The organism is Actinoallomurus acanthiterrae, assembly GCF_054775715.1.
Window position 1 is genome coordinate 8,562,443 of sequence record NZ_BAAHCO010000001.1, and the last position, 454,113, is coordinate 9,016,555.

418 protein-coding genes, 2 tRNA genes and 3 pseudogenes (2 of these 423 only partly in view) are annotated in these 454,113 nt (G+C 71.0%); 171 read left to right on the top strand and 252 right to left on the bottom strand.

Features of this window, described 5'->3' with window-relative positions:
* On the bottom strand, nt 1-168 hold the 5' portion of the coding sequence (locus ACYVF7_RS40305; RefSeq protein WP_460351162.1) for a LysR family transcriptional regulator. It extends 771 nt beyond the left edge of the window; only the first 168 of its 939 coding nucleotides appear in the window; the start codon lies at nt 166-168; its stop codon lies beyond the left edge, outside the window.
* A 326-nt stretch (nt 169-494) separates the two neighbouring features.
* On the opposite strand from ACYVF7_RS40305, the gene ACYVF7_RS40310 reads away from it, so the two are divergent.
* On the top strand, nt 495-1,100 hold the full coding sequence (locus tag ACYVF7_RS40310) for a response regulator transcription factor (RefSeq protein WP_460351164.1): 606 nt from the start codon (nt 495-497) through the stop codon (nt 1,098-1,100).
* Between the two features lie 109 nt (nt 1,101-1,209).
* Nucleotides 1,210-1,590: an NmrA family NAD(P)-binding protein gene (locus ACYVF7_RS40315; protein ID WP_460358379.1), complete on the top strand. Its 381-nt coding sequence runs from the start codon at nt 1,210-1,212 to the stop codon at nt 1,588-1,590.
* An 18-nt stretch (nt 1,591-1,608) separates the two neighbouring features.
* On the opposite strand, the gene ACYVF7_RS40320 is transcribed toward ACYVF7_RS40315, so the two are convergent.
* The 9 genes from ACYVF7_RS40320 to ACYVF7_RS40360 all read right to left on the bottom strand — a co-directional run bounded on the left by ACYVF7_RS40320 (nt 1,609) and on the right by ACYVF7_RS40360 (nt 10,558).
* Nucleotides 1,609-2,220, bottom strand: a complete 612-nt coding sequence (locus ACYVF7_RS40320; RefSeq protein ID WP_460351166.1) for an NIPSNAP family protein — start codon at nt 2,218-2,220, stop codon at nt 1,609-1,611.
* A gap of 288 nt (nt 2,221-2,508) precedes the next feature.
* Nucleotides 2,509-3,942, bottom strand: a complete 1,434-nt coding sequence (locus tag ACYVF7_RS40325; RefSeq protein WP_460351168.1) for a lipase maturation factor family protein — start codon at nt 3,940-3,942, stop codon at nt 2,509-2,511.
* Nucleotides 3,900-5,390, bottom strand: coding sequence for a phytoene desaturase family protein (locus ACYVF7_RS40330; protein WP_460351170.1), 1,491 nt, complete (start codon nt 5,388-5,390; stop codon nt 3,900-3,902). The genes ACYVF7_RS40325 and ACYVF7_RS40330 overlap by 43 nt, the downstream gene beginning before the upstream one ends.
* Before the next feature lie 29 nt (nt 5,391-5,419).
* Entirely contained in the window at nt 5,420-7,138 is a 1,719-nt protein-coding gene (locus ACYVF7_RS40335) for a sensor histidine kinase (RefSeq protein WP_460351172.1), read from the bottom strand.
* Between the two features lie 47 nt (nt 7,139-7,185).
* A complete protein-coding gene (locus ACYVF7_RS40340; RefSeq protein ID WP_460351174.1) occupies nt 7,186-7,641 on the bottom strand; it encodes a DUF1003 domain-containing protein in 456 nt (151 codons plus the stop codon).
* Nucleotides 7,642-7,685: 44 nt separating this feature from the next.
* The gene (ypfJ, locus tag ACYVF7_RS40345; RefSeq protein ID WP_460351176.1) at nt 7,686-8,558 is read right to left on the bottom strand and encodes a KPN_02809 family neutral zinc metallopeptidase; all 873 of its coding nucleotides are present in this window, start codon (nt 8,556-8,558) and stop codon (nt 7,686-7,688) included.
* A gap of 106 nt (nt 8,559-8,664) precedes the next feature.
* Nucleotides 8,665-9,423, bottom strand: coding sequence for an ABC transporter permease (locus ACYVF7_RS40350; protein ID WP_460351178.1), 759 nt, complete (start codon nt 9,421-9,423; stop codon nt 8,665-8,667).
* Nucleotides 9,420-10,364 carry an ATP-binding cassette domain-containing protein gene (locus ACYVF7_RS40355; protein WP_460351180.1) on the bottom strand — a complete coding sequence of 315 codons (945 nt, stop codon included), beginning with the start codon at nt 10,362-10,364 and terminating at the stop codon, nt 9,420-9,422. Before ACYVF7_RS40355 ends, ACYVF7_RS40350 begins: the two co-directional genes overlap by 4 nt.
* A 5-nt stretch (nt 10,365-10,369) precedes the next feature.
* Nucleotides 10,370-10,558: a hypothetical protein gene (locus ACYVF7_RS40360; protein WP_460351182.1), complete on the bottom strand. Its 189-nt coding sequence runs from the start codon at nt 10,556-10,558 to the stop codon at nt 10,370-10,372.
* Between the two features lie 149 nt (nt 10,559-10,707).
* Between ACYVF7_RS40360 and ACYVF7_RS40365 the strand changes: the two genes are divergently transcribed.
* Nucleotides 10,708-11,391: a helix-turn-helix domain-containing protein gene (locus ACYVF7_RS40365; protein ID WP_460351184.1), complete on the top strand. Its 684-nt coding sequence runs from the start codon at nt 10,708-10,710 to the stop codon at nt 11,389-11,391.
* Nucleotides 11,392-11,421: 30 nt separating this feature from the next.
* On the opposite strand, the gene menC is transcribed toward ACYVF7_RS40365, so the two are convergent.
* Together menC and ACYVF7_RS40375 are read right to left on the bottom strand one after the other, a co-directional pair.
* On the bottom strand, nt 11,422-12,528 hold the full coding sequence (gene menC, locus ACYVF7_RS40370; protein ID WP_460351186.1) for an o-succinylbenzoate synthase: 1,107 nt from the start codon (nt 12,526-12,528) through the stop codon (nt 11,422-11,424).
* Between the two features lie 5 nt (nt 12,529-12,533).
* Nucleotides 12,534-13,334 carry a GNAT family N-acetyltransferase gene (locus ACYVF7_RS40375; protein ID WP_460351188.1) on the bottom strand — a complete coding sequence of 267 codons (801 nt, stop codon included), beginning with the start codon at nt 13,332-13,334 and terminating at the stop codon, nt 12,534-12,536.
* 106 nt (nt 13,335-13,440) lie between these two features.
* On the opposite strand from ACYVF7_RS40375, the gene ACYVF7_RS40380 reads away from it, so the two are divergent.
* Together ACYVF7_RS40380 and pepN are read left to right on the top strand one after the other, a co-directional pair.
* Nucleotides 13,441-14,571: a M20/M25/M40 family metallo-hydrolase gene (locus ACYVF7_RS40380; RefSeq protein ID WP_460351190.1), complete on the top strand. Its 1,131-nt coding sequence runs from the start codon at nt 13,441-13,443 to the stop codon at nt 14,569-14,571.
* Nucleotides 14,572-14,843: 272 nt separating this feature from the next.
* Nucleotides 14,844-17,378: an aminopeptidase N gene (pepN, locus tag ACYVF7_RS40385; RefSeq protein ID WP_460351192.1), complete on the top strand. Its 2,535-nt coding sequence runs from the start codon at nt 14,844-14,846 to the stop codon at nt 17,376-17,378.
* Nucleotides 17,379-17,631: 253 nt separating this feature from the next.
* On the opposite strand, the gene ACYVF7_RS40390 is transcribed toward pepN, so the two are convergent.
* On the bottom strand, nt 17,632-18,696 hold the full coding sequence (locus ACYVF7_RS40390) for an SRPBCC family protein (protein ID WP_460351194.1): 1,065 nt from the start codon (nt 18,694-18,696) through the stop codon (nt 17,632-17,634).
* 238 nt (nt 18,697-18,934) lie between these two features.
* Here ACYVF7_RS40390 and ACYVF7_RS40395 point away from each other — a divergent pair, with 238 nt between their 5' ends.
* On the top strand, nt 18,935-19,225 hold the full coding sequence (locus tag ACYVF7_RS40395) for a hypothetical protein (RefSeq protein ID WP_460351196.1): 291 nt from the start codon (nt 18,935-18,937) through the stop codon (nt 19,223-19,225).
* Nucleotides 19,226-19,395: 170 nt separating this feature from the next.
* Here ACYVF7_RS40395 and ACYVF7_RS40400 read toward each other — a convergent pair whose 3' ends face one another.
* The 8 genes from ACYVF7_RS40400 to gvpJ are packed head-to-tail and all read right to left on the bottom strand — an operon-like array spanning nt 19,396 to nt 23,042.
* Nucleotides 19,396-19,686 (bottom strand): gas vesicle protein K, encoded by a 291-nt coding sequence (locus ACYVF7_RS40400; RefSeq protein ID WP_460351198.1) that lies wholly within the window; start codon nt 19,684-19,686, stop codon nt 19,396-19,398.
* Nucleotides 19,667-19,897, bottom strand: a complete 231-nt coding sequence (locus tag ACYVF7_RS40405) for a gas vesicle protein (protein WP_460351200.1) — start codon at nt 19,895-19,897, stop codon at nt 19,667-19,669. Before ACYVF7_RS40405 ends, ACYVF7_RS40400 begins: the two co-directional genes overlap by 20 nt.
* Complete coding sequence (locus tag ACYVF7_RS40410; protein WP_460351202.1) at nt 19,894-20,667, bottom strand: GvpL/GvpF family gas vesicle protein; 774 nt, start codon at nt 20,665-20,667, stop codon at nt 19,894-19,896. The genes ACYVF7_RS40405 and ACYVF7_RS40410 overlap by 4 nt, the downstream gene beginning before the upstream one ends.
* A complete protein-coding gene (locus ACYVF7_RS40415) occupies nt 20,660-21,367 on the bottom strand; it encodes a gas vesicle protein (RefSeq protein WP_460351204.1) in 708 nt (235 codons plus the stop codon). The genes ACYVF7_RS40410 and ACYVF7_RS40415 overlap by 8 nt, the downstream gene beginning before the upstream one ends.
* Nucleotides 21,364-21,645, bottom strand: coding sequence for a gas vesicle protein GvpO (locus ACYVF7_RS40420; RefSeq protein WP_460351206.1), 282 nt, complete (start codon nt 21,643-21,645; stop codon nt 21,364-21,366). The genes ACYVF7_RS40415 and ACYVF7_RS40420 overlap by 4 nt, the downstream gene beginning before the upstream one ends.
* A 5-nt stretch (nt 21,646-21,650) precedes the next feature.
* Nucleotides 21,651-21,890: a gas vesicle protein GvpG gene (locus ACYVF7_RS40425; RefSeq protein ID WP_460351208.1), complete on the bottom strand. Its 240-nt coding sequence runs from the start codon at nt 21,888-21,890 to the stop codon at nt 21,651-21,653.
* Between the two features lies 1 nt (nt 21,891).
* Complete coding sequence (locus ACYVF7_RS40430) at nt 21,892-22,629, bottom strand: GvpL/GvpF family gas vesicle protein (RefSeq protein ID WP_460351210.1); 738 nt, start codon at nt 22,627-22,629, stop codon at nt 21,892-21,894.
* The gene (gene gvpJ / locus ACYVF7_RS40435; RefSeq protein ID WP_460351212.1) at nt 22,626-23,042 is read right to left on the bottom strand and encodes a gas vesicle protein GvpJ; all 417 of its coding nucleotides are present in this window, start codon (nt 23,040-23,042) and stop codon (nt 22,626-22,628) included. Before gvpJ ends, ACYVF7_RS40430 begins: the two co-directional genes overlap by 4 nt.
* A gap of 350 nt (nt 23,043-23,392) precedes the next feature.
* Here gvpJ and ACYVF7_RS40440 point away from each other — a divergent pair, with 350 nt between their 5' ends.
* On the top strand, nt 23,393-24,925 hold the full coding sequence (locus tag ACYVF7_RS40440; RefSeq protein WP_460351214.1) for a UxaA family hydrolase: 1,533 nt from the start codon (nt 23,393-23,395) through the stop codon (nt 24,923-24,925).
* A 95-nt stretch (nt 24,926-25,020) separates the two neighbouring features.
* Nucleotides 25,021-25,620, top strand: coding sequence for an LURP-one-related/scramblase family protein (locus tag ACYVF7_RS40445; protein WP_460351216.1), 600 nt, complete (start codon nt 25,021-25,023; stop codon nt 25,618-25,620).
* Between the two features lie 168 nt (nt 25,621-25,788).
* Here the strand turns inward: ACYVF7_RS40445 and ACYVF7_RS40450 are convergent, their stop codons facing one another.
* The 3 genes from ACYVF7_RS40450 to ACYVF7_RS40460 all read right to left on the bottom strand — a co-directional run bounded on the left by ACYVF7_RS40450 (nt 25,789) and on the right by ACYVF7_RS40460 (nt 30,002).
* Nucleotides 25,789-27,858 carry a beta-glucosidase gene (locus ACYVF7_RS40450; RefSeq protein ID WP_460351218.1) on the bottom strand — a complete coding sequence of 690 codons (2,070 nt, stop codon included), beginning with the start codon at nt 27,856-27,858 and terminating at the stop codon, nt 25,789-25,791.
* A 249-nt stretch (nt 27,859-28,107) separates the two neighbouring features.
* Nucleotides 28,108-28,761 carry a response regulator gene (locus tag ACYVF7_RS40455; protein ID WP_460351220.1) on the bottom strand — a complete coding sequence of 218 codons (654 nt, stop codon included), beginning with the start codon at nt 28,759-28,761 and terminating at the stop codon, nt 28,108-28,110.
* Entirely contained in the window at nt 28,749-30,002 is a 1,254-nt protein-coding gene (locus ACYVF7_RS40460; RefSeq protein ID WP_460351222.1) for a sensor histidine kinase, read from the bottom strand. Before ACYVF7_RS40460 ends, ACYVF7_RS40455 begins: the two co-directional genes overlap by 13 nt.
* Before the next feature lie 183 nt (nt 30,003-30,185).
* Here ACYVF7_RS40460 and ACYVF7_RS40465 point away from each other — a divergent pair, with 183 nt between their 5' ends.
* The 7 genes from ACYVF7_RS40465 (at nt 30,186) to ACYVF7_RS40495 (ending at nt 38,414) form a co-directional block, all read left to right on the top strand.
* On the top strand, nt 30,186-30,416 hold the full coding sequence (locus ACYVF7_RS40465; protein WP_460351224.1) for a hypothetical protein: 231 nt from the start codon (nt 30,186-30,188) through the stop codon (nt 30,414-30,416).
* Nucleotides 30,413-31,180, top strand: a complete 768-nt coding sequence (locus tag ACYVF7_RS40470; protein WP_460351226.1) for an ABC transporter ATP-binding protein — start codon at nt 30,413-30,415, stop codon at nt 31,178-31,180. Before ACYVF7_RS40465 ends, ACYVF7_RS40470 begins: the two co-directional genes overlap by 4 nt.
* On the top strand, nt 31,180-33,723 hold the full coding sequence (locus ACYVF7_RS40475) for an FtsX-like permease family protein (protein WP_460351228.1): 2,544 nt from the start codon (nt 31,180-31,182) through the stop codon (nt 33,721-33,723). Before ACYVF7_RS40470 ends, ACYVF7_RS40475 begins: the two co-directional genes overlap by 1 nt.
* A 177-nt stretch (nt 33,724-33,900) precedes the next feature.
* Nucleotides 33,901-35,547, top strand: a complete 1,647-nt coding sequence (locus ACYVF7_RS40480) for a long-chain fatty acid--CoA ligase (protein ID WP_460351230.1) — start codon at nt 33,901-33,903, stop codon at nt 35,545-35,547.
* Between the two features lie 322 nt (nt 35,548-35,869).
* Nucleotides 35,870-36,661, top strand: a complete 792-nt coding sequence (locus ACYVF7_RS40485; RefSeq protein ID WP_460351232.1) for an IclR family transcriptional regulator — start codon at nt 35,870-35,872, stop codon at nt 36,659-36,661.
* Nucleotides 36,658-37,602: an aminotransferase class V-fold PLP-dependent enzyme gene (locus ACYVF7_RS40490; RefSeq protein WP_460351234.1), complete on the top strand. Its 945-nt coding sequence runs from the start codon at nt 36,658-36,660 to the stop codon at nt 37,600-37,602. Before ACYVF7_RS40485 ends, ACYVF7_RS40490 begins: the two co-directional genes overlap by 4 nt.
* Nucleotides 37,603-37,961: 359 nt before the next feature.
* The gene (locus ACYVF7_RS40495) at nt 37,962-38,414 is read left to right on the top strand and encodes a cysteine dioxygenase (protein WP_460351236.1); all 453 of its coding nucleotides are present in this window, start codon (nt 37,962-37,964) and stop codon (nt 38,412-38,414) included.
* Between the two features lie 9 nt (nt 38,415-38,423).
* On the opposite strand, the gene ACYVF7_RS40500 is transcribed toward ACYVF7_RS40495, so the two are convergent.
* Both ACYVF7_RS40500 and ACYVF7_RS40505 read right to left on the bottom strand, forming a co-directional pair.
* Nucleotides 38,424-39,047 carry a nucleoside/nucleotide kinase family protein gene (locus ACYVF7_RS40500; protein WP_460351238.1) on the bottom strand — a complete coding sequence of 208 codons (624 nt, stop codon included), beginning with the start codon at nt 39,045-39,047 and terminating at the stop codon, nt 38,424-38,426.
* On the bottom strand, nt 39,023-39,493 hold the full coding sequence (locus ACYVF7_RS40505; protein ID WP_460351240.1) for an Lrp/AsnC family transcriptional regulator: 471 nt from the start codon (nt 39,491-39,493) through the stop codon (nt 39,023-39,025). Before ACYVF7_RS40505 ends, ACYVF7_RS40500 begins: the two co-directional genes overlap by 25 nt.
* Before the next feature lie 114 nt (nt 39,494-39,607).
* On the opposite strand from ACYVF7_RS40505, the gene ACYVF7_RS40510 reads away from it, so the two are divergent.
* Nucleotides 39,608-40,453, top strand: a complete 846-nt coding sequence (locus ACYVF7_RS40510) for a tryptophan 2,3-dioxygenase (protein ID WP_460351242.1) — start codon at nt 39,608-39,610, stop codon at nt 40,451-40,453.
* 13 nt (nt 40,454-40,466) lie between these two features.
* Nucleotides 40,467-41,648 carry a kynureninase gene (gene kynU, locus ACYVF7_RS40515; RefSeq protein ID WP_460351244.1) on the top strand — a complete coding sequence of 394 codons (1,182 nt, stop codon included), beginning with the start codon at nt 40,467-40,469 and terminating at the stop codon, nt 41,646-41,648.
* 542 nt (nt 41,649-42,190) lie between these two features.
* On the opposite strand, the gene ACYVF7_RS40520 is transcribed toward kynU, so the two are convergent.
* Nucleotides 42,191-42,430 carry a hypothetical protein gene (locus tag ACYVF7_RS40520; RefSeq protein WP_460351246.1) on the bottom strand — a complete coding sequence of 80 codons (240 nt, stop codon included), beginning with the start codon at nt 42,428-42,430 and terminating at the stop codon, nt 42,191-42,193.
* Between the two features lie 249 nt (nt 42,431-42,679).
* Here ACYVF7_RS40520 and ACYVF7_RS40525 point away from each other — a divergent pair, with 249 nt between their 5' ends.
* Nucleotides 42,680-43,999: a methyltransferase gene (locus ACYVF7_RS40525; RefSeq protein ID WP_460351248.1), complete on the top strand. Its 1,320-nt coding sequence runs from the start codon at nt 42,680-42,682 to the stop codon at nt 43,997-43,999.
* A gap of 189 nt (nt 44,000-44,188) precedes the next feature.
* On the opposite strand, the gene ACYVF7_RS40530 is transcribed toward ACYVF7_RS40525, so the two are convergent.
* Complete coding sequence (locus ACYVF7_RS40530) at nt 44,189-45,007, bottom strand: hypothetical protein (protein WP_460351250.1); 819 nt, start codon at nt 45,005-45,007, stop codon at nt 44,189-44,191.
* A gap of 677 nt (nt 45,008-45,684) precedes the next feature.
* Between ACYVF7_RS40530 and ACYVF7_RS40535 the strand changes: the two genes are divergently transcribed.
* Nucleotides 45,685-46,830 carry a mechanosensitive ion channel family protein gene (locus tag ACYVF7_RS40535; RefSeq protein WP_460351252.1) on the top strand — a complete coding sequence of 382 codons (1,146 nt, stop codon included), beginning with the start codon at nt 45,685-45,687 and terminating at the stop codon, nt 46,828-46,830.
* Here the strand turns inward: ACYVF7_RS40535 and ACYVF7_RS40540 are convergent.
* Nucleotides 46,811-47,287, bottom strand: a complete 477-nt coding sequence (locus ACYVF7_RS40540) for a MarR family winged helix-turn-helix transcriptional regulator (RefSeq protein WP_460351254.1) — start codon at nt 47,285-47,287, stop codon at nt 46,811-46,813. The two genes, ACYVF7_RS40535 and ACYVF7_RS40540, sit on opposite strands and share 20 nt — an antisense overlap.
* 40 nt (nt 47,288-47,327) lie before the next feature.
* Between ACYVF7_RS40540 and ACYVF7_RS40545 the strand changes: the two genes are divergently transcribed.
* From ACYVF7_RS40545 to ACYVF7_RS40560, 4 genes are all read left to right on the top strand, one after another.
* Nucleotides 47,328-47,825, top strand: coding sequence for a universal stress protein (locus tag ACYVF7_RS40545; RefSeq protein WP_460351256.1), 498 nt, complete (start codon nt 47,328-47,330; stop codon nt 47,823-47,825).
* Between the two features lie 133 nt (nt 47,826-47,958).
* Entirely contained in the window at nt 47,959-48,972 is a 1,014-nt protein-coding gene (locus tag ACYVF7_RS40550; protein WP_460351258.1) for an alpha/beta hydrolase, read from the top strand.
* Between the two features lie 80 nt (nt 48,973-49,052).
* Nucleotides 49,053-50,072, top strand: a complete 1,020-nt coding sequence (locus ACYVF7_RS40555) for an SDR family oxidoreductase (RefSeq protein ID WP_460358380.1) — start codon at nt 49,053-49,055, stop codon at nt 50,070-50,072.
* Between the two features lie 49 nt (nt 50,073-50,121).
* A complete protein-coding gene (locus ACYVF7_RS40560) occupies nt 50,122-50,457 on the top strand; it encodes a hypothetical protein (RefSeq protein ID WP_460351260.1) in 336 nt (111 codons plus the stop codon).
* 87 nt (nt 50,458-50,544) lie between these two features.
* On the opposite strand, the gene hpnH is transcribed toward ACYVF7_RS40560, so the two are convergent.
* From hpnH to ACYVF7_RS40610, 10 genes are all read right to left on the bottom strand, one after another.
* Nucleotides 50,545-51,549 carry an adenosyl-hopene transferase HpnH gene (gene hpnH, locus ACYVF7_RS40565; protein WP_460351262.1) on the bottom strand — a complete coding sequence of 335 codons (1,005 nt, stop codon included), beginning with the start codon at nt 51,547-51,549 and terminating at the stop codon, nt 50,545-50,547.
* Complete coding sequence (locus ACYVF7_RS40570) at nt 51,546-52,244, bottom strand: phosphorylase family protein (RefSeq protein ID WP_460351264.1); 699 nt, start codon at nt 52,242-52,244, stop codon at nt 51,546-51,548. Before ACYVF7_RS40570 ends, hpnH begins: the two co-directional genes overlap by 4 nt.
* Complete coding sequence (gene shc / locus ACYVF7_RS40575; protein ID WP_460351266.1) at nt 52,241-54,103, bottom strand: squalene--hopene cyclase; 1,863 nt, start codon at nt 54,101-54,103, stop codon at nt 52,241-52,243. Before shc ends, ACYVF7_RS40570 begins: the two co-directional genes overlap by 4 nt.
* Nucleotides 54,103-55,116, bottom strand: a complete 1,014-nt coding sequence (locus ACYVF7_RS40580) for a polyprenyl synthetase family protein (RefSeq protein ID WP_460351268.1) — start codon at nt 55,114-55,116, stop codon at nt 54,103-54,105. Before ACYVF7_RS40580 ends, shc begins: the two co-directional genes overlap by 1 nt.
* Nucleotides 55,113-56,510, bottom strand: a complete 1,398-nt coding sequence (gene hpnE, locus ACYVF7_RS40585) for a hydroxysqualene dehydroxylase HpnE (RefSeq protein ID WP_460351270.1) — start codon at nt 56,508-56,510, stop codon at nt 55,113-55,115. Before hpnE ends, ACYVF7_RS40580 begins: the two co-directional genes overlap by 4 nt.
* Nucleotides 56,507-57,364 carry a presqualene diphosphate synthase HpnD gene (hpnD, locus tag ACYVF7_RS40590; RefSeq protein ID WP_460351272.1) on the bottom strand — a complete coding sequence of 286 codons (858 nt, stop codon included), beginning with the start codon at nt 57,362-57,364 and terminating at the stop codon, nt 56,507-56,509. The genes hpnE and hpnD overlap by 4 nt, the downstream gene beginning before the upstream one ends.
* 4 nt (nt 57,365-57,368) lie before the next feature.
* Nucleotides 57,369-58,199 carry a squalene synthase HpnC gene (gene hpnC / locus ACYVF7_RS40595; protein ID WP_460351275.1) on the bottom strand — a complete coding sequence of 277 codons (831 nt, stop codon included), beginning with the start codon at nt 58,197-58,199 and terminating at the stop codon, nt 57,369-57,371.
* 238 nt (nt 58,200-58,437) lie between these two features.
* Complete coding sequence (locus tag ACYVF7_RS40600) at nt 58,438-59,148, bottom strand: polysaccharide deacetylase family protein (RefSeq protein WP_460351277.1); 711 nt, start codon at nt 59,146-59,148, stop codon at nt 58,438-58,440.
* Between the two features lie 76 nt (nt 59,149-59,224).
* A complete protein-coding gene (locus tag ACYVF7_RS40605; RefSeq protein WP_460351279.1) occupies nt 59,225-60,115 on the bottom strand; it encodes a DMT family transporter in 891 nt (296 codons plus the stop codon).
* A complete protein-coding gene (locus ACYVF7_RS40610; RefSeq protein ID WP_460351281.1) occupies nt 60,112-60,993 on the bottom strand; it encodes a DMT family transporter in 882 nt (293 codons plus the stop codon). The genes ACYVF7_RS40605 and ACYVF7_RS40610 overlap by 4 nt, the downstream gene beginning before the upstream one ends.
* A 169-nt stretch (nt 60,994-61,162) precedes the next feature.
* Here ACYVF7_RS40610 and ACYVF7_RS40615 point away from each other — a divergent pair, with 169 nt between their 5' ends.
* Complete coding sequence (locus ACYVF7_RS40615) at nt 61,163-61,381, top strand: hypothetical protein (protein WP_460351283.1); 219 nt, start codon at nt 61,163-61,165, stop codon at nt 61,379-61,381.
* A gap of 170 nt (nt 61,382-61,551) precedes the next feature.
* On the opposite strand, the gene ACYVF7_RS40620 is transcribed toward ACYVF7_RS40615, so the two are convergent.
* From ACYVF7_RS40620 to ACYVF7_RS40635, 4 genes are all read right to left on the bottom strand, one after another.
* Complete coding sequence (locus tag ACYVF7_RS40620) at nt 61,552-62,343, bottom strand: SAM-dependent methyltransferase (RefSeq protein ID WP_460351285.1); 792 nt, start codon at nt 62,341-62,343, stop codon at nt 61,552-61,554.
* Between the two features lie 232 nt (nt 62,344-62,575).
* The gene (locus ACYVF7_RS40625) at nt 62,576-64,351 is read right to left on the bottom strand and encodes an LLM class flavin-dependent oxidoreductase (RefSeq protein WP_460351287.1); all 1,776 of its coding nucleotides are present in this window, start codon (nt 64,349-64,351) and stop codon (nt 62,576-62,578) included.
* Between the two features lie 55 nt (nt 64,352-64,406).
* Entirely contained in the window at nt 64,407-64,511 is a 105-nt protein-coding gene (locus ACYVF7_RS40630) for a DUF397 domain-containing protein (RefSeq protein WP_460351289.1), read from the bottom strand.
* Complete coding sequence (locus ACYVF7_RS40635) at nt 64,508-65,320, bottom strand: Scr1 family TA system antitoxin-like transcriptional regulator (RefSeq protein WP_460351291.1); 813 nt, start codon at nt 65,318-65,320, stop codon at nt 64,508-64,510. The genes ACYVF7_RS40630 and ACYVF7_RS40635 overlap by 4 nt, the downstream gene beginning before the upstream one ends.
* Nucleotides 65,321-65,440: 120 nt before the next feature.
* On the opposite strand from ACYVF7_RS40635, the gene ACYVF7_RS40640 reads away from it, so the two are divergent.
* From ACYVF7_RS40640 to ACYVF7_RS40670, 7 genes are all read left to right on the top strand, one after another.
* The gene (locus ACYVF7_RS40640; RefSeq protein WP_460351293.1) at nt 65,441-66,217 is read left to right on the top strand and encodes an ATP-binding protein; all 777 of its coding nucleotides are present in this window, start codon (nt 65,441-65,443) and stop codon (nt 66,215-66,217) included.
* Nucleotides 66,218-66,312: 95 nt separating this feature from the next.
* Nucleotides 66,313-67,470 carry a GmrSD restriction endonuclease domain-containing protein gene (locus ACYVF7_RS40645; protein ID WP_460351295.1) on the top strand — a complete coding sequence of 386 codons (1,158 nt, stop codon included), beginning with the start codon at nt 66,313-66,315 and terminating at the stop codon, nt 67,468-67,470.
* Entirely contained in the window at nt 67,467-68,648 is a 1,182-nt protein-coding gene (locus ACYVF7_RS40650) for an AAA family ATPase (RefSeq protein WP_460358382.1), read from the top strand. The genes ACYVF7_RS40645 and ACYVF7_RS40650 overlap by 4 nt, the downstream gene beginning before the upstream one ends.
* A 46-nt stretch (nt 68,649-68,694) precedes the next feature.
* Entirely contained in the window at nt 68,695-69,612 is a 918-nt protein-coding gene (locus ACYVF7_RS40655; protein WP_460351297.1) for a hypothetical protein, read from the top strand.
* A 232-nt stretch (nt 69,613-69,844) separates the two neighbouring features.
* A complete protein-coding gene (locus ACYVF7_RS40660) occupies nt 69,845-70,180 on the top strand; it encodes a YciI family protein (RefSeq protein WP_460351299.1) in 336 nt (111 codons plus the stop codon).
* Nucleotides 70,177-71,409, top strand: coding sequence for an RNA polymerase sigma factor (locus ACYVF7_RS40665; RefSeq protein WP_460351301.1), 1,233 nt, complete (start codon nt 70,177-70,179; stop codon nt 71,407-71,409). Before ACYVF7_RS40660 ends, ACYVF7_RS40665 begins: the two co-directional genes overlap by 4 nt.
* 241 nt (nt 71,410-71,650) lie before the next feature.
* Nucleotides 71,651-72,808 (top strand): hypothetical protein, encoded by a 1,158-nt coding sequence (locus tag ACYVF7_RS40670; RefSeq protein ID WP_460351303.1) that lies wholly within the window; start codon nt 71,651-71,653, stop codon nt 72,806-72,808.
* 7 nt (nt 72,809-72,815) lie between these two features.
* On the opposite strand, the gene ACYVF7_RS40675 is transcribed toward ACYVF7_RS40670, so the two are convergent.
* Nucleotides 72,816-73,952, bottom strand: coding sequence for a serine hydrolase domain-containing protein (locus ACYVF7_RS40675; protein WP_460351305.1), 1,137 nt, complete (start codon nt 73,950-73,952; stop codon nt 72,816-72,818).
* Between the two features lie 136 nt (nt 73,953-74,088).
* Between ACYVF7_RS40675 and ACYVF7_RS40680 the strand changes: the two genes are divergently transcribed.
* Entirely contained in the window at nt 74,089-74,433 is a 345-nt protein-coding gene (locus tag ACYVF7_RS40680) for an effector-associated constant component EACC1 (protein ID WP_460351307.1), read from the top strand.
* Between the two features lie 14 nt (nt 74,434-74,447).
* Complete coding sequence (locus ACYVF7_RS40685) at nt 74,448-76,388, top strand: caspase, EACC1-associated type (RefSeq protein ID WP_460351309.1); 1,941 nt, start codon at nt 74,448-74,450, stop codon at nt 76,386-76,388.
* A 52-nt stretch (nt 76,389-76,440) separates the two neighbouring features.
* Here ACYVF7_RS40685 and ACYVF7_RS40690 read toward each other — a convergent pair whose 3' ends face one another.
* The gene (locus ACYVF7_RS40690) at nt 76,441-77,331 is read right to left on the bottom strand and encodes a hypothetical protein (RefSeq protein ID WP_460351311.1); all 891 of its coding nucleotides are present in this window, start codon (nt 77,329-77,331) and stop codon (nt 76,441-76,443) included.
* A gap of 32 nt (nt 77,332-77,363) precedes the next feature.
* On the opposite strand from ACYVF7_RS40690, the gene ACYVF7_RS40695 reads away from it, so the two are divergent.
* The 4 genes from ACYVF7_RS40695 to ACYVF7_RS40710 all read left to right on the top strand — a co-directional run bounded on the left by ACYVF7_RS40695 (nt 77,364) and on the right by ACYVF7_RS40710 (nt 80,805).
* Nucleotides 77,364-77,612: a hypothetical protein gene (locus ACYVF7_RS40695; protein WP_460351313.1), complete on the top strand. Its 249-nt coding sequence runs from the start codon at nt 77,364-77,366 to the stop codon at nt 77,610-77,612.
* A gap of 723 nt (nt 77,613-78,335) precedes the next feature.
* The gene (locus tag ACYVF7_RS40700; RefSeq protein ID WP_460351315.1) at nt 78,336-79,337 is read left to right on the top strand and encodes a DUF899 family protein; all 1,002 of its coding nucleotides are present in this window, start codon (nt 78,336-78,338) and stop codon (nt 79,335-79,337) included.
* Nucleotides 79,297-79,953, top strand: a complete 657-nt coding sequence (locus ACYVF7_RS40705) for an SDR family NAD(P)-dependent oxidoreductase (RefSeq protein ID WP_460351317.1) — start codon at nt 79,297-79,299, stop codon at nt 79,951-79,953. The genes ACYVF7_RS40700 and ACYVF7_RS40705 overlap by 41 nt, the downstream gene beginning before the upstream one ends.
* A gap of 42 nt (nt 79,954-79,995) precedes the next feature.
* Complete coding sequence (locus ACYVF7_RS40710) at nt 79,996-80,805, top strand: M15 family metallopeptidase (RefSeq protein WP_460351319.1); 810 nt, start codon at nt 79,996-79,998, stop codon at nt 80,803-80,805.
* A gap of 4 nt (nt 80,806-80,809) precedes the next feature.
* Here ACYVF7_RS40710 and ACYVF7_RS40715 read toward each other — a convergent pair whose 3' ends face one another.
* Both ACYVF7_RS40715 and ACYVF7_RS40720 read right to left on the bottom strand, forming a co-directional pair.
* A complete protein-coding gene (locus ACYVF7_RS40715; protein WP_460351321.1) occupies nt 80,810-81,733 on the bottom strand; it encodes an MBL fold metallo-hydrolase in 924 nt (307 codons plus the stop codon).
* 86 nt (nt 81,734-81,819) lie between these two features.
* A complete protein-coding gene (locus ACYVF7_RS40720; RefSeq protein WP_460351323.1) occupies nt 81,820-83,073 on the bottom strand; it encodes a CynX/NimT family MFS transporter in 1,254 nt (417 codons plus the stop codon).
* Nucleotides 83,074-83,096: 23 nt separating this feature from the next.
* On the opposite strand from ACYVF7_RS40720, the gene ACYVF7_RS40725 reads away from it, so the two are divergent.
* A complete protein-coding gene (locus ACYVF7_RS40725) occupies nt 83,097-83,771 on the top strand; it encodes a FadR/GntR family transcriptional regulator (RefSeq protein WP_460351325.1) in 675 nt (224 codons plus the stop codon).
* Here ACYVF7_RS40725 and ACYVF7_RS40730 read toward each other — a convergent pair.
* On the bottom strand, nt 83,768-84,346 hold the full coding sequence (locus tag ACYVF7_RS40730; protein ID WP_460351327.1) for a TetR/AcrR family transcriptional regulator: 579 nt from the start codon (nt 84,344-84,346) through the stop codon (nt 83,768-83,770). The two genes, ACYVF7_RS40725 and ACYVF7_RS40730, sit on opposite strands and share 4 nt — an antisense overlap.
* Before the next feature lie 69 nt (nt 84,347-84,415).
* Here ACYVF7_RS40730 and ACYVF7_RS40735 point away from each other — a divergent pair, with 69 nt between their 5' ends.
* Nucleotides 84,416-85,582, top strand: a complete 1,167-nt coding sequence (locus ACYVF7_RS40735) for an FAD-dependent monooxygenase (protein ID WP_460351329.1) — start codon at nt 84,416-84,418, stop codon at nt 85,580-85,582.
* Nucleotides 85,583-85,691: 109 nt separating this feature from the next.
* Here the strand turns inward: ACYVF7_RS40735 and ACYVF7_RS40740 are convergent, their stop codons facing one another.
* From ACYVF7_RS40740 to ACYVF7_RS40765, 6 genes are all read right to left on the bottom strand, one after another.
* Nucleotides 85,692-90,089: a hypothetical protein gene (locus ACYVF7_RS40740; RefSeq protein ID WP_460351331.1), complete on the bottom strand. Its 4,398-nt coding sequence runs from the start codon at nt 90,087-90,089 to the stop codon at nt 85,692-85,694.
* Nucleotides 90,090-90,103: 14 nt separating this feature from the next.
* On the bottom strand, nt 90,104-90,934 hold the full coding sequence (locus ACYVF7_RS40745; protein ID WP_460351332.1) for a carbohydrate ABC transporter permease: 831 nt from the start codon (nt 90,932-90,934) through the stop codon (nt 90,104-90,106).
* A complete protein-coding gene (locus ACYVF7_RS40750) occupies nt 90,931-91,773 on the bottom strand; it encodes a carbohydrate ABC transporter permease (RefSeq protein ID WP_460351333.1) in 843 nt (280 codons plus the stop codon). Before ACYVF7_RS40750 ends, ACYVF7_RS40745 begins: the two co-directional genes overlap by 4 nt.
* Nucleotides 91,774-91,873: 100 nt before the next feature.
* The gene (locus tag ACYVF7_RS40755) at nt 91,874-93,166 is read right to left on the bottom strand and encodes an ABC transporter substrate-binding protein (RefSeq protein WP_460351334.1); all 1,293 of its coding nucleotides are present in this window, start codon (nt 93,164-93,166) and stop codon (nt 91,874-91,876) included.
* The gene (locus tag ACYVF7_RS40760; protein ID WP_460351335.1) at nt 93,163-95,931 is read right to left on the bottom strand and encodes an alpha-L-rhamnosidase; all 2,769 of its coding nucleotides are present in this window, start codon (nt 95,929-95,931) and stop codon (nt 93,163-93,165) included. The genes ACYVF7_RS40755 and ACYVF7_RS40760 overlap by 4 nt, the downstream gene beginning before the upstream one ends.
* Nucleotides 95,932-96,180: 249 nt before the next feature.
* Nucleotides 96,181-96,387 carry a hypothetical protein gene (locus ACYVF7_RS40765; protein ID WP_460351336.1) on the bottom strand — a complete coding sequence of 69 codons (207 nt, stop codon included), beginning with the start codon at nt 96,385-96,387 and terminating at the stop codon, nt 96,181-96,183.
* A 14-nt stretch (nt 96,388-96,401) separates the two neighbouring features.
* On the opposite strand from ACYVF7_RS40765, the gene ACYVF7_RS40770 reads away from it, so the two are divergent.
* Nucleotides 96,402-96,935 carry an rRNA adenine N-6-methyltransferase family protein gene (locus tag ACYVF7_RS40770; RefSeq protein WP_460351337.1) on the top strand — a complete coding sequence of 178 codons (534 nt, stop codon included), beginning with the start codon at nt 96,402-96,404 and terminating at the stop codon, nt 96,933-96,935.
* A 201-nt stretch (nt 96,936-97,136) separates the two neighbouring features.
* Nucleotides 97,137-98,282 carry an epoxide hydrolase family protein gene (locus ACYVF7_RS40775; protein WP_460351338.1) on the top strand — a complete coding sequence of 382 codons (1,146 nt, stop codon included), beginning with the start codon at nt 97,137-97,139 and terminating at the stop codon, nt 98,280-98,282.
* A 45-nt stretch (nt 98,283-98,327) separates the two neighbouring features.
* Here ACYVF7_RS40775 and ACYVF7_RS40780 read toward each other — a convergent pair whose 3' ends face one another.
* The gene (locus ACYVF7_RS40780) at nt 98,328-99,293 is read right to left on the bottom strand and encodes a winged helix-turn-helix domain-containing protein (RefSeq protein ID WP_460351339.1); all 966 of its coding nucleotides are present in this window, start codon (nt 99,291-99,293) and stop codon (nt 98,328-98,330) included.
* A 59-nt stretch (nt 99,294-99,352) separates the two neighbouring features.
* On the opposite strand from ACYVF7_RS40780, the gene ACYVF7_RS40785 reads away from it, so the two are divergent.
* The 4 genes from ACYVF7_RS40785 to ACYVF7_RS40800 all read left to right on the top strand — a co-directional run bounded on the left by ACYVF7_RS40785 (nt 99,353) and on the right by ACYVF7_RS40800 (nt 102,940).
* Nucleotides 99,353-100,639 carry an MFS transporter gene (locus ACYVF7_RS40785; RefSeq protein WP_460351340.1) on the top strand — a complete coding sequence of 429 codons (1,287 nt, stop codon included), beginning with the start codon at nt 99,353-99,355 and terminating at the stop codon, nt 100,637-100,639.
* A 127-nt stretch (nt 100,640-100,766) separates the two neighbouring features.
* Nucleotides 100,767-101,021 carry a hypothetical protein gene (locus ACYVF7_RS40790; protein ID WP_460351341.1) on the top strand — a complete coding sequence of 85 codons (255 nt, stop codon included), beginning with the start codon at nt 100,767-100,769 and terminating at the stop codon, nt 101,019-101,021.
* Between the two features lie 168 nt (nt 101,022-101,189).
* Nucleotides 101,190-102,149 carry a DNA polymerase domain-containing protein gene (locus ACYVF7_RS40795; protein WP_460351342.1) on the top strand — a complete coding sequence of 320 codons (960 nt, stop codon included), beginning with the start codon at nt 101,190-101,192 and terminating at the stop codon, nt 102,147-102,149.
* A 44-nt stretch (nt 102,150-102,193) separates the two neighbouring features.
* Entirely contained in the window at nt 102,194-102,940 is a 747-nt protein-coding gene (locus tag ACYVF7_RS40800) for a hypothetical protein (protein ID WP_460351343.1), read from the top strand.
* 39 nt (nt 102,941-102,979) lie between these two features.
* On the opposite strand, the gene ACYVF7_RS40805 is transcribed toward ACYVF7_RS40800, so the two are convergent.
* Nucleotides 102,980-103,471, bottom strand: a complete 492-nt coding sequence (locus tag ACYVF7_RS40805; RefSeq protein ID WP_460351344.1) for an LURP-one-related/scramblase family protein — start codon at nt 103,469-103,471, stop codon at nt 102,980-102,982.
* A gap of 153 nt (nt 103,472-103,624) precedes the next feature.
* On the opposite strand from ACYVF7_RS40805, the gene ACYVF7_RS40810 reads away from it, so the two are divergent.
* From ACYVF7_RS40810 to ACYVF7_RS40830, 5 genes are all read left to right on the top strand, one after another.
* A complete protein-coding gene (locus ACYVF7_RS40810; protein ID WP_460351345.1) occupies nt 103,625-104,377 on the top strand; it encodes a DUF429 domain-containing protein in 753 nt (250 codons plus the stop codon).
* Between the two features lie 147 nt (nt 104,378-104,524).
* Nucleotides 104,525-106,258: an ABC transporter ATP-binding protein gene (locus ACYVF7_RS40815; RefSeq protein ID WP_460351346.1), complete on the top strand. Its 1,734-nt coding sequence runs from the start codon at nt 104,525-104,527 to the stop codon at nt 106,256-106,258.
* Nucleotides 106,255-108,291, top strand: coding sequence for an ABC transporter ATP-binding protein (locus tag ACYVF7_RS40820; RefSeq protein WP_460351347.1), 2,037 nt, complete (start codon nt 106,255-106,257; stop codon nt 108,289-108,291). Before ACYVF7_RS40815 ends, ACYVF7_RS40820 begins: the two co-directional genes overlap by 4 nt.
* 25 nt (nt 108,292-108,316) lie before the next feature.
* On the top strand, nt 108,317-108,751 hold the full coding sequence (locus ACYVF7_RS40825) for an SUKH-4 family immunity protein (protein WP_460351348.1): 435 nt from the start codon (nt 108,317-108,319) through the stop codon (nt 108,749-108,751).
* A gap of 37 nt (nt 108,752-108,788) precedes the next feature.
* Nucleotides 108,789-109,259 (top strand): cupin domain-containing protein, encoded by a 471-nt coding sequence (locus tag ACYVF7_RS40830; RefSeq protein ID WP_460351349.1) that lies wholly within the window; start codon nt 108,789-108,791, stop codon nt 109,257-109,259.
* Between the two features lie 168 nt (nt 109,260-109,427).
* On the opposite strand, the gene ACYVF7_RS40835 is transcribed toward ACYVF7_RS40830, so the two are convergent.
* Both ACYVF7_RS40835 and ACYVF7_RS40840 read right to left on the bottom strand, forming a co-directional pair.
* Nucleotides 109,428-109,667 carry a zinc-binding dehydrogenase gene (locus ACYVF7_RS40835; protein WP_460351350.1) on the bottom strand — a complete coding sequence of 80 codons (240 nt, stop codon included), beginning with the start codon at nt 109,665-109,667 and terminating at the stop codon, nt 109,428-109,430.
* A 25-nt stretch (nt 109,668-109,692) separates the two neighbouring features.
* On the bottom strand, nt 109,693-110,352 hold the full coding sequence (locus tag ACYVF7_RS40840) for an NADP-dependent oxidoreductase (protein ID WP_460351351.1): 660 nt from the start codon (nt 110,350-110,352) through the stop codon (nt 109,693-109,695).
* 183 nt (nt 110,353-110,535) lie between these two features.
* Between ACYVF7_RS40840 and ACYVF7_RS40845 the strand changes: the two genes are divergently transcribed.
* The 3 genes from ACYVF7_RS40845 (at nt 110,536) to ACYVF7_RS40855 (ending at nt 112,887) form a co-directional block, all read left to right on the top strand.
* Nucleotides 110,536-110,817, top strand: a complete 282-nt coding sequence (locus ACYVF7_RS40845; RefSeq protein WP_460351352.1) for a hypothetical protein — start codon at nt 110,536-110,538, stop codon at nt 110,815-110,817.
* Nucleotides 110,818-110,858: 41 nt separating this feature from the next.
* Nucleotides 110,859-111,953 (top strand): RNA-guided endonuclease InsQ/TnpB family protein, encoded by a 1,095-nt coding sequence (locus ACYVF7_RS40850; RefSeq protein ID WP_460351353.1) that lies wholly within the window; start codon nt 110,859-110,861, stop codon nt 111,951-111,953.
* 70 nt (nt 111,954-112,023) lie between these two features.
* Nucleotides 112,024-112,887 carry a helix-turn-helix transcriptional regulator gene (locus tag ACYVF7_RS40855; RefSeq protein WP_460351354.1) on the top strand — a complete coding sequence of 288 codons (864 nt, stop codon included), beginning with the start codon at nt 112,024-112,026 and terminating at the stop codon, nt 112,885-112,887.
* A gap of 48 nt (nt 112,888-112,935) precedes the next feature.
* Here ACYVF7_RS40855 and ACYVF7_RS40860 read toward each other — a convergent pair whose 3' ends face one another.
* Both ACYVF7_RS40860 and atpB read right to left on the bottom strand, forming a co-directional pair.
* Nucleotides 112,936-113,361 carry an MBL fold metallo-hydrolase gene (locus ACYVF7_RS40860; protein ID WP_460351355.1) on the bottom strand — a complete coding sequence of 142 codons (426 nt, stop codon included), beginning with the start codon at nt 113,359-113,361 and terminating at the stop codon, nt 112,936-112,938.
* 125 nt (nt 113,362-113,486) lie between these two features.
* The gene (atpB, locus tag ACYVF7_RS40865) at nt 113,487-114,248 is read right to left on the bottom strand and encodes a F0F1 ATP synthase subunit A (RefSeq protein ID WP_460351356.1); all 762 of its coding nucleotides are present in this window, start codon (nt 114,246-114,248) and stop codon (nt 113,487-113,489) included.
* Between the two features lie 80 nt (nt 114,249-114,328).
* On the opposite strand from atpB, the gene ACYVF7_RS40870 reads away from it, so the two are divergent.
* Nucleotides 114,329-115,141 (top strand): TetR/AcrR family transcriptional regulator, encoded by an 813-nt coding sequence (locus tag ACYVF7_RS40870; protein WP_460351357.1) that lies wholly within the window; start codon nt 114,329-114,331, stop codon nt 115,139-115,141.
* A 142-nt stretch (nt 115,142-115,283) separates the two neighbouring features.
* On the opposite strand, the gene ACYVF7_RS40875 is transcribed toward ACYVF7_RS40870, so the two are convergent.
* Together ACYVF7_RS40875 and ACYVF7_RS40880 are read right to left on the bottom strand one after the other, a co-directional pair.
* Nucleotides 115,284-115,943, bottom strand: coding sequence for a GNAT family N-acetyltransferase (locus ACYVF7_RS40875; protein ID WP_460351358.1), 660 nt, complete (start codon nt 115,941-115,943; stop codon nt 115,284-115,286).
* Nucleotides 115,944-116,103: 160 nt separating this feature from the next.
* Nucleotides 116,104-116,388, bottom strand: a complete 285-nt coding sequence (locus ACYVF7_RS40880) for a hypothetical protein (RefSeq protein WP_460351359.1) — start codon at nt 116,386-116,388, stop codon at nt 116,104-116,106.
* A gap of 1 nt (nt 116,389) precedes the next feature.
* Between ACYVF7_RS40880 and ACYVF7_RS40885 the strand changes: the two genes are divergently transcribed.
* Together ACYVF7_RS40885 and ACYVF7_RS40890 are read left to right on the top strand one after the other, a co-directional pair.
* Nucleotides 116,390-116,971, top strand: a complete 582-nt coding sequence (locus ACYVF7_RS40885) for a hypothetical protein (RefSeq protein WP_460351360.1) — start codon at nt 116,390-116,392, stop codon at nt 116,969-116,971.
* Nucleotides 116,925-117,197 (top strand): NucA/NucB deoxyribonuclease domain-containing protein, encoded by a 273-nt coding sequence (locus ACYVF7_RS40890; protein WP_460351361.1) that lies wholly within the window; start codon nt 116,925-116,927, stop codon nt 117,195-117,197. Before ACYVF7_RS40885 ends, ACYVF7_RS40890 begins: the two co-directional genes overlap by 47 nt.
* Before the next feature lie 43 nt (nt 117,198-117,240).
* Here ACYVF7_RS40890 and ACYVF7_RS40895 read toward each other — a convergent pair whose 3' ends face one another.
* Nucleotides 117,241-117,663, bottom strand: coding sequence for a hypothetical protein (locus tag ACYVF7_RS40895; protein WP_460351362.1), 423 nt, complete (start codon nt 117,661-117,663; stop codon nt 117,241-117,243).
* Nucleotides 117,664-117,868: 205 nt separating this feature from the next.
* Here ACYVF7_RS40895 and ACYVF7_RS40900 point away from each other — a divergent pair, with 205 nt between their 5' ends.
* The 5 genes from ACYVF7_RS40900 to ACYVF7_RS40920 all read left to right on the top strand — a co-directional run bounded on the left by ACYVF7_RS40900 (nt 117,869) and on the right by ACYVF7_RS40920 (nt 122,914).
* Complete coding sequence (locus ACYVF7_RS40900; protein WP_460351363.1) at nt 117,869-119,050, top strand: cytochrome P450; 1,182 nt, start codon at nt 117,869-117,871, stop codon at nt 119,048-119,050.
* Nucleotides 119,051-119,254: 204 nt separating this feature from the next.
* Nucleotides 119,255-119,674 (top strand): PPOX class F420-dependent oxidoreductase, encoded by a 420-nt coding sequence (locus ACYVF7_RS40905; protein WP_460351364.1) that lies wholly within the window; start codon nt 119,255-119,257, stop codon nt 119,672-119,674.
* A 179-nt stretch (nt 119,675-119,853) separates the two neighbouring features.
* Nucleotides 119,854-121,140 carry an ABC transporter substrate-binding protein gene (locus ACYVF7_RS40910; protein WP_460351365.1) on the top strand — a complete coding sequence of 429 codons (1,287 nt, stop codon included), beginning with the start codon at nt 119,854-119,856 and terminating at the stop codon, nt 121,138-121,140.
* On the top strand, nt 121,137-122,078 hold the full coding sequence (locus ACYVF7_RS40915; RefSeq protein ID WP_460351366.1) for a carbohydrate ABC transporter permease: 942 nt from the start codon (nt 121,137-121,139) through the stop codon (nt 122,076-122,078). The genes ACYVF7_RS40910 and ACYVF7_RS40915 overlap by 4 nt, the downstream gene beginning before the upstream one ends.
* Nucleotides 122,075-122,914: a carbohydrate ABC transporter permease gene (locus ACYVF7_RS40920; RefSeq protein ID WP_460351367.1), complete on the top strand. Its 840-nt coding sequence runs from the start codon at nt 122,075-122,077 to the stop codon at nt 122,912-122,914. The genes ACYVF7_RS40915 and ACYVF7_RS40920 overlap by 4 nt, the downstream gene beginning before the upstream one ends.
* A gap of 93 nt (nt 122,915-123,007) precedes the next feature.
* Here the strand turns inward: ACYVF7_RS40920 and ACYVF7_RS40925 are convergent, their stop codons facing one another.
* Genes ACYVF7_RS40925 through ACYVF7_RS40955 form a run of 7 tightly spaced genes read right to left on the bottom strand, consistent with a single transcriptional unit; the run spans nt 123,008 to nt 129,382 of the window.
* Complete coding sequence (locus ACYVF7_RS40925; RefSeq protein ID WP_460351368.1) at nt 123,008-124,021, bottom strand: amidohydrolase family protein; 1,014 nt, start codon at nt 124,019-124,021, stop codon at nt 123,008-123,010.
* A 4-nt stretch (nt 124,022-124,025) separates the two neighbouring features.
* Complete coding sequence (melA, locus tag ACYVF7_RS40930; RefSeq protein ID WP_460351369.1) at nt 124,026-125,318, bottom strand: alpha-galactosidase; 1,293 nt, start codon at nt 125,316-125,318, stop codon at nt 124,026-124,028.
* A gap of 13 nt (nt 125,319-125,331) precedes the next feature.
* Nucleotides 125,332-126,084, bottom strand: coding sequence for an SDR family NAD(P)-dependent oxidoreductase (locus ACYVF7_RS40935; protein WP_460351370.1), 753 nt, complete (start codon nt 126,082-126,084; stop codon nt 125,332-125,334).
* A gap of 58 nt (nt 126,085-126,142) precedes the next feature.
* Nucleotides 126,143-127,201: an alanine racemase gene (locus ACYVF7_RS40940; protein WP_460351371.1), complete on the bottom strand. Its 1,059-nt coding sequence runs from the start codon at nt 127,199-127,201 to the stop codon at nt 126,143-126,145.
* Nucleotides 127,198-127,587, bottom strand: coding sequence for a RidA family protein (locus tag ACYVF7_RS40945; RefSeq protein ID WP_460351372.1), 390 nt, complete (start codon nt 127,585-127,587; stop codon nt 127,198-127,200). Before ACYVF7_RS40945 ends, ACYVF7_RS40940 begins: the two co-directional genes overlap by 4 nt.
* 2 nt (nt 127,588-127,589) lie before the next feature.
* Entirely contained in the window at nt 127,590-128,438 is an 849-nt protein-coding gene (locus ACYVF7_RS40950) for an MBL fold metallo-hydrolase (protein WP_460351373.1), read from the bottom strand.
* Entirely contained in the window at nt 128,435-129,382 is a 948-nt protein-coding gene (locus ACYVF7_RS40955) for a zinc-binding dehydrogenase (RefSeq protein WP_460358383.1), read from the bottom strand. The genes ACYVF7_RS40950 and ACYVF7_RS40955 overlap by 4 nt, the downstream gene beginning before the upstream one ends.
* Nucleotides 129,383-129,456: 74 nt before the next feature.
* Here ACYVF7_RS40955 and ACYVF7_RS40960 point away from each other — a divergent pair, with 74 nt between their 5' ends.
* Complete coding sequence (locus tag ACYVF7_RS40960; RefSeq protein ID WP_460351374.1) at nt 129,457-130,230, top strand: IclR family transcriptional regulator; 774 nt, start codon at nt 129,457-129,459, stop codon at nt 130,228-130,230.
* 27 nt (nt 130,231-130,257) lie between these two features.
* Here the strand turns inward: ACYVF7_RS40960 and ACYVF7_RS40965 are convergent, their stop codons facing one another.
* Nucleotides 130,258-131,451 (bottom strand): ROK family transcriptional regulator, encoded by a 1,194-nt coding sequence (locus tag ACYVF7_RS40965; protein ID WP_460351375.1) that lies wholly within the window; start codon nt 131,449-131,451, stop codon nt 130,258-130,260.
* Between the two features lie 54 nt (nt 131,452-131,505).
* Here ACYVF7_RS40965 and ACYVF7_RS40970 point away from each other — a divergent pair, with 54 nt between their 5' ends.
* From ACYVF7_RS40970 to ACYVF7_RS40980, 3 genes are all read left to right on the top strand, one after another.
* The gene (locus ACYVF7_RS40970) at nt 131,506-133,737 is read left to right on the top strand and encodes an HAD-IA family hydrolase (protein ID WP_460351376.1); all 2,232 of its coding nucleotides are present in this window, start codon (nt 131,506-131,508) and stop codon (nt 133,735-133,737) included.
* Nucleotides 133,738-133,750: 13 nt separating this feature from the next.
* Nucleotides 133,751-134,911, top strand: coding sequence for an epoxide hydrolase family protein (locus tag ACYVF7_RS40975; RefSeq protein ID WP_460351377.1), 1,161 nt, complete (start codon nt 133,751-133,753; stop codon nt 134,909-134,911).
* A gap of 109 nt (nt 134,912-135,020) precedes the next feature.
* Nucleotides 135,021-135,821: an alpha/beta fold hydrolase gene (locus ACYVF7_RS40980; protein WP_460351378.1), complete on the top strand. Its 801-nt coding sequence runs from the start codon at nt 135,021-135,023 to the stop codon at nt 135,819-135,821.
* 118 nt (nt 135,822-135,939) lie between these two features.
* Here ACYVF7_RS40980 and ACYVF7_RS40985 read toward each other — a convergent pair whose 3' ends face one another.
* Complete coding sequence (locus tag ACYVF7_RS40985; protein WP_460351379.1) at nt 135,940-136,902, bottom strand: hypothetical protein; 963 nt, start codon at nt 136,900-136,902, stop codon at nt 135,940-135,942.
* A 113-nt stretch (nt 136,903-137,015) separates the two neighbouring features.
* Here ACYVF7_RS40985 and ACYVF7_RS40990 point away from each other — a divergent pair, with 113 nt between their 5' ends.
* From ACYVF7_RS40990 to ACYVF7_RS41010, 5 genes are all read left to right on the top strand, one after another.
* The gene (locus ACYVF7_RS40990; protein WP_460351380.1) at nt 137,016-137,939 is read left to right on the top strand and encodes a carbohydrate kinase family protein; all 924 of its coding nucleotides are present in this window, start codon (nt 137,016-137,018) and stop codon (nt 137,937-137,939) included.
* A 6-nt stretch (nt 137,940-137,945) separates the two neighbouring features.
* On the top strand, nt 137,946-138,515 hold the full coding sequence (locus ACYVF7_RS40995; protein WP_460351381.1) for a hypothetical protein: 570 nt from the start codon (nt 137,946-137,948) through the stop codon (nt 138,513-138,515).
* Nucleotides 138,516-138,731: 216 nt separating this feature from the next.
* On the top strand, nt 138,732-138,971 hold the full coding sequence (locus ACYVF7_RS41000) for a hypothetical protein (protein ID WP_460351382.1): 240 nt from the start codon (nt 138,732-138,734) through the stop codon (nt 138,969-138,971).
* Nucleotides 138,972-139,595 carry a DUF6879 family protein gene (locus tag ACYVF7_RS41005; RefSeq protein WP_460351383.1) on the top strand — a complete coding sequence of 208 codons (624 nt, stop codon included), beginning with the start codon at nt 138,972-138,974 and terminating at the stop codon, nt 139,593-139,595.
* Nucleotides 139,596-139,720: 125 nt separating this feature from the next.
* Complete coding sequence (locus ACYVF7_RS41010; RefSeq protein WP_460351384.1) at nt 139,721-140,125, top strand: DUF6082 family protein; 405 nt, start codon at nt 139,721-139,723, stop codon at nt 140,123-140,125.
* A gap of 53 nt (nt 140,126-140,178) precedes the next feature.
* On the opposite strand, the gene ACYVF7_RS41015 is transcribed toward ACYVF7_RS41010, so the two are convergent.
* Together ACYVF7_RS41015 and ACYVF7_RS41020 are read right to left on the bottom strand one after the other, a co-directional pair.
* Complete coding sequence (locus ACYVF7_RS41015) at nt 140,179-140,616, bottom strand: hypothetical protein (RefSeq protein WP_460351385.1); 438 nt, start codon at nt 140,614-140,616, stop codon at nt 140,179-140,181.
* On the bottom strand, nt 140,606-140,881 hold the full coding sequence (locus ACYVF7_RS41020; protein ID WP_460351386.1) for a hypothetical protein: 276 nt from the start codon (nt 140,879-140,881) through the stop codon (nt 140,606-140,608). The genes ACYVF7_RS41015 and ACYVF7_RS41020 overlap by 11 nt, the downstream gene beginning before the upstream one ends.
* Before the next feature lie 189 nt (nt 140,882-141,070).
* Between ACYVF7_RS41020 and ACYVF7_RS41025 the strand changes: the two genes are divergently transcribed.
* From ACYVF7_RS41025 to ACYVF7_RS41035, 3 genes are all read left to right on the top strand, one after another.
* A complete protein-coding gene (locus ACYVF7_RS41025) occupies nt 141,071-141,898 on the top strand; it encodes a helix-turn-helix domain-containing protein (RefSeq protein ID WP_460351387.1) in 828 nt (275 codons plus the stop codon).
* Nucleotides 141,895-142,071, top strand: a complete 177-nt coding sequence (locus tag ACYVF7_RS41030) for a DUF397 domain-containing protein (protein ID WP_460351388.1) — start codon at nt 141,895-141,897, stop codon at nt 142,069-142,071. Before ACYVF7_RS41025 ends, ACYVF7_RS41030 begins: the two co-directional genes overlap by 4 nt.
* Nucleotides 142,072-142,211: 140 nt before the next feature.
* Nucleotides 142,212-143,366, top strand: coding sequence for a cytochrome P450 (locus ACYVF7_RS41035; protein ID WP_460351389.1), 1,155 nt, complete (start codon nt 142,212-142,214; stop codon nt 143,364-143,366).
* Nucleotides 143,367-143,395: 29 nt separating this feature from the next.
* On the opposite strand, the gene ACYVF7_RS41040 is transcribed toward ACYVF7_RS41035, so the two are convergent.
* Complete coding sequence (locus tag ACYVF7_RS41040; protein WP_460351390.1) at nt 143,396-144,463, bottom strand: sigma-70 family RNA polymerase sigma factor; 1,068 nt, start codon at nt 144,461-144,463, stop codon at nt 143,396-143,398.
* 84 nt (nt 144,464-144,547) lie between these two features.
* Between ACYVF7_RS41040 and ACYVF7_RS41045 the strand changes: the two genes are divergently transcribed.
* The 4 genes from ACYVF7_RS41045 to ACYVF7_RS41060 all read left to right on the top strand — a co-directional run bounded on the left by ACYVF7_RS41045 (nt 144,548) and on the right by ACYVF7_RS41060 (nt 147,034).
* Nucleotides 144,548-144,907 (top strand): VOC family protein, encoded by a 360-nt coding sequence (locus ACYVF7_RS41045; protein ID WP_460351391.1) that lies wholly within the window; start codon nt 144,548-144,550, stop codon nt 144,905-144,907.
* Between the two features lie 44 nt (nt 144,908-144,951).
* Nucleotides 144,952-145,641 carry a maleylpyruvate isomerase family mycothiol-dependent enzyme gene (locus ACYVF7_RS41050; RefSeq protein ID WP_460351392.1) on the top strand — a complete coding sequence of 230 codons (690 nt, stop codon included), beginning with the start codon at nt 144,952-144,954 and terminating at the stop codon, nt 145,639-145,641.
* A 112-nt stretch (nt 145,642-145,753) separates the two neighbouring features.
* A complete protein-coding gene (locus ACYVF7_RS41055; protein WP_460351393.1) occupies nt 145,754-146,299 on the top strand; it encodes a hypothetical protein in 546 nt (181 codons plus the stop codon).
* Nucleotides 146,300-146,500: 201 nt separating this feature from the next.
* A complete protein-coding gene (locus tag ACYVF7_RS41060) occupies nt 146,501-147,034 on the top strand; it encodes a hypothetical protein (RefSeq protein WP_460351394.1) in 534 nt (177 codons plus the stop codon).
* Between the two features lie 137 nt (nt 147,035-147,171).
* Here ACYVF7_RS41060 and ACYVF7_RS41065 read toward each other — a convergent pair whose 3' ends face one another.
* The 19 genes from ACYVF7_RS41065 to ACYVF7_RS41155 all read right to left on the bottom strand — a co-directional run bounded on the left by ACYVF7_RS41065 (nt 147,172) and on the right by ACYVF7_RS41155 (nt 185,338).
* Nucleotides 147,172-149,838, bottom strand: a complete 2,667-nt coding sequence (locus ACYVF7_RS41065) for a family 78 glycoside hydrolase catalytic domain (protein WP_460351395.1) — start codon at nt 149,836-149,838, stop codon at nt 147,172-147,174.
* 98 nt (nt 149,839-149,936) lie between these two features.
* The gene (locus ACYVF7_RS41070) at nt 149,937-153,029 is read right to left on the bottom strand and encodes a family 78 glycoside hydrolase catalytic domain (protein WP_460351396.1); all 3,093 of its coding nucleotides are present in this window, start codon (nt 153,027-153,029) and stop codon (nt 149,937-149,939) included.
* Nucleotides 153,026-155,527: a glycoside hydrolase family 127 protein gene (locus tag ACYVF7_RS41075; protein WP_460351397.1), complete on the bottom strand. Its 2,502-nt coding sequence runs from the start codon at nt 155,525-155,527 to the stop codon at nt 153,026-153,028. Before ACYVF7_RS41075 ends, ACYVF7_RS41070 begins: the two co-directional genes overlap by 4 nt.
* Nucleotides 155,524-157,569, bottom strand: a complete 2,046-nt coding sequence (locus tag ACYVF7_RS41080) for an alpha-L-rhamnosidase-related protein (RefSeq protein WP_460351398.1) — start codon at nt 157,567-157,569, stop codon at nt 155,524-155,526. Before ACYVF7_RS41080 ends, ACYVF7_RS41075 begins: the two co-directional genes overlap by 4 nt.
* Before the next feature lie 88 nt (nt 157,570-157,657).
* Nucleotides 157,658-159,019, bottom strand: coding sequence for an SGNH/GDSL hydrolase family protein (locus tag ACYVF7_RS41085; protein WP_460351399.1), 1,362 nt, complete (start codon nt 159,017-159,019; stop codon nt 157,658-157,660).
* 26 nt (nt 159,020-159,045) lie between these two features.
* Nucleotides 159,046-162,036 carry a glycosyl hydrolase gene (locus ACYVF7_RS41090; protein WP_460351400.1) on the bottom strand — a complete coding sequence of 997 codons (2,991 nt, stop codon included), beginning with the start codon at nt 162,034-162,036 and terminating at the stop codon, nt 159,046-159,048.
* A gap of 92 nt (nt 162,037-162,128) precedes the next feature.
* Nucleotides 162,129-166,064, bottom strand: a complete 3,936-nt coding sequence (locus tag ACYVF7_RS41095; protein WP_460351401.1) for a family 78 glycoside hydrolase catalytic domain — start codon at nt 166,062-166,064, stop codon at nt 162,129-162,131.
* 26 nt (nt 166,065-166,090) lie between these two features.
* Entirely contained in the window at nt 166,091-168,154 is a 2,064-nt protein-coding gene (locus ACYVF7_RS41100) for a family 43 glycosylhydrolase (RefSeq protein WP_460351402.1), read from the bottom strand.
* A 42-nt stretch (nt 168,155-168,196) separates the two neighbouring features.
* The gene (locus ACYVF7_RS41105) at nt 168,197-169,606 is read right to left on the bottom strand and encodes an arabinose isomerase (protein WP_460351403.1); all 1,410 of its coding nucleotides are present in this window, start codon (nt 169,604-169,606) and stop codon (nt 168,197-168,199) included.
* A gap of 68 nt (nt 169,607-169,674) precedes the next feature.
* The gene (locus tag ACYVF7_RS41110; RefSeq protein ID WP_460351404.1) at nt 169,675-172,827 is read right to left on the bottom strand and encodes a family 78 glycoside hydrolase catalytic domain; all 3,153 of its coding nucleotides are present in this window, start codon (nt 172,825-172,827) and stop codon (nt 169,675-169,677) included.
* Entirely contained in the window at nt 172,824-175,418 is a 2,595-nt protein-coding gene (locus ACYVF7_RS41115) for an alpha-L-rhamnosidase-related protein (RefSeq protein WP_460351405.1), read from the bottom strand. Before ACYVF7_RS41115 ends, ACYVF7_RS41110 begins: the two co-directional genes overlap by 4 nt.
* 96 nt (nt 175,419-175,514) lie before the next feature.
* The gene (locus tag ACYVF7_RS41120; protein WP_460351406.1) at nt 175,515-177,566 is read right to left on the bottom strand and encodes a bifunctional aldolase/short-chain dehydrogenase; all 2,052 of its coding nucleotides are present in this window, start codon (nt 177,564-177,566) and stop codon (nt 175,515-175,517) included.
* 38 nt (nt 177,567-177,604) lie between these two features.
* On the bottom strand, nt 177,605-179,041 hold the full coding sequence (locus ACYVF7_RS41125) for a BNR repeat-containing protein (RefSeq protein ID WP_460351407.1): 1,437 nt from the start codon (nt 179,039-179,041) through the stop codon (nt 177,605-177,607).
* Between the two features lie 4 nt (nt 179,042-179,045).
* A complete protein-coding gene (gene rhaI / locus ACYVF7_RS41130; RefSeq protein ID WP_460351408.1) occupies nt 179,046-180,209 on the bottom strand; it encodes an L-rhamnose isomerase in 1,164 nt (387 codons plus the stop codon).
* Nucleotides 180,210-180,228: 19 nt separating this feature from the next.
* Nucleotides 180,229-180,549 (bottom strand): L-rhamnose mutarotase, encoded by a 321-nt coding sequence (locus ACYVF7_RS41135; RefSeq protein ID WP_460351409.1) that lies wholly within the window; start codon nt 180,547-180,549, stop codon nt 180,229-180,231.
* A gap of 60 nt (nt 180,550-180,609) precedes the next feature.
* A complete protein-coding gene (gene rhaS / locus ACYVF7_RS41140) occupies nt 180,610-181,680 on the bottom strand; it encodes a rhamnose ABC transporter substrate-binding protein (RefSeq protein ID WP_460351410.1) in 1,071 nt (356 codons plus the stop codon).
* 102 nt (nt 181,681-181,782) lie between these two features.
* Nucleotides 181,783-182,817 (bottom strand): ABC transporter permease, encoded by a 1,035-nt coding sequence (locus ACYVF7_RS41145; protein WP_460351411.1) that lies wholly within the window; start codon nt 182,815-182,817, stop codon nt 181,783-181,785.
* A complete protein-coding gene (locus ACYVF7_RS41150) occupies nt 182,807-183,826 on the bottom strand; it encodes an ABC transporter permease (protein ID WP_460351412.1) in 1,020 nt (339 codons plus the stop codon). Before ACYVF7_RS41150 ends, ACYVF7_RS41145 begins: the two co-directional genes overlap by 11 nt.
* On the bottom strand, nt 183,827-185,338 hold the full coding sequence (locus ACYVF7_RS41155; RefSeq protein WP_460351413.1) for a sugar ABC transporter ATP-binding protein: 1,512 nt from the start codon (nt 185,336-185,338) through the stop codon (nt 183,827-183,829).
* 344 nt (nt 185,339-185,682) lie between these two features.
* Here ACYVF7_RS41155 and ACYVF7_RS41160 point away from each other — a divergent pair, with 344 nt between their 5' ends.
* The 6 genes from ACYVF7_RS41160 to ACYVF7_RS41185 all read left to right on the top strand — a co-directional run bounded on the left by ACYVF7_RS41160 (nt 185,683) and on the right by ACYVF7_RS41185 (nt 192,069).
* Entirely contained in the window at nt 185,683-186,672 is a 990-nt protein-coding gene (locus tag ACYVF7_RS41160) for a LacI family DNA-binding transcriptional regulator (RefSeq protein ID WP_460351414.1), read from the top strand.
* A gap of 1 nt (nt 186,673) precedes the next feature.
* Nucleotides 186,674-187,402: a (Fe-S)-binding protein gene (locus ACYVF7_RS41165; protein WP_460351415.1), complete on the top strand. Its 729-nt coding sequence runs from the start codon at nt 186,674-186,676 to the stop codon at nt 187,400-187,402.
* 116 nt (nt 187,403-187,518) lie between these two features.
* A complete protein-coding gene (locus ACYVF7_RS41170; RefSeq protein ID WP_460358386.1) occupies nt 187,519-188,895 on the top strand; it encodes a lactate utilization protein B in 1,377 nt (458 codons plus the stop codon).
* The gene (locus tag ACYVF7_RS41175; RefSeq protein ID WP_460358388.1) at nt 188,889-189,650 is read left to right on the top strand and encodes a LutC/YkgG family protein; all 762 of its coding nucleotides are present in this window, start codon (nt 188,889-188,891) and stop codon (nt 189,648-189,650) included. The genes ACYVF7_RS41170 and ACYVF7_RS41175 overlap by 7 nt, the downstream gene beginning before the upstream one ends.
* A gap of 13 nt (nt 189,651-189,663) precedes the next feature.
* Nucleotides 189,664-191,091: a rhamnulokinase gene (locus ACYVF7_RS41180; RefSeq protein ID WP_460351416.1), complete on the top strand. Its 1,428-nt coding sequence runs from the start codon at nt 189,664-189,666 to the stop codon at nt 191,089-191,091.
* 249 nt (nt 191,092-191,340) lie between these two features.
* The gene (locus ACYVF7_RS41185) at nt 191,341-192,069 is read left to right on the top strand and encodes a S1 family peptidase (protein WP_460351417.1); all 729 of its coding nucleotides are present in this window, start codon (nt 191,341-191,343) and stop codon (nt 192,067-192,069) included.
* Nucleotides 192,070-192,146: 77 nt separating this feature from the next.
* On the opposite strand, the gene ACYVF7_RS41190 is transcribed toward ACYVF7_RS41185, so the two are convergent.
* Together ACYVF7_RS41190 and ACYVF7_RS41195 are read right to left on the bottom strand one after the other, a co-directional pair.
* Nucleotides 192,147-193,184: a helix-turn-helix transcriptional regulator gene (locus ACYVF7_RS41190; protein WP_460351418.1), complete on the bottom strand. Its 1,038-nt coding sequence runs from the start codon at nt 193,182-193,184 to the stop codon at nt 192,147-192,149.
* Between the two features lie 147 nt (nt 193,185-193,331).
* Nucleotides 193,332-194,201 carry an NAD(P)H-binding protein gene (locus tag ACYVF7_RS41195; protein ID WP_460351419.1) on the bottom strand — a complete coding sequence of 290 codons (870 nt, stop codon included), beginning with the start codon at nt 194,199-194,201 and terminating at the stop codon, nt 193,332-193,334.
* 78 nt (nt 194,202-194,279) lie between these two features.
* Between ACYVF7_RS41195 and ACYVF7_RS41200 the strand changes: the two genes are divergently transcribed.
* Nucleotides 194,280-194,669 carry a winged helix-turn-helix transcriptional regulator gene (locus ACYVF7_RS41200; protein WP_460351420.1) on the top strand — a complete coding sequence of 130 codons (390 nt, stop codon included), beginning with the start codon at nt 194,280-194,282 and terminating at the stop codon, nt 194,667-194,669.
* Here the strand turns inward: ACYVF7_RS41200 and ACYVF7_RS41205 are convergent.
* The 6 genes and pseudogenes from ACYVF7_RS41205 to ACYVF7_RS41230 form a co-directional block, all read right to left on the bottom strand.
* Nucleotides 194,666-195,958, bottom strand: a complete 1,293-nt coding sequence (locus ACYVF7_RS41205) for a cytochrome P450 (protein ID WP_460351421.1) — start codon at nt 195,956-195,958, stop codon at nt 194,666-194,668. The genes ACYVF7_RS41200 and ACYVF7_RS41205 overlap by 4 nt on opposite strands.
* Nucleotides 195,959-196,035: 77 nt before the next feature.
* Nucleotides 196,036-197,037 (bottom strand): hypothetical protein, encoded by a 1,002-nt coding sequence (locus tag ACYVF7_RS41210; RefSeq protein WP_460351422.1) that lies wholly within the window; start codon nt 197,035-197,037, stop codon nt 196,036-196,038.
* Between the two features lie 50 nt (nt 197,038-197,087).
* Nucleotides 197,088-197,207, bottom strand: coding sequence for a DUF397 domain-containing protein (locus ACYVF7_RS41215; RefSeq protein WP_460351423.1), 120 nt, complete (start codon nt 197,205-197,207; stop codon nt 197,088-197,090).
* Between the two features lie 29 nt (nt 197,208-197,236).
* Nucleotides 197,237-198,022: pseudogene (locus ACYVF7_RS41220) on the bottom strand (helix-turn-helix domain-containing protein); the annotation flags it as partial.
* Nucleotides 198,023-198,140: 118 nt separating this feature from the next.
* Nucleotides 198,141-198,560 carry an ATP-binding protein gene (locus tag ACYVF7_RS41225; protein ID WP_460358390.1) on the bottom strand — a complete coding sequence of 140 codons (420 nt, stop codon included), beginning with the start codon at nt 198,558-198,560 and terminating at the stop codon, nt 198,141-198,143.
* Nucleotides 198,561-198,794: 234 nt separating this feature from the next.
* Complete coding sequence (locus ACYVF7_RS41230; protein WP_460351424.1) at nt 198,795-199,766, bottom strand: GlxA family transcriptional regulator; 972 nt, start codon at nt 199,764-199,766, stop codon at nt 198,795-198,797.
* 97 nt (nt 199,767-199,863) lie between these two features.
* Between ACYVF7_RS41230 and ACYVF7_RS41235 the strand changes: the two genes are divergently transcribed.
* Nucleotides 199,864-200,706: a dienelactone hydrolase family protein gene (locus tag ACYVF7_RS41235; protein ID WP_460351425.1), complete on the top strand. Its 843-nt coding sequence runs from the start codon at nt 199,864-199,866 to the stop codon at nt 200,704-200,706.
* A gap of 93 nt (nt 200,707-200,799) precedes the next feature.
* Here ACYVF7_RS41235 and ACYVF7_RS41240 read toward each other — a convergent pair whose 3' ends face one another.
* On the bottom strand, nt 200,800-201,321 hold the full coding sequence (locus ACYVF7_RS41240) for a MerR family DNA-binding transcriptional regulator (RefSeq protein ID WP_460351426.1): 522 nt from the start codon (nt 201,319-201,321) through the stop codon (nt 200,800-200,802).
* Between ACYVF7_RS41240 and ACYVF7_RS41245 the strand changes: the two genes are divergently transcribed.
* Nucleotides 201,307-202,047, top strand: a complete 741-nt coding sequence (locus tag ACYVF7_RS41245) for a class I SAM-dependent methyltransferase (RefSeq protein ID WP_460351427.1) — start codon at nt 201,307-201,309, stop codon at nt 202,045-202,047. The two genes, ACYVF7_RS41240 and ACYVF7_RS41245, sit on opposite strands and share 15 nt — an antisense overlap.
* Nucleotides 202,048-202,247: 200 nt before the next feature.
* On the opposite strand, the gene ACYVF7_RS41250 is transcribed toward ACYVF7_RS41245, so the two are convergent.
* Complete coding sequence (locus tag ACYVF7_RS41250) at nt 202,248-202,628, bottom strand: winged helix-turn-helix transcriptional regulator (RefSeq protein WP_460351428.1); 381 nt, start codon at nt 202,626-202,628, stop codon at nt 202,248-202,250.
* Nucleotides 202,629-202,700: 72 nt separating this feature from the next.
* Here ACYVF7_RS41250 and ACYVF7_RS41255 point away from each other — a divergent pair, with 72 nt between their 5' ends.
* Nucleotides 202,701-203,630: an NADP-dependent oxidoreductase gene (locus tag ACYVF7_RS41255; RefSeq protein WP_460351429.1), complete on the top strand. Its 930-nt coding sequence runs from the start codon at nt 202,701-202,703 to the stop codon at nt 203,628-203,630.
* Nucleotides 203,631-203,693: 63 nt separating this feature from the next.
* On the opposite strand, the gene ACYVF7_RS41260 is transcribed toward ACYVF7_RS41255, so the two are convergent.
* Entirely contained in the window at nt 203,694-204,086 is a 393-nt protein-coding gene (locus ACYVF7_RS41260; RefSeq protein ID WP_460351430.1) for a winged helix-turn-helix transcriptional regulator, read from the bottom strand.
* A 151-nt stretch (nt 204,087-204,237) separates the two neighbouring features.
* Between ACYVF7_RS41260 and ACYVF7_RS41265 the strand changes: the two genes are divergently transcribed.
* Complete coding sequence (locus ACYVF7_RS41265) at nt 204,238-204,987, top strand: alpha/beta hydrolase (protein WP_460351431.1); 750 nt, start codon at nt 204,238-204,240, stop codon at nt 204,985-204,987.
* Here ACYVF7_RS41265 and ACYVF7_RS41270 read toward each other — a convergent pair.
* A complete protein-coding gene (locus ACYVF7_RS41270) occupies nt 204,984-205,958 on the bottom strand; it encodes an STM4015 family protein (RefSeq protein WP_460351432.1) in 975 nt (324 codons plus the stop codon). The genes ACYVF7_RS41265 and ACYVF7_RS41270 overlap by 4 nt on opposite strands.
* Nucleotides 205,959-206,079: 121 nt before the next feature.
* Nucleotides 206,080-206,463, bottom strand: coding sequence for a winged helix-turn-helix transcriptional regulator (locus ACYVF7_RS41275; RefSeq protein WP_460351433.1), 384 nt, complete (start codon nt 206,461-206,463; stop codon nt 206,080-206,082).
* A 97-nt stretch (nt 206,464-206,560) separates the two neighbouring features.
* On the opposite strand from ACYVF7_RS41275, the gene ACYVF7_RS41280 reads away from it, so the two are divergent.
* Entirely contained in the window at nt 206,561-206,968 is a 408-nt protein-coding gene (locus tag ACYVF7_RS41280) for a RidA family protein (RefSeq protein ID WP_460351434.1), read from the top strand.
* A 22-nt stretch (nt 206,969-206,990) separates the two neighbouring features.
* Here the strand turns inward: ACYVF7_RS41280 and ACYVF7_RS41285 are convergent, their stop codons facing one another.
* Nucleotides 206,991-207,914, bottom strand: coding sequence for an NADP-dependent oxidoreductase (locus ACYVF7_RS41285; protein WP_460351435.1), 924 nt, complete (start codon nt 207,912-207,914; stop codon nt 206,991-206,993).
* 93 nt (nt 207,915-208,007) lie between these two features.
* Here ACYVF7_RS41285 and ACYVF7_RS41290 point away from each other — a divergent pair, with 93 nt between their 5' ends.
* Nucleotides 208,008-208,577, top strand: coding sequence for a TetR/AcrR family transcriptional regulator (locus tag ACYVF7_RS41290; RefSeq protein WP_460351436.1), 570 nt, complete (start codon nt 208,008-208,010; stop codon nt 208,575-208,577).
* Between the two features lie 84 nt (nt 208,578-208,661).
* Here ACYVF7_RS41290 and ACYVF7_RS41295 read toward each other — a convergent pair whose 3' ends face one another.
* From ACYVF7_RS41295 to ACYVF7_RS41310, 4 genes and pseudogenes are all read right to left on the bottom strand, one after another.
* Nucleotides 208,662-210,518 carry a family 43 glycosylhydrolase gene (locus ACYVF7_RS41295; RefSeq protein ID WP_460351437.1) on the bottom strand — a complete coding sequence of 619 codons (1,857 nt, stop codon included), beginning with the start codon at nt 210,516-210,518 and terminating at the stop codon, nt 208,662-208,664.
* 91 nt (nt 210,519-210,609) lie between these two features.
* On the bottom strand, nt 210,610-211,020 hold the full coding sequence (locus ACYVF7_RS41300; RefSeq protein WP_460358393.1) for a glycoside hydrolase family 97 C-terminal domain-containing protein: 411 nt from the start codon (nt 211,018-211,020) through the stop codon (nt 210,610-210,612).
* 27 nt (nt 211,021-211,047) lie between these two features.
* Nucleotides 211,048-212,578 (bottom strand): annotated as a pseudogene (locus ACYVF7_RS41305) (glycoside hydrolase family 97 catalytic domain-containing protein); the annotation flags it as partial.
* Nucleotides 212,579-212,723: 145 nt separating this feature from the next.
* Complete coding sequence (locus ACYVF7_RS41310; RefSeq protein ID WP_460351438.1) at nt 212,724-214,232, bottom strand: MFS transporter; 1,509 nt, start codon at nt 214,230-214,232, stop codon at nt 212,724-212,726.
* Nucleotides 214,233-214,304: 72 nt separating this feature from the next.
* On the opposite strand from ACYVF7_RS41310, the gene ACYVF7_RS41315 reads away from it, so the two are divergent.
* Entirely contained in the window at nt 214,305-215,285 is a 981-nt protein-coding gene (locus ACYVF7_RS41315) for a helix-turn-helix domain-containing protein (RefSeq protein WP_460351439.1), read from the top strand.
* A 25-nt stretch (nt 215,286-215,310) separates the two neighbouring features.
* Here the strand turns inward: ACYVF7_RS41315 and ACYVF7_RS41320 are convergent, their stop codons facing one another.
* The 4 genes from ACYVF7_RS41320 to ACYVF7_RS41335 form a co-directional block, all read right to left on the bottom strand.
* Nucleotides 215,311-215,568 carry a cupin domain-containing protein gene (locus tag ACYVF7_RS41320; RefSeq protein ID WP_460351440.1) on the bottom strand — a complete coding sequence of 86 codons (258 nt, stop codon included), beginning with the start codon at nt 215,566-215,568 and terminating at the stop codon, nt 215,311-215,313.
* Nucleotides 215,569-215,683: 115 nt separating this feature from the next.
* A complete protein-coding gene (locus ACYVF7_RS41325; RefSeq protein WP_460351441.1) occupies nt 215,684-216,295 on the bottom strand; it encodes a TetR/AcrR family transcriptional regulator in 612 nt (203 codons plus the stop codon).
* Nucleotides 216,292-217,509, bottom strand: coding sequence for an acyl-CoA dehydrogenase family protein (locus ACYVF7_RS41330; protein ID WP_460358395.1), 1,218 nt, complete (start codon nt 217,507-217,509; stop codon nt 216,292-216,294). The genes ACYVF7_RS41325 and ACYVF7_RS41330 overlap by 4 nt, the downstream gene beginning before the upstream one ends.
* A gap of 132 nt (nt 217,510-217,641) precedes the next feature.
* Nucleotides 217,642-218,001: a substrate-binding domain-containing protein gene (locus ACYVF7_RS41335; RefSeq protein ID WP_460351442.1), complete on the bottom strand. Its 360-nt coding sequence runs from the start codon at nt 217,999-218,001 to the stop codon at nt 217,642-217,644.
* Here ACYVF7_RS41335 and ACYVF7_RS41340 point away from each other — a divergent pair.
* Nucleotides 217,985-219,142, top strand: a complete 1,158-nt coding sequence (locus tag ACYVF7_RS41340) for an FGGY-family carbohydrate kinase (protein WP_460351443.1) — start codon at nt 217,985-217,987, stop codon at nt 219,140-219,142. The two genes, ACYVF7_RS41335 and ACYVF7_RS41340, sit on opposite strands and share 17 nt — an antisense overlap.
* Before the next feature lie 85 nt (nt 219,143-219,227).
* Here ACYVF7_RS41340 and ACYVF7_RS41345 read toward each other — a convergent pair whose 3' ends face one another.
* The 5 genes from ACYVF7_RS41345 to ACYVF7_RS41365 form a co-directional block, all read right to left on the bottom strand.
* A complete protein-coding gene (locus tag ACYVF7_RS41345) occupies nt 219,228-219,614 on the bottom strand; it encodes a hypothetical protein (RefSeq protein WP_460351444.1) in 387 nt (128 codons plus the stop codon).
* 393 nt (nt 219,615-220,007) lie between these two features.
* Nucleotides 220,008-220,610 (bottom strand): GTP-binding protein, encoded by a 603-nt coding sequence (locus ACYVF7_RS41350; protein ID WP_460351445.1) that lies wholly within the window; start codon nt 220,608-220,610, stop codon nt 220,008-220,010.
* A complete protein-coding gene (locus ACYVF7_RS41355; RefSeq protein WP_460351446.1) occupies nt 220,591-220,965 on the bottom strand; it encodes a DUF742 domain-containing protein in 375 nt (124 codons plus the stop codon). Before ACYVF7_RS41355 ends, ACYVF7_RS41350 begins: the two co-directional genes overlap by 20 nt.
* Nucleotides 220,966-220,971: 6 nt before the next feature.
* The gene (locus tag ACYVF7_RS41360; RefSeq protein ID WP_460351447.1) at nt 220,972-221,397 is read right to left on the bottom strand and encodes a roadblock/LC7 domain-containing protein; all 426 of its coding nucleotides are present in this window, start codon (nt 221,395-221,397) and stop codon (nt 220,972-220,974) included.
* Between the two features lie 22 nt (nt 221,398-221,419).
* Entirely contained in the window at nt 221,420-223,723 is a 2,304-nt protein-coding gene (locus ACYVF7_RS41365) for a sensor histidine kinase (protein ID WP_460351448.1), read from the bottom strand.
* Nucleotides 223,724-224,180: 457 nt separating this feature from the next.
* On the opposite strand from ACYVF7_RS41365, the gene ACYVF7_RS41370 reads away from it, so the two are divergent.
* The 3 genes from ACYVF7_RS41370 to ACYVF7_RS41380 all read left to right on the top strand — a co-directional run bounded on the left by ACYVF7_RS41370 (nt 224,181) and on the right by ACYVF7_RS41380 (nt 229,106).
* Nucleotides 224,181-225,200, top strand: a complete 1,020-nt coding sequence (locus tag ACYVF7_RS41370) for a glycoside hydrolase family 6 protein (RefSeq protein ID WP_460351449.1) — start codon at nt 224,181-224,183, stop codon at nt 225,198-225,200.
* A gap of 301 nt (nt 225,201-225,501) precedes the next feature.
* A complete protein-coding gene (locus tag ACYVF7_RS41375; RefSeq protein ID WP_460351450.1) occupies nt 225,502-226,932 on the top strand; it encodes a class F sortase in 1,431 nt (476 codons plus the stop codon).
* Between the two features lie 104 nt (nt 226,933-227,036).
* Nucleotides 227,037-229,106 carry a WD40 repeat domain-containing serine/threonine protein kinase gene (locus ACYVF7_RS41380; RefSeq protein WP_460351451.1) on the top strand — a complete coding sequence of 690 codons (2,070 nt, stop codon included), beginning with the start codon at nt 227,037-227,039 and terminating at the stop codon, nt 229,104-229,106.
* 88 nt (nt 229,107-229,194) lie between these two features.
* Here the strand turns inward: ACYVF7_RS41380 and ACYVF7_RS41385 are convergent, their stop codons facing one another.
* On the bottom strand, nt 229,195-230,352 hold the full coding sequence (locus tag ACYVF7_RS41385) for an aldose epimerase family protein (RefSeq protein WP_460351452.1): 1,158 nt from the start codon (nt 230,350-230,352) through the stop codon (nt 229,195-229,197).
* A gap of 260 nt (nt 230,353-230,612) precedes the next feature.
* Here ACYVF7_RS41385 and ACYVF7_RS41390 point away from each other — a divergent pair, with 260 nt between their 5' ends.
* The 3 genes from ACYVF7_RS41390 (at nt 230,613) to ACYVF7_RS41400 (ending at nt 233,580) form a co-directional block, all read left to right on the top strand.
* Entirely contained in the window at nt 230,613-231,404 is a 792-nt protein-coding gene (locus ACYVF7_RS41390; protein WP_460351453.1) for an IclR family transcriptional regulator, read from the top strand.
* A gap of 137 nt (nt 231,405-231,541) precedes the next feature.
* Nucleotides 231,542-233,461 (top strand): beta-galactosidase, encoded by a 1,920-nt coding sequence (locus ACYVF7_RS41395; RefSeq protein WP_460351454.1) that lies wholly within the window; start codon nt 231,542-231,544, stop codon nt 233,459-233,461.
* Entirely contained in the window at nt 233,425-233,580 is a 156-nt protein-coding gene (locus ACYVF7_RS41400) for a Beta-galactosidase C-terminal domain (protein ID WP_460351455.1), read from the top strand. The genes ACYVF7_RS41395 and ACYVF7_RS41400 overlap by 37 nt, the downstream gene beginning before the upstream one ends.
* A gap of 54 nt (nt 233,581-233,634) precedes the next feature.
* Here ACYVF7_RS41400 and ACYVF7_RS41405 read toward each other — a convergent pair whose 3' ends face one another.
* The 3 genes from ACYVF7_RS41405 to ACYVF7_RS41415 are packed head-to-tail and all read right to left on the bottom strand — an operon-like array spanning nt 233,635 to nt 236,897.
* Nucleotides 233,635-234,990 (bottom strand): ABC transporter substrate-binding protein, encoded by a 1,356-nt coding sequence (locus ACYVF7_RS41405; RefSeq protein ID WP_460351456.1) that lies wholly within the window; start codon nt 234,988-234,990, stop codon nt 233,635-233,637.
* A gap of 47 nt (nt 234,991-235,037) precedes the next feature.
* A complete protein-coding gene (locus tag ACYVF7_RS41410) occupies nt 235,038-235,982 on the bottom strand; it encodes a carbohydrate ABC transporter permease (protein WP_460351457.1) in 945 nt (314 codons plus the stop codon).
* 3 nt (nt 235,983-235,985) lie between these two features.
* Complete coding sequence (locus ACYVF7_RS41415) at nt 235,986-236,897, bottom strand: carbohydrate ABC transporter permease (RefSeq protein WP_460351458.1); 912 nt, start codon at nt 236,895-236,897, stop codon at nt 235,986-235,988.
* A 243-nt stretch (nt 236,898-237,140) separates the two neighbouring features.
* On the opposite strand from ACYVF7_RS41415, the gene ACYVF7_RS41420 reads away from it, so the two are divergent.
* From ACYVF7_RS41420 to ACYVF7_RS41430, 3 genes are all read left to right on the top strand, one after another.
* Nucleotides 237,141-238,232 carry a LacI family DNA-binding transcriptional regulator gene (locus tag ACYVF7_RS41420; protein WP_460351459.1) on the top strand — a complete coding sequence of 364 codons (1,092 nt, stop codon included), beginning with the start codon at nt 237,141-237,143 and terminating at the stop codon, nt 238,230-238,232.
* 150 nt (nt 238,233-238,382) lie between these two features.
* On the top strand, nt 238,383-239,855 hold the full coding sequence (locus ACYVF7_RS41425) for a phospholipase D-like domain-containing protein (protein ID WP_460351460.1): 1,473 nt from the start codon (nt 238,383-238,385) through the stop codon (nt 239,853-239,855).
* 231 nt (nt 239,856-240,086) lie between these two features.
* Nucleotides 240,087-240,160: transfer RNA gene (locus ACYVF7_RS41430), tRNA-Pro, on the top strand.
* A gap of 68 nt (nt 240,161-240,228) precedes the next feature.
* On the opposite strand, the gene ACYVF7_RS41435 is transcribed toward ACYVF7_RS41430, so the two are convergent.
* From ACYVF7_RS41435 to ACYVF7_RS41470, 8 genes are all read right to left on the bottom strand, one after another.
* A complete protein-coding gene (locus tag ACYVF7_RS41435) occupies nt 240,229-241,143 on the bottom strand; it encodes a metallophosphoesterase family protein (RefSeq protein WP_460351461.1) in 915 nt (304 codons plus the stop codon).
* Between the two features lie 83 nt (nt 241,144-241,226).
* Complete coding sequence (locus tag ACYVF7_RS41440) at nt 241,227-243,059, bottom strand: CocE/NonD family hydrolase (RefSeq protein ID WP_460351462.1); 1,833 nt, start codon at nt 243,057-243,059, stop codon at nt 241,227-241,229.
* 316 nt (nt 243,060-243,375) lie between these two features.
* On the bottom strand, nt 243,376-245,499 hold the full coding sequence (locus ACYVF7_RS41445; protein ID WP_460351463.1) for a Gfo/Idh/MocA family protein: 2,124 nt from the start codon (nt 245,497-245,499) through the stop codon (nt 243,376-243,378).
* 73 nt (nt 245,500-245,572) lie between these two features.
* Nucleotides 245,573-246,463, bottom strand: coding sequence for an ATP-binding cassette domain-containing protein (locus ACYVF7_RS41450; RefSeq protein ID WP_460351464.1), 891 nt, complete (start codon nt 246,461-246,463; stop codon nt 245,573-245,575).
* A complete protein-coding gene (locus tag ACYVF7_RS41455) occupies nt 246,460-247,518 on the bottom strand; it encodes an ABC transporter permease (protein WP_460351465.1) in 1,059 nt (352 codons plus the stop codon). The genes ACYVF7_RS41450 and ACYVF7_RS41455 overlap by 4 nt, the downstream gene beginning before the upstream one ends.
* A gap of 60 nt (nt 247,519-247,578) precedes the next feature.
* On the bottom strand, nt 247,579-248,571 hold the full coding sequence (locus ACYVF7_RS41460; RefSeq protein ID WP_460351466.1) for a sugar ABC transporter substrate-binding protein: 993 nt from the start codon (nt 248,569-248,571) through the stop codon (nt 247,579-247,581).
* Between the two features lie 15 nt (nt 248,572-248,586).
* Nucleotides 248,587-250,479 carry a 3D-(3,5/4)-trihydroxycyclohexane-1,2-dione acylhydrolase (decyclizing) gene (gene iolD, locus ACYVF7_RS41465; RefSeq protein WP_460351467.1) on the bottom strand — a complete coding sequence of 631 codons (1,893 nt, stop codon included), beginning with the start codon at nt 250,477-250,479 and terminating at the stop codon, nt 248,587-248,589.
* Nucleotides 250,476-251,294, bottom strand: a complete 819-nt coding sequence (locus ACYVF7_RS41470; RefSeq protein WP_460358398.1) for a PfkB family carbohydrate kinase — start codon at nt 251,292-251,294, stop codon at nt 250,476-250,478. Before ACYVF7_RS41470 ends, iolD begins: the two co-directional genes overlap by 4 nt.
* A 317-nt stretch (nt 251,295-251,611) precedes the next feature.
* On the opposite strand from ACYVF7_RS41470, the gene ACYVF7_RS41475 reads away from it, so the two are divergent.
* The gene (locus tag ACYVF7_RS41475) at nt 251,612-252,364 is read left to right on the top strand and encodes a GntR family transcriptional regulator (RefSeq protein ID WP_460351468.1); all 753 of its coding nucleotides are present in this window, start codon (nt 251,612-251,614) and stop codon (nt 252,362-252,364) included.
* Here the strand turns inward: ACYVF7_RS41475 and ACYVF7_RS41480 are convergent.
* Nucleotides 252,345-252,938 carry a TetR/AcrR family transcriptional regulator gene (locus ACYVF7_RS41480; protein WP_460351469.1) on the bottom strand — a complete coding sequence of 198 codons (594 nt, stop codon included), beginning with the start codon at nt 252,936-252,938 and terminating at the stop codon, nt 252,345-252,347. The genes ACYVF7_RS41475 and ACYVF7_RS41480 overlap by 20 nt on opposite strands.
* A gap of 162 nt (nt 252,939-253,100) precedes the next feature.
* On the opposite strand from ACYVF7_RS41480, the gene ACYVF7_RS41485 reads away from it, so the two are divergent.
* From ACYVF7_RS41485 to ACYVF7_RS41495, 3 genes are all read left to right on the top strand, one after another.
* Nucleotides 253,101-253,781: an SDR family oxidoreductase gene (locus tag ACYVF7_RS41485; protein ID WP_460351470.1), complete on the top strand. Its 681-nt coding sequence runs from the start codon at nt 253,101-253,103 to the stop codon at nt 253,779-253,781.
* A 61-nt stretch (nt 253,782-253,842) separates the two neighbouring features.
* Nucleotides 253,843-254,829 carry a pyridoxal-phosphate dependent enzyme gene (locus ACYVF7_RS41490; protein ID WP_460351471.1) on the top strand — a complete coding sequence of 329 codons (987 nt, stop codon included), beginning with the start codon at nt 253,843-253,845 and terminating at the stop codon, nt 254,827-254,829.
* 279 nt (nt 254,830-255,108) lie between these two features.
* Nucleotides 255,109-256,809: a carbohydrate-binding protein gene (locus tag ACYVF7_RS41495; RefSeq protein WP_460351472.1), complete on the top strand. Its 1,701-nt coding sequence runs from the start codon at nt 255,109-255,111 to the stop codon at nt 256,807-256,809.
* A gap of 55 nt (nt 256,810-256,864) precedes the next feature.
* Here the strand turns inward: ACYVF7_RS41495 and ACYVF7_RS41500 are convergent, their stop codons facing one another.
* The 3 genes from ACYVF7_RS41500 to ACYVF7_RS41510 form a co-directional block, all read right to left on the bottom strand.
* Nucleotides 256,865-258,319, bottom strand: coding sequence for a GntP family permease (locus ACYVF7_RS41500; RefSeq protein WP_460351473.1), 1,455 nt, complete (start codon nt 258,317-258,319; stop codon nt 256,865-256,867).
* Nucleotides 258,320-258,461: 142 nt separating this feature from the next.
* A complete protein-coding gene (locus tag ACYVF7_RS41505; protein WP_460351474.1) occupies nt 258,462-259,754 on the bottom strand; it encodes an enolase C-terminal domain-like protein in 1,293 nt (430 codons plus the stop codon).
* Nucleotides 259,755-259,772: 18 nt separating this feature from the next.
* Nucleotides 259,773-260,708: a 5-dehydro-4-deoxyglucarate dehydratase gene (locus ACYVF7_RS41510; RefSeq protein ID WP_460351475.1), complete on the bottom strand. Its 936-nt coding sequence runs from the start codon at nt 260,706-260,708 to the stop codon at nt 259,773-259,775.
* A 132-nt stretch (nt 260,709-260,840) separates the two neighbouring features.
* Between ACYVF7_RS41510 and ACYVF7_RS41515 the strand changes: the two genes are divergently transcribed.
* The gene (locus tag ACYVF7_RS41515; protein ID WP_460351476.1) at nt 260,841-261,638 is read left to right on the top strand and encodes an IclR family transcriptional regulator; all 798 of its coding nucleotides are present in this window, start codon (nt 260,841-260,843) and stop codon (nt 261,636-261,638) included.
* Between the two features lie 411 nt (nt 261,639-262,049).
* Here ACYVF7_RS41515 and ACYVF7_RS41520 read toward each other — a convergent pair whose 3' ends face one another.
* The 3 genes from ACYVF7_RS41520 to ACYVF7_RS41530 all read right to left on the bottom strand — a co-directional run bounded on the left by ACYVF7_RS41520 (nt 262,050) and on the right by ACYVF7_RS41530 (nt 264,357).
* Nucleotides 262,050-262,394: a hypothetical protein gene (locus ACYVF7_RS41520; protein WP_460351477.1), complete on the bottom strand. Its 345-nt coding sequence runs from the start codon at nt 262,392-262,394 to the stop codon at nt 262,050-262,052.
* Nucleotides 262,395-262,645: 251 nt separating this feature from the next.
* Complete coding sequence (locus ACYVF7_RS41525; RefSeq protein ID WP_460351478.1) at nt 262,646-263,275, bottom strand: MBL fold metallo-hydrolase; 630 nt, start codon at nt 263,273-263,275, stop codon at nt 262,646-262,648.
* The gene (locus tag ACYVF7_RS41530) at nt 263,272-264,357 is read right to left on the bottom strand and encodes an S-(hydroxymethyl)mycothiol dehydrogenase (RefSeq protein WP_460351479.1); all 1,086 of its coding nucleotides are present in this window, start codon (nt 264,355-264,357) and stop codon (nt 263,272-263,274) included. The genes ACYVF7_RS41525 and ACYVF7_RS41530 overlap by 4 nt, the downstream gene beginning before the upstream one ends.
* Before the next feature lie 347 nt (nt 264,358-264,704).
* Here ACYVF7_RS41530 and ACYVF7_RS41535 point away from each other — a divergent pair, with 347 nt between their 5' ends.
* Nucleotides 264,705-265,121, top strand: coding sequence for an STAS domain-containing protein (locus tag ACYVF7_RS41535; protein ID WP_460351480.1), 417 nt, complete (start codon nt 264,705-264,707; stop codon nt 265,119-265,121).
* A 34-nt stretch (nt 265,122-265,155) separates the two neighbouring features.
* Here the strand turns inward: ACYVF7_RS41535 and ACYVF7_RS41540 are convergent, their stop codons facing one another.
* Nucleotides 265,156-266,094 carry a LysR family transcriptional regulator gene (locus ACYVF7_RS41540; RefSeq protein WP_460351481.1) on the bottom strand — a complete coding sequence of 313 codons (939 nt, stop codon included), beginning with the start codon at nt 266,092-266,094 and terminating at the stop codon, nt 265,156-265,158.
* Between the two features lie 86 nt (nt 266,095-266,180).
* On the opposite strand from ACYVF7_RS41540, the gene ACYVF7_RS41545 reads away from it, so the two are divergent.
* A complete protein-coding gene (locus ACYVF7_RS41545; RefSeq protein ID WP_460351482.1) occupies nt 266,181-267,356 on the top strand; it encodes a serine hydrolase domain-containing protein in 1,176 nt (391 codons plus the stop codon).
* Between the two features lie 2 nt (nt 267,357-267,358).
* A complete protein-coding gene (locus tag ACYVF7_RS41550) occupies nt 267,359-268,786 on the top strand; it encodes a purine-cytosine permease family protein (protein ID WP_460351483.1) in 1,428 nt (475 codons plus the stop codon).
* Nucleotides 268,787-268,801: 15 nt separating this feature from the next.
* Here the strand turns inward: ACYVF7_RS41550 and der are convergent, their stop codons facing one another.
* Nucleotides 268,802-270,178 carry a ribosome biogenesis GTPase Der gene (gene der, locus ACYVF7_RS41555; RefSeq protein ID WP_460351484.1) on the bottom strand — a complete coding sequence of 459 codons (1,377 nt, stop codon included), beginning with the start codon at nt 270,176-270,178 and terminating at the stop codon, nt 268,802-268,804.
* Nucleotides 270,171-270,884, bottom strand: coding sequence for a (d)CMP kinase (gene cmk, locus ACYVF7_RS41560; RefSeq protein WP_460358400.1), 714 nt, complete (start codon nt 270,882-270,884; stop codon nt 270,171-270,173). The genes der and cmk overlap by 8 nt, the downstream gene beginning before the upstream one ends.
* A 157-nt stretch (nt 270,885-271,041) precedes the next feature.
* Here cmk and ACYVF7_RS41565 point away from each other — a divergent pair, with 157 nt between their 5' ends.
* Together ACYVF7_RS41565 and ACYVF7_RS41570 are read left to right on the top strand one after the other, a co-directional pair.
* The gene (locus ACYVF7_RS41565; RefSeq protein WP_460351485.1) at nt 271,042-271,665 is read left to right on the top strand and encodes a GntR family transcriptional regulator; all 624 of its coding nucleotides are present in this window, start codon (nt 271,042-271,044) and stop codon (nt 271,663-271,665) included.
* Between the two features lie 100 nt (nt 271,666-271,765).
* Entirely contained in the window at nt 271,766-273,133 is a 1,368-nt protein-coding gene (locus ACYVF7_RS41570) for an MFS transporter (RefSeq protein ID WP_460351486.1), read from the top strand.
* Here the strand turns inward: ACYVF7_RS41570 and ACYVF7_RS41575 are convergent.
* The 4 genes from ACYVF7_RS41575 to ACYVF7_RS41590 are packed head-to-tail and all read right to left on the bottom strand — an operon-like array spanning nt 273,060 to nt 278,076.
* The gene (locus tag ACYVF7_RS41575; RefSeq protein WP_460351487.1) at nt 273,060-274,073 is read right to left on the bottom strand and encodes a prephenate dehydrogenase; all 1,014 of its coding nucleotides are present in this window, start codon (nt 274,071-274,073) and stop codon (nt 273,060-273,062) included. The two genes, ACYVF7_RS41570 and ACYVF7_RS41575, sit on opposite strands and share 74 nt — an antisense overlap.
* Entirely contained in the window at nt 274,021-275,337 is a 1,317-nt protein-coding gene (locus ACYVF7_RS41580; protein WP_460351488.1) for a substrate-binding domain-containing protein, read from the bottom strand. Before ACYVF7_RS41580 ends, ACYVF7_RS41575 begins: the two co-directional genes overlap by 53 nt.
* Nucleotides 275,321-276,622 carry an ABC transporter permease gene (locus ACYVF7_RS41585; protein WP_460351489.1) on the bottom strand — a complete coding sequence of 434 codons (1,302 nt, stop codon included), beginning with the start codon at nt 276,620-276,622 and terminating at the stop codon, nt 275,321-275,323. Before ACYVF7_RS41585 ends, ACYVF7_RS41580 begins: the two co-directional genes overlap by 17 nt.
* Complete coding sequence (locus tag ACYVF7_RS41590; RefSeq protein ID WP_460351490.1) at nt 276,619-278,076, bottom strand: sugar ABC transporter ATP-binding protein; 1,458 nt, start codon at nt 278,074-278,076, stop codon at nt 276,619-276,621. The genes ACYVF7_RS41585 and ACYVF7_RS41590 overlap by 4 nt, the downstream gene beginning before the upstream one ends.
* 270 nt (nt 278,077-278,346) lie before the next feature.
* Between ACYVF7_RS41590 and ACYVF7_RS41595 the strand changes: the two genes are divergently transcribed.
* Nucleotides 278,347-279,300 (top strand): cyclase family protein, encoded by a 954-nt coding sequence (locus ACYVF7_RS41595; RefSeq protein ID WP_460351491.1) that lies wholly within the window; start codon nt 278,347-278,349, stop codon nt 279,298-279,300.
* A 389-nt stretch (nt 279,301-279,689) separates the two neighbouring features.
* Here ACYVF7_RS41595 and ACYVF7_RS41600 read toward each other — a convergent pair whose 3' ends face one another.
* The 10 genes and pseudogenes from ACYVF7_RS41600 to ACYVF7_RS41645 form a co-directional block, all read right to left on the bottom strand.
* Nucleotides 279,690-281,966, bottom strand: coding sequence for an ATP-binding protein (locus ACYVF7_RS41600; RefSeq protein WP_460351492.1), 2,277 nt, complete (start codon nt 281,964-281,966; stop codon nt 279,690-279,692).
* Nucleotides 281,967-282,073: 107 nt separating this feature from the next.
* Nucleotides 282,074-282,442: a chorismate mutase gene (gene aroH, locus ACYVF7_RS41605; RefSeq protein ID WP_460351493.1), complete on the bottom strand. Its 369-nt coding sequence runs from the start codon at nt 282,440-282,442 to the stop codon at nt 282,074-282,076.
* A 33-nt stretch (nt 282,443-282,475) separates the two neighbouring features.
* On the bottom strand, nt 282,476-283,213 hold the full coding sequence (locus ACYVF7_RS41610) for a pseudouridine synthase (protein ID WP_460351494.1): 738 nt from the start codon (nt 283,211-283,213) through the stop codon (nt 282,476-282,478).
* Nucleotides 283,210-283,782 carry an SMC-Scp complex subunit ScpB gene (gene scpB / locus ACYVF7_RS41615; RefSeq protein WP_460358402.1) on the bottom strand — a complete coding sequence of 191 codons (573 nt, stop codon included), beginning with the start codon at nt 283,780-283,782 and terminating at the stop codon, nt 283,210-283,212. The genes ACYVF7_RS41610 and scpB overlap by 4 nt, the downstream gene beginning before the upstream one ends.
* Before the next feature lie 229 nt (nt 283,783-284,011).
* The gene (locus ACYVF7_RS41620; RefSeq protein ID WP_460351495.1) at nt 284,012-284,833 is read right to left on the bottom strand and encodes a segregation and condensation protein A; all 822 of its coding nucleotides are present in this window, start codon (nt 284,831-284,833) and stop codon (nt 284,012-284,014) included.
* A gap of 94 nt (nt 284,834-284,927) precedes the next feature.
* A pseudogene (locus tag ACYVF7_RS41625) lies at nt 284,928-285,817 on the bottom strand (ParA family protein).
* 141 nt (nt 285,818-285,958) lie between these two features.
* Nucleotides 285,959-286,870, bottom strand: a complete 912-nt coding sequence (gene xerD, locus ACYVF7_RS41630; RefSeq protein WP_460351496.1) for a site-specific tyrosine recombinase XerD — start codon at nt 286,868-286,870, stop codon at nt 285,959-285,961.
* Between the two features lie 74 nt (nt 286,871-286,944).
* Nucleotides 286,945-287,577, bottom strand: coding sequence for an NUDIX domain-containing protein (locus ACYVF7_RS41635; protein WP_460351497.1), 633 nt, complete (start codon nt 287,575-287,577; stop codon nt 286,945-286,947).
* A gap of 73 nt (nt 287,578-287,650) precedes the next feature.
* Entirely contained in the window at nt 287,651-289,306 is a 1,656-nt protein-coding gene (locus ACYVF7_RS41640) for a CTP synthase (RefSeq protein WP_460351498.1), read from the bottom strand.
* A gap of 200 nt (nt 289,307-289,506) precedes the next feature.
* Nucleotides 289,507-291,606 carry a coiled-coil domain-containing protein gene (locus tag ACYVF7_RS41645; RefSeq protein ID WP_460351499.1) on the bottom strand — a complete coding sequence of 700 codons (2,100 nt, stop codon included), beginning with the start codon at nt 291,604-291,606 and terminating at the stop codon, nt 289,507-289,509.
* 188 nt (nt 291,607-291,794) lie between these two features.
* Here ACYVF7_RS41645 and pip point away from each other — a divergent pair, with 188 nt between their 5' ends.
* The 3 genes from pip (at nt 291,795) to ACYVF7_RS41660 (ending at nt 294,210) form a co-directional block, all read left to right on the top strand.
* The gene (gene pip / locus ACYVF7_RS41650; protein ID WP_460351500.1) at nt 291,795-292,751 is read left to right on the top strand and encodes a prolyl aminopeptidase; all 957 of its coding nucleotides are present in this window, start codon (nt 291,795-291,797) and stop codon (nt 292,749-292,751) included.
* A 55-nt stretch (nt 292,752-292,806) separates the two neighbouring features.
* A complete protein-coding gene (locus ACYVF7_RS41655) occupies nt 292,807-293,730 on the top strand; it encodes an arginase family protein (protein WP_460351501.1) in 924 nt (307 codons plus the stop codon).
* A gap of 210 nt (nt 293,731-293,940) precedes the next feature.
* Nucleotides 293,941-294,210 carry a hypothetical protein gene (locus tag ACYVF7_RS41660; RefSeq protein WP_460351502.1) on the top strand — a complete coding sequence of 90 codons (270 nt, stop codon included), beginning with the start codon at nt 293,941-293,943 and terminating at the stop codon, nt 294,208-294,210.
* Here ACYVF7_RS41660 and ACYVF7_RS41665 read toward each other — a convergent pair.
* Entirely contained in the window at nt 294,143-295,372 is a 1,230-nt protein-coding gene (locus ACYVF7_RS41665) for an RNA-guided endonuclease InsQ/TnpB family protein (RefSeq protein WP_460351503.1), read from the bottom strand. The two genes, ACYVF7_RS41660 and ACYVF7_RS41665, sit on opposite strands and share 68 nt — an antisense overlap.
* Before the next feature lie 142 nt (nt 295,373-295,514).
* Here ACYVF7_RS41665 and ACYVF7_RS41670 point away from each other — a divergent pair, with 142 nt between their 5' ends.
* Together ACYVF7_RS41670 and ACYVF7_RS41675 are read left to right on the top strand one after the other, a co-directional pair.
* The gene (locus ACYVF7_RS41670) at nt 295,515-296,639 is read left to right on the top strand and encodes an NAD(P)H-dependent flavin oxidoreductase (RefSeq protein WP_460351504.1); all 1,125 of its coding nucleotides are present in this window, start codon (nt 295,515-295,517) and stop codon (nt 296,637-296,639) included.
* 169 nt (nt 296,640-296,808) lie between these two features.
* On the top strand, nt 296,809-299,697 hold the full coding sequence (locus tag ACYVF7_RS41675; protein ID WP_460351505.1) for a type 1 periplasmic-binding domain-containing protein: 2,889 nt from the start codon (nt 296,809-296,811) through the stop codon (nt 299,695-299,697).
* 170 nt (nt 299,698-299,867) lie between these two features.
* Here the strand turns inward: ACYVF7_RS41675 and ACYVF7_RS41680 are convergent, their stop codons facing one another.
* Nucleotides 299,868-300,908, bottom strand: coding sequence for an SGNH/GDSL hydrolase family protein (locus ACYVF7_RS41680; protein ID WP_460351506.1), 1,041 nt, complete (start codon nt 300,906-300,908; stop codon nt 299,868-299,870).
* A 300-nt stretch (nt 300,909-301,208) separates the two neighbouring features.
* Between ACYVF7_RS41680 and ACYVF7_RS41685 the strand changes: the two genes are divergently transcribed.
* Nucleotides 301,209-301,412: a cold-shock protein gene (locus ACYVF7_RS41685; protein WP_460351507.1), complete on the top strand. Its 204-nt coding sequence runs from the start codon at nt 301,209-301,211 to the stop codon at nt 301,410-301,412.
* 86 nt (nt 301,413-301,498) lie between these two features.
* Here the strand turns inward: ACYVF7_RS41685 and ACYVF7_RS41690 are convergent, their stop codons facing one another.
* The 4 genes from ACYVF7_RS41690 to ACYVF7_RS41705 form a co-directional block, all read right to left on the bottom strand.
* A complete protein-coding gene (locus ACYVF7_RS41690) occupies nt 301,499-302,533 on the bottom strand; it encodes a WD40 repeat domain-containing protein (RefSeq protein ID WP_460351508.1) in 1,035 nt (344 codons plus the stop codon).
* Nucleotides 302,534-302,688: 155 nt separating this feature from the next.
* The gene (gene uvrB, locus ACYVF7_RS41695; protein ID WP_460351509.1) at nt 302,689-304,803 is read right to left on the bottom strand and encodes an excinuclease ABC subunit UvrB; all 2,115 of its coding nucleotides are present in this window, start codon (nt 304,801-304,803) and stop codon (nt 302,689-302,691) included.
* Between the two features lie 118 nt (nt 304,804-304,921).
* Complete coding sequence (locus ACYVF7_RS41700; protein WP_460351510.1) at nt 304,922-305,611, bottom strand: response regulator; 690 nt, start codon at nt 305,609-305,611, stop codon at nt 304,922-304,924.
* Complete coding sequence (locus ACYVF7_RS41705) at nt 305,608-306,912, bottom strand: sensor histidine kinase (protein WP_460351511.1); 1,305 nt, start codon at nt 306,910-306,912, stop codon at nt 305,608-305,610. Before ACYVF7_RS41705 ends, ACYVF7_RS41700 begins: the two co-directional genes overlap by 4 nt.
* A 206-nt stretch (nt 306,913-307,118) precedes the next feature.
* Here ACYVF7_RS41705 and ACYVF7_RS41710 point away from each other — a divergent pair, with 206 nt between their 5' ends.
* The 4 genes from ACYVF7_RS41710 to ACYVF7_RS41725 all read left to right on the top strand — a co-directional run bounded on the left by ACYVF7_RS41710 (nt 307,119) and on the right by ACYVF7_RS41725 (nt 311,172).
* On the top strand, nt 307,119-307,808 hold the full coding sequence (locus ACYVF7_RS41710) for an ABC transporter ATP-binding protein (protein WP_460351512.1): 690 nt from the start codon (nt 307,119-307,121) through the stop codon (nt 307,806-307,808).
* On the top strand, nt 307,805-309,034 hold the full coding sequence (locus tag ACYVF7_RS41715) for an FtsX-like permease family protein (protein ID WP_460351513.1): 1,230 nt from the start codon (nt 307,805-307,807) through the stop codon (nt 309,032-309,034). Before ACYVF7_RS41710 ends, ACYVF7_RS41715 begins: the two co-directional genes overlap by 4 nt.
* Nucleotides 309,031-310,164, top strand: coding sequence for an ABC transporter permease (locus tag ACYVF7_RS41720; RefSeq protein ID WP_460351514.1), 1,134 nt, complete (start codon nt 309,031-309,033; stop codon nt 310,162-310,164). Before ACYVF7_RS41715 ends, ACYVF7_RS41720 begins: the two co-directional genes overlap by 4 nt.
* Before the next feature lie 183 nt (nt 310,165-310,347).
* Nucleotides 310,348-311,172 (top strand): glycerophosphodiester phosphodiesterase, encoded by an 825-nt coding sequence (locus tag ACYVF7_RS41725; RefSeq protein WP_460351515.1) that lies wholly within the window; start codon nt 310,348-310,350, stop codon nt 311,170-311,172.
* A 34-nt stretch (nt 311,173-311,206) separates the two neighbouring features.
* Here the strand turns inward: ACYVF7_RS41725 and ACYVF7_RS41730 are convergent, their stop codons facing one another.
* From ACYVF7_RS41730 to polA, 8 genes are all read right to left on the bottom strand, one after another.
* The gene (locus tag ACYVF7_RS41730) at nt 311,207-311,902 is read right to left on the bottom strand and encodes an integrase (RefSeq protein ID WP_460351516.1); all 696 of its coding nucleotides are present in this window, start codon (nt 311,900-311,902) and stop codon (nt 311,207-311,209) included.
* A 252-nt stretch (nt 311,903-312,154) separates the two neighbouring features.
* The gene (gene coaE / locus ACYVF7_RS41735; RefSeq protein WP_460351517.1) at nt 312,155-312,769 is read right to left on the bottom strand and encodes a dephospho-CoA kinase; all 615 of its coding nucleotides are present in this window, start codon (nt 312,767-312,769) and stop codon (nt 312,155-312,157) included.
* Nucleotides 312,770-312,783: 14 nt separating this feature from the next.
* Complete coding sequence (locus tag ACYVF7_RS41740; RefSeq protein ID WP_460351518.1) at nt 312,784-313,269, bottom strand: GNAT family N-acetyltransferase; 486 nt, start codon at nt 313,267-313,269, stop codon at nt 312,784-312,786.
* A gap of 2 nt (nt 313,270-313,271) precedes the next feature.
* Nucleotides 313,272-315,206 carry an endonuclease/exonuclease/phosphatase family protein gene (locus tag ACYVF7_RS41745; protein WP_460351519.1) on the bottom strand — a complete coding sequence of 645 codons (1,935 nt, stop codon included), beginning with the start codon at nt 315,204-315,206 and terminating at the stop codon, nt 313,272-313,274.
* A gap of 116 nt (nt 315,207-315,322) precedes the next feature.
* Nucleotides 315,323-316,786, bottom strand: a complete 1,464-nt coding sequence (gene rpsA / locus ACYVF7_RS41750) for a 30S ribosomal protein S1 (RefSeq protein WP_360878649.1) — start codon at nt 316,784-316,786, stop codon at nt 315,323-315,325.
* A 207-nt stretch (nt 316,787-316,993) separates the two neighbouring features.
* Entirely contained in the window at nt 316,994-317,671 is a 678-nt protein-coding gene (locus ACYVF7_RS41755) for a polysaccharide deacetylase family protein (RefSeq protein ID WP_460351520.1), read from the bottom strand.
* Nucleotides 317,665-318,126: a hypothetical protein gene (locus ACYVF7_RS41760; RefSeq protein WP_460351521.1), complete on the bottom strand. Its 462-nt coding sequence runs from the start codon at nt 318,124-318,126 to the stop codon at nt 317,665-317,667. Before ACYVF7_RS41760 ends, ACYVF7_RS41755 begins: the two co-directional genes overlap by 7 nt.
* A 286-nt stretch (nt 318,127-318,412) precedes the next feature.
* On the bottom strand, nt 318,413-321,106 hold the full coding sequence (gene polA / locus ACYVF7_RS41765) for a DNA polymerase I (RefSeq protein WP_460351522.1): 2,694 nt from the start codon (nt 321,104-321,106) through the stop codon (nt 318,413-318,415).
* A 53-nt stretch (nt 321,107-321,159) separates the two neighbouring features.
* Between polA and ACYVF7_RS41770 the strand changes: the two genes are divergently transcribed.
* On the top strand, nt 321,160-321,576 hold the full coding sequence (locus ACYVF7_RS41770; protein ID WP_460351523.1) for a PaaI family thioesterase: 417 nt from the start codon (nt 321,160-321,162) through the stop codon (nt 321,574-321,576).
* A 244-nt stretch (nt 321,577-321,820) separates the two neighbouring features.
* The gene (locus ACYVF7_RS41775; RefSeq protein WP_460351524.1) at nt 321,821-322,396 is read left to right on the top strand and encodes a DUF4352 domain-containing protein; all 576 of its coding nucleotides are present in this window, start codon (nt 321,821-321,823) and stop codon (nt 322,394-322,396) included.
* Nucleotides 322,397-322,451: 55 nt separating this feature from the next.
* Here ACYVF7_RS41775 and ACYVF7_RS41780 read toward each other — a convergent pair whose 3' ends face one another.
* From ACYVF7_RS41780 to ACYVF7_RS41805, 6 genes are all read right to left on the bottom strand, one after another.
* Nucleotides 322,452-323,183, bottom strand: coding sequence for an ABC transporter ATP-binding protein (locus ACYVF7_RS41780; protein ID WP_460351525.1), 732 nt, complete (start codon nt 323,181-323,183; stop codon nt 322,452-322,454).
* A complete protein-coding gene (locus ACYVF7_RS41785) occupies nt 323,173-323,985 on the bottom strand; it encodes an ABC transporter ATP-binding protein (RefSeq protein WP_460351526.1) in 813 nt (270 codons plus the stop codon). Before ACYVF7_RS41785 ends, ACYVF7_RS41780 begins: the two co-directional genes overlap by 11 nt.
* Entirely contained in the window at nt 323,982-325,169 is a 1,188-nt protein-coding gene (locus ACYVF7_RS41790; protein ID WP_460351527.1) for a branched-chain amino acid ABC transporter permease, read from the bottom strand. Before ACYVF7_RS41790 ends, ACYVF7_RS41785 begins: the two co-directional genes overlap by 4 nt.
* Entirely contained in the window at nt 325,166-326,131 is a 966-nt protein-coding gene (locus ACYVF7_RS41795) for a branched-chain amino acid ABC transporter permease (protein ID WP_460351528.1), read from the bottom strand. Before ACYVF7_RS41795 ends, ACYVF7_RS41790 begins: the two co-directional genes overlap by 4 nt.
* Before the next feature lie 85 nt (nt 326,132-326,216).
* Entirely contained in the window at nt 326,217-327,356 is a 1,140-nt protein-coding gene (locus ACYVF7_RS41800) for a branched-chain amino acid ABC transporter substrate-binding protein (protein ID WP_460351529.1), read from the bottom strand.
* Between the two features lie 299 nt (nt 327,357-327,655).
* Nucleotides 327,656-328,273: an ANTAR domain-containing response regulator gene (locus ACYVF7_RS41805; protein WP_460351530.1), complete on the bottom strand. Its 618-nt coding sequence runs from the start codon at nt 328,271-328,273 to the stop codon at nt 327,656-327,658.
* 91 nt (nt 328,274-328,364) lie between these two features.
* Here ACYVF7_RS41805 and ACYVF7_RS41810 point away from each other — a divergent pair.
* Nucleotides 328,365-328,442: transfer RNA gene (locus ACYVF7_RS41810), tRNA-Leu, on the top strand.
* Nucleotides 328,443-328,579: 137 nt separating this feature from the next.
* Entirely contained in the window at nt 328,580-329,266 is a 687-nt protein-coding gene (locus ACYVF7_RS41815; protein ID WP_460358405.1) for a helix-turn-helix domain-containing protein, read from the top strand.
* Here the strand turns inward: ACYVF7_RS41815 and ACYVF7_RS41820 are convergent, their stop codons facing one another.
* From ACYVF7_RS41820 to ACYVF7_RS41835, 4 genes are all read right to left on the bottom strand, one after another.
* Nucleotides 329,267-329,452 carry a hypothetical protein gene (locus tag ACYVF7_RS41820; protein WP_460351531.1) on the bottom strand — a complete coding sequence of 62 codons (186 nt, stop codon included), beginning with the start codon at nt 329,450-329,452 and terminating at the stop codon, nt 329,267-329,269.
* Between the two features lie 83 nt (nt 329,453-329,535).
* On the bottom strand, nt 329,536-330,732 hold the full coding sequence (locus tag ACYVF7_RS41825; protein ID WP_460351532.1) for a hypothetical protein: 1,197 nt from the start codon (nt 330,730-330,732) through the stop codon (nt 329,536-329,538).
* A gap of 156 nt (nt 330,733-330,888) precedes the next feature.
* Nucleotides 330,889-332,325, bottom strand: a complete 1,437-nt coding sequence (gene pyk / locus ACYVF7_RS41830) for a pyruvate kinase (protein WP_360878613.1) — start codon at nt 332,323-332,325, stop codon at nt 330,889-330,891.
* 270 nt (nt 332,326-332,595) lie between these two features.
* Nucleotides 332,596-333,150 (bottom strand): type 1 glutamine amidotransferase domain-containing protein, encoded by a 555-nt coding sequence (locus tag ACYVF7_RS41835; protein ID WP_460351533.1) that lies wholly within the window; start codon nt 333,148-333,150, stop codon nt 332,596-332,598.
* A 340-nt stretch (nt 333,151-333,490) separates the two neighbouring features.
* Between ACYVF7_RS41835 and ACYVF7_RS41840 the strand changes: the two genes are divergently transcribed.
* Entirely contained in the window at nt 333,491-334,921 is a 1,431-nt protein-coding gene (locus ACYVF7_RS41840; protein WP_460351534.1) for an alkaline phosphatase family protein, read from the top strand.
* A gap of 27 nt (nt 334,922-334,948) precedes the next feature.
* Nucleotides 334,949-336,070 carry a YncE family protein gene (locus ACYVF7_RS41845; protein WP_460351535.1) on the top strand — a complete coding sequence of 374 codons (1,122 nt, stop codon included), beginning with the start codon at nt 334,949-334,951 and terminating at the stop codon, nt 336,068-336,070.
* 42 nt (nt 336,071-336,112) lie between these two features.
* Here the strand turns inward: ACYVF7_RS41845 and ACYVF7_RS41850 are convergent, their stop codons facing one another.
* The 5 genes from ACYVF7_RS41850 to ACYVF7_RS41870 all read right to left on the bottom strand — a co-directional run bounded on the left by ACYVF7_RS41850 (nt 336,113) and on the right by ACYVF7_RS41870 (nt 339,438).
* Nucleotides 336,113-336,688 carry a YceI family protein gene (locus tag ACYVF7_RS41850; protein WP_460351536.1) on the bottom strand — a complete coding sequence of 192 codons (576 nt, stop codon included), beginning with the start codon at nt 336,686-336,688 and terminating at the stop codon, nt 336,113-336,115.
* Between the two features lie 153 nt (nt 336,689-336,841).
* The gene (locus tag ACYVF7_RS41855) at nt 336,842-337,297 is read right to left on the bottom strand and encodes a VOC family protein (RefSeq protein ID WP_460351537.1); all 456 of its coding nucleotides are present in this window, start codon (nt 337,295-337,297) and stop codon (nt 336,842-336,844) included.
* Between the two features lie 75 nt (nt 337,298-337,372).
* Nucleotides 337,373-337,771, bottom strand: coding sequence for a helix-turn-helix transcriptional regulator (locus ACYVF7_RS41860; RefSeq protein WP_460351538.1), 399 nt, complete (start codon nt 337,769-337,771; stop codon nt 337,373-337,375).
* Between the two features lie 202 nt (nt 337,772-337,973).
* Nucleotides 337,974-338,876, bottom strand: coding sequence for a hypothetical protein (locus ACYVF7_RS41865; RefSeq protein WP_460351539.1), 903 nt, complete (start codon nt 338,874-338,876; stop codon nt 337,974-337,976).
* Complete coding sequence (locus tag ACYVF7_RS41870) at nt 338,860-339,438, bottom strand: RNA polymerase sigma factor (RefSeq protein WP_460351540.1); 579 nt, start codon at nt 339,436-339,438, stop codon at nt 338,860-338,862. The genes ACYVF7_RS41865 and ACYVF7_RS41870 overlap by 17 nt, the downstream gene beginning before the upstream one ends.
* A gap of 181 nt (nt 339,439-339,619) precedes the next feature.
* Here ACYVF7_RS41870 and ACYVF7_RS41875 point away from each other — a divergent pair, with 181 nt between their 5' ends.
* The 4 genes from ACYVF7_RS41875 (at nt 339,620) to ACYVF7_RS41890 (ending at nt 343,536) form a co-directional block, all read left to right on the top strand.
* The gene (locus ACYVF7_RS41875) at nt 339,620-339,988 is read left to right on the top strand and encodes a DUF427 domain-containing protein (RefSeq protein WP_460351541.1); all 369 of its coding nucleotides are present in this window, start codon (nt 339,620-339,622) and stop codon (nt 339,986-339,988) included.
* Between the two features lie 74 nt (nt 339,989-340,062).
* Nucleotides 340,063-340,524, top strand: a complete 462-nt coding sequence (locus tag ACYVF7_RS41880) for an SRPBCC domain-containing protein (protein WP_460351542.1) — start codon at nt 340,063-340,065, stop codon at nt 340,522-340,524.
* Between the two features lie 43 nt (nt 340,525-340,567).
* Nucleotides 340,568-341,407 carry a Gfo/Idh/MocA family protein gene (locus tag ACYVF7_RS41885; RefSeq protein ID WP_460351543.1) on the top strand — a complete coding sequence of 280 codons (840 nt, stop codon included), beginning with the start codon at nt 340,568-340,570 and terminating at the stop codon, nt 341,405-341,407.
* 143 nt (nt 341,408-341,550) lie between these two features.
* The gene (locus tag ACYVF7_RS41890; protein WP_460351544.1) at nt 341,551-343,536 is read left to right on the top strand and encodes a WD40 repeat domain-containing serine/threonine protein kinase; all 1,986 of its coding nucleotides are present in this window, start codon (nt 341,551-341,553) and stop codon (nt 343,534-343,536) included.
* Nucleotides 343,537-343,542: 6 nt separating this feature from the next.
* Here ACYVF7_RS41890 and ACYVF7_RS41895 read toward each other — a convergent pair whose 3' ends face one another.
* The 3 genes from ACYVF7_RS41895 to ACYVF7_RS41905 all read right to left on the bottom strand — a co-directional run bounded on the left by ACYVF7_RS41895 (nt 343,543) and on the right by ACYVF7_RS41905 (nt 346,931).
* On the bottom strand, nt 343,543-344,319 hold the full coding sequence (locus ACYVF7_RS41895; RefSeq protein ID WP_460351545.1) for an ABC transporter permease: 777 nt from the start codon (nt 344,317-344,319) through the stop codon (nt 343,543-343,545).
* Nucleotides 344,320-344,430: 111 nt separating this feature from the next.
* Entirely contained in the window at nt 344,431-346,005 is a 1,575-nt protein-coding gene (locus tag ACYVF7_RS41900) for an ABC transporter permease subunit (RefSeq protein WP_460351546.1), read from the bottom strand.
* Nucleotides 346,002-346,931, bottom strand: coding sequence for an ATP-binding cassette domain-containing protein (locus ACYVF7_RS41905; protein ID WP_460351547.1), 930 nt, complete (start codon nt 346,929-346,931; stop codon nt 346,002-346,004). Before ACYVF7_RS41905 ends, ACYVF7_RS41900 begins: the two co-directional genes overlap by 4 nt.
* Nucleotides 346,932-347,067: 136 nt before the next feature.
* Between ACYVF7_RS41905 and ACYVF7_RS41910 the strand changes: the two genes are divergently transcribed.
* Both ACYVF7_RS41910 and ACYVF7_RS41915 read left to right on the top strand, forming a co-directional pair.
* The gene (locus ACYVF7_RS41910) at nt 347,068-348,273 is read left to right on the top strand and encodes a sensor histidine kinase (RefSeq protein WP_460351548.1); all 1,206 of its coding nucleotides are present in this window, start codon (nt 347,068-347,070) and stop codon (nt 348,271-348,273) included.
* Nucleotides 348,270-348,962 (top strand): response regulator, encoded by a 693-nt coding sequence (locus tag ACYVF7_RS41915; RefSeq protein ID WP_460351549.1) that lies wholly within the window; start codon nt 348,270-348,272, stop codon nt 348,960-348,962. Before ACYVF7_RS41910 ends, ACYVF7_RS41915 begins: the two co-directional genes overlap by 4 nt.
* 32 nt (nt 348,963-348,994) lie before the next feature.
* Here ACYVF7_RS41915 and ACYVF7_RS41920 read toward each other — a convergent pair whose 3' ends face one another.
* The 4 genes from ACYVF7_RS41920 to ACYVF7_RS41935 all read right to left on the bottom strand — a co-directional run bounded on the left by ACYVF7_RS41920 (nt 348,995) and on the right by ACYVF7_RS41935 (nt 351,332).
* Nucleotides 348,995-349,417 carry an MmcQ/YjbR family DNA-binding protein gene (locus tag ACYVF7_RS41920; protein WP_460351550.1) on the bottom strand — a complete coding sequence of 141 codons (423 nt, stop codon included), beginning with the start codon at nt 349,415-349,417 and terminating at the stop codon, nt 348,995-348,997.
* 88 nt (nt 349,418-349,505) lie between these two features.
* Nucleotides 349,506-350,189, bottom strand: coding sequence for a response regulator (locus tag ACYVF7_RS41925; protein WP_460351551.1), 684 nt, complete (start codon nt 350,187-350,189; stop codon nt 349,506-349,508).
* A gap of 16 nt (nt 350,190-350,205) precedes the next feature.
* Nucleotides 350,206-350,520: a sensor histidine kinase gene (locus ACYVF7_RS41930; protein WP_460351552.1), complete on the bottom strand. Its 315-nt coding sequence runs from the start codon at nt 350,518-350,520 to the stop codon at nt 350,206-350,208.
* Nucleotides 350,517-351,332 carry a sensor histidine kinase gene (locus tag ACYVF7_RS41935; RefSeq protein ID WP_460351553.1) on the bottom strand — a complete coding sequence of 272 codons (816 nt, stop codon included), beginning with the start codon at nt 351,330-351,332 and terminating at the stop codon, nt 350,517-350,519. Before ACYVF7_RS41935 ends, ACYVF7_RS41930 begins: the two co-directional genes overlap by 4 nt.
* A 123-nt stretch (nt 351,333-351,455) precedes the next feature.
* On the opposite strand from ACYVF7_RS41935, the gene ACYVF7_RS41940 reads away from it, so the two are divergent.
* The gene (locus ACYVF7_RS41940) at nt 351,456-352,271 is read left to right on the top strand and encodes an ABC transporter ATP-binding protein (protein ID WP_460351554.1); all 816 of its coding nucleotides are present in this window, start codon (nt 351,456-351,458) and stop codon (nt 352,269-352,271) included.
* A gap of 82 nt (nt 352,272-352,353) precedes the next feature.
* Nucleotides 352,354-354,759, top strand: coding sequence for an ABC transporter permease (locus ACYVF7_RS41945; RefSeq protein ID WP_460351555.1), 2,406 nt, complete (start codon nt 352,354-352,356; stop codon nt 354,757-354,759).
* A 195-nt stretch (nt 354,760-354,954) separates the two neighbouring features.
* On the opposite strand, the gene ACYVF7_RS41950 is transcribed toward ACYVF7_RS41945, so the two are convergent.
* Nucleotides 354,955-355,809: a helix-turn-helix transcriptional regulator gene (locus ACYVF7_RS41950; RefSeq protein ID WP_460351556.1), complete on the bottom strand. Its 855-nt coding sequence runs from the start codon at nt 355,807-355,809 to the stop codon at nt 354,955-354,957.
* Nucleotides 355,810-355,938: 129 nt separating this feature from the next.
* Here ACYVF7_RS41950 and ACYVF7_RS41955 point away from each other — a divergent pair, with 129 nt between their 5' ends.
* Nucleotides 355,939-356,934, top strand: a complete 996-nt coding sequence (locus ACYVF7_RS41955; protein ID WP_460351557.1) for an aldo/keto reductase — start codon at nt 355,939-355,941, stop codon at nt 356,932-356,934.
* Between the two features lie 211 nt (nt 356,935-357,145).
* Here the strand turns inward: ACYVF7_RS41955 and ACYVF7_RS41960 are convergent, their stop codons facing one another.
* Nucleotides 357,146-357,967 carry an alpha/beta fold hydrolase gene (locus ACYVF7_RS41960; RefSeq protein ID WP_460351558.1) on the bottom strand — a complete coding sequence of 274 codons (822 nt, stop codon included), beginning with the start codon at nt 357,965-357,967 and terminating at the stop codon, nt 357,146-357,148.
* 298 nt (nt 357,968-358,265) lie between these two features.
* Here ACYVF7_RS41960 and ACYVF7_RS41965 point away from each other — a divergent pair, with 298 nt between their 5' ends.
* The gene (locus ACYVF7_RS41965) at nt 358,266-358,967 is read left to right on the top strand and encodes a helix-turn-helix transcriptional regulator (protein ID WP_460351559.1); all 702 of its coding nucleotides are present in this window, start codon (nt 358,266-358,268) and stop codon (nt 358,965-358,967) included.
* 23 nt (nt 358,968-358,990) lie between these two features.
* Here ACYVF7_RS41965 and ACYVF7_RS41970 read toward each other — a convergent pair whose 3' ends face one another.
* From ACYVF7_RS41970 to ACYVF7_RS41985, 4 genes are all read right to left on the bottom strand, one after another.
* The gene (locus ACYVF7_RS41970) at nt 358,991-359,611 is read right to left on the bottom strand and encodes a dihydrofolate reductase family protein (RefSeq protein WP_460351560.1); all 621 of its coding nucleotides are present in this window, start codon (nt 359,609-359,611) and stop codon (nt 358,991-358,993) included.
* Between the two features lie 158 nt (nt 359,612-359,769).
* Nucleotides 359,770-360,570 carry a phosphotransferase gene (locus tag ACYVF7_RS41975; RefSeq protein WP_460351561.1) on the bottom strand — a complete coding sequence of 267 codons (801 nt, stop codon included), beginning with the start codon at nt 360,568-360,570 and terminating at the stop codon, nt 359,770-359,772.
* A 42-nt stretch (nt 360,571-360,612) separates the two neighbouring features.
* Nucleotides 360,613-361,815 (bottom strand): FAD-binding oxidoreductase, encoded by a 1,203-nt coding sequence (locus ACYVF7_RS41980; protein WP_460351562.1) that lies wholly within the window; start codon nt 361,813-361,815, stop codon nt 360,613-360,615.
* A 328-nt stretch (nt 361,816-362,143) separates the two neighbouring features.
* Nucleotides 362,144-362,968 (bottom strand): helix-turn-helix domain-containing protein, encoded by an 825-nt coding sequence (locus tag ACYVF7_RS41985; protein WP_460351563.1) that lies wholly within the window; start codon nt 362,966-362,968, stop codon nt 362,144-362,146.
* 202 nt (nt 362,969-363,170) lie between these two features.
* Between ACYVF7_RS41985 and ACYVF7_RS41990 the strand changes: the two genes are divergently transcribed.
* From ACYVF7_RS41990 to ACYVF7_RS42000, 3 genes are all read left to right on the top strand, one after another.
* Nucleotides 363,171-363,680, top strand: coding sequence for a dihydrofolate reductase family protein (locus tag ACYVF7_RS41990; RefSeq protein ID WP_460351564.1), 510 nt, complete (start codon nt 363,171-363,173; stop codon nt 363,678-363,680).
* Between the two features lie 10 nt (nt 363,681-363,690).
* Nucleotides 363,691-364,074, top strand: a complete 384-nt coding sequence (locus ACYVF7_RS41995) for a TIGR03618 family F420-dependent PPOX class oxidoreductase (RefSeq protein WP_460351565.1) — start codon at nt 363,691-363,693, stop codon at nt 364,072-364,074.
* Nucleotides 364,075-364,244: 170 nt separating this feature from the next.
* On the top strand, nt 364,245-364,970 hold the full coding sequence (locus tag ACYVF7_RS42000) for a dienelactone hydrolase family protein (protein ID WP_460351566.1): 726 nt from the start codon (nt 364,245-364,247) through the stop codon (nt 364,968-364,970).
* A gap of 62 nt (nt 364,971-365,032) precedes the next feature.
* On the opposite strand, the gene ACYVF7_RS42005 is transcribed toward ACYVF7_RS42000, so the two are convergent.
* Entirely contained in the window at nt 365,033-365,149 is a 117-nt protein-coding gene (locus ACYVF7_RS42005; RefSeq protein WP_460351567.1) for a DUF397 domain-containing protein, read from the bottom strand.
* A complete protein-coding gene (locus ACYVF7_RS42010; protein WP_460351568.1) occupies nt 365,149-365,985 on the bottom strand; it encodes a helix-turn-helix domain-containing protein in 837 nt (278 codons plus the stop codon). Before ACYVF7_RS42010 ends, ACYVF7_RS42005 begins: the two co-directional genes overlap by 1 nt.
* Nucleotides 365,986-366,080: 95 nt before the next feature.
* Here ACYVF7_RS42010 and ACYVF7_RS42015 point away from each other — a divergent pair, with 95 nt between their 5' ends.
* Nucleotides 366,081-366,377 (top strand): hypothetical protein, encoded by a 297-nt coding sequence (locus ACYVF7_RS42015; RefSeq protein ID WP_460351569.1) that lies wholly within the window; start codon nt 366,081-366,083, stop codon nt 366,375-366,377.
* Nucleotides 366,378-366,447: 70 nt separating this feature from the next.
* Here ACYVF7_RS42015 and ACYVF7_RS42020 read toward each other — a convergent pair whose 3' ends face one another.
* The gene (locus tag ACYVF7_RS42020; protein WP_460351570.1) at nt 366,448-367,524 is read right to left on the bottom strand and encodes a WD40 repeat domain-containing protein; all 1,077 of its coding nucleotides are present in this window, start codon (nt 367,522-367,524) and stop codon (nt 366,448-366,450) included.
* 152 nt (nt 367,525-367,676) lie between these two features.
* Here ACYVF7_RS42020 and ACYVF7_RS42025 point away from each other — a divergent pair, with 152 nt between their 5' ends.
* Nucleotides 367,677-368,099 (top strand): DUF6010 family protein, encoded by a 423-nt coding sequence (locus ACYVF7_RS42025; protein ID WP_460351571.1) that lies wholly within the window; start codon nt 367,677-367,679, stop codon nt 368,097-368,099.
* A 60-nt stretch (nt 368,100-368,159) separates the two neighbouring features.
* On the opposite strand, the gene ACYVF7_RS42030 is transcribed toward ACYVF7_RS42025, so the two are convergent.
* The 3 genes from ACYVF7_RS42030 to ACYVF7_RS42040 all read right to left on the bottom strand — a co-directional run bounded on the left by ACYVF7_RS42030 (nt 368,160) and on the right by ACYVF7_RS42040 (nt 372,210).
* Entirely contained in the window at nt 368,160-368,924 is a 765-nt protein-coding gene (locus tag ACYVF7_RS42030; RefSeq protein ID WP_460351572.1) for a trypsin-like serine peptidase, read from the bottom strand.
* A 249-nt stretch (nt 368,925-369,173) separates the two neighbouring features.
* A complete protein-coding gene (locus ACYVF7_RS42035) occupies nt 369,174-370,703 on the bottom strand; it encodes a PstS family phosphate ABC transporter substrate-binding protein (RefSeq protein WP_460351573.1) in 1,530 nt (509 codons plus the stop codon).
* 277 nt (nt 370,704-370,980) lie between these two features.
* Complete coding sequence (locus tag ACYVF7_RS42040; RefSeq protein ID WP_460358407.1) at nt 370,981-372,210, bottom strand: serine hydrolase domain-containing protein; 1,230 nt, start codon at nt 372,208-372,210, stop codon at nt 370,981-370,983.
* Nucleotides 372,211-372,493: 283 nt separating this feature from the next.
* Here ACYVF7_RS42040 and ACYVF7_RS42045 point away from each other — a divergent pair, with 283 nt between their 5' ends.
* A complete protein-coding gene (locus ACYVF7_RS42045; protein WP_460351574.1) occupies nt 372,494-373,219 on the top strand; it encodes a GbsR/MarR family transcriptional regulator in 726 nt (241 codons plus the stop codon).
* Nucleotides 373,220-373,321: 102 nt separating this feature from the next.
* On the opposite strand, the gene ACYVF7_RS42050 is transcribed toward ACYVF7_RS42045, so the two are convergent.
* The 3 genes from ACYVF7_RS42050 to ACYVF7_RS42060 all read right to left on the bottom strand — a co-directional run bounded on the left by ACYVF7_RS42050 (nt 373,322) and on the right by ACYVF7_RS42060 (nt 380,796).
* On the bottom strand, nt 373,322-374,785 hold the full coding sequence (locus ACYVF7_RS42050) for a glutamate synthase subunit beta (RefSeq protein WP_460351575.1): 1,464 nt from the start codon (nt 374,783-374,785) through the stop codon (nt 373,322-373,324).
* Nucleotides 374,786-374,795: 10 nt separating this feature from the next.
* Nucleotides 374,796-379,367, bottom strand: a complete 4,572-nt coding sequence (gene gltB / locus ACYVF7_RS42055) for a glutamate synthase large subunit (RefSeq protein ID WP_460351576.1) — start codon at nt 379,365-379,367, stop codon at nt 374,796-374,798.
* Between the two features lie 397 nt (nt 379,368-379,764).
* Entirely contained in the window at nt 379,765-380,796 is a 1,032-nt protein-coding gene (locus ACYVF7_RS42060; protein WP_460351577.1) for a hypothetical protein, read from the bottom strand.
* 99 nt (nt 380,797-380,895) lie between these two features.
* Here ACYVF7_RS42060 and ACYVF7_RS42065 point away from each other — a divergent pair, with 99 nt between their 5' ends.
* The gene (locus ACYVF7_RS42065; protein WP_460351578.1) at nt 380,896-382,419 is read left to right on the top strand and encodes a bis-aminopropyl spermidine synthase family protein; all 1,524 of its coding nucleotides are present in this window, start codon (nt 380,896-380,898) and stop codon (nt 382,417-382,419) included.
* 207 nt (nt 382,420-382,626) lie between these two features.
* Here the strand turns inward: ACYVF7_RS42065 and ACYVF7_RS42070 are convergent, their stop codons facing one another.
* From ACYVF7_RS42070 to ACYVF7_RS42130, 13 genes are all read right to left on the bottom strand, one after another.
* Nucleotides 382,627-383,301: a hypothetical protein gene (locus ACYVF7_RS42070; RefSeq protein ID WP_460351579.1), complete on the bottom strand. Its 675-nt coding sequence runs from the start codon at nt 383,299-383,301 to the stop codon at nt 382,627-382,629.
* A 586-nt stretch (nt 383,302-383,887) separates the two neighbouring features.
* Complete coding sequence (locus tag ACYVF7_RS42075; RefSeq protein WP_460351580.1) at nt 383,888-384,652, bottom strand: hypothetical protein; 765 nt, start codon at nt 384,650-384,652, stop codon at nt 383,888-383,890.
* A gap of 204 nt (nt 384,653-384,856) precedes the next feature.
* Nucleotides 384,857-386,497, bottom strand: coding sequence for a prolipoprotein diacylglyceryl transferase (gene lgt / locus ACYVF7_RS42080; protein ID WP_460351581.1), 1,641 nt, complete (start codon nt 386,495-386,497; stop codon nt 384,857-384,859).
* A 57-nt stretch (nt 386,498-386,554) separates the two neighbouring features.
* Nucleotides 386,555-387,388, bottom strand: a complete 834-nt coding sequence (locus ACYVF7_RS42085) for a DsbA family protein (protein ID WP_460351582.1) — start codon at nt 387,386-387,388, stop codon at nt 386,555-386,557.
* Nucleotides 387,389-387,411: 23 nt separating this feature from the next.
* Nucleotides 387,412-388,050, bottom strand: coding sequence for a DoxX family protein (locus tag ACYVF7_RS42090; protein ID WP_460351583.1), 639 nt, complete (start codon nt 388,048-388,050; stop codon nt 387,412-387,414).
* A 111-nt stretch (nt 388,051-388,161) separates the two neighbouring features.
* On the bottom strand, nt 388,162-388,980 hold the full coding sequence (gene trpA, locus ACYVF7_RS42095) for a tryptophan synthase subunit alpha (protein ID WP_460351584.1): 819 nt from the start codon (nt 388,978-388,980) through the stop codon (nt 388,162-388,164).
* A gap of 68 nt (nt 388,981-389,048) precedes the next feature.
* A complete protein-coding gene (trpB, locus tag ACYVF7_RS42100) occupies nt 389,049-390,275 on the bottom strand; it encodes a tryptophan synthase subunit beta (RefSeq protein ID WP_460351585.1) in 1,227 nt (408 codons plus the stop codon).
* Between the two features lie 109 nt (nt 390,276-390,384).
* Nucleotides 390,385-391,191 carry an indole-3-glycerol phosphate synthase TrpC gene (trpC, locus tag ACYVF7_RS42105; RefSeq protein WP_460351586.1) on the bottom strand — a complete coding sequence of 269 codons (807 nt, stop codon included), beginning with the start codon at nt 391,189-391,191 and terminating at the stop codon, nt 390,385-390,387.
* A gap of 353 nt (nt 391,192-391,544) precedes the next feature.
* Nucleotides 391,545-391,991 carry a DUF2752 domain-containing protein gene (locus tag ACYVF7_RS42110; RefSeq protein ID WP_460351587.1) on the bottom strand — a complete coding sequence of 149 codons (447 nt, stop codon included), beginning with the start codon at nt 391,989-391,991 and terminating at the stop codon, nt 391,545-391,547.
* Between the two features lie 24 nt (nt 391,992-392,015).
* On the bottom strand, nt 392,016-392,681 hold the full coding sequence (locus tag ACYVF7_RS42115) for a response regulator transcription factor (protein WP_460351588.1): 666 nt from the start codon (nt 392,679-392,681) through the stop codon (nt 392,016-392,018).
* Nucleotides 392,681-393,268, bottom strand: a complete 588-nt coding sequence (locus tag ACYVF7_RS42120; protein ID WP_460351589.1) for a Trp biosynthesis-associated membrane protein — start codon at nt 393,266-393,268, stop codon at nt 392,681-392,683. The genes ACYVF7_RS42115 and ACYVF7_RS42120 overlap by 1 nt, the downstream gene beginning before the upstream one ends.
* On the bottom strand, nt 393,265-393,633 hold the full coding sequence (gene hisI, locus ACYVF7_RS42125; RefSeq protein ID WP_460351590.1) for a phosphoribosyl-AMP cyclohydrolase: 369 nt from the start codon (nt 393,631-393,633) through the stop codon (nt 393,265-393,267). Before hisI ends, ACYVF7_RS42120 begins: the two co-directional genes overlap by 4 nt.
* Before the next feature lie 9 nt (nt 393,634-393,642).
* Complete coding sequence (locus ACYVF7_RS42130) at nt 393,643-395,118, bottom strand: MDR family MFS transporter (RefSeq protein WP_460351591.1); 1,476 nt, start codon at nt 395,116-395,118, stop codon at nt 393,643-393,645.
* Nucleotides 395,119-395,215: 97 nt separating this feature from the next.
* On the opposite strand from ACYVF7_RS42130, the gene ACYVF7_RS42135 reads away from it, so the two are divergent.
* Nucleotides 395,216-395,770 carry a PadR family transcriptional regulator gene (locus ACYVF7_RS42135; protein ID WP_460351592.1) on the top strand — a complete coding sequence of 185 codons (555 nt, stop codon included), beginning with the start codon at nt 395,216-395,218 and terminating at the stop codon, nt 395,768-395,770.
* A 12-nt stretch (nt 395,771-395,782) separates the two neighbouring features.
* On the opposite strand, the gene ACYVF7_RS42140 is transcribed toward ACYVF7_RS42135, so the two are convergent.
* The 3 genes from ACYVF7_RS42140 to ACYVF7_RS42150 all read right to left on the bottom strand — a co-directional run bounded on the left by ACYVF7_RS42140 (nt 395,783) and on the right by ACYVF7_RS42150 (nt 399,840).
* Entirely contained in the window at nt 395,783-395,986 is a 204-nt protein-coding gene (locus ACYVF7_RS42140) for a cold-shock protein (protein ID WP_345431117.1), read from the bottom strand.
* Between the two features lie 288 nt (nt 395,987-396,274).
* Entirely contained in the window at nt 396,275-398,050 is a 1,776-nt protein-coding gene (locus ACYVF7_RS42145; protein ID WP_460351593.1) for an ABC transporter ATP-binding protein, read from the bottom strand.
* Nucleotides 398,047-399,840, bottom strand: coding sequence for an ABC transporter ATP-binding protein (locus ACYVF7_RS42150; protein WP_460351594.1), 1,794 nt, complete (start codon nt 399,838-399,840; stop codon nt 398,047-398,049). The genes ACYVF7_RS42145 and ACYVF7_RS42150 overlap by 4 nt, the downstream gene beginning before the upstream one ends.
* A 110-nt stretch (nt 399,841-399,950) precedes the next feature.
* On the opposite strand from ACYVF7_RS42150, the gene ACYVF7_RS42155 reads away from it, so the two are divergent.
* On the top strand, nt 399,951-400,589 hold the full coding sequence (locus ACYVF7_RS42155) for a TIGR03085 family metal-binding protein (RefSeq protein ID WP_460351595.1): 639 nt from the start codon (nt 399,951-399,953) through the stop codon (nt 400,587-400,589).
* Nucleotides 400,590-400,826: 237 nt separating this feature from the next.
* Here the strand turns inward: ACYVF7_RS42155 and ACYVF7_RS42160 are convergent, their stop codons facing one another.
* Entirely contained in the window at nt 400,827-402,302 is a 1,476-nt protein-coding gene (locus tag ACYVF7_RS42160; RefSeq protein WP_460351596.1) for an MFS transporter, read from the bottom strand.
* Nucleotides 402,303-402,414: 112 nt separating this feature from the next.
* On the opposite strand from ACYVF7_RS42160, the gene ACYVF7_RS42165 reads away from it, so the two are divergent.
* Both ACYVF7_RS42165 and ACYVF7_RS42170 read left to right on the top strand, forming a co-directional pair.
* Nucleotides 402,415-403,386, top strand: a complete 972-nt coding sequence (locus ACYVF7_RS42165) for an Lrp/AsnC family transcriptional regulator (RefSeq protein WP_460351597.1) — start codon at nt 402,415-402,417, stop codon at nt 403,384-403,386.
* 225 nt (nt 403,387-403,611) lie between these two features.
* Nucleotides 403,612-404,841, top strand: a complete 1,230-nt coding sequence (locus tag ACYVF7_RS42170; RefSeq protein WP_460351598.1) for a HEAT repeat domain-containing protein — start codon at nt 403,612-403,614, stop codon at nt 404,839-404,841.
* Nucleotides 404,842-405,096: 255 nt separating this feature from the next.
* Here ACYVF7_RS42170 and ACYVF7_RS42175 read toward each other — a convergent pair whose 3' ends face one another.
* Nucleotides 405,097-406,233, bottom strand: coding sequence for an FAD-dependent monooxygenase (locus tag ACYVF7_RS42175; RefSeq protein WP_460351599.1), 1,137 nt, complete (start codon nt 406,231-406,233; stop codon nt 405,097-405,099).
* Between the two features lie 106 nt (nt 406,234-406,339).
* Between ACYVF7_RS42175 and ACYVF7_RS42180 the strand changes: the two genes are divergently transcribed.
* Genes ACYVF7_RS42180 through rfbB form a run of 5 tightly spaced genes read left to right on the top strand, consistent with a single transcriptional unit; the run spans nt 406,340 to nt 410,871 of the window.
* Nucleotides 406,340-406,897, top strand: a complete 558-nt coding sequence (locus ACYVF7_RS42180; RefSeq protein WP_460351600.1) for a TetR/AcrR family transcriptional regulator — start codon at nt 406,340-406,342, stop codon at nt 406,895-406,897.
* A 27-nt stretch (nt 406,898-406,924) separates the two neighbouring features.
* Nucleotides 406,925-408,298 (top strand): glutamine synthetase family protein, encoded by a 1,374-nt coding sequence (locus tag ACYVF7_RS42185; protein ID WP_460351601.1) that lies wholly within the window; start codon nt 406,925-406,927, stop codon nt 408,296-408,298.
* 58 nt (nt 408,299-408,356) lie between these two features.
* On the top strand, nt 408,357-408,905 hold the full coding sequence (locus ACYVF7_RS42190; protein WP_460351602.1) for a PadR family transcriptional regulator: 549 nt from the start codon (nt 408,357-408,359) through the stop codon (nt 408,903-408,905).
* 1 nt (nt 408,906) lies between these two features.
* Complete coding sequence (locus ACYVF7_RS42195) at nt 408,907-409,776, top strand: SDR family oxidoreductase (protein WP_460351603.1); 870 nt, start codon at nt 408,907-408,909, stop codon at nt 409,774-409,776.
* A 48-nt stretch (nt 409,777-409,824) separates the two neighbouring features.
* Complete coding sequence (rfbB, locus tag ACYVF7_RS42200; RefSeq protein WP_460351604.1) at nt 409,825-410,871, top strand: dTDP-glucose 4,6-dehydratase; 1,047 nt, start codon at nt 409,825-409,827, stop codon at nt 410,869-410,871.
* Nucleotides 410,872-410,935: 64 nt separating this feature from the next.
* On the opposite strand, the gene ACYVF7_RS42205 is transcribed toward rfbB, so the two are convergent.
* Together ACYVF7_RS42205 and ACYVF7_RS42210 are read right to left on the bottom strand one after the other, a co-directional pair.
* Nucleotides 410,936-411,709: an alpha/beta fold hydrolase gene (locus ACYVF7_RS42205; protein ID WP_460351605.1), complete on the bottom strand. Its 774-nt coding sequence runs from the start codon at nt 411,707-411,709 to the stop codon at nt 410,936-410,938.
* A complete protein-coding gene (locus ACYVF7_RS42210; protein ID WP_460351606.1) occupies nt 411,706-412,494 on the bottom strand; it encodes an IclR family transcriptional regulator in 789 nt (262 codons plus the stop codon). Before ACYVF7_RS42210 ends, ACYVF7_RS42205 begins: the two co-directional genes overlap by 4 nt.
* Before the next feature lie 77 nt (nt 412,495-412,571).
* Between ACYVF7_RS42210 and ACYVF7_RS42215 the strand changes: the two genes are divergently transcribed.
* Nucleotides 412,572-413,045 (top strand): RidA family protein, encoded by a 474-nt coding sequence (locus ACYVF7_RS42215; protein WP_460351607.1) that lies wholly within the window; start codon nt 412,572-412,574, stop codon nt 413,043-413,045.
* A 77-nt stretch (nt 413,046-413,122) separates the two neighbouring features.
* Here the strand turns inward: ACYVF7_RS42215 and ACYVF7_RS42220 are convergent, their stop codons facing one another.
* The 6 genes from ACYVF7_RS42220 to priA form a co-directional block, all read right to left on the bottom strand.
* Nucleotides 413,123-414,103, bottom strand: coding sequence for an aldo/keto reductase (locus ACYVF7_RS42220; RefSeq protein ID WP_460351608.1), 981 nt, complete (start codon nt 414,101-414,103; stop codon nt 413,123-413,125).
* 30 nt (nt 414,104-414,133) lie between these two features.
* Nucleotides 414,134-415,549, bottom strand: coding sequence for a sugar porter family MFS transporter (locus tag ACYVF7_RS42225; RefSeq protein WP_460351609.1), 1,416 nt, complete (start codon nt 415,547-415,549; stop codon nt 414,134-414,136).
* A 6-nt stretch (nt 415,550-415,555) separates the two neighbouring features.
* Nucleotides 415,556-416,605 (bottom strand): glucose 1-dehydrogenase, encoded by a 1,050-nt coding sequence (locus ACYVF7_RS42230; RefSeq protein WP_460351610.1) that lies wholly within the window; start codon nt 416,603-416,605, stop codon nt 415,556-415,558.
* A 365-nt stretch (nt 416,606-416,970) separates the two neighbouring features.
* On the bottom strand, nt 416,971-417,723 hold the full coding sequence (gene hisF, locus ACYVF7_RS42235; RefSeq protein WP_433185257.1) for an imidazole glycerol phosphate synthase subunit HisF: 753 nt from the start codon (nt 417,721-417,723) through the stop codon (nt 416,971-416,973).
* The gene (locus ACYVF7_RS42240) at nt 417,720-418,124 is read right to left on the bottom strand and encodes a RidA family protein (RefSeq protein ID WP_460351611.1); all 405 of its coding nucleotides are present in this window, start codon (nt 418,122-418,124) and stop codon (nt 417,720-417,722) included. The genes hisF and ACYVF7_RS42240 overlap by 4 nt, the downstream gene beginning before the upstream one ends.
* Entirely contained in the window at nt 418,121-418,849 is a 729-nt protein-coding gene (gene priA, locus ACYVF7_RS42245; RefSeq protein WP_460351612.1) for a bifunctional 1-(5-phosphoribosyl)-5-((5-phosphoribosylamino)methylideneamino)imidazole-4-carboxamide isomerase/phosphoribosylanthranilate isomerase PriA, read from the bottom strand. The genes ACYVF7_RS42240 and priA overlap by 4 nt, the downstream gene beginning before the upstream one ends.
* Nucleotides 418,850-418,972: 123 nt before the next feature.
* Here priA and ACYVF7_RS42250 point away from each other — a divergent pair, with 123 nt between their 5' ends.
* On the top strand, nt 418,973-420,877 hold the full coding sequence (locus ACYVF7_RS42250) for an alkyl/aryl-sulfatase (protein WP_460351613.1): 1,905 nt from the start codon (nt 418,973-418,975) through the stop codon (nt 420,875-420,877).
* 7 nt (nt 420,878-420,884) lie between these two features.
* On the opposite strand, the gene ACYVF7_RS42255 is transcribed toward ACYVF7_RS42250, so the two are convergent.
* From ACYVF7_RS42255 to hisD, 5 genes are all read right to left on the bottom strand, one after another.
* Nucleotides 420,885-421,091 (bottom strand): hypothetical protein, encoded by a 207-nt coding sequence (locus ACYVF7_RS42255; protein ID WP_460351614.1) that lies wholly within the window; start codon nt 421,089-421,091, stop codon nt 420,885-420,887.
* 121 nt (nt 421,092-421,212) lie between these two features.
* Entirely contained in the window at nt 421,213-421,842 is a 630-nt protein-coding gene (gene hisH, locus ACYVF7_RS42260; RefSeq protein WP_460351615.1) for an imidazole glycerol phosphate synthase subunit HisH, read from the bottom strand.
* Nucleotides 421,839-422,429, bottom strand: a complete 591-nt coding sequence (hisB, locus tag ACYVF7_RS42265; RefSeq protein ID WP_460358409.1) for an imidazoleglycerol-phosphate dehydratase HisB — start codon at nt 422,427-422,429, stop codon at nt 421,839-421,841. The genes hisH and hisB overlap by 4 nt, the downstream gene beginning before the upstream one ends.
* 20 nt (nt 422,430-422,449) lie before the next feature.
* Complete coding sequence (locus ACYVF7_RS42270; protein WP_460351616.1) at nt 422,450-423,523, bottom strand: histidinol-phosphate transaminase; 1,074 nt, start codon at nt 423,521-423,523, stop codon at nt 422,450-422,452.
* Entirely contained in the window at nt 423,520-424,827 is a 1,308-nt protein-coding gene (gene hisD / locus ACYVF7_RS42275) for a histidinol dehydrogenase (protein WP_460351617.1), read from the bottom strand. Before hisD ends, ACYVF7_RS42270 begins: the two co-directional genes overlap by 4 nt.
* A gap of 115 nt (nt 424,828-424,942) precedes the next feature.
* Here hisD and ACYVF7_RS42280 point away from each other — a divergent pair, with 115 nt between their 5' ends.
* Together ACYVF7_RS42280 and ACYVF7_RS42285 are read left to right on the top strand one after the other, a co-directional pair.
* Complete coding sequence (locus ACYVF7_RS42280) at nt 424,943-425,227, top strand: FitA-like ribbon-helix-helix domain-containing protein (RefSeq protein ID WP_460351618.1); 285 nt, start codon at nt 424,943-424,945, stop codon at nt 425,225-425,227.
* On the top strand, nt 425,224-425,607 hold the full coding sequence (locus ACYVF7_RS42285) for a type II toxin-antitoxin system VapC family toxin (protein WP_460351619.1): 384 nt from the start codon (nt 425,224-425,226) through the stop codon (nt 425,605-425,607). The genes ACYVF7_RS42280 and ACYVF7_RS42285 overlap by 4 nt, the downstream gene beginning before the upstream one ends.
* A 14-nt stretch (nt 425,608-425,621) precedes the next feature.
* Here ACYVF7_RS42285 and ACYVF7_RS42290 read toward each other — a convergent pair whose 3' ends face one another.
* Both ACYVF7_RS42290 and ACYVF7_RS42295 read right to left on the bottom strand, forming a co-directional pair.
* Nucleotides 425,622-425,831: a hypothetical protein gene (locus ACYVF7_RS42290; RefSeq protein ID WP_460351620.1), complete on the bottom strand. Its 210-nt coding sequence runs from the start codon at nt 425,829-425,831 to the stop codon at nt 425,622-425,624.
* Nucleotides 425,832-425,855: 24 nt separating this feature from the next.
* Entirely contained in the window at nt 425,856-426,017 is a 162-nt protein-coding gene (locus tag ACYVF7_RS42295) for a hypothetical protein (protein WP_460351621.1), read from the bottom strand.
* Between the two features lie 280 nt (nt 426,018-426,297).
* Between ACYVF7_RS42295 and ACYVF7_RS42300 the strand changes: the two genes are divergently transcribed.
* Complete coding sequence (locus ACYVF7_RS42300) at nt 426,298-426,960, top strand: LON peptidase substrate-binding domain-containing protein (protein WP_460351622.1); 663 nt, start codon at nt 426,298-426,300, stop codon at nt 426,958-426,960.
* A 24-nt stretch (nt 426,961-426,984) separates the two neighbouring features.
* A complete protein-coding gene (gene ybaK, locus ACYVF7_RS42305; RefSeq protein ID WP_460351623.1) occupies nt 426,985-427,482 on the top strand; it encodes a Cys-tRNA(Pro) deacylase in 498 nt (165 codons plus the stop codon).
* Here ybaK and ACYVF7_RS42310 read toward each other — a convergent pair.
* The gene (locus ACYVF7_RS42310) at nt 427,366-427,977 is read right to left on the bottom strand and encodes a hypothetical protein (RefSeq protein ID WP_460351624.1); all 612 of its coding nucleotides are present in this window, start codon (nt 427,975-427,977) and stop codon (nt 427,366-427,368) included. The two genes, ybaK and ACYVF7_RS42310, sit on opposite strands and share 117 nt — an antisense overlap.
* Before the next feature lie 102 nt (nt 427,978-428,079).
* On the opposite strand from ACYVF7_RS42310, the gene ACYVF7_RS42315 reads away from it, so the two are divergent.
* The gene (locus tag ACYVF7_RS42315; RefSeq protein ID WP_460351625.1) at nt 428,080-428,760 is read left to right on the top strand and encodes a DUF6882 domain-containing protein; all 681 of its coding nucleotides are present in this window, start codon (nt 428,080-428,082) and stop codon (nt 428,758-428,760) included.
* A gap of 301 nt (nt 428,761-429,061) precedes the next feature.
* Nucleotides 429,062-430,249 (top strand): elongation factor Tu, encoded by a 1,188-nt coding sequence (gene tuf, locus ACYVF7_RS42320; protein ID WP_460351626.1) that lies wholly within the window; start codon nt 429,062-429,064, stop codon nt 430,247-430,249.
* A 265-nt stretch (nt 430,250-430,514) separates the two neighbouring features.
* On the opposite strand, the gene ACYVF7_RS42325 is transcribed toward tuf, so the two are convergent.
* The 3 genes from ACYVF7_RS42325 to ACYVF7_RS42335 all read right to left on the bottom strand — a co-directional run bounded on the left by ACYVF7_RS42325 (nt 430,515) and on the right by ACYVF7_RS42335 (nt 435,093).
* Nucleotides 430,515-431,900, bottom strand: a complete 1,386-nt coding sequence (locus ACYVF7_RS42325; protein WP_460351627.1) for a GntP family permease — start codon at nt 431,898-431,900, stop codon at nt 430,515-430,517.
* A gap of 347 nt (nt 431,901-432,247) precedes the next feature.
* Nucleotides 432,248-433,846 (bottom strand): N-acyl-D-amino-acid deacylase family protein, encoded by a 1,599-nt coding sequence (locus ACYVF7_RS42330; RefSeq protein WP_460351628.1) that lies wholly within the window; start codon nt 433,844-433,846, stop codon nt 432,248-432,250.
* Nucleotides 433,837-435,093: an amino acid deaminase gene (locus tag ACYVF7_RS42335; RefSeq protein WP_460351629.1), complete on the bottom strand. Its 1,257-nt coding sequence runs from the start codon at nt 435,091-435,093 to the stop codon at nt 433,837-433,839. The genes ACYVF7_RS42330 and ACYVF7_RS42335 overlap by 10 nt, the downstream gene beginning before the upstream one ends.
* A 162-nt stretch (nt 435,094-435,255) precedes the next feature.
* Between ACYVF7_RS42335 and ACYVF7_RS42340 the strand changes: the two genes are divergently transcribed.
* Nucleotides 435,256-436,020 (top strand): IclR family transcriptional regulator, encoded by a 765-nt coding sequence (locus tag ACYVF7_RS42340; protein WP_460351630.1) that lies wholly within the window; start codon nt 435,256-435,258, stop codon nt 436,018-436,020.
* Nucleotides 436,013-436,417 carry a RidA family protein gene (locus tag ACYVF7_RS42345; RefSeq protein WP_460351631.1) on the top strand — a complete coding sequence of 135 codons (405 nt, stop codon included), beginning with the start codon at nt 436,013-436,015 and terminating at the stop codon, nt 436,415-436,417. The genes ACYVF7_RS42340 and ACYVF7_RS42345 overlap by 8 nt, the downstream gene beginning before the upstream one ends.
* Before the next feature lie 308 nt (nt 436,418-436,725).
* Here ACYVF7_RS42345 and ACYVF7_RS42350 read toward each other — a convergent pair whose 3' ends face one another.
* The 3 genes from ACYVF7_RS42350 to ACYVF7_RS42360 are packed head-to-tail and all read right to left on the bottom strand — an operon-like array spanning nt 436,726 to nt 438,678.
* Entirely contained in the window at nt 436,726-437,205 is a 480-nt protein-coding gene (locus tag ACYVF7_RS42350; protein ID WP_460351632.1) for a GOLPH3/VPS74 family protein, read from the bottom strand.
* Nucleotides 437,206-437,213: 8 nt separating this feature from the next.
* On the bottom strand, nt 437,214-437,351 hold the full coding sequence (locus ACYVF7_RS42355) for a hypothetical protein (protein WP_460351633.1): 138 nt from the start codon (nt 437,349-437,351) through the stop codon (nt 437,214-437,216).
* 55 nt (nt 437,352-437,406) lie between these two features.
* Nucleotides 437,407-438,678 (bottom strand): MFS transporter, encoded by a 1,272-nt coding sequence (locus tag ACYVF7_RS42360; protein WP_460351634.1) that lies wholly within the window; start codon nt 438,676-438,678, stop codon nt 437,407-437,409.
* A 71-nt stretch (nt 438,679-438,749) separates the two neighbouring features.
* Here ACYVF7_RS42360 and ACYVF7_RS42365 point away from each other — a divergent pair, with 71 nt between their 5' ends.
* On the top strand, nt 438,750-439,715 hold the full coding sequence (locus ACYVF7_RS42365) for a GlxA family transcriptional regulator (protein ID WP_460351635.1): 966 nt from the start codon (nt 438,750-438,752) through the stop codon (nt 439,713-439,715).
* A 138-nt stretch (nt 439,716-439,853) separates the two neighbouring features.
* Here the strand turns inward: ACYVF7_RS42365 and ACYVF7_RS42370 are convergent, their stop codons facing one another.
* Both ACYVF7_RS42370 and ACYVF7_RS42375 read right to left on the bottom strand, forming a co-directional pair.
* Nucleotides 439,854-440,543 (bottom strand): response regulator, encoded by a 690-nt coding sequence (locus tag ACYVF7_RS42370; protein WP_460351636.1) that lies wholly within the window; start codon nt 440,541-440,543, stop codon nt 439,854-439,856.
* The gene (locus tag ACYVF7_RS42375) at nt 440,540-442,315 is read right to left on the bottom strand and encodes a sensor histidine kinase (RefSeq protein ID WP_460351637.1); all 1,776 of its coding nucleotides are present in this window, start codon (nt 442,313-442,315) and stop codon (nt 440,540-440,542) included. Before ACYVF7_RS42375 ends, ACYVF7_RS42370 begins: the two co-directional genes overlap by 4 nt.
* Before the next feature lie 222 nt (nt 442,316-442,537).
* Between ACYVF7_RS42375 and ACYVF7_RS42380 the strand changes: the two genes are divergently transcribed.
* Complete coding sequence (locus tag ACYVF7_RS42380) at nt 442,538-443,938, top strand: FAD-binding oxidoreductase (protein ID WP_460351638.1); 1,401 nt, start codon at nt 442,538-442,540, stop codon at nt 443,936-443,938.
* A 291-nt stretch (nt 443,939-444,229) separates the two neighbouring features.
* Here the strand turns inward: ACYVF7_RS42380 and dnaE are convergent, their stop codons facing one another.
* Entirely contained in the window at nt 444,230-447,754 is a 3,525-nt protein-coding gene (gene dnaE / locus ACYVF7_RS42385) for a DNA polymerase III subunit alpha (RefSeq protein WP_460351639.1), read from the bottom strand.
* A 387-nt stretch (nt 447,755-448,141) separates the two neighbouring features.
* Here dnaE and ACYVF7_RS42390 point away from each other — a divergent pair, with 387 nt between their 5' ends.
* The gene (locus tag ACYVF7_RS42390) at nt 448,142-449,572 is read left to right on the top strand and encodes an amino acid permease (protein ID WP_460351640.1); all 1,431 of its coding nucleotides are present in this window, start codon (nt 448,142-448,144) and stop codon (nt 449,570-449,572) included.
* 184 nt (nt 449,573-449,756) lie between these two features.
* Here ACYVF7_RS42390 and ACYVF7_RS42395 read toward each other — a convergent pair whose 3' ends face one another.
* Nucleotides 449,757-450,638: a chorismate mutase gene (locus ACYVF7_RS42395; RefSeq protein WP_460351641.1), complete on the bottom strand. Its 882-nt coding sequence runs from the start codon at nt 450,636-450,638 to the stop codon at nt 449,757-449,759.
* Between the two features lie 304 nt (nt 450,639-450,942).
* On the opposite strand from ACYVF7_RS42395, the gene ACYVF7_RS42400 reads away from it, so the two are divergent.
* From ACYVF7_RS42400 to hemE, 4 genes are all read left to right on the top strand, one after another.
* The gene (locus ACYVF7_RS42400) at nt 450,943-452,019 is read left to right on the top strand and encodes a sigma-70 family RNA polymerase sigma factor (RefSeq protein WP_460351642.1); all 1,077 of its coding nucleotides are present in this window, start codon (nt 450,943-450,945) and stop codon (nt 452,017-452,019) included.
* Nucleotides 452,016-452,768 carry an AraC family ligand binding domain-containing protein gene (locus tag ACYVF7_RS42405; protein WP_460351643.1) on the top strand — a complete coding sequence of 251 codons (753 nt, stop codon included), beginning with the start codon at nt 452,016-452,018 and terminating at the stop codon, nt 452,766-452,768. Before ACYVF7_RS42400 ends, ACYVF7_RS42405 begins: the two co-directional genes overlap by 4 nt.
* 94 nt (nt 452,769-452,862) lie before the next feature.
* Nucleotides 452,863-453,216: a phosphotransferase-like protein gene (locus ACYVF7_RS42410; protein ID WP_460358412.1), complete on the top strand. Its 354-nt coding sequence runs from the start codon at nt 452,863-452,865 to the stop codon at nt 453,214-453,216.
* On the top strand, nt 453,155-454,113 hold the 5' portion of the coding sequence (gene hemE / locus ACYVF7_RS42415) for a uroporphyrinogen decarboxylase (protein WP_460351644.1). 172 nt of this gene lie beyond the right edge of the window; 959 of the gene's 1,131 nt are visible here — the first part of the coding sequence; it begins with the start codon at nt 453,155-453,157; its stop codon lies off the right edge, out of view. Before ACYVF7_RS42410 ends, hemE begins: the two co-directional genes overlap by 62 nt.

Here is a 454,113-nt window from a genome sequence, read left to right on the forward strand (position 1 = left end):
GATCCGGCGCTCCAGCGAGCGCAGCAGTTGGCTGACACGAGGCTGCGACACGTTGAGCCGCTCGGCGGCCCGGCCGAAGTGGAGTTCCTCTGCCAGCGCCAGGAAGGCCTCGATCTCGCCCTGATCCAGGCGGACCCCGTCGGCCCTCGCGTCTTGGATTAGCCCCATTTATTGATCATCGCATGAGTGCCGCTTGATAAGGAACATCCGAATCCATGACTATGAGTCGCGTGGAAATACGGTTGAAACCTGGAGTCGGGGTTATCATCGGTCGTTCCCATCCCGTGATCTCAAGGCTCCGACCTCGCTGTTCAGCGACGTTACCGGTAGTCAGGATACTTGTTTCCGGATGCTGGGAGCCCCCGGCGGTCCATCAAAGCCGCCCATCCGCCGGCGAGGATTGTGCCGGGGCTGGAGGACTGCCCGCAGGACGCTCCCAGGCCAGGGAATGGAGGCCCATCGCGCCCGCGACGGCGAGTGGAGGGGAGCGTTGATTGATCCAGATCCTGCTGGCCGAGTACGTCACGATGCTCCGCCACGCTCTGGTGACACTGCTCGAACTGGAAGACGGTATGACGGTCGTCGCCGAACTAGCCCGCGGAGACGATGTCGTTCCCGCAGCTCTCAAGTACGAGCCGGACATCGCAGTGATCGACATTGACCTGCCCGGCATCGATGGCCTGACCGCAGCCGCCGCGCTACGGAGGCGATTGCCAGAGTGCCGCACCGTCATTCTGGTCGGCGTCGAGAAACCGGCGATCCTCCGGCAGGCTTTCGACGTGCAGGCAGAGGGACTGATCCTCAAAGACGCGTCACCCGCCGAACTCGCTGACGCGATCCGTCAGGTGGCGCGGGGAGAGCAGGTGATCAGCCCCCAGCTCACGGGGACCATGCTGCGTTACTCCGCCAGCCCGCTGACTCCGCGCGAGACGGAGGTGCTGCGGCTTACCGCTGCGGGTGCGGGGGCTTCCGAGATCGCCTCCACGCTGCTTCTGTCGGCCGGCACAGTGCGCAATCATCTGACCTCGGCTCTGACCAAGCTCCGCGCCCGGAACAGGGTCGATGCGGTTCGGATCGCCACGCAGTTCGACTGGATCTGACGTTCGGATGCTCGCGGGCTGACGCCGGCCGGACCGCTTCCCCTCGCGCTGACGCCGACCGGACCGCTTCCCCTCCGGCCGGCCCGCCCCCGGCACCGGGCCGATCCGGATCTCAGCGGGTGGCGCCGGCGGTGGGGCGCAGGCCGGCAAGGGCGCCCGGCCGGTCCTCGGAGACTTGGCCGACCACGCGGCGCTGGCCAAGGCCGCCGCCGGCGCGGACGCGATGTTCGGCCTGTCGGTGCCGTTCGGTTCCGGCGGGGTCGAGGAGGAGGTCGCCCACGGCCGCGTCCTCGTCGACGTCGCCGCCGAGCTCGGCCTCCACCTGATCTACTCGTCCGTACGGGGCGCCGACCGCGTCGTCGACGGCAACGTCGCGCACGCCGACAGCAAACAGCGGATCGAGCGGCACCTCCGCGACCAAGACGTACGCGCGACCGTGCTCGGCCAGTGTCGCCGAGCAGAGGTGGGATTTGCCGGTCGGCTCACCTGAGCCGCCTGGCTACGTGGACTAACGCCAAGGCGAGAACGTCGCAGGGAGCGCGATGGTGGACGTGCCGAGGTCGATGGACTGGGGGCCGTCCTCTGGGGGCCAGAGGTTCTCGTCGTAAAGCTCCGCGCGCAGGCGCATCCGCTCATTGGCGTCGCTGAACGGCCAAATGTGGGTGATCGATGGCGCCCCGTCGAGTGAGGACATCCCGATCGCCAAGGGCGATCGGGGCATTCGACGAGGCAGCGCGCCCCGCCAGCCGGCCAGCGTCGGCGCGAGACCTCCGACTTTCAGCTCGTACGTGCGGATCTCGTAGATCGCGCCATGCTCGCCCGGGGGAAGGATGTCAGCGAAGTCGAAGACCTCATGGGCCCTCATCCTGAACCCACGGACTCCGTTGACGAGGCCGAACGGCACCTTCTTGAGGTACTGGTCGCGGTGATCGGTGAACAGTTCGTCGAGATCCGCGAAGGTGCGGACCATGATCACCTCACCCAGCACTCCGTTCTCCGTGATCCAGACCCCGCGGAGCTCGCCGGGCAGTTCGGGCGAGCCCTTGACGTCGGTCAGGGCGGATGCGATGTTCGCGACCTCCAGCGCTTCACACGAGAGCGTGGTCAGATCCGCGTACATGGTTTCTCCTTGGTCGAGGACGAGGTGGGTGGCAGGCCGGGCCTGAATGCGGCCCGGCCGCGAGCCGGTCGGCCCTTCCAGGCGTCGTAAAAGTTCGGGTCTGCCCGAGCCTCGAACCGGATGCCCCGCACGGACTGGTCCCAGCCCGTGACGGATCCCCACTCGGCCGCCGGGATAAACTGCCCGCTCTCGATGAGGGCGTCCTGCAACCGTCCCAGCACGGCACTGCGCTTCCCGGACCTCGCCGGCCGGGGCCGCCCCGCCTCCAGCCTCGAGCCGACCCGGCGCTCAGCGGGTGGCGCCCGCGGTGGGGCGCAGGCCGATGGGCGGTAGGTACTCCCGTACGAGATGGCGGTCCCACCACGCGCCGGTCTCCCGGCGTTCGCGCCAGGTGGTGAAGCGGTACCGGTAGAGCCGGGCGCGGACGACGGCGGGCGGGGTGTCCGGGAAGGGGTTGAGCCGCAGGAGCCGGAGCGTCGCCGGGTCGTTCTCCAGCAGTTTCTCGGCGAAGGGGACGATCCACGGCTCGGCGTACAGGAAGGACAGCCCGGCGAACCACATCATCCAGTCCAGCCGGAGATGGTACGGCGCGAACTGGCGGGGCCGTCGCCGCGGGTCGCCCGGCTTGCCGTTGAACTCGTACTCTCGCCACTCGCTGCCCGGGCCCGGCTCGGGGTCCTCGGTGCCCTCGATCACGACCTCGTACCGGGTCTTGGTGATGCTCCCGAACGCGCCGTACGAGTTGACCAGGTGCAGGGGGTTGAAGCTGGCGTTCATCCGCTGCCGCCGGGAGATCAGGTTCCGGGCCGGCCAGTAGCTGAGCACGACGACCAGCGCCGTGACCGCGATGACCAGCGCCTGGTGCCAGACCGGCTCGGCGGTGGGCCGGGGAAGGCCCGGCAGCCCCAGCGCCCGCCAGTCCACGACGGAGGTCGCCAGGATCGCGGTGATCCAGTTCAGCCAGGCGAAGTTGCCCGACAGGATCAGCCAGAGCTGGGTGACGATGACGATGCCGGCGGCCACGGTCGCGTACGGCTGCGGTGCGAAGAGCCCGAACGGGACGATCAGCTGGGTGACGTGGTTGGCCGCCACCTCGACGCGGTGCAGCGGCTTGGGCAGCCGGTGGAAGTACCAGCTGAGCGGGTTCGGCATCGGCTGGGTCTCGTGGTGGTAGTACAGGCAGGTCAGGTCGCGCCAGCACGGGTCGCCGCGCATCTTGATCAGTCCGGCGCCGAACTCCAGGCGGAACAGCAGCCAGCGCAGCAGCCACAGGATGAGGACGGGCGGGGCGGTGTGCGCGTTGCCGAGGAAGATCGCGAGGAAGCCCGCCTCGCACAGCAGCGACTCCCAGCCGAAGCCGTACCAGACCTGCCCGACGTTGACGATGGACAGGTACAGCAGCCACAGCACCGCCCACAGCAGCATCGTCGCCCACAGCGGCACCACGTCGCCGAGCCCGGCCAGGACAGCGGCGGACAGGCCCGCGCCGCTCCACGCGACGACCGTGAAGAACCGGTCCGAGTAGTGGAACTGGAAGATGCTCGGCGCCCGCCGGAACGACGCCCTGCGCAGGTACGCGGGCACCGGGGTGAGGCCTCTCTCCCCGGCCAGCGCGCGGAACTGGTTCACCGCGCAGAGGAAGCCCACCAGGTAGATCACGGCGATCCCGCGCTGGAAGATCAGCCGGCCGGGCCCGTATCCGGGGTCCGTGAGCCATCGCACGCCTGTCGCACCCCCTCCCCGCACTCCCCGAAGACGCGGCGCAGGGCGACGAGGGCCGCGTGGTGGCCGCACATGCCGTGCACGCCCGGACCCGGCGGCGTGGCGGACGAGCAGAGGTAGACGCTCGGGTCCGGTGTGGCGTACGGGACCCGGGCCAGGGTCGGCCGGAACAGCAGCCGCAGGCGGTCGCAGGCCCCGCCGGCGATGTCACCGCCGACGTTGTTCGGGTTGCGGGCCTCGACCGTGTGCGGTCCGGCCACGGACCGCTGGACGACCAGGTCGCCGAAGCCCGGGGCGAACCGCTCGATCTGCCGCTCGATCGCCTCGGTGAGGTCGCCCGTCCAGCCCCGGGGCACGTGCCCGTACACCCACAGGACGTGGGACCCGTCGGGCGCCCGGGACGGGTCGAACAGGCTCGGCTGGGCCACGATGAGGAACGGCGTGTGCGGCGCCGTGCCGTCGTACGCCGCGCGCAGCGCCGTGCCGATCTCTCCGATCGTCGGGCCGAGGTGGACGGTGCCGGCCCTCTTGCAGGCCTCGGCCCGCCACGGCACCGCGCCGGACAGCGCGTAGTCGATCTTGAAGGCGGCCGGGCCGTGCCGGTAGCGGCGCATCCGGTCGGCGAACCGGTCCGGCAGCCGCCGGCCCGCCAGGGCGGCCAGGTGCTCGGGCATCACGTCGAGAAGGTACGCCCGGGCGGGCGGCAGTTCGTCCAGGGAACGTACGGGATGCCCGGTCTCGATCCGGCCGCCCACGGAGCGCAGGTGGTCGGCCAGGGCGTCGGCGAGGGCCTGCGAGCCGCCCGCGGGGAACGGCCAGCCCACCTCGTGGGCCGCGAGCGCGAACAGCAGCGCGACTCCCCCGGTCGCGGGCGATCCGAGCGGCGCCATGGCGTGCGCGGCCAGCCCGGCGACCAGCCCGCGGGCGTGTTCGTCCCGGAAGAGCCGGGCGAGCAGCGCGGCCGGCGCGGCGGCCCGCGCGCCGAAACGCGCGAGCAGCAGCGGATCCCGCGGCAGGCCGGCGAGCGGGGCGCGCAGCACGTCGGGCGCGAGATCCTCCCAGCGGCCCAGGAACGGCCTGATCAGGCGGTGGTACGTCGCGCCGTCGCGGCCGAGCACCGCCGCGGTCTCCTCGACGGACCGGGCCAGGATCGCGGCCGACCCGTCGGGGAAGGGATGAGCGAGCGGGACCGGCGGCTCGACCCAGGTCACGCCGTGCCGTTCCAGCGGCAGCGCGCGGAACGCGGGCGATCCGACGCCGAGCGGATGCACGGCGGAGCACACGTCGTGCCGGAAACCCGGCAGGGTCAACTCCTCGGTGCGCGTGCCGCCGCCCACCTCCGCCGCCGCCTCGTACACCCGCACCGACAGCCCGGCACGGGCGAGCGTCACGGCCGCCGTCAGTCCGTTCGGCCCTGCGCCCACCACCACCGCGTCGGTTTCGACCATGAACCGTGGGCTGCCCCGATCGCAGATCCTTACACCGGTCTCGGGCCTCCGGCGGCGGACGGGGGGACGCGCCACTCCAGGACGGTGCCGCCGTCCTCGCCGGATTGGATCTCGAAGGTGCCGCCGAGGTCGCGGGCGCGCTCGGCCATGTTGCGCAGCCCGCTGCGGCGGCCGCCCTCGGGGATGCCGACGCCGTCGTCCGCGACCCGCAGGATCAGCTCGTCCCCGACCATGAGGGAGACGCCGACGTGCCGGGCATGGGAATGCCGGGCGGCGTTGGACAGGGCCTCCTGCAGGACCGCGATCACCTGCTCGCCGGTCGCGTCGTCGACCGCGATGTCCAGCGGGCCGTCCAGGCGGACGGCCGGGGCGAAGCCCAGCGTCTCGGCGGCGCTGTCGATGACGCCGTGCACGCGCGTGCGGAGCGTCGGTTCCGTCGTGCTCTGCAGCGCGAAGATCGTCGAGCGGATCCGCCGGATGGTGTCGTCGAGGTCGTCGACCGCTCGCTGGACGCGCACCGCGACGTCCCGCTTCTCGGCGATCTTGATTGCGCTCATGAGCGTCATGGCGGTGGCGAACAGCCGCTGGATGACCGTGTCGTGCAGGTCCTTGGCGATCCGGTCACGGTCCTCCAGGAGGGTGAGGCGCTCCGCGTCGCGGCGGCGCTCGGCCAGCTCCAGCCCGATGGCCGCCTGCGCGGCGAACGGCTCGAGCAGCCGCCGGACCGGCTCTCCGAAGACCTGCTTTCCGGAGGCGTTCACCACCCAGAGAACACCGCGAGCGCCCGCGCCCAGTCCCAGAGGGACGATCAGCGCCGAGCCGGTCAGCACCCCCTCGGGCACGCCGAAGCGTCTCGCCAACGCCTCGACGTCGGTGAGCGCCAGCGGCTCGCCGCTGCGGAACACCCCGCCGGCCGGCGTCCCGTCGACGGGAAACCGCAGCCCGCGCACCTCCTCGGCGTGCCCGCCGGCGACCGTCTCGACGACCAGATCGGTGCCGTCCACGAGCGCCACCACACCCATGTCCCCATCACAGATCTCCCGGGCGCTCGCGGCGACGAGCTCGATCACGTCGCGGAACTCCGTGCCGGACAGCAGCGCCGTCGACACCTCCGCCGACGCCTGCAGCCACCGCTCGCGGCGCCGGGCCTCCTGGTAGAGCCGGGCGTTCTCGATCGCCACGCCGGCCGCGGTGGCGAGCGCGGCCACCACGCTCTCGTCGTCCTCGTCGAATTCCCCGCCGCCGGCCTTCTCGGTGAGGTACAGGTTGCCGAAGACCTCGTCCCGGACCCGGATCGGCACGCCCAGGAAGCTGCGCATCGGCGGATGATTCTCCGGGAAGCCGTACGACTCCGGGTGCGCGCTCAGGTCCGGCAGCCGCAGCGAATGCGGCTCCTTGATCAGCAGGCCGAGGACGCCGTGCCCGTGGGGCCAGTGCCCGATCTCGGCGATCTCCTCCTCGCCGACCCCCACGGTGATGAACTGCACGAGCCGCCCGCCGTCGCCGATCACGCCGAGCGCGCCGTACCGGGCGTCGACGAGCGTGGTGGCGGCCTCGACGATGCGGCGCAGGACGGTCCGCAGATCCAGGTCGCTGCCGATCGACACGACCGCCTCGAGCAGCGCGTGCACCCGGTCGCGAGTGGCGAGGACGGCGTCCAGCCGGGTCTGCAGCTCGCCGAGCAGATCGTCCAGGCGCAACTGCGGAAGCGACAGACGGGCGCGGTCGTCTCCAGGCGGTTCCTGCACGTGGACGCTCCTCTCGGAGGTCGTTATCCCCTCTCTATCATCGCTGGTCAGCCGGACCGCTCGGCGGCCTGCTCCTGGCGGGCCTTCGCCTCGGCGATCCGCTCGCGGGCGCTGGCGTGGACCTGGTCCACGTCGATGCCCAGCTTCTCGGCGACGGCCTCCAGCCACGCCTCCGACAGGACGTTCGTCTCGAAGTCGATCTCGGATCGCAGGTCGGACCGCAGCGCCTCGCGGTTCTGGCTGAGCATCACGAACGTCGACAGGAAGATCGCCTCGAGCGACACGATCAGGGTCAGCAGGCCGTACGGGTACGGGTCGAACCGCGCGGGACCGACGCTGTTGACGAGGATCCAGCCGGTGAACCACACCACGTGGATGTAGACGAAGGGCATCGATCCCGAGAAGGCGGTGATCTGATCGGCGACACGGTCCTGGACGCGTCGCCGCCGACGCAACATCGCGAGACGTTCGTTTCGTATGACCTTGGCCTGGTTCGCCTCCACCGCCGAAGCCTCCCACACGCGTCCGGGGCTCTCGCGGGGGGACCTCAGATGCTGCCGGAGAAGGTGTCGCAGCGCGCGGGCGCGCCGGTGTCGTAGCCGGTGGAGAACCAGTGCTGCCGCTGCGCGGCCGTCCCGTGGGTGAAGCTCTCCGGGTCGACGCGCCCCCGTGCGCGCCGCTGGATGCGGTCGTCGCCGACCGCCCCGGCGGCGTCGAGGGCCTCGGCGATGTCGCCCTTGGTGAACGGCTTGTCGAAGAAGCCGGTCTGCACGGCGTGCTTCGCCCAGACGCCGGCGTAGCAGTCCGCCTGCAGCTCCAGGCGCACGGAGCCGCTGGAGGCGCCCTGCCGGTCGTTTCCGACGCGGTCCATCGTGCCGAGCAGGTCCTGGACGTGATGGCCGTACTCGTGCGCGACGACGTACGCCTGCGCGAAGGGACCGCCCTTGGCGCCGAACTTGTCGTGCAACTCCTGGAAGAAGCCCAGGTCGAGGTAGACCTTCTTGTCGCCGGGACAGTAGAACGGCCCCACCTCCGAGCTGGCGGTGCCGCACGCCGTGGCCGTCGAGCCGCTGAACAGCCGCGTGCGCGCCACGGTGTACGTCTGCTTGCCCCGCTCGGCGAACGCCTTCTTCCAGTACGCCTGGACGCTGTTCACCACGCCGACGATCCGGCAGTCGTCGGACTGGTCGGCGTCGGCGCCGGTACGGCACTTCGACGAGAGGCTGCCCGCGGGCGGCGCGCCGCCGGTCCCCCCGCCTCCCCCGCCGATGATGTGCCCCGGGTTGACCCCGAAGATCACCGCGGCGACCAGGGCGATCAGCCCGATCGCGCCGCCGCCGATCGCCATTCCGCCGAAGGGCATGCCCCGGGCGTCCTCGACCTGGGACGCGTCGAGCCCGGCATCGTCGTCGAAGTCCACAGAAGCCTCCCGTACTGGTCCGACGGGTCGATCCCCCGGAGAGACAGAACCTAACAACGCTTGACCGTACGGCGACGCCCGAAGGCTCACCGGTTTTCGGTGAACCTCACCGGTTGTAGAGCCTGCGTGCCCACAGATAACCGACCAGGGCGATGCCCGCGCTCCACACGGCCGCCTCCAGGAAGCTGGACCCGGCCGGACGCCCGGCCAGCAGCGCGCGCAGCGTCTCGATGACAGGGGTGGCCGGCTGGTGCTCGGCGAACCAGCGCAAACCGGCCGGCATCGACTCGGTCGGGACGAAGCCGCTGCCGAGGAACGGCAGCAGCATCAGCGGCATCGGCAGGTTGCTGGCCGTGGCCACGTTCTTGGTGACCATGGCGAGCGCGACCGACAGCCAGGTGATCGCGAAGGTGAACATGGCCAGCACACCGACCACGCCGAGCCAGTCCAGCACCGAGGCCGGCGAGCGGGCCCCGATCAGCAAAGCCACCACGGTCACCATGGCGATCGCGAGGAACGTCTGCACCATCGACCCGAGTACGTGCCCGGTGAGCACCGAGACGCGGGCGATGGCCATGGTCTTGAACCTGGCGATGATGCCCTCGGTCATGTCGGTCGCCACCGAGATCGCGGTCCCCTGTGCGGCCCCGACGATCGTCGTGATCATGATGCCGGGGGTGAGGTAACCAGCGTAGGCGGCGCGGTCGGCGCCGATGCCCGCGCCCATGGTGCCGCCGAAGACGTAGACGAACAGCAGCAGGAACACCACGGGCACGGCCGCGAACGTGAGGATCAGCGTGGGATAGCGCCAGATGTGCTTGACCTGGCGCCGCATCATCGTCGCCGAGTCGGTGATCGCTCTCATCGGGAGGGCTCCTGGGTCGAGGGCTCCTGGGTCAGGGTGAGGAAGACGTCGTCCAGGTCGGGGGTGTGCACCGACAGTTCGGCGACGTCGATGGCGTGCGTGTCCAGCCACTCCAGGAGCTTCCTCAGCGTCCTGACTCCGCCGGAGTCGGGGATCTGGACGGTGAGCGCCGCGTCGTTGCCGGAGGTGGCGCCGACGTGGCCGGCCGCCCTGCGGTACCCGTCGGGGTCGGCGAAGCGTACGACGATGTGGCCGCCGGGGACCATTCGCTTGAGCTCCTCAGGGGTGCCCTCGGCCACCAGCCGGCCCTGGCTGAGCAGCGCGATGCGGTCGGCGAGTTCGTCGGCCTCCTCCAGGTACTGGGTGGTCAGGAAGATGGTCACGCCGTCCTGCTGGACGAGGTCCCGGACGATCTGCCACATGGTGCGGCGGCTGCGCGGGTCCAGGCCCGCGGTCGGTTCGTCGAGGAAGATGAGCCTGGGCGTGCCGACCATGGTCATGGCGAGGTCGAGCCGGCGGCGCATGCCGCCCGAGTAGGTGACCGCGGGCTTGCGCGCGGCGTCGGTGAGGTCGAAGCGCTCCAGCAGTTCGCGGACGCGCCTGCGGCCCTTGGCGCGGCCGAGGTGGAGCAGGTCGGCCATGAGTCGCAGGTTCTCCTCGCCGGTGAGGAGGCCGTCGACCGCGGAGAACTGGCCGGTGACGCCGATCGCGGCACGCACCTTGTCGGGTTCCTTGGCCAGGTCGTGCCCGGCGACCCGGATCTCGCCCGCGTCGGCCTTGATCAGGGTGGACAGGATCTGCACCGTGGTGGTCTTGCCCGCGCCGTTCGGGCCGAGCAGCGAGAAGACGGTGCCCTGCGGGATGGTGAGGTCGATGCCCTCCAGGACGCGGTGGGCGCCGTAGGACTTACGCAGCCCCGTCACCGAGACGAAGGTTCGCATCACGTTCACCCCCGATCCCAGGTGACGGGCAGGCTGTGCACGCCCCAGACGCCGGGGGCGCCCTCGGGCGCGGCCACGCGGGCGATCGGCTGCTCCGCGCGCAGGGCGGTGAGCGAAGGGGCGGGATCGAAGGGACAGGCGGGTGCGCGGTCGAGGGACGGAGTGACCGGCTCATCGCGATAGTACGTATTCATAATAATTGAAAGCTACGTTGCTTTCAGAAATTATGTCAATCAATCGACTCACATAAGTGCAGGCCAGAGCCAATAAATTGATACGTTGACGCTGAAGCTGAATGCAATGAAACATTGCGTTGTGTGGTGCCGAACGCAATAGTGGTGTCATGTCAGAAGGAAGGTTGACCCTGCAGGACCGCCGGCGCATCGCGACCGGCCTCGCCGAAGGCCGCTCCTACGCCGATATCGCCAGGCGGCTGGACCGGCCGACCTCGACGATCAGCCGTGAGGTCGGCCGTAACGGCGGCCCCGGTGACTACCGCCCCGAGCGGGCGCACCAGGCGACGGCGCGGCGGGCGCGGCGCGGCATCCCGGCACGTTCACCCGAGGGCGAACCCCAGGACCGCAAGGTCTTCGAGGTGGAAGAGGGAGCCGTCGAGATGGCGGTCGGGATGGGCCTGCCGAAGATGATGGCGCGCGTGCTCATCGGCCTGTGGCTGAGCGAGGACGGCAGGCTCACTGCGGCCGAGCTGTCGCGCGGGCTGAAAGTCAGTCCCGCCTCGATCTCCATGGCAGTGGGCTACCTGACCCGGCAGGGGCTGATCAGGCGCGAACGTGATCCGCGGCGGCGTCGCGACATCTACGTGGTCGACGACGACGCCTGGTACCACTCCACGGTGATCGGCTCGCGGCAGACGCTCGAGGCGGCGGAGGTCGCGAAGGCGGCGGGGCGGACGCTCGGGCTCGACACGCCCGTGGGACGCCGCCTGGCCAGGGGCGGTGCGTTCCTGGAGCGGATCAGCCTGGACGCTCTGGCGTCGGCCGAACGCTGGCGCGACCTCCCGCCGTGATCAGACCGCAGTGATCGTGCCGAGATACGCTCACCGGACCAGGACGGCCGAGGCCAGGCCGCGCACCAGGTCCTCGTCGACCTCGTGCCCAAGCCCGGGGCCGGACGGCACCGGGACCAGCCCGTCGGCCGCCCGGATCGGCGGCTCGACCACATCCCGCTCGTAGTACTTGTCCGAGCCGGACACGTCGCTGGGCAGCGTGAACCCGGGCAGCGCGGCGATCGCGACGTTCGCCGCCCGCCCGACGCCGAACTCGTGCATGCCGCCGCACCAGACCTGCCAACCGGCCGCCGTCGCGCGGTCGTGCGCGGCGCGGGCCGCCGCCAGCCCGCCCATCCGCGAGACCTTGATGTTGAGGACGCGGGCGGCGCCAAGCGTGATCGCGGTGTCGAGCTGGTCCAGGTCCTCGACGGACTCGTCGAGGCACAGCGGGGTGACGATCCGCGACTGGAGCCGAGCGTGCGCGGCGAGGGCGCCCGGGGCGTACGGCTGCTCGATCATCGTCAGGGCGCAGTCGTCCAGCTCGATGAAGACCGCCCTCTCGTCCTCGGTGTACGCGCCGTTGGCGTCGACGTGCAGAGGCAGGTCGGGGCGCGCCGCGCGGACCGCGCGCACCGGCTCGACGTCCCACCCCGGCGCGATCTTCAGCTTGATCCTGCGGTATCCCTCGGCGGCGTACCGGTCGACCTGGGCGAGCAGGTCGGCCACCGTCGGTTCGATGCCGAGGCTGACGCCGGCGGCGATGGCCGTACGGGTGCCGCCGAGTGCCCGGGCCAGCGGCAGCCCGGCCGACCGGGACCACAGGTCCCAGCAGGCCATCTCCACTCCCGCCTTCGCGAAGTTGTGGCCGCGGATGCGCGCCCAGAACGCGCCGACGTCGGACGGATGCTCCCACTCCGCCTCGAGGAGCACAGGCGCGAGGTACCCCTCGATCATGAGCCGGCAGTCGTCCACGGTCTCGGCGGAGTAGTACGGGTCGCTGGGCGAGGCGATCTCCCCCCATCCGACCGTCCCGTCGCCGTCCTCGACGCGGACGAGGATGTGCTCCAGGTGCGCCTTGCGGTGGGAGCTCGTCTGGAAGGCACGGACGAGCGGCAGGCTCACCTGGAACGCCTCGAACTTGGACACTCTCGGCACGTGTCTCATCCCTTCTCACGCGGGCCGGACGCCGGTGTTCCGGGTGCGGGCCGGAACCGGTAGACCGCCGTGTCCGTCCCGCACGTCAGACACGAGGTCGCGACGTATCCCTCGTCGATCAGCCGTCTCAGCTCGGCCGCGAGGTCGTCGCGCAGCCGGGACGCCGCCGTACGGTCGCGGGCGACCACGGCGTCCCAGTCGCGGGGCGCGCCCAGCAGGACGTCGTCGCCCTCGCGCCGCGTCTCCCCCCAGCCGGTGTACGGCGGGGGCGGGGCGGCCGATCCGGGCGGGCGGAGCAGGTCCCACTCGACGATCAACCGGTCGGTGCGCATGCCCGGGTCCCGGCCGATGTCCTCCACGCCGTAGAAGTCGCGGAGGAACCAGCGGCCGGTGGCGCCTAGGACGTCGAGGTTGAAATGGGCGTTGCGGGTGCGCAGCGGGTCGAACGCCCAGCGCATCAGCCGCACCCCCGTCGACAGGACGTAGTCGCGCTGGCTGAGCTTGAGCGCCCGCCCGACGCCGCGGCCCTGCCAGTCCGGATGGACCGCCGCCACCTGCGAGTAGTGGTACACGGTGCCGGAGTCCGAGCCGAGGAAGCCGTACGTGAACCCGACCAGCTCGTCCCCGGCGAACGCGCCGATGACCGAGCCGGCGTTGCGCTGCAGCGCGGCCAGCAGGCGTGGGCTGACCGCCGGGTCGGTGGCGGCCAGGGCGAACGCGGCGCGGTACACCTCCACCCCGGCTCGCATCTCGGCGGAGGTGGTGAGCGGCCGCACGGTCAGCTGCGGCGACGGAGTTCTGCTCACGGTACGATCACAAGTAAGGCTTCTACCTGCAGATTCTCCCACCTTCGGCGCGCCGCCGACCAGGAGGGGACATGACCCCCCAGCGCGCCGCCGGCTAGGAGGGGACATGACTCCCGAGCTCGCCACCGCCTTGACCGACGCGACCGCCCGGCTGCTCGGGTTCGGCCGGGACCGGCTGCGGGAGTACGCCCTCGCCGAGTCGCCGTCCGGGGACACCGCCGCGCTGGCCCGCTGCGCCGCGCTGATCGGGGCCGGTCACCGGGAGGCCGGCGGCACCGTGGCCCGCGACGGCGAGCATCTCGTGTCGCGGTTCGGCCCGCAGGACGGCCCGCACCTGCTCCTCGTCGGCCACTACGACACCGTCTGGCCCGTCGGGCGCCTGGCCACCATGCCGTACACCGACGACGGAACGACCATCACCGGCCCCGGCACGTACGACATGAAGGGTGGCCTGGTCGCCGTCGAGATGGCGCTGCGGGCCCTGTCGGCGGCCGGGGCCGCGCCGGCTGGTCAGGTTCGCCTCGTCGTCGTCGCCGACGAGGAGGTCGGCAGCCCGACCGGGCGCGCGGTCGTGGAGCGCCATCTGGACGGCGCGACGGCCGTGCTCGGCCTGGAGTCGCCGCATCCGGACGGCGCGCTGAAGAACGCCCGCCGGGGCAGCGTCCGCGTCCGGCTCGGCGTCCGTGGCCACGAGGCGCATGCCGCGCTGGATCCGGGCAGAGGCGTGTCCGCCGTCGACGAGCTCATCGACCAGATCGCGACGGTACGCGGCGCGGTGCCCGACGACGGCACGACGCTGTTCAACGTCGGCCGGATCGAGGGCGGCCGCCGCGCCAACGTCGTCGCCGGCGAGGCCTCCGCCGAGATCGGCCTGCGGTTCGCCGCCGCGGCGGCCGAGCGCACGGTGCTCGACGCCTTCGCGGACCTGCGGCCGGTACGGCCGGGCGCCGCCGTGGAGGCCACAGTGCTGTCCGCTCGGCCGACCTGGCCGGAGCGCTCGCCCGACCCGTTGCTCGACCACGTGGCCCGCATCGGCGGCCTCCTGGGGCAGGACGTCACCGGCCGGCCCGCGGCCGGGGCGGGCGACACGAACCTGCCGGGTTCGCTCGGCCTGCCCACCCTCGACGGCTTCGGCCCCCGCGGCCGGGGCGCGCACGCCGCCGACGAGGCCATCCGGGTGACCGGCCTCGCCGAACGCGCCGCGCTCCTCGCCGGAATCATGGCCTCCCCGCCGTGAGACGAAGCGACCGACCTCGCTGACCGGTCCGGCAGCGGGTCGCCGGGCAGGCCGCGCTCCTCGCCGGAATCATGGCCTCCCCGCGGTGACACGGAGCGACCGACCTCGCTGACCGGTCCGGCGGGGATCACCGGGCGGGCCCCGCTCCTCGCGTGGCGCGGATTCCCCGCCGTGGGCGGCCGCGACCGTACGGTCCTGCGGCGATCAAGTTCCTCGGCGGCGTGAAGCGCCCTTCCCCTGCTCGGGCAGCAGCGATACGGCAGTATTACCGCATGTCGGCTCTTACCCGTGCGGAGGCGCAGACCCGCGCCCGTCTGCTGGACGTCCGTTCCTACTCGGTGCACCTGGATCTCACGCGCGGCGACGAGGTGTTCCACGCCACCTCCCTCATCCGGTTCGGCGCCCGGCCGGGGACGGACACCTTCGTCGAGGTCCGGCCCGCGAGCCTGCGCCGGGCGGTGCTCAACGGGCGCGTGCTCGACCCGGCGTCCCTGCGGGACGGCCGCCTGCCGCTGCCGGACCTGGCGGCCGACAACGAGCTGTGCGTCGAGGCCGACATGCGCTACTCCCGGACCGGGGAGGGCATGCACCGGTTCGTCGACCCGGCCGACGGCGAGGCGTACGTCTCAACGCAGTGCGCCCCGGACGACGCCCCACGGGTGTTCGCGTGCTTCGACCAGCCGGACCTCAAGGCCCCGATCGAGTTCTCGGTGACCGCCCCGCCGCACTGGACCGTCGTGAGCAACGCTTCCGGGCGGCAGGAGGCCGACGGCCACTGGAGTTTCGACCCGACCGCCCCGATCAGCACCTACCTCGCCGCCGTCGTCGCCGGCCCCTTGCACTCGGTCCACGCGGAGCACGGCGGGATCCCGCTCGGCCTGCACTGCCGGCGTTCCCTCGCCCCGCACCTGGACGCGGAGGAGATCTTCGACATCACGCGGCGCAGCCTGGACCGCTATCACGAACTGTTCGACGAGCCGTACCCGTTCGTCAAGTACGACCAGGTCTTCGTGGCCGAGCTCAACTGGGGCGCGATGGAGAACCCCGGCTGCGTCACCTTCCGCGATGATTACATCTTCCGCTCGGCCGTCACGGAGGCCGAGCGCGAGACGCGCGCGATCGTCATCGCGCACGAGATGGCGCACATGTGGTTCGGTGACCTCGTCACGATGCGATGGTGGGACGACCTGTGGCTCAACGAGTCGTTCGCCGAGTACATGGGCTATCAGGTCGTCTCGGAGACCACCCGTTTCACCACCGCCTGGACCGGCTTCGCGATCGGGCGCAAGCCCTGGGGGTACGACGCGGACCAGCGCTGCTCCACGCATCCCGTCGCGGCCGACGGCATCGACGACACCGCCGCCGCGCTGATGAACTTCGACGGCATCTCCTACGCCAAGGGCGCGTCGGTCCTGCGCCAGCTGGTCGCCTGGCTCGGCGCGGAGGCCTTCTTCACCGGGATCAACGCCTATTTCGCCCGGCACCGGTTCGGCAACGCCACCATGGCCGACCTGCTGGACGCCCTCGCCGAGGCGAGCGGCCGCGACGTGCACGGCTGGGCCGAGCGCTGGCTGCGCACGAGCGGCGTCGACACGCTGCGCCTGGAGATCGCCGCCGAGGACGACGGCGCGCGGGTCTCCGCGACCGTCGTCCACACCGGCGCGGCGGGCGAGCCGTCGGTGCTGCGGCCGCACCGGATCAAGGTCGCGGCCTATGACCTGGCCGACGGCGGCCACCGGCTGGTGCTGCGGGAGCGCTTCCCCATCGACCTCCCGGCGGACGCCGGCCCGGACGGCGCCGCCCGGGTCCGGCCGGCGAATCTAGCCGGGATTCCCCGCCCCGCCCTCGTGGTGCTCAACGACGGCGACCTCAGCTACGCCAAGATCCGGCTGGACGAGCCGTGCCGGCGGTCGATGGCCGAGGCGCTGTCGACGATCGAGGACGGGCTGACCCGCGCCCTGCTGTGGAACTCCGCCCGCGACATGGTCCGCGACGGCGAGCTGCCCACCGCCGAGTTCCTGGCCCTGCTCGGCGCGCACCTTCCCGCCGAGCCGGACGTCAGCGTCGTGGAGGCCATGCTCGCCTTCGGACGGCAGCAGGTCGCCGACCGCTTCACGGCGCCCGCCGGTCGGCCAGCCGCCGTGGCCGCGCTCGCCGGCGTCTGCCGGGAGATCCTCCGCCGGACCGCGGACGGCTCCGCGCCGGCGCTGCGACTGGCGGCCGTACGGGAGCTGATCCGCTGCTCCGAGACCGCGGACGCCCTGGGCGAGCTGCGGGAGTGGTCGGCCGCGCAGCGGGTGCCGGACGGTCCGGACCTCGACCCGGACCTGCGCTGGAGGGTGCTGCTGCAGCTGTCCGCCCACGGCGGGGCCGGCGAGCCCGACATCGCCGCCGAGGTCGAGCGCGACCCCAGCGCACGGGGGCAGGAAGGCGCCGCCCGGTGCCGGGCCGCCCTCCCCGACCCCACGGCCAAGGAGGAGGCGTGGCAGCGGCTGTTCACCGACGGCGCCCTGTCGAACCACCTGCTGACCGCGACAGCGCAGGGCTTCTGGCAGCCGGCCCGGGCGGAGCTCACGGCCGGGTTCATCGAGCGCTACTTCGCCGAACTCCCGGCCGCGGGCGAGCGCGGCCCGGCGGTCGCCCGGGCGCTCGGCCGCGACCTGTTCCCCGCGCACGCCGCCACCCCGGCCACCGTACGGGCCGCCGAGAAATGCCTGGCGCGGGAGGACCTGACGATCCCGCTACGCCGCGCGCTGGCCGACGAGCTCGACGACCTCCGCCGCGCTCTCCGCGTACGCGACCACTGAGCCACCGCGGGCGCGAGGGCCTCTGGAGGCTGTGACCTGCCGCGGGGCCTCGCGCCCGAGGGCTACCCGGAGGCAGCGCCGTACCCGGACGCCCGCGCCCGGAGGAGACCCGGATGCCGTGCCTGCCCGGTGCCCGCGTCCGGGGGCCGCTCGGGGGGCGGTGCCGTGCCCGGGCGGCCTCCAGGCGCCGACCGTCGTCCTGGGCCCGTCCCCGGCGTTCGCCGGGGCGCATGCTTCTCGTGGCCCGGGGGGCCTACTTCTCCTGGGCGCCCGCCTTCTCCTCGGAGCCGGACTTCTGGGAGCCGGAGGACCGCTTGGCCGTCGTACGCCGCGTGCCCGACGAGGAGGTGCTGTTCGAGCGGCTACGGCTGGACGTCGAGGACTTCTTGGCGGCGGACGACCGCCGGGTCCCCGACGACTTCCCGGCGTCGGACGACTCGTCGGACTTGGCGGTCTTGTCGGAGCCGCTCGAGCGGGACGCGCGCCTGCTCCTGCTGCCGGTCCGCCCGTCGCTCTTGTCCGAGTCGCTCTTCCGCTGCTCGCCCTTCACCGCGTCCTCGTGGCTCGTGGCGACCTCGCTGTCGTGGATCTCGCCGCGCCAGCCCTCGGTGTCGTCGCCCGAGCGGAGAAGCGCCTCCGCCATGACGTGGCGCCGGAAGTGCTTCAGCTCCAGCCGCGCACGCCGGCCCTGCGCGCGCCAGATGTTGCCCGTCTTCTCCATGAAGCCCTTCGGGTGGTACTCGAGGACCAGGAGGACCCGGGTGAGGTCGGAGGAGAGCTCGTGGAAGGTCACCGCGCCGTTCACGTGCCCCTTGTCGCCGGTGGAGCGCCAGACGATGCGCTCGTCGGGGGCCTGCTCGACGATGGTGGACTCCCAGGTCCGCGTCGACCAGAAGATCTTCGCCTTCCAGCGCAGCTTCTCGTCGGCGACCTGCTCGGTGTTCTGGACCTTCTTCATGAAGTCCGGGAACTCCTGGAAGCGGGTCCACTGGTCGTAGACGAACCGCCGGGAAGCGCCGATGTCGATCTCTTCGACGATGTTGGTGACCTTCACCTTGTTCCCGGTACCGCCCTTTCCGTTCTTGCCGAGCACCTGTCCGCCCGCCTCCTTCAGTGCGTTGATGCCTCCGGTGACGACCGACTTCGCGCCGGCTGCCCCGATCGACCGGACCGCGCTCGAGGCGACCTTCGGCCCCAGGCCTCCGCCCCGCTGTGCCTCCTTGGCGACCGTCTTCACGGTGCTCTCGACCTTCTTCGCGACGGGCTGAGCGACGCCCGCCGCCCGTTTGACCAAAGAACTCGTGGGCCGCTCGGCCATCTTCGTATCCTCTCTGTGCTTCCAAGCATCTTTTTCGCTGCTTTGATCAACCTGCTTACCCGCGAAAATCCGAGACATTCACATTGAGGGGACTGTGATATGTCACTCCGGGCACTTCACCGGCCACTCCGGGTCAGCGGATCAAGAGCAAGACGGTGACCTGCGCATGAATAGCCGCCGCCCTGCGGGTACGACCGTCACGTGAGAACGGATAACCCCCTAATAGGAGAGGCGTGATATGCGCAAGAACATTGCGGGTGCGGCGGTGAACAAGGCCGCTGAGGCCCGCCCGGACAAGAAGATCGCGCAATCGGCGGAGACCCTGAAGGAGACGCCGAAGAAAGCGGCCCAGGGAACGGTGATGAAGGCGCTGCGGCTGCCCGCCGTGGGCCGCGTGCTCCAGTCGCTCGCCCTCGCCAGGCTCCTGCGGGTGCTCGGCGCCATCCTGAGATTCATCGGCCCCCGCGCCCTGCCGGTCGCGATCCTGATCCTCGCGGGATGGCTCTTCCGCCGGATGCGGAGGAAGTGACCTTCGATCCGCCCGCCGACCGGACGGCGAACGACCTCCCCGATCGTTCGCCGTCCGGTCGTTTCGTCACATCCGGTCACCTCGTCACGTCCGGTGGCCACGTCGAGACCGGTCGCCACGTCGAGCGCGGTCGCCATGTCGAGACCGGTCGCTTCCGCGCCGGCGCGTGTTCAGGCCTCGGGCAGGAGGGTCCCCAGCGGGCCGAGGTCGAGGTTGAGGTCCGCGGCCGTCAGGCCGAAGTGGTCCTTGAGCCGCTCCATGGCCTCGTCGAGCTTCATCAGGGCCAGGCCGAGCTGTTCGACCTGCTCGTCGGTGAGGCTCTCGTCCTCGTCGACGCGCCGGAGGGCCTGCTTCTCCATCAGCTGCCGGATCAGCTCGATCACGGTGAGGACGAGGGACGCCAGGTCCCGCTCGACCGTCTCCGGATCCGTCCGGATCCGCTCAGTGAGGGACGATGTCATTGCACTCCTCTCGGACCGTGGTGATGAGCGCCCGCAGCGACACCCGTACGAGGTCGATGTCGGCGATCGAGATGACGGCGTCACCGGCGATCACCACGCCGCCCGCGAGCAGCCGGTCGAGCAGGTCGACGAGCGTGACTCGTTCGCTCGAAAGCGCGCGCGGGTCCTCGCGCACCGCCACGGCCCGCTCGACGTCGTCGCCGATGCTCATGTCGCGTCCAACTCGGTGAAGGAGTAGGCGGGCCAAGGGCCGGTGAGCTCGATGCGGACGCCGGGCAGCCGGGCCAGTAGCTCGTCGGCCGCGGCGGCCAGGTCGCCGACCCGGTCCTCGTCGAGCAGGTACGCGACGTTGAGGATCATCGTGCCCTCGTGCCCGGACAGCCGAGGGTCCTGCGGCGGATGCCGCCGGGTCGCCACGGCGTACCGGCCGAGCGTGGCGTGGATCTCCTGGGCCTGCTCGGCCAGCCGCCGGGAGGCGTCCTCCCGGCTCTGCTGTTGTACGCGCCGACGCCGCAGGTAGGCCATTCCGGGGCGGTCCCCGGCGGCCTGCTCCGACTCGGCGGGCTCCGGTGACGGTGCCTCCGCGGTCCCGTACGCCTTGACGCCCCACTCGGCCCGGCCGACGACCCGGCCCAGCACGTCGGTGAGCTCGTCGCGCCGCTCCCGCAGCACCTCCCGGACCCGCTCGTCGTCGCGGTAGACCGTCGCGATCCGCACCGGCGCGGTGGGCGCGGCCCGCGCCACCACGTCCACGACGTCGTGGTGGGCCCGCGCCGTCGCCTCCAGCCAGGACAGGCTCTCCAGGTTGCGCCGCAGGGCCGCCTCCCCGAACTCCTCCAGGTCCACGGTGCTCACGAGCGCCGTGAATCCACCGTCCGCGACGGCGCGGACCTGCGTGCCGGCCACGCCGGGAAGGTCGCGGAGAGCGTCGGGGGCGAGGTCCTGCGCCACTCCGTAGAGGTAGACGCCGATGTCAGCCACGATCCGCCTCCGCGTCCCCGGTCGCCTTCCGGCGGCTGCCGGCGGTCTTCCTCCCGCCGCCCGCCGCCGAGCGACCGCTTGCCGCCGTCGAGCGACCGCTTGCCGCCGTCGACCGGCCTCCCTCCGCCGAGCGACCGCTCCCCGCCGTCGACCTGCCGCCCGTTCCCGAGCGACCGCCGCCCTCCGTCGACCGGCCGCCTCCGGTCCTCTTCCCACCGCTCGCGGCGGCCTTCCGTGTGCCGCCCGTGGTCTTCCGGGCTCCCTCGGCGGCGCCGGCGTCGGACGACTCCAGAGCGGGCGCTGCCTCGTCCGAGGACTCCAGGGCGGGCGCCGCCTCGTCCGATGACTCCCCCTCTTCCAAGGACGCGTCCGAGGAGGCGCCGTCGCCGCCCTCGAGGGCGGCGAGGCGCTCACGGAGCCGGCGGTTCTCCTCGAGGACCTCGCTCTGCTTGGACGACAGCGTCGGGTCGTGCTCCCACCAGTCGATCCCCATCTCCTTCGCCTTGTCCACCGACGCGACCAGCAGCCGGAGCTTGATCGTCAGCAGCTCGATGTCGAGCAGGTTGACGCGGATGTCGCCGACGATGACGATCCCCTTGTCGAGGATCCGCTCAAGAAGATCGGCCAGGTTGGTCGATGACGGCCCGCCCCCCTGGGGAGCGACGGAGCGCGAGCCGCCGGCCCACGTGACTTCGGTCATTTTTTGTCCCAATCGAACCGCCCGCGGTAGTAGCGGCCGGTTCTCCGGTATGCGAGCAGGTTGCCGCGGCCGTCGAGTTCCGCCTCGTACACGGCGAGGATGTCGCTGGTGTCCGGGATGCGGCGGGACTCCACGACCTCCACGCCGACCCGCCACCCGTCGTCGGTCCGTTCGAGGCCGATGACGCCTTCGCTGTCCCGGCCCGTCAGGTCGACGACGTGCTCGACGGCCTTCTGGGCGGCCTTCTCCGCGGAGAGACCGTTTCTGCTCTGGGCCACGGTGGTCACCTACCTCCAGCGGGGCCCCTCGCCAGCAGGCTCACCAGCTCGTCCTCCTGGCGAGCGGCCTCTTCCTCGGTGATCTCGCCGGCGTCACGCGCCTCAGCCACCTCTTCCAGGAGGCGGACGATGCGCTGGGGGTCGTACAGCCGGCTTTCGGCCGTCTCCTGCACCTGTTCGGCCAGCCATACGACCCCGCGGACCGGAGCCAGTGGCAGGAGCACCAGCCCGGTGAAGAGGCCCATGTCAGGCCTCCTGCCCGACGAAGTCGTACGGGGGCAGCGGCCCGGCGAGGCGTAGTCGGATGCGCCCGGATTTGTCCTGGCCGACCTCCTCGACGAGCTTCTCGAACGCCTCGCGCTCCTGCCGGCCGATCAGGAAGCCCGCGTCCAGCACGTCGTCCTCGCGGGACAGTTCGCGCTGCGCGACCGCCTTGGCCCGGGGCGCCAGGGCATCGAGGAGACCCTGCCCGTCGTTCTGACGGCGGCGGGCGAAGCCCTGCGCGATGAGCTCGCCGAGCCGTACCCGGTCGTAGTAGGCGGCGTCCTCGGGGAGTTGCCGGACCCGCTCGTTGAGCTCGGCGATCTCCGGCTCCTGTTGGACCATCTCGCGCAGCACGGCGTCTTCGACGTACCGCGCCTTGATCCGCATCTCGACCTGCCCGCGCACCCGTTCGAGCTGCTGGACGAAGTCCTCCTCGTTGGGGGCCAGCAGCTCCTGGACGACGGCGTCCCGGTCGGTCAGCGCGCCGCCGAACCGGAACGGCAGGACGGTCGCCCCGGCCTCGACCACCTGCTCGAGGACGCCCTGGTGACCCAGGAGGTCGTCACGCGTGCCCAGGGGCCGGTCCGCGGCGAGGTCGCTCACGAGGGCCGCGCAGCGGCCGTGGGTGACCACGGCGACCTCCCCTCCGTCGATCCCCTTCAGCGTCCCGGGGAGCTCGACATCGGCGTCGGTGACGCCATAGACGTACTGCACGGTCACGACTCCTCCTCGTCGTCATCGCCCTTCTTGCGCGCCCCGGACTTCTCCTTCTCCTGCCCTCGGCCGAGACTGTCGCGGAGCTTCTCACCGGCGCCTGAGAGCGCGCCCCTGGTCTTGCGGCGGGCGCCGCTCTCCTCCATCTGGCCGATGAGCTGGGGAAGTCCCGCGCTGGAGCCGTCATTGGCGATGTCGAGGCGGTTGCAGGCCTCGGCGAAACGCAGATATGTGTCGACGCTGGCGACGACGATTCGGGCGTCGATGCGCAGCAGTTCGATGCCGACGAGGGAGACTCGGACGAAGGCGTCGATGACGAGGCCCTTGTCGAGGATGAGTTCGACGACGTCCGCGAGACCGCCTCCGGCATGAGACCGTTCCACGGGAGCGCCGCGTTGGGCAATCTGCCCACTGCTCATGGTTCATCTCCTTCTTTTCGACGTCCGGCCGGAACCGGTACCCGCGGTCACCGGCCGGTTCGTCAGCGGCTACCCGCACAAATCACCCTCAAACGGGCACCACCTCTACGGCGTCCGTAATCGGGGTGCAGGTCACCGCGCCGCCTCCAGCCAGATCGACAGAGCGGAATCAGCGTTGTACGGGGCGTTCGAATGGAGCGGAACACGCCATTGGAATGTGACTCAGCGTCGATGGCCGCGCACGATCCGGCGGCCGATCCGGTCCGCACGAAATAGGGCCGAGGTTTGGCCCAGGCGTCGACTCGGGGGAAGATATCGGACAGTGTTCGCTATTCCGAACGGAGTGACGGATGACCGCCCTGCTGATCCTGCATCCGGACGACGACGTGGCCCTGGCCACCGAGGATCTCGCAGCCGGTGCGGCGGTCCGCGAGGGGCTCGTCGCCCGGAACGACGTGCCGCGCGGACACAAGATCGCTCTGCGCGACCTGCCGGCCGACGCCCCGGTGCGCAAGTACGGCCAGGTGATCGGCTTCACCACGCGGCCCGTGGCCGCCGGTGAGCAGGTGCACACCCACAACCTCGGGTTCCAGATGTTCGACCGGGAGTACGAGTACGGCGTCGGCGTCCGCCCCGAGGACCCCGTGCCCGTCGCGGAGCGGGCGACGTTCGACGGGATCGTCCGGCCCGACGGCCGGGTCGCCACCCGCAATTACATCGGGATCCTCACCACGGTGAACTGCTCGGCGACCACCGCCCGCCGCATCGCGGAGCGGTTCCGGCGGCAGGAGGGCCTGCCCGGTCCGCTGGACGAGTACCCCATGGTGGACGGCGTGGTCGCGCTGACCCACACCCTGGGCTGCGGCATGGCCGGCGAGGGCAGCGAGGAGTTCACCGTCCTGCGGCGCACCCTCACCGGATACGCGAACCACCCGAACTTCGCGGGATTCCTCGTGCTCGGCCTCGGCTGCGAGGTGAACGAGGTCCGCTCCCTCGTCGAGGAATGGGGGGTCGGCCGGGACACTCCGGTGGTCCCGATGACGATCCAGGAGCTCGGCGGCACCCGCGCGACGGTGGCCGAGGGGGTCTCCCGGATCAAGGACATGCTGTCCGCGGCGAACGCCGTGCGGCGGCAGCCCGTGCCCGCCTCCGAACTGGTCCTCGCGATGGAGTGCGGCGGCTCGGACGGCTACTCCGGCATCACCGCCAACCCGGCGCTCGGCGCGGCCGCCGACCTGCTCATCCGCCACGGCGGCACCGCGGTGTTCGGCGAGACCCCGGAGATCTACGGCGCCGAGCACCTGCTCGTCCGGCGCGCCGTCAGCCGCGAGGTCGGCGAGAAGCTCGTCCGCCGGATCCGCTGGTGGGAGGAGTACACCGCCAAGCACGACGGCTCGATGGACAACAACCCCTCCCCCGGCAACAAGGCCGGCGGCCTGACCACCATCCTGGAGAAGTCCCTGGGCGCCGCCGCGAAGGGCGGCCAGTCCAACCTCGCCGACGTGGTCCAGTACGCCGAACCGATCACCGCCAAGGGACTGGTGTTCATGGACACCCCGGGCTACGACCCGGTCAACGCGACCGGCATGGTCGCCGGCGGCGCGCACGTGCTGTGCTTCACGACCGGCCGCGGATCGGTCTTCGGCTGCAAGCCGACGCCCAGCCTCAAACTCGCCACCAACACGCCGCTGTACGAGCGGATGACCGACGACATGGACATCAACTGCGGTCTGATCGCCGACGGCGAGTGCGACGTCGCCGAGATGGGCCAGCGGATCTTCGACCTGGTGCTGGCCACCGCGTCCGGCCGCCGGACGCGCAGCGAGGAGCTCGGCTTCGGCGACGAGGAGTTCGTGCCCTGGCAGCTCGGCGCCGTGATGTGACGTTTCCAGCACGATCATCGCCGCCCCACGGCAGGCGCTTTACCGTTTCTGTACCTTTGCTGGTCCTCAGCTTGACGTACAGAACGGGGTAAATCATGGACTTCTCCACCTTTCAGGCGCAGCGGCGATTGCTCGTCCGCCAGCGCGTACGGCTGATGGTGAACCAGTACGAGGTGCACACCGAGAACCCGGACGGCTCCGAGGGCGAACTGGTCGCGTTCGCCCAGCAGAAGCGCATGGCGTTCAAGGAGCAGGTGACCTTCTACGCCGACGACCGCAAGGAGCAGCCGCTCTTCGGGTTCAAGGCGCGCCAGCGGCTCGACCTGGCCGCGACGTACGACGTGACCGACCCGGGCGGGCAGCCGATCGGCAACTTCCGCAAGGACTTCAAGGCCTCACTGCTCGCCTCCACCTGGCACCTCGAGCAGCCGGGCCTCGGCGTCACCACCGGTTCGGAGCGCAACAAGACCGTCGCCATCCTGCGCCGGGTCTGGGACTTCATCCCCTACGTCGACAGCCTGCCGTTCGCCTGGCCGTACCACTTCGACTTCACCGCGAACGAGCAGGAGACGTTCTCCGTGGACAAGAAGTTCGGCCTCCGGGACCGGTACGTCGTCGAGATCAAGGACCCGCGCCTGGACCGCCGCCTGGTCATCGCCCAGGCGGTCGCGCTCGACGCGCTGCAGCACCGCTGAGCCGTACGCGCTCCGGCCCCGGCGAACGCGGACCGCGTCCGCCGCTGAGCGCCAGGGGTCCGGCGGGGACGCCGCCGACCGCGGAATGCCGGGAGGCCGACCCGACCGCTCCGCCGATGAACGCCCGAAGGCCCGGCCGGATGCCTCCGACCGGGCCTTCGGCGCCCGTCAGGGGAGGCGAACCGACGCCGACAGCGGCAGGTTCCGCGAGGAGTCGCCGACCGCGATGACGTGGCGGCCGCCGACGACCGTCCACCGCTGCGAGGCGGTGTCCCAGATCGAGAACGCCCGCGCGTCGAGCCGCAACGTCACGTGCTTCGTCTGGCCCGGACGCAGCGTCACCTTGGCGAAGCCCTTGAGCTGCTTCGGGGGCTCCCCGGCCGACGCCGGCGCGGTCACGTAGACCTGGGCGACCTCCGCGCCCGTACGGGAACCGGTGTTACGGACGTCGACGCCCACCGTCACGTGCCCGTGCGAGTCCGATCGCGGCGAGACCGTCAGGTGGTCGAACTTGAAGTTCGTGTACGACAGGCCGTACCCGAAGGGGAACAGCGGCTGCTGGCCCTGCGCGTCGTACCAGCGGTAGCCGATCTCGAGCTTCTCGGAGTAGGTCGCCGTGCCGTTCACGCCGGGGTACCGCTCGGGCGTGCTCACCGGCGTCTGGGTCTCGCTGCGCGGGAAGGTCACCGGCAGCTTGCCGGACGGGTTCGCGTCGCCGAACAGCAGCGCCGCGAGCGCGTTGCCGTCCTCCTCGCCCGGGTACCAGGTCTCCAGGACGGCGGGGACGCTGTCGATCCAGGGCAGCAGGACGGGCGCGCCGCTGTTGAGGACGACGATCGTGCGCGGGTTCGCCGCGACCACCGAGCGGACCAGCTGGTCCTGGTCGGCGGACAGCGACAGGTTCGCCCGGTCCGCCCCCTCCTTCTCGACGTCGCCGACGACGACCACGGCCACGTCCGAGGAGGCGGCGAGCTTCGCCGCGGCGGCCGCGTCGGATCCGTCGGCGCTCTGGACAGTCACGCCCGCGCCGGCGCGCTTCTGGATGCCCTCGACGGGGCTGACCGTGTACAGCGGCTTGACGTGCGAGCTGCCGCCGCCGCCCGGGTGCGCGGCCTGCGCGTACGGGCCGACCACCGCGATCGACTTCAGGCCCTTCGCGTTCAGCGGCAGGGCCGAGCCGGTGTTCTTCAGCAGGACGGCGGTCTGCTCGGCGACCGACCGCGCCACCGCTCCCCCGGCGGCCGCGTCGATGGGCGTGACCGTCCGCGGGTGGTCGAACAGCCCGGCGCGGATCTCGATGGCGAGCCGGCGCACGATCATCGTGTCCAGCTGCTGCATGCTGACCTTGCCGTCGAGGACCGCCTGCTTGAGCTCCTCGTCGTACGGGCCGTTGTCCCGCAGCTCGAGGTCCTGCCCGGCGTCGGCGGAGCCGACGGCGGTGTGCGTGGCGCTGGCGTCGGACTGGACGAAGCCGCGGAAGCCCCACTGGCCGCGCAGCACGTCGGTCAGCAGGTGCTTGTTCTCGCATGCGAACGAGCCGTTGATGGACGGGTAGGCGCACATCACCGAGGCGACGTGCCCCTCCTTCACCGCCGCCTCGAAGGCCGGCAGGTGGATCTCGTGGAGGGTGCGGTCGTCGATCTGCTCGTTGATGGTCTTGCGGTTGGTCTCCTGGTCGTTGGCGGCGTAGTGCTTCACCTCGGCGAGCACGCCCTGGCTCTGGATGCCCTGGATGTTGGCCACCGCGAGCCGGGAGGCGAGGTAGGGGTCCTCGCCGTAGTTCTCGAAGGCGCGGCCGTTCTGGTAGACGCGCACCATGTTGACGTCGGGCGCCTCGAGCAGGCTGTGGCCGACGTTCCCCGTCTCCCGGCCTTCGACGACGCCGTACTGCCGGGCCAGGCCCGGATCGAATCCGGCGGCGAGGGCGACGGGTGCGGGCAGTGCCGTGGCGTCGGGCTGCGTGGGGACCGCTCCGGTGCCGACGCCGGCCGGGCCGTTGCTGATGAGGAAGTCGGGGATGCCGAGCCGGGGAACGCCGGGCACGAACCGCGAGATGCCGCCGGCGCCCTTGCCGGTGGTGTGCGTCTGGGTGATCTTCTCGTCGAGCGTCATCTGCGCGACGAGGGCGGCGGCACGTTGCTCGGGCGTGGGTGCGCGTTCGGCCACGGCGGCCGGTGCGACGGCGAGCGGCCCGATGAGGGCCACGGCCGCGGCGATCGCGGTGGGCAGGCGTCTCATGATGCTCCTCGGAGGGTCTGCCGAGAGCCACGGCGAGGGCGCGTGGTCGGCGCGCCGGGTCCGCCGGAGGTACTCGAGAGGTCAGGGGCTGTGACACACGAAAACATCAGACATCGGAGGAGTCAAGGGTGTTCTGTGACGCCTCGCGAGGTTCACCGAACGGCCTGACGGCACCGCAGTGGCCCGGTCACGCAAGTACGGACCGGCGAACGATGAACCCAAGATGCCGAATTCATCGGATGTATCGCGTTACTTCCCCGCACTCTCGAGGTAGCGCAGGACGGCGGCGACGCGGCGGTCCGTGTGCTCGGTCGGCCGCAGGTCGAGCTTGGCGAAGATGCTGCGGATGTGCTTGTGAACGGCGCCCTCGGTGACGACCAGGCGCTGGGCGATGGCGACGTTGCCGAGGCCCTCGGCCATGAGCGCCAGCACGTCGCGCTCGCGCGGTGTCAGCCGGTCCAGCGGGTCGTCGGCACGCCGGTGGGCGAACAGCTGGGCGACGATCTCCGGGTCGATGGCGGTGCCCCCGGCGACGACTCGGTTCAGGGCGTCGAGGAACCGCTCGACCCGCCCCACACGCTCCTTGAGCAGGTAGCCGACACCGGACGTGCCACCGGCGAGCAGATCGGTCGCGAAGGACTCCTCGACGTACGCCGACAGCACGAGCACGGCGAGTTTCGGATGGCGCGCCCGGGCGGCCACCGCCGCCTTGATGCCCTCGTCGGTGTGGGTGGGCGGCATGCGCACGTCGACGATGGCGATGTCGGGCGGGTCCGCGTCGACGGCGGCGAGGAAGGCGTCCGGCGTCTCGACGGCGGCCACCACCTCGAACCCCTCCCCGCGCAGCAGCAGTTCGAGACCCGCGCGCAGCAGGGCGTCGTCTTCGGCGATCACAACACGCACGGCAACTCCACGTCGAGAATGGTCGGCCCGCCCGGCGGGCTCGAGAAGGTCACGCGTCCGTCGTGCGCCTCGACCCGGCGGCGGATGCCGACGATGCCGCTTCCGGACCTGTCGTCGGCGCCCCCGCGCCCGTCGTCCTCGACGCGCAGGTGGAGCCGGTCCCTGGTCTGACGCACGTCGACGGCCGCGTGCCGGGCGTGGCTGTGCTTGGAGATGTTGGTGAGGGCCTCGGCGACCACGAAGTACGCGGTCGCGTCGACCGACGCGGGACGGGAGCCCGGCACGTCGACCGACACCCGGCAGGGCACGGCGCACCCGGCCGCCAGCGCGGCCAGCGCACCGCCGAGCCCGCGCTGTTCGAGGACGGGCGGCAGGATCGCGCGGACCACCGCGCGCAACTCCGCGAGGGCCTGCTCGGCAGCGGACTGGGCCTGCTCGAGCGCCTGGTCGGCGATGGCGGGGTCCTTCTTCAGCGCCCGCCGCGCCGCGCCCAGCAGGACCGTCACGCCGACGAGCCGGTTCTGCGTGCCGTCGTGCAGAGAGCGCTCGATCCGCCGCAGCTCGGCGGTGTGGGCGTCCAGGGCGGCGGCCCGGGTCGCGGTCAGCTCCGCGACGCGCGCGGACAGGTCCACGCCGGGGTGCGGCCGGAGCAGACGCAACCCGGGCCGGGCCTGGAGCCGCGCCATCGCCGGGGTCAGGCCGATGAGGATCGCCACCCACCCGACGCCCAGGAGGACGCTGGACACCATCCCCGTCCACCCGTCGACGGGGATGCCCACGGAGGTGGTGACCTGGCCACCCGGCAGCACCCAGGACCACAGGGGGAAGCTCAGGTCCCGGACGCCGAGCAGCGGCAGCAGCACACCGATGAAACCCAGCAGGAACCCGAAGACGGCGTGGGTGAACAGCCACCGCAGGTCACGCCCGGTGGCCGGATCCGCGGCGGCGGCGCGGAGGCGCGCGGCCCAGCCGTTCGGCCACGGGGAGTACGGGCTGATGACCTCGTCGCCCCACCGGCTCAGCCGCTCGCGCTCCCGGCCGGCCACCGCGCGTACGGCCGCCGGCGCGGCGGGGAGAAGCGGCAGTCCGACGCCGACCAGGCAGAGCACGGCGACGACGAGCAGCCCGACCGCGGTGACCAGGGCGAGGAGTGCGGTGCCCAGGCCGCCGGCGAGCCGTTGGTACGCCTCGATCGAGCCGCGGAGCGCACGGCGGACCGCGCCGTCGTCCCAGGCTGGCATCTCCATGTCCTCCCCCGATCAGTGGACCACCTTATGGATGAATACGCCGGTTCGCGGTGGAACGCGGAAAGAGCGGGGGGAACGCGGAAAGAGTGGTGCCTGCTGTACCGCGATCGAGTAGTGCGCGGGATCGCCGCAGGTCAGCGCGGTCCGTAGCGTCATGGCCCTACCAAGGAGGAACCCATGACGAACGACCCCTACCGCATCGACCAGCACAGTGCCGCCGCCCCGGAACGGCACGGCATCGGCGCGCTGCGCACGACCCTCTGGACCGTCCTGGTGATCAGCGCCGCCGGGAACGCGGCGACCTCGACGGCCGGACTCCCCATTCCGGTGAGCCTGGCGTTCGGCGTCGTCACCGTCCTGTGCGTCGCCTGGCTGATCGCGGACCGGTTCCGCCGGGGCCGGGCATGAGGCGCCGCGGATCCGCCGACACCCGTCCCGCGCCGCCGGGACAGGTGATCGGCCTCGACAAGGTCACCAAGGTGCACCGCACGGGCACCGTGGAGGTGACCGCGCTCGACGACGTGTCGCTCACCGTCCCCCGAGGCAGGTTCCTCGCGGTGATGGGACCGTCCGGCTCGGGCAAGAGCACGCTGCTCCAGATCGCGGCGGGGCTGGACACCCCGACCTCGGGAACCGTGGTGATCGGGGACACCGACCTCGGCCGCCTCGACGAGGCCCGCCGCACGGTGCTGCGCCGGGACCGGATCGGCTTCGTGTTCCAGGGCTACAACCTGCTCCCCTCGCTGACCGTCGAGCAGAACATCACTCTCCCACTGCGGCTCGCCGGCCGCGCCCCGGACCAGGAGTGGATCCGCGCGCTGGTCGACCGCACCGGCCTGGACGGCACGCTGCACCGCCGCCCCTCCGAGATGTCCGGTGGGCAGCAGCAGCGGGTGGCGATCGTCCGGGCGCTGGCCGCCCGCCCCGACATCGTGTTCGCCGACGAGCCGACCGGGGCGCTGGACGTCCGCAGCTCCGGGCACGTCCTCACGCTCCTGCGCCAGATCGTGGACGAGCTCGGCCAGACCATCGTGATGGTGACGCACGACCCGGCCGCCGCGGCCCGCGCCCACGAAGTCCTGATCATGGCCGACGGGCGGATCGTCGACGTGATCGGCGACCCCACGGCCCAGGTGCTCGCGGGCCGGCTGAGCTCGCTGGGGGACCGCTGATGTTCCGGATCTCCCTCCTGCTCGCCCGCGGCCGGCTCGGGGCGCTCGTCGCGATCGTGTGCGCGGTCCTGGGCGGGACCGCCTTCATCACGGCCACCGGCGTGCTGGCCGAGTCGGGGCTGCGCTCCCACATCCCGGTCGAGCGCCTCGCCGACGCGGACGTCGTCGTCTCCGGCCGGCAGTCGGTCGACCAGGACGAGGACCTGGCCGAGCCGCTGCCGGAGCGTGCGGTGATCCCCGCGCGCCTCGTTCATCTGCTGGCCGGGCTGCCCGGGGTCGCCTCCTCCGTCGGCGACGTGAGCCTGCCCGCCGCCGTCGTCGGGCGCGGGGGCGCCGTCGTCGCCGGGGATCCTCGGACGGCGGGGCACGGCTGGTCGTCCAGGACGCTGCCGGGGCCCGGTGCCGTGCGAGGGGCTCCTCCGGCCCGCCCGGGGGAGGTGGCGCTCGACGCCGTCACCGCCGCGCGGGCCGGAGTCTCCCCCGGTGAACGGGTGACGGTCGTGGCCGCCGGCCTGCGGGGCGAGTACCGGGTGTCCGCCGTCGTCGGCGGGCGGCCCGGGGTCTATTTCGCCGACGCCACGGCGGCCCACTTGGCCGGCCGGGACGCCGGGCCGAAGCGCGCGACGGTCGATCTCGTGGCGCTCCGCGCCGCCCCCGGCACGGATGTCGGCGATCTGGCCACGCGCGTCCGCCAGGCCCTGCGGGCCGACGGCCAGGGCGACCTCACGGTGGCGACGGGCGCCACGCGCGGTGACGTCGAGGAGCCCGGCGCGGCGACGGCCCGCACGCTGCTGTTCATGCTCGCGGGCTCGATCTCGGGGGTCGTCCTGATGATCGTCGGGTTCGTCGTCGCCGGCGCGCTGTCCATATCGATCGCCGGGCAGCGCCGCGACCTCGCCCTCATGCGCGCCGTGGGCGCCACACCACGCCAGGTCCGCCGCCTCATCGCCAATCAGACCGGCGCCGTCGCGTTGCTCCCCCTCCCGTTCGGCGTGGCGCTCGGCTATCTCCTCGCCGGCCGGTTCGGCGACCTGCTGGCCACGCACGGCGTGCTGCCGGACCGCCTGCCGCTCGCCTGGAGCCCCCTGCCGGGCCTCGCGGCCGCCCTGCTCCTGTCCGCCGCGGTCCGCGTCTCGGCGCTGAGCGCCGCGTTCCGTACCTCGCGGATGTCGGCGACCGAGGCCGTCGCCGAGTCACGGACCGACCCGCGGACGCCGTCGGTCGTACGCACCCGGATCGGGCTGCTGCTCATCGTCGGCGCGATGGTGGCCTCGGCTGTTCCCCTGCTGCTCCGAACCGCCGAGGCCACCGTCGCCACCGGCTCGGCGAGCATCCTGGCGGTCATCGGCCTCGGCCTCGCCGGTCCGTACCTCGTCCGGAACGGCAGCGGCGCGCTGCTGGGGCGGCTGCCGCGCCGTACGTCGCCGACGACCTGGCTCGCGGTCAGCAACGGCCACGGCTACGCGGTCCGGGTCGGCGGGGCGGTCACGGCGCTCGGCATGGCCGTCGCCTTCACGCTGAGCTACGCGCTCACCCAGACGACGCTGATGGCCGCCACCGACCACCAGGCCAGGGTGTCCACGCGCGCCGACGTCACCGTCACCGCGCCCGGCCTCGGCGGAGTCCCCACGCGGCTGGCCGACGAGGTCCGTACGACCCCCGGCGTCGCCGCCGCCGTGCCGGTGGCCACGACGACCGTGCTGTGGCCGTACCGCGACGACGGAAAGAAGATGGTCGCGTCGTACCGGACGCTCGTGACCGGGTCCGACGCGGCGGGCATGCTGGACCTCGGGCTCCGCGACGGCGCGCTGAGCGACCTCACCGGCGCCGCCATCGCGATCAGCAGGACCACCGCCTTCGCCCGCGACGCCAAGGTCGGGGACCACGTCACCGTGACCCTCGGCGACGGGACCACGGCCGTCGTACGGGTCGTCGCCACGTACGACCGGAGCCTGGGCTTCGGAGACGTCGTCGCCTCGCGCGGCCTGGTCGCCGGACACACCACGACCGGCCTGGCCGACAAGGTACTCGTCCGCGCCGTCCCGGGCCGGGGGCCGGAGGTAAGGCGAGCCCTCGCCGCGCTCGCCGCGCACGAGCCGGGCGCGCAGGCCGCGGACCCCGACGGCGTCGGGAAGACGCCGACGCCACCGGAGGTCTGGGTGAACGTCGTCGTGCTCGCCGTCCTGCTGGGCTACGTTCTGCTGGCGGTCGCCAACCGGCTGGCGGCCTCGGCCGCACAGCGCCGCGACGAGTTCACCTCGCTCCGGCTCGTCGGGGCCACCCCACGGCAGATCGTCGCGATGGTGCGCCGCGAGGCCGCGCTGATCTCCGTCGCCGCCGTCGGCGCCGGGATCGCGCTGTCGGCGATCCCGCTGGCCCTGCTGGGCACCGGCTTCCTCGGCCACCCGTGGGCCGCGGGACCGGTCTGGCTCCTGCCGGCGATCGCCGGCCTCGTCGCGGCGATCGCCTGGCTCGCCAGCGAGCTCCCGGCCCGAGCCGCGCTACGAGCGTCGCCCGCGGCCGTCCTCGCCCAGCGCTCCTGACCGCCGCGCGGTGCGCCGACCCCGGCCACCGGCTCACCGCGCGGCCGGTCCACTCCGACGCCCGGTCCGGCCCGGCCGCCGGTTCATCGCGCGGCGCCGTTCGTCGCGGACCGTCCTTTAAGGGACATCGTTGACGGGTCGGAGGTGGGACTTCTACTCTGCTACCGACCGGTCGGTATGTACGTCGAAAGGGCCGCGATGATCGCCAGCACGATGCAGGAATTCCCCCTCACGGTCTCCGCGATCCTGCGGCACGGGGCCCGCGTGTACGGCGGCAGCGAGTGCGTGACCTGGACCGGTGGTGAGCCGCGCCGGGCGTCGTACCGGCAGGTCGCCGAGAACGCCGAACGGCTCGCCGCCGCCCTGGCCCGGCTGGGCGTCGGCGCGGGCGACCGCGTTGCGACGTTCTGCTGGAACAACCAGGAGCACCTCGAGGCGTACTTCGCCGTCCCGGGGATGGGCGCGGTGCTGCACACGCTGAACATCCGGCTGTTCCCCGACCAGCTCGCCCACATCGTCGAGCACGCCGAGGACCGGGTCATCATCGTCGACGATTCCCTGGTGCCGCTGCTCGCCCGCGTGGCCGACCGGCTGCCCACCGTGGAGGCGTTCATCGTCGTCGGCGACGGCGACGCGTCCGCCCTCGGCGCGGCGCGCGTGCTGCGCTTCCACGAGCTGCTGGCCGCCGAGGAGCCCGGGTTCGACTGGCCCGAGCTCGACGAGCGGTCCGCCGCGTCGATGTGCTACACGAGCGGCACGACGGGCGACCCGAAGGGCGTCGTCTACTCCCAGCGCTCGACCTTCCTGCACGCCCTGGCGGCGACGTCGGCGTCGCTGCTGGGCGTCACCGAGAAGGACCGCGTGCTCGCGATCGTCCCGATGTTCCACGTCAACGCGTGGGGCCTGCCGTACGCCGCGTTCCTGTCCGGGGCGACGCTCCACATGCCCGGGCCGTTCCTCCAGCCCGAGCACCTGACCGCCTTCATCGCGGCCGAGCGCAGCACCGTCTCCTCGGCGGTGCCGACGATCTGGAGCGCGATCCTCAACTACGGCGCCGCCCACGAGATCGACCTGTCGTCGCTGCGGACGGGCACCTCCGGCGGCGCCGCCGCGCCCCGCGCGCTGCTGGAGGCCTTCGAGGAGCGGTACGGCCTGCGGATCATCCAGGGCTGGGGCATGACCGAGACCAGCCCGCTCGGCGGCATGGCCTTCCCCCCACCCGGTGTGGAGCCGGGCACCCCGGAGGACGTCGACTGGCGCCTGAAGTCGGGCCGTGTCACGGCCGGCGTGGAGATGCGGATCGTCGACGCGCTGGGCGAGGAGCTGCCCTGGGACGGCACGTCCGTGGGCGAGATCGAGGTGCGCGGGCCGTGGATCACCGGCTCGTACCACCGCGATCCCGCCCCGGAGAAGTTCCACGACGGCTGGCTGCGGACCGGCGACATCGGCACGGTCGACGACCGGGGCTTCTTCCAGATCACCGACCGGGCCAAGGACGTCATCAAGTCCGGCGGCGAGTGGATCTCCTCCGTCGAGCTGGAGAACCACCTGGTCTCCCACCCCGCGGTCCTCGAGGCCGCGGTGATCGGCATCCCCGACCCGCGCTGGGACGAGCGCCCGCTCGCCTTCGTCGTCACCCGCGACGGCCGCTCCGTGACCGCGGCCGAACTCGCCGAGTTCCTGGCCGGCAAGGTCGCACGCTGGCAGGTTCCGGAGAACTGGGCGTTCGTCGAGGAGATCCCCAAGACGACGGTCGGCAAGTTCGACAAGAAGCCGCTGCGGGCCCGCTACCGCGCCGACGAGGTCAAGATCGAACGGCTCTGAAGCCAGCGAAAATACCACTTACCGGTTACCTTTCAGCTGATCGACGCCAAGTAGCGGCGAGGTCGCCCTCGCTCGCCGCGCCCCTGCGGCTCGTCGATCGGCTCGGACACCTGCGCGCGGGCGAAGGGATCGGCCGACATGGCGCGGACGATTTTCCGGGATAGCCGGAATCTGGCGGTGGATACCTGGAACGGGCCGTGTCACGTGTCTAGCGTGTCGACGACCGTTCCAGGAAAGAGGCGTAGATGCTCAGCCGCTCCGACCCGACCAGGATGGCCGCTCCGATCGGGAGGTACCCCCACATCGCCACGGTGTCGCGGCCATGACGGCCGCCGCCGGCGTGGCCGACCCTCGTGAGCTGCGGACGCTCACGCGGGGTCTGGCCGTCCTCGAAGAGGTCGTGGGCGCCGAGGGACGGGCGACCGCGAAGTCGCTCGCGCACAAGCTCGGGCTCAGCCAGAGCACCTGTTATCAGATGCTCAAGACCTTGGAGCTGACCGGCTACGTCGTGCGTACTCCGGCCGGTTTCTACGAGGTGGGGCCGAGCATCTCGACGATGTTCCGCCGCCTGCGGATGACGTTGACCCTTGAGCCGCGGGTCTCGCGCGCCCTTCATGCGCTGCGGGACGAGACCGGTGACACCGCCTACGCCTGTGTGCTGCGCGGCAGCGGCATCGCGCTCCAGGAGATCGCCGAAGGGCGCGGCGCACTCGTGGTGCGGATGCTGCAGCCGGGCACGCGCGACAACCTCCACGCCCGAGCTTCGTGCCGGGCCATCCTGTCCCGGCTGCCGGAGGTCGAGCGTCGCCGTATCCTGCCGGCCCGTTCACTGCCGAGACTCACCGAGCACACCGTCACCCGGCGTACGGAGCTGCGGAGGATCCTCGAGACGGCGCTGGCCAAGGGATACGCGGTGGAACGCCAGGAGTTCGAGGAGGGCGTCGGCTGCGTGTCCGCGCCGTTCTTCGACCTGGCCGGCGCGGTGGCCGGGTCGCTGACCGTCGCGATGCCCGTGGCCCGCCTGGACGCCAACGAGGCGAGCATCGCCCGGATGGTGATGTCCCATGCCGCCGAGGCCGGCCACCCCGCGGCCCGACCGGAGCCGCGGCCGTGACCGCCCCGATGACCCCGGACCGGTTCCGGGCGCTCTTCCCCGCCCTGTCCGACCGGGTGTGGCTCGACACTCCGGCGAGCCCTCCTGGCCCGCTGCCGGTGACCGCCGCGCTCACCGAGGCGATCACTTCCTGGCAGGCCGGCCGGTTCGGCGCGGCGGAATGGGAGGGCGCGGCGCCGGCGGCCAGGCTCGCCTTCGCCCGTTATCTCGGCGTGCCCGCCACCGATGTCGCGCTGATGGGTTCGGTCGCGGAGGCCGCGGCCACGGTCGCCACGTCGCTGCCGCCCGCCGGACGGACCGTCGTCGTCGGTGATGAGGAGTTTCGCAGCAACCTGTTTCCCTGGCTCACGCTGGAGGCCAGGGGCTACCGGATCCTCCAGGTGCCCACCGGGCCCGGCGGCCGTACCGAGTCGCTCCTGACCGCCATCGACGACGCCACCGCGCTGGTCGCCGTCAGCCACGTACTGTCCATCGACGGCGAGCGGGTCGACCTGGCCCGCCTGCGGTCCGCCACCGACGCGGTGGGCGCACGCCTGTTCGTGGACGCCACCCAGTCCCTCGGCGTACTCCGCCCGGACCTGGCCGCGGTACGTCCGGACTATCTCGCCGTACACGGGTACAAGTGGCTGCTCTGCCCACGCGGGGCCGCCTGGCTGGTCACCCCGCACCACGACGAGCTACGGCCCTTGCTGCCGAGCTGGAAATCGACCGCGGACGGCGGCTACTTCGGCGGCCCGTTGCACCCTGCCGCGGGCGCGGCTCGCTGCGACGCCTCACCGGCCTGGCTCTCCTGGGTCGGCGCCGTGGCGGCCATCGAGCTGTGCTCGAGCCTTCCGGCGGAGACCGTCGAACGACACTGCCTCACGCTGGCCTGCGCGTTCCGGGACGGCGCCCAGGCCGCCGGAGCGGCCCCGGTCGGCGCCGGCCCAGCCACATCGTGACGGTACGGGTCACGGACCCGGATGGAGTGCGCGACCGGCTCCGGTCGCACCGGGTGCACGCGCTGGTGACCGGGGACCGCCTCCAGCCGGCTTCCACTACTTCAACAACGACGATGACGTGGCCGCCGTGCTGCGCGCCCTGGCGGGTTGACGATCGCCGCACGAGAACGGCAGGGGAAGGCTTTCGAACCATCCAGATTGACTTACTAGGGAATTGCCGCCATGCTCGTCCAATGCACTCCGAGGTTCAACGTTGGCTGAACCTGCCCGTCGATCTGCGACGGCAGGCGAGCGCGCTGTGTACCACGCCCGTACCCGCGTGAACCGAAGGGCCTCAGAGTGAACAGGAGCAGCAGCACATGGCCGCGAGCACTTCCGCGCCCACCCAGACCCGCCTGGCCGACATCGCCCGGCGGTTGGCGACCACCCCCGACGAATGGATCCACCGCGTACGCCTGAGCACCGAGGAACGCTGGTACGAGCGCCTCCACCAGGACGACGATCACGAGATCTGGCTGCTCAGCTGGATGCCGGGCCAGTCGACCGGCTTCCACGACCACGGAGGGTCCCGGGGCGCCTTCGCCGTCGCCCTCGGGGGCCTGCGCGAACACGACCTGGCCGTCGAACGCGACCTCGCGCCCGGCGACTTCCGGGAGTTCGGGCCGGACTACATCCATTCGGTGACCAACGTCTCGACCGCCCCGGCGGTCAGCGTCCACGTGTACTCTCCCCGGCTCACGGTGATGAACCGCTACGACCTCACCGGCGGCGGCCTGGTCAAGCTGGTCGAGGAGCGCGCGGACGACTGGTGACACGCGCCGTCACCGGGCCGCTCCCGGCCGGCGTTCGAACCGCAGTACGCCGGGACCTGACGGGTCCGGCGCCGCGTCGGTTCGTACGACGGCGTCGGCGCGGTCCCACGTCGCCTCGCGTTCGAGCATCGCGTCCTCCTGCGCCGCCCAGCGATCCCAGTGCGGCCGGTACACGTCGCCGTCGCGGTCCAGCGCGCGTTGCCGGCGGGTCCGGTCCGCCGCCTCCAGCCACACCAGCACGCTCGCGTGGCGGGCGGCACGGCGTGCTCCGGCGCCGACGCCTTCCACGATGAGCAGCCCCGGCGGCGACAGCTCGATCGGATCGCCCCACGCCTGGTCGATCCAGTCGTAGCGCGGGACGTGTGCGGCGCGCCCGGCGGCGAGCGGCTCGAGCACCTCCGAGACCAGCAGGTCGACGCCGTGCTCCAGGCCGTCCCAGCCGCCGTAGAGGCCCTCGAGACCGACCACGGGGGCGTCCAGTTCCTCCCGGAGTAGGGCGGCCACGGTCGACTTGCCCGAACCGGACCGCCCGTCGATCGCGATGACGCGGGTACGGCCGGCCCGCGGTGGGGCCGCCCGCAGCAGGGCGCCGAGTTCCCGTATCACCGTCAGGCGGGGGTGAGCGGTCGCCACGGGATCGGGGTGGACAGGACCATCGCCGAGCTCGTCTCGCCGTGGGACGCGAGGCGCACCAGGATGCGCTCGAGCTCGGCGACCGAGGTGGTGGCGACCAGGACCATGGAGCACACGTCCCCGGTGAGCCGGGACACCTCGAGGACCTCGGGGATGTCGTCGAGCAGCTCCGGGTGCACGGTGATGCAGCGGGCGCCGTAGCACTTCATCCGGACCTGGGCGACGACGGCGAACCCGGCCGCCGCCGGATCGACCCGGGCGTGGTAGCCGGTGATCACGCCGGTCTCCTCCAGGCGGCGCACCCGCTGGGCGACCGTCGGGGCGGACAGGTGGACCCTGCGGGCGAGCTCGTTGAACGACAGCCGCGCGTCCTCCTGGAGCGCCCCGAGAAGGGCCCAGTCGACGGCGTCGAGGTCGGGTTTCACGCTCGTAAGCCTAACCGCCATATTCAGTGACGATCGTAAAGAATCACCGTCTCAGGGTTCCCCGTCGCCCCTGTGGTCTCGGGGTCGGGCCGCGCAGAATGGATTTCGTCCACAACGTGATGAAGGAGGTCAAAGGTGACGTCCGAAGCATCGTCCGGCTGCCCGATACTGCACGCCGATGAGCCGAAGCTCGACTTCGGCGGCACCACGCCGTACGAAGACTATGTGCACGCGTCCACCCTGCACGCGCTCCAGAGGCCGGTCACCGACGAGCCTCTGGAGATGTCGTTCCTCGTGGTCACCCAGGTGATGGAGCTCTACTTCGGCCTGCTGGTCTTCGACCTGAGGAACGCCCGCGACCGGCTGCGGGCCGACGACGTCCGTGGAGGCGTCGCCGCACTGCGCCGCTGCACCACGCACCTGAAGGCGCTGCGCGCCGCGTGGCTGCCGATCGCACGGATGACTCCGCGGGAGTTCAACGCGTTCCGCGACGCCCTCGGGGAGGGATCCGGGTTCCAGTCGGCGGCGTACCGGCACGTGGAGTTCCTGCTCGGCGAGAAGTCCGCGTCGATGCTCGTGCCGCACCGGTCGGTCCCCGCCCAGCATGCCGAGCTGACCCAGGCGCTCGGCGAGCCGGGCGTGTACGACGCGGCCCTCGCGCTGCTGGCGCGCCGGGGCCACTCCGTACCGGACGAGGTGCTCGAGCGCGACCTCACGCAGGCGTACAGCCCCCACTCCGCCGTGGAAGAGGTCTGGGCCAAGATCTACGCCACCGACGCCGGTGAGGCGACCCGGCTCGGGGAGGCACTGACCGACGTCGCCGAGGAGTTCACCGGCTGGCGGCACGACCACCTGATGGCCACCCGCCGGGCGATGGGCGCCAAGGCGGGCACCGGGGGCTCCGCCGGAGTGGCCTGGCTGGAGAAGCGAGTGAGCAGGGATATCTTCCCGGAGCTGTGGACCGCCCGTTCCCACGTCTGAAGGATCGCCGCTGATGGACCTGATCGACCGCGCCGCAGAGCTCGACGCCGCAGATCCTCTGGCGCGGCTGCGCGCCGAGTTCGACCTGCCGCCCGGCACCGTCTACCTCGACGGCAACTCCCTCGGCGCCCCGCTCCGGCGCGTCGCCGACCACGTGGGGAGGGTCGTCCGCGAGCAGTGGGGCGGGCGGCTGATCCGATCGTGGTCGGAGGGCTGGTGGGAGGCGCCCCGGCGGGTCGGCGAGCGGATCGCCCCGCTGGTCGGGGCCGCCCCCGGCCAGGTCGTCGTCGCCGACTCGACGAGCGTGAACATCTTCAAGGCCCTCGTGGCCACCGTACGGCTCGCGCCCGGGCGGCGGGAGATCCTCGTCGACGCCGCGACGTTCCCCACCGACGGGTACATCGCGGCTTCGGTCGCCGAGCTCACCGGCACGGAGCTGCGGGCGGTGCACGTCGACGACCTGCCGGCGGCGCTCGGCGAGCGCACCGCCGTGGCGCTGCTCAACCACGTGGACTACCGGACGGGCCGGCTGCACGACATGGCGGCCGTGACGGAGCTGGTCCACGCGGCCGGCGCCCGCGTCGTCTGGGACCTGTGCCACAGCGTCGGCGTGCTCCCGATCGAGCTGGACGCGCTCGGCGTCGACCTCGCGGTCGGCTGCACGTACAAGTTCCTGAACGGCGGCCCCGGCGCGCCGGCCTTCATCTACGTGCGCCGTGACCTGCAGGAGTCGCTCGACCAGCCGCTGTCCGGCTGGGGTGGTCACCGCGAACCGTTCGCCATGGCCCCGGACTACGTCCCGGCCGAGGGCGTCGAGCGGGCCCGCTGCGGCACCCCCGACATCCTGTCCCTGCTCGCCCTGGAGTCGGCCCTGGAGGTCTGGGACGGCGTGGCCCTGGCCGACGTCCGCGCCAAGGGCCTGTCCCTGACGGGCTTCTTCATCGAGTGCGTCGACGAACTGCTCCCGGCCGGCGCGGTGGAGGTGGTGACGCCTCGCGACGAGCGGCGCGGCCACCAGGTGTCCCTCCGTCACGAGGCCGCCGAGGCCGTCATGACGGAGCTGATCAAGCGCGAGGTCATCGGCGACTTCCGCGCCCCCGACGTCCTTCGCTTCGGCTTCGCGCCGCTCTACGTCACCCACACCGACGCACACCACGCCGCGCGGCTCCTCGCCGACATCCTCGCGACGGCCTGACCCGCGGTCACCGCCGATCCCACATCGCAGAGCTCCCCCGAGCCCTGCAGGTGTCGGAGACCGACCTCGTAGGCGGACCTCTCGGCACGGATCCAGTGCAGTCCGCTCCCCACACCTATGTTCCGCCGCTCCGGGTCGCCGTGGAGTCGAACGGCATCAGCCTCGGTCAGCACGAAATGGCCCCGCTCCCTGGCCTTGATGGGCAGAAGAGCGGGGCCGTCGCGTCGTCATCCAACGGCTCACCGTGGCGTGTCCAGTTCCGGCCGCCAGATGATCGACCGGCAGCTCAGGGCTCCCGAACCCCGCAGGCCGCGGCTTCCCCAGTAGTCGGCGACCGAAGAAGGAACTCCCGAATCGGTGCGCGGCCCCAGGCCCATATGGAACGATGATCATCGTCGATGATTCCGACGATGGAGTTCTCACGGAATCACCGCTGCGGCGACCGATACGGAGACACTCGTCGGACACGGGTTCAATAAGCCACCGAACTGCGCACGGCATGACGCGTCCTGACTATAGACGGTAAGTAACCGGCTCGACAATCAGGTAAGTATCCAGCGATTCGGGAGAATGTCATGGAAACATTCAAAGGCGAGCATTCCATTGATGAAGCCGGGGTGACCGGCGATATGCCCCTCGAGGACATCGATGCCGGACGCATCCGACGGGTCATGGACTTCACCCGGTCGTTGAGCGCCGGCAAGCTGCTCGCCGAGATCCTGCCCAGTGGCACGCCCGCACACGTCGCCGCGGAGATCGCGCGGCACTGCCGCGTCGCGCACGGCTCGGTCATGGTGTTCCCGTCCGGGCCGAGCGCACTCGCCGCCCCACTGACCGGCATTGGGCTGAACCTCGGGGTGCCGCGGCCGAGCACCGTCGTACGCGAAAGGGTGGCCCGCCGATATGGCATTCCCGCGGCGGACCTACAGGTCCAGATCGTACATGCCGCCTTTTCCGATGATGAACCAGGCGATGTCGGTGAAATCGAGATATTCCTTTGCCCAGTGGGGTCAGGTGAGAGATTTCAACGGATGCTGGACGACGAACGCCGGGCCAACCATGAAACACATTTCGCAATCGACGTCGCCGCGCCCGAACCACACCTGACGGAACGGCTGTGGGAGCTACTCACCGGCCCTGCGGGAATGGCGCCCGACGGCGGCGGATTCAACCCTTATGAAGGCCCGGCGGGCCGCACCGTCCTGTACTTCCGCACCGAGGGTCTCGTCGCGCCCCAGGGATGGCCGCGCAGGCTGGAGCTGCTCGTCGACGGCCATCACGATCTGCTGGCCACCCACCTGCGGTCGTCGGAACCGTCTCGTCCGGCCCGCACCGTGCCGGAGCCGCCCGCCGACGAGGAGTCGACGCGGCGGATGCTGGACCTGCTGACCGGTGCGTGGACCACCCAGGCCCTGTGCGCGGCCGCGGAGCTCGGCATCGCCGACCACCTGAAGTCACACCCGGCGACCAGCGCCGAGCTCGCCACGCTGACGAACGCCGACCCCGACCTGTTGCACCGGGTACTCCGGTACCTGGAGTCACTGAGCGTCGTGCGCCGGGACGACGGGCGGTGGAGCCTGACCGGGCTCGGCATGACACTGCGGACCGGAGCACTCCGCGACGTCGCCCGGCTGTACGGCGGGATCTTCTACCGCAGCTTCGGCTCCCTCTCGCATTCCGTCCGCACGGGCGAGAACGCCTTCGAGCACGCCCTGGGCATGCCGCCGTTCGACTACCTGAACGAGCATCCTGACCAGGCAAGCGTCTTCCACGGCGCCATGGCGGCCGGGTCGACGTGGTTCAGCGGCGTCCCCAAGGTGATCGACTTCACCGACGCGGGAACCGTCGTCGACGTCGCAGGCGGCCACGGCGACCTGCTCCGCCACATCCTCATGGCGGCTTCCGCCACCCGGGGCGTGCTGTTCGACCAGCCCGCGGTGGTCGACGCGGCCCGCGAGGAGCTCGAGAAGGACGACCTGCTCGACCGGTGCGAGGTCATCGGCGGCGACTTCACCGAGCGGGTGCCGGAGGGCGGCGACGTCTACTTGCTCTCCCGCATCCTCCACGACTGGGACGACGAACAGTGCCTGAAGATCCTGGCGAACTGCCGCCGGGCCATGTCGGAGACCGCACGGCTGGTCATCATCGAACGCCCCATCCCGACGGACGGCACACCGTCCCTGGCCATCGCCTGGGACGTACACATGGCCGTCAACAACATCGGCGGGCGGGAACGCACCTACGAGGAGTACCGCCGGCTGCTGCGCGTCGCCGGTTTTCACCTGGTCGACACCCGGCCGCTCGCCCTCGACATGGCGGCCCTGACCGCTGTTCCGGCCGGCGGCTCATGACCGGGACGGCCGGGATGTGGCCGCACGCGTGATCGAACCGGCGCGGACCGGCGCACGCGCGGTGTCCGCGTTCACGTTCTGGTGCCGGCTCGGCGAGAAACGGGTGCCCGGGACGAACTTGGTCCGGCAAGTCCGCCCCGGGCGGTACCGAGGGCGCGGGTCCCGCCACCGAGGGCGGGCCGCGCCCGGCTATTTGTGCCGCAGGATCGTCTTCGGCAGGTTGAAGGGCAGCCGGTTCTTGGCGGGCTTGGACCGCGCCTTCTTGCGCAGAGCGGGGTACAGGTCGGTGTAGACCTTGCTCGCGAGGTAGGTCCGCATGCTCGCCGTGTTCTGGCCGGAGGCGGCGGGCAGGCCGCCGCGGAAGTTCACGACCGGGGTGAGGAGGCCGCAGCCGTCCGCCCCCGGGACGCTGTAGGCGTTGTCGTTCAGGGTCAGGCCGACGATGTCGCCGTCGTACGGGGTGAGGCTCGTCGGGTCCACCGTCGTGTTCAGTTTGATGGGCGTCTTCTTCGTGCCGATGTAGCACGTGCTGCCCAGCAGCGCGTTGATCAGCTTGATGCGCAGGTCGATGGTGGAGTGCAGGTTGCCGCTGTCGTCGACGGACAGCCCGAAGTTCCCGACGTACTTCGGCAGGGCCTGCAGCTTGATGCCGGGCGTGTTCTCGGTGCCGGGGATGCCGAGCGCCCCGCCGGGCACCGTCATCGCCTTGGCGGTGACGGTGACGATCTGGACCTGCTTGCCGGCGCGGTCGGGGCCGCTGGCCACGCTGATCGTCATGTGCTCGGTGAGCGGCTGGGTGATGCCGCCGAGCTTCATGGATCCACCGCCGACGACGAAGATGTTGCACCACCATTGGGCCGGGTCGGCGCCGACCGGAAGCCGGTCGGGGCACGACGTGAAGTCGACCTTGACCGGGGAGGGGTCGGCGTGGGCGGCGGGGGCGGTCAGGGCGAGCACGATGGGGGCGGCGGTGGCCGTGGCCAGGATGCGGCGCGTGATCGACTTCATCCAGTACCTCTCAGGTGGTGGCATGGTGCAGCCGCGGTCGAGATGCGCCACCGCCCTCGGTGAAGGCGGTCGCCGAGCGGGGTCTTACGGTGCACGGCGCAGGTCGTCGGGGCTCCGGTGCGGGGGATCCGCCGGCCGGACGAACCCCCGGTCGAACCGGTGACCAAGATCTAAAACGGTGAACCCCACCAGGTCAACCGGCCAGTAGCGATCTTGGCCGTACCTGGCCAGCCGCCGATCGGACGGCGGGATGAGCGCTGCGTGACCACCCAAGTGCGACATTCCGTAAAAAAGCCGCCTACCAGGCTTTTCACCAGAAAAGCCCGCAATGTCCCCACGCGCCAACGCCGGGCTCACTACGCTCGATCTTGTCAGCGGCGACGCGATGCGGCCTTTGCCCGACATCGAGAGTGTCCTGTCAGGACACGGCACGGGCGGCCGCCACGAACACGCCCCTGCCCGGCGAATGCCACCGCACCCGGTGCGGCATTCGCGGGATTCCCGGCCTGGCCGCCCGCGCGAAGCGGGCTCTCCGGCCAGGCCGTCAGCCCGAGAAGGAGGAATCGAATGATGACGTCCGGCTGCGTACGGCCGGCGACAGAGTACGGCGGTCCCCCGGCCGCCGACTGGTGCCATTCCACGAGATCACACGACCGGCTCCCGGCGGGAGGGCGCCGGTGAGCGAGCCGTTGGACTGGCAGCGACTCGTCGTGGCGGTGGCCGTGACCATCGCCGCGGTAACGGCGGGCTTCGGCCTGCGCACTCTCCTGGGCTGGCTCACCCGCCGGGCGGTGAAGACCCGCTGGACCTGGGACGACCTGTTCTTCAAGCTGCTGCGCGACCTCGCGGTGGTGCCCTGCACGGTCCTCGGCCTGTGGGTCTCGGTGCTGATCCTGCACCTCAAACCGGGCATCCGGACGACGTCGGGCCGCGTCCTGGTCGCCGTCCTCATCCTGACGATCTCCATCGCGATCGCGCGTTTCGCCGCCGGTGTCGTCTCCTCGATCGCGCTGGCCAGGTCGGGCGTCGCGCAGTCGGCGACGATCTTCGTCAACATCGTCCGGGTCGTGGTCGTCGGGATCGGCGCCCTCATCCTCCTGCAGAGCCTCGGGGTCTCCATCACCCCGCTGCTGACCGCACTGGGCGTCGGCGGACTGGCGGTCGCGCTGGCCCTCCAGGACACGCTCGCCAACCTCTTCGCCGGGGTGCACATCCTGGCGTCGCGGAAGGTCCAGCCCGGCGACTTCGTACGGCTGGACAGCGGCCAGGAGGGCTACATCATCGACATCAACTGGCGGAACACGACGATCCGCCAGCTGCCCGACAACCTGGTCGTGGTCCCGAACTCACGGTTCGCCGACGCGATCGTGACGAACTACCACCGGCCGGCGCAGGACATGTCGATCTCCGTGAAGGTGGTCATCGGCTACCACAGCGACCTGGAACACGTCGAGAAGGTCACCCTCGACGTCGCCCAGGAGGTGATGGCCACCGTGGACGGCGGAATGACGGACTACGAGCCCTCCGTCCGGTTCAACACGATGGGCGAGTCGAGCATCGGATTCTCGGTCAACCTGCGGACCCGGGAGTTCACCGACCAGTACCTCGTCGTCCACGAGTTCATCAAGCGGCTGCACCGCAGGTACCGCGACGAGGGGATCGACATCCCGTTCCCCCAGGGCAGCCTCATCCTCGCCGCGCCGGCTCGGTCCGCTGACGGCGAGACGGCCGGGAACCGGGTTCACACGAGCCGGCCGGTGACGAGCGACGGAATCGGCCTCAGACAAACCGGTCGGATCGGGTTCAGACGAGCCGGTCGGTGACGGCCGACAGCCGGCGGACGAGGGACACGGCGTGTTCGCGTTCGTCGGCGGCGAGGGACTCCCAGATCTCGGCGAAGCGGCCGACGAGGTCCCGTCGCTTCTCCTCCAGCACGGCCCGCCCCGCGGCGGTCAGAGTGAGGCACATGCTCCGGCCGTCGCGGGCGTGCGGGGCCCGCGCGACCATTCCCCTGCGTTCGAGCGCCGTCAGGGCGCGAGTGACCGTCGGCTGGGCCAGCCCGGCCTGCTCCGCGACCGCCGACACCCCGCGGTCCCCCACGACGGAGATCGCCCCCAGGACCACGAGCTGCGGCACGGAGATGGCGTCTCCCGGAACATTGTTGGCGGCGCCCCCCGTACGCCGTGCCGCGCGTAGCAGATCCAGTACCGCGTCGACGAAATCGTCGAAAAGGTCCTCCGATTCGTCACTTCTGGTCGCCACATCACCCCGATCGGTCATCTATATAGCGTACTATGGAGTCCGAGTGAGGAGCAGGCCCATGGACGAGTCATTCACCCCGGGCTCCGATGGCCCCGCCCGGGACGCACGGCACCGGCCCCTGTTCGTCGTGGGCGTGGACGGATCGGACTCCGGCCGCGCCGCGCTCTCCCAGGCCGCGGACGAGGCCGCCGGCACCGGCGCGCAGATCCTCTGCGTGCACGTTCGCCCGCAACCGAGTCTCTGCGAGCTGACGGCGCTCGTCGCCCCCGGCGCGGCGCTGATCAGCCGTGACTGCCGAGATCTCATGGAGATGCAGGCCTGGCTCGACTCCGTCCAGATCCTCGATCCGACCGGTCTGCCCTGGGAGTTCGCCGTCCTCAGCGGCCGGCCCGACAAGCGCCTGCGCGAGGTGATGATCGCCCGGCACGGCGACGCGCTGTTCGTCGGGCAGTCCCTCCGCCCCGGCCGGTGGTCCCGGCTGTTCCACCGCTGCCCTGCGCGCCGGCTCGCCCGGTCCCAGGAGTACTCCGTCCACCTCGCCACCACCGCGCCCTGACCGATCCGCGTTTTGTGCGCCGGTGCCAATCGCCGCGCCGTTTTCGTGCGTCCCATGCGCAGCGAACGCCCCCCGATTCCGCCAAGGTGATGACTCCTCGGATTGATCATCACGCCCGCGGGTGCGGAGAGCGGTGGGGCATCGCATGGTCGGTGGCGGTTTCACGCGCGGATTCACCGGCGTCCTCCTGACGGTGGTCGCCTCGGTGGGCGTCCTGCCCGGTACGGCCGGCGCGGCCGTGAAACGGGTCACCGCCGACGACGGCGCGAAGATCACCGCTGAGCACTGGATCGACGCCCGTACCGTCGACCTCACGGTCTCCTCCCCTGCGTTGGGGGCGTCGGTGCCGGTCCGGGTCATCGTGCCGCGGGGCTGGTCGCGCTCGGCGAAGAAGTCCTGGCCGGTCGTGTACGCCTATCACGGGGGCCGGGACACGTACCTGTCGTGGACCCGGAGCACCGACATCGCGAAGGTCGCCGCCTCGTGGGACGTGATGGTCGTGATGCCCGACACCGGGTGGGCGGGCTGGTTCACCGACTGGTGGAACGGCGGCAAGCGCGGCACGCCGAAGTGGGAGACCTTCCACACCTCCGAACTCCTCCAGCTGATGCAGCGCGGCTACCACGCGGGCACGCGGCGCGCCACGATGGGCGTGTCCTCCAGCGGATACGGAGCGGTCAAGTACGCCGCCCGCCACCCGGGCATGTTCAAGTACGCCGTCTCGCTCAGCGGCGTCCTGCACCTCACGCAGACCGGCGTGCCGGCCCTCGTCATGTTCGAGGCGAGCGAGAAGTACGACCCGTTCCGGATCTGGGGCGTCCCCGGCATCGACGACAAGAACTGGAAGGCGAACGACCCGTACGTCCTCGCGGCGAAGCTCAAGGGGACCGGGCTCTACCTCGCCAGCGGCCTCACCGGGCTGCCCGGCCCGAACGACCCGACCGGCGGCAAGGAGCCGGTGGAGCTCCAGGAGGTCGTCTGCGGGGCGACGACGGTCTCGCTCGTGAACCGCCTCCGCAAACTGCACATCCCCGTCACCGCGCACATCTACCAGAAGGGCTACCACGACTGGTCGACGTGGCAGCCGGAGATGCACACCGCGTGGCCGCTGATGATGAAGGCCCTCAAGGCAAAGAAACTGGGCTGAACCGGGGCACCCGTTAGCCCGCGAGCCTCCCGGGTAGGGGCGGAACACCGCTTCCAACGCTACGAGGGGTTGATCGCATGATGACGGAGCGCACCAGACCCCGCGTCGTCGTGGTGACCGGGGCGAGCGGGGGCATCGGCAGGGCGACGGCGCGGTTGTTCGGCGGGCAGGGCGCCAAGGTGGCCCTGCTGGCACGAGGTGAGACGGGCCTGCGGGCCGCCGCCGAGGAGATCCGTACGGCCGGCGGGGAGGCGCTGCCGATCCCCACGGACGTGGCCGACTGGGAGCAGGTCCGCGCCGCCGCCGAGCGCACCGAGGATGAGCTCGGGCCGATCGACGTGTGGGTGAACGTCGCGTTCAGCTCGGTGTTCGCCGAGTTCAAGGACATCGACCCGGCGGAGTTCAAGCGGACCACCGAGGTGACCTACCTGGGCTTCGTGTACGGGACCAGGGCCGCGCTCGACCGGATGCTGCCGCGCGACCGGGGGGTGATCGTGCAGACCGGGTCGGCGCTGGCCAAGCGCGGCATCCCGCTGCAGTCGGCGTACTGCGGCGCCAAGCACGCCATCCAGGGCTTCCACGAGTCGCTGCGCACCGAGCTGCTGCACCGGCACAGCAACGTCAAGGTGACCATGGTGCACATGCCCGCGGTGAACACCCCGCAGTTCGACTGGGTGGAGAACAAGCTGCCCCACCACGCGCAGCCGGTGCCGCCGATCTACCAGCCGGAAGTGGCCGCGCGGGCCCTGGTGTACGCGGCCGACCACCCGCGGCGGCGGGAGTACTGGGTGGGCGGCAGCACGGTGGCGACCCTGCTGGCCAACCGGATCGCCCCGGGGCTGCTCGACCGCTACCTCGCGCGCTCCGGGTACGACTCCCAGCAGACCGATCAGACGCGCGACCCGAACCAGCCGGCGAACCTGTGGAAGCCGGCCGACGGCCCCGACGGCCGCGACTTCGGCGCCCACGGGAGCTTCGACGACAAGGCCCACGCGCGCAGTGTCCAGACGTGGGCCGCGGAGCACCGGGGCCTGCTGGCCACCGGCGCGGGCGCCGCGCTCGGCCTGACCGGTCTGGGTCTGCTGCGGACGGGGCGATGAGGGGACAACCGATCGCACGCCTGACCTGGGGCGTGCCGGGGACGGGCCGGTGAGAGGGCAGCCGATCGCGCGACTGACCTGGGGCGTGCTGCTGACGACGGCACCGGGCGTGGTCCTGGAGACGATCACGCGCCGACCCTCCACGCCCTCCCAGCGCTGGGTGCTGCGCGTGCTGGGGAGCCGGCACGCCGCGCAGGCCGTGGTCGACCTCGCCCGGCCGACGCCGACCGTGCTGCGGCTGGGCGCCGCCGTCGACCTGCTGCACGCGGCGACCTGCGCGGGCGCGGTGGCGTTCCTGCCCGTGTGGCGGCGCCCGGCCGCCTTGGACGGGGTCGGCGCGCTGGCCCTCGCGGCGGGCGCGCTGGCCCAGGCCCGGACGAAGTGACGCCTCAGCCGGGTCACGCCGCGTGCGGGGTGACGCCTCAGCCGTTCCGTAGGGCACGTCGGCCCGGGCACGTACCCGGTCGGCGGCTCAGCCGTTCCGTACCGCGCGCAGGGTCTCCTTCAGCGAGCCGAGCGTGGCGAACACGGCCGTGGGCTCGTAGCCGCAGTGCGCCATGCAGTTCGCGCAGCGGGGGTCGCGTCCGCGGCCGTAGGCGTCCCAGTCGGTCTCCTCGATGAGTTCCTTGTACGTCCGGGCGTACCCGTCGGCCATCAGGTAGCAGGGCCGTTGCCAGCCGAACAGCGAGTACGACGGGATCGCCCACGCCGTACAGGGAAAGTCGATCTTCCCTTCCAGGAAGTCGAGGAACAGGGGTGAGTGGTTGAACTTCCACCGCCGGCGGTCGCCGCCCGCGAACACCTCTCGGAAGAGCCGCCGGGTGTCCTCGACGCCGAGGAAGTGCTCCTGGTCCGGTGCCTTGTCGTAGGCGTACGCCGGGGAGACCATCATCTGGTCGACGGCCAGGTCGTCGTTGAGGTAGTTCAGCACGTCGACGACGGTCTTCGGGTTGTCGGTGCTGAAGACGGTCGTGTTGGTGGTGACGCGGAAGCCTCGGCGCTTGCACTCGCGGACGGCGGCGACGGCCTCGTCGAAGACGCCCGGCTTGCACACCGAGGCGTCGTGGCGTTCGCGCAGGCCGTCGATGTGCACGGTCCAGGCGAAGTACGGCGAGGGCTCGAACTGGTCGATCTTCTTGGGGATGAGCAGCGCGTTGGTGCACAGGAAGACGTACTTCTTGCGCGCGACGAGTTCGCGGACCATCCGCCCGATCTGCGGGTGCATGAGCGGTTCGCCGCCCGCGATCGAGACCATGGGCGCACCGCACTCCTCGACCGCGGCCACGGCCTGCTCGACCGGCATGCGCTGCCGCAGGACGTTCGCAGGGTGCTGGATCTTCCCGCAGCCGGCGCACGCGAGGTTGCAGGCGAACAGCGGTTCCAGCTCCACCAGCAGCGGGAACCTCCGGACGCGGCGCAGCTTCCGGCCCAGGATGTAGGCGCCGATGCGCAGGCTCTGGCGAAGCGGCATCGTCATGACTCGACCTCCGGAGGCGTGGACCCGGCTTTCCTGCGCCGTTGATCCTGGGCCCGGGTCGCGGGGCGTGGACCGGCGATGCGCGCCCACTCGACGAGGACCGGGGCGACGCGGCGCAGCCTGCTCCGGGCGATGAGTACACGGCGGACCGTGCCGACCCGCAGCAGCGGGACGGCCGGGGTGTCGACGATGACGCGTACGGCGGCGAACGGCGTTCCGGTCGCGACCTCGGCGAGCGGCCCGGTCTCCATGTCGACGGCGCGTACGCCGGCGGCGGCGAGCCGCAGCCGCTCCGCGCCCGTGACCAGGTTCGGTGAGGTGAACAGCGGTCCGGTCCGGGCGTACAGGCCGGCGAGCGCCAGTTCTTCGGCGATCCGCTTCGCCGAGGAGCAGGGGAACACCCGCTCGCCGAAGCGCACCTCCGTCGCCACGAGCACGTCGCCGGGGCGCAGCCCGACGTCGAGCGCGCCGCCGAACCCGGTCACGGCGAGCGCGTCGTGCTCCGGCAGTCGCCCGGCGGCGCGGGCGGCGCGGCGCGGCCCGAGGCCGGTCCGGATGACGCGGACGTCCGGCGGTGTCCCGGGATCGCCGGTCCGGGTGGGCCGCGGCATCGCGGCACCTTCGGACTGCGGGAGCCCGCGGCGGACGGCCCGGGCCTCGATCCGCAGGGCGGTGCAGATGACCAGCCTGGTCACGGGTTCACCGGACCCAGGTAGCGGCCGAGCGCGCTGATCGGGAAGACCAGCCGGTAGAGGTGGTAGTTGATGTAGAAGTCGCCGGGGAAGCCGGTGCCGGTGAAGTAGGGCTCGTCCCAGGTGCCGTCCGCGCGCTGGGCGCCGACCAGCCACTCCACGCCCCGGTCGACCGCCGCCGAGCGTTCGCCGGCGGCGAGCAGCCCGATGAGCGCCCAGGCGGTCTGGGAGGGCGTCGAGTGACCGCGCCCGATCCAGGCGGGATCGCGGTACGACCGCAGGTCCTCGCCCCAGCCGCCGTCGTCGTTCTGGTGGCGTTCGAGCCAGTCGACGGCCCGCCGGACGCACGCCCGCTCCGGGCGCACGCCGGCGGCGACGAGCGCGGGGAGCACGGCGCCGGTGCCGTAGACGTGGTTGGCACCCCAGCGGCCGAACCACGAGCCGTCCGGCTCCTGGGCCTTGAGCAGCCAGACGACGGCGCGGCGCAGCACGTCGTCCGATCCGGGCGGGTACTCGTGCGCCAGCGCCTCGACCACGTGCGCGGTGACGTCCGCGGACGGCGGGTCGATCACCGCGCCGAAGTCGCAGAACGGCAGGCGCAGGCACAGTTCGCGGGTGTTGTCGGCGTCGAACGCGGCGAACCCGCCGTCGCGCGAGACCATGCCCGCCATCCAGCGCAGCCCGCGTTCGATCGCCGGCCGTACGCCCGGATGGGCGACCCGGCGCAGGGCGAGGATGACCTCGGCGGTGTCGTCGGTGTCCGGGTAGCCGTCGTTGTCGAACTCGAACGCCCAGCCGCCCGGCGGCAGCGACGGCCGCCGTACGGCCCAGTCGCCGGGTCCCTTGACCTCCTCGTCGAGCAGCCACCCGGCGGCCCGGACGAGGCCGGGATGGTCGCCGGGCACGCCCGCGTCGAGCAGGGCGTTCACGGCGAGGGCGGTGTCCCACACCGGCGACTGGCAGGCCTCCAGGCGGCGGCCCCGCTCGTCGCGGATCGTGAACCGGTCGAGCCCGGCCAGGCCCCTGCGCATGACGGGATGGTCGAGGCCGTAGCCGGACAGGTGGAGGGCGATCAGCGAGTACACCCACGGCGGCTGGATGCCGCCCCAGGAGCCGTCCGGCTCCTGCCGGGCGACGATCCACTCGGCGGCGCGGCGCAGGGCCGCGCGGCGCAGGCCCGGCACGGGCCGCCGCTGGTACCGGTGCAGGACGCGGTCGAGGGCCCCGAAGAAACCGTCCCAGCCGAGACGCGGCCGGCGGCGCGGCATGCGGCCGGTGCGCAGCTCGTCCAGGTCAAACGGCAGGGGCCGCACCGGACGCCGCGCGCTCACGATCGTCAGCGGCACGACCGTCTGCCGCGCCCAGCACGCCCAGTCGTAGACGTTGAGGGGGAACCACGGCGGCAGGAAGATCAGCTCCGGCGGCATGACCGGCAGGTCGGTCCACGGCCACTGCCCGAACAGCGCCAGCCAGATCCGGGTGAAGACCCGGCTGCCCTCGATCCCGCCGTTCCGCCGCACGAAGGCGGCGGCGGTACGCATGTGGCGCGCGTCGGCGGGGTCCCCCGCCAGGCGCAGCGCCGCGTACGCCTCGATCGTGGTGGACAGGTCGCCGGGCCCGTCGTGGAAGTTCGCCCAGGACCCGTCCTCGCGCTGCTCGGAGCGGATCCAGCGGGCGGCCTCGGCGGTGTCCTCCGCCGTACGGATCCCGAGGAACTCGCGGAGCAGCAGGTCCTCGGCGTCCATCGTCACGTTGGTCGCCAGCTCGGCCTTCCACCACCCTTCGGCGGACTGCAGGCCGATGAGGTGGTCGCAGGCCGCCTTGAGAGCGACGTCCGCGCCGGTACGGGGCTCTGTGGTCACTAGTGATCCCGGGATGCGATGAAACGGATGATCTGCCCGAACTCCTCGCGGACGCCTGGGGGCAGGTCCAGGGTCGCCAGCTGCCGCTCCGCCGCGTCGAGCCGGTGCTCGGTCTCGGCCTCGGCCCACGCCCTGCCGCCCGCCTCCTCGACCAGCCGGGCGGCCTCGCCCAGCTCGGCGTCGGACAGCGGGTCCGGGTGGGCCAGCAGCTTGGCGAGACGCTCGCCCGCAGTGGTGCCGCTGGTGATGGCCGCGACGATCGGCAGGCTCTTCTTGCGGGCCCGCAGGTCGGCCAGGACCGGCTTGCCGGTGAGCTCCGGGCTCCCCCAGACGCCGAGCAGGTCGTCGGCGAGCTGGAACGCCAGGCCGGCCTGCGCGCCGAACGCCGCCAGCGCCGCCACGAGGTGGGCGGGCCCCTCGGCGACCATCGCGCCGATCGAGCAGGAGCAGGCCAGCAGCGAGCCGGTCTTGTCCGCCGACATCCGCCGGCACTCCTCCAGGCTCACGTCGTCCCGCGCCTCGAACTCCAGGTCCGACGCCTGCCCGGCGATCAGCCGCTGGACCGCAGCGGCGAGGCCGCGCGCCGCCCACACCCCGCCGCGGGTGCCCAGCTCCAGCAGGAGTTCCCCGGCCAGGACGAGCAGCGCGTCGCCGGCGAGCATGGCGGCCGACCGGCCGAAGACGGTCCAGGCGGCGGGCCGGTGCCTGCGGGTCCGGTCCCCGTCCATGATGTCGTCGTGGAGCAGGGAGAACGCGTGCACGAGCTCCACCGCCGCGGCGGCCGGCAGGCACGTGTCGATGTCCGCGCCCGCCGCCCGGGCCGACAGGATGGCCAGCGCGGGCCGCAGCACCTTGCCGCCCGGTGTCGCGGGCCGGCCGTACGCGTCGTTCCAGCCCAGGTGGTAGCCCGCGACCTGGGCCGTCATCGGATCGAGCCGCGCGACGGCCGTGCGCAGGACCGGTTCGACGAGCGGGCGCGCGCCGGCGACCGACGGTGGGACGGTCTCCGTCATGAGGCGGCCCCCGTCAGCCTCTTCCGGACCAGACGGGCCGCGGTGAGTCCGCTGCGCACGGCTCCCTCCATCGTGTCGGGCCAGCCCGTGTCGGTCCACGAGCCGGCGAGGTACAGCCCCGGCCACCGGGTGGTGGCGGCGGGACGGAGCGCCCCGCTGCCGGGTGCCTGGCGGAAGGTCGCGCGGCGTTCGCGCGTGACGAAGAAGTCGGCGAGCCGCGCCCGCCGCGTCGCGGGGAACAGCTGCTCCATCGCCGGGACGAACTCCGCGCGGAGCTTGGCGGCCGGCTCGTCGATCCAGCGGTCCGCCGCCGACACCGAGACGGCGAGGTACTGACCGTCGCGGGCGCCGGCGGCCCGGGTCCGATCGAAGATCCACTGCACGGGCGAGTCGACGACGGCGGCGAACGGCAGGTCGGTGACCGGGCGGTCGTAGTGCAGGTGCACGTTGACGATCGGGCTCTCGCCGAGCCCCGCCCAACTGCCCCGCTCGGGCGCGGCGTCCCACGGCACCAGGTGCGCGGCCTGCCGGTGCGGGGTAGCGACGATGACGGCGGACGCCTCGATCCGCTCGCCGTCCACCACGATCACCGGGCCCGGCTCGATGGCGGTGACCTTGGCCGCCGGCCGTACGGACCCGCCCTGCCGCTCGATCGCCGCTCGCGCGGCCGTGCCGTGCAGGTCGCCGAGGGGCACGGCCGGGACACCGATGTCGGCGGCGTCCGCCCGGCCCAGCAGCGCGGTCCGGAACACCATCGCCGCCGGGCCGAGGGCCGCGTCCTCGACGCCGATGTTCAGGGCGGCGACCGCGAACAGCTCCCACAGCGCCCGCCGCGCGGCCCCGCTCTGCCCGTGGGCGGCCAGCCACTCCCCCAGGGCGATCCGGTCCAGAGCCGGGTCGCCCGGGTCCAGCCCGCGCAGGGCGAGCGCACACCGTACGGCCCGCAGCCGGTCGGCCGGCCGGAGCAGGGCGTACGACGCCAGGGCCGGCATCAGGTGCAGCGGCCCCGGCAGCGCCGCGCGACGCAGTCGCCCGGACCGCCCGGCCGGCGTGAGCACCCGCAGGTCGAAACGGTCCTGCATGCGGACGCGCGTCGTGCCGCCGATCCGTTTCAGGAGGCCCTGGTAGGCCGTGCAGCAGCGCAGGAACACGTGCTGGCCGTTGTCCACCACCAGGCCGTCGCGGGCGAAGGAGTGCGTGGCGCCGCCCAGCCGGGGACGCGCCTCGTACAGGGTCACCGGGAGACCGGCCTCGCCCAGCGCGAGCGCGGCGGCGATGCCCGCCAGGCCACCGCCCACCACCGCGACCGGCGCGCCCGGGTTGGACGCGGACGCCGGCCGACGAGGGCCCGGCTCGTTCGCCGGCGTGCGGGCGTCCCCGGAAGTGGCGGTCACCGGCCGGCTCCGACGAGGGCGCGCGCCGCGACCATGGCCTTCTCCCAGGTCGGGAGGGCCGAGCGGGCGGCGAGCGCGGCCATCGGGTCGGTGGCGATCCGCTCGAGCAGGGACTGGTAGATGCCGGCCATCGCCGCCGTGCAGGCCGCGCTGCGCCGGTCCAGCAGGGGCAGCAGCCGCAGGCCCCGGACGTACCAGCCGCGCGCCCGGTCCGCCTCGAACCGGATCAGCGCGGCGAGCCGCTCCGGCGGGTCCGTGAACACGCCGTCGGCGTCGACGCCCAGCGTGCAGCCGAAGCGGGCGAGGTCCTCGGCCGGCAGGTAGACGCGTCCGATCAGGCGGTCCTCGCGGACGTCCCGCAGGATGTTGGTGAGCTGCAGGGCGATGCCGAGGGCGTCCGCCAGCGGCGCGGCCGTCTCGACGTCGTCGGCGCCGAAGACGCCGAGGGAGAGGCGCCCCACCGACCCGGCGACGCTGCGGCAGTACGCCACCGCGTCCTCGACCCGGGTGTACGTCGTGCCGCGCACGTCGGCCGTGCATCCGTCGATGAGCTCGTCGAACGCCGCGAGGGGGATGGGAAGACGGCGGGCCGCGTCCTTGAGGGCGACGAGCACGTGGTCGCCCGGGTCGGCCACCGGCTGGTGCAGCGCGGCGCGTTCCTCCTCGAGGCGCTCCAGTCGCTTGTCGGCGGGTCCGTCCCCGTCCCCGATGTCGTCGATCCGGCGGGCGAAGGCGTACACGGCGCTCAGCGCGCGGCGCTTGGGCCCGGGCAGGAGGCGGATGCCGTAGGAGAAGTTCCGCGCCTGCGTGCGGACGATCTGCTCACAGTGTCGATAGGCCTCGGATGCGCTCACCGGCTCACCTTCCTGTCGCGAGGACACGCAGCCACGTGGTCAGCAGCCGGGACCGCCGGGGGCGGACCGCCTGGCCGAGGACGTCGTGGTCCACGGCCTGGAGCTCGTTGATCGTGGCCCGGCCGCCCGCGATGTAGCCCGCGATCGCGACCCGCGCGGATCCCCTCAGCATCGCGACGAGGGAGGTCCCGGCGTCCAGGAGCCCGGTGGCCCGGGTCGTCTGCAGGGCGACGACGCGGCGAAGCCCGTCAGAGGTCGTCGTACGGACGAAGTCGTCGTCGGTGCAGCCGAACCGGCGCAGGTCCGCGCCCGGCAGGTAGACGCGGCCCCGGGCGTAGTCCTCGCCCACGTCCTGGCAGTGCTCGACCACCTGCAGCGCCGAGCAGACCTGGTCCGACAGAGCGCAGCTCCGCGGGTCGGCGACGCCGAAGACGTGCAGCACGATGTGCCCGACCGGGTTCGCGGACAGCTCGCAGTAGGCGAGCAGATCCTCGAAACTCTCGTACCGGGTGACCGCCTGGTCGCGCCGCCCGGCCCGCACCAGCTGCCGGAACGGCTCCGCCGGGATCCCGAACGCGGTGACGGTGCGCTCCAGCGCGCCGACCGCCGGCACCTTCGGCGTGCGCCCCGCGTAGAGGCGCCCCAGGTCGTTGTCCACGATGTCCAGCAGACGCTGGCGATCCGCGGGTGGGGCCTCGTCTCCGACGTCGTCGATGAACCGGGCGAAGCCATAGATCGCCATGAGGTGGCGGCGGTATCCGCGCGGCAACAGCCGTGATGCGACGGGAAAATTCTCCCGGCGCGCCTTGTATATGACGCCCTCTGCCGATGACACGGGTTCACAATTTCCCTGGAGAGACGCCGTAAACAATCGCGCGGCGGACAATCGTTACGTCGGCTCGATATCGACCATGATTTGACTCGCAGACGAGTCAACGGTTGCGTCGACCAGGTCGAATGTATACTCAGCCCTTCGTCGCCAAGCGAGGAAAACGCTCGCCAATACAGGCCAACGAAACTGCAATGAAAAGCACAACAAAAGACCGTGGAAGCCTTCTCGAAAATGGACCGGCTCAGGGCACCCCGTGCTCGGCCAGCGGTCCCACGCGCAGGCCGAGTTCGCGGCATCGGGCTACCAGGCCCGGCAGCGCGCCGAGGGCCGAGCGCCAGGCGCCGGGGGCCGAGGTGTGGTCGCAGTCGTGGAGCAGCACGGTCGCTCCGCCGCGAAGGCCGGGGGCCAGCGTGGCCAGCACCGAGACGGGGTCGGCCGAGCGGGTCCAGTCCTTCCCCCACGTCGTCCACAGCACCGGCCGCAGCCCGCGCCGGCGGGCGGCCGTCAGCGTCTCCGCGCTGAGCACACCGTACGGCGGCCGGTACCAGACCGGCTCGGCTCCGGTGACGGCGGCCACGAGGTCCGCCGCCCTGGCGATCTCACCGGTCACCCGGCCGGGCCGGGTCAGCAGCGCGTTGCGGTGCCGCCAGCCGTGCACGGCGATCTCGTGGCCCTCCGCCACGATGCGGCGCCCGAGATCCGGATGGCGGGCGAGGGTCTCCCCGACGACGAAGAAGGTGGCCCGGCAGCCGAGCTGGTCCAGTTCGGCGAGGAAACGCGGCGTGGACCCGGGGTCGGGGCCGTCATCGAACGTCAGGGCGACGTGGTCGGCGTCGCCCGCCCCCGCCAGGCCCGGCAGCCGGCGGCGTACGGCCGGCAGCCAGGTCGCGGCCGGCCCGGCGTGCAGCAGCGCCAAGCCGGTCAGCCCCAGGGTCAGCGTGGTCCGGCACATCGGTCCAAGTCTGCGGGAGGCGCGGTCATGGCTCCGGCAAGACATCGGCTGCCGATCCTCAGCGCCGAATCATCGCTCAGGGGTCCGGACGGGGTTCGGTCCCCGGATCGGGCGGTTTGACGTGGGCGTGCCGGCGGATCGGCGGTGACTGCGCCAGCCGCGCGCTCCCGTACAGGATCAGGCCGATGCCCAGGACCTCCGGGACCGCCCAGCCGTCCAGCCGGATCTCCTCACCGAACAGCCCGACGCCGTACGCGATGCTGGCGACGGGGTCGGAGACGTTGAGCGCCGGTTGCACGGCCACGAGCGTGCCGCTGTGCAGGGCGTTCTGGAGGAGGAACAGGCTGCCGAGGCCGGCCGCCACCATGGCCCACACCGACCAGGAGGTCAGCAGGGCGGCCGCGCCCTCGGGCAGGACCTCCGTGGCCTCCTTCATCAGCGCGGCGGTGAAGGCGAACCCCAGGCCGGAGGCGACCCCGAGCAGGGCGGCGCGAGCGGAGCCGCTGGTGACCCTGGCCATCGAGACCAGGTAGGTGATCACCCCGGCCGTCACCAGGGTGGCGATCGCCCAGTCGATCCGGCCCGGGTGCCGGTTCCCCGGAGACGGGGCGGCGGAGGCGAGGAGGACGGCCAGCCCGATGGTCAGCGCCCCGACGGCCAGCCAGGACTCCGCCCCCAGCCGGATCCGGAACATCCAGGAAATGAGCAGCATCGTGATCGGCAGTTCGGTCACGAGGAGCGGCTGGACCAGGGCCAGACCGCCCGTCGTCAGCGCGGCCGCCTGGAACAGGAAACCGGCGATGAGCGCGACGATGCCGCCGAGCCATTCCGGGCGGCGCACCAGGTCCCAGATGAGCGCGAGCCGGAAGGCCTCGTCGGCGGGCGCCGACCGGGCCGCGCGCCGCTGCAGCACCGACGCGAGGGCGTTGCTCGCCGCGGCGAGGACCGCGAACAGGACGGCGATCATCCCGGCCCGCCCTCCATTCCCCCGCTCGTGTCCGGCCCGGGCTTGCCGAGGACCGAGGAGCGCCCGAGGACCGCGATACCCGCCACGATCATCATCAGACCGAGGACCTCGGCCACGAGCGCGGTCCCCGTCAGCCGGAGATGCTCGGCGAAGACGAGGATGCCCAGGACGATCCCGATCACCGGCTCGACCGCCGTCATGGCCGGCAGCGAGATGCCGATCGGCGCGGCGTCGAACGCGCTCTGCGCGAGAAGCAGGGACAGCACGGCGATCACGACCAGGGCGTACGGCTGCCAGCTGCGCAGGCCGACCGCCAGCCCTTCGCCCAGCATGAGCAGCGAGCTCCGCGTCAACGCGTCCTGGACCCCGAACAGCATCCCGGCGGCGGCCGCGAACAGCATCGCCTTGGTCCGCAGCGAGCGCGGGGCGGCGGCGAGCACGAGCATGGCCGCGACCGCCAGCACCACACCGGCGCCGATCCAGCGGAAGGACCAGGGGCCCGTCGTCCGCCCGCCGTGCGGCTGCCCGACGGCCAGAAAGATCACCGCGCCCAGGGTCACGAGCAGCCCGCCCCCCAGGACCTCCCGGCTGAGCGGCTCCTGGTAGACGAGGTGCGCGATGACGAGTGCGAATATCAGGTTGGTCGCCAGCAGGGGTTCGACCCGGCCGAGGTCGGCCTCGTCGAGCGCGAACGCGCTGAGCACCTGCCCGCAGACCATCGCGGCGATGCCCAGCAGCCAGACCGGCTGGCGGATGAGGTGGGCGAGCAGCCGCATTCGCAGCATCTCGTCCAGCGGCTCGCGGTAGGCCACGTGCTGCTGGGCGACGAATCCGATGCCGAGGAAGCAGGCCGCCGCGAGGGCGAGGAACGTCTTCATCGGCCGCCCGCCGAAATCACCCTACGGGTCGTACCCGTACCTCACGGCTTGTACCGGACGCCGACCTGCGGCCCTTCCAGCGGCCAAGAAGATCGAAACAGATTACGAACGGTTTAAAGAACACTATTATTCACTCGACAAATGACCTGGAGAGCCGCACAGTAGACGCATGCGCATCGTATTAACGGGGATCGGAATCATCGGTGCGGGCCTGTTCATCGACTGGATCGCCGGGCCGTACGCCGCCGTGGCGTTCACCTTCTTCGGGGTGTGGGCCCTGCTGCTCACGCTGTCGGCCGCCTTCGCCTCGGGTCCGGCGCCGACGCCGGAGGAGACCCCGGCCGACGAGCCCGTCGGCGACGACAGCCGCGTCGCCAACGGGTCGTAGCGGGATCCCGGCCACGGGGGCGGGATCCCGGCCATGGGGGCGGGCCATGGGGGGCGGGCCAGATCAGGGCTTGTGCCCGGCCATGGGGGCGGGGCAGATCAAGGCTTGTGCCTGGCCACGGGGGGCGGGCCAGATCAAGGCTTGTGCCCGGCCACGGGGGGCGGGGCAGATCAAGGCTTGTGCCCGACCCCCGCGTAGCCGTCGACGGGATCGCCGGTCAGGTCGGGGTGCACGGGCCGCCACCGGGTGATCTCGACCAGCCCCGGGTCCACCAGGTCAAGCTTGTGGAAGAACCTGGCGATCTGCTCCACCGACCGGGCCGTCATGGGGGTGGTGCCCTCGGCCTGGTTCCACATCTCGATGGCCCGGTCGGTGCGCTCGCCGTGCACCACGTTCGTCGTGGCGTACAGCGCCAGGTACGACCCGGACGGCAGCGCCGCGACCAGGCGATCGACGATTCCGAACGCCTCCTCGTGGTCGGGGATGAACTCGGTGATGCCCATGAGCATGAGCGCGATCGGCCGTTCGAAGTCCAGCGTGCGAGCGGTCTCCAGCAGGATCGTGTCCGGTTCCCGCAGGTCCGCATGGATGTAGGCGGTGGCGCCCTCCTTGGCGGAGGTCAGCAACGCCTGGGCGTACGTCAACACCAGCGGATCGTTGTCGACGTAGACGATCCGGGCTGCGGGCGCGGACCGCTGGGCGACCTCGTGGGTGTTGTCGGCCGTCGGCAGCCCGGTGCCGATGTCCAGGAACTGCCGGACCCCGGCCTCCTCCACCAGATAGGACACGGCGCGGTTGAGGTACTGGCGTGACTCGCGGGCCAGCCGGGCCACCTCCGGCAGCACCTCCAGAGACTGATCGCCCGCTTCCCGGTCAACGGGATAATTGTCCTTGCCGCCGAGCAGGTAGTTCCACACACGCGCGGAATGCGGCACGTCCTTGTTGATCTTCTGTTCGCTCACCGAGGCCTCGGAATCACAGGGAACATGTCGATCTTCGAACGTACGGGCCGCCGGTTTGATCCCGGTTCGGAACGCCTGGTCCGCTCGCGGCCGGATGTGGTCGTGACAGGGACCATCCCCGTCACGACCACCGCTGTAGGCCGTGTCACGACCACCCACTGCCGTAGGCCGTGTCACGACCATCCACCGACGTAGGCCGTCAGGCGCGGATGCCGAGCAGTCGTGGAGGCGGTCAGTCCCGAAGTCCGGGCAGGACCTCGGCGGCCACCGCCTCCAGGACCTTCTCCGAGCCGGCGTAGACACCCTCGCGCCGAGGCCAGGGAGCCACGACATCGGTGAACCCGAGCTCCCCGGCCCGGCCGAGGAAGTCCCGGTAGGTCTCCACCGACGACACCGAGAACACCGGCGCGGCGTCGGTCTGCACGAACCGGCGGACCTCGCTCCGCTCCCGTCCGGCCTCGTCCAGAGCCTCGTCGAACCGGGCGGTGGCCTCGGCGACGCTCCGCCACCAGGCCTCGAGGTCGTCCTCTCTGCCCCCCGTGGTGATCCAGCCCTGCCCGAAACGAGCGGCCACCCGCATCGCCTTCGGCCCGTTGGCGGCCACGACGAACGGCGGGCGAGGCGCCTGCACCGGTCCGGGCGCGTTACGGGCGTCCACGGCGGCGTAGTACTCCCCGGTGAGAGTGGTCTTCCCCGTGGTCAGCAGGGTGTCCAGGAACTCCACGAACTCCGCGAACCGCCGAGACCGGCTCGCCACCCGGCCGGCCTCGCCGAACACGGTCGAGTCATAGTCACCGGAGCTGCCCGCGCCGACGCCGAGCGTGAACCTGCCGCCCGACACGTCGTCCAAGGCGAGGATCTCCCGCGCGAAGGGCACCGGATGCCGGAAGTTCGGCGAGGCCACGAGCATGCCCAGCTCGATCCGCTCGGTCGCCCGCGCGGCCAGCGCCAGCGTCGGAACCGCGCCGAACCACGGCCCGTCCACCAGCGACCGCCACCCGAGGTGGTCGAACGTCCACGCGTGGTCGAACCCGTACTCTTCGGCCCGCCGCCACTTCGGCTCGGCCTCCGGCCAGCGGTACTCCGGAAGGATGACGATTCCCGCCCTCATCTGCACGCTCCTCGGCGATGGTCGATCAGCCGGCGGCGTCAGTCTCCACGCCGCCCTGGCCGGAACGATACGACGAGGTAGTCGTCCAGCGGCTGGTAGCCGATGCGCCGGTGGATCGCGTTGACCCCTGGGTTGGCCAGGTCGGCGAAGACCACGACCTCCTCGGCTCCGGCCTCGACGGCGGCCCGGCTCACGGCGGCCGTCGCGGCAGCGCCGTACCCGTGACGCCGGTGCTCGGGCGGCGTGTAGACGGGCGCGATCCGCGTCATGCCCGGCGACCATCCGGGTCCGGCCCGCGAGTGCCACGGGGACCCCGTCCCGCTCCCAGATGGTCAGACCGCCGTACGAGATCCGGTCGTCGACGGCGGCGCCGTGGTCGCCGGGACGCTCCCGGATCTCCCGCTCGGCGTCCTGGTACCAGCCGAGGAGCAGGTCCCGGTCGGCGGGCCGGGCGAGGCGAGCGCTGCCGGGCACGTCCGGCGGCTGGGCCTCGACGAGCCGGTACAGGCGGCGGCGCTCCCAGATCTTGTGGTCGGCCCCGGTCTCGATCCGCCAGCAGGTGGCGAACCCCTGGGCCGGCTCATGGCGCCCGGTCACTCCCGGCAGCCGCCGCCCGTCGTCCGCGAGGGCCCCGGCGAGCTCCTTGACGGCCTGCCCCGGCATCGCGCTGAGCAGCAGCGGAAAGGGCGGCGTGTGCACGAACGCGCCGGCCACGCACCCGGAGACGTTCGACCAGGCCCCCATCACCGCGGGCGCGTCCCCGTACGCCGCCGGCCCCCGTGCCCGCAACGACTCGACCACCGTGATCAGCACGGTGTTCTCGATCGGCCGAGATCGGAGGAAGCCCCCTGCGGCCAGGTCGAATTCCGCGATGTCGCCCGTAATGACCCACCCCATAGGGGCAATACTGCCCGGTATGGGAGCGATTCCACACCCTATGCAAAGATCGTGATCAAGCCTTCACGAAGATCCCGACAGCGTCGAGAACGGCGACCTCGACGCATTCCCCGCCAGAGTTCATGCTCCTGCTGCTCTTACGCCACCCCGGACTCGTCACATGACCTCCATGATGCGCTTGATCAGGTCCCGTGATGGACCCTCGGGCAGCGCATGCTGTCCGATCCGTTCGTAACGTAGCGCAAATGAGGCCACTTCATCGATATTGGGGACGAGTCGCCCTCCCCCAGGAGCCTCCACGTAGGCCACCTCACCGAACGGCTCGGCAAGCCTAAGAATCATGAACGACCCGTCAAGGCCTTGGTGATGTCCGATCGACTTCGGGACAACACGCACTCCGATGTTCGGTCGCTCCGAGAGTTCGAGGAGGTGCGCGAGCTGCGCCTTCATTACCGCCGCTCCACCGCACGGCAACTCCAGCAGTCCCTCGGACAGCAGGACCCACAGAACGGGTGCGTCCTCACGATCCAAGATCGCCTGCCGTGCGAGGCGGCCTTCGAGCTCGGTCTGCACGTCCTTGACTCCGCCAGTCGCCAGACCCGCCCTTGCGTAGTCGGGCGTCTGCAGGAGACCGGGGATGAGGTTCACCTGCCAGATTTTGATCACGGAGGCTCGGGCCTCGAGGTCGAGGTACTGCTTGAACCAGTCCGGATCATGACCGAGCGTGGCATACCAGACCAAAAGCGAGAAGATACCGCCGGTCTGCCATTTACGGTCGATTGCCTTCGCTCGCGTTTCGTCGAGTCGCATCTCGCCGGTCTCCAAGCGTGAAACTGTCGACTTGGAACCGCCGAGGACCTCCCCCATCAGCTCCCCGCTGAGCTTGCGCTGCTGGCGACAGAACCGCAGGTAGTACGCGATGAGCGCCCACATCGACGACTTCGGGTCCGGTGACTCCCGAAAGCTCATGCCCATCCTCCGACGTTCCGGCAAGTTGCGAGACTTATCAGCAACCGAGACGACTTTAGGGCGGCAAAGGCAGGCTGTTGCGCGGAATACAGAAATTCACGATGCGCAAGGACGGTCGAAATGACGAATACCGCGCAACCCGGATATATGGCCGTCACCGAAATCGTCGAAGGCGGCGCGTGCGCGTGGCCGCTCCCGCCGGACCCGCGCTGCGCCTCCGCCGGCCGGTCTCTGGTCCACGGCACCCTGACAACGCTGCGGCTGCCCGGCGACCTGGTCGACGCGGCGGTGTTGTCCGTCAGCGAACTGGCCACCAACGCCCTCAACCACGGGCTGCGCGCCGGCCCGTACGACACCATCGTGCCGCCCGAGCTCTGGATCTGGCGTCGTACCACTCCGGCGCCGCAGCTCGTGGTGGCGGTGTTTGATGCCTGCCGGAGCGTCTGGCCGGACACGACGCCAGGCGACCTGCTCGCCGAACACGGCACGGCCCTGGGAATCGTCGGCGTCGTCGCGAAGAGTTGGGGAGCGCACCTCTCGCGATCCCGGCTGAGCCCTGGTGGCCTCCAGGTGGCGGGCAAGGTCGTCCGGGGCGCCTTCTCCGTTCCGAGCTCGTGGCCCGGCGCACCTCGGATCGTCACGCCTGCCACCGCCGCCCGGCGCCTGGCCACAACGCTGTCCGCCCGCGGGATTGGGAACGTCGCCCACCGTCATGAGGTCGGTGTGTCCCAAGTGAGCGTCCCGCTTCCCGCAGGCGGCGTCGTGAACGTCTGGGTGCGATCGGGAGTGCTCGGCTTCGCCGATCCGGGAGGCGGCCGCGTCTATCGGCCCATCGCCGATCTGCACGATGTTGCCGAACACCTCGTACGCCGAATCGAGGAGCACTCTTCGCCGTGATGGCGACGCCTCGGCGACAGGCCCCTCGATACTGTGGGATCACGCTGCCTGACCCGGCGGGCGGTTCATCGCGAGGAAGGATCGGCGCGATCGGCGTGAGCGAGAGCCCTGAGGTAGAGGTCCCAGTCGAGTACGACTCGAAGGGCCGGAGCACGGGTGTCGAATACGAGGAACAGCCGGACGATCTGATCGACGAGCCGTTCGACCCGGCGCGCATCGACGTGCAGACCCGGACCATGACGGTCGACCTGCTGCTGGCAAGGCTCCGCCGTGGTGTCCTCGATCTCGCTCCGGACTTCCAGCGGTTCGCCGGGATCTGGAGTGAAGAGGATCAGAGCAAGCTGATCGAGTCCCTGCTGCTGCGGATTCCCCTGCCCACCCTGTACGCGGCTGAGAGCGGCGACGAGAGCTGGGCGGTGGTGGACGGCATCCAGCGGCTCACCACGATCGCACGCTTCGTCGACCCGGTAGTGGTGGACGCCCAGCCGCTCAAGCTTCAAGGCCTGGAGTATCTGCGTCAGTACGAGGGCCGTGAGTACGCCGAGCTACCCGGCGGGCTGCAGACGAGGATCGACGAGACGGAGCTGATCATCCACCTGATCAGGGCCGGGACCCCAGAGCCGGTGAAGTTCAACATCTTCGCTCGCATCAACACCGGAGGCCGGCCGCTGACGCATCAAGAACTCCGGCACGCCTTGATTCCGGGCAGAGCCCGCGATCTCCTCCAAGAGCTCGCCGAAACTGAGGCGTTCCTCACCGCTACCCAGCACAGTGTCCGGCCGGAACGAATGGCCGACCGCGAGATGGCTCTTCGATTCCTGGCCTTCCGGCTCACCGATCCCATGTCGTACCTGCGCGGGGACATAGACGCGTTCCTCCGCCAGGCGATGAAGCAGATCAACACCCTCCGCCCAAAGGAGGTCGCCCGGCTCACGGATGAGTTCACGCGTGCGATGCGGTTCGCATACATCATCTTCGGCGAACACGCCTTTCGGAAACGATTCCACGGCCAAAGCAGGCGACTCCCTGTCAATAAGGCACTTTTCGAAGCGATCTCCGTGAACCTCGCCAAGCTGCCCGATAGGCGACTCAACACGTTGCTGGAGTGGCGCGATGTGATAAACAGTGGGCTGATGGATCTGATGGACGACAGCACATTCCAGCAGGCCATATCCGTCGGGACCGGCGATGTCAAAAAGGTCCGCCTGCGGTTCGCCGCCGTCGAATTGCTGTTCAGAAAGGTCGCGGATTGATCGATAAGCTGTCCATCACGAACTTCAAGGCGTTCGCCTCGATGGACATCCCCCTCGGGCCGTACACTCTCCTCTCCGGCCTGAACTCCTCTGGCAAGAGCACAGTGCTGCAAGCCCTGGCCCTACTGCGCCAGGCGGACGCCGAAGGACTCCTCGAGGACTACACTCGCTTTCCGGATGGACGAGCAGGAGGTTTCCCGCTTAACGGGGAACTGGTCGAACTAGGGACCGGTCAGGACATCCTGCACGAGGACTACATCGTCGAGGACGGAGAGGTCCCGCATATCGGATTCGGGCTCTCCTCCCACGAGGGCTCATCGTTCGAATGGCGGGTCCGGTACGGCCGCGAAGACGACCTGCTCACGATGATCCCTGACGACACGATCGACGAGTGGGAGGACATCCGCTCCGACGAGGAGAAGGATGCGGAGAAGGCCGCCTTTACCCTGTTCAACTTCGGTTTCCAGTACCTGCGAGCCGACCGGATCAATCCCGCGGTGACCTATCCCCGGTCGCACGAGATGGCCGTTCGGCGTGGGTTCCTCGGCGTCCGTGGCGAGTACACGATCGACTTTCTGCGAAATTCCCAGGACGAGCCGGTGCCGTTCGCCTCTCTGCACCACCCGGACGCGTCGCCCCGGCTGCTCGACCAGGCCGAGGCGTGGATGAGCGAGATCTGCCCCGGCGTGAAGATCGAGGCGGCTGCCATCGAACAAACGGACCTCGTCCGTCTGGGCTTCCAGTTCACCCGCGAGGGCAGTCCGACGACCAGGCCGCGCCGCCCGACCAACGTCGGTTTCGGACTGACCTATGTGCTCCCGGTTGTCATCGCGTGTCTGACGGCCCGACCGGGAACGATGATCCTTCTGGAGAATCCCGAGGCGCACATCCATCCGCAGGGTCAGAGTGCCATGGCGCGGCTGACTTGCGCCGCAGCGGCGGCCGGTGCCCAACTCGTCGTCGAGACGCACAGCGACCACATTCTCAACGGTGTCCGGCTGGCGGTGAAGCGCGGACTCCTGCCTGCCTCGGACGTACGGCTGAACTACTTCCAGCGGGAAGCCGACGGCCGCATCGACGTCATCAGTCCCGCCTTGGGGCCCGACGGGATGCTGTCGCACTGGCCGCCGGGATTCTTCGACGAGTGGGATCGCTCGCTCGACCAGTTGCTCGACTGATTCTCTGATCATCCTTCCGCCGTCCCCCGCTGCGAAAGGCTCTTGAGTGCGCGTCCTGTTGTTCTTCAACGAGTTGTCCTGCGCGACCCCCATGCGGGAGGACGACATCGACAAGGCGATGGCCCGGTTCGTCGGCCTCCTCAGCCAGATCGTGCGCTGGCGTCCGGATACCGCGCTGGTCTCTCAGGTGGTGCTGAAGGAACTTGAGCTGGCTCCGGGCTACTTTCTCGTCCAGTGGGCCGGACGCCCGGCCAACCGGGACTACTGGCGCCGAATCCGCGGCCTTCAGCAGCGAGCGCCGTTCAGCTCGGTGCTTCCCGACGGAGCGGGAGAGGGAGCGGACTATTTCGTCGGCGAGCAGCGGGCAGAAGCACTCGCGGCCGCGGATCTGCTGGACGGCATCCTGGTCAGTCTTCTCGGCGAGCCCGTTTGGGACTCGGCGTGGATCGAGGCGAGCAAGGAAATCCTCGAAGAGAAGCCGGACGGGGAACCCTGTGTCCGGGAAAGCCGGGTCGAGGTGCGGCACGCCGCGAGCCTCGACCACGCCACGGTGCACGAGGAGCACATCAAGAAGGCCGGTCTATCCGAGCTCTCCTCGGGTGCCGAAATCTGGGAGGCACGCGGTGAACTCTTTCCGCACCTGCGCTTCCTCTCGCGTACGGAGCGCGATCTGCGGAGACTTCGGGTCGACTGGGTCATGCCCGTCGCGCGAGAGCTCCGCCGCCTGGACGACGCGGTCGCCGAATGGGACCCGACGACGCAGCCCGAGCCGGGCTGGTCCGACGTCGACCCAGAGGGCGAAACACGCAAGCGCCTGTGCTGGTTCGAGGACTTCGATGGCGAGCTGCGGCTGTTCGATCAACACGCCAGGTTCAATCCGGGCGTAGGCCGAATCCACCTCGCATTACGACCCGGCGAGCGCAAGGCCACGATCGCCTACATCGGCCGGAAGCGGGGGATCTGACTAAGGCGGGCGGCGCCATCTCCGGCCTGCATGATGTCGCCGAGCACCTCGTACGCCGCGTCGAGGAGCACGCCGCTCCGTGACAGGCCGCCCTGTACGGGCGGGGTGCCGCCAGACGGGAAAGTTCCGCTTGCGGTGACACGCGGCGACGAGCACCCTCCTGCTCCGTTCGCGAAGCCGCTCTGCGCCCCTCGGCTGTGCTGCGTGCAGCCGGTCGGGCAGAATTCGTCGCATGAAGTACGTGCTGCTGATCTGCGATGACGAGACGGTCTCGCCGACCAACGAGGAGCTCGCGGCGGATCCAGTGCATCAGGCCTGGGTGGCGGACCTGGATCGGCGCGGGGGCGCGCTCGTCGGCGCGCGGCTGCGTCCGGTCGTGGACGCGACCACGGTCCGTGTACGGGAGGACGAGACGCTGGTCTCGGACGGGCCGTTCGCCGAGACCAAGGACTTCGTGGGCGGCTTCGTGATCGTCGAGTGCGCGAACCTGGACGAGGCGATCGAGATCGCCGCCGGTCATCCGTACGCGCGCTGGGGCGGCGTCGAGATCCGTCCCGTGTGGGAATGACCGCGCCCGACGACCAGGTACGGGCCGCGGTCGACGCCGCTTATCGGGACGAGTGGGGCCAGGTGGTCGCGACCCTGATCGGATCGACCGGGGACTGGGATCTGGCCGAGGAGTGCGCGCAGGACGCGTTCGCCGCCGCACTGGAGAGCTGGCCGCGCGACGGCGTCCCGCGCCGTCCGGGCGCCTGGCTCACCACCACCGCCCGAAACCGCGCGACCGACCGGCTGCGCCGCGATGCCGCGGGGACGGCCAAGCTGCGCCAACTCGCGGTGCTGGCCCGCGATCCCGGCACACCGCCCGTGGACGAGATCCCGGACGAGCGGCTGCGGCTGATCTTCACCTGCTGCCACCCGGCGCTGCCGTTCCCGGCCCGGGTCGCGCTGACCCTGCGTACGCTCGCCGGGCTGAGCACCGCCGAGATCGCCCGGGCGTTCCTCAGCGCCGAGCCCGCGATGGCGCAACGGCTGGTCCGCGCCAAGCGCAAGATCCGGGAGGCCGGCATCCCGTACCGCGTGCCACCCGCCGAACTCCTCCCGCAGCGGCTGGCCGCCGTCTTCGCGGTGCTCTATCTGGTCTTCAACCAGGGCTACGACGAGGAGTACGACCCGCAGGACGCCCGCCGGGACCTGACGGCGGAGGCCATCCGACTGACGCGGGTTCTGGTCCGCCTGATGCCGCACGAGCCCGAGCCCCTCGGGCTGCTCGCGCTGATGCTGCTGCACGAGGCCCGGCGCGCGACCCGTACGGACGACGGTGTGCTGGTCACGCTGGAGAAGCAGGACCGCTCGCGGTGGGACCGGGCGCTGATCACCGAAGGCGTGGCGGCGCTCGACCAGGCGCTGGCGATGCGGCGCGCCGGGCCGTACCAGTTGCAGGCCGCGATCGCCGCCTGCCACGCCACCGCGCCCGACGCGGCGAGCACGGACTGGCCGCAGATCGCGGGCCTGTACGCCGACCTGGCGAGGCTGGCGCCATCGCCGGTCGTGGACCTCAACCGAGCCGTGGCGGTCGCGATGGCGGACGGCATTCCTGCCGGGCTGGCCCTGGTCGACGAACTCGCCGCGTCCGGCCGGCTCGAGGGGTACCACCTGCTGCCCGCCACCCGGGCCGACCTGCTCCGCCGGGCCGGCCGTACCGCCGAGGCGAAGGCGGAGTACGAGGAAGCGCTGAAGCTGGCGCCCACCGAGGCCGAGCGCCGCTACCTGACCGGCCGCCTCGAAGAACTCTGAGTTCTGCGGGAGCACGCGTTTGAAAGCGGCGTGAAAACTCACCGGCGAGGACGCGCCTCATACGCCTCTTAAGTCCGGAACTTCAGCAAATGGCCAGGCCGTGAATTCGCTGATGAAGGCCCACCGGACCCGGCGCCATCGATGCCGTACGGAAGTGGCCGGTGACAGATCGCCATCTTCTCACCTTGACCATTCGCGGTCAGGTATTTACCGTCACGAAGCCCGCTCATCCGGAGGTCACATGTCCGTCCTCAAGCGTCGTCGTACCTCACCGCGAGGCCGTGCGCTCCTGTTCGGCGCGGCCGTCACCGGCCTCGTCTGCGCCGCCTGGACGGCCCAGGCCACCGTCGCCTCCGCGTCGGCCTTCCCGGGGGCCGTGGGCTACGGCGCCGGCGCGACCGGTGGCGCCGGCGGCACGACGTACCACGTGACCAACCTGAACGACTCGGGCAGCGGCTCGTTCCGCGACGCGGTCAGCGCCTCCCACCGGATCGTGGTGTTCGACGTCGCCGGCTACATCAAGCTGTCTTCCGCCGTCTCGGTCAACAGCGACATCACGATCGACGGCACGACCGCGCCCGGCCAGGGTGTCGGCTTCATGGCCCGGGAGGTGTCGTTCGCGAACTCCTCCAACGACGTCGTCCGCAACGTCCGGTTCCGCGAAGGCACCCTCGACCCGGCCAGCGGCAAGGCCAGCCTGTCGCTCTACCAGAGCAGCAACATGATCTTCGACCACGTCTCGGTCGAGTTCGCCAAATGGGACGACATCGACGCCGTCGGCGCCTCGAACATCACGATTCAGGACTCCATCATCGCCGACCCGATCGGCCAGCAGTTCGGCGCGCACACCGAGGGCGGCCCCTTCACCTGGTACCACGACATCTTCGCCAACTCCCACAACCGCAACCCGCTGGCGAAGGCCAACACTCAGTACATCGGCAACGTCGTCTACGACTACCAGGCCGGCTACACCGCCGGGAACTCCAGCGGCAAGTTCACCCACGACGTCGTGGACAACTACTTCATCACCGGCCCGAGGACCACCAGCGCCTCCAACGCCTACTACCAGATGGGTTCCAACCAGTCGACCTACAACAGCGGCAACGTGCTCGATTCCAACCGCGACGGCTCGCTGAACGGCTCCTCCCTCGCACTCGGCGGCGGCAGCGCCGCGCTGAGCTCCCCGTGGTCCTCGCTGACCCCGGGCCTGGTCTCCTCGGCGGGTAGCGCCGCCTCCGCGTACGCCCACGACATCGCGCAGGCCGGAGCCCTCCCCCGCGACCAGGTGGACACCCAGGTGATCGGCGACGTCACCTCCCTGGGCGCGAAGGGAGACCTCTGGACCAGCCAGACCGCGACCGGTCTCGGCAACGACGGCTACGGCACCCTGACCGGCTGAACCCCGCTCACCGCTGGGCCGGGTCGCCGCAGAACTCATCGGCGAGGAGCGCGTTGATCTCGTCTCCGGCGGCCTTGCTCAGCGTGAGGCTGCGGTTGACCGAGATCGTGATCTGGCGTGGGCCCTGAGGGCTGGTGAAGCTGTACGTGCCGTACCCGGGCACGCCCCCGACGTGGCCCCAGACCTGGCGGCCGCACATCTCGGCGTGCGCGAGGCCCAGCCCGTACGCGAAGCCGGGGAAGGCGGGTTGGGTCTGCTGCATCTGGCGCAGCAGGCCGGCCGGCACCAATCGCCCGTCGAGCAACGCCGAGTAGAAGAGGTTCAGGTCGTGGGTGGTGGACACGATGTCGCCGCTCGCCCACGCGGCGGACATGTTGAAGGTGGTGAGATCCGTCAACCGGGTCGGCGAATACACGGCCTCGTACCCGCGCGCCGACGGCCGCCGCAGCCGCGGGTCGTGTCCGGCGGGGTAGGTGTGCCGCAGCCCGGCCGGGTCCAGCACGCGCCGGGACAACTCGTTCGCGTAGCTGTCGCCGGTGACCTTCTCCACGAGCATGCCGAGCAGGACGTAGTCGGTATTGGAATACAGGAACTGGCGGCCGGGGGTGAACTGCAGCGGCTTCCGCGTGGCGATGCGCACGAGATCGGCCGGCGCGTAGTCCCGGTATCGCGACCGGGCCACGGTCTTCGGGGCCGGCCACAGGACGCTCCCGTAGTCGAACAGACCGCTTCGGTGCTGCAGCAACTGACGTACGGTGATCGGCTCGGAGTACGGCAGCAGCCCCGGCAGGTAGCGGTCGATCGGGGCATCGAGGTCGATCCGCCCATCCGCGACGAGGCTGAGCACCAGGGTCGCCGTGAACGACTTGGTGACGCTGCCGATACGGAACTGGCCGGAGGGGCGCGGCGGCTCGTGGGTGCGGAGATTCCCCACACCGGCCACGACGGAGCGGGTGCCACGCTCGTCGCGCGTCTCGACGCTGACGCCCGGCACGCCGGCCGCGACGACTCTGCCCGCCTGTCGCACCAGCGTCTGCCGAGACGGCGGCGGAGCCACCGATGCGGCGGCCGGTGCGATGGGCAGCGCTGCACCCACGAGTACGGATCCGGCGACGACGGCGGACGCGTGCTTGGAGATCTTCATGATGGCGAAGCTAGTGACGCGGCACGGCCCGGCACACTGGAGTCACCCCTCTGATCCGAGGTGGACCTAGCCCCCCACCGATCGAAGACCTGAGACACTGGCGGTCGTCGACGTTCTTGGGTGGCAGGAGGGTTCGGTGGATGTCGCGATCCGGTTCCCGGAGGAAGACGACGACGCCACGATCCGGTCTTTGTGCGAGTGGCTTCGGCGGGATCCGGACGTCTCGCGTGAGGTGACCGTGAGGTTGCTCGGCGCACCTGCGGGGCCGGAGGACCAGGGTGGTGCGTTCGAGGCCATTCAACTGGTCTTCACCGATCTCGTCAGCCTGGCGAACGTCCTCATCGCGTACGGCGCCTGGCGCTCCACGCGGACGAGCAAGCCCAAAGCCGAGTTCGAACGGGATGGCCGCCGCGTCGAGGACTCCGACGGGTCGGCCGACAGCCGGCAGCGAGTGATCGATGCGTTGTCCGAGAACGAGTGAGGCGCGGGCCCGTCGTGCCGGCGAGTCCCGAGCTCTCGCGTGCCGTCCTGGTCGGCACCGCCGGCTACGAGCGTCTGGAGCAGCTTCCCGGGGTCGCGCGCAACCTTGATCGCCTCAGGGCGCTTCTCGCCGATCCCGAGCTGTGGGGGCTGGGCGAGGACAACTGCGCGGTCATCCTCGATGCCGGGCGGGAGGTGATCGCCGGCGCGCTCGACGCGGCGGCGCAGGCCGCGCAGGACCTGTTCCTGGTGTACTACGCCGGGCATGGGCTGTGCGCCGAACACGATGGCGCCTTGTTCCTCGCCACGCCCGGCACCAGCCAGGACCACCTGTGGACGGCGCTGGAGTTCGAACAGGTACGCCTGGCGTTCCGCCGTACGCGCGCCGCTCGGAAGGTACTCATCCTCGACTGCTGCTTCAGCGGTCGCGCGATCGGCGCGGACATGGGCGTCTCCGGCGCCCAGGTGGCCGATCGCGCCCTTATCGAGGGCACCTACGTATTGACGTCGACCGCGTCGACGAGGACGGCGCTCGCCCCGCAGGGAGCGGAATTCACCGCCTTCACCGGCGAACTGATAGCGGTACTCGGTGAGGGAATCCCCGATGCCGGATCGGTTCTCGAGTGCCAACCGCTCTATGAACAGATCCGCCGCCAGTGTCTGAGCAAGTCCTATCCCGAGCCTCAGCAACGCAACACCAGCCTCGGCGGACGGATCCCGCTCGTACGGAACCGCGCTCACCGGGCAGGGCTCAAGTCCCGATCGGTGTCGCTGGAGCCCCTCGACTTTCGTGTCGAGGTCTTCCACAACGAGTACCTGCCGCGGGGCGGGGACGAAGTCAACGCCATCATCACCGTGACCGCCAAGACTCCTGGCGGCGTGGGCATCGGCGCGACGGCCGTCGCCCCGGAACGCAGGGCCGTCGTGTTCCTGCTGGGATGCGCGCCGTCCATGGACGACCCCTCCGGCCGGCTGCCCGCGGCGAAACGAGCAGTGATCGCGGCGATCGAGATGCTCGCGGACGGAACACGCTTCGCGGTGATCGCCGGCACCGGCGCGGCCACCGTGGTCTATCCCCCCGACAAGGCTCTGGCGACCGCCTCGCGCACGACACGTGGCGAGGCGAAAACGGCCGTCGACGGCCTGGGCACAGGTCCGGGAGTCGCGTTCGGCCGGTGGCTGACCGCAGCCGCCGAGCGCCTCGCCGACGTCGATCTCGCGCACGCGATCCTCCTCACCGACTCGTTCAACGACGCCGAAACCGATGCGGAACTGAATGCCGCGTTGGACGCGTGCCGGGGAAAGTTCAGCTGTGACTGCCGGGGGCTGGGCGCCGACTGGCACGTGGAAGAACTCCGCAAGATCGCCGCAAGGCTGAACGGCAGCGTCGACATCGTCATGCGCCCAACCGACCTGACCACGGAATTCCGGAACATGGTCTCGTCCTGGATGGGCAAGACCACGCTCAACCCGTTCCTGCGAGTTCAGACGCCCGATGGCGCCCAGGTGAAGAGCCTCAGACAGGTCGCACCGGCGGTCGAGGATCTCACCGCGTCCTTCGCCGCATCGGGCCGGGACACCCATGACTATCCACTCGGCGTCTGGGGCACCGAATCACGCGACTACCAGCTCACGATAGGAATCCCCCCGCGTAAGACCGGGATCGAAGTGCTCGCGGCCCAGGCGAGCATCATCAGCACCGACGCCCCTGACGGGGAGGAGGTCGTCGCGCAGGCCCTGATCCCCGCGTGCTGGACCGACGACGAAGCCCATACCCGCATCAACCCGCAGGTCGCGCACTACACCGGTCAGGCCGAGCTGGCCGCCGCCATCGAGACGGGCCTGCACCGTCGCACCGCCGATTTCCCGGCGACTTCCTGCCCATCCTGCGGGCAGGCCCTTTCTTATGCAGACCGATTCTGCGAGACATGCGGACACGACGTCCGCCGACGCTAGTGGACCTGTACGGCGCGCGGAACGGGGACTCTACGAGGCGCTGCCCGCGCGGTTACGCCGCCAGATCGACCCTGATGTCGTTGCGGGAGTCCGGCAGCAGGATGACCGGTGACTCGTTGTCGCGTCTCCAGCCGGCCGGAAGCAGGAACCAGCGCCCCCGCGCGTGCACAAGAGTGCGCAGGCCGTCGTAGCGGTAGGCGTACGCCGAGTCCGCGCCTCCGCCGAGTCGCACCACACGGACACCGGGCGCCTCGATCTGCAGGCGCTCACGGCTGTACACGATCGCCTTCGGCTGAAAGACCAGCGACACTTCGATCGCCCGCGCCTGGGTCCTGCCCTGCCGCTCCGCCACGCTGGCCGTCGCCCAGAACGCCGCGACCAGGGCGACCCCGATGAGCAGGCCACGGCGCAGGACGCGGGTCGAGGCGAGGACCGCCGCGAGCCTTTCCGGCACCGTCCCGCAGATCAGCGCGTTCTCGATGGCGTACTCGAGCAGCAGCGCGCCCGCACCGAGACCCACCGGTGAAAGGATCGGATCGGCGAGCGCCGCGCGACGGTCCAGGCCGATCGCACCGATGGTGAGTGCGGCGAGCGCACCAGCGGCCAGGCAACCCCAGATGACGCACCGCCACCGCGGGCTCAGGCGGTCGAGCACAAGGACGAGCACGTGGTGCGCGATGACCACGGCGACCCCGGCGACCAGCACCGATGCCAGCGGGGCGAACAGCGGCCCCGCGCTGCGCACGAGGTAGTCCGTCGTCGCGAACCCGACACTGCCGAGGTCCACGCCGAAGTAGTCGTACAGCGCCTGCATGCGCGTGTACCCGAAGTAGTACAGCAGGGCGGTCAGAACGCCGGCGGGTGCCAGTACCCGGGATGCGAACTCGAGCAACGGGCCGAGCATCGAGTCGCCGGCGGGTCGGCCACCCTCGTCGTCGGCCACGGCTCACGGCTCTTCATTGAAGTTCGGAGACCGTGGCGGCCCCGGATTACCAGGCCCTGGACCACCCGGCCCTGGATTGCCAGGCCCTGGACCGCCTGGACCCGGACCACCCGGCCCTGGATTACCGGGCGCTGGACCGCCTGGACCCGGACCACCTGGCCCCGGCCTGCTCGGGCCGGGCACGAGGGTGGTCACCGTCGGCCCTGGATGTGCGGTCTCCCGCCTCGGTGACGCTGTCGGCGACTCCTTTGGTCCGGCGGATCCTCTGGGTGAGGTGGTAGGCCGCGCCGGTCCGACGATCTGGTTGAACACCTTCAGCGTGGGCACGCCGACGCGCAGGCACACGTTGGTGGGTTCGCACAGTGACTCGCCGGGCGGCCGGGTGTCGATGATCTCGATGTAGCCGGCCACCGGGCCGGCGGCGGTCCTGAACACCTTGACGCACAGGTCCTGCCGCCCGCACCGCCGGTGCCCGTGTCGGTGCGCCCGATGGTCCAGGTCCAACCTCCGAACCTGTCTCCCGCAGTTCTCGGTGCCCACCTGCGGGAGCTCGGTCGCCTCGCGGCAGGCATCGGCGATCTGGTGTAACTGCGGCTCGGTGATGGGTGTCTCCGCGACGTCTGTGCCCCGAGCCTGCGCGTCCCCTCCGACGGCCAGGCCCTTGGGCTGCATCGGCAGAGGGGTGGTCGCGAGTCGCACGCCGCGGTCCTCCCCGCACGCGGCAGCCAACGAGACGACCGGAAGGAGCGCCGCCACCACGCCGCTCAACACCCCGTGCTGCCGGAGATCCATGGCCCCCCACCACACGACCGGACACATCAGATGCTGGTGGGAAGATTTCCGCTGCCCGTGACTGGAAACCTCGCGGGCATGCCGCGACCAGCGCCATCGCGCTGAGCAGAGCCCCTCGAAGATCTCTGAGGTTTTTTCCGCGGCCGATGTCGATGTGGGCCGGCCCCCTTCGTCGGTTGGGCGAAAGTCCACCAGGGGCGAAGGGAGATCTCATGAACACCGACATCACCGCACCGGCACCCAAGATCGCGGACCGGGCCGCCTACCAGGCCGAACTGGACGCGCTGCGGATCCGGGAGAAGGCGCACACCCACGAAGGCGACGCGATCGCGGCCGCTCGCCGCCGGCTGCCGATGGTGGAGGTCGACGCCGGCACCACGCTGGTCGGCCCGGACGGGCCGGTGACGTTGCTGGAGACGTTCGAGGGCCGCGGGCAGCTGATCGCCTACTACCAGATGTGGCACACCGGCCACCCGGCCGCCGAGCAGTGCGAGGGCTGCACGTTCTTCAACAGCCAGGTCCGCGAGCTGTCCTACCTGCACGTACGCGACATCACGTACGCGACGTTCTGCCAGGGCCCGTACGAGGAGAGCGTCCGCTACCGCGACTTCATGGGCTGGGACGTGCCCTGGTACTCCGCTGCGGAGTCCATCGGCGTCCTGATGGCTGGACGCGGCCCGTTCATGCTGGCGTGCTACCTGCGCCAGGGCGACCGGGTGTTCGAGACGTACTGGACCACCGGCCGTGGTGTCGAGGTCATGGACGTCACCTACGGCCTGCTGGACAGGACCGCGTACGGGCGGCAGGAGGCGTGGGAGGACTCGCCCGCCGGCCGCCGCAGGCCGGCAACATCGCCCGGACCGGCGGACGCCCCAGCGCCCAGTGGCCCCGCCTGGAGGCCGGGCGCTCCGACGACCTCCGGCCTGGGCGTTAGAGGCGGGCGGCGCGTCACCGGTTGCCGAGGCGGGCGGCGCGCGTCACCGGTCGCCGAGGTGGGCACCGCACGTCACCGATCGCCGAGCCGGGCGGCGCGTCACCGGTCGCCGTGGCGGGCGGTGCGTGTCACCGGTTGCCGAGGCGGCCCCGGGGAAGTCATGGGGCATGCGGATCAGCGGTGCTCGGGTACTGGTCACCGGGGCGTCCTCCGGCATCGGAGCGGCGACCGCGCGGGAGATGGCGAGGGCCGGGGCGCGTCTCGTCCTGGCGGGGCGTGACCGGCCCCGGCTCGACGCCGTCGCCGCCGAGACCGGGGGCCGGGCCGTCGTGGGCGATCTGACCGCGGACGCCGCCTCCCTGGTCTCGCGCGCCGGGCCGGTCGACGTGCTGGTGAACAACGCCGGGGCGGGCTGGGCGGGGCCGCTCGCGCGGATGCCGGGCGCGGCCATCGAGCGGCTGGCCGCGGTGAACCTCACCGCCCCGATCCTGCTGACCCGTCTGCTGTTGCCCGGCATGGTCGAGCGCGGCGCCGGCCACGTCGTGTTCGTCGCCTCCATCGCCGGCGCGGTCGGGGTGCGGGAGGAGGCGGTGTACTCCGCGACCAAGGCCGGGCTGATCGTCTTCGCCGAGGGCCTGCGCCATGAGCTGCGCGACGTCGGCGTGTCGGTGGTCCTGCCCGGCGTCGTCGACACGCCGTTCTTCGACCGGCGGGGGACGCCGTACGCGCGCCGCTGGCCGCGACCCATCCCGCCGGAGCGGGTGGCACGGGCGGTCGTGTCCGCGATCGAGCAGGGCCGCGCGGAAAGCTACGTGCCGGGCTGGCTCCGGCTGCCGTCCCGGCTCAGGGCCGCGGCGCCGGGCGTCTTCCGCGCTCTCAGCGGACGGTTCGGGTGACGCGGGCTTCCCGGAAGTGGGGCGACCTGATAGGCCAGAGGAATGCAGAGACCCGCCACCGCACTCCGCCGCCTCGCCGTCTCGCTCGCGGCGCTCCTCGCCGTCACCGCCGCGTCCCCGGCGGCGCAGGCGCGTACGGAGCCGAAGGCCCCCAAGGAGTTCGTCGCGCTGAGCGACATCGACCCGACGATCATCCAGGAGATGCGCTACTACACGGTGCACGACTTCGTGGGCAGCCGCATCGACGGATACCGCCAGCCGATCTGCATTCTGACCCTGCCCGCCGCCGAGGCCCTGCACAAGGTCCAGCGGAAGCTGCTGCGCCAGGGCTACTCGCTGAAGGTGTACGACTGCTACCGCCCGCAGCGCGCCGTGAACCACTTCGTACGGTGGGCGAAGGACCCGAAGGCCACGTCGATGAAGGCCGAGTTCTACCCGCGCGTCGACAAGTCACGGCTGTTCGCGGACGGCTACATCGCCGAGAAGTCCGGGCACAGCCGGGGCAGCACGATGGACCTCACCATCGTGAAGCTGCCCGCCCGGCCGACGCCGCCGTACCGGCCGGGACAGCGCCTGGTCCCCTGCTACGCGCCGCAGGCGCAGCGGTTCCCCGACAACTCGATCGACATGGGCACCGGGTTCGACTGCTTCGACACGCTCGCGCACACCCTCGACCCGCGGATCAAGGGCGCGCAGCACGCGAACCGGCTCATGCTGAAGAAGAGCATGGAGGCCGTCGGCTTCGTCAACCTCGCCGAGGAGTGGTGGCACTTCACCTACAAGCCCGAGCCGTTCCCGAACACCTACTTCGACTTCCCGGTCTCCCGGAGTTCGCTGGCCGGGCGGCGTTGAGCCGTCAGACGGCGCAGCGCAACGGGCCGCCGTTGTAGTCGATGGCGTCGGTGAAGGCGGCGAGCAGGTCGAGCTCGCCGCCTTCGGCGTCCGCGTACGCACGGTGCAGGTTGAGGACGACGCGTTCACGGTCCGGCCACTCGGAGAAGGGGCCGAGATCGCACTCCCGCGCCGCCTCCAGAGGGGTGAGCCCCGCCGCTCTGCCGTTCCGCGCGGTGTCGAGGATGAAGCGGTAGTACGCCTCGTGCGCCGCGAGGACCGGCGAGAGATCTCCGGTGATGAGCGCGCCGTGGCCGGGGACGACGGTACGCGCGCCGAAGCCGGCCAGCCAGTCGAGCGAGCGCAGCGCCCCCTCGACGGAGCCCATGAACACCAGCGGCGTCACCTCGTGGAAGATCAGGTCGCCGGTGAACAGCACCTGCTCCTCCGGCAGCCAGGCGACGACGTCGCCGCCGGTGTGAGCGGGGTACCCGGGATGCCGCAGCTCGATCCGCCGCTCCCCGGTGAACAGTGTCAGCTCGTCGTCCAGGACGACGGACGGCGGCCGCACCTGCGAGATGCCCCAGTCGGGCGACGGCGACCAGATCGGCGGGGTGGACTTCAGGATGAAGTCCACCAGCAGCTGCTCGCGGGTGACCCGGTGCCCGACCACGACGGCGGAGTCGGGAAGGAGCGCGTTGCCGTACGCGTGGTCGCCATGGAAGTGGGTGTTGACCGCCATCCGCACCGGGTCGCCGCCGGTCGCCGCGTCGACGGCGGCGAGGAACCGGCGGGTCCGCTCGGCGGTCGCGCAGGTGTCTATGAGGATGACGCCGTCGGCGCCGTGCACGGCCCCGGCGTTGTTGATCCACCAGGAGCCGTCCGGTTGCCGCCAGGCGAAAACCCCCGGAGCGACCTCGGTCAGTCGCGCCTCAGCGCCGTCGGCCATCGTGATCCCACGCCTTTCCCGGAAAGCGGCAACAGAGACGACCGTGCCCCACGGAGGTCCTCGTACCTGCGCCGATCGTAGCGGGGCTACCCGATCCGGCGATCGCGGCCCGCGAGGAGGCCGGCCACCAGTTGCAGCAGCATGAGCACCGCCATGAGCGTCAGCGGAGCCCGCCAGCCGCCGCTGTGCTGGTAGAGCGACCCGACGAGGATCGGCACGGGCATCGACAGCAGGTAGCCGGTGCTCTGCGAGAAGGCGGACAGCCGCGTCACCGTCGCCCCGTCCTGGCCGCGCATCCCGATCATCGTCAGGACCAGCGGGAAGGCGCAGTTCGAGAGGCCGAGGAGCACGGCCCACAGCCACGCCCCGGCGGCCGGCGCGGCCCACAGCCCGGCGTATCCGGCCAGGCCGCACACTGCCAGGGCGGCCGCCAGACCGCTCTGGTTCCGCAGGCGGCCCGCGACGGCGGACAGCGCGAAGGACAGGGGCACGCCGAGCAGCGAGGTGACGGCGAACAGCAGACCTGCGGTCTCCGCCGACAGCCCGGCGTCGCGGAACATCTGCGGCAGCCAGCCGATGATCACGTACGCGGCGCCGGCCTGCAGACCGAAGAACACCGCGAGCGCCCAGGCTGTGGCGTTCCGGGTGATGCGGACACCGGGCCCGGAGACGTCCGGCGCCGGGGTCGCAGGGTCGGACACGCCCGGTGCGGTCGCGGTACGGCGGCGGGCGAGGAGGAACCAGGCGGGCACGGCCACGACGGCGAGGACCGCCCAGGCTCCCAGCCCCGCGCGCCAGTCACCGCCGAAGCCCCGGGCCAGCGGAACGGTCACCGCGGCGGCGGTCGAGGCGCCGACGTTGAGGGCCATGGAGTACAGGCCGGTCATCGCGCCGACCCGGTCGGGGAACCGCTGCTTGACGACCACCGGCAGCAGCACGTTGATGAGCGCGATCCCGGCGAGGGCGACGGCGCTCAGCGCGACGAACACGGACGCCCCCGCCGCGAAGGGACGCGTGGCCAGGCCGACCGCCATCACGACGGCGCCGGTGGCGATGACGCCCTCGGCCCCGTAGCGGCGGGCGAGGCGGGGCGCGGCGAACCCGACGAGCGCGAAGCACAGCGCCGGGAGCGAGGTGAGCAGCCCGGCGACGGTGGCGCTCATCCCCAGCGCGGCGCGTACCTCTTCGAGCACCGGGCCGACGCTCGTCACGGCGGGACGCAGGTTGAGCGCGGCCAGGACGAGGGCGGCCGCCGCCAGGTGACGCTTCCCGAGAACGGGCCGGGTCCGGTCCGCCGGCGGTTCGGCACAGTGCGGACGAACCGCCTCATTGTTCGACATAACGCTAATCGTAGAATGATGGGATGAATCTCGGTCCAGTCCCCCGCCGGGCGGTTCTGTCCGACCAGGTGATCGCCCGGCTGCGGCAGCAGATCACCTCGGGCGCCTGGCCGGTCGGGTCGCGCATCCCGACCGAGCCGGAGCTGGTCGAGCAGCTCGGCGTCGCCCGCAACACCGTGCGCGAGGCCGTACGGGCGCTCGCGCACAACGGGATGCTGGACATCCGCCAGGGTTCGGGCACCTACGTCGTGGCGACCAGCGAGCTGGCCGGGGTGATGCAGCGCCGCTTCGCCGCCGTCAAGCAGCATGACGTGGCCGAGGTACGGGGCGCCCTGGAGGCCGCGGCGGCGACGCTCGCGGCCGCACGGCGGACGGACGACGACCTACGGCGGCTCGACGCGCTCCTGAAGAGACGGGAGGAGGCCTGGACGTCCGGCGACCGGGACGTCTTCGTCGACGCGGACGCGGCCTTCCACCTGGCGGTGGTCGCCGCCTCCCACAACGAGGTCCTGTCCGAGCTGTACGCCGACCTCGGGCAGGTGATCCGGGACTCGCTCCGCGAGCACTTCGGGGCCGAACTGTCCCCCGGTGAGTACATGGACCACACGCGCCTGCTCGACGCCATCCGCGCCGGAGACCCGGACACGGCCGCCGCCGAGGCCGCGTCCCACACCGACTGCCGCGTCGCCAGCGTTTAAGGGGTGGACGGGCGCGGACGCAGCCCGTCCATGAGAACCGTGATGAAGGCGTCGGTGAGCTCGTGGGAGGCCGGCCGGGTCCGCGCGATCGCGTAGGCGGTCCGGCCGATCAGGACGGTGGTGAGGGCCGGATCGAGGTCGGTGCGGATCGCGCCGTCCCGTCGCGCCCCGTCGGCCATCTCCTCCACGACCCGTACCAGCTCACCTCGCAGCGCCACGGTGGCCGGCACGTCCAGGCCGTCCAGCTCGTCGCTGATGGCATGGTGCGCGGACTGGAAGGCGATCAGCTCGGCGAGGAAGGTGCGCAACGCCTGTTCCGGAGGGAGCTGATCCAGCAGCTCCCGGGCCCGCTGGACCACCGGTTCGAGCAAGCCGGACACGGCGGCGTCGAGGAGGGCGTCCTTACCTCCGAACGCGCGCACTACGGTCGCTGCTCCCAGACCGGCCTTCTTGGCGATGGCCTCCACGGTGAGACGCGTACCCGGCTCGGCCAGCAGCGCCGTGGCCGCCTCCAGGGCGAGCCGCCGGTTCCGTACGGCGTCGGCCCTGCGCCCGCTTCCGCCATCCGTTGACATCTGGAATGCCCCTTCCACATAATCTAACTGGAACGCGTATTTCACTTACTCTACTGCGAGGGGACCGTTGTGAACGAGCGCATCCTGATCTCCGGAGCGAGCATCGCCGGGCTGACGCTGGCACACTGGCTGGCCCGCTACGGCTTCCGGCCCACCGTGATCGAGCGCGCCCCCGGGCTGCGCGCCGGCGGCAACGGTGTCGACGTACGCGACCAGGCCGTCGACGTGGTCGAACGCATGGGGATCATGCCGGACGTACGGGCGGCGGCCACCGACGTTCACGGCATGAAGTTCGTCGACGCCGGCGACCGGGCCATCGCGCGCATCGACACCCGGGACCCCGGCGCCGTCGAGATCATGCGCGGCGACCTGGTGGCGCTCCTGCACGAGAGGACCGACGCCGAATACGTCTTCGGCGACTCCATCCGCCACCTCGAACAGGACGATGACGGCGTGACGGTCGCCTTCGACCGCGCGGACACTCGCCGCTTCGACCTGGTCATCGGCGCCGACGGCATGCACTCCACGGTCCGCCGGCTGGCCTTCGGCCCGGAAGAACGGTTCGTCCAGCACCGCGACCACTACTTCGCGTTCGCCAACGCCGACGCGGCGCTCGGCGAGAACCGCTGGGTCACGATGCACAACCCCGTGCCGGGCAAGATGACCGGCGTCTACCGCTCCGGCAACCACGCCCAGGCCAAGGCGTACTTCATCTTCCGCTCCGCGCCGCTGGCATACGACCACCGCGACGTCGAGCAGCACAAGCGCCTGGTCGGCGAGGCGTTCGCGGGCGAGTCGTCGTGGCGGACCAAGGAACTGCTCGCCTCCGCTCTCACCGATCCGGACTTCTACTTCGACGCCTTGAGCCAGGTACGGATGGACTCATGGTCGGCGGGCCGGGTGGCCCTGGTGGGCGACGCCGCCTGGTGCGCCTCCCCGGCCTCCGGCGCGGGCGCGGAACTGGCCCTGGTCGGCGCCTACCGGCTCGCCGGCGAACTCGCCGCCGCCGGCGGAGATCACCGGATCGCCTTCCCCCGCTACCACGACGGCCACCGCCCCCTGGTCGACAAGAAGCACCAGATCGGCCCCAACGTCCGTCTCATGGTGCCCAAGACCGCCGGAGGCCAGTGCCTCCGCGACACCTTCGCCCGGCTGCCGCTGACGCGCGCGCTCGGCGCCGTCGAACGCCTGACCAAGAGCACCCCGACGCTCCCGGACTACGCCCTGACCCGCTGACCCGGGTCCGGCGACCGACCCCGGGTCCCGCGGCGAAGCCGCCGGACGGTCCTCATCGCACCAGACGCGGCCATATCGGGCCCCGATGCCCTGAACGCGGTACGCGGGCTCAGCCGCCTGGGGCGCGGAGGATGCGCACCGGGCCGAACAGCCCCGACGCCCGCTGACCGGGGAAGACGAAGTGCGTCGGGCTCACCGCGTCGAGATAGGGCGCCAGCGTGCCGAACACGAGGATCTCGAGGTCGTTCGCGCCCTCCCGTACCGCGTCGGTCAGGTCGAAGCGGTATGGGGAGCAGACCCGTACGCCCGTGCTCCGCCCATTCGCGAAGACCTCGGCGGTCCCGCGCACCCGTCCCAGGTCGAGGACCGTACGGCCGCCCGCCGTGAGGTCGACGCGCGTGCGGTAGCGGACTCCCCCGCTGTACTCCGCCAGGCCGGCGGTCTCCCAGTCGCCCTGCTCGATCCGCCCGGTGCCGACCTCGAACCGGATCGGCCCGGCGAACGCCGCACCGCCCTCGTACCCCGGCCGCGTCCGGATCCGCACCGCCCCGGCGCGTACGCCTCCCCCGGGCGACAGCTCCACGGAGACCCGCGCCGGCCGCTCTCCGTCCGCTGCCGGGCTTTCGCCGGCGAAGGGCACACCGACGCCGTCGACGAAGACCTGCGGCTCGCCGTGAATCAGGAGGTCCATGCGGGTGGCGCCAGGCGGGATGCCGAAGCGGAACCATTCGATCCGCTCGGCGCCGCCACGCGGAACGGCGAGCGCGACCGGCAGGACGCAGCCGTCGGCCGGGGCGTCCTCGAGCCAGGCCGCTCCGGGCAGCGGATGCGGCCGGCGTCGCAGGTGCAGCGCCGCCGGATCGCCGTACGGGCGACGGTGCACGGTCACCGGAACCGGCTCACCGTCCCTGGTCGCCCGCCAGCCCGACGCCGCCGTCACGGCGACGTCGCCGTCGGCGAGGACGGCCGCTGGGGCATCGCGCTCGGTGAGTTCGAGGGTGAGATCGTTCGCACCGGCGCGTAGTGCCTCGGCGATGTCGTACCGCCGTACGCGCGGGGCGTCGTGCTCGGCGTAGGGGTCGAACCCGCCCTGCCGCCCGGCCTCTGCCCCGTTGACGAGCACCCGGCAGGGTTCGACCGCGGCGACCTGGAGGACGGCCCGCTCGGGGACGGCGTCCAGGTGGACGGTCGTGGTGAGGGCGACACGCGCGCCGGGCCGGGCGGGCCCTGCGGCGGCGATCCATTCGGGTCGCCGATACCGGCTCGCGTCCCGGACGAACGCGACGTGGGCTCGCAGCCGTACGTCCTCGTCGGGTGTCAGGCGCAGGTCGAGGACGTGCGTGCCCGCCTCCAGCCGGACCGGCGCCATCGCGAGGTGGCCGCCGTCGTCCAGGGCTACGCGCGTGCCGTCGAGCCAGGCGGTCTTGGCGGCGGCCGCTCCGACGGCGAGCGTCACCGTGACCGTCTCCGGAACCGTCAGCTCCGTACGGACGTGCACGGCCTGGCCCGCCGGCACGTCGCCGAGGTCCATGAACTCCTCCGGCACGTGCCCCTTGGGACCGAGCGTCTCGCGGTGGATCGGGTCCTTGTGGATGCCCCGCGACGAGGAGTACGTCACCGGCCTCCAGTCCACGCCCTCCTCGGGCGAGGGGCCGGGAAGCGCATCGGGGCGCGCGGGTCCGGTGGCGAGCACGTGCGGTCCGAACGTCGCGTACGCGGCTTCCCATGCCGCGTCACCGTGGCCGGGTGTCGCCCAGCCGCCGTTCAGACCGTCGTCGCCATCGGTCTCGACCCGGTGCCGGAACTCCCACCGCTCCACGGGCGACCTTGACCCGCCGGGACGAGCGAAGTCGCCCCAAGTGTCGTCGAGCGTGGGGACGAGTTCCATCTCCCACGCCGGCCCCAGCTCGATCGAGGTGCCCTCCGGCGTCCAGCCGGCAGAGCTGTCGGCATTTGGCCCCTCGACGCCGGTATCCGATCCCTCGGCGCCGGTGCCCGGCCTATCCTCGCCTGGAGGGCCGTAAGGGGCCGGAGCCCCGGCATCAGAGGAGCCGCCGCGGTGCGGGTCCTCCCCGGGAAGTCCGTCGGCGGCCGAAAATTCGGCGTCCGGCTTCCCGGCCCTGGAGGAACCGCCTGTGCCCGCGCCGAGAAGAGTGTCGGCTGCCGGCTCCCCACCACCGGAAAGGCCGTCGGCGTCCGAAGTGCCGGGGAAGACGAGGAGGGCGGCCGGGCCGTCGTCGAACGGGACCACGACCTCGGTGACGTCGCCGTCCCGCTCGTACGGCAGCGGCCGGGGCGGGCCGCCGAACGGGCTCACGAGCAGCGGACCGCCCGCGACGTCGCGGACGCGCACGCGCATGTCGGCCGCGTACCGGCCGGGGTCGAAGTCGCAGAGGGCGTCGAGCCAGCCCAGTTCGATGCCGCGCTCGTCGGGACGGCCCACGGACACCTCGCTGGCGCGCGGGAAGGCGGCCGTGAGGAACACCAGCGTCGCGCCGTCCACCTCGCGGACGAGGGCGGGCATCGGCGCGTCCACGCGCGGCAGGCCGGTCAGCGCGGTGGTCAGCTCGCTCGGCGAGCCGACGAACTCGTACGATCCGCCAAGCCGATCGGCATCGGGCACAGCACCGAGGCCTCGTCCCGGCGGGTCCACGCGCGACGGGCCGGTCAGCTCGCTCGGCGAGCCGACGAACTCGTACGATCCGCCGAGCCGATCTGCATCGGGGACCGCGTCGTCCTCTTGTTCGGGCGCGCCGGCGGCTCGTCGATGATGTGGCTCGTCGCAGTCGGAACCGAGCCCCGGTCCCGGCGCTCGCAAACGAGGCGGCCCGCCGGGGTCGGTGCCGACGGCGATCACTCGGCCGCCCGCCGCGGCGAACTCCGCCAGTCGCCGTTCGGTGGCTTCCTCCAGCACGGTGCAGCCGGGCAGGATGACGGTGGCGTACGCCTCGTCGGCGACCCGTAGCCGTCCTTCCGTCACCGTGGCCCGCGCGACCGAGTCGTCGTCGATGACGTCGGCGTCCAGGTTCAGGCGGTCGAGCACGCCGGGGATCGTACGGAACCAGGCCATGTCGCCGACGAGCTCACGGTAGATCCGCTGGGCGCGTTCGGCGTCCTCGTCGACGCCGTCGAGCCGGGTGCCCGCCTGGGCGGTCGCGGTCGGGAGCAGCACCGCGACGTCGCAGACGTGGCGGCCCAGGGACAGTGCGGCGCACAGCCGGGTGACGGCGTCGGCGAAGACGCCGTGGTGCCGCCAGTACGGCTGGCGCCAGTCCGTGGACGGCGGTGCCCACTCCCACCAGCCGCCCTTGGTCGTGTAGTAGACCGCGTGCGGGTTGTAGAGGGTCGCGCCGGATCGCAGCCACGGCAGCAGCCAGTCGAACGTCTCCTCCAGCGTGCCGCCCCAGCCGCTGGAGTGGAACGCCTCGATCCACGTGCGCGGCCGGCCGTACAGGTGCGCCAGGGAAGAGTGGATCCGCGCGTCGCCGTGGTGGTCCGAGCCGGGGGCGCCGAACCACCGGTGGGTGCGCGCGTAGTCGGCGTACAGCCGGACGCCGTCGACCGGGTGCCCGGCGCGGGCGGGGTCCTGCTGGTCGCAGCCGTGCAGCAGGCCGTGGCGGTCGTGCCAGGCGGCGAGCGGGCGGAAGAACGCCTCCTCGGCCAGTTCGGCGCGGGTGCGGTGGTAGTCGCGGCGGACCCGCGAGCCGTCCGGGCCCCCCTCTCCCGCCGACGGCAGCGGGCCGTCCAGGCCCCCGTCCTCGGCCCACGGCAGCGAGCCGTCCGGGCCGCCCTCCTCCGTCCACGACAGAGGGCCCTCCTCGTCCGCCCAGAGCAGGCGCAGGTGAGGCGTCAGGTCGTAGCCGCGCCGCCGCTCGAACTCCTCCGCGAACCCCGGAGACCAGGTCGGCAGGGCGGGCAGCTCGTCCTGGAAGGAGCCGACGAGGACCGTGCCCAGCCAGTGTGGCAGGCGCCGCTCGAACTCCCCGTGCACGCGGTCGATGAGGGTGGCGCACGCGTCCGGGGACAGGTAGTCGAAGCCCCGGGTGACGACCGTGACGTCACCGTCCCGGCGCTCCAGCCACCGCCCGGCGTACGACGGCGTCTCCTGGACGAGGCGGGCCTGCAGGTCGGCGCCGGAGAAGCCGAGCTGGTCGTAGAACCACAGGAACGCGCCGAGTTCTTTCGCGTCGGCGCAGACGCCGTCGAGCAGTTCCCACCAGGGCTCGGAGAAGAACGCCGGTTCGTCGGCGTCGGAGCCGAACATCGGCCCGGACGGCGCGAGGTTCAAGATGATGAGGTTGCGCACGCCGCCGGCGACGAACCGCTCCAGCTGCCACCGCAGCCGCGCCCGGTCGAGCGGCTCGCCGCTCCACCACCAGATCGCGGCGGGCGAGAACCCGGCCGGCGGACGGTCCAGGACCTCCGCCAGCCGGGCCGGCAGCATGGTCGCCTCTTGGGGCGCGGCCACCCCCTGGGGCGCGGCCACCACCCCCTGAGGCACGCTCATCCCGGCACCTTCGGTCATCCCTTGAGCCCGCTGGCGAACCCGCGGATGACGTAGCGCTGCAGCACCAGGAAGACCACGAGTATCGGCAGCGCCGCCAGGACCAGGCCGGCGAACACGAGGCCGTAGTCGGAGACGTACTGGCCGACGAACGAGAACACGCGGACCGGCACGGTCTCGCGGGCCGACCCGCCGAGGTAGAGCAGCGGCGTGAAGAAGTCGTTCCAGATGAACACCGCGTTGAGGATCAGCACGGTGCCGGTGATCGGCCGCAGCAGCGGGAACACCACGCGCGTGAACGCCTGCAGGTGCGTCGCGCCATCGATCAGCGCGGCGTTGGCGTAGTCGCGGGGCAGCGCCCGGATGAACCCGGTGTAGAGGAAGATCGTGAAGGGCAGCTGGATGCCGGTGTAGAAGACGATCATCCCCTGGTACGTCCCGAGCAGCCCCAGCTGGTCGACCAGCTTGAACAGCGGGATCATTCCGAGCTGGAACGGCAGCACGATGCCGAGCAGGAACAGCACGTACAGCCCGTACCCGAGCCGCGAGGCGCAGCGGGCCAGGAAGTACGCCGCGAACGCCCCGAACGCGATGAGGCAGATCAGGCTCGCGATCGTGATGACGGTGCTGTTCACGAGCGCGGAGCCGAGGCCCGCCGCCGACCAGGCCCGCGAGAAGTTGCCCATCGTCGGCGACGTGGGCGGCGACAGCGGCGCGCTCGCGATCTGCTTGCTGGTCTTCAGCGACAGGGCGACGAGCGCGTACACCGGGAACAGGAACGCGATGCCGGCCGCGACCATGACCAGCTCGAGCAGGAACGTACGGAAGCCGTACCGCAGATGCGTCATGCCTGGACCTCCCTGCCGCGCAGGTACGCGATCTGCACCATCGACACTGCCGCGACGAACAGCGCGAGGACGAGCGCGATCGCGGTGCTGTAACCGAACTTGCCGTAGACGAACGCCTGCTTGTACAGCACGGTCGACAGCGTCTCGCTGGAGTAGCCGGGGCCGCCGCCCGTCGCGGCGTACACCTGGTCGAACAGCTTGAGGCCGCCGATCGTCGACAGCATCACGTTGATGGTCAGCGCGGGCGCCAGCAGCGGCCAGGTGACGTACCGGAACCGCTGGAAACGCCCGGCGCCGTCGATCATCGCCGCCTCATGCAGGTCGACCGGGACGCCCTCCAGCCCGGCCAGGAAGATGACCATGGAGTAGCCGGCGTACTGCCACACGACCATCCCCGCGACCGACCACAGCGCCAGCGACGGATTGCCCAGCCAGTCCTGCCGCAGCCCGCCGAGCCCGAACGCGCCGAGCAGCCCGTTCAGGCCCGCGTGCGGGTCGGGGTTGTAGACGTACTTCCAGAGGAAGGCGATCATCACCGGGCTGACCACGGCGGGCGCGAAGAAGATCACCCGCAGGGTGGTGCGCGACTTGATCCGGGCGTGCACGCCGAGGGCGAGCAGCAGTCCGATGCCGTTCTGCACGACGACGATCGCGACGGTGAGCAGCAGCGTGTTCTTCAGCGCTCCGACGGCCCGATCGTCGTGGAAGAGCGTGCTGAAGTTGTGCAGGCCGTTGAACGACTTGTCGCCGATGCCGCTCCAGTTCGTGAAGGCGTACAGCACGCCCGAGATGCTCGGGTAGAGCACCACGAGCGCGTACACGAGGAGCGCCGGGGCCACGAACCACCAAGGCGGGGTGAGGAAGCCCCTCCGACGACCGCGCGCGGGAGGACGCGCGGTCGCCGGACGGGCCGTTCGAGGGGCGGTCACGGTCATGAGGTCAGGACTTCTTCCGGTACACCTGGTCCATCTTGGCCAGGCCCTTGTCGATCGTCGTCTTACCGGCCAGCAGCTCCTGGACGACGGCGAAGTGGGTGGGCTGGACCTCGGCGTTCGGCCACGCCTGGTCCATGAACGGCACGGCCTTGTTGCCCTCGATGAACGGCAGGAAGGACTCGAGCACCGGGTCGATCTTGGAGGACGCGTCGCGGTGGAGCGGGATGCAGGCGACGGCCTCGGCCCAGCGGTTGATGTTCTCCTGTTTCCCGAGGAACTCGATGAACGCCTTGGCCGCGTCGGAGTTGCGGCTGCGCGCGCTCACGCCGAGGCCGACGACGACGCCCGCCGGGATCCACACGCCGTCCGCGTTGTCCGCGCCCGGGAACGGGAACATCCCGAGGTCGTCGGGGCTCGAGGCGGCCTTGCGGAAGTCCGGCAGCACCGCCGACACCTGAACGGCCATCGCCGCCTTGCCGGTGGCGACCATCGAGGTCTGCTGTTCGAAGGTCGTGCCATTGGGGTTGTCGTTGAAGAATCCGCGCTTCTGCAGATCCAGGTACATCGTGAACGCGTCGCGCCAGCCCGACTGGGCGAAGCTCGTCGACCCCGCCTGCATCTGGCTGTCGAACTGCGGGTTCTTCGCGTAGACCGTCGACGGTACCAGCGCGTACGTGATGAGCTGGGTGATCCAGGGCGTCTGCGCGCCGAGCGCGATCGGCGTCACGCCGGCCTTCTTGAGCTTCCCGCACACGTCGAGCAGCTCGGTCCAGGTCTTCGGCGGCTGCACGCCCGCCTTCTGGAAGACCTTCTTGTTGTAGATCGCGCCGATGACGCTGGACCCGGCCGAGTAGATGAACGTCTTGCCCTGCAGCTGGAACGCCGGCTTGAAGTTGGGCGGGATCAGCTGCGTCCACGACTGGGAGCTGAGGTCGGCGAGCAGCCCCGCCTGGGCGATCTGCGCCATCGCCATGGCGCTGCCGTTGCCCGGGTAGACGACGTGCACGTCCGGGGCGTTGCCGGCGCCCAGCTGCGTGCGCAGCGAGGTCTCCACCTGGTCCGTCGGCGCGTACGAGGTGCTGAACTTCGCCTGCGTGTAGAGCTTGGTCAGCTCGTCCAGGGCCTTCTGCTGGTCCGCGACGCCGACGAGGCGCAGCGTCTTCCCGCCTCCGGAGCCGCCGGAGCCGGAGGATCCGCCGCAGGCCGCCAGCCCGACGGGCAGCGCGGCCACGGCCGCCAGCCCACCGGCCGCGCGCAGGAACCCTCTGCGGTCGATCCGCTCGAATCGCGATGTCATTCCGTCCTCCTTGCCAAGAATCGGTAGTCCCCCGAGCTCACGCGGCATACGAACGACCGCCCTTCCACGGTCGTCTCGCTGCCGACGATCTTCACCCCGGGGGCATCGCCGACCGGGTCGTCTCCCTCCCGCACGTCCCACGTACGGGGCACGGGCAGGTGCACCGTCGCCGTCGCCCCCGGCGGCACGGTCAGGTCCAGCTGGAACCGGCCGTCCGCGCGCTCCCACCGGACCCGGATCCGGCCGCGCGGCGACTCGTAGGCCGCCTCCGCCCAGCTCGGCTCCGCGCCCGGGACCCCGGGCGGCGTGAACGGGCGGGGCCGGATCACCAGGTCGCCGTAGGCCACCGAGTCCGGCGCCTGATCCAGCCCTGCCAGGCCGCGGTACAGCCACTCCCCCACCGAGCCGAGCGCGTAGTGGTTGAAGGAGTTCATCGCCGGGGCCTGGAAGCCGTCCTCCTCGGTGTAGCCGTCCCAGCGCTCCCAGATCGTGGTGGCGCCGTGCCGCAGCGGGTACAGCCAGGACGGCTGCTCCGTACGGCGCAGCAGCGCGTGCACGAGGTCGGGGCGGTCCAGCCCGTCGAGCACCGGCGCGACGAGGCCGACGCCGAGGAATCCCGTGGACAGGCGGGGCCCGGTCTCCTCCACCAGGGCGGCGAGCCGTTTGCCGGCCGGGTCGGCGAGCTCTGCGGGGAGCAGCTCGAAGGCCAGCGCGAGCAGGTACGCCGTCTGCGTGTCGCCCTCGATCCGCCCGTCGGCGGAGACGAACTCCTCGATGAAGGCCCGCCGGACGTCCGCGGCCAGGGCGGCGTACCGGTCCGCGCGCCCGTCGCCGAGGACGCGGGCGGCGCGGGCGGTCAGCTCGGCGCTGTGCGCGAAGTACGCGGTGGCGACCACCTCGCGGGAGGTCGGCCGGCCCAGCGACAGCCAGTCGGCGAAGTGCGGGCCGACCTTCCTCCGCCAGATCAGGTCGGGGTTGTGCCGGTGGATCAGGTCGACCCACGCGGCCATCCCGTCCAGGGACCGCGCGAGGAACCGCTCGTCGCCGTACACGCGGTACAGGTGCCAGGGGATCAGCACGCCGGCGTCCGCCCAGCCCGGGGCGCCCTCGTCGGCGACGCCCGCCAGCCGGGGCGCGACGTTCGGGAATCCGCCGTCGGGCGCCTGCGCGTCCAGCACGTCCTGCGTCCACTTGGCGAAGAACGCGGCGACGTCCGCGTTCAGGCACGCCGTCGGCAGGAACACCTGCGCGTCGGCCATCCACCCCAGGCGCTCGTCCCGCTGCGGGCAGTCGGTCGGCACGCTCACGAAGTTGGAGCGCTGCCCCCACGTGATGTTGTGGTGCAGCCGCCGTACGCCGGGGTCCGAGCAGTCGAACGCGCCCGTCCAGGGCGTGTCGCTGTGCAGGACGACGCCCGTGACGTCGGCCGCGTCCAGCTCGGGCAGCCCGGTCACCTCGGCGTACCGGAAGCCGTGGTAGGTGAAGCGGGGTTCGAACACGACCGTGTCGTCGCCGCGCCCGATGAGGACGTCCGTCGCCGCGGCCGTTCGCAGGTTGGCGACGTAGAGCGCGCCGTCCTCGTCGAGGGCCTCCGCGTGCCGGAGCACGACACGGCCACCGGGCGCCAGGCCGCGTACGGTCAGCCGCACCCGGCCCGCGAAGTTCTGCCCGAAGTCGACGAGGTGCGCCTCCGGGCCGACCCTCCGGATCTCGATGGGGGCCAGTTCGCCGAGCGCGCGCACCGGCTCGTCGACGGACGCCACGAGGAGGCTCGTGTCCGCGTCGGCCACCCGGGCGGCCTCCCACGCGCCGTCGTCGAAGCCCGGCCGGTCCCAGCCGTCGGCGGCGTGCCGCGCGTCGTGGCACTCGCCCATGAGCAGGTCCGCGTAGCGGAGGGGGCCCTGGGCCGCACGCCAGGTCTCGTCCGTGACGACGACGTCGGTGGAGCCGTCCGGGTAGTCGAGGTGGAGCTGCGCGATCAGCTGTGGGAACGTTCCGTAATGCGCGCCGGCCCGCCGCGGGTCGAACCCGACGTACCCGCTCCACCAGCCGTCGGCGAGCGTGGCCGCCACGGCGTTCGCGCCCTCCCGGACGAGCTCGGTGACGTCGTACGCCTGGTACTGGATCCGGTGGCGGTAGTCGGTCCAGCCGGGGGCCAGCTCGGCGTCCCCGGCCCGCTCGCCGTTGACGCGGAGCTCGTACAGCCCGCGCGCGCTGACGTACAGCCGGGCCCGGACCGGGGCCACGGACGCGGTGAACTCGCGCCGCAGGAGCGGGCACGGCGACAGACCGTGGGAGTCGAGCGCGCGCTCCCCCTCCTCCGGCGGGTCGACGACGTCGACGGCGGTCCAGTCGCGGGCGATCCAGGACGCCCGCCACTCGCCCTCGCCGAGCCCCGTCTCGAACCACGACTCGGCGCTCTCGGCACCGCCGCTCGCCGCCCACACCGTGACGCGCCAGTGATACCGCGTCCGCGGCCGCAGGGGCGCGGCGTAGACGGCCCCGGTCGCGCCGGCGTCCTCGACCCGCCCGGTGTCCCAGTGAGAGGGCCCGTCCAGGTCCTCCGCGACGTCGACCCGGTAGGCGACGGGCGCGTCGCCGCGCGGCGCGTCATCGCCCGCGGCGAGCCGCCACGACAGCAGCGGCGTCGCCTCCCCGATGCCCAGCGGAGTCGTCCGGTGGTCGCAGCACAGTGCGTACGGCCGGAGCCCGTGGGATCGTTGGGAGTGGCGTGGGGAGCCGCCCTCGGTCACATGATCCTCCATCGATGGGAGGGACGACAGAGACATAACACTGATTGCCGCACTGTTCGCATGAATCCGCGCCGCAGATCACAGAGCTTGTAACATCCACGTTTCCCGCGTCAAGAGGGTGCGACCAATTCGTAACACCGCAGGTCGGGCACTGACCGACGAACGGCGCGACGAACGCGTCCGCCGCTCGACCAGCGATCGACCGCCGGGAAATCACATCAGAGGATGTTTACTTAACCATCTCCGAACATGACTGCCGAGTCACATGACGCAGTGGCGGAGGCCGCCTTCGGAGTCGATGACCTGGCCGGTGGTCCAGGCTCCCTCGTCAGGGGCGGCCCACCGGACGAGGCGGACGACGTCCCCGGGGCCGCAGCGCCCGCCGTACGGGCCCTGCCCTCCGAGGCCGGAAATTCGGTTTCGCCACACCGCCCGGCTCCCTACGGTGGCGTCCATGCCGATGTTCATGAACGTGATCCGCCGTGTCCGCCGGGAACTCGCGGCGGGCCTGGGGCTGGCACCCGCTCACTGACGAATGGGCGGCGCGCGTCGTCGCGGACGCCGGCGTGCGCCCCGGAAACCTGGTGCTCGACCTCGGCGCCGGGGAGGGCGCGCTGACGGCGCATCTCCTCGAGGCGGGCGCCCGGGTGATCGCGGTCGAGCTGCACCCCGGCCGGGCGCGGCGCCTGCGGGAGCGTTTCGCCGGGGCGCGGCTGACGGTCGTCGAGGCCGACGTCCGGTCGTTGCGCCTGCCGGACCGGCCCTTCCGCGTGGTGGCCAGTCCGCCGTACGGCATCTCCAGCGCACTGCTCCGCACGCTCCTGGCGCCCCGGTCCCGGCTCGTCGCCGCCGACCTGGTGCTCCAGCGCGCCGTCGTGCGCCGCTACGCCGAAGGCCGGTCGGCCGCGCGCGTGCCCGGCCGGTGGACCGTACGGGCGGGCCGGCCGCTGCCCCGCCGCGCCTTCCGGCCACCGCCGAAGGTCGACTCCGCCGTCCTGGTGATACGCCGGCGGTGATCGGTCACCGCAGGTCACGCTTGGTGTGATCATATGGGTGCCGGTGCGACGAATGTCGTGTACAGTCCTCCGCAAGCAGGGCGACGCGAGGAGGTGAGCCCGATGACGATGACCTTTTCTCTCCGGGCGCTCTTCGCCGCCGCGGCTGTCTGATCCGCGCCGAAGAGTGTCCGTCCGTACACACTCCTCAGTGAAGGAAGCATGACAGTAACGCCTTTTCAGATCGCTGTTTCCGACGACGTCCTCGACGATCTGCGCACGCGCCTGGCCCGTACGCGCTTCACGACGGCGTCCGACTCCACCTTCTGGGCGGCTGGCACCGATCCCGGCTACCTCCGCGAACTCGTCGCCTACTGGGCGGACGAGTTCGACTGGCGCGCCGCCGAGGCGGCGCTCAACGCCTACCCGCACTTCGTCGCCGACGTCGCCGGCCGCCGCGTGCACTACGTCCACATCCGGGGTGTCCGCGCCGAAGGGGCGCCCGCGCCGCTGCCGCTGATCCTCACGCACGGCTGGCCGAGCAGCTTCGTTGAGATGCTGCGGGTCGCCCGGCGGCTCGCCGACCCGGCGAGTCACGGCGGCGACCCCGCCGACGCGTTCGACGTCGTCATCCCGTCGCTGCCCGGCTTCCTGTTCTCCGAGCTGCCCGCCGGGACGTGGACCCGCAGGGGCGTCGCGGAGATCTGGCACACGCTGATGACCGAGACCCTCGGCTACGAGAGGTTCGGGGCGTTCGGCGGCGACATCGGGGGCGGGGTCACCCAGTGGCTCGGCGCGCTGTACCCCGGTGAGGTCGCGGGCGTCCACGTGACCACGGCGGTCGTCACGACCGACTTCGCCGACCGGCCCCCGACCGCCGAGGAGCAGAAGTTCCTCGACGACCTGGACGCGTACGACGAGGAGGACGGCGGTTACAGCGAGATCATGCTGACCCGGCCGGACACGATCGCCGCCGCCCTGATGGACTCCCCCGCCGGGCTCGCCGCCTGGTTCGTCGACAAGTACCGCGACTGGACCGACTGCGGCGGCGACCTGGAGAGCAGCTGGGACAAGGACACGCTGTGCACGGTCGCGACGCTGTACTGGGCGACCGGCACGATCGGCTCGTCCTTCCGGCAGTACTACGACTACCGGCAGAACCGGCCGGTCCCGAGGATCACCGTCCCCGGGGCGGTCACGCTGAGCAACGAGCCGGCGTTCCGCAGCTTCCCCAGGAGCCTCGCCGAGCGGATCTACGCGGACCTGCGGCACTGGCACCGGCCGGAGCGCGGCGGGCACTTCATGGCGCATGAGGAGCCCGAGCAGGTGGTCACCGACCTGCGCGCGTTCTTCGGGCCACTGCGCTGAGGTCCGGGTCCCTCGCGGCACGCCGCGAGGGACCATCGCGGAGTCTCACCGGGCCCGCGCGGTCACCAGGACGTCCCCGGCCGCGGTGCGGTAGTACAGCACGGACCGTCCGGCGCGGCGCCGCCGGACCAGCCCGGCGTCGAGCAGCACCTTCAGGTGACGGCCCACGGAGCCGAGGCCCTGGCCGGTCAGGGCCACGAGCTGCGTGGTGCTCTTGGGCGCGTCCAGGAGCATGAGGACCCTCGCCCGCGCGTGCCCGAGCAGCGCGCCGAGCGCGTCGGGCACCGGGGCGGGGTCCCGCGCGGCCAGCACTCCGGAGCACGGGTAGATCACGGCGTACCGGCCGGCCTCCCAGGACACCCACCCGAAGCCGGCCGTGACCGGCACGAACAGCAACCTCACGCTGGACAGGTCGCGGGGCGGGTAGTCGTAGGGGTTGACCTGGAGCCGTCCCTCCCCGAGCCAACGCATTCCCGGGCGCATCGCGTCCAGCGCGGCGGCCCATCCGCCATGTGTCAGCTGGCCGGTCCGCGCGACGACGTCGGCCTCGATGATCCGCCGACGGCGGGCCCAGTCCGGCCTGACCATCTCCGTCCAGATCCACTCCAGCAGGCCCGCGAGGCGTTCGGCGAGGTCGGACCGGCGCAGTTCGGCCGGGACCGGGCCGCCGAGCCCGACCTCCAGGTCCGCGTGGACCCGGTCGGCGGGCGTCTCGCGGATCCGGGCCAGTTCCTGGTGGAAGCCGAGGTCGGGCTCACCGGTCGGCGTCGGCGTGGCGAAGTCGGCGATCCAGCGGGGACGCAGCGCCGCCCGCAGCAGGAGCGCGGTGATCGGGTCGCCGGCCAGCCGCGCGCGGTAGGCGGGCAGGTGGGCGTCGAGCCACGCCCGCTCGCCGTGGTGCGCGGCCGTTCCCCTGTCCAGCATGCCCAGGCACGCGCTCGTCTCGGCCAGGGGTGAGACCACGAACCGGCTCCCGGCGAGGGTGTCCGTGCTGATCCGCCACCAGCCCATGTTTCGCCTCCCCGCGAAACATTAACCGGCCCACGAATCCTGCCGTGACACTCCCGATCATGCCCCTCACCTATCGCGGACTCTTCCGCACGCCGGAGTTCACGCCGATGTTCGCCGGCACGTCGGCGAGTATCGCCGCCTCCACCCTGAGTTCCCTCGCGCTGGGCACGCTCGTCTACGCGGACACCCACTCGCCGCTGTTGTCCGCGCTCAGCATGTTCGGCCCGTCGCTCGTCCAGGTGATCGGGGCGGCGACGCTGCTGTCGGCGGCCGACCGGCTGCCGCCGCGCGCGACCACGGCGGTGCTGGCCCTACTCTTCGGCCTCGGCACCGCCGTGCTGGCCGTCCCGGGGCTCCCGATCTGGGCCATGTTCACGGTGATCATGACGGTCGGGCTGGCCGGTTCCGTGGGCGGTGGCGTGCGGTACGGGCTGCTCAGTGAGATCCTTCCCGGCGAGAGCTACCTGCTCGGCCGTTCGGTGCTCAACATGGCCGTGGGCACCATGCAGATCTTCGGCTTCGCGGCCGGGGGCGCGCTCCTGACGGTCCTGTCCCCGCGCGGCACGTTGCTGGCGGGGGCCGTCCTCTACCTGGCCGCGGCGGCCGTCGCGTGGTTCGGCCTTGCCTCGCGCCCGCCGCGCGCCGCCGGGCGGCCGTCGGTCGCGGCGACCTGGCGGACCAACGCACAACTCTGGTCGTCGCCGCCCCGCCGCTACGTCTACCTCGCGCTCTGGCTGCCGAACGGGCTGATCGTCGGCTGTGAGTCGCTGTTCGTCGCGTACGAGCCCCGGCACGCGGGTCTGCTGTTCGCGTTCGCGGCCGGCGGGATGCTGATCGGGGACACGGTGGCCGGCCGGTTCGTCCCGGGGCGGTGGAGGCGGCGGCTCGACGCCCCGCTGCGCCTCCTGCTCGCGGCGCCGTACCTGGTCTTCGCGTCGCACCCGGCGCTGCCGGTCGCCCTGGCCGCCGTCACGCTCGCCTCCATCGGATACTCGGCCACGCTGCTGCTCCAGGAACGCCTGATGGCACTCACGCCCGAGGACGTGCACGGGCAGGCGCTGGGGCTGCACGCGGCCGGCATGCTCACCATGCAGGGCGTCGGCGCCGCCCTCGCCGGAGCGGTCGCCCAGCACACGTCCCCGGCCCTGGCCATGGCCGCGATGGCGGTGGCCTCGGTCACGGTCACGGTCCTGCTGGCTCCCGGCCTGCGCGGCGACCCCCAGGCCGCCGACGCTTCCCGGGATGTTCCTTCCGCCGAAGGTAATGTCCGTCCGGAGACGACCGAAATCGGACACCATGAGAATCCGAAAAGTGAGTCAAGTCTGGTGTCCGACGAATTGCGGTGATTTGTGCCGGGAACACCGTCAATGCGCCGTGATGCGCGCCGACCGGGCCGGAATCGCATCGTTCTCACAAGTCCGGCGGCCATCCGATACCGCGATCCCTGAGGAGGTCACGTCGATGAAGGTGCCCATGGGACTTGTCGTGTCTGGCCTGGTCCTCGCAGGTGGCGTAGGCCTCGCGGCCACACCGGCGAACGCGGCCACCGGTCAGGGGAAGGTCACCGTCTCCGCGCAGGGCGCGGCACATCAGGCGACCGCCACCGCGATCAGCGACAGCCGTCCCCGCTGCCGCAGATACGTACGCGGGCACTGGGTGCACACCCGCCGAGGAAGGGTATTCATGCGCGGCTTCTGGCTGCCCCGGGGCTGCGTCCACCGCCGCTGACAATCGCCATTGAGAACCTGAGGTCAAAGGGGGAGCTGCGGCTCCCCCTTCCGGCGTACCGCCGGCGGCGGCACCCTGCTCTCCGTGATCGCCGAAAACCCCGGCATGCCCGTGCTCAGTCCTGAGGAAGGGTTGACCCGCCGTCCCGACGCCCGGGAAAGTGGCCTGATGAGCGGCGCAGACGAGGAGCGGCACGGGGTGCCGCTGACCAACCTCGACCAGCCACTGTTCGACGGGGCGGACGCGACGAAGCGGGACCTCGTCGACTACCTGGACGCGGTCGCCGACCCGCTCGTCCGGGCGCTGCGGGACCGGCCGCTGTCGGTGATCCGCGTCCTCCGCGGCCAGGCGCCGTTCATGCAGAAGAACCTCCCGAAGTACGCTCCGCCGTGGGTGCCGAGGGTCGGGATGTGGGCGGAGACGTCCCGACGTCAGGTGACGTACGCGCTGTGCGACGACCGCCGTGTGCTCCTGTGGTTCGCCAACCAGCGGGCCGTGGAGTACCACCCGACGCTGGTCCGCGCCGACCGCGCGGCCCCGGCCACCCACCTCGTCATGGACATCGACCCGCCGGACGGCGGCGCATTCGACCTCGCCGTCCGTACGGCCCATCTGGTCCGCCAGGTCCTCTCCGACGCCCGGATGACCGGCGTGGTCAAGACCAGCGGGGCGAAGGGCGTGCACGTGTTCGTGCCGATCGAGGCACAGGCGACGATCGAGGACGTGGCCGCGGCGACGCGGGCGATCGCCGCGCGCGCCGAACGCCTGGACCCGGCCCTCGCCACCACGGCCTTCATCCGGGAGGACCGGGGAGGCAAGGTGTTCCTCGACTCGACGCGCGCCGGCGGGGCGACGGTCGTCGCCGCGTACAGTCCGCGCGTACGCCCCGGCGTGCCCGTCTCCTTCCCGGTCTCCTGGGAGGACCTGGACCGGGTCACCCCGGCCGACTTCACCATCCGCACGGTCCCGGGCCTGCTCGCCGGGGACGATCCGTGGGCCGGCCGGATGCCGGAGCCGCAACGGCTGGACTCCGGCCTGGTCGAGGAGGGCCGTACGATCCCCGTCGCCCGCGTACAGGCGATGCACGAGGGCAAACGACGCGCTCGGGCACGCCGCGAGGCCGAATGACCGTCTCACCGGCCCGGCGCGTCCGGATCGGCCAGACTGACGGCATGAACCCAGCCGACGACCCGTACGGCGCCCCGGCCGCAAGCGACTCCGGGACACCTGGCTCGCTCAACCCGTACGGCGCCCCGGCCGCAGGCGACTCCGGCACGCCTGGCGCGCTCGCCCGCGTCCTGGCCGACGTCGCCGCGGAGCGCGCCGCTCAGGACGCGATGTGGGGCGTCCAGGACCTCCCCGACGGCACCGGGCCCGAGCATGAGGCAACGGCCGACGCGGCCAAGCGCGACTGCCGGGAGGCGTGGGCGGGAGCCCGGCTCACCTGGCGGCACATTCTCGCCGAGGAGTTCCACGAGTCGCTGGCCGAGACCGACCCGCAGGCCCTGCGGACCGAGCTCGTCCAGACCGCCGCCGTCGCGGTCAAGTGGGTCCAGGCGCTCGACCGCCGCGAGGGCGACCTGACGCACCGCACCAAGACCGGTCCCGGACGGCTGGAGAAGCTCGTACGCGACCGCGTGCCCGAGCTCATCCGCGCCGCCGGCCGCGTCCCCGAGGTCCGGGTCGCCGGCGACGGCGAGCACCGCATGCTGCTGCGCGCCAAGCTGTACGAGGAGGTCGGGGAGTTCGCCGAGTCCGGCGCGGTGGAGGAGCTCGCCGACATCCTCGAAGTGGTCTACGCCCTCGCCGCCGCGAACGGCCTCGAGCCCGGCGAGCTCGACCGCCTCCGGGCCGCCAAGGCGGCCCGGAACGGATCCTTCGCGCAGCGCCGCGTGCTACGCCGCGCCGAGGACGGGTGACTCGGGCGGTTCTCCCGCTCACCGGGATGCGCGCGGCGGTCAGTCGTCCTCGCGCCGCTCGTCCGCGGCGAGTTCGTCTACCGCGACGGCGACGGCGAGGACCAGCGGAACGTCGGGGTGGTAGATGTCGACGCCGTACGTGTCGCGGATCCGGAACCACTTGCGGGAGGTCTGGGCGACGACGCCCTCGTCGCCCTCGATCTCGTAGTTCTTCTCGATGAGGTCTCCGCTCGCCGTCCACTCCCGCCCGTCGGCGAGCTCGATCAGCATCTTGTGCCGGAGCGGGCTGAACAGCTTCCGGTGCACCTTGGCCGCGGTCTCGCCGTCGCGTTCGACGACCATCGTGTCGCGGATGGCGACCATCTTCTTGCGGATGACGGCGAGCACCTCCCCTCCGGGCCCCTTGAGCTCGAAGGTCTGCCGCAGCCGCAACGCCTTGCCGTCGACGAGGAAGACGCGCTCCCCCGCCTCGTCCTCGACCCAGAAGTCCTCTCCGATTCCGAACACCCGCTCACGCAGCAGAAACTTCACAGCGCCTCCCTGACCGATCGTCCTCGACGGCAGAAGCGTCCCCGCGGCGCGGTCGATCACACCGGCGGCGACACCTCGTGAAGCCCAACGTCCGAAGGGCCGGCGGTGTCTCCCGTACGGCGACGCCTGAAGGACGCGGCTTATCGTGAACCCGTGCTCGCTCTCGGAGTCGACCTCGCCGCGGAGGCGGCCGGTACGGCGCTGGCGTGGCTGGAGTGGGGGCCTGGCACGTGCTCGGTTCGCGAGATCCGCTGCGGCTGTGACGACGAAACGCTCATCGACGCGCTCATGGCCGCGGACAAGGCCGGCATCGACTGCCCGTTCGGCTGGCCGGTCCCCTTCGTCGAGTTCGTCACCGCGCACCGGTCGGGGGACGTCGACGTGCCCGCGGGAGCGCGCGGCCGCGACTGGCGCAGGAACCTGGCCCTGCGGCTGACCGACCGGGTCGTCCACGACCGTACCGGCCTGACCCCGCTGAGCGTCTCCGCCGACCGGATCGGCCACGCGGCCATGCGCTGTGCCGCGCTGCTGGCCGGCCTCGCGCGGGCCGGCCGCCCGGTGGACCGCTCCGGGACCGGCGTCGTCGCCGAGGTCTACCCGGCCGCGTCCCTCCGGCTGTGGGGACTGCCGCACCGCGGATACAAGCGCCCCGGCGACCTCGCGGCTCTCGGACGGCTGGTCGACGCCCTGCTGGCGGCGGCGCCGTGGCTGGACGCGGGATCGTACGAAGCGCTGTGCCGCCGTTCGCACGACGCCACGGACGCCGTGATCGCGGCACTCACCGCGCGTGCGGCGTACCAGGGCCGCACCGTCACCCCGAGGACGGACGAGCTCGAGACGGCGAGGTTCGAGGGGTGGATCGCGCTCCCGGCCGGTCCCCTGGCGGATCTTCGGCCGAGAGCATAAAGATCATCGCGACGTGGCCGGTAGCGGAAAAATCGGACCGTTGTTACCGCGTCTTGGAGGTATTTTTCTGGTTGCACCTGCTGTGTGTGATTTCCCCCGGAGAGCCGGTTCGCCCTCCGTTGCCGTCCCCCGCTGAGAGAGTGTCGTGTGCTGATCCGACTCCTGCGCGTGCATCTGCGCCCCTACCGCCGGCCGCTGGCGCTCGTCGTCGCGCTGCAGTTCGTGCAGACGCTCGCCACGCTCTACCTGCCGACTCTGAACGCCGACATCATCGACAAGGGGGTGGTCAAGGGCGACACCGGTTACATCATGAGCACCGGCGGCGTCATGCTCGCCATCTCCCTCGTGCAGATCGTCTGCTCGGTGGGCGCCGTCTACTTCGGCGCCCGTACCTCGATGGCCGTCGGCCGCGACATCCGAGCCGCCATCTTCACCCGCGTCCAGGCCTTCTCGGCCCGTGAGGTGGGCAGGTTCGGCACCCCGTCGCTGATCACGCGGACCACGAACGACGTGCAACAGGTCCAGATGCTCGCCCTGATGACCTTCACCATGATGGTGGCGGCTCCGATCATGGGCGTCGGCGGCATCGTGCTGGCGCTGAACCAGAACGTGACGCTGTCCTCGCTGCTGCTCGTCATCGTCCCCGTCCTCGGCGTGGTGATCGGGCTGATCATCACCCGGATGCGGTCGCTGTTCCGGCTGATGCAGGACCGCATCGACACCATCAACCGCATCCTGCGCGAGCAGATCACCGGCGTCCGGGTCATCCGGGCCTTCGTCCGCGACGCCCCCGAGCAGCGGCGGTTCGCCACGTCCAACACCGAGCTGCTCGACGTGTCGCTGGGGACCGGCCGGCTGATGGCCTTCATGTTCCCGCTGGTGATGCTGGTGGTCAACGTCTCCAGCGTCGCCGTCCTGTGGTTCGGCGGTCACCTGATCAGCGACGGGTCCATGAAGGTCGGGGCGCTCACGGCGTTCCTGAGCTACCTCATGCAGATCCTGATGTCGGTCATGATGGCGACCTTCATGTTCATGATGGTGCCGCGCGCGGAGGTGTGCGCCGAGCGCATCCAGGAGGTCCTGGAGACCGAGTCGAGCGTCGTCCCGCCGGCGGACCCGGTGCGGACGCTGAACGTGCACGGCCATCTGGAGCTGCGGGACGTCGAGTTCCGGTTCCCGGGCGCCGAGGAGCCCGTACTGTCCGGCGTCGACCTGGTCGCGCGGCCCGGTGAGATCACCGCGATCATCGGCTCGACGGGCAGCGGCAAGACCACCCTGCTGAACCTCGTCCCGCGGCTCATGGACGCCACCGGCGGCACCGTGCTCGTCGACGGCGTCGACGTCCGTGACCTGGACCCGGTGACCCTGTCCGACGCGGTCGCGCTGGTCCCGCAGAAGCCGTACCTCTTCTCCGGCACGGTCGCTTCCAACCTGCGGTACGGAAAACCGGACGCCACCGACGAGGAGCTCTGGCGCGCCCTCGAGATCGCCCAGGGCAAGGGCTTCGTGGAACGCATGGAAGGCGGGCTGGACGCCAAGATCGACCAGGGCGGCACAAACGTCTCGGGCGGCCAGCGCCAGCGCCTGGCCATCGCCCGCGCGCTCGTCCGCCGGCCCGAGATCTACCTGTTCGACGACTCGTTCTCCGCCCTGGACTACGCGACCGACGCCGCCCTGCGCGCGGCGCTGGCGGACGAGACCGCCGACGCGACCGTCGTCATCGTGGCGCAGCGGGTCTCCACCATCCGGCACGCCGACCGCATCATCGTCCTCGACGAGGGCCAGGTCGTCGGCGCCGGCACCCACCACGAACTGATGGACACCAACGCCACCTACCGGGAGATCGTCCTCTCCCAGCTCACGGAGCAGGAGGCGGCATGAGCGGGGAGAAGGGCATGAGCGGGGGACAGAACGGAAGCGGGCCCGCGTCCTCAGGCAACGGCGAACGGGCGGTGCCCAGCCGAGGGCCGGGACCGGCCGGCGGGGCGGGCATGGCCCGTGGCCCGGCGGCGTTCATGGCCGGGCGGTCGACGGAGAAGTCCCTGGACTTCGGCGGATCGAGCCGGCGGCTGCTGCGCATGCTGCGGCCCGAGCGGCCGATCATCGTCACCACCCTGCTCCTGGCCACGGCGAGCGTCGCGACGACGGCGGTCGGCCCGAAGATCCTCGGCCGCGCCACCGACCTGATCTTCGCCGGCGTCATCGGTCGCCAGCTGCCCGCCGGCCATTCCAAGGCCGAGGTGGTCGCGCATCTGCGGAGCACCGGCCAGGGCACGCTCGCGGACATGCTGAACTCGATGAACGTCGTGCCCGGGCACGGCATCGACTTCGGCAAGGTCGGCATGGTGTTGCTGGCGGCGCTGGCGCTGTTCGCGGTGGCCGCGGTCCTCGGCCTGATCCAGGGCCGGCTCACGACCACGATCGTGCAGCGGTCGATGTTCCGGTTGCGTGAGCAGGCGGAGCTGAAGCTGTCCCGGCTGCCGCTGAGCTACTTCGATCGTCAGCCGCACGGTGAGGTGCTCAGCCGGGTCACCAACGACATCGACAACCTCGCCCAGACGCTGCAGCAGACCCTCAGCCAGATGCTGACGTCCCTGCTCACCATCGTCGGCGTGCTCACCATGATGATCCTCATCTCGCCCCTCCTGGCAGTGATCGCGCTGGTCACCGTGCCGGTCGCGATGGTGGTCGCCTCCCGGATCGGCAAGAAGGCGCAGCCTCAGTTCATCAAGCAGTGGGCCACCACCGGCCGGCTGAACGGGCACATCGAGGAGATGTACACGGGTCACTCGCTGGTCAAGGTGTTCGGACGCCAGAAGGAGTCGCTGGAGACCTTCCGGGAGCACAACGACACGCTGTACACGTCGAGTTTCAAGGCGCAGTTCATCTCCGGCCTGATCCAGCCGGCGATGATGTTCATCGGCAACCTCAACTACGTCCTCGTCGCGGTCGTCGGCGGCCTGCGGGTGGCGTCGGGCTCGCTGTCGCTGGGAGACGTGCAGGCGTTCGTGCAGTACTCCCGGCAGTTCACCCAGCCGATCACCCAGGTCGCGAGCATGGCGAACCTGCTGCAGTCCGGTGTCGCCTCGGCCGAGCGCGTCTTCGCGCTGCTGGACGCCGAGGAGCAGGAGGCCGACCCGGAGACGCCCAAGCGGCCGGAGGAAGTGCGCGGGCGGGTGGTGTTCGAGCACGTGTCGTTCCAGTACACGCCCGACACGCCGCTGATCGAGGACCTGTCCCTGGCCGTCGAGCCGGGCCAGACGGTCGCCATCGTCGGCCCGACCGGCGCGGGCAAGACCACCCTGGTCAACCTGCTCATGCGCTTCTACGAGGTCACCGGCGGCCGGATCACCCTGGACGGGACCGACATCGCCGAGATGACCCGCGAGGACCTGCGCGCCAGAACCGGCATGGTCCTCCAGGACGCCTGGCTGTTCGGCGGCACCATCGCCGACAACATCGCCTACGGCGCCGCCGAAGCCACGCACGAGCAGATCGTGGAGGCGGCCCGCGCGACGTACGTCGACCGGTTCGTCCGCACCCTGCCCGACGGCTACGACACCGTCATCGACGACGAAGGCACCAACGTCAGCGTCGGCGAGAAGCAGCTGATCACCATCGCCCGGGCGTTCCTCGCCCGGCCGACGATCCTCATCCTCGACGAGGCCACCAGCTCCGTCGACACCCGCACCGAGGTACTGATCCAGCGTGCGATGAACTCCCTGCGCAAGGGACGGACCAGCTTCGTCATCGCCCACCGCCTGTCCACCATCCGCGACGCGGACCTCATCCTGGTGATGGAGGCGGGCAGCATCGTCGAACACGGCACCCACGACGAACTCCTCAAGGCCGAAGGGGCCTACGCCCGGCTCTACCAGGCGCAGTTCGCCCAGGCCGTCGCGGAGGTCGACTGACGCCATCCGGTGGCAGACTTCCCTCGTGGAATCCGACGACGCGATCGAGCGGGCCCTCGCCCCGCTGCGCCCGATCACCTACCGGAAGATCCCGGTCGAGGGACGGTGGCGGAAGCCGCCGTTCCCCGACCACGTCCTCGACGGCAGGACGATGGCCGTGGTCTGCGAGGATGCCGGCATCTCACTGCTCGGCGTCGACCGGGACAGCGGCGAGATCCTGATCGTCGACCCGGACGAGGGAGCGCAGCTGGTCAACCGGTCGGCGGCGCTGCTGGTCGCCTGCGCCGAGGTGCTCCGTAAGGCGCACCGCGAGGCCAAGCGGGCCGAGGACGACGACGATGAGCTGGAGGCGATCGCCGCCCGTACCCTCACCGCGTTCGCCGAGATCGACCCGGACGCGGTACGGGACGAGAACCAGCTGTGGTCCGTCGCCGCCGAAGAACTCGGCTACGGCATGTAGAGGCGCGGCCCGGGCGATGATCGGGCAGGATGTGATCATGACCGATTCCGCGGCAGGCCGTCCGCTCCTGCGCACGCCTGGTGAGGGCGAACTCATCGAGGTGGCCGGCGTCGACCACCTGTTCCGGCTCACCGCGACGCATACCGGAGGCAGGTTCGCCTTCGAGGAGTTCACGCTGGATCCCGGCGTGCTGGGCGCACGGCCGCATGTGCACCACGGCCACGACGAGTACTTCTACGTCCTCGACGGCGAACTGACGCTGCACGACGGCGACGGCGAGATCACCGCGGGTCCTGGGCACCTGCTGGCGGCCGTACGCGGGACCCCGCACGGATTCCGTAACGCCGGCGAGGCGCCGGTACGCGGCCTGTGCCTGTACACGCCGGCCGGGTACGAGGACTACTTCCGGCAGGTGCACGCGGAGGTGGCGGCCGGCGCGGAGGTCACCGACGAACTCCTCACCGAGTTCCGTGCCCGCTTCCAGACCACGCCCTATCCCCCTCGCTGAGAACGTCCATGACGGACGTCGCGGACCGCCTCGGCCTCTCGCGCTTCGAGGATCTTCCGATCCTCCGTGTCCTCGTACCGCACCGTCATTCCCATTCTCGTGGTCCGGCCGACCGGCCCGGCCCCTGTACGGGGCTCGGGCCTGTGGCGTACGGCCTCGTCCCGCACCTCACGGCTTGAGGACGATCTTGCCGCGGGTGTGGCGCCGCTCCAGCTCGCGGTAGGCGTCCTGGATCTGGTCGAGAGGGTAGGTGCGGGCGATCGGGATCTCCAGCTGCCCCTTCTCGATCAGCGCGGCCAGTTCGGCGAGCACCTCGGCATTGCCCGCGTCCGCGTTCCCCTCGGTCTTGACCCCGTACTTCTCGGCGGCCGTCCAGTCGGTGATGGTGTCGATCCGCTCAGGAGCCACCCCCAGGTCGAGCGCGAGCTCGACGTCAGCCGGCGCCGAAGGTGTCGATGAACGCGTCGACCTTCCCGTCGGGCGCGGCGGCCCTGATCCGATCGGCGACGCCGTCGCCGTACGTGACCGGGATCGCCCCGTGGTCCGCGAGCCACTGGTGGTTCGCCTCACTCGCCAGGCCGATCACCCGGGCGCCCGCGTTGCCGGCGAGCTGGACGGCGATCGTCCCCACTCCCCCGGCTGCGCCGGAGATCACGACCGTGTCGCCGGGTCCCGCCGCCACGGCGCGCACCGTCGCGTACGCCGTGGTCCCCGCGACGTACAGCGTCCCGGCCTGTTCCCACGGGACACCCGCCGGCCGGTGAATGAGGTTCGCGGCCTCGACGAGCACGAACTCCGCGTGGCTCGCCCGGTCGTCGGTGAAGCCGATCACCTCGTCACCGGCCGCGAACCCGCTGACGCCCTCGCCGACCTCCTCGACGAACCCGGCCAGGTCGCTGCCCTGCCCCGACGGGAACGTCGCCGGCCACCGCTCGTGCAGCGCCCCCGTACGGATGTGCACCTCGCCCGGGTTGATCGACGCGACCTTCACTCGTACGAGCACCTGGCCGGAGCCCGGGACGGGCCGGTCGACCTCGACGACCTGCAGGACCTCGATCCCGCCGTACTGCTCGAACCGCACTGCCTTCGTCATGACGTCACTCCCTGAACGGTCTGCGCCCGGCCGGTCCGGCCGAACACCGACCACGTTGCCAATAACCCACGGCGGAGACGAGCGGACGGTTCTTCCTAGGATTCCGGGTCCGCTGTTCGTGGCCAGGTCGGCCGCGGATGGCTGGTGGCGCTGTTTGTCGTAGGCACTTGCTGTAATCACTCCGTGCCTCGACGTGTTGATCCGGATGCTCCCCGGGCGGTGCTGCGCACCGCCCGGGTCGGCCTGCGTCTCACACCCGCCCAGCGGCGACGGTGCTTCGGGCTGCTGATCGCAGCCGGGGACGTGTGGGCGTGCGTGCTGGATATGAACCGGTGGCGACGCCAGCGCGGTCTGCTCGGCATCACGAATTTCCAGGAGCTGTGCCGCGAACTCCACCAAGCCGGACCGGGGGCGTTCGGCGAGCTGAACTCCACCTGCGCCGAAGGGAGTGTTGCGCCGTTATAGCGACGCGTGGTTCGCCGCCGCCAAGCGCCGCAAGAGCGGTGATGACACCGCCCGCTTCCCGCGCCGTAAACGCCGCCTGTTCGCGGTCCGGTTCCGCTACCGCGGCCTTCGATGGTCAGCGACTTCGGCTGGCGACCGCACGGGGGTGCCCGCCACTGTGGATCCGGCTGGATCGCCCTGTGCCCTACCCGGTGGAGCAGGTACGGTCGGTCACTCTGTTGAATGAGGGCCGCCGGTTGTTCGTGGAAGTGACCGCCGAGGTCCCCGTCGCCACCTACTCGCCTGACTGCGAGCCGGATCCGGGTCGGGTGGCGGGGGTGGATCCGGGGGTGATTCATCCGTTCGCGGTGGCCGGACCGGACGGCGAGGGATTGGTGGTGTCGGGGCGGGCGATCCGCGCCGAAACCCACATACACCTCAAAGACAGCAAACACCGCCGCCGGAAGGTCGCCGCACGGGCACCGAAGCCGGGCCAGGTGGGGTCGCGGCGCTGGCGGAAGTTCCGGGCCCGACAACGGAAACTCGAGGCCCGGCACAAGCGCCGCGTCAGACAGGCGCAGCATGAGGCGGCCAAGACCGTCATCGGCTGGGCGGTGCAGCGCCGGATCGGGACGCTGGTCGTCGGTGACCCGCGCGGCGTGCTGAAGCTCAAGGCCGGGCGGCGGCACAACAAACGCGTCAACGATTGGCGGATCGGCTACCTGCTCCGCTGTCTGAAAGACAAGGCCGAACAAGCCGGGATCCGCCTCATGCTGGTCGATGAGCGCGGCACGTCCTCGACCTGCCCGGCCTGCGACCGGCGGGTTCCCAAACCCACCGGCCGCCGCTTCACCTGCATGCATTGTGGTTTTACGGGGCATCGCGACCTGGTCGGCGGCGCCAACATCGCCCGGCGTGGACCGGGCGGACCCATCACCACCAACAAGAACCAATTCCCGGTGGTGATCACGCACCGTCGAGCCGGACGGCACCTCCCCGGTACCCGACCAGCCCGGCGTGACCCAAGACGACGCCCCCATCACGGCACCGTCAACGGGTCCATTGGCCGGCCGCGGCCCGCCCCACCCCCGTGGGGAGTCGCTCGCCCCAAAGGCGAGGATCAACCAAAACCGTCGACGACGAACGGCGTTGGTTGACACGGCACTAGGATCGGCGATCCCTGGCTGAGCGTCCGGACCTGCGGCGAACCTCGGCGATGATGGCGATATGGAGATGGACCGCCGCGAGCTCGCCGATTTCCTCCGTCGTTCCAGGGAGCGGCTGCGCCCCCAGGAGGTCGGCCTGCCGGCCGGGCCCCGCCGCCGTACGCCCGGGCTGCGGCGTGAGGAGGTCTCCCAGCTCGCGGGGATGTCCGCCGACTACTACATGCGCCTCGAGCAGGCCAGAAGCCCCCAGCCGTCTCTGCAGATCCTGAGCTCGCTGGCCCACGCGCTGCGCCTGACCGAGGACGAGCGCGACCACCTCTACCTGCTGGCGGGACACCGGCCGCCCCCGGGCCGGCTGGCGGGCGACCACGTACGGCCGGGCCTGCTGTACCTGCTCGACCAGCTCAAGGAGGCCCCGGCGCACATCACCAACGACATCGGTGACCTGCTCGCCCGCAACACCATGGCCGAGGCGCTCCTCGGCTGCATCTGCTCGGTCCGCGAGCAGGACCGCAACTTCATCTGGCGATGGTTCACCGACCCGACGATCCGCGGGATCTACTCACCGGAGGAGCGCGAAGGGCAGAGCCGCGCCTACGTCGCCGACCTGCGGGCCTCGGTCACCCGGCGCGGCAACGACGCCGCCTCCACCCGCCTGGTCGCCCGGCTGCGCGAGGTCAGCGCCGAGTTCGCCGCCCTGTGGGAGCTGCACGAGGTCGCCGTACGGCGCGCCAGCCAGGTGCGTGTCGACCATCCGGCGATCGGGCCCATCGAGCTGGAGTGCGAGACGCTGCTGAGCCCGGCCGAGGACCAGCGCCTGACCATCTTCACGCCGCCGCCGGGCACGTCCAACATCGACCATCTGAGGCTGCTGCGCGTCCTGGGCCACGACGACTTCACCCCCGCCGCCCCCGAACGCCGCTGACTCGCAATCAGTGTGCCGGGCTTAGAAATCCTGTGAGCCGTACCAGCGTCAAAGTTCGAGGATGGTCCCGTCGTCGGCAAGAGGAAAACCGAGGTCGGCGAAGGCATCGGCTTGGCGTGCCAGGACTTGCGGGCCGGGGTGGGTCAGCAAGATGTGGGCGCAGCGTAGCTCGTCATACCTGCCGGACCCACGAGATGGAGCGGCTTGGTGCGGCGCCGGAACTGGCCGTCCAGAATCGAACGGCAACCCGCCGAAGTGGTCGCCGTGCAGGTGAGATACCACGACGACCGTAACGTCGTTGGGTTCGAGACCGCCGCGTTTGAGCCCGCTGAGGGCGCTCGCCCCGCAGTCGATCAGGAGCCCATCACGGGCAGGGCCTCCGAGCGGCTGCAGATGCAAGCAGGTCTGAAGCCTGCCGCCATCCCCGAACGCGTCACCTGACCCGGTCACCGTCACACGTAGCTTGGCGTCCACGGACGTCAGTCTCGTGCGGCGGTCCGACCTTGGCCAGCGGTCCCCGGAACCAGCGCGGCAGGGCGACGCTCTGCTCGACGACTCGTCGATGCAGTCCGAAGCCAGAGCCGTTCGGCGTGCCTGGATCAGTGCGCCGGATCCAGTGCGTCGCCGATCGAGTAGGCGGCGATCAGGGTGAAGACGTAGGCCTGAACCGCCTGAACGAAGAGTTCCAACGCGGTGACGACGATGGTGAAGGCCATCCCGACGATCCCGACCGGGACCCCGGCCAAAGTGGGTTTCTCGATGAGGAAGTGGTGGCCGACCGTGGCGAAGAGCGCCACGAGCAGGTGGCCGGCGAACATGGTGGCGAACAGCCGGACCGCGTGGGTGAACGGCCGCAGGACGAATATGGACAGGAACTCCAGCGGGGCGACGAGGGCGGTCTCGGCCCTGGACAGGCCCGGCGGGCAGATCGCGTGTCTGACGAAGCCGATCAGACCGTGGGTCCGGACGCCGACGACCCACATGATCAGGTAGACCAGGCCGGCGAGCACGGCGGGCACGGCGATATGCCCGGTCACCGGGAACTGGGCCAGCGGCACCACCGCCATCAGGTTCGCTGTCCAGATGAAGAAGAACAGCGACAGCAGCAGTCCCATCCACCGGTCGCCTCGCTCACCCATCATCGGCCGGGCGATCTGATCCCGGACGAAGCCGTACGCGCACTCACCGAGACTCTGCATCCGGCCAGGAACCACGGCGGGCCGGGCGAACGAGGCCCAGAACAGTCCCACGACCACGGCCGTCGTCAGCAGGCACAACACCATCGGCTTGTACACCGCGACCGATCCGACGCGGAACAGCGGCCTCCATTCGAACAATCCCAGGCCCGGCGGATCGAACACTGCACCCCCAAAACTCAAGACACCGTATCGAATTAACTCGAGACAGCGTATCGAGTTTTGAGGATGGGAAGCTAGGTCGGGTGAAGCAGCGCGAGAACCTGTGGCTGCGGTCCGGCCGGCCGGCACGAGGACCACGGCTGCGCTTCAGCCGAGACCAGATGACGCGGGCGGCGATCGCCATCGCGGACGCGGAGGGGCTGGCCGCGCTGTCGATGCGGCGGCTGGCGGCCGAGCTGAACGCCAACCCGATGTCGCCGTACTCCTACGTCACCGGCAAGGACGAGCTCATCGAGCTGATGGTGGATGCCGCGACGGCCGAGTTCCTTCGTCCCGACGACGCGGCGCTCGGCGACTGGAGATCCGAGGTACGCGCCCTGAGCGATCGCATGCGGTCGGCGATGCGCCGCCATCCTTGGCTCACCGACCTGGGACTACGACGCCAAGCCGCCAGCCCCAACCGGATCCGGCTGTTCGAGCAGGCCCTCGAGGTTCTGGACGGCCTGGGCCTGTCCATGGACGAGATGCTCACGACGATGAGCATGATCTTCGTGCACGTCCACGGCTTTCTGCAGATGGAACTCGCGGACCAGGAGTCCCAGCGCCACACGGGCTTGGACCTCGAGCAGTGGATGCGGCAGCAGGTTCCCTACATCCAGTCGGTCATCGGCAGCGGTGACTACCCGATGTTCGCCCGGATGACCGTCGAGGCCGGCCGCGCCCTGACCGGCTTCGACGAGCGCTGGGAGTACGCCCTGGAACGACTGCTGGACAGCATCGAGAACGCGGCATCCGAAGCCCCGGACCGATCGCGCCCAGACGTACTCGGTTGTTCAGCCTCCTGGGCTCCGCGGGAGGGCGCCGAGCCCCATACTGGACCGCCTCAGGGCGCATGAGTGGATCTGTCGGCCGTACCGCTTCAGGACCGGCCAGGACCAGGTCGTGGTGATCAGCCACCGGAGTTACCAGCGGTACCCTCACACCGCGCCGGACAAGGCGCGGGCCACCGGATCCCTCACCGTCGCGATCTCGCTCGGATCATGTCGAGGCTGAGTCGTCCAAGCCGAACAGGGGCAGGCAGGGGCCCAGACCGTCGATCGTGACGGGCACGAGCTGCCGGGCCTGCCAGCCGGCGCGGTCGAGACGCAGCCGGCGCGACACCACCGGTCGGCCCTGGACGACATGGCGATCGATCCCGTCCTCCCGGTAGCCGAGCTTGCGGGAGACCGCGAAGGAGGCCGCGTTGCCGGCGAGGGCGGCGGAGACGGCGTACTCCGCGCCCAGTCCCGCGAACGCCAGGTGCAGGACCGCGGCGCGCATCTCCGTGCCGATCCCCTGCCCCTGGTACCGCTGCCCCAGCCACGACCCCGTCGACACCTCGCGCAGGACCGCGAAGTCCCTCCCCGACATCGCCTGGCTCCCCACGATCGTGCCGTCGAACTCGACCACCAGGTTGAGCGCCCACGACGACGGCTCCCAGGCCGCCCACTGCGACCAGTGATACCGCAGGGTCCCGCGCGCCCGCTCGGCGGGCGGTGCCTCGGTCCACGGCATGACGAACGGCTGCACGCCCGGGTCGTGGACGCGGCCGGCCGCGACGTCGGCCAGCGCGTCCAGGTCCTCGAGGGTCGGCAGCCGGAGCCGCAGCCGCGGAGTGCTCAACCGCAGATCGAACAGAGGCCAGTGCGACGATGCCATGTCTGCGATTGTGACGGACCTCGAATTTCCGTCAACGCAACATCCGAAAACAGATTTACAGGCGACCGTTCCAGGCGATTTTCCGGTGCATGACCTCATCCGGCCATTAACGACAAGATCATTGACCATCCACCACGATAATTCCTAGGCTGACCCCCGCCTATCGATCAGCGTCAAATGGGGGAATTCTCGTGGCATCCACGAGGCGATCACGGGTGGCGATCGCCGCCCTTTCGGCATGCGTTTTCGCACTCACCTGTACCGGAATCACCGATGCCCACGCGTCCGTTTCAGCGGCGGACAGCCGCGTGTCCTCGGCGAGCGCGGCCGACGGTCCCGCGGTCGACCTGCGGACGGACACCCAGGTCGTGGCGGCGGCCGCGACGTGCCCGACCGGCGCCTGGAAAGCGACCAGGATGTCGGGGTGCGCAAAGAGCATCTTCAAGATGAAGGTGTACGACTCCAAGACCGGAAAATCACTGGGCAGCGGATCGGCCACCATCACCGACAAGACTCAGCTCAACTACAAGAGCCGTACGTGGAAGCACACCGTCGGCTTCCGCGTCACCCGCGCCAGCGGCCTGGCCGTCGCCGGGGCGGTCGTGGTCAAGCTCGCCAACTGCGGCCATGGCTGCCACGCCAAGGGATCGACAGGGCCCAAGGCCTATGTGGTCCGCAAGACGGTGAACTTCAGCTTCACGCTCAACTCCCCGGGCACCAAGAAGCTGTATCACCGAGAGGACACGCTGGTGTCCTTCAGCTGCGCGGCATGCAAGGGACGTTTCTCGGTGCCGACGCTGCAGGCCACCAATCCCGCCGTACGCTGCGACAGCACGCCCGACCTCCGGTTGCGCCTACAACGCCGTGGTACCGACCTTCAAGCTCACGCGGACCGGCAAGGGCGGGCAGTCGGCGCGGCTGATCTACGCGGCTCAGCACGATGCGGCGAGAGGCCACTACGGCTGGCAGGGGCACGGCCCGATGCTCCACCGGACCAAGGACAAGAACTGGCTCAGCGAGAACCGTAAGGCGGCGCGGGCGATCTGCCGTCAGGAGACCAGCCCGCCGCCGCACTCGAACTGCGACGAGTATCCCTTCGCGTCCACGCGTGAGGGCAACTACAAGAATCCGAAGGCCGTCGCGAAAATGATCGACGAGGACGACAACAACATCGCGGGGAACTACCTCAACGACTTCTACCGGCACAACCGGGTGACGGTGGACGGCGACGGGTTCTGGGTCTACATCCCCTGACGGTCCCATGCCGGAGCCCGCGCGGAACGCCTCCGCGCGGGCTCTACCTGAACGCGCCGACCACGTCCGTGCTCTTGAGGACGACGTCGCCGACGGGGTAGGGCACCGTCCAGACCTGGATCAGGTGGTGTTCGACCGGCGCCTCGTCGAGGTCGAGCGCGGGGTCGGCCTGCCCCTGGGCCCGCCCGCGCGCGTGGGCGCGGAGTTGATAGTGGCCCGCGCCGGCGAACGCCAGATTCGGGAAGTCCGCGGCCCCGATGCCTTCGACGATCACTCGGATGTCTCCCGTGGTGCACTCGTAGCACACCTCGACGACCTCACTCCAGGGATCGAGGTCGGGGCGGGGCTCCTCCGTGTGCCGTTCCACGGTGAGCCGGACATGACCGGCGGGGGTCCCGGTGAGGACGGACGCGCCATCGGGACCGACCGTCGAGATGAGGCCGTTCGGATACGCCGGATGCTTCACCCATCGCCCCGGATCCTGAAGGGTGAACCGATGATTGTCGATGTATATTCTGCGGCGTATCCGTTCCATGCGGATCCCTGATTTTACAAAGCCAAAAATACCGGACGTTCGGCTACCGTCATATTACCCGCCGCACACCGCACACCCTGAGCTCCAGACCCGGAACGCTCGCCTCGAGGAATCACGGCGATGAGGACGGCCTGCGATGGACCTGCAGTACAGCCCGTACGATTTCGGCGTTCACAATGACCCCTATCCGGTCTATGCGCGGCTGCGGGAGGAGGCGCCGGTCTTCCGCAATGACACCGACGACATCTGGGCGCTGTCCCGGCATGCCGACGTCCAGGCGGCGCTGCGCGACTCCGCGACGTTCTCCAGCGTCAACGGCCTGCGCATCGAGCCGGCGTTCTGGGGGCCGGACGCCGAGCGGTTCTTCTCCTTCGTCGCCATGGACCCGCCCAGGCACACGCGCATGCGCGGCCTGGTGTCGCGGGCGTTCACCCAGCGCCGTGTCCAGGAGCTGGAGCCGCGGCTGCGGAAACTCGCCCGTTCGTACCTCGAGCCGCTGCTCGACGGCGAGACGTTCGATCTCATGGCCGACTTCGCGAGCCCCTTCCCCGCGGACGTGATCTCCGAGCTGGTGGGCGTTCCCGAGGCCGATCGCGCAGAGATACGCCGCCTGGGCGCCGCCATCATGTACCGCGACGAGGAGACCACCGACCTGCCGCCCGAGGCGCTCCAGGCGATCGGGGCGCTGGTCGGCTACTACGTCGAGCTGACCGAGGAGCGCGCCCGCAGGCGCCGGGACGATCTGCTGTCCGGGCTCCTGGACGCGGCCGAAGGGGACGACCGGCTGACCCCCGAGGAGATCGTCGGCGTGGCGATCCTGCTGGTCGGCGCGGGCAGCGAGACCACCATGCTGACGCTCGGCAACGCCTGGTACGCCGCCTGGCGGCACCCGGACGAGCGCGCCAAGGCGTTCGGCGGCCGGGTGATGGACTGGATCGAGGAGACCCTGCGCCACGACCCGCCGCCCCAGGCCCTGGCCCGTACGACGACCACCGAGGTGGCACTGCACGGGACGGCCGTCCCGGCGCGGTCCCGGGTCCTGCTGCTCATCGGCTCGGCCAACCGCGACCCACGCGTCTTCCCCGACCCGGACCGCTTCGACCTGGACCGGGACACCGGCTCATCGCTGGCCTTCGGCGGCGGCCGTCACCACTGCCTGGGCGCCAACCTGGGCCGGCTCGAGACCCGTATCGCCCTGGAGGAGGTCGTCAAGGTCGTCGCCGACTACGACGTCGACACCGACGGCCTGCGGCGGATCCACTCCACCAACAACCGCGGCTTCGCCGCCCTGCCGACCAGGGTCACCGCCCGCCGCTGAGGTCCGCGCCGAATCCGTTGGCGTGTCCAACGCGGCCACGGCGGATGCCGGGCCACGAACTCGCGGGAGAAGGCGCCGCTGGGCAAGGAGATCGCCGCCCCGGCCACTCTGGGGCGGCGCGAACGACTCTCCCGAGGTGTGGCAGCGTGGAGACGCGTCCCGGGGCGCCCCCGGGCGTGGCCCATCGCCATAGGAGGAGAAGTCATGTCGAAGCCGCCGCTCCCCGAGACCGTGGTCGCCATGTTGAAGAAGCCCAACCCGGCGGTCATCGCCACCCTGCGCTCCGACGGGCAGCCGGTGTCCGCGGCCACCTGGTACCTCTGGGACGAGGGCCGGGTGCTGGTCAACATGGACGAGGGCCGCAAGCGGCTCGACCACCTGCGCAACGACCCCAGGGTCTCGCTGACGGTGCTCGACGGTAACTGGTACTCCCACGTCACGCTCATCGGGCACGTCGCCGAGATCCGCGACGACAAGGATCTCGCCGACATCGACCGGCTGTCCCAGCACTACACGGACCGGTCATACCCGCAGCGGGACCGCGGCCGGGTCAGCGCCTGGATCGAGATCGATCGCTGGCACGGCTGGGGCGGCTTCAAGGACAGCGACCAGGCCGGCGGATAGGCAGAGCGCAGGTCGCGACGCCCGGCCAGCGGTCACGGACCAGCGGAAACCTTGACCCTCCGGGCGCGCGGCTGTTAGCTTTGCGGCACTCAACGGAATAGCATTCCGTATCGCGGAAACGTGCCGAACGGGAGACGGCCGGTACTGCGGTTCGCGGAGGCGTCGGCGAAGGGACCCCTATGAAGAGAATCGCGCCGATACTCGCCCTGCTGCTCGTCGGCACGGCCGCCTGTTCGTCTGGCGGCCGTGCCGACGACTCCTCCGGTCCGGTCGAGATCACGATCTGGCACGGGCAGGCCGATATCGCGGCCAAGTCGATCGAGGGACTGGTCGCCAAGTTCAACAGCACGCACCCGAACATCAAGGTCAAGACGGACTCCGGGGGCGCCACGGCCGACGCCATGCTTCCGAAGGTCACCGCGGCCCTGGCCGCCGGCACGTACCCGGACATCGCGTACGTCTACGGCTCGTGGGCCGCCAACATCGCGCACAGCCCGAAGGCCGCCGACCTGAACGCGGTCGTGCGCGACCCGAAGACCGGCTGGAACGACTTCTGGCCCAACACCCGGCAGGTCGCCACAGTCGGCCACAAGGTGATCGGATTTCCGGCCTACGTCGACGACCTGACCGTCCTGTACAACAAGCGGCTGCTCGCCAAGGCCGGGCTGCAACCGCCACGGCCCGACTGGACGTGGGACGACTTCCGGACCATGGCGCGAAAGCTCACCGACGCCAGGTCACAGACGTACGGCACGACCTGGGCGATCAGCGGTGGCGAGGAGACCACCTGGACCTACTGGCCTCTGCTGTGGCAGAACGGCGGGCAGATCCTCTCCCCCGACATGAAGCGCACCGCGTTCGACGGCCCGGCCGGTGTTCAAGGCCTGACGCTGTTGCAGCAGATGGCCGTTCAGGACAAGTCGGTGTACATCGACTCCAGTCCCGCCGAGAAGGGACAGAAGCTCTTCGAGTCCGGCCGTCTCGGCCTGTTCCTGTCCGGGCCGTGGGTGCTCCCCGACGTCAAGGCGGCGAAGATCGACTACGGGATCGCGCCGTTGCCCGGCACGAACGGCGACCACCAGACGATCTCCGGTCCCGACAACTGGGTCGTCCTGGACCACGGGTCCCGGCGGGTCAAGGCCGCAGCGGAGTTCCTGACCTGGCTGACCGCGCCCGATCAGCAACTGGTCTGGATGAGCGACACCGGCTCGCTGCCGACCCGGCAGTCGATCACCAAGCTCCCCGGATACCGGGCGTACCTGAAGAAGTATCCCGGCATCGACGTGGTCACCGCCAACCTGGCCAACGCCAAGCAGGTCCGTCCGACGTCGACCCGGTACCCGCGCGTCTCCTCCTACATGGCCGGCGCGATCACGTCGGTGCTGCTCGGCAGGTCCGACCCGAAGAGCGCCCTGGACGACGCGGCCCGCAAGTCCGACGCCCTGCTCCGGGTGCCGGGCGCATGAGCGCACCAGCGATGACCGGTTCTCGTACGGAGCCGGGGCGGGCGTCCGCCGCGACGCGTCGCTCGCGCACCCGGCTCGGCGACCACGTGGCCGGGTGGACGTTCGCCGGTCCGTCGACGCTGCTGGTGCTCGGCTTCTCGCTGCTGCCGATGGCCTGGGCGCTGCGGCTGTCCTTCACCGACTCCGACCTGGTGACGTCCGGCCGTTCGGTCGGCCTGGCCAACTATCGCGCGCTCGCGCACGACGCCGTCTTCTGGCAGGCGATCCGCAACACCCTGACGCTCATCGCGATCTACATTCCGGTCTCGCTGGTGCTCGGGCTGCTCGTGGCGCTGCTGCTGAACAAGCCGATCAAGGGGAGCGCGTTCTACCGCTCCTGTTTCCTGGTCCCGTTCGTCGCCTCCGCGGCGGCCGAGGGCCTGCTGATGGGCTTCGTGCTGGACAAGAACTTCGGCGCGGTCAACGGCCTGCTCACCCGCGTCGGCCTGCCCGCCCAGGGGTTCCTGGACAGCCCCGCCCAGGCGATGTACGTGATCGCCGGCATCTTCGTCTGGACGCAGTTCGGCTTCAACGTCGTCATCTACCTGGCCGCGCTGCAGGAGCTGCCCGCCGAGGTGCTCGAGGCCGCGGCGATCGACGGGGCGGGCAGGTGGGCGACCTTCCGGCGCATCATCGTCCCGTCGGTCCGCTCGATCTCACTGTTCCTCATGGTCTGGGCCCTGATCGACAGCCTTCAGTTCTTCGACCTGATCCTGACCACGACCAAGGGCGGCCCGCTCAACTCGACGATCACGATCGTCTACTACGTCTGGCAGCTGGCGTTCCAGTACTTCACCGCGGGGTACGGCGCCGCCGTCGCGTACGTGCTGTTCGCCGGGAGCCTGCTCGCGATCGTCGTCAGCCTGGCCTTCGGCCGGCGGAAGGGGTTCCTGTCGTGACCACCTCGACCCTCCCGGCGCGACGACGCGGCAGGCCGAGCGCGCGGCATCTCGTGCTGGCCCCGCTGTCCCTGCTGATGGTCGCGCCGTTCCTGCTCATGCTCGTCAGCTCGGTGATGACCAAGACCGAGCTGAACCGCTTCCCGCCGCCGCTGCTGCCCGGGCGGATCGACCTCACCGGGTACCGCGAGCTGCTGTCGAGCTCGCAGTTCCCGCGCTGGTTCCTCAACAGCCTCATCGTGTCGGGCGTCATCGTGGTCTCCCAGGTCGTGCTGTGCAGCATGGCCGGGTACGCCTTCGCCCGGATGCGGTTCGCAGGGCGGCGACTCGCGCTGGCGCTGGTCATCGCGACGACGCTCATCCCCTTCCAGCTCACCGTGATCCCGACCTTCCTGATCTTCCACAAGATCCACTTGATCGACACACTCGGCGCGCTCATCGTGCCGCAGCTCGCGTCGGCGCTCGGGGTCTACCTCATGACCTCCTTCTTCCAGAACTTCCCCCGGGAGCTGGAGGAGGCGGCCCGGATCGACGGGTGCTCGCGGTTCGGCGTGTTCTTCCGGGTCGTGCTGCCGGTGGCCCGTCCCGCGCTGGCGGCGCTCGCCGTGATCACCTTCATCTACGCCTGGAACGACCTGTTCTGGCCGCTCATCGCCATCACCTCGAAGGAGAGGTACACGGTGCAGGTCGGCCTGACCACCTTCCAGGGCGCCCACCAGGCGGACTGGCCGCAGATCATGGCCGGCACCGTGCTCACCACCGTGCCGGTTCTCATCGTGTTCATCATCGGCCAGCGCCGGTTCGTCCAGGCGCTCGCCGGCGCGGTCAAAGGCTGAGCCGACAACGTCCCGGCCCGCCGTGAGGAGGGCCGGGGACGGACCGAGCACACCCGCCTCGTACGCCGGGGCGCGCCGCCGTGGGCCGGGGGCCTACAGCCCGAGGACGCGCACCGCGTTCGCGGCGTAGACCCGCGCGAGGACGTCCGGCGGCAGGCCGAGGCCGCTGATCGTCCAGCGGCCCATCAGAGGCGGGTCGTCGGTGGAGTGCGCGAACGCCTCGTCGAGGGTCTCCAGAAACCGGAAGTGGGTCGCGTAGACGTCCGCGTCCGGCGGGAACTCGTCCGTGCCGAACAGCACCCGGTCGGGGAAGCGCAGGATCAGCTCCCGGGTCGCGCGCGGCTGCCGGCCCAGCTCGGCGATCCTGGCCGCGATGTCGATGTGCAGGTTCGGGTAGGAGGCGAGCATGCGGGCCACCCAGGTCAGGTCCTCGGCGTTGCAGCCCGCGTGCACGGCGACGAACGTCGTGCGCGGATGCCGGCCGACGAGGGCCTCCAGCGCCCCCATCAGCCGTTCGAAGCGGGGGAACCGCGCCGTGTCCGCGTAGGACCAGCCGGGGTTGGCCACCAGCTGCTCGTACCGCTCGTTGCGGCCGTCCACCGGGTCGAAGAACGCGACCGGGTCGGCGGTGTGGATCGCGACCGGTACGCCGAGGTCGGCGGCGGCCTCCCACAGCGGGTCGAGCCGCCGGTCGTCGGGCAGCAGCAACGTGCCCGCACCGTCCCTGACGTGCAGGCCCAGGTCCTTCCAGACCTTCAGGCCGCGGGCGCCGGCGGCGACCGAGCGCGCCAGGCTCTCGGCCGCCGCCTCGCCGGGCAGCGCCCAGTCGACGTGGCAGAACGTGACGAACCGCCCGGGGTACGCGCGGTCGTACCGGTCGAGGTTGGCCTCCAGCTCCTCACCCCACCGGCCGTCGAGGTTGACGATGGTCCGCACGCCGCAGGCGTCCATGAGTCGGATCAGCTCCGGGACGTCGGGGACCGCCCAGTCCCCGGCCAGCCAGCGGCCGAGGTGGTTGTGCGCGTCGACGGCGGGCACGGCCGCGCGCGGGACATGCGTCCCCTGAACGCGCAGCCGTGCGCACGGCCGGTACTCGCCGAGCTCCATCGGCCTACCGCCGGACGCCTTCCGGCAGCGCGTCGCCGTGCGCCTCGATCATGTCGTCGACGAGGTCGTGGATCCGCGAGAGGGGCAGCGTCGCCGCGGTGTTCGGGTCGAGCATCGCGGCGTGGTAGACGTGCTCGCGGCTTCCCTCCAGGGCGGCCCGTACGGTCAGCTCGCCGACGTTCAGGAAGGTCCGGTTCAGCGCGGCGAGCTGCGGCGGCAGGTCACCGATCCTCGTCGGCCGCACCCCGGACCGGTCGACGACGCAGGGCACCTCGACGCAGGCGTCCTCGGGCAGGTTGGTGATCAGCCCGCCGTTGCGGACGTTGCCGTGCACGACGCGCCGCGTACCGGTCTCGATCGAGTGGATGATCTCCGAGGCGAGCTCGGAGGCGGGTTCGATCTCCACGCCCTCGCCGGCCTCCAGCCGCCGTACGGTCTCGGCGTAGCTGTCGAGGTTCTCCTGCGACCATTCGAGGTAGGCGCCGATCTGGATGCCGAAGTGCTCGACCTGGTCGTCGTGGCGGAGGAACCACGGCAGGTACTCCGACCCGTGCACGCTCGACTCGGTCGGGAAGTGCCCGAACCGCTCGAAGACCTCGGCGCGTACGGTGCGCCGCAACGCGGGGTCGGCGTCGACGACCTCGGCGAGCCGCGGGTACAGGTCCTCGCCATCGCGGGTGAAGCGCAGCACGAACGCCTGGTGGTTGACGCCGGCGGTGACGAAGCCGACCTCCTCCTCCGGCACGCCGACGAGCGAGGCGAGCCGGGCCTGCGTGTCGCGCACGGAGTGGCAGACGCCGACGACGTTGCGGAACGGCGTGCCCTCGTACACCGCCCGCGGGATCATCGACATCGGGTTGGTGTAGTTGAGCAGGAGGGCGTCCGGGGCCAGTTCGGCCAGGTCGTTGCCGAGCCCGACCATCACCGGGATGGTGCGCAGCGCCCGGAAGATCCCGCCGATCCCGAGCGTGTCGGCGATCGTCTGCCGCAGCCCGTACCGCGCGGGCACCTCGAAGTCGATCTTCGTGGCGGCGAACCCGCCGACCGCGATCTCGTTGATCACGTAGTCGGCGCCGTCGACCGCGCGCCGCCGGTCCGCGTGCGCCTCCACCTTGGCGGGCAGGCCGAGGTGGTCCACCATCCAGTTCGCCATGGCCTCGGCGGTGGCCAGACGCTCGGAGTCGATGTCGTTGAGGACGAGGGTCGAGCCGCCGAGACCCGGCAGCGTGAGGACGTCGGACAGGATGTTCTTGGTGAACTCGACGCTGCCGGCGCCGATGAAGACGATGCGTGCCATGACCGGTGGTTCCTTACATGATCGCCAGCTGGCCGCCGTCGATGACCAGCTCGGCTCCGTTGATGAAAGACGCGTCGTCGGACGCGAGGAAGGCGTACGCCGCCGCGACCTCGCCGGCGTGGCCGGCCCGCCCGAGGGGGATGTGGTCCCGCTCGTACGCCGCGACGAACTCGTCGTCCGGCGTGATGGAGGCGTTCAGCGGCGTACGGATGTAGCCGGGGCATACGGCGTTGACCCGGATGCCGTGGCCGCCGAGCTCGACCGCCATGGTCTTGGTCAGCAGCAGCACGCCGCCCTTGCTGGCGTTGTAGTGGGCGTACTCGGCCTCGCCGCCGAGGCCGTTGGTGGAGGACATGTTGACGATCGCGCCGCGGGTCCCGGCCGCGACCATCGCCCGGCTCACCGCCTGCGCGACCAGGAACATGCCGCGCAGGTTCACCCGCATCAGCGCGTCCCAGTGCGCCGGGGTGATCTCCAGGAAGGGCTCGCGCCAGGCGGTGCCCGCGTTGTTGACGAGCACCTCGACGGTGCCGAGGAAGCCGGTCGCCTCGGCGACGAGCCGCGCGACGTCCTCCTCCCGCGACACGTCGCAGGCGGTCCCGGCGATCTCCCCGAGTTCCGCCAGCTCCTCGAGGGTCGCGGCGACGCCGTCCAGCCCGCAGACGAAGACGCGCGCGCCCTCCTCGAGGAAACGCCGGGCCGCCGCCTTGCCGATGCCGCTCGTGCCGCCGGTGATGAGCACGCCCTTGCCGTCGAGCCCGCGCATCAGCGCACCTCGCCGATGCCGCCGGTGATGACTACGCCCTTGCCGCCGAGGCCGCGCATCAGCGGACCCGTCCTCGGGCCGCGACGACGAGCTCGCCTGCCAAGGCGCCGTCCCGTACGGCGTGGGCGCGGTCGAACAGGTTGCTCACCGGGCAGACGTGGTTGGGGATGAGCTCCAGCCGCTCGCCGATATCGGGACCGCCGCCGGCCGGGCACCGGCCGACGCCGTGCTCCTCGCTGAGGAACCGCATGCCGAACTCGGGACGGCCCGCGACGATGATGCCCTCCGGCCGCCCGTCGGCGGCCAGGCACTTGGTGCCCGCGTCCACCACGAACCGGTCGGGCGCGGGCCGCGCGACCACGGTCGCCAGGATGCGGGCCGCCGCCGTCGCCTCCGTCGCCACGCCGAGACGGATCATGTTCGCGTCGTTGAAGACGTACGTGCCCGGCCGGATCTCGGTGACGCCGGGGACGCCGGCGGCGTGCCGGGCCGTCGGCGTCGAGCCGACGCTGATCTCCAGTCCCCCGCCGCACAGCTCGGCCGTCTCGACCAGGTCGGTGACCTCGCGCTCGGCGACGCGCCGCAGCTCCTCTTCGCTGGTGGTCCGGTACGCGTGGCCGGCGTGGGTCAGCAGGCCCGCGACCCGGACTCCGGGCACCTTCTCGATCGCCCCGACCAGCTCCGCGGTCAGCCGGCCCGGCGGCCTGCCGAGCCGCCCCAGGCCGGTGTCGACCTCGACGAACACTTCGATGTCAGCGCCGGCGAGATGCTCGGCGACCTCGACGGAGTCGAGGCTGACCCGCACGCGGGCGCGTTCCCGCAGCACCCGCAGGCGCTCCAGCTTCGGCTCGCCCCACAGCGGGTAGGCGAGCAGGATGTCCGTGCAGCCGGCGTCTGCCATCACCTCGGCCTCGCCGAGCTTGGCGCAGGTGATCCCGGCGGCGCCCGCGGCGAGTTGCGCCGCGGCCAGCTCGGGCATCTTGTGCGTCTTGACGTGCGGCCGCAGGGCCACGCCGTGCCCGGCCGCGACCGCCGCCATCTCCGCGATGTTGTCCCGCACGCGGTCCAGGTCGACGATGAGCGCCGGGGTGTCGATCGCCTCGTACGGGACGGTCATGGTCCCTCGCCCGGCAGGTAGAGGACGGCGTCGATCTCGACGAGGATGCCGAGCAGCCCGGTGGCCACCGTCGTACGGGCCGGCGGCGGCGAGGGCATCGCGGCCGCGTACGCGGCGTTGAACTCCGCGAAGTCGCCGATGTCGGCGAGGTAGGCATTGATCTTCACCGCGTCGGCGAGCGAGCCTCCGGCGGCCTCGGCGACGGCCGCCAGGTTGCGGAGGGTCAGGGCGGTCTGCTCGGCGACCGTGCCGGGCACGACCTCGCCGGTCCGTGGATCGAGCGGGCCCTGGCCGGAGATGAAGACGAAGTCCCCGGCCCGGACGGCGGGTGAGTAGTGGCCCGCCGGAGGGGCTCCGGCCGGCGCCGCGATGACCTGTCGTGACATGGTCACACTCCCAGAACGACGGTTCGTCCCACTTTGGGGATGAGGTATTCCTGGTCGGGGAACCGCCGGTCGAGCACGTCCACGAAGGTCGTCACCGACTCGGAGTTCACCGCGAACAGGTCGTGGTGGCTGGGCAGCAGCCACCGGGCGCCGGCGGCGCCGGCCAAGTGCGCGGCCTCCGCGATGGTCAGGTTCCCCACGATGCCGAGCTCCTCGCGGATCCGGTCGCGGCCGTTGACCGGCAGCAACGCGACGCGGGGCCGCAGCGCGGTCAGCGCGCGGTCGATCGACGGGTGCGGGACCGTGTCGCCCGCGTGGTAGACGGTCACGCCCTCGTCGACCTCGACGACGTAGCCGAGGAAGCGGTGCGCGCCGTCCTGGACCATGACGTCGTAGCAGTCCGGTCCGGTGTACTCAGGCGCGTGCGCCGCCGGTACGGGGTGGATCCGCACCCCGTCGATGTCGAGGGTCTCGCCCGCCAGACCCGGCCGGAAGTCCGCGCCGAGCCGCTCCACGTCGGCCTTCAGCACCGGAGGGGCGACCACGGTGAACCGGCGCCGCGCCAGCGCCGGCGCGAGCGTGTGCGGGTCGAAGTGGTCGGCGTGCTCGTGGGTGACCACGACGACGTCGGCGTCCAGGTCCGCCGGGGCGAACGGCGGTGGGAACCGCCGCGCCCACCGGCCGGGCGGCCCGAACTCGGAGTCCTCGGCGAGCCGGTCGGACAGGTAGGGGTCGATCGCCACCACGGTGCCGGAGGCGCCCTTGACCAGGAAACCGGCCTGGCCGAGCGCGCAGATCGCCACCGTCCCGGGCGGTACGCGCAGGTCGCGGAAGCCGTCGCTGACGTTCATGGGGCGCTCCGGGGCGAGAGAAGGGCCTTGACCGGCTCGGTGCCGCCGTTCATCAGGTCGGTGAACACCGCGGCGCCGTCGGCGAGGGGGAAGGTGCCCACCCATTTCGGGTCCCAGTCCGCCGCGACCTCGACCGCCTCGGCGAACTCCTCGCCGGTGTAGCCGAACGAGCCGAGCACCCGCTTCTCGGTGCGGACCAGGTCGGTGGCGTCGAACCCGCCCTCCGGGCTGAGCAGGCCGATCCAGACGGCGGTGCCGCCGGGGGCGAGCCGGGCGAGGGAGGCCTCGTGCGTGACGGGCAGCCCGACGGCGTCGACGATCACGTCGAACTCGCCGTCCAGGGCCGGTCCCGTACGGTCGGCGCCCTCCCTGCGGGCGACCTCGCGGCGCCGTTCGGACGTGTCGGCGGCGGCGACGTACGACGCTCCCCACAGCCGGGCGAGCCGCAGGCACAGCAGCCCGATGGACCCGCAGCCGATCACGCCGACCCGGGCGCCTTCGGGCCGGCCGGCGAGGTTCCAGACGTGCACGGCGTTGGCGACGGGCTCGACGAGGCCGGCGGCGGTCCAGGACATGCCGTCGGGCAGGTCGTGCAGCGCGGCCCTGGGCACCGCGACGCGCTCGGCGAAGCCGCCCGGCCGGTGCACGCCCAGGATCGCCCGATCGCGGCAGAGCCGCCCGCGCCCGTGGACGCACAGATCACAGCGGCCGCACGAGATGATGGGATTGACCGCGACGCGGCGGCCGTCGGAGGTGGTCCCGGCGAACTCATGGCCCATCACGAGCGGTGGCGTACGGAATCCAGGAGTGCGCACGCCGTGGAGTTCGCTGCCGCAGATGCCCGCGGTGGCCACCTCGAGGACGATCTCGTCGGCGTCGGGAGAGGGTTCGTCGACCGTGCGTAGCTCCACCACACTCGGTGCAGTGAAGACCAGTGCCTTCATCACGCCGCGAATGTAGCAGCAATCCACGATACGGGCTAGGATTCCGCTATACGGAATCAAGGAGCTTATAGCCAATGACCGAGAAGCAACCGCCCGTCGGCAGCGTCGACCGCGCACTGCGCATCATCCAGCTGCTGTCCCACAGCGGCCAGGGCACCACTCTGGAGGAGCTCGCGATCCGCTCGGGGATCCCCCGCAGTTCGCTGCACCGGCTGCTCAGCGCGCTCAAGCACCGAGGGTTCGCGTCGCAGCCCGAGCCCAACGGGCCCTACTTCCTCGGCAGCGAGCTGATGGCGGCGGCGTTCCGCTTCCACGACCGTCTCGACCTGCGGGCGCTGGTCCAGCCGGTGCTGATGCGGCTGCGCAAGGAGCTCAACGAGACCGTGCACATGGCGGTGCTGGACGGCGCGGAGGTCGTGTACGTCGACAAGGTCGAGGCCATCCACCCGATCACCATGTCCTCGGTGATCGGCGGACGGAACCCCGCCCACTCGACCGGGGTCGGCAAGGCACTGCTCGCCTGGACCTATCCCACCGACGAGGCCATCCGGCTCTGGGCCAAGACCCATCAGCCGCTGGCCGCCCGGACCCGGCGCTCGATCACCTCGCCGTCGGCGCTGGCCGAGGAGATGGGACGCATCCGCGAGCAGGGCTACGCGCTCGACCAGGAGGAGAACGAAGAGGGCGTACGCTGTGCCGCGATCCCCATCTTCCTCGGCCGTACGACCCCCGCGGCCGGGGTGAGCGTCACCGCGCCGAAGGACCGCTTCCCCCCGGCCCGGCTCAAGGAGGCCGCCGAGCTGCTCCGCCAGGTCGTGACGGAGGAGATCGACCGCCACATCGACTGACGGCCCGAACCGGCGGCTTACCTACGCTTACGTGGAGGATCGGAGGGCCGCCCAGGCGGCGAGGCCGTCTTCGGTGAGGACGTGGTCGAGCGCGGTCACCACCGCCCCGTGCAGTGCCCCGTCGCGGCCGAGCGCGGCGGCGACCACGGGGGGCGGGTTCGCGCGGCGGAAGCGCATGAGGCCGTCGGCCAGGGCAGCGGTGAACTCCGGCTCCGCCGCGGCCCGGAGTGAGTCCGCGAGGCCGCCCAGGGTGACGACGGCGGGATCCATCGCATTGATCAGTCCGGCGAGACCGGCACCCAGCCCGCGCGCGGTGCGGCCGATGGCTGCCCGGACGCGCGGATCCGCCGGCGCGCGGGCGAGAGCCTGCTCCGCGTACGTACGGGGGTCGCGGGGCGGAGGGTCGCCGAGATGGCGGGCGATGGCCCGGCCGTCGACCACCAGGTCCCAGCAGCCCCGGGCGCCGCACGGGCAGCGCAGGTCGGGATCGCCGAACGGGAGGTGACCGAACTCCCCGCCGGCGCCCGTCGCGCCGTCGACGGGCCGGCCGTCGACGACCAGGGTGCCGCCGACGCCCACCTCCACGGTGATGTGGAGGACGGTCGAGGCTCCGGTGGCGACGCCCTGCCGGGCCTCGGCGAGGCCCGCGAGGGTCGCGTCGTTGCCGATCAGCAGCGGCACGCGCGGATCGACCGCCGGCGCCGCCAGGTCCACCGCGTCCCAGCCGAGCACGGAGGACTGGACGACCCTGCCTCGCTGCACGGTCCCGGCGATCGCCACGGAGACCGCCCGGACGCGTTCTCCATGACGTCGGTGGAGGCGCCGCACCCCCTGCGCGACCGCGTCGATCACACTCTCGGGGTCACGGCTTCGGTGAGTGCCGGTCTCCGCGATCTCGAGCCGTCCGTCGAGCGGCGCGACCGCGCACCGCCAGTCCTCCTGACGGAGGTCCACCGCGATCACGACGGGCCCGTCCGGATGGGGAGTGAGTACGGTCGTCGGCCGGCCACGGGCCGCCGTGGCGGCAGGCGTCTCGGCGAGAAGGGACAGGTCGCGCAATCGGGCGGTGATCTCGGTGGCCGAGCCGGTGCTGAGACCGAGTCGGCGCGCGACGGCCGCCCGGGTCACGCCCGGCTCGCGGCGCATCTCGTCGAGGACGGCGAGCGCGCCGCGCCAGCGGGCATCCCTGGCCCGCGCGGACCGCGATCGGGGGCTTGCCATACGTACCTTCTCCTCGTTTATGCTCGCTGCACGAGTTTATTAGAAGGAGACGCTGTGCGGCGACAACGAACGGACCTCGGAGCGATCGAAGCGGTTCTCCTGGACATGGACGGCACTCTCGTCGACTCCGACGCTTCGGTCGAGCGCGCCTGGTCGATCTGGGCGACGGAGAACGGCGTCGACGTCGGCGCGGTGCTCGCCATCGCCCACGGGAACCCGGCCGCACGTACGGTTCAGCGGCTGCTTCCCGAGCTCGACGAGGACGCGGTCGCGGAGGCGGCGCGGCGGCTGCACGCCCTGCAGTACGAGAACCTGGCGGTCGTCACCGCGGCGCCCGGCGCGGGCCTCCTGCTCGCCACACTCGACCGGCTCGGACTGCCGTGGGCCGTGGTGACCAGCGCCGACGGACGGCTGGCCGAGGCGAGCCTCCAGGCGGCGGGAATCGACCCGCCGTTCGTCCTCACGATCGACGACGTGGGAGCGGGCAAGCCCGATCCCCAGGGCTACCTGAAGGCCGCGGCCCGCCTGGGGGTTCTTCCATCCGCCTGCCTCGTGGTGGAGGACTCGGAGCCAGGGCTGGCCGCCGGGCGGGCGGCGGGTATGTCGACCGCGGCGCTCCGGGGGCTGTCCGGCGATCTGTCGCTGCCCGACCTCGGCCGGCTGGCCCACCTGCTGGAACGGTCGCGGATCCGGCCGTGGTGGCGCGACGCCGTCGGCTACCAGGTGTACCTTCCGTCGTTCGCGGACGGCACCGGTGACGGCTGGGGTGACCTGACCGGGGCGAGCGCGCACCTGGATCACCTGGCGCGGCTCGGGGTGGACGTGGTGTGGCTGACCCCGTTCTTCCGCTCGCCGATGCGCGACCACGGCTACGACGTCGCCGACTACCGAGCCGTCGATCCGTCGTTCGGCGGGGAGGCCGCCCTCGACGGGCTGCTGGCGGAGGCGCACCGCCACGGGATGCGGGTGATCGGCGACCTGGTCGTCAACCACACCAGCGACGCCCACCCCTGGTTCGCCGCCGCCTCCTCCTCACGGACGGACCCGCACCGCGACTACTACATCTGGCGGGATCCGGCCCCGGACGGAGGCCCGCCCAACAACTGGCTGTCCCACTTCGGCGGGCCTGCCTGGACGTTCAGCCCGGCGACCGGTCAGTACTACCTGCACCTGTTCCGCCCGGAACAGCCCGACCTGAACTGGCGCAATCCCGCGCTCGCGGCCGAGATCGACGCGATCGTCGAGCACTGGCTCGCGCGGGGCCTGGACGGCTTCCGCATCGACACCGCCGCCTACCTCGTCAAGGACGCGGACCTGCGGGACAACCCGCCGCTGCCCGTCGGCCGGATCCTCCCGATGCGGGGCGTGACGATGGACTGGCGCCGCCAGGAGCATCGTCACGACATCCACCAGCCCGACGTGCACGCCGTCCACGAGCGGTGGCGGCGGATCGCCGACCGGCACGACGCCCTCCTCGTCGGCGAGGTCTACGAACTCGATCCTCGGGCGCTGGCTCGTTTCGTCGAGGGCGAGCGGCTGCACTCGTCGTTCTGGTTCGGGTTGGTGGAGACCGGCTGGGACGCCGACCGGATCGACACCATGGTCGAGGCCGCCGTGACGGCGTCGCCACGACTCTCCTGGGTCCAGGGCAACCACGACCGTTCCCGTGCCGTCACGCGGTTGGGGAACGGGCTCCGGGGACGGCGCCGCTCCCTCGCGCTGCACGTCCTGATGGCGTTGCTGCCGGGAACCTTCTGGCTCTACCAGGGCGAGGAGCTCGGCCTGGGTGACGGGCAGGTGCCGCCCGGCCAGGGCGCCGACCCGCTGGGCGCCGCCCAGCCGGAGGAGAGCCGCGACGCCGCGCGCACCCCCATGCCGTGGTGCCCTGGCCCGGGTCTGGGATTCACCACGGGGCGTCCGTGGCTGCCCGACGGCGCACGCGGTGACGACGAGACGGTGGCGATGCAGCAGGACGACCCCGCATCCCACCTGAACACCGTCGGCCGGCTGCTGGCCACCAGACGCCGGCTGGCCCACCTGCTAGCCACCACCGACGACGTGGCCAGGGCCGTGCTCGCGGAACCGGTGACCGCCTACCGCCGCGGAGCACTCTGGTCCGTCGTGAACCTGCGGGACACCCCGGTGGCCGATCTGGACCTGCCCGCGCCGGCGGTGTTCGACACGGACGACCCCTCCGTCACGCCCGACCGGCCCAGGACCGGCCGCGTCCGGCTCGCTCCCCAGCAGGCGCTCCTCCTGACCGAAGACGCGCGCCTCACGCTCTGATGAGGAGGGCGGCATGACCGACGAGGTGATCCCGTTCCAGCTCGACGTACCCGAGTCCGTACTCGGCGACCTGCGGGAACGCCTGTGGCGCACGCGGTGGCCGGAGGAGGAGACGGCCGACGACTGGTCGCAGGGCGTACCCCTGGACTACCTGCGCGAACTGTGCCGGTACTGGGCCGATGAGTACGACTGGCGGGCCACCGAGCGACGCCTGAACGCCCTGCCGCAGTTCCGGACCTCCATCGACGGGCTCGGGATCCACTTCCTCCACGTCCGCTCGCCGTACGAGGACGCGCTGCCGCTCATCCTCACCCACGGCTGGCCGGGATCGGTCGTGGAGTTCCTCAAGGTGATCGGGCCGCTCACCGACCCGGCGGCGTACGGCGGCGACGCCCGCGACGCGTTCCACGTCGTGTGCCCGTCGCTGCCCGGCTACGGCTTCAGCGACAAGCCGGACCGCCCCGGCTGGGGCGTCGAGCGGATCGCCGGCGCCTGGATCCGGCTGATGGCCCGCCTCGGCTACGACCGGTACGGCGCGCAGGGCTCCGACTGGGGCACGACCATCACCACGCTCATCGGCCGGCAGGATCCGGGCCACGTGGCGGGCATCCACCTCGTCCCGCCCCTGGCCGCCCCGGACCCGGCCACGTTCGGCGACCTCACCGATTCGGAGGTCGCCGCGCTCGCCGACCTCGAGCGGGCCCAGGAGACCGAGGACGGATACTCGCTGGAGCAGTCCACCCGGCCGCAGACCATCGGCTACGGGCTCGTCGACTCCCCGGTGCTGCTCTGCGCGTGGATCATCGAGAAGTTCCGCTCCTGGACCGACTGCGGCGGTCACCCCGAGAACGCCCTCACCCGCGACGAACTCCTCGACAACCTCATGTTCTACTGGCTGCCCGGGACCGGCGCGTCCGCCGCCCGGCTCTACTGGGAGAGCTTCAAGCAGGTCCAGCGGATCTTCACCACCGAGACGACGGACGTGGTGACGGTCCCGGCCGGTTGCTCCATCTTCCCCAAGGAGAACCCCCGGCCGTCCCGGCGGTGGGCCGAGAAGCGCTTCACCGACATCCGGTACTGGAACGAGCCGGACAGGGGAGGCCACTTCGCGGCGTTCGAGCAGCCCGGGCCGTTCGCCGAGGAGCTGCGGGCCTTCTTCCGGCTGGTCCGCTGACCTCGACGCACGGTCACGTTGAAATTCGTCATCGGCGGACCGATGAGTTCCGCGGCCCGCCGACGTTCTACCTATCGAACGGCGGAACACCACTGACTGGAAGGACGACATGATGGGCTATGCGGACGTGAACGGGCTGTCGCTGTACTTCGAGGAGCAGGGCTCCGGTGAGCCCCTCGTCCTCCTGCACGGAGGACTCGGCGCGGGCGAGCTGTACGGCCCGACCCTGTCGGCGCTGGCCGAGAACCGGCGGGTGATCACGGTCGACCTCCAGGCCCACGGCCGAACGGCGGACATCGACCGGCCGCTGCGCCCCGAGACGATGGCGGACGACATCGCCGCGCTCATCACCCACCTGGGCCTGACGGACGCCGACGTGATGGGCTACTCCCTCGGCGCCAAGGTCGCCCTGCGCACGGCGATCCAGCATCCGCAGCTCGTACGCCGCCTGGTCCTGGTCTCCATCCCCTGCAAGCGGGACGGCTGGTTCCCGGAGGTCCTGGCGACGATGGACCAGATGGGCCCGCATCTGGCCGAGCCGATGAAGCAGTCTCCCGTCTACGAGCTGTACGCCCGCCTCGCACCGCGAGCGGAGGACTGGCCGGCCCTCATCGGCAAGACGAGCGAGTCGTTGAAGCGTGACTTCGACTGGTCGGCGGAGGTCGCGGCGCTCACCGCGCCCACCATGCTGGTCTTCGCCGACGCGGACTCCGTACGACCCGCGCACATCGTGGAGTTCTTCGCCCTGCTCGGCGGCGGCCTCCGCGACGCCGGCTGGGACGGCTCGGGCCGCCCCACCGCGCGGCTCGCGATCCTGCCGGGCACCACCCACTACGACATCTCCACGTCCCCGGCGCTGCCGGCCGCCGTGGTCCCGTTCCTCGACGCACCGCTCCCCCAGCGGGCCTGAGCCCGCCGAGGGCGCCCGACGGTCCGTCATCGACGACCGAGGCCGCCGTCGAGGACGCCCAGGCGATCCGTTCTCGACGGCAGCGGTCCGTTGTCGGCGGCGCGGCGGTCGTGCGGCGTCAGCTGCCGGTCGCGTCGATCGCGTGTACGCCGCTGGCCACGACGGATGCCGAGCCCTGCGGCGGCACGTGGGTCGCGAACGTCCACAGCCACTCGCCCCTGAAACGGTGGAGGTAGCGCTTCGGCCCGAATCCGTCGAAGTCCGAAGGGGGCTCGTACCACACGTTCGGCTTTGTCGCCGTGTAGCTCAGCGCCTGGACCGCGGGGCTCAGGACCAGCGCGCCGCCGTCGATGGTCTTCAACGCGTAGACGGGCTGCGTCCGGGGCGCCCACTCGGACCGGCCCAGCCACCGGTTGCCGCTGTTGATCTTGTAAACGTCCTTGGCCCAGCGCTGACCGAGCTTCAAGGTCAGCGGGCCGGGAACGAACCCCGCCGGAGCCTTCCGGCGGGCCGCGACGTACGACAGGTACGAGGAGAGCCGGGTGCCGACGTCGAGGGCCGGGCCGGTCGTCACGGCCGTCGCCGAGCCGTCCGCGCCCCGCGCGATCTCCGGGAGCTTCTGCCCCTTCGCGAGCCAGGAGCCCATGGCCGCCTTGTACTTGCCGCCGCCGGTGTCGACGAAGACGACGTACTCCTTGTCGCTGCCCACCGCCGCGATGGCCGCGAACCAGGCCGGGCTCACTCCGCGCGGGATGAAGAACTGGGGGCTCTTGTAGTGGAACGGCTTGATCTTCTTTTCCTGCTTGGCCCGGATGCGCTTGTTGCCGACCAGGTCGACCTCGAGCATCGGCCCGGTCTCGTTCTCGCGCAGCAGCGCGTCGGAGACCTTCGTGTTGGCCTCGTTGTTGACCCGTTCGTAGTTGGTGAAGACCGCCCGTGCCTGCGCGTCGGTCAGGGTGGCGGCCGCGTGCGACGCGCGCGGCGACGACGAGTGCGCCGCGGGTTGCTCGGTCCCGCCGCCACCGCACCCGGCGACGAGCGAACCGACGGCGACGGCTGCGAGGACAATCCCGTATCGCACTAAAACTCCATAAAAGCGAGGCCGAAACGTATGTGATCATACGGGGAGTTCCCAGGTCATCGCCGCACCGGTGGCCGTACACCAGGCAGGACGCGCGAACCGAGGAGGAGCGGGTGGACCCACGGCAGGCGGCATACGACATCGTGGTGATCGGAGGCAGCGGCGTGGACACCATCGTCCGCGTCGGCGCACTGCCGGTCCCACTCGCCGACTCGGTCCCCGTCGGCCCGATCGAGGAGTGGCCGGGCCACACGGGCGGCAACGTCGCCCTCGGCGCCCGCGCGCTCGGCCTGAAGGCCGCGCTGCTCGACTACATAGGCGACGACTGGATCGGCGCACAGGTGCGCGAACGGCTGGCCGAAGGCGACGTGGAGTTCGCCCCACTGATCTCTCCCGCCGGCACGCGCCGCGCGGTGAACCTGGTGGACGCGACCGGTCGCCGGATGTCCTTCTACGACGGCCGCGACCCCGCCGACCTGCGAATGCCCCGGGACCACTACCTGCCCTGGCTCCGCCGGGCACGGCACGTCCACCTTTCCATCATGAACTTCGCGCGCTTCCTCTACGACGACCTCGAGGCGCTCGGCGTCCCGGTCTCCACGGACCTGCACGACTGGGACGGAGTTGCCGACCACCACCGGGAGTTCGCCCTCCGCTCCGACCTCGTCTTCTTCAGCGCTGCGAAGGCGGGCGACCGCACCCCCGCGCTGATGCGCGAGATCCTCCGCGAGGGCCGCGCGGAGACCGTCGTCGCCACGGCCGGCGCGGACGGGGCCTACCTGCTCACCCGCGACGGCGACACGACCCCACTGCACATTCCCGCCTCCGTCCCGCCAGCGCCGGCGGTGGACTCCAACGGAGCCGGTGACGCGTTCGTGTGCGGTTTCCTGTACGGCAGGCTCACCGGCCGGGACGTACGGGACTGCGCCCGCCTCGGCACGGTGGCGGGCGCCTACGCCTGCACGGCACCGGGCTCGACCGCCCTCATCTCCGCAGATGCCCTGCGCGCGGCGGATTCCGTTGTTCAGCCCGGCTGAAAATGCGTGAAAGCCTTCTTGCCGCGTTGGAAGTGCCTGGGTTCGGACCACAACGGCAGCGCCCGGATGTACGGCTCCGCGAGCGACCACAATCACGTCTATCTCGCGTCCCTGCCGGAGCAGAATGTACCGATGGAGTTGCGCCCTGAACTACTGCCACCGCAGGTCACCTCCCAGCGAATCGAGGAACTGGGCTGCGAGATCGACAGGATCGCGGAGCTGAGAGGCGACGCCGCCCAAGAGGCGATGGCCACGTTCAGAGAGATGACCGGCCATGATTATTCGGAGTTCGAAAACTATCCGGCGGCGGAGTCCCGCGAGGAGGCCGCCATACGCGCGGCGCGGCCGAGGTGTCCGCGAGTTCCGGACATCACGCGGGATGAGCTTGTGGAGATCGTCCACAGGATCCGGACGTGCCTGCCTCCGGATCAGGACTGGTACCTGCTGGTACTGAAGTCCAACACGGTCCATCCGGCAGCGAGCGATCTGATCTTCTGGCCGCCGCCCGAACTGGAGTCGGCCTCCGTCGAGGAGATCGTCGATGCGATTCTGAGTTACCGACCGATGGTGCTGTGATCCGGAGTCGATCGGTCCTCCTCACGAGCCGGGCCGCGAGTTACAGATCCTGCCCACTAGACGAATTTGAGCCCTTATTCCTGTTATATCCCAGACCTTAATTAAGAAGACCCAGTCCACCTATCATTGATTATCACTACGGCGACAGATAGGCGCAGGCGCCACCGGATGCTACTCTCCGAAGAGCCCTATCACTTCCGATAAGGAGCCAGACCAGTGAAGGCAGTTCGCCGCCTCGGCAAGACACCAGCCGAGCTTGGCAATACCACGGGCGTCAGCGGTTCACCTGACATCCTTGAATTGGATGACGGAACCTTCGCCGTGATCGGCGTCGATATCACTGATCAGGTAAGCGATCTTCATCTCCTCGGCGCACGGTGCGCCCCGAACGAGCGTGTCGTCAATATTCCGCGCAACACGCTCACCGCCACCAAAGACGACATTCCGGAAAGCTAGATGCATCCACCAGCATGGGCGCTCGCGAAGAGCACCCGGCTTGACCTCGATGGGTTCGGCAGCGCATTCACGCACGCGTGGTCACAGATCGAGTCACGCTTCCTGAAGCTCGAGTGCTGGCAGATGTACCAGGAACTCGAAGCAAACGAGTCACAAGCGGCGTACGAGCAGGGCGACATCAAGGCAGCTCGCAAGCTCCTGCAGCAGGAGGCAGACGCCGATCGCCCCTTGTACGAAGAGGTCAACCGGCGAGGCATCGAGTACGCACGGGTGCGTCTCCTGCAAGAACCGCTGACCGACTACCTCGCCTACGAGCTTCTGAGCTATCGCATCCGCGCAGACATGGGCGAGAACATCGAGGTCGTCGTCTGCGATCCCACTCTCCGCCTACCGAACGAGGACCACTTCGACTTCCTCCTGTTCGACCGGCACACCGCCCTCATCCACGACTACGGCGTCGGCGACACCGGCCTGCAGACGGGAGGCTGGCTCACGCGCGGGCCAGAGGTCATCGCCTCGCTGGAAGAGATGGTCGCGGTGCTGCGCCGGAAGGCCATCCCGCTTCGGAACTATCTGGCGTCAGGACCACCTAGCCAGTTCAGGACTGATTCCCGCTCGATCTGATCATGATACGGGCGAGTATTTTCGCCCGCTGTTATGGTCGTGCGGTGAGTCGCCGATGGTCAAGGCCGGCAGCCGTCGGCACTGCCTTGCTGATCGGCCTGGCAGTAGTGACTACCAGTGTCGTCGTGCCCATCGCCCTGCTCTTGCGTGCCGACGACCCGACACTCAGCCGCTGGTCTCAGATAGGACAGGCCCTCGACCCTGCCGGTGTCTTCTTCTCCGGCGTCGCGTTCATCGGGATCGCCGTGACTCTCTTCCTTCAGGGACGCGAGCTTCAGAACCAGCGGGAGGAACTCGCCATCACGAGGGAAGAGCAGCAACGGAGCAGCGAGATCGCTCTCCGGCAGTTGCATACAGACCTTATCAAGATGGCGATCGACGACCGTGAGCTACGGGAAGTCTGGCCACCCCTCGCACCAGGGATTGCCGAATCGAAGAAGGATCACTACTGCAACCTCATCCTCAACCTTCAAAAGGTTGCCTACGAGGCAAAGACCATCGAGCTCGCCGACTCGAGGAATCTCCCGTAGCAACCATCACTGGCGTCATGCTCCGGGATCCACTGCTCTGGATATCATTCTGCTCAAGCACCAGGAAGCCACCTGCCCTTCCTGTCGCCGCCCGTACGGTGCGGCCCACGTTTCATCTCGTCGGTCGCCGGATCGGCCAGCAGATACGAGTGGAGTTCGGCCGCGGTCATCTCGTCGAACCGCGCCAGGGCCACGTCGAGGAATCTCAGCTGGTCGATGTCGCCGGTCGCCACGCAGAGCTGGCTGTCGGCCCATCGCCACAGCGGGAGCCCGCCCGTGTCCGGCGCCGGTGACCATTTGGGAAGTGTGGGCAGGTCGGCTTGGGTCCGTTGGTGGCGCTGCAGGCTCATCCAGGCGGCGGCCGGATACCTGCGGATCAGGAAGTCGAGCTGCAGGAGTTCCCTCGCTTCCGACGGCGATCGCTTCGCCAACGAGTCGACCAGTGCCCGCAGCGCCGGCAGAGAGCGCATGAGCCGTTCTTCAGGAGTCATCGTCACATCTCCATTCGCCGGACCGGGACGCAGACGACCTGCTGATCGACTGGATCAGTTCGTCGACGTCGTCGAGGCCGAGGAGTTGGGAGGAGTCGTTGAGGCGGCCGATCGGCATGCCCCCGGACCAATGCCACCGGACGCGACCGTGGTCGTCCGGCTTACAGACGATCCGCTCGCTAAGGTGACTGCTCGCCCCACGGATGAAGACCTCGGCGCCGTACTGCTCGGCGTCCAGTCCCGCGGCCTGGCACGCTTGCGTCAACCAGTTCGCGAATGCGCGAATATCTTGCGATGTGTACTGGTTCATTCTCTGACCCCGTTGACCTGTCGTTCGATTTCTCGATGACCAGCTTCACAGGATCGGTTACAGTGAGCTACGAACCGCCATTCCCCCGTACAACACCCAAGCCAGGAATCATGATCAGCGGGCGTTGAAACCAGGAGACACCCAATGTCGATTCAGCGCGATCGCGACCGGGATCCTCTGCTAGAGACCTTCGCCGATGAGCTTCGTTTCCGACGCGAGAAGGCAGACCTGTCCCGAAACAAGCTGGCCGACGCGCTCGGGTGCACTCCGCAGTGGATCGGAAAGGTCGAGGCCTGCGAAAAGCCGCCTTCCGAAGCCTTCGCCCAGGATCTCGATACCTTCTTCGCCACCGAAGGACTCTTCCACCGCCAGTGGCAGAAGATCAAGAAGTACCGTCGAAGTAAGGTACTTCTTCCCGGCTTTCCCCAGTTCGTCGAGCTTGAGGCGCAGGCGACAATCATCCGAGCGTTCACCCCGCAGGTCATTTCCGGCCTTCTGCAGACCGAGCACTACATGCGAGCGCTCATGAGTACCGGCCAGAGCCCGAACACGCTGGACGAGAGGGTTGTCGGCCGCATGGAGAGACAGAATGCTGTCTTTGATCGTGAGCCCCCGGCGCAGGCATGGTTCGTCATCGACGAGGCGGCGTTGCATCGCAACGTCGGTGGACGTGACGTCATGCGGGCGCAGCTGGCAAAACTCCGAGACCTGGCCAGCTCACCAAACGTTCACGTACGGATACTGCCGTTCGAATCCATCGTCGGAGCCGGCCTCGACGGAATGTTCATCACGCTGACCCTCCCCGATGGCACGGAGATCGCTTACCATGAGGGGCCGGGCGTCAATCAGCTCACTCAGGAACTGACGACCGTGAATGAATACCGCGCGCGTTTCGATCTCGTCATGGGTGAGTCGTATCCGCGAAGCGAATCCCTCAAGCTGATCACCAAGACGTTGGAGAACCTGGAATGACGATCTTGGTTACGCCGACCAACACGCAGTGGCGCAAGAGCACCTACACTGCCCAGGGCGGCGCGGACTGCGTGGAAGTTGCCAACCTGCCCTCTGCGATCGCAAGGCGGTACATCGATTCGACGGATGGTGCGATCTCTGGTGGTCCTGGCGCAGGAGCCATGTATCAATAGGCTTTCGTGGCCGCTATCTGCCGCCACGGTCCGTTGTGCGGTAACGGTCGGCGTGGTTGTAATGGACGCGCAGGCCGACAGGGGGAGCCCCGATGATCGCCAGCGCGGATAGCGTATTCCGTTTTCGTTCCGACTCCCCGGTGACCTTCGGGAGCAGGCTGGCCGCGCTCGGCCGCGAACAGCCGATCATTTTCGACGAGTTCATGGGCGCACCGCTCGTATTACGCCACGGCGATGTCATGGCCGCGCTGCATGACACGGCCACGTTCAGCACCCGGCCGTACGGCATGGGCCCGATGAGCTCCGCCATGATCGCCCATGATGGAGCGGAGCACCGGCGCCAGCGCCGCATCCACAATCGTTTCTTCAGCGCGCGGGCCAGCGCCCGGTACGCGGAGATCGTGGCGCCCATCGCCGAGCGCATCTTCGGCTCGCTGGCCGCGAAGTCGAAGGTCGACCTCGTCCAGGACGCGATCGCCCGATACCCGATGGAGGTCTTCCTCGCGCTGCTCGGCATCCCCGACGAACTCGGCGACCAAGGGCTGCACTGGGTGCGAGCCACCGTGACCTGGCTGGGCTCGCCGCTGCGCGAAGAACTCGCCGCTGCTGGACAGGAGGCCTTCGCGGAGCTCAGCGCCTACACGAGGCGACTCGTCGAACGGGAGCGGGAGAACCCCGGGGACAACCTGCTGGGCGAGGTGATCCGGGCGTACCTGAGCGAGGACGCGTACACGCCGCAGACGGTCACGGTCGCCGTCGTGAGCCTGCTGCTCGGCGGGTTCGAGACGACCATCCAGATGCTGTCATCCACCCTCGCCTCGCTGCTGCTCAACCCGGAGTCGCTCGCGCGTCTCCGCACCGACGTCGACCTCATCGACGCCGCGGTCGACGAGGCGTTCCGCTGGGCCAACCCGTCGGCCGGGTTCTACCGGCTCGTCATGCGGGACACGCGGATCGCGGGAACCGATCTGCGCGCGGGAAGCATGGTCTATCTCTGTGCCGCCGGCGCGCATTTCGACGACGAGGCCTATCCGGAGCCCGAGCGATTCGACCTGGACCGGCGCGGCGGGCATCTCGGATTCGGCCTGGGACCGCACTACTGCGTGGGCGCCCCCCTGGCCCGGATCGAGGCGCGCGCCGCGTTGACCGCACTGTTCGCCGCCTGCCCGGACATCCGCCTGGACCCGGATTCGCCGCCGACCTTCTTCTACGGGGCGCGCGGCTTCGTCCAGCATGGCACCGAGACCCTCAACGTCCTGCTGGACTCTGGGCGGGCTTTAGGGTCAGCCGCTTGATCGTGAGGTTAGAGGGGTGCTCCGCCGGGTCAGGCAAGCGTGGTGGGCAGCCCGAACAGTCGGAAATGGTCGGGGTCGAGGAATGAGGTGATCTCGGTGATCCGGTCATCGCGCAGGTTCAGCACCGTGATCGACCAAGCGTCATGCGGGTGTGCGGGGTCGGTGCCGAGGTAGAACGCGATCGCCGCTTGGCCGTTCGCGCTGATCAACTGGTGTCGCCAGCTCGGGCAACGGGTCAGGGGCACCTGCATGGCGAAATCGGAGACGGCGTCGATGCCGTGATACCAGTGTGGCAGGGGCGGCATCGACCAGGTGACGTCCTCGGTGAGCAGCGCGATCAGGGCCTCGGTGTCGCCGCGCTCCAACGCGCTGGCGAATCCGGTCGCCAGCGTCCGCGCTCCCGAGTCGCCGATGGCGCGCAGCGTCTGTTGCTGGGTGCGGGCGGGAAGCTCCTTCGCGAGGACGCGGCGGGCGCGGGCGAGCGCGGAGTTCACCGAGGTGGTGGAGGTGTCCATCATGGCGGCGATCTCGGCCGCCGTGAACCCTAGGACGTCGAACAGGAGCAGCGCCGCCCGCTGGTTGCCCGGCAGGTGCTGGCATGCGGCAACGAACGCCAGCTCAACCGCCTCGCGCTGCTCGTAGCGGGCCTCCGGTCCCGCCGGATCCTGCGAGAGACCGGCGTCGGGGTAGGGACCTAGCCAGGCGATGTCGGTGCGCGGAAGTTGGTCGAGCACAGCGTGTTCGCTGGACGGACCCAGGTCCACCGGCAGAGCCCGCTTACTGCGGGCGTCGACTACGTCCAGGCAGACACGGGTGGCCACGGTGTACAGCCATGTGCGCAGGGTGCTGCGGCCCTCGAACCGGGCCAGTCCCCGCCAGGCGCGCACCAGCGCCTCCTGCACCGCGTCGTCGGCATCGTGAACCGAACCGAGCATCCGGTAGCAGTGGGCGTGCAACTCCCGGCGCAGTGGCGTCACCAGGCGCGTGAACGCGGCATCGTCCCCGCCACGGGCGCGGGCCAGGTCAGCGTCCTGAGCGCCCTGTCCACCCACCTCGACGATGTCGCCTGCGAACGATCCGGAAGAAATCTCGCCCATGAGAGACGATTCTGCCCCACGGCGGCAGTCTCATCGGTGAGCACGTACGACCGATCGCACGTCACCGCACCGAGGAGGCTGCTCATGAGCTCGACCGCCCACCCGCACCGGCCCGCCTGGTTCGACATCTCCACCCCTGACGCCCCACGCGCACGAGGCTTCTACCAAGATCTGTTCGGGTGGCCGGTCAACGCCCTCGACGCGAGCTATGCGCTCGTCGGCGACGACGACGGCCGACCGGCGGGCGGGATCGGCCAGGCCGGCCCGGACAGTCCGTATACCGGGCTCGTCGTCTACTTCCCGGTCGATGACGTCGATACCGCGCTCGCCCGCGCCGAGCAGCTCGGAGCCACTCGCGTCCTTTCCCCGACCGACACGCCCGTCAGCCGCATCGCCGTGTTCACCGATCCCGACGGCAACCACGTCGGCCTGCTCAGCCGCTGACCGGACACCCACCCGCCCGACTACCGCACAGGAGCATCGCCCGTATGACACCGACGATCGACCGTCCACCCGCGACCGGCACCTGGTCGCTGATCCATGCCGAGCGGGCCGCCTTGGCCGCCGAACTCGCGGAGCTGACCGAGCAGCGGTGGGCTACCCCGTCGCTGTGCGACCGGCTCACCGTCCGCGAGGTGCTCGCGCACTTGACCGCAGGGGCCAGCCTCAACCCGGTGCGGTGGATGGCGGGCGTGATCCGCTGCCGCTTCGACTTCGACCGGCAGGTCGCTCTACGGCTGGCCGAGCAGATGGGCGCCACCCCGGCCGAGACGCACGCACGATTCCGCCGGGTGATCACCAGCACGACCAAGCCGCCCCTTCCGATCGTGGCGATGCTCGGTGAAACCATCGTGCATGGAGAGGACATCCGCCGGCCGCTCGGCATCGAGCGCGACTACCCCGTCACCACCCTGACCGCGGTGGCCGACTACTACCAGGGCTCTGATCTGCCCGTCCTCACCAAAAGGCGCGTCCGCGGCCTGCGACTGACGGCCACCGACGGCCCCTTCACCGCCGGTGCCGGGCCACGGGTGTCCGGCACCACCCTGGCACTGATCATGGCCATGACCGGCCGCACGCCCTACGTCGATGAACTCGAAGGCGACGGAGTCGCCATCCTGCGCGAGCGCCTACTGGTCGGCCTCCAGGCGGGCGGTGGCAGGCGGCCGGCGAGCTGAGGGCATGCGTGCTCTGCGAGCCGTCGGTCTCCAGACCCTCGATGTATCCGCGTGATGTTCCGGTAATCGTTGCGTAGGATCTGCGGCGATCACCGTTAGCGTGGGAGATGCGATGGCGTTCGAGTGGGCCACGTTGGTCGCGACGGGCAGCGGCGCGGTCATCGCCCTCACCGGCACGCTCCTGAACGACCACCTGCGCGACCGCCGCGAGACCCGGCGCGGCCGCCAGAGCCGGACCCGTGATCTGTACGTCGAGTTCATCGTGGCGGCCGGAGCCTGCCACACCCGGCTGCGCCGGCTCGCCCAGGACCCCGGCAGCCGGCCCGACCTGGAGACGGCCACCCGCGACGCGCTCGTCGAAGCGGGCATCCACGAGATCCGGGAACGTCTCTTCATCGACGCCAGCGAGGACGTGGCCGCCGCGGGCCAGACCCTGTACGAGCGGCTCCGCGACCTACGACGAGCCGTCGCCGTCGGCGCCTCCTGGTCGTCCCGGGACTTCCACGACGTCTATCACCCCTACCTCGACGCCGCGTGGGGATATCGGGCGGCGGTGCGAAAGGAGCTCGGCTCGGAACCGTTCGCGCCCTCGGTGTTCGGCTGGGTGACTCTCAACGGCACGGCGACGTGCCCCGTCTGCCTCAGCATTGCGACCTGACCACCGAGCCGCTGCCGGCACCTCCTCGAGCGACATGTACCGGCGATTGCGCCTCGGAGGGTAGCCGATCGGCCGGTTTCGGTCTCAGGGCCGGGCGAGCATTGCTCCGAACGCATGCGACGCTCATACTCCTGGAATTATGCGGTCACCATCTGGAGCCGCGCGTATTCGAGTCGTGAGCGAACTGATCGAGGTGGCGTCATGAGGATCATCAAAGGCACGGCCGCCGCGACCGGCGTCTGCCTGGCCGCTGCCGCGTCGGCATTAGTGGGAATGGTGCCCGCCGCCCATGCGATCGGGGTGGACCAGACCTGCACGCTGAACGAGGTCGTCACCTACAGTCCCCCGCTCACCTCGACTCCGCAGACGGTGACGTTCACCGTCAGCGGCCAGCTCTTCAACTGCACCAGTAGCTCTGCCGCCACCGGCTACTACGCCGAGTCGGGCACGGTGGCGAACGCCACGTGCACCAGCGTCCTGTCGGCGGGCGCCGGAACCCGCGTGTTCCACTGGAACAACAACGCCATCGCGTCGAGCTCGTTCTCCTACAACCGGGTCGTCAGCCGGGTCAACGGCAGCATCGTTGTCACGGCCGTGGGCGCCATCACGTCGGGAACGTTCACTCCCGACCCGGCGAAGTCCACGGGTACCGGGCTGGAGCCGGACCCGATCGCCTGTAGCACTACGGGAGTCTCGCAGCTGACGGACGTAGGGGTCCTGACCGTAGGCATCTGACGGTGGGGCTCTGGGCGCTGAAAGTGACGTGGCTGGAGCCGGTCTCGTACACCGTGTGGCCGTCACGTTGGCCTTGAGGGGACAGATCGCCCGCCTCCCGACGCTGAAGAGGCGGGCGGTCTGCCGTCGGGCTCAGGTCAGCTCTGGGCGCTGAAGGTGACGCTGCCGGAGCCGGTCGCGTACATCGTGTGGCCGTCGCGTCGGCCGGCATATGTCGCGTCGCCCTTGACCTTGACCTTGCCGGTGGTGGGCAGGTCGATCTCGGCCTTCACGTTGACCGGGACGTCGACGGACAGCGTCAGGTGGCCGCCGCTCTGGTGCCACGACACCCGGACGTCGCCGCGTTGCGTCGGAACCGTGCCGGAGGCCGAGGTGAGGCCGGACGCCGGTGGGCTTACGCGGATCTGGGCCGCGCCCGGGGCCGTGACGGTCACGCCGAGCAGGGTCTGCTGAACGTCGATCACCGGGGACGCGCCCCAGCCGTGCGACATGCTGGCCCCCGTGTCCGAGGCCTCCCAGGACTCCCACGTGAACGTGCCGCCCGAGGCGAGGATCTTCGCCCAGCCGATGCTGTTCGGGTCGGTGAGGCGGGTGACGAAGGCGTCCGGGCGGGTGGCCAGGGCGGTCATCAGCCAGTGGACGGTCATCGGGCTCATCTGCAGGCCGAGGCTCGCCACGTGATCGACCACCGCGGTATCCGACGTGAGCCCGTACGCGACGGCGAAGGCGTTGGCGAGCTGGGAGGCGTGGGTGCTCTGCGAGCCGTCGGCCTCCAGGCCGTCGATGTAGACGCCGTCCGCGCGGCGCAGCTTGTTGTTGATCGCGCTGCTCAGACCGGCGGCATCGTGCTGGAACACGCTCGGGTCCTTGCCGAGGGTCTGGGCGGCGCGGGCGGTGGTGTTCAGGACGTCGACGGCGAGGATGTTGACGGCGGTCCGGGCCACTGTGTCGGTGTCGTAGCCGTAGCGGTTCGGCCAGTCGATGATGCCGTACTGGTACGCGCCGGACCCGCCTTCGAGCTTGGTGACCAGGCCGGTGGACGGGGCGATGTAGCGGCGGACGTAGTCGGCGACGGCCGTCATGACCGGGTACGCGTCATTCAGGGTGGCCGTGTCGCCGGACTGCAGGTAGTACTCCCACACCCAGCCCGGGAACATCTCGGTGTAGTCCGGGATGTCGCGCTTGCCGTCGCCGTTCGGGTAGACGGCGTTGAGCCGGCCGTCCGGCCAGTAGCGCGCCTGGGAGGCGATGAACTCGCGGATCGCCTTGCGCGTGAGGCGGCGCTCGCCCCAGCCGGACATCGTGGCCAGGGACACGTCGACGGAGTCGCCGAGGAACTGGCCCTTCTCCCGGGTCGGCGTGTCGAGGAACTGCTCCTGCGAGTCGTACAGCGCCGACCGCTGCATCAGGTCGTACGCGGCGTCGACGCCCGCGTTCGAGGTGCGCAGCCGGGTCCGGGACGGGACCTCGGTGTGCTGGACGATCGCGGCGACGTCATCGGCGGGCGCGCTGAGCTGCAGATAGCGGAAGCCCTCGTACGTGAAGGCGCGGAAGGTCTGGTCGCCGTCCCGCTCGGTGTAGCGGTAGGTGAGGTCGGTCTCCTGGTTGTCGTGCTTGGAGTTGGAGACCGTGCCGTCGGCGTTCAGCAGGTACCCGGCGGTCATCGTCACCGCCGTGTCCTTCGTCCCGTTCCGGAACCGGACGGCCGGCACCGCGGGGATGATCTTGCCGAAGTCGGCGACGACCGCGCCGGAGGACAGCTTGGTCACCTTGACCGGGCGTACGGTCTGGTAGGTGAGCGCGGACTCCTGGCCCTGGAGGTGGGTGAACACGCCCGCCGGGTGGGCGCCGACGACCTGCGGCGCGGTCCAGGACGCGTCGTTGAAGCCGGGCCGGTCCCAGCCGAGGGGCTCGGCGGTGCCGTCGACGTCCTCGATGTAGTCGCGGCCGTCACCGTTGCGGTACGACGTGGTCTTCCACTGTGCGCGGGCGACCTTCCAGGAGCCGTCGGTGACGACGACCTGGCGGGTGCCGTCGGCGTGGTCGACGACGACGCGCATCAGCAGACCCGGTTCGCCCGACGGGCGTCCCTGGCCGGGGCCGTACCAGTGGTACAGCGCGCCGACGGCGGCCGTCCCGCCCGGCCTGAGCAGGCGGGTGACGTCGACCGCCTTGTAGTAGCCCTCGCCGGGGTAGGAGAACGCCGCGCCCCGGTCGACGAGCCGCCCGTTGACGTGCAGGTCGTACTGCTGGCTCGCGGCGACGTAGACGCGGGCGCGGACGACCGGGCTGCGGCCGACCGCGAACTCCTTGCGGGCGTAGGTGTAGTCGTCCTTCTCCCCCGTCGTACGGCGGATCCAGTTCGCCTGCCAGTCGGCGTCCGCGAGGCCGGTGTCGAAGGCGGCCGGTCTGGCCCACGGCGACGTCCTGCCCGCGCGGTCCCAGGTGCGGACGGTCCACGTGTACGACGCGCCGTGCGGGAGGTCGGTCGGGCCCGGGACGTACGACTGCTGAGAGGACGCGACCTTTTCGCTGTCCCAGGCGACGCGGCGGCCGTCGGAGACCCTGATCTGGTACGCGGTCTGGACCTCGCCCGGGTCGACGTCGCGGGGCAGCCAGCCGAAGGCCGGACGGCCATCGACGTTCAGCGGCCGGGTCTGGTCGCCGACGGTCAGGCCCGACGGCGCGAGGGGGGCGTGGTCCACCCCCGCCCACGCCGGGGCGGTCCCCGGCGCGCTCAGCGCGGCCACCAGGGCGGCCGCGGCTCCGGCGGCCGTCAAGGCCGCGGGGAGACGGTTCCTCATTCTGACTCCTTCTCTCAGATCACGGCCGGGTCGGCCGCCGTGCTCTTCTGCCGAACCCCGGGTGCTCCCGCCCCGGGTGAGGCGGGAGCACGCGCGGGTCACTTCGATCGGAACGTCCACGTCCCGGAGCCGACCTGGCGCACCTCGCCGGAGCCGGGGACGTGCACCTCGGCGGTGCTGCCCGGCGGCACGGTGACCTTCAGCCGGATGCCGTCGTCCGTCTTCATCCAGGCCGTACGGGCCTCGCCGTACGGGGTGCGGTAGGTGGCCGAAGCCCGGGTCAGGTCGCCGACGACGGCGGGGGCGATGAGGAGCTTGCGGTAGCCGACCGAGCCGGGGGCCTGCTGGATGCCGGCGAGCCGCCCGGTGAACCACGAGTCGATCGAGCCGAGCATGAAGTGGTCCTGCGACTGGCCGCTGCCGCCGTCCCAGCCCTCGCCGAGTGTCGTGTTGCCGTGCACGACCTGGTAGCCGTAGCTGGGGCTGTCCGTCTGCGTGGCGATCTTGTAGATGACGTCGTCTGGCAGCACGCGGAACGCGCTGGGCAGCGAGATCTCGCCGAGCTGCAGGTGGTACCCGGCCGCCGTGACGCTGCCGACCAGGTGGTCGAGCAGCCGCTGCCGCTGGCCGGCCGGGACGGCGCCCATGTCGAGGGCGAGCGCCTCGGCGCCCTGGCCGCCGCCCGCGAACGTGCCGCTCGCGGCGTCGTAGTACTTGTCGGACAGGGCCGTCGCGCTCGCGTCCGCCTTGGCCCGGTACGCCGCCGCCTCGTCCGTCTTCCCGAGGGCACCGGCGATCTTGGACATGGTGTCGAGCACCCGCCAGTAGCCGTACGTCCCGGAGACGAACTTCGGGAACGTCCGGTCCGGTGTGATCCAGTCGCCCAGGCTGTAGTCGGTGAGCCCGTTCACCGCGCGGGCCTCCAGGTAAGAGGCGTACTTCTGCATCGCCGGGTAGTAGGCGCGCATCGTGTCGGCGTCGCCGTAGGTCAGGTACAGGTCCCACGGCACGACGACGAACGCGCCGCCCCAGTTCGGGTCGTCGCGGTACGCCCCGGCCAGCGCCGTGTAGTCCGGCACCGTGGATGGGATCAGGCCGGTGTCGGTCTGCGCCTCGGCCATGTCCCGGACGACCTTGCGGAGCTGGGCCGCCATGTCGTAGTTGAAGGCCAGGCCGCCGAAGACGAGGTGGTCCTGTTCGAGCCAGCCGAGCTTCTCCCGGCTCGGGCAGTCGGTGAGGATGCTCTGCATGTTGTTCTCGATCGCCCGGCGGATCAGCGTGTGGATCCCGTCGAGGAGGTCGCTGGACGAGGAGAACGAACCGGCCGAGGGGTTGTCGGCGTGCAGCGCCAGGCCTCGGACGGAGACGGTCGCGCCGGCGGGTACGCCGCGGACCTCGACGTAGCGGAGGGCGTGGTAGGAGAAGTGCGGGTGCCAGGTCTCGGCGCCGTCGGTGCGCGTCGTGTACTGGTCCCAGATCGGCGCGCCGACGTTGCTGGTCAGCTGGTACGCGCGGCCGTTCTGCAGGCTCTCGGCCGGGTACATGCGCACCGTCGTCCCGGCGGGGGCCGTGATGGTCAGCTCGGGCCAGCCGGCGATGTTCCGGCCGAGGTCGAAGACCTGGTAGCCGTCGCCGGAGCCGACCTGCGTGCCCTGCAGGGTGTCCTGGACACGGACCGGCTCCTCGATGCGGCCGGTCAGTATCCCACCGGGGCCGGGCACCGCGATCGGCTGCTGCCAGCCCGGCCGCTTCGCGCCGGGGCGGTCCCAGCCGGGCGGCTCACGGCGGGCGTCGAAGTCCTCCCCGCCGTACCAGTTGGAGAAGGTGGTGCCGCCGAGCGTCGTCTGCCAGTCGGTGCCGCTGACGACGCGGCGCACGCTGCCGTCGGCGAGCGTGACCTCGAGCTGAGCGATCAGCTCGGGATCGCTCTGCGTGCCGCCGAACTTGCGGTACCGGTCGGCGGTGGAGATGACGTTGGCGGTGCCGTTGCCGAGCCGGACGCCGATCGAGTTCCGCCCGGGCCGCAGCAGCCGCGTGACGTCGTACGTCGCGTACGGCACCTGGTCGGTGACGTCGGTGTTGCCCGGTTCGAGCACGGCGTCCCCGAGCCTGCGGCCGTTCAGCCCGGCCTCGTAGACGCCGACGCCGCTGACGTACAGGCGGGCCGAGCGGATCCTGGACGGCAGCGCGAAGTCCTTGGCGAAGATCGGCATCGCCTCCGGGACCGGTGACGTCGGGGGCTCCTGGCCGTTCACCGTCCTGAGGACCGTGTACGGCCCGGCGGCGGCGTCGCCCGTCGAGACGGAGTAGTCGACGGGCGCGTACGGGACCTTGTCGCCGGCCGCCGGGACGTCGGTGCGCGGGAACAACAGCACCTGGTCGAACGTCTTCGCGGACTTCAGGTCGACGGTGAGCGTGATCGGTTTCGCGGAGACGTCGGCGGAGGGGTACGCGGAGCTGGACCAGCCGGCGAGCTCCTGGTTCGTCGTCTCGGTCCCGTCGGTCAGGTACCTCGGGAGCCACTTGTGGTTGACCTGGTTGCCGGTGTCGGAGCTCGTGACCGTCGTGTTCGCGGCCAGGTTCGTCCCGGAGGAGTCGCGGACCTCGAGCTCGGCGAGCTGCAGCCGCCAGGTCCTGTCCGGGAGGTTCTCCACGAGCGGCAGGCCGAGTTTCGTCACGTCGAGCCGTACATACCGGGCCGTCGTCTCGGGCAGCTTCACCACGATCGGGGTCGGCTGCTTCTCCTTGAACCGCCAGTCCGGGTGGGTGATCCACTGGCCGGACCAGTCGGACGCCGACGTCAGCCCGGTCTCGAACCAGGCCGGTCCGCTCCACTCCGACGCGCCGCCGGAGCCGGTCCACACGCGCACCCGCCAGTAGACACGGGTACGGCTGCCGAGCGCCTTCCCCGCGTAGTCGACGCGCTGGTCGGCGGAGGCGACCCGGCCGGTGTCCCACAGGTCCGGCCGGCCGAACCCTTCCGGGCTCGTCGCGGCCTGAATCTGATACGCCGTCTGCGCAGCCGAGGTCAGGCGCCAGGTCAGCGGCGGGGTCGTGTCCTCGACGCCGAGCGGTTCGGTGAGGTCGGCGGCGCGCAGACCGGTCACACCGGGGCGTTCCCCGGCGTACGCGGGCACGACCGTGCCGAACACCACGGCGAGCGCGACAGCCAGGGCGGTGACCCGTCTCATGAGTTCCGTCCCTGGGCGTGCAGGGCCGCGACATCGGCGGCGGTGAGGGCGTGATTGTAGATCCGGAAGTCGTCGACCTGGCCGTGCAGGTATGGGTGGGTGGGGTTCTGGGAGCGGCCGAGGTAGTTCTGCGTGGTCGCGCCGAGCAGCAGCGGGCTCATCACGAGCGCGTCGTTGCGGCCGGACTCGGCGCCGTCGACGTACAGCACGCCCTTGCCGTCGGCGATGGTCACCGCGACGTGGCTCCAGGTGCCCGCCGGGATCGGGCCGGCGGCGTCGATGAAGTCCTCCCCGTCCATTCCGGCGATCTTCATGGCGAAGCGCGCCTTGCCCGTGCCGGTCCGTACGGCCAGGAACAGGTAGGTCATCTTGTGGAAGCCCAGGTCGAAGACGCGGGCGGAGTTGGCGAGCTCCTCCGGCCGCACCCAGGCCGCGATGGTCAGCGCGTCGAGCCCGCTGATCAGGCCGGGCGGCAGGGCGACGTGGCCGTCCTTGCCGTCGAGCGCGACCGCGCCGTCGCCCGTCCAGGTCGCGCCGCCGGCGAGCGTCGCGGCGGGCCAGGTCCTGGTCGCGTCCGCCGTCGTCGTGCCGCGGCCCTCCCCGAAGGAGTAACGCGCGATGAGGCGCGGCCGGGACCGGTCCGGCGGGGTCGCCCAGTACACCGTGTACCGCTGGTGCTGGATCTCCGAGAACGGCATGAGCGTGACGTCGGTGCCGTCCGCCGTCGCCGTGAACCGCAGCGAGTCCTCGGCGGCGCGCACGGATCGCGGCTCGATCGCCGGAATCGTCGTCAACCGGTGGTCGCCGTACCCGCCGGCGAGGACGACCGGGCCGTAGCTGACCGCCTGGACCTTCGGGTTGTCGGGCGCCTTCCGCCAGGTCAGCGCCATGGGCAGGGTGACCTCGACGGTGTCGCCGTCGCGCCAGCGCCGCTCGATCGTCACGTACGTGCCGGGCCGGGCCCGGCCCGCCTCGTGGCCGTTGATCCGGACCCGGGGGTGGCGGGTCCAGCCGGGGATACGGATCTTCATGGTGAACCGCGCGTCGCCGCGCACGGTCAGCCGGGTCGTGTCCTCCTGCGGGTAGCGGGTCTCCTGGCGGACGTGGATCCCGCGCTCGGACCAGGCCACCTCCGACGGGATGAACAGGTTGACGTACAGCGTGCCGCCGGTGTGGAAGTAGATGGAGTCGGCGAACTTCGTGTGCGTCTCCATGCCCGTCCCGTGGTCGCACGAGAAGTTGGTGTAGTCGCTGCTGTAGCTGCCCGGGTCGGCGCCGAGACCGCCCTTGACCTGCCGTTGCGTGCCCGGCCACAGGCCGGTGTAGTACGTGCAGAAGCCGTGCGCGGAGTCGGCGTCCTGCTCGCCGAGCAGCTGGTTGTACAGGGTCCACTCGTAGTAGTCCATGTACGCCGGGCTCGGGCGGTGGAAGAACAGCAGCCGGGACAGCTTGAGCATGTTGTAGCTGTTGCAGTTCTCGCAGGTGTTCTCGCCGAGCTGGGAGATGATCTGGTCCGGCGGGCAGAACATCTCCGCGTTGCTGTTGCCGCCGATGACGTAGGTGTGGTGGCGGACGACCGTCTCCCAGAAGAACGCCGCGATGTCGAGGTAGCGCGGGTCCCCGGTGGCCTCGTACTCCCGCACCGCACCAACGATCTTGGGGATCTGGGTGTTGGCGTGCAGGCCGGCGAGCTGGTCCTGCCGGTCGGCGAGCGGGCCGTAGACGGCGTCGTGGTCGAAGCGGCGGGCGGTGCGCAGGTGCGCGGGGTCGCGGGTCTGCAGGTAGAGGGCGGCGAGCACGTCGTTCATGCCGCCGAACTCCACGTTGAGGAGCGACTGCATCTGCTCGCTCGTCAGCTTCGAGGTGCGTGCCTCGGCCCAGGCGGCCATGCCGAGCAGCACGTCGAGGGCCTGGCGGTTCCCGCTGAGCTGGTACTGGTCGAGCAGCCCGGCCATGATCTTGTGGAGCGTGTAGTAGGGCGCCCACGGGTGGCCGCCCGCCTCGAGCTGGTCGAAAACCTTTTCCTCGAAGGCCGACAGATATCCGCTCGTGTAGCCCGCTCCCGGCCCCGCGGCCTGGCACTTGGCGAGCTCGCCGACGATGTACCGGGCCTTGGCGGCGTAGGCGTCGTCGCCGGTGTTCGCGTGCGCCTGGGCGAGGGCGGACAGCAGGTGCCCGGTGGAGTGGCCGCGCAACTGGACGTTCGGGGCCTCCCAGCCGCCGCAGGGCTGCGCCGCCGACGGCAGGCCGACGGTGAGCCGGAAGGTGTGCAGCAGCCGGTCCGGGTCGACGAACGTCAGGTAGGAGCAGGTCCGTGCCATGTTGTCGCGGAACCTGCTCTCCAACAGCGTGACGCCGCGCAGCGGGAACGGCGCGACGGCCGGGCCTCCGCCGGTCGCCGCGACGGCCGCCCGCCCCGGCAGATCCAGCAGGCCGGCGGCGGCCACCGCGCCACCCGCGACGCCGAGGAACCCGCGCCGGCTGAACGGTGTAGTCATCGCTCCCCCACTCGCTCGCTCGTGATCGTGTAGTGGCCCGCGCGCAGGCCCTCGAGGTAGACGTAGTCGCCGTCGGCGTGCGCGCCGTACGCCGTGGCCCGTGTGCCGGTCCAGGCGAGCCGCCCGTTGACGAAGACCCGGACCTTGCCGCCGAACGTCGGCACGCCCGCCCGGCCGGTCGTGCCGCGCGGTGCGGTCAGCCGCGCCCGGAACGCTCCGTGGTCGACGCGCCAAGAGGCGTCGACGGGCCCGTACTCGGTGGTGATCCGGCCCTCGGTGAAGGTCAGGTCCGCCGGGTGCGGGACGAAGTGGAAGGTGCGCCCGCCCGGCGAGTCGGGTGCGACGCCGAGGACGTAGAAGCTCAGCGCGGGCGTCGGGCCGGTCGCCCAGCCGTGCGCGAGGCTGACGTACGTGCTGCAGAACACGCACGACTCCCCCGCCCGGTAGGACTCCCAGAAGGTGCTCTGGGTGCCGTGCGGGCTGGTCAGCATGTAGCCCCACTGTCGGCGGATCAGGTCCACGCCCGCCTGGTCGGCGGATTGGCCGCCCGCCGCGAAGTGCGCGTTGACCTCCATGGACCCGGAGAAGACGCCGGGGTTGCCCTTGTTCTCCGGCGCGGTCGAGCCGACGTCGTTCCAGTTGCCCTTGAGATTCGTGCTGATGCGCCGGGCCTTGTCCTGGTCCGCCAGGCCGTACCAGACCGCGAGCGCGTTGCCGTCCTGCGGATGGATGGTCGAGGTCGGGTAGAACTTGTACGCCCCGGCGGCGTCGTCCCAGAAGTTCGCGTCGATGGCGGTGCGCAGCGCCGCCGCCCGGCTCGCGTACGACGCGGCGAGGGCCGTGTCCCCGCGCACGGTGGCCAGCTCCGAGCCGGTGCTGAGCACCCGCCACAGCAGGACGTTGGCGATGAGGTTCTCGCCCTTGGCGAGGATGCGCACCGAGTCGCCGGTGCCGGTGATGGAGAGCAACCCGTTCGCGTCGACCTTCGCGGTGCTGTAGTCGACGCCGTGCTTGTAGGCGTCCCACACGCTCGCCAGCCACGCCGTGTCGCCGGTGTAGCGGTAGTAGTCGTAGCTCGCCGACAGGGTCCACAGGTGGTAGGTGTCGGAGCCGTACTTGTTCATCATCGGCCCGGAGTACGGCAGCTCGCCGGTGTCCTTCTGGTGCTGGTACACCGTCGTGAGCGCGTTGCGCGCCGACACCGTGTCACCGAAGGCGGCGTACGCGGCGGGGATCTCGATGCCGAGGTCGCCGGGCCACACGGTGCGGTCGCGCTTGGCGCCGTCCACGAGGATCGTGTCGCCCACGCCGACGTCGCCGGTGTTGTCCCACAGCGCCGCGGGCGGCTCCCAGACCCTGCCGGTCTTGGGGTCGATCGTGTTGAGCTGCATCGTGTACGCGCCCGCGTACCAGATGCGGTTGAGCAGCGGGTCGCTGGAGTAGAAGTGGTTCGCGTAGTCGGCCGGGTGCTTCATGGTCGGCGCGGCCGTGAAGTGCAGGGACGCGCTGTCGAGGTCGACGCTGCCGGCGGAGTCCAGGAAGACGGTCAGGTAGCGGAAGCCACCGCGCAGGTACTGGGCGGGCATCGTGTAGGTGGTCGCGCCGTTCACGCCGGCGTACAGAACGCCGTCGCGGCTGCGCGGACCGCCGGTCGAGGTGTCCGAGTTGGTCCCGACGTAGTCCGGGGACTCGTTGAACGCCAGGCCGACCCGCTGCGCGCCGTCCGAGGCGGCGAAGTGCAGTGTGACGAGGCCGCTGACGTCCTTGCCGAAGTCGAGCGTGACGTACGACCCGGTGCCCGTCAGGCGGGTACGCCGACCCTTGAGCACGGCGGACGGGTCGGTCACGGTGCCGTTCGTGTTGTAGACGGCGACGGGCCGTACGGTCCGGGTCCAGGGCGAGAGGTTGTAGGCGTCCCACGGCCGGGCCGCGGACCGGGACGGCGCGGGGCCCGCGGTGGCGGGCGGGACGGACAGGACGGGCATCACGAGGGCGGCCAGTCCCACGGCGGTCAGGGGCAGGCGTCGCTTCCAGGGGCTCATTGCGATCTCTCAGGGTCGTGCGGAAACGAGGGGTCGGGGCCGGGCCGGGCGCGAGGAGACGGAGGATCCCCGCGACCGGCCCGGCCGGTCAGGAGGCGGGGGTGGAGGTGCAGTCGGAGCCGTGCGCGGCGGGCCGGGCGCCGCCGCTCAGGCAGTCGAGGCGGACGGCGGCGGCCATGGCGCGGTAACCGGCGTCACCGGGGTGGAGGTGGTCGCCGCTGTCGTAGGCGGGCAGCAGGCGCAGCGGGTCCGCGGGGTCGCGCATGACCCGGTCGAGGTCGACGACGCCGTCGGCGAGCCGCTGGTGGCGGATCCAGCGGTTGACGGCCTGGCGTTCGACGTCGCCCTCGGCGGTGTAGTAGAAGGAGCCGCGCACCGGAAGCATCGTGGCGATGAGGACGCGCAGGCCGCGGCGGTGCGCCCGGTCGACGAGCCGCCGGTAGCCGCCGGTGATCTGCTCGGCCGTCACCGGTGTCGTCGGCTGGGCGTCCGGCCGCGAGCCGAACCACGGGAAGTTGATGTCGTTGATGCCCTCCAGGAGGATCACGTCGCGGACCCCGGTCTGGCCGAGGACGTCGCGGTCGAAGCGGTCCAGGGCCTTCGGCCCGCCGAGCAGGGAGTCGTTCAGCACACGGTTGGCGCCGATGCCGGCGTTCAGCACGGCCTGGCGGCGGCCGGGCGGGAGCGCGAGTTCGCGCCGGGCGAGGGCGTTCGGGTAGCGGTTGTTCGCGTCGGCGGTGGAGCCGTCGCCGTCGGTGATCGAGTCGCCGAGCGTCACGACGGCCCCGCGGACGGCCCGGGCCGGGGCGACGTCGAGCCCGTCGAGGAAGAAGAACGACCCGGCCTTGGTCGGGAACGCCGCCGCCGTCGGATCGCCGGTGTGGTCACCCGCGCCGGAGATGTACGTCGTCTCCATGCTCTGCCGGTGCCACGTCACCGGCCCGGTCGCGCCGGGCAGGTAGAGGCTGACCGTGACGTCCGCGTCGGCGGCGACCGGCAGCGCGACGGGGTCGCTCACGCGCCGGGCCCGGGCGGGGACCGTCACCGACCCCCCGCCACCGAACGTCACCGTCCGGCTCGTCCGCGCGTCGATCGCCCCGGGCCCGGCCGGGAGCGCCACGGTGACCCGCCCGACCGTGAGGGGCGTCCGGCCGAAGGTGTTGGTCAGCCGGAGCCGCAGCAGCCCGCCGCCGACGCTGGTGTGCACGACCTCGCGGACCGTCTGGCCGTCGAAGCCCTTGGTCGAGAGCGCGTCACCGGAGGACGGCATCGGACTCGCCGCCCAACTGCCCACCCACCCGGCGCGCGGAGCCGCGCCACCGGGGACCCAGGGCGCCCCTGCCGCACCGGCGACGGCCCCGGACGTCTGTACCGCGTCGGCGGCGGTCCCGGGTACCCCGGCCGCGACGGCGAGCGCGGCGACGGCGACCGCGCGGAGTGTCGTTCTCATGGGGGACCTCATCTCTGTCGGGGGCGTCATCCGGCGATCGCCGCCTGCACGTACGGCACGAGGCGGACCGGGCCGAGCAGTCCGTACGCCTGGCGGGGCGCGCCGCCGTAGACCGAGGGGTCGGACACGCGCAGCCGGTTGTTCAGGGTCGTCGCGACCTCGACCTCGATCGTGTTGGTCCCGCGCCGCAGGTACGGCCCGGCGTCGACGACCGGGGCGATCTGGTCGACCGCCGGCAGGCGCCGCCCGTTGACCGTGACCCGGCAGGTGTCGAACACCTGGCCCAGCTGCAGGTACGCGCCGTGCGCACGGGTCCAGGAGGCGGGCAGCTCGACTGTCGTGGTGTACCGGCCGATGCCCGAGACGTCAGCGAGCTCCGGGATGTCGGGCCAGGCCTTGAGCGCGTCGAGCGTCAGCCGGTGGACGACCGTGGAGGTCTCGGTGGCGGACGCGCCCGGCTCCCGGCTCTCGACCTCGAGTTGCCAGGTCCCCGGGGTGATCGGCGCGGGGATGTCCGCGACCGTCGTCCGTACGATCCGGCCGGTGGACAGCGTCGTGGCGTAGGTGCCGGCGGCCGTCGCGCGGATCACCAGGTCGCCGTCGGCGAAGCGGGCCTCGGCGGCCTCGGTGCTCGTCACGTGCGTCCGGCCGCCGCCGGCGCCGAACCGGCCCGGCCGGGCCAGCGCGACGACGGTCGCCTGACCCGGCTGGAGGGCCACGCGGACGGTGACCCGGTCGCCGTCCTCGGTGTAGGTCGCGATCCGCTCGGCCGAACCGGTCCACGGGTCGAGGGCGTACGGAACCGCGTCCTTGACCGTGCGCGTGAACGACACGGCGTGGTCGATCGCGGCCACCGGCGGCTTCACCGTCTCGGCGTGCCGCCCGTTGCACAGGTAGTAGTAGTCGACGCCGTCGTCGTGGCGGTGGGCGTTCAGCAGCGTGGAGCTCTGCGCGTACGTCACGTCCGGCGCGACGCCGAGGTCGGCGAGCGCGGCCGGGACGTTCGCCTTGTCGGCGACGACCCGGACCTTCGGCTCCTTGACCAGGTCGGCGACGACCGCGCGCAGGCGGCCATTCTCGGTGTCCGAACCGAGGCCCGGCACGGTCGGCGCGGACCAGTCGCCGAGCAGCACGATCGGCAGCCCCGCCCTCGCGTACCGCAGCAGCCGCTCGGCGGCGTACACCGTCAGCGTGCACTCCGAGCCCGCGAAGAAGTCGCCCTCGACGAAGATCGCCTTGTAGCGCGGCCCGTCCGGGGCGAGCCGCCCGCCGGAGACGGTGGCGTTCGGCAGCGCCAGCAGCGGCTCGCTGACGAACTGGTGGGTCCAGCCGAGCGGGACCCCGCTCGCGGTGAACCAGGACGCGCCGATGCCGGTCGCCGTGTACCCGGTCTGCCGGAAGATCGCGACGTCGGCGCGGGCCGTGCCGGACTGCAGCACCTGGTGGACGCGGCTCAGGTAGCCGGAGATGTCCTCGGCGTGCTCCCAGGTGGGCTGGCGCGGCCCCCAGGACTCGCTGTAGCCGATGGTGCCGTTGTACGGCGTGAAGGCCGCGAAGCCGGGCCACTTCACGCCCGGCGCGGTGGCGTAGGAGAAGCCGTGGATGACCGCGCGGTTCAGCCCGGCGGCGTACGCCCCGCCGACCGTCAGCAGGAAGCGCTTCCACGTCGTGTTGTAGGCGCCCCCGTTGTACGCGCCGATCTCCCCGGACAGCACGGTCGTCCCGGCCATGTCCCGGCCGCCCGCGAGGCAGCGCCAGTCGTCGAGGTTCTTGAACCCGATCGACTCGCCCTCGGGGACGTCGAGGATCGCGGCGGAGGCGATCGCGTCGGTCTGCAGGCCGTACGGCTGGGCGCGCAGGTCCAGGCCGATCGAGTGCGCCCACTTCTTCAGCGCGGTGACGTGGTGCTCGTTGAACAGCTGGGACACGACGTCCCAGAAGTCGTGGCGGACGTGCCGGGTCAGCGCGGCCTCGTAGGCGAAGACCTGGTTGCCGCTCTTCTGGACGATCGCCGGCAGGTACGGCGCCAGCGCGTAGCCCTTGCGCCGGGCGAACTCCGCGGGCAGGTCCGGCGTCCACTGCAGCGCCTTGGTCTCGATCTCGATGGAGTCCTCGAACAGCGTGGCGCCCGCCCGGCGGATCAGGCGCCGCACGTCCCCGGTGAGGATGTGGGACTCCCAGTAGTCGGTGACCGCCCGCGTGCCGGCCGCGCTGAAGTGGTCGACGACGTACGCCGCCGGGCTCGTGTGCGGGCCGGACTCGGGGGTCTGACCGGAGCCGCGCTCCCAGTGGGCGATGACCACCCAGGAGCCGTCGGACGGTGCCGTCCAGCTCAGCCGCCCGTCGGCGACCCTGCCGGTCAGGTCCTGCACGGACGCGAGGTCCAGGCCGGTCTCCTTGCGCGTCGAGTTGGCGGTGTCGACGCGTGCGGCCTGCACGAGCAGGAGCTTCTGGGCGGTCACCGTCGCGGCGGGCGCGATCGCCGGCGCGGGCACCGGCCCGTCGTACGTCGCGCCGGCGGCGACGCTCGCCGAGCCGTACGCCAGTTCCTTGACCGCCGCCGGGCCGTCCGGCGTGATGGTCGGGACGGCGGCGGGCCAGGCCGGGCCGATCGTGAGGTCGATCGTGACGCCGCGCCGGCGGGCCTGGTCGAGCGCGGCCTCGACGGCGTCGACCCACGCGGGGCTCCCCCAGCCGTGGCCGGCGGGATCCAGCACCGACTTGTCGGCGATGCTGTGGTGGACGGCGGCGATCTCCGCGCCGCCGAAGCCGGCGTCGGCGATCTGGTCGACCTCGCGCCGGATCTCGGCGGGGTCGACGTTGCCGTCCGGCCACCACCAGCGGAACTTCGGCGCCACGGACACGTCGGGCCGGGCGAACCGGCCGGCCGTCCCGGCGCGGGCGACGGCCCCGAAGGGCGTGGCCGAGACGACCGCCGCTCCCGCCGCGGCCGTCCCGGCCGTCAACAGGAAGCCACGGCGCGTGAAGCCCGCTCCGCCCACATCGCTGACTGACATCGTTCCTCGCATTCAGGGGACCCGGTGGGGGGCGGACTCCGCCCTCCCCACCGGCGACCGGCGGGCGCCGGCCGTGGTTCTTACGGGAGACCTCAGGAGGAGTAGCCCTCCACCTCGATCACCCGGCTGTACTTGTGATCGTTGGAATCGCGGACGACGACCCGCAACGCCGACGCCTGGACCGGATCGACCGTCCGCTCGACGACGCCGGCGGTGTTCCCGCGCACGGTCGCGAGCGTCTGCCACGTATCACCGACCCGCGCCTCGAGGTCGAAGTCCCGGATCCCGGACTTGGCGGCCGAGGACTTCGCGCTGTTCAGTGTGAAGACGCGGACCCGGCCGAGCGTGACCGGGGCGTCCCAGGTCGCGGTGAGCGTGTCGGGCCACTCGGCGGCGGTGTCGTCGTTCCAGCCGCCGACGCCGTTCAGCCAGACCTCCGAGTCCGTGCCGCCATCGTTGGTCCAGGCCGGGTCGGAGCCGCTGTGGGTGCTCGAGGCCGACATGGTCGCGAGGCGGACGAGGTTCCCGGTCACCGCGACCGGCGCGGACGCGCTGTCGTCGCCGGCCGTGAGCGTCACCGTCCCCGACGTGGCACCCGCGTCCTCCTGTTTCAGCGCGACCGGGATCTCGGCCGAGCCGTGCGCCGGGACGCGCACCGGCGTGCCGGGCACCGTCGCCGCGAAGCCGGACGACGCCGTGGCGCGCGGCCGTACGGTGACCGCGTCGTCCTCCAGGTTGGTCACCCGGAACCGCGCGGACGCCGGGTGGCCGGCCACGACCGGGACGTTCACCCCGAAGGGCGGCTCGACGGCGAGCTGCGTCCGGTCCGGGGGGACCGCGGACGCGGTCGTCACCGTGAACGACCAGTGCCCGGAGCCGACCTGGTAGACGCCGTAGCCGTTCTGCGCGCCGATCGACGTGGCACCGGCGGGCGCGGCCACCCGGTCGCCGCCGAGCAGCGGCACCTCGACGCGCGCCGGGGCGCCCGGCGGGACGGTCACGTCGAGCCGGAGCGTCCGGCCGTCGCGCCGCCAGGAGCTGGCGACCTCGCCGCGCGGCGTCTCGTACGTCCCGCTCGCGCGGGTGAGGTCACCGACGACCGCCGGGCGGATCACCAGGTTCGTGTAGCCCGCGCCGCCGTCGGCCTGCCGGATGCCGGCCAGGCCGGCGTTGAACCACTCGTCGATCGCGCCGAGCATGAAGTGGTCCTGGGAGCCGTAGCCGGTCGGGCCGTCCCAGTACTCCGTCAGCGTGGTCGCGCCGTGCACGACCTGGTAGCCGTAGCTGGGCGCGGTGACCTGCTGCGCGACCTTGAGCAGCACGTCGTCCCGGCCCGCCGCCGACAGCACCCGGAACACCGAGGGCAGCGCGATCTCCCCGACGGTGAGGTGGTACCCCTTCGCCTCGATGCCCTTGACGAGATGGTCGGTGACGGCCTGCCGCTGGTCGGCGGGCACCACGCCCATGTCCAGGGCGAACGCGTCGCTCGCCTGGCTGCCCGAGCCGTACGCGCCGTCCTTGAGGTACTTCGCGTTGAACGCCGCGCCGATCTTCTGGGCCGCGCTCTCGTACCCGGAGGCGTCCTCGCCGAGCAGCTTGGCGATCTTCGCGAGGGCGACGGCGTCGCGGTAGTAGCCGTAGCTCGCCGCGAGCCCGACGGGAGTGGAGGAGTCGGTGGTGGCCCAGTCGCCGTAGCCGTAGTCGAGCAGGTTCCCGCTCGCCTTCGACGTCAGGTAGTCGAAGTACTTCCGCATGGCCGGGAAGTAGGTGCGCAGCGTCCCGGCGTCGCCGTACGACTGGTAGTGCTGCCAGGCCGAGAGGATGATCGCGCTGCCCCAGTTCGGGTCGTCGCGGGCCGCGCCGCTGAAGACGACGTATTCGGGCGCGATGTCGGGCACGTGCCCGTCGGGCAGCTGCGCCTCGGCGACGTTCTGGAGGAAGTCGCGGTAGTACGCCTCGACGTCGAAGTCACGGGCGACCGAGCCCTGCACCAGGTGCGTCTGCTCCAGCCAGCCGAGCTTCTCCCGGTCCGGGCAGTCGGTGAGGATGCTGAACATGTTGCCGGCGATCGACGCCTGCGTGATCTGGTGGATGTCGTTCAGCAGCAGGTCGGAGCTGGCGAACGTGCCCGCGGTCGCGTTGCCGGCCCGCAGGACGACCGCCTCGGCCGTGTCCTTGTCCGGCGCCGACGGCAGGCCGGTCACCTGGAGGTACCGGAATCCGTGGTAGACGAACCGCGGACGCCAGGTCTCGTCGCCGTTCCCGGAGAAGGTGTAGTGGTCCTCGACCGGCGGCTGCCGGCTGCCACCGGCGATCATGGTGCCCTGGTCGACGAGGCCGTCGTCACCGAGCCGTTCCCCCGGTGTGACGGTGATGGTCGTGCCGCGCGGGCCGCTGACGTGCAGGACCGGCCAGCCGGAGACGTTCTTGCCCAGGTCGAAGACGTACGTTCCGGACTTCGGCCGGGTGATCCCTACCGTGTGCTCCCGGCCGACCGGGACGATCGGCGGGGACATCCGCGCCGCCACGGCGATGCCCGGGTCGGCGGTCTCCGCGGCGGCCTTCCAGCCGCTCAGGTCCGCGCCGGTCCGGTCCCAGCCGGGCTGGTCGCGGCGCGCGTCCTCGTCCTCTCCGCCGTACCACTGCGAGAACGTCGTCGGGCCCAGGTCGGTACGCCAGGAGCCGTCGGTGGCGATCCGCCGCGTCGTGCCGTCCTTGAGCGTGACCTCGAGCTGGGCGAGCAGGCGCGGCGGGCCCTGCGCGCCGACGTACTTGGTGTACCGGTCGGCGGTCGGCGCCACGTTGTAGGTGCCGTTGCCGAGCCGGACCCCGATGGCGTTGCCGCCCTTGCGGAGCAGCTTCGTGACGTCGTAGGTGGAGTAGACGACGCGCTTGCGGTAGTCGGTGTTCGGCGGCTCGAGCACCGCGTCGCTGACCGGCCGGCCGTTGACGGTGGCGTCGTAGATGCCGAGCGCGGTGACGTAGAGGCGGGCGCCCCGGACGCCCTTGTCCAGGTCGAACTGCCGGGCCAGCAGCGGCAGCGGCGGGAAGGTCGTGTGGTACGCCGGTGGCGGCTCCTGGCCGGTGACCGTCGCGGCGGTGGCGAGGTTCGCGGCGTCGTTCCCGGTCTGCACGGTGAAGTCGACGGGGAAGTTCGGGGTCTTCTCGTCGTCGGTCATCACGTCGGTGCGCGGGTAGAGCACGACCTGGTCGAAGTGCCGGCTCTGCCCGAGGTCCAGCTGCAGCCAGATGTCGTGGCCGGGATCCTGGGACTTGTACGAGGGGCTGGTGTAGCCGTACGGCGCCTGTTCGCTGGTGAGCGACCCGTCGGTGACGTACGCCGGCTGCCACTTGCCCGGGTAGTTGCCGATCTCGGAGGCGGTGACGGCGGCGCCCTTGGCCAGGTCCTCGTCCGGGTGCGCGGAGTCGGCGACGACGATCTCGGCGAGCTGCAGCCGGGAGACGAGCGAACTTCCCTCGGTGATGGGCAGTCCGAGCTTCGTGACGTCGACCCGTACGTAACGGGCGTCCTGCGCCGGGACCTTGACCGTGACCGGCTCCGGTTTCCGGTTCACCCACCGGTCGTCGCCGATCCACTTGGCCGACCAGTCCGTCTTGGCGAGCAGGCCCATCTCCCACCAGGCGGTGCGGCTCCACGACGACGCGCGGCCCGCGCCGTCCCAGACGCGCACGCGCCACCACACCCGCTGCCGGGACGTCAGCGCCGCGCCCTTGTAGACCGCGCTCACACCCGTGGCGCCGACCTTGCCGGAGTCCCACAGGTCGGGGTGGTCCAGCCGGTCCGGGGCGGTGGCGGCCTGCACCTGGTAGGCGGCCTGGGCCTCGTTCCGGCCGGTCGCCGTGGGCTTCCAGCTCAGCGTCGGCGTCGTGTCGTCGATGCCGAGTGCCGTGTCGAGCGCGTCGGTGCGCAGCCCGGCGACGCCGAGCGGCCCGGTGTCCGCGTGGGCGGGCAAGCCCGGCGTCAGGGCCAGCGCGACCGCGGTCGCGCAGGCCGGGATGAACCTCATAGGGGCTCCTCGTTCTCCAGGTGATGTCAGCGCTCGACGGAGGTGTGGAACTTCAGGTCCCGGGCGGGTTCGGGGGTGAAGTCCGTGCCGCCGGTGCTGATGGCGGAGGCACCGCCGGAGTAGGGGTTCTGGTCGTTGAAGGCGACGCCGTAGCAGCCGGTGGCGGCCGGCGTGCCGAGGCGCAGGGCGTACTGGGCGCCACGCCGCACCCGGACGCCGGGTCGCACGGTCAGGTTCCGGGCGGACCAGCCGATCGTGCTCGCGGGCACGGACGCCGACCACACGGTCGTGCCGGTGGTCCGGTCGACGAGCTCGACGTCGAGGGGATCGGACGGCGGCGTCCGGAGCACCCGGCCGGTCTCGGTGCCGTCCTTGAAGACGGTCACGGCGAGCGAGGTGAGCCGACCCGTACGCCCGGCCGTGAAGCCCTGCTCGCGTCGGGTCGTCCCGGCGATGTCGCAGGTGGTGCGGAATCCGGTCACGCCGCTGGTCTGGTCGAGGGCCCGGATGGGGCGCTGGTGGCCGGAGTGGCCCGGGTCGAGGTGGACCCGCGAGTTCGCGCAGGTCAGTGGCTGGATCGCGCCGTCGGAGCCGAACGAGAGCGGCTGCCAGTAGTAGTTGGCCAGCGCCTCGTTGGTGTGGAAGTCCCACAGGTCGCTGAAGTACAGGTACGTCGGCGCGCCGAGCCGGGAGGGCAGCGTCGCGACCTGCGCCGGCTGCCCGCCGCAGGAGTCATCGCTGATCTTGATGCCGCTGGTCGGGACCACCCACCGGGAGAAGTCCCCGGAGAAGTCGTCCGACAGCAGCGTCCGGCCGTCGGCCGAGGTGACCTTGACGTTGTCGAAGCGGGCGGACTCCAGGTTGGCGCCGTTCCACTCGCGGAAGCCGACCTTGCCGGTGGCGTACGTGGTGTCGGTGTAGCTGTCCACCTGGACGCCGTCGATGGACGTGGTCAGCGTCGCGCCCGTCGCCGTGACGGCGACGTGGTGCCACTCCCCCGCGACGATGGGCTTGTTCAGCGTCACGACGTGGCTCGCCTTGGTGGCCCCGGCCCGCTGCAGCACGCTCAGCTTCCCGTTCGCCGTACCGGAGCCGGTCAGCAGGAACAGGTAGCCGTAGTCGTCGCGGTTCATCCGCACCGAGAACCCGGCCTGCGCCGACGTCCCCGAGGAGGTGGCCAGCGGCGCGACGTCGAAGGAGAACGTGTAGTCGCTCCAGTCCTCGCCCTGCTGGGACAGCCCGTACAGCCCGCCGCGCGCGGTCAGCGCGCCGTCCTCGGCCGTCCACGCGTCGCGTCCACGCCACGGGCCGAGCGGGCTCTTCGCGGTCAGGTAGGCGGTGCCGGTGCCGGTGCAGTACCCGCAGTTCGGGTCCGACATCGTCAGGTAGTACGTGCCGTTTCGCTTGAAGATCGACGGTGCCTCCACGCGGGTGACGCCGGTGATGTCGTACGGCCCGGCGGCGCGCAGGTAGTCGGCGGTGAGCTGGATGACCGCGATGTGCCAGCCCGCGTTGCTGCAGGTGAGGTAGCCCGTCCCGTCGTCGTCGACGAACACGGCCAGGTCGGCGGTGCAGTGCGTCTGGTCCGGGAGGTCGGGGACGGGCTGCTCGGTGAAGGGCCCGGTCGGCGTGCGGCTCGTGTAGACCCGGAACTTGTCTGCGGCGTCCTGGTCGTTGACCCACATGACGTACCTGCGGGTCGCCTGGTTGTAGACCACGTGCGGGCGGAAGCAGTACCGGCACGAGCGCGGCGCCGCGACGAGCCCGCGGTCGGTCCAGTGCGCCAGGTCGGGCGACGAGTAGACCTTGAAACCGCAGAACGTGTCGTTGTTCTGCCACTGGTAGCCGCAGTCGTAGCTCGTGCCGTACAGGTAATACGTCCCGCCGAACCGCGCGATCGCCCCGTCGTGCGCGTCGACCGCGTTGCCGTCGGTGTCGAACCGCACCACCTGGTTGCCGGCCGCGTCGAAACTGGTCAGATCCGTGTCGACCGCGGCCCGGGCGGGCGCCGTGACGACCAGCAGCCCGCCCAGCGCCATGGTCAGTGCCAGCATGAGGCGGATTCCGCGCATGCCGAAGAAACTCGCCACACCATCTCCTATGCGTGAGTCCCCCGACCCGGAAAAGAACTGCTAGGCGCGTACGTCGATCAGTTCCACCTCCAGGAGGTCCGCGAGGGCGCGCAGGTCGGCGATCCGGCGGCCCGTGCCGAGGGCCCAGTGGTGGGAGATTCCCGTGGCGCTCCAGGCGTCGGTCCAGTCCCCCGGGTCGCAGCCGAAGTCGACGCGCGAGGTGGTGTTGCCGATCTGCAGCAGCGGCCCGTCGACGACCTCGCCCTCGGAGGCGACGAACGCGAACCGGCCGTCCCGTCCCTGGCGGATGCCGAACGCCGTCACCGGCCCGTGCTTGACGTCGAACTCCACCGACACGCCCCAGCCGCGCTTGCCGTGGTAGACGCCCAGGCCGCGCAGCAGCGGCTTGGAATCGCTGATGGCCAGGTGCGCCGGGCCGTCGTGGCCCATCTCGACGTGGCCCCGCTGGAAGTCCAGCGCCTGCAGCTCGGTGAAGGAGCCGCCCGCGCCGAGCCGGTCCATGATCAGCATGGCGAGGGAGGTCCGCAGCTCGTACTCGCCCGCGGCCGGAACGCCGCGCGCGGTCAGCAGGGACGCTCCGAGGATCATGCCCGCGCCGAGGCGTTCGTGGATCTCGCCGTCCAGGCCCCGGTGGTAGTAGGCGAGGCTGTCCAGCTCGAAGTCCTCGACGAGCCGGTCGAGGCCGACCGCGACGCGCGCGGCCCAGGAGAAGTCCTCGTCGTTGACCGAGTCGGCCAGCTCGAAGATCTCCGCGGCCTCCTTCTTCTTGGCCTCGGCCTCGGCGTCGGTGACCTTCTCCACGCGGACCCGCAGGTCGTCGAACTCCAGCACCTCCATGTGGCCGCCGAAGTTCGCCGGCACCAGGGTCAGGTCGGTGGAGACGTCGAGCATGCCCGGGTACAGGTGGCCCATGAGGCCGTGCCTCCCCCGGCGCAGAGCCGCCCGTACGCCCGCGGCCCGCACCCAGCGGCCGATCTTCGCCCAGGCCCGCTCGTCCTCGACGTACCCCGACACCGAGCGGAACGGGACGCCGCAGCGCTGGAACGCGTTGGCCATCTCCGGCAGCGGGCAGGCGCCGCAGTAGGCCAGCCACTGGCCGGTGTCGAAGGTCGCGTGGTCCATCGACTCGGTCGGCTGCAGGTTGATCAGCAGCACGGGGGCGCCGCTGCGCTGGGCGATCGGCACCAGCATCGTCGCGGTCATGTACGTCGTCAGGAACCCGACGATGAGGTCGCAGCCCGCGACTCGCAGCTTCTCCGCGGCGGCGGCGCCCTCCTGGGCGTCGGAGATGAAGCCGACGTCCACGACCTCCGCCCCGAGCTCGCGCATCCGCTCGGACACGCGTTCGGCGGACCGCTTGAGCTGCGGCAGCAGGTCGGGGAACTGCGGCCAGTACGCGCCGAGCCCGCCCGCGACCAGACCCACTCGGACCTTCGTGTCGACGGTCATCTTCCTCTACCTCCTTTGAGACGGCGGGCCCGCGGCGGCCGGTGCCGCGAGCCCGCCGTCGGTCTCTGTCAGGCGCGGGTGCTGAAGTGCCAGCGGCCCGAGCCGACGGTGAACACGGCGTTGCCGTCCTGCATGCGCACGAACCGTGCGCCGTCCTGGGTGACCTGACTCGCGTTCCCGGCGGGCACCCACACCTCCGCGGTCGTGTTGACCGGAACGGTGGCGTCGAGGGTGAACCGGCCGCCGGAGACCGACCAGCGGCTCGCGATCTCGCCGTAGTCGGACCGGTAGGTCGCCGACGCCCTGGTCAGGGATCCGCCGGGCCTCGGGTGGATGACGACGCTCCGGTAACCGGGCGACGCCGGGGCGATGCCGGCGATGTTCTGGTACATCCAGTCGCCGACCGAGCCGAGCCCATAGTGGTTGAAGGAGTTCATGCCGGGGTCGTTGAACGTGCCGTCCGGCTTGATGCCGTCCCAGCGCTCCCAGATGGTGGTCGCGCCCTTGTCGATCTCGTAGCCCCACGACGGGAACGTCTTCTGCTCCAGCAGCCGGTACGCCACGTCGGTGTGCCCGGTACGGGTCAGCGTCGGCAGCAGCTCACCGGTGCCGAGGAACCCGGTCGTGAGGTGCCCGCCGTGGGCGTCGATGTTCGCGACCAGCTTGTCGGCGGCGGGCTTGACCTGGCCGTCCGGCAGAAGGTTGCCGGCGAGCGCCAGGACGTAGGCGGTCTGGCTGCCACCGCCGACGGTGCCGTCGGACTTGACGTACTTCGCGTCGAACGCGTCCCGGATCTGCCCCCACAGCGTGCGGTAGGAGGCCGCGGCGGCGTGGTCGCCGATCGCGTCCGCCATCTGCGCGACCAGGTCGGTCGAGTGCGCGAAGTACGCGGTGCCGATCAGGTCCTTCGGGGTGTCGTCGTTCACGTTCAGCCAGTCGCCGTAGCCCTCCGCGGGCCTGATCAACCCGGTGCTGTGCGCCTTCAGGTAGTCGATCCACTTCCTCATCGCCGGGTAGCGGTCGCGCACGACCTGCAGGTCGCCATAGCGCTGCCAGAGCGTGAACGGAATGATCACGCCCGCGTCGCCCCAGCCCGCCGTGCCCGAGCCCCCCGCGACGGCCGGGGCCACGTCGGTGAACGCACCGTCGGCGGTCTGGTCGTCGGCCAGGTCGGTGGTGAACTTGGCGAGGAAGCCGTCGGCGTCCATGTTGAACGTCGAGGTCGGCGCGAACGCGGCGATGTCGCCCGTCCAGCCGAGCCGCTCGTCGCGCTGCGGGCAGTCGGTCGGGACGCTGAAGAAGTTGCCCTTCTGACCCCACACGATGTTGTGCTGGATCTGGTTCACCAGCGGGTCGGAGGTGGTCAGCGTGCCGTTGGCGGGAGCGTCGGCGTGCGCGACGACGCCGGCGACGGCGTCCAGGCTCGGCGTGCCCGGATAGCCCGTGACCTCGACGTACCGATAACCGCGATAGGTGAAGCGCGGCTCGTACGTCTCGGTGCCGTTGCCCTTGAGCGTGTAGCGGTCGGTGTCGACGGCGCCGCGCAGGTTCGTGGTGTAGAGCGTGCCGTCCGGGTTCAGCACCTCGCCGTTCCGCAGGGTCACGGTCGTACCGGCCGAGCCGGAGACCGTCAGGCGGTTCCAGCCGACCATGTTCTGGCCGAGGTCGAAGATGAACACGCCCGGCTTGGGCTCGGTCCGCTTCACCGGGTGCAGCACCGTGTCCTGCCGCACCGGCGGACCGGCCTGGGCGACGAGGTTCGGCCGTACGGTGGTGTTCACCGTGACCGGCTTCCAGGCGTGGTCGTCGAAGCCGGCGCCGTCCCAGCCGGCCTGCTCGTTCCGGGCGTCATAGGTCTCGCCGGCGTAGATGTCGGACGAGGCCAGCGGACTGGCGGTCGCCTTCCAGGAGTCGTCGGTCCCGATGGTCTGTGAGGTGCCGTCGGTGAAGTCCACGCGGAGCTGGGCGAGGAACCACGGCTGCTGCCCGTAGATGTGCGAACCGGCGAAGCCGATGTTCCCGGAGTACCAGCCGGGCGCCAGCAGCGCCCCGATCGCGTTGTTCCCGCGGTGCAGCATCGTGGTCACGTCGTAGGCCTGGTACTGGACGCGCTTGTTGTAGTCCGTCCAGCCAGGGGTGAAGTCGTCATCGCCGACCCGGCGGCCGTTGAGGTGCGCCTCGTACAGACCGAGCGAGGTGACGTACAGGCGGGCCGCCGCGACCGGTTTGGCGAGCTGGAATCCGTGCCGTAGGTACGGCACCGGCGGCGACGGCTGGACGACCTGGCTCCCCCACGGGCCCGAGCCGTACGCGGCGGCGTCCTTGGCCGCGGGCCAGGAGGAGTCGTCGAAGCCCGGCTTCTCCCAGCCGTCCGGCACGGTCTGCGCGGCCTTGAACGAGCCGTCGGTGACGACGTCGAGCGGGTCCGCGCCGGAGCGTTCGACGTGCAGCCGCCCGACGATGCCCGCGGGGCTCACCGAGGTGTTCACCGCCTGGATCGCGATGGTGTTGGCGCCGGGATGCAGGACGGAGGTGAGGTCCGCGAGCTGTCCCTGCTTCCAGCTGTCCGTGACCTGCGGCGACGACGCGACACGCGCGCCGTTGACGTACAGGACGAAGCCGTCGTCCGCGGTCAGGGTGAACAACGCCTTGCTGATCGAGGCGGAGCCCAGGTCGACGGTGCGGCGGAAGTACCGGGTCGAGGCGGGCTCGCTGGACGCCGGGTCGCCCTCCGGGTACCAGATCCAGTCGGCGCCGGTCAGGCTCGGCGTCGTGTCCGGACTGCCGATCCAGTTGGCCGTCCAGTCCTGCTGAGCCAGGCCGGTCTCGAAGAGCGACGTCCTGCTCCAGCCCGAGGGCCTGCCCTGGGCGTCCCAGACGCGGACCTGCCAGTAGTACCGGTGGCCGGACCGCAGCGCGGGCCCGCCATAGGACACGTCGACGGACTGGCCGCTCGTGACGCGGCCGCTGTCCCAGACATCGGCCGCGCGTGCCTTGGTGCCGACGGCCACCTCGTAGGCGGTCTGGGACTGGCCGCGCGCGGTGGAGTCCAGCCGCCAGCCGAGGCGGGGCTTGGCGGCGTCGATTCCGATCGGGTTCGTCTCACGCTCGGTCGTCGTCGCCGTCACCCGTACGGGAGAGGACGACGACGCGAACGCCGGCACGGCGCCGGTGGTGATGACAGCGGTCAGGACGGCGAGGGCGGAGAGGGTTCGTCTCATCGGTCGGTCACCTGGACCGTGTGCGAACCGGCGCGGACGCCGTGCAGCGTGATGTGGCCGCCGTCGTTCGTCGCCTGGTAGGCGAGCGCGGCGGCGCCGTTCCAGGCGACCTTGCCGTCGACGTGCACGGTGACCCGCTTTCCGCCGGTCGGCACCGCGATGTCGCCGGAGGTGCCGGCCGGGGCCGTGACGGCGAGGGTGAGGACGGCGCCGTGACCCTGGGTCCAGGTCACCTGCAGCGGGCCGTGCGGGGTGGGCAGCCGGCCGCGGGCCCACGTCACCGAGCCGGGGTGCGGCTGCACCGCCCAGGTGGCGAACCCGGGTCCGGTCGGCACGGCGCCGAGCAGGTCGTTGCTGAGCGCCGGGACGACGCCCGTGGACCAGCCGTGCGCCATGGAGGTGTAGGCGCCCTCGTACAGGGAGCCGTTCTCGCCGATGCCCTCCCAGTCCGTGATGCCGGGGTCGTGGTTCGTCATCCAGCCGTAGAGGCGCTTGATCTCCTCGATCGCGGAGTCGGCCTGACCGGACCGGAAGCGCGCCTGGATCTCCGGGTAGGAGGTGAACGCGTAGACCCGCTTGCTGCCGTCCGACACGAGCGTGTCGTTGTCCATGAAGGCGTTGCCGTACGGCTGGGCCGTCGTCTTGGCGAGGTGGCCGAGCGCGGACACCGCCTGCTCCGGGGAGGCGACTCCGGCGACGATCGCGATGCCGTTGCCGTCCTGGCCGTGGCGGACCGCGCCGGTGCCGGAGTCCAGGTAGGCGCCGGTCGTGGCGTCCCACAGGTAGGTGTTGATCGCCTTCGAGACGGTCTGCGCGCGCTGCTGCCAGCGGCCGGCGTCGGCGGGGTGGCCGAGGGCGCGGGCCAGGCCGGCCGCGTCGTTCAGCGCCTGGACGTAGAGGGCGTTGTAGTAGGTGACCTCGCCGGTGCGGGGCAGGAACGCGTAGTCGCCGTAACCGCCGGTGCCGTTCAGGCCCTTCGCCAGCAGACCGTGGGAGTCGGTGACCGACGGGTACCAGGTGTCGAGGGTCTTGACGAGGTTCGGGTAGTACTTCGCGGCGTACCCGGTGTCGCCCGAATAGAGCACGTAGTCCGAGCTGGAGGTCACCCACCACAGCGGGTAGTCGAACAGCGGGAGCGTGTAGTTGCTGATCGAGGCGGGTGGGATCCAGCCGTCGGCGCGCTGGTGGTCGGCCAGGTCGGCGAGGACGTTGCGGGCGGCCTCGGGCACCGCGTGGGTGAGGTAGTCGGTGCGGCCCGACACGGCGACGTCGCCGACGTACGGGTCGCGGTCGCGTTTGGCGCCGTCGTGCAGCACGAGCTTGCCGTCCAGGGACGGGCTGTCGGCGTTCCGCGGCTCGACGTCGGTCGGGCGGAACGTGTCGGTGACCAGCTCGTTGGTGTAGGACGCGTTGTACCAGTACTGGTTGAGGGCCGGGTCCGAGGACTCGAACCAGCCCTTGTACGTGCCGGGCGCGCCCGGGAGCGCGGTCGACTGCAGGGTGACGTCCGTGAGCTTCACCGTGCCGTACGGCTCCGCGGCGGGCGCGTCGCCGTCCAGCGCGTCCAGGCTGATCTTGAGGTAGCGGAAGCCGTGCAGGCCGTCCGCGCAGACCTTCGTGCCGTTCTGGCAGCCCTTGGTGTCGGTCCAGGTGGTGGACTTCTCCGGCGGGGCGTACTGGTCGGTGCCCGGGCCGCCGGCGAAGTCGGAGCGGGTGAAGTCGGACCGGTCGGTGAGGTACTGCCGGGTCTCGGAGAACGCCAGCCGTACGCCGGGATGGTCGGCCGAGGCTCCGCGGAACCGGATCTTCGGGTAGCCGACGACGACCTTGCCGAAGTCCAGGGTGACGCTCGCCCGCGCCGGGTCGGTGACGACGCCGGGCCAGACCTCGTTGATCCGGGTGAAGTCCCCCCTGGAGCTGGGCTGGTCCTTGGTGACGGTGATCCGCACCCGGTCCGCGGTGACCTCCTGCGGGAACGACACGGCACGCTGCACGTCGGTGTTGCCGGTCACCGTCGCCTGGGTGACCCAGTCCGTGCCGTTCCAGGTGGAGACGGTGAAGTCCATCGGGACCCCGTCGCTGTTGGACAGCACGGTGATCCCCGGCAACTTCACCGGGGCGGGGCTGGTGATCTCCAGCCAGGCCGGATAGGTGTCGGGGTTCGCGTCGTTCCAGAACGTCTTGGCATCGCCGTCGACGGCGTGCGCGGGCTCGTACGAGGTGGGAGTGCCGTCGTTGCCGCCGTTCGCGTCGTGGTACGAGGAGGCCGTGGCCGTCGTGCCGGACGGCCAGGCCGGCTTGGGCTTCGGCGCCTCTCGGTGCAGGGTGGTCGTCCCCTCGCCGAGCAGGCCCTTCGGGTTGGTCACGTCGCCGTCGGTGGAGACGACCCGGACCGGCGACACCTCCGGGTGGGAGGTCCCCTGGACGTAGTGGCGCCAGTTCGGTGGAGGGAGCTGGGCGAGCGCGTTCGCGGCCCGTGAGTCCGCGCCGGCCCGCGCGGGCGACGTCACCATGATCGTAGTGCTCGCGCCGAGCGCGAGGCAGGCGAGGACGTGCAAGGGTCGTCGTCGAGCGTTCGAAGGCAGTCGCATCCCTGGGCTCTCCCTCTCTGGGATCCGGCGGATTGAGCAACCCCGATAGGTGCGGCCGTGGGGGCGGCGCGTGGCGGCGCGCCGCCCCCTGGCGGTTCAGCGGAGGAAGGCGGCGGCCACTCCGGCGTCGACCGGGACGTGCAGTCCCGTGGTGTGAGTCAGGTCCCCGCCGGTGAGGGCGAAGACGGCGTTCGCGACGTGCTCGGGCAGCACCTCGCGCTTGAGCAGGGTGCGCTGGGCGTAGTACTCGCCGAGCTTCTCCTCCGGCACGCCGTACACCGCGGCGCGCTTGGCACCCCAGCCGCCGGCGAAGATGCCGGAGCCGCGGACGACTCCGTCGGGGTTGATGCCGTTGACGCGGATGCCGTGCTTGCCGAGCTCGGCGGCCAGCAACCGGACCTGGTGCGACTGGTCGGCCTTTGCCGCGCTGTAGGCGATGTTGTTCGGTCCGGCGAACACGGCGTTCTTCGAGGAGATGTAGACGATGTCGCCGCCCATGACCTGCTCCATCATGACGCGGGCGGCCTCGCGGGAGACGAGGAACGAGCCGCGGGCCATGACGTCGTGCTGGAGGTCCCAGTCGGCGACGGTCGTCTCGAGCAGCGGCTTGGACAGCGACAGCCCGGCGTTGTTGACGACCAGGTCGACGCCGCCGAAGGCCAGCACGGCCTCGCGGAGCGCGGCGGCGATCTGCTCCTCGTCGGTCACGTCCACGGCCACCGCGACGGCGACGTCCGAAGCGCGCAGCGCCGACGCGCCCAGCTCGGCGGCGACCTTCTCCGCCGCGCCGGCGTCGCGGTCGGCGACCACGACGCACGCGCCCTCGGCGGCCAGCCGCCTCGCGGTGGCCGCGCCGATGCCGGAGCCGCCGCCGGTCACGAACGCGACGCGGGTGGCGAGGGGCTTGGGCTTCGGCATGCGCCGCAGCTTGGCCTCCTCCAGCTCCCAGTACTCGATGCGGAACTTCTCCGACTCCGCGATCGGCGCGTACGACGAGAGCGCCTCCGCGCCGCGCATCACGTTGATCGCGTTGACGTAGAACTCGCCGGCGACCCGGGCGGTCTGCTTGTCCTTGCCGAAGCTGAACATGCCGACGCCGGGCACGAGCACGATCGCGGGGTCCGCGCCGCGCATGGCCGGGCTGTTCTCGTCGGCGTACCGCTCGTAGTAGGCGCGGTACTCCTCCCGGTACGTCCCGTGCAGCTCGTGCAGCCGATCCCGTACGTCGTCCAGCGGGGCGGTCGGCGGCAGGTCCAGGACGAGCGGGCGGACCTTGGTGCGCAGGAAGTGGTCCGGGCAGGAGGTGCCGAGCGCGGCGAGCCGCGGGTGCTCGGCCCGCGCCACGAAGTCCAGGACCTCCGGGGAGTCGGTGTAGTGGCCGACCTGCGGCCGGTCGGTCGAGGCCAGCCCGCGGATCAGCGGGAACAGCGCGGCGGCCCGCTCACGCCGCTCGGCCTCCGGCAGCGGCTCGTGGATCACCGCGCCGAACGGGTCGGGCCGGCCGTGCTCGGCGATGTACGCCTCGGCCGTACGGATGATCTCCAGGGAGTTGGCCTGGCACTCCTCGGTGGTGTCGCCCCACGCGGTGATGCCGTGGCCGCCGAGGATCACGCCGATCGCCTGCGGGTTGTCCTTCTTGATCGCCGCGATGTCGAGGCCGAGCTGGAAGCCTGGCCGCCGCCAGGGCACCCACGCGACCCGGTCGCCGAAGACGCGGCGGGCCAGCTCCTCGCCGTCGGCGGAGGTCGCGATGGCGATGCCGGAGTCCGGGTGCAGGTGGTCGACGTGAACGGCGTCGACCAGGCCGTGCATGGCCGTGTCGATCGACGGCGCCGCGCCGCCCTTGCCGTGCAGGCAGAAGTCGAACGCGGCGACCATCTCGTCCTCGCGCTCGACGCCCGGGTAGACGTTCACCATCGCGCGCAGCCGGTCCAGGCGCAGCACCGCCAGGCCCGACTCCTTGAGTGTGCCGAGGTCGCCGCCGGAGCCCTTCACCCACATCAGCTCGACGTCGCCGCCGGTCACCGGGTCCTGCGTGACGCCCTTGGCGGAGGCGTTGCCGCCGGCGTAGTTCGTGTTGCGCGGGTCCGAGCCGAGCGCGTGCGCGCGCTCGAGCAGCTGGTCCACCTCGGGCGGGTTGCCCGTCATTCGAGTCACTCCTTGGGTGTTCGTGGTACGGCCGGTGGTCACCGGCGCGCGCCGATCCGGAAGTCGATGACCCGGACGGCCGACGGCGTCGTCCCGGTCGATTTCTGCTGGTACATGAAGGACAGGAGTCCTTGGGAGCGGAGCCGGGAGGCGTCGACGTCGACCTCGCCGAAGGCGTTCAGGTCCTTCGCGTCGTACAGCGACTTCCAGTCCGTCCAACCGCTCGCCTTGCTCGCCGCGACGATCCGGCCGAACGGCATGATCACGTACGCGTTGTCGCCCCGGTCGAAGACGATCTTCGACCGGCCGGTGGCGTTCAGCGGCACGGGGATCTGGGTCTTGTGCCAGGCCCCGGAGGAGTCCCGCCACAGGTGGTAGTCCCGCCCGTAGGCCGTACGGTCGGCGACGTAGTTCGTCACGCAGGACTTGGACTCCTCCGGCACGTAACTCTCGATCACGTGCGGGCGGCCGGCGGAGTCGACGGCCTGGCCCTCCTGGTTGATGAGTCCGCGGTCGACGCCGATCGGGTCGACCGTGAGCCCCGGCGCGTCGATCGACACGGGCGCGGAGCCGGTGGCGCCGACGGCCCGTCCGGCGCTGTTGCGCCAGGTACGGCCGCGGTCGTCGCTGTAGATGTAGCCGATGTCGTGGTTGTCCAGCCCGCCGGGGGCGCACAGGACCTTCTGGTCGCCCTCCCGCCAGGTGAACGCGACGGACAGGCGGCCGTCCGGGCCGTAGTCCAGGCCGTGGACGTACATGTTGCGGGTCGTGCTGGTCACGCCGTTCGCGGTGTAGTTCCCGGTCGCGCTCGACCACGTGCCGACCTGCCGCCACGTCCCGCCGTCGTACTCGGCGAGCTGGTTGACGCCGTTTCCGGAGCCCTGGCCCGTCCGGTACACGAACTGCAGCTTCTTCTCCGGCGTGACGATGAACTGCGGGTACGTGATGTTGCCGAGGTCGAGACCGCCGAGGGTCTGCCGCACCGGCCCGAAGTCGCTCGCGTCCCACTTCCCCGGATGGTTCGCCAGCCCCGCGACGGACTGGACGTAGAAGACGGGCGTGTTGTGGGTGTCCATCGCGATGTGGATGCGGCCGTCGCGCGGCGAGATCCCCATCGAGATGACGTTGTGCGAGTCGTCGGTCGTCAGTTGGTGCGGCAGCGTGATCGTCTGCCACGCGCCCTCCGGCGCGCGCCGCCGGGCGATCTTGACGTAGCGGTCCGCGTGGTACCAGGCGACGTACTGGTAGCCGCCGTAGGTGAGGATGCCGCTCAGCTGGAACGGGTCCTGGTTGACCAGCCCGTCGTAGGACACGAAGTAGATGCCGGACGGGTCCAGCAGCGTGTCGCGCAGCACCCGCGCCGAGGGCCCCGACCGGGTGGCCGACACCGCCGTCGCGGCGCTCGCCGGCGCGGCGTCGACCAGGCCGCCGGCGAGCGCCGCGACGGCGGCCACGGCCAGTGCCTTGCGGAGCATCAGGTCACGCTCCCCAGCCGGCCGCCTGGCCGTCCTTGCGGCCGTCGCGGATCGTCTCGAAGTACCCGGACCGGGCGTAGGCCGCCATCGGGTCCGGGTCCAGGCCCATCTCCGCGCGCAGTTCGGCGAGCAGCGGCCGGACGTCGGTGTTGTAGGCGTCCATGAACACGGCATTCGCGCCGAGCACGTCGCCCGCCTGCTGGGCCGCGCGCAGCGCCTCGACGTCGATCAGGAGCGCCTTGGCGGTGGCCTCCTGGACGTTCAGCACCGAGCGGATCTGGCCGGGGATCTTCGGCTCGATGTTGTGACACTGGTCGAGCATGAACGCGATCTCGTCGGTGTATCCGCCACCCTGGATCACCTGGTCCATGATCCGGTACAGCTGGAACGGGTCGGCGGCGCCGACCATCAGGTCGTCGTCGGCGTAGAAGCGGGAGTTGAAGTCGAAGCCGCCGAGCTTCCCCTCGCGCAGCAGGAACGCCACGATGAACTCGATGTTCGTGCCCGGCGCGTGGTGCCCGGTGTCGACCACCACCTGAGCCTTCGGGCCGAGCTTGAGGCAGTGCGCGTACGACGTGCCCCAGTCCGGCAGGTCGGTGGTGTAGAACGCCGGCTCGAACAGCTTGTACTCCAGCAGGAACCGCTGGTCGTCGCCGAGCCGCTCGTAGACGGCGGCCAGGGCCTCGGCGAGACGGTCCTGCCGGGCGCGGATGTCGTCCTGGCCCGGGTAGTTCGTGCCGTCGGAGAACCACAGCTTCAGGTCGCGCGAGCCCGTCTCGTCCATGATGTCGACGCACTCGAGCAGGTGCTTCAGCGCCTTCTCGCGCACCTTCGCGTCGGGGTGGGTGACGCTGCCCAGCATGTAGTCGTCGTCCTGGAAGACGTTCGAGTTGATCGCGCCGACCTGGACGCCCCGGTCGCGGGCGTGCTGCGCCAGGGCGGCGTAGTCGTCCACCTTGTCCCAGGGGATGTGCAGCGCGACGGTCGGCGCGATGCCGGTGTACTTGTGCACCTGCGCCGCGTCGTCGATCTTCTCCTGCGGCGTGCGCGGCACGCCCTGCTGGGCGAAGACCTTGAACCGGGTGCCGGAGTTGCCGTACGCCCAGGACGGCGTCTCGATGCGCTGGGTCCGCAGTGCCGCCTTGACCTGGGCGCTGTCCGTTGTCATTGTTCGTGATCCCCGATCGTCAGTCGAGATGGAAGACTTCGTCGAGCCGCAGCAGGCCCTCATCCGGGCGCTGTCCTTCGAGGTCTTCGAAGAACGGCGCCATCTCCGCCTGCCAGCGGGCGTTCACCTCGGTGTGCTCCATGGCCGCGCGCGCCGCGTCGAAGTCGTCGGTCTCCAGGTAGCCGACGAGCAGCCCGTCGTCGCGCAGGAAGATGCTGTAGTTGCGCCAGCCGGCCGCGCGCAGGGCGGTGAGCATGTCCGGCCACACCGCCTGATGCCGTTCGCGGTACTCATCCAGCCGGTCCTGCCTGACCTTCAGCAGGAAACAGACGCGCTGCACGGGGGCTTTCCCTCCCGCGACGGCGCAGGGCCGCGCTCGGCGGCCCTGCCACCGATCGCCTCAGAAGTTGTACTGGTCGATGTTGCTCTTGTCGAAGACCGTCGGCGGGCCGAGGATGACCTCGCCGTCCTTGCCGATGGTGCGCTCGCCGAGCTTGCCGGCCTTGAACTTCTCGCCCTCCGCGCCGGTGATCTGCCCGGAGGCGAGGGCCGCGGCGGCGTACGAAGCGAGGTAACCGAGGTTCTTCGGGTCCCACAGCTCGAACTTGCCGACCGTGCCGTCCTTGACGAACTTGCGCATCTGGTTCGGCGTGCCGAGGCCGGAGACCGCGACCTTGCCCTTGTACTTCGAGCCGGAGATGTAGCGGGCCGCGGCGGCGATGCCGACCGTGGTCGGGGCGATGATGCCCTTCAGGTCCGGGTAGGCCTGCAGCAGACCCTGCGTCTGCTGGAAGGACTTCTGGTCGTCATCGTCACCGTAGGCGACCTTGACCAGCTGGATGCCGGAGTACTCCGGCTTCTTCAGCTCGTCCTTCATGAAGCCGATCCAGGTGTTCTGGTTCGTGGCGTTCGCGGTCGCCGACAGGATCGCGATCTTGCCCTTGCCGCCGATCAGGTCGGACATGACCTTGATCTCGCTGCGGCCGATCTCCTCGGAGCTGGCCTGGTTGATGAAGACGTCGCGGCAGTCCTTGGACGCGTCGGAGTCGTACGACACGACCTTGATCTTGCGGGACATCGCCTGCTTGAGCGGACCGCAGACGGCGTTCGGGTCGTTGGCCGCGATAAGGATCGCGTCCATCCGCTGCTGAATCAGCGTGTTGATGTAGGAGATCTGCGAGGACGCGGACGCGTCGGACGGGCCGACCTCCTTCGCGTCGCCCCCGTACTCCTTGGCCCCGGCGATGCCTGCGTTGTCGACGATCGTCTCGTACGGGTTGTTGACCTGCTTGGGCAGGAAGGCGACCTTCAGGCCCTTCTTGAGCGGCGCGTTCGGGTCCGCCTTGGCGCCGCTCGTCGCGGCGCCCTTGTCGTCGCCGGACGAGGACTTCTTCGTCGTACCACCGCAGGCGGCGGCACTGACGGCGAGGGCGGTGGCGATGGCCACGGCCGCCAGGGGGCGCTTGATCATGAGGGGTTCCTTTTCCGGTTAGGAGGCGGCGGAGCCGGGAGGTCGGCCGGGCTGGGAGGTCGGTCGGGGCAGGTTGGTCGGGAAGAACAGGGTTGGTCGGGGCTAGCTCGTACTGCGGTGGTGGTGTCGTCGGGCCTCGCGTACGGCGGCCGCGATCCGCGGGGTGAGTACGGAGACGATGAGGAGGAGGCCGGTGACGATCGACTGGATCTCGGTCGCGACGTCACGGAGCATGAGCAGGTTGCGGAGCAGGCCGATGAGCAGCACGCCGGCGACGACACCGCCGAGCGTGCCCTTGCCGCCGTCGAAGTCGACGCCGCCGAGCAGCACCGAGGCGATGACGGCCAGCTCCAGGCCGAGGCCGTTGTCGGCGCGGGCGCTGCCGTACCGCAGCGTGTAGACGGCGCCGGCGAACGCCGACACGATCCCGGAGACCACGAACAGCAGCAGCTTGATGCGCTTGACCCGGATCCCGGCGAAGAACGCCGCCTCCTCCTGCGCGCCGATCGCGAACAGCGCGCGGCCGAGGCCGGTGGCGTGCAGCACGACCGCGGTCACGATGGCGAGCAGGATGAACAGCGCGAAGGGGTACGGGATCGGCGTGCCGGGCACCGTCTTGGTGGCCATGTCCGCGTAGTTCTGCGGGAACTGCGCGACCGCCTTGGTGCCGAGCACGACGTACGCGAGGCCTCGGTAGAGGGTCAGCGTGCCGATCGTGACGGCCAGGGACGGGAGGCCCAGCCGGGTGACGAGCAGGCCGTTCACCAGACCGGCCACCGCGCCGACGACCAGGAGCAGCGGGATGATCGTCTCGATCGCCCACCCGGCGTCCCACAACGCGCCGAACAGCGCGCTGCACAAGCCCAGCACCGAGGCCACGGACAGGTCGACCTCGGCGGCCACGACCAGCAGCGTCATCGGCAGCGCGATCAGCGCGATCTCGCTGAGGTCGCCCAGGGCGAAGGACAGGTTGTCGCTCGTGGCGAAGTCCGAGGTGCCGAGCGCGCCGCCGGCGAAGACGACGATCAGCAGGGCCGTGACGATGACGTCCCAGCGGATGAACCGGGTCAGCGGCCGGGGTGCCTCGGCGCGCGCCGGCGCGGAGCGGGCCTCGGCGGCGGGGGCTTCAGGCGCCATGACGGGCGTTCCTCCTTCGCAGGGCGCGGGTGACGCGCAGGCCGAGCAGGCGGTCGACGCTGATCGCGAGGAGCAGCAGCAGACCGGCGATGGCGTCCTGCCAGAAGGAGTTCACCTTCAGGACCACCAGGACGCTGCCGATCGTGGTGAGCAGGAGCGCGCCGAGCGCGGCGCCGTACACGCTGCCGAGCCCGCCGACGATGGCCACGCCGCCGACGACGACGGCGGCGACCACCCGCAACTCCCAGCCGTGCGCGGCGTCCGCGACGACCGTGCCGAACCGGGCGAGCCACAGCACCCCGGCGAGTCCGGCGAGGACACCGCTGACGAGGTACGCCGTGAGGATCCGCTTGCGGATCGCGATGCCGGCGAGCCGCGCGGCGTCCGGGTTCGAGCCGATCGCGTAGAACTCACGGCCCGACGGGTAGGCCCGCAGGTAGTGCCCGACCGCGACCATCACGACCACCGTGATGAGCGGCAGGTACGGGATGCCGAGCACACTGCCGTTGCCCAGGTCGAGCAGGGACGATGGCACGTCGGCGGCGTTGATCTGCTGGCCGTGCGCCCAGTAGTAGTCCAGGCCCTGGATGACGTACAGCGTGCCGAGCGTCACCACCAGCGCCGGGACCTTGAAGAAGCTGACGAGCACGCCGTTGACCAGGCCGCAGACCGCGCCGATGGCCATCCCGATGAGGAGGACCAGCAGGACGTTGCGGTCGTGCCCGGCGACGAACTTCCCGGTCGCGAACGCCACCAGGCCGACCACCGACCCGACGGACAGGTCGATGTTGCGGGTGACGACCACCATCGTCTGCCCGACGGCCAGCAGGGCCAGGATCGAGGCGTTGAGGAAGATGTCCTTGACGCCCTGCGTCGACAGGAACGAGGAGTTCACCAGCGTCGTCACGACGACGAGGACGATCAGGGCGCCGAGGATGCTCAGCTCCCGCGCCCGCAGGACGGTGTCGACGAGCCTGCGCCCGCCGACGTCGGCGGTTACGGCTGCCATTTACGCGGCCTCCTGTCGGGTACGGCCGGTGGCGGCGGCCATGACGGTCTCCTCGGTGGCGTCTTCACGGGAGATCTCGGCGGCGAGCCGGCCCTCGTGCATGACCAGCACGCGGTCGGCCATGCCGAGCACCTCTGGCAGGTCGGAGGAGATCATCAGGACGGCGAGGCCCTGGCCGGCCAGCTCCGACAGCAGGCGGTGCACCTCGGCCTTGGTGCCGACGTCGATGCCGCGCGTGGGCTCGTCGACGATCAGAACGGACGGCTCGGTCGACAGCCACTTGGCGAGGACGACCTTCTGCTGGTTGCCGCCGGACAGCACGCCGACCGTGTCGCTGAGCCGCGCGTACTTCAGCTGCAGCCGGATCGCCCAGTCGGCGGCCCGGTCGCGTTCGACCTTCCGGGAGATGACCGGGCCGCGCCGCAGCGTGTGCAGCTGGGTGAGGCCGATGTTCCGCTCGATCGAGCCGTCCATGACCAGGCCCTGCTGGCGCCGGTCCTCGGGGACCAGGGCGATCCCGGCGGACATCGCGGCGGTGGGGCTGCCTGCCGGCAGTTTCGTCGTCCCGACCTGGACACCGCCCGCGTCGTAGCGGTCGACCCCGAAGATCGCGCGGGCGACCTCGCTACGCCCGGCGCCGACGAGGCCGGCCAGCGCGACGATCTCCCCGGCGCGGACCTCGAAGGAGACGTCGGTGAAGACGCCCTCACGGGTCAGCCGGGAGACCCTCAGCACCGTCTCGCCGGGCGTCGTCTCCTGCTTGGGATACAGCGTGTCCAGCTCGCGGCCGACCATCCGCTGCACGAGGTCGTCGGGGGTGAGCCCGTCGAGCGTCTCGGTGGAGATGTAGCGGCCGTCGCGCAGCGTCGTCACCCGCTGGCAGAGGTCGAAGATCTCCTCCAGCCGGTGGGAGATGAACAGCAGCGCGCAGCCCTGCTCCTGGAGCGTGCGGGCGACGGCGAACAGCCGCGCGACCTCGTTCCCGGACAGCGCCGCCGTCGGCTCGTCCATGATCAGTACGCGGGCGTCGCGGGAGATCGCCTTGGCGATCTCCACGATCTGCTGGTCGGCGATGGACAGACCGCGTGCGGGCCGGTCCGGGTCGAGCGCGACGCCCAGCCGTTCGAACAGCTTCGCGGTCTCGGTCCGGAGGGCGCGGCGGTCGATGCGGCCGAAGCGGGCGCGCGGCTGGCGGCCCATGAAGATGTTCTCCGCGACCGACAGGTCGGGGAACAGCGTGGGCTCCTGGTAGATCACGGCGACGCCGGCGTGCTGTGCGTCGCCGGGACCGTGGAACTCGTGCGGGCGGCCGTCCAGCAGCACCTGCCCCTCGTCGGGCCGGTGCACCCCTGCCAGGATCTTGACGAGGGTGGACTTGCCCGCCCCGTTCTCGCCGGCGAGCGCGTGGATCTCTCCGCCCCACAGCTCCAGGGAGACGTCCTGCAGAGCCCGCACCGCGCCGAACGCCTTGCTGACGCCCGCCAAAGCGAGGATCGGAGGCGACTCGGTCACGTGACCTCCTTCGTCGGAGGAGTGACCAGGCGCACTGCGCTGTCGATTCGCTCGCTCCGCTCGCTCATGGTTCCTCCGGAAGTGAACGGAATAAAAACGTTTTAACGCGATTGACCCGGGACGCTAGGTCTGTGAGCGCAGTCACGTCAAGAGTGAGTTTCCGGCGGATCCGTGCGAGAAGAAGATCGAATGCCTTCTGAGCTGGGAAAATATCGCCGAGATAACGAGCCGGTCACCGCCCGGTCTCCTCGAACGGCCTTCACGGGACGTGTTGACACGTTTTAATTCAGTCGTCACAGTGAACGCCATCACACTCGGAGAAGAGGTACAAGGCGTTGGGCACCGTGGGGATCAGGGAGGTCGCGCAGCGCGCGGGCGTGTCGCCGGGCACGGTCTCGAACGTGCTGAACCGGCCCGAACGCGTCGCGGCGCCGACGCGCGCCCGCGTCGAGCAGGCCATTCGTGAGCTGGGCTTCGTACGCAACGGCTCGGCCGCGACCCTGCGGGCCGGGCAGAGCCGGGCCATCGGCCTGGTCGTGCTCGATGTCGGCAACCCGTTCTTCGTCGCGGTCGCGCGCGGTGTCGAGGACGTCGTCAGCGACCGGGACCACGCGGTCATCCTGTGCAACTCCGGTGAGTCGCCCGATCGGGAGGCCCGCAACCTGCGGGTTCTCGCCGAGCAGCGGGTCCGCGGCGTCCTGATCACACCGACCGACGAGGACCTCTCCCGTCTGGACCTGCTGCGTCAGCGCGGAGTCGCCGTCGTCCTGGTCGACCACCCGGCGACCGGGGACGTGTGCTCGGTGTCCGTCGACGACGTCGCCGGCGGCGACCTGGCCGTCGCCCACCTCCTCGCCCGAGGCGCGGAGCGGCTCGCGTACGTCACCGGTCCGCTGGCGATCCGGCAGTGCGCGGACCGGCGCAAGGGCGCCCGGCGCGCACTGCGCACGGCGGGGCTGCCCGCCCGCGCCCTGGAGGACGTGGTCGTGCCGGAGATGAACGCGAGCGGCGGCGCGCTCGCCGCCGAGAAGCTCCTGGCCGGCGACCTCCCCGACGCGATCTTCTGCGCGAACGACCTGCTCGCGCTGGGCGTGCTGCGCGCACTGGCGCAGGCCGGGGTGCGGGTGCCGGACGACGTCACCCTCATCGGCTACGACGACATCGAGTTCTCCTCGGCGGCGGCGGTGCCGCTGAGCTCGATCCGCCAGCCGACCTACCAGCTCGGCAAGATCGCCACCGAGCTCCTGCTGGACGAGTGCGACGCCCCGGCGGGCCACGCGCACCAGCAGATCATGTTCCAGCCCGAGCTCGTCGTCCGCGAATCGAGCCGCTGACATGCGCGTCGCCCTGTTCGTCACCTGCTTCAACGACACGCTCTACCCCGGCACCGGCAAGGCGGCCGTGACCCTGCTCGAGCGGCTGGGGCACGAGGTGGTCTTCCCCACCGCGCAGACCTGCTGCGGTCAGATGCACTACAACACCGGATACGACCGGGAGTGCGGACCGCTGGTCAGAGATTTCGTTAAAACGTTCCAACCGTACGACGCGATCGTCGTCCCGTCGGCGTCCTGCGCGGGGATGATCCGCGAGAACCACGCGCGGGTGGCCCACACCGTCGGCGACGACGCGCTGGCCGAGGAGGCCCGGCGGACCGCGCCGCGCGTCCACGAGCTGTCCGAGCTGCTCATCGACGTGCTCGGCGTCGAGGACGTCGGCGCGTACTTCCCGCACCGGGTCACCTACCACCCGACCTGCCACTCCCTGCGCGCCCTCGGCCTCGGGGACCGGCCGCTGCGACTGCTGCGCGCGGTGCGCGGCATCGACCTCGTCGAGCTGCCCGACGCGGCCGAGTGCTGCGGCTTCGGCGGCACCTTCGCGCTGAAGAACCCCGACGTGTCGGCCGCGATGGGCGCGGACAAGGTCGCCCGGATCCGCCAGACCGGAGCCGAGGTGGTGTGCGCGGCGGACAACTCCTGCCTCGCGCACATCGGCGGCCTGCTGTCCCGGCTCCGGACCGGCGTACGGACCCTGCACCTGGCCGAGATCCTGGCGGCCACCGAATGAATCACCGGACCGGCGAACGAGGGGCACCCATGTCCACGCACGATCGGACGGCCGGACCCGCGTCTCCGACCAGGCCCGCGTCTTCGGCCGGGGCGCGGATGCCGACGTACGTCGGGATGCCCGCCTTCCCGGACGCCGCGCGCGCCGCCGTACGCGACACGCAGCTGCGCCGGAACCTCGCGCACGCCACCACCACGATCCGCGCCAAGCGGGCCGCGGCCGTGGCCGAGCTGCCCGACTGGGCGGAGCTGCGGGAGGCGGGCAAGCGCATCAAGGACCACACGATCGAGCACCTCGGCCACTACCTGCGGCTCCTGGAGGAGCAGGTCACGGCCCGGCGCGGCACGGTGCACTGGGCGCGGGACGCCGCCGAGGCGAACCGGATCATCACCGACCTGATCAAGGCCACCGGTGAGACCGACGTCGTCAAGGTCAAGTCGATGGCCACCCAGGAGATCGGCCTGAACGAGGCGCTCGCCGCCGAGGGCATCCGCGCGCACGAGACGGACCTGGCCGAGCTGATCGTCCAGCTCGGGAACGATCGCCCGTCCCACATCCTCGTCCCTGCGATCCACCGCAACCGCGCGGAGATCCGGGAGATCTTCCGCCGGGAGATGCCCGGCGCGCCCGGCGACCTCAGCGACGAGCCCGCCCGGCTCGCCGAGGCGGCCCGCGCCCACCTGCGGGAGCGGTTCCTGGCGGCGAAGGTCGCCGTGTCGGGCGTGAACTTCGCGGTGGCCGAGACCGGATCGCTCGTCGTGGTCGAGTCCGAGGGCAACGGCCGGATGTGCCTGACGCTCCCCGAGACGCTGATCTCGGTGATGGGCGTCGAGAAGGTCGTGCCCGCCTGGCGGGACCTGGAGGTCTTCCTCCAGCTGCTGCCGCGCTCGTCGACCGCCGAGCGGATGAACCCCTACACCTCGATCTGGTCGGGCGCGACCGAGGGCCAGACCTTCCACCTGGTGCTGATCGACAACGGCCGGACGGCCACGCGCGACGACGAGGTGGGCCGGCAGGCGCTGCGGTGCATCCGGTGTTCGGCCTGCCTCAACGTGTGCCCGGTCTACCAACGGGCGGGCGGGCACGCGTACGGGTCGCCGTACCCCGGGCCGATCGGCGCGATCCTGTCGCCGCAGCTGCGCGGCGGCGGCTCGCCGGTGGACGAATCGCTGCCGTACGCCTCGACGCTGTGCGGTGCCTGCTACGAGGTCTGCCCGGTCGCGATCGACATCCCCGAGGTGCTCGTGCACCTGCGGTCGCGTGCCGTGCACGGCCGCGCCGAGCGGGCGGCCATGCGGTTCGCCGCCTGGACGCTGCGCTCCCCCGCCCGGCTCGCCTTCGGGCAGCGCCTGGCGGGCACGGCCGGGCGGGCCCTCGGTCGCAAGGGCGGCATCCGGCGGCTGCCCGGCCCGCTCTCGCGCTGGACCGACACCCGCGACGCGCCCGTCCCCGCGACGGAGACCTTCCGCGACTGGTGGGAGAAGCGATCGTGAACGCCCGCGAGGAGATCCTGCGCCGGCTCGGCGACACGCCGCCGGACGCCGCCGCGTACGACGCGATCCCCCGGCCGTACCTCCGCCGCCACCACGACGGCGACGTCGTCGGCCTCTTCGCCGAACGCGCCGCCGACTACCGCGCGGAGGTCCGCCGGATCCCCCGCGCCGACCTGCCGGGTGTCCTCGGCGCGCTGGACGGCCGCTACCTCACCCCGGACGGCCTACCCGAGGCGTGGACGGCAGGCGTCGGAGTCGTCCGGGAGGACCCGCAGGCCTCGACCGGCGAGCCCGACCTCGTACGAGACGGACCGCAGGCCTCGGCCGGCGAGGTCGACGGCGCGGAGGCCCCGCAGGCCACGGCCGACGGGCCCGACGTCGCAGCGGACGGACCGCAAGTCTCGGACGGCGGGCTCGAGGTCGTACGGGATGACCCGCAGGTGTCGATCGCCGAGTTGGACGGGCTGGACGGCGTGATCACCGGGTGTGCGGTCGCGATCGCCGAGACCGGCACGGTCGTGCTCGATCACGGCCCCGGCCAGGGCCGGCGTGCGGTCACGCTCGTGCCCGACCACCACGTCGTCGTGGTCGAGGCGGCGCGGATCGCGGCGGACGTGCCCGAGGCCCTCGAACGCCTCTCCCCCGACCGGCCGCTGACGTTCGTGTCCGGTCCCTCGGCGACCAGCGACATCGAGCTGTCCCGTGTCGAGGGTGTGCACGGGCCGCGCCGGCTCACCATCGTGATCATCGACTGAGGAGGAGCAGCCAATGCCCCCGCGTTCGTTCGCCGCCGTGGACCTGGGCGCCTCCAGCGGGCGCGTCATGATCGCCCGTGTCGGGGACGACGAGCTGACGTTGCGTGAGGCGCACCGCTTCCGGAACCGCCCGGTCCGCGCGGCGGGCACCCTCCACTGGGACGTCCTCGGGCTGTACGGAGAGGTCCTCGAGGGACTCCGGGGCGCCGAGGGGGTCACCTCGGTCGGCGTGGACTCCTGGGCGGTCGACTACGGTCTGCTCGACCCGGCCGGCAGGCTCCTCGGCAACCCCGTCCACTACCGGGACGGCCGCACCGACGGCGTCATGGACAAGCTGATCGCCGAGGTGGGCGCGCAGACGCTGTACGACGTCGGCGGACTGCAGTTCCTTCCGTTCAACACGGTGTACCAGCTGCTGTCGGCGCCGGTCCCGGAGGCGGCGCGCACGCTGCTGATGATCCCGGACCTGCTGGCGTACTGGCTGACCGGCGAGGTCGGCGCGGAGATGACCAACGCGTCGACGACCGGGCTGTACGACGTGCGGACGGGCGACTGGGCGCACGCCTTCATCGAGCGCCTCGGGCTGCCGGCGGGGATCTTCCCGCCGCTGCGCGGGCCGGGCGACGTCATCGGCACGCTGCGGCCGGACGTCGCGGCCGAGACCGGGTTGCCGGAGTCGCTGCCGGTCACCGCGGTCGGCTCGCACGACACGGCCTCCGCCGTCCTGGCCGTGCCCGCCGAGAACGACCGGTTCGGCTACGTGTCCTGCGGCACCTGGTCGCTGGCCGGCGTCGAGCTCGACGCGCCGGTGCTGACCGAGGAGAGCCGGGTCGCCGGGTTCACCAACGAGGTCGGGGTCGGCGGCACGATCCGGTACCTGCGCAACGTCATGGGGCTGTGGCTGCTGCAGGAGTCGCTGCGGACCTGGCGGGCCGAGGAGTCACTGCCCGAGCTGCTGGCCGCCGCCGCGGACGCCCCGCCGTTCGCCGCGCTCGTCGATCCGGGCGACCAGGCGTTCATCCCGCCGGGCGACATGCCCGCGCGGATCACCGCGTACTGCGCGCGGACCGGCCAGCGACCCCCGGAGGGACGGGCCGAGATCGTCCGTTGCGTCCTGGAGAGCCTCGCCCTCGGGCACCGCGCCGCGATCCGGGACGCCGCGCGCCTGTCCGGGCGGTCCGTCGAGGTCGTGCACGTCGTCGGCGGCGGGGCGCGCAACACGCTGCTGTGCCAGTTGACCGCGGACGCCTGCGGCCTGCCGGTCGTCGCCGGACCGGTGGAGGCGACGGCGATCGGCAACGCGCTGGCGCAGGCCCGCGCGCATGGTCTGACCGCCGACCCGCGCGGGCTCGTACTCCGGACGCAGGAGCTGACCGTCTACCGGCCGAGCGGTGACGACGCCGCCTGGGACCGCGCCGCGCGCCGGATCGGCCTCTCGTAAGTGCCTGGATTTCCGGGTTCGCGGCGCCGCCGCGAGCCCGGTTCTCCTCGCCGTTCCGGGCGGTGCATTTCGATCTCCGAAGCGATCACAAGATCCCTTTACCGCGAATTCCGATCACTTCCCTGATCACGTATCCGCAGGTAGATGCCTAGGTAGATCTTTGCCTGATCCTTTTGAAAAAGCGGCATAAGTTCACTTACAGTCTCCTTCATGCGTTTTGCCGCCCCCCTCGCTATTTGCGCTGCTTTCGTGGTTACCCTCGCTTCTCCCGCCTCCGCGATCACCAATGGATCTACGGACGGCAACGAGCACCCGTCGGTCGGCGCTCTCCTCGCCGACAAGCCGTACCCCGACGGCACCTGGGCCTACTGCACCGGCACGCTCGTCTCCCCGACGGTCCTCGTGACCGCCGCGCACTGCGGTCACAAGAACCAGCGGACCGCGCGCGTCACCTTCGCCAGCCACTACAAGCAGGGGGAGACCGTCTACTCCGGCCGCTACATTCCGGACGAGCGGTACAACCCCAAGGGAGACCTCCACGACATCGCCGTCGTGGTGTTCGACAAGCCGATCGCCGGCATCAAGCCGGCCAAGCTGCCGCCCGCGGGCCTGCTGTCCCGGATGCGCGTCGACGGATCGCTGCAGGACGCCCGGTTCACCCCGGTCGGATACGGGTCGGTCAACCAGAAGAAGGCGGCTTCGCACAAGACGAAGCTGGTCTACACCGACACGCGCAGCCGGACGTCGATCTCCTACGACGACCTCACCCGCGTGTGGCTCAAGCTCGGCTTGGAGGAGGGCGACGGAGGCACCTGCTACGGCGACTCCGGCGGCCCCAACTTCCTCGGCGACTCCGACCTCCTGGTGGCCACGACCATCAGCGGGGACGACGACGCCTGCAAGGCGACCAACTACGACTACCGCCTGGACGCCGGCCCGGCCCGCGACTTCCTCGCCCGGTACGTCAAGCTGCCGTAGTCCCTCGCGACGTGCGGCGGGCCGTCAACGGCGACGGCCCGCGGCGGAAAGATCCGCGTGCGCTCCTGTCTCGGCTGTCAGCCGGAGATCGCGGCGAGGAGTTCGTCGCGGCCGCCCGCACCGGTCTTGCCGTACACGGCCTTGAGATGATCGTTGACGGTGTGGACGGACAGGTCGAGACGGCGCGCGATCTGTTTGGGCGCCTGTGCCTGGTACAAATGCGCGACGATCTCGCGTTCGCGGGACGTGAGGCCGTACCAGTCGCCGAAGAACGGGAGCAGCCGCGTTCCGGTGGCCGCCTGAATGACGATCGAGACGTCACCGGTGCCGTCGTGGTCGAGCGGCTGTCCATGGCAGGCGATCCAGCGCCCGGCTTCGACGCCGGGCCCAATGATCGGTGGCGGCGCGTCCCCGAACTCGCGGACGTGGCCGCGGGTGAGCATCGCCAGTGCGACCAGGAACGACTCGACGGTCCACCCGGGAGCACACCGCGCCAGCCGCTCCAGCCAGTCGTCCGCCTGCGGGGTGGTGGCCCGGATCGTGTGGTCGGCGCCGACGATGACGACGCCCGGCGGCGGTGCCGGGACCGCCGGCGTGAGCGGGCCCGCGGTGACCTGGTCACGCAGGTGTCCGACCAGAGTCGGCGCCAGCCGATGCAGGCGCTCCACTTCGGCGGCGTCGAACGGCCTGGCGCCCTCGGCGCGCGTCAGCCCCAGCTGTCCCCACACCCCGCGGCCGTCCCTCAGCAGCAGGTGCAGCTGGGAGCCGACTCCATGGGGGGACAGCAGGCGCGTGGCCATCTGCCGGCACGGTTCGGGGCCGTGGCCGACCGTCAGCACGCCCGCGGGGACCGGTCGCCGTTCGAGCTCGGACGGCATGCAGGGAAGGTCGCCCTGGTAGTAGCCCTGGTAGTAGTGGCGCAGAAACTCCTGGCCGAAGCCGGGCTCCAGTCCGTACCAGAAGCCGAACGGAGAAGGACCCACGCCCGTGGTCGGGCAGTGTCCGGTCAGTGCGATCGCGTCATGACCGACCACGGGCGCGAGGGCCCGTGAAAGCGCCTCGCCGATCTCGTCGGCCCCAGCACCGGACTCGGCCGCCTCGGAAAACTCCCGCATCGAACGATCCCCCGACCATTTCATGCACTAAGTGTGAGCCATCCGTCTCCGAGCGTGAGCGGAATGGAGAAAGAGACGGACCAGACGGCCGATCGAGGACGCACTGGGCGCTACCGGCCGCTCGCCGACCGGTAGCGCCCTCAGAGGTCACGCGGCCGGCAGAGCCGCGCGTTCGGCCGCGAAGAACTCGGCGATCGAGGTGGGCCTGCGGCCGGTGAGCCGTTCGGCCGCGTGGGTCATCACGTCGAACCAGCCCTCCCGGCGCGCGATGCCGGCTTCCGTCCATGCCTCGGCGAGTGGCGCCGCCATCCCCAGTGCGGTGAGACGCGTCGGCAGCTCCTCGTCCGTCACCGGCTCATGCCGTACGCGGCGTCCGGTCGCCTCCGTCAGCGCCTCCGCGATGTCCGTCTCCTGGACGGCCGCCGGTCCGGTGACCTCGAGGAACTGCCCCTCGCAGCCGCCGTCGGCCAGGACCGCGGCGGCCACGGCGGCGCTGTCGTCCCGGGTGAGGTAGCCGACTCGCCCGTCACCGGCGTTGCCGGGCAGCCGCCCGGTGGCCACCGCCCGCTGCGCGATCCCGAGGTACGTCAGCATCTCGGGCCACACGTTGAAACGCAGCGCGGTGAACGTCAGCCCGGACGAGGCCAGCAGACGTTCGGTGTCTCGATGGTCCGGGACGACTCCCACCGGGTTCCCCGGGTCACCCGCGCGCGCCACCGAGGTGTAGACGACGTGCCCCACGCCGGCCTTCGCCGCCGCGTCGAGCGCGTTGGCGTGCTTCGGCACCCGGCCCGTCATGGCGTCAAGGCTGATGACCAGCAGCCGATCGACCCCGTCGAACGCCCGTACGAGCCCGTCGGGGTCGGAGAAGTCGGCGAGGCGGGTCGCCACCCCGACGTCGGGGACCCGGTCCGGCGTACGGGAGAGGGCGACCACCTGGGAGGCGTCGACGCGCTCCACGAGGTGCCGCAGAGTGCGGCCGCCCAGGTTTCCGGAAGCTCCGCAGACAGCGAGCATGGCAAGCTCCTTGGTTCCGATCGATTCCGTACGCTGATCTTGTGTCGGTCGGAACGGCCCCCGAAAGAAGGCACTTTCATGTCCACTGGTGATCTCGCCGTCGCCCTGCCCACACCTGTGACCGTCGAAGAGCACGAGGCCTGCCCGGCGACCGGGGTGCTACGCCGCGTCGGCGAGAAGTGGGGCGTCCTGGTGCTGTCACTCCTGGCCGCGCGGCCGTACGGCTTCAACGAGCTGGACCGGGCGATCCAGGGGCTCAGCCGCCGCGTGCTCACCCGCACCCTGCGCACGCTCGAACGCGACGGCCTGATCAGCCGGACCATCCAGCCGGGAAGGCCGCCGAGAGTGGAGTACGCCCTCACCGACCTCGGACGGTCCCTGCGCGAGCCGCTGCTCATGCTGGGCCGGTGGGCCGTCGACCACGACGCCGACATCCGGGCCGCTCAGGCCCGCTTCGACGGTGTCTAGGGTGCGGTGAAGGTGCAGGGCAGGCGCTTGTAGCCGTTGATGAAGCCGGACAGCAGGCGGTCGGGCTCGCCGTCGGCGCGGAGGTCCGGCAGGCGGGTGAACAGCTCCCGGAGCATGACGGTGATCTCCCAGCGGGCCAGGTTCGCGCCGAGACAGAAGTGGGGCCCGGGGCCGCCGAAGCCGACGTGCGGGTTGGGGGCCCGGGTGATGTCGAAGACGTCCGGCCGGTCGAACACCGTCTCGTCGCGGTTGGCGGAGTTGTAGAACAGCAGCACCTTGTCGCCGGCCTTGTAGGTGTGACCGTTCATCTCGTGGTCGCGGGTCAGGTTGCGCCGCATGAAGATCACCGGCGTGGAGTAGCGCACGATCTCCTCGACGGCGCCGCCGATCCGGCCTTCGAAGTCCTCCAGCAGCAGGGCCCGCTGGTCGGGGAAGTCGGTGAACAGCTTCAGCGCGTGGCTGAGGGCCGTCCGCGTCGTCTCGTTGCCCGCGACGACGAGCAGGAGGAAGAAGGACCCGAGCTCGCGGGTCGTCAGGCGTTCGCCGTCGACGTTGGCGGTCACCAGGGCCGAGGTCAGGTCACCGGTCGGGTTCTTCATGCGCTCGCGCCCGAGACGGGCGGCGAGCCGGTGCAGGTCGCGGGCCGCCCAAATGATCCTGAGCAGCGCGCGGCCGGCGGCGACCCGGCTCATCTCTGGTCCCGGCGTGGCGCCGGTGTACTCCGGGTCGGAGTTGCCGAGGATCACGTTGGTCCGCCGGACCACCTGGGCGTGGTAGTTCTCGGGGATGCCGAGCATGTCGCAGATGACCTCGACCGGCAGGCGGACGGCGACCTTGGAGACGAAGTCGCCCGGACCGGTCTCGACCAGCTCGTCGACGATCCGCGCGGCGCGCCGCCGGATGTCGTCCTCGGTCTTGGCGAGCATCTTCGGCGTGAAGGCTCGCGACACGATGCGGCGGATCTTGGCGTGCCGCGGGTCGTCCAGGTTGATCAACGAGCCGAAGAACCGCTCCATGTACGCGGGGAAGTCCGGGATGCTGGTCGCGCTCGGCTCACTGCTGAAGACGTCCGGGTGGCGGCTCGCCTCGCTGACGTCCGCGTGCCGGACCAGCGCGTAGAAGCCCTTGCCCGGCCGTACGAACGGGACGGGGATCTCGCTGAAGAACGCCGGGTGCTCCCGCGCCCGCAAGGCCGCGAACGTCGCCTCCCGCTCCTCGACGGGCAACGCCCAGAACTCCAACGAGGACAGGGGGAGCCCCGATGGGGCCGGACCGGACCGGATCGTCATCACGCCACCGCCTTCCGGATCGACATCCATGCTCAGGTAAGTGAGCGGTTACAGTCAAGGGGCGAAGCGATCCCCGGTCACTGTGCCCTGGTGCAAGCGAGGTGCCCGCCCCGAACGTCCGAGGTGAAGCGGCCGTCGATGAGCCGGCCGAACGCGTCGACGTCGCCACCGCACTGATGGAGGCGCCCAACGATCTTCATCGCCGTGAAAACGGCGGTGCCGGCCGGGATCACCTGGAGCAAGCGGGGTGAGCGGCCGAGGCCGACCGAGAACCAGCTCCGGTCACCCGACCGCGGGTCGCGAATGACGACGATGCTCGGGTACGAACTCCGATCGAGGCTCGCCGACTCGAGGACGCCGTCGGCCGGGCGGTACACCACCCGGCCGGCGAGCAGCGACGTCCCTCTGGTCGTGGTGTCGAGGGCCCGTACCGTCCCGGTCGTCGGGGTGAAGCCGACCTGGGCGGGGACGCCCTGCCCGAGTGCGTAGCCGAGCGTACGGCCGTCCGAGCCCCACCTCAGATCGCCGACGACGGACGGGGTGTCGAGCGACCAGATGCGGTGCTCCCCGGTCAGGGTGTCCAGCACCGTAACGGAGGCATGGGGCGCCGCGGTGTTCCCGCACGGCGCCGTCGCGTAGGCGATCTTCGAGTCGTACGGGTCGACCGCCAAGCCCGCCACCGCGGCGCGGATCGGGCCGCCGGGGATCGGCCTCGGCTTCTCCGCGTCTCCCTGCTCCGACAGGCGCAGCCGGTACAGCCGCGACACGCAGCGGGCGGGGTCGGAGGCGGCCAGGACGAACGTACGATCCGCGGCGGCGGCCACGACCGCCACCGGCCGGCCGATGGCGGATGACGGCGCCGGCACCTCTCCGAGCACCCGGGACGTCGACGCCTCGAGCACCTGGGCCCAGCCTGGACCGCTCCCCTCCACCGAAACGGCGAACTCCGGCTCGGAACGGCCGGAAGGCGGCGGCGCCACGACGTCGGAGGAGACGGTGGCCGCCATCGTCGCCACGACCGCGCCCGAGGCGAGCCACAGGCGCACCGTACGCCCGAATCGCCGTCCGGCCCCGCCCATCCGCCGCCCCCTCTCAAGATCGCGAAGGGCGTCAGCCTACCGGCGGGACGTCAGTCGTGAAATTGCGCCGTCAGACTGGCGGCCTCCTGCGAGGTCAGCGGCGCCACCTCGACACACGCCTCGTCGTCGACGGCAGTGCTGACTGAGCTTTTGCGCCACTGCATCGCCATTCGGTGGCCTCCAATCGGCGTTCGATCAGGACGCGCGAGGCGTCATCGGACGCTGCTTTCTGCCCGATTCGGTCGAAGTCCAGTTTGAACTGTTCGACCTCGCCGCACATCTCGATCAGCCGACCGCCTCGCCGTGCTCCAGCGTAAGCGATATCGCGGGAATCGACACTGATGATGCGGAACGGGCCATCTTTTCCGATATGCGCACCGGTCGAGCGCTGGATGATACGGATCGAGATGTGCGGGCGCTGCATCAGTTCGAGCAGGTAGCGGAGCTGTGCCCGCATGACCTCGACGCCGCCGACGCAGTCGTCCAGCACGTTCTCGTCCAGGAGTGCCCAGACGTAGGGCGGATCCGGCCTTTCCAGGATCGCGGCCTGCCGCTCCATCCTGGCCCTGAGGGTCGCGTCGACGTCCTCGACGTTGCTGCTGGCCAGCAGCAGGGCTCGCGCGTAATCCTCGGTCTGGAACGGACCTGGAATGATCTGCCCCTGGTAGATCCGGATTATCTCGGCGATGGTCTCGTACGCGGCAACCGATTGCGCCCAGTCGGGGTTGTGGCCGTTCTGGGCGTACCAGAGCAGTAGCTCGAAGAGGCCGCCGGTTCGGAAATGACGGTCGATGATCTTTGCTTGCCTCTCGTCGATCTTTCTTCGGCCCGCTTCGACGTTGGAGACCGTCGATGGTGCGGCGCTGGCGATCTTTCCCCACTGCGTCAGCGAGAGGCCGTTCTTCTCGCGTTCCCACCTCAGCAGGTAGGCCAGCATGTGCCAGAGAGAGGTCTTCGGATTAAGCGGAGCTCGGACGACCGGCATTGGCTCTCCCTACGTATCCAGCGCGAGTCGCTACTACGGAGGGTAGATACATCCACTACTCAGCGCAGCCATTCCCGAAAACCCACATACCAGCGCCGTTCCAGACAGCTCTAGACAGCTACGGCCCGACCCTCGCCCATACGACCTTTCCGCTGGCCGTCGTCGACCGGTACCAGCCGAGTCGCTGGTCGGACAGCTCCCACGCGAGCGCGAGTCCACGGCCGGACTCGCCGTACTCGGTCGGCGGGAGGATCCTGGGGAGGTTGTCGGGGTCGGGGTCCCAGACGGCCAGTTCCAGAAGATGCCGGCCTGATTGGCTGGAGACCCACACGTGAATCTCCTTGCCCTCGTAGAGCCGTACCGCGTTGGTGGCCAGCTCCGTCAGGACGAGTTGTCCCGTGAATCTGGCGTTCTCGGAAAGGCCCCAGGTGTCAACGGCCTGATCAACCAGATTACGGACGAGATAGACGTTCTCCGCGTAAGCGAACATCTTAAGATCGAACCTGCGGGGAATCTCGTACGCTCGAGAGAAGTCCATGCTGGTCACGCCCTTCGGATCGGCCTGCCGAAAGACTGATCCGATGCGCCGACGCTCACCACGATTCCCTAAGCTCTGAAAAATCCGAGAATCCCTGTGGCGGGTCGGGACGAAATCGATGCGAGCGCGCCGTCGCCGAATAGGCCGAGCGGCGACCTGCGGTGCTGATGGACTCGTGACGATATGTCCTGGCAGCGGATCGGCCGGTCGTAGGGCGACCGGCGGCGAGGCTTTTCAGTTGGTGCCACGCCGGAAAGTCGCACGGTAGTCCCTTGGGCGCCGTCCGGTGTGCTTTGCGAAGAGCGCAGCGAAGGTTCCGGAGTCCTTGTACCCGACCGCGGTGCAGATGCTGGCGACGGTTCGGTCCGTGGTCTCGAGGAGGTGGCGGGCGCGACGGACCCGCGAGGACTGCAGGTACTCCAGCGGGGTCTGGCCGGTCTCATCTGCGAAGCGCCGTAGCAGTGTCCGGGTGCTGACATTGAACGCGTCCGACAACGCGGCGAGGTCGTATCGGACGGCGAGGTTCTGGTCGAGCCGGCGCATGACCCTGCGGGAGAACTCGTTTCCGGGCGGCGGAAGAAGTCGTGCGTCGACGTAGGGAGTCTGGGATGACCGCGCGTCGTCGACGAGCGCCACCCGCGCGGTCGTCCGTGCCACGGCGGCACCGCTGTGCTCGCGGATCAGTTCCAGCGCGAAGTCGTACATGGCGCTGAAGGCCGCCGTCGTCGTCACACCCTTGTCGGTGACGACCAGACGTTCGGGTCGGACATCGGCGTCCGGGCAGCGTCGAGCCAGTTCGTCCGCGAAAAGCCATGCCGTGGTCGCCTGGCGCCGGTTGAGCAGTCCGGCCTCGGCGAGCAGGAACGCACCGACACAGATCGAGACGACGACGTTGCCCATGGCCGCGTGTGAGCGGATCACGGCGACTTCAGGGGCGAGGGCGGCGAGCTTGGCGTCCACGTCGAGACCCGGCGCGAGTTCGAACCCGGGCACGACGAGCACGTCGACCTCGCGCGGCGGCCGGACGGCCAGCGTCGAACCGCCCGATGCGGCGACACGACGGCGAGGCGAAACGATCGACACCTCGTATCCGGCGCGGTCCGGGTCGGCCACGCGGGTGGCCATCGTCAACAGATCGGGCACGCCGAACACCTCGGACGCGAAGCAGCCCGGATAGGCCAGAACACCAACCCGCAGTGCACTCACGCCCGCCTCCCCGCCACCATGCCTTTGGCGAGATTACCCCTATGCATGGCGGTCTGGCCTGTCGCCTTGTGCGCGCGCATCGGTCCACGCTGTCACCATGAGCGCTGCGAACGAACGCCTTGACGACGCGATCACGGACTTCTCCCGCCGGCTTGTGGAGGTGGACGGAGTGGTGAAGACCGTCTACGTCGCGGGTCGCGGGCCGGCCGTCGTACTGATGCCGGAGATGCCTGGCATCAGCCCTGACGTCCTTCGGCTGGCGCGGTGGGTACGCGATGCGGGCTTCGCCGTCTACGTCCCCTCGCTCTTCGGAGTCGACGGCGCCTATCCGACGGCCGAGGGCGGCAAGGAGGTCGTCCGCCGTGCGTGTGTCAGTGCCGAGTTCCGAGCGTTCGCCGGGGGCGGCACCAGCCCTGTCACCGCGTGGCTGCGCGGACTCGCGCGCCAGGCCCACGCCGAACACGGCGGTCCGGGAGTCGGCGCGATCGGACTGTGTTTCACCGGCAACTTCGCCCTCACCATGGCGCTTCAGCCGGCCGTCATCGCGCCGGTGGTCAACCACCCGTCATTGCCGCTGGACGACCCCGCCGGACTGGAGATCGGCGACGAGGACGCGCGCGCGATCCAAGAACGCGTCGCGCGCGATGGACTGAAGGTTCTCGCCTACCGCTTCGACGACGACCGCTGGTGCACCGGCCAGCGCTTCGCCGCCTACCAGGCACTCCTCGGCGACGCCTTCGACGGCCGCGTCCTCGCGGGCAGTTCTGCCAACACCGACCCGCCCCCGTTCTTTCGCGACGTGGTCGAGACCCCCCACAGCGTCGTCACCGCCCACCTCATCGACGAGGACGGTCATCCCACGCTGAAGGCCAGGGACGAGATCCTCGCCTTCCTGACCGACCGCTTGAACCCGTCTGGACACTCCGAGGGCAACGGCTGAGCCCCGGCGACATCGCGCAGCTGCCAAGGCAGCTGAACCTCTACATCGCCCGCGGCAAGGCCACCTGACGCCGCGACCGATAGCCGTCACTCGCTAGGAGCCGTCTGTCACCTCGTGGAATCGTTGGCCGTGCAACTGCTGGTGTGATTGTGAAAGTGGCTGGCCGGCGAGCCGGGCGGTGATGCCGGCGTTGAAATTGGGGCATTGCGTGATTTCCTCGTGGGGGCAGCGCAGCCCGTGCCTGATGGCCTCGCGGGCGGCCTGCGCCCTGGCGATCTGCTCGTCGAGTTCCGCGAGCTTGCGCCGGGCAAGTCGGCTCCATTCACCGTCCATGCCCTCGCGCGAGGCCAGGAGGGCCTTCTGCTCGGCGAGGGTGAACCCCGCGTCGCTGTAGAGCAGGATCGTGCCGACGACCCGGACGGCCGACTCGGGGTAGCGGCGCTGCCCCGAGACCCTGGCGGGCGCGGGGAGCAGGCCGAGCTCCTCGTAGTAGCGCAGGGCCGAGGCGGCGACTCCCGTACGGCGGGCCAGCTCGCCGATGGTGAGCAGGCCGCCGGGCGTGTTGACTTCAGGTGCACTTGAAGGCGTTGACTGCCGGCCATGCGAACGCGACATGAGGGAAGCATTCCACGGGCGGTGAAGCGGGCGGTGACCGCGGCGGTCGAGTACGGGGTCGCGCGTGCCGGGATCGCCGCCGTCCGTGCGCTGGACCACGACGTCATCGGCCAGGCCCATCGTCCCCGGGGCGCGGCCGGGAGCGTGAACGGCTGGGTGTTCGCCCACCGCCCGTCCAACCGGCAGCGCAACCGGTGGGTGGTCTCGCTGCTCGGTGTGCGGCCCGCCGACCAGGTCCTTGAGATCGGCTTCGGCCCCGGCGTGGCGATCGCGGAACTGGTCCGCGCCGGTGCGGGCCACGTGTACGGCATCGACCATTCCGGCGTGATGCTCCGGCAGGCGTCCAGGCGCAACGCCGCCGCCATCCGGGCCGGGCGGGTCACCCTGATCAACGCCTCGGCCGATCAGCTTCCGCCCGCTCTCGACGGTCCCTTCGACGCCATCCTCGCCGTCAACTCCCTCGGGTTCTGGCCCGCGCCGGCCGAGCGGCTCGCCGAGCTGCGCCGGCGGCTGGCGCCCGGCGGGCGCATTGCCATCGCGTCCCAGCCCCGCTGCCCCGGGGCCACTGCGGACACGTCCCGCAGCGCCGCCCGCGAAATCGAGGACCTGCTGAGAGACGCCGGCTTCACTCACCTGAGCACCCAGACCCTCCCCCTCAGCCCCCCAGTGGTCTGCGTCCTCGCCGCCAACCGCTGGACTGCCACCACCCACGCATCAGCGACCTGATCGGCGGTCAGTCCGCGTGGGCTTCCGTCCTCGACGTGGAGCGGAGCCGCGCGTCGACGTCGCCGCCGATCCGATGTCGAGCCGGGAACACCGCCGAGTCGGAGCGATGCCGCGACCGCATCGGGCGGGCTGATGCTGAGCTTCGCCCCAGGTCGGGGCGAGCAGCGGGGAGTCGTGGCCGTTCGGGGTGAGCGGGGGCCTCAGTCGCTCTGGGCGACCGGCTCGGGATCGGCGTCGAGCGCATCGAGCACCGCGTCGCCGTTCGCCCTCGCCCACTCGGTCAGCATGTGGATCGGCTCGATCAGCGTCGCCCCGAGCGGGGTCAGCTCGTACTCGACGCGGGGTGGCACCTCGGCGTAGGCGTGGCGGCGGATGAGCCCGTGCGCCTCGAGCCGTCGGAGCGTCTGGGTGAGCATCTTGCGGGAGATGCCGCCGATCAGCTCGATCAGCTCGCCATGGCGTACCGGGCCCTTGCTGAGGCCGTAGAGCACGACCACCGTCCACTTGTCGGCGATCAGCTCGACCGCCAGACGCCCCGGGCAGTCGGCGAGAAACACATCACCGGGCCTGAAACCGCTCATGGCGCCAAAGGTACCTGCAGGTTCCTATCGGAAACCTAGCCTGGGTTGCTCCCCCCCAAAGCCAGGAGAGTCATGCGAGTCATCACCCAGCAGACGCTCGGCGGTCCCGAGGTGCTCACCATCGTGGACGCGCCCGAGCCCCGGCCCCTCCCGAGCGAGGTTCTCGTCCGCGTCAAGGCGATCGGGCTGAACCCGCTGGAGGCGCGTCTGCGCGCCGGCGAGTTCCCGCTGATCGGCCGGCCGCCGTTCATCCTCGGCTGGGACATCAGTGGCGTGGTCGAGGAGGCGCCGCAGACGTGGCGGTTCAGACCCGGCGACGAGGTGTTCGGGATGCCGTTGTTCCCGCGGGCGGCGAGCGCGTACGCCGAGGTCGTGTCGGCGCCGGCGTTGCACCTGGCACGCAAGCCGGCGTCGCTCTCGCACGTCGAGGCGTCGGCGCTGCCGGTCGTCGGGCTGACGGCGTGGCAGGGCCTCGTCGACCTCGGCGGCGTGACCGAGGGCGACCGCGTCCTGGTCCACGGCGGTGGTGGCGGGGTCGGCCACGTCGCGATCCAGATCGCGAAAGCGCTCGGCGCGCACGTGATCGCGACCGCCGGCGGGAGCAAGCGGAAGTTCGTCGAGGGGTTCGGCGCCGACGAGGTGATCGACTACACGGCGGTCGACTTCACCGAGGCGGTCCGCGACATCGACGTCGTGCTCGACACGATCGGCGGCGACACCGTCGAGCGGTCGCTCGAAGTGCTCCGCCCGGGCGGTCACCTGGTGACGGCGGTCGCCGAGGAGAATGCGGAGCTCGCCGCCAAGTACGAGGCGGCCGGCATGCGCTTCAGCGGCATCGCGGTCGACCCCGATCCGGTCGCCCTGCGAGGTCTCGTCGAACTCGTCGAACAGGGCAGGCTCCGGGTCCACGTACAGGAGACGTTCCCGTTCGAGCGCGTCACCGACGCGCACCGGCTGCTCGACGGCGGTCACCTCCAGGGCAAGCTCGTCCTCACCGTCTGATCCCATCGTGGGGCCTCGCGTGAGCGAGGCCCCACTGCTACCGCCGCCTCGCCAGTCCTCTGACTAGGCGGGCGGGGTGTCGGGGCGGGCGTCGTACGTGGCGCGGGCCGCGTCGATGTGTGCCAGGTGCGAAATGCTCCACTCCAGCAGGGGTGCGGTGGCTTCGCGGAGGGTCTTGCCCATCGGGGTGAGTTCGTAGCTGACGTGCGGCGGCATGACGTTGTGGACGGTCCGCGTGAGGATTCCGTCGCGTTCCAGGCTGCGCAGGGTGACGGTGAGCATGCGCTGGCTGATTCCGTCGATGGCTCGCTTGAGCTCGGTGAAGCGGCGCGGTTCCTGGCTGAGGTTGCGCACCACGAGCAGTGACCATTTGTCCCCGACGATGCCGAGGACTTCGCGGGTCCGGCACGGGTCCTCCTGGGGTGCCGACCGCGACTCGCTGCCCGTTGTGCCCATGGTTACCTCCAGAGAACCGGGGCACCGAAATGTGCCTTATTGCCCGAAGTGCGATAGGTGCACCACGATTGTTTCGGTTCTCAAAGAGTACCGAGGCACAAAAAGGAACCGCTAGATTCCCTCGCCTCCACACCCCGAAGAGGAAGCAGCGATGTCAACATTCCTGCTGGTCCACGGCGCTTGGCACAGCGGCCGGTGCTGGGCGCGGGTGGTCCCGCTGCTGGAGTCGGCCGGGCATCGCGTGTTCGCGCCGTCGCTGACCGGCTACGACGACAAGGCGCACCTACTCAGCCCCGAGGTGGGGCTCGACACACACGTCGAGGACGTCATCAGGCTGATCCACGAGGAGGACCTGACCGAGGTGGTACTCGTCGGTCACAGCTACGCGGGCCTGGTCATCTCGTCCGTGGCCAACCAGGTCCCGGACCGGATCGCGCAGCTGGTGTACCTCGACGCGATGGTCCCGGAGCACGGCGAGACCGCCGTCGACGTCCAGCCCATCACCCAGGACCTGATCGACCTGGCCGCGAAGTCCGACAGTGGTTGGCGCGTTCCGCCGCTGCCCGAGATGCCTCCGCCCTTCGGCCTGTTCGGGGTCACCGACCCGGCCGACGTCGCATGGCTGCGCACGATGCTCTCGGACCAGCCGGTGCGCTGCCTGCAGCAACCGGTCCGGCTGGACAACCCGGCCGTGAACGCGATCCCGCGCACGCACATCCACTGCGTCGGCGGGAAGCCGGAAGGCATCACCCGGCGGCCCGTCCCCGCTGTACAGCCCAATGGTTCTCCGGCACGGGTGTGGGAACTGCCGACCGGGCACGACTGCATGATCACCATGCCGACGGAGTTGAGCGCACTGCTGCTCAAGCTCGATGGCCCGACATCACCCGACCAGGTTTAGTAGCTGACCGGTCCCACGCAGATGTCTCGCTCTTCGTCCTGCTCGGCGTCGTCCCGTTCGAGGTCCACCTCGACGCTCGAGGGTTCGAGCGCTTGGCGTATGCGCTGCCGGGAGGGCTCGCTGAGGTAGTTGTAGTGCAGGTCCAGCTTCTTGAGATGGGTCAGCGGCCGGCCGTCGAGCAGGGCGGCGGCGCCGTCGTCGCCCAAGGTGCCCAGGGACAGGTCGAGCACCTCGAGCCGGGCGACCACCGGGGCGGACGCCACGGCGGCGGCGACCTCGTCCTGGATCTCGCTGTTGCGCAGGGCCAGGTGCCGCAGCCGGGGCAACCGGACACCGGACAGAATCGGCTCCAGATCGGCTGCCTTACAGTCCGCTCCGTACTCCGAGCCTCCCAGCCACAGTTCGAGGTGCTCCAGCGCGGGCAGTTCGCTCGCCCCCACACCGCGCACGACGTCGACCGGCAGACCACTGCTTTCCACGATCAGCCTGCGCAGCGAGTCATGGCGCAGGGCGGGGAACCTCAGTCTCAGGGTTTCTCCCAAGCTGATGCCTTCGCCCGCGCGCACGCCGAATTCCTCCAGTGCGGGGAAACCTGCCAGCAGCGGAGTGACGTCGGTCTGACTGATCCGGGAGATGTGGCACTCCTTGCCCGTGATGTCCCCAAGGAACACCGACCGCAGGGCGGGCAGCCGGTCGCGCACGGCCAACAGCGCATCGATGACCTCGGAGGGATCGGTGTCCTCCGGGTCTTCCCAGATGCCGACGATCAGCGCGCGGACCCGCGTGATGTCGACTTCGGCGCAGAAACGGCCGAAGGCCTCCTCCCACAGCTCCTCGGATTCCCACCTCTGGTGGCCGATCCGCCAGGCCACGGCGTCGGGCTCAGGCAGCCTTGCCGTCTCGCCGGACTCGGGGAACGTGAAGGCGGGGAGACCGTACAGCTCCTCGAGGTGGTGGTCCTGGGTTCTCATTCGGGTTGCTCCTGCCGTACGACGTGTCGGGGGCGATGCACGCAGCAGTTCTACCGATGGCGACCGACAGAGCGCACCGGTAGGACCGGTGGCGGTCCTGCGCGCAGGAGTGCTCCAGTCGTCAGGTATCGAAGCGGCCGCGAGCGGTCTCGATGTGGCCGAGGTATCGGTGGGTCCAGACGCACATTCCGTCGACCGTCGCCCGGAGGGCTCGCCCGGGCTCGGTGAGGGTGTACTCGACCCGCGGCGGCACGGTGGGGTGCACCGTCCGCTCGACCAGTCCGTTGCGCTCCAGCATGCGCAGGTTCTGGGTGAGCATCTTGTGGCTGATCCCCTCGACCTCGTTCCGCAACTCGCTGAAGCGCAGGGTGCCTTCACCGAGCATCTCGATGATCAGGAACGCCCACTTGTTGGCGACGTCCGAGAAGATCTCCCGCGCCAGGGAGTCGGCGCGCCTCAGGTCGGCGTCGTCGGCCGAGGCGCCCTTGAGCTGTGTGGTCACCATCAGGTTCCCCAGTCACTGAAAAGTGCGTTCTTCCATGTCAGCGTCCACTCTCCTATGGTTCCTGAGTAACCACAAGAGATCACAGGAGATAGGCAGCATGGCCATCACTCTGGTGAACCCCGACGGATTGCCCAAGATCGGTGTCTACCGGCAGGTGTCGATCGCATCCGGGTCGAAGCTGGTCTTCATCGCCGGACAGGTCGCCTGGGACGCCGAGGGGGTCACGGTCGGCGAAGGCGACCTCACCTCCCAGGTCGAGCAGTGCTACCTCAACATCGCCACCGCCCTCGCCGAGGTCGGCGGATCCTTCGACGACGTTGCGAAACTGACCTTCTACGTCGTCGATTGGACCCCCGACAAGATGCCCGCCCTCCTGGAGGGGATCTCCCGGGCGGCCACGCGGCTGGAGATCACCCCGGTGCCGCCGGCGACGCTTCTCGGTGTCGCGGCACTCGACGTTCCTGACCATCTCGTCGAGATCGAAGCCACCGCGATCCTCGACTGAACCGGCGCCTCTCACCCACTGATCACAGCGTGACCACGATCTTGCCGTGGACGTGACGTCCGGCCTGCAACGTGACGGCGTCGCGGATCTTCTCGATCGGGAAGGTCGCGGCGATGGGCACGGTGAGCTCGCCGGCGAGGATCGCATCGGTGATCCGTTCCATGTCGTCCGGCCCCGCGTCGAAGCCGCCGGTGGCGCGCACGCCGCCGGGAGGGTTGGGGCCCGCGGCGATCGTGGAGATCCGCTCGGGCGGTACGCCGAGCGCCAGCGCGGTCTCGGCCGTCTCCGTGCCGAACAGGTCCGTCGCCGCGGTCACTCCGCCGAAAGCCAGTACTCGGTCCGCCAGTCCGGGGCCGTACGCCACTGGCTCGGCATCGAACTGCCGCAGGAACTCGAAGGTGCCCGCCGAGGCCGTGCCGATCACGGTGGCACCGGCGAGCTTCGCGAGTTGTACGGCGAACACGCCTACGCCGCCGGCGGCGCCGCCGATCAGTACGGTGTCGCCGGACCGCAGGTCGATCGCCGCCAGAGCGGCGGCGGCGGTGAGGCCGGCCACCGGAAGCGTGCTCGCCACCTCGTCGCCGATGCCGTCCGGCGTCGGAAAGAGCGCTTCGGAGCCCTCGGCAGGCGTCTTGACCACCACGAAGTCGGCGACGGCTCTGCCCAGCGCGCCGCCGTGGACGCGGTCGCCCACGGCGAAGCCCGTGGCGCCGTCGCCGACCTCGTCGACGACGCCGGCGAAGTCGTATCCGAAGCCGGACGGCACGGTGATGCCGAACTGCGCCGCCGCCTCGGGCCGCGAGGCGATGATCCAGTCCATCGGGTTCAGCCCGGCGGCCGCCACGCGGACGCGGACCTCGCCCGGGCCTGCGTGCGGCTCCGGAACCTCTCGCAGCTCCAGCACCTCGGGACCTCCGAACGTCTCATAGATGACGGCTCGGCTCATGGGGGACCTCCAGCAGAGAAGGTGATGGGACTTGGTGCCATCACTGCCATCACCATAACAGAGTGACGGGACCAAGTGCCGTACACTCCTCCCATGGCCCGCTGGCAACCGAACGCGTCAGAGCGACTGGCCCTGGCCGCCCTCGAACTGTTCGCGGAACGGGGCTACGAGAACACGACGGTGATCGACATCGCGCAGCGCGCGGGGCTGACGAAGAGCACCTTCTTCCGGCACTTCCAGGACAAGCGGGAAGTGCTCTTCGGCCACGACGCGATGACCGGACTGTTCGTCGAGGCGATAGTCGCAGCGCCGGCGACCGCCACCCCGCTCGAGGCGGTGGCTCATGCCCTGGACGAGGTCGGGAGGAAGTCCTTCACGCCCGCCCGCCGCGAATTCAGCGCCCTCAGGCGTACGGTGATCGCCGGCAGCCCGGAACTGCGAGAGCGCGAAGCGCTGAAGGGCCTCGCTCTCACCGCGTCGATGACCGACGGGCTCAAGCGGCGCGGCGTTCCCGACCTGGCGTCGTGCGTGGCCGCGGAGTTGGGCGCGCTCGCCTTCAAGATCGCCTATGAGCGCTGGAGCGACACGGCCAACGGCGACGACTTCGGCGAGGTCGTGCGGCGAGCACTCGGCGAAGTGCGAGCGGCCAGCGCCTTGTGCTGACGCGAACGCGGCCCGCCCTCCTCGGCGCCTGGCGGGTTGCGTGAGGAGGGCGGGCCGTCTCCTGGAGAGTCCGGTTCGGGCCGATCAGCCGAAGGGCTGCGGCTGCGGCACCGCGACGGTGTCGATCACCGGTGCCGGGCCGTCGTCGTTCGAGAAACGCAGGACGTTGCCGACGCTCCCTGGCTTCAGACGTACGCGGGCGACGGCGACGTTGGTCGCGTTGGACCCGGTCGTCGGGAAGGCCAGCTTGACGGGCGCGTCGTCGTTGACCGTCAGGTAGGCGTACCGGTTGGCCGGGTCCGAATTCACGTAGCTGATCTTGAGCGTGTAGTCCCCGGGACGGGGCGCGATGACGTGGTCGATCCGCAGCACGCCGGCGGGGGGCGGAGCGTTCCCGCTGGGCAGGTCGATGGCGTCGACGACGACCGTCGCCGCGGTGGAGGCCGCGTTCTTCTGGCCGGTGACCACGATCTTCAGGGTGTGGTCCCCGTCGGCGAGCCCGGACTTGGCGTACAGGGCCTGCTGGAAGCTCTTGCCGCCGGCGACGTAGGTGTCCACCGTGGCGACCTTCGCGTCGTCGAGGTAGACGTCGGCGATGCCGCCGTTGGTGTTCTTCGGGCCGATCCACCGTACCGCCGTGCCCTTGAAGCCGACCGTGACGCTGTCGCCGGCCTGGACGCTGAAGGACTCGTTGTTGCCATAGTCGCCGTCGGTCCACCCCTGGTTGGCGGCGTGGGTCCACGCGCCGCTGTAGTGCAGCGCCGGGTCGACGTCGTCGTAGGTGTAGGAGGTCTGGCCGCCGCCGACGCCGATGCCGCCCACCGCCGTACCGCCCGAGCAGGCCGAGCAGGTGACCACCTGGGCGCCGTTGGAGAAGGTGCCGTCGGCGGCGGCGTCATAGACGGTGTCCGTACGCTGCGGTTCCCAGGTGCCGTCGGCGACGTCGAGCGACCAGGAGGACTGCCAGTTCAGCGACGCCTTTCCGCCGCCGATCGACATCGGCAGCCAGATCGGCGCCGAGTCGTGCAGGTGGCTGGCGTACCAGCGGTCTCCCATGAAGACGTAGGTGGTGCCGTGCCGCCCCTTGACCGGCAGGACGAAGCTGGTCTGGGAGTTGAACGTCTTGCTGCCGGCCGGCGCGAACGGCTTCCAGTCGGACCACGGGCCGCTCGGCGAGGTGGCCGTGGCGTAGTCGTTGTCGTTGGTGTTCCACCCGGTCAGCTTCGAGCCGAACAGGTAGTACGTGCCGTCGACCTTCACCATGGCCGGCGACTCGCGGTCGGGCAGTACGGCCGCCGGTGACTCCACGGTCAGGTAGTCGGCGGACAGCTTGTCGACGCGCAGGCCGTTGTTGCGGTCCTCCGACAGCAGGTAGGCGGTGCCGTCGTCGTCCTGGAACAGACCGAGGTCCCGGCTGAGCTGGCCGAGCGGCCGGGCACTCCCCCGATACTCGTACGGCCCGCACGGCGTGGCGCTCGTCGCGACCCCGGCGCGGGCGTCGCCGTAGTTGGGCGAGTCGATGTGCGTGTACATCACGTACTGGTGCGTGGTCGCGTTGTAGATGACCTTCGGCCGTTCGACCACGCGGTTCGGGCCCAGGTCGCCGCTCGCCTGCCGGGACAGCGCGTCGGCGTGCCGGGTCCAGGACACCAGGTCGGTGGAGGAGTAACAGGCCACGGCGGTGAACGCGCTGCCCGCGACCTTGTCCTCGCCGTACGCGTAGTAGGTGTCGCCGACCTTGAGAATGCCGGCGCCGTGCAGTTGCGCCAGCTCACCGTTCTGGTCGTTCCAGGCGGCACCGGGAACGATGGCGACCGCGCCCGGCGCCGCAGGCGGGCCGGGCGGGTCGTCGCCGTTCTCGGCGGACGCGCCGGCCGCGCCGGCCAGCGTGGTCGTCATGGCGAGCAGCACCGCCACGACACGGGGGATGAGTCCGCGCATGTCACTCCTTCAGGGGGTCCCCGGTCCAGGGGGAAGGATCCGGTCCGGGCCCGGGGCACCCGGATCGGTGTCGGCTACGGCGAGGGGGCGGTCAGCGGCGTTCGAAGCGGATGGCCTGCCCGCCCGACGGCGCGAGGTCGAGCCGCAGCGTGTCGCCGGCCCGTACGGTGCGCTCGGACAGCACCACCGGTGTGCCGTGAGGCGCGCTCGCGGGCGCGCCGTCGGCGTACACGTGCGCCTGCCACTCGCCGTGTTCCAGGAAGTCGGTGCGGACCTCGACGGTGCGGGCCTGTTCGTTCGTCATCGCGCCCAGGAACCACGTGCCGCCGTTCCGGCGGGCGACGACGACGTGCTCGCCGATCTCGCCGCCGAGGGTCCGGCTCTCCTGCCAGGTGGTGGGGACCGCGTCGAACCAGGACAGTTCCGGATACCCGGTGGCGAACTGGCTCGGCTTGGCGTACCAGTAGATCCATTCCAGCGCGCTGTAGTAGACGGCGGCCATGGCCAGCTGGTGGGCGTTCGTCGTCTGGTCGCGCGACTGGGCGTAGCAGATCGTGTAGTCCATCGGGCCGGCCACGTTCCGGGTGAACGGCAGCGTCACGTTGTGCGTGGCGGTCGGGAAGTGCTCGTTGCCGCGGACGCCTTCCATCGTGATGTAGTTGGGCAGCGTGCGCTCCACCGGCCGGCCGCAGGTCGTCGTGGGTGTTGACCAGCAGCCTGTGCTCGCCGAACGTCCGGATGGCGTTGAAGATCCAGTCGTTCTGCTCCTGCGTGCCCTCCCGGAGGAACCCGAACTTCACCCCGGCCACGCCCCACTGCCGGTAGAGCGGAGCGATCTGGTCGAGCGCGCTCTCGGCGGCGATGCGGTTGACGTAGAGGATCACGCCGATGCCGTGGTCGCGGCCGTACGCGATGACCTGCTGGAGGTCCAGCGCCGGGATCGGGCGCGTCGGGTCCGAGCTCGGGCTGCTCTCCGGGCCGTACCAGCCGGCGTCGAACTCGACGTACTGCAGGCCGCGTGTCGCGGCGAAGTCCACGGCCGCCAGCCCTTCGGCCGTCGTCAGGTTGGAGCGGAACGCCTTGCCGGGTCTGATCCAGGACGTGTCGGCCAGCAGGCTGGGCCGCGCGAGGGTGGTGACCAGGTCACCGCGGTCGACCAGGTCGGCGGCGCTGCCGCCCACGATGAGGGTCCGCCACGGGGTGGCGAACGGCGTGGCGACCGAGAACGACGACTGGATCGGCCCGCCGCCGCGCTGCGCGGAGGTGGCCAGGTACGACACCACGGCGTCGGCGTCGTCCGGCACTGAGGCGAGCAGCAGCCGCGGGTAGTGCTCGCGCGCCGACTCGGCGATGCACGCGGTGCCGCCGTCGGCCAGCCGCACGGTGACGGGAATGTCGGCCAGGGGGCCGTTGTCGCCGGCGCCGTTGCTCGAGACCGGTATCGCGCCCGGGGACACCGGGCTGTAGTCCGACTCGTCGCGGCTCGCCCACAGCACGGCTCCGGTGGGGAAGCGGAAGCGGGTCTGTTCGCCGGCGATGGTGACGGCGTCTCCGGGAGCGTTCCGCAGGAGGTAGCGCAGCGCGACGCCGTCGTCGTAGGCGCGCAGGATGACGCTGAACGCCGTGTTCGTCGCCGGATCGACCAGGTCGACCTGGAGTTCGGCGCATTCCTCGGTGAGTCGTTCCCGCCGCCCGTACGCCGGGGTCCAGTGCCCGTGGACCCGGTCCCGGCGGACCCTGGTGAGCGTCGCGCCGGGCCCGAGCAGGGCGCCCGAGTCCAGCCGCAGCCCGAGCGCCGACGGCAGCAGCACGGGCCGCCGGTGCAGGTTCACCGCCCAGGTCAGGCCGGCGGGTCCCCATCCCAGCCGGGCGTGCAGTCGCCCGCCCGGTGAGATCACGGACCACGACCGTCCAGGGGAATCCGTGTCCTCAGCCGTGGCCGTCCTCGCCGTCGCGATCCCGGCGGCTCCGGCTCCCGTGGCGATCGCGCCGGCCAGCAGCGCGCGTCTCGTGATCCCGCCGCCGGGCATGGTCGAGCCCGTATCTGAGTCCGCCCTCATGACGCCAACTCCCTGGTCACGCCCGCCGCTCCCGGAGGCACCCGGTTCAGATGGCGATAATTAATGCCCGAATGCACGCAAACTGTCAATAAGAAAGACATACGAACATGTTTCGCACATTTTCCAACATGGATGGTGTGTCGAATCATCGATCGGCTTCGTGGACCACTCGACCGGCCTCCGGCTCGAGTGCCGCGCGCCCGGTGCCGTGCTCGAGTGCCGCGCGCTCGGTGCCGTGCTCGAGTGCCGCGCGCTCGGTGCCGTGCTCGAGTGCCGCGCGTTCGCCGCCGTCGGCCCGCCGCCCGGCGATGCCGAGGGCGGCGACACCGGTCAGGCCGGCGGCGATGAGGACCACGAGCCAGGCGCGGTGGAAACCGGCCAGGCCGCTCGTACGGTCCGCGCCGAGGACGGCGACCAGCACGGCCACGCCGAGGGCGGAGCCCAGCTGGCGCGCCATCGACAGCACCGCGGACCCCGACGCCAGATCGGCACGCGGGACGGTGTCGGCGCAGGCGAACAGCGACGGTTGGATGACCGCGTTCGCCGGCCCCCAGAGCAGCATGCTGGGCAGGACCACGCTCCGGTAGGCGGGGGCCGCTTCGGCGGTCAGCAGAGGCCAGACCCCGGCCATCGCGAACAGGAACGCGCCTGCTAGGACGGTGTTCCGCTTCCCGAAGCGCGCCGACAGCCGGCCGGAGAAGGGTGACAGGACGCCGGCCGCCAGCGGACCGGGCGCGATGCCGAGCGCGGCCCGGACGACCGAGAAGTGCCACTGCTCGGTCAGCAGCAGAGTGGTGCCGAGGAGCATGGCGGCGAAGCCCACGTAGTACGTGACCAGCCCGGCGGCACCGGCGCTGAACGCCCGTACGGCGAACAGCCGTGGCTTCACCACGGGATCGGAGTGGCGAAGGACATGCGCGACGAATGCCGCCACCAGGGCGAGCCCTGTCGTCAGCATCGTCCCGGTCCACGCCACGGGCCAATCCGAGATCTCGGTCAGCGCCGTGCACACGAGGCCGATGGCCCCGAGCGCCAGGAGCATCCCCCAGTGGTCGACACGCCGGCCGGTTCCCTGACCGCCGCCGCGAGGCAGGACCGCGATACCCGCCGCCAGGGTGGCGAGGACGAGAGGAACGTTGATGAGGAAGATCCAGCGCCAGTCCCACTCGACGAGCAGCCCGCCGAGCACCGGACCGCCGCCGGCCGCCACCGCCCCCACCGCGGCCCACACCCCCACCGCCGTGCCCCGCCGGTGCGCGGGGAACGCCGAGAGCGCGAGACCGAGCGAGGTGGGCATGAGCACGGCGGCACCGGTCGCCTGCAGCGCCCGGAAGACGATCAGAGCCGGCAGCGTCGGGGCCAGCGCGCAGCCGAGGGACGCGATGCCGAACACGATCAGACCGGCCAGGAAACCCGCGCGGGGGCCGACGATGTCGGCCGCGCGCCCGGCCGGGACGAGCAGAGCCGTGACCACGATGGCGTAGGCGTCCAGGATCCAGGAGACGTCCGGCAGCGTCGCCGGGGAGAAGTCGCGCCGCAGTACCGGAAGCGCGATGTTCGCCACCCACAGATCCAAGATCGTGAGGAACTGGGCCGCGCACACGACCGCCAGCACGGCGCCCGCCCGCCGCGGGACATTCACGGGTTCGGTCATGCATCACAGGCTGCAAGGGCCCAAGCCACCAGGGCCAGTGGCAAGAATGACGATAACCGCTAAAATAGTGACATGGCTGCTAGAAGCGTGGCATTGGCCGTCACCGAGGATGTGCCGATCTTCGAGGCCGCCATCCCGTGTGAGGTGTTCGGGCGCGCCCGCCCCGATCTGGCCGACCCCTGGCTCTACGACTTCCGGATCTGCGCCGCCGAGCCGGGCCGCACCACGCTCGGCGCCGGCTTCGTGGCGGGCACGGCGCACGGCCTGGATCGGCTGGCCGACGCCGACACCGTGATCGTGCCGGCCTGCGCCGACGTCCACGACGCCCAGCCTCCCGACCTGGTGGGGGCGGTCCGTGCGGCCCACCAGGCCGGAGCGCGTGTCGTCTCGCTCTGCTCGGGCGCGTTCGTGCTCGCCGCCGCGGGCATCCTCGACGGCCGGCGCGCCACCGTCCACTGGCTGTACGCCGACCTCCTGGCGAAGCGCTTCCCGAAGGTCACCGTCGACCCGGGCGTCCTCTACGTCGACGACGGCGACGTGCTGACCAGCGCCGGCACCGCCGCGGGCATCGATCTCTGCCTGCACCTGGTCCGCCTGGATTTCGGCACCCGGATCGCCAACCTGCTCGCCCGGCGGCTCGTGGTGCCCCCGCACCGCGCGGGCGGCCAGGCCCAATACGTGGAGACCCCGCTGGCCCGGCAGGACGACGACGGCCTGGCGCCGTTGCTCCACTGGGCCATCGAGCACCTCGACGAGCCCCTCACCATCGCCGACCTGGCACGCCGGCAGCACGTCACCCCCCGTACGCTGATCCGCCGCTTTCACGCGGCGACCGGGACATCACCGCTGCAGTGGCTGCTGGCCCAACGTATGCAGAGAGCACGTGAACTCCTCGAGTCCACGTCCGAACCCGTGGGTCGCGTCGCCGAGCGCAGCGGCCTGGGCGCCGAGGCGAATCTGCGCCACCACTTCACCCGCGCGGTCGGAGTGTCCCCCGGCCAGTACCGGCGCACTTTCAGCCAGAGGCCACCCTCTCCGCACGACGGTGACTGACGGGTGCCCGTACCCGGGCGGGCACTCAGCCTCCGTTCGGCAGTTTGACGACGGTGAGGAGGACGGCCGAGTCCTCGAGCGCCTCAAGGCTGTGCCGGGCGTCGGGCACGGCGATCAGGTCACCCGTCCGGCCCTCCCAATGATCGCTCCCGGCGACGAGCCGTACCCGGCCACGCAGCACGTGCACCGTCGCCTCCCCCGGGCTCGCGTGCTCGTCCATCGTCGAACCGGCCGTGAGCGCGACGACGGTCTGCCTCAGCGCGTGCTCATGGCCTCCGTACACGGTGGTGGCGCTCCGGCCGGCCGCCCCGCGCCGGCACGTTCGAGCTGCTCTCTGGTCACCGCGTCCAATGACAGTTTCCGCATGTCCTCCATTTACCGCAGTGGCGGCGAAGCATTCATCGACCCTCGAACACGCCGTCCCCGGTCCGCAGCCCGTCGAGGAAGAGAGCCACGTAGTAGTCGCCCAGGGCCGCGGCGTCGAGCGGCCCGTCGGGGTGCCACCACGTGCTGATCTGGTGGACCGCGCCGAAGAAGAAGTTGACCGCCAGGTCCGCCGGCACCCCGGGCCGGAACGTCCCCTCCCGCTGGCCCTCCTCGATCAGCGCGCGGACGCACTCGTGGTAGCGGCGCCGCTCCGCGCGCACCGCCTTCTGCTTCTCGGCCGGCAGCAGGTGCATGGAGCGGAAGAAGACGGTCACCTCGTCCAGGTGGGCGAGGCTCGTCTCGATCACGTCGACGGCGGCGGCGCGCAGCCGCTCCTCGGCCGGACCCTGACCGCTCGCGAACCGCTGCAACCGCTCCGTCTGCAGCGCCAGCAGCCGGTGGTAGATCTCGTACAGGAGGTCGTCCTTGGCGGCGAAATAGTGGTACATCGCCCCCTTGGTCACCCCGGCGGCCGCGACGATCTCCTGTACGGAGGTGCCTTCGTAGCCGTTCTCGGCGAACAGCCGGGTGGCCATCGCCAGCAGCCGCTCCGGCAGCGGGCGGTCGTCGCCGGAGGCCATCATCTCCCCCGGTAGGGGGCCAGCTCGCGGCGGGCGATCGACCGTTTGTGCACTTCGTCGGGCCCGTCCGCCAGGTGCAGGGTGCGCACGCCGGCCCACAGGTCCGCGAGCGGGTAGTCCTGCGAGACGCCGGCGCCGCCGTGCGCCTGGATCGCCCGGTCGATCACCCAGCCCGCCATCTCCGGCACCGCCGCCTTGATCGCCGAGATCTCCACGCGGGCGCCCTTGTTGCCGACGGTGTCCATCAGCCAGGCGGTCTTGAGGACCAGCAGGCGGGCCTGCTCGATCCGGATGCGCGCCTCGGCGATCCAGTCCTGCACGACGCCCTGGTCGGCGATCGGGCCGCCGAAGGCGACCCGGGACACGACCCGCTCGCACATGAGCTCCAGCGCCCGCTCGGCCATGCCGATGGCGCGCATGCAGTGGTGGATCCGCCCGGGGCCCAGGCGTTCCTGCGCGATGCGGAAGCCCTCGCCCTCGCCGAGCAGGACGCCGGTCACGGGGACGCGGACGTCCTCGAAGTCGATCTCGGCGTGGCCGCCGTGGGTGCCGTCGTCGTACCCGAAGACGGTCATGCCGCGCTTGACCGTGACGCCGGGCGTGTCCTTCGGCACGAGCACCATGCTCTGCCGGCGGTACGGCGGGGCGTCCGGGTCGGTCACGCCCATCACGATGAGGATCTCGCAGGCCGGGCTCATGGCTCCCGACGACCACCACTTGCGGCCGTTCAGGACGTACGTGTCGCCCTCCCGCTCGATGCGCAGGGAGATGTTGGTGGCGTCGGAGGACGCGACGGCCGGCTCGGTCATGCAGAACGCCGAGCGGATCGCGCCGTCCAGCAGCGGCTCCAGCCACCGCGCCTTCTGCTCCGGGGTGCCGAACAGGGAGAGGATCTCCATGTTCCCGGTGTCGGGGGCCGCGCAGTTCAAGGCGACCGGGGCGATGTGCGGGGACCGGCCGGTGATCTCGGCGAGCGGGGCGTACTGCAGGTTGGTCAGCCCGGCGCCGTGCTCCTTGTGCGGCAGGAAGAGGTTCCACAGGCCGCGTTTGCGCGCCTCCGCCTTGAGGCCCTCGATGACCGGCGGCGTGGTCCAGGTGCCGGCGCGCTCGGCGGCCTGCGCGGCGAAGACGGGCTCGGCGGGATGGACGTGGGAGTCCATGAAGTCGAGCAGCCGATCACGGTACTCGATGGTCGTCTGATCGAATCCGAAGTCCATGTGCCGTCCCTTCGCGAGCCCGGTCGCCACGCCCGGCCGCCGTACGGGCAGGGCCATACCGACTGGTCGGTATGACGACCGTAAGCAGTACGGCCGGGCCGCGTCAACGCTCGTGCCGCCCCGCCGGTGCCTTCATGCCCGTTCGCGGAGCGAACTCTCACGGATCTTCAGCTCCGCGGACAGCACGATGTGGCGAACGGGGAAGGTCTCGCCGACGATCCGCCGCAACAGCAGTTCGGTGGCCTGGCGTCCGATCTCGTACGTCGGCTGGCTGACGACGGTGAGCCGGGAACGCATGTCGAGCGCCGGGGTCATGTCGTCGAAGCCCACCAACGCGATGTCGTCGGGGCAGCGCACCCCGGCCTGGTCGAGCGCGTTGACCGCGCCGATGGTCATGAGGTTGTTGGCGACGAACAGGCCGTCCGGGGCGTCCTTCAGCTTCAGCAGGCGCTCGGTGGCCTCCCGTCCGCCGTCGATGCGGAAGTCGCTCACCCGCCGGTACGGCGCCGAGACGATCGTCGAACGCGGCGGATCCCCGCTGACCACCCAGGCCGTCGGCCCGAAACTGGCCTGGCTCCGGCGGCACGAGCCCGACGTGTGGGCGCGGACGCGCCGGCTGTTCATGGCGAGTTCCTTCCTCGTGCACGAGCTCACCGGCGAGTACGTCCTCGACCGCCACTCCGCGAGTCAGTGCACACCGCTGTACGACAGCCGGGAGCACGCCTGGATCGACGGCTGGGCGGCGGAGATCGCGCCCGGCCTGGAGCTGCCGCCGCTCCGCTGGCCCGGGGAGATCGCGGGCACGGTCACCGCGCCGGCGGCGGAGCGGACCGGACTGCGGCCGGGCACGCCGGTCGTCACGGGGACCATCGACGCCTGGGCCGAAGCGGTCAGCGTGGGAGTGACCGACCCCGGCGACGTCATGGTGATGTACGGCACGACGATGTTCCTCATCGAGGTCCTGGCGCAGCGGCGCGCCTGGCCGGAGCTGTGGGGAACGGTCGGGGTCACGCCGGGCACCTACGACCTGGCGGCCGGGATGGCCACGTCCGGAGCGGTCACCGGCTGGCTGCGGGACCTGACCGGAGGGTCGTACGCCGAGTTGACGGAGGAGGCGCGCGCGGCCGGCGCCGGAGCGGGCGGCCTGCTGATGCTGCCGTACTTCTCCGGCGAGCGGACGCCGCTGTTCGACCCGGACGCGCGCGGGCTGATCCTGGGCCTGACCCTGCGTCATCGGCGCGGGCACCTGTACCGCGCGGCCCTGGAGGCCACGGCCTTCGGCGTGCGGCACAACCTGGAGACGATGCGGTCGGCCGGCGGCGCGGCCAAGCGCCTGGTGGCGGTGGGCGGCGGCACTCAGGGCGGCCTGTGGACGCAGATCGTCTCGGACGTGCTCGGACAGCCGCAGGTCCTGCCGTCCGTGACGATCGGCGCGTGTTACGGCGACGCCCTGCTGGCCGGGCGGGCCGTGGGCCTGTCCGCCGGCGAGTGGAACCCACCCGCCGACGTCGTCACCCCCGACCCGGCGGCCGGGGAGACGTACGACGAGTTGTACGGCCTGTACCGCGGCCTCTACCCGGCGACGCGCGGCGCGGCCCACGTCCTGGCCGCGCTGTCGCGCCGCATGGCGTGAGCGTCGTGCTCACCGATGGAGGCCGTACCAGCTGGTGAAGGCCGTGCTCACTGGTGGAGGCCGTACCAGCTGGTGAGCGTCGTGCTCACTGGTGGAGGCCGTGCCCGGTCTCCTCGTCGCCGCGGTCCACGTCGAGGCCGACGATCGAGGCGCACCGGCAGCAGACCCATTCGGCGACGACCGACTCGGAGTCCATGTCACGCGTACGGTAGGGCTTGGCGATCTTTCTGCGCCGCATTCCGTGACCGCACGTCGAATGCACCAAAAGACCACAATTCGGGCAGGGCCACACGTCATCGCCTGGACGTTCGCAACCAGGACAAACTGGGCCATCTTGATCGGCATGAACGGCGATCAACGCAAGCTCGGAACGCCAGTCGCGTTCGAGATCAAGGTATTCGTCGGCAGGCCAAGAATGATCAGCCAGCCAGGCGAGATATTCCTCGTCGCCGGGGGGCAGGACGGCGGTCATCGACTCGGGGTACCCGTCTTCCGGCTCAGGGGCGGGCGCCGCGGACCGGCGACGGCCCCGGACGGCGAGTACCAGGGACACGAGGGCGAGCAGGGAGATCCATAGGAAGATGTTCACATTCCCACATCCGCGGAGGCACTCATGGCAGCGATCACGCGGCAGGGCGGCAATGCGAGGGGAAGCACTGCGGTACCCAAGGGTGGCGTCCTTTCATGAGTCGCTGTCGGGGGGCGCAAGCGATCATGCATGCGGGCCATAAAACGGTAGAACAGTACCGAATCCAGCTCGGCCATGGAAATCGATCAAACAATTTCTGATCGTTACCGAGACGATGTTCAAATAATGAATCTTCCGTCTCGTTCCCTGGTCCGTCCGGCGTCGGTCGGCGCGCCGTCACCTCGCCGGGGCTCGCCGGCCGGCGAGCCGCAGCGCGTGCTCGACGATCGAGACCAGCACCAGCTTCGCCGACTCGCGGCGCCGCACGTCGCACAGGATGATCGGCACGTCGGGGTCGACGTCGAGGGCCGCGCGGACCCGGTGCACGTCGTACCGGGGAGCGGCGTCGAAGCAGTTGACGGCCACGACGAACGGCGTCCCGCGCTGCTCGAAGTAGTCGATCGCCGCGAAGCTGTCGGCGAGCCGCCGGGTGTCGGCGACGACCACCGCGCCGACCGCGCCCTTGGCGAGCTCGTCCCACATGAACCAGAAGCGCTGCTGCCCGGGGGTGCCGAACAGGTAGAGCGCCACGTTGTTCCGGAACGTGATGCGCCCGAAGTCCATGGCGACCGTCGTGGTCTCCTTGCCGGCGACCCCGAAGGTGTCGTCGACGCCGATCCCCACGCTCGTGAGGGCCTCTTCGGTGCGCAGCGGCCGAATCTCGCTGACCGTGCCGACCAGCGTCGTCTTGCCCGCTCCGAACCCTCCGGCGACGAGGATCTTGATGGCCACCGGCGACTCCGCCGTGGCGACGGCCGAATCAAAGTGTGTATAGCTCATTGAGCACTGCCCTGAGTATCCGTTCGTCGTGCGCGTACACGTGCGACTGCGGAGGCCGCACGCTGATCAGGCCCCAGTAGTGAAGATCGCCCAGCAGGACGCGGATGACGCCGAGGGGCAGGCCGAGGTCGGAGGCGAGATCGGCGACCGTCACCGGCCGCCGGCACAGGCCGAGGAGCCGCAGGTGCTCCGGATCCAGCCACCGCCGGTCCTCCCGCGCCGGCGCCCGGCCGACGATGACGGCCAGCAGGTCCAGCGTCTCCCCGTACTCCCGGGTCCGGCCCCGGCTCACCGCATAGGGTCGGACGATCGGGCCCGCCGCGTCGTCGAACCACCGCCGCTTGGGCGCGGTCAACGGGGATCACGCTCCCCCCGGCATGCCGTCCGGTCTGCCGGCCGTCGACCGCGCGGCGGTGGCCAGGTGACGCCGCACCCGCTTGACCAGCCGCGCCATCTCGTACGCGATCAGCCCGATGTTCGCGTCGCCCTCGCTGACGACCGCCAGGCACGTGCCGTCCCCGGCCGTGACCACGAACATGAACGCCTTCTCCAGCTCGATGACCGTCTGGCGGATGCCGCCACCCTCGACGCGCTCGCTGACCGTACGCGCCAGGCCGTGGAGTCCGGCCGCCAGCGCGGCGAACCGCTCGGCCTCCGCGGAGTCCATCCCGCGGGACATGCCCATGGGCAGCCCGTCCCCGGTGAGGATCATCGCCTGCCGCACACGCGCGACGCGTCCCACCAGATCGTCGAGCAACCAGTTCAGCTCGCCGGTCGTGTCCAGCATTCGTCCACTCCCCCTTCGCCGGTCATTCGTCCAGGTCCGGAGCCTCGCGGCCGCGCTGCCATCCCTGCTGCAGCGATGACATCAGCGACCGGGTCTCCTCCGGCGGACGGGTCGTGGCCGCACCGCCGGCCGGCGGCGCGGACCAGGTCGACTCGTCGCGTAGCTGGGGTGCCAGGTTGGTCTGACGGACGCGCTTCGGCAGTTCGGGCGCGTCGGCGTCGGTCCAGCCCTCGTGGGGCGTCGGGATGTCCTCACCCGCCCAGCCGGACGCGGCGAAGTCCGGGGCCTCCCAGGCGCCCCCGCCGCTCCACACGGGTCCCTCGGCCCAGTGGTCCATCGCCGGGGCGGCGAGCTCACGCGGGGCGGTCAGTGAGGGCGGCGGCTCGGCGGGCGAATCGATCTGCACGACGGAATGCCAGGCCGCCTCGATGGGCGACTCGTCGGCCCAGGTCTGCTCGTATTCGACGCCGTCGTCGTCACCGGCCACCAGCTCCGGCGGGATCAGCGCGACCGCCCGGACGCCCCCGTACGGGGACCGCCCGAGGGTGACGCGCATCCCGTGCCGCTCGGCGAGCCGGCCGACGATGAACAGGCCGAGCCGGTCGCTGTCGAGCAGGTCGAACTCCGGAGGATTCGACAGGCGCCCGTTGGCCTCGGCGAGCTCCTCGTCGTTCAGGCCGATGCCCCGGTCCTCGATCTCGACGGCGTAGCCGTGGGCGACGAGCTCACCCCGGACCTGCACCTGCGTGGTGGGCGGGGAGAACGCCGTGGCGTTCTCCAGCAGCTCGGCCAGCAGGTGCGTCACGTCGGCGACGACGGCGCCGTCGAGCGCGGCCGGCGTGGCGGCCTCGACGTCGACCCGGGTGTAGTCCTCGACCTCGGCGACCGCCGCCCGCAGGATGTCGCGGATCCCCACGGGGTTGTGCCAGCCGCGGGCGGGCGGCGCTCCGGACAGGATCGCCAGGCCCTCGGCGTGGCGCCGCATCCGGGTGGTGAGGTGGTCGAGGGCGAACAGGTCGTCGAGGACGTCCGGGTCGCGCGCCTGCTTCTCCATCGTGTCGAGCATGGCGAGCTGGCGGTGGAGCAGCGACTGGTTCCGCCACGCGAGGTTGAGGAAGACCTGGTTGATCCCCTTCCGCAGGCGCGCCTCGCCCACGGCCGCCTCGACGGCGGTCCGCTGCAGAGTGGTCAGGGCGTCCGCGACCCGGGAGACCTCCTTGCTGCTGCCGACCTCCACCGGCGGGCTCTCGGCGGCGACGTCCACCTCCTCGCCACCGCGCAGCCGCTTGATGACCTGCGGCATGCGTTCCTCGGCGAGGTTCAGGGCCGCGCGCTGCAGGCCGGACATCTCCCGCGTGAGCGCGCGGCCGAACAGCACGGACACCAGGATCGAGATCGCCATGGCGAAGAGACCGATGCCCGCGGCGAGGTAGAGCAGGAGGACGATCCGGTCGCCGATCGGCTTGGCCTCGTTGGTCAGCGCGGTGCCGGCCGCGATGGTCGCCTTCGCCCACGAGGTCATCAGCGGGGTCACCGTGGGCTGCCACCCGGCCGCCGTCTGCGCCGGCAGCCGCCCGCCGCGCGAGTCGATGATCGCCTGCTCCAGCGCGCGGAACGTCGTGAAGGACTCGGAGTCGGCGACCTCGTCCCACGGCGTGCGCAGCGAGGGCTTCAGTTCCGCGCGCGCCGCGTCGAAGAGGTAGCGCTCGTTGTACGCGCTCTGCGTGAACATGCTGTACGCGGAGGCGCTCAGCCTGTGCCTGCCGACGAGCGCGGAGGTCACGATGGCGTCCTCGCGCATCACCAGCTCGCGCGCCATGGTCGAGTCGACCAGCGCCCTGCCCTGCTGGAAGATCTCGGGGTCGTTGATGACGATCATGGTGCTGAACACCTGGATCACGGAGTTGATCAGGGCGTCGTAGTCACCGATCATCCGCAGGCTGTCCAGCGACCCGGAGTCGACCTGACCGCGCAGGCCGGACAGCCCGTCGAGCTGCGTCCACAGGTCGCTCAGCCGCTGTTCGGTCGTGGGGCTGATGGAGCGCCGGGCGCTGTCCGACAGCACCGACTTGCGGAGGGCGGCCTGCGCCGCGTCGGCGGCGGCCCGGCCCTCGTTGACCTCGTCCCGTCCCTGTCGGCCGTGGGTGCTCAGCAGGACGGCGGAGGCCACGCGCTCGCGCTGCAGCATCGCCGACAGCGCGGCGCCGGGGAGCGCGACCTTGTTGTACGCGGTCGACGCCTCGTACTTGTTAAGGGCGTCACGCGACGTGAGGAACGCGGCGAACGCCCACAGACCGGCCAGACAGACGAGGGGCACGAGGACCATCACCAACAGCCTCGTCCGCAGGGACCACCTGCCGGAACGCTTAGGGGAACGCATGAAGGGCCTCACCGGTCTCCGCGGGCATTACATGAATCAGATTCAAGATCCCTAACCGGCTCAAATGGCACCACAGATGCCGCGTTCGTGGCAATAGCCCCCCTGGGCCATCCCGGTACCCACTCATTCGTCACGGTGCGTGATTAATGAGACGTATGACCGTTTCTGTGACTCAAGAAAAATTCGCGGCAACCTTCTCAGACCCCCGGGCGACTGGAAGGGCGGAACGTGTCCGCCAAGGTCGCCGCCCGGCCCGGCGGCCACGCTCCGTCGCCGCCCGTCCCTGGCCCTCGCGGGGGCGGGCGGTCTTTTGGGCGATATCCCGGAATCCGGCCGACCCGGCCGCTAGGGTCCCTCAAGATCAAAAACGTTGCCTCGGGGGCATCCGCTGAGGAGGAAACGCATGACACGCGCGTTGCGCCGCGACGGCATCGTCGCGCTCGCGGCCCTGGCCGCACTCGCGACGTCCTGTTCGTCCGGTCATCCGGCCGGCGCGACCGCCGACCACGACCGGGCCGGAGGGGTCACCGCCGCCGGGAGCCCGCTCACGTCGACCAAGGGCTTCTACGTCGACCCCGGTTCCAACCCCGTCACCTGGGTCAAGAACCACCGCGGAGACTCACGGGCGAAGCGCATCAACGCCTCCATCGCCACCAAGCCGATGGCCCGCTGGTTCGGCAACTGGAGCGGCGACATCACCAAGGCCGTCTCCGGCTACACGGCGGCGGCCAAGGCCAAGAAGAAACTGCCGATCCTCGTCGCCTACAACATCCCGGGACGGGACTGCGGCGGAGCCTCCTCGGGCGGCGCCGGAAGCGCCGCGGCGTACCGGACGTGGATCGCGAAGTTCGCCGCGGGCATCGGCAGCCGGCCCGCCGTCGTCGTCATCGAACCCGACGCCGTGGCCCAGGTGGACTGCCTGCCGAACGACGGCGAGCGCAAGACCCGCCTGTCGCTGCTGAGCTACGCGGCCGCCCAGTTCAAGGCCAAGGCACCGGGCAGCTGGGCCTATCTCGACGCCGGAAACGCCAAGTGGATCCCGGCCGCCACGATGGCGCAGCGGCTGCGGTCCGCGGGCGTCGGCAGCGTCCGCGGCTTCGCCGTCAACGTCTCCAACTACTACACGACCGCCCAGTCGGCCTCGTACGCCAAGGCCGTCAACGCGGCGCTCAAGTCGAAGTACGGCTACACGCGCCACTTCGTCGTCGACACCAGCCGGAACGGCAAGGGTTCCAAGAACGGCGAGTGGTGCAACCCGGCGGGCCGCAAGCTCGGCACGCCGTCCCGCACCGGCGGCGGCGCGGAGATGCTGCTGTGGGTCAAGGTCCCCGGCGACTCCGACGGACCCTGCGGAGTCGGCAAGGGCATCCCGGCCGGCCAGTTCAGCCCGGACCTCGCCATGAAGCTCATCAACGGCGGCTGAGCGACGGTAGAACTCCAGCGACCGGCTGCGGCGCGTGCCCGCCGCAGCCGGTCGCTGCCGCGAGCCCGGTCCCGGGCGTGGGACACCGCCCGACCGTTGGCGGGGAGACATCGCACGATCGCGGCCGGGAGCGGCCAGCGCCGGAAGGGGGGCATCGGCCCGATCACGGGACATGACGGCAATCCGTGAGGAAGACTTCACGCAGAGCCGAACCTGCCGGGTCATTCCGGCCGCGTCCGCTCTCCCGTCGATGTCACCAGCCCGCGCCGGTCGCGGGCGCACGCATGTCAGGAGACCGTCCATGACCACCCGCCCCCCGCAGCCGTCCGGCCGGAGCCTCATCGTGCGTGGCTCCGTCCTCGTCGCCGTCACCGTCTTAGGTGTCGCGCTGCCGGGGTCGTCCTCCGCTCTCGCCGCCCCGGGCGACGGCTACCTCCGGCTCGCGCACCTGTCGCCGGACACGCCCGCCGTCGATGTCTACCTGTACGCCGCGGGACGGACCACGCCGCGGCTGGTCCTGAAACACGTGGGCTACGGCGACCTCTCGCCGTACCAGCGGCTCAGCGGCGGTGCCTACACCGTCGCGATGCGGCCCGCCGACGCGGCGGCGTCCAGCCCGCCGGTCCTGTCGGCCCGCGTCCGCGTCCGCGCGCGGGAGGCCTACACCGTCGCCGGCCTCGGCCCGTACAAGGGAATCACGCTCAGGGTCCTGGACGACGCGCTCGCCGTGCCGCCCGGACGCTCGGCGCTGCGCGTCATCGAGGCGTCGCTCAAGCGGCCGACGGTGACCGTCACCGCCGATGACCGGCCGCTCGCCGACGGCCTCCGGTTCCCCGCCGTCACCGGGTACCGCCCGATGCGGGCGGGCACGACGACCGTTCGCGTCACGAGCGGATCCGGAAAGCCACTGACGGCACGGCTGTCGCTGCGCCCCGATTCCATCCACACGCTCGTGGTGCTCGACGGCCCGTCGGCGCCCCGGCTGCTCGACCTGCGCGACGCCACGGCGCCGCGCCGGACGCCGCGCGGCAGCGTCGAAACGGGCCTCGGCGGCCTCGCCGGACTCGCCGACCCGGTCGCACCGCCCCCCTGGGCGGCCTCCGCCCGGCTGATCCCGCTGCCCGCCGGTCCGTCGCCCGAGGCGTCGCCTACCGGCGTCCCGTCGCCCGACGCCCCGTCGTCCCGGGTCCCGTCGCCCGGCGTCCCGACGCCCGACGCCCCGTCGCGACGAGTTCCGCTGCCCGGAGTCTTGCCGGCCGCCGGTGAGCCGGGCGGGCGGACGGGCGCGTACGCCGAGCCGGTCATGTTGCGGATCCCCGCTCTCGGCGTGCGGACCGTCCTGGAACGGTTGTCGACGGATCGGGACGGCCGCCTTCAGCCGCCTCGGGAACCCGCGCGCGCCGGGTGGTTCGGCGACGGCATCCGTCCGGGTGCCCCTGGGCCCGCCGTGATCGCGGGACACGTCGACTCCCGCACCGGCCCGGCCGTCTTCACCGGGCTGGGGTCCCTGCGGCCGGGCGACCGGATCCAGGTCACCGACGCGAGGGGCCGGGTCGTGGCCTTCACGGTCGACCGTGTGCGGTCGTACCCGAAGACGGAGTTCCCGACGGAGGACGTCTACGGGGCGACCCCCGACCCGCAGTTGCGCCTCATCACCTGCGGCGGCGCGTTCGATCCGGCGTCGGGACACTACCGGCGCGACGTGGTCGTGTACGCGAGTCTCGCCTCGTGAGGCCTGCCCGCCGGCCGTCGCCCCTGCGGCGGCCGGCGGCCCTCCGGGGAAGACCGGCCCGAAGCCCCTATCTCCAGGGCGTCGGCGACGGTTATCGTCCTTCCATGCCGGAAGGCGGAGGGCGGCTGATCGCCGGGCAGTACCGTCTCATCGAGCAGGTCGGCCGTGGCGGCTTCGCGGTGGTGTGGCGGGCGCGCGACGAGCGCCTGGACCGCGACGTCGCCGCCAAACGGCTGTTCCTCCCCTCGTACTTCACCGAGGAACAGCGCGCGGAGCAGCGCCGGCGCACACTCCAGGAGGCCCGCTCGGCGGCCCGGCTCGACCACCCCGGGGTCGTCACCGTCCACGACGTCGTCGAGGACGGGGACGATCCGTGGATCATCATGGAGTTCGTCGAGGGACGGTCGCTCGGGGAACTCGTCCGGGCGGAGGGCCCGCTGCCCCCGGAGCGGGTCGCCGACATCGGGCTGCAGTTAGTCGACGCCCTGATCGCCGCGCATCGGGCCGGCGTCCTGCATCGCGACGTCAAGCCCGGCAACGTCCTCGTCGCCGAGCATCGGGTGGTGCTCGGGGACTTCGGACTGGCGACCGTGGAGGGCGACCCCGCACTCACCCAGTCCGGCGTCGTCATGGGCGCCCCCGCCTACCTGTCGCCCGAACGGGCCCGCGGCGAGCCCGCCGTCCCCGCGTCGGACCTGTGGTCGCTCGGCGCCACGCTCTTCTACGCCGTGGAGGGGCGCCGGCCGTTCACCGGGCCGAACACCAACGCGGTGCTGCACTCGATCGTCACCGAGGAGCCGGCGCCCGCGCCGCACGCGGGCCCGCTCGCCCCGGTCCTGGACGGCCTGCTCCGCAAGGACATCGCCGACCGCATCGACGCGGACGCGGCGGCGGAGCTCCTGGCCGCGATCGCCGACCCCGCGCAGCCCCTCCCCGGCGGGGCGTACGCCGACGTGCCGCGCCCGCCGCAGGCCGCGGGTCGCCGTGCGCATACCGGCCGGGCCCGTCGCCGATCCTGGGCGGCCCTCGCCGAGACGACCCGTCCGCAGCGCGCCGTCCGCGGTGTTTCTCCCCGGCCGACCGACCCGTACTCCCCCCGACCAACCGACCGCTACTCTCCCCGACCAACCCCCGGCCGATCTCCCCGCCGATCTGCCGGGCAGCGGCCGTGGCACGGGCGCCACCTCACGCTGCTGGTGGCCGCCCCCGTGGCCGTCCTGGCGCTCACCCTGCTGACCGTGCCCGAACAGCCGCACGACGTCGCGCGGCGTACCCGGCCGCCACGGCGGCCGGCAAGCACGGCTCCGCGTCTCGCCGCCGCGCTGACCGCGGGCCCGGGCGAGATCTACACCGTGGCCTTCAGCCCGGACGGGCGCACCCTCGCCACCGGCGGCGCGGATCACTCCGTACGGCTGTGGAACCTGCCCGACCGGCGGCCGATGGCGACCCTCACCGGCCACGCGTACGACGTGTTCGCGGCGGCGTTCAGTCCGGACGGGCGCACCCTGGCGACCGCGGGGTACGACGGCAAGGTCATCCTCTGGAGCCCCGCCGGGCGGACGCGCGTCGCGACCCTGGACACGCACGGCAACAGCGTCAGCGCGCTGACCTTCAGCCCGGACGGCGGGCTCCTCGCGAGCGCGGGCGACGCCGTCCGGCTCTGGAGCGTCCCGGACCACCGCTCGGCCGGCGCGCTGCCCACCCGGGACGAGGGCATGTTCACCGCCGCCTTCGCCCCGCACGGGAACACGCTGGCCACGGCCGGCACCTGGGCCATCCGGCTGTGGGACACCGCGCGGCCCGGCCGCCCCGTCACCGTGACCCGGCTGACGTCACTCGTCGTCGGGATGGCGTTCAGCCCCGACGGACGGATCCTCGCGGCCGGCGGCTACGACGGCCGCGTCCGGCTGTGGGACGTCGTCACCCACCGGCTCGTCGCGTCCCTGCCCAGCCTCCCCGGTCGCGTCAACGGCGTGGCGTTCAGCCCCGACGGCAGGCTCCTCGCCTGCGCCGGAGGCGACGCCGTCCTGCTGTGGAACGCCCTGACCCGGAGGCCCGTCACCACGCTGGCCCCCCGGGCGGGCGTCGTCGACGCCGTCGCCTTCTCCCCCGACGGCAGGACACTCGCGACGGGCGGCGACGACGCGACCGTACGCCTCTGGGACCTCGGCTAAAGCCTGTCTCAAAGCCCCGCTGAGCGGCAGGCCCTGGACGGCGGCACCGGGCCGCCGCTCGACGCGGGCGGCCCGGTGCCGGTCGGGATCAGTGGGCCGAGAACGACCAGACCGTCGCCGTCCGGTACGTCTGCCCGGGGCGCAGCACCGCGGACGGGAAGTTCGCGTGGTTCGGCGAGTCGGGGAAGTGCTGGGTCTCCAGCGCGAGGCCGTCTCCCTGCCGGTACTGCCGGCCGCTCGTGCCGTACAGCGTGCCATCGAGGAAGTTGCCCGAGTAGAACTGGATGCCCGGCTGGTCGGTGTACAGCTTCAGCACCCGACCGCTGGTCGGCTCGCTGACCTCGGCGGCGAGTCGGAAGCCCGAGCCGTTGAGGACCCAGTTGTGGTCGTAGCCCTGGCCGTACGCGAGCTGCTGGAAATTGTTCCGGATGCGCGCGCCGATGGGCGTCGGCTTGGTGAAGTCCATCGGCGTGCCGGCGACTGGGTCGAGCTTCCCGGTCGGGATGAGGGTCGAGTCGACCGGCGTGTAGCGGCTCGCGTTGAGCATCAGCCGGTGGTCGTAGATGCCGCCGGACCCCTCACCCGCCAGGTTGAAGTACGAGTGGTTGGTCAGGTTGACGATCGTGGCCTTGTCGGTGGTGGCCCGGTAGTCGATGCGCAGGTTGTGCCCGCTGAGGGTGTACGTCGTGCTGGCCTTGAGCGTGCCCGGGTAGTTCATCTCCCCGTCCGGGCTGGTGTAGTCGAGCCGCAGCGAGACGGAGTCCTTGCCCTTGCCCGGCGTGGCGGCCCAGACCTTGGTGTCGAAGCCCTTCGGGCCGCCGTGCAGGCTGTTGCCGTTGTTGTTCAGCGGCAGGTGGTAGGTCTTGCCGTCCAGCGTGAAGGTGCCCTTGGCGATGCGGTTGGCGTACCGCCCGATGAGCGCCCCGAAGTACGGCCCCGGGTTGTTCTTGGTGACGTAGTCGTCGAGCTTGGGGAAGCCGAGGACGACGTTGGTGCGGTGTCCGTGCCGGTCGGGGGCGTCGACCCGCTGGACGATCCCGCCGTACGTGATGATCTTGACGCTGATGGCGTTGCTGCTGAGGGTGTAGCGCCAGACCTTCGTGCCGTCGGAGAGAGTGCCGAACAGGTCCTTGGAGATGGTCGGCTTCGACGCCGCTTCGACGTTCGCCGCCGGGAGGACGCCGGTCACCAGCGCGGCCAGCGCGGCCATGCCGATGAGGCGGGATTTCGTTGGGCGGAGGGGCACGAGTGCTCCTTTCTTCGGCCCTGGGGCCGGAATGCGCATCCACCGCCCGCCCCCCGATCAGGCGGTCTTCGATGTGCTGTTGTCACGGAGGCTGCGAGAAGGCCGTCGGCCTGCCCCGCGCACAGACCGTCCCACCCTGTTCGAAATTTCGAACATTGTTCGAGGCCTGCGGGCAGACGCTAAATTCCACCGCGATGCGCTGTCAAGAACGCAACACTAAGCTGTTCGGCATTTCGTACGGAGTCCGAAAGGTGGCCGGAATGGGACGTGCGGTACCGGCGGTGACTCGCGCCCTGGACATCCTGGAACTGTTCCTCGAACGCCCCACCCTGTCCGCACCGGAGATCACCGAGCGCCTCGGGCTCCCCCGTACGACGGTCCACGAGCTGGTCACCACGCTCGCTGAACGCGCGTACCTCATCCCGGTGTCCGGCCAGCCGACGCGCTACCGGCTCGGCATGCGGCTGTTCCAGCTCGGCAGCGTCTTCGCCGACCAGCTGGATCTGGCCCACGAGGCCCGGGAGGCCGCCCAGCGGGTCGCCGCCGAATGCGACGAGACGGTCCACGTCGCGGTCCTCGACGGCACCGACGTCGTCTACATCGCCAAGGTCGACAGCACCCACCCGGTCCGGATGGTCTCCGCCGTGGGACGCCGCCTGCCCGCGCACTGCACCGGCGTCGGCAAGATGCTGCTGTCCGGCCTGACGCCCGAACGCCTCGACGCCGCCTGTCCGCTCGACGGGGACCTGGCCGGCATGACCGTCCGCAGCATCACCTCGCCCGTACGGCTGCGGGCCCACCTGGAGGAGATCCGGCGGGACGGGCTCTCCTACGACGAGTGCGAGTCGAACGACGCGGTGTTCTGCGTCGCCGCGCCCGTCTACGACCACACGGGCGACATGGTCGCCGGAATGAGCATCTCGGTGCCCAGCCTCCGCTGGGACGACCGGCGGCGCGAGGAGTGGAGCGGCCTGGTCCGCGGTGGCGCGGCCACGCTCTCGCAGCGGCTCGGTCACCGCCCGCCGAGCCAGGACTCCACCGCGACGACCTGACGGCCGGGGACGGCGTCGCCGACCGACATGCCAGATCTTGACGGCGTCCGGACGACCTGCGAACATGCGGATGTTTACGTAAACATTAGTACTGTCGCCGGTCAAGCGGGAGACCGTTCCCGGTGCGAGGAGTGCAGGTGGTCAACAACCCATCGCCCCGGTGGCTGCGGTGGCCCGTCGACGGTGCCCGTCCCGGGATCGCGTTCGGCGCCGACTACAACCCCGAGCAGTGGCCCCGGGACGTCTGGCGGGAGGACGCGCGGGCGATGAACGCCGCCGGCGTGACCGTCGTCGCGCTGGCGATCTTCTCGTGGGCCCGTATTCAGCCCGCCGAGGACCGATGGGACTTCGCCTGGCTCGACGAGGTCATGGACCTGCTGCACGAGCACGGCATCGCGGTGAACCTGGCCACCGCCACGGCCTCACCGCCGCCGTGGCTGGCCACGGCCCACCCGGAGATCCTCCCGGTCGACCAGGAGGGCCGCACCCGGTGGCCGGGGGCGCGCCAGCACTGGCGGCCGACGTCCCCGGTCTTCCGCGAGCACGCGCTCGTGCTCGTCCGCGCGATGGCCGAACGGTACAAAAATCACCCGGCCCTGGCCGCCTGGCACGTGTCGAACGAGCTGGGCTGCCACAACATCTACGACTACTCCGACGACGCGGCGCGGGCCTTCCGCGCGTGGCTGCGGCAGCGGTACGGGACCGTCGACGCGCTGAACGCCGCCTGGTCGACCAGCTTCTGGTCGCAGCACTACAGCGACTGGGACCAGGTCCTCCCGCCCCGCCTGGCGGCGCCCTCGTCCTTTCCCAACCCGGCCCAGCAGCTTGATTTCAAGCGGTTCTCCTCCGACGCGCTGAAGGAGTACCTGCGGGCGGAACGCGACCTCCTGCGCGAGCTCACGCCCGACGTCCCGGTCACGACAAACTTCATGGTCATGAGCGGCATCACCGGCATGGACTACGCCGACTGGGCCGCCGAGATCGACTTCGTGTCCAACGACCACTACGTGATCCCCGGCCCGCAGGGGCAGGACGAGCTGTCGTTCTCGGCGAACCTCACCGGCAACCTGACGCCGGGCCGCCCCTGGTACCTGATGGAGCACTCCACCAGCGCGGTGAACTGGCAGCCGGTCAACCGCCCCAAGCCGGACGGCGCGATGGCGCGCGACTCCCTGACGCACGTCGCCCACGGCGCCGACGCGGTCTGCTTCTTCCAGTGGCGGCAGTCCGCGGGCGGCGCGGAGAAGTACCACTCGGCGATGCTGCCGCACGCCGGGGAGGACAGCGCGGTGTTCCGCGCGGTCCGCGACCTGGGCGCCGCGCTGCGGGATCTCGCCCCGGTGGCGGGCGCCCCGCGCAAGCCGGCGCGCGCGGCGATCCTGTTCGACTGGCAGTCCTGGTGGACCGCCGAGCTGGACTCCCACCCGTCGTCGCTCCTGCGCTACCACCAGGAGGCGCTGGACTGGTACTCCGCGTTCCTCGCCGAAGGCGTACGCGCCGACGTCGTCCCGGCCGGGCACGCGCTCGACGGCTACGACCTCGTGGTGGCGCCGATCCTCCACGTGGTGCCCACGGCCCTGGCGGAGCGGCTGCGCGCGTACGTCGCGGGCGGCGGGCACCTGGTGACCACCTACTTCTCCGGCATCGTGGACGAGAACGACCGGGTGTGGCTGGGCGGCTATCCGGGTGCGCTGCGCGACCTGCTGGGAATCCGGATCGAGGAGTTCGGGCCGCTGCCGGCCGACGAGGGCGTGGAGCTCGACAACGGCTCCGTCGGCACGCTGTGGACGGACCGGATCGACCTCACCGACCCCGCCGTTCGGGTCCTGGCCACGTACAAGTCCGGCGAGCAGTCGGGCGGCCCGCCGTCACGCTCCGGCGTACGGGCGCGGGCTCGGCGGCGTACGTCTCGACCAGGCTCGGCCCCCAGGGACTGCGGCCGGTGCTCGCCGAGCTTCTGCGCGTCAGCGGCGTGGACGGCGAGCTGCCCGAGCAGGCCCGTGGGCGAGTCGAACTGGCGGTGCGCGCCACCGGCGACGCCGAGTTCTGGTTCCTGATCAACCACACCGGAGAGCCCGTCGAACTCGGCGGAGTCGACGGGCAGGTCCTGTACGGCGAGGCCGACGATCGGGTGCTGGGCCCCCACGGCGTCCGCGTCCTGCGCCGTCCCCGATGAGACCCGCCCCCGTACCCGCCGGCGAACCGGCGGGTACGGGGGCGTTTCACAGGCTCACTTCATGGTGAAGCCCTGCTGCTGCCCGTACTTGATCGACGCGGCCTGCCACGCCTGGAGTCCCTGCTGGAGGGTGGTGCCGCTCACGTAGGCCTTGCCGACGGTGTCGTTGAAGACGCTATTGGCGTAGGTCTGGAACGGCAGGTACGACCAGCCGGGGACGACGTTCTTCGCGGACTGCGCGAGAATCTCATTGATCTTCTGGCCGCCGAAGTAGGCCGGTGCGGCCCCCAGGAAGTCCGGGGACTGGAGCGTGGCGGTGGTGGCGGGGAAGGCTCCGCCGTCCACCCGCAGCTTCACCCCGTCGTCGACGTTCGCGAACTTCAGGAAGCCGTAGGCCAGTTTCTGCTGCTTACTGGCGGCGGTGACGGCCAGCGAGCTGCCGCCGTTCTCGGCGGTGGCCGTCCCGCCGGCCTGCCACTGCGGCATGGGGGCGACCCGCCACTTTCCCTTCCCGGCCTTCACGCCGGTCTCCAGGTTCGCGGGCATCCAGGCCCCGAGGGTCAGGCTGGCGATGGTGCCGTCGCCGAGGCCCTTGAACCAGGCGTCGCTCCACCCCTCGACCGGCGCGACCAGCTTCTTGGTGATGAGCTGCTGCCAGGTCGTGGTGAACTTCTGAGAGCCGGCGTCGGAGAAGTTGACGCTGACGTTGGTGCCGTCGACCTTGTACGGCTTGCCGCCCGCCTGCCAGATCATGCTGGTGGCGAACCCGGCGTCGCCGACGTCGGCGGTGAGGTACGCCTTGGGATCGGCGGCGTGCAGTTTCTCGGCCGCCTGCACGTACTCGTCCCACGTCGCCGGCACGCTGATCTTGTACTTGTCGAAGACGTCCTTGTTGTAGAACAGCGCCATCGGCCCGGAGTCCATCGGCAGGCCGTAGATGCCCTTGCCCTGGTGCACGGAGCTCCACGGCCCGGGCGAGAAGGTGCCGCTCAGCTTGTCGGCGCCGAAGCCGGTCAGGTCCGCCAGCGACTTGCCGAGCGCGAACTGCGGCACCGCGAAGTACTCGATCTGCGCGACGTCCGGAATACCCTTCCCGGCGCTGATGGCGTTCTGCAGCGCGGTGTACTGGTCCTTGCTGGTACCGGCGTTGACCAGGTTGACCTTCACCTTCGGGTACTTGGTCTGGAACGCGGTGACGACCTGCTTGAGCGTCGGCTCCCACGCCCACACCGTGATGGAGCCGCCGGCATTCAGCGCGGCCTGGACGTCGGCGTCGGAGACGGCGGCCGACTTGCCGGACGAATCGGACTTGGAATCGCTTCCGGAGGAGCCGCAGCCCGACGCGCCGAGCGCCAGACTGGCGGCCATCGCGATCCCGGACAGGAGCAAACGACGGCGACCGAGTGTCATGAAGGGGTCCTTTCGATGAGGGCGAGGAGAGGGTTCATGGCGGTCGGTCAGCCCTTGACGCTGCCCGCCGCAAGACCGGACTGCCAATACCGCTGGAGCAGCAGGAACGCGGCGATCAGCGGCAGGATCATGAGCAGCGACCCCGTGATGACGAGGTTGAAGACGGCCTGCGCGCCCGCGGTGTGGGCCTGGGCGTTCCACCGGTCGAGGCCGAGGGTGAGCGGATACCAGTCGGAGTTCTTGAGCATGACCAGCGGCAGGAAGTAGTTGTTCCAGGTCGCGACCACGGTGAACAGCAGGACGGTGACGATCCCCGGGCGCAGCAGCGGCAGGCCGATGGAGAAGAACGTGCGGAACTCACCGGCGCCGTCCACCCGTGCCGACTCCAGCAGCTCACGCGGAATCGCCTCGGTGGCGAACGTCCACATCAGGTACAGGCCGAACGGCGAGACCAGCGACGGGATGATGACCGCCCACGGCGTGTCGGTCAGGCCCAGCTTGGCGAACATCAGGAAGGTCGGCACCGCCAGCGCGGTGCTGGGCACCGCGACCGCGCCGAGCACGAGGACGAACACCAGGCGCTTGCCGGGGAAGGCGAACTTGGCCAGGCCGTAGCCGCCCAGCGTGGCCAGGAGGGTCGAGCCGCCGGCGCCGAGCACCACGTACATCAGGGTGTTGAGCACCCACCGGGCGAAGATCCCGCCGTCGTACGTGAAGGTCTCCCGGACGTTGCTCCACAGCGCGAAGTCGCCGGAGAACCACAGGCCGAACGAGTGGAACAGGCCTTCCTGGCTCTTGGTGGCGTTGATCACCAGCCAGATGAGCGGGACCAGGCTGTAGATCGCCACGATCGAGGTCAGCGCGGTGAGCAGGGGGCTGCGCCGATCGCGGAGCGAGGTCTGTCGCCGGACGATCAGCGGTCGTCGCCGGGGACCGCCGTGCCGGGCCGGGGTCCGCGGGGCCGGCGGAGTCGTGGTTCCGGTGGTGGCCATCGGTCAGACCGCCTTCCGCATGCCGCGCACCTGCACCAGATAGGCGATGACCACGGTGATCACGCCCATGACGATGGCCACGGTCGCCGAGTAGTTCTGCTGCTGTCCCGCGAACGACAGCGTGTAGGCGTAGTAGTTGGGGGTGTAGGAACTCGTGACCACGTTCGGCGCCAGGTGCTTGAGGATCGCCGGCTCGTTGAACAGCTGGAAGCTGCCGATGATCGAGAAGATCGTGGCGATGAGCAGCGCGCCGCGCAGTGCGGGGATCTTGATGGCCCACACGATCCGCAGCTGACCCGCCCCGTCGATCTCGGCCGCCTCGTAGAGCGAGGACGGTACGACCTTGAGCGCCGAGTAGAAGATCAGCATGTTGTAGCCCACGAACTCCCAGGTGACGATGTTGCCGATCGACGCCAGGAGCAGATGCGCGGACAGCGGGTTCGGCAGCGAGAGGTTGAAGGCGTTGTTCAGGTCGCTGATCAACCCGAACTCGGAGCCGTACATGAAGCTCCACATCAGCGTGGCGACCACGGCGGGCACCGCATAGGGCAGGAACACCGTGACCCGGAAGAACGCCTTGCCGTACAGGCGTCCACTGTCGACGGCCAGCGCGACGAGCAGCGCGATGAACAACATGATCGGCACCTGCACGACCAGGAAGAGCGCCACCCGGCCGAACGAGGACCAGAACTGCGGATCGGACAGCGCGGTCCGGTAGTTGTCGATCCCGACGAACGTGGTCCCCCCGATCAGCTTCGTCTGGAAGAGGCTCAGGTAGATCGAGTAAGCGATCGGAGCCAGGAAGACCACGATGAACATGGCCATGAACGGCCCGACGAACTGCCATCCGCGCCAGGAGCGACGGCCGCCGGGTCGCCGGACCCGGGGCGTCACCACCGCTCGCGCCTCCGCCATGGTGAACCTCCTGCGCCGGGGCCCCGCCCCTCGTTAAATGTTTGCGTAAACATTCGCGATCACCTGCGACGATAGCTGCTGATCATTGAGGGAAGGTAACGACGAAGATACGATGTTTACGTAAACTTATCGCGGTATCGTGGCAGCCGTCACAGCGGTCGTCAAGGGTCCGAGAGGGCCGTCCCGACTCCCGCACCCTTGGCTTCGGCGCCGCCGAAGCGGCCTCCGAAGGAGCGGCCGACGATGGTTTCATCGGCTTCCGGCGACGGTGAGCCCGGACCGGAGACCCCTCCGGTGGCGCCCGTCGGCGGGCGACGCAAGCAGCGCGTGTCCATGGCCGACGTGGCGCGCCTCGCGGGCGTCTCCTCCCAGACGGTCTCCCGGGTCTCCAACGGCCACCCGAGCGTCGTCGGCTCGACGCGGGACCAGGTCCTGGCGGCCATGCGCGAGCTGGGCTACCGCCCCAACAGCGCGGCGCGGGCACTGCGGTACGGCGAGTTCCGCACGATCGGCGTGATCCTCTTCGACCTCAGCTCGACTGGCAACTCCAGGACCCTGGAGGCCATCGCCGCGCACGCGGCCGCGGAGGGATACGCGATCACGTTGATCCCGGTCGCGGCCCGGACCCAGGATCACGTCATGGGAGCCTTCACCCGGCTGGGCGAGCTCGCCGTCGACGCGGTGATCGTCATCATGGAGGCGCACCTGCTCGACAGCGTGTCGTTCACCCTCCCCCCGGGCGTCCACGTCGTCATGGTCGACTCCGACGCCGGCGACAGGTACAGCGTGGTCGACACCGACCAGGCCGACGGCGCCCGCCAGGCGGTCGAACACCTGCTGGGTCTCGGGCACCGTACGGTGTGGCACGTCGCCGGCCCGGCGGAGTCGTTCGCCGCCGAGCGCCGCGCCGCGGCCTGGCGGAAGGCGCTGGAGGCCGCCGGGAGGGAGGCGCCCCCGGTACGGCACGGCGACTGGTCCACGGAGTCGGGATACCGCGCCGGGCTGGAGCTCGCCGAGGAGCCGGCCTGCACCGCCGTGTTCGCGGCCAACGACCAGATGGCCCTCGGCCTGCTGCGCGCCTTCGGCGAGAAGGGACGGCGCGTGCCCGCCGACGTCAGCGTGGTCGGGTTCGACGACGTTCCGGGCACCGCCGACTGGTTCGTCCCGCCGCTGACCACGGTGCATCAGGACTTCGCCGAGGTCGGCCGCCGCTGCGTCCAGGGCGTTCTCGACCAGATCCGGGGCGGCCGGCACTCGGCTCCGGGCACCACCCTCGTCCCCACCCGGCTGGTCGTCCGCCAGAGCGCCGCACCGCCTCCCGCGGACCGCCCCTGACGCACCCCCGTACGGCGACATAAAGCGCCATCTGTCGCCTATAGACACATGTGACTTCGTGCCAGATTTCCGTGGCCGCAGGGGCGGTGGTTCGCGTTTCTCCGGAGGGTTACGTTGCGGTTTCGCAGCGCATTCAAAGGGGGAAGGCGCATGGAACCTTACCGATCCAACTGGATCGACCGCGTCGAGCAGGAGCTCGGCGATCTGGATCCCCGGGTCCACGCGGTCAGCACGGAGAATCGGATCAGGATCATCGACACGCCCCGCATGTGGGGGAGGCCGATGAACCAGAGCAGCGCCACGGCCTGCGCGATCGAGGCGATTCGCGACATGGCCGAGACGGTCGAGACGATGCTGATCGGAGGGCGGCAGGTCATCGACATCGTGTCGCTGAATCCGCCGAGCGGGGCGTTCCTGACCGCGATCCAGCGAGGCCTGCTGGCGCTCAACGGGCGTAAGGTGACCGTCCGGTTCCTGTACGGGTTCGTTCCGGTCGAGGGCACGGTCGAGGCGTTCGTCCGGGGGCTCAAGGACTTCTGCCGGCAGAACAAGCTCGACACCACGCAGATGACGATCCTCGTCGGCGAGCTGTACAAGCCGAAGGCGGGATTCTGGAACCACGCGAAGATCGTCGCGGTGGACGGCACGGTCGCTCTCGTCGGCGGGCACAACCTGTGGGCGGAGTCCTACGGAACCTATCCGCCGGTCCACGACATATCCGTCCAGGTCATCGGCGCCGCGGCCAAGCACGCCCAGGAGTTCGCGAACTGGTGCTGGAACGTCGGCGGCGACAACCTCACGGTCCGCAAGGTCAACGCCACGTGGGGCACGGACACGATCGACCCCGGCCTTAAGCGCAACCAGATGTGCGTCATCGACATCAGCGACCAGCACTACGCGCCGGTCCCCGGCGCGAACCATAACTGGACGACGGGCAAGATGCTGTCGCTCGGACGGGGCGGCCTCCTGGGCTGCAACGCCAGCGACGTCGCCAAGGAGATGCTCATCAAAGGCGCCCAGCGCACCTTAAAGATCTGCCAGCAGGACCTCGTGTTCACCGGTTACACCGCCGAGAAGGACCACAAGGCCTGTTACTGGATCGCCGAGGCGCTCATCCAGAACCAGCTCCTCAAGGTCGACATCGTCGTCTCCCCGATCGGCGGCGCCACCCACGGCGCCCAGTACTCCTGGGGCTGGGGTGCCTCCGGAACGTACGCCCTCATCAAGAGCATCATCGAGAGCAAGTTCCCTTCCAAGCTCCGCGACGAGGCCGCTCTCCAGCGCATCCTCGCCCGCCTCCAGGTGGCCCCGTTCTGCTTCACCCAGGTGCAGTTCGCCAAGGAGGGCGAGGACTACCTCTGGCCCACCCCGCCGGCCACGGCCATCGTCGGCCGCTTCGGCAGGGGCGACAAGCTCCCGTCAGGGAGCTACAACCCGGCCCCCGGCAACCACGCCAAGGTCTACATCGCCGACGACGCCTGCTTCTACATCGGCAGCGACAACCTGTACCCCCACGACCTCGCCGAGTTCGGCTATCTCGTCGAGGGCCCCGCCGTGGCCGACCTCCTGGCCGGCTATTGGACGCCGGTCTGGCAGTACAGCTCCCCGCACAAGGTCACTTAGCCGGAAACGCGACAGACCCCGGACCCTCATCGGGTTCGGGGTCCTTCCATGCCCCGAGAAATCACAAGTGCACTATTGAGGGCAATGGTCCGCACGACACGCGGATGACGGCTTTCGAGGGACGACGACGGCGGGCAGTTCGGCGAGATCCGGGAGGTCGCAGCATGATCGCTGAGGGCCGGCCGACGTGCGCGGCCCAGCCTGCGCCTGTGCTAGCCTTGGCGATGTTCACGGGACGTGGCGCAGTTTGGTAGCGCACTTGACTGGGGGTCAAGGGGTCGTGGGTTCAAATCCCGCCGTCCCGACATAAAGAGCAAGGCCGAGGGCCGGTTTCCACTGAGTGGAGACCGGCCCTTGATTATTTTGAGTCACTTCACGAACGGCCGGCGGACGGTTTTCGAGGGCCTGCTTCGCGGTGTGCTGTGGCGACCAATGCGGACAGGTCTAGTCGGTCGCCGTGGACGTCGGCGAGCCAAGGGTCGTGGATGTATTCGAAGGCGTACGTCCGGGTGTCGAGGAGGCCGATGCTGCCTGGCGTGATCTGTTGCCGGGGGTTGACCGGCCGGGAGTCCCATCTGTCGACCTTGGGGCCGACGAGTTGGCCCAGCGCGTAGGACGTTGTCGCGCCGTACCGGCGGGGGCCGTTTTGATGGTGGTAATGGCCGCTGATGTGCAGGCGAGGCTGTAGGCGTTCGAGGAGTTCGGTCAGTTTCCTCGACCCTTGGGTGGTGCCGCGCCAGGACGACATACCGAAGGGGCCGTCGTGGGTGACGAGGATGTCCACGCTGCCGGGGTCGGCGGTCAGTAGGCGGGTGTAGGCGTCATCGTCGAAGTCCATCGACTCCGGCCATTCGATCTTTCCGAGGAACGCCGTGCGTTGTCCTGCGACGTCGGTGATGTGTCCGCAGGCGACATGGTGGTACGCGCCGAGGGGGTCCACCGCCGTCACGGGGGCGGCGCCGGCGTCGTGCAGGTCGGCGAGCCATTGGTGATCTTCGTGATTACCGCTGACGAACAGGAACGGTGGGATCTGCTGAAGGGCGAGGCGAACGCTCTCGGCCAAGCGCGCTGAGGGGTTCAGGAGGCGGAAGAAATCACCTTGGGCGGGGTGGTCGGCTCCGAACCGGCGGCTCGGCTCGTCCCACCGCTCCGGCCCCGGGTACGCGCCCAGATCTCCGACCTGGACCACGGCGTCGAGCTGGATCGCCCGGCGGCGGGCGAGAGTGACGGCTGCTGCCAAGGCATGCAGCACACAGCCGTGGACGTCGCCGAAGAACGCGATCTTCATCACTGACCTCCGCTGGTGGACATCGCGAAACCCTCCGGGCTTATAGGCCCGGAGGGTTTCGCTTTTAATTGGTAATCACAGCGTCAGCGGCCCCACGCGAGCTTCAGCGGGAAGGTGCCGTTGCCGACGTTGCCGAGCGTGGTGGTGTTCGCCGTGAGGTACTGGTCCAGGTACGGCGAGCGGTCACCCTGGGTCGGCACGTCCGACCGCGGGTTCTGCAGGTCCAGGGCGAGCCGTGCGCCGGAGACCGTGATCGTGTGATTCGAGGGAACGTCCAGCCAGCCGGTCGAGCCGATGGTCCCGATCTGGACCCCCAGCCGATGTCCTCGCGCGAAGGTCCAGTCGGTCGACTTCAGGTCGAATGAGATCCGTCCGCTGCGCTGCAGCAGTGCGACGTTCTCGTCGAACATCGTCGCCGTGCCGTCCGGAGCGACGTCCCACAGGCGCACCATCACGTTCCCGGTCGCGCTCGCGTTGAGCGTGATCCGTGGCGTGGCGGTGAGCCGGAGCGGTTGGGACGCGGGCGTGGACCAGGTCCAGTAGCTGGAGCCGGCGGCGGCGCTCCGCCTGGCGGCGTTCTTCTCGGCACCGGACAGCGGCTGGAGCCGCGGCGCATGCTCCATGTCCCAGCGGCCGTGGTCCGCCGAAGCGGCGGCCGCCGAGGCGGCGCCGTCGTCGACGTACCGGCCGGAGGAGAGCCGCGCCTGGTAGGACGTCGTGGTCACGGGCCAGGTCGGCTGGGCGCGCCAGTGGCCCTGGCTGTCCTCGATGGCGTACGCCGGGTCGGTCACCGACGGCTTGACGCCGCGGAGGTACTGGTCGTAGAACCGCATCACCTCGTTGAACCAGCCGGCGCGGCCCTGCGACAGCCGGCCGTTCGCGTCGGTGTCGTTACCCCGCACGTGCTCCCACTGGCCGAGCCAACCGCGTTCACGGCCCCGGTGGTTGCCCAGGTACTCCGCGATGTTCTCCGGCTTGGTGTTGGGCTCGATGAAGCCCTGGGTCACGAACAGCGGCGTGCTGGTGCCGACCGCGTGCGCGGCCAGGTCGCGGGCGCTCCAGTACGCCGAATGCGGGTCCGGATTGTTGTTGTTGGTGATGTTGTCGCTCAGGCACTGCGGATGGCTCTTCTCGTACTCCGCGTTCGCCTTGTACTGGTCGCTGTCGTCGGCCATTGGCGGAATCGTCGCGATCGAGTTGTACGCCATCGGCGTGCCGGTGACGTTCGGGCGCGGGACCCAGTTGCTGAACAAGTAGTTGTACATGTTCCAGACCGGCTCTTGCGCGACGACCGCCTTCAGGCTTCGCAGCTTGAGGTCGTTGCCCACCAACCCGGTGACGGCGTCGTAGGACTTGCCGTACATGCCGACCTTGCCGGTCGACCAGGCCTGGCTCGCCGACCATTCGATGGCGGCCCGGACGTCGGCCTGCTCCCCCGGGCCGACCCAGTCCAGGCACCCGGTGCTCCCGCCGAAGCCGCGCAGGTCGACCATCACGAAGGTGTAGCCGCGGGCCATCAGGCCGGCGCCGTTGATGAAGTCCTGGAAGCGCGCCGACGGTCCGGCCCGGTCCCACCCCTCAGGACCGGTCTGCCCGGCGTGCGCGAAGTAGGGGCCCACCGACAGGATCACCGGCGTCTTCGCTCCGGCCGGCAGGTTCGCCGGGCGCAGCACGTCGGCGTGCAGCACGACACCGCTGCCGTCGGAGGACGGGAAGAACGCCTGCGTCCACGCCGCGCCCTCGGGAACCCGTGGATTCTGCTCGTGGGTGATCGGGGTGTCGGATGCCGCCGACCTCGGCGCCGCCGATCCCCGCGCGGCCTGTGCCGCGGCGGGCGGACCGCCCGCGGCGAGGGTGGTGATGGTGGCCAGTGCACCGGCCGCCGCGACGGCCGATGCCTTCATGCGAAAGTCCATACACGCTCCGCAGAAATCGGGCTCTAATGTCAGGCCCGGCTAGGTTGCCTAGCGAGAGTAAAGACTTTCCGCGGAGTTGTCGCCGGTCTTGTTCACCTCGGTACTCGGCGATCCGGCCACACCGCCGTCGCCGTCTTCATCGCCGCCGCCGAAGCCGCTGTGGCCTATCAGCGGTAATTACGCAGCGCATTCGCAATATAACGGTCATTCGGCACCTTCGACCCGCTGACGCAAGCGTTGACAGCGACATGACCGGTCCTGGACGATTCAGGCTGACGTGAAGTGTCGCGCGCACACCGTCCGCCGGGCCCACGTCTCAGGTGAACGCGGCGCGATGGTCGCGGACGAATTGCTCGAAGGTCGTCGGCTCGCGGCCGGTGAGATCGCGGACCGTCGCGGTGACGGTCTCCGCGCCGCCGTCCCGGTACGCGCGGCTCACCTCGATCAGTGCGTCGGCGTAGTACGCGGGCAGGCCACGATCGAGCATGGCGGCGCGGGCGTCGGCATCGGAGTGCCCGACGAAACGGACCGGCCTGTCCAGGACCCGTGAGAGCACCTCGGCCGCGGCGTCATAGGTCAGCGCCTCGGGGCCCGTGACGGCGTAGACGCGGCCCTCATGGCCGTCGGTGGTGAGCACGCGGGCGGCGACCCGGGCGATATCGCGGGCATCGACGAAGCTGATGGGGGCATCGGCGCGGGGCTGGGCGAACCGGCCGGCCGTCCTGATCGAAGCGGCGAACTGCCGCGTGAAATTCTGCATGTAGAAGTTCGGCCGCAGGAACGTGTAGCCCAGGCCGGAGGCCTGGAGCGCCAGCTCCGCGGGTCGGTGAAGGCGGGCGATCGGCGTCAGCTCCTCGTCGGCCCGCCAGACCGACAGCTTGACGACCCGGGGAACGCCCGCGGCGGTCGTGGCCTCGACCAGGTTGAGCTCGTGGCGGGTCTGGTCACGGCCCATCGCGCCGACCAGGAACACCGCCTCGACGTCGTGCAGTGCCGGCGGGAGCGTCGCGGGCTCGCCCAGGTCGATCCGGACGGCGCCGCGACCGGCGGTGGTCGCACGGTCGACGTCGCGCTGTGCGTGGTACGCGGCTCGGACCGGATGCCCGGCGGTGCGCAGTGTCTCCAGCAGCGCCGAGCCCACGGTGCCGCTCGCTCCCGTCACCAAGATCATGGCGGGCATGCTAGTCACGCCCACCGACAGTGCCGGCTTCGCGCCTTCCATGGCGTCACCCGCCGGACCTGCTGCCGAAGGGCCGTCGGCCTCCGGAGATAACAGGGCGATCCACGCGGCGGTGGCGGCCGAGCGCTCCATGGCCTCCAATGCCTCGGCGCTGCGGACGGCGTCCTCGATCGTCGCGCCGTGCGGGACGCCCTCGGCCACGCTCCGCAGGAATCCGGCGGCCTCGACCACCTTCGTGTCGTCGTAGCTCATCGCGATCCCGGCTCCGGGCTGGAACCGCGCGTACTCGCCGTCGCCGGGACCCGCGAACACCGTGGTCGCCGGCTCGTTCTGGTAGTCCCCGCCGGCCGAGACCACCAGTTCGCCCGCGCGCCGGAAGTCCCAGCCGACCAGCCCCGTGGTGCCATGGACGGCGAAGCCGTAGGTGTTCTGCTCCCCCACCTCCGCGCGGCCCGCCTCGAAGGTCACCCGGACCCCGCCGCGGGTCCGCAGCAGGGCGCAGACGTAGTCCTCGTTCTCCACCGCGCCGACGGGCCCGCCCGCGTCGGCGACCGCGTAGTGGCTGCCGCCGGGAGCGGCGAGCGGCCGCTCGGGCACGAAGACGGCGGTGTCGGCGACCAGCCGCTCGAGGTCGCCGAGGAGGAAGCGGACGAGGTCGACGCCGTGGGAGGCCAGGTCGCCGAGCACGCCCGAGCCGCCGTGTTCCCGCAGGAACCGCCAGGTCAGCGCGCCGGCGGGATGCGCGGCGTAGTCGGTGAGCAGGTGGACGCGGGCGTGGGTGGGCGTGCCGATGGCGCCCTCGGCGATGAGGCGGCGGGCGCGGTCGACAGCGGGGACGTTGCGGTAGTTGAACCCGACGGTCGACCGGACCCCCGCCTTGGCCACGGCCTCGGCCACCGCGCGGGCGTCCCCGGCCGTGAGGCCGACCGGCTTCTCGATCCACAGGTGACGGCCCGCCTCGGCGACCGCCACGCCGATCTCGCGGTGCAGGGCGTTCGGGGCGGTGACGCTGACCGCCTCGACCTCGGGATCCGCGAGGAGGTCCCGCCAGTCGGTGTAGCGGCGGTCGGGTCCGTACCGGGACGCGAAGTCCGCCAGCTGAGCGGGCACGGTCTCGGCCACCGCCACCAGGCGCGGCCGTACGGGCAGTTCGGGATAGTGGTGGGGCAGCCGGGCGTACGCGCGGGCGTGCGCGTGCCCCATCCAGCCGGCGCCGATCACCCCGACACCGATCACCCGTTCCCGTGGACCGGCCTCCACTGTTCCTCCTCCGTTGATCGCCGGAAGATCGCCGTTTCCGGGCGGACGGAAACGGCGACGCTCCCAGCGGGGTCTAGGTGTCCCGCTCGGGTGGCGCCGGACGGGCCGACAGCTCGGCGATCTCGTGCTCGAGCTCCTGCGCGACCTTGCCGAGCTCGGCGTCGGTGGCGGCGGCGCCTTCGAGTTCGTGGCTGAGCTGCTCGAGCTCCTCACCGCCGGCCATCAGCGCGGTGAGCTGCTCCCGGGTGATCTCGTTCTTGGCGTAGTCGCCGAGCGGACGGCCGCGGTTGAGCAGCAGGAACCGGTCGCCGACCGGGTAGGCGTGGTGCGGGTTGTGGGTGATGAAGATGACGCCGAGCCCGCGTTCCTTGGCGCGCACGATGTAGCGGAGCACGACGCCGGCCTGTTTGACGCCGAGTGCGGCCGTCGGCTCGTCCAGGATCAGGACCTTCGCGCCGAAGTAGACCGCCCGTGCGATCGCCACGCACTGGCGCTCACCGCCGGACAGCGTCCCGATCGGCTGGTCGACGTCGCGCAGGTCGATGCCCATGTTGGCGAGCTCGGTCCTGGTGGTGCGCCGCATGAAGCCGATGTCGAGCCGGCTGAGCGGGCCGGCGCCCTTACGCACCTCCGAGCCGAGGAAGAAGTTGCGCCACACGGGCATCAGCGGCACGACCGCCAGATCCTGGTACACGGTCGCGATGCCGCGTTCGAGCGCCTCGCGCGGGGAGGCGAAGCGCACCCGCTCGCCCTCCACCTCGTACGTGCCGGCGTCGTTCTGGTGCATCCCGGCGATGATCTTGATGAGGGTGGACTTGCCCGCGCCGTTGTCGCCGAGCACGCAGGTGACCTCGCCGGCGTGGACCTCCAGCGAAACTCCGGTCAGGGCGATGATGTTGCCGTAGCGCTTCTCGCAGTCGGTGAGACGCACCAGAGGCGTCTCGGTCATGGTGGTGTCGCTCATCGCGCGGCCTCCGTTCGCCGGCGGACCCAGAGGTTGAGGAGGGTCGCGCCGAGCAGCATCGCGCCGAGGAAGAACTTGAACCAGTCGGGGTTCCACCCGGCGTACACGATGCCCTGGGTCGTCATCCCGAAGATGAACGCGCCGGTCGCGGCGCCGACGGCGGAGCCGTACCCGCCGGTCAGCAGGCAGCCGCCGATCACCGCTGCGATGATGTACAGGAACTCGTTGCCGACGCCCTCACCGGACTGCACGGTGTTGAACGAGAACAGCAGGTTCATGCCGGTGAACCAGCACAGGAAGCCGACCGTCATGAACAGGCCGATCTTCACGCCCCGGACCGGGACGCCGACCGCCCGCGCGCTCGACTGCGCTCCCCCGACGGCGAAGATCCAGTTGCCGACGCGCGTCCGCAGGAGCACCCACGTGGCGATCGCGGCGAACAGCAGCCACCACAGGACGCTGATCCGCAGGGACAGCCCGCCGACGTTCCACTCCTCGGCGAAGACCTTCTGCGCGGACCCGAAGCCGTCCATGTCGGCGATGGCCGGGCTGGCGACGTTGCCGGTGATCAGCTTCGTGATGGCGAGGTTCAGGCCCTGCAGCATCAGGAACGTCGCCAGCGTCACGAGGAAGCTGGGGATCCCGGTCTTCATGACGAGGTAGCCGTTGAGCGCGCCGACGGCCAGCGCCAGCAGCAGTGCCACGAAGACACCGACCCAGACGTTCAGCGTCAGCTGGAAGCTCAGCATCGAGGCGACCAGCGACGAGGTCGTCACGGCGACGCCGGCCGACAGGTCGAACTCGCCGCCGATCATCAGCAGGGCGACCCCGACCGCCGGGATGCCGAGCGTGGAGCTCGCGTACAGGATCGTCGCCAGGGAGTCCAGGCCGCGGAACGGCTCGGCGACGACGTAGAAGAAGACGTAGATGACGACCGCGCCGGCCAGCGAACCGGTCTCGGGCCGCGACAGCAGGCGGGCGAGCGGCGACTGCCGGGCGAGCCGCTCATCCGGCACGGACGGCGGGGCCTCGCCGGCATCCACTGCGTGACTCATGAGCACCTCCAGGGCTCGGTGGCGCCGGGGACCGGCGACGGCCGGTCCCCTGCGCCGGCGCTACCGCGTACCACGCGAGGCGAACTTGGCGACCGCGGCGACGTTGGTCTTGTCGACGAAGTACGGCCCGGTCAGCGTCGCCTTACCGCCGCCGATGACGTTGCCGTTCGTCTTGTAGAGCCACAGAGAGTCGACCGCGAGGTAGCCCTGGAGGTAGGGCTGCTGGTCGACGGCCCACTCGATCTGGCCGTCCTGGACGGACTTGACCATGGCCGGGTTCATGTCGAACGTGGCGACCTTGGCCGAGCTCCCGGCGTCCTTGACGGACTGGAGCGTGGTCAGCGCGATCGGGGCGCTGAGGGCCACGACCCGGTCGATGCTCTTGTCCTGCTTGAGCTTGGCGGCGATGGTGGACCGCACGGACGGCATGTTCGTCCCCGTGACGTACACCTTGTCGGTCTTGCCGGTGAAGCCCTTGGTCAGGCCGCCGCAGCGCGCCTCCAGGGACACCTGGCCCTGCTCGTGCAGGACGCACAGGACGTGCTTGGCCCCTTCGGCACTCAGCCGCTTGCCCGCGCTCTCGCCGGCGATGCTCTCGTCGGAGCCGAAGTACTGGAGGATCCCCATCTTCTGCCACTGGTCCAGGCCCGCGTTGATCGCGACGGTCGGGATCCCGCCGGCGACGGCCTTCTTGATGACGCCGGTCATCGCGTCGGGGTGCGCGAGGGTGACGGCGATGCCGTCGACCTTGCTGTCGATGGCGTTCTGCACCAGGGTGGCCTGCTTGTCGCCGTCCGGGTCGTTGGAGTAGATGAGCTGCACGTTGTCCTTGTCGGCGGCGGCCAGCGCGCCCTTGCGGACGATGTCCCAGAACGTGTCACCGGGCGCCTGGTGCGTGACGAGGGCGATCTTCATCCGGGGGGTGTTGGCGTGACCGGCGGCGGGGTTCTCCGCCGTGTCCTGGGCCTTCTTGCCGCCGTGGCTGCTGCACGCGCTCAAGGCGAGGACGAGCCCCGCGACGAGAATGCCCGCCCGCCTGTCTGGTCTGAACATCGCGTCTCTCCGTCTTCACTCAGTCGGGGCGGCCTTGCCTCCGAGATGGTGACGCTGCGCGGCCTTGGCGGCCTCGTAGTCGGCTCGCGCCTTCCGGGTGCTCTCCAGGGCCGAGACCTCCGCCACCGGGACGTCCCACCAGGCGTCCGAGTCGGGCGCCGGTGCCAGTGGATCGGTCTCGACGTGCACCACGGTCGTGACCTTCGCCTCCTTCGCGCGTTCGAGTGCGGTGCGGAACTCCTCCACGGTCGTGGCACGCAGCACGTCCGCGCCGAGGCTCGCGGCGTTCGCCGCCAGGTCGACCGGGAGCAGTTCGCCGTCGAGCAGACCCGTCTCCGGGTCGCGGTAGCGGTAGCTCGTGCCGAACCGCTGGGATCCCAGCGACTCCGACAGCGCGCCGATCGACGCGAAGCCGTGATTCTGGACGAGCACGATCGTCAGTTTGATCCCCTCGGAGACCGCTGTCACGATCTCCTGGGCCATCATCAGGTACGACCCGTCGCCGACCAGGACGAACACCTCCCGGTCGGGGTCGGCCATCTTGATCCCCAGGCCGCCGGCGATCTCGTAGCCCATGCAGGAGTAGCCGTACTCGACGTGGTACTGGCGCGGGTCGCGCGCCCGCCAGAGCATCTGCAGGTCGCCGGGCATGCTGCCGGCGGCGTTCACGACGACGTCGCGGGGACCGGCGATCTCGTTCAGGGCGCCAAGGATCTCGGTCTGCGCGGGCAGCGGCCGGTGCCCGAGGTGGTAGGCCCGGTCGACGACCCGCCGCCAGTCCTCGGCGAGCCGCCGCACGCGCTCGGCGTACGCCGCGTCGACGCGGTGGCCGGTCAGAGCCTCGGTGAGCGCGCGCAGCCCCGCCCGCGCGTCGGCGACCAGGGGGACGGCGGAGTGCTTCAGGGCGTCGAACCGCGCGACGTTGAGGTTGACGAACCGTACGTCCGGGTGGGCGAAGACGGTACGGGACGCGGTGGTGAAGTCGCTGTAGCGGGTGCCGACGCCCAGGACGACGTCGGCCTCCCGGGCGAGGGCGTTCGCGGCCGGCGTGCCCGTGGCCCCGACGCCGCCCACCGCGCAGGGGTGGTCCCAGGGCACGGAGCCCTTGCCCGCCTGCGTCTCGGCGACCGGGATGCCGGTGGCGTCGGCGAAGGCCAGCAGGTCGTCCGCCGCGTCGGAGTAGGTGACGCCGCCGCCCGCGACGATCAGCGGCCGCCCGGCCCCGCGCAGCGCTTCCACCGCGCGCTCCACCGCGGCGGGCTCCGGGACCGGCCTCGGGACGTGCCACACCCGCCGGGCGAACAGCTCCTCCGGCCAGTCGTACGCCTCGGCCTGGACGTCCTGGGGCAGGGCGAGCGTGACCGCGCCGGTCTCGGCGGGGTCGGTGAGCACCCGCATCGCGGCGAGCAGCGCCGACGGGAGCTGCTCGGGCCGGTTGATCCGGTCCCAGTACCGCGACACCGGCTTGAACGCGTCGTTGACCGACACGTCCCCGGACCGGGGATCCTCCAGCTGCTGCAGCACCGGGTCGGCGGCGCGGGTGGCGAAGATGTCGCCGGGCAGCAGCAGGACCGGGATCCGGTTGATGGTGGCCAGCGCGGCCCCGGTCACCATGTTGGTCGCGCCTGGGCCGATGGAGGACGTGCACGCGAAGGTCCGCAGCCGGTCCTTCATCCGCGCGTAGCCGACCGAGGCGTGCACCATCGCCTGCTCGTTGCGGGCCATGTAGTACGGCAGCTCGGGACCGCCCGTCCGCTGCGCCTCCAGCAGCGCCTGCCCGACGCCGGCGACGTTGCCGTGCCCGAAGATCCCGAAGCAGCCCGCGAAGAACCGCTGCTCCACGCCGTCCCGCTCCGACCACTGCGCGGCCAGGAACCGGACGATCGCCTGTCCTACGGTCAGCCTCATGTCTCCCTCTCCGTGGTCGTGCCGAGGGGCGACCGAGGATCGATCTCCGGGGCGCGCCTTACGGGTCCGCCGGGTTCCGGGCCGCTCGGCAGGGGGCCGCCGGCGACGAGCTGGTCGACCTCGGGGGTGGTGGGCATCGCCGGGGAGCAGGCGAGGCGGGAGGCGACGATCGCGCCGGCGGCGTTCGCGAACCGAACGGTCCGCTCGACGTCCCAGCCGGCGAGCAGGCCGTGGCACAGCGCCCCGCCGAACGCGTCGCCCGCGCCCAGCCCGTTCACGACCTCCACCTCGACCGGCGGCACCTCGACCACGTCCGTCCCGCCGGAATCCGCGCGGCTCGCGGCCAGCACGCCCTTGGGCCCGCGCTTGACGATCGCCAGGCGGACGCCGCGGTCGAGCAGCGCCTCCGCCGCCGCGTACGGCTCGTGCTCCCCGACGGCGACCTCGCACTCCTCGACGTTGCCGACGGCGACCGTGACGTGCTCCAGAGCCTGACCGACCCAGCCGCTCGCCTCCTCCGGCGACGACCAGAACATCGGCCGGTAGTCCAGGTCCAGCACGGTGTCCCGCTGCTGGGACCGGGCGGCCAGCGCCGCGAGCGTCGCCGTACGGCTCGGCTCCTCGCACAGGCCGGTGACGGTGGCCCAGAACACGCGCGCCGCACGAATGGCCGCCAGGTCTGTACGGCGGCCGTGCCGCGCCGCCGCGACCGCGACGTTCGTCGGGCTGCCACCGAGGTACTTGCCGAACGTCTCGACGTCCTCCAGGTGCACGCCCACCTGGAGCGGGTAAACGTCCACGCTGACCCGTCCCATGGTGATCAGATCGTGCGGACTCACGGAGCGGACGCACCTCCGGAACGTCGGTCCCTCGGCAACCGCGCCGGGTGACCCCGGCGTGACGACGACGTCGCCGTTCGTTCACCGTCGTGGCATCAAGCCTCCGCAGGAATTCAACCCATGTCAAGAGTTTGTCCTGACATTAGGAGGTAATAGCTTTTACCAGGGAACGGCCGAAGGGCGGTGCGACGTGCGACGAGCCCACGCGACGGCTACCTTGTCCGGACATCGTGATGTCACAGCTTGACGGCGCTGCCGGTGAGCGGGCTTTCCAGGGGATTCCGGAGGCGCACATGGACAGAACGGCCGTGCACCGGCCGGCGGTCTCGGTCGACCGCAGCAGCCCCGTCCCCCTGTACTTCCAGGTGGCGCAGCAGCTCGAGGCGGCCATCCGCGACGGCCGCCTTCCCCCCGGGAGTCGCCTGGAGAACGAGATCCTGCTCGCCGACCGCTACGGGCTGTCCCGGCCGACGATCCGGCAGGCGATCCAGCACCTCGTCGACAAGGGCCTGCTCGTCCGCAAGCGCGGCGTCGGCACCCAGGTCGTGCAGGCCCAGGTGCGGCGCTCGATCGAGCTGACCAGCCTCTACGACGACCTCCTCGCCTCCGGCCGCAGCCCCTCGACCCGCGTGCTGGAGCTCGGCACCCTCCCCGCCGACGAGGAGGTGGCCCGGGAGCTCGACATCGCCCCCGGCACGGAGGTCCTGCGCCTGCGCCGGCTGCGGCTCACCGGCGACGAGCCGCTCGCCCTGCTCACGAACTACCTCCCCGTCGGCCTCGTCGCGCTGACGGCGGAGGACCTGGGCGCCCGCGGGCTGTATGAGCTGCTGCGCGCGGCCGGGGTCAACCTCCGCATCGCCAACCAGACGATCGGGGCGCGCGGGGCCTCCGCCCCCGAGGCGCGCCTGCTGGACGAACGCCGCGGCGTCCCCCTGCTGACCATGACCCGCATCGCGTACGACGACAAGGGCCGCCCGGTGGAGTACGGCACCCACGTCTACCGCGCCAGCCGCTACACCTTCGCCCTCACCCTCGTCGAGCGCTGACCTCTCGGCTCAGGAGGGTGTCGAAGATCAGGACGAAGAAGGACTCGAAGGCGTCGGTGGAGCGGTCGGCGCGGGCCCTGATGAGGGAGCCCTCCCAGGAGTTGATGAGGAAGCCGGCCGTGGCCCGCGGATCCAGCCCGGCGCGGAGGGCACCGGCGTCGCGGGCCTCGGTGAGCACCGCGGCGATCGCGTCCGTCCACTGGGCGAGGCCCTGCCGGACGCCCTCGCGAATGACGTCGCTGTGATCGGCGATCTCCGTGCCGAAGTTGCCGATGAGGCACCCCCGCGTGAAGTCGTAGCGCACGACGGCGTCGCGGAGCGCCTCGAAGTGCGCGCGTAGCCGGGCCAGCGGCTCGCCCTCTCCCCCGGTCAGCTCGTGCAGCCGCCCGGCGCCGTACCGCTCCAGGGCCACGACGGCGAGCGCCTCCTTGCTGTCGAAGTGGTTGTAGAACGACCCCTTCGGCACGCCCGCCGCATCGGTGATCACTTTCACGCCGGCCGCGTTGTACCCCTGGACGTGGAACTGCTCCAGTGCCGCTTCGACGATCTCTTCGCGCACGCCCCGCCTGCCCATGACGACCCACCTCCGCAGCCAATATGGCCGGTCGTCTCAAGTCTGTCAACCGAGGTGGGGCCGCTTGACATCACTTAAGACGACCGGTCATATTGAACGGGCCGAGGCGGTCTGAACGGCCGCCTGAGAGTCGGCGAAGATGGTTCGAAAGAGGGGGAAGTCATGAAGATCGAAGGTTCGGTGGCGGTCGTGACCGGCGGCAACCGGGGGTTCGGCCGGCATCTCGCCGCCCAGCTCCTCGACCGTGGAGCCAAGGTGTACGCCGCCGCCCGGCGGCCCGAGACGGTGGACGTGCCCGGCGCCGTACCGCTGCGGCTGGATCTCACCGATCCGGCGTCGGTACGGGAGGCGGCCAGGGTGGCCACGGACGCGACGCTCCTGATCAACAACGCCGGCATCTCCACCAGGTCGTCCCTGATCGACGGCGATCTCGAGGACATCAGGCTCGAGATGGACACGCACTACCTCGGCACGCTGGGCGTGATCCGTACGTTCGCGCCGATCATCGAGGCCAACGGCGGCGGCACCATCCTGAACGTCCTGTCCGTGCTCTCCTGGGTGCACATTCCGGCCTCCGGCGCGTACTCCGTGGCCAAGGCCGCCGAATGGGCGATGACCAACGCCGTACGCCAGGAGCTCGCGCCGAAGGGGATCCGGGTCGCGGGGCTGCACGTCGGCTACATGGAGACCGACATGACCTCCACCATCACGGCGGACAAGTCCGATCCGGCGGTGATCGCCAAGGTCGCGCTCGACGGACTCACCACGGACACCGCGGAGATCATCGCCGACGATCTGAGCCGAAGCGTCAAGCAAAATCTGGCCGCGCCCATAACGGCCTGACCGCTCCCCGCCGGAGAAGCGGCTCCCTCGATCCACCATGGAAGGGGGAGGGAGGAGCACGATGGCCGAGTCTGGATCGAGGTTCCCGCTGGGGAGCTGGCCGACGCCGCTGGAGGAGGCGCCGCGGCTGGCGGCGGCGATCGGCCTCGAGCCGGGCGACCTGTGGATCAAACGGGACGACCTCGGCGGCCTCGGCGGAGGCGGGAACAAGGTCCGCAAGCTGGAGTGGACGATCGGCGACGCGCTCGCCAAGGGCGCCGACACCGTCGTCACCACCGGCGCGCCGCAGAGCAACCACGCCCGGCTGACCGCCGCCGCGGCCGCCCGGGCGGGCCTGGACGCGGTGCTGGTCCTCGCTGGGCGGCCGGGACGGGCCGGCTCCGGGAACCTGGCGCTGGCCGGCCTCTTCGGCGCGCGCGTCGTCTGGGCCGGCGACGTCTCCCATGAAGATCTCGCCGAGGCCGCCCGGGAGATCACCGACGAGCTTTCGGCCACCGGCGCCGTTCCGGCGCTGATCCCGTTCGGCGGATCCAGCGTCCTGAGCGCCCGGGGCTATGTGGAGTGCGGGAACGAACTGCTGCGGCAGGCCCCGGACCTGCGCGAGATCGTGGTCGCGGTCGGGTCGGGCGGGACCATGGCCGGTCTCGTGGCCGCTCTCGGCGCCGAGCGTGTGCTCGGCGTGGACTGCGGCGCGCTCGACGACCCGGCACCGGCGATCGCCGGCTTGGCGGCGCCGATCGGCACGGTCACCGTCGACGCCGGTCGCCTCAGGATCCGGCGCGAGCAGGTGGGAGCCGGCTACGGAGAGCTCACCGAGCCGGTCGCTCAGGCGCTGTACATCGCCGGCCGTACGGAGGGAATCGCGCTCGACCCGATCTACACGGGCCGCGCCCTCGCCGGGCTGATCGCCGCGGTCGCCGACGGAAGTGTGGCGCCGGGCCGCAAGACGGTCTTCTTGCACAGCGGTGGCCTGCCGGGTCTGTTCGGTCATCCGGCGGCCGTCGCCCATGCCGAGGCGGGCCTGCGCGCGGTGCCGCCCGTCGCCTGATCGGATGGCCATCTGTTTTCCTATTTTCCGAAATTTTCCTCGCATATTTTTCCTAACTGGCATGCTCCGCGCGCTTGACGAGCGAGCCACCGCAGGGCAGGCGGACAGGCTGAAACGTGCTCTTGACGCCTAATGGCCAGCGTTTTAGCCTCTGGGGCAATCGATTTCCGAGTTTCCCGCATCCTCCTCTCCCCCGCCAAGCGGCGGGGATGTTCTGGCTCCGCGGCAGACGCGGCGGCTGGGATCTCCACGCCGCGATCTCACGTAAGCGAGGATCCGATGTACCAGCGAACACTCCGCACCGCCGTGACGGCGGCGCTGGCGGCCGCCGCGCTGGCGGTGGCCGGCCCGGTCACGCCCGCACGCGCGGCGGGCACGACCTTGGTGGTGAACGCCGCGGCACCGTACCGGCCCGTCGCGCATGTCGCGTCGGGCGGCCTCTACGCTCTCGCCGAGAACAACCGGCCGGCCGACTCGACGCTGCTGCCCATCGCGATGAACACCCTCACCCAGCCCGCTCCCGGCGTCGGCCAGAAGCCCAACGGTCAGCCGCCGGGCGGCGACTCGCTGCTCGTCTCGCCGCAGGCCGACCGGGTCGGCGCCGCCGAGTTCATCCGGATGCCCGACATCTACCCCGACTTCCCGTACAAGTGGGTGAGCTGGACGGACTGGCTGTCCAAGGTGGACACCATGGTCAAGAAGCGGCTGGCGGCCACCTCGGTCAGCAACATCGCCGGGTGGGAGCTCTGGAACGAGCCCGACGGGACGTGGAACACCGCTAGCGCCGGCGACTTCAACGCCGGCTGGGTGCGCACGTACCAGGAGGTGCGCTCGCTCGACCCGCTGACGCCGATCGTCGGCCCGAGCCTGTCCTCCTGGAAGGCCTCCTACATGCAGTCCTTCCTCAGCTATGCCAAGGACCACAACGCGCTTCCCGACGTCGTCTCCTGGCACGAGTGGAACGCCGCGAACATCGCGTCGGACGTCGCGGCCTACCGCGCCCTGGAATCGTCGCTCGGCATCAGCCCACGGCGCATCTCCATCAACGAATACGCGTGGACGAACGAGGTCGACGTGCCCGGCCGCGTGTCCAGCTACATCGCGAAGTTCGAGCGGGCCGGCGTCGAGTCGGCCGACCGCGCCTTCTGGTACGAGTACGGCACCGTCAACGGCCTCGTGACGAACAACCAGCCGACCGGCAGCTGGTGGCTCTACAAGTGGTACGGCGACATGGCCGGCACCATGGTCACCACCACGCCGGCCGACCAGACCGGCCTGGACGGATTCGCCGCCTTCGACCCCACCCGCAAGATCGTCAATGCGGCCTTCGGCAACGCGTCGGGCACCAACGACGTGCGCGTCTCGGGCCTGTCCTCACTCGGCCAGACCGTCCGGGTGCACCTGGAGTCCACCCCGGCCTCCGGGCGGTTCACCGCCGTGTCCGCGCCCACCGACATCTCGACGAAGACGTACAAGGTCACCAATGGCGGCATCACCGTCACCGTGCCGAACATGGACGCCAACAGCGCCTACCACCTGGTCGTCGAGCCCATCAACGGGGTGCCCGCCTACCAGCACCGTTACGAGGCCGAGAACGCCTCGGTCTTCCGGGCGCAGCGGCTCACCGCCGGCACCGCCTCGGCCGGCGGCTACGTCGGCCGGATCGACAACACGGGAGACCCGCGCACCGACAGTTACGTGGACTTCGTCGTCAACGTGCCGACCGCCCGTACGTACACGATGACGATCGGATACGCCAACGGCACCGGCGAGACCTCGACGCAGGGGCTGGCCTACGACGGCGGCTCCTGGCACACCGTCAGCTATCCGCCGACCGCCGGATGGGGCCAGTTCGGCTCCGCTGTCGCCACCACGGTCGACCTGCACGCCGGATACAACGTCATCCGGCTGGCGAAGGGCGCTCCGTACTTCGCCGGCGGAACGGGCTACGCGGAACTCGACTACATCCAGCTCGACTGAGGTCGGTCCGAAACGACACGCGGGGGCCGGTGAACGGCCCCCGCGTGCCATGCGGTCACAGGAACAGGCTGATGACCAGGGCGATCAGGAAGGCGGTCACGCCCATCAGCGTCTCCATCACCGTCCACGACTTCAGCGTCTGCGGGATGGTCAGCCGGAAGTAGCGGTTCATCAGCCAGAACCCGGCGTCGTTGACGTGCGACAGCACCGTTCCCCCGGCGGCGATCGCGATGACGACGAGGGCCAGCTGCGCCTGACCGAAGTGCGACTGGGCGGCGAGCGGCGCGACGATGGGCGCGGTGGTGACGATCGCAACCGTCTTGGAGCCGAGAGCCACCCGCAGCGCGGTGGCGAGCACGAACGCCAGGACGAGCGTCGGCACTCCGGCGTTGCCGAGCAGGTGCGCCAGGGCACTGCCCACGCCGGTCTTCTTCAGCACGGCCGCGAACATCCCGCCCGCGCCGATGACGAGCGTCACCGAGGCGATCGGCCCGAGACAGGCGTTCGCCGCCTGCTCGAGGTGCTTCCCGCTCAGCCCGCGCCGTACGCCGAAGATGTAGAGCGCGCCGAGCACCGTGATCGCCAGTGCGATGATCGGGTCGCCGACGAACTCCAGGACGTTCTGCGCCGTGGACCCCTCTTTCAGGAGCACGGTGGAGAAGGTGTTGAGCATGATCAACACCATCGGCAGCAGGGTGATCGCGAGCACGCTCGCCAGCGACGGCGGGTTCTCGACGGCTCGCGTGGCCACCGCCGTCGTCCGCTTTTCGGCCACGGCGACCCCGCCGTCGGCGGATTCGGGTTCGTCGCTCTTCTCGTCCGGGGTGGTGCCGCCCTCGCCGGCGACGGTCAGATCCTCCGGGACCTTCACGTCGCTCATCCGCGGGCCGATCCACACCCCGTACGCGTAGCTGCCCAGCAGCCAGGCGGGCAGTCCGCAGATGATGCCGAAGACGGTCACCCAGCCGAGGCTCACGTGCAGCAGCCCGGCGGCGGTCACCGGTCCGGGATGCGGAGGCAGGACCGCGTTGGTCATCGCCAGGGCGCCGACGGCGGGCAGCGCGATGGCGATCAGTGGTTTGCGGGAGGTACGGGTGACGGCGAACATCAGCGGCAGCAGCACGATCCACGCCGCGTCGACGAACATCGGGATGCCGAAGATGAGGGCGGTCAGGCCCATGGCGAGTGGTGCGCGGTCCTCGCCGAAGCGGCGGATCATGGCGCGGGACAGCACTTCGGCGCCGTCGGCCATCTCCAGCATCCGGCCGAGCATCGCGCCGAGGGTGATGATGATGGCGACGGAGCCGAGCGTGTCGCCGAAACCGCCGGCGAGGACGTCGGGGATGTCCTTGACCGGCAGTCCCGCCGCGATCGCCACACCGACGCTGACGATGAGCAGGGCGAGGACGGCGTGCAGCCGGACCTTGATGACGAGCAGGAGCAGAACGGCGATGCCGGCCAGGGCGAGCAGGGCCAGACCCCAGTCCGGCAGGTGGGTGGTGATGTGCATCGGCACTCCCAGGGGGTGGGGAGAGCGGGCGTGCCGTCGACCGGCACGCCCGGGAACGCCAGGCGGAGAGAGGGGAAGGGGTGGAACGGCCCGGGGACGGGCCCACCCGGCCGGCCGAAGGCCGGCCGGGAGACGGTGGGTGCTACCAGCGGGGGATCGACGGGGCGGCCCAGCCGGGGTCGACGACCCGCATCGCGGCGACGTCGTCGCGGGACCGTACGTCACTGGTACGCCAGCGCTCGTGGTAGCGGGCGAGCGCGGCGCGGTCGAGCTCGACGCCCAGGCCGGGCGCGTCCGAGACGGTCAGCGCGCCGTCGCGGAACACGTGCGGCTCGGTGATGACGTCGTCGGTCTGCCACGGCCGGTGCGTGTCGCAGGCGTGGAGGTGGCCCGGCGCGCAAGCGGCCGCCTGCGTCATCGCCGCCAGGCTGATGCCCAGGTGGGTGTTGGAGTGCATGGACAGGCCGACGCCGAACGTCTCGCAGATCCGCGCGAGGGCCTGGGTGGCGCGCAGGCCGCCCCAGAAGTGGTGGTCGCACAGGACGACCTGCACGGCATCGGCGCGGAACGCCTCGGGGATCTCCCGCATCGACGTGACGCACATGTTGGTGGCGAGGGGCACTCCGGTGCGGCGGTGGACCTCGGCCATGGCCTCGACGCCCGTGCAGGGATCCTCGAGGTACTCGACCGTGTCGCGCAGGGCCTCGGCGACGCGGGTGCCGGTGTCCACGGACCAGGCGCCGTTCGGGTCGAGGCGCAGCGGAAGACCGGGGAACGCCTCACGCAGCGCCCGGGTCGCGGCGATCTCCTCGTCGGGCGGGAAGACGCCGCCCTTGAGCTTCAGCGAGCCGAAGCCGTACGTGTCGATCATCCGCTGGGCCTGGGCGACGACGCCCTCCGGGTCGAGGGCCAGGCCCCAGTCGTCGACGGGCGCGCCGGCGACCGGGTGCTTCTCCCACTTGTAGAAGAGGTAGCCGGCGAAGTCGACGCGGTCGCGCACCTTGCCGCCGAGCAGCTGGTGCACGGGCAGCCCGAGGGACCGGCCCATGGCGTCCAGGAAGGCGACCTCGAACGCCGACACGACGATGGCGTGCAGCTTGGTGAGGTTCTGCCGGCCGAACAGCCGCCGGGCCTGCAGGTCGTCGGTGAGCGAGCCGGTCACCGCGCTCGCGCCGAGCGCGCCGGCCACGATCTCCCACAGGCTCTCGGAGGACGCGACCGAACGGCCGGGCAGCAGCGCGGCCACCGTCCGCAGGGGTTCGAGGTACTCGTCGTCGCCGTAGGTCTCCCCCAGGCCCACGACGCCGTCCTCGGTCTCCACCTCGACGATCACCCGCGGCGTGTACGGCTGGTGGACGCCCTGCAGGTTCAGCAACGGCGGGTCCTCGACGAGGACGGGGGTGACGCGCACGTCGGCGATGCGCAGGTCGCTCATCAGTACTCCTGACTCAGATCAGCTCGAGGCCGGCGGCGAGGACGCGCTCGAGGTCGGCCAGGTCTTCGGGGCCGGGGTCGGCGAGCGGCGGGCGTACGGGGCCGGCGGCAGGCCGCGCAGCCGCGCCCCGGCCTTGACGAGCGACACCGCGTATCCTGCCGTCCGGTCGCGGATCCGGGCCAGGGGCAGGTAGAAGCCGGAGAGCAGGCGATCGGCGGTCGCCTGGTCACCGCCGCGCAGCGCGGCGTGGAACGCTCCGGCGATCTCCGGTGCGAAGGCGTGCACGGCCGAGGAGTACGCGGGGATCCCGATCGCCGCGTAGGCGCGGGCCTGCAGTTCGGCCGTCGGCACGCCGTTGAAGAACAGGAAGTCCGGCGGCGTCGCCAGCCGCAGCGCCTGGAAGTGCTCGATGTCGCCGGTGCCGTCCTTGAGCCCGGCGAGGTTCGGCACCTCCGCTACCAGGGCGGTCACGGTGTCCACCGCGTACCGGGCCTGTCCCCGGTGATAGATGATCACCGGCAGGGTGGTCGCGGCGGCGACCCGCCGTACGTGCTCGGCGAGGCCCGCCTGCGGGGCCTCGGTCAGGTAGTGCGGCAGGAGGAGGATCGCTGCGGCCCCGGCCTCTTCGGCGGCCCGGACGTACCGGGTCGCCAGCGCGACGCCGTGCCCGGCCCCCGCGACGACGGGAATCTCCGGCGGGGCCAGCTCGACGGCGGCGCGCACGCAGGCGGCGTACTCCTCCAGATCGAGGCTGAAGAACTCGCCCGTGCCACAGCAGACGAACAGCGCGCCGGGCGACGCGGCGAGCTGGTGCTCCAGGAGAGCCCGATACGCGCCGAGGTCCAGATCGCCGCTCGCGGAGAACGCCGTCAGCGGAAAGGACAGCACCGCGCGGTCCATCCCCGCGCGGAGCGCAGCCGTGCGCGTTGCGACGACCGAGTCCGTATCGTGCACGTCATCTCCATATGTAGACAGCATCTATGCTGGGAGACTATGCACGTAAAAGTGCAGGTCCGTCAAGAAGCCGCAATCCACCCGCGATATGGACATGACAGGATGACGGCCAGGACGGCGGGGAGGGGATCAGTGAGCACGGAGCAACCGCGGGGCGTTCGCGATGTGAAGTCGGCCGGGCGGACGGTCGAGGTCCTCGAGGCCCTCGCCGCATTCCAGGGCAGGGCGGTGACGCTCCGGGACCTCGCCGAGCGGATCGACATCCCCCGCAGCAGCCTCTACGCCCTGCTGCAGACCCTCGTGGGCCGCGGCTGGGTGCGCACCGACGCCACCGGTTCGCTGTACTCCATCGGCATCCGCGCCCTGCTCGTCGGCACCGCCTACCTCGACGACGACCCCCGGCTCGCCATGCTCAGGCCGCACCTGGACGCGCTCGCGACCGAACTCGGCGAGACGCTGCACTTCGCCCGGCTCGACGGCACGGACATGGTCTATCTCGCCACGCGCGAGTCCCACCACTACCGCCGCCGGTTCAGCCGCGTCGGCCGGCGGCTGCCGGTGCACACCACATCCCTGGGCAAGGCGATCCTCGCCGAGCGCACCGACGACGAGGTCGACGCCCTGCTCCCCGCCGAACCGGAGCGGCTGACGCCGCACACCCTCTGCGACCGAGACGCTCTGCTCGCCGACCTCGCCGAGACCCGGCGGCGCGGCTACTCCGTCGACGACGGCGAGAACACCGTCGGCCTGTACTGCGTCGGCGTCGCCCTCCGCTACGACTCCGCCGTCACCGACGCACTCAGCTGCTCGATCCCCAAATCACGCCTCACGCCGGAGCTGGAGAGCGACGTCATCGCCGCTCTGCAGGACGTCCGCGCCGCGATCGAGACCGCCACGGCCTCCCCCGCCCTCTCCGTCGTCTGGCGCTGACCGATCCTCGACGTCGTTCAGGCGTCCGCACAACGCCCGCGCCGGCCGGTTCCCGGTCGGCGCGCAGTGCAACGCCGGCCCGGTTCCGGTCCGGCACCCCCATGCCGTGACCGGTCCCGGACCGGCGGCGGCCGCCGCGGCCCTGAGCGGTGATTCACTGGAGCCGACGGCCGGTCGATGACCGGCCACCCCAGGCCTTCTCCCCTTTGAGGGCCCGGCTCGGCTCCGTCTCCCCGGCACCGCGGGTCGAAGCGGCGATGTGCGGCACGTCCCGCTCGGCGGTGGCGCCCCCCTTCGGCGCCACTGCCGAGCGATTCCCGTGCCGGGTCTGGCTGGACCTCCTCCGTTCCCCGCCTACCCTCCGGGCGGCGCGTCGCGCGCCGTCCGGAGGGGCTCCCGTCTGGGCGAGGATCAGCGGAAGTCGTGACCGTGCGTCTGCCAGGTCACGAGCCTCCACGCGCCGTGGCTCCAGTAGTAGAGCCGGTGGTGGATGACGCGGTACCGCCGGCTCTCGCTGCCGTGGCGCTCCCAGGCGCGGCGACCGTCCCAACGGCCGTCGCGATGGTCGCGGTAACGGTCGTCGGCGCGGTTGTCGCCGTGTACGGCGATACCCGACGAGTGGGCGATGACGGTCGTGCGGTGTGCGTCCTGGACGGACGCCGCGGAGGCCGTCCCGCCGAGCGCGAGTGCCGCGCCGCCGGCCACGGCGAGTGTGGCTGCCGCGGTGGCGACACGCCGTCCCAAGGTCCGATTCATGGTCATCTCCTTGTGTCGACCCGGCGCCCTTGTGGGTGGAGGGCGCCGGGAGCGCGTCCCTGGGTGGTGGGACATGGAAGACGTTACCCGTGCATAAGTTTAAAGTTCAACTTATGCGCGTGTGAGGTATAGCATCGCAAAACCTGCTCTGACCTGGGAATATGCCGATCTTGCACAGCGGGGACGAGCCGCGTCGTCACCCGGAAACGACGAGGAGCACGCCGTCTGATCGATTACCGACCGGCGCCGGCTCAGTGCCCGCGGGCGATCCACTCCTCCAGGTGCGGAGCCTCCGCGCCGATCGCCGTGTCGTCGCCGTGGCCGGTGTGGACGACGGTCTCCGGCGGCAGGGTCAGCAGGCGGCCGCGGATCGAGTCGATGATCGTCGGGAAGTCGGAGAACGACCGTCCCGTGGCCCCGGGGCCGCCCTGGAAGAGGGTGTCGCCGGAGAACAGCGCCCCGAGCGCCGGGACGTGCAGGCAGACCGCCCCGGGGCTGTGCCCCGGCGTGTGGAGCACCGTCAGCTCGGTGCCGGCGACACGGAGCGTCTGCCCGTCGGCGAGTTCGGCGTCCGGGGCGCGGTCCGGGTGGGTGAGATCCCACAGCGGCCGGTCGGCCGGGTGCAGCAGGATCGGCGCCCCCGTGCGGGCGGCCAGGGCCGGGGCCGCGTCGATGTGGTCGTCGTGGGCGTGGGTGCAGACGACGGCGACCAGCCGGCGGTCCCCCACCGCCTCGGCGATCGCGTCGGCGTCGTGAGCCGCGTCGATCACCAGGGCCTCGGCGTCGTCGCCGAGGATCCAGACGTTGTTGTCGACGTCCCACGTGCCGCCGTCGAGGGAGAAGGTCCCGGAGGTGACGATGTGGTCGAGGCGGGCGGTCACAGGGTCACCACCGACCGCAGGACCTCGCCCCGTCCCATGCGCTCGAACGCGCCCTCGACGTCGTCGAGCGGGATCGTCTCCGAGACGAAGGCGTCCAGGTCGAGCCGGCCCTGGAGGTACAGGTCGATCAGCATCGGGAAGTCCCGCGAGGGCAGGCAGTCGCCGTACCAGGAGGACTTCAGCGCGCCGCCGCGTCCGAAGACGTCCAGCAGTGGCAGTTCGAGGCGCATGTCCGGGGTGGGGACGCCGACGAGGACGACCGTACCGGCGAGGTCGCGCGCGTAGAAGGCCTGTTCGTACGTCTGCGGGCGGCCGACGGCGTCGATCACGACGTCCGCGCCGAAGCCGCCGGTCAGGTCGCGGATCGCGGTGACGGCGTCCTCGCGGGCGGAGTTGACCGCGTGGGTGGCGCCCAGCTTCTTCGCCTGGTCGAGCTTCCGGTCGTCGAGGTCGACGGCGATGATCTTCGCGGCGCCGGCCAGCCGCGCTCCGGCGACGGCCGCGTTGCCGACGCCGCCGCAGCCGATCACGGCCACCGTGTCGCCGCGGCCGACCCCGCCCGTGTTGATCGCGGCGCCGAGGCCCGCCATCACCCCGCAGCCGAGCAGCCCTGCCGCGGCCGGTGAGGCGGCCGGGTCGACCTTGGTGCACTGGCCCGCGGCCACCAGGGTCTTGTCGGCGAACGCGCCGATGCCCAGGGCGGGCGACAGCTCGGTCCCGTCGGTGAGGGTCATCTTCTGCGTCGCGTTGTGCGTGTCGAAGCAGTACCAGGGGCGGCCGCGCAGGCAGGCGCGGCACCGGCCGCAGACCGCCCGCCAGTTGAGGATCACGAAGTCGCCCGGGGCGACGTCGGTGACGCCGTCGCCGACCGACTCCACGACGCCCGCCGCCTCATGGCCGAGCAGGAAGGGAAACTCGTCGTTGATGCCGCCCTCGCGGTAGTGCAGGTCCGTATGGCAGACACCGCAGGCCTGCACCTTCACGACCGCCTCACCGGGTCCGGGGTCCGGGACGAGGATCGTGGTCAGCTCCACCGGCGCGCCTTTGGCCCGGGCGATGACTCCGCGTACTTCCTGCGCCATGCGTGGCGTCCTTCCGATCTCGGGCCGCGGCGCGGCCGGGCGGCTCAGGGCTGTCCGCCGATCGTACGCATGTCCACCCCGGCCACGGCCAGCGACTTCCATCAGCCGAAACCGGCAGGCCAGATGGATGCGGGCCTGGCAGTCGTCCGGACGGCCGGGTCGTACGAACCCCATCCGGGTCCGTACACGACACATAGCACGAAAGACGCAGGCCAGGGACTTTTTAGGATTCTCCCGGCGCTATACGGGTAGAGCTCCGATTGCGACACAGCGTTCCTGACTTTTGGTCAATCAGTCGGTCACGCGATCGTCCCCCGATCCCGGCCAGCCGTGAGGTGGAATCTTCGATGCGACATCTGTCCACGGTCGATCTGAAGGTGGAGCAGAGCTCCGGCGTCACCGTCGTGCACTTCCCGGAAGAGGTCGACGTGGTCAACGCTCCGGCCATCCGGGAACGGGTGCTCCGCCTGCTGAACAGCGGGGTCCCGGAGATGGTCCTCGACCTGACCGGCACCCGCTTCCTCGACTCGGCCGGCCTCCACGTCATCGTGCGGGCCCATGGCCGCAGCACCGCCCTGTCGATCCCCCTCTCCGTGGCGATCCCGGAAGAGGGGACGGTACGCCGGGTCTTCGACCTCACTGCGATGGCCCGGCTCGTTCCGACCACCATCGGCCTGCCGGACCCCCGGCCCGCCGCGACGGCGCCTTCGCTGTCCTGCTCGACCACCGGCCCCCGAAGACGCGGCCGCAAGCCCCGGCGGTGATCCGCCCGCACCGCGTCCGGTGACGCCGGGATCATCACCGACTCGCGACGGACGTGATCCCGTCGTCGGCGGGCTGACCGACCGAGTGAGCCGCCTCCCGCACCTCGGTGTCGGCGAAGGCCGCCAGTCGCGCGGCGAGTTCCGACAGCGCGGTCGCGGCGTAGTGGTCCGGGTCCCAGCAGGCATGAATGGTCAGCAGGACCTTCTCGCCGCGATGGTCGGTGACGAAGATCGGGTGGGCCCCGAACCGCTCGAGGTTGGTGACGATCGAGACGCCGCGCCCGGCCGCGGCAAGGGCTTGGCTCAGCGGCGGCCAGGCGATCTGCTCGTACCTCTCGTAGCGCAGTTGTTCCCGGGTGACCGCTTCGTCCAGCGCGAGGCGAGTCGGGTCGGTGGCCGGCGGGATGAGAAGCGGCGCACGCACCAGTTCCTCCAGCGGCACCGTCCGCCGGCGAGCCCATGAGTGATCAGGTGCGACGTAGGCGCGCAGCGGCACACTCGTCAGACGAGTCCAGACCAGCCGGCCGGTCGGGGGCGCGGTCGCGGCCACGCCGAGATCGTGACCGGCCAGCACCGCTTCGTGAACGGCGTCAGGGGCGACCGAGTCGACCGAGATGAAGGGGTCGCTCGCGGAAAGTGTGGCCACGAACGGCGCCAAGACGTACTCGATCGTGGTCGGCGCCGCGGCGACCGCCACCCGGGTCAACAGTCCGTGTGCCATCTGTTGCGCGACCATGGTCGCCCGGTCGGCCCTGGTCACGATGTCGGCGGCGACGTCGCGCATCTGGCGTCCAGCACGGGTCAATGCGAGGCGTGGCCCGTTCCGGGTGAACAACGCCACGCCGAGATCGCGTTCCAGCCGGTGCAGCTGCCGCGAGACCGCCGGCTGCGCCACGTGGAGTCGAGCGGCCGCCGCCGTCACCGTCCCGCACTCGGACACAGCCAGGAAGTAACGCAGGTGACGTAGTTCCATGGACGCGCATCATACCTATGAGGCATGGATACGGCCGAACATTAGGTCTTGGACACATGAATGGACCCGGAGTCACCATCGTCGGCATGAATCGGGACGACCGCGACCAACTGCCAGGGAACTGGGCGACACCGCCCTACCACCGCCAGGGCCTGCATCACGTGGAGCAGCTCGTACGCTGCGCTCTCCTTTCGCGTGGTGACGGACCGACGCGCGAGTTCGGCCATGCCGACGAGCCGCTGGACTGGAGCGCCCTCGCCCTGCCGTCGGCCGGAGGCGCGGAGATCAGCGGGGACGAGTTCCTGGCGCGTACCCACACGGACGCGCTGTTGGTGATGCGCGGCGAGCAGATCGTGTTCGAGCGCTACCTCGGCGATTTCACGCCCGCGACGCGGCATATCGTCATGTCGATCTCCAAGTCCTTCTGCGGGATGCTCGCCGGGTGCCTCGTCGAGGCGGGCGTCATCGACCTGGCCTCGCCAACGTCCCGGTACGTGCCCGAGCTGGCCGGGGGCTCGTTCGGCGGCGCCACTGTGCGGCAGCTCCTGGACATGACCGCCGCACCGCACTACGACATGGCGTACCTGAACCCGGACGCGGAGGTTCACGCGGGCGATCGCGCAGCAGGGTGGCGGCCCCGCCGGCCGGGTGACGTCGCGGGAACCCGCCGGTTCCTGGCAGGGCTCCGCGGTGCCGGCGTCCACGGGGCGGGCTTCCAGTACTGCTCCGGCACCACCGACGTTCTCGCCTGGGTTCTCGAACGCGCCGCGGGCCTGGACTACCGGGAGTTGATGACGCGTTCCATCTGGTCGCGGATCGGTGCCGAAGCCGACGCCTTCATCACCGTCGACGAGTTCGGCACTCCCTACGCGTGCGCGGGGATGGGGATGCGGCTCCGGGACCTGGCCAGGTTCGGGCGCCTCGTGCTCGACCGCGGATACCGCGACGGCCGGTCCGTCATCCCCGCTTCCTGGATCGAGGACACCCGGCGCGGGGGCCAGGTCGACACCGGCGGGGAACCCGGTGCCGCCCGGCACGGCACCTACAGGAACCAGTGGCGGATCCCGGGCGACGAGCACGGCGGCTTCTACGCCGTCGGCATCTTCGGCCAGTACCTCTGGCTGGACCCGGTGGCCGACGTGCTGGTCGCGAAGTTCTCCGCCGAGGACGCCCCGGTTCCGGACGACTCGCAGGAGCTTCAGGCTCTGTCCGCCATCGCCCGCGCCGCCGCGGACCCCGCCATCGTCCCCCAGGAGAGCTGACCATGGATCGCTCCCAGACGTTCACCGACGCCATCGAGCACCACTCCATCGACTACATCCCCGCCGAAGAACGCCGCGGCAAACCCTGGCACCTGTTCACGATCTGGTTCTCCAGCAACGTCCAGATCACCGCCTTCGTGACCGGCGTCCTCGCGGTGACCGTCGGACTGAACCTGACCTGGGCGATCGCCACCATCCTGGTCGGCAACCTCGCCGGCGGCCTGTTCATGGCCTACCACTCCATCCAAGGACCCCGCCTCGGCGTCCCGCAGATGATCCAGAGCCGGGCTCAGTTCGGGTTCCTCGGCGCCCTGCTACCCGCCGCGATGGTGCTCGCCATGTACCTGGGCTTCCAGATCGAAGGCGGTGTGATCACCGGTCAGGCCCTGGCCCACTGGGCGCACATCCCCCTGACCGCCTCGGTGATCATTCAAGTCGCGGTCCCTGCGGTCATCGCGATCGTCGGGTACAACTTCATCCACCTGTCCACCCGGGTCGTCAGCGTCGTGTCCGCGGTCGTGTTCGTGATCCTCACCTTCGCGCTCGGCTCCCATCTGCCCGCGCACCTGCCCAGCGGCCACGCGCCGACGTTCAGCACCATCCTTCTCGCGATCTCGATCTTCGTGTCCTGGCAGCTCACCTGGGCGCCGTACGTGTCGGACTACTCCCGCTACATGCCTGAGAACACGCCGTCCCGCACCACGTTCCTGTGGACGTACGCCGGTTCCGCCCTGGGCGCGTCATGGGTGATGATCCTCGGCGCCCTGGCCGCCACCATCAGCGCCCAGAAGGTCGGCGACGACGCCATCGGCATGCTCAGCCACCAGGTCCCGGGCCTGGGTTCGGGCATCCTGCTCGCCATCGTCATCGGGATCATCCCCGCCGGCGTGTACGGCAACTACGGCATGTACCTCACCGCGATGAGCGCGATCTCGGCCAGAGGCCACGGGTCCGCGAACGCCCGCGTCCGGACCGTCTTCATCCTCGTCACCTCAGTGCTGGTCACCGCCGCGACCCTGCTGGCCAAGGGGCACATCCTCACCACGGTCCAGGACATCACGCTGTTCCTGCTGTATCTGCTGGTGCCCTGGACCGCGATCAACCTCACCGACTACTACGTCATCCGCCGCGGGCACTACGACATCGGCGAACTGTTCAAGATCCGCGGCACGTACGGCCTGGTCAACGGGCCCGCCATCGTCACCTATCTGATCGCCATCGCAGCGCAGATCCCGTTCATCAGCACTCCGCTGTACACCGGCCCGATGGTCAAGCGTCTCGGCGGCGCCGACATCTCCTGGATCATCGGCCTCGTCGTAGCGACCGTCCTGTACTACGGCTGCGCAAGGGCCGACCGCCGGGCACAGGCCCACGGTCGACCCGACAGCACCCAGCCGGTCCCCGTCGGCGCGGATGACGAGGCCGGCTGATACGTGCGGTGACCCCTACTTGCGCTGGCGCTTCTCCCTGATCTTCATGCCGATGTCGATCGGGGTGCCGTCGAAGCCGAAGTCCTCGCGGAGCCGGCGCTCGACGAACCGGCGGTATCCGGCCTCCAGGAAGCCCGACGTGAACAGGACGAACTTCGGCGGCTGCACGCTCGCCTGAGTGGCGAAGAGGATCTTCGGCTGCTTGCCGCCCCGCACCGGGTGCGGCTTGGCGGCGACCAGGTCGCTCATGAAGGAGTTGAGCCGGGCCGTCGGCACCCGCTCCCCCCAGCCGGCCAGGGCCGTCTCGATGGCCGGGACGAGCTTCTCCACGTGCCGTCCCGTACGGGCCGAGATGTTGACGCGCGGGGCCCAGCGGGCGTGGTGGAGCTGCCGGTCGATCTCCCGGTCGAGGTAGTGCCGGCGCTCCTCGTCCACGAGGTCCCACTTGTTGAACGCGAGGACGAGCGCGCGGCCGGACTCGATCACCATGGAGATGATCCGCAGGTCCTGCTCGGCGAGGGGCTCGCTGGCGTCCACGAGGACGACCGCGACCTCGGACCGCTCCAGCGCGGATCGGGTGCGCAGCGTCGCGTAGAAGTCGGCGCCCTGGTTCTCACGAGCGCGCCGGCGGATGCCGGCGGTGTCGATGAACCGCCAGGTCTGGCCGCCCAGCTCGATCAGCTCGTCGACCGGGTCGCGGGTGGTGCCGGCGACCGCGTCGACGACCACCCGGTTCTCCCCCGCCAGCTTGTTGAGCAGGCTGGACTTGCCGACGTTGGGCCGGCCGAGCAGCGCGATCCGGCGCGGGCCGCCCGCGGCGCCGAACGTCTCCGGCGGCGCCTCCTCGGGCAGGGCCTCCAGGACGGCGTCCAGCAGGTCACCGCTGCCCCGCCCGTGCAGGGCCGAGACGGCCAGCGGCTCGCCGAGGCCGAGCGACCACAGCGTGGTCGCGTCCGCCTCGGTCCGGGGGTCGTCGACCTTGTTGGCGGCCAGCACGACCGGCTTCTTGGCGCGCCGCAGGATGTCGGCGACGGCCTCGTCGGTGTCGGTCGAGCCGACGGTGGCGTCCACCACGAACAGCACGACGTCGGCGGCGTCGACGGCGAGCCGCGCCTGGTCGGCGACGGCGGCCGCGAGGCCCTCGGCGTTCGGCAGCCAGCCGCCGGTGTCGACGACGGTGAACCGCCGTCCGCTCCAGGTGGCGTCGTAGGCGACCCGGTCGCGGGTCACGCCGGGGACGTCCTCGACGACCGCTTCTCGGCGGCCGAGGATGCGGTTGACGAGCGTGGACTTGCCGACGTTCGGCCGCCCGACGACGGCCACGACCGGCGGCGGCGCGACGTCGTGCTCGACCGCGACGTCGATCGCCTCGGCATGCTGGAATTCACTCACTCGTCTCGCTCCTCGTGGGCGGCTCGCCGGCCCGGGAGCTCGCCTGTCGTGCCGAATCGCCGTCGGCGCCGGCGGTGTGCTTGCGCGCGATGCGCAGGACCTCCTCGATGACCTCGCCGAGGCCGAGGCTGGTCGTGTCGAGTTCGATCGCGTCGGCCGCCTGCGCGAGCGGGTCGACCTTGCGCGTGGAATCGAGGTGGTCACGGCGGGCCAGGTCGGCCTGGGTCGCGGCGATCGTCGCCCCGCTGACCTCGGCGTTGCGGCGCTGCGCCCGCGCCTCGGCGCTCGCCGTGAGGTAGATCTTGACCTCGGCGTCCGGCGCTACGACGGTGCCGATGTCGCGGCCCTCGACGACGATGCCGCCCGTCCCGATGATCTCGCGCTGCAGAGCGACCAGGCGCTCGCGGACGGCCGGGACCGCGGCGACGGCGCTCACCGCGCCGGTGACGTCCGACCCGCGGATCGGGCCGGACACGTCGACGCCGTCGACCGTGATCGTTGGTGCGGCCGGGTCGGTGCCGGAGTCCAGCATGGGCTCGCCCGCCCGGGCGGCGATCGCGGCCTGGTCGTCGAGTGCCACGCCCTCGCGGAGCACCCACCACGTCATGGCGCGGTACATCGCGCCCGTGTCGAGATAGCGCAGCCCTAGGGCGCGCGCCACGCCTTTGGAGACGCTGGACTTACCCGACCCGGATGGACCGTCCATGGCGATGACGAGCGTCACGTTCGCTTCCTTATCTACATACCGACCGGCCAACGATTGAGGCTACCGGTCCCGGGGTCCAGCTGTGGCCGAGCCGCCGGAGCGGTGGTCCGGACCCCGGGGGGCGTCGCATACGTCTTGTATGTAACATAGATACAAGATGACCTCAGCCACCTCCCGGGCCTATGACCATGTCAAGCAGGCCATCCTCGATCGCGCCTACCCGGGCGGCGCGCTGCTCAGCGAGGGTGAGATCGCCACTGCCGTCGGGGTGTCCCGTACCCCCGTCCGCGAGGCCCTCCTCCGTCTGGAGGCCGAAGGGCTGGTGCGCCTCTATCCCAAGCGGGGCGCGCTGGTGCTGCCGGTCTCCCCCAAGGAGATCTCCGACGTGCTCGAGACGCGGGAGCTCGTGGAGACGTTCGCCGCCGGCAAGGCGTCGCTCGACCCGGCGCTGATCACCGAGCTAACGGGGTTCCTCGAGGCCATGCGCGAGCACGCCGAGGCCGGGAACGGCCGGGAGTTCGCCCGCGCCGACCGCTGCTTCCACCGGGCGATCGTCGCGTCGGCGGGCAACGAGATCATCATCCAGCTGTACGACGCCCTGCGCGACCGCCAGTTGCGCATGGCCCGGCTCACCGCGGACGACCCGGACCGTACGGCGACCGCGATCCACGAACACGGCGAGATCCTCGAGGCCGTACGGTCGGGCGACCGCCGGCGGATCCGCAGTGCGATCCACCGTCACCTGCAGACCGCGGTGACGGCCGTGCGCGAGCACGCATGACCACCTTCGCGGCCCCGCGCGAGCACGCATGACCACGGTCACGGCCCCGCGCGAGCACGCATGACCGCGCGCCACCATCAACACCCCAGGAAGGCCCCCCTTGAATCCCGCGGTTCTCACCGCTCCCCGTACGATCACCTCCGCGCCGAAGGCCACCGGACACCCGCTCGGCGGACGCCGAGCCTGGAGTGTCTGGGCCGTCGCCGCGGCGGTCTACCTCACGGCCTTCTTCCACCGGACCAGCCTGGGCGTCGCCTCACTCGCCGCCCAGCAGCGCTTCGGCATCGACGCGACCGCCCTGTCGACCTTCGCGATCCTGCAGCTCGGCGTCTACATGGTCATGCAGATCCCCAGCGGGGTCATGGCCGACCGGTTCGGACCCCGGCGGATGCTCTGCATCGCCCTCCTCACCATGGCGCTCGGCGAGGCGCTGTTCGCGTTCGCGACGACGATGCCGCTGGCGGTCCTCGGCCGGGCGCTGGTAGGGCTGGGTGACGCCCTCACGTTCATCAACGTGATCCGGCTGATCGCGTCGTGGTTCCCCCGCCGGAGGTTCGCGCTGCTCATCGCGCTGACCGGGATGACGGGGGCGCTGGGGCAGATCGTCGGCACCGCGCCGCTGTCCGCCGCGCTGCGGGCGTTCGGCTGGACCCCGACCTTCCTCGGGGTGGGGCTGGTGAGCGCCCTGCTGACGATCGTCGTGTGGCGGTGGGTGCGCGACCACCCGGGCGGACCCATGGAACGTTCCACCAACGGCGGCTCCGTCCTGGCCGACGTCCGGGCGGTGTTCGCCGCGCGCGGCACCCGCGCCGGGCTGTGGACGCACTTCGCCACGATGTCGTCCTTCATGATGCTCGCCACGCTGTGGGGCTACCCGTACCTGGTCGAGGGGCTCGGGATGGCGCCCGGGACGGCCCGGCTCGTCCTGACGCTCGGCGCGGCGACGCCCATGGTCGCCGCGCCCCTGGTCGGCTGGCTCGGCGGCCGCCGCCCCGACCTGCGCGGCCGGCTGATCATCGGCGTCACCTCCGTCCTCGCCCTCGCCTGGCTCATCGCGATCACCTGGCCCGGCGGTCACCTGCCCGGGCCGCTGGCGGCGGGACTCGTGCTGATCAGCGCCGTCGGCAGCGCCGCCTCCATGCTCGCCTTCGACTTCGCCCGCGACGCCAACCCTCCGCACCGCGGCGGCATGGCCTCGGGGATCGTCAACGTCGGAGGATTCTCGGCCGCCGTGACCGGATCGCTCAGCGCCGGCATGCTCCTCGACGCCACCGGCGGTCACTACGACGCCGGCGCCTTCCAGGTCGCCTTCCTCCCGATGACCGCCATGGTCGTCATCGGCGCCGTACGGGTCGCGCTGCTGCTGCGCCGCCGGCCCGCCGACGGTGGGCGTGTCAGCCGGGGACGGACCAGCCCCGGGCCCGCAGTTCCTCGGCCAGCCGCTGCGCCGCCGATGGATCGACGCTGAGCTCGACCACACCGACCGGCCGGCCGGGCGAGTGCTCGATCGTGACGTCCTCGATGTTGACCCCGGCGACGCCCGCCGCCTGGAACAGCAGCGCGAGCTCGCCGGGCCGGTCGGGGATGACCACGGACACGACGGTGTAGGCCCCCGGCCGCCCGCCGTGCTTGCCGGGCAGCCGGCGGCGGCCCGTGCCGCCACGGTTCAGGAGGTCGGAGACGCCCGGTCCGGCGCCCCTCCGCAGCGCGGCGGCGGTGGAGGTCAGATCGGCGGCGACCTCTTCGATCACCTCGGCCACCGGCAGGGCGTTCGCGCCGAGGATGCCGATCCACAGCTCCGGGTCGCCGGCCGCGATGCGCGTGACGTCGCGCACGCCCTGGCCGGCGAGGCCCAGCGCGACCTTCGGGGCCTGCTCCAGGCGGGCGGCGACGGCCGCCGCGACGACGTGCGGCGCGTGGGAGACCAGCGCGACGGCCTGGTCGTGCTCCTCGGCGTCCACGACGACCGTCTGGGCCCCGCACTCGCGGGCCAGGGCCGTCACGGTCTCGAGCGCGGCGGGGTCGGTGCCGGCCGTCGGGCACAGCGCCCACGGCCGGCCGAGGAACAGGTCGCCGCGGGCGGCCGCGGGCCCGGAGCGCTCACTGCCGGCGAGCGGATGCCCAGCGACGAAACAGGTCAGGTCACAGCCCAGCTCGGCGGCCTCCCACAGAGGCCGGGCCTTCACGCTCGCGACGTCGGTGTAGACGCGGGCCAGGCCGCGCTTCTGCGCGTCCAGCAGGGTCGCCGCGACCGCCGCGGGCGGAACCGCGACCACCGCCACGTCGGCCGGCTCGTCCCCGGCGCGCAGCGGCGTGCCCGCGCCGATCTCGGCCGCCAGGCGCACGGACGCCGGATCACGGTCGGTGAGGAACACCTCGACGCCGCGCTCGCGCAACGCGAGGGCCACGGATGTGCCGATCAGTCCGGTGCCGATGACGACGATCCGCCGAAGTGCGCCGATGGGTCTCACCTCCCGATGGGGGTACCAGCGTATCGATTCCGGCGATCGGGCCGGCCGGGCCTGCGTCACGCGCCCCAGATCCGCCGGTACGCCTCCTGGTAGCCCTTCGGGTTCCAGGAGGTTCTTTCGTCGACGTTGCGGATGGTGGCCAGGTGCACCGGCGCGACGTAGCCGCTCGGGGGCCGGCGAACGCGCGGTTGAACTCGTCGATGATCTGGGTGCCCTGCTGGTCGAGCGGTTCCGGCACGGTCGCCGCCTGATAGTGCCGGCTCCGGATCCGCGCGAACGCGGAGGGATCGCCGTCACCCGCGCCGACCGAGTACGGCGGGCCGTCGCCCTTCCTGCCGCCCGCCCGCAGGGCCGGCGCCGCGTCGGCGAGATAGAGATCGTTGATCGCCACGGAGTGGGTCCAGCGGTCGCCGAATCGGGCCAGGAGCGAGGCCACCTCCTGGGGGGTACGGGTGGTCGCGTCCGGGATCGGGATGTTCTCGTAGGCGAGCAGCCTCACGTCGGCGCAGGCCAGCACCCGCTGCTTGATCAGCTGGGACTTCCGCTCCGCGAACGGGATCGAGGAGTCGGTGAAGATCACGACGCCGGCCCGGCCGTTCGAGTCGGCGATGACCCAGTCGGCGCTGATGCGGGCGACGTCCTCGACCCGGGTCGTGATGTTGGTGAAGAGCCGGGGCGCGGCGCTCGGGCCCGGCGCGGCGAGCGCGTGCCAGCCGATGAGCGGGATGCGCGCCGCGTTGGCCTGGCCGACCTCCTGAGCCACCGAGGCGGGGTCGAAACCGGCGATCACGATCCCGGACGGCCGGAGGGCGATCGCCTGCCCGAACGCCGCCTTGATGCCCGCGGGGCCGCCCTGCCCGTCGAGGATCCGGACGTCCCAGCCGATCGAGCGCCCGGCCCCCTGGGCGCCCATGGCGACCCCGGCCACGCCCGGATTGGTCATGGACTCGGCGATCACGACGATGCGCTTGCCGGGGACCGCCCGGGGACCGGTGGTGGGACCGTCCCACACCGTCCCCGCCGCCTCGGCACGCGCGACGGCCTGTCTCGCCGCCTGCAGCACCCGCGGGCACCCGGCGGCCGATGAGCCGCTCCCCTGACCGGCCGGCCGCCGCACGCATCCGCAGCCGAGCAGGACGAGCAGGATGAGCGCGATCATCGCCGCCGGCGCGTGCCGAACGCGCTCAGGTACGCGGTCCACGTGCGCCTCCCTCCCCGGACGGCGGCGCGGGCGACGTCCTCCCCTTCGGCGAGGCTTTCTCCTCCGGTGAGGCTCTCCCCTCCGGTGACACCCTTCCCTCCAGTGACACCCTTCCCTCCGGGGACGCCCTCCCGGCCGGCGGCGCCTTGCCCTCCGGGGACGCTCTCCTCTCCGGCGACGCCGATCCGGCCGGTGACGCCTTGCCCTCCGGCGACGCGCTCCCGGCCGGCGGCGCGCTCGTGGCCGATCCGCCCTTTCGTCCGGAGGGGCGCGCGGGTGCCGCGCGCGGCCGTACGTGGGCGCGCTCCCGGCGCCGCGCGGAGTAGCCGGCCAGCCCCACCGCGATCAGGAGGGTCACGCCGTTGAACAGGGGCGTCACCCAGAACTCCGCGCCGAGCTGGCCGATCCCCGCCAGGCCGATCGCCAGGACCGCGACCGCCACGAGGGTGCCGAGGGCGTTGGGCCGCCCCGGCCTGATCGCGGTGGAGCCCAGCAGAGCGGCCACGAAGGCGGGCACCAGGTACTCGAGCCCGACGCTCGGATCACCGATCTCCTGTTGGGAGGCGAGCAGGACGCCGGCGCCCGCGGTGATCACCCCTGAAGCGGCGAAGGCGTAGACGATGTACCGGCGGCTCGGGATGCCGACGAGTTCGGCCGCCCGCGGGTTGTCTCCGATGACGTAGAGGTATCGGCCGAGGGGAAGGCGCTCCAGGACCAGCCAGAGCACGGCTGCGAGCAGCAGCACGTAGAAGGTCGGAAGGGGCACGCCGAGGAACGTCATGTCGTACAGGTCGGTGAACGCCAGGGGAAGGCCGCTCGGGCCGGGCAGGATCCGGCCTCCGTGGGTCGTCCACCCGCTGATGGCGTACATGACGCTGCCGGTGCCGAGGGTGGCGATGAACGAGTCGATCTGCGCGAACTCGACGAGGAACCCGTTGATCGCCCCGATTAGTGTGCCCCCGGCGAGCGCCGCCGCGCACGCCGCCGGCCACGGCCAGCCGTCGACGATCATGAGTTGGAGGATGAGCACGTGCCACAGCCCCAGGCCGTAGCCGATGGACAGGTCGAACCTCCCGGCGACGATGGGGATCGTCGCGCCCAGGGCGAGCATCGCGGGGATCGCGTGGCTGGACAGCACCGAGGTGATCGTGGCCATCGTGGGGAAGGTCTCCGGCAGGGTCACCGAGAACACGGCGAACAGCACGACGCCCAGGGCGAGCAGTCCGTAGCTGCCGATCCGGTGCGCGGCGGACCGGCGACGGGAACGGCTCGGAGGGGCCGTCAACGCCCCGCCCTCCCCGGCAGGGGCCCGGCGGACGCGGCGCGGACGACCGTGGCGGCCGTGAGCGCCGCACCGGACAGCTCGGCGCTCACCACGCCGCGCGTGAACACCAGGACCCGGTCGCACAGCCGTACGACCTCGTCGACGTCGCTCGAGACGAGGAGGACGGCCAGGCCCCGGGCCAGGGCGTCGTCCAGCAGCCGGTAGATCTCCGCGCGGGCGGCCACGTCGACGCCGGCGGTCGGTTCCTCGAGCACCAGGACGCGCCGGCGCAGCCCGAGCCACCGCCCGGTCAGGGTCTTCTGCTGGTTGCCGCCCGACAGGGCCGCGAACGGCGCCTCGGGGTCCGGCGGGCGTACGCCGAACCGCTGCAGCAGGTGGCTCGCGCCGGTGCGCTCTCTGCCGGTCCCGACCAGGCTCACCGGCGACAGCCCCCGGGCGCGCGGGTTGGCCAGGAGGTTCTCCCCGACGCTCAGGTGGGGAGCCGCCCCGGCTCTGTCGCTGGTCACCAGGCCGATGCCCGCGGTGACGGCGGCGTACGCCGACCTGATCGCGCGGGCCCGGCCGTCGAGGAGGACGTCCCCGCTCAGGATCGGGCACATGCCGGCCGCCGCGCGGCCGACATCGGTGTGGCCGGCGCCCGTCAGTCCCACCAGGCCGAGCACCTCACCGGCACGCAGCTCGAGGCTCACCGGCCCGGCCCGCTCGGTGCGTACGTCCGCGAGCGCCAGCACGACCTCACCGGTCCGGGAGGTGCGGCGACGATGGCGCCCCAGGTCGCGTCCCACAACGTCGCGCACCAGGTCGTCGGCGTCGTCGGGGACCGGCCCGTACCGGACGAGGTGCCCGTCGCGGAGGACCGCCACGGTGTCGGCCACCTCGGCGACCTCGTCGAGCCGGTGGGTGACGTACATGATCCCGCGCCCCTGGTCGCGCAGCGTTCGCAGCACCGCGAAGAGGCGGGCGCAGTCGGTCGCCGGCAGGCTCGCCGTCGGCTCGTCGAGGATCACCGCCTGGGCGTCGGTCGCCAGGGCGCGGGCGATGGCCACGAGGGACCGCTCGGTGCGGGTGAGACCGGTGACGGGACCGTCGGGGTCGAGGTCGGCGGCGACGGTCCGCAGGGCCGCGATCGAGCGATCACGGGTCCGGCGCCAGGAGATGATCCCGTGGCGGAGCGCGTAGCCGTCGCTCAGGGCGATGTTCTCGGCGACGGTCATCCACTCGACGAGGCCCAGGTCCTGGTGGATGAAGGACATCGCGCGCGTGGCGGCCTCCGTGCCGAGAGGATGACCCCCGACGGTGACCCGGCCCTCATCGGCGTGGTGGACGCCGGCCAGGATCTTGATCAGCGTGGACTTGCCGGCGCCGTTCTCCCCGAGCAGCGCGAGGACGCTGCCGCGGCGGAGGTCGAGGTCGACCCCGGCCAGCGCGACAGTGCCTCCGAACCTCTTACGCAACCCACGGATCCGGAGGAGAGGGTCCACGGCCGCCTCGGCAGTCGGACCCGGGAAACGATCGACTGGAGTGTCGTACACCGACTTCTCCGCGGAACTCCCGTCCCGGCGGGCCCCCCGCTCGCGCTCGCCCAGTTGTCTTTCATCGTACAAAGGCGCTGGTCAAGTGCTCGCCATCGGTCGCGGCGGGGCGGGCCTCCCGCCGTAAAGTGGCGGAAGGAAGGAGGGCGGCGGTCGCCGGTCGCCCGGCCGGGTCCGCACGCCGTGACGCTCATGGGCGACGGCTCGGAGGCGGACGGGCCGCCCGACAACGGACCGGCGGTGTCGCGCGCCGCATTCGATCGCCTCTTCGCGGCGGTGCGCGCCTGGGACCGGTGGCCGGACCCGGAGCGAGGCGCCTGGAACCTCGTCGGCGCGCGTCACGTGCTGGCCGCCGCCACACTCGTACGCTCGGGCGTCGTCGTCCCGCTGGCCCGGCCGTGGAGCACGGCTCCCGCGCAGGACAACGAGCGGCCCGCGCTGCACCACATGACCGAGCTCGGCGACGTCGAGGCGCCCGAACCCACCTGTCACAAGGACTTCATCGGCGTCGACTACCACGGTAAGTCGGTCAGCCACCTCGACGCGCTCGCGCACATCGCCTACCAGGGACGGCTCTTCGGCGGGCCGGCCTCGCGCGAGGTGATCGACGCGGCCGGGGCGCGGTACGGGTCGGTCGACCGGCTCGGCCCGCTCGTCGCCCGCGGAGTGCTGCTCGACCTTCCCGCGGTCCGCGGCGTCGACTGGCTCGAACCCGGGCAGGCCGTGCACGCCGCGGACGTCCTCGCCGCCGAAGCGGCGTTCGGCCTGCGGATCGGTGAAGGAGACGCCGTGCTGCTGCGTTCGGGCCACCTGCGGCGCCGCGCGGCCGTCGGGCCGTGGGACCCGTCCGGGGCGAGCGCGGGATTCCATGTCGACGCCGTGCCCCTGTTGGCCGAGCGGGGCATCGCGCTCCTCGGCGGAGACGGCGACAGTGACGTACGGCCTTCTCCGGTGGCAGGCGTCCACTCCCCCGTCCACGCCCTCGCCATCGCGGCGATGGGCGTGCCGCTCCTGGACAACCTCGACCTGGAGCGGCTGTCCGGCGCGTGCGGCGCGGCGGGACGATACGAGTTCCTGCTCGTCGTCTCCCCGCTGAACATCCCCGGCGCGACCGGCTCCCCCGTCACCCCCGTCGCCGTGCTGTGAGCGGTCGCGCGTCGTCTGGACTGAGGAGCGCAGGGAGCGAAGCGACCGGAGCGACGAGGGAAGACGACGCATTGGGCGACCGCTCCCGCGCTCGCGAAGCGAGCGCCATCGAACAGAGCGGTCGCGCGTCGTCTGGACTGAGGAGCGCAGGGAGCGAAGCGACCGGAGCGAAGCGACCGGAGCGAAGCGACCGGAGCGAAGCGACCGGAGCGACGAGGGAAGACGACGCATTGGGCGACCGCTCCCGCGCTCGCGAAGCGAGCGCCATCGAACAGAGCGGTCGCGCGTCGTCTGGACTGAGGAGCGCGGGGAGCGGCGACCAGACGAGGGAGGACGACGCATTGGGCGCCGCGAACCGCGCTCGCGGAGCGAGCGCCGTCCAACGCGGTTCAGTCCCCGGTGCGGCCGGAGGGGGTCCAGGCGGCGGCGATCTGGGCCCGCGAGGTGAAGCCCAGTTTGCGCAGGATGTGCTCGACGTGCCCCTCCGCGGTCCGCTGGGAGATCACCAGGGCGGCCGCGATCTCCTTGTTGCTCCGGCCCTCCGCGACGAGGTCGGCGATCTCGCGTTCGCGGCGAGTGAGGACCGCCGCGATACCGCGTTCGGCCGGTGGGGCCTCCTGGTCGGCCTCGCGTTCGGCGACCGCCAGGGCGACGGCGCCCTCGACGTCGAGCTGCACTCCACGGTCGTACGCCGCCGCGAACTCCCGGTCACCGATGGCGGCTCGCAGACGCTCCTCGTAGCGGCCGTGCGGATCCGCCAGGTGCCCGAGCCCGGACAGCGACGTGCCGATCGACCGCCAGACCGCCTGGGCGGCGCCCAGGAGCTCGGCGGCGCGCCGGTACTCCTCCGCGTCCGCGGTCAGCCAGGCGAGCAGTTCGATGCACTGCGCCATCCCCAGGTGATCGCCGAAGGGCACCTTGATGCGGATCGCGTCGCGGATCATGTCGGTCCCCGGCCGGGTGTCGCCCTTGCTCCAACGTTCCAGGCCCGTGACCCAGATCGCGAACGACATCGACCACCGGGCGTTCTCCCGCTCGCACATGGCCCGGCATTCGGCGCAGAGCTCGGCGGCCCGCGGATCGCCGTCCAGGACCGCCGCCATGGCCAGCTGGAACAGCGTGGTCCAGTAGCGGCCCCGGCTCCCGGTGGTGAGGTGGAACGACAGCGCCTTCTCCAGCAGGGCGGCGGCCTCGGTGAAGTCCCCGGCGAGCAGCGCGGCGAACCCGCTGATCTGGACGGCCCCGGCGAGCTGTTCGACGTCGCCGAGCCGCTCGGCGAGCTCCCGGCACTCCTGCAGCAGCGGCTCCGCCGCCTTCGGCTCGCCGCGCAGCAGCATGAGCCAGGCGTCCACCCACAGCGCCTTGGCCCGCGCCGGCGTCGGCTCCTGGTCGAGCGCCAGCGCCCGATCCAGCCAGTGGTGGCCGTCCCGCAGCGAGGCCCACGAGAGCCGGTGGCTCCACATCGCCGAGGCGATCTCCAGGGCGCAGTGCGACATGCCGATCTGGGTGAGGCAGTATTCCAGCGCCGCCACGACGTTGGACTGCTCACACCGCAGCATCTCGGCCAGCTCCATCTGGCCGGGCCCGAACCACTCGGCCTCCGCCCGCGCGGCGATGTCCCGGCACCACGTGCAGTGCCGTCTCAGCAGCTCCGACTCCCGGCCGGACTCGGCGAGGCGCTCCCGCCCGTACTCGCGGAGCGTCTCCAGCATCTCGTAGCGAAGCCCGTCGCGCGTCGAGGTGGACCGCAGCAGGATGGACTTGTCCACCAGACCCGTCACCACGTCAATGACCTCATCGGGGACGATCTCCTCCCCGCCGCACACGTATTCGATCGCCTCGAGGGAGCAGCCTCCGGAGAAGACCGACAGCCCCCGCCACAGCGCGCGTTCCTCGGGCGAGCACAGGTCGTGGCTCCAGTCGATCAACGCGCGGAGCGTCTGCTGACGCGGCAGCGCGACCGGACTGTGGCCGACGAGGATCCGGAACCGGTCGTCCAGCCGGTCGAGGATCTGCTGCACCGACAGGGCCCGCAGGCGTACCGCCGCCAGCTCGACGGCCAGCGGGATGCCCTCCAGCCGCCGGCACAGCTTCGTCACCGCGAGGGCGTTGTCGGGGGCGATCGTGAACCCCGGGAGGGCGGCGGACGCCCGCTCGACGAACAGGCTGACCGATTCGAAGCGCGCCAGTTCGTCCACCGAGGCGACGTCGTCGGTGTCCGGTACGGACAGGGGCGGCACCTCTAGGACGCGTTCGCCCTCGAGGTGGAGCACCTGCCGGCTGGTGGCCAGGATCCGCAGCCCGGGCGCGATGCCCAGGAGCTTCCCGGACAAGGTCGCGCAGTCGACCGCCAGGTGCTCGCAGTTGTCCAGCAGGAGCAGCAGCCGCCGGTCCGCCAGGTAGTCACCCAGCGCCGACAGCCCGGCCTCGCCCTGCAGTCCGAGGACCCCGGCCACGACGCGTGGCAGCGGCTCACCCGCCACCACCGGCGCCAGGTCGATCAGCCAGACGCCGTCGGGGAACTCGCGGTGCGTCTCGGCTGCCACGCGCTCCGCCAGGCGGGTCTTGCCCACGCCCCCGGGACCGGTGAACGTGACCATCCGGCCGGTGGACAGCAGACGCTTCGCCTCGGCAAGCTCACGCCGACGGCCGACGAAACTGGTCATCTCGGCCGGCAGATTCCCTGCATGCCTCTGTGCCACCGCTACCGCCATGACACCCTCGAGATGGTTTGCCCTGGTAGTCGACCAGTCTACTCAGCCGATCCGACCCCTTACTGGGCGATGTCCAGCCGGAGTGCCACCGCCCCGCGCAGGTACACGTGCTGGATCTCCGACCGCGGCCGATCGGTCTCGATGTGGGCCATCAGGCGGACCACGCGCGGCAGCGCGTGCGGAACGTCGATCTCACTCGCGCACAACAGCGGAACCTCGTTGAAACCCAGCTTCCGGGCGGCCAGCGCCGGGAACTCCGCGGTCAGATCCGGCGTCGCCGTGAAGATGACGCTGATCACGTCGTCCGTCGTGAGGGCGTTACGGCTCATCACCTCGGCGACCAGCTCGGCCGTCGCCTCGAGGATCTGATCCCGGTCGTTCTCGTCGACCTGGACCGCACCGCGTACCGCTCGTACTGATCGTCCCATGAAACCTCTCCGAATCCGCGCGGGCCGGACGCTCTAGAGCTCCACGGCCGCGTACAGCTCGCCGATCTCCTTGGTGTTCAGCGCACGGATCGTCCCGGACTTGAGCCGCCCGAGCTTGATCGGGCCGAACTCGGTGCGCGCCAGCTGCTGGACGGGGTAGCCGACCTCCGCGAGCAGACGCCGGACGATGTGCTTGCGCCCCTCATGGAGGGTCACCTCGACGAGGACGCGCTTGCCGACCTGGTCGAAGATCCGGAACCCGTCGGCCTTGGCGAACCCGTCCGCCAGCTTGACGCCCTTCTTGAGCCGGCGGCCGAGATCGCGGTCGATCGGCCCGTGGACCTCGGCAAGGTAGGTCTTGCTGACGCCGTACGACGGATGCATCAGCCGGTTGGCCAGCTCCCCGTCGTTGGTCAGCAGGATCAGGCCCTCGGTGTCGGTGTCGAGCCGCCCGACGTGGAACAGTCGCTCGGGAACGTCGCCGACGTACTCCATCAGGGTCTTGCGCCCCCGCGGGTCCGACATGGTGCTGACAATGCCCCTGGGCTTGTTGAGGGCGTAGTAGCGAAGCTCGGTACGCGTCGGGATGCGCTTGCCGTCGACGTGGATCACGGCGCTCTGCGGATCGACGCGGGCGCCGAACCACGTCACCTTCTCGCCGTCCACCGTGACCCGGCCGGCGGCGATCAGGTCCTCACAGGCGCGCCGACTCGCGATGCCCGCCTCCGCGAGCACCTTCTGCAGTCGTACGCCCTCATTCGTCTGGTTCACTGCTGGAGTTCCTCTATGCCTTCCAGGTCGTCAGGTAGGTAGGGGGCGAGATCGGGCAGCTCGTCCAGGTCGTTCAGGCCGAGCCGCTCGAGGAAGTAGCCGGTCGTACGGTAGAGCACCGCCTGGTGCTCCGGGTCGTGGCCCGCCTCCTCGATCAGGCCCCGCAGGGTCAGCGTGCGGATCACGCCGTCGCTGTTGACGCCCCGGATGGCCGAGACCCGCGCCCGGCTCACCGGCTGCCGGTAGGCGACCACGGCGAGCGTCTCCAGAGCGGCCTGGGTCAGCCTCGCCTGCTGGCCGTCCCGGACGAAACGCTCGACGAGCGGCGCACAGGTCTCCCGCGTGTAGAAGCGCCACCCACCGGCGATCTCTCTTAGGTCGAACCCCCGGCCCTGGGCGGTGTATTCCGCGGCGAGCTCGCGAAGCGCCGCGGCGATCTCCTGCCGGGGCCGCTCGAGGATCTGGGCGAGCGTCACCTCCGGGACCGGCTCGTCGACGACCAGCAGGATCGCCTCCAGCCCCGCGCGCAGCGACGGTTCGGCCTCCTGCGGCTCCGCTCCGGCCGCCACGGGCGTCCCCGGATCCTCACCGAACGGCCCGCCGATCTCCGGGCCGCCCTCGGACGGGCCGGTCCCCGAGCCGCTCACGGAAGCTTCCGCCGCCGAGCCGCTCTCGGACGCGCCGGTCTGCTGATCGTCCTCGGGAAGGCCGGACGTGGCAGGGCGTACGTCGCGGAACTCCGGGGGCGCTTCGCCGACGCGCGGGGCGGGGATCTGCTCGGGTTCGGGGGATGGCGTGTCAGTCATCGGACTCCGTCGGTCGGCCGGTGTAGTCGTCCCCGACCTTGATGTCGCCCTCGCCGGTCCCCGTCCAGGTGACGTGCAGCTCGCCGAGGGGCTCGTCCTGTTCGAAGGAGACGGCCTTCTCACGGTAGAGCTCCAGGAGGGCCAGGAAGCGGGCGACGACCTCGAAGGTGCCCGCGCAGTCTTCGGTCAGGACCTGGAAGGTCGCGCGCTCCAGCTTACGCAGGAGGGCCACGATGATGTCCGCCTGCTCCCGCACGCTGGCCTGCGGGGCGTACATGTGCTCGATCGAGACGGTGGGCGGCCGCTTCGGCGCGAGGGCCCGGGCGGCCAGGGCGGCGAACTTCTCCGGCCCCAGGCCGAGGAGCACCTCCGGCAGGAGGTTGGCGAACTGCGGCTCCATGGGGACCGTACGGGGGAACCGGCGCGACTCGTCGGCGATCCGGCCGGCGAACAGCGCCGCGACCTCCTTGTAGGCGCGGTACTGCAGAAGCCGCGCGAACAGCAGGTCGCGGGCTTCCAGCAACGCCAGGTCCTCTTCGTCCTCGACCTCCCCGGAGGGGATCAGCCGGGCCGCCTTGAGGTCCAGGAGCGTGGCGGCAACCAGGAGGAAGTGACTCGCCTGATCCAGATCCCAGTCGCTGCCGTGGGACCGGATGAAGGCGATGAACTCGTCGGTGACCTTGTGCAGGGACACCTCGGTGATGTCGAGCTTGTGCTTGGAGATCAGCCCGAGCAACAGGTCGAACGGTCCCTCGAAGTTGTCGAGATGGACCCGGAACCCGCCCTCCTGCTCCTCTTCCGCCTGCTCGTCCACCTCGTCAACGGTAGTCGAGGTCACGGACTCCCCTGCGGCGCCGTGTGGGCGCGTGATGGGCCGCTACGGCGGGGGCCGGCCGTCCACGGGAGGGTCACCCGGCGAGCTGCCACCTCTGCAGCACCTCCTTGGCCAGCTCCCGGTAGGCGTTCGCGCCCATGGACGACGGGTCGAACCGGGTGATGGGCTCACCGACGACCGTCGCGTCCGGAAAGCGGACCGTGCGGTTGATGACCGTGTGGAAGACCTGATCGCCGAACGCCTCCACGATCCGGCCGAGCACCTCGCGGGTGTGGAGGGTACGCGAGTCGTACATGGTGGCCAGGAAGCCGTCGATGGCCAGCTCGGGGTTGAGCCGCCCGTGACCTTCTCGATCGTCTCCATGAGCAGCGCGACGCCGCGCATGGCGAAGTACTCGCACTCCAGCGGCACCAGGACGCCCTGGCTGGCGGCGAGCGCGTTGACGGTCAGCAGGCCGAGCGACGGCTGACAGTCGATCATGATGTAGTCGTAGTCGGAGACGACCGGCTTGAGCAGCCCGCCGAGGATGTACTCCCGGCCGACCTCGTGGACGAGCTGGACCTCCGCGCCGGACAGGTCGATGTTGCTGGGCAGCAGGTCCATGCCCTCGACGCTGGTCGGCAGGATGACCTCTTCGGTCTCCACGCCCCGCTCCATGAGCAGGTTGTAGATCGTCAGGTCGAGCTGGCGCGGGTCGCCCTTGCCCAGGCCGACCGACAGCGCCCCCTGCGGGTCGAAGTCGACGAGCAGCACCCGGCGGCCCTGCTCCGCGAGCGAGGCGCCGAGGTTGATCGTGGTCGTCGTCTTGCCGACGCCGCCCTTCTGGTTGCAGACCGAGACGATGCGGGCCGGCCCGTGCTCGGCCAGCGGCGGCGGGTCCGGGAACGACGGAATGGGACGCAGCGTGGGCCCGAGTGGCGCTGCGTTACGCGGATCGGTCGCGATGGCGGTTGAGAGCGCCATTTCCGAACGTGCTCTCTCCTGCTCGCTGGGCTCAGTCACCAGCTCCTCGAACCTCCCCGGCGGCTGCGGATTGCCGTAGATGGGGACTCTAGGGCCTGTCAAGTAGGGCGGGCAAGGCGGCGCACCGCGCGGACGCTCTGATCACCCCAGCGCACGCGGGTGTGCGGATGCGTAGACCTCGCGCAGCCGGTCGACGGTGACCAGGGTGTAGACCTGGGTCGTCGTGACCGACGCGTGGCCGAGCAACTCCTGCACCACCCTAACGTCGGCGCCGCCGTCGAGCAGGTGGGTCGCGAAAGAATGCCGCAAAGTGTGCGGAGAAACGTCCTTGAGCCCGGCGCGCTCCGCCGCCGACCGCAGGGTCGACCAGGCGCTCTGCCGCGACAGCCGCCCGCCGCGGGCGTTCAGGAACAGGGCCGGGCCGCCCTGGCCGCGGACGTTCAGCGCCGGGCGGGCCCGGACGAGGTAGGCCTCCAGGGCCTCGCCGGCGTACCGGCCGACCGGCACGACCCGGTCCTTGCCGCCCTTGCCGCGCAGCAGCACGACCGCGTCGTCCAGGTCCACGTCGTCGACGGCCAGGCCGACGGCCTCGGAGATGCGCGCCCCGGTGCCGTACAGCAGCTCCAGCAGGGCGCGGTCGCGCATCCCGCGGGCGGTGTCCCCGGGCCCGGCGACGGCCAGCAGCCGCTCGACCTCCTCGATGCCGATGGCCTTGGGCAGCCGGCGCGGCGGCACCGGCGGTTTGACGTCACGGGCCGGGTCGGCCGCCGACATGCCCTCCCGGACCGCGAACCGGTGCAGCCCGCGTACGGCGACGACCGCGCGGGCCGCCGACCCGGCCGCCAGCGGGGGATGCGCGTCGTCGCCCTCCCGCAGCACCGCCAGGAACGACACGACGTCGTCCTCACCGACCTGGCCGATCGCCGTACGGCCGCGCGCGCTCAGCGCGTCGACGTAACGGCGCAGGTCACGCCGGTAGGAGCTCAACGTGTTAGCGGCCAGGCCGCGCTCGACCGCGAGATGGTCGAGGTAGGCCCGGACCTGCGCCTGCAACGATCGTCCGACCTCTTCACCGGCGGCGGATATCAGCGGGGCACCTCATCCCGACGAGTCGTGGCGAACGGGGGTCACCACTCCGGGGCGTCGGGTGCGCGCAGGTCTCGAAAGCCCGCGGCCCGGGCGGCGTAGACCGCCAAGATACCCATGACGGCAAGGGGATTGTGGACCGCGCCGCGTTGTACGGCCGCGACCGCGTCGTCGAGCGGCACCCAGGCGATCGGCATGTCGGCCTCTTCGTGGATGCGCTCGAAGTCGTCCTCGCCCGCGGAGATCTCGCTGAGCCCCCGGGCGAGGAAGATCCGCGTCCGTTCGTCCGTCATGCCGGGCGACGTGCAGGCGTCCAGCAGGGTGTGCCACTCGCGGGCCCGGTAGCCGGCCTCCTCGCCCAGCTCGCGGGCCGCGGTGCGCCACAGCGGCTCGCCCTCGACGTCGCGCAGCCCGGCCGGAGGCTCCCACAGCAGGTAGCCGATGGGGTGGCGGTACTGCCTCAGGAGCAGGACCCGCTCCTCGTCGTCCAGGCAGATCACCCCGACCGACCCCGGATGCACGACGACGTCGCGGGAGACCACCTCGGACTTCTCGCCGTGCGGCATCCGGACGCGGTCGGTGCGCACCTCGATGATGGCGCCGTCGAACCGCTGCTCGCTGCCGACGGTCTCCCACCGACAGCGTTCGTCGACGACGCCCTCCGTGCCGGTCATCGGCGTCCCCCGCTCAGCCTCCAGGGCGCCTTCAGACGCGGCCTTTTCTCGTCGCACCCTTCCGGCTCGCTCATCAGGCCCCGGCCTCGCCCAGCGCGGCGGCGATCAGGCCGGCGAACAGCGGGTGCGCCCGCGTCGGCCGGGACCGGAACTCCGGGTGCGCCTGCGTGGCGACGTAGAACGGGTGCCGGTCGCGGGGCAGTTCGATGTACTCCACGAGGCGCTCGTCCGGGGACAGGCCGGAGAACACCAGGCCGGCCGCTGCCAGCTCGTCGCGGTAGGCGTTGTTCACCTCGTAGCGGTGCCGGTGGCGCTCCTCGACCTTGGCCGCGCCGTACATCTCGCGGACCAGCGAGCCCTCGGCGAGGTCGGCCGGGTAGAGGCCGAGCCGCATCGTGCCGCCCATGTCGCGCTCGCCCGCGACGACGTCGATCTGGTCGGCCATCGTGGCGATCACCGGGTCGGCGGCCTTCTCGTCGAACTCGGCGCTGTTGGCGCCGTCGATGCCGGCCAGGGACCGGGCCGCCTCGATGACCATGCACTGCAGGCCGAGGCAGATGCCGAGCGTGGGGATGCCGTTCTCCCGGGCGTAGCGGGTGGCCGACACCTTGCCCTCGATGCCGCGTACGCCGAACCCGCCGGGGATCAGGACGCCGTCGACGCCGCCGAGCTCGCGGGCGGCGCCCTCCGGCGTCTGGCAGTCGTCGCTCTTGACCCAGCGGATGTTGACCCGGGTGTTGTGGGCGAACCCCCCGTGCCGCAGCGCCTCCGTCACCGACAGGTACGCGTCGGGCAGGTCGATGTACTTGCCGACGAGCGCGATCGTCACTTCACGGGCGGGGTGGTGGACACGGTGCAGCAGGTCGTCCCACTGCTTCCAGTCGACGTCGCGGAACGGCAGGCCGAGGCGGCGCACGACGTACGCGTCGAGCCCCTCGGTGTGCAGCACCTTCGGGATGTCGTAGATGCTCGGCGCGTCCACCGCGGAGACCACGGCGTCGGCGTCCACGTCGCACATCATGCTGATCTTGTTCTTCAGGCCCTGGGTGATGGGCCGGTCCGAACGGCACACGATCGCGTCGGGCTGGATGCCGATGCTGCGCAGCGCGGCGACGGAGTGCTGCGTGGGCTTGGTCTTCAGCTCGCCGGACGGGCCGATGTAGGGCAGCAGCGAGACGTGCAGGAAGAAGCAGTTGTCCCGGCCGATCTCGTGCCGGATCTGGCGCACGGCCTCCAGGAACGGCAGCGACTCGATGTCGCCGACCGTGCCGCCGACCTCGGTGATGACCACGTCGACGTCGGGACCGGCCATGCCGCGGATCCGGTCCTTGATCTCATTGGTGATGTGGGGGATGACCTGGACCGTGTCGCCGAGGTACTCCCCGCGCCGCTCCTTGGCGATCACGTTGGAGTAGACCTGGCCGGTCGTGACGTTGGCGGAGCCGTGCAGCTCCGTGTCGAGGAACCGCTCGTAGTGGCCGACGTCGAGGTCGGTCTCGGCCCCGTCGTCGGTGACGAAGACCTCGCCGTGCTGGAACGGGTTCATCGTTCCGGGGTCGACGTTGAGGTAGGGGTCGAGCTTTTGCATGGTGACGCGCAGACCCCGCAGGGTCAGCAGCCGTCCGAGGCTGGAGGCCGTCAGCCCCTTGCCGAGGCTCGAGGCGACACCACCGGTGACGAAGAGATGCTTGGTGGCCCGGGTGGCTCCACCAATGACTGCCGAAGGCAAGAAAGACGCTCCCGTGGTCGTTGTCGCGGCGTTCGCCGGTCTGGCGAACGGCCGAATGTCCACGGGCCACCAGAATAACAGGCGACTCTCCTGGTAGCGCCCGGCCATCCGATCAACGGCGGCCGGTCGCGCGCATCCCCGCCGTGCCCGATGCGTCCTGGTCCGTGTCAGACGTCCGGGTCGGCGAGGGATACGGGCGGTCAGCGGTAGCCGTTGGCGTAGCTCCCGGTGTTGTTCGGCGACATCCCGCCCTGGAGCTGGCCGCTGAGCTCGTCGATGATCTTTCGGGCCTGGTCGGCCGCGGTCCGCGCCTGGTCCCGCTCGCTGGACAGCGCGGACAGGGCGTCGCGCTGCTGCGTGACGGCCTCGGCGAGCTGGTCGACCCACTGCTCGCGCTCTTCCAGCTTCTTGGCGAGGGCGTCGCGCTCGGAGGTGCTCTGCCGTGCCTGCGCGAGGGCCTGGTCGCGTTCGCGGACGGCGTCCTCGGCCCGGCGCTGCGCCTGGGCCAGCTCCGACTGGGCCCGCGCCTGTCCTCGCTCGGCGAGGTCCCGGCCGGACTCGGCCTTGGTCGCCTGGTCGAGCGCCCGGCGCCGGTCGGCGTCGAGCTCCTGGACGCGGCGGCGCGCGTCCTCGGCCTCCTTCGCCGACGCCGCCGACGTCTGCCCCAGGGTCAGCGCCTTCGCCTCCAGGTCGGCGGCCTTGGCCCGCAGGGTGTTCAGCTCGGACTTCGCGGCCTCGAGAGACTGCGACAGCTCGGCCGCGTGCTGGGAGAACCGGTCGCGCTCGCCCTCGACCGCCTTGCGCGCCGTCTGGGCCTCCCCTGCGGAGCGGTGTGCCTCGTCGCGGTCCTCTCGCATCTGGTCACGCTCGGCGAAGGCCTGCCGGGCGGTCGCCTCGGACTGCTCGGACGCGCTCCTGGCCTGGTCGCGCTCGGTGAACGCCTGCCGCATCGCGGCCTCGGACTGCTCGGTCTGGACGCGCAGGCGCTCGACCTCCTGCCAGGCGGCACCGGCCTCCCGCTGGGCGGCCTCCCGTTCGGCCATCAGCTGGCGCACGGCGGCCTCGGACTGTTCGGCGCGCTGCTCGGCCTGCCGTGCCTGCGCGAGGGCCTGGTCGGTCTCCTGGCGGGCGCCGACCGCGTCCTGCTGTGCGTGGTCGCGCTCGGTGAGGGCCTGGCGCATGGCGGCCTCGGACTGTTCCGCCTGGGCCCGCGCCCGCAGGCCCTCCTGCCAGGCCGTCTGCGCCTCCTGCTTGGCGGAGTCGCGCTCCGAGATCGCCTGCCGGGCGGTGGTCTCGGCCTGCTCGACGCGCTGCCCCATCTCCTCGACCTGGGCGCGCATGCGGTCGACCTCCTGCCACGCGGCGGTGGCGTCCTGCTGCGCGGCCTCGCGCTCGGCCATCAGCTGGCGGGCGGTGGCCTCGGCCTGCTCCTTCTGCCGGCGTTCGGCGTGCGTCTCCTGCTGCGCGGCCTCGCGCTCGGCCATCAGCTGGCGGACCGCGGCCTCGGCCTGCTCCTTGGACTGCCGCTCGGCGTGCGTCTCCTGCTGCGCCGCCTCGCGCTCGGCCATGAGCTGCCGCGCGGTCGCCTCGGCCTGCTCCTTGGCCTGCCGCTCGGCGTGCGTCTCCTGCTGCGCGGCCTCCCGATCGACCATGAGCTGGCGGGCGGTGGCCTCGGCCTGCTCCTTCAGCTGCCGCTCGGCCTGGGTCTCCTGCTGCGCGGCCTCACGCTCGACCATCAGCTGCCGCGCGGTCGCCTCGGCCTGCTCCTTGGCCTGCCGCTCGGCGTGCGTCTCCTGCCGCGCGGTCGCCGCGTCACGCTGCGCGGACTCGCGTTCGGTCATCATCTGCCGGACGGCGGCCTCGGCCTGCTCGGCGCGCTGCTCCATCTGGTCGTGGGACGCGCGGATGCGCTCGACCTCCTGCAGCGCCGAGGCGGCGTCCTGCTTGGCCGACTCGCGCTCGGCGAGCATCTGGCGCGCGGTGGCCTGCGCCTGCTGCACCTGGGTGCGCAGCCGCTCCACCTCCTGCCAGGCGGACGCGGCCTCCTGCTTGGCCGACTCGTGCTCGCCCCGCACCGCCGCGATCTTCGTCTCGGCGTCCTGCTTGGCCTCGGCGACCTTCTGCTCGCCCTGCGCCAGCGCGCCGGCGAGCATGTCCGCCATCTGTCTCAGCCGGTCGACCACCTCGGCCGGTTGGTCCGCGTCACCTGGACGCGCCGGGAGGTTGGCGTTACTGGGCGCCCACGACGACCCCGCGCCCTCCGGGGCATAGGAACCGCCCGAACCGTTGAGATCGCTCACATAGGGAACTCTAAGGGCGTCTCACCAAGCTGTCTGCCATGTCACGCAAGGTGTGGCGCACGACTCGTGATGATTTCGAGATCTTCGGGACATGATAAGACCGCTGTGACCAGCGGTGTCTCAACGGAGCGCCGTCAACGGTCACTCTGCGGAATCAGCCGCGCTTCGGACGGAAAGAATATTTGACCATGAGAACGCTCTACCCGCCGATCGAGCCGTACGACTCCGGCCTGCTCGATGTCGGCGACGACGACCAGATCTACTGGGAGGTCTGCGGCAACCCCGACGGCAAGCCCGCGGTGATGTTGCACGGCGGGCCCGGCGGCGGATGCACGCAGGGTCACCGACGCCAGTTCGATCCGGAGAAGTACCGGATCGTGCTGTTCGATCAGCGCAATTGCGGGCGCAGCCGACCGCACGCGAGCGACCCGGCCGTCTCGCTGGAGCACAACACCACGTGGAACCTCGTCGCGGACATGGAACGCCTGCGCGAACACCTGGGCATCGAGCGGTGGCAGGTCTTCGGCGGCTCGTGGGGTAGCGCGCTGGCCCTGTCGTACGCCCAGACGCATCCGGATCGGGTGACCGAGCTGGTCCTGCGCGGGATCTTCATGCTGCGGCCGTTCGAGCTGTACTGGTTCTACCAGGAGGGCGCGTCGCTGCTCTTCCCCGACCTGTGGGAGAAGTACGTCGCCCCGATCCCCGAGGACGAGCGGGACGACCTCATCGCCGCGTTCGCCAACCGGCTGAACGACCCGGACCCGGACGTACGGCTCCCGGCGGCGCAGGCGTGGAGCGTCTGGGAGGGCTCGACGATCACGCTGCGTCCCGACCCGGAGATCATCGCCGAGCAGGGCGATCCCGACTACGCGGTGGCGTTCGCCCGGATCGAGAACCACTACTTCGTCAACGGCGGGTTCTTCGAGGACGAGCAGCTGATCCGGGACGTCGACAAGATCCGCCACATCCCCGGCGTGATCGTCCAGGGCCGCTACGACGTCTGCACGCCGGCGGCGACGGCGTGGGACCTGCACAAGGCCTGGCCGGAGGCGGAGCTCCACATCGTCGACGACGCGGGCCACGCCTACATCGAGCCCGGCATCCTGCACCACCTCATCGAGGCCACCGACCGCTTCGCCCGTTGACGGCCGGATCCGTCACCGACAAGATGTAACCACCAAAGCGATTTAGGTGGTGCTCATGACTCAGTCGGTGACGGTCCTCGACGCCCCGTCGAACCTCGGGCTGCGGCCGCCGCACGACGGCCACCAGCCCGGGGTCCGCGGCCTGGCCGCCGCGCTGCGGTCGCACGGCCTCCTCGACCGGCTCGGCGCGGCGGACGCCGGCGGGGTCGAGCCCCCGCCGTACTCCTTCGCCGACGAGCCGGTGACCGGCTTCCGCAACGGTCCCGCGATCGCCGACTTCTCCGTGCGGCTCGCGGACCGCGTCGGGAAGGTCATCGACGAGGGCCGGTTCCCGCTCGTGCTCGGCGGCGACTGCGGCATCGTGCTCGGGCCGGTCCTGGCCCTGCGGCGCCGCGGCTCGTACGGCCTGGTCTACCTCGACGGCCACGACGACTACTCCCCGCTCCGGGACCCGGCGAGCCGTCACGGCCGGTTCGCCGCCGGCGGCATGGGGCTCGCGCTCGCCACCGGGCACGGGCCGGCCGCGCTGACCGACCTCGAGGGCCTCGGGCCGTACGTCGCCGAGGAGCACGCCGTGCACATCGGCGTGCAGTACGAGCCGGAGGACCTCGTGCTGTTCGACAACGAGCCGTTCCACACCTCGCGGATCCACCGGTATCCGATCGAGTACGTCCGGCAGCACGGCGCGGCGGCGGCCGCCGAGGCCGGGCGCCGCGACCTGGCCGCCGCGCCCGTCGAGGGCTACTGGATCCACATCGACGCGGACGTGCTCGACAAGAGCGTCATGCCGGCGGTCGACTCTCCCAACCCCGACGGGCTGTCCTTCCCGGAGTTCACCGCGGCGCTGGCGATCCTGCTGGCCGATCCGCGCGCGGTCGGCATGCACGTCGGCATCTACGACCCGGAGCTCGACCCGTCGGGCGAGGCCGGCCGCGCACTGGTCGACGCCCTCGTCACCGCCTTCACCGCGAGACGCTGACCCGCCCGGCCGCCCGGCCGCGCGGGCGAGACGGCGAGGCGCCCCCGACCGGCCGTGCCGGCGAGACGCCGCCCGACCCCGACCGGCCGTTCCGCGAGACGGCGACCCGCTGTTCCGCGAGACGGCGACCCGCCGTTCCACCCCAATCCGAATATCATTCGGTACGGTGGGGTCGAACGCACCGCGAGAGTGAGGCGGCGACGGTAAGCCATGGCTGAGACGGCGATCGCCGGGCTGGGCATGACCGAGCTCGGCAAGGTGTACGGCCCGAGTTCGCGGCGGTTCGCCGCGCAGGCCGTGCGCGCGGCGGCGGCCGACGCCGCGCTCGCCCTCACCGACCTCGACGGCCTCATTATGGGCACGAGCCTGACCGGCACCCTGGCTCGGCGCGACGCTCGCCTGCTCGTCCAGATCAACGGTCACGAGCACAACCTCGTGACTTGCTCTCCGGGGCCCCTTCGGGTGAAGGGAGGCCGGTAGCGTGCGGGCGGTTGATCGCGCCCCAGACATCTTCACCGCGCTTGGCGATGTTGATGGCTGCGATGTGGTCTGCGTGCCCAGCGAGGCCGCAGGCTCGGCAGCGGAACATGCCGCGTGCGGGCCGGTTCCGCTTGGAGACGTGCCCGCAGTTCGGGCACGTCTGGGAGGTGTAGGCGGGGTCGACGAGGACGAACGCGATCCCGGCGCGTTCGGCCTTGTAGACGGTGAAGTCGGTCTGCTGGGCGAAGGCCCAGTTGTGCAGGGTGCGTCGCTGGGACCGGTGAGCCCTTACCCGCTCGCGGATGCCTGCCAGGTCTTCCATGGCGATGCCGCGGGCGGTGCGTTCGGCCTCACGCACCACGTGCTTGCTGATCTGGTGGTTGACATCGGCCATCATGCGCCTTTCGCGTCCGGACAGTGCTCGCATCCGGCGCCGCGCAGAGGAAGTGCGCTTCTTCTGCAGACGCTTGCGTTGCCGGTGACGCCGATCACGCAGCGCCCGGACATGGCCGTTGTTCTTGATAGTGCCCCGCAATGGCTTGCCGGGCAGCACCTCCCCGTCGGAGGTCACGGCCAGGTTCGCCACCCCCTGATCGACTCCAAGGAACCCGTTCGCCTGGTGAGTCACCGCCGGCTTGGGGAGGGTGACGCCGACATGCAGCAGCCAGGTGCCCTTGCGTTCGATCAAGTCGCACTCACCGATCGGGAGTTCGGCGATCGCCTTGAGATCCCGTTCCCGACCGGTGTAAGAGACCCGCACGCGGCCGGTAGGGGTCCAGATGGAGGCGATGCGGGCGTCGCGGTTGAAGCTGATCATCCGCGCGTCGAACGGCACCGCGGCATGCGGCCGGAAAACGTGCGCCCGCTTCCTGGATGCCTTTCGGTTGGCGTAGGCGTCGGCGACGCGCGCGATCGCACGAACGGCCGCCTGCGCCCCCAAGCCGGGAAATCGCGCCCGCAGCCCACGGTAAATCAACCGGTGCAACGCGAGCTGCCCGAAGATCTGCTCTTCCCAGGCGATACGGGAGGCGTGGGTGGCAGCGGCGTTGCACACCGCCACAGCCGCAGCCAAGCGGGCAGCATCAGCAGCCGTAGGCGACAGCCGTATCTGCAGCACCGACACGCACCCGGCCTGTTTGATCGCCGATTTTCGCAACGCCACCGACTGTCCTCCTTCCCTGCTATTACTTTCTGCGTCGATGACGCTACCGTCCGCCACCGACATTTCCCGTCCAGCACCCAACCAGTGAGGGGGATGCGCCACCTCCCCGGAGTGAACGCCGGGGTCACCGCGCGAAGAACAGATGAAGACCGAGGTCTGTGACACGTTCGGGATCGAGTTCCCGCTGTTCGCCTTCAGCCACTGCCGCGACGTCGTCGCGGCGGTCACCAACGCGGGCGGCTTCGGCGTCCTCGGGGCGGTCGCCTACAGCCCGGACCGGCTCGAGGAGGAGCTGCGCTGGATCGACGACCACGTCGGCGGCCGCCCGTACGGCGTCGACGTCCTCGTCCCCGGCAAGATCGCGAAGGAGGCGGCCGAGGGCTCGGGCTCTCTGCTGTCCGCCGTGCCGCCGCAGCACTGGGAGTTCCTGAAGGGCCTGTTCGAGAAGTACGGCGTCCCGGTGCCGGAGGCCGCCGCCGACCCGCGCGTCGACGGCGTGGGACGTCAGGTCACCCAGCAGGGCGCGACCGAGCTGATCGACGTGGCGCTGGCCCATCCGATCCGGCTCATCGCCAGCGCGCTCGGCCCGCCCCCGCCGGTCATGGTGGAGCGGGCGCGCGCCGCCGGAGTGCCCGTGGCGGCGCTGGTGGGCACGGTCGAGCACGCGCGGCGCCAGGTCGAGGCCGGAGTCGACCTGATCGTGGCGCAGGGCGGCGAGGCCGGCGGCCACACCGGCGAGATCTCCACGATGGTGCTCGTCCCGGAGGTCGTCGACGCCGTCGCGCCGCTGCCCGTCCTCGCGGCGGGCGGCATCGCGACCGGGCGGCAGATGGCCGCGGCGATGGCCCTCGGCGCGTCGGGCGTCTGGTGCGGCTCGGTCTGGCTGACCACCGAGGAGGCCGAGACGCTGCCCGCGGTGAAGGCGAAGATGCTCACGGCGACCTCCCGCGACACGGTCCGCTCGCGGTCGCGTACGGGCAAGCCCGCCCGGCAGCTCCGCTCCGCCTGGACGGACGAGTGGGACTCCCCCGACAGCCCCGGCCCGCTGCCGATGCCATTGCAGATGATCGTCGCCGAGGGCGCGATGGCGCCCATCGGCAAGGCCGCGGAGGCCGGCAACGAGGGCGCCCGGCAACTGGCCAACTACTTCGTCGGCCAGGTGGTCGGGCAGATGAACACCGTCAAGCCCGCCCGTCAGGTCGTCTACGACATGATCGAGGAGTTCGCCGACGCGCTGGAGCGCCTGAACCGGATCACCGACGCCTGAGAGCCCCTTTCGCGCCGGCCGGGAGCGAAAGGGTCGTAGCGCTCCGTCCTGATCCGAGGTTCTGGTCGGGACGCATCCCCACCTGCCGTGAAAATGCCAGTTTCGCCTCGTACGCTGCATTCACGGCGGTCGGTCACCGTCGCCCGATTCGATCTCACGGGGGTGGGTCGTGAGTGTCACGGGGTCCGCGAAGGCGGCCGAGGACGTCCTGAGCACCCAGGTCGGCCGTGAGCTCCTGGAGTTACTGGACGGGCGCACCAGGGCGCATCCGTGGCGCCTCGGGAGCCAGGCGCTCCCCCTCATGGTCCTGGAGGCGGCGGACCCGGGCGTGGACGCCGACGCGTACGTCGACGCCCTGGCCCAGGCGGCCGCCGCGGCGGACATCCCGCACCTCGCCCTGTCGCTCCCGGACTCCCCCGCCGAGAACGGGCCGGCCGAGACGGAACGGACCGCTCCGGCGGAGATCGGCCTGCTGGACTCGCTGGCCAGGCCGAACGCGTGGCCCGGCGACCGCTCCGCCGCCGGCCGCTACCGGTTCCCCCGCTCTGACCTCATCCGGTCCTTCGAGCAGGCGGTCGAGAACGCCGCCGCGAAGAACACCGCGCATCCCTCCTCGACCACGCCGGCCGAGGAGTGGTACGACGCGGCCGTCCTGCTCCCCTGGACGCGGCGACCGCTGACCGCGCCCGTGTGGTGGTCGACCGTCATCGTCCTGATCGCCGCGATCTTCGGCGGCATCGCCCAGGGCGTCGCGGACAAGACGCGGATCGGCACTCTGCTGATGATCTGCGTCATCCTGCTGGGCGCCGTCGCCCTGGCCGCCGGGCTGATGAACCGCAGGATCTGGCTGCCGGTTCTTTCCCGCGTCGGATTCGGCACCCGCTACCGGTGGCTCGCCGCCTCGTCGTTCTTCGCCGTCAAGGGCAACCGAGGGTTCGACGGACGGCTGAACCGCGAGCTCGGCCACATCCACCAGGCCCTCACGACCGGCTCGGCCGCCTCGGCGGAGTCGTGGCTGCAGACCAGGACCTTCGCCTTCCTGGAGGACCTGCGCGCGCGGCACCGCAAGCTGTCCCCCACCCTGCGGGGATTCAAGCGACCCGTGCCCTCTGTCGTCTTCCTCAAGAACGTCTCCGGGCGGAACGGCGGTGTCGCGCTGCTGCTGGCGATGAGCGACGTGCGCAGCCGGCGCAGCGAACTGCATCCGCTGCTCGTCGTGGCCTCCGTCGGCCACGCCCACCGGGCGGACATCGACGACCTGCCCGGCGTCCGCCGCACCACGGAGGCGCTCTCCCCGCCGGCGCGCTACGAGCAGTGGCTCGAGTCCCTGGCCCGCGCCCAGGGCCCCAGCGCGCAGGTGGCCCTGCCGTGGCTGCTGCGGCTGCCCATCCCCGTCGGCGGCCCGGTCCGGGTGGCGCCCGCGCCGCTGAAGCTCCGGGTCCGCCCGCGGTGGACCTGGCTGTGGTCGGGCCGGTCGCTGCTGGTGCTCCTGGCCGTCCTCGCCGTCGGCGGATCGTACCTGCACGGCCGGCTCACCTCGACGCACTGCAGCGTGCACGCCCTGTTCTTCGCCAACACCGACACCCAGTCGCGGACCGACCCGGCGGGCAGCCGTGAGTGCGTCGGGATCGCCACGAGCGGCGTCCGCTTCGAACGCGGACCGGTCAGCACCGCGCTGGGCGGAGGACGTTCCAGGCCGAACCCCGCCCATATCGCCGGCCAGATCACCCTGGCCGACCTGGAGGACCGGATCACGGCGGAGAACGCCTGGGTGCTGGCCACCCACCGGCCCTATGTGACGATCCTGTACGCGGGGATGATGACGGCCGCCAGCGGCCAGGAGAACGCCGCGGTGAGCACGATCCGCCAGCTCGCCGGCGCGTACCTCGCGCAGCGGAGCAACAACCGGCCCGAGTCCGGTGGCGGCGACAATCCCCTGAAGATGCGGCTCCTCGCGGTCAACGCGGGCCAGGACATGGCCTTCTCCAAGATCGCCGCGGACCGCATCCTCGCCATGGCGCGCCGGGATCGCACGGTCGTCGGGGTGGTGGGCTTCGGCCGCAACACCGCCGAGTCGCAGCGGGCGGTCCGCCGGCTGAACGCCGCCGGCCTGGCCGTCGTCGCCCCGGTCAACTCCTCCGACACCCTCCCCGCGCTGCCGCACTACTACGGCCTGGCCTCGACCGACAACGACGAGGCCGTGGTCGCCCGCAAGGCCCTGGGCGGCCGGCGGGCCGGGCGGACGCTGATCGTCTACCGCTCGCCCGGATCGGGCAACGACTACGGCGCGGAGCTCGCCGAGGACGCCCGGAGGGCGCTGCAGGTCGACCCGTCCTCCACGATGCTGCGCTACGACGGCACCGACGACATCGGCGGCAAGGTCCGGGCGGCCTGCCGGAGCTCGGCGGGCGCCCGCTATGACCTGGTGTACTTCGCGGGGCGGACCGAGGACCTCAGCGGCCTGATCAACGCCCTGCGCGACGGCGGCTGCGCCGGCCGCGAGCTGACGGTGCTCGGCGGGGACGAGGTGTCGCGGTCGCGGTTCGGCACCGGCAGCACCGACGTGCTGCTGCCCCGGTCGATGACCGTCTACTACACCACGTTCACCTACCTGCCCAATCTCACGGCCGGCGGGCGCGACGCCGACAACCCGTTCTTCGTCCTGGCCCGGAACGAGCTGGGGATCGGCCCGGCGGAGCGCTCCGCGCTGCTGGCCGACGGCCAGATGGCGATGACGTACGACTCGGCCTCCGCGCTGGCGCGGGCGGCGGAGAACGCCTTCGGCACGCTGAACCTCGCCGCGCACGACGGCCCCCGGACTCCGGGCAGCGCGTCGGTCACCTCCGGCTCGGTCCTGCTGACCCTTCCGAACCTCAGCTACCAGGGCGCCACCGGAGTGATCGACTTCACCGGCGACCAGCACGTGAGCGGCGGCTCCGGCCGCCGGGCGCTCACGCTGGTCAAGGTCACCGGCCGCGACGTCGGGGCCACGCCGACGGCCGTCTGCGGTCAGCTGGCGGGCGGGGCGCCGGCGCCCGGCCTTCCACGGTGCCAGTAGCGCCGTACGGCTCGCCCATTCCCGGGCCGTCGGGCGCCGGCATCGCCGAGAGGCCCAGCGTCGCCGGCGCGATGCCGCTCGAGGCACTGCGCTGGAGCGCAGCCCTTCGGCGGTGCCGAACGCGGCGTACCCGCGCGTTTCCGGCCTGCCACGGCCAGGGGCGCACCGGGTCAGCGGCGGTACTGGTACACGGGGCGGGGCGGGCCGGACTGGATCTGCCCGTCGATCAGCCGGGCGAAGCTCTGGTAGCCGAGCTGGTTCGGGTGGAAGCTGCGGGGCTGGACCGCGGGCGCGCGGAAGTCGATCGTGAGGGCGTTCAGGTACGGCTGCGCCGTGCCGAGCTCGTGCCCGTCGAACGCGCCGTACCCGTCGACGAACTCCACCGTGCCGGGCCTGCCCGCCGCGGCCAGGCCTCCGTCGGCCGTCCGGGCCGCGGCGGCGATGGTGTCGTCGAGGGACCGCACGACGCCGTTGAGGTACGCCTGGTCGGCGACGCCGATGTTGTCCACCGAATGCGCCGGCTGCACCGGGAAAGGCCGGGGATAGCCCAGCACGATGACGCGCGCCTTCGGCGCCCGCCGGCCGATCTGGTCGAACACCGACGCCAGCCCGGCGGGCAGCGCCGACATGCGCGCCCGGATGTCGGGGTCCTGATCGCGGCAGGCCGACGACCACGGGAGCCGCACGACGCAGCGGGTGACGATCTCGGAGAAGCCGATGTCGTTGCCGCCGATCGTGAGCGTCACCAGGCTCGTGTCGGGACGCAGCCGCTCGATCTGCGCCGGCTCGCCGTGCCGTCCGCCCCGCAGGACGTCGTCGACGCGCGCGCCGCTGCACGCCCACAGGTTTCCGCCGCGCGCGAACCGGAACCCCTGCAGCACCGTCGCGAAGTACGCCTCTCGCGACCGGTGACAGTCCTCGGCGCCGCCCGTGTAGGAGCGGTCCGCGTCGAGGTCCCAGGTGCCCTCACCGGAGGAGTAGGAGTCGCCGAGAGCGATGTAGCCGCCGCTGACGGCGGCCTCCAAGGGCGTCAGCCGGGTCGGCAGAGGAGCGAAGTGGATGCGCGGGACCCGGCATCCACTGCCGAAGAGCCGGCACTGGCCGGTGACGGCCAGCGGGACCGTCAGCGCCGCCAGAACCGCCAGCAGGGCCGGGATCGCGATGAGCGCGCCCCGGCGCGTACGGATCCGCCCCCACAGCACCGCGACCATGCACCACCTCCGCCCGGGATCATGATCTCATCCCCGCCGGGCGCGCGGGAGCCCTGCGGGCGTTCGGCGCGACCGCTCCGGGACGCTTGCCGGGGTTCCGGCGAGCGGATAACATGCAGGTGTTGCAGTCGTGGTTTTCCGTACGTATTGAGTTTGATCTTGAGCGCCCGCGGAAGTTCTGACGGCGGGCGTTTTCGCTTCTCCGGGATAGTTTTCGCGGACGAAAGCAAGGGTCCGTATGCAGCCCCGATACACCAACCCGGTGTACCGGTGAGGCTCCCAAGAAGGAGAGAACAAGAAGTGGCAGAAGGCACCGTCAAGTGGTTCAACGCCGACAAGGGCTTCGGATTCATCGCTCCGGACGGTGGTGGCCCGGACGTGTTCGTGCACTACTCGGCCATCACCTCCAGCGGTTTCCGTACTCTGGAGGAGAACCAGCGTGTCAGCTTTGAGACCACGCAGGGCCCGAAGGGCCCGCAGGCGGAGCAGGTTTCCCCGCTCTAGGTCTCATAGCGCCTAACCGGGCCCGCACCGATCATTGGTGCGGGCCCGGTGTCGTTCTGCCGAGGCAGGACCGCGCCCGGCGGATCTCATCGCTCGCCGAGGCTCCATACGCGCATGCGGCGGTCCCGGCCGGCCGTGAGGGCGACGGTACGACCGCTGATCTCGGTGATCCGGACGGCGAAGACCTCCCGCTCGTGCTCGGTGAGCGGCTCGCCGAGCAGGCGACGATCCGCCAGGTCCCAGACGCATACCGTGCCGTCCATGGCCCCGGTCACCGCGATCGGCCGGCCGCCCACGACACCGACGTCCATGCAGTCGATGCCTTCGTCGTCCTGGTCGTCGCCGTCGGACATGTCGATGGGCTCGTCCCAGGTGCCTGTGCCGGGGTCGCCCAGCATCACCGACTCGCCGCCGGCCGCCACCACGCACGGCCGGCCGTCGACGGTCGCCAAGCCGACTCCCCTGACCGCGATGGGGGCGCCCTCGAATTCGACGACGGGGTCCTTGTCATGGATGCCCCACACCATCACGCGGCCGTCCACGCCCCCGGAGATCACTACCGGACGCCCCCAGAGCGTGCCCGAGCCGAGCCCGCCGATGCTGTCGAAATGTCCGTAGAGCTCGATGGGATCGGCGACATGGTCGATCTCCTCGTCCTCGAGGAGGGAGTCGCGCTGCGACGCGTCCCACAGGCGCACCCTGGCCGGCACGCTGCTGTCGCCGCAGATGAACAGGGACCGTCCGTCCACCTCCATGGTGGAGGTCTTGGCCAGCCCGCCGTGCTCGTCGCGGATGTAGGTCCGCACGGCGCCGGTTTCCAGATCCCATTGGGCGAAGGGCTGGCGGTATCCACCTCCGCCGACCACGATCCGCCCGTCGTGGACCACGGCGCCGATCTCCAGCAGGCCGTCCCCCTCCATCTCGTCCTCATCGGGTCCGAACGGGTTGTCCAGCGGGTGCTCGGCCCAGTGATCATCGGCCGGATCCCACGTGAACGCCTTCTGACCGCGAAAGTCGGCGCAGACCACCCGTGGACGTCCGTCCACGACGACGAGGTCGAAGTCCTGGATTGGGGCATCGGAGATGATCCGGCTGGAGCGCAGGAGGGAGCGGATTTTCATGATCGAAAATCTACCGACACAGTCCGTGACGGGCCGCTGACTTCGACGAAACGCAGTCCGAATTCACGTGCCCGTCGGTGGCCGACCCGCACGTCGTCTTTCCTGGCCGGCCGGACTCGCCGCTCCGTGGCCTCGGTGCCCCTGCCCGGACGGCGCTACCGGACGCCGGCCTCCTTCATGTCGCGCAGCTCGCGCTTGAGCTCCTTGATCTCGTCGCGGAGGCGGGCCGCCATCTCGAACTGCAGCTCCTCGGCGGCGTGGTGCATCTGCTGCGTCATCTGGTCGATGAGGGCCTCCATCTCCTCGCGCGGCCGCTCGCCGACGAGGTCGGCGGCGTGCCGGCCGGCCTTCTGCTTGGAGGACAGGCCCGGGACCGGGGCCTTGCCCCGGCTCTGCTGCCGCCCGGCGCCGCCGATGAGCTCTTCGGTGTCGGCGTCCTCGCGGGCCAGCATGTCGAGGATGTCGGCGATCTTCTTGCGCAGGGCCGTCGGCTCGATGCCGTTCGCCTCGTTGTAGGCGACCTGCTTGGCGCGGCGCCGGTTGGTCTCGTCGATCGCCCGCTCCATGGAGGGGGTGACCTTGTCGGCGTACATGTGGACCTGGCCCGAGACGTTGCGCGCGGCGCGGCCGATCGTCTGGATCAGTGCCGTCTCCGAGCGGAGGAACCCCTCCTTGTCGGCGTCGAGGATGCTGACGAGCGAGACCTCCGGCAGGTCGAGGCCCTCTCGGAGCAGGTTGATGCCGACCAGGACGTCGAACTCCCCCAGCCGCAGCTCGCGCAGCAGCTCCACCCGGCGCAGCGTGTCGACCTCGCTGTGGAGGTAGCGGACGCGGATGCCGAGCTCCAGGAGGTAGTCGGTGAGGTCCTCCGACATCTTCTTGGTCAGCGTGGTGACCAGCACCCGCTCGTCGCGCTCGGCGCGCTGCCGGATCTCGTGGACCAGGTCGTCGATCTGGCCCTTGGTCGGCTTGATGACCACCTCGGGGTCGATCAGGCCGGTCGGGCGGATGACCTGCTCGACCACGTCGCCCTTGACGCGGCCCAGCTCGTACGGGCCGGGCGTCGCGGACAGGTAGACGGTCTGGCCGATGCGCTCCAGGAACTCCTCCCACTTCAGCGGGCGGTTGTCCATCGCGCTGGGCAGCCGGAAGCCGTGCTCGACCAGGGTGCGCTTGCGCGACATGTCGCCTTCGTACATCGCGCCGATCTGCGGCGTGGTCTGGTGCGACTCGTCGATGACGAGGAGGAAGTCCTCGGGGAAGTAGTCGAGCAGGGTGTTGGGCGCGGTGCCGGGCCCACGGCCGTCGATGTGGCGGGAGTAGTTCTCGATGCCGGAGCAGCTGCCGACCTGCCGCATCATCTCGATGTCGTACGTCGTGCGCATGCGCAGCCGCTGGGCCTCCAGCAGCTTGCCCTGCCGCTCCAGCTCGGCGAGCCGCCCCTCCAGCTCCTTCTCGATGCCGTTGATGGCCCGCTCCATGCGCTCGGGGCCGGCGACGTAGTGGGAGGCCGGGAAGATGTACAGCTCCTGGTCCTCGGTGATCACCTCGCCGGTCAGCGGGTGCAGCGTGGCGAGCTTCTCGATCTCGTCGCCGAACATCTCGATGCGGACGGCGAGCTCTTCGTACTGCGGGATGATCTCGACCGTGTCGCCGCGCACCCGGAACGTGCCGCGGGTGAACGCCAGGTCGTTGCGGGCGTACTGCATGGCGACGAGCCGGCGCAGCAGCTCGTCGCGGTCGATCTCGTCGCCGACCCGCAGCCGCACCATGCGGTCGACGTACTCCTGCGGGGTGCCCAGGCCGTAGATGCAGGACACCGACGCGACCACGATCGTGTCCCGGCGGGTCAGCAGCGAGTTGGTCGCCGAGTGCCGCAGCCGCTCCACCTCGTCGTTGATCGAGGAGTCCTTCTCGATGAAGGTGTCGGTCTGCGGGACGTACGCCTCGGGCTGGTAGTAGTCGTAGTAGGAGACGAAGTACTCGACGGCGTTGTTGGGCAGCATCTCGCGCAGCTCGTTGGCGAACTGCGCGGCCAGCGTCTTGTTCGGCTGCATGACGAGCGTGGGACGCTGCAGCTTCTCGATCAGCCAGGCGACGCTCGCGGTCTTGCCGGTGCCGGTCGCGCCGAGGAGCACCGCGTCCTTGTCGCCGCGCGTGATCCGCTTCTCCAGCTCCGCGATGGCCTGCGGCTGGTCGCCGGACGGGGTCATGTCGGTGACGACCTCGAAGGGCGCCACCTTACGCTGGAGATCGGTGACAGGCCGCACGCTGCTCCTCCGATGAAAGATCACTGCCGCCTCGGCGGCCCCTGGTCCGAGCGGGCCGACGGCCACGGTCCCCGGTAAGGGTTTCAACCTACGCCCTGGCACCGACATTCCGAGCCGTTCACCGGGACGCGGCACCGGGCCCGGGCTCTCCGGGCGTGACCAGGCCCGTCTCGTAGGCGACGACGATCGCCTGGGCGCGGTCGCGCAGGCCGAGCTTGGACAGGATCCGGGCCACGTGGGTCTTCACCGTGGCGTCGCTGACGTGGAGGCGGCCGGCCAGCTCGGCGTTGCTCAGCCCCCGGGCCAGCAGCCGGAGCACGTCGAGCTCACGAGGGGTGAGCGTCGACAGGTCGCGGTGCAGGGCCGCGGCCTGATCGTCGCGGCGGGCGAACCGCTCGACGAGGCGGCGGGTGATGCTCGGGGCGAGCAGCGCGTCTCCGGAGCGCACCAGGCGCACCGCGGCGACCAGGTGCTCCGGTGACACGTCCTTGAGCAGGAAGCCGCTGGCGCCCGCGCTCAGCGCCGCGTAGACGTACCGGTCGAGGTCGAAGGTGGTCAGGATGATGACGCGGGGCGCGTCCGGGCCGGCGGCCAGGATGCGCCGGGTCGCCTCCAGCCCGTCGACCTCCGGCATCCGGATGTCCATGAGCACGACGTCGGGGCGGGTCCGGCGCACGGCGTCGACCGCCTTGGCCCCGTCGGCGACTTCGGCGACCACGTCGATCCCCTCGGCGGCGAGGATCATCGCGAACCCGGTACGGACCAGCGCCTGATCGTCGGCGATGACCACCCGCAGGGACTCGGTCACTCCTCCCCCACCGGGATCACGGCGCGCACCCGGTATCCGCCGGCGGGACGCTCGCCGGCTTCGAGTGTCCCCCCGTAGACGGCGATCCGCTCGCGCAGCCCGATCAGGCCCCGGCCGCTGCCGGAGCGGGCCGACGCCGAGGGCGTGCCGCCGGTGTCGGTCACCTCGACCCGCAGCTCGCGAGGGCCGTACGCGACGGTGACCGTCACCCGGGCGCCGGCCGCGTGCTTGACCGTGTTGGTCAGCGCCTCCTGCACCACCCGGTAGGCCGCCAGGTCGATCCCGGCCGGCAGCGGCGCCGGCGTGCCGGTGACCGTCAGCTCCACGGGCATCCCGGTCTCGCGGACGCGCGCGGAAAGCGCCGGCACCTGGTCCAGGCCCGGCGGCGGAGCGAGGTCCTCCGGGGCGGCCTGGCCGGGGTCGTCGCCGTTCATGGTGAGCAGGCCCATGACGTGCCGCAGTTCGGTCATCGCGGTCCGGCCGCCGGACTCGACGGCCAGCAGCGCCTGCTCGGCACGCTCGGGCGCCGCTTTCATCACCTTGCGCGCGGCACCGGCCTGAACCACCATCATGCTGACATTGTGCGTGACCACGTCGTGCAGTTCCTGCGCGATCCGGGATCGTTCCTGATCCACCGCCCGCCGCGTGGCCGCCTCCTGTTCCTCCTCCAGGGTCCGTACGCGCTGTTTCCAGGTGTGGATCGTGTTGGCCGCGAGCCCCACCGGGATCAGGAGGAGGAACGTGACGAAGCCGGGCCTGATGGCGGGCACGCTCGCCTTGTGGGCTCCCACGATCAACCCGGCGCCCACCAGCGCGCTCGCGATCGCGAGGACCCGGTAGGGGCTGTACATCGCGGCGCCGTAGGCGGCGATCACGCAGGCGGCGAAGGTGAACGTGGGATCGAAGCCCGGGCTGAGGTGGTAGAGCTGCGACGCGCCGATCACGGCCCAGAACGCCGCCAGGGGATACCGCCGGCGCGCGACCAGCGGTAGCGCGGTCAGGACGGCCAGGAGCAGCTGCCAGGGGTGGACCGCGGCGTAGGGGTGAGGTGGCGGGCTGGGAGGGACGGGCGGGACGGGCACGCCGGGCGGCGTCGCGACGTTCGGCTGGAAGACCAGGCTCGGCCTGCCGGCCTGGTCGTCTCGGCTCAGCGCGCCGCTCACCGTGCCCACGGCCAGGGCGGCGGCGAGGATCGCGTCGGCCGCCCAGGCCCAGCGCGACAGGCGAGGCGGCGGAGTCGTCGCACGCCGCAGCACGGCGACGCCGATGTTCCATCGGCCCGCGACCTGCGTTCTGTTCACCGGCACAGTGTCGCAACGGCCGCGTCCCGCCACATCCGTCCTGATGACGAGGGCCTCCGCCGCACCGGCGTACATCGCAGTGATGACGCGCCGCCCCGTCCCCCTGGCGGAGGACCGGAGTTCGTCACGACTGCCGACGCGCCGGGCGTCGTGCCGCTCCTAGCGTCGGGTCGCGTCGAGAACGCCCTGATCCCCTTGGAGGACCCGTGAGTGCGCCGATCATCGAGATCCGCGACGTGAGCAAGAGATACGACGCGGGACGGCCCGCGCTGGCCGGCCTGAGCCTGGACGTGCGCGCCGGTGAGGCGCTGGCCGTACTCGGCCCGTCGGGCAGCGGCAAGTCGACCCTGCTCAACCTGGTCGCCGGGCTGGACAAGCCCAGCGACGGCGGCGTCACCGTGGACGGCGTCCGCGTCGACGCCCTGAGCGAGGCCGCCCTGGCGAAGTACCGGCGGGAGCGCATCGGCATGGTCTTCCAGTTCTTCAACCTCCTGGACGACCTGACCGCCGAGGACAACGTGCTGCTGCCGGCCCAGCTGGCCGGCATGCCGCGCGCCGAGGCCCGCGCCCGAGCGGCCGAACTGTTCGACCACCTGGGCATCGCCCGGCACGCTCGTGCCTTCCCCGGCCGGCTGTCCGGCGGGGAGCGCCAGCGCGTCGCGGTCGCCCGGGCGCTCATGAACCGTCCCCCGCTGCTGCTGGCCGACGAGCCGACCGGCGCGCTGGACACCGCGTCCGCCGCGGACGTCAGGGAACTGCTGGTCGAGCTCAACCGGTCCGGGCAGACGATCCTGCTGGTCACCCACGACACCGCGCTCGCCGGTTCCTGCGCGTCCAGGACCATCGAACTCGTCGACGGCAGGATCGCCCGCGACGTCCGGACGGCCGCCAAGTGAGCGCCCTCGGGAAGGTCGTACGCGCCGGTGTCGGACGACGCCGGGTCCAGACTCTGGTGATGGCGCTGACCACGATGCTGGCGGTCACGGCGTCGGTGCTGGCCGCCGGTCTCCTCGTGGCGTCGCAGGCGCCGTTCGACCACGCCTTCGCCGAGCAGAAAGGCGCACACCTGACCGCGCAGTTCGACGGATCCAAGGTCACCGCCGAGCGGGTCGCGGCCACCGCGCACATCTCGGGCGTGAGGGCCGCCGCCGGGCCGTTCCCCGTCCTCGCCCTGCGCCCGCGCCCCAGCCGGAACCGATTCGGCCTGCCGGCGGGCGACCTGCTACCGCCCATGACGATCGTCGGCCGGTCCACCCCGGGCGGACCGGTCGACGACATCGACCTCGCCGCCGGCCGATGGGCCACCGGGCCCGGCCAGATCGTGATGGCCGAAGGCAACGGCCCGCCGATCGACGTCGGGGACCAGTTGACGTTCCCCGACGCGCCGGGCGGCCCGACGCTGACCGTCGTCGGGGTGGCCAAGTCGGTGGGCGCGAGCGCCGAGGCATGGGTGTCACCGGCACAGCTCGCGGCGTTGACCGCACCCGGCCGCACACCCGCCCACCAGATGCTCTACCGCTTCGCCAGAGCCGCCACCGACGCCCAGATCGCCGCCGACCGCGCCGCGATCGCCGCCGCCGTGCCACCGGGGTCGATGACCGGCAGCGCGTCCTACCTGAAGATCAGACTGGCCGCGAGCCGCACCTCGGCGACGTTCGTCCCGTTCGTGGTCACCTTCGCGGTGCTCGGCCTGTTCATGTCGGTCCTGGTCATCGGGATCGTCGTCAGCGGCGCGGTCAGCGCCGCGACCCGGCGCATCGGAATCCTGAAGTCCCTCGGCTTCACTCCGGCACAGGTCGTGCGGGCCTACGTCGCGCAGGCGCTGATCCCCGCGACCGTCGGCACCGTCCTGGGCGTCCTCTTCGGCAACCTGCTGTCGGTCCCGATCCTGGGCGAGGCGGAACGCGCGTACGGCACCGGGACGCTGACGATCGCCCCGTGGATCGACATCGCGGTCCCCGCCGCCGCTCTCGCCGCGGTCGCCGCCACGGCGCTGGCGCCCGCGCTACGCGCCGGCGGCTGCGGACCGTCGAGGCGATCGCCGTCGGCCGCACTCCGCGAGCCGGACGGGGACGCGCGATCCGGCGTCTGCTCGGCCGGCTGCCGCTGCCGCGCCCGGTGAGCCTCGGCCTGGCCACCCCCTTCGCCCAGCCCGCACGGTCGGCCACGATCGGCGCGGCCGTGGCCTTCGGCACGATCGGGGTCACCTTCGGCGTCGGCCTGGCCATGTCCCTCGGCGACATTCAGGACGGCCTCAACCGCCGGACCCCCGGCACGGTCGTGGTCCAGGCGGTCCCTCCGCCCGGTTCCGGCGCGCCCCGGGCGGCCGACCCGGAGGTGATCGCCGAGAAGATCCGTGCGCAACCGGGAACCCGGAGGTTCTTCAGGACGGGCCAGACCCAGGTCGGCGTGGCGGGGCTGACCCGCGCGACGACCGTGATCGCCTTTCACGGCGACTCGTCCTGGGGCTCGTACCAGATGGTCTCCGGGTCCTGGTTCAGCGGCCCGGGCCAGGCGGTGGTCCCCTCAGGCTTCCTGAACGCCACCGGATCGCACATCGGGAGCACCGTCACCCTGACCGGCGACGGCCGCACGGTTCCGCTACGGATCGTCGGCGAGGCCCTCGACCTGCACGAGGAGGGCATGACCGTCCTGACCGACGACGCGTCCCTGGCCGGCCTCGGCGTCTCCGTCATCCCGGGGTCGATCGAGTTCGCCGTCGACCTCCGGCCGGGAACCGATGCTCAGGCGTACGTGAACTCCCTCAACGCGGCCCTGCGCCCGATCGGCGTCACCGCCGAGACGAATTCCGGGGAGGTGAGCAGCATCGTCGTCGCCATGGACACACTGGCCGCGATACTCGCGCTGATGCTGGTCACCGTGGCCGGTCTCGGCGTCCTCAACACGGTCGTGCTCGACACCCGCGAACGCGTCCACGACCTCGGAGTGCTCAAGGCACTGGGCATGTCACCGAGGCAGACGGTCACCATGGTCATCACGTCGGTCGCCGGAATCGGCCTGCTCGCCGGCGCGCTCGGAGTGCCGCTCGGCATCGCGCTGCACGACCAGGTGCTGCCGGTCATGGGCCACGCGGCGGGCACGAGGTTCCCGGCCGCGGACATCGCCGTGTACGACCTGCCGGTGCTGGTCCCGCTCCTCCTGGGCGGACTGGTCCTCGCGACGGCGGGCGCGCTGCTCCCGGCCGGCTGGGCCGCCAGAACCCGCACCGCGACCGCCCTGCGCACCGAATAGCGGCGCCGCCGACGGAACGGATGAGGCGGGAGGCGGACGCGATGACGCGTCCGCCTCCGTGGTGCGCTGTCGTTACCGAATGTCAATATGAGTGTCATCTCGGAAACATGGGGTTCTCGCCCGCCAGTCCCTCCGGCGGAGCATGATCATCACCGAGTCCGCCCCCGTCGCCGAAGGATGCCCATGGCCGCACGCCTCGTCGTCGTCACCCTCGCCTCGGCAGTCCCCCTCGCGCTCACCGGTACCGCCTCCGCGGCCACGACGGTGGCCGACGTCGGGCACCGAGGCGCCTCCGCGTACGCGCCGGAGAACACCATCGCGTCATTCCGCCAGGCCAAGACCAGGCACGCGGACTACTTCGAGCTCGACGTCCAGCAGACCAAGGACCACAAGCTGGTCATCATGCACGACGCGACGCTCAGCCGGACCACGAACATCGAGAAGGTCTACCCGCACGGGTCGCCGTGGCGGGTCGGCGACTACACGCTCAAGCAGATCAAGCGGCTCGACGCGGGCTCGTGGTTCTCGGCCAAGTACAAGGGCGAGCGGGTGCCGACCCTGGACGAGACCCTGAACGCCATGCAGGGAACGGGCCTCAAGCTCCTCCTCGAGATCAAGAATCCGTCCCTGTACCCGGGCATGACGAGCCGGATCGCGGCCGACCTGCGGACCCACCCGGTCTGGCTGCGCCCCGGCCGGCTGATCGTGCAGAGCTTCGAGTGGTCGTCGCTCAAGACGTTCCACAAGCTGCTGCCCTCGGTCCCGCTCGGTGTGCTCGGCACTCCCACGACCGGCCAGCTGCCCGCCGTCGCGAAGTACGCCCGGTACGTGAACCCCAAGTACACGACGATCTCGGCGGGCTACGTCAAGAGCGTGAAGAAGCGCCACATGAAGGTCTTCGTGTGGATCGTCAACGACCGCGCGACGATGCGCAAGATGATCGGCTGGGGCGTCAACGGGATCATCACCAACCGCCCGGACACCCTCCGCTCGGTGCTCAAGGGTTAGGGGGTGTCTGGGCGGATCTCCGTCCGGCTACCCCCTAGGAGAACTCACAGTAGGCGGCGGTGGCGTCGTCGTGCGGCTTGTTGCGGGGCCAGCGCCGCCCGTGCGGGTCGGAGCGCTCGGCCTCGCGGACCTGCTCGATCAGCGCCGCCGGGCCCTGCTCGGCGAGAGTAGCGAGCGTGCCCGGCCAGTCGGCCAGGCCGAACCGGTCGGCTAGCCGGGTGGCGCCGTCGGTGAGCAGCGCCGCCCGGCGCAGGTCGCGCAGCGGCGCGCTCCCGGTGAGCGCCTGCCCGGCCACCCGCGGGTCGGCGGCGGCGAACCCGCTGCCCTCGGCGGTCAGGGCGGTGACCTCCCCGCCCTGGTCGAGCAGCAGCGTGGAGTCCGACAGCACCAGGTGGTCGGCGACCTCGTCGCGCACGCGCAGCGCGACGACGGTCGTCGCCGGGGTCCAGGGGTGGGCCAGGTCGCAGCGGCCGCCGTGCGCGGCGGCCGTCTCGGTGATCGCCTGGGCGAGGGCGTCGGCCGGGCCCCGTCCGTGGTCGAGGAGCGCGGCGAGCAGCCGGGTCGCGAGCTGCCCGACGTACCACGGGCGGCCGTGCACGCAGCCGGTCTCGCGGTCCATCGGGATGCTCATGCCGTCCAGCACGACGGCGGCACCGAGCGCGGTCGCGACGAAGTCCTCGTTCGGCCGTGCCGGACTGCCCTGGTCGGTCGCCCAGGTCACCCGCATCATCGGTGCCTCCCCACGTCGGTACGGTGCGCCGGCCCCGCGATCGCCCAGATCACCCGCATCGCCGGGTCCCCTCGTCGGTACGGCGTGCGGGCCCCGCGATCGACCAGGTCACCCGCGTCATCGAGTCCCCTCCACGCCGGCGCGCCGCGCCGGCCCGGCGATCGCCCGGGTCACCGTCGGCCCCGCGATCGCCCGGATGATCCGTGCCCCTCGGGTCTCCCGCGAACCGGCCCGCCGCGATCGCCGATGCCGTCACGGGTCTCCCACCGGCACGCCGGATCGCCGGGTCAGCTCGACCCACAGCTCGTCGACCTGCGCCGCGAGCCCGTCGAGCGTGCCGGAGTTGTCGATGACCCGGTCGGCGATGGCCAGCCGCTGCTCCCGGGTGGCCTGGGCGGCGATGCGGGCGCGCGCGTCGGCCTCGGTCATGCCGCGCAACCCGGTCAGCCGCCGCACCTGCTCCTCGACGGGCGCGTCGACGACCACGACGAGGTCGTACATGCCCGCCAGGCCGTTCTCGGCGATCAGCGGCACGTCGTAGACGACGATCGCGTCCGGCGGCGCCTGCTCGACGAGCTCGCGCATCCGCTCGCCCACCCGCGGGTGGACGATCGCGTTCAGCCGCGCGCGCCTCGCGTCGTCGGCGAACACGATCGACCCCAGCTTCTCCCGGTCCAGGGAACCGCCCGCGAGCAGCACGCCCTCGCCGAACTCGGCGACGACCTCGGCCAGGCCGGGCGTGCCCGGCTCGACGACCTCCCGGGCGACGGCGTCGGCGTCGACGATCACCGCGCCGCGCTCCGCCAGCCGCCGGGACACCTCGCTCTTGCCGGACCCGATGCCTCCGGTCAACCCCACACTCAGCACGCCCGCGAGCGTACTCACTCCTCCGGCGTGGTTGCCAGGAGGCCCTTGCGCATGTGGACGAGGGTGAGGTGGTCGGCGACGCGCTCCCGGTGGGTCTCGGCGTACCCGAGCCGCCGGTACAGGCGCAGGTTGCCCTCGCTGAGGTGCCCGGTGAACAGCACGCACGAGTCGGCCCGCGCGGCCGCCTCGGCCTCCAGCGCCCGCATCAACGCCGCGCCGATCCCCCGCCCCTGCTGGTCGGGGGCGACGACGAGACGGCCGACGAGGCATGTGCGCTCGTTGAACCGGCCGCGTACGGACCCGACGAGCCGCGGCCCGACGCTGGCCTTGAGGACCAGCGACTCGGCGATCATCTTGCGGATCTGGTCGAGGGACTCGACCAGCGGCGGCAGGAACGGGTCACCGTGCGACTGCGCCTCGGTGACGTACGCGGCGCGCTGCACGGTGAAGATCTCCCCGGCGTCGTCGACGCCGGCGCGCTCGATCCGGACCTCGTCCATGCTCAGCCGACCACGCGGACGGTCGCGGCCACCGGGTAGTGGTCCGAGGCGCGCCGGGAGGAGTCGACCGCGCTGTTGTCGAAGCCGAGGTCGTCGCTGCCGAGGATCCAGTCGACCCGCTTGCCGCCCGTCGTCGTCGGCGGTGGCGAGTCGATCGGGCTGCGCAGGCCGCTCTGCGCGGACAGCCGGCTCAGCTCCGGGCTGCCCGGCCCGGCGCCCATGTCCCCGGCGATGACCGTACGGGGGGCGCCGCTCCACAGCTGCAGCAGCTTGACGATCTCGGCCTGCCGGGTCTCGGTGCGGTCGGCGCCCTGCTGGAGCTGGACGGACCACACGTCGGCGGTGCGCCCGCCGCCGGCGTCGATCCGCGCCCAGACGTAGCCAGGTGCCTGCGGGCCCGCGCCCACGGGTAGCCGCCCGGTCCCGGTGGCCTTGACCCGCAGCCGGGTCAGCACCGCGTTGCCGTACTGGTGGTCGGCGGCCGGCCCCCACACGAGCCGCATCTTCAGCCGCCGGGCCAGCCAGGACGCGACGTCCGCGGTCCCCGACATGGGGCGGCCCCGGCCGACCTCCTGCAGCGCCACGACGTCGGCGTGCTGCGCCTCGATCGCGCCGGCGACCGCCTCCGGGTCCAGCCGTCCGTCGCCGCCGATCGCGTCGTGGACGTTGTACGAGACGAGGCGGAACGTGCCCGGCAGGGACGCCGCGCCGGTCACCGAAGGCGCGGTGACGGCGTAGATCGCCGGAACGGCCACGAGCACCAGCGCCGCAGCGCCGGCGCCGAGGGCTCGGACCGCCGAACGGGCCGGCAGCGGACCGCCGCGCGCGGCGGCGATCGCCGACAGCAGCCCGAGGGCGATGCCCGCCAGGCCGGGCAGGACCTTGTTCGGCAGGGGCAGCGGGTGGGTGTAGTGCAGTTGGTAGGGCAGGAGGACGACCAGGATGCCGAGGCCGCCGAGGGCCGCTCCCAGGTCGATGCGCCACGCCCGGCCGCCGGTGTCGGGGACGCTGACGTTCGGCGCCGGCCCGCCCCGCTCAGCGGGACGGCCGCGGTAGCCGCCGCGCCGCAACGGCACCCGCGAGGCGACCGCCAGCAGCCACGCCGACAGCACCTGCCCGACGACGACCATCGCGATCGCCACCGCGCCGGTCAGGCCGTACCGGCCGGTGACCGCGGCCGCGCCCACGCCGAGGACCGTCCCGCCGAACACGCACACCCCGCCGGGCACGGCCGCGACGGCCAGACCCGAGGACAGGAACGCCAGGCTCAGCGCCTGGCCGGCGAGGACGACCGTTCCGGCTACGGCCAGCGGCAGTCCTCCGCTGGAGGACGTGAACGCCGGGCTGGACAGCACGAGGATCTGCAGGGCCAGGAACGGCCCCAGCGCGGCCGCGCCGAGCGCGTCACGCCAGCCGATCACCGGAGCCTCGACCGGTGGCGTGCGCAGCCATCCCACGAGCGCCGCGACACCGCCGACCACGACCAGCAGGGTGACGGCCCAGGCCGCCACGCCCGGGCGGGAGGGCGGGTCCCACGTGCCGAACGCCAGCCGCAGCGCGGTGTCGCCGGTGAGCCCGGCGGTCGCCGCGACCGCGAACCCGGTGCCGGACAGGCCGCGCGCCGCCTCGTACAGCGCCGTGACGGCGAGCATCCCGAACACCGTGCCCGCGAAGGCGAGCCACAGCGCCGGCGACAGGGCCTGCATGGCCAGCCGGACCAGCAGCAGCCCTCCGACCCCGGCGACCAGCAGGCCGCGGGACCCGGCGACCGACCGGACGGCGGGCGCCACGACGCCGGCCAGGCCGGACAGGAGGATCACCAGGGTGGCGGTGACCGCCCCGCCGGACTCGGTGAAGTGCCCGAACGCGGGGAACGCCGCCCGCAGCACCTCCGTGAGCACCGCGACGGTGACCGCGATCAGCGAGATCCGCGACAACTCCTGGGGAACGACCGGGGGCCCCGCCGCAACGACGGGACCCCCAGATCGGACGCGTGAGTGAGAATCGACCATGACGTGGTCTTCTACTCCTCGCCGTTATTCGGTTGTGGGCCTTACTCCTGACCGCCGGACAGCTTCTCGCGGAGCGCGGCGAGCGCCTCGTCGGAGGCGAGGGCACCGCCGGTCTCACCGCCCTGAGGCTGCTCGGTGTTGTACGACTGCGGGCCGGCCGCCTCGGCCTCGGCCCGGCGGGCCTCCTCGACCTGCTTCTTGTGGGCGTCGAAGCGGGTGCGGGCCTCGGCGTACTGCCGCTCCCAGGTCTCCCGCTGCTCGTCGAAGCCCTCGAGCCAGTCGCCGGTCTCCGAGTCGAAGCCCTCGGGGTACTTGTAGTTCCCCTGCTCGTCGTACTCGGCGGGCATGCCGTAGAGCGTCGGGTCGAACTCCTCGTCGGTGAACGTCCCGCCGGTCTCGTTGGCCTGCTTCAGCGAGAGGCTGATGCGGCGCCGGTCGAGGTCGATGTCGATGATCTTGACGAAGATCTCGTCGCCGACCTGGACGACCTGCTCCGGGATCTCCACGTGGCGCTCGGCCAGCTCGGAGATGTGCACCAGGCCCTCGATGCCCTCCTCGACCCGCACGAACGCGCCGAACGGCACCAGCTTGGTGACCCGGCCCGGAACGACCTGGCCGATCTGGTGCGTGCGGGCGAACTGCTGCCAGGGGTCCTCCTGCGTCGCCTTGAGCGACAGCGAGACCCGCTCGCGCTCCATGTCGACGTCGAGGACCTCGACCGTGACCTCCTGGCCGACCTCGACGACCTCGGAGGGGTGGTCGATGTGCTTCCAGGACAGCTCGGAGACGTGCACCAGACCGTCCACGCCGCCGAGGTCGACGAACGCACCGAAGTTGACGATGCTGGACACGACGCCCTTGCGGACCTGGCCCTTCTGGAGGGTGTTGAGGAAGGTCTGGCGGACCTCGCTCTGGGTCTGCTCGAGCCAGGCACGGCGGGACAGGACCACGTTGTTGCGGTTCTTGTCCAGCTCTATGATCTTGGCCTCGAGCTCGCGGCCGACGTACGGCTGAAGGTCGCGGACCCGGCGCATCTCCACCAGCGACGCGGGAAGGAAGCCGCGCAGACCGATGTCGAGGATCAGGCCGCCCTTGACGACCTCGATGACGGTACCGGTGACGATGCCGTCCTCGTCCTTGATCTTCTCGATCGTGCCCCAGGCGCGCTCGTACTGGGCGCGCTTCTTGGACAGGATCAGGCGGCCTTCCTTGTCCTCCTTCTGGAGAACAAGGGCCTCGACGTGGTCTCCGACCTTGACGACCTCGTTCGGGTCGACATCGTGCTTGATCGAGAGCTCACGCGAGGGAATGACGCCCTCGGTCTTGTAGCCGATGTCGAGCAAGACCTCGTCTCGATCGACCTTGACGACAGTGCCTTCGACAATGTCGCCGTCGTTGAAGTACTTGATGGTCTCGTCGATCGCCGCGAGGAAGGCTTCCTCGGACCCGATGTCGTTGACCGCTACCTGCGGGGTACTCGAGGTGGCCTCGGTGCTGCTCGTCATGTGTGGGATGGCTCCGGGTACGGACATGCGTAGTTGCCTGTGCTGCGCGGAGGGCCAGTTATCCGTCCCTGCCGATGAACCGGCGGCGTGACCATACCGATGTCGACGTGACCGAGCGCGAGCCTGCTCTGTCCGAGGCGCGCGCAGGCCCACAGCGCAGCGATCAGAATATGGGACCATAGCCGGTGCGGTCAATCTCACGGGCGCTCAGTAGGGGCACGCGCGGTCGCCGATCCCCTTGGCAAGGTAGATCATCTTAGCCTGCGGGAAGGCCACCGTGGCCGGATCCCCGTCGGATGTGTAGCGCTTGTCCGGGTTGTGGTCCAGCCAGTCGAGCCAGGCGATCGAGCAGAACTGCCGACAGTCGTCTTCCCTTATCCGGCCGTCGTCGCGGATCCGCGGGATCTGCCGAGGATCATAGTCCTTCGAGAAGGGTGAGTCCGCCGGACGCCACCCGGCGAGGAACATTCCTCCGAAGTTCCACCGGGCTCCGCCCGCCTCCCCGTGCTCGGCCCACGCCAGCCGCGCCGGCGCCCCGAAGGGGAAGGCGAACGTAACCGGCGGGACACCCGTCGCGTCCGTGATCATCTTCTGGTCGGTGCCGATCTCCTTGGCCGCCGCGCCGTGGCTCATCCCGGTCATGTCCAGGTGGTGGGTGGTGTGGTTGGCGACCTCGTACCCGCGCTGGACCAGCCAGTGCATCGCGCCCGCCGACCGGTCCCCCAGCGCGAACGGATCGGCGTTGACGAAGAACGTCGCGACCGGGCGGAACCCCGGATGCTCCCGGGCCACCCGCTCGATCACCCCGACCGCGGTGTCCGGCGCCGGATTCCCGGTCGCGTCGAACGCCACGTGGGTCGGCGAGCCGTCGTCGAAGGTCAGCACGACCGGATGCCGGCCGCCGGGACGTTCATCCGGCCCGTGGCGAACTCCGCCGCCGTCACCGGCACGTAGCCCTCCTGCGCCAGCCGGGTGAACTCCGCGTACAGCTGCGCGGGCGTGCGATCCAGCGACACCTGCGGCTTGGCCAGCACCCGGTGGATCATCAGGATCGGGACCTGGCCGAGCTCGTTGGCGCCGGCGGCGCGCGCCGCCGCGGCCGCCTTCGCGTGGTCGAACGCCGGACGCGGCGGCGCGGCGGCGGGGCTCGGCGGCGCCACCGCCCGGCGGCCCCGGCCGGTGCCGTGCGCCGGCGACGCGGCCGTGGCGGCCGCCTCGGAGCCCAGGCGGCGCGCGTTCGCCTTGAGCAAACGCCGACCATGGCCGTCTGACGGCAGCAGCAGGCCGACGGCCACGGCGGCGACGATCAGGAAGGCGGCGAGTCGGTGAAGGTGCGGCACGGGTCCCCCCAGGAGTTCGGGCCCACGACGATCTGTGAGACCGTGCGCACCGTTACTTCCCGCTCACCGGATCTTGCAACCGCCCGCGGGGGACCCACCCGAACTCCGTACGGGCCCTGGGGCCTAGGGCCTGTCTCGAAGCCCCACTGTCCTACTGCGCGGCGTCCAGGCGGCGCCTCGCCGCGTTGTCGTCGGTCGCCAGCCAACACCAGGCTGACTCCCTCCTCCGCCTTGCGAGGCACCACCTGGACGCCGCTCGCTACGGACGGGGACTTCGAGACAGGCCCTAGTGGCCCGCGTCCTGCCAGGTGCGGCCGGTGCCCATGGAGACCTCGAGGGGCACGCGCAGGTCGTACGCCGCGCCCATCTGGCCGCGTACGAGGTCCTGCAGCGCGTCCAGCTCGCCGGGCGCCACCTCGAAGATCAGCTCGTCGTGGACCTGCAGCAGCATCCGCGACCGCAGCTCGGCCGCGCGCATCGCCCGGTCGACTCCCAGCATCGCGACCTTGATGATGTCGGCCGCCGACCCCTGGATCGGCGCGTTCAGCGCCATCCGCTCGGCCATCTCCCGCCGCTGCCGGTTGTCCGACGTCAGGTCCGGCAGGTAGCGCCGCCGCCCCATGATCGTCTCGGTGTAGCCGTCGTGGCGGGCCTTGACCACGATGTCCTGCAGGTAGTCGCGGACCCCGCCGAACTGCTCGAAGTACTCCGCCATGAGCGCCCGCGCCTCGTCGGGCGTGATCCGCAGCTGCTGCGACAGCCCGAACGCCGACAAGCCGTACGCCAGGCCGTAGTTCATCGCCTTGATCCGCGACCGCAGCTCGCCGTCGATCTGCTCGGGCGGCAGTCCGAACACCCGCGACGCCGTGATCGTGTGGAAGTCCGCGCCGGACCCGAACGCGTCGATCAGCGCGGCGTCCTCCGACAGGTGCGCCATGATCCGCAGCTCGATCTGGCTGTAGTCGGCGGTGAGCAGGCAGTCGTAGCCCTCCCCGACCATGAACCCCTCGCGGATCTGCCGGCCCTCGGCCGTACGGATCGGGATGTTCTGCAGGTTGGGGTCGGACGACGACAGCCGCCCGGTGGCCGCGACCATCTGCCCGAACGTCGTGTGGATGCGCCCGTCCTCATCCGCCATCGGGATCAGCGAGTCGACCATGCTCTTGAGCTTCGAGACCTCACGGTGCCGCAGCAGGTGCTCCAGCACCGGGTGCGCGGTCTGGGCGAACAGGCTCGTCAGCGCGTCGGAGTCGGTGGTGTAGCCGGTCTTGGTGCGGCGTGTCTTCGGCAGCTCCAACTCGTCGAACAGCACCTGCTGGATCTGCTTGGGCGACCCGAGGTTGAACTCGTGCCCGATCGACTCCCAGGCGGCCTCCTCCATCGCCTTGACCTCGGCGCCGAACGTCGCCGACAGCTTGGCCAGGTAGTCGATGTCCAGGGCCACGCCGACACGCTCCAGGCCCGCCAGGACGTCCACGAGCGGCAGCTCCACCTCCTGCAGCAGACGGGTCGCGCCCCGCCGCTCCAGGTCCGCGTCGAGCGCCTCGGCGAGGTCGACGACCGCCCGCGCCCGCACGACCAGGTCGAAGGCGGCCTCCTGCTCGCCGGACCCGTCGATGGTCAGCTGGCCGCCGTCGTCGGCCTCCTTGCGCAGCTCCCGGTGGAGGTAGCGCAGGACCAGGTCGCCCAGGTCGAAGGAGCGCTGGCCGGGCAGCGCCAGGTAGGCGGCCAGGGCCGTGTCACTGGTCACGCCGTCGAGCCGCATCCCGCGCGCCGCGAACGCCAGCATCGGGCCCTTGGCGTCGTGAACGGCCTTCGACCGCTTCGGGTCGGCCAGCCACGCGGCGAGCGCCCGCTCGTCGTCCTCCGGCAGCTCCACCGGGTCGAGGAACGCGCCCGTACCGGCCTGGGTGGCCAGCGCGATGCCGGTGATGTCGCCGGTGCCCCGGCCCCACGTGCCGGTGACCGCGACCCCGACCCGGCCCTCGCCGCCGGCGTGCTCCTCCAGCCACGCGGCGACCTCGCCCGGCCCCGGCCGGGCCATCTCGACCTCGAAGCCCTCCTCGGCCTCCGGCTCGACCGCCGACAGCGTCGCGTACAGCCGCTCCCGCAGCACCCGGAACTGCAGGGTGTCGAACAGGGTGTGGATCTCGTCGCGGTCCCACTGGCCGATCACCAGCTCCGACGGCGCCGCGTCGAGCGGCACGTCGCAGACCAGCTCGTTGACCTGGTAGTTACGCATTACATCGCCGAGGTGCTCGCGCAGGCTCGCCCCGGCCTTGCCGGTGATCTCCTCGACGTGCTCGATGACGCCGTCGAGCCCGTCGTACTTGGCGATCCACTTGGCGGCGGTCTTCGGGCCCACGCCGGGCACGCCCGGCAGGTTGTCGCTGGTCTCCCCCACCAGGGCGGTCAGCATCCGGTGCCGCCCAGGCGGCACGCCGTACTTCTCCTCGACCGCCTCCGGCGTCATCCGGGCCAGGTCGGACACGCCCTTACGCGGGTACAGCACCGTGCAGCGCGGGCCGACGAGCTGGAAGGCGTCGCGGTCGCCGCTGACGATCGACACCTCCATGCCCTGCCCGACGGCCTGCGTGGCGAGCGTGGCGATCAGGTCGTCGGCCTCGAAGCCCGCGACGGACAGCCGCGGGATGCGCAGCGCGTCGAGCACCTCGAAGATCAGGCTGATCTGGCTGCGGAAGTCGTCCGGCGTCTCCCGCCGGTTCGCCTTGTACTCGACGTAGGTCTCGTGCCGGAAAGTCGGCTCGGACCGGTCGAAGCACACCCCGACATGGGTGGGCGCCTCGTCGCGCAGCACATTGATCAACATCGACGTGAAGCCGTACACCGCGTTGGTCGGCTGGCCCGTCGTGGTCGAGAAGTTCTCGATGGGCAGCGCGAAGAACGCCCGGTAGGCCAGGGAATGCCCGTCCAGGAGCAGCAGGCGCGCGTTTTCAGAGGTCGCTTCCGTCGTCACCACGCCAGCAGCCTAGTCTTCCGCTACGACAGTTCCGCGCATGTGATGGAGGTTTCATGAGCAGCGCCGACGGCGGCCCCGCCAACGAATTCGGCATCGACCCGCGCGAGGGCCTCGCCGCGGCGATGGGCGTCGAGTTCCTCGAGGCGAGCCCCGAGCGCGTCGTGGCCCGCATGCCCGTCAAGGGCAACACCCAGCCGTACGGCGTCCTGCACGGCGGCGCCTCCTGCGTGCTGGCCGAGTCCGCCGGCTCCACCGGCGCGGCCCTGCACGCCGGGCCCGACCGCATGGCCCTCGGCATCGAGATCAACGCGACCCACCACCGCGCCGCCACCAGCGGACACGTCACCGCGGTCGCCACCTGCCTGCACGCCGGGCGCACGCTGGCCAGCTACGAGATCGTCATCACCGACGAAAATGACCGCCGCGTCTGCACCGCCAGACTCACCTGCGCCATCCGCGACCGGGCATAGATTTCTCACATCTTTTGCACCAGTCACTCCAGTCTCGCTACCGTTGGAGGGCAAGGGCCCGGAGCGCTGAGTAGAAAACGTACGATCCGGTCCCGTGCAGGGCCGGGGAAGGCCTGCACGGGCCACCGGGCCGTACGGCACCAAAGGCGCTCCGGGCTCATTCACGTCTCGATTCGGCCACAGGCGTTCTACGCGTCGGCCACAAGGTCTTTCGCACGGCCGCCGCCACCCTTACCGTCGCGCTGTGCGCCCATTCGCGATCACACCCCGCGGCTCAGGGGGCGTCCTGACGCTCCTCACGGTGCTGGCCCTCGCCGCCGGCTGCGGTCACCCCGACCGCGACTACCGCATCCCGCCCCAGCCGCTGCCCGAGCACGAGAAGGCGCTGAGCGGCAAGACCGCAACCATCGGCGAGGTCACCTACACCGCGATCGGGCTCCGCACCAAGATCCCCGAGGTCATCGGCTCCCACGCCAGCTGGATCCCGCACGGCCAGTTCGTCCGCGTCCGCCTCCTCATGGTCGACCACGGCCGCGAACGCCACGACTTCAACCCCGGCCGCCAACTCCTCGTCACCGCCGACGGCGCCACCCATGCTCCCAGCATCGACGCCATGCAGGTCTCCCGCGCGCCCGTCGGCGTGCAGTCCATCGCCTCCCAGGAACTGCGCGCCTTCGACCTGTGGTTCGACGTGCCCACCAACAGCCGCGTCAAGGCTCTGCGGGTCTTCGGCGACCCCTCCTCGTCCCGGCTCGCCGACCAGCTCAAGGGCGCCGCCGTCGCCGGCGCCAAGAACCCCGTCGACATCCCCCTGACATGAGCAGGGGGTGGCGGCCCGCAGCGCGAGCCACCACCCCTAGCGTCCTACGGCGTGCTCACTCTGCCGGAGGAGCCGCCGCCTCCGCGCCGCCGCCCAGGTACGCCGCACGCACCTGCGGGTCGTCCAGCAGCGCGCTCGCCTCCGCCGACTTGACCACCCTGCCGGTCTCCAGGACGTACGCGCGGTGCGCGACCTGCAGCGCCTGCTGGGCGTTCTGCTCCACCAGCAGCACCGTCGTGCCCCGCCGGTTGATCTCCGTGATGATCTCGAAGATCTGCTGGATCAGCTTCGGCGCCAGACCCATCGACGGCTCGTCCAGCAGCAGCACCCTCGGCTTGGTCATCAGCGCCCGGCCGATCGCCAGCATCTGCTGCTCACCGCCGGACATCGTGCCGCCCGCCTGGTTCTTGCGCTCGGCGAGCCGCGGGAACAGGTCGTAGACCTCCTGGAGGTCCTTCTCCACCTCGTCCTTGCGCGCGAACGCGCCCATGTAGAGGTTCTCGACGACCGTCATGCCGGGGAAGATGCCACGGCCCTCGGGCGACTGCCCGATGCCCATCAGCACCCGCTTGTGCCCCGGCACCTTGCTGATGTCCTTGCCCTCGAACAGGATCTTGCCGCGCGTCAGCGAACGCAGCCCCGAGATCGTCTTCAGCGTCGTCGTCTTGCCGGCGCTGTTCGCGCCGATCAGCGTGACGACCTCGCCCTCGTCGACCTCCACGGACACGCCCTTGAGCGCCGCGATCTTGCCGTAGTGGACGTGGATGTCCTTGATCTCAAGAAGCATCGGCGGGGACCCCCAGATACGCCTCGATGACCCGCTGGTTGTTCTGGATCTCGGCCGGCAGACCCTCAGCGATCTTCTGGCCGAAGTCCAGCACGGCGATCCGGTCACTGATGCCCATGATCAGGCTCATGTCGTGCTCGATCAGCAGCACCGTGCGCCCGGTGTCCCGGATCTTGCGGATCAGCCCCTGCAACTGCTCCTTCTCCGTCGGGTTCATCCCGGCGGCCGGCTCGTCCAGCAGCAGCAGCTTCGGCTCCGTCGCCAGCGCACGCGCGATCTCCAGCCGCCGCTGGTCGCCGTACGGAAGGTTCTTCGCCGTCTCCTCCATCCGCTGGCCGATCCCGACGAACTCCATCAGCTCACGGGCCTTCTCCCGGCCATCGCGCTCCTCACGGCGGTGCCACGGCAGACCCAGCGCCGCCGAGGCGATCCCGGCGCGGTGATGCGCGTCCGCGCCCACCATGACGTTCTCCAGCGCCGACATGTTGTGGAACAGCCGGACGTTCTGGAACGTACGCGCCACACCGCGCTTCGTGACCTGATACCGCTTCTTGCCGTCGATCCGGCCACCGTCGAAGACCACCTGGCCCTCGGTCGGCCGGTACACGCCGGTGACGACGTTGAACACCGTCGTCTTGCCGGCGCTGTTCGGGCCGATCAGCGCGAAGATCTCACCCTCGTTGATCGTCAGGTTGAGATCGTTGATCGCGACGACGCCGCCGAAGCGCATCGTGATGCCGCGGAGATCCAGGACCGGCGTACCGGCACTCTTCGCCGTCGGCACGGCTGCCGTCTCGCTCATTCGGCCCCCTCACCCGCTCCGACGGTCACCGGACCGCCGACCTCGGCACCCATGCTGCCCATGCCGCCCTCACCCTCGGCGAGCTCCGCCTTACGGCGCCGCGACGGCCACAGACCCTCCGGCCGGAAGACCATCAGGAGGACCAGCACCCCACCGAACACCAGCACCCGGTACTCCTGCAGGCCACGGATCCGCTCCGGGATCCACGCCACCAGGAACGCGCCCAGCATGACGCCGGGCAGGTTGCCCGAACCACCGAGGACCACCGCCGCCAGGATCGTCGCCGACAGGATGAACGGGAAGTTCGTCGGAATGATCGACACCGCCTGCGACGCGTACACCACGCCGCTCGCGCCACCGATCGCCGCACCGATCGCGAACGCCGCCAGCTTGAACTTGAACGTCGGAACGCCCATCAGCTCGGCCGCGTCCTCATCCTCCCGGATCGACGCCCACGCCCGGCCCACCCGGCTGTTCTCCAGCCGCTTGACGAAAACGATCGCCACGACGATCAGGACCAGCATCAGGTAGTAGTACGGCTTGCCGTCCAGCGCGCCGTACTTGAACGGCTGCACCCCGCCGATCCCGATCGCGTCGAACAACCCGTTGTCCGGGATCGTCCACTCGGTCAGCGTCGGCGGATGCGGAATGCCACCGATGCCGTTCGGGCCACCGATGTAGTTCCAGTTGTTCGCCGTGATCCGGACGATCTCTCCGAACCCGAGCGTCACGATCGCCAGATAGTCACCGCGCAGCCGCAGCGTCGGAGCGCCCAGGAGGATGCCCGACAGCGCCGACAGCAGCACGCCGAGGACCAGGATCTCCCAGAAATCCAAGCCGGCCTTCGTCCCGAGCATGGCCATCGCGTAGCCACCGATCGCGAAGAACGCCACATAGCCCAGGTCCAGCAGACCCGCCTGACCCACCACCACGTTCAGGCCGATCGCCAGCAGGATGTACCCGCCGATCGGGAAGAACAGCAGCGTCGGCCAGTCCGTGTACGGCGACATGAAGCTGCCGATGCCGTCCGCCGGCAGAATGATCGCTACGACGATCAGCAGCAGGTAGACCACCCAGCGCGCCCAGCGCGGAGCGGACGCCCACCGATCACGGATCGAATCAGAGAAGGACGAGTACCCGTCCCGCGCACGGGCGAGCGGGTTTCGGTTGGTCGAATCGTTCATGCGCGCGCCTGCTGGAGAGACTCACCGAGAATGCCGGTGGGACGGAACATGAGGACAAGCACCAGAACGCTGAACGCCACGACGTTCTGCCATTCGGAGCCGAAGACCGCGGCGCCCCACATCTCGACGACGCCGAGCACGATACCGCCGACCAGCGCACCGCGGAGATTGCCGATACCGCCCAGCACCGCGGCCGTGAACGCCTTGATGCCCAGGAGGAAGCCGACATCGAACTTCGTCTCCTCGATCCGCAGCATGTACAGCGCCGCCGCCACGCCGGCCATGGCACCGCCGAGGGCGAACGTCGCGGTCACGATGCGGTCGATGTTCACGCCCATCAGCACCGCCGTCTCCGGGTCCTGCGCCGTCGCGCGGATCCCACGGCCGAGCTTCGTCCGGTTCACGAACAGATCGAGCGCGACCATCATGAGAACCGCACCGACGATCACGATGAACCGGTCGTTGGCCACCTCGAAGCTACCGATGTGGATCACATCGCTCCGGTGCACGAAGTGCCCCTGAACCGGCAGCGCGCCCTTCTCCTTCGGCAGATTGAACGCCTTCGGGACCACCAGCCGCGCGAACAGCTGCTGCAGGAACAGCGACGCGCCGATCGCCGAGATCAGCGCCGCGAGCCGCGACGCCCCGTGCCGCCGCAACGGCCGGTACGCCACGTACTCGAGGATCACCGCGCTGCCGCCCGACGCGACACCGCCCACCACCGCGAGCGCCAGCACCAGGCCCACCAGGGCGAAACCGCCCACATTGGAGGGCATGCCGAACGCGTGCAGGGCCCCCAGGACCGCGAACGTCCCGATCATGAAGATCTCGGAGTGCGCGAAGTTGATGAGGCGCAGAACGCCGTAGACCATCGTGTAGCCGAGCGCCACCAGCGCGTAGATCGCGCCCAGCGCCAGCCCATCAATGGTGTACGGCCAGAATTGACTGAAGAGATTGTTCAATGTCGTCGCCTTTGCCGCAGGGGCGGGAGCGCACGTGTCGCTCCCGCCCCTACGCGTATCTCAAGGCCGCCGTCTGGCAGGCGGACTACTTGACCGTCGCGTTCTTGGCGTTGCCCAGCAGCGGAAGCTGGTCGCCCTTGACCTGGTAGACGTAGACATCCGTCGCGGTCGGCTCACCGGTGCTGCTGAACTTGATCTGCTTCGACACACCCGGCACGTCGATCTTCGACAGGTAGTCGTTGATCTTCTCCGGCGTCGTGTTGCCGGCCTTGACCGCCGAGATGAACGCGGTGGCCGCGTCGTAGCCCTCCGCCGAGTAGATCGCCGGGTCCGCGTTGAACTTGGCCTTGTAGTCATCGGCGAACTTCTTGCTGGCCGCGCTCGCCGTACCACTCGGGTCGATCAGGCACGGGCAGCCGATGACCGAACCGTCGGCGTTCGTACCGCCGGCGCCCTGCGGCAGACCCTTGTCCAGCGAACCGTCACCGGACAGGAAGCGCCCCTTCACGCCGCCCTCACGCAGCTGCTTGATCAGCTTGCCGCCCTGGGCGTAGTAGCCACCGAAGAAGATCGCGTCCGGGTTGAAAGCCTTGACCTTGTTGACCGTCGCGCCGTAGTCCGAGGCCTGGATGTCGATCGAGTCCGTGGAGGTCTGCGCGCCGGCCTTCTCCACCGTGGACTTCACCGTCGCGGCGAGCGGCTTACCGTACTCGGAGGCGTCGTCGATGATGAAGACCTTCTTGGCCTTCAGCGAGTTGGCGATGAACCCGCCGATGCCCGTGCCCTGCACGTTGTCGTTGCCGATGACGCGGTGCCAGAACTTCCAGCCGTGCGTCGCCAGCGCCGCGTTGGTCGCCGAGGACGAGATGTTCGGGACCTTGCCCTCCTCCAGCACCGGGTCGGCCTGGGCCGACTCGCCGGAGAACGTCGGGCCGATCAGACCGGCGATCTTGTCCTTGGTGATGGCCTGCTTGGCCAGCGGCACGGCCTGCTCGCCCTTGCCCTGGCTGTCGTAGGTCTTGAGGGTGATCTTGACCTTCGGGCTCGTCGCGTTGTACTGGTCGATCGCCAGCTGAGCGCCCTGCTTGGGCGGAATGACGAGACCGGAGTTCTCACCGGTCAGGTCACCCATGAACCCGATCGTGACGCTGTCTCCACCGCCACTCTTCGACTTGCCACCACACGCGGACGCGCCGAGCGCGAGTGTCGCGCTCGCCGCCACCACGCCGACAACCGTAAAAAATCTGCTCCGCAAGGTAGCTGTCCTTCCGTCCGAATCGGCCTGTATCAGGCACGTCTAGGCACCCAGGTCGTGGACTCGGTCCGGGAGAAATTGCACGTTTCCTGGGGGCTCGGTGGGTAGTACACCGAGCAGCCCCCTAAGAGCAGTAGTCCCCCAGCTAGGGTGTTACTGCTTCGTTACTGGTCCGTGCCCTAAAACACCAGTTTCCGTTACGGACGGCTACGCAGCGTAGCAGTGCAGGTCACCGTATTTCAGCCCTGTTACGGACACGCGGCGCTCCACTATTCGGTCGTCCGACCCGAGTCCTCGCCCGCACTCCCCGCCCCCGCGATGACCACCTCCGCCACGGCCCGCATCGTCAGCCGGCGGTCCATCGAGGTCTTCTGGATCCAGCGGAACGCCTCCGGCTCCGACCACCCGTGCGCGCTCTGCAGCAGCCCCTTGGCCCGATCGACCAGCTTCCGGGTCTCCAGCCGGTCCTCCAGGGAGCTCACCTCGGCCTCGAGGCTCTTGATCTCCTGGAACCGGCTCACCGCCATCTCGATCGCGGGCACCAGATCCGCCTTCGTGAACGGCTTCACGAGATAGGCCATGGCTCCGGCCTCGCGCGCCCTCTCGACCAGCTCCCGCTGGGAGAACGCCGTCAGAATGACCACCGGCGCGACCCGCTCGGCGGCGATCCGCTCCGCCGCCGAGATCCCGTCCAGGATCGGCATCTTCACGTCGAGGATCGTCAGATCCGGCACGAGCTCCATGGTCAGGCGGACGGCCGTCTCCCCGTCCCCGGCCTCACCGACGACCTCGTAGCCGTCTTCTTCCAGCATCTCTTTGAGGTCGAGCCTGATCAGGGCCTCGTCCTCAGCGATCACAACTCGACGCGCGCTCTCGGTCACGCGCACGAGCGTACCCGGACCCGCTACCCTGGTATCCGCCGCGGTCTGCGGAAGCGGTCCAGGTAGGCTTTAGCCTCTAACTGAATGTCCGATAAATGCCCCGGTACTCCAATTGGCATGAGAGGGCGGATTCAAAACCCGTACAGTGTGGGTTCGAGTCCCACCCGGGGCACCAAAGAAAACCGCCGTCCGTCACGGACGGCGGTTTTGTCGTAGCCCAGTGCAACACTGCGCTGCATGTACGACAGGCAAATCGTCGATCAAGCCCTCACCCTCGTTCGGCAAGGGTTCTCCGATCGTAAAGTGGCTGAGATGTGCGGCGTCTCCGTCGGCGCCGTCCGCCACTGGAAGTACGGCAATCGCCGTGCCAACTCGAACGTGGACCCGAGGGGGACATGTCCGCGGTGCAGCGACCGTCCGCTCGATCGCCGGGCCTACGCCTACTTACTTGGGCTCTACCTCGGTGACGGCCACATCGCCCATCACCGCCGCGAGGTGCTCCGTCTGACCATCGCCTGCTGCGATGACTGGCCGGGGTTGATGGACCTGGCCGCCGAGGCGGTCGCGGCGGTGATGCCCCATTCTTCGGTGGGCCGCCTTCAGCGAACCGGGTGCACTCTGGTCAACAGTTACTCGAAGCACTGGGCGTGCCTCTTCCCTCAGCACGGGCCCGGGATGAAGCACACGCGGAAGATCGCGCTGGAGTCGTGGCAAGAGGAAATCGTCGCGGAGTTCACCGAGGAGTTCGTACGCGGGCTGATCCACTCGGACGGATGCCGGTCGATGAATCGTGTACGGCGGCCGCTCAAGGACGGTGATCGATGGTACGAATACCCCCGGTACACCTTCGTCAATGAGTCGGCCGACATCCGCGAGCTCTTCACCGAGGCGCTCGACCGGCTTGGGATCGACTGGAAGCAGTCCAACCGCAAGACCATCTCCGTCGCGCGAAGGGAGGCGGTGGCGCGGTTGGACGGGTTCGTGGGGCCGAAGTACTGATCAGCCGGCGGCGTGGCGGATGAAGAATTCCTTTTCGGCGTCCGGTGCGCTGAGGACCGAGCCGGGGACGGCCGGGTCGCGGTGTTCGGCCTTGAGGTCCTCGGGGTCGGGGCGTTTCGGGAGGTCGCTCCAGCGGGCGGAGCGCGGGGGCTGTGCGTCGTCCTGCGGTTCGCGGTCTTCGCTCATGTTCCCAGCATGCCGCGCGCCCGGGCGGGGGGCAAAGCCCGGTGTCCGGCTGGACGCGGTCGCCGCCGACCGGTTGATCGCGATCAGTAGTGCGGGTCTTCGCTGAAGCCGTAGTGGACGGTGTCCGGGCCGAGGGAGAGCCAGGACAGCGCGGGGCGGCCGGGTGGCAGGGGTGTGCTCTTCAGCGGTGGGATCGAGAACGCCGACCAGTCGACGCGAGGGGCCGCGTCGGGGGCGATCCGTAGGTACGGGATGAGGTCGAGGTCGCCGTGGTCATGGCCCGCGTCGTACACCGACAGGGTGAGGCACTCCGGCGGCTGGTCGTCGTCGGGCGCGTCTCCGTGGAAGGGGTCGCCGCGCAGGTGGCGGAACATGCCGTCGCAGGCCCAGCGCAGTTCGGCGGGGTCGGAGGTCATCAGCCGGCTGAACGCGTTGGTGCCGTAGTTGTCGGCCATCCGCCCGAATTCCAGGACGTACCAGCCGTACCGGCCTTCGGACGGGAGTTCTCCCGGCGGGTCGTCAGGGTGCCGGGGCGGTATGGCGCCCGACTTCGTCCATTCGGGGCGCAGTGTGGTGAATCGGCGTAGCCACTGGGCGGCTTCTGATGATCCGTTCCAGCGCAGGGCGTCGGCGAGTTCCATGGCGAGCAGTGCGTCCGAGGGGTCGAGTTCGGCGGCGCGGCGGGCCGCTGTGAGGAGGCGGTCCAGGAGGGCACGGCCGGTCGTGTCGGATTCGGGCAGGGGCGGCTCGTGTCGTCGGCTCTCGTCGAGGTGGTGCGCCCATGGGCCCTTGTGCACGGCGACCAGGGTGGCGGCGGCCGGCTCGTCGGCGGGGTCGAGGGCGAGGAGGTGCTCCAGCAGGCGGACCGCCTCGTCGTGGCGGCGGGTGATGGCCGCCTGCCAGATGTCGTCGGGGTCGTTCTCGTCGGTGTCGATCTCGTCCACCCAGACGGTGCCCCAGGGGTCGTGCCGGCGCATCATCTCGAGCTGCCGGTCCAGGAGGGATGCGAGGAGCAGCGCCGCCGTACGGTGGTCGGGGTCGAGGTGGAGTGCGCGCCGGAGCCATGGCTCGGCGACCGAGACGTAGTCCTCGCCGGGTGTGTCGGTGGGCAGCCAGGCGTGTGCGTCGAGGCACAGCAGCCGTCCCAGGGTCGCGGCGGCGGCCGCGTGGCCGTGCTCGGCCGCCGCGCGCAGGGGCTCTTTCGCCGCGTCGTACCGGCCTTGGTCGAGGAGTGCGACGCCCTGGTCGAACTCCGCCTGTGCGTCGATCCCCGGTGGCATGTCCCGGGAGCCTACCGATCGGCCGGGGCCGATTCTCCCGGATTGATCATTTACGCGCCACGTGGTGAGCGGCCGGTAGCCGTGGTCGCGGCGTCCGGTCGGTGCGGGTCATCGCTTCCCTGTGGGGGCGGTGGCCCGCACTCGGCCGGTCCGGTGTCAGGACGCCGGGTGGGTGGCGATGGCGTCGCCGATGCGGTGGACGCGCAGGGCGTTGGTGGAGCCGGGGGTGCCGGGGGGCGAGCCGGCGACGATGACGACGCGGTCGCCCTTCTGGAGGCGGCCGGCGTCGAGGACGGCGGCTTCGACCTGGCGGACCATGTCGTCGGTGTGGAAGACCTCGGGGACGATGAAGGTCTCGACGCCCCAGACGAGGGCCAGCTGGCTGCGGGTCTCGGCGCGGGCGGTGAAGGCCAGGAGGGGGATCGGCGAGCGGTAGCGGGACAGGCGCCGCGCGGTCTCGCCGGACATGGTGAAGGCGACGAGGGCCTTGGCGCCGACGGTGGCGCCGACCTCGGCGGCGGCGCGGGCGATGGCGCCGCCGACGGTCTCGGGGACGCGGTCCAGGGAGTGGCTGGCGCGGAGGGTGTGCTCTTCGGCGGCGCAGACGATGCGGCCCATGGTCTGGACGGACTCGATGGGGTAGTCGCCGACGCTGGTCTCGCCGGAGAGCATGACGGCGTCGGCGCCTTCGAAGACGGCGTTGGCGACGTCGGAGGTCTCGGCGCGGGTGGGGCGGGGCGCGCTGATCATCGATTCGAGCATCTGGGTGGCGACGATGACCGGGCGGGCCTTCTCGCGGGTGAGCTCGATGGCGCGTTTCTGGACGATGGGGACCTGTTCGAGGGGGAGCTCGACGCCGAGGTCGCCGCGGGCGACCATGATGCCGTCGAAGGCTTCGACGATCTCTTCGAGGTGGTCGACGGCCTGCGGCTTCTCGACCTTGGCGAGGAGGGGGACGGTGCGTCCTTCCTCTTCCATGATGCGGCGGGCGGTCTCGGCGTCGGCGGGGCTGCGCACGAAGGACAGGGCGACCATGTCGACGCCGAGGCGGAGGGCGAAGCGGAGGTCGTCCTCGTCCTTCTCGGTGAGGGCGGGGACGCTGACGGCGACGCCGGGGAGGTTGAGGCCCTTGTGGTCGGAGACCATGCCGCCGACGAGGACGCGGGTGCGGACGCGGGGGCCGTCGACGGCGGTGACGTTGAGGACGACGCGGCCGTCGTCGATGAGGATGGTGTCACCGGGGGCGACGTCGCCGGGGAGTCCGCCGTAGGTGGTGGAGACCTCGCTGCGGTCGCCGGGGACGTCCTCGGTGGTGACGGTGAACTCGTCGCCGAGGGTGAGGCGGACGGGTCCGTCGGCGAATCGGCCGAGCCGGATCTTGGGGCCTTGGAGGTCGGCGAGGATGCCGACGCTGTGTCCGGTGGCGTTGGAGGCCTCCCGGAGATACCCGTAGACCTCTTCGTGCTGCTCCTGCGTGCCGTGGCTCATGTTGAGCCGGGCGACGTCGATCCCCGCCTCGACGAGGGCGTGGATGCGTTCCTTGCTGGAACAGGCGGGACCTATCGTGCTGACGATCTTTGCTCGGCGACTCACGCTACAACCCTAGGTAGTTACTGGTCAGTACGCGCATTCGTGCAGGTCGGCGTTGCCCAGTGTTCACGTATTGGTCTAGACCGAAGGGGCCGACAGTGGCCCCTTCCGCCATTAAGGAGGGTATGACGGGATACGCCGGGCGGCAGCCGGATCGGGAAGTCGGATCGGCGCGCGCGTGGACTCGGACGGCCGACGCGCCGTACGTCCTCGGCGTTCCGGCCGATGACCTGCGCGATCGCGTAGCCGTGCCGGGCCGGTCCGGGTGCCGTCTCAGGCGGCGAAGGTCTCGACGAGTTCCTGGCAGAAGGCCTTCAGGTCGTCGGGTTTGCGGCTGGTGACCAGCGTGTTGGAGCCGGCGGTGCAGCGGGTCACCTCCTGGTCGACCCAGGTGCCGCCCGCGTTGCGGATGTCGGTCTTCAGGCTGGGCCAGGAGGTGAGGGTGCGGCCTCGTACGACGTCGGCTTCGACGAGGGTCCACGGTGCGTGGCAGATGGCGGCGACGGGCTTGGCGTGGTCGAAGAAGCCCTTGGCGAAGGCGACGGCCTTGTCGTGCGTGCGGAGGAAGTCGGGGTTGGCGACGCCGCCGGGCAGGACGAGCGCGTCGAAGTCGTCGGCGGAGACCTCGTCGACGGTGGCGTCGACAGGGAAGGTGTCGGCCTTCTCGAGGTGGTCGCGGGCCTGGACCCGGCCGCCCTCGGTGGAGACGAGGCGCGGCGTGCCGCCGGCCTGCTCGACCGCCTTCCAGGGCTCGGTGAGCTCGACCTGTTCGATCCCGTCAGGGGCGACGAGGAAGGCGATGGTCTTGCCTTGCAGGTTGGTGCTCATGGGCCGGTACCTCTCGGGATGGTGCTTTCTGGCCGTGCGTGAGGAGCCCTGCCCGTGATCTGGGCCGGTATGCACCCTCGGCTGTGAGGTTCCGTACGGCTCGTTCGTGCGGGCGGGCTCGCGCGTACGGCGATGATCCACGGCTAATCACGGATGGCCGCTATAGGTCCTTTTCTGGCCTGATACGGCCATGACTCTCGGTGTTGCTGTTTGTCGGGGTTAACGTTTCCGTCGCATGATCATCGACAGCCATTAGTCCGTTCACGTTGCGTCCGGCCCTCGCGTATGGGCATTTTCTATTTGTCTTTTCCTGGTCCTCGGTCCGACGGGAGCGTGTCAGATGCCCGAACTCACCCGCCGCCGCCTGTTCAGTTCGGCGGGAGCGATGGCCGCGGCGGCGTTCGCCGCGGAGTTCCTGCCGCCGAATGTGAGGCGGGCGATGGCGGAGACGCCGTCACCGGAAAAAGGGCGTCTCACGGACATCAAGCACGTCGTCGTCTTGATGCAGGAGAATCGCTCGTTCGACCATTATTTCGGAACCCTGCCGGGAGTGCGCGGCTTCTCGGACCCGGCGGCGATCAAGCTGAGCACCGGCCGGCCGGTGTTCTACCAGCCGGACTCGCTCAACCCGGCGGGCTACCTGCTGCCGTTCCACCTGGACACGCGGACGACGAACGCGCAGGCGATCCCGTCGACGAGTCATGCCTGGAAGGTGCAGCACCAGGCGTGGAACAACGGGAAGATGGACAACTGGCTTCCGGCGCACCGGACGGCCGACGGGGACAACGGCCCGTACGTGATGGGGCATTACACCCGCGCGGACATTCCTTTCCATTTCGCCTTGGCCGAGTCGTTCACGATCTGCGACAACTATTTCTGCTCGGTGCTGGGGCCGACGTGGCCGAACCGGCTGTACCTGATGAGCGGCACCATCGACCCGGGCGGAACGCTGGGCGGCCCGGTCATCAGCAACCGGGATGCAACCCCCTACCGATGGAAGACATATCCGGAGGCGCTCACCGAAGCAGGCGTCGAGTGGAGGGTCTACCAGGAGGTCGACAATTACGGCTGCAACGTTCTGGAGTACTTCGATGCGTTCCAGAACGCCACGCCCGATTCGCCGTTGTTCCGCAACGGGCTGCGCACGTACGAGGCGGGCCGGTTCGAATACGACGCGACCCACGACCGGCTTCCGACGGTCTCGTGGATCATCCCGACGAGTTACCAGTCGGAGCACCCGGACTACACCCCGGCGGCCGGCGCCGACTACGTGGCCAGCAAGATCGACGCGATCGCGTCCAACCCGGACGTGTGGCGCAAGACGCTGTTCATCCTGAACTACGACGAGAACGACGGGCTGTTCGACCACGTGCCTCCCCCGGTGCCTCCGGCGGGGACGCCGGACGAGTTCGTCCTGGGCCTGCCGATCGGGGGCGGCTTCCGCGTGCCGTGCCTCCTCGTGTCGCCCTGGACGCAGGGCGGCTGGGTGGCCCGCGAGCCGTTCGACCACACGTCGACGCTCCGCCTGCTGGAGCGCCTGACCGGGGTCAAGGTGCCGAATCTCAGCGCGTGGCGGCGGCAGGCGTTCGGGGACCTGACGTCCGCGCTGGGGATGGCGGCCCACGGCCGTCCGCCGCGCCTTCCACAGACGAAGAAGGACCTGGCGCAGGCGGTGGAGGCGGTCGAGCGGTTGCCGGCGCCGCAGTTCCCCGGAGCCGTACAGACCCCGCCCCAGCAGGAGAAGGGTTCCCGGCCTCGGCCTCGCGGCTGAGCCCGGCGGACGGGAAGGAGTTTCACCGTGCCGAAGAACATCTCACGGCGGCGTCTGCTCCTGGCGGCGGGAGGCGCCGCGGGTCTGGTCGTCCTCACCGTGCCCGCCGGTTCCGCGCTCGGGCTGTCCGGGCAGGGCCCACGGCCGCGGCCGGGCAACACCGCCCCGGGCGGCGCGAAGTGGGAGCCGTCGCGCGTGCAGCCGCAGGCCAGGCGTGCGACGGGCCCGTACCTCGCGTACGTGGCGCTGGCCGGCGGGTACAACGTGTCCACCGTGGACGTGGCGGCCCACCGGATCGTGGCGAGCAACATCGACACCGACGCGGCGCAGGGCGTGGCGGCGACGCCGGACGGCACGAAGCTGTACGTCGCCGACACCGGCCAGTACGACGTGCTCGTCGTCGATCCGGCCAGTGGCTCGGAGCGGCCGCTGCGCGTGGGCCCGTACCCCCGGGACGTGGCGGTCTCCCCGGACGGGACGAAGGTGTACGCGACGGTCACCGGAGGTGACACGGGGAGGGGCGGCGCGGACACCGTCGCGGTGATCGACACGCGGACCGACACGGTCGTGCGGAGCATCCGGGTCGGGACCGCTCCCCGTCAGGTGGTGTTCGCGGCGGACGGCGCGCGGGCGTACGTGACGTACGACGCGGGTGTGGCGGTGCTGGACGCCCGGACCGACCGGGTGGTCCGCAGGATCCGCGACGCTGCGGGCCCGCAGGGGATCGCCGTGGACCACGCGGGCCGGACGCTGTACGTGACGAATCCCCGGGCGGACACGGTGTCGGTGCTCGACGCGGCGAGCGGCCGCGAGCGCGCCCGGATCCGCGTCGGTGATGAGCCGTGGGGCGTGCAGGTCACGCCGGACGGCGCCAAGGCCTACGTGAGCCGGATGAACGCCAACGCTGTCGCGGTGGTCGACACGGCGACGCGGAAGGTGCGGCGTACGGTCGCGGTCGGGAAGCTGCCGTCCAGGGTGGCGATCACTCCGGATGGCACGGAGGCGTGGGTCGGCAACGTCTTCTCCGGCAGCGTCTCGGTGATCAGCACGGCGTCGGACGCGGTGATCGCGACGGTCGTGGGCGGTACGGGCACGAAGCCGCTGGACGGGGCGCCGCTCGGCATCGCCTTCGCCAAGGCCCCCGGTTGAAGGTCGTCCGCTCCCCCGGCCCGGCGTGGGCGACCGGCCGGGTCAGCCGTCGGCGAGGACGGCCTGGATCTCCAGCCCGATCTCGATCTCGTCCCCGAGGACGACGCGGTCTCCCTGGAGCGGGAGGTTGAACTGGATGCCGAAGTCCGATCGCAGGATCCGCGTGGAGGCGGTGAACCCGGCCCGCAGGCCGCCCCAGGGATCGACGCCGGTGCCGTGGAACTCGGTGATGAGTTGGACCGGGCGGGTGACGCCCCGGATGGTCAGGTCGCCGTCGACGCCGTAGCGGGGATGGCGGGCGCGGCGGCCGGTCCTGGCCGGGGCGATTCCGGTGGCGGCGAACGTCATGACGGGGTGGTTCGCCACATCCATGATCTCGGAGGAGCGGATGTGGGCGTCGCGTTCGGCGTTGCGGGTGTCGATGGACTCGATGGCGATCTCGGCGCTCGCGGTGGAGAGGAAGGGATCGTCGGCGATCTCGATGTTCCCGCCGAACTCGGTGAAGCTTCCTCGCACCGTCGTCATGAGGTGCCGGACGTTGAAGGTGATCTCCGAATGCGCCGGGTCGATGGTCCAGATCCCGGCGGTCAAACCGGGATGTACGGCCGTCTCGGTCATCTCACTCCCCCGGGCTCCGCCTCGTCGAACTACGCATGAGCGCCCAAGGTAGTCGAATGATGCACAAATCGCACATCGTGGCAGGTGAGACGGAGCCGGACGGCCGAGTATGGCCGCCGTTCCCGGTGAACGGTCACGGCGGCCGGACGGCCCTCAGTCCTTGCGGACGTCTCCCCAGTCGGCACTCTCGTCGAGCTTCTCGAACGGCTGGGTGAGGCTGTACCAGTTGCCCGAGTCGTCGCGGAAGATGGCCTCGATGCCGTACGGGCGCCGCTGCGGCTCGTGAATGAACTCGACGCCCTTCGCGACCAGTGCCCGGTGTTCGGCCACGCAGTCGTCGGTGGTGAACGCCCCGGCGCCGAGGACGCCCTTCGCGATGAGGGCCTTGAGCTGCTCGGCGGACTCCGCGTCAAGCGACGGCGGTCCGGGGATCATGAGGGTGAGGTCCAGCTCCGGCTGGTCCTTCGCGCCCACCGTGACCCAGCGCATGCCGCCCTCGCCGAGGGTCATGTCGTTGCGGAGCTCGAGGCCCAGCTTCTCGGTGAAGAACTCCTTCGCCGAGTCCTGGTCGAGCACCCAGATCGTGGCCAGGCCAAGTCCGGTGATCATGGCTTCGCTCCTTCGCGTGAGGTGACGAGACTCACCGTACGGAACGGCGCTGAACTGCGGATTCTCGAATGTTGCTCAGTCGGCGCGGAAGCCGCCGGCCCACAGCAGGACGAAGCAGCCGGGGATCGGCGCGGGGGCGGACCGGTGTGCCTGCGCCCGGAACTCGCTCGGCGTCATGCCGACCTGCCGCCGGAAGCGGGTGCAGAAGGTCCCAAGGCTGGTGAAGCCGACGAGCATGCAGATCTCGGTGACGGTCAGGTTGGCCGAGCGCAGCAGGTCCTGCGCGCGCTCGATCCGGCGCCGGGTGAGGTACTGGCCGGGCGTCTCGCCGTACGCGTCCCGGAACCGCCGTACGAAGTGGTAGCGGGAGTAGCCGGCGTGCGCGGCCACCGCGTCCAGGTTGAGCGGCTCGGACCAGTCGCGGTCCATGAGGTCCTTGGCGAGCCGCAGCCGCCGCAGCACCACGAGGTCCACCGGCCGCGCCGGGCCGGCGCATGCCGTCCGCCGCTTGGCAGCCGCGACGCGTCAGCCCTGGCAGGACCGGTCTCCATGCCTCCCGATCCTGCCACAGCACCAGCGCGCCGTACGGACGAGCACCGGAGAGCACCGTGACCTGCGCGGGCCCTCGCACGTCACGTGCGACGGCCCGCCTCGCGTACGCCGCCGGACCGGAAGTTCAGCCTATGGGGCGCTGCGGGACTCGCGTGCGCCGGAACTCGGCCGGAATCACCGGTCGCAGCCGTACGAGGTTCGCCTTGGTGGCCGGGAGGGTCTCGTAGAAGGTGATCCTGATGAGGGGGAAACGGCCGTTCCGGAGCTCATAGGCCGACTTCACCGGCAGGTATGTCTTGGCGTCCACCCACAGGTGCGTGGTGCTGCGGGTCTGTGGCGACCACGTCAGCTCGATGGTCCGCCGGCCGTTCAGGACGACGCCGCGCCGGACGGTGAAGTGCCCGGCGGCGATTTCCCGGCGGATCTGGTCGGGGGTCTCCTGTTCCCCGGCGACGCCGATGGTCGTCGTCTCGTGGGACCAGGTCCGGGTGGTGTACTCGGCCCGCAGGACATCCGCTGTCACCTGCGCCACACCTCCGGAGGGCGGCACCGTGAAGGCGATGGAGCTGTCCTGCTTCGGCGTGCCGGCCGCGCCGAGGACCAGGAACCGGGTACGCCGCTGCTGTCCCGGGGCAGCCATGGCGGGATAGGTCCAGGTCTCCTCGACAGACTTCGTCCCGGTCATGGTCTGACGCGTGTGCATGATGGTTCCGCTGTTGCTGTCGAATGCGGTGAGGATCGCGCCGCGCAGTGCCGAGAACGAGAGAGGGGATCCGTCGGTGGCCGACGTCCGGTGTGCGCCGGTCATGGTGATCCCCGCCGCCGCAGTCACCGCCGCCGCCACGCCGAGCGGCACTCCGATCGTCCATCCGCGCGGGCGCCTGCGGCGAGCGCCGGCGATCACGGTCCGCGCGGCGACGATGCGGGTCAGCAGTGCCTGTGCCCCGGGTGACGTCGCCGCGTGCTCGGCGGTCGCCGGCCGGGCCGTACGGAGTGCGGTCATGAGTTCGTCATCGGGTGCGGTCACTGTAGACCTCCTTCAGGATCGATCCGTCGCCCTGCTTCTGTCGCGGCTCCGTCGGGCGTTGCGCCCGCGGGTCGAGCCCGAGCCTGGCCGCGAGGCGGTTACGGGCGCGGTGCAGACGGCTGCGGGCCGCGACGGCGCTGCATCCCATGACGACCGCCGCTTGCGCGGGCGTCAGGCCGTCCCAGGCGACCAGGCGGAGCACCTCGCGGTCGTCCTCGCGCAGCGAGGCGAGGGCGGTTCGCACCGCGTCGGGGTGAAGGACGCCCGGGTCGCCGTTGCTCGCCTCCGGCCGCTGCGCGAGGGACGACCGGAACCGGGAGAGGATCGTCGCTCGGCGGCTCTCCCGGCGGTGCTGGTTCCGCATGAGGTTGCGGGCGACCGCGTAGAGCCAGGGCAGCGGATCGTCGCGGGGGACCTCGTCGATCCGGCGCCAGGCGATCTCGAGCGTGCCGGCGACGAGGTCGTCCCCGTCGGGTCCGCTCAGCCCCCGGTTGGCGGCATAGCGATGCAGCGCCGGGTAGGCGCTGTTGAAGAGCGCGCGAAAGCGCGATTCGTCATCCACGCACTCTTCCTGTCGCGTCGATGCCTGGCGTTGCATGCGGTCCACTCAAGCGGGAACTCGATGCTCGTCGCCCCCGCAACCGAGACGACGGCGGGTGACGCCGGTGATCCATAAAGGCCGGCCCGGGTAGAGCGATCGGCGTGATCGTGCCGTCGAGGGGCGGACGTGCGAGGATCGAGACATGAACACGAAGGGACATGACATCGAGGTCACACCCGGCTCGGACCAGATCGTGGTGCGGGTCAACGACACGGTCGTCGCGACCTCGTCGCGGCCGGTCGTCCTCACCGAGACGGGCTGCCCCGCGCGGTACTACCTGCCGCCGGAGGACGTGAAAGCGGACCTGCTCCGGCCGTCGACGACGACGTCGCACTGCCCGTTCAAGGGTGACGCCCGCTACTGGTCGGTGGAGACCGGTGACGGTGTCACCGAGGACGTGGTGTGGTCCTACCCGGAGCCGTTCCCGAGGGTCAAGGAGATCACGGGGCTGCTCGCCTTCTGGGCCGAGAAGCCGGGCGTCACCCTCGAGGTGAACGGGCAGCCCGCGTAGCCGCCGGGCAGGGGCATCGGAGGCCAGGCGGTAAGTAGCGGCCGCGGTCGGAGGGCCTCGGTATGTTCGGTCGCATGCAATCGACGCGGGTGTCTCAGCACATCAATGCCTCCCGGCCGGCCGTCTATCAGGCACTCCTCGACCCGGACGCGATCGCGAAGTGGCGGGTGCCCGACGGTATGAGCAGTCACGTGCACGAGTTCGACGCCCGCGAAGGTGGCGCCTTCCGTGTCTCGCTCACCTATGACGCACCGGACGCCGTCGGTAAGTCGACGGCGCATACCGACACGTACCACGGTCACTTCGTGAAGCTCGTGCCGAATGAGCAGGTGGTCGAGGTGTTCGAGTTCGAGACCGGGGACCCCGCGCTTCGCGGCACGATGACGATGACGACCACGCTCACCGGCGCGGGCGGCGGCACCGACGTCGTCATCGTGCACGAAGGGCTTCCCGACGTCGTGCCCGCCGCCGACAACGAGACGGGCACGCGCATGGCGCTGGCCAACCTCGCCCGGCTCGTCGAGGGCCGGCGGTGATGGGCGGCGGAAGCATCCGCGTCGGGCTTCTGGGCACCGGCCCGTGGGCGCTGCTGGCGTACGCGCCGGCTCTGCGCGGCCACCCCGAGGTGGACTTCACCGGAGTCTGGGCCGGCGCCCCGAGGCGGCGGGCGCGCTCGCCGACCGCTTCGGCACCCGCGCGTACGCGGACGTGGACGCCCTGGTCGCCGACAGCGACGCGATCGCGATCGCCCTCCCCCCGGCCGTCCAGGCGCCGCTGGCCGTACGCGCCGCGCGGGCCGGCCGCCACCTGCTGCTGGACAAGCCCCTGGCCGTCGACGTCCCCGCCGCCCGGAAAGTCGCGGACGCGGTGAAGGAGACGGGCGTCTCCTCGGCGGTCTTCTTCACCTCCCGTTTCACCGATGAGCCACGGGCGTGGATCGCCGAGCAGGCCCGCAAGGGCGGCTGGTTCACCGCGCACGCGGCGTGGATCGGCGCGATCGACGGCGGGCCGTTCGCGAACTCGCCGTGGCGGCACGACAAGGGGGCCCTGTGGGATGTCGGCCCGCACGCCCTGTCCGTGCTGCTTCCCGTTCTCGGCGACGTACGCGAGGTGGCGACCGCCACGACCGGTCCCGGCGACACGGTGCACCTCGTCCTTCGGCACGAGACGGGCGCGTCCAGCACGGTGACGCTCACCCTCACCGCCCCTGGCCCCGCCTCCGGCGCCGCGGTGGAGTTGCGCGGCGCCCACGGCGTCACCGCGATGCCGTCGAGCGAGGACACGCCGGTGGCCGCGCTGCAGCGGATGATCGACACCCTGATCGACTCGGTCCGCACCGGCCGCTCGCACGACTGCGACGCGCCCTTCGGCCTTCGCGTCACCGAGATCCTCGACGAAGCCGCCCGTCGCCTCCCATGACACCCCGACGCCGACCGCGTGGACACATCCGGTGGGCGACGCCGGCGTCATGACGGCCGCCTGCGCGAAATCTGGCTCTGTCCACGCATACCTGATGGGATGTAGCGGTTGCGTGACTTTGGGTGCGGGCAGAGTTGGAGGCGATGGTGCAGCGGAAGGTGGAGCTGGCCGACCGGTACCAACTGGAGGAGCCGCTGGGCCGGGGCGGGATGGGCGAGGTGTGGCGGGCGGTCGATCTGCGGCTGCGCCGTCCGGTCGCCGTCAAGATCCTTCCGTTGACGACCGCGGCGGAATCGACCGGGGTGGCGCGATTTCGGCGGGAGGCCGAGGTCGCCGCGGCCTTGAATCATCCGGGTATCACCACGGTGTTCGACATCGACGAACACCGGCATGGGGATGAGCGCTGGCTGTTCTTGGTGATGGAGCTGATGGTCGGCCGCGACCTGCGCCACCTGCTCACCGCGCATCCCAAGGGCCTGCCGATCGAGCAGGTGCGGGACGTGACCGTGCAGGTCACCGAGGCGCTCGCCGCCGCCCACCGCCGTGGCGTGGTGCACCGTGACATCAAACCGGCCAACCTGTTCTTGTTGGAGGAGGGCCGGGTGAAGATCTGCGACTTCGGGATCGCCCGCCTCGCCGACGCCACGAAGATCACCGCTACCGGTTCTTCGGCAGGGACCCCGCTGTACATGGCGCCCGAGCAGATCCAAGGCGGGCAGGTGGACCAGCGCACCGACCTGTACGCCTTCGGCTGCGTCCTGTACGAACTGCTCACCGGCACCACCTGGGTCGACACCGGCTCCAATGTCGGCGCGGTCCTCTACCAGCACCTCGACCAGCACCCGGCACCACCGAAATCGTTGCGCCCGGAGATTCCCGACGACCTCGACGCCCTGGTGCTGGACCTGCTGGCCAAACAACCCGGCGACCGGCCACCGGACGCCGCGTTCGTCGCCGAACGCCTGCGCGGGTCCGCCGACGAGCCGCAGCCGGTGAACCGGCCGGAAGATGTGATCGACGCCCCGGACACGCCTGCGGCAGACCGGACACCGCACCGGCCGGACGCGCCGCAGACCGCCCTTGCGCCGACGGTGGCATCCGCGCCCGCCGTGGGCGGGATCCGGCGCCGCGCCGTCCTCCTCGGCGGTCTCGGAGCGGCCGCCCTCGTCGGCGTGCCCGCGGCATTGCTGCTGCGAGACGGCGGAGACCCCGAATTCCGCCCGTACATCACCCTCGCCGGCCATGCCAAAGACGTCGAATCGGTGGCGTTCAGCCCAGACGGCGCACGCCTTGCCACCGGTAGCGAAGACAACACCGTCCGGCTGTGGGACGTGGCCACCGGCCGTACCACCGCCGTCCTCACCGGCCATACCGGCGCGATCCATTCGGTGGCGTTCAGCCCCGACGGCAAGACCCTCGCGACGGGCAGCGGCGACGGCACTGTCCGCCTGTGGGATGTGGCCGGCGGCCGCACCACCGCCACCCTCGAAAGCGCCAACATCACCGGCGTCAGTTCGGTGGCGTTCAGCCCGGACGGCAAAAGCCTCGCCACCGGCGGCGACTGCATCCAGTTGTGGGATGTGGCCGGCCGTCGCTCCACCGCCACGCTCACCGGCAACGAAAAATACGTGTCCGGTGAAGTCGCGTTCAGTCCCGACGGCAAGACCCTCGCCACCTGCAGCAACGATCACACCATCCGGTTGTGGGACGTGGCGACCGGCCGCAGGACCGCCACCCTCACCGGCCACACCAACATGGTCTATACCGTGACGTTCAGCCCCGACGGCAAGACCCTCGCCTCCGGCGGCGAGGACAACACCGCCCGGTTGTGGAATGTGGCGACCGGCCGCAATACCGCCACCTTCACCGGCCATACCAAGTTCACCCTCATGCCCCAGCGCAACGTGATCTCTTCGGTGGCGTTCAGCCCGGACGGCAAGACCCTCGCCACCGGCGGCACCGGCCACGCCGTTCGGTTGTGGGATGTGGCGACCGGGCACACCACCGCCGCCCTCACCGGCCACACCAAGTGGGTCGATTCGGTGGCGTTCAGCCCGGACGGCACAACCGTTGCCGCCGGCGCCGACGACCGCACCGCCCGGCTGTGGAAGACGCCGCGCAGTCGGTAAGGGAGCTCAGGCGTCGCGGAGCCTCAGCGTGAGTCCGCCGCCCACGAGTGCCGCGGTCGTCCACGCCGCGAGCACCCCCAGGCCCCGCCAGGGGCCCAGGGGCAGGTCGCGGAGATCGGTGGTGGCCTGGATGGCGAGTCCGGCGTTCACCGGGGAGATCTGCCACAGGTGCCGCTGCCAGTCCGGGTCGGGGGTCAGCCTGATGATGGCGGGGAAGAGGTAGAGCAGGCCGAGCACGGCTCCGATCGCCGCGGCGGAGTCCCGTACGGCCGCGGCGATGCCGAGACTGAGCAGGGCGATCAGCGCCAGATAGAGCACCGAGCCGACGGCCGCGCGCAGTGTCGGTCCATCGGCCAGGGACAGCGGCGGGTGGCCGTGAGCGCGGGTGAAGCCGTTGCCGGGCAGGATGACGCGCCCGGCCAGCAGCGACGCGAGGACCGCGATGATCCCGGTTGCCAGCGTGAGCGCGGTGAGGACGCCCGCCTTGGCGGTGAGGACGGTGACCCGGCGCGGCATCGCGGTGAGGGTGGTCCGGATCATGCCGCTGCCGTACTCGCCGCTGATCGTCAGCACGGCGAGGACGGCGACGACCGCCTGGCCCAACTGGACGCCGAAGAGGCTCAGCCTGGCGGGGTCGTGGCCGCAGAGCGCCTGCGTGCAGGGTACGGCCCCGGCCGCCGCGCCGCTCGCGGCGACGGTCAGCGCGACGATCGCGAGCAGCACCCCGCCGGTGCCCGGTGCGGTGCGCAGCTTCGTCCACTCCGCGTGCAGTTCCCGTTTCACGAGCCCTCCGTGACCGGAGTTGCTGCGCTCACGATTCGCTCGCTCCGCTCACTCATGAGCCCTCCTTCGTCGGAGGAGTGACCCACGTTGCCGTGCACCCGGTCCGCTCACTCATGCGTCCCTCCGGCGCAGCCGATGAGCGGCCAGGCCGAGGGCGAGCGCCGCGTACGCGCAGAGCACGGCGAACCCGGCCCAGGGCGCCAGCGGAAAGTAGCCGGCCGACGGCGTGTAGTCCCCGATCATCTGCTTGTAGACCGGGGCGCTCTGCTGGATCGCGAAGCCCGCGGCGGGCGTGAGCCGCAACAGCCACCCCGTCACGTCGTCGGGCAGGACGGAGGCGATGGCGAGGACGTACGGGACGACGATCGCCGCGATCGCGGTGATGATCGCCGGAACGCTGCGCTGGAACAGAGCGCCGAGGGCGAGGGCGAAGACGGCGGTGACGGCGAGCAGCGCCGCGGTGCCGACGATGACGCGCAGCTCGGTGTACGAGGACGTGGAGATCAGGAAGTCGCCCTTGTGCCGCATGATTCGCATACCGGACGGGATGGTGATCGCGGCGGCGGCCAGCCCCGCGGCGAAGGTCACCAGGGAGATCACGACGGCCTTCGCCGCCAGCATCCGCCCTCGTCGCGGACTGGCGCTCAGGGTGGTGTGGATCAGGCCCCGCCGGTACTCGGCGGTCATGAACATCACGGCCACCACGATCACCACGATCAGCCCGGCGAGCATTCCGATGAGAAGGCGCTCGACGGTCTGGCCGTCGATGCGCGGCGCGATGTCGCCGGATCCGGTCACCGTGTAGGCGCCGCCGGACCTCTGGACCCCGCTCGGGCGGTGATAGCGCTCCCAGTCGGTCTGCCCGTCGACTCCGATCTCGTCGTCGCTCCAGCGGCCGCTCGGCGTCGTGCCCGACAGGGCGACGTGGTCGAAGACGGCGGTGGCCTGGGTATAGCGCGCCTGGCCATTGCTTCCGGCGAGCGTGCTCTGCTCGACCGTCAGGTTGTTCGGGGAGGTGACGAAAAGCCCGATCTGGACCGTGGCCGGCAGGCCCGGCAGGCGCGTCGTGCCGACCTTGGACCACCGTGTGCCGTCGGCCGACTCGTACCCGGTGAGCGTGTCGCCGGAGCGGGTCAGCCGGAGCCAGCGAGAGGAGGTCGCCGAGACGCGGCTGGGCCGGCCCGCGGTGTCGTGGGTGTAGTCGTACTGCATGCGTACGCCGTGGTCGGCGGTGACCATCATCGCCGCGTATGCCGATCCCTGCCGGGTGCCGTCCTTGACGATGACCCCGGCCTTCGCCCATGGCACCAGGCCAGAGACGATCTTGTCGTGGCCGGGCGGGGGGTAGGTGATGATGCCGCTCATCGAGGTCAGGCGAACGATGATGCCCCCGTCGCCGGTCATGGACTGGTGGACGAAGAAGAACCTGTCGTCCACCGACTCGCCGTCCGGCCCCGTTGGAGGAACGGGACAGGCGACCTCGACCGGACCGTTGCTGCACGAGGAATCGCTGCCGGTCGCGAAGATCAGCCCGAGCGCCACGATGACCAGGGCCGCGGCCGTCATCGCGAGCACCCAGCCGCGGACCGTACGGAATTTGGTCCACTCCGCGCGCAGCAGTTGCGGGAACCCTGCGCGTCCGGCCCGCCGTTCCGAACGGTACGGGGTGATGGTGCCGGCGGTCATCGGACCGACTCCGGCCCTGGGACGGCGAACTCGATCGCGTCTCGGGTGAGGTCCATGTAAGCCTCCTCGAGCGTCGCGCGGTGGGCCGTCACCTCCGAGAACGGCACCGCGCGTGCGCTCAGGAGCGCGACGATGTCCTCCGCGGCCAGGCCGGAGACCGTGAGGGTGTCGCGGTCGGTGGCGGCCACGGTGGCGCCGGCGTGCGCCAGCGCGGTCATCGCCTCCGACCGGGCCGTGGTGCGCAGCGTGACCCGGTCCCGGGACGCGGCCGCTATCAGGTCGGCGACGCTCGCGTCGGTGACGACCCGGCCGCGGCCCACCACCACGATCTGGCCCGCGATGTCCTGCAGCTCGCTCATCAGGTGGCTGGACACCAGGACGGCACGGCCCTCGGCGGCCAGCGACCGCAGGAGGCCGCGGATCCACACGATCCCGTCGAGGTCCAGGCCGTTGAACGGCTCGTCGAGCATGAGGACCGGCGGATCGCCGAGCAGCGCCGCGGCGATCCCGAGCCGTTGCCGCATGCCGAGCGAGTAGCCGCCCGCCCTGCGCCGTACGGCGGTTCGCAGCCCGACCTGCTCGATCACCTCATCGACCCGCCGGGTTCCGAGCCCCTGAGAATGCGCCAGCCACAGCAGATGGTTGCGGGCGGTACGGCTCGGCTGCAGGGCGGCGGCGTCCAGCAGCGCCCCGATGTGGCTCAGCGGATTCCGCAGGCTCCGGTACGGTCGCCCGCCGACCAGCGCGCGCCCCTCATCGGGCGCGTCCAGGCCGAGGACCACCCGCAAGGTCGTGGACTTGCCCGCGCCGTTGGGGCCGATGAAGCCGGTGACCTGTCCGGGTCTGACGGTGAAGGACATCCCGTCCAGCGCGACGGTCGAGCCGAAGCGCTTGCGCAGCCCGGAGACCTCGATGGTTGCTTCCATGTGACGGCAGGCTAGGCAGCGGACGGGCCACGGTCGTCACGCCGGCGAACGAACTTCACTGTCGCTGACGCCAGGGACGTCCAGTCCCTCACGCGAGGGATGCCACGACCCGGGCGCACCCGCGACAATGACCTTCGTGGGTCGGGCGTACGAGTGGCGCGGCGGGTGGATCGGCGCAGGGCGGCGGATCGCCACAGGCCCGTACGCGTCGATCGTGGCCGGCGGCGCGGCGGCGCTGCTCGCGGTGGCCGAGTCGATCGCGCGCGCCGGGACCACGCCGCCGGGAGGAGGCGCCGGGATCGCCGTGTACCTCGTGATCCTGCCGCTGCTCGGGCTGGCCACCACGCTGCCGCTCGCCCTTCTGGGGGGCCAGCCGACCGCGGCGGCCCTGGTCGTCAGCGCCACGATCGTCCTGTCGCTGGTGGCCTTCCAGACGCTGACCGTGGCGGCCCTGGCGACGCAGCTGCTCACCGCCTACCGGCTCGGCCGAGGCGGCCCGGTGACGCCGGCCGTGTGCGCCGCCGCGCCGTTCCCGGTGCTCGCGCTGGCCCACCCGGCAGGCGGTGAGGCGGGGGTTCTCACGCAGCTGCTGGCCTCGCTGGCCCCGGCGGCCGTCATGGCCGGGATCGCACGGCGCGCGCACGCTGAGGCCGCCGAGAACAGGGCCGCACGGCAGGTCATCGCCGAGACCCTGCTGGAGAGCACGGCCCGCGGCGAACGCGCGCGCATCGCCCGCGAACTCCACGACGTCGTCGCCCACCACATTTCCATGGTCGCCGTGCAGGCGGAGACCGCGCGGCTGGCCACGCCGGGGATGCCGGCCGCCGGCGCCGACCGGCTGTCGGCCATCGGCGACACCGCCCGGGCGGCACTGACCGAGATGCGGCGGCTGCTCGGCGTCCTGCGGGACGACACGACCAGCGCGGCCGCCGACCGGCAGCCCCAGCCGGGCCTGCGCGAGCTCAACGAGCTGCTCGACAGGTCACGGGAGGTGTCCAACGCGGCCACCCGCCTCATCCTCCGCGGCCCTCCGTACGCGCTCGATCCCGGCGTCGAACTCGCGGCCTACCGCATCGTCCAGGAAGCCCTCACCAACGCCCGGCGGCACGCGCCGGGCGCCGCCGTCGACGTGGAACTGAACTACACCGACGACGCCCTGCGGCTTCGCGTCCGCGACAACGGGCCGGGTCTCTCCGACGCCGCGCCGACCGGCGGCCACGGGCTGTCCGGCATGCGGGAACGCGCCGGGGCGGTCGGCGGCGAACTGCGCGCGGGCCCCGCCGCGGGCGGCGGCTTCCTCGTCGAGGCCCGCCTACCCGGAAAGGACGAGGCGACAGCGTGAACGCCCTCTCCCCCGCGGTCCGGATCGTCGTCGCCGACGATCACCCCGTGGTCCGCACCGGATTCGCCGACCTACTCGACACCCAGCCGGATTTCATCGTCGTCGGCACCGTCTCCGATGGGGCAGAGGCGCTGCGGACGTGCCGCGAACTGTCGCCCGACGTCGTTCTCATGGACGTCCGCATGCCGGGCATGGACGGCATCGAGGCCACCAGGCAGCTCGCCGGCGCCGACTCCGCCGGGCCGCGCATCCTCATCCTGACGACCTTCGACCTGGACGAGTACGTCTATGACGCGTTGCGCGCCGGGGCCAGCGGATTCCTCCTCAAGGACGTCACCGCCGAACGGCTCTTCGACGCGGTACGCGTCCTCGCCGCCGGGGAGGCCTTGCTCGCCCCGGCCATCACCCGCCGGCTCATCAGCGAATTCGCCCTCATGCGCCCCCAGCCCGACGCCCCGGCCACCGCCGCGCTCGCCGCCCTCACCCCGCGAGAGACGCAGGTCCTCCTGCTCGTCGCCGAGGGACTGTCCAACCCCGAGATAGCCGCCCGGCTGACGGTCACGGAGGAGACCGTGAAAACCCACGTGAGCCGCATGCTGAACAAACTCGGCCTCCGCGACCGCACCCAGGCCGTCATCGCCGCGTACGAGACAGGCCTGGTCGTCCCGCGCTCCCGCGGCCCTCGCTGATCCTCTTCCGCCCGCCGACCGTCACGCTCCGGTCAGACGGGGTGAGCGTCGAGCCAGGCCGCGGCCCGGCGGGCCGACGCGCGTGACAGCCACGCGTCCTGAACCAGCTCCGCCAGTTCGTCCCGGGTGAGCTCGCCGACACGGCAGGCCCGCAGCAGCACGGACAGATGGCCGTCGAAATGCGCGGTGGTGAAGAACGGCGACGCCTCATCCTGGACCAATGCCAGCTTGTCCTCTTCGGACGCCACCCAGAAAACGATCACATCCGGGTAGCGTTCCCCGGTCTCGGGATCGACCGCGTCCGGCCGCGGATTGCGGAAGAAGATGAACGACTTCCCGCCCACCTGGTAGATCGGATTGTCGCGGGTCTCGTCGTAAACCGTGACATGTGGCATGGCCCGCGCGAGTTCATGCACATCCTCGACCCGGGCGGGCCGACTCTCATCGTCCGGCATCGCCTCAGCGTAGACGGCGTGGCGGACAACGTCCGCGCACGCCGCGAACCGCTGGTGGGCCGCTCGGTTCGGGATCGACCGTCTGCCCCTACCGTCTACGTGGTGCGAGTCCGGTCTCGAAGGCGATGATCGCCAGGTGGACGCGGTCCCGGGCCTCGAGCTTGGCGAACAGGCGCGCGACATGGGTCTTCGCCGTCGCTGCGCTGATCACCAGCCGCTCGGCTATCTCAGTGTTCGACAGTCCCTGTCCGACCAGTGCCAGCACCTCGCGCTCCCGGTCGGTGATCTCCGCGATGAGACGTGAGTCCGCGGCGGGCTCGGCGTCCGGTTCGGGGGCCGGGGGGCCGGACGTTCCGGCGAAGTCCGCGATCAGCCGTCGGGTCACGCTCGGCGCGATCAGCGCGTCGCCGGCCGCCACCACGCGGATCGCTTCCAGGATCGCGTCCAGGGCCATGCTCTTGAGCAGGAATCCGCTGGCCCCGGCGCGCAGTGCGCCGTAGACGTACTCGTCGTGGTCGAAGGTCGTCAGCACCAGGATCTTGGGCGGGTCCGGCTCGGCGGTCGCCTGTCGGGTCGCCTCGATCCCGTCCACGCCCGGCATCCGGATGTCCATCACCACGACGTCCGGCCGCAGTTCACGCACCAGGCGCACCGCCTCGCGGCCGTCGCCGGCCTGGCCGACCACCTCCAGGTCGTCGGTGTCGCCGATCAGGATCGCGAGCCCGACCAGCATCAGCGGCTGGTCGTCGACCAGCAGCACCCGCACGCTCATGCCGGGAGCCTCGCCGTCACCCGGAATCCGCCCTCCGGACGCCGCCGGCGCTGAACTGGCCGGACAGCAACGTCACTCGCTCGCGCATGCCGAGCAGGCCGAAGCCGCTCCCGCCGGCCGTCGAGTGCCTGGGACGGCCTGGCCCGCCGAGACCGTCGTCCCCGTCGTCCACCACCTCGATCGTCACTCCTGTCGGCTCGTAACCGACCGCGACCCGGCACGTCCGCGCCCCGGAATGCCGCACCACGTTCGTCACCGACTCCTGGATGATCCGGAACGCCGACAGTTCGATCTCCGGCGGCAGCGGACGCTGCTCGCCCCGCCAGGTCACGTGGACCCGCACCCCGGCGTCGGCCGTACGTTCGGCGAGCTGCGGGACGTCGGCCAGGCTGCCGCCGGCGCCAGCGGAGCGGCCTGCGGCATGGCGTCGTCCGGCTCGGCGCGGCGGAGCGCCCCGAGCATGCGCTGCAGCTCGAGCAGCGTCTGGCGGCTGGTGGTCTCGATGCCGGTCAACGCCTGCCGCGTCTGCTCGGGCTTGGTGTCCACGACCCGCGCCGCCGCTCCCGACAGCACCGTGATGATCCCGATGCTGTGGGCGACGCTGTCGTGCAGTTCGCGGGCGATCCGCAGCCGCTCGGTCACGATGGCGCGGGCCGCCCTCTGCTCGCGCAGGGCTCCGAGGTATTCACGGCGTTTGCGGTTCACCCTTCCGAAGACCCACGCGACCGCGACCCACAACGGGTACTGCCCGGCCCACTGGGCCGCGTCGCCGACGGACTGCCCGGGGACGTGCATGTCGTTGACGAACGCGGCCGCGACGGCCGCGACGGAGCCGACGGCGGCGGCCTTCGGGCGCCGGACGGCGAGGTACCCGCCCAAGGCGATGATCAGGAAGAACACGATCGAGGGCCGTGCGCCGAGGATGTCGCCGAGGACCGATTCGCCCAGGATCGTCGCGAAGACCGCCGCCGGCAGACGGCGCACCAGCAGAACCGGAAGGGCGAGCACGACGCACAGCCCCATCGTCGGGAAGACCCCGAGGCTGGAAAACTGGTACTGGTCGTCGTAGTGCGCAACCATCGACTTGTAGAGCGCCAGCGCGTAGAGGCAGGTGGTGGCCAGCACCACGGTCTGTGATGACATCAGCCAGATCACGGGTCTCGATGTTGAGAGACGCTGGAGAAGCCCTTCCACACGGAGATCGTATTCAGCGGCGTCGACTCCGCGCGTCGCCCCGGGGATGTACGCGGGTACACCGCCGGGCCGATGGCCTGGGGAACGGTGACATCCCCCGGCCGACGCGACGGACAGCGTTCCGTTCCTAGGTTCAGGGCCATGGCGAATGCACCCTTGATCGATCTTGTCGATACGACAAAGAAATACGACGACGGCCCACCCGCGCTGGCCGGTGTGACCTTGTCCGTGGCGTCCGGTGAATGCGCGGCGATCCTCGGCCATTCCGGCAGCGGCAAGTCCACCCTGCTGAACCTGATCGCCGGTCTGGACAAGCCCTCCAGCGGCACCGTGACCGTCAACGGCACCCGCGTCGACCAGCTCGGTGAGGCCGGTTCGGCGAAGTACCGCCGGGCCTCGATCGGCATGATCTTCCAGTTCTTCAACCTCCTCGACGACCTGACCGTGTTGGACAACGTCATGGTCCCGGCGCAGCTGGCCGGGATGGGCAAGGGCGAAGCGAAGCGCCGGGCCGTCGAGCTGCTCGGCTCGCTGGGCATCGACCGGCATGCCAAGGCCTACCCGCAGCGGCTGTCGGGTGGTCAGCGGCAGCGGGTGGCGGTGGCCAGGGCCCTGATGAACAAGCCGGCGCTGCTGCTGGCCGACGAGCCGACCGGCGCGCTCGACTCGAGCTCGGCCTCCGACGTGCGCCAGCTGCTACTGGACCTGAACAGCGAGGGTCAGACCATCCTGCTGGTGACCCACGACGTGCAGCTGGCCGCGAGCACCGCGCGTCGCACGATCGAGTTGGTGGACGGAGCGGTCGAGCGGGACGTCGTCAACAGCGGCAGGGGTGCCGGCCTGGCCGCCTACTCGTCGCCGACCCGTCCGGCGGGAGCGGTCGAATGACGCTGCGCAAGCCTCCGCTGCCCCGGCGCCTCTTCGAGGTCGGATTCCACGCCATGGCCCGCCTGCTGTCGGCGGTGAGCCGGTGAGTGCCCTTGGCAAGGTCGTACGCTCCGGCGTGGGCCGGCGTCGGGTCCAGTCCCTCGTCATGGCCCTGACGACGTTCGCCGCGGTGACGTCCTCAGTACTCTCCCTCGGCCTGCTGACCGTCGTGCAGGCCCCGTTCGACCACGCTTTCAGTGCTCGGAACGGGGCGCACCTGGCGGTCCAGTTCGACGGCTCGAAGGTCACGGCCGCGCGGGCCGCCGCCACCGCTCACGCCGCCGGCGTCACCGAGGCGTCCGGCCCGTACCCGATCGCCGCCGCGCTGGACACGACCATCGGAACCGACTGCCCCAAGAAGGCTTGGGCCGGTCACGACAACGGTCCGATCACCGTCACCACCCGGCCCGACCTGGGGAGCACCTCCGGGATGGACCAGTTGGCGCTGACCCGGGGGCGCTGGCCGACCGACCCAGGCGAGATCGCCCTGCCGTGGCAGCACTACGCCGTCGCCTGCTTCGGTGGTTCGGTGGTGTTCTCCTCCCTGCCGGGCAGGCCGTCGTTCAAGGTCGTCGGCTTCGCCGACTCGGTGACCAACAGCGCGACCGCCTTCGCCACCGCCGACGGCTTCGCGCGGCTCACCGCCGCAGGGGCCAAATCCGACAAGCAGATGCTTTACCGGTTCGCCAAGGCCGGGACCGACGCCGACATCGCCACCGACAAGCGGGCGGTGGCCGCCGCCGCGCCACCCGGCACGGTCGAGGCCGGACAGTCGTACCTGACCGCGGAATGGCAGGTGACCGGCAACGCCAAGGCCTACGTGCCGTTCCTGGTCGCCTTCGGGATCTTCGGGCTGATCCTGTCGGTACTGATCATCTCGATCGTGGTCAGCGGGGCCGTGGCCGCGGGAATCCGGCGCATCGGGATTCTGAAGTCGTTGGGCTTCACCCCCTCGCAGGTGGTCCGCGCCTACACCGCGCAGGCCATGATCCCGGCGACACTCGGCGTGGTGCTCGGCACGGTCTTCGGCAACCTCCTGGCCGTGCCGATCCTGGACGAGGCCACCAAGCAGTTCGGCGCGGCCAGTGCCACGATTCCGTTGTGGGTCAGCGCCGTGGTGGCGCTGGGCACCCTGCTGGTCGTCGGCGTCACGGCTTCGATCCCGGCACTGCGGGCCGGCCGCATGCCGGCGGTCCAGGCCCTGCTGGTCGGCCGCGCCCCCAAGGCCGGGCGCGGTCGGACGGCGCAACGTCTGGCCTCGCGGCTGCCGCTACCCCGGGCCATGTCGCTGGGACTGGCACAGCCCTTCGCTAAGCCGGCCCGGGCCGTACTGGTCGGTGCGGCGGTGCTGCTCGGCGCGGTGAGCCTCACCTTCGCGGTGGGGCTGGAGGCCGGGTTCAGCAAGTACCTGCAAGCCACCACTTCAGGCTTCAACCACGCGTCGGCGTACGTGATACCCACAGCCGACGTAGGCAAGCCCTGGGGTCTCTACGGCCCCAACGACCCGCGCCACCAGTACCTGGACGCCCCCAAGGTGGCCGCCGCGCTCGCCAAGACCCCGGGCACGAAGGCCGCGTTCGGCTGGGGCGACAGCGGCGCGACCATGGTCGGCGCGCCGACCGGCGGCGAACCGGCGAAGGTGTTCACGGTCAGCGGCGACTTCTCCTGGACGAACCTGGAGCTGCTGTCGGGCCGCTGGTACTCGGCGCCCGGCGAGGCCGTCGTCGGCGACAAGCTGGCCACGGCGGCGGGGATCCACGTCGGTGACGACGTCACCGTGATGCAGCGGAACAAGCGAACGTCACTGAAGGTCGTCGGCATCGAGTTCGACACCAATTTGGGCGACTACACGGTCATGACGGACGCGGATACTTTCAGCGCCGCCGGTCTGACTCCGCGCATCGACCAGTTCAACGTCGAGCTGGCCTCGAACGTCAAGGGATCGGACTGGTCCACCTCGGCCTCCGCCGCGCTGACCCCGCTGAACGCCTCGGTCCAGCCGAGCTCGGGCGGGAACAACCTCGTGGTGATCACCATGGGCGCCCTGGTGGCCACGCTCACGCTGATGCTGATCGCGGTCGCCGCGCTCGGAGTGCTGAACACCGTGGTGCAGGAAACCCGGGAGCGGGTCCATGACCTGGGGATCTTCAAGGCCCTCGGGATGACGCCCAAGCAGACCATCGCGATGGTTCTGACCTCGGTGACATTCACCGGCCTGATCGCCGGGCTGATCGGGGTACCGATCGGGGTCGCGGTGGAGAAGGCGACGCTGAACCCGATGGGGAACGCGATCGGCCGGCACCTGCCGCCGAGCGTGTCCCACACCTACACCGCCGGGCTGCTCATCCCCCTGCTGGCCGGCGGGATCGTGATCGCCCTGCTCGGGGCACTGCTGCCGGCCGGTTGGGCGGCGCGGTCCCGGACGGCCACGGCGCTGCGGACCGAATAGGACCGAGCACCCGGACCAACTCGGCAACGCCACCTCGACCAGCCGATCCCAAGAACCTGACACACCGCCGATGATCTCGGCAGGCGACGCGTCGATCAACCGCACCCGGCAGGCCCGCTGCCGGCGAGCGCATGGCCGGCCTGGCTGCTCATCGGGCTGTTCGCGCAGCACTAAGCGGTCTTGTGGATCGTGTGGCTACTGCGCCGGCCGAACTCCGGTGGAGAAGTCCTCGATGCCGAGGACCCGCAGCAGTTCCAGCCGTTCGCGGGTTTCGGCGTCGGCGGGGGTGAGCACGACCAGTTGCTGGTTCTGGTCGGGGGTGACCAGGGTCTCGCAGTCCATCAGGAGGCGGCCCACCCGCGGGTGCAGCAGGGTCTTGCGGTCGGCGCGCCGGACGGCCACCTCGTGCTCGGCCCACAGCCGCCGGAAGTCGGCGCTGGCGGCCTGCAACCGTTCGATGAGTCCGGCGATCGTGGGGTCGCCGGACCGGCGGCCGGTGGCCGCGCGCAGGTCGGCCACGAGCCGACGGGCGTGGTACTCCTGCTCCTCGACCGGGGCGACCGCGCGGACAGCGGAGTCGGTGAACCAGCGGTAGACGGCGTAGCGCCGGTCACCGGACAAGCCGGTGTGGTCGCCGGTCAGCAGGGCGGCCGCCCGGTTCTGGGCGAGGATCTCGCCCAGGTCGGACAGCACCATGGCCGGGGTGTCGCCGAGCAGGTCGAGCATGCGCATCAGGCCGGCGCGGGCCAGGCGGGCCACCCCGTCGGCGGGCGGGGGCCGGTGGCCGGCCAGGTGGAACAGGTGGTCGCGTTCGTCGTCGGACAGGCGCAACGCCCGGGCCAGCGCGCCGAGCAGCTGAGTCGAAGGCTGACTGCTGCGGCCCTGCTCGAGGCGTACGACGTAGTCCACCGACATGCCGGCGAGCATCGCCACCTCTTCGCGGCGCAGGCCGGCGGTGCGACGGCGGGGGCCGTCAGCTATGCCTACCTCGGCCGGGCGGATCGCCTCGCGGCGGCGGCGCAGGAAGTCGGCGAGCTGGTCACGTTGCACGGGCCCCATGGTCCCTCACGGCGAACGCGCCTATCCAGGGAGCGGCTCTCCCACGATGAACGCTCCGCTCCCGCGCATCCCGGCCTGGGCGCAAGGTTGGAGGACTACACCGAAACGAGGGAGAACGTGATGCAGACACGGACCCTGGGCAAGACCGGCCCGGCCGTTTCCGCGCTGGGCCTGGGTGCGATGGGCATGTCAGGCGCTTACGGCGCGGCCGACCGTACGGAAAGTATCGCCACGGTGCACGCCGCGCTGGAGGGCGGCGTCACGCTGATCGACACTGGCGACTTCTACGCCATGGGCCACAACGAGTTGCTGCTCGCGGAGGCGTTGCGCGGCCGGGATCGGGACGGCTACCTGCTGAGCGTCAAGTTCGGCATGCTGCGGGGCCCGGGGCCTGAGTTCGGCGGGCAGGACTGCCGTCCCGAGGCGGTGCGCAACTTCCTGGCGTACTCGCTGACTCGGCTGGGCACCGACCACATCGACATCTACCGCCCTGCGCGGCTGGACCCGGCGGTGCCGATCGAGGAGACCGTGGGCGCGATCAAGGAGATGATCGACGCCGGGTACGTACGGCACCTCGGGCTCTCGGAGGTCGACGCGGCGACGATCCGCCGGGCGCACGCCGTGCACCCGGTCGCCGACCTGCAGATCGAGTACTCGCTGATCTCCCGGGCGGTGGAGGCGGAGGTTCTCCCCACCCTGCGGGAGCTGGGCATCGGCCTGACCGCCTACGGCGTCCTCGGCCGCGGCCTCATCTCCGGGCACTGGTCCGCCGGCCACACCGCCGGCCCTGGCGACGGCCGCGGCTTCAGCCCGCGGTTCGCCGGCGGGAACGTGGAACACAACCTCGCCCTCGTGGAGGCGCTGCGCCGGGTCGCCGAGGCGAAGGGGTGCACCGTCGCCCAACTGGCCATCGCCTGGGTGGCCGCACGGGGCGAGGACATCGTGCCGCTGGTCGGTGCTCGCACCCGCGAGCGGCTGGCCGAGGCGCTGCCCGCGATGGAGCTGAACCTCACCGCCGACGACCTCGCCGAGATCGAGAAGGCGGTGCCGCCGGGCGCGGCCCGTGGCGACCGATACCCGTCCGCGTTCATGTCCGGCCTCGGCGTGGGGAACTGAGTCCGGCTCTCCGGCGTTGCCCGCTCCAGCGGGCACCGCTCCGGAACCGGAAAGCCACCGTCGAGTGCGTTGTGCGGCGCCGACACCCCGGTATACCTTGCCGGTTCGCCGGAGGTCGCGGACGTGACCGGAGGCTACTTCGTCAAGCGCAGGCCGGCCGAGCCGAGCGCCCTGGCCAGGGACGCCGAAGCCGCCACGCGGTTGTGGACGCTCAGTGCGGAGCTCGCCGGCCTTGCCCCTGGCCGGTGACTTCTCGCCGGCCGGATGCCATCGCCTCATCGATTCGGTCGTCACCTCCAGGCGACGACGGCGCTTGTGCGGCCTGATCGCGAGCCTGTCGTCTGTGCGACGACGCTTCCGCGAGGCGCTCGTCGAGCAGCAGCGCGGCGACGGTCTCCGGGGCTTCGTGCATTGCGTCGTGGCCGGTGGGGACGTCGTGGACCTGCCAGTCGGGATCGGCTTGGAGCCGGGTGCGGAGTTCGGCGAACGGCGTCCGGTCCTCCCATCCCGAGCAGTAGATGAACTCGCGGCGCGGGACCTGGGCGAGCGCGCCTGTGAGCCGGATCGTCTGCAGGAACGAGGCGAGGGGATGGGGACGGCGGCGGGGGTCGCCGCCGTCCGGCGGGCGGACGGCGTAGCCGGTGGCCGCGGCGCCGGCGACGAACACCTGCCGGTACCGCTCGGTCGTTGACGACCAGCACGACTCGCCGTCGCGCGGGACGTAGGCGTCGAGATGCACCAGTCGTGAGACCCGGCCGCCGGCGCGATCGGCGGCGGCGGCGATCACCATGCCGCCGTAGCTGTGGCCGACCAGCGTCGCGTTGGTGAGGTGGGCGCGATCGAGGAGCCGCAATACGTCGTCGGCGTGCGTGTCGAGGTTGGCGGTCGCGACCGTCGCGTTGTCGTCGTCCGGCCGCAGGCCGGTCAGGGTCAGGGCGTGAACGGCATGACCGGCACGCTCCAGCAGCGGAACCACCGCCTCGAACGACCAGGAGCCGTGCCAGCCGCCGGGCACGAGGACGAACGTCGCCATGCGTTTCTCCTTCTCTCTAGCCGCGGCATCGAGGCACGCCGCCTCGATGACAGGTGGTTCGGCCGGGCGCTGTGCGCGGCTGAAGACCACTCCGCATGGAGGCAATGTCACCAGGTCAAGGTGTGGCCGGCCACCGATAGGATGCCAACCGATGCCCGTTCGCCGCCAACCTCGCCGGAGCGCCGGTGTGACGTCACATATGTGGCCGTCCGGCGGGCGCCACCTCTGGCCGTCCGGTGAAACAAGCGCGGTCCAGTCGCACGCGCGGGGACACCTGGTGTACGCGGCCAGCGGCGTCTTGGCAGTTCACACCGAGCGCGGCACGTCGGTCGTTCCCGCCAACCGGGTCGCCTGGACCCCGGCCGGGTTCACGCACTACCACCGCGCCCACGGCGACACCGATATGCGGATCGTCTTTCTCACGCCATCCCTCGCCCGGCTCATACCAGACCATCCCGCCGTGTTCCGGGCATCCGACCTCGCCCGCGAGGTCCTGCTCGCCCTGACCGGCCCCCGCAACTACGACGACGCCGCACCCGGCTACAGCCGCTCCGCGCGCTCCCGCCTCCTTCGCGTCCTCGTCGACGAACTCCGCGAAACACACGAACAGCCACTGCACCTGCCGGAGCCACGGGACGACCGACTGCAGGCCATCGCCCGGATGCTGCATGAGAAGCCGGCGGACAACGCGTCGCTGGCCGAGCTCGGGAAGACGATCGGAGCCAGCCCCCGCACCCTCAGCCGGCTGCTCCGCAACGAACTGGGCATGACCTTCTACGAGTGGCGCACGCAGCTACGCGTCTACCACGCGCTCGTGCTCCTCTCCGACGGCCACGACACCACCCGAACCGCCTACGCCTGCGGATGGGCCAACCCCAGCAGCTTCATCGCGGCGTTCACCAACATCATCGGAACGACCCCGGGCCGCTACCGAACCGGTCGCCAGACCACCGCCCGCGCATCTCAACCCCCGACGGCGGTCAACGCGAAGAGCCACTAGCAGTGCTCTGTCAGGCGGTCACGTCAATCGTTCCCCTGTTGGGGCAGGTTCGCCTTGGCGTCGTCGTACGTGCCCGTGCGGGCCGCATCGTCCGGGGCGTAGATGAGGTGCAGGACGCCGGTGGCGAAGGCCTGGGACGAGACGAGCCGCAGCGGGATCGGGGATTCGCCCTCGTCGAACAGGCGCATGCCCTTGCGCATGGCGATCGGGTGGACCAGCAGGTGCAGTTCGTCGAGCAGGCCGGCGGCCAGCAGCTGGCGAACGATGGAGACGGAGCCGCTCATCGCGATGTCCGTCGCGCCCGGCTCGTTCTTCAGCGCGGTGACGGCCTCGACGAGGTCGCCTCGCAGTTGCTCGGAGTTGCGCCAGGTGAAGTGGAGTTCCTGGTTGGAGACCACGATCTTGCGCGCGTCGCCGAGCGCCTTGGCCATGCCGGCGTCCTCGCCGCCCGCGGCCTCACGGTCCGGCCACGCACCGGCGAAGCTGTCGTAGGTCTTGCGGCCGAGCAGCAGCGTGTCCGCGGCGCCCAGCTGGGCGGTGACGGCCACGCCCATCTCGTCGTTGAAGTACGGAAAGTGCCAATCCTGCGGGTTCTCGACGACGCCGTCGAGCGCGACGAACAGGCCAGCCGTTATCTTCCGCATCGGACCACTCCTTGATCATCATCATGAGGTCGCGTGTCCCCTGATCTGACCGCCACCGGAGTGGAAACTCATCGCGAGCCCCCAGGGAGCGATGAGCATTGCGAACAAGCCCCGGTCGGACATCTTTCTACCAGGGGCGGCCCAGGTAGCCGACCGCGTCAGGGGCCGAGGTCCCAGAGCAGGCGGTAATAGCGGATGCGGTCGGGATCGGGCCGGACGCCATAGGCGTCGAGCAGCAGACCGTCCCACCCAGGGCCGTAGTTCCACTCGGTGCTCCACGCGGCGACGGCAAGATCGGCCCAGCGGTCGGCTACGCCGAGCCGGCCGAGGTCGACGTGCCCCGACCAGCGGCCGTCCTCACTCAGCAGGGTGTTCGGCGCGCAACTGTCGGCGTGGCACACGACGAGCCGGTCGGATGGCGGGATGTCCGCCAGCAGTTCCAGGGCGCCCTCGATGCCCAAAGGCCGGTGCGCCGGATCCCACTGGGTCACGTCGATGCGGCCCTGTGCGGCCCTTCGGCGGGCATCGGCGAGCCTGTCCTCGGCCGTCCAGGAGAACGGGCAGGGCGCGACGGGGAGCGCCTCATGCAGGGCGCGCAGGCCCTCGCCGATGGCGGTCACCGCCGTACGCGGCTCGGCCTTCCACCTGTCGGCGACGGCGCTCTCGCCGGGCAGGGGGGCGGTGACGAGCCAGGATCCGGCATCGTCGGCGCCCTGGTCGAGCAGCCGCGGCACCGGGGTGAAGGCCACCGCCCAGGACAGGCGGATCGCTTCCTCGGTCAGATCGACTCCGCTTCCCGCAGGCGCCCACTTCGCAAAGAATCGGTCGGAATCGACGCCGACTTCGAACGTGAGTCCCCCGAGTTCGTTCTCCCAGACGGCACGCGTCGGCCGGCCCGCCGCCATCTCGCTCACCGAGGCGGGCACCGTCACGTCCGATCGCGGAGGTCCGGCAACCATCCGTCGATCCTGTCACGACATCGCGCCTGAGGTCCCCGGCCGTCAGATCGCCTGTGGAAAGCGGAAGAGCCTCTCGGGATCGTAGGTGTGCTTGACCGCCCGAAGGCGTTCGGCGTTTTCGCCGTGGTAGGCGGTCGCCCAGTCGTCGAGAGCAGGGTCGGGGAAGTTCGGATAGACGCGGCCGGACCCGAAAGTATGCGCGAGCGCCCAGGACCGTTCGAGCCACTGGTCCCCGTCGTGGGCGACGTGCTCCAGCAGGAACCGCTCGCCACGGTGGGCGAACGCCGTCGCGTCCGCCGGCACGCGGTTGTACGCGCCGCCCATGGCCGTGAGGTTGAGCTCGCGCCGGCCGGGAGCCGCCCCGGACGTGAACTCGTCGATCAGCGAGGCGACTGCCGACGCCGGCATCGGGTGGGAGAAGAACTCCGAGCGGCCGGCCGTCGGCACCGCGCTGCGCGTCTCCTCGCCGGCGAACGATCGCTTCAGGTCACGCCAGGTCAGGATCTGATGGCGGATCTCGGGCCGGACGCCCGCGCGGGCGGCCAGGCTCTCAAGGAGCGCGATGGTGGGCTCGGCGGGGCGCAGCGCGGCGCCGAAGGCGACAACGCTCAGCGGGTGGCCTGGCTCGGCGACGAGGCTCAGGTTGGCGGTCACGTCGTCCGGGGCCTCCGACGCCCAGACCTGCCACCCGGTGACGACGTCGACGGCCGCCGACTCGGGCCAGCGCAGCTCGAAGCGCGTGGCGCGCGGCTCGGCGACCGTGGCGAACACGAGCGAGGTGACCACGCCGAGCTGTCCCCCACCGGAACCCCGCAGCGCCCAGAACAACTCCGGTTCCCGATCGAGGTCGCAGTCGACGACACGCCCGTCGGCGAGCACGACCTGGGCGCTCAGCAGGGCATCGCAGGTCAGCCCGTGGAGTCGTCCCAGGAGGCCGAGCCCGCCGCCGAGGGTGAGGCCGGCGATCCCGACCGTGGGGCCACAGCCGGCCGGCACGGCGCGGCCGGATCGGTGCAGCCCGTCGTAGACCTGCGCCAGGCGTGCGCCCGCGCCGATCCTCGCGCGCCCGTCGGGGCGTACGGTGACGGCGTCGAGGTGGCTCAGGTCGAGGACCAGACCCGCCGTCGACGATCGGCCGGCGAAGCAGTGGCCGCCGCCGCGGGGTACGACGTGCGTGCCGCTGTGCCGCGCGAAGGCGAGCGTACGCGTCACGTCCCGGACGGAGGCGCATCTGACGACGGCCATCGGGCGCACGTCGTGAAATCGGGCCAGTGCCGGCCGCGCGCGGCGTCGTACGCGGGTGAATCAGGGGTGATCAGCTCTCCGTCGAGGGCCGCCTGCAAAGAACTCAACTCTGGCACCCGTCCGACGCTAGGTCAGCGCGGCAAGCTCCGACTTGAACGGAACGAGCGTCCGCAGCCCGGCACGTGGGCGAGCGGCCAGGAACGGTCCGTACGACGTACTCAGCGCGTCAGCGTGCCACGTGGGCGAGAGGCGAGGAACGGTCCGTACGACGTCCTCAGCCCGTCAGCGCGCCACGTGGGCGAGAGGCCAGGAGGTCCATACGACGTCCTCAAACCGTCGGCGCGCCACGTGGGCGAGAGGCGAGGAACGGTCCGTACGACGCGGCGTGGTCGTGTCCGCAACCGCACCGGTCGACCGCGTCGCCGAGTAGCTCGCGCGGAGTCTGGCCGGTCAGTCGCAGGCACTCGCGGCTCAGGTGCGCGTGGTCGGCATACCCGACCTCGGCCGCCAGGTCGGCCACCCGACCGCCGTACGTCGCCGCCTGGGCCAGCGCGAGGTAGCCCTGGAAGCGCAGCGTTCGCTGCAGCGTCTTCGGCCCGATGCCGACCTCGGCCAGGAATCGGCGCCGCAACTGGCTCTCCGAGATCGCCAGGTCCTCCGCGAGCGGGCCGACTCCCGTCGGCCGCCACGGCATCAGCCTCCGCACCGCCTCGGCCACGAGCGAGTCCGGAGGTGGCGTACGCGCCTGGCGGCGCACCAGGTCGAGCTGCAGCGACCGCAGCGCCGCGTCCGGCCCGGGAGCCTCCGCCAGCCGGGCCGACAGGTCCGACGCCTCGCCCCACACGTCGTCGAACGGAACCAGCTGGTCGACCAGCTCGTCAGCGGGCACGCCGAGCAGGGGCGACGCCGCTCCCGGCCAGAACCTCGCGCCCACGATCGTCAGGCCGGGAGGCAGAATTTCGACCTTGGCGCGGGTGAGCGGTCCGACGAGCCGTGGCGTGCCGCCGATCGGGCAGTGGAGCTCGACGCCGCCGGTGGGCTGGTTGCGCTGCAGCACCGGCCGTGGGCCGGTGCGCTGGACCCAGACCGTACGGACCCGGGCTGCCAAAGCGGGCAGCGGGAGGCGCTCGTCGTACGCCTGCGTGCGATCCACGCCGTCAGCGTAGCGAGATCTTCCCGGCGGACGACGCGCACGATTCGTTCAAGCCATCGAGCGCACGCCGCCCTAACGTCCGCAGCGGAGCCATCACTCGCATCCAGGAAGGACACCATGGGCAAGGTCTTCACCGCACTGGCCGTCTCCGCCGACGGCTTCATCACCGGACGCGGTCCCGGTCCCGGGCACGGGCTCGGTGATGGTGGCGTCCTCTTCGGCTGGTACGGCGACGGCGACACCCCTCAGCCGGCGGTTCCCCGGCTTCCGGCTGTTCGAGCCGAGCCGCTCCGTCTTCGACGACCTCGCGGGGCGCGTCGGTGCCGTCATCACGGGCCGGAACACGTACGACGACTCCGACGGCTTCGGAGGGGCGGGCCCGCACCCGACGGCTCCGCTCTTCGTCGTCAGCCACCGTACGGCGCCACCCGAGGCGACGGACGAGCAGACCTTCGTCACTTCCATCGAAGCCGGCGTCGAGAGCGCTCGCGCCGCCGCCGGCGATCGGGACGTCGCGATCATGGGCGGCGGTGTCGTCACCGCCGCGTTGCGCGCCGGGCTGCTCGACGAGGTGATCCTTCACCAGGTTCCCGTGCTCCTCGGCGACGGCCGCCGCTTCTTCCAGGAACTGCCCACCCACATCGGACTGAGCCTCATCGAGGCGCTGCCCGCACCCGGAGTCACCCACCTGCACTACCGAGTCGAGAAGTGAGGGAAAGACCATGCTCGAATCCGACGTACGCCGCCTGCTCGGCACCACCGCCGTCGCCCACCTCGCCACGCTCCTTCCGGACGGATCACCGCACTCCGTTCCGCTCTGGGTCGGCGCCGAAGGCGACCGGGTCGCCATCCTCACCGGTCCCGGATCCCGCAAGGCGCGGAACCTAAGCCGCGACCCCCGCGTCGCCCTGTCTCTCGCGCCGCTGGACGACCCCTTCACCCCCGTCATCATCCGGGGCCGGGTGGTCGAGTGGCTCGAAGGAGACGCTGCCTGGGAGATCATCGATCGCATCGCGAACAGGTACATCGGGCGGCCCTACACGCGCAGCGAGGAGCGCGTCGTCGCACTCATCGAGCCATCGGTCCAACGAGTCGGCATGGGCTAGATCGGCGTCGAGGTCTGTGTGATACGTTCGGCGGCGCCGTGCAGCACCACGACTGAGGAGGTGAGACCGATCAACGCTGTGATGACAGGTCGGGCCTCCCTCCCGTGCATGGCCTAGGGAGCGCCCGCACAAGGCACCCCCGAAAGGCCTGAAACGCTATGCGCTTCAACTTGACCTCTCAGACGTCGGCCGACGGCGTCACCGAACAGTCCTTCACCCTCGGTGAGATCCCCGGCGTGCTGTTCACGCCGAAAGACGCCACCGGCCCCCGCCCGCTGATCCTCATCGGACACGGTGGCGGCCAGCACAAGAAGGCCCCCGGCGTCTTGGCCGGTGCGCACCGGTTCGCCGCCGAAGGTGGTTTCGCCGTCGCCGCGATCGACGCCCCCAACCACGGCGACCGGCCGAAAGACGAGCAGTTCCTCCAGTTCGTGGGCGACTGGCGGGCCCGCATGGCCGCCGGAGAGAATCCGGCCGAGCTGGTCGCGGCCATGCACGACCGGCTGGCCGGGCAGGCCGTCACCGACTGGCAGGCCGCACTGACCGCGGTCCAGGAGCTCGACCACGTGGGCACCGGCCCGGTCGGCTACTGGGGTGTGTCGATGGGCTGCGGGCTCGGCCTGCCGCTGCTCGCCGCCGAACCCCGGATCCGCGCCGCGGTGATGGGCCTGCTCGGCGTACACGGGCTGGCCGACACCGCCGCCCGGGTCACCGTGCCGGTGCAGTTCCTGCTCCAGTGGGACGATTCGCTGGTGAACAGGGACCAGGCCTTGGCGCTGTTCGACGCCCTGGGTTCGAAGGACAAGACGCTGCACGCCAACCCCGGCGACCACGGAGAGATCCCCGCGTTCGAGACCGACAACGCGCTGCAGTTCTTCACGAGGCACGTTGGATAAGGCCGCTGCCCCGTAGCTCGCGACGCGTCGGCCGGGCTTGGTTCCCGGCCGGCGCGTTCGCGTCAGGCAGAAGTCGCCTCGGCGACCGCCTGCCCGGCGACCAACCGAGCGACCTCGACGCAGTTACCACCCTGGTCGCTGCTACGACTGCTCTTACGCCACTGGACCTCGCCGCTCATCACTCTCCGATCAGGTCAGCGATCATCCGGACGGAGTCGTCCGGCGGGAGCGCGCAGGCACGCATCAGGTCGAGCCGCAGGCGACAGTCCGCGACCTCCTCCGGGAGCCCGATGATCTGCCCGCCCCCGAAGCCCTCAGCGTAAACCAGCTTGGTTTCGTCGGGGAGGGTGAACAAGACCATCGGGCCGCTCATCCCTGCATGCGCACCGGCAGCGAACGGCAGCACTTGGAGCACTACCTGCGGATTCTGTGAGGCGCGCACCAGTCGGGCGAACTGGTCCCGCATCACCTCGACGCCGCCGACCGGGCGCCGGAGTACAGCCTCGTCGAGGACGACCCACAGGAACGGCGGATCGCTGCGAGTGAGGATCTCCTGGCGGCTCATGCGGGCGGCGACATGCCGCTCGATCTCCTCGTCGCTGTCACGGACCCGGCCCGTTCTGATCTGGGCGCGAGCGTAGTCCTCGGTCTGGAGGAGGCCAGGCATGGCCTGCGGCTCGTACTCCAGGATCTCGGTGGCGTCGGACTCCACTTCGACGAAGGGGCGGAACCACTCGAGGTAGGAGTGCTTGATGATCCGCTTCCAGAGGCGACCGAGCGCGCCGTTGGTGCCAAGGACGCTGTCACACGCCTTGATGAACTCGGTGCGGGGCGCGCGTCTGCCCGTTTCGACCATGGCGATCATGGAGGGGGACATGTGGATCGCGCGGCCCAGTTGTTCCTGGGTGAGGCGTGCCTGTTCGCGGTAGAAGCGCAGCTCGTCGCCCCAGTAGGCGAGCGCCGTGGTGCCGGAGACGGTGGACGTGGTCGGTTTGCGGGATGTCGTCGATGCCATTGCCGGGCTCCTCACCTCGCGCTGACGCGATCCGGCGTCGAACGAACCGCTTTCACGGCCCCTTCACCACGGACGCAAATGCACACTCAGAGTAAATGAGCAAGGACAGAGTGTGGTGCATGACGAAGATTTCAACATTCACCGACCTCGAGCAGGAGGCGGCGGAGCTCGCCGCCGAATACGCGCCCCGGCCCTTCGCGCTGTGCTGGATCGACGCCGACCAGGACGACGGGGGTGTCCTGTGCTGGGGCCTGCAGCTCCGCGACGGTCACGCCCTGGTCTGCGCCGAGTCCGGCGACTGGCGCGGACGGTTCGACGACGCCGAAACGGCGCGGCGCGTCTTATCCCGTACGCGAACGGTCACCCTGGTCTGGCTCGACGCCCCAGAATGAGAATCAACGCGACGACCGTCCGGAAATCTGCGGCCGATCGCGCCGGCCGCAGCGCAGGCCGACCCGATGGTCAGCGGGCTGCGGGCGTCAGATCCCATAGGCGAAGGGTGCCGCCAGAGCCTTGGACGACGGCGACGGAAGCTCCCGCGATCTCGGTGACCGTCTGAAGGTGGTGGCCGGTGAGCGGGTCGCCGATCTGTTCTCCTCGGGCGAGGTCCCACACGCGGATGTCGCCGGGGCTTCCGGTCACGGCCACCGTCCGCCCGGCGACGGTCGCGATGCCCAGTCTTTCGATGCCCTCGGTGTGGCCGGTCATCGGCGATCCGATCGGCTCCTGGGTCGCCAGGTCCCAGACGTGCAGTCCGGCGTCGTCGCCGCCGGCCACCACCACCGCCCGGCCCGCCAGCTCGGTTATCGCGATGGCCCTGACGCAGGGCTCGATACCGGTCAGGTCCTCGCCGATCTGCTCGCCGCCCCAGATGTCCCAGGCCTGCAGGAAGTCGTCGTCTCCTCCGGTCACGGCGACCGGCCTGCCGTCGACGAGGGCGGCACCCATTTCTCCGTTGTAGCCGCCTTCGAGCTCTGCCACGGATTCACCGGTGGCCATCTCCCACGCCAGGAGTTTGCCCTCCTCGCTGCTGCTGACGATGAGCGGCCCGCGCCCGGAGGAAACGGTGGTGAGCGAGCAGACTCCGAGACCGTGGCCGACCATGACGGTGCCGACCCTGTTTCCGGTGCGCAGATCCCAGACCCGCACGATGCCGCCGCTGGAGTCGTAGTCGTCCTCGAATGAGAAGTCGTACCGGGCACCACCGGTGACGACCACGGGCCGACCGTCGAGCCGCGCCACCGTCATGCGCTGAGCGATCTCGTCGGCCCTTGTGACGATCTTGCGGCGCCCGTTCTCGTCGTCGCCTTCGTCCCAATAGTCGTTCTCGAGGTACCAGGCGTCGTCGGGGCCGGCGGCGTCGAGGTCCAGAGGACGTCCGGCGCATTCACCCCCTCGGAGATCGCAGGTCCACAGCACCGCTTCTACGTCGACGCTGACCGAGACGGGCGCGCCGTCCAGCTCGATAACGGGCGTGGGGTAGCGGCCCGGGTCATGCGAGTGGCCGGAGTAGCCGCGCATCATTCGATCATCAGTCACGCGGTCCAGCGTAATGATCTTCGCGACCAGGTGTGCTGCCGCGGCCCGAGCGTTTGGCGAGTTCCCGGTGGAACGTGGCGTTCTGGCCTCTGGGAGCCGTCACGCCGCGCTCATACCTTCGAGTCACTTCGTCACACCAGGGGAAATGGAACATGCTGGTTTACATCATGCCGGTCGTGATCGGCGTCGCCTACGCGCTGCTGATGTCCGTCATCCGCGAACCGCACCGGCGGCGCGTCAACGCGCTCATGATCGCGGGGGCCGGTGCCGCCTACCTCAGCGGCGGCGCCATGGGCGGCTGGGAGTTCGCCTTCACGGCGCTGCTCACGTACGTCGCCTTCCGTGGCCTGGACTCGTGGACGTTCATCGGCGTCGGCTGGCTGTTGCACACCGCCTGGGACATCGTCCACCACCTGAAGGGCCACCCCATCATCCCGTTCGCGGACGGTTCTTCGATGGGCTGCGCGATCTGCGACCCGGTCATCGCCCTGTGGTGCTTCGCCGGTGGCCGGACACCACGTGAGCTGATCCGCCTCATCAAGCGCCCGGCAGCGGTTCAGGACCAGCCGGCCTGACGCGGCCCGGCCCTTCAGGGCCGGGCCGTCCGGGCCTCGGGAGGCGGTGCTGCCCGCGGCTCAGGAGGCGGTGCTGCCCGCGTTGGCCTGCTGCCACAGGGTGTAGATGCTGGAGTCCCACTGGGAGGCGTAGCTCGTCTCCACGGTCGAGCCTCCTTCCTGGTATCCGCCGACGACCGCGCCGATGGTCGTGGTGTTCCACGGCGCGGGCTGGTAGTGCTGGAAGGAGGTCCCGCTGACCCCGTCGGTGTACGAGGCGCAGTCGACCTTCCAGTAACCGACGCCGCTGAACTTCACGGAGTTGACCGGGGTCTGGCATCGGTACGGGACATCCTGGTCGCCCGGATACCCGAGGAGGTCGACCTGCTCACCGGCCTTGAACGGGTCGGCCGACATCCGTACGGACCCGGTCTTGTCGCCCAGGTGGTAGTCATGGCCGGTCATCGACAGCCTCACCAGCGCGTAGTCGTACCGCGGATTATCGGTGATCCCCCAGCGCGAGTCGATGTAGTAGTCGGCCAGCGGCCAGTTGCCCCACGGGCCGTTGCCCTCGCTGTACTGCGGCACGAACGTGCCGAGCTTTCCGATCGGCAGGCCGTATCGCTTGATGCAGTGGGCCGCGGTGAGGATGAGGTCCGACCCGACGACGGTGGCCGTGCAGTTGAACCCGGGGAAGACGATCCGCCCGACCGTGGGGATGGGATTCGCCGGATCCGAGGACTTCGGACTCGGGTTCACCGACTCCTTCGGTGACGAGTTCTGCAGCAGCCTCGCCTTGGTCCAGTAGCGGATCGCCGCCTCGGCCTCCGCCTTCGTGCTGTTCAACGGCCCGGTGTCCACCTTGAAGGGCCGCCCTGTGGGCCGTGGCCGGGGAGTCACCGAATCGGCGTGTGCGATACCCGAGGACGCGACCACGCATGCGGCAGCGGTCAGCGCGAGGGAGAATTTATGCAGCAAGTGCGACCATCCACTAATTGCGCAGGGTACCCATTGATCTTGCCGATCCTAACCAGATCTGGTCAGAGCGGGATATTAAACCGGCGAATTACCACCTAAGGGGAATTGGTCCGGAGGTCACGGCTGGCAGCGCTTCAGGCCGTCGGGCGAGTAGCACGGCACGTGCCCGAAGGCCCTCAGCACGTCCTGGCCGCCGCCTCTGATCATGTAATTGAGGAAGCTCGAGGTCAGGGAGCCAGGGACCGGGGTGCCGTTGGTGTAGGCGTACTCGATCTCGGTGAAGCGATAGGTGTCGGCACTGATGGCCGTGGTCGACGGCGCCTGGCCGTCGATGCTCAGCGTGTGCACGTTCCGGGAGGTCGTGGCGGCCCGCAGCTCGCCGTAGCCGATGGCACCCGGCACCTGGGCGACGGTCGTGAGGACCTCGCCGGTGCTGCCCAGCTCGCAGCGGACGACCTTGTCCTTCGGGGAGTTCTTGTTCACGCAGTCCCGCGAGGTGAAGGCGGGTTCGCCCTGGCCGCCGAGGAGGCGCCGGCGGAGCAGGTCGCGGGTGCCGGAGTTGGCGTCCCGGCTGACGAGCCGGATGGGCAGGTCAGGGCCGCCGAGCTGTTGCCAGTTGACCACATCGCCCCGATATATCCGCCGTATCTGGTCGATCGTCAGGTTCTGGAGGTGGACCTGGTCGTTCACGACGAGGGCGAAGGCCACGACGGCGACCCGGTTCTCGCTCAGCCGGGTGAAGCCGGACGGCTCGGTGCCGTCCGACATGGCGAGCAGGGCCGGGGAACCGTGCTTAGTGCCGCTCGCCAGTTCCCGTACGCCCTCGTTGCTGCCGTGCGCGTCCACGGTGATCTGCGAACCCGGGCATTCCGCCTCGTACCGGCGGGCGAGTCTCTCCGCGGCAGGGGCGAACGCCGTCGAGCCGACCACTCTGAGGTCTCCGTCGACGCAGCCCATGGGGGTCGACCGCCCGAAGACGACGATGCCCGCCAGGGTGAGGAGGCAGAGGGCGAGGACGACGGTGGTCCCCAAGGCGATCTTGCTGAACAGGGGCGGCTTGTCGTCGACCGACATGCTGCGGGTGCGCGCCACCTTGCCTTCCCGGAGTCCCCCGCTGACCGTTATCGCGCTGTCGACCGGGCCGCCGCCGAGAAGCACGAGCAGCTTGAAATGCTCTTTCACGTTGAGCGGGACACGGGGCAGATGGATCGTGTTGTCGTTGTACTGCATCCCGCCCTTGCCGTCGACCGGGTCGAAGTGGCTGAGCAGGTGTCTCGCGTTGGGATCCGCGATGACCTCGACGCTCGAGATGGCGCGTCCGGTGAATACGACGTTCAGGCCGTGATTCTTGTCAGGGTTGGTGTAGTCGGTTTCCGCGATGCTGCTCGTGCCGTTGTTCTCGATGCGCAGAAGCACGAGAGTGGGGTTCGGCGGGCCGGGCTGCGTCGTGAAGAGCCCAAGTCGTTCCTTCGGTTGCCCTTGGTCGTCGCCACCGTCGCCGCCGATCGCGGTGTCCATCTGCACGCGGTGGCCGATGCGTTTGCCGCGCCGCGTCCGCAACTGGAAGACCGAGCCGACGGCGGGCGCGATGAGTCCCAGCAGCGCGGCGACCACCGCGACGACGTTCTCCGGGCTGAACCAGTTCATGTCCCCGCGCCCCTGCCGATGCCTTCGGGGCCCACCGGCTCACTGCCGTCAAGTGCACCCCGAAAATTGCCCCTACAACAGGGTATTTGGCGACAGGCGAGTCAATTGCCGCCTTAACGGTTTGGCCGCACAACGTTCGCGCGGAGTTGGCCGCCGCAAGGACCGCCGGAACCACATGAGCGGGTTTTCGGGCGGGTCAGCCGAATTCGGCCGGCACCGTCACCACCCGCTCGATCGCCGGCCGAATCCGTCCCGGAATTCGTTCGTACCCTGTGTGTCAGTTGTCGATTGCCTGGTAGAGCGTGGTCCAGAAGTCGTGGATGAGTCGCATCGAATCCGGGGTGGACGCCCCGACCTGGGTGAGCAGGATTCCGGTGAGCTGCTTGTCCGGATCGGCGTAGGTCGCGGAGCCGCTTCCGCCGTCCCAGCCGAACTGGCCGATGGACGCGTAGTCGCCGCGGTAGGTGCGCACCGCCATCCCGAAGCCCCAGCCGCCGTGCTGCCCTTGGCCGAACGACACATGGACGTTGTCGCGGGCCATGGCGTTCCGGGCGGCGTTCTGCTCGGGCGTGAGGCGGTTGGTGGTCATCAGCTCGACGGCGGGCCGGGACAAGATCCGTTCGCTCCCGTGCACCCCGCCGTTCAGCAGCATCCGGAAGTAGGCGTGGTAGTCATCGACGGTGGAGACCAGCCCACCGCCACCGCCCTGGAACGCCGGAGGCTCGCTCCACCGTCCCCCCTTGGCCTCGTCCCACACGAGGAACTCCCCGGTCCGCGGGTCAGGGGCGTAGAGGGTCGGCAGCCGGTCGATCTCGTCAGCGGGCACGTGGAAACCGGTGTCCTTCATCCCCAGCGGACCAAAGACACGTTCACCCAGGAACGCCTCGAACGACTGGCCCGTGACCCTGGCCACCAGCACACCGACCAGATCGTTGCTGATCTGGTACTGCCAGCGCTCTCCGGGCTGGTGCATCAGCGGAAGCGTGCCAAGGCGGCGCATCCACTCATCCGGCTCGGGCATCGGCTCCGGCAGATTGGGGGTGAGTCCCTGCTCGAAGATCGCTCCCATGATCGGAGTGCCGAGCGACGTCATATCCATGCCGAGCCCGAACGTGGAGGTCAGCACGTCCCGTACGGTGATCGGCCGCCGCGCCGGCACGGTCTCGTCCAGCGGACCGTCGATCCGCTTCAGCACCCGCCGGTCGGCGAGCTCGGGCAGCCACTCCTCCACCAGGTCATCGAGTCGCAGCCGGCACTCATCCAGCAGGACCATCGCCGCCGCCATCGTGACCGGCTTGGACGTCGAGGCCATCCGGAAGATCGTGTCCCGGCGCATCGGCGCGTCACCGCCATGGTGCATCGTCCCGATCGCCTCGACGTGCGCCTCACCGCCCCGGTCGACCAGGGCGACGAGCCCGGGGATCTTCCCGGAATCGACATGCCGTGCCAGCACCTCGCGCAGCCTGCGCAGCCCCGCCTCGGAGAAGCCGCCGTTGCCCGTTCCCATCATGAATCTCCTTGCGCACAGTGTTCGATCTTCGCAGGCGTTCGAAGATCTCTGAACGCATGCGACGCTACATTGCATTCATAAATCGGTCAACATGCAAAGAAGCTCATATCGCCTGCTCTGCTCGGCAGTGATGGCCTCTATTGCAATGACTATGAGGCTGAACGCAATGGGTGATCGGAATGGAGATTGCAATGGGCTCCGAGGTGAACGCATACTATGCAGCGGGGTGTGCCGCAGCGCCGAGCTCCGCGCACGTCGAGCGATGGGAGACGAGCAACCGATGCCCGGAGGCAGACTCACCATTGAGGACCGTCAGCAGATCGCCACGGGGCTGGCCGAGGGCCTCGGATACACAGAGATCGGCCAGCGCCTGGGGCGGCCCGCCTCGACCATCATGCGGGAGGTCACCCGCAACGGCGGGCCCAAGGAGTACGGGGCGGACCAGGCGGAGAAGGCCACACGGCACCGTGCGCGCCGACGCAAAAAGGCTCAGCCTCCGGCGCCGCCGATTCCCGACAGCGGCCATGGGCGTGACTCCCAAGCGGTCCAGGACTTCACAGAGTCCTTCACCGCCCTCCTCGTTCAGCAGGGGCTGCCCCGAATGGAGGCCAGGGTGATGGCCTGCCTGTTCATCACCGACTCCGGCGCTCTCACCGCCGCCGACCTGGTCCAGCGACTTCGCGTCAGCCCGGCGTCGATCTCGCACGCCGTCGCCTTTCTCGAACAGCAGGGAATGCTCATGCGGGAGCGGATCCCCGGCGAGCGCCGCGAACGCTATGTCATCGACGGTGAGATCTGGCTCCGGACCACCCTCGCAGCCGCGCAGATGAACGACTCCCTGGAGGCCGCATCACGGCGCGGAGCCGAGATCCTCGGGACCGCGACCCCGGCAGGCGCCCGCTTCGAGGACGCCGCCGAATTCCTGCTCCTCGTGACCGAGGCTCACCGGCAGGTCATGGAGCAGTGGGAAAGGCGCCTGGCCACCCGGAACGCCGCACGACGGTAACCCGGTCCAATCAGCGTCGTGCCGCAGTCGAGAGCACGTCACCGCGCACGGATACGCGTCCGTGGGGCGCGTCCCGGTCGGGACACGCCCCACGAAACGGGGTCAGACGAGCGGGCGGGCGGTCGGCGGGATGGCGACGGGCAGGTGGGAGCTGCCCTGCAGCCACTTGTCGACGGCGGCCGCCGCGGAGCGGCCCTCGGCGATCGCCCAGACGATCAGCGACTGGCCGCGGCCCATGTCGCCGGCGACGAACACGCCGTCGACGGAGGTGGCGTACGAGGTGTCGCGGGCGACGTTGCCGCGCTGGTCCAGCTCGACGCCGAGCTGCTCCAGCAGGCCCGCGCGCTCCGGGCCGACGAAGCCCATGGCCAGAGTGACGAGCTGGGCCGGGATCTCCCGCTCGGTGCCCTCGATCGGCTCGAAGCCGGTCTCCGGGCCCCGTACGTCGACGACGCGCAGCGCCCGGACCCGGCCGTCCTCGTCGCCGAGGAACTCCAGCGTGTTGACCGCGTACGCGCGCTCGCCGCCAAGGTCGACCAGCTCCTCGTGCGCCGACTCCATCTTGAACAGCATGGGGTAGGTCGGCCACGGCTGGCCGCCGGGACGGTTCTCCGGCGGACGCGGCATGATCTCCAGCTGGGTGATCGACAGCGCACCCTGGCGGACGGCGGTGCCGATGCAGTCCGCGCCGGTGTCGCCGCCGCCGATGACGACGACGTGTTTGCCCTCGGCGCAGATCGGCGACTCGGCGATGTCGCCCTCCTGGACCTTGTTGGAGGGCGGGAGGTACTGCATCGCCTGGTGGATGCCGTCGAGCTCCCGGCCGGGCACCTTCAGGTCGCGCCAGGCGGTGGCGCCACCGGCGAGCACCACGGCGTCGTACGAGGCGCGGAGCTCGTCGGCCGTGACGTCGACGCCGATGTTCGCCGAGGTGCGGAACTCGGTGCCCTCGGCACGCATCTGCTCCAGGCGCCGGTCGAGGTGCTTCTTCTCCATCTTGAACTCGGGGATGCCGTAGCGCAGCAGCCCGCCGGGCCTGTCGGCCCGCTCGTACACGACGACGTCGTGGCCAGCACGGGTGAGCTGCTGGGCGGCGGCCAGGCCCGCGGGCCCGGAACCGACGACCGCGACCTTCCGGCCGGTCCTGACGGCCGGCGGCTGGGGCGTGACCCAGCCCTCGGCGAAGGCGCGGTCGATGATCTCGACCTCGACCCGCTTGATCGTCACCGGGTCGGAGTTGATGCCCAGGACGCACGCGGACTCGCACGGCGCCGGGCACAGCCGCCCGGTGAACTCCGGGAAGTTGTTCGTGGCGTGCAGCCGCTCGATCGCGCCCCGCCACTCGTCGCGGTGGACGAGGTCGTTCCACTCGGGGATGAGGTTCCCCAGCGGGCAGCCGTTGTGGCAGAACGGGATCCCGCAGTCCATGCAGCGGGACGCCTGCTTCTCCAGCGAGCCCTTGGGGAAGTTCTCGTACACCTCGCGCCAGTCGCGGATCCGAACGTCGACCGGGCGACGCTTTGGGAGCTCCCGCGGATGACTCATGAAACCCTTCGGGTCAGCCATGTCTCCCCCTTCACCCGTTGACGGCGGCCATGACGGCCTGGTCTGCGTCGCGTCCCTCGGCCTCGGCGGCGGCGCGGGCGTCCAGGACTCTCTTGTAGTCGCGCGGCATGACCTTCGCGAAGCGTCCGACCGCGTCGTCCCAGTCGGCGAGCAGCGCGGCGGCCACCGTCGATCCGGTCTCGGCGCGGTGACGTTCGACGATGTCCCGCAGGTAGGCGCGGTCGTCGTCGCCGAGCGGGTCGAGGTCGACCATCTCGGTGTTGAGGCGCTCGGGCCGCAGGTCCAGGACGTACGCGATGCCGCCGGACATGCCGGCCGCGAAGTTGCGCCCGGTCGGGCCGAGGACGACGGCCCGGCCGCCGGTCATGTACTCGCAGCCGTGGTCGCCGACGCCTTCGACGACGGCGGTCGCGCCGGAGTTGCGGACGCAGAACCGCTCGCCGACGACACCGCGGACGAACGCATCACCGGACGTCGCGCCGTACAGCATGACGTTGCCGGCGATGATCTGCTCCTCCGCCTTGAACGGCGCGTCGGCGGGCGGGCGTACGGTGAGGCGCCCGCCGGACAGGCCCTTGCCCATGTAGTCGTTGGCGTCGCCGATCAGCCGCAGGGTGATCCCGCGCGGCACGAACGCGCCGAACGAGTTGCCCGCCGACCCGGTGAAGGTGACGTCGATGGTGTCGTCGGGCAGGCCTTCGCCGCCCCACTTCTTGGTCACCTCGTGGCCGAGCATGGTGCCGACCGTGCGGTTGACGTTCCGGATCGGCAACTCGAGCTTGACCGGGTCGCCGAACGCGATGGCGCCCTCGGCGAGCTGGATCAGCGTGTTGTCGAGCGCCTTCTCCAGGCCGTGGTCCTGCTCGGTGACGCGGTGCAGCGCCGCGCCGTCCGGCAGGTCGGGCCGGTACAGGATCGGGGCCAGGTCGAGCCCGGCGGCCTTCCAGTGGCCGACTGCCTCGGCGGTGTCGATCGTCTCGACGTGGCCGATCGCCTCTTCGATGGACCGGAACCCGAGCGCGGCGAGGTACTCGCGGACCTCCTCGGCGATGAACTCGAAGAAGTTGACGACGAACTCCGGCTTGCCGCTGAACTTCTTGCGCAGCTCCGGGTTCTGGGTGGCGACGCCCACCGGGCAGGTGTCCAGGTGGCAGACGCGCATCATCACGCAGCCGGAGACGACCAGCGGCGCGGTCGCGAAGCCGAACTCCTCCGCGCCGAGCAGCGCCGCGATGACGACGTCGCGGCCGGTCTTCATCTGCCCGTCGGTCTGCACGACGATGCGGTCGCGCAGGCCGTTGAGCAGCAGCGTCTGCTGGGTCTCGGCCAGGCCGAGCTCCCAGGGCGCGCCGGCGTGCTTGATCGAGGTGAGCGGCGAGGCGCCGGTGCCGCCGTCGTGCCCGGAGATGAGCACCACGTCGGCGTGCGCCTTGGACACGCCCGCCGCGACCGTTCCGACGCCGACCTCGGAGACGAGCTTGACGTGCACGCGCGCCGCCGGGTTGGCGTTCTTCAGGTCGTGGATGAGCTGGGCGAGGTCCTCGATCGAGTAGATGTCGTGGTGCGGCGGCGGCGAGATGAGGCCGACGCCGGGCGTGGAGTGCCGGGTCTTGGCGATCCACGGGTACACCTTGTGGCCGGGCAGCTGCCCGCCCTCGCCGGGCTTCGCGCCCTGCGCCATCTTGATCTGCAGGTCGTCGGCGTTGGTCAGGTACTCCGACGTCACGCCGAACCGGCCCGACGCCACCTGCTTGATCGCCGACCGGCGCAGGTCGCCGTTGGCGTCCGGCGTGAACCGCTCGGAGTCCTCGCCGCCCTCACCGGTGTTCGACTTCCCGCCGAGACGGTTCATCGCGATCGCGAGGGTCTCGTGCGCCTCGGCGGAGATCGAGCCGTACGACATCGCGCCGGTGGAGAACCGCTTGACGATCTCCGAGGCGGGCTCGACCTCCTCGACGGACACCGGCGGGCGTACGCCCTCGCGCAGCTTGAACAGGCCGCGCAGGGTCATCAGCCGATGCGCCTGCTCGTCGACGAGCTTCGTGTACTCCTTGAAGATCTCGTACCGGCGGGTGCGGGTGGCGTGCTGCAGCTTGAAGACCGTCTCGGGGTTGAACAGGTGCGGCTCGCCCTCGCGCCGCCACTGGTACTCCCCGCCGACCTCGAGGGTGCGGTGCGACAGCTCGTTGCCGCCGGGCGGGTACGCCCGGTGGTGGCGCTGCGCGACCTCCTCGGCGAGCACGTCGTAGCCGACGCCGCCGAGGCGGGAGGTCGTGCCGGTGAAGCACTCGCCGACGACCTCGTCGCCGAGCCCGACCGCCTCGAAGATCTGCGCGCCGGTGTACGAGGCGACCGTGGACACGCCCATCTTGGACATGACCTTCAGGACGCCCTTGCCGTACGCCTTGACCAGGTTGCGGACGGCCTTGGCCGGGTCGCCGGTGAGGACGCCGCCGGCGACCAGGTCCTCGACGGTCTCGATGGCGAGGTACGGGTTGACGGCCGACGCGCCGTACCCGATGAGCAGCGCCATGTGGTGGCACTCGCGGGCGTCGGCGGTCTCGACGACCAGCCCGACCCGCGTACGGGTCTTCTCCCGGATCAGGTGGTGGTGCACCGCACCGGTGAGCAGCAGCGACGGGATCGGCGCCTTCTCGGCGGTCGCGCCGCGGTCGGACAGCACGAGGAGACGGGCGCCGTCGCGGATCGCCGCCGACACCTCGGCGCAGATCTCCCGCAGGCGGCGCCGGAGCGCCTCGCCACCGCCGGCCACGTCGTACAGGCCGGAGACGACGTACGGCTGGAACTCGGGCCGGTCGCCGTCGTCGTTGATGTGGGTGATCTTGGCGAGTTCCTCGTTGTCGAGGATCGGCGTGGGCAGCACGAGCCGGCGGCAGGAGTCCGGGCCGGGCTCGAGCAGGTTGCCCTCGGGGCCGAGCGTCGACTGGAGGCTGGTGACGAGCTCTTCGCGGATGGCGTCCAGCGGCGGGTTCGTGACCTGCGCGAACAGCTGCTTGAAGTAGTCGAACAGCTGCCGCGGACGGTCCGACAGCGCGGCCAGCGGCGTGTCGGTGCCCATGGATCCGATCGGCTCGGCACCGTTCTTCGCCATCGGCGCCAGGAGGATCTTCAGCTCCTCGTTGGTGTAGCCGAAGATCTGCTGGCCCTTGACCAGCGTCTCGTGCGAGGGCAGGGCACCCTCGTGCAGCTCCTCGACGACGCGCAGCTCGCGCTCGGGCAGCTCGCCGAAGCGGACGAGGCCGTCGTTCAGCCACTCGGCGTACGGGTGCTCGCGGGCGAGCTCGGCCTTGATCTCGTCGTCCTCGACGATGCGGCCCTGGGCGGTGTCGACCAGGAAGATCTTGCCGGGCTGCAGGCGGCCCTTGCGGACCACCTTCGACTGCTCGATGTCCAGCACGCCGGCCTCGCTGGCCAGCACGACGAACCCCTCGTCGGTGACCCAGAAGCGTCCCGGGCGCAGGCCGTTGCGGTCCAGGACCGCGCCCACGACGGTGCCGTCGGTGAAAGTGACGCTCGCCGGGCCGTCCCAGGCCTCCATCAGCGTGGAGTGGAACTCGTAGAAGGCCCGCCTCTCGGCGTCCATCTCGGTGTGGTTCTCCCACGCCTCGGGGATCATCATGAGCACCGAGTGCGGCAGCGACCGGCCGCCGAGGTGGAGCAGCTCCAGGCACTCGTCGAACGACGCGGTGTCGCTGGCCTCGATGTCGATCACCGGGTAGATCCGGGACAGGTCGCCCGGCAGCAGGTCGGACTTCAGCAGCGCCTCGCGGGCCCGCATCCAGTTCCGGTTGCCCTTGACCGTGTTGATCTCGCCGTTGTGCGCGATGAACCGGTACGGGTGGGCCAGCTCCCACGCCGGGAACGTGTTCGTGGAGAACCGCGAGTGGACCAGCGCGATCCCGGTGCTGTACCGCCGGTCGGACAGGTCCGGGAAGAACGGCTCCAGCTGCGGGGTGGTCAGCATCCCCTTGTAGACGATCGTGCGGCTGGACAGGCTCGGGAAGTACACCCCGGTGTCCTGCTCCATGCGCTCGCGGGCGCAGAACACGATCCGGTCCAGCTCCAGCTCCCGGGCGCCGCTACGGGCGCTCAGGAACAGCTGGGCGAAGTGCGGCATGACCGCGCGCGCCGTCGGGCCGGAGAAGTCCGGGTCGTGAGGAAGCTCACGCCAGCCGAGGACCGTCAGGCCCTCCTCGTCCGCGATCCGCTCGACCACGGCGACAGCCTCGGCCCGCTCCGCCTCGTCCGTGGGCAGGAACGCGATGCCCGCGGCGTACGCGCCGGGCTCGGGCAGCGCGAAGTCCACGACCTCCCGGAACAGGGCGTCGGGCAGCTGGGTGAGGATGCCGGCGCCGTCGCCGTCGTCCGGTTCGGCGCCCTTGGCACCGCGGTGATCCAGGTTACGCAGGACGGTCAAGGCCTTCACGACGATGTCGTGACTCTTGCGGCCGTTCAGGTCGGCGACCATGCCGACGCCACAGGCGTCATGCTCACCCGCGGGGTCGTACAGACCTTGACGCTCTGGACGTCCTCGGCCCGGAATCATGGCAGCAGGCACCATCAACCCTCCTCGTCGTCTTCGTTCCGCTCCCCATCAGTTGCAGACTGGGACGACGTTGGCCCGCTGCGGTGAATAGAGATTACAACACTGCCTGATTCATCCCCGACGCGGCATGATCACGAAACTTGGTGAATCTTCCGCATCTTGTGCGAACCGAGGCTTTCGCCCGGTTGTTCCGACAAAGTGGCTGGTTCCGCCTTGATCGCACCGACGCGAACAGATCCGTTCCGGCGGGCCTGGTCGTCACCGGATGTTCCCCCGATATTCGAAAACGGCCCCCGTCCGGCTGGACGGGGGCCGCGGGCGGCTTCCGGCTGGGCGGGAGCCGCGGGTCGGCTTCCGGCTGGAGGGGAGCCGCGGGTCGGCTTCCGGTTTGCTCAGCCGGCTTCCGGCTTCCTCAGCTCCTGACGTTCCTGGTGAACAGGAACGTCTTGCCCGCGCGCTCCACGAGGCCCGCCGGAGCGATCGTGTCGGGACTGGACGCCGTGCCGTCCGCGCCGCCGGCCCAGCCGATCACGACGAAGTGCCCGTACGCTCCGCCGGACGCGCCCGTGTTGCCCTTGCCGAAGTTACTGACCGGCGCGGGCCCCGAGACCGGCTGGAAGAAGCCCTTGTTGCCCGAGTCCGGGTCCATGTCCCCGATCAGGCTGTTCGCGGCGTTGACGTCGCGGAGGTTGAAGATCACCACCTGGCCGACCCAGCGCTGGTCCGACGAGACGTACGCGGCGCGGATCGCCTGCGTGCAGCCGTAGCTCTGCAGGGCCGTCTTCAGCCCGGCGCCCCAGACCGCGCTCCCGCAGTCGCTGTCCAGCCGCCCCGAGCCCTGGAGCTGCATCGTGATGTGCTCGATGTTGTTGGTCTGCGCCTTGGCCTCGGCGTCGCTGAAGACCTCGGTCAGAGTCATCGGCTGGGAGTCCGCCGAGGCGCTGTTCAGCTTGTCCCACAGCGACCAGGACTTGGTGGCGTTGTAGTAGGACGGCTTGTACTGGCCGTTCGCGGAGCCCGGCTGCCCGGGCCCCGTCTCCCCCGCCCCCGGCGTCCCGACCGCCGCCGGCGACGTGCCCGTCTTGGTCTTGTCGTCCCCGCCGCTCGACGCGGCGTAGTAGGCGCCGCCGAGCACCCCGCCGACCAGGAGGACGGCACCGGCGATCGCCCCGATGACGATGCCGCCGTTGCCCTTCTTCGGCGGCGGGCCCATGGGCGGCTGGCCCATCGGACCCATCGGACCCATCGGGCCCATGGGGCCCTGCATCTGCGGCGGCTGCATGCTCGGCGGGCCCATGGGCACGCCGCCCGCCATCGTCTCCTGGTGCTGCCAGCCGGGAGCGGACGGACCGTATCCGCCCGGCGGGGGTGTCGCACCCCACCCGCCGGGCTGGCCTCCCTGGGGCTGCTCGCCGGGGCCGGTGGGCGGGTACGGGTAACTCATATCGTGATCTCCTCTGATGACCTCGCCTCTTAGAGGGAGAAGCCTAGGGTGTGGTTCCCACCCATTCGGCCGGATTCTGACACGTCTACGCTGGACGCCATGTGTCAGGTGCCCGAAGAGGCCGCACGACTTCTGGAAGGCGTGGGCGCCCGTCGCCTCCGCCACGCCCTCGCCCTGCTGATCGGTGATCGTTCCTGGGACGCCGACACGCTCGTCCGCGCCACCAACGCGCCCCGCCGGGCGATCGACGCGCTGCTGGCCGCGCTCGGCGACGATCTCGACGATGGGCGGATCCGCCGCGACCGGATCGACGCCTACCGGCCCCTGACCGTTCCCCCGCTCCTCGCCGACCCGGTCGCCCACCTGCTTCCCGAGCACGCCGAGGCCGTCGCCGCCATGGACGGGCTCATCTCCGCCGCGCCCCGCGCCCGTACCGCGCTCGACCACGTCGCGGCCACCGCCGACACCGCCGTCCGGCGGGCGCTGCTGCTCGGCGCCCGGTTCTGGCTCGGCTCGGCGCGGCTGCTGTGCGTCGGCGACCACGACCTCACGTCCCTCGCCGTCGCGCTCACCCACCCCGGTGTCGAGATCACCGTGGTCGACATCGACGACCGCATCCTGGAGTTCATCGGCGATGAGGCGGCCCGCCGGGGCCTGCAGATCCGCTGCCGGTTCGCCGACCTGCGGCTGGGACTGCCGCCCGGCGCGCGCGAATGGGCCGACCTGGTGTTCACCGACCCGCCGTACACACCGGACGGCGTCGCGCTGTTCACCCGGCGCGGCCTGGAAGGGATGCGCGACCGCGAGACCGGCCGGGTACTGGTCGCGTACGGCGCCAGCGAGGGCACGCCCACGCTGGCGCTGAAGGTGCAGGAGGCGCTCGGGCCACTGCACCTGGCGTACGAGGCGATCTGGCCGGACTTCAACCGCTACCACGGGGCGCCGGCGATCGGCTCGGCCAGCGACCTGTACGTCCTGCGGCCCACCGGCCGTACGTGGAAGGCGCTCGGATCGGCCGTCGCGGGGACCCGGATCTACACGCAGGGACCGCAGGCGGTCGAGTCCCCGGACCGGCCCGTCGATCCGGCCGTCGCCGAGCCGGCCGACCTGCTGGTCGGCGAGTGGCCGAAGGGCTTCGCCCCCGGCACCCCGCGCGTTCACCTGGCGACGTGGCTGGCCAAGCCCTACGCCGGCCGGGCGGCCGACGTGGTCGTCGCGCTACCGGCCGGGTACGACGCCCTGCTGCCCCGGGTGCTCCTCGCGTCACGAGCCGAGCGGGTACGCGTGCTGACGCCGTCGGTCCTCCCCCGGGCCCTGAAGAGCGTGCTCGCGGCGGTCTACCACGTGAAGACCGAACCCGGCGAGATCGTCGCCTCCCGCGTCGCACCGCCCGGCGGGGCCGGAGCCGTCCTCCGGTACATCCTGGACCGGCCCCACGTGCGGATCGCCGGCTCCTGGCGGGAGGGCCTCATCCGGCACACCACCGGCGGCCTGACCAAGAACCAGGCCCGCGCCCGGATCCAGGACGCGGCCCCGTGGCTCGGCGACGCGACAGTGCTGGACCTGCCCGCCCACCGCCTCAGCGACCTCCCCGACGCAGTACGCCGCACGCTCGACCTCTGACCCGCATAGGCGGCGAGCACACCGACGCACCAGCGAACGAGCGCCAGCCAGCCCCTCGATCACGCTCAACACGGTCCAGCGCCAGCCTCGGTCCGCGCCAGCCTCGGTCCGCGCCGGTCACGGTCCGCGCTGGACAGGGCCGGCCTCGGTCCAGGCAGGTGCCGGTCAGGGCCGACCACGGTCACGGTCCGAGCCGCTCAGGACGCTTTAGTCTTTCTGGCCCTTGTCGGCGACGCGTCCGACTATGGAGGGGGGCGGGCCGACCGTGACGAGCAGTGACAGCAGCTTCGGGTCCGTCTCGCTGCCCGATCCGTCCGCGCGGCGTACCCAGGTGATCACCGCGTAGTGGCCCATCGCCACCCCGCGTGCGGTGCTGAAGCCCTGGCTGAACGCCGCCTCGTCGGAGGGCGGTTTCGCGAACCCATTGCCGGTCCGCGGATCGGCCGCCGTGACCAGTTTGCCGGCGACCGTGGAGTCGGCCAGGTTGAAGATCGCCACCATGGCCATGAAGTGCTTGTCCGCGTACACGCCGCGGGCCACCTGGGTGCAGCCCACCTGCTGCACCAGCCTGACCAGTGCCTGTCCCCAGACGGTGTCGGCGCACCGGGCGTCCAGTTTCGACGTGGTCAGCTTCAACGACGCCTTCGAGTCCGTATCCGCGATGGTCTTCTTGTCGAAGACCTCGTTCTCGGTGAGTGGACTGGGATCGGCGGTGCGCTTGGCGATGGGGGCGAACACTTCGGTGGACGCCGTCGCGGAGTACACCGACGGCGACGGTCCACCGGCCAACGAGCCGCCCGGCTGCGGGGCCGAGGGCTTCGGCTCGTCGTGGAGCAGCACGACCACGCCGGCGACGGCGACGAGTGCGACGACCAGGATCACTCCGGCTGCGAAGAAATAGGCCGCGGGGGGCAGAGCGCCCGGCCCCTTCTCACCCTGCGCGAGCCGCGCCCGGCCCTTGATCGCGGGTAGCCGGAGGGACGGACGTGATCTCCGCGGTGCCTCCCCGGGATCGCCCTCGGGATCGGCGTTCGGGTCGTCCGGAGGCGGGCCGCCGTTCCACCCGGCAGGCTGCGGTCCCTCTGAAGGCGCTCCGCCGTTCCATTCCGGGGACGGCTGTCCCTCGGGAGGTCGTCCGCCATTCCACCCTGGAGAGGGCTGACCCCCGCCGTTCCACCCTTGGCCCGGCTGCCCGCCGGCAGGACCTCCGCCGTCCCACTCCGGAGACGGCTGACCTCCGCCGTTCCATCCTTGGGCCGACTGCCCGCCGGGAGGACCTACGTTCCGCCCTTGTCCCGGCTGTCCGCCGGGAGGTCGTCCGCCGTTCCAGCCGGGGGGCTGCTGTCCCTCCGGGATCGGTGGCTGACCGCCGTTCCATCCCGGAGACGGCTGCCCTCCAGGAGGCCGTCCGCCGTTCCACGCGGCTGGCTGCTGCCCGTCCCAGCCCTGGGAGGGGCCGTTGTTCCGGCTATCCACCGGCGAGGACGAGTCGTTCCCAGACGAAGTCGTCGGCCCGTTCGATGGCGATGCTGGCGTTCAGCAGTTCGTTCATCGTCTGCGGCTGTGCTCCGCCGGCCTTCTCCACCCAGCTGATGACCACGAAGTGCCCGAACGGCTGGCTGTAGGCCGCGCTGAAGCCGCCGGTGAAGTTCGTCGATCCCTTGACCGTGAGCGGCGAGACGAAGCCCGCGCTGCTTCCCGGGTCGAGGTCACGGATGATCTGCGACGCGCCGTCGAGGGTCTCGAGGTTCAAGGCGATGAACTGGCCGACGTACTGCTTGTCGTTGCTGACGTACGCGCCACGGGCGATCTGGGTGCACCCGTACTTCTGCAGGTCGGCCTGGAGCTGCTGCCCCCAGGTGACGGTCTTGCAGTCACCGGCGATGTCGGATCCCGCCAGCGTGAAGGTGAACTTGCCGCTGGTGACGGTCTTGTCCTCGGCGCCGAAGACCTCGTCCTTGTTCAGCGGGCGCTTGTCCTTGCTGCGGTCGGACAGCTTCTTCACCTGGGAATTGGGCGGGGTGTTGACGTAGATCTTGGGCAACACCTTGACCGCCGCGGCGGCTTCCGGCTTCTTGTCACCACCGCCGCAGCCGGCGGTGAGGAGCATGGCCACCGCGACCCCTCCGGTGATCAGGAGGTTTCGCTTGGAACCACTGGCCGAGCCTCGCGCGGCGCGACGTCCCCGCGACGCCTGTCCCTGCTCGCCGTCCTCGTAACCCATGTCGCTCACGAGCCGTGAGCTTAGCGAACCTCCAGGGACGAGATGTCCATATCGCCGCTCTGCCCCTTTTTGTCCCGCTGTTTGTGGCGCATCCCACGGACCGCCGAACGCCCCTCCCGCCCGGCAGAAACGCCCGGCCTGACGGCCGGAGGCACGTCCAGGACGGCGCTAGCCCCGCCCCGAATGACGGGGCCAGCACTCAAGATCATTTGGTCAGGCGCCGCGACCCGCCGACGACCGGTCCGTCTTTCCCGCCGGAGAGGCCTTCTCGTCGTCGTGCGAGACGTCGTCCGTGGTGGAGGCCTCGGATCCGTCGGCCGCGTCGCTCTGCGAGCGGCTTTCCTCGCCGTTCGGCGCGTCGCCGGCGGCCGGAGAGTCGGTGGCCTCGGCGTCGTTCTCCGTCTCACCGCCGGGAGCGTCCGCGGTGTCCGTGGCGTCGTCGTCCGCGGGCTCTGCCTTCGCCCCGTCCGTCTCGGAGCGCTCCGGGGCGTGCGCGTCGCCGGCCTCCGGGGATGAGGCCTCGCCCGCGTCGTCGGCGGCCGCCTCGCCGCTCTCCGGAACGTCGGTGGTGGACTCGCGGTCCTCCGGGACGTCGGTGGTGGACTCGCCGTCCTCCGAGGTGCTGGTAGCGGACTCGCCGCCCTTCGGCTCGGCCGTCTCGGTCTCCGTCTTCTCGGCGGCCTCTGCGGCTTCCACGGTCTCGGCGGCGTCTTCCGAGTCTGCGGACTCGTCAGGCTCGGCGGGCGCTTCCGCTTCGGGCTGCTCGACGGGCTCCTCGGCGTCCTTCGCCTGCTCCTCCCCCTCCGCCCGGGTCACGGCGGCGGCACCTGCCACCGCCGCGTCGTCCTCGCTCGTGACCCTCTCCGCAGCGGACTCGTCCGCCGTGGTGTCCGCCGCCGTACCGAAGGCGCCGGGCGGGTTCTCGGTCTTGCCGCGCTGGAAGTAGATGTAGGCCACCGCGCAGAGGAAGACGATGAGCGCGGTCCAGTCGTTGAGCCGAACGCCCAGGATGTGGTGGGCCGGGTCGACACGCAGCCACTCGGTCCAGGCCCGGCCCACGGTGTAGGCGGCGACGTACAGGGCGAACGCCCGCCCGTAGGCGAGCCGGAAACGCTTCTCCGCCCAGATGACCAGGATGGCCACCCCGACGCACCACAGGGACTCGTACAGGAACGTCGGCTGGTACGTCGCGATGTCCGGGGTGTTCGGCGGGCGGTGCGCCGGGTCGATCTTCACGGCCCAGGGCAGCTTCGTGGGCCGGCCGTACAGCTCCTGGTTGAACCAGTTGCCCCAGCGCCCGATCGCCTGGGCCAGGACGATGCCCGGCGCGGCGGCGTCGGCGAAGACGCGCAGGGAGATCCCCCGGCGACGGCAGCCGAGGTAGGCGCCGAACGTGCCGAGAGCGATGGCCCCCCAGATGCCGAGCCCGCCGTTCCAGACCTTGAGCGCGTCGATGGGATGGCGACCATGGCCGAAGTACAACTGGTGGTCGGTGATGACGTGGTAGAGCCGCCCGCCGACCAGGCCGAACGGCACGGCCCAGACCGCGATGTCGACGACCGTCCCGGACGCGCCGCCCCGGGCCGTCCAGCGCCGCTCCCCGAGCCATACGGCGACGATCACCCCAATGATGATCATCAAGGCGTACCCGCGAAGGGGCAAGGGCCCCAGATGGATGCTGCCCTGCGATGGGCTGGGGATGAAGGCGAGCGGCTGCATGGGATGTGAGATTACCGTCTGGCGGGCATCCGACGGCGCGGCGACGGTGAAGATCGGGCGTCGAATGCGCATCGCCGCCGGGGGTGAGTCCCGCCGGCATGGCGATGGGGGCACGGCCGATGGCCGTACCCCCATGTGCCTGCGCCGACCGGGGCACGGCGTGGCTCGGCCGTGCCCCGTCCGGGGCCGTCGTTACTTGCCGGCCTTGGCCGACGGGCTGGCCGAACCGGTCGGAGCGGACGTCGGCGCCGCGCTCGGCGTGGCGTCGACCGGCTTGGCGGCCAGAATGGCCTTCTCCAGGGCGGACGGCTTCAGCAGGACGTTGGTCAGGTCCAAGGACTGGCCGTTCAGGTAGACGGTCGGCGTGCCGGTGACCTTGCGGGACTGCTCGGCGTAGGTCGTCATCGAGTCGATCTGGCTCTGCTTCTGCATCCCCTTGACGCACTGCTCGAACGCCGGGGTGTCGAAGCCGAGGTCCTTGCCCCAGCCGATGAGGTCCTTGTTGGAGAAGCCGCTCGAGCCCTCCGCCGGCTGGTTCTTGTAGATCGTGTCGTGGTACTTCACCCACTTGTCCGCCGGAGCGCACAGCGCGGCGTTGGCGGCCCGCTGGGAGTTGCCGCGGATCGGCTCCTCCCGCTCCTTGAACAGCCAGAACGGGTTGTAGATGACGTTGACCTTGCCCTCGGCCGCGAGGCGCTTGATCGTGTTACCGCTGGTGCTCTCCATCTCCTTGCAGATGGGGCACTGGAAGTCCTCGAACATCTCCAGCAAGGGCGCCTTGTTCCCCGGCTTGCCCATGAGGATCCGGCCGTCGGCCATGCGGGTCGCCGGCGCCAGCGCACCGGTGTACGTGTTCTTGTCCTTCTTGTTCACGACGTACACGGTGACGACCACGGCCAGCGCCACGATCGCGAGGGCGCTGATGGCGATGGTGAGGGCCCGCATCCGCTGCTGCTTCTGCGCCTGGCGCTTGCGCTCCTCCGCCAGCCGCTCGCGGGCCGACCGCTGTCGAGCGGCCTTACTCATCTGGTTCTCCTAGTTTGAATATCTCAGGTGGTGGTGTACAGACCGAGCACCCGGTCAAGCGCGAGTTTTCCGCGCGGGAACACCATCAGCCAGGCGGCGAGGGCGAGGAAGCCGAGGTCTCGGAAGACCTCCCTAAGGTAATGGGTCTGGCCCTTGCCCACCGTGCCGCCGCCCCCGAAACAGCCACAGTTGATCGACAATCCGCGCGCCGCCACGGAGATGATCCCGGCGATGAAGACAATGAACAGCAGACCCACGCAGATCGCCATGACCCGGGTGGCGAACCCGAGCAGGATCATCGCGGCCAGGACCATCTCCAGCACCGGCAGCCCGAGCGCGACCGGCGTGACCATGCCCTTGGGCAGGATCTGGTACGCGGAGACCGCGGTCTTCTGCAGTGCCGGCGGCTCGGTGAACTTCGCGTACCCGGCGATCCCCATGATGGCCGCGAGCGCGACGCGCACCACGAGCGTGATCCAGTCCTGGCGGCGCTGAATGACCGCCGGAAGGCGGACCCGTCCGATGAGACCGGTCCTGGCCTCCACGTCCTCGGTCTTCGCGGTCGTCGAGCCGCGCCTCGCGGACGCCGTCTTCCCGCCCGCGGACGCTCCCCCGGTGGCCTTGGTCCTGCGTCTCGCGGAGTCAGCCTTGGCTTCAGCCACTGTCGTTCCTCACCCTGTCATGATCCGGCGCGCGCCAGCATAGGCGACGAGAATGTAAGGACACCGTCAAGCACGGTAGATCCTGTCACCTTCCCGGCGTACGCGGGTCCGCTATCGGCGGACACCCTCGGCGAGTTCGGCGGTGAGCCGGCGTACGGCGTCGATCCCGGCCTCGGGCGACGGCGCGTCGAGCAGCCGGCGGATGAACGCCGAGCCGACGATGACGCCGTCGGCGTAGCCCGCGACCTCGGCGGCCTGCTCGCCGTTGCTGACGCCCAGGCCGAGCCCGATCGGCAGCGGCGACCGCTGGGCCATGGCCTTGCGGGTGCGCTCGACCAGGTGGGCGGCACCGGTGTCGACGGCCGTACGCGCACCCGTCACACCCATGAGCGAGGCGGCGTACACGAACCCGCGGGACACGCCGGTGATGATCCCGAGGCGCTCGTCGGTGGAGCTGAGGGCGACCAGGAAGACGCGGTCGAGGTCGTACGCGTCGGAGGCGGCCAGCCACGGCTCGGCCTCCTCCGGCGTGAGGTCCGGGGTGATCAGGCCGCAGCCGCCCGCCGAGGACAGGTCGCGGGCGAAGGCGTCGACGCCGTACCGGTCGACGGGGTTCCAGTACGTCATGACGAGCGTGCGGGCCCCGGTGGCGGCGACCGCCTCGACCGTACGGAACACGTCGGCGACCCGGATGCCGCCGGTCAGCGCCTGGTGGACGGCGTCCTGGATGGTCGGGCCGTCCATGAGCGGGTCGGTGTAGGGCAGGCCGATCTCGATGACGTCACAGCCGGCCTCGACCATGGCCGTGGCGGCGGCGACGGCCCCCTCGTACGAGGGGAACCCCGCGGGCAGGTAGCCGACGAGCGCCGCGCGCCCCTCACTCTTGGCCTTCTCGAACGCCGTCGCAACGGTCGGTGCGTCGCCTGTCATGGATCCACTCCGCCGATCGTCTCGCGCCTGGCCGGTGAGCGCGTCGCGCTCGGCCACCGGTCCCCCGCTCATCGCGCGGACCCTTCGCCCTCGACCAGCCCGAACCACTCGGCGGCCGTGTGCATGTCCTTGTCGCCCCGGCCGGAGAGGCAGACCACGATCGTGGCGTCGGGCCCGAGCTCCCGGCCGACGCGCAGCGCGCCGGCCAGGGCGTGCGCGGACTCGATGGCCGGGATGATGCCCTCGGTGCGGCACAGGAGCGCGAACGCGTCCATGGCCTCGGAGTCGGTGACGGCCTGGTAGGTCGCACGGCCGGTGTCACGCAGCCAGGAGTGCTCGGGGCCGACGCCGGGATAGTCGAGTCCGGCCGACACCGAGTGGGTATCCAGGGTCTGGCCTTCGTCGTCCTGCAGCAGGTAGGTGCGCATGCCGTGGATGACGCCGACGGACCCGCCGACCAGCGTGGCCGCGTGCTTGCCGCTGTCGACCCCGGCGCCGCCGGCCTCGAAGCCGTAGAGCCGGACCTCCTCGTCCGGGACGAACGCGTGGAAGGCGCCGATGGCGTTGGAACCCCCGCCGACACAGGCCACCACCGCGTCGGGCAGCCGGCCGGTCAGCTCGAGGACCTGCTCGCGGGCCTCCACGCCGATGATCCGCTGGAAGTCGCGGACCATCATCGGGAACGGGTGCGGGCCCATGGTCGAGCCGATGCAGTAGTGGGTGTGCTCGACGCTCGCCACCCAGTCGCGGAACGCCTCGTTGCAGGCGTCCTTGAGCGTGCGGCTGCCGGTCTTGACCGGGATCACCTCGGCGCCGAGCATCCGCATCCGGGCGACGTTGAGCGCCTGGCGTACGGTGTCGACCTCGCCCATGTAGACGACGCACTCCAGGCCGAGCAGGGCCGCCGCGGTCGCGGTCGCGACACCGTGCTGGCCCGCGCCGGTCTCGGCGATGACCCGGGTCTTGCCCATGCGCCGGGTGAGCAGCGCCTGCCCCAGCACGTTGTTGATCTTGTGGGAGCCGGTGTGGTTGAGATCCTCGCGCTTGAGGAGGATCCGCGCCCCGCCGGCCTCCGCGCCGAACCGCTTGGCCTCGGTCAGGAGGCTCGGGCGCCCGGCGTAGGTCTTCAGCAGATGGTCGAGCTCGGCCCGGAACTCCGGGTCGGCAACGGCCGTCTGGTAGGCGGTGGTCAGCTCGTCGAGCGCCGCCATGAGCGCCTCGGGCGCGAACCGGCCGCCGAAACGGCCGAAGTGGCCGGTCAGGTCCGGAAACTCGCGTGCGGCATCGATGGTCATCGCAATGGTCCTGTCGAAGGTGTAAGAGGCCGAATCCGGTCAGTCGAGGTACGGATGGCCTAGCCATCGTTCGCGCAGGAGCATGCCCACAGCCTACTGGGTGCGCCGCCTACTTGCCCTGCCGCAACGCAGGGTGCGCTCCGGCCGCGACGAGGTCGGAGACCGCCGAGCGCGGGTCCTTGCCGACCACCAGGCTCTCCCCGACCAGGACGGCGTCGGCCCCGGAGGAGGCGTAGGCGAGCAGGTCGTGCGGCCCGCGAACGCCCGACTCCGCGATCTTCACGATGCCGTCGGGGATCTGCGGGGCGATCCGCGCGAACGTGCTCCGGTCGACGCGCAGCGTGGTCAGGTCCCGGGCGTTGACGCCGATGACCTTGGCCTCCGCGTCGACCGCGCGCGTCAGCTCCTCCTCGGTGTGCACCTCGACGAGCGGCGTCAGCCCGATCGACTCGGCCCGCTCGATCAGCGAGACCAGGGCCTCCTGCTCGAGGGCGGCGACGATCAGCAGCACGAGGTCGGCGCCGTACGCCCGCGCCTCCCACAGCTGGTACGAGGAGACGACGAAGTCCTTGCGCAGCACGGGGATGTCGACGCGGTTGCGGACCGCGGCCAGGTCGTCGATGCTGCCGCCGAAGCGCCGGCGCTCGGTCAGCACGCTGATCACGGCGGCGCCGCCGGCCTCGTAGTCCGCGGCGAGCGCGGCCGGGTCGGCGATCGCGGCGAGCGCCCCCTTGGAGGGGCTGCACCGCTTGACCTCGGCGATGACCGAGACGCCCTGCGCGCGGAGTGCGGCGAGGCCGTTGCGCGGCGACGGCGCGTGGCGCGCCATCTCCTTGAGCGCGTCGAGCGACACCGCCTGCTGCCGCTCCGCGAGATCCGCGCGTACCCCGTCCAGGATCTCGTCAAGCACGCTCACAAGGCCTCCTTCGTCGGGGGAGTGACCGGGCGCGCCATGCTTACGACTCGCTCGCTCCGCTCGCTCACGCGGCCTCCTTCGTCGAGGGAGTGACCATGCGCGCCATGCTCACGATTCGCTCGCTCACAGGGCTCACCTTCCTCGCCTCGCTCGGACGCGACGCCGCCGTGCCGGATCGGTCGCTCACATCGCTCACAGGTCCTCCCTGCTGATGATGTTCGCCGGACGCCCGCACCGCACCCGCGCCGAGTCCTGTCTCACAAGCTCGCTCACGGAACACGGTCCCCCTTTGTCGGACGTTCGTGTCTCGATCGTAGCCCGGCCGCCCCGGTCCCCCTTCCGGGGGTACGAGATCACGGCGCAAGGGCATGCCCGACAGGCAGGTTGCGGACGACCCAGAACACGAGCATGACCACGGTGAACCCGATGATCACAGCCGGATGGAGGATCTTGGAGCGCACCGGCCCGCCTGTACGGACCGCCCGCACCCATTTCACCCAGAGGTAAGCCAGGAATGGCAGTGTGGCGAAGGCCAGCGGGTTACGCCCGAACGCCTCGGCGAGGTGGCCGTGACCGATCGCGTGGATCATGCGCAGCGATCCACAGCCCGGGCAGTAGTAGCCGGTCACCGCGAGGAAGGGGCAGGTCGGATAGTGCCCCGGCCGGTTCGGATCGACCGCCGCGACGTACCCCGCCACCCCGACCACCGCCGCGAGCACGGCGTACGGCCCCCACCGCCCCATACGCCGACGAGGCACCACCACCCCGCCCGGCCGGCTCCTCCGCTGCCCCGCTGTCACGCCCCCAGCGTACGGCCCGGGCGCTCAAAGATCGGCGGCGTAGCCGATGCCGCGTACGGTGCGGAGCGGGCTGCGGGCGCCCAGCTTGGCGCGCAGTTGGGCGATGTGGACGTCGACGGTACGGGTCCCGGCCGACTCCGCGGATCCCCAGACGGCGGCGAGCAGCTGTTCACGGCCGAACACCCGGCCCGGGTTGCGCATGAGGAAGGCGAGCAGGTCGAACTCCATGGTCGTCACGGCCTTGGGCGCGCCGGCGACGGTGATGGTGCGGGTCCGGGGGTCCAGGACGACGTCACCCGCGTGCAGCACGTCGTCGGGAGGGGGAGTCTCCGCCTGGTGCCCGCGCAGGGCCCGGCCGAGCGTGGCGAGCAGCGCTCGCGGGCTGAACGGCCGGGGCACGGTGTGCCCGCCGGGCGGCGTCATCCCGGGTGGCACGACGGACACGATGACCGCGGCGCCGGCCGCCTCCGCAACCTCACGGTGCACGCCCGTCGTCAGGTCGAGGACGATCGCGTCGGGCCGCAGGCGGCGGGCGAGCGCGGGCGCCGACGCCGGATCGGTCACGAGGTGCGGGTGATATCCCTCGCGGCTGAGGTAGAGCCGGATGAGCTCGGCGACGCTCGGGTCGTGCTCCACCACCAGAACGGTCGCGTGCGCGCTCCTCGGTCCAGACGACGCGCGCCCGCTCATCAGCGGTCCCGGAGCTCCTCGCTGGTGGGGTCGTCGCCGCGGTCGAGCGACTTCCACAGCGAGGCGGGGTCGTCGCCCTGTCGCGGGGCGGTGCCGGGACGGTCGTAGCGGGCGGACATGCCAGGCCAGCGCCGGCCGCGGACGACGGTCAGCAGCCCGGCGGCGGCCAGCAGGACGCCGCCCGCCAGGGCGACGATCCACCAGCCGCCCACGTGCACGGTGACGTCGCCGGTCAGCCGGGTGAGGTTCGTGCGGTTCGCGGCGGCGGAGGCGACGTGCCCGTGGCGCACGGCCAGCGGCGCCAGGACGGCGATGAGGACCCCGAAGCCGGTCAGCAGCACACCGATGGCCGTCCGCGCCCACCCGCGGGTGGCGAGGAGGGCGGCGATCCCGGCCAGCCCGGCCAGGCCCAGGGTGGCGACGCCGCCGCTCAGCGACCGCCCGGTGAGCGGCTCGAGCGACGGCATCAGGTTCCCGCCGCCGCGTACGGTGACGGTCGCCCAGGTCCGGCCGGTGAATCCGGCGGCGAGCCCCGCGCCCGCCGCGCCGAGCAGCGCGGCGGTGGCGAGTTCGCGGCGGCTCGTCACTGCGGGCGCTCTCCCACGACCGCGTCGAGTTTGTCGGCGTCCCAGCAGGTGCGGTCGCCGGTGTGGCAGGCGGCCCCGACCTGGTCGACCTTGATGAGGATGGCGTCGGCGTCGCAGTCGAGGGCGACCTCCTTGACCCACTGCTGGTGGCCGGAGGACTCGCCCTTCACCCAGTATTCGTTGCGGCTGCGCGACCAGTAGGTGGCGCGGCCGGTGGTCAGCGTGCGGTGCAGGGCCTCGTCGTCCATCCAGGCGAGCATGAGCACCTCGCCGGTGTCGTACTGCTGGGCGATGGCCGGGACGAGACCGTCTTCGGTGCGCTTGAGACGATCAGCGATCTTGGGGTCCAAGGACATGGCATCCATTGTGCCGCCTCACTCCACCGAGGGCGCGGAGGGGGCGAGGCGGCGCAGCGGGCTTTCCGGCATCAGCACGAAGACCACCAGGGCGATGGCCGCGCCGGCCACGCCGAGCCAGGGGATCACGGTCGCGGTCGCCGACGCCGCCGCGTTCGCCAGGCCGTGCGCCGGGGCGGCCTCGCGCACGTGGGAGGTGTACGCGGTGCCGGCGATGGCCAGGGCGACCGATCCGCCGACCTGGCGGAAGAAGGTGATCTTGCTGGTGGCCGTGCCGATGTGCCGCGGGTCGACGGCGTTCTGCACGGCCACGGTGAGCCCGGACAGCATGGGCCCGATGCCGAGCCCGATCAGGATCATCCAGCCCGCCAGGACCCACACGCCGGTGTGGGTGCCGAGGTTCACGCACAGCAGGGACCCGGCCGCGAGCAGGACGGGGGCGGCGATCAGCCAGGGCTTGTAGCGGCGGGTCCGGCTGATCAGCGCGCCGGTGAGGAAGCTGCCGGCCAGCATGCCGAGCATGAGCGGATAGACCTTCAGGCCCGAGGTGGTGGCGCTGTCGCCGTGCACCGTCTGGAAGTAGCGCGGCAGGAAGATGATCGCGGCGTACATCCCGAAGGCGGTGAAGAACGAGCCGACGTTGGCCGCGGTGTAGGTGCGGTTGCGGAACAGGCCCAGGGGCACGATCGGCTCGGCGGCCCGCCGCTCGACGAGGACGAACAGGGCGAGCAGCGCCAGCGAGGCGGCGATCGGCCCGGCGACGGTCGCGCCGGTCCAGGCGTGGGTCGCCCCGGAGGCCGTCGCGCGGCCCTTCTCGGTCAGGCCGAACAGGAGCAGGCCGATGGCCGCCGCGAAGACCGTGATGCCGAGGTAGTCCGGCCGGGCGTGGACGCGCTCGCGCCGCTGGTGGGGCAGGCGCAGGGCGATGACGGCGAGGACGACGACGCCGATCGGCAGGTTGACGAGGAAGACCCAGCGCCAGTTCGCCTGCTCGGTGAGCAGGCCGCCGAGGTACGGGCCGGCGACGTAGCTGAGGGCCATCACGCCACCGACCGCGCCCTGGACCTTGCCGGACCGCTCGGGCGGGAACATGTCGGCGACCAGGGCCAGGGACAGCGGGATCAGGGCGCCGGCGCCGAGCCCCTGGAGGGCGCGGAAGGCGATGAGCTCGGGCATGTTCTGCGCGGCCGCGCACAGGCCGGACCCGAGGAGGAAGACGGTCACCCCGATGAGCAGCAGGGGCTTGCGGCCGTGCACGTCCGACAGCCGCCCGTACAGCGGAACGGTGATCGTCGAGGTCAGCAGGTACGCGGTGACGACCCAGGTGTAGAGGTCCTCCCCGCGCAGGTCCCGGACGATCGTCGGCAGCGACGTGCCGACGATCGTCTGGTCCAGCATCGCGAGGAACATGCCGCCGACGACGGCGATCATCACCAGGCCCATCTTGGGGCGGCGCTCCGTGCCGGGCGGCACGGTGCTCGTAACGGTCGACATCCCGATCTCTCCTTAAGACTCGATCAATGCGTCGATATCAACATGTAAGAGCCGACATGTCAATCCCAACATGTAAGAGCCGAGCTAAGGTGATCGCATGTCACTGCGCGCCGCACTGCTGGCACTGATCGAGGTCGTGGGGCCGTCCAGCGGCTATGACCTCACCAAGAGCTTCGAGGGATCGCTCGCCCACGTCTGGCGGGCGAGCCACAGCCAGATCTATCCGGAGCTGAACCGCATGGCGGCGGACGGGCTGCTGACGGTCGAGGAGGAGGGCCCGCGCGGCCGCAAGACCTACGCCATCACCGCGGCCGGCGAGGCGGAGCTGTACGAGTGGCTGACCGAGGTCAAGCCCGAGCAGCGGGCGCGCGACGAGGTGTCGCTGCGGGCATTCCTGCTCCCCGTGCTGCCCCCGCAGAAGGCCGTCGAGTTGCTCACGGAGCAGATGCGCGCCACCGAGGCGAGAAAGGCCGATCTGGAAGCGCTGCTCTGCCGGGTCGGCGAGTCCAGTTTTGGGCGTTTTGCCCTTGAACGCGGACTTCGGCACATGGCCGCCGAACGCGAGTGGGCGCTCTGGGCGATCGACCGGTTGCAGAAAAGCGAAGAGGCCCGCACCGAAACGGTACGGACCCCGACGGGTGAACCTAAGTGAACATTATCTGAACTACAGCGGACGGACCTGGTCCGCCTGCGGGCCGCGGTCGCCCTGGACGACCTCGAACTCCACGCGCTGGTTGTCCTCGAGCGTACGGTATCCGTTCGTGGAGATCGCCGAGTAGTGAACGAAGACGTCCGGACCACCGCCGTCAATGGCGATGAAGCCGAACCCCTTGTCGGCGTTGAACCACTTCACGGTGCCCTGGGCCATGCCTAACTCCTTGCGGGACAAACAAAACCCACACGTCGTGGGTCACTTTTATGGTTGCCGCGGGTGTGCGCAGGCCCTTGAAGAACAAGAACACGCCCGCCAGTCATCGGTCCGCGGGCGTCTGGCAAACGAACGTGGAACTACGACAGCAACCGGTTTCAGTTTACCAAGTTCGGTGCTCTGTCACACGCCCCGGTGCGAAAGACTGTTTTCCGCCGTCGATATTCCCCCGCCGTTGTCGCGGCAACCCACCTCTCACCGGCAAGAACGGCGCGAGTGTCCGAAAAATCAAATCTTCAACTGTGCTGCCCAGGATGCATACAACTCGGCATATCGTCCCGTTTGGGCGACCAGCGCGGCGTGCGGGCCCCGCTGGACGAGCCTGCCCCGGTCGAAGACGAGGACCTCGTCGGCGGCCTCCGCGGTGGAGAGCCGATGGGCGATCGAGACGGCGGTACGGCCCCGGGTGATGCTCTCGATGGCGCGCTGGAGGCGCACCTCGGTGGCGGGGTCGACGGCGGACGTCGCCTCGTCGAGCACGAGCAGGTCCGGGTCGGCCAGGTAGGCGCGGGCCAGCGCGACCAGCTGCCGCTCCCCCGCCGACAGCGACTCGCCGCGCTGCCCGACCGGGGTCCGCAGCCCTTCGGGCAGGCCGTCCAGCCAGTCGGCCAGCCCGAGTTCGGTCAGGACCACGCGGACGTCCTCCTCGGACGCGTCCGGCCGGCCGAACCGGATGTTGTCGGCGAGGGACCCGTCGAACAGGAAGCCGTCCTGCGGGACCATCACGATCCGCTCGCGCAGCGAGGAGAACCGGACGTCGGTCAGCGGCACGCCGTCGACCAGCACCCGCCCCGACGCGGGGTCCATCATCCGGGTCAGCAGCTTGGCGAAGGTCGTCTTTCCCGAGCCGGTCTCCCCCACGATCGCGATCCGGGAGCGCGGCGCGATGCGCGCGGACACGTCGTGCAGGACGGTCGGCCCGCCGGGATAGGCGAACGACACGTCCTCGAACCGCACGTCGATCGCGCCCCGGGGCAGTTCGACGCCCTCTGGGCCGGGGTCGGCCACGTCCGGCGTCATGTCCAGCACGCCGAGCACGCGCTGCCAGCCGGCGATGGCGTTCTGGGCGTCGTTGAGGACCTCGGTGGCCACCTGCAGAGGGCTGACGAACAGGGTGACCAGGAACAGGAACGCCACGAGCTCCCCGGCGGTCAGGTGGCCGCCGATGCCCAGCAGCGTCCCGGCCACCACCACGCCGGCGGTCGCGAGCGCCGAGCCCAGCTCGGTGGAGGGGAAGGTCAGGGCGACCAGGTTCTGGGCCCGGACCTGCGCGTCGCGGTACTCGCCGACGGACTCGTCGATCCGGCGGGCGGTGCGCTCCTCCGCGCCGTACGCGCGGATGACCGAGGCGCCGACGACCGACTCGCTCACCGCCGAGAGCATGTCGCCGACCCGCTCGCGCACCGTCCCGTACGCCTTCGACAGCCAGCGCTGGAAGATCCGCAGCGCGTACGCGAGGGGCGCGAAGACGACCCAGACCAGCAGGGCGAGCGGCCAGGAGTAGACGGCCATGAGCACGGTCGCGACGATGAGCTGGCCGCCCGCGATGATGATCATCAGGCCGCCGTACTGCATGAACTGGCTGATCTGGTCGACGTCGCTGGTGACGCGGGACACGAGTCCGCCGCGCCGCTCGCCGCTCTGCGTGAGCATCGACAGGTCGTGCACGTGCCGGAACGCCCGGACCCGCAGCGCCGCCAGGCCGTTCTCGCTCGTGCGGTACAGGCGGACGTTCATCCGGTACGCCGCGACCGCCGTCAGCACGACGGCGACCGCGCACACGATGACGGCGGTGCGGATGAAGGCGATGTCGGGCCCGCCCTTGGCGCGCAGCCCGCGATCGAGCGTCTGCTGGACGGCCACCGGGACGACGATCCGTCCCGCGGTGGCCACGAGCGCGAGCAGCAGCGTGCCGGCGATGCCCCGCCGGAACTCGGGGGTGAGCCGCAGGCCGCGGCGGAGCGTCGCCAGGCCGGACGGCCGGCTCGTATCGACGGCGGTCACGCCACGGCCTCCTCGTTCTCGTCTTCGTCTTCGGCCGTTTCCGGCTCGGCGTCCGCGCGTTCGTAGGCGGTGACCAGGTTCCGGTATCCGGCGGACCGTTCCAGAAGTTCCTTGTGCGAGCCCTGGGCGGTGACCCGGCCGCGTTCGAGGTAGACGACGTCGTCGGCGAGTTCGATGGTCGCCTTGCGGTAGGCCACGACCACGACGGTCGCCGCCGAGTCGCGCAGCCCGTCCAGGATTCGGGCCTCCACCTGGGGGTCGACGCTGGACGTCGCGTCGTCGAGCACGAGGAGGCGGGGCCGCCGGATGACGGCGCGGGCGAGCGCGAGGCGCTGGCGCTGCCCGCCGGACAGCGTGGCGCCCCGCTCTCCGACCTGGGTGTCGAGGCCGTCCGCGAGCGCGGAGACGAAGCCGTCCGCCTGGGCCAGCCGCAGGGCCTCCCACACGTCCTCGTCCGGCACGTCCAGGCCGAGCGTCACGTTGCCGCGGACGGTGTCGTCGAACAGGAACGCCTGCTGCGGTACGAGCGCGGTGGTCGAGGACAGGCCGTGCCGCTTCACGTCGCGCGCGTCCACACCGTCGAGCAGCACGCTGCCGTTCGCCGGGTCGACGAGGCGGACGAGCAGGTTGGTCAGCGTCGACTTGCCCGAACCGGTCGGGCCGACGACCGCGATCGTACGGCCGGGCTCGGCGGTGAAGGCGACGTCGTGCAGGACGTCGTCGTCGGTGTAGCCGAATCGGATGGCGCGCGCCTCCAGGCGCGCCGGACCGTCCCCGTCGACGGACCGCTCGCCGTACGGGAGCGAACCGGTCGCCTCCAGGACGTTCTGCACCCGATCCCAGCCGACGACGCTGCGCGGCACCTCGGCGAGGACCCACCCGAGCGCCCGGATCGGGAAGGCCAGCAGGGTGAACAGGTACGCGACGTGCACGAGGTCGCCGGGCGACATCGCGCCGGAGCGCAGCCGGATCGACCCGACGAGCAGGACGGCGAGCACGCCGAGATTCGGCAGGGCCTCCAGGATCGGGTCGAACAGCCCGCGCAGGCGGCCGACCGCCACGTTGGCGTCGCGCAGTTCGTGTGCGACGGCGGCGAAGCGCTCGGTCTCGTCGGCCTCCCGGCCGAGGGTCTTGACGACCAGCGCGCCCTCGAAGCTCTCGTGCGCGACCTCGCTGACGCCCGCCCGCAGGCGCTGCGCCCGCGCCGCCACCGGGGCGAGCCGCCGCTGGTAGATCACGTTGAGCCCGGCGATCGCCGGGAAGACGAGGAATCCGACGATCGCCACGACGAGGTCGGTGGCGAGGATGGCGATCGCGGCGATGACCAGCATCAGGACGACGCCGAGGGCCATGGGCAGTGGGGCGAGGGGGGCCCAGGCGGCCTCGACGTCGGCGTTGGCGTTGGACAGGAGCCGGCCGGTGGGGTGCCGCTGGTGCCAGGCGAGGGGCAGCCGGAGGTACTGCCGGGTCACCGCCCGACGGTAGGCCGCCTGCATGTTGTACTGCACCATCCCGGCGTACAGCCGCCGTCCGGCGACGCCGAGTGCCTTGAGCGCGGCCACGCCGACGATCGCCAGGCCGCCGAGGGCGAGCGTGCCGGCGGTGGTGCGGCCGTCGCGGAAGGCGGGGATGATGACGTCCTGGGTGACCCGGCCGAGGACCCAGGCGCTGCCCACGGTCATCGCCGCGTACAGCGCGCTGCTGAGCACGGCGGCGGTGAGGAGGCGGGGCTCGGCTCGGGCGGCGACCCAGAGGACGCCGATCCCCTTCTTCAAGATGTCCGATGTCACTTTTTGTGACACGAAGTCACCCTTTCGCGGCTGATAGTGGGGCCGCTACTTCTATCAGCCAGGGACGCCCGGTTATTCCGCTCGGAGGGGGGCGGGCCTACGATCGGCAAATGGGGAACGAGAACCGGGCGCGCGCCGAGCGCCATGCCCTGAGCGACGCCCTGATCGACGCCGGCCCCGAAGCCCCGACCCTCTGCCAGGGGTGGACCACCGGTGACCTGGCCGCCCATCTGGTCATCCGGGAGCACCGGCCCGACGCCGCGCCGGGGATCATGATCCCCCTGCTGGCCGGCCACACCGAGAAGGTACGGCTCCAGACCCGCGACTCGATGCCCTTCGCCGAGCTGGTCGAACGCTTCCGCGCCGGGCCGCCGGCCTGGTCGCCGTTCGCGCTGTCCGCGGTGGACGCCGCGGCCAACACCACCGAGTACTTCGTGCACCATGAGGACGTACGGCGGGCCCGCGAGGGCTGGGAGCCCCGTGAGTTGCCGCCGGCCTTCGAGGAGCAGCTGTGGCGGCGGCTGAAGACGGCCCGGTTCGTGCTGCGGCGGCTGCCGGTGGAGATCACGTTCGTGGACCTGGGCGGGCGCACCCAGCGCGTCACGAAAGGCGGCAGGCTGGTCAGGGTGCACGGCCGGCCGAGCGAGCTGACGCTGTGGTCCATGGGCCGCAAGGACGCCGCGCAGGTCGAGATGACGGGCGAGGCCGAGGCGATCAACGTCCTGAACCAGGGCCGCTGGCGCCTCTGACCTCGCTTCCGGACCGCAGACCGGCAAGACGGCCGCCCGCGACCGGGCCGGACCGCCGGCGTGAGGCCGCCGGGTGCCGTGGCCCGGCCTGGCGTCAGGCGGTGACCCTCTCCCGGTCCGGCGCGAGGCCACCGGACGCCGCAGTCCGGCTTCGCGCGCCCCGCGTCAGGCGGTGACTCTCTCCCAGTCCGGCGCGAGGCCGCCGGACGCCCGCAGTCCGGCTTCGCGAGGCGCGCGTCAGGCGGTGGCCTTCTCGCGGTCCGGTGCCGGCGGTACGGCGGTCCGGTGCCGCGTGCGGAACAGCGCGAGGACGATGAGCCCGGCGGCGATCCCCAGGCCGGCCGAGACGGCGTAGACCTCGTTCAGCCCGGACGCCACGGCGGCGCGGATGATCGGCAGGCGGGGGGCCTGCCCGCCGCTCGCAGCACCGGCCATCGCGTGCGGGTCCGCGACGTGGCCGGTGAGCACGTGCTCGATCCGGCCGCGGAACACGATGCCGAGCACGGCGACGCCGAGGGCGTAGCCGAGCTGCCGGAACGTGTTGAGGGCGCCGCCGGCCATCCCGCCGCGCTGGGGCGGGACGGCGCTCATCGCCGCCGCCGACAGTACGGGGATCGACGTTCCCACGCCCACGCCGCCGACGATCAGCCCCGGAATGATCGCGGTGGACGAGGACCCGGCGTCCAGGACGGCCTGCAGGCCCGAACCGGCGCCGATCAGCAGCAGCCCGATCCCGATGGTCAGCCGGGGCGAGGCGCCGTGCAGGAACCGCCCGGCGACGGCGGACACGACGAAGGACGCGCCGGCGAGCGGGATGAGGGCGGCCCCGGCCCGTACCGGCCCCAGGCCCAGGACGCCCTGCAGCCACAGCGAGGTGAAGGCGAGGCAGGCGAACGCCGAGGCCATCAGGAGCGCGCCGCCGATCAGCACGGCGACGAACGACCGGTTGCGGAACAGGGCCAGGTCGAGCAGCGGATCCCGGGCCCTCCTCTCGACCACGATGAAGACGGCGAGGGCGACGGCGGCGAGCCCGAACATCGTGAGCGGCGCCGCCGCGGTGAAGCCGTCGTCGCCGGCGCGGATGAGCCCGTAGGTCAGCGTTCCGGCGCAGGCGGTGAAGGAGGCCATCCCGGCCAGGTCGATCCGGGCGCCGCCGGTGCGGCGGGACTCTCCGACGACGGCGAGTGTGAGCGCGATCGCGATGACGGTCACCGGCAGGTTGACCAGGAAGATCGACCGCCAGTTCACGTGCTGGGTGAGCAGGCCGCCGAGGATCGGGCCGCCGGCCGCGGCCAGCCCGTTGACGGCGCCCCACACGCCGAACGCCACACCCCGGTCCCTGCCCTGGTAGGTGCTGTTGAGCAGAGCCAGCGTCGTGGTGAACATCGCCGCGCCGCCGACACCCTGCGCGCCGCGCGCGGCGATGAGGGTCGCGGCGTTCGGCGCGAGCCCGCAGGCGAGCGAGGACGCGGCGAACAGCACGAGCCCCGCGACGTACACCCTGCGCGCCCCGAACAGGTCCGCGAGCGAGCCCGCGCCCAGCAGCAGCGCGGCCAGGGCGAGCGCGTAGATGTCCAGCACCCACTGCAGCGCCGTGAACGACGCGTCGAGGCTCTTGGCCATGGCGGGCAGCGCGACCGTCACGATCGTGACGTCGACGAGCAGCATGAAGGCCCCGAGGCAGACCGCCACGAGCGGCCACCATTTACGCATGAGTGATTCCCTTCCGGTTTCTGGGGACGGCCTTCACCTTCGCCGTACGAAATGAAGCTCTCCAGCTAACGGCCCACGAGTGGCGCTTATCGACATTCGTTACTCTTCTGTGGTGAATTCCCTCACTCTCGATGAGCTGGACCGGCACCTCGTCCACGCGCTGCAGCTCGACGGCCGGGCCCCGTTCAGCAAGATCGCCGAGGTGCTCGGGGTATCGGACCAGACGATCGCCCGCCGGTACCGGCGGCTGCGCACGGCCGGGGTGGCGCGCGTGGTCGGCGCCGTCGACGCGCCCCGCGCCGGCCTGGTGTCCTGGGCGCTCCGGGTACGGGCCACGCCGGACGCGGCAGCGGCGGTCGCCGCCGCGCTCGCCCGCCGTACGGACACCTACTGGGTGCACCTGCTGTCGGGCGGCACCGAGATCACCTGCGGGACCATGGCCCGGACACCGGAGGAGCGCGACAACCTGCTGCTGCAGAAACTGCCGCGTACGGGCCGCGTGTCGTCGGTGACCGCCCACGCGATCCTGCACCTGTTCGCGGGCGGCCCGGGCGGCTGGACGGGCGTCCATTCGCTCCCGGAGGAGCAGGCCGCCCGGCTACGGCTCGAGCCGCCCTCTCCGGATTACGAGCCGATCGAGCTGAGCGAGGCCGACCACGCGCTGCTGTCGGCCTTGTCCGCCGACGGGCGCGCCGGCCACGCCGAGCTGGCCTCCGCCACCGGCTGGTCGGAGTCCACGGTGCGGCGGCGCATGGACCAGCTGCGCCTCGCGGGCGTGCTGTTCTACGACCTCGACGCGCGGTCGGAGGCGTTCGGCTATCACACCGAGGCGCGGCTGTGGGTGTCGGTGCAGCCCTCCGAGCTGGTCGCCGTCGGCGAGGCGATCGGCGGGCATCCGGAGGTGACCTTCGCGGCCGCCACGACGGGCCCGACCAACCTGCTGGTCGCCCTCGCCTGCCGGGACACGCGCCACCTGTACCGCTATCTGACCGAGCGGGTCGGCGCACTGGAGGGCGTCCGCCACGTGGAGACCGCCCCGGTGATCCGCACGGTCAAGGGCGCGGGCGCGCCACTGCTCCCCTGAGCCGCAGGACTACGCCCCCTCGGCGGTTGGACGCCACTCCCTGCGCGGTTGGACGCCGCTCCCTGGGCGGCAGGTCGACGCTCCCTCGGCGCTTGGACGGCGCTCCCTGGGCGGCTGGACGGCGCTCCCCCAAGCGTCCCCTGAGTAGAGGGACTCCCCAAGCGGGCATGACTCTGTCGGATAATTTGCTTGCCCGATTTGTGGTCGAGTGCGCATCCTGCAGCAGTGGAACCCATCGTCATTCATCCGGCGGAATCACTGCACGGCCGCCTGCAGCGCGGCCGTGGCTGCGCCGCGCGCCGCGCCGCCGGCACGCCTGGCACGCGCGACCTGATCTACGACTGCGTGAGCCGCGACCCTCGATGGGACACCCTCGAGGCCCGCGGACTGTACTTCGCACGGCTGATCCTCGACCTGGAGCTCGAGATCACCCCCATAATCGAACATATATTCGATCCTGATGATCGGCTGGATACCGAGCCGGACCGGACCAACCTGGCCCTCGACGTACTCGCCCAGCTCGTCCGCCTCGGCCGGCGGGAGGCCGCCGTCCCCCTGCGGCGCTATGCCGCCGACGGCGCGAACTGGTACACCGCCCTGCAGTCCCTGGTCGAACTCGACGACCCCGCCCTCGCCGACGGCCTGGACGAGATCGCGGCGGCCCGCTGCGACGACCGCACGCTCGCCTGGCTGTGCGGGGTCGACGGCGCGGTGACGCGAATGTGGGCGCGCCGGCAACCCCGGATCGCCGCCGCGCGCAGACCCGAGACACGCCCGCACGAGCCGCGGACCTCCCTCACCGGTCATACCGCCGCCGACCTGGCGGCCCGCGTGCGGGCCCGCGGCGACGGCGCGACCGCCGCCATCCTCGAACTCGGCCGCCGCCACAGTCCCCTCGTCCTCGACCTCGTCGAGGAGTGCCTGCCCACCGGCTCCTACGACGGGCCCTTGTGCCGTGCCGTCCGCGACCTGGGACCGGCCGCACTGACCCGCGCCCGCGTCTGGGTGGCCGAACAGCGGTCGTACTCCGACGTCGGGATCGACGTGCTCTCCGCGCACGGTACGGAGGTGGACGCCGGGCCGCTCCTGGACGCCCTGAAGATCGCCCTCGACGAGGAGGACTGGGACCTGGCCGCCGTACCCGCCGACGGGCTCGGCCGCCTGCGGACCCGGTCCGCGATCCCGCTGCTGCTGTACGGCTGGACGGAGAGCGCCTCGTCTCAGCTGCGCACCAACCTGCTGGGCGCGCTCGGCAGGATCGACCCGCACGTCGCGGAGCCGTACCTGGTCGAGGGGCTGTGGGACTGCGAGAGCGGGGTGCGCCGGATCGCCGCCGGGGCGGTGCCGCTCGACGGCGCGACGCGGGCCCGGCTGCGGCGGCTCCGGCACGAGGACGCCGAGGAGGCCAACGTACGGTCCGCCTCCGCCCGCCGCCTGGCCGACCACCTGAACTGAGCCGCAGCGCACCGTCCGTGCCCCCAGATCCGCCGCCACCCGGCGCCTGGCCGACGACCTGAACCGAGCCGCGGCGCACCGTCCGCGGCTCAGCTCCGCCGCCACCCGACCATCGCCTGAACCGAGCCGCAGCGCACCATCCGTGCCCCCAGATCCGCCACCACCCGACGCCCGGCCGACCACCCGAACCGAGCCGCGGCACACCGTTCGTGCCCCGCTGAGCTTCTGGGCGTCCCGGGCCCGGCGGCCGTCCGCTCAGCGGCCCACCGAGAGCTCGGACAGGCGCATCGCCAGCTTGCGCCGGACCGTCGGGTTGTGGCCGGCCACGGTCAGGAGGGTGTTGCGCACCACGCGAGCGACGTTCCCGTCGACGGTGGCGGCGCGGGTCATCCGGTCGGTCATCGCCACGACCTCGGCGGCCACCGGGCGCCGTACGGCCTCATAACCGTCCTCGGTCCCGGCGGCGAGGCGGCCGGCCAGGTCCACGGCGTCCTGGATGCCGGTGTTCATGCCCTGGCCTCCGGCCGGGCTGTGCACGTGGGCGGCGTCACCGGCGAGGAAGATCCGCCCGGCCCGGTAGTGGTCGGCGATCCGGTGGTGCACCCGGAACCGTGAGCTCCACGCGACGTCGCCGATCCGCGCCGGCGAGGCCTGCGGGCCCCGGGCGCGGAGGACGTCGCGCACGTCGTCGGCGTCCGGGTGCTCGGGCGCCTCGTCGACGGTGGCGACGACCCGATGCCGGCCGCCGGGAAGCGGGGCCACCACGACGAGTCCGTCCGGGGACAGGAACAGCTGGACCTGGTCGTCCGGCAGGTCCCACTCCACACGGACGTCGGCGAGGATGAACGACTCCTCGTAGGCGCCGCCGGTGAAGCCGATGCCGGCCTGCTCGCGGACGACGCTGTGCATGCCGTCGGCGCCGACGACGGTGCGCGCTCTGACGGTCGCCCCGTCCGCCAGCCGCACGGTGGCGCCCTCGGCGTCACCGTCCACCGCGGTCACCGCGCTGCCCCGGTGCACGTCGCCGCCGAGCGCTCGGAGGCGCTGGAGCAGGACCTCCTCGGTCGTGCTCTGCGGAATCATCAGCGTGTAGGGGTGCGCCGTGGGCAGCCCGCCGAAGTCGACCTTCATGAGCGTCCGGTCCCGGTCGCGGACCGTGAACGTCGGGACTATCACCCCGCGCTCGACCAGCTCGCCGGTGACGCCGAGCGGCTCGAGTACCTCGAGGGTGCGGGCGTGGACCACGGCGGCGCGTGAGGTGTTCGTCCCCTCGGCGGCCTTGTCCAGCAGCACGAAGTCCACTCCCCGGTCCGCCAGCGAGGCGGCGAGGGCCAGGCCCGTGGGGCCGGCGCCGACGATGACGACCTCGGTGGTGTCTGGAAGCTCAGTCATTTCGGTTCCCTCCTAGCGGCCAACGCTTGATGGCCAACGCCCGTTGACAATGAGACTAGCCGCCCGATGCGACTTTGCCAACACTCGTTGGCCTACACTTGTGGGCATGGCCTTCACCGCCCGATCCCAGGAGTCCCGCGCGGCGATCCTCGCCGCCGCCCGCCGCCGCTTCGCCGCCGACGGCTACGAGCGGGCGACCGTCCGCGCGATCGCCGCCGACGCCGGCATCGACCCGTCGATGGTCATCCGCTACTACGGATCCAAGGAGGGCCTGTTCGCCGCCGCGGTCGACCTCGACCTGCGGCTTCCCGACCTCGCCTCAATCCCTCCCGACCAGGTCGGAGAGATCTTCGTGCGCCACTTCTTCGAGCTGTGGGAGGGCGAGGGGCCTGGTGAGGTGCTGACCGTGCTGCTGCGGTCCGCGGTCACCAACGACGGCGCGGCCGAGCGCATGCGCACGGTCTTCGCCACCCAGGTCGCCACGGCGCTGGGCTCCGGCGAGGACGGCCCGACCCGAGCCGCCCTGGTGGCGAGCCAGCTGCTCGGCGCGGCGCTGTGCCGCTACATCCTGCGGCTGCCGCCGATCGTCGCCCTCGACGTCGACACGCTCGTCGCCGAGCTGGCCCCGACGGTTCAGCGGTACATCGGCGCGCCACTGGCCTGATCTCACCCTCCGTGTTACTCCAGAGGAATGGACGCCAGAAAAAGGCGCGACGACCCGGTGGCAGCGCACGTGGCCGAGCGGGTCGAGACGGGCCGCATCGACCTCGTCCGGTTCCTCTACGCCGACCACGGTGGGATCATCCGCGGCAAGTCCGCCGCCGGGGCTCGAATCGCCGACCGGCTGTACACGGGCATCGGGCACACCGTCGCGATGATGGCGATGACCATGCTCGACACGCTGCAGCCGGTCGCGGGCATGGGGCCCGTGGGCGAGGTCCGCATCCTGGGAGACCCGTCCACGTTCACGCCGCTCCCCTATGCCCCCGGCGCCGCCGCGATGCTGTCCGACCTCGTCCATCCGGACGGCGAACCGTGGGAGGCCTGCCCGCGCGCCTTCCTCAAGGACGCCATCGCCGCGCTGGCCGAGACCGGCCATTCCCTCGTCGCGGCGTTCGAGCCGGAGTTCACGCTGGGCCGCCGGATACCCGTCGACCAGGGCCCGGACCGGCTCGTTCCCATCGACGACAGCCTCTGCTACTCCGCGACCGGCTTCCACGCCGCGCACGACTTCACCGTCGAGCTGGTCCACGCCCTGGAGGCCCAGGGCATGCGCGTCGAGCACTACTACCCCGAGCTGGGGCACGGGCAGCAGGAGCTGTCGATCCGGCCCTCCGCCGCCCTGCGCGCCGCCGACAACCACGTGCTCTACCGCGAGACCGTACGGGCGGTGGCGATGCGCCGCGGGCTGTGGGCCTCGCTCGCGCCCAAGCCCATTCCCGGCCAGGCGGGCAACGGCTGCCACCTGCACCTGTCGCTGTGGTCCGGCGACCGCAACGTCTTCCACGATCCGGCCGGCGCGTACGGCCTGTCCGATGAGGGCCGCTGGTTCATCGGCGGGCTCCTCGCGCACCTGCCCGCCCTGACGGCCCTCACCTCCGGCACCGTCAACGGCTTCCGGCGCCTCGCCCCACGGTCGTGGGCGAGCGCGTACGCCTGCTACGGCATGGACAACCGCGAGGCGGCCATACGGATCTGCTCGCCGATGCGGGACGCGGCCAGGGAGACCACCAACCTGGAGCTGAAGCCGTCGGACTCCAGCGCCAACCCGTACCTGTCCCTCGGCGCGGTGATCCACGCCGGCCTGGACGGCATCCGGTCGAGGACCGATCCCGGAGCGGCGGTCGACGTCGATCCGGACACCCTCCCCGAGGCCGGCCGCCCGCCGCGCCTCCCCTCCTCCCTCGGCGAGGCGCTCGACGCCCTAGAAGCCGACACCCTGCTCATGAACGCCCTGGGCCCGCTGCGCAGCGCCGCCTACCTCGCCGTGAAACGCGCCGACGTCGAGGCGTTCGCCGCCCAGGACGCCGCCTACGAGTGCTTCCACCACTTCACGAAGTTCTGAGCGGGCCCGCACCGATCTAATTGACCATGCGCGACTACTCATGCGAGAGTAGTCGCTCGTGAGTGCTATTCGTCTCTTCGTGCTGAGCACCCTGGCCGAGCGAGGCCCGATGCACGGGCACCAGATGCGCCTGCAGGTCGCCGAGGACCGGGCCGAGCACTGGGCGGACGTCAAACCCGGCGCGCTGTACGGCGCGCTGGCGCGGCTCTCTCGCGAGGGGCTGGTCGCCGAGGTCCGGACCGAGCGGGAGGGCAACTATCCCGAGCGGACCGTCTACGAGATCACTGCCGACGGCCGGCGAGCGCTGAGCACCCTGCACGACCAGATGCTGCGGGCGGTCGTCGTCCCCACCGATCCGTTCGATCTCGCCCTCGCCCACTCCCGGACGGTCGCCGAGGAGACCCTGCAGGAGATCGTGAACGCGCGGCTGCTGGAGTTCCGGGCCCGGCTGACCTCGGCCGAGAGCCGGCTCGCCGCGGCCCGCCCCTGGCTGAGCGCGGCGGAGCTGGTCGTGTCGGAGCACCAGATCACCCGCCTGCGGGCCGAGGTCGACTGGCACGAGCACCTGCTCCAGACCCTCCCGAAGATCACCCGCGAAGGAGACTGAGATGCCCGAATTCCTGGTCACCGGCGCCACCGGGACCGTCGGCAGCGCCCTGGTCCGCCTCCTGTCGGCCCGGGGCGCCACCGTACGGGCGATGTCCCGCCACCCTGAGCGCGGCGACCGGCTGCCCTGCGTCGAGCCGTACGCCGCGGACCTGAACGACCCCGAAGCGGTCCGGCGGGCGCTGAGCGGCGTACGCCGGGTGTTCCTGCTGACGGGCGGGCCGGACGGTCCGCGGCAGGACCACATCGTGGCCGAGGCGGCCGCCGCCCTGGGGATCGACCATCTCGTCAAGCTCTCCGTCCTCGGCATCGACGAGGGTGCGGACGACCCGCTCACCCGCTGGCACCGGGAAGGCGAAGTGGCCGTCGTCCGCTCGGGCGTGCGCTGCGCGTTCGTCCGGCCGGGGGCGTTCATGAGCAACGCGCTGCACTGGACGGCGTCCATCGCCGCGGCCGGTGCGGTGTCCGTGCCCTTCGCCGACCTCCCGGTCGCCCCGGTCGATCCGGTCGACATCGCCGCCGTCGCGTACCACCTGCTCGTCGGCCCGGGCCCCACCGGCGCGGGGCATCCCGTGACGGGCCCGGAGGCGATCTCGCCGAGGCGTCAGATCGCCGTCCTCGCCGAGCTGCTGGACAGGCCCATCGGCGTCACCGTCCAGACCCCGGAGCAGTCCCGCGACCAGATGGTCGCGTACGGCATGGACGAGCGGCTGGCCGACGCCACGGTCGCCGCCATGGGCAGTCCCCTCCACGGGCGCGGGTGGACGCCCCTGCCGACCGTCGAGCAGATGACCGGGCTGCCGCCCCGGACCTTCCGGGACTGGGCCGCCGCCAACCTCACCGCCTTCACCGCGCAGGCGACGACCTGGTGATGGGTATTCTGCGAGGTTCCAGACGGAGCGGTGACGGATGGCGGGGAGATGCCGAGGACGATCGTGGTCACGGGGGCGGCCGGGTTCATCGGCGGCAACCTCGTACGGCACTGGCGCGCGGCCGAGCCGGCCGACACGATCATCGCGATCGACGCCCTCACGTACGCCGGTGACCTGAGGAACCTCGCGGGACTTGAAAGCGACATCGAGTTCGCACGCGCGAACATCGGCGACGAGGAGCGTATGCTCGCCCTGCTCGGCGGCCGGGAGATCGACGTCGTCGTCAACCTCGCCGCCGAGTCGCACAACAGCCTCGCCGTGGTCGAGCCGGAGCGCTTCTTCCGCACGAACGTCCTCGGCACCCAGGTGCTGCTGGACGTGTGCCGCCGGGTCGGAGTCGGGCGTTTCCACCACGTGTCGACCTGCGAGGTGTACGGGGACCTGCCGCTCGACGCCGCCGAGGGCTTCACCGAGACCAGCCCCTACCGGCCGAACACGCCCTACAGCGCCAGCAAGGCGGGCGCCGACCACCTGGTGCGTGCCTACCACAGCACGTACGGGACGCCGGTGACGATCTCCAACTGCGCGAACAACCACGGGCCGTACCAGTTCCCCGAGAAGGTGCTGCCGCTGTTCGTCACCAACGCGCTGGCCGGGCGGCCGCTGCCGATGTACGCCTCGACCCGCCACCGCCGGGAGTGGATCTCCGTCGCGGACCACTGCGCGGCGATCGCGGCGATCGTCGAACGCGGCGCCGACGGCGCCACCTACCACGTCGGCACGGGCGAGGAGGCGAGCATCGAGGACCTCGCCGACCTCGTGCTGGACGAGCTCGGGCTCCCCGCCTCACTGAAGACGGTGGTCCCCGACCGCCCCGGACACGACCGTCGTTACCTGCTCGACGCCCGAAAAATCCGCCGGGAGCTCGGCTGGCGGCCGACGGTCTCCTTCGAGACGGGGATCCGCGAGACGATCCGCTGGTACCGCGACCACCGCTCCTGGTGGGAGCCCCTGCTGTCCCGCCGCCTGATCACCGAAGACGCCTGGCCGGCCCGCCCCGCCGCCCACTCACCCGCCGCGCGTTCGTCCACGTGAGCCCCTGAAAGGGGACACTGCTCTCGCGCTCAGCGAGGATTCCCGCCATGGCCTGGTCCGTGGGTCACCGGGCGACGTCCGCCGGTCGGTCGGAGTCCCAGAACGCCTGCAGGGCGGCGGTGAAGCGCCTCGGCTCGTCCACGTTGGCCAGGTGGCCGGCTCCGGGGATCTCCTGGATCTCCGGGTGGGCGAGGCCGGCGGCGATGCGTTCGGCGCTGGAGCGGGGTGTTCTCGTGTCGTGTTCTCCGACGAGGAGCAGGACCGGGCAGTGGACGGTGGGCAGGAGCGGGCGAAGGTCGGTGGCGAAGCAGCGGCGGGCCGCCGCTGCGTACGACTCAGGTGGCGTCCCGCCCAGGACCTCGCGCAGGCGGTGTCCGTCCCTCTCCCGGGCCTCCGCACTCAGGGTGCCCGCGATGTACGCGTCGGCGAACGCGGGCATGCCCAGCTCCGCCGCGCGCACGACCGTCGCGTCCAGTTTCGCCGTGCGTTCCGTCGCGTCCAGGAACGCGAACGAACCGGACGCCGTGACCGAGCGCACGCGTTCCGGCGCCCGGGCGGCCAGGGCGAGCGCCTCGTTCCCGCCGAGCGACACGCCGACGACGTGGGCGCGGGCCGCTCCGGCGGCGTCGAGCAGCGACAGGAGGCCCGCGCCGGTGTCCGGGCCGGCCGGAGATCGCCCGTGGCCCGGCAGATCCACGATGATCAGGCGGCGCTCGGCGGCGAGGTACGGGGCGCAGGAGCGCCACATCGTGTGGTCGAGGCCGAGGCTGTGCAGCAGCAGGACCGGGTCGCGGCCGGAGTCCGTGCCGGTGATCTCGGCGAAGAGGCGGGTGGTCATCCGGTCACCGCCGCGGCGTGCCCCAGGTCCGCCGAGATCCGGGTGGCCGCCGTCGTGACGGCCGTGGCCAGGTCGCGCCGGTGCGCGGTGCCGAAGCGGGACTCGGGCACGCAGCAGCCGACGGCGGCGACCGCCGTGCCGGTGTAGTCCCGGATGACGGCGCCGATCCCGCACACGCCGGAACGCCACGACGACTCGTTGATCGCGTATCCCCGTTCGCGGACCCGTGCCAGCTCCTCGGCCAGCCGATCGGCCTCGGTGATCGTGTTCTCGGTGTAGCGCCGCAGTCCGGCGTCGGTGACGCGGGCGAGCTCGGCGGGCGGCTGGTGGGCGAGGAGGGCCCGGCCGGGGGCGACGCAGTGTGCCGGGGCGCGGGCGCCGACCCGGGACTGCGGTGCGACCGGCAGGCGGGAGTCCAGCTTGGCAATGTAGACGACCTCACCCCGGTCGTACACGCACAGGTGGACGACCTCGCCGGTGGCGGCGTTCAGCTCCTCCAGGTGCGGCCGGGCGACGTCGCCGATCCGTACTCCCGCCAGGACGCTCATGCCGAGCTCCACACAGCGCAGGCCGGCCCGGTACACGCCCGTCTCGGGATCCTGCTCGGCGTAGCCCCGGGTCACCAGCGTGGCGAGCAGCCGATGGGTGGTCGCCTTCGACCGCCCGCAACTCTCGGCGATCCGGCCGAGGGACCTGGGCCCCTCGGCCGCGAGGAGTTCGAGAACGTCGAGGGCATGGGCGACGGCCTGGACCGGCTGCTCGTCGCCGTCGTTTCGCGGCACCATGGACCGAGAAGATACGGAATGACGTTTCATTCTTCAAGAGCTTGCGGAACGCCGTTTCATTTCTCTAGGTTGCCCGCATGGATCTGATCGAACGACGCCTCTCCGAGCTGGGTGCGGTCCTCCCCTCGCCCATCGCCGCCCCGCCCGGCGTCGCCCTGCGGCTGGAGTTCGTCACGGTGGCGGGCCCGCTGGCGTACCTGTCCGGGCACGGCCCGGCCGACGGGCCGCGCCGGCTCGCCCGCGGCAAGGTCGGCGCGGACCTCACCGTGGAAGAGGGCCGGGCGGCGGCCCGGCAGTGCGCCCTCGCGGCCCTCGCCTCCCTCAAACGCGAGTTCGGCGAGCTGTCGCGCGTACGGCGGTGGGTCAAGGTCACCGGATACGTCAACTGCACGCCCGGCTTCGAGCAGACGCCGGCCGTCGTCAACGGCTTCAGCGACCTCGTCTGCGACCTGTGGGGCGACGCGGGCCGCCACGCCCGCTCCGCGATCGGCGTGTGCGCCCTGCCGTTCGCGGTGCCGGTCGAGGTCGAGGCGATCGTGGAGCTCGCCTGAGGTCCCGATCGTCGAGGTCGCTGGAGGTCAGGGGCGTCCAGGACCGTGACCAGCGTCGGCGCGCACGTCGTCTGAGGTCAGGGGCGTACGGGACCGCGGCCGGCGCCGGTTCGTGCCACGGCCACGGCGATCTCGGCCAGGTCCTCCGGTGTCAGCTCGAGCGACGCGGCGGGCAGCCAGCCGTTGACCTGCTCGGGGTTGCGGGCGCCGACGATCGCGCCGGTCACGCCCGGCCAGGCGAGGGTCCAGGCGACCGCGACGGCCGCCTGGGACACGCCGTGCCGTTCGGCGACCGGCCGCAGGGCGTCGGCCAGCGCGAGGTTGGCGTCGAGGCCGGTGGTGAAGTCCGGAGAGCGTCGCCGCCAGTCGTCGTCGGGAAGCGTGTCGGCCCGCTGCCGGGAGAACGCGCCGGTCAGCAGGCCGGACTGCATCGGCGAGTAGACGATCACTCCGGCGCCGTCACGGGCGCACCAGTCGATCTCCGGAGCGGCCATGCGGTCGATCAGCGAGAACGGCGGCTGCAGGGAGTCGACGTGCGCGACCAGCTCGGCCTTCTCCAGGCGCAGCGCGCTGTGGTCGGACAGGCCGATCGCGCGGACCTTCCCCTCCTGTTTCAACTCCGCCATCGTCTCCCAGTACTCCTCGACGGGCGTGCCGTCGTCGGGAGTCTGGTGCACCTGGTAGAGGTCGATCCGCTCGACCCGCAGCCGCCGCAGCGAGTCCTCGACCTCCCGGCGGATCGTCTCCGGCCGGGCGACGCGCGCGACGTCCCCGTCGGCCTCCCAGATCATCCCGCACTTGGTGAAGACATACGGGCGGTCGGACACGCCCTTGAGCGCCTGGGCGACGACCTTCTCCGAGTGCCCGAGACCGTAGACCGCCGCGGTGTCGATCCAGTTCACGCCCTGGTCGACGGCGTGCCGGATCGCCTTGATCGACTCCTCGTCGCTCTGGGGGCCCCAGCCGTACTCCCAGGATCCGCCGACCGCCCAGGCGCCGAACCCGACGCGGGTGATCTCCATGTCGGTCGTGCCCAGGCGCGCCGTGGGCAGCGTCATATGCTCCTCCTCGCCGGTCGGTGCGGGCGGTCAGCCCATCTCCTCGAGCTTCTTGCCCTTCGTCTCGTGCAGGAACCGGACGACGAACAGCACCGACAGCGCGGCGAAGACCGAGTATCCGACGTACGCCCCGGACAGGCTCCATTCCGACAGGCTGGGGAACGTCACCGTGACCAGCCAGTTGGCGATCCACTGGGCCGCCACGGCCACGGACATCGCGGCCGCCCTGATCTTGTTCGGGAAGATCTCACCCAGCATGACCCAGACGACCACGCCCCACGACAGCGCGAAGAACAGCACGTACGTGTGCGCGGTGAACAGTGCCACCAGACCCTCGGCGTGCGGCAGCCGGACCTCGGTGCCGCTGATCTTGTGCGCGGCGCTGAACGCCCAGGCCATCGTCGCCAGCGAGATCGTCATCCCGACCGAGCCGATCAGCGCCAGCGGCTTGCGGCCGATCTTGTCGACGAACGCGATCGCGATGAACGTGCCGACGATGTTGATGATCGAGGTCGACAGGCTGATCAGCAGCGAGTTGGTCTGCGAGATCCCGACCGAGTGCCACAGCGACGCGGAGTAGTAGAAGATCACGTTGATGCCGACGAACTGCTGCAGCACGGACAGGCCGATGCCCACCCACACGATCGGCAGCAGGCCCGCGGCGTGTCCCCGGATGTCCCGCAGCCGCGGCTTGTGCTCCGCGGCGAGCACGGACTGGATCTCCCGGACCCGGGCGTCGAGGTCGATGTGCTCGCCTTCGACCTCGGCGAGGACCTGGCGAGCCTTGTCGAGCTTCCCGTCCTCCACGAGGTAACGCGGCGACTCAGGGATGATCAGGGCGAAGATGAGGTACATCGCCGCGGGAAGCGCCGCGACGCCCAGCATCCACTGCCATGCCTCGATGCCGACCAGGTGGTTGCGGGTATTGCCGCCGGCCAGCGAGGCGATCGCGAAGTTCACTAGCTGCGAGATCGCGATGCCGAGCACGATCGCCAGTTGCTGGAAGGAGGCCAGCCGGCCGCGGTAGGCGGGCGGCGCCACCTCGGCGATGTAGGCCGGCGAGACCATCGAGGCCATCCCGATGGCGACGCCGCTGATGATCCGCCAGAACGCGAGTTCCCAGTCCGCGAACGGGAACATCGCCCCGAAGCTGCTGACCACGAACAGGATCGCGGCCAGCCGCATGACGAGGAGACGTCCTTTGACGTCGGCGAGCTTGCCGGCGATCGCGGCGCCGAGCGCCGAGCCGAGCAGCGCCGCGGACACGATCAGACCGGTGACGCCGGCTCCGACGCCGAAGTGGCCTTTGATGCCGTCCACGGCCCCGTTGATGACGGCGCTGTCGTACCCGAACAGGAAGCCGCCGAGAGCCGCGGCGGCGCTGATGAAGACGACATGCGCCAGGTGTTCCTGCCGTACGGCGGGAGCTTGTGTGGTCATGGTCATCCCGATCTACAGGTCGATGACGACTTTCACGTCGTCGCCGCTGCGGCCTTCGAGCGTCTCGGGCGCTCGCTCGAGGGGCAGCCGGTTGGTGATGAGTCGCGCCAGCCACGACCGGTCCGCGCGCAGGAGCGCCTCGGCGGCCAGTTCGTAGTGGCGATGGTTGGCGTTGACCGATCCGAAGACGGCGTCGTTCCCCAGGACGATCTCCCGGTTGAGCGAACCGGCGTCCACCTCGATCCGATGGCCCCCGCGCGAGACGCCCATGAGGCACACGACACTCGCCGCCGCGTTGTTGGTGATCGTCTCCATGACGAGGTGAGAGACACCCGTGGCCTCGATGACGATGTCCGGGCATGCCTTCGCGGTGACTTCGTCGACGGATCCCGTGTGGTACGTCGCGCCGAGATCGGCGACGATCTTCGGCTTCACCCCGCCGGTGACCCGGTCGAGCACGTGGACGTCGAGCCCTCGCTGCGCGCCCAGCAGGGCGGCCAGCAGGCCGATCGGGCCCGCGCCCGTCACCAGGAGCCGCTGGGGTTCGAACCAGGCCCGGCTGCCGATCCGCTCGATGTGGTCCCAGGCCTTGGCCACGATGCTCGTGGGCTCCATGAGGACGCCGAGGTCGCCCAGCGCCGGGTCGATGCGGACCGCGTAGTCGGCCTCGATCGTCCACCGCTCGGATCCGAAACCGTGGATCTGTTTGATGCCCCGTTCGGTGTACCGGCCATTGCGGCACATGTCGAACTCGCCGCGGGCGCACGCGCCGCACGGCACCGGGTCGGGCCGCCGTACGATGCCGACGACCAGGTCACCGGGGCTGAAGTCGCTGCCCTCGGGGGCCTCCCGGACCCGCCCGAGCGACTCATGTCCGATGATCAGCCGATTCTCGCCGGGTGGCGCCCAGCCGTAGTCGCCGGCGACGATCTCCCGGTCCGTGCCGCACACGCCGAGCGCGACGCCGTCGACGAGCAGTTCGCCCTCGCCTCGTGCGGGCTCGGGGACCTCGCCGACCTCGAGCGATCCCGCTTTCAACGGCACCACCGTAAGAGCACGCATGATCATCTCCCGCCCAGAGCCGCTTCCCCATTCCCCCGAAGTGACCTCGGCCCCGGATGCCCAAAATGTGCGTTTGTGACAACGGTACATCCAGCGTGATCAACCCGCCACGGAACGCACAGGACGACGGTCGCGCCGCTACGCCCGGACACCGAGCGGACCGCCCGATACACCGGGTTAAGGGCTATGTCACTTCTGTGGGACACGCCCCACCTGTGCCCCGCTCACCGGCGAACATGCTCGCTCGAGGCGGATTCGAGACGGACGTCACCCCGGATCGCCGTCGGCGACGGGAGAATCGGCACGCTCGAGCCGGCCGACGACCCGGGGCTCGAGCCGGCCGACGACCCAGGGCTCGGGTCCGGTCAGCGTACGGGGTGGCCCGCCTGGCGGATGGACTCCTTGACGTCGCCGATCTTGAGCTCGCCGAAGTGGAAGACGCTGGCGGCGAGCACCGCGTCGGCCCCCGCGTCGATCGCCGGGGCGAAGTGCTCGAGCGCGCCCGCTCCCCCGCTGGCGATGACGGGCACGCCGACGACCTCGCGAACCGCCCGCAGCATCTCCAGGTCGAAGCCGCTCTTGGTGCCGTCGGCGTCCATGGAGTTGAGCAGGATCTCGCCGACGCCGAGCTCCTCGCCGCGCCGCGCCCACTCGATCGCGTCCAGGCCGGTGCCGCGCCGCCCGCCGTGCGTGGTCACCTCGAAGCCGTCACCGGACCGGCGGGCGTCCACCGACAGCACGATGCACTGCGAGCCGAACCGGTGCGCCGCCTCCCGGAGGAACTCCGGCCGGGCGATCGCCGCCGTGTTGATCGATACCTTGTCGGCGCCGGCGCGCAGCAGCCGGTCGACGTCGTCGACGGTACGGATGCCGCCGCCGACGGTGAGCGGGATGAACACCTGCTCGGCCGTACGGCGCACGACCTCGTACGTCGTCTCCCGCTCGCCGCTGGAGGCGGTGATGTCGAGGAAGGTCAGCTCGTCGGCGCCTTCGGCGTCATAGCGCCGGGCCAGCTCGACCGGGTCGCCGGCGTCCCGGAGGTTCTCGAAGTTGACGCCCTTGACCACCCGGCCGGCGTCGACGTCCAGGCACGGGATCACCCGGATGGCGACGGTCATGGCCTGTCTCCGTCCTGGAGCGCCTCGGAAAAGGCGTCCACCTCGATCTCTACCAGCATCCGGTGATCGATGAACCCGGAGACCTCGATCATCGTCGTGGCCGGGCGGATCTCACCGAAGATCTCGTGATGCGCCCGCCCCGCCGCCTCGGCGTCGGCGATGTCCCGGACGTAGATCCGGGTCCGTACGACGTCCTCGGCCGCGGCGCCGGCCTGCTCGACCGCCTGCAGGGCGATGCCGAACGCGGTCTTCGTCTGGCCGTACGCGTCGTTCTCGTGGCGGACCTCGCCGTCCACGGTCGACGTGCAGCCCGCGACCAGCACCCACGGGCCGGCCACGACCACCCGCGAGTAGCCGACGACGTTCTCCCACGGGCCGCCCGAGGAGATCCGCTTGATCACGCGGCCCCTCCGACCGCCGCCAGGGCCTCTTCCAGGGTGAACGCGCCGGCGTACAGCGCCTTCCCGACGATGGCGCCCTCGACGCCGGCCGGAACCAGCGCGGCGAGCGCCCGCAGGTCGTCCAGGGAGGACACGCCGCCCGAGGCGATGACGGGGCGGTCGGTGCGCGCGCATACCTCGCGCAGCAGCTCGGTGTTCGGTCCCCGCAGGGTGCCGTCCTTGGTCACGTCGGTGACGACGTAGCGCGGGCAGCCGTCGGCCTCGAGGCGGTCGAGCACCTCCCACAGGTCGCCGCCCTCACGCGTCCAGCCGCGGGCGGCGAGCGTGGTGCCGCGCACGTCGAGCCCGACCGCGATCTTGTCCCCGTGCTCGGCAATGATCTTTCGGCACCACTCAGGGTTCTCCAGCGCCGCCGTGCCGATGTTGACGCGCGCGCAGCCCGTGGCCAGCGCGGCGGCCAGCGAGGCGTCGTCGCGGATGCCGCCGGACAGCTCGACCTTGACGTCCAGCTTGCCGATCACCGTGGCGAGCAGCTCACGGTTGGAACCCCGGCCGAACGCCGCGTCCAGGTCGACCAGATGGACCCACTCCGCGCCCGCACTCTGCCAGGCCAGGGCCGCCTCGACGGGCTCGCCGTACGAGGTCTCGGTGCCGGCCTCGCCCTGCACGAGGCGCACGGCCTGGCCGTCGGCGACATCCACCGCGGGAAGGAGCGTGAGAGTCATGCCCGTCAGCCTATCGAGCCCGCGCACCGCCCCCGGTCGCAGGCCGGTGGCGGTGCGCCGACCCGCCGGAGCGTACGTGCCGGACACCCGTCACCGGGTAGAACCACACAGGGGAGAAGCCGCATGGACATCACGCAGAAGCCGGCCGCCGAGCCGGTCGTCGCCGAGCACGAGCGACTGCTGAAGACGTTGCCGTTCCATGACCGGCAGGACTTCGAGGACGCCCGGCGTGGCCTTCTCGGAGCCCTCGACCCGGGCGAGGTGCGCGCCGACGACGGCCGCGTCGTCTGGGACGGCGACTCATACGCGTTCCTCACGGGAGAGGCGCCGACGACCGTCAACCCCAGTCTGTGGCGGCAGTCCCGCCTCACCGCGATCCAGGGACTGTTCGAGGTGGTGCCGGGGATCTACCAGGTACGCGGCCTGGATCTGTCCAATGTGACGTTCGTCGAGGGCGAGCGCGGGGTCATCGTCATCGACCCGCTGGTCTGCGCCGAGACCGCCGCGGCCGCGCTCGGCCTCTACCGCGAGCATCGCGGCGGCCGTCCCGTCACCGGAGTCGTGTACACGCACAGCCACGCGGATCACTTCGGCGGCGTCCGCGGCGTGCTCCCCGCAGCCTTTCTCCCGACCAACCGACCCCGACCGACCTCCCGGGCCCGCAGTGTCCCGATCGTCGCGCCGGCCGGGTTCACCGGTCACGCCGTCAGCGAGAACGTCTACGCGGGGACGGCGATGGCCCGCCGGTCCGGTTACATGTACGGCGCCGCCCTGGAGCGCGGGCCGCGGGGGCAGGTCGGCGCCGGGCTCGGTCAGACGGTGTCGACGGGTGCCGTGGGACTCGTCCCGCCGACGGTCGAGATCACCGCGACCGGCGAAGAGCAGACCGTCGACGGTGTCCGCGTGGTCTTCCAGATGGCGCCGGGAAGCGAGGCGCCCGCCGAGATGCACCTGTATTTTCCCGAGCGGCGCGCGCTGTGCGTCGCCGAGAACGCCACCCACGTGCTGCACAACATCGTCACGATCCGCGGCGCGCTGGTACGCGACCCGCACGCGTGGGCGGGCTACCTGACCGAGGCCGTCGACCTGTTCGGCGCCGATCTGGAGGTCCTCTTCGCCTCCCACCACTGGCCCATCTGGGGTCGCGAGCGCGCGGTCGAGTTCCTCCGTCTGCAGCGTGACCTCTACGCGTACCTGCACGACCAGACCCTGCGCATGATCAACCAGGGCCTGACCGGGCCGGAGATCGCCGAAGCGATGGTGCTGCCGCCCGCGCTGGAGCGCGCGTGGCACACGCGCGGCTACTACGGCTCCGTGAGCCACAACGTCAGAGCGGTCTACCAGCGCTACATGGGCTGGTACGACGGCAACCCGGCCCGTCTCTGGCCACACCCGCCGGTCGAGGCCGGTCGCCGGTACGTCGCGTTCATGGGCGGCGCGGACGCCGTCGTCGCCAAGGCGCGCGAGTCCTTCGCCGACGGCGACTTCCGCTGGGTGGCCGAGGTGCTCGCCCACGTGGTGTTCGCCGAGCCGGACCATGAGGCCGCGAGGGAGCTGCTCGCGGACACCTTCGAACAGCTCGGCTACGGCGCGGAGAACGGAACCTGGCGCTGCGCCTACCTCTCCGGCGCCCACGAACTGCGCCACGGCGGGTTCGGCACGCCCACGGCCACCGCCTCGCCGGACATGCTCGCCCAGCTGAGCGCCGAGCAGGTCTTCGACTCCCTGGCGATCCGGGTGAACGGCCCGCGCGGCTGGGACGAACGGGTCGTGCTCGACGTCGTCCTCACCGACACCGGCGCCCGGTACCGGGTCGTGCTGCGCAACGGCGTCCTCACGTACACGAAGGCACCGCAGGCGGATCCCGCCGAGGCGATGCTCCTCCTGCCGGCCGGGGCGCTGGCCGCCCTCGCCGTCGGCGGGTCTCCGCCCGCCGGGATCGAGGTCGACGGCGACGCCACGGCGCTCGAGCGGCTGCTGGCCACGCTCGACGCGCCGGACCCCGACTTCGCGATCGTCACTCCGTGAACGCTCGTCAGGACCGGCGATCGAAGGCGAGTGTGACGAACACGGGGACCAGGAACACCGACAGCGCCAGCACCCCCAGCCGCTCCATCCACGAGGACAGGTTGATCCAGGCGATCACCTGGACGAGCACGAACACGACCGCCACGATGGCGTTCTGCTCGCGGCGACGGCGCGCGAGGATGCCACCGGGCGGCCGGACCGGCGCGGCACCCACCGCGTGAAGCGGGCGACCAGCGCGCGGCGGCGGGCCGCGCGGGCGTTCCGGCGGGCGGCCTCGGCGGCGGCGCGCTCGCGTGCGGCCTCCCGCTCGGCCCGCCGCCGCTGCCGCTCCTTGCTCACGAGAGCGTCGACAGCCAGTTCTTCAGGACGGCCGCCCCGGCGTCCCCGGACTTCTCCGGGTGGAACTGCGTCGCGCTCAGCGGGCCGTTCTCCACCGCGGCGACGAAACGCTCGCCGTGCTCGCTCCAGGTCACCAGCGGCGGCGTGAACCGGCCGGGCGCCATCTCCCAGCGGCGCACGCCGTACGAGTGCACGAAGTAGAACCGGGTGTCCGGCTCGAGGCCGGCGAACAGGACCGTGCCCTCCGGGGCCTCCACGGTGTTCCAGCCCATGTGCGGCAGGACCGGCGCCTCGATCCGCTCCACCGTGCCCGGCCACTCCGCGCAGCCGTCGGTGGCGATGCCGTGCTCGACGCCCTTCTCGAACAGGATCTGCATGCCGACGCAGATGCCCAGCACCGGACGGCCCCCGGCGAGCCGGCGGCCGATGATCTGCTCGCCGCGGACGCCGCGCAGGCCGTTCATGCAGGCGGCGAAGGCGCCGACGCCCGGCACGACCAGACCGTCGGCGTTCAGGGCGGCGTCGAAGTCGGCCGTGACCGTGACGTCCGCGCCGACGCGGGCGATGGCCCGCTCGGCGGACCGGAGGTTGCCCGATCCGTAGTCGAGGACGACGACGTTCTTCACAGCGTGCCCTTGGTCGAGGGGATGCCGTGCGCGCGCGGGTCGTGGGCGCAGGCGTCGCGCAGCGCCCGGGCGAGGGCCTTGAACTGGGCCTCGACGATGTGGTGCGCGTTGCGCCCGTACGGGACGTGGACGTGCAGGCAGATCGCGGCGTTGAAGACGAACGCCTCGAAGATGTGCCGGGTCATCGTCGTGTCGTAGTCCGGGCCGATCATCGGGGCGATGCCCTCCGGCTCGGTGTGCACGAGGTACGGCCGGCCGGACAGGTCGACCGTGACCTGGGCGAGCGTCTCGTCCAGCGGCACGCTCGCGTCGGCGAAGCGCCGGATGCCGGACTTGTCGCCCAGCGCCTCGCGGAACGCCTGGCCCAGCGCGATCGCGGTGTCCTCGATCGTGTGGTGGCTGTCGATGTGCAGGTCACCGGAGGTCTTCACGGTCAGGTCGAACGACCCGTGCTTGCCGAGCTGCGTCAGCATGTGATCGAAGAAGCCGACGCCGGTGGCGACGTCCACCCGCCCGGTGCCGTCCAGGTCGACCTCGACGACGACCTGGGTCTCCTTCGTGCCCCGCTCGACGCGTCCGGTCCGCATCCGCTCTCCTCCGGTTGAACTCACGTACTCTCCTTCAGCGCGGCGCGGAACGCCGCCATCTCCTCGGGCGTCCCGACGCTCACCCGCAGCCACTCCGGCGGCCCCACCTCGCGGATCAGCACGCCGCGGTCGAGCACGCCCTGCCAGACGGCACGCCGGTCGGGGAACCTCCCGAACAGGACGAAGTTCGCGTCCGAGTCGGCGACCTGGAAACCCTCGCCGCGCAGCCAGCCGACCAGGGCGTCGCGCTCGGCGCGCAGCGCCTGAACCGCGCCCAGCAGCTCCTCCTGGTAGGCGATCGCCGTCCGCGCCACCGTCTGTGTCACCGCCGACAGGTGGTACGGCAGGCGGACGAGCAGCAGCGCGTCGATCACCGCCGGGTCGGCGGCGAGGTAGCCCACGCGGGTGCCCGCCATCGCGAACGCCTTGCTCATCGTCCGGGTCACGATCAGCCGGGGATTGCCGGGCAGCAGCGACAGCGCGCTCGGGGTCCCCTCCCGGCGGAACTCGGCGTACGCCTCGTCGACCACGACCATGCCCGGCGCGACCTTCAGCACCGCCTCGATCGCCGCGAGGGACAGCGACGTGCCCGTCGGGTTGTTCGGCGAGGTCAGGAACACGATGTCGGGCCGGTGCTCCTCGACCGCCGCGACCGCCCGCTCGGCCTCCAGCCCGAAGTCCTCGTCGCGGTACGCGTCGATCCACGCCGTGCCGCTGACCCGCGTGATGATCGGGTGCATGGAGTACGACGGCTCGAAGCCCATCGCGGAACGCCCCGGGCCGCCGAACGCCTGCAGGATCTGCTGAATGATCTCGTTGGAGCCGTTGGCCGCCCAGACCTGCCGCGCGGTGACCCCGTGGCCGAGGTAGTCGGCGAGGTCCTTACGCAGCTCGACGGCGTCGCGGTCGGGGTAGCGGTTGAGGCCGCCGGCGACGTCGGCGACCGCGCGGCCGAGCGCCTCGACCAGCCGCGGCGACGGCGGGTAGGGGTTCTCGTTCGTGTTGAGACGCACGGGCACGTCGAGCTGCGGCGCGCCGTACGGCTCCTTCCCTCGCAGGTCGTCGCGGATCGGCAGATCGCTCAGAGAGGTCACTCGGGGATTCCCCAATCGAACCGCGCCTTCATGGCGGCACCGTGGGCGGGCAGGTCCTCGGCGTCGGCGAGCGTGACGACCCGCCGGGTCGCCTCCGCCAGGGCCTGCTCGTCGTAGTCGATCACGTGGATGCCGCGCAGGAACGTCTGCACCGACAGGCCGCTGGAGTGGCAGGCGCAGCCGCCCGTGGGCAGCACGTGGTTCGAGCCGGCCATGTAGTCGCCGAGCGACACCGGCGCGTGCGGGCCGACGAAGATCGCGCCGGCGTTGCGGACGCGCGCGGCGACCGTACGGGCGTCGGCGGTCTGGATCTCCAGGTGCTCGGCGGCGTAGGCGTCGACGACCTTCAGCCCCGCGTCGACGTCGTCGACGAGCACGATCCCGGACTGGCGGCCGTCCAGGGCCGCGGTGATGCGCTCGGTGTGCTTGGTCCGGGTGACCTGCGCGGCCAGCTCGCGCTCCACGGCGGCGGCCAGCTCCTCGGAGTCGGTGACGAGGACGGCGGCGGCGAGCGTGTCGTGCTCGGCCTGGCTGATCAGGTCGGCGGCGACGTGCACCGGGTCCGCGGTGGCGTCGGCCAGGACCGCGACCTCGGTGGGACCGGCCTCGGAGTCGATGCCGATCACGCCCTTGAGCAGCCGCTTGGCCGCCGCGACCCAGATGTTGCCCGGCCCGGTCACCATGTCGACACGCCGGCACTCCTCGGTGCCGTAGGCGAACATCGCGATCGCCTGCGCCCCGCCGGCGGCGTACACCTCGTCCACGCCGAGCAGCGCGCACGTCGCGAGGATCGTCGGGTGCGGCAGCCCCCCGAACTCCTGCTGCGCCGGGGACGTGACCGCGAGGGACTCGACCCCCGCCTCCTGGGCGGGCACGACGTTCATCACGACGCTGGAGGGGTAGACGGCCTGGCCGCCGGGGACGTAGAGCCCGACCCGCTCCACCGGCACCCACCGCTCGGTGACGGTGCCGCCCGGCACCACCTGAGTGGTGACGTCGGTGCGCCGCTGCGCGCGGTGGACGACGCGGGTGCGGCGGATGCACTCCTCGAGCGCGTCGCGCACGGCCGGGTCCAGCTCGTCGAGGGCGCGGCCGATGGTCTCGGCGGGCACCCGCAGCGACTCGACCTTCACCCCGTCGAAGCGCGCGGTGTAGTCCCGTACGGCCTCGGCGCCGCGATGGCGCACGTCATCGCAGATGGGCCGCACCTTCTCCAGGGCGGCCTCGACGTCGAGCTCGGCTCTCGGCAGCACGGAGCGCAGGTCGTCCGGCAGGGACCCGCGCAGGTCGATACGGGTTATCACCTGATCAGTCTACGAAGGACCCCCACCGGCCCGGACGCCGGTCTCACCCACCGAGACACCAAGAATCATTTGGAAGTGACGGCAGAGTGATGTGGTGACATGCTAGACATGCAAAATGCTTGATACCACGCATCGAAGCTTCGACGAGGAGTTGCAACTCCACATGGATAAGACGCTGCAGGTACGAGGCCTGGACGAAGAGACCGTGGCCGAGCTGAAAGCCAGGGCCGCACGCGCCCGGATGTCACTGTCTGCTTACGTGGCACAGATCCTGACCGAGGTCGCGACACGGCCGACGCCGGACGAGATCCGGGAGAGGCTGATCGCGCTCCAGGATCTGGGTGGAGGAGCCAGCCGCGAGGACATCCTCGCCGAGGTACGGAAGACCCGCGAATCATGATCGTCATTGACAACTCGGCTCTGGTGGAAGCACTCGTCGGCACGTCGCCACCGAAAGAGCTCGTCACGGTGGTCGCAGAGGAGGATCTCCACGTCCCCCACTTAATCGACTATGAATTCCGGAGCGCCCTACGAGGCCTGGTACTCGCCGGCAAGATGACCGCGTCCAGAGCCGAGGGGGCTCGCCTCGTCAAGGACGGCCTGCCGCTCAGGCGACACTCCGACGATGTCACCGGCGGCCGGGCCTGGGATCTCCGCGGCAACTTCAACGCCTACGACGCGACGTACGTGGCGCTGGCGGAACTACTCGATTGCCCGCTTGTGACCACTGACGCGAAGATCGCGCGAGAGGCCAGGACCGTGCGGATCGACCTCCACTGATCGATGCGGCGCGGTCAAGTGCTGAGGCTGCCCTCGATGAGGGTGACGACGGCGCCGCACAGGGTGACGCGGTCGCCGCGCGCCGACACGCGGACCTCTCCCCCGCGCCCGAACGCCTGGTAGCCCACCATCTCGGCGTCCGCAGGTTCGGACAGCAGGCAGACACCGGCGGGGCTGCCCGCGAACGAACGGTCGGTGACGGCGTGCACGACGTACACGTGCATGCCGTCACCGTGGATCATCCGGGCCTACACGCCCGGTCGCGCGCCTCCGGTGAACTCCGGCCGGTTCTCCGGCCGTTCGGCGCCGGCCGGGCCGACGTCGGGGAAGCCGCCCCAGCGGCGAGGGCGGGCGACGATCCAGCCGAGGATGAATCCGACGCAGAGACTGGCGATCGTCAGAAAGAACATGCTGAGCCACATACGGGCCTCCGGGCGAACACACCGGCGGGAGGTACCGCCGTGCCGCGACGGCGTGGCCGCGCGGTCGTCCGACCCTAACTCCGCAGGTCGTGGTGGTGTGTGCCGGTTGACGCGATCTAGTTCAAGGTGACTACGGTCACATCGCCCATGGAACGTTCCTGGTCCTGGCCAGGTGATCGTTCCGAGCCAGGGCCTTTACATTGTAGATCACAAACACGGCCGGGATCCGGGGGCGACGGCGAGGGCCGGAACGTCGTACGCTGACGCCGTGACCGAACGGCTGCCGATCTTTCCGCTGGGAGCCGTGCTGTTCCCGGGGCTGGTGCTGCCCCTCCAGGTGTTCGAGGAGCGGTACCGCGACCTGATGCGCGATCTCCTCGAGTCCGAAGAGCCGCATCGATTCGGCGTCGTCTCGATCGAACTCGGCCATGAGGTCGGCCCCGGCGCCGCCCGCCGGCTCTCGCCGGTCGGCTGCACCGCGGAGATCCGGGGCGTCCAGCAGCACGACGACGGCCGGTACGACGTCGTCACGACCGGCGGCACACGCTTTCACATCGAGCAGATCGACGACTCGCTCTCCTACCTCAACGCCGACGTCACCCTGCTGCCCGAGGAGGACGGCCCGGGGGCAGACAAGATCGTCGGGCCGGTGAACCGCCTGTTCCACCGCTACTGCGACCGGCTGACCGAGCACGGCGCCGAGGTGGCCGAGCTCGATGACCTGCCGACGGATCCCGTCGAGCTGTCGTATCTGGTCGCCGCCTCCGTGGTCCTGGACCGCCCGGACAAACAGCGGCTGCTCGAGGCCGAGGACGCCGCGACGCGGCTCCGCCTGGAGTACGGCCTGCTCCGCCGGGAGAACCTCCTCCTGGAGGCCTTCCCGACCGTTCCCGCGGCGGAGTTCCTCGGCGGCACCGTCAGTCCCAACTGACCCCGAGGAAGGAAAGAACCACCAGTGGCATCCAACCGGCGATCGGGCGGCAAGGGCACGCCCGCGACCGTGTCGGCGACACGCGCCGGAATCCCCTTCACCCTGCACCCGTACGAGGCCGGCTCCGACGCGGACTCCTACGGCGAGGCCGCGGCCGACGCGCTCGGCGTGCCGCACGACCGGCTGTTCAAGACGCTGGTGGCCGAGGTCGACGGCGATCTCACCGTCGCGGTCGTGCCGGTGTCGTCCACGCTCGACCTCAAGGCCCTGGCCGCCGCGACCGGCGGCAAGCGCGCCGCCATGGCCGACCCGGCGCAGGCCGAGCGCGTCACCGGCTACGTCCGGGGCGGCATCAGCCCGCTCGGGCAGCGCAAGCGGCTGCCGACGGTCGTCGACGCGTCCGCGTCAGGGTTCCCGACGATCTACGTCTCGGCCGGTCGGCGTGGCCTCCAGATCGAACTGGCCCCCGCCGACCTGGTCCGGCTGACCGATGCCGCCACGGCCGGGATCGCCCGCGGCTAGCCGCCTGCGCGACTCCCGGCCCGCCACGTCCAGCGCCTCCAGCAGGCCGAACACCACCGCCGCCGCCAGCGGCCAGGCGAGGACCACGCCGAGGGCGTGCAGGGCGAGCGGGGCCCGGACCAGCGTGCCGTCGGCGCCCGCCCGCAGCGCGTGGTGGTAGGCGCTCAGGCCGAAGAAATGGCCCAGCCGCCACGCCACGACGGCCGCAGCGGCGGCGCCGACCGCGGTCCCGGCCAGCATGCCGAACTCGCCCAGGCGCCCCGCCAGGAGGTACGCGGCGACGCCGCACAGCAGGCCCGCCGCAGCGGTGACCACGGCGAACCAACCGTCCGCCGCGATCATCGTCTGGGCCTCTGGATCGGCGAGAAGCGCCTTCCCGCCCGATACCTGATAGGCCGTCCGCGGTGCGAGAGCGACCCACAACAACCCGATGGGCACTCCCAGCACCGTGATCGCAAGCGCCGCCAGCACTCCTGCGCGAATCCGGCTCGCCACTCGCCCTCCCCCGGCGTCGGTGAACATCGCAGCGTACCGCCTTAACCTGGACGTCTCCTGGCCCACGTCCCGACACGAATCTTCTGAGATAGTGTGCCCGCCATGTCTGGATTCAGCCCGGCGTTCGAGCGGCTTGGAGCCGCCTACGCGGCGGTCGCCGTACAGCAACAGGAGGTTTTGGCGGAGTTCCTGCCGGCGGCCGACTGGAGCACCGACCTGACCACCGGCACCTACACGCAGGGAGAGATCACCCTGCACGTCGCCCTCATCGGGAGCTACGCCGAGAAGGACCGCAGCTGGCTGTGGGGCTGGTCCAACCCCCAGTTCGGCCCCTCCCACCCGGGGGTGCTGAACCCGAAGGCCATGGGCTCCCGCCTCGGGATCCCCGAGATGACCTCGGGCGAGCTGGACCTGTCCTGGTACGAGGGACCGGCGCGGAACGGCGGTGAGCCGATCGCCATGGTCGCCACCAGCATGCTCGGCCTGACCGGCACGATCCCCGGTCCCTACGACGGCGGGATCGCCTACTTCGCCGTCCGCGACCCGGCCGTTCCGGGGGCCACGTGGGACTCCGCCACGGCGCCCCGCCTGATCACCAATGCGCTCTCCCAGTTCCCCGCCGACCACCGGCTGACCGTCATGCGGTTCTTCAGCCATCACCGGCTGGCGTACCGGCAGACCGAGACATCGATCACCGCGACGCTGCCGGACGGCGGCTCCTGCGCCGCGGAGTTCGACGACCAGGACCGCCTGGCGAACCTGTCGATGACCGTCCGTTCCTGATCGCCGAGCCCCGAGGCCGGGCCTCGGCGAAAATCGATCCACCGGACACGCTCTAACCCCGGCGGAAAAATCGATCGACCGGCGGCGCCGCGCGCCGTACCTTCGTGGCATGTTCCGCATGGCCGCCCTCCTCTCGCCCGCGCACCTCGACGCGCCGGGCGCCGCGGCCGTGCTCTCCGACGGCCTGCGACGCTGACCCTCCTCCGCCCCGTCCTTCGAGAACCCGCGGAGGAGGGTGGCACGGCAGGGGCGTCGCCCCCTGCCCGGGTTCTCACGTTCGATCACGACGCGAGGACGAATCATGGCCAAGCAGATCTACGAACGCGGCAAGCCGCATCTCAACATCGGCACGATGGGCCACGTCGACCACGGCAAGACCACCCTCACCGCGGCGATCACCAAGGTGCTGAGCCGGCAGGGGCTGGCCCGGGTCGTACCCTTCGAAGGCATCGACCGCGCCCCGGAGGAGCGCGACCGCGGCATCACGATCAACATCGCGCACGTGGAGTACGAGACGTCGACGCGGCACTACGCCCACGTCGACATGCCCGGCCACGCCGACTACATCAAGAACATGGTCACCGGCGCCGCGCAGATCGACGGGGCGATCCTCGTCGTGTCCGCGGTGGACGGCGCGATGCCCCAGACGCGGGAGCACGTGGTGCTCGCCCGGCAGGTGGGCGTCCGCCACGTCGTCGTCGCCCTCAACAAGGCCGACGCCGTGTCGGACCCCGAGCTGCTCGACCTGGTCGAGCTGGAGGTCCGTGAGCTGCTGTCGGCCTACGGCTTCCCCGGGGAGGAGATCCCCGTGGTCCGCGTGTCCGGGCTGCGGGCCCTCGAGGACGACCCGTACTGGACGAAGCGGATCGAGGACCTCCTCGCGGCGGTCGACGCGTACGTGCCGATCCCGGCGCGGATCCTCGACCGGCCGTTCCTGCTGCCGATCGAGAACGTGCTGACGATCACCGGGCGGGGCACCGTCGTGACCGGTGTCGTCGAGCAGGGCGCGATCCGGGTCGGCGACCACGTCGAGGTCGTCGGACTGGGCGCGACCCTGACCACGGTCGCCACCGGCCTGGAGACGTTCGGCCAGTCGATGGACCACGCGGAGGCCGGCGACAACACGGCCGTGCTGCTGCGGGGCGTCCGCCGGGAGCAGGTCCGCCGAGGTCAGGTCGTCGCCGCGCCGGGGGCGATCCGCCCGCACGCGCGGTTCCAGGCGGAGGTGTACGTCCTCGGCGCGGAGGAGGGCGGCCGGAACCGGCCGTTCTTCACCGGGTACCGGCCGCAGTTCCACATCCGGACGACGGACGTGGTCGGCGACATCGACCTGGGCGAGGGCGGGATGGCGCTGCCCGGTGACACCGTGACGATGGCGGTGGAGCTTGGCCGGCCGGTCGCCCTGGAGGAGGGCCTCGGCTTCGCGATCCGCGAGGGCGGCCGAACGGTCGGCGCGGGCACCGTCACCGCCCTGCCCGACGGGCCGTGAGGCCGAGAACGCCGCTCCGGCGCGGGCTCCGGGTCAAGACCCGGAGCCCGCCGCCCAGGCCGGGATCTCTGGTCGGCCGGGCGGAGAGCGTTCTATCCCCGGCCCGGCGGACGCTCTCCCGCCAGGGCGGACGCTCTCCCGCCAGGGCGGACGCTCTCCCGCCAGGGCGGACGCTCTCCCGCCAGGGCGGACGCTCTCCCGCCAGGGCGGACGCTCTCCCGCCAGGGCCTCGGCCACCGGCCGCGGCCCTGGCGGGAGAGGCCGCTCAGATCACCAGGCTGAGCAGACCCGCCATCGCGAATCCGACGACGGAGAGGATCGTCTCCAGCACGGTCCAGGTCTTCAACGTCTGCTTGACCGACATGTTGAAGTAGCGGGACACGATCCAGAAGCCGCCGTCGTTGAGGTGCGAGGCGATGATGGAGCCGGCGGCGACCGCCATGGCGATCAGCGCGAGGTGCGCCTGGCTGTAATGGTGGCTCTGGACCAGAGGCCCGATGATGCCGCCGGTGGTGACGAGCGCGACGGTCGCCGAGCCCTGGGCGAGCCGGAGCCCGCAGCTGATCAGGTAGGCGAGGACGATGACCGGCAGTCCCGCGTCGGACATCGTGCCGGCCAGGGCCTTGCCCACGCCGGTCGCGGCGATGACGGCGCCGAAGAACGCGCCGCCGCCGACGACCAGCAGGATCATGCCGATCGGGCGCAGCGACGCGGACGCCAGGGAGGCGAGTTCGGAGGCCGGGATGCCGCGGCGCGTGCCGAGCAGCCACATCGCGAGCAGGACGGAGATGGTCAGGGCGACGGCGGGCGTGCCGAGGAAGGTCAGCACGGGAAGCACGGAGCTGTTCTTCCACCAGACGTCGCCGAAGGTGGCGAGGAGGATCAGCACGAGCGGCACGGCGATGATCGCGCCCACCAGACTGAGGGGCGGTTCGGGCCGCTCCGCGCGCTCGGCGCTCTCCTCGCCGACGACATAGTCCTCGGGCACCTCGACGCGCATCCGGTCGCCGATCCACGCGCCCCACGCGACGCCGGCGACGAGGAACGCCGGGATGCCGCAGACCAGTCCCATGACGATGAGCCAGCCGAGGCTGACCCCGAGCAGCCCGGCGACGGCCACGGGGCCGGGGTGCGGGGGCAGGAACGCGTGGGTCATGGACAGACCGGCGAGCAGCGGGAGCGCGTAGGTGATCAGGGAGCGCGTGCCGCGCCGGGCGGTGATGTACACGAGCGGGGCGAGGACAAAAATGCCTATATCGAAGAAGACCGGGATGCCGAAGATGAGGCCGGACAGGCCCATCGCCAGCGGGGCGCCCTTCTCGCCGAACACCCCCAGCAACCGCCGGGTCAGGACGTCGGCGCCTCCGGATGCCTCCAGGATCGCGCCGAGGATCGTGCCCAGTCCGATGATCGGCGCGATGTGCCCGAGGATCCCGCCGAACCCGGTCTCCAGGATGGATGTCTTGGAACTCAGCGCCGTGCCGACGATCTGGGTCACGCTCAGGCCGGCGGCCAGCGCGAGCAGCAGGCCCGACACGATGAGCGCGATGAACGGCTCGAGCTTCACCTTGATAATGAGGAAGAGCAGAACGGCGATCGCCACTGCGCAGAGCAGCAGCAGACCTCCGGTCTCGTGTTGCAGCCAGTGCATGATGCGTGACCCTTCGGGGAGCGGGGTGATCGCCCGCGGTGCGGCGGGGATCCGGGGGTAAGAAGGCTCAGGTGATCGGCGCGGTCTGGGGGCCGCTTGTCGGGGCGGTCTGGGCGTCCGGTTGTCGGGGCAATCTGGGGGTCGGTTGTCGAGGCGGTCTGGGATCCGGTTGCCGGGGTGGTCTGGTGTCGGGTCGTCGGGCCGGTCTGGGGACCGGTTGCCGGGGTCGTCGGGCCGGTCCGGGGGCCGGTTGCCGGGGTGGTCTCGTGGAAGTAGGGCTTAGGTGATCGGCCAGGTCTCGGGAAGGAGGATTCGGGTGGTCGGGGCGGTCCCGTAGGCCGCCGGGCTCAGCGGGTGTCTCCGTGCGGGGTTCGGCGCAGCGAACGTCCGGGCAGCGCGCCGGTGTGCCGGCCGTCGGCGATGACGGCGGTGCCGCCGACGAAGACGTACGGGATGCCCTCGGGCCGCTGCCGGGGCTCGTCGAACGTCGCGGTGTCGCGTACGGTCGCCGGGTCGAACAGGACGAGGTCGGCGTGGTGGCCGGGCCGGATCAGTCCGCGGTCGGTCAGCTTGAGCCGCCGGGCCGGGCGTCCGGTCAGGTGCGCGACGCACTCTTCGAGCGTGAGAACGCCCAGCTCGCGGACGTAGTGGCCGAGGTACCGCGGGAACGTGCCCCACGCGCGGGGATGGGGTCTGGCCGCCGCGAGCAGGCCGTCGCTCCCGCCGGTGTGCGCCGGATGCCGCATGATCGTGCGGACGTTCTCCTCGTTCCCGACGAGCTGCAGGATCGTCGTCGCGAGCTCGTCGGCAAGGAGCCGGTCGCAGTACACGTCGAAGGGTGTCCGCCCCGACGCGGCGGCCAGTTCGGCGAGGGTCCGACCGACGACGGCGGGGTCGCGCGCGCCGGAGATCTGGACGGTCTCCCACTCGATCGGCACGCCGTGGGAGCCGTCGGAGCCCTCGATCTCCATCGTGTGCCGGATCCGCTCCCGCGCGGCGGGGTCGCGCAGCCGGGCCAGGATGGCGTCCGGGCCGCCGGCGGACGCCCAGCTCGGCAGCAGCGCCGCGAGCGTGGTCGAGCCCGGAAGGTACGGGTAGGTGTCGAGCGTGATGTCGCAGCCGCCGGCGATCGCGTCGTCCAGCAGGGCCAGCAGGTCGGCGGCGCGGCCGGCGTTGACGCGGAAGTTCATCGTCGCGTGCGCGAGGTGCAGCGGGCAGCCGGAGGCGCGGGAGACCTCGATCATCTCGGCGTAGGCGTCGAGGGCTCCGGCGCCGTACGAGCGGTGGTGCGGCGAGTAGAAGCCGCCGAGCCCGGCCACGACCCGGCACAGCTCCACCAGCTCGGGCGTCGTGGCGTACATGCCGGGCGCGTAGGTGAGCCCGCTGGACATCCCCACCGCGCCTTCGCGCATGCCGGTGGCGACGAGGTCCTTCTGCCGGGCCAGCTCGGCGTCGGTGGCCGGCCGATCGGCCCAGCCCATCGCGAGCATCCGCACCGAGCCCTGCGGGACCAGGTAGCAGGCGTTGACCGCGATGCCCTGGTCGAGCCGGTCGAGGTACTCGCCGACGCTCCGCCAGTTCCAGGCGAAGCCGGGCGGGTCGCCGTTCCAGCCGGCGATGGCCTGGCGGGTCTGGCCCAGCGTGGTGTCGTCGACGGGCGCGTAGGACAGGCCGTCCTGGCCGAGGACCTCGGTGGTGACGCCCTGGCCCACCTTGGCCTCGTGGTCGGGCTCGACGAGCAGCCGCAGGTCCGAGTGGGCGTGCATGTCGATGAACCCGGGGGCGAGCGCGAGCCCGGTGGCGTCGATGACCCGACGGCCGCTCCGCGCGCCGCCGACGTCGCTGATCCGGCCATCGGTGACGGCGACGTCGGCCGTACGTCCCGGCGCGCCCGTGCCGTCGACGACGTACGCGCCCCGGATCACCAGGTCGGCCACTAGAACCACGTCCGTACGAGGTCCACGACCGCGCCGGAGGGGTCCACCACGGGGATGAGCGTCCACTTGTCGAAGGCGGTGCACGGGTGGGAGAGCCCCAGGCGGATCACGTCGCCGACCTCGACGTCCGGCAACGCCGTGCCGTCCTCCGCCGACCGGAGGAAGGCGTGCTGGTCGTTGAGAGCGCTGATCCGGGTGCCGTCGAGCGCGCCCTTGCCGCGGATCGACTGCGGCTCGGGCAGCCCCTCGTCGTACGGGAAGTCGCGTTTTCCGCCGTCGAGCAGCGCCAGGCCCGGCTCCGGCCGGGAGACCACGCACGCCCACCCGTGCATCGCCGGGCGGAACGGCGTCCCCGCGCCCCGCGAGAACGGCGACATGGCGCGGTAGAAGCCGTCGTCGTGGATGACGTACGCGCCGCTGCGCAGCACGACCCGGCCGGCGACTCCGCTCAGGACCTCGACGACCTGGTCGAAGTAGGCGCTGCCGCCCGCGGTCACCACCGGGTCGGCGATCTCGTACGGCATCCGCTCGTGCAGCGCCGCCATCCGCTCCAGATACGCCTCGACCGCGGCGAGCCCGGCGGAGGTGGCGTCGTGGGCGAGCGCGCCCTCGTAGCCGCCGACACCGGCCAGGCGCAGGGTCGGCGTCGCGCGTACGGCCTCGGCGACGCGCAGCGCCTCACGATCGTCGCGGACCCCGGTGCGGCCGTGGGGCGCGCCCAGTTCGACGCAGACGTCGACGGCACGGCGTGCCCCGGCCGCACGCAGGGCGGCGTCCATGAGCTCCACCCCGCGTACCGAGTCGACCCAGCACAGGAACTCGAAGTCCGGGTCGCGGTCGAGCTCGGCCGCCACCCACGCCAGGCCGGCCGGATCGAGCAGGGCGTTCGCGAGCATCAGCCGGCTCACCCCGTACGCCCGTCCGACCCGCAGCTGCGGGAGGTTCGCGAGGGTGATCCCCCAGGCGCCGGCGTCGAGCTGACGCTGCCACAGCGCGGGCGCCATCGTCGTCTTGCCGTGCGGCGCGAGGTGGACGCCCGCGGCCGAGGCCCAGCCGGCCATCGTGGCGACGTTGTGGTCGAGGGCGTCGGCGTCCAGCGTGAGCAGTGGCGTACCGAACTCCTCCAGGGCCGGGCGCGCCGCGAGGAACTCCCCGACGGTCGAGCCGTGGGCGGCCGCGGGCACCGCTTTGAAGCGCCAGTCGAGACACTCGTCGCGCAGCGCGCTGACGGCGTCCTTGTCGATCTTCTCTGCCACGGTCACCTCCAGCGTTGCGTATTTTGCAACGTCCGTTGCGCTATATGTTCCAGTGGTTGTAGCATCGCCGCCACGCGAGAGTCAATGGGGCATGTGTCGCAGATGGGCAGTAATGGGGCATCGTGCTGCGGTGGAAACCGGCGGTGATGAGCGGAGGGTGCGGTGAGCCAGAGCCTGGCACGCGCGTTGCGGATACTCGTCGGCCTGGAGAAGGGCCCTCGGTCCCTCGACGACCTCGCCGGTGAGCTCGGCGTGCACAAGACCACCGTCCTGCGCCTGCTGCGCACCCTCGAGGACGAGCGGTTCGTCTACCGCGACGGCCTCCACCGGTTCCACCTGGGCGCGCGGTTGTTCGCGCTGGCCGACTCGGCCCTCGCCCAACGCGAGATCCGCGACCTCGCCGCACCCCACCTCCAGCGCCTGAACCGGTCCACCGGGCAGACCGTGCACCTCGGCGTCTATGAGGGCGGTGAGGTGTTCTACCTGGACAAGCGCGACTCCGGGCAGAAGATCCAGATGTACTCCCGGGTCGGTCTCCGCGTGCCGCTGCACTGCACGGCCCTGGCCAAGGTGCTCCTGGCCGACCTGCCCGACGAGCGGCGACGCGCGGTCGTCCAGGCGATCGACTACACCCGGTTCACCGAGAACACCATCACCGACCCGAAGGCCCTGCTCGCCGAGTTGGCCCGGGTGGCCCGGCAGGGGTACGCGGTGGACGACGCGGAGCACGAGACGTTCATCACCTGCGTCGCCGCGCCCATTCGCGACGCGAGCGGCCGGGTGGCGGCGGCCGTCTCGATCTCGGTACCGCACGTCCTGCTGAGCCGCGCCGAGGTGCTCGACCTGCTTCCCGACCTGCTCACGACCGCTCGCACCATCTCCGCCGACTGCGGATACACCGAGATCGAAGGGAACGGCCATGGCTGACAAGATCGAGATCCGGACCGAGGGCGCGCCCGCCCCGGCGTGGGTGTTCTCCCAGGGCGTGCGCCGGGGACCGCTCATCCAGGTGTCGGGCCAGGGCCCGCAGGACCCGGAGTCCGGCGAGTACGTCCACCCGGGCGATGTGAAGGCGCAGACCACGCGCACCCTGGAGAACGTCAAGGCGATCCTCGAGGGCGGAGGTGCGAGCGTCGAGGACGTCGTGATGTTCCGCGTCTACCTCACCGACCAGAGCGACTTCGCCGCCATGAACGAGGCGTACGGCGAGTTCGTCAAGGCGAACTGCCCGGGCGGGGTGCTCCCCTGCCGGACCACCGTGTTCGTCGGCCTGCCGCAGGAGTCGATGCTGGTCGAGATCGACGCTTTGGCCTTCACCGGCTGACGGCCGGAGCCTCTCGGCGGCGAGCACCGGTCCGGCGGACACGCCCCGGTGCTCGACCGCTCAGGTCCGAAGACACTCCGGTACTCGCCGCCGAACACGTCGGGCGGAAAGGCTCCGACGCTCGACCGTAAGGGCCCCACACCGGTCAGACGGACACGCTCCGGTATTCAACGGCGAGGGTCCCGCGCAGGTCAGCGCGGGCACGCCCCACTGCTCGACCGCCTAGGCCCCGCACATGACGCCACGCGCCTCAGGCGGAAACGCTCCGGTGCTCCGTCGCGAGGGCCCCGCGCATGACGCCACGCGCCTCAGGCGGAAACGCTCCGGTGTTCGGTCGCGAGGGCCCCGTGCACGGCGGTGGCGACCCAGTCGGCGGCCGTCATCTCGCGCATCCGGTCGCGGAGGATCCGCCAGTTCCCGGAGGTCGCGAAGACCGCCTTGCCCAGTCCCGAGGCCGCCACGAGCGCCCCGAGGGCGAGCGTACGGGCGTCGGCGGGTCCCGCGGCCGTCGTGACGGCGGCGACCACCCGCTGCTGCGCCTCCCACAACCCCACGATGTCCCGCACGGGGTAGCGGGTCTCGACGAACACACCGAGCGTACGGTGACGGTCGACCTCGACCTGGCCACGGTCCGACAGGCGCGCCAGCAGACGCCGCTGGTGGTCCGTCGCGCGCAGGCGCGTCACCCACTCCTGGGGCGTACGGCTGCGCGGCGAGGTCGCGATGTCGGTGAGCAGGCCGTCGAGGACCGGGTCGCCGACGGGTTCGGGATCGGCGACGGCCAGCACCGCGCCGTTCAGCCGCAGCCGGCGAGCCGGAGGTCCGACAGCATCGCGCCGCCGACCCCGCAGTCCAACTCGACGGGGCCGATGCGGCACTTGCCGCGCAGGTCATAGGCGAGAAGCAGCAGCTCCTCGGCCATCGTCTCGGGCACGTCCGGAACTGTAGGCGGCCCGCACGACGCTTCGGTAAACACCAAGCAAAGCGTTTTAACCAGTCATAACGCGCCTCTTGATCCGGATCGACAGGAGAGCGGCGAGCAGGCAGAGGACGCCCGCGCCGTACCAGGCCGCCGCGTAGTCGCCCAGGTGGTCGCGGATGATGCCGGCCGTGACGGCGGCGGCGGCCGCGCCGATCTGGTGGGAGGCGAAGACCCAGCCGAAGACGATCGGGCCGGTCAGCCCGAAGTGCTCCCGGCACAGGGCGACCGTGGGCGGCACCGTCGCCACCCAGTCCAGGCCGTAGAAGATGATGAACACGAGCATGCTCGGGTGCGCGGTCCGGGCGAACAGGCTCGGCAGGACCAGCAGCGAGCAGCCGCGCAGGAAGTAGTAGACGCCGAGCAGCACCCGGGAGTCGACCCGGTCGGTGAGCCAGCCGGAGAAGATCGTGCCGGCCACGTCGAAGATGCCGACGAGCGCGAGCAGGCTCGCCGCCGTGGTCTCCGGCATCCCGTGGTCGTGGGCGGCCGGGATGAAGTGCGTGCCGACGAGGCCGTTGGTGGATGCGCCGCAGATCGCGAAACCGCCCGCGAGCAGCCAGAAGACCGGGGTCCGGACGGCGGTCGCGAGGGCGCCGAGCGCCCGGCGCGCAGCACCCTCGTTGTGCGGCTTCGGCACCGGCTCGGTCGCACCGTACGGCGGGAGCCCGACGTCGGACGGGTGGTCGCGCAGGAGCAGGGCGACGAGCGGGACGACGGCGAGCGCGGTGACGCAGACCGTGAGGGCCGCGGACCGCCAGCCGTACATGTGGGTCAGGTGGGCCAGCACCGGCAGGAACACCAGCTGCCCGGCCGCGCCGCCCGCGGTGAGCACGCCGGTCACGACGCCCCGGCGCTTGACGAACCACCGGCTGGTCACTGTGGCGACGAACGCCATGGCCATCGACCCGGTACCGAGGCCGATCAGCACGCCCCAGCAGGCGACGAGCTGCCAGGACGCCGTCATGAAGACGGTCAGGCCGCTGCCCGCCGCCACGAGCACGAGCGCTCCAGAGACCACCTTGCGGATGCCGAACCGGTCCATCAGAGCGGCCGCGAACGGCGACGTGAGACCGTAAAGGAGGAGGTTGACGGAGACGGCCGAGGCGATCGTGCCACGCGGCCAGCCGAACTCGGTGCGCAGCGGGTCGATGAGGACGCCCGGCGTCGCGCGGAACCCGGCCGCCCCGACGAGAGCGACCAGGGTCACCGCGGCGACGATCCAGGCGCGGTGCAGACGTGGGCTGGTTCGGGCCGGAGTGTCGGGAAGTGTCTGGGTCACCCAAGGGAGTCTCGCGGTGACGGCCTCCGGCGGCGAGTGGCCCGAAGGCCAACATGTGAAAGAATTGAGCCATGCCTCATGAGGTGGTCGTCCTCGCCCTCGACGACGTGGTCGCGTTCGACCTCGGCGTGCCCGCGCAGATCTTCGGCGCGGCACGCGACGCCGCCGGGCGGGATCTCTACCGGGTCCGCGTCTGCACGCCGGACGGCGGGCCGGTGCGCACGTCGTCCGGATTCGCGGCCGTCCCCGACCACGGCCCGCAGATCCTCGCCACCGCCGACACCATCGTGATCGCGGGCGTGCACGGCGGCACGGCCCTCGAGGAGGGCGTCCTCGAGTCACCGGTGGCCGACGCCCTGGCCCGGCGGCGACCGGGCACACGCGTGATGTCGATCTGCACGGGCGCGTTCGTGCTGGCCGCCGCGGGCCTGCTGAACGACCGCCCGGCGACGACGCACTGGTTGCACGTCGAGCGGTTCCGCGCGCTGTATCCGACGGTACGGCTCGACCCCGGCGTCCTGTTCGTCGACGACGGCGACGTGCTGACCTCGGCCGGGGTGGGCGCCGGCGTGGACCTGTGCCTGCACGTCATCCGCCGCGACCACGGCAGCGCCGTCGCCAATCGCGCGGCCCGGCGCTCGGTCATGCCGCCATGGCGGGAGGGCGGCCAGTCGCAGTTCATCGAACGGCCGCTGCCGGAGCCCACGGGATCCTCGACGGCGGAGACCCGCGCCTGGGCCCTCGAGCGGCTGCACGAGCCGCTCGACCTGGCACGACTCTCCCGCCGGGCGGGCATGAGCGTACGGACGTTCACCCGGCGGTTCCGCGCGGAGACGGGGCTCAGCCCGGCACAGTGGCTGGTCCGGCAGCGGATCGAGGAGGCCCGGCGGCTCCTGGAGACCACCGACCTGCCGATCGACCAGGTGGCCGCCCGCGCCGGCCTGGGCACCGCCGTATCGTTGCGCCAGCACCTGCACGCCGCCGTAGGCGTCTCCCCGGCCACCTACCGCAGAACGTTCGGCGCCTCGACGGCCTGACCACCGCCGGGCGCCCCTCACCGGCCGCTCACCACAGGGACGCTCCACGGCCCAGCGACCCGCCCACCGCGTCACGCGGGGACCGCCGTCCCTGGCCGTCCGTCCCGACGCATCGGCGGTCCGGTCCCGCCGCGTCCGTCAGCCGTCCGCGTCCCACGGGCGGACGGCGGCGTCGCCGGCCGTCACGAGGCCGGACTCGTAGGCAAGAACGACGAGCTGGGCGCGGTCACGGGTGCGCAGCTTGGTCATGGCGCGGCTGACATGCGTCTTCGCCGTGGTCGGGCTGATCACCATGTGCGCGGCGATCTCGTCGTTGGACAGGCCACGGGCGACGAGTGCCGTCACCTCCCGCTCCCGGTTGGTGAGGGCGGCGAGCGCGTCCGGCGTGGAGATGCGCGGGCGCCGGGACACGAACTCCCTGATCAGCCTGCGCGTGATGGCCGGTGCGAGCAGCGCGTCGCCGCGCGCGGCGACACGGACGCCGTGCAGCAGGTCGGCCGGTTCGGTGTCCTTGACGAGGAAGCCGCTCGCGCCCGCGCGCAGCGCGTCGAAGACGTACTCGTCGAGCCCGTAGTTGGTCAGCATCACGACGTGGACGCCGGCCAGGCGCTCGTCGGCCGTGATCCGGCGGGTCGCCTCGATGCCGTCGACCACGGGCATCTGAACGTCGACGAGGGCGACCTCGGGCCGGTGCCGGAGGGCCAGGGCGACGGCCTCCTCGCCGTTCGCCGCTTCGCCGACGACCTCGATGTCGTCCTCGGCCTGGAGAAGGGCGCGGAATCCCGCGCGGATGAGCGCCTGGTCATCGGCGAGCAACACCCGGATCACGGCGCCTCCCGGCCAACCCCGGTCCCGGCAATTCTCCCGGCCGCAGTCCCGGTGTTGGACGCGGCCGCAGTCCCGTTCCCGGTGCTGCCGGTGCTGGCAATGCTCCTGGCGGCCGTGCCGTTGCCAGTCGCGGCGCCATTGCCGGTCGCGGCGGTGGACCCGGCCTCGGTGCCGGCGCTGTTCCCGGCCCCGGTCGCGACCATGGTCCCGGCACCTTCCCCGGCCGCAGTCCTGGTGTCGGCCGTGCTCCCGGCGATGCTTCCCGCCGTAGTCCCGGTGCCGATGACGCTTCCAGTCCCGGTACTCGTCGCGGTGCCGCTCGTGCTCCCGGCCCCGATCATGGTCCCGGCCGCGCTCTCGGTGGCACCCCCGGCCCCGACCACCGTCCCGGCACCTTGCCCGGTCACAGTCCCGGAGCCGGTGACGCTCCTGGCACTCCCAGCCCCGACCATGTTCCCCGCACCATCCCCAACCGCGCTCCCGGCGATGCTCGCGGCGGTGGTCCCGGTCCCGACGATGCTCTCGGGCTCGTTTCCGATCGCGCTCCCGCCCCCGATCGCGCTCCTGCCCCGGGTGCGGGCGGCGGCGGGCGTTCGCTCGGGAATGCTGCCGTCCGTCGGGTGTTCCGGCGGGTCGTTCAGAGGGAGCTCGGCGCGTACGGTGAATCCGCCTTCCGGGCGGGGGGCGGCGGTGAGTCGTCCCGCGAGGGCGGTGACCCGTTCCCGCATGCCGGTCAGGCCGACGCCGGGCGTCGGAGTCCTCCCGGGCCGGGCCGTGCCGTCGTCGTCGATCTGGACGGTGAGCGTGTCCGCGCCGTAGTCGAGGCATACCGACGCGGACGCGGCGCCGGCGTGCCGGGCGACGTTGGTCAGTGCCTCCTGGACGATCCGGTATGCCGCGCTGTCGACTGCGGGCGGCAGTTCGCGGGTGCGGCCCACGATGGTCAGGTCGGCCCGCAGGCCGGCGGAGCAGGCCCGCCGTAGGAGCTGCGGCAGCCGGTCCAGCCCGCTGCCGTTGGTCTCGCCGTCGGACTCGCGCAGCACCTCGAGTGTCGCCCGCAGCTCGCGCATCGCCTCGCCGCTGGCCTCCTGGATGGCCAGCAGCGCCTCCGGGACCTCCTCGCCGCGTTTGCGGGCGAGGTGGATCGCCACCCCGGCCTGGACCTTCACGATGGAGATGCTGTGGGTGAGCGAGTCGTGCAACTCGCGGGCGATCCGCAGGCGTTCCTCGCCGGCGCGGCGCAGCGCCATCTCCTCCTTCGTGTGCTCGGCCTCCGCCGCCCGCTGCCGCGCCTCGCGTACGTAGGCGTCCCACTGCCGGAAGGCTCCGCCCATCATCACGCTGGCGACCAGCCAGCCCGCGAGCAGGAACCGGTCCTGGAGCACCTGCCGGAACGGTTCCCCGTGGTGCAGAGTCAGGTCCGTGATGATGACGACTACGAGGGCGGCCTTGGGCACCAGGGCGATGATCCGATGCCCGGCGCGGGCAGCGGTGAACAGCGCCACCATCACCGGCTCCGCGGCGGCGATGCCCGGATATCCGCGGACGAGGTAGACGAGAACGCAAGCGGTGGTGGCGAGGAGGACGGCGACCGGGTGCCGGCGGCGTACGACGAGCGCGGCGGACCCGGTCAGCAGGAGCAGGTAGCCGAGGGCGTCCAGGCCGGTACGCCCGGGAGGCGCGATCGCGGCGCCGATCAGGGCGACGGCGGCCACGGCGGTCGAGACGATCAGGTCGGAGGCCGGCGGACGCAGCCGGTGCTGGATCCCCATTCGGGCAGCTTAGACCGCGGACGTCGCCCCGCGGCTCCTCCGGGAAGCGGAGCCGCGCGCTACTCCCCCGGGAGTACGTGGGCCATCGCTGCGCCGCATGGGGCAGCGCGACTGCCGTCCTCCGGCCGACGACGGCGGGGCCTCCCGGCGGCGAGCATCGGAGACGACCGATGACGGCCGCCGTCACCCCGTGACGGCCGACACTCCCGGGGAGCGAACGACATGACGTTGACTGCGACGACCGCGGAGCGCATCGCGTGCACGCTGCGTGAGTCCTTCGCCGGGCCGGTGCACCTGCCCGGCGACGCGGCGTACGAAGAGACACGGACGGCCTGGAACCTCCAGGTCGACCCGCACCCGCTGATCGTCGCCGAGGCGACCTGCCCCGACGACGTACGGGCCGCGGTCGTCACCGCACGCGAGCACGGCCTGCCGTTCGCCGTCCAGGCCACGGGGCACGGCACGATCGTGCCCGCCGACGGCGGCCTCCTGCTCAAGACGTCACGGATGGCCGAGGTCCGGGTCCACCCGTACCGGAGCGTCGCCCGGGTCGGCCCCGGCGCGCGCTGGTCGGACGTGATCGCGGCCGCCGCGCCGTACGGGCTCGTGCCGGTGTCGGGCAGCCCGTTCGTCGGCGTGACGGGGTACACGCTCGGCGGCGGGGCCGGGTGGCCGTCGCGCAAGTTCGGCTTCGCCGCCGACGGCCTGGTGCGGGCCGACGTGGTCACCGCCGACGGCGAGCGCGTCACGGCGGACGCCGACCACCACGCCGACCTGCTCTGGGCGCTGCGCGGCGGAGGCGGGAACTTCGGCGTGGTCACCGCGCTGGAGGTCCGGTTGCACCGCGTGAGCCGGGTGTTCGCGGGTCTCTCCCTCTACGACGCCGGGCGCGCCGCCGAGACGCTCGCCGGTTACCGGGAATGGGCGGCCGATGAGCCCGACGAGCTGAACACCGCCGTGGTGCTGATGCGGATGCCGGACGCCCCGGGGCTCCCCGACGCGGTACGCGGCCGGCCGGTCGTCGGCGTCCGGGTGTTCCACCTGGGCGCGTACGAGGAGGCCGAGCCGCAGCTCGCCCCGCTACTGGAGGCGGCGGGGCCGCCGCTGGTCGACGGCTTCCGGGCGATGACGTTCGGGGAGGCGAGCACGGCGATCTCCGGGTCGTCCCCGCCCCCGATGGCGGTACGCCAGCACATCGACCTGTTCCGTGAACTGCCCGGCGCGGTGCTCGAAGCGCTGCCCGACGCGGTGTTCGGAGGGACGCCGGCGCCGGCGGTCGAGGTCCGGCACTGGGGCGGGGCGATGGCGCGGCCCGCGCCGGACGCCGGGCCGGTGGGCCACCGCGACGTGCCGTTCTCGGTGCTCGCGAGCGCGCCGTACGGGCCCGGCGGCACCGGGTACGGCGACCCGGCCGAGCGGTCCCGCGTCGACGCGGCCGTGGACGGCCTGGCCGACCGGCTGCGGCCGTACGCCACCGGCGGGTCCTTCCTGAACTTCCTGGCCGACCCCGACCGGACCGCGACCGCGTACACGCCGGAGAACCACGCGCGCCTGGCTCGCGTGAAGAAGACCTGGGACCCGGACGACCTCTTCCGCCCGGGCCATCACATCCCGCCACTGTGACCGAGCGACCCACGGCCCGGACGACCTCCTCCGCCCAGGTCACCACATCCCGCCACTGTGACCGAGCGACCCACGGCCCGGACGACCTCCTCCGCCCAGGTCACCACATCCCGCCACTGTGACTCGCGGCGTGGTCGGACGGCCGGTCGCGTCCGGGCCACCGCGTCCCCCGCTGTGACTCGCGGTGTGGGACCGGGACGGCCTGTCGCGTCCGCGCTGTGACAAGGCCGCAGCGCGGCCCCGCCCGACACGGCGGGCCGCGGAGGCCCGCCGCCGGGGCGGGCGGGCCGGTCAGACCAGGCAGGTGGGGCCGAGGAGCTGCTTGAGGTCGCCCATGAGCGCCGGGGAGGCCGTGACCCGGAGCCTGTCGTCGAGACGGACGACGGTGGTCCGGGGGCCGTTCTGCAGCTGCAGGTGGACCTCGGTCTGACCGGGGTGGGCGCCCAGCACCTCCTTCAGGCTCTGCACGACCGGCGGGGTCACCCGGGTCACCGGCATCGAGACGGTGAGCGGCCGGCCGGAGTCGGCCACCGTGAGGTCCGGCTGGGTGACCTCCATGGCGATCAGCTTCGGGGTGTCCTCGCGCTTGTCGAGGCGGGCCTTGACGACGAGGATCGCGTCCTCGGCCAGCAGCGTCGAGCACAGCTGGTACGCCGACGGGAAGATCATCAGCTCGATCGCGCCCTCGAGGTCCTCCAGGACGGTCAGCGCCCAGGAGTCGCCCTTCTTGGTGACCTTGCGCTGGAGGCCCGACACCAGGCCGCCGACGGTGACGATCTGGCCGTCCGCCCGCTCGTCGGCGGTGAGAGCGGCGATCGAGCAGTCGACGTTCGCGGACAGGATGTGCTCGATGCCGAGCAGCGGGTGGTCGGAGACGTACAGGCCGAGCATCTCGCGTTCGAAGGCGAGCAGGGTCGTCTTGTCCCACTCCCCCTCCGGGATGGCGATGTCGAACGTCGTGTCCACGACGTCCTCGCCCCCGCCGAACAGGGAGTCCTGCCCGATCGCCTCGTTGCGCTTGATGTCGATGATCGCGTCGATGGCCTGCTCGTGGACCATGACGAGGCTCTTGCGCTCGTGCCCGAGGCTGTCGAACGCGCCCGCCTTGACCAGGGACTCGACGACCCGCTTGTTGCAGACCTGTGGCGGCACCTTGCGCAGGAAGTCCTGGAAGTCGGTGAAACGGCCCTTCTCGGTGCGGGCCTTGACGATCGCGTCGACGACGTTCTCGCCGACGTTACGGATCGCGGACAGGCCGAACAGGATCTCGGTGTCACCCTTCGGCGTGAAGTCGGAGTCGGATTCGTTGACGTCGGGCGTGAGCACCTTGATGCCCATGCGGCGGCACTCGTTGAGGTAGAGCGCGCTCTTGTCCTTGTCGTCCTTGACCGAGGTGAGCAGCGCCGCCATGTACTCGGCGGGGTAGTTCGACTTGAGGTAGGCGGTCCAGTACGAGACCAGGCCGTACCCGGCGGTGTGCGCCTTGTTGAACGCGTAGTCGGAGAAGGGCAGCAGGATGTCCCACAGCGCCTTGATCGCCGCAGCGGGGTAGCCGCGCTCCTGCATGCCGGACTCGAAGGTGGCGTACTGCTTGTCCAGCTCCGACTTCTTCTTCTTGCCCATCGCGCGGCGGAGCAGGTCCGCCTGTCCGAGGCTGTAGCCCGCGACCTTCTGCGCGATGGCCATGACCTGCTCCTGATAGACGATCAGGCCGTAGGTCGTGTCGAGGATCTCCTTGAGGTCGTCCTCGAGCGCCTCGTGGATCGGGCTGATCGGCTGCTGGCCGTTCTTGCGCAGCGCGTAGTTGGTGTGGGAGTTCGCGCCCATCGGGCCGGGGCGGTACAGCGCGAGGGCGGCGGAGATGTCCTCGAAGTTGTCGGGGCGCATCAGCCGCAGCAGCGAGCGCATGCCGCCGCCGTCCAGCTGGAAGATGCCGAGCGTGTCGCCGCGGGCCAGCAGCTCGTACGCCTTCTTGTTGTCCAGCGGCAGCTTCAGCAGGTCGAGCTCGACGCCCTTGTTGGCCTTGATGGCCTTCAGCGCGTCCTGCATGATCGTCAGGTTCCGCAGGCCCAGGAAGTCCATCTTCAGCAGGCCGAGCGTCTCGCAGGTCGGGTAGTCGAACTGCGTGATGATCACACCGTCGGAGTCACGGCGCATGATCGGGATGTGGTCGGTCAGCGGCTCCGCCGACATGATCACGCCGGCGGCGTGCACGCCGGTCTGGCGGATCAGGCCCTCGAGGCCCTGCGCCAGATCCATGATCTGCTTGACGTCGGTCTCTTCCTCGTACAGCTTGCGCAGTTCGCCGGCCTCGCCGTACCGCGGGTGCTTGTCGTCGAAGATCCCCGACAGCGGGATGTCCTTGCCCATGACGGCGGGCGGGAACGCCTTGGAGATGCGGTCGCCGAGGGCGTACGGGAAGCCGAGGACGCGGCCCGCGTCCTTGATCGCGGCCTTCGCCTTAATGGTGCCGAAGGTGGCGATCATGGAGACCTTGTCGGCGCCCCACTTCTCGGTGACGTAGCGGATGGCGTCGGCCCGCCCACGCTCGTCGAAGTCGACGTCGATGTCGGGCATGGACACACGGTCGGGGTTGAGGAACCGCTCGAAGATCAGTCCGTGCGGGAGCGGGTCCAGGTCGGTGATGCCCATGGCGTACGCGACGAGCGACCCGGCCGCCGAGCCACGGCCCGGACCGACCGCGATCCCGTTGTTCTTCGACCACATGATGAAGTCGGCGACGACGAGGAAGTACGACGGGAACCCCATCTGGCAGATGACGTCCATCTCGTACTCGGCCTGCTTGCGGTGCTCCTCGTCGATCCCCTCGGGGAAGCGCCGCTCCATGCCCCGCCAGACCTCTTTGCGGAACCACGACTCCTCGCTCTCGCCCTCCGGCACCGGGAAGCGCGGCATGAGGTTGCGGAACTCGAACATGCCGGACGCGTCGACGCGCTCGGCGACGACGAGGGTGTTGCGGCAGCCCTCGGCCCAGATGTCGGAGGTGTCGACCGCCCGCATCTCGTCGGCGGTCTTGAGGTAGTAGCCGGAGCCGTTGAACTTGAAGCGGCCCGGGTCGGACAGCTGCTTGCCGGTCTGAATGCACAGCAGCGCGTCGTGGGCGGACGCCTCGGACTCGCGCGTGTAGTGGGAGTCGTTGGTGACGACGGGCGGGATGCCGAGCTTCTTGCTGATCTCGATGAGCCCGTCACGGACCTGGCGCTCGATGTCGAGACCGTGGTCCATGACCTCCAGGAAGTAGTTGTCCTTGCCGAACAGTTCCTGGTACTTGGCGGCGGCCTCCAGGGCCTTGTCGAAGTGGCCGAGGCGCAGCCGCGTCTGGACCTCGCCGGAGGGGCAGCCGGTGGTGGCCATGAGGCCGGCCGAGTGCTCGGCCAGCAACTCGAAGTCCATCCGCGCCCACTTGCGGATGAACCCCTCGGTGTAGGCGCGGCTCGTCAGCTTGAACAGGTTGTGCAGGCCCTCGGCGTTGCGCGCCCAGATCGTCTTGTGGGTGTAGTGACCGCCACCGGAGACGTCGTCGCCCTTCTGGCTGGGCTCGCCCCAGCGCACCGGCTCCTTGTGGAACCGGGAGGCGGGCGCGACGTAGGCCTCGATCCCGACGATCGGGGTCACGTCGGCGGCCGTGGCCTGTTTGTAGAAGTCGTACGCACCGTGGGTGTTGCCGTGGTCGGTCATCGCGATGGCCGGCATCTTCTGCCGCTCGACCTCGGCGAACATCTCCTTGAGACGGGCCGCTCCGTCGAGCATGGAGTACTCGGTGTGCACATGCAGATGCACGAACGAGTCACTCATGCGCGATGCGCCTCCTTCAGGCATGGCGACGCCCCACGTGCCCGAAGCACGCGCCGCGTCGGAAGTCGTCGTCTGGGGTGAGAGCCGGCCGGAAGCCGGGACCCTTGAGCCTAACGGTGCCACCGGGGCCACCGGGGCTCGACACTCCGGATGTCCGGTTTATACCTGTTTTCGGTCGGCGACGCCTCCCGTTCCAGGCGACGCGCTCCCGCGCGCGGCCGGCGGGCCGGTCGGCGACGGTTGCCTCACCTACCAGGGTCTACCTCATTTCCGGCGGGGAATCGACCGACTTCGCGTCGCGGCTCGAACACGCTCCGCGAGCTTGTAAGGTCGGTGGCCGTATCGCGGTTTTGGGGGAGCGACAAACCACTGCAGTTCGGAGTGTGTGTGTCGACAGCACTGAATCATCAGGACACGACGTCCGAGGGCGAGGACGCCGGCTACGCCCAGTCGCTGGGCAACCGGCAGGTCAAGATGATCGCCATCGGCGGGGCGATCGGCGTCGGCCTGTTCCTCGGGGCGGGCGGCAGGATGGCCACCGCCGGACCCGGGCTCGTCCTGTCCTACGCCCTGTGCGGCGTGGCGGCGTTCTTCGTCATGCGCGCGCTCGGCGAACTGGTCCTGCACCGGCCCACCGCGGGCAGCTTCGTGTCGTACGCGCGGGAGTTCATCGGCCCGTGGGCGGGGTTCGCCAGCGGCTGGATGTACTGGCTGAACTGGGCCATGACCGGCGTCGCGGAGACCACCGCCGCCGGCATCTACGTCCACAAGTGGCTGCCGCAGGTGCCCCAGTGGGTCACGGCGCTGGCCGCGCTCGTCGTGCTCCTCGCGGTGAACCTCGTGTCGGTACGGCTCTTCGGCGAACTGGAGTTCTGGTTCTCCGTCATCAAGGTGCTCGCCATCGTCGTCTTCCTGTTCGTCGGCCTCGGGCTGGTGCTCGCCAGCGCCCACGTCGGCCACGACCAGGCCGGCGTCGCCAACCTCACCGCCCACCACGGGTTCCTCCCCAAGGGCCTGCCGATCGTCCTGATGAGCCTGCAGTCGGTGGTGTTCGCCTACTCGGCGATCGAACTCGTCGGCATCGCCGCCGGTGAGACCGCCAACCCGCGCAAGGTGCTGCCGAGCGCCATCAACAGCGTGATCTGGCGGATCGGCGTCTTCTACGTCGGCTCGGTGCTGCTGCTGGCCATGGTCCTGCCCTGGACGGTGTACAGCGCCGACGAGAGCCCGTTCGTCACCGTGTTCTCCCGGCTCGGCGTCCCCGGCGCCGGCGACATCATGAACGCGGTCGTGCTCACCGCCGCCCTGTCCTCCTGCAACTCCGGCCTGTACTCCACCGGCCGCGTCATGCGCGCCCTCGCACTCAAGGGCGAGGCGCCGGCCTTCGTCGGGCGGATGAGCTCGCGGCACGTGCCGTACGGCGGGATCCTGTTCACCTCGGTCGTGCTGCTGGCGGGCGTCGTGCTCAACTACGTGGTGCCGAAGATGGCCTTCGACATCGCCACCTCGATCGCCTCGCTCGGCGTCGTCACCGTGTGGGCGACCCTCGTGTTCTGCCAGCTCCGGCTGCGCGCCAGGGCGGAGCGCGGCGACGTCGAGCGGCCGTCCTTCCGGATGCCGGGCGCCCCCGTGACGAACTGGATCACGCTCGGCTTCCTCGGCCTCATCATCGTCTTGATGGCCTTCTCCGACCAGGCGAACAAGATCGCCTTCTGGTGCATCCCCGGCGTCGTGGTCGTACTGTTCGCCGGGTGGCGGGCCATCCGCTCGCGCCGGGCCCGCCTGACCCCGACCGGAGACGACGACCGGGGAGCCTGACCCCGACCGGAGACGACGGCCGGCACACCTGACCCCGACCGCGGGTCCCCGGCCAGCCTGCCTGACCCCGACCGCGGGTCCCCGGCCGCAGGCTCCCGGCCGGGACCTGCGAGCGCTCAGGCCGGAGTCTCGGCGAGAGCCTACGGGGGCTCAGCGCGGGGTCCCTGCGGGGGCTTACGGGGGCTCAGGCCGGGGAGAGGTCGTGCTCCTCGGACGCCTCCAGGCCGGTCTCGATGACGGCCGTCATGATCCGGGCGAGCCGGTCGGCGCCCAGCCGGGGGGCGCGCCGCGCCATGGCCTCGACGATCTCGCGTTCGCGTCGCGGGTCCCGGCCGGCGAAGCCGCCGACCGGCTTGAGCCGCTGCACGGTCGCCGCGAACTCGGCGCGGCGCTCCAGCAGCGTGGCCAGGGCCGCGTCGATCCGGTCGATCGCCGCGCGCGCGTCGGGGATCGTCTCCGGCTCCTCGTCGCGGACGAGCGGCCCGAGCAGGGCCGCCTTGGCGCGCACCTCGGCCACCAGGTCCGGGCCGGCGTCCTCGCCGAGGAACAGCCCGCGCGCGCCCGCCGACAGCGCCGCGACCGCGAGGTCCGGGGCGGCGGAGACGTCCACGAACACCGGATGGCGGCGCCCGGCCTCCCGGACCAGCGCCAGGTCGATGGTGGCGTGCGGCAGGTGCGTGCGGGTGCCGGTCTCGCAGAGGGCGACGTCGCGGTTGCCCTCGGCGACGCAGTACTCGGCCGCCGCCAGCCACTCCTCCAGCGTGGCGGCCGGGGCCCGCTGCACGACGACGGGCAGTCCGGTACGGGCCACCGCTCGCAGGAGCTGGAAGTCCTGCATCCAGGCTCCGCCGACCACGACGCCGTCGGCGTGCGTCACGACGGCCGGGAGGTCGCGCGCGGAGAACGGCTCCACCAGCAGCGGCCCCCCGTACGAGCGGCGCACCCGCGTCAGCTCGCCGGCCGCGTCCACGCGACCGTGCAGGCGGCGCAGGCTGACCACGGCGACGTCCGGCGCGGCGGCAGGGCCGGCGATCATCACGGGCTGGTCCGGATCGTGCAGGTCCATCGGTCTCTCCCTCCGGGCGGGCCCGGAGCCGAGCCGCCCTACTCACGCTGAAAAACGCGAAAGGCAGAGCCCGTGGGGCTCTGCCTCGGCCGGCTCGGGGGTCGTCGCTCAGGTCACGTCGACCGGCTCACCCGAAGCCGGCTGCATAAAGGCGAAATAGCGACGATCCACGTGCCCAGGGTAACCGCGACGATTCCCTGCATGCCACCGCGCGGGACCCTCGTCTCGGTCAATGAGACGAGGGCCGCCCGGCGGAACGTTCACCTCCAGTCATGCCCCAGGTCACGGCCGTTCTGTCAGTGGTGTGCCGTATACAGGGAGAACGGCCTGCGGACGGCCGCCGGTCGCCCGGAGCGATGGGGAGACGATGAGCACGGACAACGCCGTCAAGGAGGATTTCCTGCGCGAGGCGGCTCCGTACCGCCGTGAGCTGCTGGCGCACTGCTACCGCATGCTCGGCTCCGTGCACGACGCCGAGGACCAGGTCCAGGAGACCTACATCCGGGCCTGGCGCTCGTACGACTCCTTCGAGGGCCGGTCGTCGCTGCGCACGTGGCTGCACCGGATCGCCACCCGCACCTGCCTCACCGCCCTGGAGAGCCGGGGCCGTCGGCCCCTCCCGACCGGGCTCGGCAGCCCGAGCGCCGACCCGTACGACACGCTGGTCGAGCGGTCCGACGTGCCCTGGCTGGAGCCCGTTCCCGACGCCATGGCCGGTGCCGAGCACGCCGACCCGGCGGCGATCGTCGCCTCCCGGGAGAGCATCCGGCTCGCGCTGATCGCCGCCCTGCAGCATCTGCCGCCCCGGCATCGCGCGGTCCTCATCCTGCGCGACGTGCTGAAGTGGCGGGCCGCGGAGGTGGCGGAGGCCCTCGACACGACGACCACCGCGGTCAACAGCGTCCTGCAGCGCGCCCGCGCCCGGCTCGACGAGGTCGCCGTCCCCCAGGACGATCTGGCCGAGCCGGACTCGCCGGAGCAGCGCGAGCTCCTCGCCCGTTATGTCCAGGCCTTCGAGGAGTACGACGTCGCCGCCATCGAGCGGCTGCTCACCGCCGACGCCGTCTGGGAGATGCCGCCCTTCACCGGCTGGTACCAGGGCCCGGAGGACATCGGCCGCCTCATCGCCACGCAGTGCCCGGCCGACGGCCCCGGCGCGATGCGGCTGGTGGAGACCCGGGCGAACGGCCAGCCGGCGTTCGCGGTGTACATGCGCGCCGCCGACGGGGCCCACCACGCGTTCGCCCTGCAGGTCCTGACGACCGGCCGTGCGGGGGTCGGGCACGTCACGATGTTCTTCGACCTGCGCCTGTTCACGCTCTTCGGGCTGCCCGCCGTGCTGCCGTCCGCGCCGGAGCGGCCGATAACATCGGTGCCATGAGCCGGGAGGTGGCGCGCTATCGGCGGCACCCGGCAGAGCCGGGTGTCGACCTGCTGAGCGCCCGCTACGTCACCCACCGCTACAGCAGGCACGCCCACGCGACCTACACCGTGGCGCTCATCGAGTCCGGGGTGGAGGAGTTCGAGCACGCCGGCTCGCTCCTGCGGGCCGCCGCCGGCCAGGTCGCGCTCCTCAACCCGGAGGTCGTGCACAGCGGGCACGCGGGCATCCCCGAGGGCTGGCGCTACCGCGTGCTCTACCCCGCCGTGGACGTCGTGGCGGAGCTCGCCGCCGAGCTGGGCGCCCCCGGCGGCACGCCCTACTTCCCCCACACAGTGGTGGACGACCCGGAGGCGGCCCGGCTGCTCCGCGCCGTTCACCGCAGCGCCGACGCCGGTGACGCCCTCGCGTCCTCGTCCACGTTGCACCACGCCCTCGCCGGGCTCCTGCGGCGCCACGCCGCCCGGCCGCCCCGCTCGATGCCCGACGGCGCACCTCCGCGCGCGGTCCGCGCCGCCCGCGAGATCCTCCACGAGCGGCTGCCCGACCCACCGTCCCTCGACGACCTGGCCGCCATGGTGGGCACCGGGCGGTTCGCCCTGCTGCGCGCCTTCCGCGCCGCATACGGCCTGCCGCCGCACGCCTACCTGACGAATCTCCGGGTTCAGCGGGCCCGTACGCTCCTGGACGCCGCCGGCGGCCCGCCGAGATCGCCGCCGACCTCGGCTTCACCGACCAGGCGCACCTGACCCGGCATTTCAAGCGAATCGTCGGCGTCCCACCCGGCGCCTACCTCCTCGGCCGCCCCACCTGACCGACCAGCTCGACGAAAGGACGATCCGGCTGGAGGTCCACCCCGGGACAGCAGGCGCCAGGATCATCATCGATGACGTCTTCCTCGGCGGGGCGGCGTCTCAGCAGCGGTGGCAGCAGGCCCTGGCAGGGCCGGCCGCGCTGTGGGTTGGCGTCAGGTGCGACGGCGCGGTCGCCTGCCCGCCGGATCGCCCAGAGCATGAACGGGGTCAGGTTTCCCCGGGCTCGGCGTCGCTACGATGGCAACGGCTTATTGCCGGGGCTTCAAGCCTGCTGACTGAGCCTCGCCGAGGCCAGGGGCAACTCAACAGGACGGAACAGCGTGGACACAGGTACACGGCGAGATGTCGGTCTGGAGCCGGTGTCCGGCGACGTTCAGCCTAAGAAGCTGCTCCTGCGTGCGCTCGCGGGTGAGCGGACCGAGCGGCCGCCGATATGGCTGATGCGGCAGGCGGGACGGTACCTGCCCGAGTATCACCGGGTCCGTGAGGCCGCCGGAGGCATGGTGGGGCTCTGCAATTCGCCCGAGCACGCCGTCGAGGTCACCCTGCAGCCGATCCGCCGCTTCCCGCTCGACGCCGCCATCGTCTTCGCGGACCTTCCGCAGGTCGCCGCCGCACTGGGCCAGACCCTGGACTACCGGGCCGGCGAAGGGCCGATTCTGACGCCCCCGGTCCGCTCGGCGGCGGACATGGCCGGCTTCCTGAGCGCTTCCCGCCTCCACGAGGAACTGGCCCCGGTCTACGAGACGGTCAGGCAGCTGACCCGCGCTCTGCCCCCCGAAGTGGCCCTGATCGGCTATGCCGGCGCACCGTGGACCATCGCCACCTACATGGTCGAAGGACGCGGCGGCGGCCCGTCGGAGCACTCCGTCGTCAAGCAGTGGGCGCTGAGCGACCCCGATGGATTCCAGCCCCTGATCGACCTGCTCACGACCGCCGTCATCCAGTTCCTTGACCGCCAGATCGAGGCGGGCGCGGAAGCGGTCCAGTTGTTCGACACCTGGGCCGGGATACTCCCGGACGCCTTCTTCGAGCGCTGGTGCGTCAAGCCGGCTGCCGCCATCGTCGCAGCGCTGAAGGCCAAGCACCCGGACATTCCGGTCATCGCCTTCCCGCGGGGCGCCGGGCTCTCCTACGACGGGTTCGCCCGGGCGACCGGCGCGGACTGCATCGGCCTGGACGCCACAGTTCCTCTCGAATGGGCCGCCAAGAGGCTGCAGCACGGCCTGGGGCGCTGCGTGCAGGGCAACCTCGATCCTCAGCTCCTGGTCGCGGGCGG

Coding starts and splice junctions, on each gene's coding strand:
- ACYVF7_RS41405 (WP_460351456.1), bottom strand. CDS start 234,990: ATGACACTCGGTCGCCGTCGTTTGCTCCTGTCCGGGATCGCGATGGCC.
- ACYVF7_RS40975 (WP_460351377.1), top strand. CDS start 133,751: ATGACCGACGAGGTGATCCCGTTCCAGCTCGACGTACCCGAGTCCGTA.
- ACYVF7_RS40705 (WP_460351317.1), top strand. CDS start 79,297: ATGGCGAGGGCCGGGGCGCGTCTCGTCCTGGCGGGGCGTGACCGGCCC.
- ACYVF7_RS41345 (WP_460351444.1), bottom strand. CDS start 219,614: ATGACCGCCGTCCTGCCCCCCGGCGACGAGGAATATCTCGCCTGGCTG.
- ACYVF7_RS41480 (WP_460351469.1), bottom strand. CDS start 252,938: ATGGGCAGGCGGGGCGTGCGCGAAGAGATCGTCGAAGCGGCACTGGAG.
- ACYVF7_RS41740 (WP_460351518.1), bottom strand. CDS start 313,269: ATGGACGAGGTCCGGATCGAGCGCGCCGGCGTCGACGACGCCGGGGAG.
- ACYVF7_RS42295 (WP_460351621.1), bottom strand. CDS start 426,017: ATGTTCTTTCTGACGATCGCCAGTCTCTGCGTCGGATTCATCCTCGGC.
- ACYVF7_RS41435 (WP_460351461.1), bottom strand. CDS start 241,143: ATGAAGATCGCGTTCTTCGGCGACGTCCACGGCTGTGTGCTGCATGCC.
- ACYVF7_RS40795 (WP_460351342.1), top strand. CDS start 101,190: ATGAGCGGCGCAGACGAGGAGCGGCACGGGGTGCCGCTGACCAACCTC.
- ACYVF7_RS41315 (WP_460351439.1), top strand. CDS start 214,305: ATGGCTGCTAGAAGCGTGGCATTGGCCGTCACCGAGGATGTGCCGATC.
- ACYVF7_RS40910 (WP_460351365.1), top strand. CDS start 119,854: ATGAAGAGAATCGCGCCGATACTCGCCCTGCTGCTCGTCGGCACGGCC.
- ACYVF7_RS41595 (WP_460351491.1), top strand. CDS start 278,347: ATGGGCGACGGCTCGGAGGCGGACGGGCCGCCCGACAACGGACCGGCG.
- aroH (WP_460351493.1), bottom strand. CDS start 282,442: ATGGGACGATCAGTACGAGCGGTACGCGGTGCGGTCCAGGTCGACGAG.
- ACYVF7_RS41380 (WP_460351451.1), top strand. CDS start 227,037: ATGCCGGAAGGCGGAGGGCGGCTGATCGCCGGGCAGTACCGTCTCATC.
- ACYVF7_RS40480 (WP_460351230.1), top strand. CDS start 33,901: ATGTACGTCGAAAGGGCCGCGATGATCGCCAGCACGATGCAGGAATTC.
- ACYVF7_RS41365 (WP_460351448.1), bottom strand. CDS start 223,723: ATGGTCCTCGTGCCCCTCGTCTGTCTGGCCGGTCTGTGGGCGTTCGCC.
- ACYVF7_RS40540 (WP_460351254.1), bottom strand. CDS start 47,287: ATGACCGATCGGGGTGATGTGGCGACCAGAAGTGACGAATCGGAGGAC.
- ACYVF7_RS41925 (WP_460351551.1), bottom strand. CDS start 350,189: ATGAGCGTGCGGGTGCTGCTGGTCGACGACCAGCCGCTGATGCTGGTC.
- ACYVF7_RS41890 (WP_460351544.1), top strand. CDS start 341,551: ATGGTGCAGCGGAAGGTGGAGCTGGCCGACCGGTACCAACTGGAGGAG.
- ACYVF7_RS41905 (WP_460351547.1), bottom strand. CDS start 346,931: ATGGAAGCAACCATCGAGGTCTCCGGGCTGCGCAAGCGCTTCGGCTCG.
- ACYVF7_RS41990 (WP_460351564.1), top strand. CDS start 363,171: ATGGTGGCGTCCTCTTCGGCTGGTACGGCGACGGCGACACCCCTCAGC.
- ACYVF7_RS40415 (WP_460351204.1), bottom strand. CDS start 21,367: ATGACCGAAGTCACGTGGGCCGGCGGCTCGCGCTCCGTCGCTCCCCAG.
- ACYVF7_RS41235 (WP_460351425.1), top strand. CDS start 199,864: ATGAGCGCTGCGAACGAACGCCTTGACGACGCGATCACGGACTTCTCC.
- ACYVF7_RS41820 (WP_460351531.1), bottom strand. CDS start 329,452: ATGAGCGAAGACCGCGAACCGCAGGACGACGCACAGCCCCCGCGCTCC.
- ACYVF7_RS41255 (WP_460351429.1), top strand. CDS start 202,701: ATGCGAGTCATCACCCAGCAGACGCTCGGCGGTCCCGAGGTGCTCACC.
- pepN (WP_460351192.1), top strand. CDS start 14,844: ATGTCGGCTCTTACCCGTGCGGAGGCGCAGACCCGCGCCCGTCTGCTG.
- ACYVF7_RS40610 (WP_460351281.1), bottom strand. CDS start 60,993: ATGAAGACGTTCCTCGCCCTCGCGGCGGCCTGCTTCCTCGGCATCGGA.
- ACYVF7_RS40405 (WP_460351200.1), bottom strand. CDS start 19,897: ATGAGCATCGGCGACGACGTCGAGCGGGCCGTGGCGGTGCGCGAGGAC.
- ACYVF7_RS41325 (WP_460351441.1), bottom strand. CDS start 216,295: ATGATGGCCTCCGGCGACGACCGCCCGCTGCCGGAGCGGCTGCTGGCG.
- ACYVF7_RS41275 (WP_460351433.1), bottom strand. CDS start 206,463: ATGGTGACCACACAGCTCAAGGGCGCCTCGGCCGACGACGCCGACCTG.
- ACYVF7_RS40775 (WP_460351338.1), top strand. CDS start 97,137: ATGACAGTAACGCCTTTTCAGATCGCTGTTTCCGACGACGTCCTCGAC.
- ACYVF7_RS41880 (WP_460351542.1), top strand. CDS start 340,063: ATGCAATCGACGCGGGTGTCTCAGCACATCAATGCCTCCCGGCCGGCC.
- ACYVF7_RS40830 (WP_460351349.1), top strand. CDS start 108,789: ATGACCGATTCCGCGGCAGGCCGTCCGCTCCTGCGCACGCCTGGTGAG.
- ACYVF7_RS41060 (WP_460351394.1), top strand. CDS start 146,501: ATGAGGATCATCAAAGGCACGGCCGCCGCGACCGGCGTCTGCCTGGCC.
- ACYVF7_RS42050 (WP_460351575.1), bottom strand. CDS start 374,785: ATGGCTGACCCGAAGGGTTTCATGAGTCATCCGCGGGAGCTCCCAAAG.
- ACYVF7_RS41045 (WP_460351391.1), top strand. CDS start 144,548: ATGAGCTCGACCGCCCACCCGCACCGGCCCGCCTGGTTCGACATCTCC.
- ACYVF7_RS41840 (WP_460351534.1), top strand. CDS start 333,491: ATGCCCGAACTCACCCGCCGCCGCCTGTTCAGTTCGGCGGGAGCGATG.
- ACYVF7_RS40320 (WP_460351166.1), bottom strand. CDS start 2,220: ATGTACGCGGATCTGACCACGCTCTCGTGTGAAGCGCTGGAGGTCGCG.
- ACYVF7_RS40475 (WP_460351228.1), top strand. CDS start 31,180: ATGTTCCGGATCTCCCTCCTGCTCGCCCGCGGCCGGCTCGGGGCGCTC.
- ACYVF7_RS42220 (WP_460351608.1), bottom strand. CDS start 414,103: ATGACGCTGCCCACGGCGCGCCTGGGCACGACCGACATGGAGATCACC.
- ACYVF7_RS40580 (WP_460351268.1), bottom strand. CDS start 55,116: ATGACGGAGACCGTCCCACCGTCGGTCGCCGGCGCGCGCCCGCTCGTC.
- ACYVF7_RS41850 (WP_460351536.1), bottom strand. CDS start 336,688: ATGACCGAGACGGCCGTACATCCCGGTTTGACCGCCGGGATCTGGACC.
- ACYVF7_RS41600 (WP_460351492.1), bottom strand. CDS start 281,966: ATGACCAGTTTCGTCGGCCGTCGGCGTGAGCTTGCCGAGGCGAAGCGT.
- ACYVF7_RS41360 (WP_460351447.1), bottom strand. CDS start 221,397: ATGCTGGACACGACCGGCGAGCTGAACTGGTTGCTCGACGATCTGGTG.
- ACYVF7_RS41520 (WP_460351477.1), bottom strand. CDS start 262,394: ATGAATCGGACCTTGGGACGGCGTGTCGCCACCGCGGCAGCCACACTC.
- ACYVF7_RS40465 (WP_460351224.1), top strand. CDS start 30,186: ATGACGAACGACCCCTACCGCATCGACCAGCACAGTGCCGCCGCCCCG.
- hisF (WP_433185257.1), bottom strand. CDS start 417,723: ATGACCGTCGCCATCCGGGTGATCCCGTGCCTGGACGTCGACGCCGGC.
- rhaS (WP_460351410.1), bottom strand. CDS start 181,680: ATGATCAAGCGCCCCCTGGCGGCCGTGGCCATCGCCACCGCCCTCGCC.
- ACYVF7_RS42140 (WP_345431117.1), bottom strand. CDS start 395,986: ATGGCCCAGGGCACCGTGAAGTGGTTCAACGCCGACAAGGGGTTCGGC.
- pip (WP_460351500.1), top strand. CDS start 291,795: ATGAGAACGCTCTACCCGCCGATCGAGCCGTACGACTCCGGCCTGCTC.
- ACYVF7_RS41655 (WP_460351501.1), top strand. CDS start 292,807: ATGACTCAGTCGGTGACGGTCCTCGACGCCCCGTCGAACCTCGGGCTG.
- ACYVF7_RS41540 (WP_460351481.1), bottom strand. CDS start 266,094: ATGGAACTACGTCACCTGCGTTACTTCCTGGCTGTGTCCGAGTGCGGG.
- gvpJ (WP_460351212.1), bottom strand. CDS start 23,042: ATGAGCAGTGGGCAGATTGCCCAACGCGGCGCTCCCGTGGAACGGTCT.
- ACYVF7_RS41125 (WP_460351407.1), bottom strand. CDS start 179,041: ATGCTCCGCAAGGCACTGGCCGTGGCCGCCGTCGCGGCGCTCGCCGGC.
- ACYVF7_RS42345 (WP_460351631.1), top strand. CDS start 436,013: ATGGCTGACAAGATCGAGATCCGGACCGAGGGCGCGCCCGCCCCGGCG.
- ACYVF7_RS40390 (WP_460351194.1), bottom strand. CDS start 18,696: ATGGCCGAGCGGCCCACGAGTTCTTTGGTCAAACGGGCGGCGGGCGTC.
- ACYVF7_RS41530 (WP_460351479.1), bottom strand. CDS start 264,357: ATGGCGCAGGAAGTACGCGGAGTCATCGCCCGGGCCAAAGGCGCGCCG.
- ACYVF7_RS41085 (WP_460351399.1), bottom strand. CDS start 159,019: ATGAGAACGACACTCCGCGCGGTCGCCGTCGCCGCGCTCGCCGTCGCG.
- ACYVF7_RS40330 (WP_460351170.1), bottom strand. CDS start 5,390: ATGGTCGAAACCGACGCGGTGGTGGTGGGCGCAGGGCCGAACGGACTG.
- ACYVF7_RS41095 (WP_460351401.1), bottom strand. CDS start 166,064: ATGAGGTTCATCCCGGCCTGCGCGACCGCGGTCGCGCTGGCCCTGACG.
- ACYVF7_RS42005 (WP_460351567.1), bottom strand. CDS start 365,149: ATGAGCGGCGAGGTCCAGTGGCGTAAGAGCAGTCGTAGCAGCGACCAG.
- ACYVF7_RS41440 (WP_460351462.1), bottom strand. CDS start 243,059: ATGGACTTTCGCATGAAGGCATCGGCCGTCGCGGCGGCCGGTGCACTG.
- ACYVF7_RS40355 (WP_460351180.1), bottom strand. CDS start 10,364: ATGCGAACCTTCGTCTCGGTGACGGGGCTGCGTAAGTCCTACGGCGCC.
- ACYVF7_RS40450 (WP_460351218.1), bottom strand. CDS start 27,858: ATGAGACGCCTGCCCACCGCGATCGCCGCGGCCGTGGCCCTCATCGGG.
- ACYVF7_RS41080 (WP_460351398.1), bottom strand. CDS start 157,569: ATGAGCCCCTGGAAGCGACGCCTGCCCCTGACCGCCGTGGGACTGGCC.
- ACYVF7_RS40955 (WP_460358383.1), bottom strand. CDS start 129,382: ATGAAGGCACTGGTCTTCACTGCACCGAGTGTGGTGGAGCTACGCACG.
- ACYVF7_RS40625 (WP_460351287.1), bottom strand. CDS start 64,351: ATGGGGTGGGTCATTACGGGCGACATCGCGGAATTCGACCTGGCCGCA.
- ACYVF7_RS41075 (WP_460351397.1), bottom strand. CDS start 155,527: ATGACTACACCGTTCAGCCGGCGCGGGTTCCTCGGCGTCGCGGGTGGC.
- ACYVF7_RS40800 (WP_460351343.1), top strand. CDS start 102,194: ATGAACCCAGCCGACGACCCGTACGGCGCCCCGGCCGCAAGCGACTCC.
- ACYVF7_RS41920 (WP_460351550.1), bottom strand. CDS start 349,417: ATGCCGGACGATGAGAGTCGGCCCGCCCGGGTCGAGGATGTGCATGAA.
- ACYVF7_RS41170 (WP_460358386.1), top strand. CDS start 187,519: ATGCCCGCCTTCCCGGACGCCGCGCGCGCCGCCGTACGCGACACGCAG.
- ACYVF7_RS42290 (WP_460351620.1), bottom strand. CDS start 425,831: ATGCACGTGTACGTCGTGCACGCCGTCACCGACCGTTCGTTCGCGGGC.
- ACYVF7_RS41215 (WP_460351423.1), bottom strand. CDS start 197,207: ATGGCGATGCAGTGGCGCAAAAGCTCAGTCAGCACTGCCGTCGACGAC.
- ACYVF7_RS41785 (WP_460351526.1), bottom strand. CDS start 323,985: ATGAGCGAGACGGCAGCCGTGCCGACGGCGAAGAGTGCCGGTACGCCG.
- ACYVF7_RS40935 (WP_460351370.1), bottom strand. CDS start 126,084: ATGCGCGGGCTCGACGGCAAGGGCGTGCTCATCACCGGCGGCACGAGC.
- ACYVF7_RS41350 (WP_460351445.1), bottom strand. CDS start 220,610: ATGAGCTATACACACTTTGATTCGGCCGTCGCCACGGCGGAGTCGCCG.
- ACYVF7_RS42085 (WP_460351582.1), bottom strand. CDS start 387,388: ATGAGTAAGGCCGCTCGACAGCGGTCGGCCCGCGAGCGGCTGGCGGAG.
- priA (WP_460351612.1), bottom strand. CDS start 418,849: ATGACTCTCACGCTCCTTCCCGCGGTGGATGTCGCCGACGGCCAGGCC.
- ACYVF7_RS40740 (WP_460351331.1), bottom strand. CDS start 90,089: ATGAGCGTGCCTCAGGGGGTGGTGGCCGCGCCCCAGGGGGTGGCCGCG.
- ACYVF7_RS40855 (WP_460351354.1), top strand. CDS start 112,024: ATGGAGATGGACCGCCGCGAGCTCGCCGATTTCCTCCGTCGTTCCAGG.
- rpsA (WP_360878649.1), bottom strand. CDS start 316,786: ATGACGAGCAGCACCGAGGCCACCTCGAGTACCCCGCAGGTAGCGGTC.
- ACYVF7_RS41165 (WP_460351415.1), top strand. CDS start 186,674: ATGCGCGTCGCCCTGTTCGTCACCTGCTTCAACGACACGCTCTACCCC.
- ACYVF7_RS41070 (WP_460351396.1), bottom strand. CDS start 153,029: ATGAGACGGGTCACCGCCCTGGCTGTCGCGCTCGCCGTGGTGTTCGGC.
- ACYVF7_RS41410 (WP_460351457.1), bottom strand. CDS start 235,982: ATGGCCACCACCGGAACCACGACTCCGCCGGCCCCGCGGACCCCGGCC.
- ACYVF7_RS41545 (WP_460351482.1), top strand. CDS start 266,181: ATGAATCGGGACGACCGCGACCAACTGCCAGGGAACTGGGCGACACCG.
- ACYVF7_RS40965 (WP_460351375.1), bottom strand. CDS start 131,451: ATGGCAAGCCCCCGATCGCGGTCCGCGCGGGCCAGGGATGCCCGCTGG.
- ACYVF7_RS41780 (WP_460351525.1), bottom strand. CDS start 323,183: ATGCTTCTTGAGATCAAGGACATCCACGTCCACTACGGCAAGATCGCG.
- ACYVF7_RS42215 (WP_460351607.1), top strand. CDS start 412,572: ATGGATCTGATCGAACGACGCCTCTCCGAGCTGGGTGCGGTCCTCCCC.
- ACYVF7_RS40605 (WP_460351279.1), bottom strand. CDS start 60,115: ATGATCGCCGTCCTGTTCGCGGTCCTCGCCGCGGCGAGCAACGCCCTC.
- hisB (WP_460358409.1), bottom strand. CDS start 422,429: ATGCGGACCGGACGCGTCGAGCGGGGCACGAAGGAGACCCAGGTCGTC.
- ACYVF7_RS42155 (WP_460351595.1), top strand. CDS start 399,951: ATGGGGAACGAGAACCGGGCGCGCGCCGAGCGCCATGCCCTGAGCGAC.
- ACYVF7_RS40675 (WP_460351305.1), bottom strand. CDS start 73,952: ATGAAGATCTCCAAGCACGCGTCCGCCGTCGTCGCCGGATCCGTACTC.
- ACYVF7_RS40505 (WP_460351240.1), bottom strand. CDS start 39,493: ATGGCGGTTAGGCTTACGAGCGTGAAACCCGACCTCGACGCCGTCGAC.
- ACYVF7_RS41055 (WP_460351393.1), top strand. CDS start 145,754: ATGGCGTTCGAGTGGGCCACGTTGGTCGCGACGGGCAGCGGCGCGGTC.
- ACYVF7_RS41460 (WP_460351466.1), bottom strand. CDS start 248,571: ATGTTCAGACCAGACAGGCGGGCGGGCATTCTCGTCGCGGGGCTCGTC.
- ACYVF7_RS42230 (WP_460351610.1), bottom strand. CDS start 416,605: ATGCGTGCTCTTACGGTGGTGCCGTTGAAAGCGGGATCGCTCGAGGTC.
- ACYVF7_RS42365 (WP_460351635.1), top strand. CDS start 438,750: ATGCCTCATGAGGTGGTCGTCCTCGCCCTCGACGACGTGGTCGCGTTC.
- ACYVF7_RS40915 (WP_460351366.1), top strand. CDS start 121,137: ATGAGCGCACCAGCGATGACCGGTTCTCGTACGGAGCCGGGGCGGGCG.
- ACYVF7_RS40670 (WP_460351303.1), top strand. CDS start 71,651: ATGTCCGTCCTCAAGCGTCGTCGTACCTCACCGCGAGGCCGTGCGCTC.
- ACYVF7_RS40925 (WP_460351368.1), bottom strand. CDS start 124,021: ATGGAGCTCGGCGAGTACCGGCCGTGCGCACGGCTGCGCGTTCAGGGG.
- iolD (WP_460351467.1), bottom strand. CDS start 250,479: ATGAGGCTGACCGTAGGACAGGCGATCGTCCGGTTCCTGGCCGCGCAG.
- ACYVF7_RS41250 (WP_460351428.1), bottom strand. CDS start 202,628: ATGAGCGGTTTCAGGCCCGGTGATGTGTTTCTCGCCGACTGCCCGGGG.
- ACYVF7_RS40945 (WP_460351372.1), bottom strand. CDS start 127,587: ATGTCACGACAGGTCATCGCGGCGCCGGCCGGAGCCCCTCCGGCGGGC.
- ACYVF7_RS41390 (WP_460351453.1), top strand. CDS start 230,613: ATGGGACGTGCGGTACCGGCGGTGACTCGCGCCCTGGACATCCTGGAA.
- ACYVF7_RS42395 (WP_460351641.1), bottom strand. CDS start 450,638: ATGGACCTGCACGATCCGGACCAGCCCGTGATGATCGCCGGCCCTGCC.
- ACYVF7_RS40765 (WP_460351336.1), bottom strand. CDS start 96,387: ATGAACATCGGCATGGACGCCACCGTAGGGAGCCGGGCGGTGTGGCGA.
- trpA (WP_460351584.1), bottom strand. CDS start 388,980: ATGACAGGCGACGCACCGACCGTTGCGACGGCGTTCGAGAAGGCCAAG.
- hpnH (WP_460351262.1), bottom strand. CDS start 51,549: ATGACGATGCCGCTTCGCCAGAGCCTGCGCATCGGCGCCTACATCCTG.
- ACYVF7_RS41970 (WP_460351560.1), bottom strand. CDS start 359,611: ATGCGGAAGATAACGGCTGGCCTGTTCGTCGCGCTCGACGGCGTCGTC.
- cmk (WP_460358400.1), bottom strand. CDS start 270,884: ATGGACGGTCCATCCGGGTCGGGTAAGTCCAGCGTCTCCAAAGGCGTG.
- kynU (WP_460351244.1), top strand. CDS start 40,467: ATGGACCTGATCGACCGCGCCGCAGAGCTCGACGCCGCAGATCCTCTG.
- ACYVF7_RS41680 (WP_460351506.1), bottom strand. CDS start 300,908: ATGGTCGCGGTGCTGTGGGGGCGGATCCGTACGCGCCGGGGCGCGCTC.
- ACYVF7_RS41065 (WP_460351395.1), bottom strand. CDS start 149,838: ATGAGGAACCGTCTCCCCGCGGCCTTGACGGCCGCCGGAGCCGCGGCC.
- ACYVF7_RS42250 (WP_460351613.1), top strand. CDS start 418,973: ATGGACATCACGCAGAAGCCGGCCGCCGAGCCGGTCGTCGCCGAGCAC.
- ACYVF7_RS42135 (WP_460351592.1), top strand. CDS start 395,216: ATGTCACTGCGCGCCGCACTGCTGGCACTGATCGAGGTCGTGGGGCCG.
- lgt (WP_460351581.1), bottom strand. CDS start 386,497: ATGGGGGTACGGCCATCGGCCGTGCCCCCATCGCCATGCCGGCGGGAC.
- ACYVF7_RS41490 (WP_460351471.1), top strand. CDS start 253,843: ATGGCCGAGTCTGGATCGAGGTTCCCGCTGGGGAGCTGGCCGACGCCG.
- ACYVF7_RS42115 (WP_460351588.1), bottom strand. CDS start 392,681: ATGAGCGGGCGCGCGTCGTCTGGACCGAGGAGCGCGCACGCGACCGTT.
- ACYVF7_RS41690 (WP_460351508.1), bottom strand. CDS start 302,533: ATGAAAATCCGCTCCCTCCTGCGCTCCAGCCGGATCATCTCCGATGCC.
- ACYVF7_RS42175 (WP_460351599.1), bottom strand. CDS start 406,233: ATGACTGAGCTTCCAGACACCACCGAGGTCGTCATCGTCGGCGCCGGC.
- ACYVF7_RS41980 (WP_460351562.1), bottom strand. CDS start 361,815: ATGGCCGTCGTCAGATGCGCCTCCGTCCGGGACGTGACGCGTACGCTC.
- ACYVF7_RS40460 (WP_460351222.1), bottom strand. CDS start 30,002: ATGCCAGCCTGGGACGACGGCGCGGTCCGCCGTGCGCTCCGCGGCTCG.
- ACYVF7_RS41790 (WP_460351527.1), bottom strand. CDS start 325,169: ATGAACGATTCGACCAACCGAAACCCGCTCGCCCGTGCGCGGGACGGG.
- ACYVF7_RS42205 (WP_460351605.1), bottom strand. CDS start 411,709: ATGACCACCCGCCTCTTCGCCGAGATCACCGGCACGGACTCCGGCCGC.
- ACYVF7_RS41670 (WP_460351504.1), top strand. CDS start 295,515: ATGAAGACCGAGGTCTGTGACACGTTCGGGATCGAGTTCCCGCTGTTC.
- ACYVF7_RS41190 (WP_460351418.1), bottom strand. CDS start 193,184: ATGCGGGAGTTTTCCGAGGCGGCCGAGTCCGGTGCTGGGGCCGACGAG.
- ACYVF7_RS41535 (WP_460351480.1), top strand. CDS start 264,705: ATGCGACATCTGTCCACGGTCGATCTGAAGGTGGAGCAGAGCTCCGGC.
- ACYVF7_RS42010 (WP_460351568.1), bottom strand. CDS start 365,985: ATGGCATCGACGACATCCCGCAAACCGACCACGTCCACCGTCTCCGGC.
- ACYVF7_RS41225 (WP_460358390.1), bottom strand. CDS start 198,560: ATGGACTTCTCTCGAGCGTACGAGATTCCCCGCAGGTTCGATCTTAAG.
- ACYVF7_RS40780 (WP_460351339.1), bottom strand. CDS start 99,293: ATGGGCTGGTGGCGGATCAGCACGGACACCCTCGCCGGGAGCCGGTTC.
- ACYVF7_RS41210 (WP_460351422.1), bottom strand. CDS start 197,037: ATGGGCGGGGCCGGACGGCGATTCGGGCGTACGGTGCGCCTGTGGCTC.
- ACYVF7_RS41115 (WP_460351405.1), bottom strand. CDS start 175,418: ATGCGACTGCCTTCGAACGCTCGACGACGACCCTTGCACGTCCTCGCC.
- ACYVF7_RS41375 (WP_460351450.1), top strand. CDS start 225,502: ATGACCACCCGCCCCCCGCAGCCGTCCGGCCGGAGCCTCATCGTGCGT.
- ACYVF7_RS40790 (WP_460351341.1), top strand. CDS start 100,767: ATGGGACTTGTCGTGTCTGGCCTGGTCCTCGCAGGTGGCGTAGGCCTC.
- ACYVF7_RS42280 (WP_460351618.1), top strand. CDS start 424,943: ATGCTTGATACCACGCATCGAAGCTTCGACGAGGAGTTGCAACTCCAC.
- ACYVF7_RS41200 (WP_460351420.1), top strand. CDS start 194,280: ATGTCCACTGGTGATCTCGCCGTCGCCCTGCCCACACCTGTGACCGTC.
- ACYVF7_RS41105 (WP_460351403.1), bottom strand. CDS start 169,606: ATGACCGTCGACACGAAGGTCCGAGTGGGTCTGGTCGCGGGCGGGCTC.
- ACYVF7_RS41935 (WP_460351553.1), bottom strand. CDS start 351,332: ATGTCATCACAGACCGTGGTGCTGGCCACCACCTGCCTCTACGCGCTG.
- ACYVF7_RS42380 (WP_460351638.1), top strand. CDS start 442,538: ATGACGTTGACTGCGACGACCGCGGAGCGCATCGCGTGCACGCTGCGT.
- ACYVF7_RS41455 (WP_460351465.1), bottom strand. CDS start 247,518: ATGAGTCACGCAGTGGATGCCGGCGAGGCCCCGCCGTCCGTGCCGGAT.
- ACYVF7_RS41240 (WP_460351426.1), bottom strand. CDS start 201,321: ATGTCGCGTTCGCATGGCCGGCAGTCAACGCCTTCAAGTGCACCTGAA.
- ACYVF7_RS41770 (WP_460351523.1), top strand. CDS start 321,160: ATGAGCAGCGCCGACGGCGGCCCCGCCAACGAATTCGGCATCGACCCG.
- ACYVF7_RS41270 (WP_460351432.1), bottom strand. CDS start 205,958: ATGAGAACCCAGGACCACCACCTCGAGGAGCTGTACGGTCTCCCCGCC.
- ACYVF7_RS40820 (WP_460351347.1), top strand. CDS start 106,255: ATGAGCGGGGAGAAGGGCATGAGCGGGGGACAGAACGGAAGCGGGCCC.
- ACYVF7_RS41330 (WP_460358395.1), bottom strand. CDS start 217,509: ATGGACTTCGGATTCGATCAGACGACCATCGAGTACCGTGATCGGCTG.
- ACYVF7_RS40635 (WP_460351291.1), bottom strand. CDS start 65,320: ATGAGCTTTCGGGAGTCACCGGACCCGAAGTCGTCGATGTGGGCGCTC.
- ACYVF7_RS41050 (WP_460351392.1), top strand. CDS start 144,952: ATGACACCGACGATCGACCGTCCACCCGCGACCGGCACCTGGTCGCTG.
- ACYVF7_RS41635 (WP_460351497.1), bottom strand. CDS start 287,577: ATGACCGGCACGGAGGGCGTCGTCGACGAACGCTGTCGGTGGGAGACC.
- rhaI (WP_460351408.1), bottom strand. CDS start 180,209: ATGACAACGGACAGCGCCCAGGTCAAGGCGGCACTGCGGACCCAGCGC.
- ACYVF7_RS41960 (WP_460351558.1), bottom strand. CDS start 357,967: ATGGCGACGTTCGTCCTCGTGCCCGGCGGCTGGCACGGCTCCTGGTCG.
- ACYVF7_RS42375 (WP_460351637.1), bottom strand. CDS start 442,315: ATGGGGATCCAGCACCGGCTGCGTCCGCCGGCCTCCGACCTGATCGTC.
- ACYVF7_RS42045 (WP_460351574.1), top strand. CDS start 372,494: ATGCCCGGAGGCAGACTCACCATTGAGGACCGTCAGCAGATCGCCACG.
- ACYVF7_RS41900 (WP_460351546.1), bottom strand. CDS start 346,005: ATGACCGCCGGCACCATCACCCCGTACCGTTCGGAACGGCGGGCCGGA.
- ACYVF7_RS40745 (WP_460351332.1), bottom strand. CDS start 90,934: ATGACGCATCTGCGGTACGGCTTCCGTACGTTCCTGCTCGAGCTGGTC.
- ACYVF7_RS40960 (WP_460351374.1), top strand. CDS start 129,457: ATGACCGAGAAGCAACCGCCCGTCGGCAGCGTCGACCGCGCACTGCGC.
- ACYVF7_RS42285 (WP_460351619.1), top strand. CDS start 425,224: ATGATCGTCATTGACAACTCGGCTCTGGTGGAAGCACTCGTCGGCACG.
- ACYVF7_RS40905 (WP_460351364.1), top strand. CDS start 119,255: ATGTCGAAGCCGCCGCTCCCCGAGACCGTGGTCGCCATGTTGAAGAAG.
- dnaE (WP_460351639.1), bottom strand. CDS start 447,754: ATGAGTGACTCGTTCGTGCATCTGCATGTGCACACCGAGTACTCCATG.
- ACYVF7_RS40950 (WP_460351373.1), bottom strand. CDS start 128,438: ATGAACGTCAGCGACGGCTTCCGCGACCTGCGCGTACCGCCCGGGACG.
- ACYVF7_RS40440 (WP_460351214.1), top strand. CDS start 23,393: ATGACCGCCCTGCTGATCCTGCATCCGGACGACGACGTGGCCCTGGCC.
- ACYVF7_RS40555 (WP_460358380.1), top strand. CDS start 49,053: ATGACGGAGCGCACCAGACCCCGCGTCGTCGTGGTGACCGGGGCGAGC.
- ACYVF7_RS41265 (WP_460351431.1), top strand. CDS start 204,238: ATGTCAACATTCCTGCTGGTCCACGGCGCTTGGCACAGCGGCCGGTGC.
- ACYVF7_RS41150 (WP_460351412.1), bottom strand. CDS start 183,826: ATGGCAGCCGTAACCGCCGACGTCGGCGGGCGCAGGCTCGTCGACACC.
- ACYVF7_RS40545 (WP_460351256.1), top strand. CDS start 47,328: ATGGACGAGTCATTCACCCCGGGCTCCGATGGCCCCGCCCGGGACGCA.
- ACYVF7_RS41310 (WP_460351438.1), bottom strand. CDS start 214,232: ATGACCGAACCCGTGAATGTCCCGCGGCGGGCGGGCGCCGTGCTGGCG.
- ACYVF7_RS41450 (WP_460351464.1), bottom strand. CDS start 246,463: ATGAGCGACACCACCATGACCGAGACGCCTCTGGTGCGTCTCACCGAC.
- ACYVF7_RS41475 (WP_460351468.1), top strand. CDS start 251,612: ATGGACAGAACGGCCGTGCACCGGCCGGCGGTCTCGGTCGACCGCAGC.
- ACYVF7_RS41825 (WP_460351532.1), bottom strand. CDS start 330,732: ATGCCACCGGGGATCGACGCACAGGCGGAGTTCGACCAGGGCGTCGCA.
- ACYVF7_RS40755 (WP_460351334.1), bottom strand. CDS start 93,166: ATGACATCGCGATTCGAGCGGATCGACCGCAGAGGGTTCCTGCGCGCG.
- ACYVF7_RS41110 (WP_460351404.1), bottom strand. CDS start 172,827: ATGAGACGAACCCTCTCCGCCCTCGCCGTCCTGACCGCTGTCATCACC.
- ACYVF7_RS40730 (WP_460351327.1), bottom strand. CDS start 84,346: ATGTCAACGGATGGCGGAAGCGGGCGCAGGGCCGACGCCGTACGGAAC.
- ACYVF7_RS41280 (WP_460351434.1), top strand. CDS start 206,561: ATGGCCATCACTCTGGTGAACCCCGACGGATTGCCCAAGATCGGTGTC.
- ACYVF7_RS41005 (WP_460351383.1), top strand. CDS start 138,972: ATGCATCCACCAGCATGGGCGCTCGCGAAGAGCACCCGGCTTGACCTC.
- ACYVF7_RS40890 (WP_460351361.1), top strand. CDS start 116,925: ATGCTCCACCGGACCAAGGACAAGAACTGGCTCAGCGAGAACCGTAAG.
- ACYVF7_RS41260 (WP_460351430.1), bottom strand. CDS start 204,086: ATGGGCACAACGGGCAGCGAGTCGCGGTCGGCACCCCAGGAGGACCCG.
- ACYVF7_RS40485 (WP_460351232.1), top strand. CDS start 35,870: ATGACGGCCGCCGCCGGCGTGGCCGACCCTCGTGAGCTGCGGACGCTC.
- ACYVF7_RS41290 (WP_460351436.1), top strand. CDS start 208,008: ATGGCCCGCTGGCAACCGAACGCGTCAGAGCGACTGGCCCTGGCCGCC.
- trpB (WP_460351585.1), bottom strand. CDS start 390,275: ATGACCATCGATGCCGCACGCGAGTTTCCGGACCTGACCGGCCACTTC.
- ACYVF7_RS41300 (WP_460358393.1), bottom strand. CDS start 211,020: ATGGCCGCCGTCTACTACAGCGCGCTGGAATGGATCTACTGGTACGCC.
- ACYVF7_RS42160 (WP_460351596.1), bottom strand. CDS start 402,302: ATGCGTAAATGGTGGCCGCTCGTGGCGGTCTGCCTCGGGGCCTTCATG.
- ACYVF7_RS40525 (WP_460351248.1), top strand. CDS start 42,680: ATGCTGGACGACGAACGCCGGGCCAACCATGAAACACATTTCGCAATC.
- ACYVF7_RS40885 (WP_460351360.1), top strand. CDS start 116,390: ATGAAGGTGTACGACTCCAAGACCGGAAAATCACTGGGCAGCGGATCG.
- ACYVF7_RS41120 (WP_460351406.1), bottom strand. CDS start 177,566: ATGACGGGCAACCCGCCCGAGGTGGACCAGCTGCTCGAGCGCGCGCAC.
- ACYVF7_RS41495 (WP_460351472.1), top strand. CDS start 255,109: ATGTACCAGCGAACACTCCGCACCGCCGTGACGGCGGCGCTGGCGGCC.
- ACYVF7_RS41340 (WP_460351443.1), top strand. CDS start 217,985: ATGCGGAAGTCGCTCACCCGCCGGTACGGCGCCGAGACGATCGTCGAA.
- ACYVF7_RS40660 (WP_460351299.1), top strand. CDS start 69,845: ATGAAGTACGTGCTGCTGATCTGCGATGACGAGACGGTCTCGCCGACC.
- ACYVF7_RS41995 (WP_460351565.1), top strand. CDS start 363,691: ATGCTCGAATCCGACGTACGCCGCCTGCTCGGCACCACCGCCGTCGCC.
- ACYVF7_RS41040 (WP_460351390.1), bottom strand. CDS start 144,463: ATGGGCGAGATTTCTTCCGGATCGTTCGCAGGCGACATCGTCGAGGTG.
- ACYVF7_RS41090 (WP_460351400.1), bottom strand. CDS start 162,036: ATGTCAGTCAGCGATGTGGGCGGAGCGGGCTTCACGCGCCGTGGCTTC.
- ACYVF7_RS42025 (WP_460351571.1), top strand. CDS start 367,677: ATGCTGGTTTACATCATGCCGGTCGTGATCGGCGTCGCCTACGCGCTG.
- ACYVF7_RS40850 (WP_460351353.1), top strand. CDS start 110,859: ATGACACCGCCCGCTTCCCGCGCCGTAAACGCCGCCTGTTCGCGGTCC.
- ACYVF7_RS40495 (WP_460351236.1), top strand. CDS start 37,962: ATGGCCGCGAGCACTTCCGCGCCCACCCAGACCCGCCTGGCCGACATC.
- ACYVF7_RS41425 (WP_460351460.1), top strand. CDS start 238,383: ATGGAACCTTACCGATCCAACTGGATCGACCGCGTCGAGCAGGAGCTC.
- ACYVF7_RS41730 (WP_460351516.1), bottom strand. CDS start 311,902: ATGATGCGGGTGACCTGGGCGACCGACCAGGGCAGTCCGGCACGGCCG.
- tuf (WP_460351626.1), top strand. CDS start 429,062: ATGGCCAAGCAGATCTACGAACGCGGCAAGCCGCATCTCAACATCGGC.
- ACYVF7_RS40615 (WP_460351283.1), top strand. CDS start 61,163: ATGCGCATCGTATTAACGGGGATCGGAATCATCGGTGCGGGCCTGTTC.
- ACYVF7_RS40425 (WP_460351208.1), bottom strand. CDS start 21,890: ATGGGCCTCTTCACCGGGCTGGTGCTCCTGCCACTGGCTCCGGTCCGC.
- ACYVF7_RS41505 (WP_460351474.1), bottom strand. CDS start 259,754: ATGAGCGACCTGCGCATCGCCGACGTGCGCGTCACCCCCGTCCTCGTC.
- ACYVF7_RS42040 (WP_460358407.1), bottom strand. CDS start 372,210: ATGGGAACGGGCAACGGCGGCTTCTCCGAGGCGGGGCTGCGCAGGCTG.
- ACYVF7_RS42405 (WP_460351643.1), top strand. CDS start 452,016: ATGAGCCGGGAGGTGGCGCGCTATCGGCGGCACCCGGCAGAGCCGGGT.
- ACYVF7_RS42225 (WP_460351609.1), bottom strand. CDS start 415,549: ATGACCATGACCACACAAGCTCCCGCCGTACGGCAGGAACACCTGGCG.
- ACYVF7_RS40715 (WP_460351321.1), bottom strand. CDS start 81,733: ATGGCCGACGGCGCTGAGGCGCGACTGACCGAGGTCGCTCCGGGGGTT.
- ACYVF7_RS41025 (WP_460351387.1), top strand. CDS start 141,071: ATGTCGATTCAGCGCGATCGCGACCGGGATCCTCTGCTAGAGACCTTC.
- ACYVF7_RS41180 (WP_460351416.1), top strand. CDS start 189,664: ATGCCCCCGCGTTCGTTCGCCGCCGTGGACCTGGGCGCCTCCAGCGGG.
- ACYVF7_RS41550 (WP_460351483.1), top strand. CDS start 267,359: ATGGATCGCTCCCAGACGTTCACCGACGCCATCGAGCACCACTCCATC.
- ACYVF7_RS42315 (WP_460351625.1), top strand. CDS start 428,080: ATGTCTGGATTCAGCCCGGCGTTCGAGCGGCTTGGAGCCGCCTACGCG.
- ACYVF7_RS42015 (WP_460351569.1), top strand. CDS start 366,081: ATGAGCAAGGACAGAGTGTGGTGCATGACGAAGATTTCAACATTCACC.
- ACYVF7_RS40725 (WP_460351325.1), top strand. CDS start 83,097: ATGAATCTCGGTCCAGTCCCCCGCCGGGCGGTTCTGTCCGACCAGGTG.
- ACYVF7_RS41975 (WP_460351561.1), bottom strand. CDS start 360,570: ATGGTTGCCGGACCTCCGCGATCGGACGTGACGGTGCCCGCCTCGGTG.
- ACYVF7_RS41145 (WP_460351411.1), bottom strand. CDS start 182,817: ATGGCGCCTGAAGCCCCCGCCGCCGAGGCCCGCTCCGCGCCGGCGCGC.
- ACYVF7_RS42325 (WP_460351627.1), bottom strand. CDS start 431,900: ATGCACTGGCTGCAACACGAGACCGGAGGTCTGCTGCTGCTCTGCGCA.
- ACYVF7_RS42185 (WP_460351601.1), top strand. CDS start 406,925: ATGGACGCCAGAAAAAGGCGCGACGACCCGGTGGCAGCGCACGTGGCC.
- gltB (WP_460351576.1), bottom strand. CDS start 379,367: ATGGTGCCTGCTGCCATGATTCCGGGCCGAGGACGTCCAGAGCGTCAA.
- ACYVF7_RS40840 (WP_460351351.1), bottom strand. CDS start 110,352: ATGACGAAGGCAGTGCGGTTCGAGCAGTACGGCGGGATCGAGGTCCTG.
- ACYVF7_RS41015 (WP_460351385.1), bottom strand. CDS start 140,616: ATGACTCCTGAAGAACGGCTCATGCGCTCTCTGCCGGCGCTGCGGGCA.
- ACYVF7_RS41205 (WP_460351421.1), bottom strand. CDS start 195,958: ATGACGATCCGGTCCGGTCCGGCCCCATCGGGGCTCCCCCTGTCCTCG.
- ACYVF7_RS40640 (WP_460351293.1), top strand. CDS start 65,441: ATGACGAATACCGCGCAACCCGGATATATGGCCGTCACCGAAATCGTC.
- ACYVF7_RS40365 (WP_460351184.1), top strand. CDS start 10,708: ATGTCAGAAGGAAGGTTGACCCTGCAGGACCGCCGGCGCATCGCGACC.
- ACYVF7_RS42180 (WP_460351600.1), top strand. CDS start 406,340: ATGGCCTTCACCGCCCGATCCCAGGAGTCCCGCGCGGCGATCCTCGCC.
- ACYVF7_RS40600 (WP_460351277.1), bottom strand. CDS start 59,148: ATGTGCCGGACCACGCTGACCCTGGGGCTGACCGGCTTGGCGCTGCTG.
- ACYVF7_RS42210 (WP_460351606.1), bottom strand. CDS start 412,494: ATGGTGCCGCGAAACGACGGCGACGAGCAGCCGGTCCAGGCCGTCGCC.
- ACYVF7_RS41875 (WP_460351541.1), top strand. CDS start 339,620: ATGAACACGAAGGGACATGACATCGAGGTCACACCCGGCTCGGACCAG.
- ACYVF7_RS41245 (WP_460351427.1), top strand. CDS start 201,307: ATGCGAACGCGACATGAGGGAAGCATTCCACGGGCGGTGAAGCGGGCG.
- ACYVF7_RS41855 (WP_460351537.1), bottom strand. CDS start 337,297: ATGATCACCGGACTTGGCCTGGCCACGATCTGGGTGCTCGACCAGGAC.
- ACYVF7_RS40360 (WP_460351182.1), bottom strand. CDS start 10,558: ATGAATACGTACTATCGCGATGAGCCGGTCACTCCGTCCCTCGACCGC.
- ACYVF7_RS40395 (WP_460351196.1), top strand. CDS start 18,935: ATGCGCAAGAACATTGCGGGTGCGGCGGTGAACAAGGCCGCTGAGGCC.
- ACYVF7_RS41030 (WP_460351388.1), top strand. CDS start 141,895: ATGACGATCTTGGTTACGCCGACCAACACGCAGTGGCGCAAGAGCACC.
- ACYVF7_RS40350 (WP_460351178.1), bottom strand. CDS start 9,423: ATGAGAGCGATCACCGACTCGGCGACGATGATGCGGCGCCAGGTCAAG.
- ACYVF7_RS41815 (WP_460358405.1), top strand. CDS start 328,580: ATGTGCGGCGTCTCCGTCGGCGCCGTCCGCCACTGGAAGTACGGCAAT.
- ACYVF7_RS41940 (WP_460351554.1), top strand. CDS start 351,456: ATGGCCTGGGGAACGGTGACATCCCCCGGCCGACGCGACGGACAGCGT.
- ACYVF7_RS41485 (WP_460351470.1), top strand. CDS start 253,101: ATGAAGATCGAAGGTTCGGTGGCGGTCGTGACCGGCGGCAACCGGGGG.
- ACYVF7_RS41500 (WP_460351473.1), bottom strand. CDS start 258,319: ATGCACATCACCACCCACCTGCCGGACTGGGGTCTGGCCCTGCTCGCC.
- ACYVF7_RS41415 (WP_460351458.1), bottom strand. CDS start 236,897: ATGGCGGAGGCGCGAGCGGTGGTGACGCCCCGGGTCCGGCGACCCGGC.
- ACYVF7_RS40875 (WP_460351358.1), bottom strand. CDS start 115,943: ATGGCATCGTCGCACTGGCCTCTGTTCGATCTGCGGTTGAGCACTCCG.
- ACYVF7_RS40665 (WP_460351301.1), top strand. CDS start 70,177: ATGACCGCGCCCGACGACCAGGTACGGGCCGCGGTCGACGCCGCTTAT.
- ACYVF7_RS40785 (WP_460351340.1), top strand. CDS start 99,353: ATGCCCCTCACCTATCGCGGACTCTTCCGCACGCCGGAGTTCACGCCG.
- ACYVF7_RS40700 (WP_460351315.1), top strand. CDS start 78,336: ATGAACACCGACATCACCGCACCGGCACCCAAGATCGCGGACCGGGCC.
- ACYVF7_RS40530 (WP_460351250.1), bottom strand. CDS start 45,007: ATGAAGTCGATCACGCGCCGCATCCTGGCCACGGCCACCGCCGCCCCC.
- ACYVF7_RS41295 (WP_460351437.1), bottom strand. CDS start 210,518: ATGCGCGGACTCATCCCCCGTGTCGTGGCGGTGCTGCTCGCCATGACG.
- ACYVF7_RS41285 (WP_460351435.1), bottom strand. CDS start 207,914: ATGAGCCGAGCCGTCATCTATGAGACGTTCGGAGGTCCCGAGGTGCTG.
- ACYVF7_RS41565 (WP_460351485.1), top strand. CDS start 271,042: ATGACCTCAGCCACCTCCCGGGCCTATGACCATGTCAAGCAGGCCATC.
- hisI (WP_460351590.1), bottom strand. CDS start 393,633: ATGGATGCCATGTCCTTGGACCCCAAGATCGCTGATCGTCTCAAGCGC.
- ACYVF7_RS40470 (WP_460351226.1), top strand. CDS start 30,413: ATGAGGCGCCGCGGATCCGCCGACACCCGTCCCGCGCCGCCGGGACAG.
- ACYVF7_RS40710 (WP_460351319.1), top strand. CDS start 79,996: ATGCAGAGACCCGCCACCGCACTCCGCCGCCTCGCCGTCTCGCTCGCG.
- ACYVF7_RS41725 (WP_460351515.1), top strand. CDS start 310,348: ATGGCCGCACGCCTCGTCGTCGTCACCCTCGCCTCGGCAGTCCCCCTC.
- ACYVF7_RS42035 (WP_460351573.1), bottom strand. CDS start 370,703: ATGAACTGGTTCAGCCCGGAGAACGTCGTCGCGGTGGTCGCCGCGCTG.
- ACYVF7_RS41420 (WP_460351459.1), top strand. CDS start 237,141: ATGGTTTCATCGGCTTCCGGCGACGGTGAGCCCGGACCGGAGACCCCT.
- ACYVF7_RS40760 (WP_460351335.1), bottom strand. CDS start 95,931: ATGGAGGATCATGTGACCGAGGGCGGCTCCCCACGCCACTCCCAACGA.
- ACYVF7_RS41370 (WP_460351449.1), top strand. CDS start 224,181: ATGACACGCGCGTTGCGCCGCGACGGCATCGTCGCGCTCGCGGCCCTG.
- rfbB (WP_460351604.1), top strand. CDS start 409,825: ATGCCGAGGACGATCGTGGTCACGGGGGCGGCCGGGTTCATCGGCGGC.
- ACYVF7_RS42065 (WP_460351578.1), top strand. CDS start 380,896: ATGTGTCAGGTGCCCGAAGAGGCCGCACGACTTCTGGAAGGCGTGGGC.
- ACYVF7_RS40445 (WP_460351216.1), top strand. CDS start 25,021: ATGGACTTCTCCACCTTTCAGGCGCAGCGGCGATTGCTCGTCCGCCAG.
- ACYVF7_RS41470 (WP_460358398.1), bottom strand. CDS start 251,294: ATGGGACGGGTCAGCGTGGACGTTTACCCGCTCCAGGTGGGCGTGCAC.
- ACYVF7_RS40720 (WP_460351323.1), bottom strand. CDS start 83,073: ATGTCGAACAATGAGGCGGTTCGTCCGCACTGTGCCGAACCGCCGGCG.
- ACYVF7_RS41835 (WP_460351533.1), bottom strand. CDS start 333,150: ATGAGCACCAACCTGCAAGGCAAGACCATCGCCTTCCTCGTCGCCCCT.
- ACYVF7_RS41195 (WP_460351419.1), bottom strand. CDS start 194,201: ATGCTCGCTGTCTGCGGAGCTTCCGGAAACCTGGGCGGCCGCACTCTG.
- ACYVF7_RS41660 (WP_460351502.1), top strand. CDS start 293,941: ATGGCTGAGACGGCGATCGCCGGGCTGGGCATGACCGAGCTCGGCAAG.
- ACYVF7_RS40380 (WP_460351190.1), top strand. CDS start 13,441: ATGACTCCCGAGCTCGCCACCGCCTTGACCGACGCGACCGCCCGGCTG.
- ACYVF7_RS42195 (WP_460351603.1), top strand. CDS start 408,907: ATGCCCGAATTCCTGGTCACCGGCGCCACCGGGACCGTCGGCAGCGCC.
- ACYVF7_RS42130 (WP_460351591.1), bottom strand. CDS start 395,118: ATGTCGACCGTTACGAGCACCGTGCCGCCCGGCACGGAGCGCCGCCCC.
- melA (WP_460351369.1), bottom strand. CDS start 125,318: ATGGCACGCATCGTCTTCATCGGCGCCGGCAGCGTCGAGTTCACCAAG.
- ACYVF7_RS41955 (WP_460351557.1), top strand. CDS start 355,939: ATGCAGACACGGACCCTGGGCAAGACCGGCCCGGCCGTTTCCGCGCTG.
- ACYVF7_RS40980 (WP_460351378.1), top strand. CDS start 135,021: ATGATGGGCTATGCGGACGTGAACGGGCTGTCGCTGTACTTCGAGGAG.
- ACYVF7_RS40900 (WP_460351363.1), top strand. CDS start 117,869: ATGGACCTGCAGTACAGCCCGTACGATTTCGGCGTTCACAATGACCCC.
- ACYVF7_RS40400 (WP_460351198.1), bottom strand. CDS start 19,686: ATGACATCGTCCCTCACTGAGCGGATCCGGACGGATCCGGAGACGGTC.
- ACYVF7_RS42060 (WP_460351577.1), bottom strand. CDS start 380,796: ATGAGTTACCCGTACCCGCCCACCGGCCCCGGCGAGCAGCCCCAGGGA.
- ACYVF7_RS40940 (WP_460351371.1), bottom strand. CDS start 127,201: ATGACCGTCCCGTACGAGGCGATCGACACCCCGGCGCTCATCGTCGAC.